Raw genomic sequence first — 461,373 nt, forward strand, 5'->3', positions numbered from 1 at the left:
ATTGGGGACAAATGCTCCTCCAGCTCTCCGTCTTTTTCCCTGAACGGATCAGTCAGCACCTGCGTTAACTTTTGCTTCAACAGAGTTTACACAAAATTGTTGACAGACCCCCAAGCTGCTGAAGTAGGGCTGCCGTATTCAGTTTTTTTATATAATCGTAGATAGCAAAGGTATAGTTTGAGGAACCAATCGATTTATCAGTACGAAATACCCCTTCATTTCGAAGTTTTTTAAAATCGTCAATAGCATATTCGATCCATATTTTTGGAGATCCTTCTTTTTTATGCCGCTCAATTCGCTTAAATACATATTTGTCATAAAGCCAGAATTGCCATAGCTGAGCAGGGGGAATAATCAATTCAGAGTGCTTAACATCTAAATGAAACAAACCTGGAAATGATTCGAAAGTAAATCCATGTTTAAGCATTAATTTATTAAACAGATCTCTTTCCTTTAATGAGAACCTCCCCTTTAAGTTCAGTCGTTCAATCATGATTTGTTTGTAATATTCTCTGCGTTGTATGACCTCTTGTTCAGCAGCCACTTCTAGCGCTTTTTTTCTTTCCTCAGCAATACGCTCCTCTCTACGTTCAAACTCTTCTTGTTCAATCCGTAAACGTTCATTCCTTGCCCATTCTTCTTTTAGTAACCATTCAAGTTGATCTGTCCAGCAAAGATGGCCTTTTAAATATAATTGACTAAACGGTGCGATTGTTTTTTGGGTGTCGAAAATATGTTTACCATCTTGGTAACCATTGATTAAATGATGAAACTCACTATTCCTGGTGTCCAGATATTGAATTACATTTAGTGATTGATAGTGTGCTGACTCTAATCCGTTTACAACATCCACAATAATTCCATCTCGGTCGTTCAAACGGCGCATGTCGATATTTAATATCCATACGTCTGTGACATTGGCTTTTTTATAAAGTATATGTCTTTCTTTCCAGGCCGATCCGGTAATAATGGAACATTGAAATTCAAAAGCAAATCTCTCACCAGATGGATAAATGAGCATAACATCGGAGCGCTGCCTCGTTTCAGGCAAATAGTATTCCAGTTCAACCTGGCATCTAGGGAATCTTTCTTTTAACCAGCTATAGATTAGAAACTTCCCAGTACGATGTTCTTCGCTTTCTAGTTCGGTGTAAGGGTTCAGATTTTCACAAAGCTTACGATAATGATAATAATGAGCACGCTTTGTTCCAGCTCGGTACTTCACAGTATTTATCCGCCAAGACTATGCACGAACCTGTCTTTTGGTATGATATATTGAAGCATAAGTGCAGCAGCGGAGTAGGACACTAGTTTCTGTCCTGCTCCGCTGCTGTTTTTATATGAATATATCAATTATTTTGTAAAACGAACGACTCTGTGCTCATACTGTCCAACAGGAAGTGAACCAGCAGGAACAGCAGCTCCAGACAGGGCGTCAACGCCTTCTTGCGGCAGCGTCACATGACCGCCAGCACCATCCATATTAATAATGACCCAGATGACATAACCATCCCCCTGCCTTGGCGCGACAATGGTACCCTCAGTTGCTTCAAACCGCAGCGTGACACCCGCTTCATCGGCATAATGCAGCAGCATGCGCCGCAGCAGCGCATCCCCATCATCGCCTTGCGGCATGGAGCCGAGCATCACAAGCTTGCCCTGACCGATGCGTCGCTCGGTAATAAAAGCGGCGCCTGGCGTTAGTCCGCTATGCACGCAGCCGATTGCGGTTGCTCGGTGATCGCTGTCAGCAGCGGATGCGCCAGTCATGTCTTTGTCGTCTAGCGGCTCAAACACCGAGCTCCACATACCAAGCGGGGCCTGAAGGCCGAAGGCTTGTCCGTACGCATTCGTTCCATCCATTGGATAAACGAACGTCGTTTCTACGCCAGCCCGTTCCTCCAGCTTCCCTAAAGCAGCATCGGTATGCCATGTATGATGCTCCGTCCTACCACCCGTAAGCGGACCGACGATCCAGATGCCGCCTTCCCGAACGAAGGCGAGGGCACGGTCGAGGTAGTCCGGCGACAAGTAGGGCACGAATGGCGTCAGCAGCAGCTTGTAGCCGCCGAGCCCGCTGCCCTCTGTAATTAAATCGCGATGAATGCCGAGCGCAACCAGCCGGGCATAAAAATCGGTGACGAGCCCGCGATAGTTCAGCTTGCGCAGCGGCTCGGTGCGCAAATAGGCTTTGGCGCGATCAGAATAGGTCATGGCTAGCTCAGCGTGCATGGGCGAGGTTGCTAGCATGATTTCCTCCAGCTCTTGCCGCGCCTGCTCCACCTGCATGACATGGGCATAGCCAATCGTCTTTTTACCCCAAGCGCTTACCACCGAGCCATGCGGCTGCTCGCTGCCGGCGCGCTGCTGCCGCCACGGCCAATAGCAGAAGCCTCCCGCGCCCAGTGCATAAGCAGCGACTGCTTCAACCTTCACATAACCGGCCGGGTGAGGCGCTGCATAGCTTTCCAGCGAGCCGCTGTAGCTGGCGCTCGTCTCCATCACCCAGAACGGCTTGCCGCGCTTGACGCTGCGCCATAAATCGCAGTTGATCAAGTAGGCAGGCCAATTGATGCTGGACGCATATGTATCATAGGAGCCAAAATCAAGCTGCTGGAACAGCCGCTCAATGTCCACATGGAAGGCGATGCTGCTGTTGTGAGTAATCGGGAGCGCCGAGTAGCGCCGGATAACAGCGATCTGCTCCTCGGCAAATTCAGCAAGCTTCTCCATCGAAAACAGTCGATACATCGTTTGCAGCGAGGCATGATGCAGAAACGGCGTTGCGCCCGGCTGTGGAATTTGATCAAAGCGATTATAATATTCGCTCCATATATGAGTGCCCCAAGCTTCATTTAACTGCTCGATTGTTTCATACCGCTGCTCCAGCCAACCATGCCACTGCTCCAAGCATGCTGCGCACATACATTCCGCTACATGCGCCTTGAACTCATTATCGAGCTGCCAGCCAATCAACCCCGCCAGTCCACCAAGCTCTTGAGCGAGTCGGTCTATAATGATCGCTGATCGCCCGCGAAAATAGGGGTTGTTCGTGCACGCATGCTGCCGCGACCCATGTCCCAGCGTCTCGCCCTTCTCATTGACGAACAGCCGCTCCGGATGCCCATGCGACAGCCAAATCGGTGGTGTCGCCGTCGGTGTGCACAGAATCGTCTCGATTTCATTTTCGTGCAGCGTCTGGATGATTTCAGCCAAAAAACGGATATCAATTCGATTTTCCTCTGGCTCCAGCCTCGACCAAATAAATTCGCCCATTCGCACCACATTAATGCCGGCTTGCTTCATTAACGCAATATCCTCCGCAAGCACGTCAGCATCCCAAAGCTCAGGATACAGTGCCGCCCCATGATACAGCTTCCCTTCGAGTGGTCCCTTCACCCTAAACTCACGCCTTTCCGTTAAGCTTTACTTTGTACTTTAATAGGCGCTGTGTTGGGCTGGCAATCGGACTTTTTAACAGGGCCATTTTTGGGGCTTGAAACCTTTTGCACAGCTTTGCACTTTCTTGGTGAAACGGCCAAAAACCCCGCAGCAGCGCGGTTCAAGAATGTCTAATTGCGGGAAAACGCGAGCTGCCCTCATACTAAAGCTACACCGCAAACGATTTAGGCCAAGTGAGACAAGTGGGGCAAACGCGGTAGCTTAAAAGTAAACGAACGAAAGCTGGAGGTGAGCGAGGATGAAACAAATGGCGGCTATGCCGGAAGCTAGCAAGCAGCCGTCCCGGGACTATCGTCCAAGCGTGCTGGGGCGGCTGAGGAAAGACAAATGGCTGTACATATTGCTGCTGCCAGGCTTGCTTTATTTTATCGTATTTAAATATGTGCCCATGTGGGGCGTGCTGCTGGCATTCAAAAATTTCCAACCGTTTACCGGATTTTTGAAAAGCGAGTGGGTGGGACTGGAGCATTTTCAGCTGTTTTTTGCCAATCCCGAGTTTTTCATGCTGCTGCGCAATACGCTGCTGCTTTCCTTATACAATTTAGTGTTTTTCTTCCCGGCACCGATTGTGCTGGCGATATTGATGAATGAAGTACGCTTCGCGCTCTTCAAACGCACCGTGCAGACGATGATTTATGTACCGCATTTCATCTCTATGGTCATTGTGGCGAGTATGACGTATGTGTTTCTGACGACGGCCGGAGGCCCGGTCAACGAAGTGCTGGAGCAGTATACTGGGCGCAAAATCGAATTTCTCGCCACGCCCGAATGGTTCAAGCCGCTAATCATTATGCAAACCATCTGGAAGGAATGCGGCTGGGGGACGATAATTTTTCTCGCAGCGCTTGCAGGCGTAGATATGGAGCAATACGAGGCCGCTACGATGGATGGCGCGAATCGCTGGAAGCAAATTTGGCATATTACGCTGCCGGCAGTGCGCAGCACGATAGTGATTTTGCTTATTTTACGAATGGGCAACATTCTCGAAAATGGCTTCGAACAAATTTATCTCATGCTGAACCCCCTCAATAGGCAGGCGGCAGAAGTGTTCGATACGTATGTGTACATGATGGGAATCACTCAAGGCGCATTCAGCTACAGTACCGCAGTTGGTCTGTTCAAATCGCTCATCGGCGTCGTGCTTGTCGTCGGGGCGAACTATTTGGCGAAGCGCTTCGGACAGTCGGGGCTGTATTAGACAGTATGGAAGAAGGGGGCCTTGAAAAATGGCTAAGCATTACAATACGGTATCCAGCCGAGTGTTTGATACCGCGAATTATATCGTGCTCAGCGTCTGTGCACTGGCGGCGGTGCTGCCATTTATTTTCGTCATATCGGGCTCGTTCGCAACCGATGCGGAGCTGACCCAGCGTACGGTGTTTCTCATACCGAAGACGTTTTCGCTGGCGGCATATGAATTTATTTTTTCAACGAATACGATTATGAAAAGCATTGGCGTTTCCCTGTTTATCGCCTCATTCGGGACGCTGGTCAACTTGTTTTTCACGGTTACGATGGCTTATCCGCTGGCAAGACGCAATTTGATGGGCCGCAATGTCGTGCTGAATCTCGTCATTTTCTCGATGCTGTTCAGCGGCGGCATGATTCCGACGTATTTGGTCATTCGCGAGCTAGGGATGCTCGATTCCTACTGGGCGCTCATTATACCGGGGGCGATTAGCGCCTTCAACCTGATCATTATTAAAAACTTTTTCCAGGAGCTGCCGCCGGGGCTGGAGGAAGCGGCGCGCATTGACGGCTGTACGGAGCTGGGGCTGCTGTGGCGCATCGTTTTGCCGTTGTCAAAGCCGGTCCTTGCAACCTTTGCCCTGTTTTATGCAGTGGGCCATTGGAATGATTTTTTCACGGCGCTGCTGTATATTAATGATCCGCAAAAATGGCCGCTTCAAGTGCTGCTGCGCCAAATTGTCCTGCTGTCTCAGGCAGCGGCAGGCGACATCAATGCGATGGACCCGTCCTTCGTCAAGCCGCCCGACCAATCGATCAAGATGGCGGTAATCGTCGTCGGCACTGTGCCGATCCTGCTCGTCTATCCGTTTTTGCAAAAGCATTTTGCCAAGGGCGTGCTCATTGGCTCAATTAAGGGCTAATCGCGAATACACGGCTTAGGGAAGTATCCATGAGGCAACACAAACAAGCCGATTTAGCGAGCAAGCAGCTGGCGGTTTGGTATTTTAGCATATATGATAAATGATTAAGGGAGGCGTCAGCAATGAGAAAGAAAGAAGGAAAGAGAAAGCGTTTGCTGCCTATGCTGCTCGTTGGGACAATGGCGGGAGCGGTAATTGCAGGCTGCTCGCAGCAAGGGGAGAATGCGGAAGGTAGCGCAGGAGGTGCGTCTGCTGCACCAACTGGTACAGCAGGGGAAAGCCCAGCAGCAGAGAAGGCGCTACAGCTCAATATCATGCTGCCGATTTTTAAGACGAATTTCCCGAAGGATGATAGTCCGGTAGCAGCAGAGATCGAGAAACGGACGAATACCGACATTCATTTTGAGTGGGTGCCGAACGCTTCTTATACGGATAAATTTAATATTACGCTCGCCTCGGGCAAGCTGCCGGATATTATGTATGTGCCGGATGTGAAGTCCCCGAGCTTCGTTAATGCCGCGAAATCCGGCGCGTTTTGGGAAATCGGGCCTTATTTGAAGGATTATAAAAATTTGAGCCAGGCGAACCCGGTCATTTTAAACAACTCCTCTGTTGATGGCAAAAACTACGGGCTGTACCGCGGCCGTCCGCTTGGTCGCAATGGGGTATTTTACCGCAAGGATTGGCTCGATGCTGTTGGCCTCCAAACGCCGCAAACGATTGATGATTTTTACAACATGCTGAAGGCGTTCAAGGAGAAGGACCCGGACAAAAACGGCAAGGATGATACGTACGGCATGGTTATGGTCAAGTGGACGGGCCAGTGGGCGAGCGGCTTCGATACGATCAAGCTGTGGTTTGGGTCACCGAACAAATGGGGAGAGCGGGACGGCAAGCTCATTGTTGATTATGAAACGCCTGAATATTTGGAAGCGCTTAAATTCATGAAAAAGCTGTACGATGAAAAGCTGATTAATCAGGATTTTGCCATTATGGATTCAGCAAAATGGAATGATCCGCTTGTTAATAATCAGGCTGGCGTCATTGTGGACGTCGTGGACGGCGCGGCGCGGGCTGATGATAAAATTCATGCTGCGCTTGCGGCAGCGGGCAAAGACCAGCCGGATGTGCATTATATGGATGTGTTTGGCGGAGTGAAAGGAACGGATGGGCAGGTACGCACCTTGCCAACTTCCGGTTTTGCTGGCTTGCTGGCCTTCCCGAAATCGTCTATTAAAACCGAGGAGGAGCTGAAGCAAATCCTCAAGTTTATGGATCAATTGAGCGAACCGGAAATGCAGACGCTGCTAGGCTACGGCATTGAGAACACGCATCATACGATAGTGGATGGTGCACTTGTGCCAAGCAAGGATCCAGCGCTGCTCGAATCCGAGGTCGAGGGATTGAATCAGATGCTCAGCTTTATTCCAGAGGATAAGTCGACGAAGGTGAAGCAGACGCCGCTGCGTATTAAGCAGTTGGAAGTGCAGAAGGAAAATGAGCAGCTTATCGTGATGAATCCGGCAGAGCCTTTTATCTCGGACGTTTATACGCTAAAGGGCGCCCAACTGGACAATATTATGAATGATGCCCGGATTAAGTTTATCGTCGGCCAAATCGACGAGGCTGGTTTTAAAGACGCGATTCAGCTGTGGAAAACGAGTGGCGGCGATGATCTGAGCAAGGAAATGAACGAGCTGTTTGCAGCAAGTAAATAGCTGGCTGCTGGCCGATTGGGGCAGGGCGATAGGCAGAGGAACCGCGGATAGCAGCGGTCTTCTGTCTTTTCCTGTTCGGGTCGGTTCCAGTATATGTGCTAAATAAATAAAATGAAGCGTGATTGGCAGGAAATTCAGCCTGCTTAGCGAATGCGTTTACAAAGGGGATTCGTTGGAATCTCCTAATTTTCAGCTAGTGGGTGAGCTCATGATCAAAAGAATGAAAGCCAGGCTTATGCCGGGGGCGGGGATGACAGCGGGTCCGAAAGGAAGATTTTATCGCAAAAATCTTATTTTGCTGCTCGTCGTTTGCAGCATTCCGGGACTGATTACCGGGGCGCTCGTTTATTTTTTGGCAGGGGGCATACTGGAGGACCGCTTGCTGGAGCAGCATAATGAGCAAATTGAGCAGCGGGCGCAAAGCATTGATGAGCAGTTGACGAATTTGGAGCTGATGCTGTCGCATTGGGCATTCGATTCCAAGTTCGATTACACGCTTGGCAATCGGGACTATGTGCAGCAGTTCGAGAAGGCGCGTGACATTACGAAGACGCTGCTGGTCATGCAGGGCTCCAATACGATGAACAAGCAGGTTGGGCTGTATCTTGGCGGGGAGCAGCATGTGCTGTTCGGGCCGGAATATGGCGTGCTGCAAGGAGATGGACAGGCGGCTGCCTATGAAGGCCTGCTTCAATCGGATAAAGTAGCTTATTGGACACAGGTTGCCTTTGACACGGACCGTCCGTCCTATAAGGAGCTGACACTTGTGCATTACGTTCCTGGAGGCAGCCTGCATCCGTTCGGAGCACTGCTTATTAGACTTGATAATGACAAGGTGAGCGAAATGCTGCGGACGATGACGCCAGGTGAAGGCGGAGAAACGTATTTGATGCAGGATAATGGAGAGCTTTATGCGTCAACGAGCGGGAATGACAGAAATTCTGAATTTGTAAGCGCTTTAAATGAGGCGGTTGCAGCTGAAGTTTCGCATAAAGGCTCCTTTTTGTTCCGGTTCAGCGAGAGCGGCATGACGTATGCGGTTTCCTATGGCAAGCTGTCCCGGATTGCAGACAACTGGACTTATGTATCTGCTTCGCCGATTACGGGCATTACCGAGCCGGTGATCGTCGTATCGAAAAGCATTGTTGCGGCCAGTCTTGGCGCCTTGCTGCTTGCTGCTATTCTGGCGTGGCTCGCCTCGCGCAGCATATACTCCCCGGTCAATCGCTTGATGACGGTGCTGCGGGAGCGAAGCGCGCCGGCAGGCAAGCCGGAATGCGAATTTACATGGATCGAGCGGCAGTGGCAGCATTTGCACCGGGAAAGCGAGGAATTGCATGCGAAGCTTTCGGAGCAGCTGCCTCATGTGAAGGAGAGCTTTCTGCACCAGCTGCTGCAAGGCTATTTGGCGGATTACTCCGAAGGGGAGCTGCTTCGCCGAATGGAGCGTTATAAATGGCGGGTGGAGCCTGGCACGCATTATATGGTGCTTTATATGAAGCTGACTGGAATTGCTAATTTGGAGGGCAAATTCAAATATGGCGATGAGGGGCTGGCGACGTTTGCGGCGGTCAATATGATGGAGGAGCTGGCGGCAAAATATTTTGAGCAGAGCAACACGATTAACTTTCATAATTTAGCAGCTGGCTTGCTTATTATTGTGCCGGAAGGGCGCTCATATCGCGAGGAGCTGCATGTATTCAGTGAAGCAGCGATGCAGGCGTTCAACCAAATTCTTAATATGCGGGCGACGATTGCGATCAGCCCGGATACAGCGAGCATAACAGAGATTCCGCATCTGTTCGAGGAGACGAAGCATGCGGTCAGCTTCCGGCGCTACGATCAGGAAAATCAAATTATTGATATGGAGCAGCTGGAGGAGCAGGGCAGCGCAGCGTCGGAGCCTGCCTATCCATTTACGCTGGAGCGTGAGTTTATACAGGCGCTCCGGACGGGGCGTGAAGCTGAGGCATATGAGCTGCTCGAGCAGTTTCTGCAGGCATTGTCCAGCGAAGAGGCGAAGGAAATGGATGTGCAGCAGGGCATGCTGCATTTGCTCGGTTCCGTCCAGCATGCCATTATGGTGTCGGGCATCTCCCCGAACCGCTTGTTCAAGGGAGCAAACCGTTATGAGCAGCTGTCGCAAATCCGCGAGCCGGAGCTGCTGTTGGATTGGTTCCGCGGCATGATTGCGGCTCCGTTTCTTAGGGAGCTGGGCGAGCGGACGAATGCTGGGGTGAAGCGGCAGATCGAGCATGCGATGCTGTATTTGCAGCAGCATTATATGAGCGATATTTCTCTCGACAGCTGTGCGGAGCATATCGGCATGAATCCTTTTTTCCTAAGCAAGTCGTTTAAGCAGGTGACCGGGAAAAATTTTATCGACTATTTGACCGGGCTGCGGATGGATAAAGCGAAGGAGCTGCTGCGCGAATCGGTGCTGAAAATCAATGACGTTGCCGAGCAGGTCGGCTATCAGCACAGCTATTTCAACCGTATTTTCAAAAAGCTGGAGGGCATGACGCCAAGCCGCTACCGCGAGCTGAGTCAGGCGGAGTAGCTGGGCAGAGGTAGCCAGGTAGAGGTCTCCATGCTGGAACTGGCATTAGCCTCTGCCTGCAGCTATAGCAATAAAGTTCAAGCCTTGGCAAGAAAGTGCAAGCTTAAAAATGGGCCGTTGTCGGTATTTGATTAGGGCAGCTAAGTGGCATATATGGCATAATGCTCATGGAGCAAAAAAGTATCATTGCCCGCAAACGACCATCCTTCTAGTATAGAAAGCAGCTTAGAGGAAAGAGGTGCTGGCAATGAGTGTCAAGCTAAAATGGCTCGGTAAACAGGCGGCTGCGCCTGTCGGTTTAACATGGGGTGTTCCTTGGAAGGAAGGCGAACTGCTTCGCGGCGATTCGCTTGTTCTGCATAGCGAGGCTGCAGGCATGGAAAATGTGGCAAGTGCTTCCGCGCTGCCGATGCAAAGCTGGCCTACCGCTTTTTGGCCGGATGGCAGCATCAAATGGTCCGCCCATGCGGCGGTCGGCTCCAGCGATTCTGGCAGCTTTCAGCTGGGATTGGCAAAGCAGGCAGCGGCACCGGTGCAGGAGCTTGATGCGGCAGCGGAAGGCGAGCAGCCGATCCTAAAAGTAGTGACAACCGATGAGTCGATCATCGTAGATACAGGAGTTATCGTTTGTACGTTCCCGCGAAGCGGCAGGGGCGTAATTCGCAGCATTAAGCGCGGGGAGCAGGAGCTGTGCAGCGGTGGCGATTTGGTGTGCTTGAAGGAAAGCCGCAATCAGCTGCATGGCGCTTTGACGCTGCGGGAGGAGCCGTTTCACGGCTTTGTTCATACGGCGGTTGTCGAGCAGGACGGACCGGTCAGGTCGGTTATTAAACTGACGGGCAAGCATCGCGCGAGCTACAATTTGAGCCAAAGTGCTGACCCGAATAAGCCCAATCAGCAAAACGTAGTCAGGGTCAGTCCAAGCCGCGAATGGATACCGTTCACGCTGCGCTTTTATTTGTATGCAGGGCTGGACACGATTCGCCTCGTTCATACGTTTTTTTATGACGGCAATCCACATGCGGATTACATAAAAGGGCTGGGACTGTCGCTCGCTGTACCGATGCGCGGTCCGCTTTACAATCGGCATGTCCGGCTGGCGGGCAATGACGGCGGTTTTTTGCGGGAATCGCCGAAGTCGCTGCATACGCGGAGGACGAAAGGGAAGTACCGCGAGCTGTTTGAACGGCAGGCGGCGGGGGAAGCCGTTGCTTTTGATGCGGACGAGGATGCTTATTTTCTCGGACTGCTGGAAAATTCGGCGGTCTGGGATGATTTCAAGCTGGTGCAGCATTCAGCGGATCACTATGTGGTGACGAAGCGTACGAAGGCGCAGTGCTGCTGGTTGAAAGCGGGAGAGGGAAGCCGTGCGGAAGGGCTTGCCTACATCGGAAGCGAGGGCGGCGGCCTAGCTGCAGGTATGCGGAATTTTTGGAAAAAGCATCCGGCCTCGCTGGAGCTTCGCCATACGGCTACGTCATCGGCCGAGCTGAATGTATGGTTCTGGTCGCCTGATGCGCCGGCGATGGATTTGCGGCATTATGACACACAAACGTATGTGGAGTCGGCTTATGAGGGCTCAGAGGAGCTTCGGGCTACGCCATACGGCATTGCCAATACGAATGAGCTGACGCTTTGGTGCACGGCGACTACGCCGAATGAAGAGGGACTGGCGCATATGCTGGCAGAAAATCAGTCGCCTGCCCAGCTTGTGTGCGAGCCGGAGTATTTGCACGAGGCACGCGCCTTCGGCATTTGGAGCCTGCCGGATCGCAGCACCGCTGCAAAGGCACAGCTGGAGGAGCGGCTGGACGGCATTGTTGCTTTTTACCAGGCTGAAGTGGAGCAGCGCCGTTGGTACGGCTTTTGGGATTTTGGCGATTTTATGCACAGCTATGATCCGGTCCGTCATGTGTGGAACTACGATCTTGGCGGCTGTGCATGGCAAAATTCAGAGCTGGTGCCGAATATGTGGCTGTGGCTCATGTTCATGCGCAGCGGGCGCGAGGATATTTTCCGTTTGGCTGAGGCGATGACGCGGCATACGAGCGAGGTGGATGTATACCATTTTGGCGAATATGCCGGGCTTGGCTCGCGGCATAACGTGGTCCATTGGGGCTGCGGCTGCAAGGAGGCGCGCATTGCGATGGCGGGGCTGCACCGCTACTACTATTATTTGACCGCCGATGAGCGCATTGGCGATATGCTTGATGAGGTGAAGGACGCCGATTACAGCACGGTGGTGCTGGACCCGATGCGCGCTTATTTTCCGAAGGACGAGCATAGGACTCATATTCGCGTCGGGCCGGATTGGGCTGCGTTCAGCTCAAACTGGATGACGCGCTGGGAGCGCTTCGAGGATACGGTATACCGGGATAAAATAGTAACCGGCATTAACAGCGTCAAGCAGGCGAAATACCGGCTCATCTCCGGGCCGACGTATGGCTATGACCCTGCGACTAATGTGCTTACGCCGTTTGGCGAAGACAACTATGGCCGCCATTTGGCCATATGCATGGGTGCGCCGCAGGTGTGGTTTGAGCTGGCGATGATGCTGAAGGACCCGGAATGGGAAGATATGATGGGCGAGTTAGGCGTTTATTACAACTGGACGCAGGAGCAAAAGGATGAGCTGACGGGCGGAGAAATAAGCGACAGCCACTTTGAGCATCCGGTTCTTAGCATTGCCATTACCGCCTATGGCGCTTTCCGCCGCCAAGATGCCGCAACTGCGGCGTTTGCCTGGCAGACGCTGCTGGGCAATGCTTTTGCCCGCACGGATTTGCTGGGAGAGGCCGTTCTTGTCCAAAACATCCGCAGCATGAAGGAAATCGACTGGATTAATACGAATGAGGCGGCCCAGTGGTCGCTGAATACGATCATTAGCCTGGAGCTGATTCCAGAGGCGCTGCCTGCTATGGAGAAGGAGCTGAGCAGGCGATGATTCCAGCGAGCTGGAAGCTGATCTATGACAATCCGCTGCGCACCGCGGAGGATATAAGCGGTTTTCACGCGGAGGGGGATGCGCTCCTTTCCTTTCCGCAGCAGCGGCTGCGTCTAGCCAGTGCCCGGGATGAGGCAGAAGGCCAGCAGGCAAACTTTGTATTGTGGTGCCCGCATCATTTTCCAGCTGATGTGGCCATCGCTTGGGATTTTCGCCCGATAGCGGAGCCGGGGCTGGCGATTTTGTTTTTTGCGGCGGAGGGGCGCCGCGGGGAGGATTTGTTCGATTGTGCGCTTGCTGCGCGAAACGGCCCCTATGAGCAATATCATCACGGCGATATAAATGCGCTGCACTTGGCTTATTTTCGCAGACGCTGGCCGGAGGAACGGCAGTTTCATACTTGCAATTTGCGCAAAAGCTATGGTTTTCATCTCGTAGCGCAAGGTGCCGATCCGCTGCCGGGGACGGCTGACTGCACTGAAAGCTATCGCATGCTGCTTGTAAAGCGGGGTGGCAGCATTTATTTTTCCATTAATGAGCTGCCTATTCTGGAATGGAAGGATGACGGCGAAGCTTATGGCCCGCTGCTCGGGGCTGGCAAAATCGGATTTCGGCAAATGGCGCCGCTCGTTGCGGAATACGCCAATTTGAAAGTTTATGGGGAGGAATAACGATGACGTCTATCCTGCTTTGTTTTCCACAGGGCAAGCATAAAGCATTGACAATGAGCTATGACGATGGCGTGAACGCTGATAAGCGCCTCGTAAATATTTTTAACCAGCATGGTATTAAAGGCACGTTCCATATTAATGGTGGGCTGTTCGGCACGGGGCGCAGGCTGACGGAGCAGGAGGCGGTGCAGCTTTACGACGGCCACGAGGTTTCCGCTCATACACTAACCCATCCGACGATTGCCCGGTGCCCGGCTGAGCAGATTGTGCATGAGGTGATGGAGGATCGCAAACGGCTGGAGCAATTGTTCGGGTATGCCGTTAGAGGGATGTCTTATCCGAATGGTTCGTTCAGTCCAGCGATTAAGACGATGCTGCCCTCACTCGGCATTGAATATGCGCGGGTTGTACAGACGACAGGAGGCTTTGGCCTGCCAGACGATTGGCATGAATGGAAGGCGACTTGCCACCATAATGATCGTCTGATGGAACATGCGGAGACGTTTGCGGAGCTGCACAAAACGCAATATTTGTATCTCATGTACGTATGGGGTCACAGCTACGAGTTTGATGACCAAGGCAATTGGGAGCTGATGGAGCAGTTTTGCGAATATATCGGGGGCCGGGATGATATTTGGTATGCAACGAATAAGGAGATTGTCGATTATATAAAAGCGTATGAGCGTCTGCAATTTTCAGCTGGTTTAACGTTTGTGGAAAATCCGAATGCGCAAAGCATCTGGCTTAGCGTCGACGGTGTAAAGCTCGAGGTTGCAGGCGGCAGCCGCGTATCCCTTATAGGAAGCGAGGAGGAATAACGATGATGTCAGGAACGGAATCGGTATATGCGCTTGGAAGCATCGACATTTCAGAGGCAGGGCCGCGGTGCAAAATGCTGATCGGCGATTTGGATGGGGATGGCCGTATGGAGCTGCTGCTCGTGCAGCCGGATAATCGGCAGGATGTTCGCTATATTCCCCATCAGGTGCAGTGCCTGACCGCCTATGATTTGCAGGGCAAGCTGCTCTGGCAGCATGGCAAACCAGATCCAGAGGCAGGCAAACAAGGCTCGGATTATCCCGCGCAAATTTATGATTTGGATGGGGATGGCAGGCTGGAGGTGCTATGCATTATGCAGGACCGATTTTTGCTGCTCGATGGCGCGACTGGGACGGTTAAGGAAAGCTATGAACTGCCTGATCCACATGCCCATGACTGCATCATCATTGCGAACTTATCAGGCGGCGAGCACGCCTCCGACATTATTTTGAAAGATCGCTATCATAAGCTGTGGGCGCTTAATCGGCATTTTGAGCTGTTGTGGACGCATGAGGGCAACCCGGGGCATTATCCATGGGTGTACGATTTGGACGGTGATGGCAAGGATGAGGTAATGGCAGGCTATGATTTGCTGGATGCGGCGGGCAAGCTTCGCTGGAGCTGCACGGATCTGGATGACCATGCCGACTGCATCTGGGTTGGCGATGTGAATGGCGACGGTGAGCCGGAGCTCGTCATTGGCGGCAGCGTTACGGTTATGTATAGCCGCAGTGGCGAGGAGCTATGGCGTTATGAAGGCTCCATTGAATCGCAGCATATCGCACTGGGACGTTTTCGCAGCGATTCGCCAGGTCTGCAAGTGGCCGGTCTCGACCGGCTCGTGCGCGAGGATGATGGCAAGGGGCTTAAAGGGAAAGACGCGCTGTTCTTGCTTGATGCCAAAGGACAAGAGCTGTGGAAGGAGGATCGCAGTACGGATGGCTGGCTGACGATCATTGAGACAGTGAGCGGCTGGCGCGAGCAAGCGCCAGACTATATTCTTGGCTACCGCCGTGGGGGCGGCGTATTCCCTGCCCTATATGACGGTTATGGAGCTGTCGTTGCAGAGTTTCCTATGGAAGGCTACGCGGTACACGCGGATTTGCTAGGAAGCGGGACGGAGCAGGTTATTATTTATAACGATGCGCTGGCGAGGATCTATGCAAGCAAGCCGAAGGAGCTTGAGCCGGCACCGAGACAAGGCGGAGCGCTTACACAGCCTAAACGGCTGTACAGCTCGACGCTGTATCCTGGAGGAGAGGCTGCTATTCAATCATAACCAATATCCATTTTTATTGGTTATCTAGCACCGCATAGTGCTGTGCTAGATAACTAATGTTTTCGTAAAGGTTGTCCATTCTTTAATCCTTTAATCCTTTTCCATTCAGAATGTGCTGCATATATTTTTCAACCCGTGACTGCCGTGTTTTGGATTGCTTGGGTTCAGAAAAATAAAAAAGGTATGCTCTTTGCCGTCCGGGCGACAAGGCTTCAAAAGCCGTCTTCAAAGCAGGGTTATCATCGAGTTTATTTTGAAGTTCTTCAGGAATGGTGTATTCGGTATGCTTTTTAAACGCCACGTCCAGACCGGATTTTTCAACCTCAATAGCTTCATAAATATAGGCTTTCAAAATGGTTTCCATTTCAATGATTTGTTGAGCATTGGTGAACCGAATTTGGCGAGCCGCCTGTACATTTTCTGTCTGTTGAATGAGTATGCCATGGGTATCCTGCAGCAAGGCTCCTTTGTGAAACAGAAGCGCACAATATTCTTTAAAACCATGTATTAAAACGATGTTTTTATTATTAAGCGTGTAACAAGGATGCATCCACTTATAATCCTCGGTAAGCTCACAGTCAAGAACGATCGTTCGCAGCTTCTCGTATTCTTCCTTCCACTTTTTAGCTTTGCTTAAAAATGCATCAACCTTGGGATCCAGTTTGCTTTCTGTCATCAAGTAACACCCTTTTCATTGCTTATTTCGTCAATACATCACATAGGCTCAATTGTAATGATTTTTTATGGATTGTACAGTTTGTTTAGTTTGCACATAAAAAGACACAGTATCAAAAATTAACTTTTTGATACTGTGCCGTTATTCATTGCCGTTATGATTAGCAGGCTCGCTGCTAAAGCGATTGCTTCATGGCCGCGGAGGCGGGGGCGATCGTTACGCGGTTTTTGCCGCTTTTTTTGGACGTATACATCGCTTCATCGGCGGCTTTCACCAGCTCCTGAATTTCTGCGTGCTTCTTCGCGATGCATACGCCGACGCTGATCGTGACAATCGTCTCCAGCTCTACGCGCTTGCGGATCGATTCAGCGACCCGCTCCGGCTTCACTTTGTCGAGAGTAATGCAGGCGAGCAGCTCTTCACCGCCATATCTTCCGGCCGTTCCAATTTCCGCCGATTCCTCTTTCAAAATTTCCGAAACCTGCTTCAGCACCATATCGGCCTTATGATGGCCCTGCGTATCATTAAGCTGCTTGAAGTTGTCAATGTCGCAGAAAATAACGGCCACGCCTTTGCCGCGCTTCATTAGCTGGGCCGCCTTCATATTGAAAGTACGGCGATTATACAGCCCCGTCAAACCATCGGTAATGGACGATTGATAGGTTGCAATAAGACGCTCAATCACCCAATCAAACAATAGCAGAAACAGCTGGACAAAATAGACGACCGACAGCAAGTAGGTGAAAATCTGCATCCCTGGCATCGTGCCGTGAAATGCGTAGGCATCCGCCAAATGAGCGAGCTCGTAGACGAAATAGGTGACGAGGCTGGCAAAATATTTCGTGTTCATATCGATACCCTTCGTATCGAGCAAAATCAGAAAGGTGACGATCAAGGCATAAAAATCAAGCCCAATAAAGTTGCCTGCTCTGCCTGCACCAGTCTCTGTACCAGCGAAGGACATATACGTTATATGCAGCCCGGCGATTACAAAAGTCAGCACGAGCATCACGACAAAAGGCGTTACTTTCAAGCGGGTTCCCCGATGAGTATATAATTTCATGAAAACAAGGTTTATAATGATAAAAGAAACGATTTGCAAGGTTGTCGCTAGCAGATGAATCCACGGCGGAATAGCGGTGCCAGCATAAGCAAGCATGGCCAGCAGCGCCTGCTGAATCATAAAGAAGGGCAGCGTTGCATTGAGCAGTCCATACGTTCGATTGTTCTTGTAGCTGGCGCTAAGGCGCACAGACATGAATAACATAAGAATAAGGATGAGAATAACGCATGAAGATGCGAGCAGTTGACCGCTGGGCCCTGCTAACCAAGAAAGGATTGTCATTGTAAGACCACCATATGCTCAAAATATAAAAAATAAAAAACAATTGCGCTTGTCAACATTCGTCTTCTTTACAGAAACATATGTTCTACTATATCATGTTTGATGGCAGATGAACAACGCCAATATAAGTAGTATCGGCATAATTGCCCAAAATGTGTAATCCGTTGTATTCAACCGAATACGGGTAATAGAGGCTTTGAGCGCAAATTTGGAGGAGATTTAAGTTATGAACATCTTACAGGCTTTATTTTTCCCGCCGGAGCAGCCGGGTGGCGTTTCTTCCATGATTCCCTATATTCAGGACCGCTTTCAGCAGATGGGATGGGAGATGGAGCTATTCTCCATTCCGAAGCGAGTAAGAGGAAAAGGACAGGAGGAAGTGGTATTCGAAACCTTCGATTACCATGCTTTTGAGGGAGATCCGCTTGTCGATAAATATATTCAAACGTACCGCGATTACGTCTGGTGGACGAAGCTTAGGCTGAAGAAGACCTATGATATTATTCACGCGCATCATCCGATTGCGGCGCTGGTAATGAAGCAGCTGTATCCAGACACGCCCGTCATGATGACGATTCACTCCAGCTATGAGCGCGAGCTGATTTTGAATGGAAAAATTGAAGAAAATAGCAAGGTGCATCAATTTTTGACCGCTATTTATGGCGAGCTGGAAGCGCGTGTTGACAAGCTGCTGACGGTGTCGGAATCATTCCGCACCTATATTTCTCCTTATATAAAAGATGCAGCGGCAATTAAGGTTATTCCAAACGGATTTGATGAGAAGCGCTTTAAGCCGATTGCCCATGAGAATGAAGTTCCCCAGCTCATTACCGTATGCCGCCTTGTGCCGGCCAAAGGCATTGACATTCTTCTTCATGGCTGTGCGGAGCTCAAGCGCAGAGGACATCCATTCGTGCTGCATATTATCGGAGATGGGCCAATCCGTCCGGAGCTGGAGCAGCTCGCGGTCGAGCTGGATTTATATGACGATATTATTTTTTACGGTTATATGCTGCATCCCGAGGAATTTATGCCGTTTTTTGATATTTTCGTACTGCCTTCGCGGGCGGAGGCGTTCGGTTCCGTATTTGCCGAGGCAGCGCTTTGCTGGCTTGCCCTTGTGGGAACGAATGTAGGGGGCATTTCGGAGCAAATTGACGACGGGGTCAATGGGCTGCTTGTACCGCCAGAGGACCCGATTGCACTTGCTGAGGCGCTGGAGAAGCTGGTCACGGATTCCTCGTATCGTTACAATTTGGCCCGTTCAGGCTGGGATAAAGCAAAGCAGGTTTATTCGCTGACACGGGTTATTGCGCAGTTGAAAAAAGTATACGTCAATACGCTGCGTCAAGCGGAATGATCTACCGCTGCACTATCGAATGGGGCTGGAGCAAAAGGCGAAGGGCAGAAGCTGTCTTAAGCCTCGCTCCGGCCCATTCGCTTGCGGATAATTAAATACAGCCAGCCGAGACTGATCAGCCCGAATATCGGGTAAAGAGTGGATAGAAGCGGCCCAAATCCGATCTGGCTTGCCATATAGCAGAACAGCAGAATAATCGTTGTGATGATCGAACGCGACCATTTTAGCCGCTCCTGCAGCTGGAGGGTAAGGCCGTAAATGTCGGCGATCAGGGTGGTGAAAATTTCGGCGAAAATCAAGAATACATAAATAAATTGCACGCCTTGCCCGAGCTGCTTGGCGATGCCTCCCATTGGAATGGCATATTGCTGTATGCCAGGCATATGTACGGACAGGGCAATATGGCCGGCAAGCAGCATGAAGCCAATGCCGATACCGCCGAGCCAAGAGCCGATGATGATCACTTTACGGTCCCGGATTTCGGCTCCGAGCGGGACAAGCACCGCCTGCGACATGGACAGGTTGAAGGCAGCATACAGGAAAGGCGCAGCCCAAGCTGCCCATATGGAATGATCGCTGGCAAGCGAGATAAAGCGCCCGGCGCCTGGCGTGTTGAATGTATCGATAATAATGAGGACGGTAAACAGCAGCATGACGGGAACGACGATGGCATTGACCATCAAAATCGATTTCATCCCTTTGCGCAGCAGGAAATAACAGCCGACAATCGTAATGAGCAGGCCCGTTTGATAGGAAATATTCCAGTTTTCATAAAAAATCGTTCCGGCTCCCGCAAGCATAACGGCGGTGACACCGAGCAAAATAACGAACATAAAGTGGCTGATCCAACGGCCATATTGTTCGCCAAAGAGTGCCTTATTCAGATCTTCATACGATTTGGCGCGAATATCGCTGGCAATCAGCATCATTTTGGTGCCAAGCCAGATGAAGAGGACGGTTGCTAAAGCGATCGTAAACGTTCCCCAATAGCCGAAACGGGTGAAAAATTGTAATATTTCCTGCCCTGTCGCAAACCCGGCTCCAACAACAGTACCCATATAGGTAGATGCTATTTGCAGCACCTTACCTGTTCGTTTCATTATCATGATTTGCCCTTCCCCCGTTTCCGAACTCTTCTGCACATGCTTTATAGAAGGTATGTCCAAAACGGGACGGGCATGACTGCAAGTTCATCTGAGCGAAGGCAGGTTGGCACACAGGCGATGACTATGATTATTTCCATTATCGTATTTATTATCACATTGACACTTATACTGGTGAAGCCAAAAGGCATGAATGAGGCTTTAATTGCGCTTGCCGGAGCCATTATTTTATTTGTTTTACAGCTGTTAAAGCTGGAGGATGTCGTATACATCTGGGGATTTGTGTGGAATGCGACGTTTTCTTTGATTGGCATTATGATTTTTACGTCTCTGCTGGATCAAAATGGCTTTTTCCGCTGGGCGGCGCTGCATATTGTGCATCGGTTTTTCCATCGGCCGCTGCTGCTGTTTACGATGCTGTCGCTGCTCGCTGCGGTGATTACGATTTTCTTCAACAACGATGGAACGATTTTGATAATGGTGCCTATTGTGCTCGAAGTAACAGCGCTGCTCAAGCTGTCCCGCAAGGGAAGGCTCGCCTACTTGCTTGGAATCGGGTTGATGGCAGACACAGCCAGCGCTCCCCTGATGATGAGCAACTTGACGAATATTTTGACGGCTGATTTTTTTCATATTCCTTTTGATCTCTACGCCTCGAAAATGCTGCTGCCGGGACTTGCGGCCATAGGCGCGACCATTGCCGTATCGCTGGCCTTTTTCGGACGGATGATCAAAAGTGAGGAGAGCAGGGGCGAGATGCCAAAGGTATTTCCGCAGCCTGCGACCGTGCTGGGCAATATCACGCTGTTCCGGCTTTCTTGGGTCATTATCATCATGATGATGGTCGGCTATTTGATGTCGGAGCACTTCGGCGTTCCCGCCTGCGCTATTGCGCTTGGCTGTGCTGGCATCCAATGGGCCGCTTCGGCTGTTTATAAACAGGTGAATGCCAAACAGACGGTACTGCGCGCACCGTGGCTCATCATCGTATTTGCGCTGGCGATGAATTTGGTTGTGTACAGTTTGCATGTGCATGGGGCTGTAGCGTGGTTTCCGGATTTTATTTTGGCGGTTTCCGGCGGTACGCCAATGGCCGGCATATTTGGGTCAGGACTGCTATTTGCCCTGCTGGCGGCGGCTATTAATAATCTGCCAGCGGTTCTCATATCATCGCTTGCGATCACCCAGGTGAACGGGCCTGATTATTTACCTTATGCCAGCCTGCTTGGAACGGCGATTGGGGCGAAACTTACGCCCATCGGCTCGCTTGCTACGCTGCTGTGGCTGCAGCTAGTGAGTCAGGGAGGCGTAAAGGTGTCCTGGCGGGAGTATACGAAATATGGATTGCTGTTTACGTTTCCGATTTTGCTCATTGCTTTACTAGTGCTGTGGCTGACCGGAGATTACTAAAATTAGCTGCGGGCGAGCAGCTTAATAGATACGATTTCGCTTAATTCGGGATCAAGATCCAGCTTGAGCAGCGTCTTGGTTCCCTCATACGCGATAATAAAGTCGCTCTGCGACGTCGGTTTGCCAAGCGCCTTAACGGCTGCTTTGGAATGGTCGCCAATTTTAATGCCGCTCAGTCCGGTTTTTACTTTTTTATCATACACTTCAATGTATTGAATCGTGTTTTTGTCACTTAGGCCAATGGCGAAGCCGTCATATTCGTGGACTTCAATTTTAACCTGATTTTCCTCCTCCAGCGTATAGGAATCGAGGGCGGCACCGAAAAGCTTCGTCATGGCCGCTTTGGAATCGCCGATCGCAAGGCCGAGCAAAGCCGGCTTGGCCGCATTCCATTTTCCTTCTTCCGTTGTCTTGGGTGGTGTCGATTTATTGCTCGATAAGCCGTTTGCTGCATTCACTTCGGTACTGGCATCTACATGATCCTCTACCGCCTGATTTTGCAGTGGGCTTTGCTTTTGCTCCAGAGCGTTTTCTAAATATGTTTTTTGCGGGCTGCCCGATTGATTGAGCAGCTGCTCAGCCGTTAAGGGAGTACTTGCGCTTTGAGCCGCTTCGCTCGGCCGAGCCATGCTTTGGCAGCCAGCTGTTGCAATGGCAATGGCTACAACTGCCGCATATTTTGCAAGTCGATAAGGTGATTTCTTCATGTTCGTCACTTTGCAGCGCTCCTCGCTTGTCATCAATGGATGATGCTTTTATTCTACTATAAGGTAAAACGGATGATATTGGGAAAAAGTTTCTGTTAAGACCGAAAAAAATTGGTCAAACGACCCATTAATTCCTATGGGCGGAAACGAGAGGACAAGTTATGCGTTTCTTATTGCGCTGCTGGCTATACCTATGGTAAGTTATCCAAAAGGAATTTTTGGTGGGGGGAAGGACATACGATGGATATTTTAAAACAACGAATTTTGGAACAGGCTTCGGTACTGTCAACGGATGTGCTTAGGCTGGATTCTATTATCAACCACCAGGTCGATCCTGCATTAACGATGGAAATGGGCCATGAATTTGCAAACCGCTTCGCTGGAGAGCAAATTACGAAGGTCATCACTATAGAGTCTTCAGGCATCCCGTCTGCTTTTGCAGCTGCTTATGTGCTTGGTGTACCGCTTGTTTTTGCAAGACGCAAAAAGACTTTAATTGCTGATAATGACGCTTATTGTGAGCGTGTCCCTTCCTTTACGAAAGGAATGGTTACCGATATAATGGTATCCAAACAATATTTGACAAGCGACGACAAGGTGCTGTTTATTGATGATATTATTGCCAATGGCGATGCAGCCCGTGGACTTCTCAAAATTATTGAGCGCTCTGGCGCAAAGCTTATTGGCATGGGTGTTGTCGTGGAAAAATCGTTCCAAGCAGGCGCGCGCACGCTGCGGGAGCAAGGGGTGCGTGTGGAATCGCTCGTCAGCATCTCATCGCTTGAAGGCGGTCAAATTACATTTGAGTAAGATGTTCCAGAACAATTGCTCTTTCCCCGCAAGTGAAATTGGCTTATAATAAAACGTAAGTGATCGAGGGGAGGCAGAAATAATGGGAAATTGGTCAGCAGAATTCATGGATGTCAAATTATCCGATGCGAAAAATCATTTTGAGCGTGCATTAGATTGCAAACATACGGAATTTGATGATTTGTACCCTTATATGATTGAGCATCCGCAATTTTTCTGGTACAAAAGATATGTAGCATGGTCAGAGCTGCTTACGATCGTGAAGCTGTTTGAAGAGCTGGATCTGGAATGGCGAGAGCCGTTTAGCGAGCGTCAAGCTGAGTACATTGGCAAGCGTGTCATGTCCTCGCGCGTGCTCGACGAGTGGTATGAGACAAATGATTCCAAGGAACATGTTGGCTAAGGCATACGCAGATCAATAGCATATATCAGCCTCAATAAACGGTTCTACAGTTTATTGGGGTTTTTTTTCACCATATATGGGGAGTGCGGCTTAAGGGGAGGAGCGTTCGTGCATGGTTAGTGAGGAATTGCTGGATCAGTTCCGCATAAGCGGCGAGAAAGTGCGCGTTGTGCGCGATGGGCTGGAGATGAATGACGTCATTGGCATCGTCGTAGCTTGGGATGATGCTTCCGTCGTCATTCGCAGAGCTAACAGGCGGGTCGTCAAGCTGAGCAGAACGTATTTGTATGAGCCGGCATCTTCGGAGCGCGGCAGCATTTTGGAAGGGGAAGTATGACAGATGGAGCTTTTGAAGCAGAAGATTAGAGATGAGGGCATCGTGCTAGGGGAGCAGGTGCTTAAAGTAGATTCGTTTCTGAATCACCAGATTGATCCGAAATTGATGTTTGCCATTGGCGAGTATCTTGCAGCTTTGTTTGCTGAAGCGGGCGTGACGAAGGTTTTAACGATTGAATCATCAGGAATTGCGCCTGCCGTCATGGCAGCAATGAAGCTGGAAGTTCCGCTGATTTTTGCCCGGAAACGCAAGTCATTGACGCTTAAAGATGATTTATATACGCATAAGGTATATTCCTTCACGAAGCAGGAGGAGAGCGAGGTTAGCGTAGCCCGCAAGTTTGTACAGGCGGACGATGTTTTTCTTGTCATCGATGATTTTCTGGCGAATGGAGAGGCCGCACTTGGCATGGCACGTATCGTTGAGCAAGCTGGAGCCAAAGTTGCGGGAATCGGCATCGTCATTGAGAAGTCCTTCCAGCCGGGCAGAGAACGCTTGATAGAGATGGGATATCGAGTGGAGTCGCTGGCAAGAATTGCTTCACTTTCGAACGGACAGGTTGCATTTGTCGAATAGAAAGCAGGGTGGTTATAGTGACTAGCAATCGGTTTGCAGTAGCGATACACATCATGAGTCTGCTGGATTTGGATAAGGATGAGCGTTTAACATCCGACAATATTGCTGGCAGCGTGAATACAAACCCGGTTGTCATACGCCGCATCATCGGTATGCTGGCGAAAGCGGGTCTTGTGCAGACGAGCCCGGGAGTGGCTGGAGCGAGCATTACCCGCCCGCTGGACGAAATATCGCTGCTCGATATTTATCGGGCTGTCCAATCGCAGACGCAAGAGGAGCTATTCGCGATTCATGATAAGCCGAATCCGGATTGTCCAACTGGACGGAACATCCAGTCGTCGCTGGAAGAGGTTTTTGCTGAAGCGAAGCAGGCGATGGAAGACAAGCTTGCATCCATACGGCTGTCGCAAGTGACACAGAGCATCGCGAGTAAATTTTAAACAAACAAGAGCTGGGCCCATGGAGGCTCAGCTCTTGTTTGTGTTTCTTTTGCTCAAAGGAGCAAAATTATTCGGCTATTAACGCATGCCGCCAGTGCGGTTGCCACCAGTGCGGTTGCCGCCAGTACGGTTGCCGCCAGTGCGGTTGCCACCAGTACGGTTGCCGCCAGTGCGGTTGCCACCAGTACGGTTGCCACCAGTACGGTTGCCACCAGTACGGTTGCCGCCAGTGCGGTTGCCACCAGTACGGTTGCCGCCAGTGCGGTTGCCACCAGTGCGGTTGCCGCCAGTAAGGTGTGAGTTTTCAATGTTAGACATGTGCATTTCCCCTTTCGACTTCATAAGATACTATATGAAGCAAATCTATCATTTGTAACGAGACAATTGATTGTTTTATAGATTAATAGGCTCTTCAAGGAATAGAGGGGAAGGCTGGGGCGAATAGACTGGAAAAATAACTGACACGCCCTAATAAAAATCTATTTCATTATCCTTCAGGAGGTGCTCTAAGAAATGAGCGAAAATCCCATTCTAATTTCTTTCCCTGAATCATTTGAAACAGAGCGCTTGCTCATTCGGGCTCCACAGTGGGGGGACGGTATTTTTTGCAATGAGGCGATTGGGGAAAGCTTGGAGCAGTTAAGGCCGTGGATGCCATTTGCACAAACCATGCCTACCGTAGAGCAATCGGAAGCTTATGTGCGGAAAGCCCGATTGAATTTTTTGGAGCGAACCGATTTGCCGCTGCATTTGTTCGATAAGCAGACGGGTGAATTCGTCGGCAGCAGCGGATTGCACCGGTTTGACTGGGATGTGCGGAGGTTTGAAATCGGCTATTGGCTTAGAACGTCGCGCTTCGGCCAAGGTTTGATGACGGAGGCTGTAAATGGAATTACCGACTTTGCGATTCAGGAGCTGAAGGCTAGCCGAATCGAAATTCACTGTAATGAGATGAACCGCGCCAGTGCGCGAGTAGCGGAGCGAGCGGGCTTTACATTGGAGGGTATTTTGCGAAAGTCTGCCCGCGAACAGACAGGAGAGCTTGCAAATGCTTGTGTCTATGCGAAGGTCAAAGGGTATGAATTTTAAAGCTTTACAAGCGAGCCAGACATAAGAAAGACACCCGGCAGGGTGTCTTTTCCGCGCTAGTTGCTATTGTACCATTACAGAATAGTTTTGAATGTGTATTCTCCCGCTTCCAGTGAAAATTTCAGTTCCGAATTGAACGCCAGTAACATACTTTGAATTACTCATCCAGTTTTTGTAATAAACGACATGGTTGATGAAGTCCTTCAGGTTAAGGCTGCTGCTCGATGTGTTGCTTGTACGGACGAAGGAGTACACATTCCAGCCAGATGGATGTGTGCCTTTATACAGATTCCAAGTTGTACCTCCAACCGTAGCCGTCTCCACATAAGAACCCAGCGGCCACGCATTGGTTGAATTCAGCCAGACCATCAGCTCATCGGAAGGGGTAGATGTTCCAGTAACCGCATTAGTGGTGTGGAACCATACATCATAAGCCGCATTATAATTACCATTGGCGCTTAGCGTGTAATTAACCGAGGCATTAATGTTTTTAGCATCCCAAATTCGCGTTGGCAAGCCGCTTCCGGGAGTCATACTATTGGAGAATTGCCAGCCTGTTACGATACTAGGATACGCCTTCACATCATTGGGATTCGATGTTTTCCAGTCCCAAGACCAACCCATGTCAGAGTTGTTATTATAATAAATACTCTCCCACCAACCCGAGCCGGCGGTTCCACTGCCCCAAGTGTTGTTAAACACATAGTACTTATTATTACCCCAGAACAGTTGGGCATAAGGTGTTGACGATGATGCGGCATAAGCTACCGTGCCGATGAGCATGCTTATGATTAATGTCAAGAGAATAATTCCTTTTTTGCCCAAATTATTAAAACTTGCTTTCATTTATGATTACCTCCTTCAGGTTCAATCTGGCTGCCCTCTAACTATCCGCTAAGTCTCTATTTATCTTTTTGAACAAGAGAGCTTGGCATACCTCCTTTTCTGTACTATGAGTACCCCCCTACTGCGCAAGGTACTTAGAAGTGGAAAGTTGATATCAGTAACGGGTTAACTAGATTATATTCCCAAGTAAAACGATATCATATAACAAAAATATGTAATTTATAACAAATACTGAATGTTCATCGCCGCGCCAAATAGTTAACAGCTAAACGATAGGACGATTGACCATACAACCTAATAAAAAACAATGGTTCAAAGTGATGTTAGCTTCAGATCCGTCGTAGACATGAAGAGCACTACGATTTAATGCAACGCTATTGATTGGAAATATGATGCAAAATTGTACACGGATGTGATATAACTGAAATGAAAAAGAGGAGTGATATTATGGCGAGCTATGAATATACATCCAAAAAGGAATTGCTGGAAGTCATCCACTCCAATTATTTACTGCTGGACAAGGAGTTTGATGAAATCAGCAATGATCAAAAGGATGATAGAATACAGGACGTGGATAAAACGCCTACTGAAATAATCGCTTACCAGCTAGGCTGGCTTGGTATTGTGATGGGCTGGGATATGGATGAGAAAGCAGGGCGTCAGGTCATTATGCCGACTCCATATCATAAATGGAACCAGCTTGGTAGCCTGTACCAGTCCTTTTACGAGCGGTACGCTGCCCTTTCCCTGACTGAGCTCAGAGACTTATTTCGGAAGGAGGAGCAGCGCTGGCTGGAATGGATTGACGCATTAACCGAGGATGAGCTGTTTATACAAGGCACTCGCCATTGGACAGGCAGCAAGGAAAACTGGCCAATGGTCCGGTGGATTCATATTAATTCGGCGGCTCCATTTAAATCATTCCGTGCGAAAATAAGGAAATGGAAAAAATATCATATAAAGCGGGAAACATTAGCCCCATAGCATACGATACCTATGGTAGCCATTACGTAAATCGAATCAGCGATATTGTTGAATTAACAGCTTCTAACAGGGCAGCTCCAATTTTAAAAAAACATCCAATCCTTAAGGGATTTTAACCAAGGTATCGAGATGCCGAGAAACGATGCTTTTCATCAGCTCCTTGCTGAATCGCTCTGGATAGGTAACGCCATGCACGACAAGGCCATCCACCAAAGCGTGAAGCCTTGCCGTTTCGTATTCGGCATCTAAATTCGCTATCGTTACCCCTTGTTGGATAAGACTCTCGAACGATCTTCTTAAGCCGCTGTAAATTTCCTCATAGGTGCTTAGGCTTATCGCTCGTATCACTTCGCTTACGGACGCCCTTCCTGCAAAGGCGAGCCAAATCTGCGCTTCTTGCATGCTTACTTCCTCCAGAGGCATTAGCTCCCAAATGACCAATTCCATATCCTGACGGACCATTCCGGTAAAGGGCAGCGCTTGTATACGCTCATTTACCCGCTGCGAAACAAGCTGCATGGAAAAGCTCAGCAGTTCATCCTGCGAATTAAAATAATGTCTAATGGAGCCAAGCGACATGGTCATCTCATCGGCAACGCGGCGTACGGAGACGCTGTCCAGCCCTTCCTTGACAATAATGCGCCACACGGCTTCGGCGATTTGTTTTTTTCGTTTGTTGTGATCGACAATTTTAGGCATGAGTGTATTATAGCGCAGTTGTTTTTTTAATACAATTGAGCTATAATGACATTAGTTTAAATAATACATTTGTATTAAAAAGGCGGGAATTCAAATGGCCGTGTTTATTATTGGCTGTGAAGTTGCTTTCTGGGTGTTTGTGCTGGCAGGTCTGGTCAGTCGCTATATGCTGCGTTCCCCTAGGCTTGGAGCCTTTCTGCTGTTCTGCACGCCTGTTATCGATTTGGTGCTGCTTGCCGCTACAGTTATTCACCTTCGCGACGGAGCAGAGGCGAGCTTTATTCACGGGCTTGCTGCCATATATATCGGCTGTTCGCTCGCATATGGTCATTCCATGATCCGCTGGGCAGATGTGCGGTTCGCCCATCGCTTTGCCGGAGGCCCGGCTCCACAGAAGAAAGCGAAAATAGGTGAAGAGCATGCCCGCAATGAGCGGCTAGGCTGGTTTCGCCATCTTGTCGCTTGGGCCATTGGATGTGCAGTACTGTATGGGATGATTGCATTGGTTAATGAGAGGGCCCAGACTGTGGGCTTAAAGCAGGTTATTGAATGGTGGACAGTGCTGCTTGGTATTGATTTTGTAATCAGCTTCAGCTACACGATCTGGCCAAGAAAGGCTAAAGCGACTCATGAGAAGGCCGGTTGACTAACGGGCAGTTGAATATGAATGATAAGAACGGAGCAGGGTGTTTCTTCCTCTTGGAAGATCAGCTGTGCTTCGTTCTTTTTGCTATACAGCTATGCTGCAAGCCCTACCTCCTGAAAATAGAATGGGTATAATAGATATGATCGACCTGCTCAGAGTGGCATGGGCACATAAAAGCCATAGCTGATTGTTAAAGTGAAAATCAATATGGATAGAAGAGGAACTCAAATGATGAATAAAACGTTATTGCTAGTGGAAGATGAAAGCTTGATTCGGGAAGTGATAGCCGATTATTTCAAGATGAGCGACTGGCGCGTATTTGAGGCGGAAAATGGCAAGGAAGCGCTGCTTTGGCTCGAAACCGTGCAGCCCGATCTGATCATTCTGGATATTATGATGCCGCAATTGGATGGTTTCGAGGTGTGCCGGCAGGTGAGGAGCCGCTTGGCTGTTCCGATTATTTTATTGACGGCTAAGTCCAGCGATGAAGATAAAATTATGGGGTTCGAATTAGGAGCCGACGATTATGTGACGAAGCCCTTCAGTCCAAAGGTGCTGCTGGCGCGGGCATCGGCCTTAATGAAACGGGTGGAGGGCAGCGTCGTGCTGCAGCCGAATAGTTTAAAGTTTGGCGCTGCGCTGCTTAATTTGACGGCGCACCGCTTGGATGTAAACGGCGCCGAGGTGGTGCTTGCGCCCAAAGAATACGATTTGCTGTTATTTTTAGTTCGAAATAAAGGCATTGTTTTGCGCAGGGACGTCATTTTGAACCAAATTTGGGGAATGGATTTTGAAGGAGATTCCCGTGTCGTTGATTCTCATATTAAGAAGCTTCGCAGCAAGCTGGGCTTTGAGGCTCGGCATATTCGCACCGTTATTGGCACGGGATACAAATTTGAGGAGAAGTCATGAAGAAGCGCGGAGTCACTTTTAAACTATTTATTATGACTGTTGTCTTCTTTCTTTGTTTTTACGGCATGGTAATCCTCTGTCAGCTGCTGTTGTTTGACCAATTTTATGAAAATCAGAAAATAAGCCGCAACGAAAAGCAGCTGGCGAAATTTGCCCAAAACTATGCCGAGACGGGCTGGAGCTCCAGCAAAACGTCGAATGAAGCCGCCCGTTTCATGCTGCAAAATAAAACCCAGCTCGCCATTTTAACATTGGATGGAAAAGTGAGAATGGATGATCCTTACCACATTACATTGAAGGCGGACGATCAAAATGTGTATGTCATTCCCTTGTCCTTGTTCTTGAATAACTTCGAGGCGGAATTTCGGGCAGCTGGCATTCAGACAGGGAATGTTGTAACGGTGGAGGGGGAGATGGAGTCTGGGGTAGAATCGATGAATCAGGTGCTTTACCCGCTCCGCATCCACAAAACGGACCACCCAAGTGTAGGCTCCCCTTCCAATGAAACGCTGGGGGGCGAGTATAAACAGGTTACCGGCGTCGTCACCGAATTGATTCAACCCGTTTCAAGGACGTATACGACGCGGCAAGGCATTATGCTGGATGCCATCAGCGATTGGTTTCCACTCAGTGAGGAGCGAAGGGAAAAGCTCGAAAGCAGGGAAGTTGTGGAGGAAAAGTGGACGCAAACATGGTCTGGTGTCCGCAATTCGGTTATGATTTATCCCGTAGAGCAGCAATCGGGAGAAGTGGATTTGCTGTTTTCGGTCACCTCGCTGCAGGAAATAGGCGAAACGAATGAAGCTTTGCGGTGGTTTTATATCTATTTGGGCGTAGGGGGATTTATCCTCATCGTCATTTTATCGTTCTTTTTTTCAAAAATGGTTACCCGTCCGCTCATTTCGATGAATAATGCGGCCAAGAGGATGGTACAGCTCGACTTTAGCGTGCATGAGCCGATTCGGCAAAACGATGAGCTGGGAAGCTTATCAAGCAGCCTTCATACGCTTTCGCGCAGCTTGGACACCGCTTTAGGAGATTTAAAGAAGGCCAATCAGCAGCTTGTGCAAGATATTGAGGAGAAGCACAGGATGGAGCAGGTTCAGCAGGAGTTTTTCGCAAATGCCTCCCATGAGCTGAAAACGCCGCTTAGTATTGTGAAAAGCTTCAGCGAAGGGCTGCAGGATGGCGTAGGGGCTGGAAAACAGGATCACTATTTAAAAGTGATTGTAGAGGAAGCACAGAACATGGAAATGCTCGTGGAGGATATGCTTAATTTGGCTACGCTGCAATCCGATACGTTCAAGCTGCGAAAAAGCACATTTTTGCTTAGCGAGCTGCTTGAGGAAGTGACGGGAAACTATGTCCATATGCTGCAGGACAAGCAGCTTGAAGCTACCGTTATGACGAGCAACGAGCTTCCCCTGTATGCCGATATGAGATGGATGAAGCATGTGCTCTCGAATTTTATAAGCAATGCGATTCAGCATGCACAGTATAACAGCGCCATTACCATCCAGATCGAGGGGAGAGGGAGCAGGCTGTTTTTCTCCATTGAAAATGTTGGCGATACGATTCCTGAGGAAAAGCTGGAGAAAATATGGCAGCGTTTTTACCGCGTTGAAAGCTCGCGCAATCGGCGAACGGGAGGCACGGGACTAGGGCTCTCTATTGTGAAAAGGATTTTGGAGCTGCATGAAAGCGAGTATCAGGCTCAAAATACCGAGCAGGGCGTGAAATTTACAGCCATTTTCTCCTGTTAAACCTGGAATGTCAGCCACTGGGCAAGCTTGACTAGCCAGGCTGACAACAGCTAATATAGATAAATGAAGTCTTGTATTGAGGGGAATGACCCGCATGAAATATTCAAAAGCTACTAACTATGCTCTTCATACGATGCTCTTTCTTGTGGCAACCAGCCCGGATAAGCCAGTGGGTGTTCAACAGCTAGCCGAGCGGCAGCAGGTATCGCCTACCTATTTGTCCAAAATCTTGACCAAGCTGGTTAAGGCAGGCATGATTGAATCTGCTTCAGGTGCTAACGGTGGATATAAGCTAAAACGCAATTGGGAACAAATATCGTTTTTGGATATTATTCATGCCATTGAAGGCACGGCCTCCTTGTTTGATTGCTCGCTGGATCATCCTTCTACTTGTTTAATTCAACAGGTGATGGTGTCGGCCGAGGAGAAGATGGAGGAGCATCTAAGAAATCAAACGATATTTGAGCTTGCTCAAAAAATGCAGGTACACTTAGCATAGACGGATGCCCATAGACTGGACGCTTGGAGTAGAAGCGTGTAGGCTGTGGGTTTCTTTTTCATAACAGCGATAGGAAAGGAAGTGGGCTAATGAGAACGGATATGATGTGGATGGCACTCGAGCTTGAGGGCCAAAGGTGGATATTGCTTGCAACAGAGCTTGGGCTCTGCCGAATTATATTTCCGCATGAGAATTTGGAAAGCTGGCGCGTTTGGATGAACAAAGCAGCGCCCGGCAAGGAGCCGCGGGAAGATGCGGAGGCGATTAGACGCATGGGCATTGTGGATGGGCTGGAGCGTTATTTTGCCGGGGAACACAGCTCGTTTGCGGAAATACCGCTCGATTTAATCGGGACGACCTTTCAGCAGCAAGTTTGGACGGCGCTTGGTCAGGTGCCTTACGGCGAGACGCGAACCTATGGCGATATTGCAGCAGCCATTGGAAGGCCTCAGGCAGTACGGGCTGTCGGTGCTGCGAATGGCGCGAACCCGATTCCGATTTTGCTGCCCTGCCACCGAATTGTCGGGGCCGACCGCAAGCTGACAGGCTTTCGCGGGGGACTTGCGATGAAGCGCAGGCTGCTTGCGCTGGAGCGCATTGAAGGCATAGCGGACGGCGGTCATGCGAGATTTCAATTTTAGCTGTACATATCCTTCAATTGATTGATTCTTCGAATGAGCTCCAAGCGTACATGTTCAGGCTCCAGACATTCGCATTTATGACCAAAACCAAGCAAATAACCATATCCGAGGTCATTTTCTTTGAAGGGAAAGGTAGCGAGCCATTTATTTTCTCCATGATGCTGGATATTTTGCTCTCCACAGTACTCCACCATAAAGTCACGCAGTGATTCATCAATTAGAAGTTTAATGGTAATTGTATGTTTTTCGGTCATTTCGAACAGCTCTGGCCCAATTTCCCTTGGCACAAAGCTTTCATTAAAGGGTTTTAGAGCTGAAATGCGAGATAATTTAAACGTGCGAAAATCCTGTTGAACCGTACAATAGCCCTGTAAATACCAATGTGAATTTTTCAGTACTAAACGATAGGGTTCGATTTTTCTCTGTGTCCGCCTGCTGTTTTGGTCAGAATATTTGAAAGACAGCAGCTTCTTCTCATGAATCGCATTTTTCATTTCCTCGAAGTTCGGCTTTGCGCTGCCATTACCTAGCCAAGATGTATGATCAATAGAAATTTGGCTTTCAAAATCCTTCATCTGCTCTTCGGAAACGAGCCCCTTTACTTTTGCAATCGTCGTTAGAATTTCTTCACTGGACATAGAAGCCTGAATACTATTAAGCCCAATTAATAAAGCTGTTATATCTGATACGGTAAACAGCTTTTTTTCTATTTTGTAGGCTTCCATAATGCCAATGCCACCATGAACACCAGGATAAGAAATGATGGGAATGCCTGCCCGGTTTATCGCTTCAATATCTCGGAAAATCGTACGAGGAGTAACTTCAAACATTTTCGCAAGGGTAGAAGTACTGACCTTATTACGCTCAAGCAGCAGCATAACGATGGATAATAAACGATCAATCTTCAAGGCATCCATCCTTATTTTTTATTTTTTTTGCGAAAAAAACTATGACATACAGTTGTCATCATTCTATATGATAACTTTAAATATGTCGATGGACATAAACGAACAAATCCAATTGTATAAAAGAGACTTTTTATTAAAAAACAGAGCGGGAGGGTTATTTTTGTACCAATACAAGGAACAGTCCTACAATGAGGTTCAGTTTGATGGACGTGATTTGCGATATGGCGAATTATTTCGCTGTACGTTTACGAGATGCACCTTTACGAATACTTCTATGGAAGAAGTGACTACGACCAACTGCCGTTTTGTCGAATGCGATTTTCGCGGGACAGCTTTAAACGGCTCCGTTCATACGGGGACAGCCTTTGAAAATTGCAAGTTCAACGATGCCAATCTGTTTGTATCTATATTCAATGCTTGCAAAATGACAGGATCGGACTTTTCAAGTGCTCAAATGGACGGGATTACGATTGCTCAAGGAGACTGGGCTTATACGAACTTAAGGCATGCCCGATTTGCCAAGCAAGATTTAAGAGGCGTCCGTTTTTTGGAAGCCGACTTTACGGATGCTAATTTGGAAAAGGCGGATTTAAGAGATGCCGATTTGACGCGTTTATCTTTAAGCAAAGCTAGGCTAAAGGGTGCTGATCTAAGGGGCGCCAAGCTGGATGGGATTGATTTGAAGGGCCTTGATTTAAAAGGGGTACGAATGGATAGCGAACAGGCTGTTATTTTTCTGCGATCCTATGGAGCAATCATCAATTAATGTAAACCAAATGGAATGAGCTTGAAAAAACGATCAACACTACTGACATTAAGCTGTCAGTAGTGTTTTTGTATACTTAGTTTTACAAAGTACAAAGGAGAGAGCATGTATGATACGAAATGATGCATACGATACGAGGTTAATCATGAGGGAGCTCGAGGAAATGACAGCAAGTGGACGCCGTGAGCGACCGACACAGCTTGCGTTAACGATGGAGGAGGATGGATTATTCGTAGGAGCGGGCAATCCACTGGAGCAGCGCCGTTATTGGATCGGCGTCATATCGGAGGCTCATGTGCGGATTGGTGTGGAAGGGGGATTCGCCCAGCTTTGCCACGGTAAGGAAGCTGCGCTGAAGCGGATGCGCGCTGGAGATTGGCTCATTTATTATTCGCCGCGTACGGAGATAAACGGAGGAGAAGCACTGCAGGCGTTTACCGCTATAGGGCAGCTAATCGATAATCGGGTGTATTCGCACCAAATGTCGGAAACGTTCATTCCTTTTCGGCGGGACGTTCATTTCCTGCCCTGCCACAATGTAAAGATCTCGGGTCTGCTGGACGAATTGACGTTTACGAGTGGAAAGAGCAACTGGGGTTATAGCCTGCGCTTCGGACAACTTAAAATTAGCCAAGAGGATTTTTTGACCATTGCCACAAAAATGCTGGGGGAAAGCATGGATGAAGCGCTAAAGATTTAATGTGCTGATTTTGCTGGATGAGGTTGCAAGCAAAAAAGGCGATTTCGCCTTTATCGACAGCACTCTGGCTAGCAAAAGCAAGCAAGCGAGCGAGCGAGCGGTAGATAAAGGGGTAGACTATTTTAAGCGAAGTAATAGAATGGAAATAGGAAGCAGACGCGATATTACGCAGCTGTTTCCTATTTTTATGGGAGGACCCTTTTGCTGATGTCTGCTCAAGGCTCAAGCTATCAGTTCTGGATTGGTTGAAATTTCATCTAAAATGATTTAAAATATAACTAAATGATACTATATTGTATCACTTTTTTTGCAGATCATATCAGTCCATGATCGTATGGGCAGCATAGTGAAAAGTTTCTGATTACGAAAGGAGAGAGCCGCATGCTCATTCAAAATGTGCTAGGAAAAATTAATATATCCCATGATGCCATATCTAAAATAGTTGGCAAAACGGCAAGTGCCACCAGCGGTATCGCTGCTATGGCGACAGGTGTGGTAGAAGGCATCACCAAAAAGTTAAGCGGGAAAAGCCTGCAAAATGGCATTGAGCTAAAAATGGTAGAAGCAAAGCTGGAAATCGACTTAAAAATCATTGTTTATTACGGTTTTAAAATGCAGGATGTATGCAGCGATTTGCAGCAAAATGTAAGAGGAGCCATTGAAACGTTAACCGGGCTATCCATTCATGCTGTAAACGTGAGAGTTCAAGGAATAGCCTTAAAAGAGTAGCTTGAATTTAGCTCCAGTCAAGCAAGCTTTTTTACAAAAAGCTCGATCTGGTCCATATATTCGCTGACGGTCAGCTTTCTTGGCGCAAAAAGACTCATGAAGACCGCTTTTAGATTCGAATTAGCGGTGCTCGTGCTTAACATGGAATGCTCTGTATTTGGAAAGATAGCGACAGTAAGCAGCGACGGATCCACGCTAGCACGATACACCTGTTCAGTCTCTTTTATGTCCACGTTAATATCGTCCTCTCCAAGCAGCAGAAGCACTGGCGAACGGAAATGAGCCAAATCGCTCGCGGCGTCGGATAAAAAGTTTTTGCTCACAAATGTCCATCTATCCTTTGTCATTATGTCGCCTTGATGCGCCGTGTTTACGTATTCCTCATAAGGGGCATTGCGTTTTAGAAGCTGATTTATTTGCTGTTCATATGCTATGCGGGCTGCAATATCATCCTCTGAATACCCATTTTTTTTCATTTGTTTGCGAGTGTTGTATTGACCCTGAGACAGCCAGTTGATGGCGGGGGATACTAGAATGCTGAAAGCAAGCTGTTCTTTTTCCACAAGCTTCGGAATGACCCAGCCAGCCTGACTGGCGCCCCATACGCCAATTTTTGTGTGATCAATCATGGTCTGTGTTCTGGCCCAGGCTAAAGCTTGCTGCGCCTCTTCTACCCGGTCATCGATGCTCTGATTGAGCCAATTGCCAGCAGAACCGTCAATTCCCCGCTTATTGAGGGACAAGGAAGCGTAGCCCTGGGCAGCAAGCCGCTCCCAAAGCGGCTTGTACCCGTCCTGATGAGAGGCATTAATGGGGCCGTCGCCGTGTATGAACAACACGAGCCCTAGCTTTCCGGAAGCGTGTTTAGGCAATGCTAAAGTGCCGGTTAATTGGCCTTGAGGGCTGGAAATCTGTATCGTTCGCTCTATCATATCAAAGCTATTTTGCTGCAATACATAGAGGGTCGAACTGCCTATAAGCAATAAAATAACGATAAGGGCAATGCCTATTTTCTTTTTCATAGTGTCTCCTTAGTGGGGAATTCATTGTCGTGCAGCTTATATCTCATATATTCCCATTCCAATTCACGGAACAAGACATGCTTTAGCAGGCTGCGCTCTTTCCGATTGGTTTGGAAGGAAAGCTGCTCATATAACCGTTTTGCTCCCGGGTTCTGGCTGGCAACGTGCAGACTTAGCACTTTAAAAAGTGGTTGGGCACGGGCATAATGCTCCGCCCACCCCAGCAGCAGTTTGCCGATGCCTTTGCCTTGATGATTAGGATGAACCGATAGGTCTGCGACATAACATTCTCCCTCCTGCGGCTTGTACGACAGTAAATACAAACCAAGCAGCAGCTTGAATAAAGCCCATTTGCCAAACATTCGGAATTCCCGCCATGGGAGAAGCTTTGACTGCGCTGTGCTGACGTAAAGCTCAGACTCAGGCTCAGGCTTCCATTTGATGTACAGCGTTCCTACGACTATTCCAGCTTGTACCGCTACCACTCTAAGTGCTGTGGGTTCATTCGGAAAGTGCCGAAGCAGCTTCTCGAAAAAGAGAGCGAGAATACGGTCATTCAACTTTGCGAGTGTATGGAATTTGCTGTGAAAGCCGAGCGCAAGTAATTGGCCGACTTGCCCATTATATTCGGCCCGCATCGGCTCAATTGCAATAGGAGAAGCCTTCATTTATTCACCTCCTTGCTCGGCAGGCAAGCCCGCTTCAACCCGGCTGAGCAGCTCGTAATGGAGTTTGTCATGGCTAAACAAGGACAAATAGGATTTCTCAATAAGAATTAACGGTCCTTCCATAACATAGGCTTGGTCTGCTGCATAGCCGTAAAACTGTTCGATGCGTTGATCAAGCTCATCCCCCTCAAGCACCTGGAATTGGGCGGAAAGATAGTCTCCCGAAGGCAAGGCAAGGTCGCTGGGCTCTGTCATTTCGGTGCACAGCCTGAGGATGGATGCTTGGTCATACACATAATAAATATCCGACTCGAACAAGTCTGGAATAGAGGCAGCCTGTTCAGCCAGCAGCCTTGCATGCAGCTTAGTCTGTTCATCCTTGGCGAGCCAGCACCTCAAATGAACAGGCATTTGCCGTTTAAGCTGGTAGGGCTTGCTATGTGCATGAAAGTCTTGCTGTACTTGCAGCACTTTGGAAATTAAACGCTGGAGCTCCTGAAGTCTGGCAATCTCCTGAGTAGTTTCCAGCAAAGAGGTATGCAGCAGTTGCTCATATTGCTCGGAAGAAAAAGTGTCGAAGCAGTCCTTTATGGACGAGACAGGCACACCGAGCCTCCGCAGCAGCAAAATATGAGACAACCGGTAAATTTGATCCATGCCGTACATTCTATACTGGTTGTTATCGATATAAGCAGGCTCAAGAATTCCTTTTTCTTCAAAATAACGAATTTGATGAATGGATACCTGCATAATTTTAGCCAGACTGCTAATGGTAATGTCATTTTTCATCATGTCGCTCCTAAGATTTGTGATGGGAAACTGCTTTATTAGCTTCACTATATACCTTAGGTCTGACCTAAGGTCAAGCATGTCTCCTTCATTTATTTTTTCTAGGTTTATAGAGGTTTAGAAAAACGCCAAGAACAGACAGATTTCTACATAAAGATACAATTTTTTACAAGGATATTATTGACAAATTACTGGGAGCTGAGTAAAATTGAGAGGTAAATATGTAACATATTTTACAACTATTTGAAAATCTGAAAGGGGAATTTGTTCGATGAAAAAAAGTACAGTATCCGTAGCTTTAGCTTTTACCCTGCTTCTCTCAGCTCCAGCCGTAATCTTACAACCGCTTACAACGGTTATGGCGGCAGATGCTTCGGGTACCACAGCAAGCCTATCAGAGGTTTTGAAAAACCAGCAAGCGGATGGAGGCTGGAGAAAGGATTACTCTGAAACTAGTGGCGAGTGGTCCAAGTCTACAATCGACAACAAGGCAACTTATTCGGAGATTCGAAGACTCGCTAGCGAATATCAGAAAACGAAGGACAGCAAATATTCCGCAGCGGCGATCAAGGGCATTAATTTCCTGATTAATATGCAATATGCCAATGGCGGATTTCCGCAAGTTTATCAAAGCTCAGGCTATCATAAACATATTACCTATAACGATAATGCGATGATTAATGTGTTGATTTTACTAGATGAGGTCGCAAGCAAAAAAGGCGATTTCTCCTTTATCGACAGCACTTTGGCTGCCAACAGCAAGCAAGCGGTGGATAAAGGGGTAGACTGCATTTTGAACACGCAGGTTACAGTTAGCGGCAAATTGACAGCGTGGGGCCAGCAGCATGATTCCAGCACATTGAAGCCAGCGGGAGCGAGAATTTATGAAGTGCCGTCCCTCACTGCCCAAGAGAGCGTAAACATTGTGAAGTTTCTGAAGACGAGAACGTCCACTGCGAAAATAGCGGCAGCAATTAAAGGCGCTGAAGACTGGTTCAAAGCGGTGCAGATTACGGGAATCCGCGTGGAGAAAACGAGCAATGATGTCGTTGTAATCAGCGATTCCAGTGTGAAAACGCCAATCTGGGCACGTTTCTACGAGATTAATACCAACAAACCGATCTTTGTGGGCCGTGATGGTGTAGTGAAGTACAAGCTCAGTGACATCGATCAAGAAAGAAGAACAGGCTACGCCTGGTATGGCAATTGGCCATCCAAATAATAGGACATGCTTGAAGTCTAATAAACAATTGCTTTTGTTTTAGGAATAAAGAGAACGATTCGGCGAACAGCCCGGAAAACAACCTTGATTTTACAAGGGGTTTTTCCGGGCTTATTCGATTTTTTCCTTACAAGCAGTGTCGAATTATGATATGGTCGTTGAAGGCGGATTGCGGGAGCAGCCGCTTGGGATATGAAGGATGAGGAGAAGGTTTATTGTGCAGGAACAAATGGAAAAAGTGGAACAAAAGGAACAAAACAATCGAAGCCGGTATAGTGATCCTAAATTTGTAGCGCTAATCGCAACGTTGTGCTGCTTATTATGGGGGAGTGCTTATCCGTCTATTAAGCTGGGCTATCTCGCCTTTGACATTATGCCAGAGGACATCGCTTCAAAATATGTATTTGCCGGCTATCGCTTTGTGCTTGCAGGGCTGGTGCTGCTATTGCTATTCCGGGCAACGGGCAAGAAGGTGCTGGCTTTATCCAAAAACCAGATGACAAGTTTGCTTGTTCTAGGCCTCATGCAGACAGGTCTCCAATATTTATTTTTTTATGTGGGCGTAGGCAATACGACAGGCGTCAAAGGCTCCATTATGAATGCTACGACCACCTTTTTCAGCGTCATATTGGCGCATTATCTCTATAAAAATGACAAGCTGGGCAAAAATAAAATTTTCGGCTGCCTGCTTGGGTTTATCGGTGTTATCATTGTGAATTTCCATACAGATTTGCTGGAGTTCTCCTTTGCCTTTAAAGGGGAGGGATTCGTCATCCTGGCGGCCCTCATCTTCTCCATCACCGCCATTTATGCCAAAAAGCTGACCGCCACCATTGATGTTTTGCTGGTCACGGGCTTTAGCCTGCTAATTGGCGGGCTGGCCCTAACCTTGCTGGGACTCGTACTTGGGGGCCGTGTCACTCATTTTACACCGGACTCGGCGGGCAATCTTATTTATTTGGCGCTGCTGTCCTCGGCTGCTTTCTGTCTATGGAATTTGCTGCTGAAGTATAACAAAGTCGGACAGGTGTCTGTTTACAACTTTCTGATTCCCGTGTTCGGGACATTGCTGTCTGCATGGTTTCTCGGTGAACAGATTATGGAGTTTAAAAATCTCGTGGCGCTGCTGTTCGTATCTCTTGGCATTTACATGGTTAATCGGACGCGGAAAGAGGTCATAGTGCCGCAAGGCTCGGAAGGATTGCGAAGCAGCAAAATTTAAAAGCCCGCCAAAGGCCTTGTGAAATCAAGGCTTTTGGCGGGTTTTTTTGATCGTTTCTTTTGGAAGCCTGCTAGTCCGAGCACAAGCTGCCTATTTTCATCATTGACAGTGCTCCAAATTATGGTTATGATGATCTCGAATATTAATAGTAATCATTACTATTAAATAGCGACAAAGCAAAAGGAACGCGGGATCAAAAAATTGAATTAGAGGGTAGTTGTGATGAAACGAGAAATCGATTTTGTAAAGTTCAACCCCACGCAAAATATGACCATTCTTGTGAAAACAAATCATTCCGCTTCCGAGTACAAGCACATTGCTTCAAAAATGATGTCTTATGACAGTGTTTATGCTGAACAAGTAGGCTTCATCGAACAGCCGATTAAACACGAAGCGGCTGCCTATTTGCAAATGGCGGGAGGTGAGTTTTGCGGCAATGCTTGTATGGCGCTGGCTGCTTTTATCGCTTCTGAGAAAGGGATCGAACAGAACGATTTAATGGAAATCGTGTTAGAAGCTTCGGGAACCGATCAATTGGTCACCTGCCAAGTGAAAAAAAGCAAGGAAGAGTATTTTTGCCAAGTGGCGATGCCAATGCCTCGAAAAATCGAGCAGCAGACCGTTGTGTATGAAGGTAATGATTTAAACCTTGTCATTGTAAGGTACGATGATTTTTTTCATATTGTCATTGAAGTAGAGCAATTCAACAGTGCCGAGAAGGAAAGAGCACAATCATTAGCCAAGCTGCTGGGCATCACGTTTGGATCGAGCTTGATCGGCATATTATTGTTTAAGCCCGAGACTAATGAAATGGCGCCGCTCATTTATGTGCCTCCCTTAGACAGCATGATTTGGGAAAGAGGATGCGGATCAGGCACGGCTTCACTTGGCGCATACCTGTCATGGAAAAATAAAGGCGCTATTGCTGCACAGGTTAAGCAGCCCGGTGGCACGATTCAAGTAACGGCTGATTGCTATAAGGATGAGGTAACAAGCTTAATGATTGAGGGGTCTGTTGGAATCGTGGCACAAGGCAAAGCATTTATTTCTGTATAACGAATAATGGGTATGGGGGAGAAGCGAATGAATCAATTAACAACATTTGAACAAAGCTTGACCTTGTTTCGAGATCGATTTACCGATTTAGTAAAGCGATATGACGGCACATCTCATAATAGCTCGGAGCTGGAGCGGATCATCGATGACTATTCAGCTTTCATCCTAGATGAGAGTAACAAAGCATCGTGGGCAACCATGGAGCAGCAAGCCGGAAGCGGACTTCCTCAGCTTCTCGCCGACCTAAGGAAAATGTCTTCATTATGCGTCGCTATTATGGAAAAATATCGCGCCTTGAAGCTGCTTGCTGGGGAAACGGACAAAACGGATTATTTTAAAAATATAGAGTCCTGCATTGAACAAGAATTTGGAAGCTTTCAAGTCACTGCGGATTCCATCGTATTGTTGATTGGCTCAGGCTCGTTTCCTATGACGCCCTTATTTATCGCCAAGCGCACGGGCGCCCAAGTCGTTGGCATTGATATTGATGAGGAGGCCATCGAGCTAGGACGAAGAGTGGTACATCGTTTAGGAAACGGATTAAACATTCGCTTGGAGAAGGCGTTTGTGGAGCAGCTTGATATCATCAGGGATGTGACCCATATTATTTTCAGCTCAACGGTTTCCAATAAATATGAGCTGCTCGAGCAATTGCATGCCTTAACGAATGAGCAAGTGGTCGTGGCGATGAGATATGGCAATCAGCTGAAATCCTTATTCAATTACCCCATGCAAGCGGTCAATGAAGAGAAATGGAGGCTGGTGGATACAATATTGCGTCCTGAGCAAGTGTTTGATATTGCTTTGTACAAGCGTGAATATTAAGGAGGCTTATATGAGTCATTTCAAACGAGTCTTAATCGTAGGCACGGGGCCGGCGTCCATTCAACTTGCTGTCCTGCTGAAAAATAATTGGAACAGCTGCATCGGCATTGTGGGGAGAGAATCGGTTCGTTCCGAACGTTTTTTCACGGCGCTTAAGCAAAGCCAGAATCAAGTGGAGGTAAACGTTCAAAATAAAAAGCATCGGCCGATGGAAGGCAATTGTATAATCGATCATGTTTTTCAGGGATATGGGGCCATTACAGGGCAATGGGATACGCTGATCTTATCTGTCACAACCGATGCGTATATGGAGGTTTTGAAGCAGCTTAGTGATCAACTGCTCAAGCAAGCAAGGTGCATCCTATTAATTTCTCCGACCTTCGGTTCAAACAGTCTAGTCCGCCATTATATGAACGGTATACAGACAAATGTGGACATTATCAGTTTTTCTACCTATCTCGGCGATACACGCTGGATGAACGGCGAGCCTTCAACCCAAGTTTTGACGACAGCGGTTAAGAAAAAGGTGTTTATTGGCTCCTCGAACGAAACGTCGCCAAATGTCGAGCGGCTCTGTGCCTTATTTGAACGATTGGACATTGTGCTGGAGGTTATGGGCAGTCCGATCGAGGCAGAAACGCGAAATATCTCTCTCTATGTCCATCCGCCGTTGTTTATGAATCCATTTTCACTGAATGCCATATTTGAATATTCAGCTGTTAAGAAATATGTCTATAAAATGTTTCCCGAAGGACCTATAACGCAATATTTAATTCGCGATATGCTGGCCGGGTGGAAAGAGATGACGAATGTCATTGAAAAGCTGAATTTGCAGGGCGTAAATCTGCTGAAGTTCATGACCGATGACAATTATCCGGTAAGATTAGAGAGCTTATCGCGTCATGATATCGATAATTTTAATGAGCTGGAGACCATTCATCAAGAGTACTTATTGTACATACGCTATACGTCGCTGTTGATCGATCCATTCTCGGAGCCTGATCAAGAGGGGAAATATTTCGATTTCTCCGCCGTCCCCATTCGTCAAATCTTTATCAACCAAGAGCAATATTGGGATATTCCACGTATGCCCAGGGAGGATTATTATCGGATAAAAATCATCCAGGGCATTGCGAGATTTGTAGGCTCAAGCTGCCCAACCATTGATACATTCATAACAACCTACGAGCATAAAATCACGGAAGCTGCACAGGCACTTAAGGGTGAGAAAATATCGGAAGCATTTGTTATACAAAGCTTTGAAGAGGATTTGAAGATGATCTGTAGTGCGCACTTGTACAGGAGGATATGACATGACAAGAAAAATAGCTGTTTTATTATCTGCTTTCATCGTTTCAATTGTTTTATTGGCAGGCTGCACTGGCGGAAATACTGCGAAAACAGGAGCAGCGGATACAGGCGAGGAACTGGTGTATGCCACAGCAAAAGATATTAATGATATGAACCCCCATCTGTATCCAGGCTCATTGCCAGCGCAAGGGATGGTGTATGAATCATTAGTTGAAAATACGGAGGATGGTATCAAGCCACTGCTTGCCGAATCCTGGGACGTATCTGAGGATGGCAAAGTTTACACCTTTCATTTGAGAAAAGATGTGAAATTCCACGATGGCGAGCCCTTTAACGCCGAGGCCGTTAAGAAGAATATAGAAGCGGTGCAAAGCAACGCTGGCAAGCATGCCTGGATCAAGCTTTCAACGAAAATTGTGAGTGCTAACGTACTCGATGAGCATACGTTTGAATTGGTGCTGTCAGGGCCCTATTATCCGGCTTTGCTTGAATTATCGATGACTAGGCCTTATGTATTCATCTCACCTAAGGACTTCGTCAATGGGGAAACCAAAGATGGTGTAAGCGGCCATAATGGCACGGGACCGTATAAGCTAATGGAACAGAAAACCGATCAGTATGCCACCTTCGAAGCAAATGAAAACTATTGGGGCGGCGCGCCAAAGCTGAATAAGATTACCGCGAAAGTGCTTCCGGCAGGGGAGACGACATTTTTGGCGCTGCAAAAAGGAGAGGTCAACTTTATATTTACAGATGATCGTGGCTCCGACAGCATTGATGTTGAAGCGATGAATCAGTTGATGGATTCGGGCGACTTTCAGCTTATTAGAAGTAAAGCGATGAATACGAAGATGATCGTTGCCAATAGCAGTAAATCGGATAGTCCCGCCCATGAAACGGCTGTTCGTGAAGCGATTTGGTATTCGATTGACAGAGAAACGATCAGCAAGCAAATTTTTAGCGGCACGGAAACAGCAGCCAATACGTTATTTTCCCCCAACGTCAATTATGCCAATGTCGAGCTAAAGCAGCGTGGCTTTGACTTGGATACAGCGAAGCAGCTGTTGGAGAAAGCAGGCTGGATGCTGGGCGCTGGCAGCGAGGTCAGAACGAAAGACGGCAAGCCACTCGCGATGAAGCTTTATTATGATGTCAGCTCCTCCTCTCAAAAAACCGAGGCTGAATTCATTCAAAGCACCTTGAAAAAGGTAGGAGTCCAGCTGGAGCTTATCGGCGAAGAATCTTCTTCCATTGCCAATAGAAGAGCAACGGGAGACTATGATTTGCTGTTCAATCAAACATGGGGGCTCGCCTATGATCCACAGAGCACAATCTCTGCGTTTACTTCCGAGTCTGCTTATTATCACACAACAAGCGGCATTTCCAAAGCGGATGAATTGTACAAAAACATCGATGAAGTGATGGTCACGATGGATGAGGAGAAACGGAAATCGTTGTATGCAGACATTTTAACCATTGTCCATGATGAGGCGGTCTTTATTCCTCTTACCAATGGCAGCGTTACGATTGTTGCTCCAACAGGCCTTCAGGGTATCTCATTTAAGCAAACGCAATTTGAACTGCCCTTTGAGCAAATGTATTTTGAATAGATAACCCAAACAAGGAGCTTGCTATGATCAGCTATATTATTAAACGGTCACTCCTTTCGATTCCGTTGCTTGTGATCATATCCTTTCTAACGTTTGGCTTGAACCATCTTTCTCCTTTAGATCCGGCCGAGGTTATATTACATGCGCAGGGCGTGCCGACCATTACAGATGAATTAATAGCAGAAACGAAGGCCGCGCTTGGTATGGATAGGCCCTTTCTCATTCGTTATCTGCATTGGCTCGTATCATGCCTGCAGCTCGATTTCGGGAACTCTTATGTGACTGGCAAAACCGTATGGTCCTTGCTGGCTCCAGCTTTTCTAAATACGTTAAAGCTGACGTTGGTTTCAGCGGCTGCCATTATTGTGCTGTCCATTGGCTTAGGAGTAATTAGTGCACGTAGAGAAGGGAAAATGACGGACAAATCAATCAGAGGCGTCTCCTTTTTTCTGACCTCTATGCCACCTTATTGGCTAGCGGCGCTTATGGTTTGGTATTTTTCCGTGCAATTGGATTTGCTGCCGACAAGTGGGATGGACTCTTACGAAAGCTATATTTTGCCGGTCATTGTCATCACGATCAGTTATACCGGCATTTATTTTCGAATGGTTAGAAGCTCCATGTTAAGCAATATGAATGAAGACTACGTGCTGTACGGCAGGGCGAGCGGCTTGCCGGAGCAGAAAATAACGCTGCATATATTGAGAAATTCATTGCAGGTGGCTATTTCTGTATTTTGCATGGCGATCCCGATTATTTTAGGCAGTACGGTCGTCGTGGAAAATATATTTGCCTGGCCGGGTTTAGGAACGCTGAGTGTTAAATCTATTCTTAGCAGGGACTTTCCGATCATTCAGGCGTATGTCCTTGTACTCGCAATCGCTTTTGTTCTGTTCAACACCGTTTCTGACATTATGAATGCGGCGATGAACCCTAAATTAAGGAAGGGCCACTAAATGAAGAGATTACAATTTCTATGGAGTGATAAGCTGGCCGCTGCATCTTTAGCTATTCTTGTCGTCACCATTGTTGCTGGAGTATTCGCCCCTTTATTTGCGCCGCATGATCCCGAAGAAGTGCATATGGAGCTGCGATATGCTGCTTCCTCGTGGGAGTATTTGTTAGGAAACGACCATCTGGGGCGCTGCATTTTATCGAGATTAATTTTTGGAATCCGTCCCAGCGTCCTTTGGGTGCTTGCTGCACTTGCCGTATCTGTAGGCATTGGGTCGATTCTTGGCTTTATAGCAGGCTACTTTAGAGGGATAACCGATACGATTGTGATGAGAATTTGTGATGTCATGCTCTCTTTCCCGGGATATGTCATGACACTGGCTGTGATCGGCATTTTGGGGGTAGGTCTTGAAAATATTTTGATCGCTTTCGTATTGATGAAATGGGCCTGGTTTGCTCGAATCATTAGAACGTCTGTGATGCAATATGCCGAATCCGACTATGTGAAGTTTTCCAAGGTGCTCGGTATCAGCGATACCAAAATTATAGCGAAGCATATGGTTCCTGTAGCTCTTCCGGATATTGCGGTCATAGCAAGCAGCTCCTTCGGTTCAATGATACTGCAATTATCAGGATTTTCGTTTCTTGGTTTAGGCATTCAAGCTCCGAACGCGGAGTGGGGCATGATGTTGAACGAGGCAAGGGAAGTCATGTTCTCAAAGCCGGAGTTTATGCTCGCGCCCGGTTTAACCATTATTGTTGTCGTATCGGCGATCAACTTTTTGTCAGATGCGCTCCAGGTTGCTTTAGATCCTAAATTATTGGCCTCTAAATATAAGCTGCAAGGACAGGGAACCGCTGCCGCTGCGAGGCTTCAAGGGAAGGAGGTGGCTTGATTTTATGGCTATTTTGGAAGTGGCGAATTTAAAAATTTGGGACAGTCAGACGGGTCAAGTCCTTGTACCGGGTAGTTCCTTTCACGTCAAGCAGGGCAGCTGCCTGGCCATAGTCGGAGAAAGCGGGAGCGGGAAGTCGGTGACATGCAGAGCCATCATGAGATTAAACAAGCCTGGTATCCGCCAATCGGGGGACATTTTGTTTAACGGAGTCAATCTAAGCGAGCTTCCGGAAAAGGAAATGAGGAAAAAACGAGGAAAGCAGCTAGGCATGATTTTGCAAAATGGCATGCGCGCCTTTGATCCTTCTTGCGTGGTCGGCGTTCATTTAAGGGAAACGATGGCCTGCCATTTCGGTTGGGGCCGCGAAGAAATAACGGCTAAAATGAAACGCGCTATGGAAAGCGTAATGCTGAAAGACCCGGTCGCGGTGATGAATATGTATCCGCACCAGCTGTCTGGCGGCATGCTGCAGCGGATTATGATAGCACTCACCCTGGTGCTAGAGCCCGCTATTGTTATTGCTGATGAACCGACGACGGCACTAGATACCATCTCGCAATATGAGGTCGTTGAGCAATTTATGCAATTGAGGGAGAACATGGGCTGCTCGATGATTTTTATTTCTCATGATTTGGGCATCGTTCGAAAAATAGCGGATGATGTTCTGGTCATGAAAGAAGGGGAAATAGTGGATCGAGGGACGAAACAAGCTATTTTCTCGGAATCTGCGCATGAATATACCCGATATTTAGTATCCTCGAAGCAAGCGCTGAATGATCATTTCAAGCGATTAATGATGGGAGGCGTTAGCCTTGCTCAGCGTTGACCGTGTTTATAAATCCTACATAAAAGGTGGATTGTTTTCTAGAAAAACACAGCAGGTGCTGACAAACATGAGCTTCGAATGCGGGCAGGGCGAATGCTTGGGCATAATCGGGGAAAGCGGAAGCGGCAAGTCGACATTGGGGCGATTATTATTGGGGCTTGAAAAGCCCGATAGCGGAAGTATTTTATATGAGGGAAACAAAGTAGAGGATCGAAAAGCAAGACAGGGGCAGATTAGCGCTGTATTTCAGGACTATTCCTCCTCCATTAATCCCTTTTATACAGTAGAGCAGGCGCTGATGGAGCCTTTGAAGCAGCAAAGCAGAGATCATCAGGAGGCTCAAGGCAAGATTGATTCGCTCTTGCATCAGGTGGGCCTCAGTCCATCCTATCGAAAAAAATATCCGCATGAGTTATCTGGCGGGGAGGCTCAACGAGTGTGCATCGCAAGAGCTGTTGCAACAGAGCCGAAATGTATTTTATTAGACGAAGCGATCAGCTCTTTGGATGGTTCCGTGCAAATGCAGGTGCTGGAATTGTTAAAAAGCTTGAGGGAAATTTACAATATGGCCTATATTTTCATCACCCATGATATTCTGGCTGCCGCTTATATTTGCGATAGAGTATTGATTATTAAAAACGGCGAAATTGAAGAAATGGTCAAAATCGAGCATTTAAAAGACGTCCAGTCTGCGTATGCAAGGAAATTGCTGCAGATGATCATTACGTAACGCTAGCAGCAGGGTGAGTCCCGGAGACGGTCACAAGGAGAATAGAGGAAGGAGCAGGAGAGGTGAGAGGAGCTCTATCATGGCCTTTTATGCGTTTATATATGTTGACCCTGTTGTATTTCAGCGCTAACTCCATACTTAATGTCATTATTCCTTTAAAGGGTGAATCGCTTGGCGCCACCAATACAACGATCGGTATTATTATGGGAGCGTATTTATTTACAACGATGTTTTTTCGGCCATGGGCGGGCAAAATGATTCAAAAGTACGGCCCTATCCGTGTGCTGCGCACGATTCTTATCATAAATGGCTTTGCTTTAGTTCTATACACGTTTACAGGATTAGAGGGTTATTTTGTCGCCCGTATGCTGCAAGGTGTATGTACAGCCTTTTTCTCCATGGCTTTGCAATTGGGCATTATTGACGCACTGCCAGAAAAGGACCGTTCACAGGGGATTTCCATGTATTCCTTATGTGCTTCTATGCCGGGTATAATCGGTCCCTTATTGGCTTTAGGCATTTGGCAAGCAGGAAATATGAATCATTTCACAGTGGCTATGATCGCGATTGCTATCCTTACTGGGATTGTAGGCTATAGCGCCAAAATGGACAAACAAGCGGCCGAGGCTGAGCCTGATACGGGTCAGAAAGGGCAGGGCAGTACGATGTCCGAGTCGTTTGGCCAGTTATTCAAAAACCCGCATTTGTTCAAATGCAGTGTGCTGATGCTGATTGCTTCCCTTGTATTTGGGGCGGTGACCACCTTCATACCACTATATGCTGCACAAATCGAAGGAGGAAATGCGGCGATTTATCTCATGCTGCAGGCGGGAGCCGTAGTAGTGGCCCGCTTTGCATTACGAAAGAAAATTCCTTCGGATGGCAAATGGCATTCTGCTTTTGTCATGGTCATTATGCTGATGCTAGCTGCAGCAGCTTTATGTGTCAGCTTTTCTGCAATGGGCGGAGCCGTCTTTTTCTATGCTGGCGCAGGCTTGATGGGAATCGCTCAAGCACTGCTCTATCCAACATTAACGACGTATTTAACTTTTGTTTTGCCGCAATTGAATCGCAATGTACTAATTGGTTTATTTATTGCTACGGCGGATTTGGGCGTTTCGCTCGGTGGTGTCATTATGGGGCCAGTAGCGGATATTTTCTCTTATTCCTTTATGTATATGCTTTGCGCGATTTTAGGCGTGTCGATGATTGTTTTTTCTTATGAGCGCCGTGAAATTTTTGTTAAATTAAAATAAAGCTGCCTCGTAAAATCAAGGTTTGGGCTGTTCCCCCACCTTCCAAAGCGCGCTAACTGTGGGGGCCATCGCCTTCCATGTCAAACATACAGGCCACAATTCCTTTCTGCGAATACAATAACGTGTATTCCAAAACCGAAAGGGGATAATTATTTTGAATAGAAATAATTACTATAATATGGGTACTATAGGCAATATGGGTAATGTAGGCGGTTTGAATGACATGAACTTTTGTCCCGATTGTCCAACGCAGACGATCTATGATCCTCCGATTGTACAATACGAGAACTACTATCACCCACAGCTCGTGAATGTCGTTCAAAATATTGAAACAGTGAAGCAGCATCATTGTTGTCCAGTTTATAAGCAGCATTTCACGCATACGGAGAAAAATGTTATGGTTTCGAGTGCGAGACGCACGAAACAAGCTAAAGCAGCTTCCAAGAAACGTTCAAAAAAATAGCTTGAATATGAAATAAAGACCCTTAAGAACGGTCGCTTGTTGAGTGAAGCGGCCCTCTTTAAGGGTCTTATTTTTTTAAGGGATCTAAATGGCAATAGGCAAAACTAGGCTTGTACGCCTTCTCTAACCCTGTAGACACAGTTTCTGCCCCCCACCAAAATATGCTCCACCCGTTCGATAAGCGTCTGCTCCCCAAGAATAACTCGAAATAAATGCAGCTCATTTTTACATAACCCGGTACAGACAACAGCAGCCTCACAAATCGGACAATGCTTCTCAATGAACAGGTAGCTTCCATCGTCTTGATCCTGAATCTCAGCCATGTAACCTTCATTTGTACGAATCTCGGCCAGTTTCTCTAGTTTTCCCCGTATGCTCGATGTGTCACCAATGTGCTGAAGATACTGCACTTGCATCTTTTTATCCCGGACAGCAAGCAGCTTGTCTAACCCCTCGTTTCCGAAGGCTTCTCTCATCGAATGGATCAAACTGACGGACAACTCCGAATAACCGTTTGGAAAAAATGTATTAGCTTCGGGAGTTAATCTCCATAGCTTGGTCGGCCGGCCCATGGGGCGGGCTTCTTCTTCATGAGTAACAAAGCCTTCTTCTTTCAGGGCATTTAAGTGCTGGCGAATCGCCATTCCAGAGAGCGAAAATTCGGAGGCTAGCGCCATCACGTCCATCCCGCCCTGCTGCTTTAGCAGATCAATGATCGCTCTTCGGGTTCTGGTTGAGGAATCTTTATTGGTTTGATTTCGGCTCATGATGCCCTCCTTATTAAAAAACTGGATCTACATCGCTCCTTACATTTTAAATATAAATGTTGACAAAGTCAAAGGTGAACTGTACCGTAGACTTTGTAAAGAAAAATGTTTACTAAGTATCCGGATACGGTGTATACATAACAATCTTATTTGGAGGTTCATTTTAATGTCTAATCATCAAAGCATTTTCAGCCCGCGTTATTTTGCATTGTCTATAGGAATTATCCTGTCTGTGATGGCGGTTGGATTCGAGGGCCTTTCGGTAACGACGATTGCTCCTTCCATCGCTGGCGACTTGAACGGCATTGATCTTTTTGGCTGGATATTCAGTACGTATCTGCTTGCGCAGATTATTGGCACCTTGGTCGTCGGTCGTATCATTGATAGAAAAGGGCCGGCAGCACCGTTCACTTACGCCCTTATTTTGTTTATCGTCGGGCTGATCGCTGCCGCGACAGCAAGTGATATGTATATGATGATTTTGGCGCGAGCCATGCAGGGCCTAGGCGCCGGTGCAATGATGACTTGTGTTTACACGGCAATATCTTTAAGCTACCCCGATGAATTACGCGCAAAAATACTGGGAGCATTCGGTACTGCCTATGTGCTTCCATCTATGCTCGGTCCATACGTCGCAGGGCTTATCGCAGACCAGTGGTCTTGGCGGTTTGTTTTCTGGGGAATATTACCGATCCTGATCGTTTCAGCACTGCTTAGCCTGCCTGCTTTTAGGAAGTTAAAGACACAGGGAACACAAGGGGAAAACGGAGCTGCAGCTACATGGATGGCGCTGCTATTGACGGTCGGTACGGGAATTTTATTAGTAGGTCTCAGCAAGCTGCCGACCATTACAGGGTTTGTTTTAGCCATTATCGGCTTAGTGCTGATGGTATATCCGCTGCGCAAACTGCTCCCTAAGGGAACGCTTGCTATGAGAAGAGGCATGCCGGCTATTCTCGCAACACGTGGGCTATTCTTCGCCGCTTATACGAGCACACAAAATTTTCTGGTATTGGCTTTAATAGATGTGAAAGGAATTACGCCTTCTCAGGCCGGATTAATTGTAGCTAGCGCCGCACTAAGTTGGTGCGTCATTGCTTATCTGCAAGGACGTTGGGACTCGGCAGACCAGGGGCGTGGACGTCATACAAGAATTATTCTAGGTGTGCTGCTGCTTGCAATTGGGATTGCCTTCGTATTTTGGGTGCCAGTTGTAACAGTTACCGTAGCGGTTATTGGACAAATCATAGCGGGAATCGGAATTGGATTGGCGCATCCGATTAGCGGTGTTGTGGCCTTTTCCCAAACAGGCGCAGAAGGGGTTGGAAAAACCTCGGCAAATCTGCAATTTGCGGATTCCTTTACACCGGGCGTCGTTATCGGGATAGGCGGCTCCATCCTTGTCGTGTGTCAAGCTGCTGGGATGTCGATGCAAGCTGCATTAACGGTAACAATGGGTTTTCATCTCTTGTTAATCGTCATGAGTTTATTGGCGAGCACGCGGATTACACCAGCAACTGAAGCAAACAGAGCAAGTGTGCAAACTTTAGACTTGAAAAACAAATAAACGGTTGGAGAGATGTACAATGTTTAACACCTTAAAAGCTAATATTGATGGAAATCTCATTTTACCAGGAGAGCAAGGGTACGACGAAAGAAGAAAGGTATGGAATATGGCCTTTGATAAATATCCGGCAGCCATCTTAGTTTGCAAGACTTCAACCGATGTTGTCGCTGCCGTTCAATTTGCCAAGGAGAAAGACATCCCCGTTTCCATTCGGGGTGGTGGTCATCATGTTGCTGGAACAGCCGTTTGCGATAAAGGTATCATGATTGATTTATCCGATATGCGTAAGGTTACCGTAGACACTGTAAGGCGTATAGCTGTTGTAGAACCAGGCGCAACTTTAGGGGATGTCGATGCACAGACGCAGAAATACGGTCTAGCCACGCCAACTGGAACAGTTTCAGAAACAGGCATTGCGGGACTCGCTTTATGCGGTGGACTCGGTTATCTAAAAGGGATGTACGGCATAACAAGTGACAATTTGATTAGGGCGCGTATCGTTACTGCTAATGGGGAAGAGATTCAAGTAAGCGAACAGGAAAATCCCGATTTGTATTGGGCCATTCGTGGTGGCGGGGGCAACTTCGGAGTCGTCACTTCCTTCGAATTTCAGCTTTACCCTATAGGTCCTGAAGTTTTGGCCGTCGATGTCATGTATGACTATAAAGATGCGAAGCAGATTTTGCAAAAAGCGCAGGCTTTCCTGCAGCAGGCGCCGGATGAAGTGTCCTTTAATATGATGACCTTCCAGCTGCCTTCGCTGCCTAGTGTGCCTGAAGCACTGCATAACAAACGAGTTATTGTAATTGCCGGGCTATATGCAGGTGATAAGGCAGAGGGGGAAATGGCGATTCAACCACTGCGTGAATTGGCTATCCCGATTGCCGATCAAACGGGTATCGTCCTATATACTGAATTACAGAGTAGATTCGACCTAGCAGCTCCGAAAAATGTTCCCGTTTATGGAACGTCACTTTTTGTTAAAGAATTGAACGATGAAATCATTGATACGCTGCTCAGCAAACTGGAGAATCCACCAAGACCGTCTTTACTGGTACAATTCTGGAGCTGTCACGGCCGGATGAATCGCATACCTTCCGATGCTACCGCATTTGCTGTTCGTGATGCATCGTTTCTTCTCAGTTTGGATGTCGATTTTCCCATGGAGGAAGCGGAGAAGTGTACCGATTGGATAGAATCCGCTTACGAGGCGTTATTGCCCTATTCGCTTCGTAAGTCATCTTATCTGAATACCGTTCGAGCTGATGACCAAATAACGAAAGATGCCTATGCGGCTAATTACGAGAGGCTGCTTGCCATCAAGAAGCAATACGATCCGACAAACTTTTTCCGGAAAAACCATAATATTAACCCGGGAATCTAGATTTCTTTTAGAAGGATTAAGCTGCTGAGCAATGGGGGTAGAGCTTTTGAGGAGTGTTCGCCTTGCTTTCGAAAAATCGACAAGAGGAAAATCGTAAAATATATTTTCGATCCGAATTTACTTTTTGCCCGCATTGTGAGAAGAAATTACAGCGTGCCCATACGGCTTGGCACAAAGAAATTACGACGTTAAATGGTGTCATTGAAGTATGGAGTATAGCCTACACTTGTAAAAATAGGATTTGCTCACACAAAGGCATCTTCTACAAATCAGCGGAAGCTGAAATGCTCGGTATGAAACAGTCATCCTATGGTGGGGATGCGCTAAGCCTTGCAGGAGAGTTGTGCTTTACGCCACATATGACGGTAATCGAACTCACTGCAGCTCTTCATGTGACAACTGAGCTCAATGGCGGCATTGTTTTGTCGATGTACGGTGTGCAGCAAAAAAAGGGGAACGAAACGCTCTACATCTTATATGAAGTATTTAGCGGCACGGTAATTGCTGCGAAAAATATGGAAAGTGGAACGGTTCTGGAACTTCAAGCTCTCATTTTGCCCATCATTAAACTAGGATTTCCTATTGTAGGTATCGTGTTTGATGGCCAGTATAGTATACGCTTGGCCTTTGAAGGCTTGCTTCCCGGTTTACCTTACCAATACTGCTATTACCGCTATATCTCTACACCAATAACGGGTGCTGATCGCAAACTAAAAAAGCGACTGAAAAAGAATATGCGAGCTATAAGAGATTTTGAAAGAAAAATCGGGCAAATGGAAAAAAACATCAGCAAGCAATCAGATGAAGCCGCCACTTCAATTGGTGGAATGGCTGAAATTAAACTGGCCAAGAAATATATCGCAGCTGCTCGGGCTATATTGTTGGAAGGCGGGGATCCTCCGCCTAACCTCCCGGGTATGCTGATCTATGAACGAGCGCAAACCATTCAAGCTTCGTTATCGCGATACTTAGTGAGGAGTGACTGAGATGATAGAAATCAGTGAAAAGGCCAAATCGGCTATCCATCAAATGATCTTGGACAAAAATATGGCTGATCTGTTTCTTCGAGTAGGTATTGAAGACGGCGGCTGCAGCGGATTATCTTACAATATTAAACTAGACGACCTGTTGACGGAAGAAGATGAGGTATTGCCGACTGAAACCTTCAAAATCGTATGGGATAAACGAAGCATCGAATTTTTAGAAGGGATCAAAATTGACTACCAAAATCAAGGCATGACTGGCGGATTTACGATCGACAACCCTAATGCGAAAGCCTCCTGCGGCTGCGGTGCGAGCTTCAGAACAGCAACCTACAAAGGAAGCCGTAAAAAGTGTGACTGAACTGATTATTGAAATTTAGGAATAGAGGGGTGTGAAACAGAGTGCCATTTGTAATAACAGAAGCTTGTATTTTTGAAAAAGCAGCCGATTGTGTAGACGTTTGTCCTGTCGATTGCATTGTGGAAGGAGACGATCAGTATTTCATAAATCCTGATATATGTATTGACTGTGGTGCTTGTGAAGCGGCTTGTCCGGTTGAGGCGGTCTACTATGATGAAGACTTGCCAGAGCAACAAATTAAATATATAGCTAAGGCAAGAGAATTTTTCAAAACGCAATAATTTGCATAATGCATCTATTACAAAAGGTCGAGAAACAAACGGATGATGCTGCAAAGGAATTTACATGCAGCAGTAGTGACATGTAGCATTCAAAAATCTGATTCTGCATTTTTAGCTAAACTTATATTGAATATTAACTCTAGCCCTATTCAGATCGTCAACTTCGATCTAAATAGGGCTTTTTGAATTTCTGAAAAAGGGTGCATGAAAAGAAAATATTGGGACAAGTTAAAATTGAGCTTTATTGAAGAAAGGATGGACTAGCGTGTGGTCTGTTATAATAACGCACCTCCCTGATTGGAAAGTTTGTGCACAGGCTATTCTAAGCCTGATTATTGCTCTTGTGCTTTATTATCTGAATAAATATTTTAGGTCATTAGTTACGAAAAAAAATGCTCCTGCCCAGAAAGCAAGAAAGGGCGAGCAGCCTGCAGATCAATCGAATCTATCTGACGATTATGAAGAAAATTTGCATGCAATCAAACAAGCTATTAGCAGCAATAGCGATGTCCATTTTCGTGAATTTCAGGTAGCAGAACTTCATGCCCGGGCTACGCTCATTTATGTAGATGGGATGCAGGATGAAGAAATGATCAGTAAGTATGTAATGAAAATTTTGATGGAAGATGTTAAGCAGGATAGGGCGGACAGAGGCTTTTTATTTAATCCATTGGAATTCTCCTCTTATTTTCAAAATAAAGTACTACCTGTTTGCGAGACCTATGAAGCTGCAGAGCTTCATGGTTTAAATCAATCCATCCTGATGGGTTTTACGGCCTTGCTTATTGAAGGCATGCCTCATGCCCTGCTTATTGGCTCGTCAGGCATGAAGACCAGGGCAATCAATGAACCAAGCTCTGAAGCTTTGCTTCGCGGTCCTCGTATCGGATTTACCGAGGTGCTAAGTGAGAATACATCGATGCTGCGCAGACAAGGCTACAGTGAAGATCTGGAAATAAATATGTACGAGGTAGGAACTCGAATTAAAAGGAAACTGGTTATTGCGTACATGAAGGAAATTGTTAATCCAGATCTGCTTCAGGAGGTAAGAGATCGAGTTGGAAAAATCAATATGGATTTCATCGCGGAATCCGGTTATGTTGAACAACTCATTGAAGATGATTACCTAAGTCCGTTTCAGCAAACTCAAAATACAGAGCGTCCGGATCGGGTCATTAGCGGATTATTGGAAGGAAGGATAGCCATTCTATTGGATGGTACTCCTTTTGCTCTAATTGTTCCGGTAACGTTCAGCATGCTGCTGCAATCGCCTGAGGATTATTATGATCGCTGGCTGCCAGGGACTCTATTGCGTATGCTGCGATTTTTCGCCGCGTTCTTGGCACTTATGGCACCGGCTTTGTATATTTCGTTTATTTCCTTTCATCCGGGCTTAATCCCCACGGAGCTTGCCGTTACGATCATTGAAACCAGGCAGGGTGTCCCCTTTCCTTCATTAATAGAAGTGATGATTTTGGAAATATCGATTGAAATATTGCGTGAGGCGGGCATTCGATTGCCCAAGCCTATTGGACCGGCAATGGGCATTGTAGGCGGTCTAATTATTGGCGAGGCCGCTGTGCAGGCAGGAATTGTCAGTCCATTTTTGGTAATCGTAGTAGCTGTGACGGCTATATCTTCGTTCTCGATTCCTGTATATAGCGCAGGCATTACCTTGCGCATTTTACGTTTTGCCGGCATGCTGTGTGCGGCAGTACTGGGGATGTTTGGAACCATTTTGTTCATTTTGTTCATTTGCGGTCATTTAAGCAAGCTGAAAAGCTTTGGAGTTCCTTATGTGACCCCGATCTCACCGTTTCGCCTTAATGACTGGAAGGATTTATTTCTGCGAGCCCCACTACCCTTTATGAATAAACGACCAGACATGATGAAGACGCAAGACAAGAAGCGAAGATAGTGATGGCTTAGAGAGGAGGGGCAAACGTGTTTATTCGCAACGACGATAAAATCACCACAACACAAACATCGATTTTTATTACTGATTCAGTGCTGGGGGCTGGTATCTTGACCTTGCCCCGAGGTGTAATCGAAGCTGCAAAAACACCGGATGTCTGGCTTTCTGTGCTATTAGGCGGTTTTATTGTTATTTTGGTAACGATGGTCATGGTGAAATTAAGCCAGCAATTTCCTAATCATACGGTGTATCAATACGCTAAACGAATTGTAGGCACTATACCTGGTGGAATTTTAGGTGTTTGCTTGATTGGTTATTACATCATTATTGCCGGTTTCGAGGTAAGGATATTTGCAGAGATCACAATGTACTATTTGCTGGAAGGAACCCCTATTTGGGCTATTGTCATTCCCTTTATTTGGGTGGGCACCTATATTTGCTTTGGAGGAATTAATTCTATCGCACGGGTTTTTCAAATTATTTTCCCGATCAGTATTCTGATACTGGTGCTTTCGTATTTCCTGAGTATTCGATTGTTTGATATCAACAATTTACGTCCTGTAATGGGTGAGGGTATTCTCCCCGTATTTAAGGGATTGAAATCAACTGTGCTTGTATTTACAGGATGTGAAGTGATCATGACTCTCGTTGCGCATATGCAGCATCCAGAGCGGGCAGTCAAAGCGACATTTGCAGGAATAGGCGTTCCTTTTGTGCTATATCTGATGACTGTAATCGTCGTTATAGGAGGCATGTCGATGGATTCGGTGATGAATAGTACCTGGCCTACAATCGACCTTCTGCGAAGCTTTGAAATTACGGGATTAATATTTGAGCGTTTTGAGTTTCCGTTTTTGGTCATTTGGATGATGCAGTTGTTTTGCAATTTCACCAGTTTTTACTTCAATGCTTCTTTAGGAATTTCACAGGTTTTTCATCTAAAGATTCACCCGGTGATCTTTGGATTAATCCCCGTTATCTTTATTACTACGATGCTTCCCGAGCGAATAAATGAAGTTTTTAAGCTAGGGGATACGATAGGCAAAATGGGGATCTTTTTATTTTTTCTCGTGCCTGTCCTGCTTACTGTCATATTGCTCTTTAGAAAGAAGGTGTTGAATCATCATGTATAGATGTAAAAACTTGCTTGTTTTACTTCTCTTATCCTCCCTTTTCTTAACACAAGGCTGCTGGAGCAGTAAAGAAATTGAGGATTTAAGTGTTTATGCAGGTCTGGCACTAGATGTAGGTGAACGGCCTGAGCTTGAACGCAATCTGGAAAGAGAAGGCGCAACGTACGATAAAAAAAATCTATTGACAGCTACGATACAAATTGTTCCGATAAAATCGTTCGAACGGCAAGAAAAGTCGAGCGAGAAGCAATTGTTGAAGTATTCAAATTTGCGCCTAACAGGGGATTCTGTATTTGAAATTATGCGCCAATACTCAACTAGAAGGGAGCGCCCAGTCATTGGGCATCATCTTAAAGTCATTGTAGTAGCTACCAAATTGGCCGGGCAGCATCAGATGGACCAATTAATGGACTTTGTGCTGCGTGATAATGATATACGTCCAAGCTGTCGGGTGTTTTTTAGCAAGGGGAGGGCTTACGATACCTTTATCAGTAGTCAACCAGAAGAGGTTCCTGCTTTTCGGATAAACTCGATGATCAATAATAGCTTCAGAACCAATAAGGTCATGAAAGAGGTCAATCTAACTCGGATCGATGGATTGCTTCATTCGAAACAAAGCTTTTTGCTGCAAAATATCGTCTCTTCAAAAGGGGAAATAGAATTTTCAGGTGCTGGAATTGTTAAGGGGGCTACTAGCAAGTGGATTGGCGATTTGAATCAAGAAAATGTGGAAAGCCTATCCTGGATTCAAGGGACAGGTCAAGGTGGCGTAATCAAAAGTTATGATTGGAGAAATAAAAGCATTACCTATGAGATTAAATCCATGCACAGTAAAACGACTGCCAAATTACAAGATGACGCGATTTCCTTTCACGTTGCGATTGAATCAACCGGGAGATTAATTGAAAATTGGGATACGCAAGAAAACCCATCCAAACTTGAATATTTAGAGGGAGCAGAGAAGGTTTTTGAAAAAAGATTAACAACAATGATTGATCATGTCATGCGGAAAATGCAGTCGAAATACAAAGTGGATGTAGCTGGATTCGGGAAAGTGCTCTCTATAAAGTATCCCGATAAATGGAAAATGGTGAAGGATAATTGGGATGAAGTGTTTAGCCGGGTACCCGTAACCTTTGAGGTCAAGTTGACGATTACTGATTTTGGTTCTTCTACGGAATAATTACCAGGAAATGAGAGGTATTTTCGATTTATAAAGCTTTTTAGTCGTAGCAGAAATGTTATATTATTGTCTCTACGCTTTCTGTGAATAATCGGTGCGTTCTTGTTAGAAAATAAGCGAGCTTGTATTCTAACTTGAAGAGAGGTATGAAGATGAAGAAGTGGTTAGCGATTTTTAGCCTTGCAGCATGCTTAATGATGTTCCTCACTGTTCCTGCTTTTGCAGACAATATGACAAGGATGGACAATACGCAAGGCGATGAAATGCGTCACGAAGTCAATAAGGGAGTTAACGCAACAAACCGCACGTTGGGTACGGACATGAATCGCATCGACAACGGGAATACAGTAAGCACAAACAATTATCGAGCCAATGCCGCAGACGACGATGGTTTCGATTGGGGATGGCTTGGTCTGCTTGGCTTACTTGGTCTCGCGGGCATGAGAAACCGCGGCCGCGATCGCGCATAACCTTATTATTTCAAGGAACAGCACAAATAACTTCCCTTGTTAGAGGAAGGTTACTAAAAAATGAAAAAAGGTGCTGTTTCCCGAAATTACGGGAACAGTACCTTTTCATTTGTATAATGGAAAGCATCGCGGCGAGAGTGTGCTGTTTCATTATAAACAGGTTCGTTAAATCGCTTTGTGAGCAATTCAACGAACCTGTTAGTTGGAAAATTGATGCGGTCGAGAGGACTCGAACCTCCACGGCTGTTACACCACTAGAACCTGAATCTAGCGCGTCTGCCAATTCCGCCACGACCGCACATGCAAAATTTACATTTATAATTTAGCATGTTGTCATGGTGTAAGTCAAGTTAGCTTTAAGAAGTTGAAATTATCAGATTAATCGTATGCATCAGGATAGTAGTAGTAGCGTTCATAATCACTAATCTCAATCTCAAACCAAATTCCAGTGTCGGGGTAACTGGCGATGGAGTAGTCTATTCCGGCTTCCTCAATGTTGTTAATTATGTTATACAGATCAACATTAGAATCATCCCATAACAGGGCGTTCATAATATCATTGGCATTCGTATCGATTCTGGATACCGGATTTGCGGCAGCAATTGCCGTATGAATAGATCCCAATAGGTTATCTAAAGTTTCTGGCGTTTCATCGTTTTCTATGGATATCATCAGACCTTGGATGCTAGCGTCTTTTGGATTAATGATGCCGCTCAGCTTATGATTTTCTGAGAATTCATAATTGAAAAAATAAACGCCATCTTTACCCGCTGTTAAAGTCGCTTCCCCCATTTGTAAGGGATACTCCAGTAGTACGGCGGCCTCATTAAACCTTGTTTTCAAGTCCTCCAAGCTATCCCAGATGATAAAAGGAGCGGTCTCTGTTTCTTCTGATAGTAGCAGTTCCTTCTCTTCTGAAGGGGGGGGTGCCGTCTCCTCCTCGTCAAATACATACTCATCATCCAGTTCCTCTTCCATTGTAAAAGCAGGCTCCTCCTCCATAATGGTTGGAGTTGCTTCCGTATTAGCGGTTAGTCCAACCGAAAAAGACCGGCTCGGGTTGAGCGTCTTATTAATGAAATAGCCTAGCGTTATGGAGCCAATTAATAAAAGCATTACCGTCCAAATAATATAAAATGATTTATGCAAATAATCACGCTGCCTTTATGTAGAATGAGGTTGGAAAATGAAACATAACAAGCTTTATTTTTAACTATAGAGTGCCAGCAGCTGTTGCCAAATAAGAAATTTCTCGCCGCAGGCAGGGCAATTCGTGTGTCCAGCCAAATAAGGAAGCTGTGCCGAAAGCTGCTCATCCCCCAAACGCTCAGCTCGGCTGTGTATATAACGAAGACTGACTTGCGTTGAGCTTGCAGGATCAGCAGGGGTAATGGTACCAGGCGAATCCTTGTCGTTAAAAACGGGATCTGCCTTGTACGCGACAAGCTTCTCCTCGCTATCATCCGGCCAAATGAAGGTTTCATGCTCGCAAGCAGGACATGCCGCGACATATTCATCACCGATGCTGTGGGTTTGCAGCATGCTCGCAGCCGCTCGTTCGCCATGAAAAGCAGTATCGGCGATTGCTATATAACGTTTCTCGGAATCATCTTTATTAGGCTGGGCGTAGTCGGCGATCTGGTCGGACATTTCACGAAACTTTTTAATGGCATCGTAATAAGAAAGATAAATATCAGCCCGTGCCTTTGCATCAATATCAGGCACTAATTCCTCAAATACTGCGGGCATTTCCGACGTTAACTCACAAGTATTGTTTGCTTCAAATAAGCCGCAGGTGATGTAAATATCCAGCTTCACTTCCGGGTCGTTCGAGTGCAAGGCGATTTCCGCCAAATAAGGCACCGCGGCGTAGGTACAAGCGTAAATCGTATTCTGATGATAAAGCTGTTCCCAGTAAAGCTCATCTTTGACCTCTGAATCATAATTTTGGGCTAACTGCTGCAGCATTTCCGGTACGGAATCGGCGATGCCATACGGTCCTTCCAGTTCCGACCAAATCGTGCTATTTAAAGCGAGCATAATGAATCGCCTCCTCATGAATGAATAGTGAACGTCCTTCCTAGCTATTTTACTATGGAATTGGTGATTTTGGCGATATGTGACAAAGGAAGCAGATTAACGGCGAATGAATTTCCAGCATGCAGCATATTTTGCTGCAAGTTCACAAACAATGAAAGGGAATGAGTGATGACGCGTTGATAGCGAATGAGGAGTGTGGAAGTGTGAACGCGAATAGAAGCGATTTATGGAAAAAGAGGATGGTCAGGCTGCTTGGACTAATGCTGCTGGTTTTGTGCACGAGCAATGAAGCAGGAGCAGCTTCTGTATTTGCAGAACCCCAGGCACAGGAGCAGCGCCATATTGCTATCGTCATTGACGATTTCGGCAATGATATGGATGGTACGGAGGAAATGTTGAAGCTGCCGGTCAAGTTTACAGCGGCGGTTATGCCATTTATGCCGTCTACGCAAAAAGATGCAGAGGAGGCTCATCGTCTCGGGCACGATGTTATCGTGCATATGCCAATGGAGCCCAACAAGGGATTGAAAAAATGGCTCGGTCCCGGCGCTATTACGGCAGATCTAAGCGACGCCGAAGTCCGCAAGCGGATTAATGCGGCCATTGACAATGTGCCTCATGCGATTGGCATGAACAATCATATGGGATCCAAGGTGACTGCGGATGAGCGGATTATGCGTATCGTGCTTGACGTATGCAAGCAGCGAGGGTTGTTTTTCCTCGATAGCCGGACGACCTATAGGACCGTTGTGCCGAAGGTATCCAAGGAGGTTGGCGTACCGCTGCTATCCAACGATGTTTTTCTCGATGATGTGTATACGATCCAGCATATTAGCAAGCAAATGAATGAAGTGCAGAAGCATCTCGCTACGCATGTTACCTGCGTTGTGATCGGTCATGTAGGGCCTCCGGGCAAAAAAACAGCGGCTGTTCTAAGACAGTCGATTCTGTCCATGAACGCCGCTGTTTCCTTCGTCAAGCTGTCGGATATGGTCCTGCAATCATTTGGTGATCAGCTTGTATTGCCGAATCCCTGAAGCGATGGCGGATGCAATGTGCAACTGCTCGCGGGGGTCTGTCAGCATCGTTCGATCATCGCTATTGCTGACGAAGCCCATTTCTACAATAACGGCTGGCTGATATACGCGTCTAAGTAAATAAAACGGCTTGCCTTCCCTTGGGAGAAAGCGTGTGCGCTGCTGGCGATTAAGCGTGTCCTGAATACAGAAAGCAAGCAGGGCGCTTTCTCCGCTGCTTTGATGCAGCACCAGCGGCCCGCGCTCCGAGCGGTCGGGTGTCGAATTGACATGCAGGCTGACGAGCAGCTGCGTAGGAATTTCCTCGGTGAGCTGCCTCCTTTGGGATAGGTCACGCCGATGACGTGAGCCGCTAATATGCCAGCGATTATCGTCGCTAAGCGCATAATCGTCGGTGCGATTCAGCACGGCGGTAATGCCTTGGCTATTCAGCAGCAAATACAGCTTTTTGGCGACAGCGAGGTTAATATCTTTTTCCAAAATGCCCCCGGCCGACGCGCCGCCATCAATACCGCCATGACCCGCATCAATGAGTACAACGGATGAAGGCATCGTCCAATGTCCAGTATGGGGGTCGGAATGATGAGAGGGTACGGCAGGTTCATTTGCAGAAGCTTTGCTATTTCCTGTTGCCATAGCTGTAGAATGGGCGGGAAGGCAGAAGAGCAGCGTAATGATCAAACAACGAAAGCAAGCAAGCACATGCCATCCTCCTTTTGAAAGGCTTTTGTCTTAGCTATAGCGTGGCTCACCGGAGGAAATCTCATGCATGTTTATGATTGGAGATGGCAGGGCAAACTGATATCATCAATTGTTGTGAGAGGCAACTGTCCTTAAGAAGCGACTGCTTAGATACTCAAGCAAAAAGGGGAGCGACAGAAATGGCCAGCGGGGATGATTTAATCAAATATGTGACCGTTCAGGTTGTGGAGTATATGGAGAAGCCAAAAGGGGAACGCAAGCAAATAAAAGCGTCAGCGAAGGCGATAAGGGAGCCATGGCTGACGCGCTGGTTCGGCTGGGGGCCTGTCAGTCTTATGATGTGGTGGCGGGGAAAAAGCGGGCGTCAGCGATAAAAATCACCCAGCTCTGCAAGCAGCGACAGCGGCACATAACGCCGGCTTTCGCCCAGCTCGTCTGTTTCAAGAGCGACATACACAGCGCCGTTGTTCCAGCTGTGATAGCCAGTTGCCGACCACACATAAAGCATGTCGCCATTAAACCTTGCCGCTGTATAGGTAAGGTGTTTCTTTTTGTCCAAAATAAGCAGCGCCTTTAAGGAGCCTTTAGATTCCGCCTTGCCTACAGGTGCATCTGTCAGCCATTGCAGCTTCTCATAAGGGCTGAATGAAGGATTGGAAACGGCTTTGGCAATGCTCGCGGTGGCTGCCATAGGCGCTTCATTATGAATAAGCTTTAGCTCCTGACTTGCCTCGGCGTCCCAGAGCGGAGCAGTCAGCGGCAGCTCTTCACCGCTCATGGCATCGGTATATGCCGTAGCTTTTCCAGTGATTTTCCAGACAGACAGCAGTGGATGGATATATAGCGGCGTACTCGTAATGGCAGAAGGGATAAGTTCAAGCCGCTGGAGCGATTGCTGCAGCGTTGTTAAGCTATATAGGTAGTCGCCAAGCCCGTATTCGCCTAAAATATACCCGCCGCTCTCCGTTGCATGGACAACGAGGTAGCCGACGGTTTTTTTGTGCTGGATAACGCTGGCCATCCAGCTGTGTGTGCCGGGGCCGAGTGCAGAAATATCAAGCGTTGCGCCTTGCCAGCTCTTGAAAGCAGGCTGTGCTGCGAGCTGCGCTGTCCATGCTTCTACATGGGCGAGAAGGGATGCATGGTCTGCTTGTTCCAGCTCGGGCATGGCGGCAGCTTGCGGGAGCTGGAGGCTGCTTGTCCATAATATAGCGCTTAACAATATTGCGCCGATCATTAGCTTGCGAATGTGGCTCAGCAATAAATTCACCCTTTTCTTCATGAGGCAGCTCGCTAAAGTGGCGAATGCTGCCTATTATTAAAATATAAGAATTTATAGGTTTCACACTATAAATACGCTTATATTTCTCGGACGGAAACGCGCCGCGCCAACAGAGGATGGCGACAGCCGTTTCACCTTGACTCACAGCTTCATTATAAAAGGCAGAGCGGGAGAAGGCTGTTGGAATGTGTAGGCACTCGGCAGCCTGTCCCGTTCTTTTTTTGCCGCAAAGGTGCGGATCGGGTCTGATCTTCGACTATTCAATACCTTCCAGATGGAAAATACCGCAGTTAATGGCGGAAGCCGTCACGCGGGGCTCATATTGCCAGCGGATTTCCGCTTGGCGCTGTTCATACTGCACGCGTACGCTTTGCTTCAGCTCGTCGTCAGCCGCATGCTCGATTAGCGGCTCATAATACAGCCGAATGCGCTCCAGCTCCTCCTCCAGCCGCTCGGTTGCGGCACCTGCCCATTCATAATCGTAGCTTTTCAGCTTGCGCTCCAGCGCCTGCTCCATAATAGACAGCGCCTTGTTGAAAGAAAGGCCATTTTTCGCCAAATGAATGTTCGCGGGCAGGCGCGGCGTGAGCCTGAGGCGCTGAACTCGATCATGGAACTGCTCGGTGCAATGCCCCGTAGCCAGCGAAATCCCGAAGCTGTGTATTTCCTCGCGCTTGCGGTCGCAGGCGAACTCCACCCGCATATTAATGCCAAGCCAAGCAGTGTAAGGCGTAGAGCTATAAGGCGAGGCGGCACCACGCTCCGGTTCTTGAAAAAGAAAGACGTAGCTGCCCTTTGATTTTGCCGCACCAAACAGCTGATCGAGCTTGCGCGAGCCGAAATACATTTCCTCGCGCGGAATGCGCAGCCCCGTCTGATTGAGGCTGCCGTGTACAAAGCCGAGCGAGCGGCCAAGCGCAGCATCAGCCGCCGCCGCTTGGCTCGTGCCGGCTGCCGCTGCGCCCCCGCTGCTATTGGCGCCTTCTGCCGCAGCGCCAGTTGCCGAACTCGCTGGCGCGGCCGAAGCGACACCAGCCGCGTTAACTGGTGCGGCTGGACTTGCATTTGCCGCTGCACTTGCTATGCCCGCATCAGGCCTCACGCTGCTTGCGGCCCCGTTAAATGCAGCGGCATCTGTGCTTCCTGCAGCCCCGGCTGCGTTTCCTGCCACACCTGCTCCGCCCGAGCCCGATAAGGGTACGCGCTGCTGCGCGGGCAGCAACCCAGCTTGCCCCGCGTCATACTTTTCACGGTCGGTTACAAGCAGATAGGTCATTGTCTCGGGAGCAGCGTTCGTGCGATCGACAAAGCTCCAGTAGTAGGGACGGTTCGTCAGCTCCCGGTCTGCATCAGGCGACAGCTTAACCGTGAAATGACAGGGCGATTTCTCCAAAACCTGGCACTCGGTCGCCTCCAAATAACGCTGCACAAACTTGTGTACCTGCTTCTCATTCATGTCGTATCTCCACCGTCTGCCCAAGGGCTGTCATTTGTGACACAATTTGCGCACCTGCCTGCAGTTCAGGAGCAAGCTGTATCTCTTCGCGGATTTGCGTAATCGAGGAGGCGAGATCGCTGATCTTATCGCGCAGCTCCGTTTCGCTGCCGCCTGATTCGAGCAGCATGCGGGCAAGCTGCTGCTCCAGCGAGCCATCTTTTTTCTCGAAGCGCTCCAAAATATGATCCAGCTCGCCAATGACAAGCTCAAACATATTAATTTTCTCATGCAGCAAATGGACAATATGCTCCTCTATCGTGCCGAGGGTGCAAAGGTTGTAAATTTTTACGTCCTCGGTTTGTCCGAGCCTGTGGACGCGGCCAATCCGCTGCTCTACGCGCATCGGATTCCATGGCAAATCGAAGTTGATCATATGGTGGCAAAATTGCAAATTGATGCCTTCGCCGCCTGCCTCCGTTGCAATCAATACTTGCGCCCGGCCGCGGAAGAGGTCCATCATCCAATCCTTTTTGCCACGGTTCATCCCGCCCCGGTAAGGGACGGCAATCATGTCGTGGGAGCGGAAATATTGCAGCAAATACTCCTGCGTTGCCCGATATTCCGTGAAAATAATGACTTTATCATTCATTTCCTTAACGAGCTCAAGCGCCTTCTCAGCCTTCGTATTGGCTTCGATTTTTTTGATGAACTCGACGAGCTCCCATATTTTTGCGCGGACGGGCGAATCCTCGGCCGTCTTTTTGAACATATTGACGAGTGTCAGAAAGACGGCATCACGGCTGCTGCATACTTCGCGCTGGAGTGTGACCAAGGACAGCATGCTGCTAAGGTCGGGGCCGCTCTCATCGTAGCGTTCATGCACGAAGGCGGTCACTGCGTCGTAAAGCGCCTGCTCGTCAGTCGACAGCTGCAGCGGAATATTTTTCACAAAACGTTTCGTAAACGAAATGCCGCCGTCGCCGCGGCGATTGCGAATCATAATGCTGGACAGCGCCGTTTGGAGCTGCTCCTCATTTTTCGGAAGGCGCTTGTCAACGACGAAGTTGGCGGCAAACTCGCTTTGGCGGCCGAGCTGGCCAGGCTTGAGCAGCGTGATCAAATTGTACAGCTCGTCCAAATTGTTTTGCACCGGCGTTGCGGTAAGCAGCAGGCAATATTTTTTGCGCAGCTCGGTGACGAACTGGTAGTTGGTCGTTTTTTTGTTTTTGAGCTTATGCGCCTCGTCGATGATGACCATATCGTAGTCGGTGCCGAGAATGACGTCGCGATGGGGATCGCGCTTGGCTGTATCTATCGAAGCGACGACGACGTCGTAATGCCAGGTATGGGCTTTTTTCTGGGCAACGGCGGAAATGCCGAATTTCTGATTCAGCTCGCGCACCCATTGCAGAACGAGCGAGGCGGGAACGAGAATGAGCGTACGGCGCACGAGCCCGCGGACGATGTATTCCTTCAGCACGAGGCCAGCTTCAATCGTTTTGCCAAGTCCAACCTCATCGGCGAGAATGGCGCGTCCGCCCATTTCATGCAGCACCTTGCGCGCAGTCGAAATTTGATGGGGCATCGGTTCGAGCATCGGCAGGCTGCGCAGGCATTGCAGCTGCTCGAAGCTTTCAATTCGTTTCGCTTGTTCCGCTTCCATCGATAGTTGATATAACGTCCAGTCATCCCAAGGTCCGTTTTTGGCAATGCGGTTTTGCAGCTCGTCTAAGGTGGAACGGTCATATTGCAAATCTACGAGCGGATGAAGCTTGCGGGTGACTAGAGCAGCATCTGGAGCAGCGGATGATCCGTATAGCGGTAGTTTATTATCTAAAGACAAGGGAGCAGCTCCTTTCATCGTTTAAGCCAATATTCATCGTCCATTCAAGCAAAATGAGTAGGTTAAAATCTTTGTTTCTAGTATGACCCTTTCATCGCCTATTCATAAGAAAAGGCTAAAAAAAGCGTGAGGACTAGCAACGGAAAGCGCAGGCTTCGGCAGGCGGGTAAATTGGGCGTTTTTGGCTGGGAATGATGAGGAAACCCAATATGTAGTATGTTATAATGATTTTCAGACACAATATATCGGGTTAAGCATGATGTGAAAGGCCTTGTTAGCGGGCAAATAGAAACGTTTTTAGCAAATGTAAGGAGAGGCGGCGTTACTTATGGAGAAGAAACAAACCTCAAATGAAAATAGGAAAGGCACCAGCAGGCTGGAGGGGCTCAGCGAGAAAATTTTTCTCGATCGTTATGCTTGGAAAAATGCGGATTCCAGCGGCGCTAAGCCTGGAGACCTTGTGCTCGTGCTGACCAAAGATGATCCAAAGTTCCCAACGAAGGAAGTAGGAGAGATTGTGGCCCGTGAAGGTGAGCAGGTGGAAGTGCAGCTCAGAAGCGGTGGCTGTGTAACGACTGCGGTCGAGAAGCTGACGCTGACCATTGAGCAGACGCCTGAGGAAATGTGGGATCGCTTGGCGAAGGCGGTTGCCGGAGTCGAGGGCAGCGAGCAGAAGCGGGCGGAATGGACCGAGCGCTTTCGCTATATTTTGGACGACTGGAAGCTCGTGCCGGGCGGGAGAATTGCAGCGGGGGCAGGGGCTAGTGAGGAACTTACGCTATTTAACTGTTATGTGCTGCCTTCACCGGCAGATAGCCGTGGCGGCATTATGCAGACGTTGACGGAAATGACGGAAATTATGGCACGCGGGGGCGGTGTAGGCATTAATCTGTCGTCGCTGCGTCCGCGCCGCGCCATTGTGGCAGGGGTAAATGGCGCATCGAGCGGGGCGGTGTCATGGGGCGGGCTGTTCAGCTATACGACGGGGCTGATCGAGCAGGGCGGCAGCCGCCGCGGCGCCTTAATGCTAATGATCAACGACTGGCATCCCGATGTGCTGGATTTCATTACGGTGAAGCAGACGATGGGCCAGGTGACGAACGCGAATTTATCGGTATGCGTGAGCAACGCTTTTATGAAAGCGGTGAAGGAGGATTTAGAGTGGGAGCTGGTATTCCCGGATACGAAGGATACACAGTACAACGAGCTTTGGACAGGAGATTTGGATGCTTGGCGGGCACTTGGCAAAAAGGTGATTTTGTACAAAACGGTCCGCGCCCGCGATATCTGGCACATGATCATTGAATCAGCCTGGAAATCGGCAGAGCCCGGCGTCGTTTTTATGGAGTATTATAATCAAATGTCGAATAGCTGGTATTTCAATCCCATTATTAGTACGAATCCATGCTTTCATCCGAGCACCAGAATTACGACGGAATACGGGCTAATGACGATAGAGGAATTGTATAAAAAAACAGCTGGAGAAAGCTTTCTTGTCGGCACCGATGCGCGTCTAGTCGAACAAGCAAAAGTTGTCGGTGGGCGTTCTTATGAGGTTCCCGGTGTGAAGATGCGGCAAGCAACGGTGTTTCCTACAGGAGTGAAGGAGACGGTCGTCGTATCTTTGCAAAATGGGATGGACATCAGCGTGACAAAGGACCATCGCTTATATACGAATGTGGGCTGGAAGGAAGCGCAGCACCTCACCCAAGAGGATTGCGTATATGTCCAATCCGGTATAGGTCATTTTGCAGCGAAAGATGAACTAGGCGAACATTGGGGATTGTTTCTCGGTTGGCTCGCGGGCGACGGATGGGTATCGAAACGCGGGGATATCGGCATGGTTTTTGGTGGCGGGGATGAAGAGGTAGTAAGCCTGCTAGTCGAGGCAGGTGAGAGGATTACCGGAGTAAAGGCGAAGGTGTTTGATCGAACAAATGGGACAAAACAGGTATATTGGTGGCGTAAAGAGCTGCTTCAAAAGCTGAATGAGCTGGGCGTTAAAGCTGTCAAGGCTCCAGAGAAGGAAGTACCTGAGGCATTATTCACATCGTCAGAAGCTACCGTAACGGCATTTCTGCAAGGGCTTTTTAGTGCAGATGGAACGGTTTATGAACGGGATGAAATGCGGCGCTCCGTTCGTCTAACTTCGGCTTCAAGAAAACTGCTGCAGGGCGTTCAGCTTTTGCTGCTTAATTATGGTATTCACAGCTCGATTTATGCTCGTCCCAAAAAAGCGCAAACGAAATTTCAATATACGACAAAAGCTGGCGAGCACCGTACGTATGAAAGCAGCGGCTTTTATGAGCTCATCATGACCGGAAACAATATTGTTGCCTTTAAAGAACAGATCGGATTTCGTTATGTCACTAGAAAACAAGAGGCGCTTGAGCGAATTGCTCGGCGCTCACGTAAAACGGAAAAGTTTCTATCTAAAGTCACTTCGGTAAAGGCGGGAGAAACCGTCACCGTTTACGATATTACGGAGCCTATTACGCATTCGCTTCTAGCTGGTGGAATGGTTGCACACAACTGTGGCGAACAAGGCCTTCCCGGCTGGGGCGTCTGCAATCTTTCAGCTGTCAATCTTTCGCGTTTCTATAATGAGCAGCAGCATGATGTCGACTGGGAGGAGCTGGCGAAGGTGACGCGCTGGTCGGTGCGTTTTCTCGATAACGTCATTGACACCACACCGTACCATTTTCCTGAAAATGAAGCGAACCAGAAGCGCGAGCGCCGCGTCGGGCTCGGCACGATGGGGCTTGCGGAGCTGCTGATTAAGCTGCAAATCCGTTACGGCAGCGCGGAATCGCTCGAGTTTCTCGATAAGCTGTATGGGTTTATGGCCCGAGAGGCGTATCTTGCTTCGACGGAAATTGCAGCGGAGAAAGGTACCTTCGCTGCTTTTGAAGCGGATAAATTTTTGCAAAGCGGATTTATGCGAAGCTTGACGTCGCATTATCCCGAGGTGGGGGCTTCGGTAGAGCAGCATGGCATTCGCAACGTCACGGTGCTGACACAGGCGCCGACGGGAAGTACCGGAACGATGGTCGGCACCTCGACGGGCATTGAGCCGTATTTTGCTTTTGAATATTTCCGCCAAAGCAGGCTTGGCTATGACAAGCAGCTTGTCCCGATTGCCCAGCAGTGGAAGGATGAGCATCCTGACGAGGAGCTGCCGGATTATTTTGTAGCTGCGATGGATTTGTCTGCGAAGGATCATATTCGGGTCCAGGCAGCGATTCAGCGCTGGGTGGACAGCTCGATTTCGAAGACGGCGAATTGCCCGAATGATTTTACGGTGGAAGAGACGAAGGAGCTTTATGAGATGGCCTTTGATCTTGGCTGCAAGGGCGTGACCATTTATCGCGACGGCAGCAGGGATGTTCAGGTGCTGTCGACGACGGATGAGAAAGAGAAGAAGCAGGAGACGGAAGAGGAGCTTAAGCTGGCATCAGGAGCAGAAAGCAGGGAGAAAGAAGTTCAAGCTGGAGATCAGGGTGCCATAGCTATTGAGGGAGTGGCTTCTCAAGGGGCTTCAAGTGCTGGGAGTGTACCTGATGCAGCAGACCCCAAAACTACTACAGCTACAACCGCTGTGAGTAAGAAAACGCTGGACAAAGCGTACAAAAATCGCCCGCAGGTGCTGCGCGGTGCCACCTACAAGGTTAATACGCCATTCGGCATGGCGTACATTACGATCAATGATCTGTCCGGCTCGCCGGGCGAAATTTTTCTGAATGTCGGCAAGGCTGGCTCCGACGTGTTCGCCATGGCGGAGGCGCTTGGGCGCGTCTGCTCGCTATTCCTTCGTTATGGCGATCATGGTCATAAGGTGGAGCTGTTAATTAAGCATTTGAAAGGAATTGGCGGCACAGGTGCGATTGGGTTTGGCGCAAACCGCGTGGAATCAATCGCTGATGCTGTAGCGAAGGCGTTGGAGCAGCATATAGCGTCTGCTGACATGCAGCAGACGGATGTGGAACAGCGGGAGGAAAGCGGTGAAGTAACTGAAGCTAGTATAGACTTGAACGTCGGCTCATCTGCAAAAACGACATCTATAGCGGCAGCTAACGTCAGGCTTAACTCAGCTATAGGCGGCAGCAGCGTAAGCTCGCTCGACCTTTGTCCTTCTTGCGGCTCCGCGTCACTTATTAATGTAGAAGGCTGCAAGCAGTGCAGCAATTGCGGGTACAGCCGATGTAATTAATGGTTCCTTATAGGGAAAGTCTTGGAGTGTTTTTACTTGTTGCCGGCTGTAACTTGAAATTATGTTTTGTCGCTTGAAAATAATTTATTTAATCACCGCCTGAACCCTTGAAGGTTCAGGCTTTTTGATGTTATTTTCTCACAAAAGCAATAAACGACAATTCCCTGAAGCTGAACGGATGGAATAAGTAATAGTCCATGAACTTTTGCGCTTGGTCTCGATTCTGCTTTGCTATTGGCTTTTGGCATCGTCGAGGAAAAATTTGGACTCGCAGCCGATTTCCTCAAGCGGCTGTTGTGCCTAGCTTGTGTAACCGTTGTAGTTAATCAAGGATGATTTCAGCAACACAACAGGCGGGAAGGTCAATAAGTAAGCCATTGTTCTTTACGTTAATATTATTCATCGTTTTAATCTCTACCTGAGGTGGTTGTCCAAATGGGTTATGGCTATTCATATCGCCGGAGATGTAACGAACTTCGGCAGAAGAAAACACTTTTCCATTAAGCAGGACCTGTGCCTGTTGAGGCTCATCTACGGATAGATTTACAACGGTTACATGAATCCTGCCATCAGCTCGCTCAGATGCGCTAACGTGCAGTGCAGGCACTGGAGCTTCCTCTGTACCAGTCAAATCTTGCTGCACATAGCTTTCAATAAGTGTGGAGTCTTGATGCCCCTTAAAAAGATCGAATACATGGTAGGTGGGAGTAAGTATCATCTCTTCCCCTTCTGTTAAAATCACCGATTGGAGGACATTTACCATTTGTGCAAGATTGGCCATATGCACCCGATCACTATGGGTATTAAAAATATTTAGCGACACCGCAGCGACAATTGCATCACGCATGGTGTTTTGCTGGAAAAGGTAAGCAGGATTGGTTTCAGGCTCGACCTCATGCCAAGTCCCCCATTCGTCCAAAATAATCGACACTTGGCATTCAGGGTCGTATTGATCCATCACATGCTTATGTCTGCGGATCAGCTCATCCATATACAATGCCCGGCGCAGTGTTCGGTAGTAGTTAGCTTCGTCAAAGCCCACAGCGGGTCCTTTGCGCTCCCATGGGTATGGTTCCGTTTCGTAATATGCAGGCATGGTGTAATAGTGCAGCGATAGACCGTTCATCCTTTTCCCTGCAAGGCGCATCAAGGTTTCCGTCCATTTATAATCGTTTCCATCAGCGCCGCAAGCAACTCGGAAAATCTTATTGCTGTCATAATTGCGGACGAATGTTTCGAAGCGTTTGTATACATCCGCATAATAATCCGGACTCATATGCCCGCCGCAGGCCCAGTTCTCGTTGCCAATTCCCAAGAACTCGACCTTCCAAGGCTTATCACGACCGTTTTGGCGTCGCCAGTCGGCCATCGGTGACTCACCGCCGAAGGTCATGTATTCTACCCATTCGCTTACTTCCCTCGGAGTACCAGAACCAACGTTTGCGGCAATATAGGCAGATGCCCCAATCTGCTCGCAAAGATCTAAAAACTCATGGGTACCGAAGGAGTTGTCCTCTACCACACCACCCCAACCAGCATTAACCATGCGCTTGCGATCAGTCCCAACGCCGTCTTTCCAATTATAATATTCGGCGAAGCATCCACCCGGCCAGCGCAATACCGGAACCTGGATATGCCGCAATGCTTCTACAATATCGTTGCGTATTCCACGGGTATTGGCGATTGGACTGTTCTCACCAACATATAAGCCGTTATAAATGCCACGGCCTAAATGCTCTGAGAAGTGACCGTATATGTTTTTGTTGATTTTGGAATACTTTCGACCTGCGTTTATGAACAATAGAACCATGAATATCCTCTCCCATTCGCTAGATGATGTTCCTTTTATTTTTTAATATAGCGCTTTCATTCAGTCGATTGCAAATCAAAAACAGCATAACAGCGTGATTGTAAACAAATGATAAGATAGTTGAAAATGGTTAGGACTATCACAATTAATGAAGTAGACGAATGGTAAACATGTAATAACTAGATAATAGCGAATTGATTAATTTGGAGATATAGTTGAGTTGTTATTTAATGCTTAACTATTAAAAGGGGGCTATGAGTGTGAAAAGTAGCATGTTATCTAAAACAGTTACGATTTTAAGCTGTTTGCTAGTGACAACGGGAGTTTTATCAGCGTGCAGTACCAATTCTCCGAGCAATAACTCGACAAGCAGTCCAGCGGGAAGCATCGCACCAAGTGAGTCAAATGGAGAAGTTTCAGGAGATAAGGAACCTTTAGGGAAATATGATAAAGCGCTTACAATAAGATTTGCCCGTGATGTGGATAATGATATGCAGGATAACATTATTCCTAAAACACCAGGAGAGACAGTAGATGACAATCGCTGGCTTAAGGCGTATTCGGAAAAGCTGGGGATTGATGTTAAATACGATTGGACGGTAAAGGGCGGGGATGCCTACACCCAAAAAATTAACGTTACATTGGCTTCAGGTGAAATCCCTGACATGCTTCGCGTAACGGGTTCTCAGATGAAGCAAATGGCCGATGCTGACATGATAGAGGATTTGAAACCATATTGGGATACTTATGCTTCCGATCTACTGAAGGAATTGTACACGGTTCAAGGACCTGCTGTACTCAATGCTGCATCAATTGATGGGAAAATGATGGGAATGGGTCCTGCAGAGGTCTACGGCGATGGCACATTCATTTGGATTCGCACCGATTGGCTGGAAAATTTGGGAATTGACGCACCTAAAACAATGGACGATGTCCTGGCCATCAGTAAAGCATTCACAAGTCAGGATCCGGATAAGAATAATATAAATGATACCTACGGTCTAGCTATTACAAAGGATCTATACGGCGGTGCAATGGGATTAGAAGGGTTCTTTACCGGTTACCATGCTTACCCTAATATGTGGATAGATGATGGTTCAGGAAATTTAGTATGGGGCAGTACCCTTCCAGAAGTAAAGGAAGCTTTGAAAGCGCTCTCTACAATGTATAAGGATGGCCAGATTGATAAGGAATTTGGTGTAAAGGATGGCGGCAAGGTAGCGGAAACGATTGCATCTGGTAAGGTTGGCATGGAGTTCGGCGCGCAATGGAACCCTATGTATCCGCTTATCAGCAACTATCAGAACGATCCAACAGCAAATTGGGAAGGATACGCCTTGGTATCCGTAGATGACAAGCCTGTTCTTTCACCACAGAATTTTGGAGCTTCTGAGTTCTGGGTTGTTAAAAAGGGTTTCTCGAATCCGGAAGCATTGATCAAAATGTTTAATCTTCACGTAGAGCTAAACTGGGGGAAAACAGGTGATTTTGATAACTACTACATGCCTGCCGCAAATGACAGCGTAGGGGTGTGGAAGTATTCACCGGTTCAACCGTATCCACCATTTAAAAATCTTAATGCGTTTAAAGAGATTCAGGCAGCTCGTTCCAATAATACATTGGATCAGTTGACTGGCGAAGCGCAATCTATTCAAAACAACATCAAGGCGTTTGAAAATGGAGATACCTCTCAATGGGGCTGGCCTAAAATATATGGTGTGGATGGGGTATATCGACATAGCGTTGAATACGTGGATAAGGATCTATTTATGCTAGAGTCCTTCGCAGGCTCGCCAACCAAAACAATGGCGGAAAAACAGTCCACGCTGAAATCTCTGGAAACGGAAGTATTCGTGAAGCTCATTATGGGTGCTGCCCCAATTGACGATTTCGACAAGTTCGTGGAGAACTGGAATAAGCTTGGTGGTGCCGATATGACCAAAGAAGTCAATGAGTGGTATGCTTCTGTAGAAAAATAATAGCAACAAAGAGAAAGGATGCTAGGCTTTTTAGAGAGTGTCCTTTCTCTTATTATTCCCATTCCCAATCATAGAAAAGAAACAGGGTGAATCGTATGTTACAAAGAAGATGGAAAAGGGAAATACCACTGCATTTAATTATATTGCCTGGGTTTCTTTTTTTGATTGTTTTTAGTTATCTCCCCATAGGAGGTATCATCATTGCGTTCCAGAAGTTTATTCCGGCCAAGGGTTTGTTTGGCGATCAGCAATGGGTAGGACTGAGCAATTTTCAGTATGTCATGAACATGCCCAATTTCAACAGTATCATGTGGAATACGCTTTACATTGCGGTATTGAAAATCATTTTGGGACTTTTTGTACCTATCGTGATTGCGATTCTTTTAAACGAAGTCAAGAATGCCGGTATGAAACGAGGAGTTCAAACCGCCATTTATTTGCCCCACTTTTTATCATGGGTTGTATTAGGCGGCATCTTTATAGAAATTTTGTCGCCTACTGACGGCTTGGTAAATCAAGTCATTCAACTGTTTGGCTTTGAACCTATCTTTTTCCTTGGGGATAACAAATGGTTCCCTATAACCATGATATTGACTGATTCATGGAAGGAGTTTGGTTATGGTACGATCATTTATCTGGCGGCGATTACTGGCATTAACCCGGATTTATATGAAGCAGCACAGATTGACGGAGCTAATCGTTGGAAGCAGACCTTGAATGTGACCCTTCCAGGTATGAAAATGGTTATCGTTTTACTTATGGTTCTTAATTTAGGCAATTTGCTAAATGCCGGTTTTGATCAGATTTTCAATATGTACAGCCCAATGGTATACGAAAGCGGGGATATTCTTGATACCTTTGTATACCGCATCGGTTTATTGGATGCCCAATTCGGTATAGCAACAGCAGTAGGATTATTTAAGTCTGTTGTCGCACTTATACTCGTATCTGTGTCATATTTCATCGCCTATAAGGTTGCGGATTATAGGATTTTCTAGGGGGAGCTATTATGCATGTACAAAAGAAGATCGACTGGTTTGCCATATTTAATTCTTGCTTTCTCGCGTTAGTTGCATTGTTTTGTTTGATTCCGATGATTCACATACTGGCCGTTTCATTCAGCTCCAGCGCCGTTGCGGCAACTGGTACGGTAACTTTGTGGCCCAAGGATTTTACATTAGCCTCCTACGAATTTGTGGCGCAGCGGGCAGCCTTCTGGCAATCGATGTTTATATCTTTGCAGCGTATCCTTTTTGGCGGCGCTATTAATCTCTTACTCACAATAATGGTAGCCTATCCGCTCTCTAAGGAAAATGGCGAATTCCGCTTTCGCAGCTTTTACTCATGGAGCTTCTTCATTACAATGATATTTGGCGCTGGACTAATTCCTACCTATATGGTCATCAGACAGCTTGGATTGATGGATACCATTTGGGCGCTGGTACTGCCGACCGCAGTACCTGTGTTTAGTGTTATTCTGCTGTTGAATTTTTTTCGGATGATTCCAAAGGAATTAAGCGAGTCAGCCTATATGGACGGCGCTGGACACTGGATAACTCTATGGCGCATTTATGTGCCGGTATCGTTGCCGGCCTTAGCGACCATTCTTTTGTTTTCACTCGTTGGTCACTGGAACAGCTGGTTTGATGGCTTGATCTATATGAATGATCCCAGTCATTATCCTATCCAAAGCTACATTCAGACCATTGTAGTTCAACGCTCCTTCAGCACCATGACACCGGAGGAGGCCAAACTAATGGCAACTATATCAGACAAAACAATGCGATCCGCCCAAATTTTTCTAGGGGCGCTTCCTATTATTTGCGTATATCCGTTCCTTCAACGATTTTTTGTAAAAGGGATGGTGTTGGGAAGTGTTAAAGGGTAGTATGGAAGATATTATAGTTTAAATAGGATTAACTTTAAACAAATAAGGGAGGAGGTGCATATCAGAGGCAGTATTTTCGCAAGATTGGTTGCGACATTTCTAATGGCAATCCTACTTATCATCCTTTTGGGAATTTACATGTATAATTGGAGCCTAAACACAGTAAAGAATGAAATTATAAATTCCTCGACTGCACAAGTATCGTTTTATCTTGAAAGTCTGGAAGATGAGGTAGAACGCATAAAAATATTGCAATACGATAGTCTCAATGATGAATATCTTGCTAAGCTTGCCATCCGCCATTCCATTATGAATGAATATGAGACAGTGGAAAGCATGAGAAAACTGCAACAGCGACTTGTTACAATCCATAACAGCAGCTCCTATATTGCTAACGTAAGCGTGCATATCCTCTCTATTCAAAAAACCATATCCTCCACCACCTCCGTAAGTCCTATTGATATGGATAAATTCGAGCACCTCCGGGTGCCGGAAGGGGAGAGGGGGGCGCAGCTGGTGCAGTATGAAGACAAGCTCTACTTGACCACTCTTCACGCTGGAAACGCGGGTCTATCTCAAATGTACTTGATTGAGGTTGAGATCAATACGAACGCATTGCAAGAAGCACTAGGGCAGTTCCGAACGTATGCCGATAGCGGCACCTTTTTAATCGATTTGACCCACAATATGGTGATACCTGGAAAAGGAAATAATGATGCGGTGCTGCTGGAGGAGCTTGCAGAAAGCCATCTTAAAGTTGAAAGCGGAAACATTGGTTACAACAAGATTAATGGACAAACGATTTATGTTGTTTCCGTGAAGTCAAAATATCTGAACATGCTTTTGCTGCGTTATATCCCGCAGAATTTGATCTTTGTTCCCGTTCAAAGTTTTTATATTTGGTTATGGATATTTACAGGTGTGGGATTGATGATTATTATTCTCTACTGCGTATACACTTATAATTTGATTCATAAGCCAATGAGAAAGCTTGTGGGCTCTTTTCGGCAAGTAGAGAGTGGCAACTTCAATGTTCATATTCAAGTAAATAAAAAAAACGAGTTTGGTTATTTGTACAAAGGCTTTAATTCTATGGTTCAGAATGTATCGGCCCTGATCGATCAGGTATATAAGCAGAAGATTCTCAATCAGAAGGCAGAGCTAAAGCAATTGCAGTCTCAGATCAGCCCGCATCTTCTATATAACAGCTTGTTTTTAATTAATACGATGGCAAGAATAGGGGATGAGAATTTAATTGCTTTTACTAAGCTTTTGGGTGATTATTTTCAGTTTATTACAAGAAATGCTTCGGATTATTTGCCCTTATATGAGGAAGTTGAACATGCACGGACGTATACTGAAATTCAGCTCATGCGTTTTCCTAGCAGATTGTCGATCCATTTTGAAGACTGTCCGGATGCGGTCAGGGATATACAAGTACCTAGACTGATTCTTCAGCCAATAATTGAAAATGCCTTTAAGTATGCTGTGGAAAAAACGAAAGAAAAGGGAAGAATTTCGATAAGCTTTCGTCTCGATGATCGCGCATTGCGTATTATTGTTGAAGATAATGGAGCTCATTTATCGGATCAAACACTGGTATCCGTGCCTAAGCTTTTTTACGATAACACCAATATTGAGACTTCAGGTCTAATCAACATTCATAGACGAATCCGGTTGATTTACGGCGAAGAGAACGGATTGAGTTTAGAGCGAAGCTCTATGGGTGGTTTAAAGGTGACGTTGCGACTTAACCCGAAGGCGAGGGTTTAAGCATGTACAGACTCTTAATTGTAGACAATGAAGAAATGATTGTGAATCATCTTTACGAAATTTTTCGAGGCATGATTCATTTGGATCTTGATGTTTATAAGGCATATAGTGGAGAAGAAGCTATAGAGTGGCTCAATAGAACCAGAATTGATATTGTTCTGACCGATATTGATATGCCCATTTTAAACGGTATGCAGCTAATGGAGGAAATTTTTCGAAGCTGGCCCCAATGCAAAGTTATTTTTTTGACAGGCCACAGTGAATTTGAATACGTATACAAAGCCATTCAGCATCGGGACGTCAGCTTTATTCTTAAGGCAGAAGATATTGATAAAGTTATTCAAGTTATAGAAGAAACCGTATCAAAAATTCGTAAAGAAATTAAAACGGAAGATTTAATTCGAAATGCAAAAGAACAAATCCACATGGCGTTGAATTTGTTTCAAGAAAATTATTTACTGTGTATTCTAAAGGGGAATCAAGCGGTACAAATTAGCCAAGAACAGTTTGAACAGCTATCGATTCCGATTAATGTGCAATGGCCTGTTACTTTGGTATTGGGCAAGATTGATAAGTTACCTGAGGTCAGCGACTACATGCAGCAGATGCAGCAGGTCTATTCGGTTCGTCAAATTATTCAAAGGTATTTGGCCGCCCATGTGAATATTGCAATTGTTTTAGACGAAAATCATCGGTTTGTCATTTTTGTTCAGCCTAAGGAATCATTATCCATCACATTTCCGGCGAATTCGGATATGATCGAGCATTATTTCAATAAAACGGTTTCTTTCCTTAAAGGCATTTTAGAGGTCATACAGACAGCTTGTCAGGAAAACATCGGTATGCCTGTCAGCTTTACTGTCGGCAGTAAAGCCAGCTGGTGGGATTCTGTTTTCAATCAGTATCATTCGCTGCACCATTTGCTAAATTATCGGATAGGCATTGAAAATACAATACTTTTAGTTGACAGTGAGATAAATGACAATATGGGCAATGAGGTTGGCCCAGTTAATAGCTATGAAGAAGAATTCGATGAAGGAGAGAAGCTGGTAACGGCGCTCAAACTAAAAAATCTTTCTGTTATTGAGCAGCATCTGGAGTCAGGGCATAAGGAGAAGTATTTTGAAGCCTTGGAGCAGCTGCTTGTTCCTTTAAGAGGCATTCGCAGTAAAAATAATGTCAATGCGCAGGAAGCCTATTACACCGTAGCTCTCTATCTTATGTCCTATATAAACAGATGGGGACTGAATGTGAAGGTAGCCGGTCAAATTAGTCAGACGCAGCTGATGCGGACCGATTTTTTCGAAACTTGGAACGCTGCGGCATTGTACCTGACGGAATTATCTTCTGTTCTTTTTAATATGCAAAAAGTGGATCAGAAAAAGCGGGCGGACAATATGATCGACTACTTACAGGGATTTATTATGAGTCATTTAGACGAGGATTTGTCACTGGTCAGATTGGCAGAACAAGTACATCTCAATCCATCGTATTTGTCACGCATCTACAAACAGGAAACGGGAAGAAATCTGACTGAGTTTATTGACTCAACTCGGTTAATCAAAGCAAAGGATTTACTTAAGAGTGAAAATTTAAAAATAAGCGACATTGCCCGGCGTGTAGGCTACGAATCGGCTACTTCATTTACTCGCTTTTTTAAAAAAGCAACCGGACATTCGCCACAGGAATACAGAGAAAAGCATATTTTACGGATGCCGTAAATGTCAAAAGCAGATCTGCGATTGCCCCTATGAAGGGGCTTTTTTTATGATAAGAGTAAAGGGCTGCAACTCGTTCACCAGCCCATGTGCTCACATTGATTTACGATACTCGTTCGGAGACATGCCGGAGGCGTTGCGGAACAGCTTAATAAAGTAACTGGTATGCTCGTAGCCGAGCTGCTCCGCGATTTCTACCACGGTCATGTCGGACTGATTCAATAGCTCCTTCGCTTTCTCCATCTTCGTCCGCGTGACGAATTCGACGAAGGTTTCACCGGTTTCCTGCTTAAAAATACGACTGAAGTGCGATGGATTCAGATTTAACCGATGGGCCATCTCATCCATGGCGATTTTCTCTCCCATATGGGTTTGAATATAGCGCTGGGCTTCCGCGATTTCCCTCCGTACCGTATGGTCGCGCAGCATCTGAATATCGGTAGCTTTCTCTTCGAGAAAAATTTGCAGCCATTCCAAAAGATGCTTCAGCGTTTCAATAGAAGCAATTTGCTGCTGCTGCAGCTCACTGTTGAAGTTGATCACGAAGTTTTGCATCACCGTATACTTGAGCTCTAGCTCCAATGCCATTTTTAGTATCCAGCTTTTCACAGATTCAACTGGGTATACGCGATCCTGAATGAATGCTCCCCATCGATTCACCGTAGTATGAATGAGCTCCCGTTCTCCCCCAAGCATACTGTCCTTCAGCTCCTGAAAGGCCTTGGCATAATGCAGGAACAAATCTTCCTTCGTCGTTTGGAGCGGCTGCAGCTCCGCATAGACGAGCTCTCCTGCATAGAAACGGAACATCTTCACATTCATTAAATCTTGTAATTGCTTCTTCAATTGCAGGAAATCTCGAGCCACATCACCGCGATAGAATGATATCCCAATACTGAGATGTCGGTGCACTAATTGTTGAACACGCTTCAGCTCCGCCCGGATGTCCTCATGAAGATTGCGTTTCAACGTGGCCGGGAAAGGAAACAGAAGGAAGTATTGGCGTTCGTTCGGTACAAGCAAGATAACACCTTCGTATTGGACTAATTCCTGCAAGGCGTTGTCGATGACAAATTGCATATTCATGGCTCCGCCAAACCGGCTTTCAAGCTCGAATGAGCGCTCCGGCAGCACCGCAACAGGCAGATATGGCATGCCATCACGGAGGTGAATGCCCATTCTCTCGGCTTCGTCATTCCACTCCGCTTCGTTCCATATCGGCTGCTCCAGCAGCTTGCGAATAAATCGAGTATGAATGATGGACAGATTTTGCTGCACGACGTTCTGCAGCTGGAGACGGCTGTTCTCGGCTTGTTTCTCTTCGGCTAACGTGCAAGCAAGCTGCTGCAGAACCGTAACGACATGCTCCATGCGAAGGCTTTCCTTTAAGATATAATCGTTGACGTTAAGCTTAACGGCTCTTTGGGCATATTGAAAATCCTCGTGACAGGATAAAATAATGGTTTTCAGACGAGGATTCGCTTCGCGCGCCTTCTCGATGAGATCAAGACCGTCCATCACGGGCATGCCAATATCCGTAATGAGAATGTCCGGTTGTTGGTTTTGACAGGCTTCCCATGCTTCACCTCCATTGGAGCAGAGCGCGGAAAGCTCAAAGCCAAGCTTGGTCCAAGGAATGATATTGCTTAAATAATCAAGCACGGGGTAATGATCGTCTGCAATAACGACTTTAAACATGGTGTTCACCTACCTCTACAAATTCGGATGGCTCTGCAGCAGGAAATATTAATACGATGGTCGTTTGTTTGCCGTACACGCTATCAATGTCCATCTCAAAACGGTCACTGTAAAGGAGCTTCAATCGGCTGTACACATTAAATAATCCGATTCCTGAGGCGGCTGTACGCTCCTCCGCAATCATCTGCTCAATGACGTCCCGCTTCTGAACATTGAATCGATCCTTCAAATTCTGAAGCGTCTCCGGTGTCATGCCTAGACCATTGTCTTCGATTGTGATACGCAGCATATGGGCATCCGTTACTACCTTAATCGTAATGATACCACCGCTCTGCGTAAATCCATGCTTATAAGCATTCTCGATGATTGGCTGCAAGATAAACCTGGGTACGGTGATGGTTAACGGGTCTGGCTGAATGTCCAGGTGGCACTCAGTCGGGAACCTCATCGTAAATTTCATTAAATCAATATACTGCATCGTTGTTTCAATCTCGGCATAAAGCGTTACGAATTCATTTTGCCTCATTAAGCTTGCCCGCAGCAGCGAGGCTAAGGAGCCGACAACATGGGCGGTGTCTTCATCATGCTTCAATAATAATTTCAAGCGTATGGAACTTAGGACATTGAACAAAAAGTGCGGATGTACTTGCGCCTGCAGCATCGCCATTTCCGCTTGCCTCTTTAATTGCTGCTCGATCTCTACCTGCTGGAGCATCTGCTGAATCCGATCCAGCATCATGTCGAATGAGCGTCCCAAACGTCCAATCTCGTCACGGCCGCGAATATTGGAGCGATATTGCAAATCCCCGGCTTCCACCTTCTTGACCGCCTCGCCAAGCAATCGAACCGGTTTCGTGAATCTACCCAATAGATAGGTCAAAGCGAATAAGAAAAAAATGGCAAACAGCGATTGAAGCAATAGGGCGGACTGATAGAAGGTATTTAATTTACCGGTAAGCTGCTCGTAAGGCGCCAGACTTACGAGTCTCCAGTCCGCATAACGAAGTGGAAGCGAGAGATGAATTTGATTCTCTCCTCGCAGGTGAATAAAGCTTGGTGAAGAGCTTGTCTCCTCGTTCATGATCGTGTCGAAGGGCTGGCCAATGACGTCAGCGTTTCGATTGGATAAAATGATATTCTCGTCACTCAGCAGGTAAACATCCTCTTCTAGGCCAGCGAACAGATCCCGAATGGAGTCTTCCGTACGACTGACAATTAGATAGGCGAAGGGGGCTTGATCAATAGCCTCCGTCAATGCCCGAGCGGTCAAATAGACATATCCTTGATCATGATCTAGCAGCGGCAAGTAGTTACGCAATCCACCCAAAAACAACGTTTCGTATGCCGTCAGTCGGGATGCCTTGTCAAACCAGTCTTGCTGAACAAATTGCTGAGGCTCGAAATCGTAAAAGGAATAATCGGAATAAGCGCGGCCATTCCTTGTCAGCAAAGTTAGCCGTAAGTCCGGCTTCTCTCCCGCAATCTGCTCTAGCCGGGTCGTTAGTTGTCTAGCGGCAATCGGATGATCCTGGGCTTCCTCCAGCAAGGTTTTAATCTCGGGATCGAATTGGACGAAATTTGAGATGGACACAAGCTCCTCCATAATCGCATTGGCTTGAGATTGTACAATGGCAAGGGATTGCGTTGCTTTCTCAAGGGTGTGCTCTCGAATAATTAACTTGGAGTAGTAGCTGCTAATATACAGCATAGCTACCGTAGGCAATACCAGACAGGCAATCGATGTCAGAATCAGCTTTTGACGCAAGGATAAATGTTTTAGCTTTAATATAACACGCATGATGTTGTGCCACCCCTCGTTGCCATTCTTCTTTATAAAGCAATACTACAGCATGCTGATGAACGATTCATTCAACATTTTTTGCAATGAGGGAAAAAATATCGCAAAACTTTTTTGCTATAGAAAAAATCGTTGCATGTTTGTATGGAACGCGGCACCTATAATGAGGAAGACATAGAGGACAGTGAGGTGGCAAATTTGGAGCAGACAACGAGAAATGGTTTGGATCAGGAGGCGAAAACAGGCAAGGCTCTCCGAATCCGCAAGCAAGGATTTTACGACATGATTAATGGTTATCTATTTATTTTGCCCATGCTGTTGTTGACTATGACGCTGGTCGTTATCCCGATCATTTTGTCAGGGTTGATAAGTTTTACCGAGTGGAACTTCATTGCAGGGCTCGATGGGCTAAATTTTATCGGATTTGAGAATTATAATAATTTGCTGCATGATGAAGGATTCCATCGAGCACTTCGGAACAATGTCATCATGATCGCGGTTGTTCCCGTATCCATGCTTTTCGCGCTGGTGCTCGCGGCTTTGATTAACCAAGCAACCTACTTTAAAGATTTCTTCAAAGTCATCTACTTTATGCCTTTCATTTCAAGTTTCGTGGCCATCGCTTTATTATGGAGAGTTTTGTTCCATCCCAACAGCGGACCAATTAACGGATTTTTACGGGGGATAGGCATTGAGAATCCGCCACTTTGGCTGGCGGACCCGCAATTCGCACTGATTGCAGTCATGATTATTATGGTTTGGACTTCGCTTGGTTTTAATATGGTCATTTATTTGGCAGGCTTGCAGGGGATTCCAAAGGATATTTATGAGGCGGCCGATGTAGATGGTGCTTCTCCTCTGAGGCAGTTTTTCACTATTACCTTGCCCATGCTTTCTCCGACAACCTTCTTTTTGCTCATAACAGGGGTGGTTGGCTCGTTCAAGGTATTCGATCTCATTATGGTGTTGACTAGCGGCGGCCCTGCTGGCTCTACATCGGTTATCGTTTATTACCTTTACGAAGCGGCGTTTGTTAACCTGCAATCCGGCTATGCGTCTGCGATGGGGATCGTGCTGCTGCTGCTGATCTTATTCGTGACACTTATCCAATGGGTGGGGCAGAAGAAATGGGTAAATTACTAGGGGGAATACACATATGCAATCCGTCAGCGCGAGCCGTCTGATCGTCACGGCTCTAATGGGAATCGTCGGGATATTTTTTATCCTGCCATTCATTTGGATGTTATCGGCCTCGTTCAAGCCTGAATTGGAGGTTATGACATACCCCATACAATGGATTCCGAAAACATGGTACATGATAGAAAATTACACACAAGTCTGGTCAGGTGCTGTTCCCTTCACTCTTTATTACTTGAATAGCATTAAAGTGACACTGATGGCTACCGCATTGTCGCTAATCATCTCGGCTATGGCCGCTTATGGATTTTCCAAGGTGATCTTCAAAGGCCGGGAAGCTATGTTTATCTTAGTGCTGGCTACTTACATGATTCCTTCTCAGGCCATCCTGGTTCCGCAATTTATGATGTTTCGCTGGCTTGGTCTATTCGATAGCCATTTTGGTCTTGTATTGCTTGCAGCATCGGGAGTATTAGGCACGTTCTTGCTGCGCCAGTTTTTCATGAGCGTCCATAATGAGATTATCGAATCTGCGCGAATCGACGGCGCGAATCATTGGATTATTTTCTTCCGGATCGGGCTGCCGTTAGTCAAGCCGGCGCTTGCGACTTATATGATTCTGCGTTTCATTTGGACATGGAACGATTATCAGAATCCACTTATTTTCCTGCGCTCTGAAGCCTTGTTCACGCTTCAGCTGGGGATTCGGAAGTTTGCCGATTTTAATGGAGAGTTTTATTCGCTTATGATGGCGGGAGCCGTTTCTGCGATCTTGCCACTGTTGATCATCTTCATTGTAGGCCAGAAGCAAGTGATTGAAGGCGTGGCCTCGGGAAGTGTCAAAGGATAGAAAACTATTATTCAAGGGGGAATTTCGATGTTAAAGAAAAAATGGATTCAGGCGACTGTCGTTTCGGTTTTGGTTGCGCTTGCAACATCAGCATGCTCGGGGGCAGGCGGCAATAGTACGGCGGAGGAGACGGGAAGCAAGGGCTCTTCAGACGGGGCAGTCACCATTAAATTGCATACTTGGTATCCGAAGAAAGCTGATAATTGGGATATCGTAATCGAGGAGTTCGAGAAGAAACATCCTGAGATCAAGGTGGAGTTCAACTCCGCAGAAGACAACAACTCGAATGAATATTATAAAAAGCTGGATTTAGCCGCGGCTTCTGGCGACGATCTGGATGTTATTATGTTTAGTAACATGGCATTTCTCAGCCAGCGCGCCGAGCTCGGCTTGTTGGAGCCAGTTGATACGTATATAGAGAAGGAAGGTTTCTCTCTGGCGGACGAGTACTCCACGGACACACGAATCAAAGATGTAACCTATGGCTTGCCAGGCAAGCTTTCTACACCTATGGTTTTCATCAATGAGAGCCGACTCCAGAAAGCGGGACTGGAGCTTCCGAAGGAATGGACCTGGGACCAGTATATGGAGTATGCCAAGGCGATGACGACGACGGAAAACGGAAAAACGCAATACGGCACCTATTTCCACAGCTGGATTCAATTCGGTTATTTCATTCAGAATATGGGGCAATCGACTACCGGAGCTAATCTCACGACGGACGATGGCTTGAAAGCAAACATCGATACTCCTGCAATAAGGAAATCGTTGGAAGTTCGCCTGCAAGGGGAACGAGAAGGCTCGGCGACGCCTTACTCAGAAATTGTGAGCCAGAAGCTAAATTACCGTCCACAATACTTCAACCAGGACACGAGCATGATTACGATGGCATCTTTCTTGGTGCCGGAAGCAGGGGGAACGGAGCAAGTACCTGCAACGTTCAAAACCGTGTTCGCACCACTTCCGACGATGAACGCAGGGGATCCGCTCACAGGCAACGTCAGCGGCGACGTATTTGGCGTATACAGCAAGTCCAAGCATAAAGAAGCTGCTTACACCTTTATCCGCTGGTTCACAACGGAAGGAATCGTCCTGCAGGGCAAGAACTTCCCCTCGTGGAAAAAAGCCGATCTGAACAAGGTTGTAGACAACATTATTGCGGGCACGAAAACGCCTGAAAAAATCGATAAGGAATCCTTAATGTACGTTCTCGAAAACACGAAGCAGGCCACCCCAGCTGTCGCAGTTCCTTACCATGCGGAGTTAGAAAAGGTGTTCCTGGAGGAATTCGACAAAATGATGTTATCCGGCATCGACATTGATACGACGATTCGCAATACCCAAGAAAAGGTTCAGAAAATTATTGATTCCAAGCAGTAAAAAGTTCTGTGCAGCGCGGATGGGGATTCGCGCTGCACAGCTATTATCCATTATGAGGAGTGATAAGGATGCTATACCCTATTAATACGTCTTCTCGCAGCGTTATCGATTTGTCCGGCATTTGGAATTTCAAGACAGATCCCGGAATCGGCTTACTGGAAGGATGGCAGATGCAGTCGCTAAGCGACACGATTGCGATGGCTGTTCCGTCTTCCTATAACGATATCGGCGTTAATGCCGAAATACGAAATCATGTAGGATGGGTTTGGTACGAACGGGATATCATTATTCCGAAGACGCTGGCCTCGCAGCGAATCGTTCTTCGATTCAGCTCGGCGACCCATGAAGCGAAGGTGTATATCAATGGAACGCTGGCCGTAGAGCATACGGGCGGCTTTACACCGTTCGAAGTCGAACTGAACGGTCATCTGCTGCCGCATAAAAATAGGCTCACAGTTGCCGTCAATAATATTTTGGACGAATCGACGCTGCCCGTGGGACATTTCATGGAGCGAGATATTGAAGGAGTGGGCAAAGTCGCTCGAAATAATCCCAATTTCGATTTCTTTAACTATGCGGGGCTGCATCGTCCTGTGAAGATCTATACGACGCCTCACAGCTATATACAAGATGTACAGATTACATCAAGCGTAAAGGATGACGGCTCCGCGGAAGTGAGCTGCAAGATTGACAGCACCGGAGAATCCGACGTGCGTATCCATATCCTAGATGAAGCGGGAAGCATCGTTGCCCAAGGAGAAGGGGCGCAAGGAAGCTTCTTACTGCCGGATGCTAAGTTTTGGGAGCCTATGAATGCTTATTTGTACACGTTAAAGGTAGAGCTAGTTCAAGGAGGAGAAATCATCGATGAGTATGATCAACCCTTTGGCATCCGGACTGTGGAAGTGGCGAGCGGCAAATTCCTAATCAATGGCAAACCGTTCTACTTCAAGGGCTTCGGCAAACACGAGGATTCGCCGATTCATGGACGTGGCATTAACGAGGCGGCCAATGTCATGGATTTTCGATTAATGAAGTGGATGGGTGCCAATTCGTTCCGTACCTCCCATTATCCATATTCGGAAGAAATCATGAGACTGGCTGACAGGGAAGGGTTCGTCGTTATCGACGAGGTGGCTGCCGTCGGTCTGCATTTGAACTTCATTCCAACGCTGACGGGTGGGAAGAGACGGGACACGTGGAAAGAGCTGAGAACCTATGAAGCGCATCGGGAAGCCATTCGCGAGCTGATTGCGAGAGACAAGAACCATGCATGCGTTGTGATGTGGTCCATCGCCAATGAGCCTGCGACTTCCGAGGAAGGCGCGCGAGAGTACTTCGAGCCGCTGCTCCGATATGCGAAGGAATGCGACCCGCAAGGACGCCCTGTCACAGTGGTAACGCTTCAGGAAGGGAGCCCGGAGCATTGCAAGGTATCGGATCTGGTAGATGTTCTCTGCTTGAATCGGTATTACGGCTGGTACGTTGAAGGCGGGGAATGGGAGATTGCTAAATCGAGACTCCGCCAGGAGCTCCAAGGCTGGGGGAAGCGTTGCCCAGAGAAGCCAATCATCATGACGGAATATGGCGCGGATACGATTGCAGGCTTCCATGATGTTGATCCCGTCATGTTTACCGAGGAATTTCAGACTGAATTTTTACGGGCAAATCATGAGATGTTCGACGAGTGCAGCAATTTTGTCGGCGAGCATGTATGGAACTTTGCCGATTTCAACACCAGTCAAGGCATCTTCCGCGTTCAAGGCAATAAAAAAGGGGTATTTACGCGTGACCGCAAGCCAAAATTAGCGGCGCACGAGCTGAAGAAACGGTGGGAAGCCATTCCGGACTATTATTATAAGAGCTAGCCCGTTTTCCAGTCTTGATTTTTAATACTTTGATGATTCATCACACCATATATATGGTGAAGCCGCGTCTATCATTTTGTGGATGTCCGCTTTACTCTCGAAGATGTGTTCGCCAAGCTTGCCTTGACATATGGCAGCTAGAAGAAAGGTAAGGGTCTATATCTTGTTTCTTCGTGAGTCTCCGCGCACCGATAGGGTCGATGCGCGGAGACTCTTTGTCGTGGGGCGGCGAGGAAGCGATTGTTGTGACATGTGTACAAGGAAATTGTATTCAACCCAAATCCAAGGGGGGAAATTGCACGTCTCTTTTTGGTAAGTATTGAAAAATGTTTAAGGTCGAATTAGTATTTGGGTAATAGAACTTATAATACCGATAGTTCCTGCTATTATCAGGATAATAGATGTTTTCTTTTGTGAGGTATCTGTAATTAATTTAAAGACACCTAATCCCACAAGAACAACAGCGATAAATAAATTAATGTATACAAGCCAGATGCTCATTTTATTACCTCCAAGCTTCAACGAACTTATGAACGTGCCCAAACATAGTAGACAGGAGGAGCATATAAACCTCTAAAATAAATTCCTTTGAATCCACCTAAACTGTCTGCTAAACCAATTGCAGAGCTTCCAAGCCATAGTACTGCAGCAAGAATACCTGTTACTGCTGCACTGCCAACAGTAACAATACCGGCCGCTTGTAACGCTGAGGCAACAGCAGCTGATGCCGCTCCGGTATTCAATCCATTAATTAAAACTTGTGTTGCATACTCAGATAGAGAAAGCTCCCATCCCCACCAATAAAAATATAGACCAACAGGAGGGTTGTAATTATCTGCATGTACAGTGTTTCCGTTAAAAGAAAGTGAATAATTTGTTTCTCCTATCTCAACGGATATTCCTTGATCCTTGTTATTGACATCTTCAAAAAAGATATCATATTCTACATAATCAGTTTTGTTAGTTTCCAGGTTGCCCTTTTGGATATCTCCTGTGGAGTATACACGAAAACTTTCGTCTGTAACAAGATTACCGGACTCTATTAAATTGTTAACATTATTGACACTAAGTATAAGATGATCAAGAATTTCCTGTTTTACTGCTGGTTCACCAATAATCTCGAAGGTGCCGTCAGAGTTCCTATTTAAGTTGTTTTCTTCAATTTCTTTTATAGCGGTATATAAATCCTTTTGATATTCAATATCTCCTTTAACAGATGGGTCTATTGGGGTGGCTGCAAAGCTAAAACTGTTAAGGAAGAGGGTAAGAAACAGAACCAAAGATAGCATTAAACTAATTCTTTTTTCAAAATGATCAACCTTTCTTTAATTTGGTATTAATAGTTTCTATTTACTTATTTTAACTAAAAATATAAAAATGTAAATAAAAATGTAATTTTATAAGTTTTTATGGGAACTACATTCGGTTATGAGTAAGTGACGTGCAAAATGAATGAGAAAAGTCGATAATATCCCCCCTCCTCACGGAGAGGCGGAGGGCATTCCCAAGACTAATTTTGAAATTAATTTTCATTCCAATAATCTATTTTGAAAAGAAAGGTTAGTTGAATAAATCGACGGATGTCTAGGGCTTTATTGATTTTTCTTTATCGTATTTTAAACACTCTATTCCATAACAGATTCTGGATAAAGTGTGGTATATTAGCTATGAATCTGCTAAACAAGCTGTTGACCATAGAGAGAATTTATGTGGAGATCGAAGCTTTATACCGGAAATCCAAGAGGATGGTGTATATCGGTGGTAAAGAGTACGAGGGATCAGCAGCGATTGAACACGGTCATAACATTTGCAGACCATGTGCTTAAGGAGGGAAGGGGCCGCAGCGGATGGGAGGCTAGCCCGTTGTTCGCAGACGGAATTGACGTCAGGACGAAGGAGCCTGTCACATGGCGGTTTCCCGGAGGGCGCGAGGCGGTCATGTCCAATTTGGCGAGCCAGCAAAACCTTTTTCGCACCTTTGTTGGGCTGTCGAGGCTTACAGGCGATGAGCAGTATGAAAATGCTGCTAAATTAGCGATCAAATTTCACTTTGACCATCTTCAAAGCCAGTGCGGCCTGCTGCAATGGGGCGGGCACCGGCTGATTGATTTGAAAACGCTGCAGGTTGCCGGAGCAGAGGAAAAAAACGGAATGGTGCATGAGCTGAAAAACCATTTTCCGTATTATGAACTCATGTACGAGGTTGACCCTGCAGCTACCATCCACTACATTAGAGCGTTATGGAATGCACATGTTTTCAATTGGAGCACCCTCGAAATTAGCAGGCACGGCAGCTTTGGCTTGAAAAGCAGCAGGCTGTGGGCACACGAATTCCGTGATGCGGAGCCTTTTTCAGAGGTTAGTGGGCTGTCTTTTCTGAACGCGGGAAATGATCTAATCTATGCGGCAGGGATGCTGTACAAGCTGGCGGGCGAGAAGGGAGCCCTGCTCTGGCTGAAGAGGCTTGCCCGCCAATATAACAAGGCGAGAAATATGGATACAGGCTTAGGTGCCTACCAATTCAATCAAGCGAGAAAAGTGTATCATACGAATGACGACAGCAATACGCATTCCCGCTTCGGGGACAGGGCTGGGCGGCAATTCGGTCCCGAGTTTGGAGGCGCAGCTCTAGAAGGCAAAATGCTGTTGGAAGCGCAGGCCTCTACCGTCTATTATGAAAATACATTGATGCAGCTTCAGCTTGTGAGCACGATTGGGGAAGTCGTAAAGGAGCTGGCACAATGGTCAAGGCAAGGGCTCGGCGCTTTTTTGAAATACGGCTACCTTTCTGAAAAGAATGCATTTAAGCCGATGCTCACCGACGGTACGGATTTATCGGGATACGTCCTTAAACGGGACGGCTATTATGGAGATAAGGGCGCCATCATCGGCCAGTTTCCCGCTACTAGCAAGTTTTTGCTTTCTTATGTAAGGACATTTATACAAACGGGCGACGAAAGCCTATGGGAAGCGGCAAGAAGCATCGCTAAAGGGAATGGACTCGGCGATATAGGGCGCGAGCCTGGCGTGGATGCTGATCTGGATTTCAAGGCGCCATGCGACGATGCAAGAGCGCTTTATGCAATGCTTGATGTTTATTCGAAATTCGGACATTCGCAATACTTGGAGATGGCTAGAAGAATAGGCGATAATATCGTCAGCAGAAAATTTCATTTCGGCTATTTCCTGCCGGCAAGCAACTGCAAGTATGCGAATTTTGATGCAGCCGAGCCGCTTGCCCTTCTTGCACTGCATGCTGCAATTGAGGCAAAGCAGCACTGTGTTCCAGCATTTATCGACGGGAAGGGATTTTTTCATGCCAATATGCAAGCTGTGGATGGCGCCATCAAGACATGGAAGTCCCCCCAGCTGTACAAGGAAACGATCTGAGCTTATTCCTCGACCAATTCTATAATGCCTACATTATTTTTGAACAAAAATACGACCTTCTTATTGCCGATAGCCGGAGCCTCCAAAGCCTCGGCTATGACTATGTAGCCCAGCTTCTTCAATTGATCGGTCTTCTCCGAGAGATTCGCCGTTTCATAACAGAAATGGTAGGGTGTGCTGCCAACTTTTTTTAACAGATTTTTAACCGGGGAACTGTCATTAAGCGGACAAACCAGCTCCACTAAATAGGTACCGCTTTTAATAAATTGGATGACTATATTCCGTTGTTCATCCTGACATTTTTCACCATCCACTTCGTATCCAAGGGCAATAAACTCCTGTAATGCCTTATCTATATCCTCTACTACGTACCCTACATGATGGACCTTCATATGATTCCACTCCTACTTCAGTTTATTTTCCATATTCATCCTATTCATCAATATACAAAGGCTTATGGGTCTCATAGCCCACTTCACAAATATAATATAATCCTCTAGTGTCAAATAAACAAGATAATTGACATCATCGACAAGAAAAGGGAATTCATTGACAACGATTCGACGATAGTCTACGATAAAATTGACTTTGTTGTAAAAAATTATAAACTCCCAGATGTAGCGGCTAAAAGCTAGAGAAGGCTGTAAAAATGCTATCCTATTCTAAGCAAGGGGAGAAGTTTCGTGAATATGACCAGTCGTGATTTAAATCTCGTATTTTCGGCAACGTTTACAGCGGAACCAGTTAGAAGGTCTCTAGTATTTTGGTTGGAGAAGCTAGGAATAAACGCTGCCATTCAATATGAGAATCAGGTGTTCAAACAGCTGCTCGATCCTTACAGCGCTATGCGCCAAAACAACGGGATCAACGTCATACTCATTCGTTTTGATGATTGGTTCAGGGTTGAGGATGGTTTGGAAACGGAGATTAGGAAGGATGCTTTATTACAATCCAAAGTCGACCGAAATATCGTTGATCTGCTGAATGCCGTGAAAACATCCGTCGAAACCACATCAGCCATTCATATCGTGTGTATTTGCCCTCCTTCGCCACTAATGGAATGGAGCACCGAAACGGCTTGCGATTATAGGGAAATAGAGAACCGATTATATCAAGGACTTCAAGGATTGAATGGGATTGTGCCAGTTGCTTCCTCAGAAATTCTGGAACTATACCCCGTAGCAGATTACTATGATTTCCATTCGGATAAAATGGGCCATATTCCGTACAAACAGATCTTTTTTGATGCGCTCGGTACGGTCATTGCCAGAAAAATCTATTCGGCCACAAGCTTGCCTTATAAAGTAATCGTGCTGGATTGCGACCAGACGCTGTGGAAGGGCATTTGCGGCGAGGACGGAGTGGATGGGATTGAAGTGGACCCATACCGGAAGCAGCTGCAGGCGTTTATGCTGGAGCAGCAGCGCTTAGGGATGCTTTTATGTCTTTGCAGCAAAAATAATGAAAGCGATATCATAGAGGCGCTGAAGCGTCCCGATATGCTGATCAAGCCCGAACATATCGCGGCTTCCAGAATCAACTGGGAGCGCAAATCAGATAATTTGGAAGCATTGGCTAGAGAACTGAATCTGGGCCTCGACAGCTTCATCTTTATTGACGACAACCCTGTCGAATGTATGGAGGTTAAAACGCGCTGTCCTCAAGTTCTGACATTATGCTTGCCTGAAAATGACGAGGACATCCCACTTTACTTAAGCAACATTTGGGCATTTGACCGTATAAACACGACTGCTACAGATGAGAGCCGTACGGAATTGGTTAAGCAAAATACGGAGCGGAATAAGTTCCAGCAGGAAATGCTGTCCTACGAAGCTTTTATTAGCGGACTGGAGCTAAGCGTCAGCATTTCTCCGCTAGGTGATGCAGAGCTGGCAAGAGCCGCTCAATTGACTCAAAGGGTGAATCAATTTAACTTTACTACGATTAGGCACTCTGAAGCGGAGCTTAAAAGGATAGGCAGCGAAGCGAATGTGAGCTGCTTTACCGTAGCTGCCAGTGATAGGTTTGGAGATTATGGAATAGTAGGTTTGGTTGTATGCCGCGAGCAGGGTTCGAAGCTCATCGTGGACAGCTTCCTTCTTAGCTGCAGAGCTTTAGGCAAAGGAATAGAGTATACCATGCTTGCGAAACTTGGCGAATTGGCGGCGGACAAAGGTCTGGGCCAAGTGGACGTTGTTTTTGTTCCAACCTCCAAGAACCAGCCTGCCGCGCAGTTTTTAGACTTAATAGGAGCACAGAACGTAACAGCCTCCGCTGAAAACAAAGTGTATGCGTTCACGGCTGCGTTTGCGAGAGCAATAGACTTTACGGCCTACCTGGAACAAGCCGGCCACATACGTGAGGAGGTTCATGCAGCCGCACAGCAGACGGCAAGCGGTGCTGATCCGGTCATTTTAGATGTGCTGGACGATATTGGAAGGCATATGAATACGTCGAGAAGCATACACGCCAAAGTGGAGGCGGCCTCGCAAGGCAAGACTGGCGAGCGGGCGGAGTATGTAGCTCCAAGGAATGAATTCGAGAAAAGAATATTGAACATTTGGGAAGATGTTTTAGTCATTGAGCAAATCGGAGTAATGGATAATTTGTTTGAGGTGGGCGGCGAATCCATTAAAGCGATTCAGATTTTGTCCAGAATTCGAGAGGAATTTGAAGTGGATTTGCCAATGACGGTACTGTTCGAAGGGTCACTTACAATCGCAGGGCTTGCCGAGGCTGTCGAAACCAGCTTGCTCAGCAGCTTTGATGAAGACTCGATTGCGGAACAATTAGCGGCCTTGGAAAACCTGACGGAAGAAGAAATCGAGCAGCTGCTTCGGGAAGAGAGCGAGTGAGGCAGGGTATGAAGCTGTTACTAGCTCAAAATGCATCCTACTATCCTGCACTGGGTGGAGCCAATAAATCTAACCGAACGCTTATGGAAGCATTAAGCCGCTTAGGGCACGAGTGCCGTGTCGTTTCTACAGCCTTGGTCAATAGTGCCTCAGAACAAGACCCGCGGGGTGCTGGTGAGATTGAGGTCATATCCTCAAGTCCCGAAGTGTCCGTCTTCCATCTTAAAGGTGTTGCTGTTCATGCTGTGAAGGTGCGAGCAGCCATGGACAGCGCAAGGCTGAAAAATTATTTGATCAGGCAAATAAAGGACTTTGCTCCCGACAGAATTCTAATTTCTACGGAGGATGTGGGGCATGTACTGCTGGAGGCGGCTGTAAACCATGCAGCTTCGAGAGTCGTCTACCTTGCCAGAACAACCCTCTATCTGCCCTTTGGGCCGGATTGTTTTATAGAGGCGCCTGATAAGACGGAGCTGCTGCGCAAAGCGGCAGCCATTGTCGTCGTTGGCGATTATCTCAAGGACTATATGTGGCAGTGGGCCAAGCTCAAAGCAGAGGTGCTGCCCATTTCTTTATTTGGCGACGGTCCTTTTCCGGACTATGGAAATTTCGAAAAGGGCTATGTGGCCATGGTGAATCCATGCGCTTACAAGGGGATATCGATTTTTCTAGAGCTGGCGCGCTCCTTTCCTGAACTGTCATTTGCCGCCATTCCGACATGGGGTACAACCTCCGATGATATGAAAGCGCTGAGGGAGCTCAAAAACGTTCGTATTTTTGATCCAGTGGACGATATGAACAAGCTTTTCTGCCAAACCCGTGTTATGCTCGTTCCTTCCTTGTGGGCTGAAGCCAAATCAAGGACGATCGTTGAGGCTATGCTGCGAGGCATCCCTGTTCTGGCAAGTGACGTTGGGGGAAATCCAGAAGCCAAGCTGGGAGTAGAGTATGTGCTTCCGGTAAATCCGATTAAGGGCTACAAACAGGCCGTTGATGAACGCAGCTTGCCCGTATCGGACATACCAGAGCAGCCTATGCAGCCGTGGCAGGAGGCACTCGGACGTTTACTGAGTGAAAGGGAGCATTATGAGGATGTATCAAGGCGTTCAAGAGAAGCGGCACTGGATTATGTAGAAAATAGGGGAGGAAGCAGGCGGGTTGAAGCATATTTGCTGGATTTGCAGGCTGCAGCGGAAAATATGCCGCAAGATGTCCTAGTCCCTGCTGCTAAAGAGAGTACCGTTGCCCAAATGACCGATAAGCTTACTCCTGCGCAGAAGGCGCTGCTTGCCTTAAGGTTAAATAAAAAAAATCAAAGCCGGGGTAATGGCCAATGAGTAAAGAATTGGATAACAACGCGGTTGCAGAAAAATGGAGCGGACTTTCGGACAAGCAGAAGGCATTGCTGGCTCTGAGGATGAAAAAACAAGGGGCAGAGCAGCCCGCGCAAAGCTTGAAGATCACCCGGCTGGAAAGAACTGGTGAAGACCGCTTTATGGCCTCCTATGCGCAGAAGCGCTTCTGGTTTCTGGATCAATGGCATACGAACAAGGCCGCCTATAATACCCATCTTGTTTCCAAGCTGGTGGGCAGGGTGGACTTGAATGCGCTTAAGCAAACCTTCGATGCGATTGTGAACAGGCATGAGATATTGCAGATGGTTTATCGTAATCGCGAGCATGAGGTTGAGTGCAGCCGTCATTCCAATCCGGTTGTTACGATAGGAGAGAAATCGGTAAAGGCGTTCACCAGAAAGCAGCTGGAAGAGAAAGTCGAGGACTTTGTTCACGAAGAGGTACACAATCCGTTTGATTTGGCTAACGATCTGCCAATAAGGGTGACGCTGCTATCTGTTTCAAAAAAAGAGCATTACCTCATTATCGTCGTCCACCACATCGTGTCGGATATGTGGTCCTTGCGTGTGATGAACAAGGAAATTGAATGTTTTTACAATGCCTTTGCCAGAGGCCAGCAGCCGGAGCTTCCGGAGCTTCCCGTTCAGTATATGGATTATGCGGTATGGCAAAGGAATCTATTAGAGGGAAAAGTTACAGAGAGACAGACCCAGTACTGGAAGGAACAATTGGCGGGAGCTCCTCCGTGTCTGCCATTGATGACGGATTTTCCCCGTCCAGATGTACAAACCTATAATGGGAAGGTTCATAAATTTATTATTCCAGAAGGCATGGCAGGCAAAATTCAGACGCTTGCAAGTGAAGAAGCGATAACCCCATTTGTTTTTTCATTAACGGCTTTTGCTATTTTACTTAACCGTTATACCCAAGCGGATGATATCGTCATAGGTTCTCCGGTTGCGGGGCGTACCCATAAAGAGGTTGAAGACCTGATGGGCTTGTTCATTAATACGCTGGCGATCAGAGTTCGTTTGGAAGGCAATCCCCGGATCAGGGAGCTGCTGCAAACGGTTAAAAAAACCGTTATGGGCGCCGTGGCAAACCAGGAGCTTCCTTTTGAGAAGCTTGTGGAGGAATTGCAGATTGAGCGTGATTTGAGCTATTCTCCCGTTTTTCAGGCGATGTTTAATTTTCAAAGCATAGAGAAAACAGCCCTGCAGCTTGCCGAGCTGGAAGTCAGTCCTTTTTTGCGCAGCAACAATACGACAAAGTTTGATTTGAATCTGGCCGTCAAGTACATTGAAGGCGAAATGACCTGCTTCTTGACCTACAACACCGATCTATTCCTTCCCGAAACGATTCAGCGCATGGCAGGCCATTACATGGAGATCATTTCCTCTATGGCCGAAAGCTTTAGCTTAAAGGCTCATGAAATAGAGACGCTTACCCCACTAGAAAAACAAACACTGCTCTCAGAATGGAGCTTTTCCGAATACATGAATCATCCTGATGTTCCGTATGTTCACAAGCTTTTCGAGGAGCAGGTGCAGAAAAGTCCAGCTGCTATTGTTGCTGCTTGCCAAGGCAGGTCTTACACATACGAGGAGCTTAATCAAAGAGCCAATAAGCTTGCGCACTATTTATCCGCTAAAGGAGTTGGCCCTGAAAAACGTGTAGCCCTATTTGCCGAGCGTTCGCTTGAAACGGTAGTGGGCATTCTTGGTATTTTGAAAGCAGGCGGAGCCTACGTTCCAATAGATCCTCTGTTTCCTGTCGAACGTATCAAGTACATACTGGAGGATGCCTCCATTGCTATTGTAGTTGCCGAAGCGCATTTAGCGGTTTCCTTAGGCGATACTGCAACGGCGGAATGGGTGTATCTCGACGCTGACTGGCCTGCCATCGCAGAGCAGAGCAGTGACAATATGGCGGTGCCGCTGCAGCCTTCCAATCTGATTTACATCATTTATACATCAGGCTCTACAGGCAAGCCGAAGGGTGTTGCGGTAGAGCATGGGAATTTTCTGAATTACTATTTCGGCGTAATGCAGCGGCTGGATGTCGAGCCAGGCCTTAAATACGCGATTGCTTCCACCTTTGCCGCCGACCTCGCCACTATTAATGTATGGGCAGCATTAAACACGGGCGGACAGCTTCATATTTTGACCTATGACCAATCCGTCGACTCTCAGCAATATGCCAAATATTTCAGGGAGCACGGAATCGATGTCATTAAAATGGTTCCAAGCCATTTCAAGGCGCTGCGGGAACGGGCGAACCTGCGCGATATTATTCCGAATAAACGGCTTATCCTTGCTGGCGAGCCCTCCTATTGGGACATGATTGATGACATCAGGGCGGCTAAGCCTGAGACGGAGATCCAAATTCATTATGGACCGACCGAAACGACGGTGTCCATGCTGACGTATACCGTAACCGAAAAAAGGCCCGCTCAGCATACGTCGGTGCTGCCGCTGGGGCGTCCGCTGCCTAATGTTTCTATCTATGTGCTGGATGATAAAATGCAGCTGGCGCCTATAGGAGTTCCCGGGGAGCTATTCATTGGCGGGCCGGGAGTTGCCAGAGAGTATTTAGGCAGACCGGAATTAAACGCAGAAAAGTTTATTCCAAATCCGTTCGACGAGGAAAATGGCGGACGGCTTTATCGAACCGGAGATATTGTGCGTTATTTGGAAAACGGCATTATTGAGTTTTTGAGCAGAGTCGACGAACAGGTGAAAATCCGGGGTTTTCGAATCGAGCTAGGTGAAATCCAATCATCGCTGCTCGAATACCCCGGCATCAAGGATGCTTTTGTGACCGTTCATGAAGATGCTGGCGGCGAAAAGAAGATCGCTGCCTACTATGTGCCAGGCGGCTCCCAGCCGGTTAACCTATCCGCACTGCGGAACAGTCTGAAGGAGAAGCTTCCGGGCTACATGGTTCCTGCGGTATTTATGGAGCTGGATAAAATGCCCTTGAACGCAAATGGCAAGGTGGAACGCAGCGCTCTGCCTGCTCCGAATGCCGTAGAAGCAGCCTCTGAAAGCGACTATGAAGCGCCGCGGGACGAATTGGAAGCGAGGATGGCTGCTGTCTGGTCCGAGGTTTTGAACATCGAGAGAATAGGGATTAACGATGATTTTTTCAGTCTGGGAGGAGACTCCTTCAAGGCGGTCCAAGTCGTGCGGGGAATTGATCATGCGTTGAGCATTATCGACCTTTTCAAATATCCGTCGATTGGGGAGCTGTCTGCTATCGTTTCGCAGGGCAGTACGGACAGCGGGGACGTCCTTCACCGACTTTCGAGGGGTGGGAATGCCGCTGAGGAGATTGCCATCGTGTGTGTTCCCTTTGCTGGCGGGAGCGCGATTTCCTATCAGCCGCTGGCCGATGCGCTGGCGGATCATTATGCCCTTTATGCGGTTCAAGTTCCCGGACATGATTTCAGCAATAAGGATGAAGTCCTTGAGCCTTTGGAAGAAGTAGCAAGGCGCTGTGTACAGGAAATAAAGGACAAGGTTGCTGCTCCATCCATCGTTGTTTATGGGCATTGTCTTGGTGGCGCTCTGGCGATTGAAATAGCGAGGCTCCTGGAGCAAGAGAATATGAACCTGTCTGGCGTCGTTATGGGAGGAAATTTTCCTGTGTCCCAGCTGCCGGGCAAGCTGTTCAAGCTTTGGAATAAGCTATTGCCACGGGACCGCCGCATTTCGAACCGTGCCTATATGGATATGCTCCGCTCTTTGGGCGGCTTCAGCGAGACGCTGTCAGGAGAGGAGCGGGATTTTATTATCCGCAGCCTTAGGCATGACCGCCGTGAAAGCGAGCGTTATTACTCTGATCGGTATGCCGATGCCAAGCATGCAAAATTAAAGGCGCCTCTGCTTTGCATAGTCGGCGAACGGGACAGAACGACCGAGTTTTACGAGGAGCAGTATAAGGATTGGGAGTTTTTCAGCAGCCATGTGGATTTAGACCTGATCCCGAATGCAGGACATTATTTCTTCAAGCACCAGTCCCATGACGTAGCTGATTGTATTGAGAATGGCCTTGAAGCGTGGCAGCAGCAGAAGGCGAACGAGGCGAACGAGGAGAAACAGGGGAACCAGGAAAGTCAGAAGCAAAATAACCGGGAGACGGCAGCATCGCCGGAAGTGCTCCCGAATTTGCGAACGCTTTTCATCTTCGTTTTTGGGCAGTTTATTTCCATGATGGGCTCCAGCTTAACGGGTTTTGCGATGGGGCTATGGGTTTATAGCCATTCAGGCGCCATTATGGATTTTGCCGCAACGCTGGTGTTCCACCGCCTGCCGGGTATCTTAATGCTTCCTTTTGCAGGTGTTCTGGCGGACAAAAAGGATCGCAGGCATATTCTAATCTGGAGCAATGTATGTTCTGCGCTTGTAACGATTATGATCGCCTTGTTCTTCTACAGTAACGCGCTAGAGACGTGGCATATATATGTCGCGGTGGCGGCATTATCCATTGCAAATGCCTTTCAGCGTCCCGCCTATTTGGCGGCAGTTGCCCAAATTGCGCCCAAGCGCTATCTCGGACAAGCCAATGGAATTGTGCAGCTGGCTACCTCTTCGAGCGAAGTGCTTGCGCCGCTGCTGGGGGGCGTTCTGGTGATGACACTTGAGCTGCCGGGCATTCTTCTCATCGACTTTCTATCCTTCGTTTTTGCTATATCGACTTTGCTCTTTATAAGGTTTCCAAATTCCTTATTCCGCAAAATTGAAGAGCCATTTTGGACTCAAATGGCCGGAGGCTGGAATTTCATAAGGAAGCGCAAAAGCTTCGTAGCCTTGATTTTGTTTTTTATGATTTCCAATTTGATGCTGGGGATGGCCAACGTCCTCATTACTCCGCTCGTTCTAACCTTTGGATCTACCGTCGTACTCGGAATGGTGACCTCAGCTATTGGCATAGGGGGACTCGCAGGCGGGGTGGCTATGGGGCTGTGGGGCGGTACCCGCAGAAGAGCGGAGGGCATGATTGGTTTTAGCTTGCTTATCGGTCTTTCCTACATCGTAATGGGGCTTACGCCAATAACTTGGCTGGTCATGGCGGGAGTATTTGTTTACGGCGTCTCGCTGTCGATGACAAATGCCCACTGGCAGACATTGATCCAATCCAAGGTGCGGGCCGAACTGCTGGCAAGGGTATTTTCGATCAATCAGCTATTCGCTTTGCCTACCATTCCGCTGGGCTACTATATTGGCGGACTGCTGTCGGACAAAGTATTCAAACCGCTGTTTGTCGATCATCCAGAGCTTGTTAAGAGCCTGGGCTGGATTGTAGGCACGGGGCCAACACGGGGAATAGGCCTGCTGTTTATTTTAATCGGCTTATTTATGGCGGCCTGGAGCTTCCTTGGGCTAAGGTACAATCCACTCCGCTATATGGATGATATTTTACCTGATGCCATTCCGGGGCCGCTGTTTATAAGGGATAAGGATCGCATTCAGCAGGAGGAAGACCGGGAACTGGAGCGGATAAACAAGCAGCTGGCGAGTAAGAACGTTTTTAGCAGGGGGAAAAGCTATGATATTTAATGTAATGACCGTATTGAACAGTGATTATTTTGACTTTGGAAAGCTGTTTGTCAATTCCTTTTATGACAATGTCGATTTAAGCCGTGTCCATAAGCTTTACGTTTATGATACCGGACTTTCCGAGGACGATAAAAAATATTTGTCCGTTTTTCCGCAGATGGAAATCGTATCAACCGAGCTGAATACGAAGCATGTGCTGCTTCACGATGAGGACTGGCGCAAAAATGTATACTCGAAAACCGCTTTTTTGCTGCAGGTCATTGAAAAGGATTCACTGCCTACCGTCATGATCGATTCAGATTGCCTGTTCCTTTCTGATTTTACCCGCTTGATACCGGAAAATGCTGATTTTGTCGCCTGCCGCCGTGAAGAGCAGGAAGCCTTTTGTGAATATATCGCGTCCTTCTTTGTGATTAATTCCATCGAGAAAGCCCCTTCTTTTATACGGGAATGGCGAGAGGAAATGTATTATGGGACGGAAAATCATAAGGAAAGCCCGGCATTATCACGCTTAATCAATAAGGGCGGCTATCAGGTCTATGCGATCAAGGAGGATCTGGTGTCCTACACGGGTACTGAATTGACGGCGGATATAACCATCGCACACATGAAGTCGACCAGAGGATTGCGAACGGTAGAGCAGCGAGTTAACCAGCCGCATTTGAAAGCGTATAAGGAAAAGTATTTGACGGATATTCCTATTGCTGTGGTTGGGAAAGCACTTTCAGCGATGTTTCTGGAAACCGCCTCGGAGGCTGCACTGGAGCAAAGCTCCGGTAAAGATCGTCCCTCCGCTTTGGACAACCTTTCGCCAGAGAAAAGGGCACTGCTTCTAAAAAGGCTGAAAAAGGGCTGATTGCCCCTATGTATGACATACGTTGCCTTCACAAAAAGAGGGGTGTACGAAATGGAGCATTTGGAACAACGGTTAAAGCTCAAATATCCTCAATTGCAGCATACGGTTAAAACGATTAAATCGCCGCTTCGTTTTTGTCCCTTCGGGGCCCATGTTGATCATCAAGCTGGAATGGTAGCCGGAATGACGCTGGATATTTCTGTGGATATGGTTTATGTTCAGAACGAAGAGGAGTATATAAGGGTTCAAAGCTTGGATTTCCCCGACGAGGAGTATTTTCATCTGGAACAGGTTCCGGCGATGGTGCCGGGATTTTGGGGCAATTATTTAAGAGGGGCCGTTATGGCCCTAAGAAAGAACCATATATTAAAGCACGGTATTTATGCCTTAGTTAGAGGCAAGCATCCTATTGGCGGCTTGAGCTCTTCGGCAGCGGTAACGACCGCCTATCTTCTGGCTCTTTGCGATGTGAACGGGATTAAACTCCCGCAGCTTGAGCTCATTAACTACAGCCACTGGGTAGAGAACCATTTTATCGGGCTGAATAATGGCATACTGGATCAGTCAATCAATATTTTAAGCCGTGAAGGCTATTTGACCGTGATGGATACCAAAACCAAAAGCTATGAGCTGATCAAAAGACCGCAAGCGATGCCGGAATTTGAAGTCGTGATTGTTTATTCTGGTGTGAGCAAGGCATTGATTGGGACCGATTATAACAACCGTGTAGATGAATGCAAGGTGGCCGCATGGCTTTTGCACGAGATGGCTGGCTTGCCTATGAAAAACCTGAAAGGCACCCAGCTCCGAGATATCGAGTATGAGGTTTACCAAGAGTATAAGTCAGGCTTGCAAGGCAGATTTCAGAAGAGGGCGGAGCATTTTTTTACCGAAAATGAACGGGTTAAGCAAGGCGCCGAGGCGTGGAAGCAGGGGGACCTGCAAAAATTCGGCAGCCTGATGCTTGAATCGGGGGAAAGCTCCATTCATAATTATGAATGTGGCTGTCCAGAGCTGATCAGCATTTTCCATATCCTTAAGCATACACAAGGCGTATATGGAGCCAGGTTCAGCGGAGCGGGCTACAGAGGCTGCTGTATTGGTCTGGTGGACCCGGCGTATAAGGAGCAAATCAAAGCCGCCATTGATGCACAATATCCAAAGCAGCATCCGGCGTATAAGGATTTGTATCAAGTGTGCTTTAGCAAAACCGATGATGGCGCGCGAATCATATAACTGGGGTTAGAAGCGAGGGAAATACGAATGAAGGCAATTATTTTAGCAGCGGGTTATGCAACTCGCCTCTATCCTTTGACAAAGGACTTTCCAAAACCTCTTCTGGAGGTTGGAGGGAAAGCGATCATGGACCATATTATGGAGAAAATCGAAAGGGTTAGCTTGATTGACGAGATTTTTATTGTGACCAATGCCCGTTTTTATAGCCACTTTGTAGACTGGGCGAGCCAATCAGATTATTTCAAGCCGATTAAAGTCATTGATGATCGGACGACAAGCAATGAGAACCGCTTAGGGGCTATTGCCGACTTGCAGTTTGTCTTGGAACAGGAAAAGCTCGGCGATGAGCTTCTGGTCATGGCTGGCGACAATTTGTTTGATTTTGAACTAGCCGAAATGATTCGTTTCTATCAAAGGGCGAGTACGGATACGATTGCAGCCCACGAGATAGAGGACATCGATTTTCTTAGGCGCACAGGTGTTATCCAAATCGATGCTAAGGGTAGAGTCATAGATTTTGAGGAAAAGCCGGCACAGCCTAAATCCAGGTTGGCCTGTCCTCCCTTTTATATTTACCAGCAGTCAACACTCCCTTTAATCAAGCAGTATTTGGCAGAGGGCAATAACCCTGACGCACCGGGCAACTTTGTTCCTTGGCTGATCCAGCATAAGGAGGTTCACGCCTACAAGTTTGAAGGGAAGCGCTTTGATATTGGGACATTGGAGAGCTATCACGAGGCGAGGGAGCTATTCGCAAAGCAGAGTTAATTGGTAAAATGGCTGGGGTGTGTATGCAAGCGGGAGTCGCACTGCCACTTCTATTTGGAGGACTGAGGTTCCGCTATTTTGACTTTTGAATCGATTTCAGGCCGTTGGCGGACAGGAGATCCGTTATGACCTTCATCTTCCCGTTAAAATGGCTATTGGCGGGACAATAGCGGCTCCTGTGTCCGGGGCCTATGCCATAACCCGTGATTCAGTAGAAATAGCGGCTGCTGTGTCCGGCAAGTCCATCTTTATGGAAGTAGAAACATTAAAATCCCCAGCTCCTCCAATCCGTGAAAAAGGAGGAGCTGGGGATTTATTATGTTGCGAATAATCGATTCTTAATGAAGGGTCTGCAGAGCAGCAGGCGTAAACGGAATTAATTCATCCTGTCTTCCGCCTTGGACTTTATCTGCCCACGCAGGATCGACGAGCAGGGCGCGGCCAACAGCTACAAGATCAAATTCGCCCGTATCCAGGCGTGAAGCAAGATCATCCACATTAGCGTTTTCTGCGCCTTTGCCTTCGGTAAAGAGGCTCATGAAGTCGCCGTCCAAGCCTACGGAGCCAACGGTAATCGTTGGTTTGCCGGTAAGCTTTTTCGTCCAGCCTGCAAAGTTGAGCTCCGAGCCTTCAAATTCCGGCTCCCAGAAGCGGCGGGTCGAGCAGTGGAAAATATCTACGCCAGCTTCTACAAGCGGAGCAAGAAACTGTCCCAATTCCTCAGGAGTGCTCGCAAGCTTAGCTGTGTACTCGGACGATTTCCACTGCGAGAGGCGAATAATAATCGGGAAATCAGGTCCCACAGCTTGGCGGCAAGCTTCAATAATCTCGACCGCAAAACGTGTTCTCGACAGCATATCGCCACCGTAACGATCCGTCCGTTTATTCGTTTTCTCCCAGAAAAATTGGTCGATCAAATAGCCGTGCGCGCCATGGAGCTCAATGCCGTCAAAGCCAATTCGTTTCGCATCGGCTGCTGCTTGTGCGTAAGCTGCAACAAGGTCTTTAATTTCGGCTTCGGTCAAAGGCTCATTAACGACATCGCCCTCTGCAGTAATACCGGAAGGGCCGATCGGCAGTGCTTCTGGGTTCGGATGGGAGCCAACCTTGCGCGTTGTGCCAACATGCCAAATCTGTGGAACGATTTTGCCGCCAGCTGCATGAACAGCCTCGACGACCTTCGCCCAGCCATTTAATGCCGCTTCGCCATGAAAGTTAGGAATGTTTGGATTATCGGTGGCAGCCGGATGGTTAATCAGCGTGCCCTCTGTCACAATTAAGCCAACGCCATTTTCGGCGCGGCGTCTATAGTAGGCGACAACATCTTCACCAGGAACGCCATTTGGAGAAAAACCGCGGGTCATAGGTGCCATTACGACACGGTTAGGCAGGGAAAGTGGACCAGCAGAGAATGGCTTGAACAACGATTGAATGGAACTCATGAATAAAATACCTCCTAATCGAATGGAAAATCTATAATTCTATAAAAATAGATATAAAAGCATGAAATGAACAGGCATAAGCAAGGTTATAGCTCATCCTGAATCATTTCTTTGAAAAGCCGAATGTTAGCTTCATTGCGTCTGTAATAAGTGTGCTGTCCGATCCGCTTCGACTCCAGCAAGCCTGCTTTATGCATTTTCACTAAATAGCCGGATATAACGGATTGCGCAAGGCCCGATTTTTCAGCAAACGAACCAACGCAGACGCCTCCAGCAAACTGACAAGCATCGGTTAGATGGCATTGAGGCCCGAAATGCTCCTCAGGTGTTTTCAGCCATTTTAAAATATGGTACCGTTTCTCGTTAGACACAGCTTTAAGTATTGATAAAGTATCCATGAGGATTAGTATATCTACTTTTATAGAAATGTCAAATTGTTATTTTGTAAAACAGAAAGGAGCAGGCAGCCAGTTGAGCGAGAAAAAGAATGGCTCCAACTCATGAAAGATGAGCCGGAGCCATTATTATAAATATAGGAAAAGATATCGTAACGCGATCCTTTCCTATATTTCTCGGGTTGAAACGGGCCGCGCCGCCAAAGGACGGCGCGGCCCGTTTCACCTTGTGCCTATTTGTGATCGATAGGGTGGACTTTGCAATTATTCCGTTATCGGAAACCAGCCTGGCGCATGCGTAATGGCTCCCCACAAGCCATTCGGGATGACAAGACGCTCCTGATCCTGCTTGGACAGCGTAGTCACAATATCCTGCTCGTTACCTTGCTTGATTTTCTCCGTCCAATCCGGGTCGATAATGAGCTCGCGGCCTAGGGCGATGAACGGCACGCCGGAGTTTTTCGCTTGCAGAGCCTCTTCGGCAGTTGTGATGCCGCCAACTCCGATGAATGGAATGTGCTCGCTGTATTTTTCGACGAACCAGGCCATGCGGCTTTGCGAATCCTGTTCACCTCTGCGCGGCTTCGACCAGAAATCATTAAGCGACACATGCAAATAATCCAGCTTCTGCTCGATTAGAGCGTTAACCAGATGGTACGAATGCTCCATTGTCAAGCCTTCCTCTTCAGGCTCCTCAGGCGAGAAGCGATAGCCCACCAGAAATGGCTGTGGCGCTATAGCTGCGGCTTTCTGAACGGCTTCAACGACGTAGAGCGGGAAAGCCATCCGTTTATGGAGCGAGCCGCCCCAATCGTCGGTACGTACATTGGAAGCAGGGGAGTAGAATTGCTGCAGCAGATAGCCGTTGGCACCGTGAATTTCTACGCCGTCAAAACCAGCCTCAATTGCTCGGCGGGTCGCTTCGCCAAAGTCGGCGATAATCGCTTTGATTTCATCCTCGGTTAGCTCGCGTGGTACAATACCGCCTTCTTGCTGGGCAATGCTGCTGGCGCTCACCAAATCATCATTCGGCACTAGGCCAGGAAAGCAGGATCTTCCGCCATGAAAAATTTGCAAAATCGCCTTCGCGCCGCGGCTTTTAATCGCATCAGCCAGACGCTTGAGGCTTGGGATCATTTCGTCGGTATCCGCGCCAAATTCGCCCGGGAAGCCTTTGCCGTTGCGGCTTACGTAGACGCATGCTGTAACGACGATGCCGGGCCCCGCACTGCGACGGCTGTAGTAGGCGAGCTCCTCATCAGGCACTGTACCGTCCGGATTGGACGAGCAGGTTGTCATTGGCGCCATTACAATACGATTATGTACAGACATGCCATTCGTGAAAGTGAATGGTTCAAATAAAGGCTGAAATTGTGGTTTCATCAGTCGTTCCCTCCAGTTACGAAATGCTATCTACTTTATTTTATATCAGAAAATAAACAAAGGAAAGCGGAGTGGAAAGGTTGCTTAAATGAAAGGGCTGGTATATAATCAACCAGATTTGCAAACAACTGAAAAATTGTGGGAATAAGGTGCGACAGCTGCGGCTGGAGCTTAAAAGGGAAGTTCGGTGCAAAACCGACGCGGTCCCGCCACTGTTACGGATTAGCTGAAGCTACAAGGCCACTGATCTCGCTTAGCGAGAATGGGAAGGCAGCTTGCAGCATTATTTCCGGTAGCCAGGAGACCTGCCTGTTCTGACAACACTGCTGTAACCTACGGAGAATAGGGAAGTGTTAGCGCGCATGCTTATTTGCTATGATGGAAAATAACAATAACAGGCAGCTCTATCCTTCCTATGACTGGAGGCAGAGCTGTCTTTTTTTTGCGGATTTTTACAGGAAGATGATTTTACTAGAGGGAGAGGAAATAGAGAAGATGAAACGTACACAAACGGCAAGAAATAAAAAAAGAATGGGTGTTTTATTCAGCCTCTGCTTGCTGCTGGCGCTGATGGGCTGCAGTGGTGCCAATGGCTCCAATGAACCGAGCAGCAATAATGGGCTGTCGCAGCAGTCTGCTGCTCCTTCCGCCGCTGCGGATGCTGCTTCTGAAGAAATCGTGCTGGCTGCGCCGCGGGATTTAGCACCAGGACCACAAGATGCTTATTACACGAGCACTATTCTATACGTATGGGAGCCGCTAATTGCTGCTTCTGAGGATGGAAAGCCTGCTCCAAAGCTGGCGGAAGCGTGGGAAATGTCCGCTGATGGCAAGGAATGGACCTTCATGCTGCGCAAAGGCGTGACGTTCCACGATGGTGCGCCATTCAACGCGGACGCGGCGCTTGCAAATTTTGCCCGTTACAAGCAGGTGAGCCCGAAAAGCTCGCCGTTCTATACGCTCGACATCAACAATTCATACCCAAGCCTTCAGGAAGTCGTGAAGGTTGATGATAGCACGATTAAGCTTGTTTTCGAAAATCCGCAGCCGACGCTGCTGTATTCAATGATCAACTTCTCAAGTCCGATGTACAGCCCGAATAATTTTGACGACAACGGCGATTTCAACGGCCTGCCGCAAGGGACAGGGCCTTTCAAGCTTGTGCAGCATGAGAAGGATCAATTTTCTCTACTAGAAGCTTACGACGGCTATTATGGCGAAAAAGCAAAAGCTCAAAAAATCCGCGTCCGCGTCATACCGGATCCTGATACAAGGCTGGCTGCCCTGAAATCTGGCGAGATTTTGGGCGTCATGGATTTGGGAGCTATTCCTCCTGCCCTTGCCGAGGAGCTGCTGAAGGATGACCGCTTTGCTGTTTCGACGGCAAAATCGACGATTTCTCACTATCTGCATCCGAACGGTGCCAAAGCGCCCTTCAATGATGTGAAAATGCGTCAGGCGCTGAGCCTGATCATTGACCGCGAGCAGCTGGTGAAGGAGCTGTATTTGGGTTATCCGACCGCTACAGCCAACATTCTAAATTCGACCTCGCCGTTTTACAAGGACATTCCTGCCATTCATGATTCGGAAAAGGCAATTGCTCTGGCGCATGAGGTGCTTGGCGATAGCAGGCAGGCGGTTACGCTAATTGTGCCAACCTATGGGCTTGACCGTTATCCGTATAAAGCGCAGGCCGAGCTGCTTCAGGCTGTGCTTCAACAATTGCAGCTGGACGTTACGATTCAAATATTGGATGGCGCAGCTTACAAGGAAGCACAGGCACAAGGAAACTTCGATTTGGCTTTGGCCATTCAGGGGCTGCCGAACGGCGATCCTTATTCGATTTTAAACAATTATATGGCTAGCGAAGGCTCAAGCAATAAAAGCTATACGCTCGGTTACAGCAATGCCCGTGTGGATGAGCTGTTGAATCAGGTGAAGACGACGCTGAATATGGATGATCGCGCTGCGATTTATAACGAGCTGCAGGATATTGCAGCCGAGGATTTGCCGACGATTCCGCTGTTTAATGATGCGAGCTTAATTGCGTTCAGCAAAGAAATTACCGGATACGGGGCACTTGTGTATGGTACAACGCTGCCGCAGCTGGAGCGGGTACAATAAGATGGCCTATTTCATTCGGAGGTTGGCGGCGGCTGTTCCCGTCCTGATCGGCATTACGTTTATAGCCTTTGCATTAAGCGTCGCCTCTCCGGGTGATCCGGCTGTCGAGCTGCTCAGCATGAACGGCTTCAGCCAGCCGACCGAAGAGCAAATTGCTTTGAAACGGGAAGAGATGGGGCTGAATGATCCGCTGCTCGTTCAATATGGACATTGGTTATCAAAGGCGGTACAAGGTGATTTGGGAACGTCATATATGACGAAGGAATCGGTTAGCGGCGAGCTGCTGCGCCGCCTTCCTGCAACCTTAAGCCTATCTTTGTTAGCTGTATTGTTCGCCATTCTGCTTGGCGTGCCATGCGGCATGCTCATGGCGATTCGGCGCAATCGGCTGTTTGATCATATCGGCAGGGCGCTTGCGCTGATTTTGGTTTCCATTCCCGGATTTTGGCTGGCGATCATGCTCATGGCCTTATGGTCGGAGAAGCTGCAGTTGCTCCCAACCAGCGGCTATGGGACATGGAAGCATCTGCTTATGCCAGCCGCGGTGCTTGCTTCCGGTACAGGCGCCATATTGATGCGGCTAACGCGTGCGGCGCTGCTGGAGGAGCTGAATAAAGATTATATGCTGACGGCCCGGGCTAAGGGGCTGCGTGAGAGCTTCATTGTGCTTCGGCATGCGCTGCGCAATGCTTGTATTCCGCTGCTCACGGTCATCGGCAGCTATTTTGGAGCGATTGTTGGCGGCTCCGTCATCGTGGAAGTTATTTTCGCGGTGCCAGGCATCGGACGCTTTGCGATGGACGGTATTTTTCGCAGAGATTATCCGGTCATTCAGGGCTATGTCGTATTTACCGGTCTCATTTACGTCCTGTTCAATTTGGCAACGGATTTATGCTATGGGCTTGCTCATCCGCAAATCAGGCTGGGAGGGAAGCTTCGATGAAGATATCCTATAGGTTGGCTGCAGGCGTGCTTGCCTTTTTTCTGATTGCCAGCTTGCTGGCACCGCTGCTTGCTCCCTATGACCCGAATCAGATTAATATGGCGGAAAGGCTTACACCGTTATCCGCTGCACATTGGCTAGGAACAGACACGCTGGGTCGGGATGTGCTGAGCCGCATTTTATATGGCGGAAGGGTGTCGATCTTGCTGGCGGTAGCTGTTACGCTCGCTACAATGCTAGTCGGCCTGCTGCTCGGAACCATAAGCGGTTATGCTGGCGGTTGGATCGATGAAGCCATACAAATTGTGGTTAGCATTTTTCAAGGACTGCCGGGTCTTGCGCTTATGCTGGCCATTGCAGGTACGCTCGGTCCCGGTGTGAAAAGCCTGTTTATCGCGCTTCTCTTCACCTCATGGGCAGATTTTTCCCGGGTCGTGCGCGGCGAGGTTATGAAAATACGCGAAGAAAGCTACGTGGAAGGCATCCGTGCTTTAGGGGCGGGCCATGCGTACATAATCAGCAAGCATATGCTTCCGAATTTATTGGGGCCGCTTATTGTATTGTTCACGATTCGGATTGGGCGAGTGATTCTATCTATCGCCTCGCTTAGCTTTCTCGGTCTAGGCTTGCAGCCGCCAGCGGCAGATTGGGGAGTGATGGTGAACGATGCCCGGCCATATTTTCGCAGCTATCCACATCTAATGTTCGCACCCGGACTCTGTATAGCCGCTGTATCCCTATGCATCAATTGGCTGGGTGATGGTCTTCGCGATAAGCTGGATACACGGACGGAGAAAGAGCATTCACTGCTGTAGGAGGAATGATGTTGACCGATACGCTTATGGTAATCAAGCAGCTTAATGCTTCCTTTCAGACAAGGGAAGGGCTTGTGCAGGCGGTTGAAGGGGCAACGCTTGAGCTGAAGCGGGGCCGCATTTTTGGACTGATTGGCGAGACGGGCAGCGGCAAGTCGGTGCTAGGTCTATCACTGGTGAGGCTGATTCCCGCACATGCTTCCGTCAGTGGAAGCATTCTGTATAAAGGCCGAGATTTGCTGCAGCTGAGCCCAAAAGAAATGAGGCAAATACGGGGAAGGGAAATCGCCCTCATTCCGCAAAATCCTGCAAGCTCTCTCAATCCAGTTCTGACGCTTGGCAGCCAGCTTCGCGAGGCGATTCGCACTTATGGCGGGAGAGCGGGGAACAAGCAGGTCAACGCTGAGGCGGCTGGTTTGCTGCATGCGATGAATATGCCGGATGCGGAGCAGCAGCTGCGGCGCTACCCCTTTCAGCTAAGCGGCGGAATGAAGCAGCGTGTGCTGGCGGCAATGGGACTTGCCGGAAGCCCGTCATTGCTTATTGCCGATGAGCCGACGAAAGGGCTCGATGCTCTAATCCGCATCCAGGTGACGGAAATGCTGGCAAATATGGCACGGCGCACAGGCGCGGCGCTGCTGCTCATCACGCATGATCTGGATGTAGCGCGGGTGCTTTGCGACGAAGTGGGCGTCATGTATGCCGGTCAAATCATTGAGCAGGGGCCAGCGAAGGAGCTGTTTGCACAGCCGATGCATCCTTATACGCGCGGATTAATCGCATCGATGCCTAGCAGAGGCATGATTCCGATAGCTGGAACAGCGCCGAGCTTGACGGATAGGCCTGCTGGCTGCAAGTTTTATGATCGCTGTGCTTCAGCGATGCCACGCTGCGAAGCCGAGCAGCCTGATTTTTACAAGGCAGCTCACACCAACATAACGAATAAGCCAGTTGACCAAGTAGGCGGCATGGCTGAGGGTCAGCAAGCAGCCGCCCAGCCTACAGCTGCCTTGCCTACAGCCGTCCCGCAAGCAGTCTCCCAGCACAAAGCGAGGTGTTTTCTTTATGCTTGAAATGATTGAGCTGCACAAACGCTATCGGAGCAACTGGCTAACAGGCAGAGGCCATCAGGCGGTGGAGCCAGCAACCTTTCAAATTGCTGAAGGTGAGTCGCTGGGGCTGGTCGGGGAGAGCGGCAGCGGCAAGTCGACACTTGCGCGTCTGCTGCTAAAGCTGATTTCGGCTGATGGCGGCCGTATTTTATATAAAGGAACCGATATTAGCGGGTATTCCATGAAGCAGATGAGGCCGCTGCGCCGGGAGCTGCAAATCATGTTTCAGCATCCGCACTCCGCGCTTAATCCTCGGCGGACGCTGCTGGATAGTCTGCTTGAGCCGGTGCTGCTGCATCGACTAATGAATAAGGCAGCAGCCATGGAAAAGGCACTTGAGCTAATAGACGTTGTCGGGCTGAGGGCGGAGGTGCTGACGCGGTATCCACATCAGGTAAGCGGCGGCCAAATACAGCGAATCGTCATTGCTCGAGCCTTGATGCTGGACCCAAAGTTTCTTGTACTGGATGAGCCTACGTCGATGCTTGACGTTTCTGTACAGGCGCAGGTCATCCAGCTGCTCCAGCGCATTCGCAAGGAATTTGGGCTGACTTATTTGTTTATTTCGCATGATTTGGAGCTGGTGCGGCATATGTGCGATCGAATCGGGGTTATGAAAGAGGGACGTATCGTTGAGCTTGACGAGAGCGAGTGTATAATGGAGCGCCCGCAGCATCCTTATACACAGCAGCTGGTGAATGCTTTTCAAGCCTTCAAGCGGTAGGTAATACAGCTTAAGCCAGACTCTGCAAAAGAAAAGGAGCATGTATTAAATGATGAAATGGTACAGCGAAGTCGGCTTGACGCCAGCTGCCTACTGGACGCTGGCTTGGGAACAGGCAGCCCAAAGCGACTCCCGCGTCAGCAACGATGCCGAGGAGGAAAGCTACTGGCAGCAGCATGCGCCTGTCTATGATGAACGCAATCCGCTTGCGCCGTATACGGCGGAACTGATGGGCAGCGTTATCGCAAGCTTACGGGCCGACGATGAACTCATTGAAGTGGGGCCTGGCACAGGCGGATTTACGCAGCTGCTTGCTCCACATGTCGGCAAGCTTACCGTCGTGGAGCCTTCGGCGGCGATGTATGCAATACTAGCAAAAAATTGGGAGCAGTCTGGTTTGGCTCAAGCCGTGCCGGAGGCGATACGAACGAAGTGGGAAGAGGCATCGGGGCTCACTTGTGATGTGCTGTTCAGCGCCAATGCATTTTACCGGATTCGCGACATGAAGGAGAGCCTTGCCCAGATGAGCCATGCTGCCGGCAGGCGCGTCTATCTTGTACAGTCGATCGGGGTGCCTTTTGCCCATCCGCTGCGGGCTATGCATGGCGGAAAGCAGCTGGAACGCAGCCGCGCACAGGTGATTTGCGACATTTTGCAGGAAATGGCGATTTCCCATCAAATGGACACTTTTGCTGTGCAGCGCAAAAGCGGGGCAGTTCATAATGTGGCCCTGATTTCCTGGGATACATAGCGTACCGGACCTTACCGGACATTACGCACTGTACATAAGAGCATGCCTTGATAGAGCAGCAGCATGAAAGCGGATATCGCTAGCATCTGCTGCTTTTTGTTTTACGCAAATTCATCTATTCCCTTTTGCATCCCAGTACTTGTCGATGCCTTGCCACTCAGAGTATAGTAATAACTTATAATGCATGTGCAGGCTCCTAAGTGCTGCGCAAGAAAGGAGCCTTCCATGAAGCTGCAGCGGCTGTACGATCAATACGTCCGAAATAATCTCTTTATGAAAATGATTTTGCTGTTCGTATTGATTACGACGGGCACAATCGTCACCTTTGCTTATTTTATGTATGATTTTATGTCGCAATCGATCGTTCGCAATGAGCTGGAAAATCAGAAAAAAGCGATGGATAGCGTAAACAGCTATATGACCCGCAAATATGATTCCGTCCAGTCCATGATGGTGGATGTATACCGCAATGAGCCGCTATCGCTGAATTTATCTTATTTTTTGCAAAACCCCTTCGATGACTATATGAAATTCAGGCTCGATCAAAATGTGGATGAGGCGAGTGCGAGTCTGCCGAAAGGGCTGGACTATTTTGACAATAAGCTTGAGGACGATCCGGATATCGAAAATTTGCTGCTGTACAGCTCGAATCGGCAGTTTCTATATGTGTATAAGAAAAATCATGTCACGAAGCTGATTTCGTCGAACGCCTCACGTTCCTTTATTCCCGATGCGATGGCACAGGAGGACACCCGCGTATCCGTTCCGAATATTTGGGTGCGGCGCGCCATTGAGCAGACCGATCCTGAGCTGTACGCCTTTCGGCTCCCGATTAATGACAAGCAGACGCTTAAAGGGCTAGGCCAATTGCTCGTCTACTTCAAATCGGAAAATATTACGCAGGTGCTGAAAAATTATGAGGGTCAGCTTAAAGGCTACATCGTCGTACTGAACCCAGCCGGAGAGGTGCTGTTCGATTCCTCGGACACCTATTACGGGCAAGTTTATCCCTATATGGACAAATTGGATACGCTCTATGGAACGGCGATGCTGGAGCAGGAGTCCTATGTCACGACGCTGACGCAAAATCAGGCGGGCTTTATCGTCGTCGGTGTAGCGCCGAAGGCGGAGGTCGCGGCAGCGGCCCACGGGCTGAAGCAGATGATTATGCTGATCAGCGCGCTGTGCATTGCCGTCGTGCTGCTGGTGCCGACGCTCGCCGTCGTCAATTTTGCCAAACGGACGAATAAAATTATTCGCTTCATGCGCAAGGTGGAAAGCGGCGAGCTGACCGCGCGCATCCAGGATGACCGAGGCGACGAGCTGGGGCAAATTTCGCGCAGCTTTAATGATATGCTCGATGAGCTGAGCCGCCATATCGACACGGTATACAAGGCGGAAATCAAGCAGAAGCATACGGAGCTTGCGGCTTTGCAGGCGCGGGTCAATCCGCATTTTCTATACAATACGCTGGAGGTTATTCGCATGCGGGCCGTCTCGCAAGGGGCGAAGGATGTGGGAGAGATGATTTACAGCCTGTCGGTGCTGTTCAAAAGCTTTGTGCAGCCCAAGGGGAGCAATACCTTAAAGGATGAGCTGGAAACGGCGCGCCTTTATTTGGAGCTGTTTCGCATCCGCTATAAGGACAGGCTCTCCTATGCTATCAGCTGTGAGGAAGGGCTTGGCGACAAACAGGTGATGCGGATGGCGCTCCAGCCGCTAATCGAAAATTATGTGGTACATGGCTTGCGGCCCCGCAGCATGGACAACGAAGTTCAAGTGGACGTGCGGCGTAAGTATGAGCGGATTTGGGTGACGATTGCCGATAACGGCAGCGGCATCAGCAGCAAGCAGCTGGAAGAAATTCGGCAAAGGCTGGCACTGCCAGAGGAAGCTGGAGGCGACTCCTTCGGGCTTAGAAGCGTGCATGAGCGGCTGCAATTGCTATACGGAAGCGAATATGGGCTTGATATCGACAGCAAAGAGGGAGATGGGACGACGGTCACGCTGTCCTTTCCCTATGACAAGGAGGCAGAGCATGTATAGAGTATTCATCGTGGATGATGAGCCATTCATTATTGATGGACTATATGACATTATTGACTGGTCGGCCTTTGGCCTGGAAATCGTCGGAAGCGCGGAAAATGGCCAGGAAGCGCTGGCAGCTTTGATGGATTTGCCCGCAGATATATTATTGACCGATATTTCGATGCCGACGATGGATGGGCTCACTCTTATTCGGGAAGCGCGCAAATTCCGCCCGGACCTGAAAGTGATTATTCTAAGCGGCTATAACGAATTTAATTATATAAAAGAGGGTCTGAGGCTTGGCGTCGAAAACTATTTGCTCAAGCCGATTAATCTCGACGAGCTGCAGGAAACGCTCGCGGGCACGATTGACAAGCTGAATGCCAGCAAGGCGGACCGGCTGTTCAGTGAATACGATATTCGTATTTTGCGTGATAATATATTGTACCGCTGGCTGACAGGACGAATTGCGCCCAGTGAGCTGCAGGAGCGAATGGAGCTGCTGCAGCTAAGTCTCGACCGACCGTATGTCGTTACCGCTGTAGTACGTACGGATGAGCCGGCATCACCGGCCTATGAGGCTGCTCAGCGATTGGCTGTGCAAGATTCGTCGATGCTGCCGTTTGTCGATATTGATGGCGATTTGGTCATCGTATTTATGCTCGATGAGCCTGAGGAGGGCAAGCGTGAGGCGATAGAAAAGCTGCGCAGCATGCAGCCGAAGCTGACGAGGCGCGCCATGCGGCTCTCCATCGGCAGCGCCGAGCCAATGGGGGAAGCAGCGCCGCGCAGCTACGCGAATGCGAAGAAAGCGCAGGAATATTTTCTGCTGTATGATGACCCCGAAATATTGGATTACGATTTGCTTGTGCAGGCAGGGCCGCCAGGGACGGCAAATGAGGCTGCTGCACCGCTCGATTGGCCCTCCTTTGCGAGACTGATTAAAGCGAGGGAAATAGAGAAGCTGCATGAAGCGATTGAGGCGGAGTTCGAGCGCTGCCACGCTAGGGAAGGCATTACGCCCGCTTTTATGCAAAGTATGGCCATTGAGCTGATGATTCGCTTCAAGATGGAGCTCAAGGAGATTAAGCAGACCGATCAGCCGGAGCTGTATGAGGCGGGCTTCGCCAAAATTATGCAGCTTGCTTCGATTGACGGTCTGATGGCGGTTGTGAAGGAAGCAGCAGCCCTGACGGTGGAATCGCTGCTGAGGGATGTGAAAAGCCCGGTCATTCAATTGGTGCTGACCGAGGTGCATGAGCATTATGCACAGCCATTGTCGCTTAAGCTGCTGAGCCAGCAATATAATATTCATCCGGTTTACCTCGGCCATCTGTTCCAGAAGGAGACGAATGAAACCTTCACCGAATATATAAATAAATACCGAATCGGCAAAGCACAGCAGCTGTTGAAGGAGACACAGCTCAAGGTGCAGGAAATTGCGGCAACCGTCGGCTACTGGGAGACAGGCTATTTCTACAAACAATTTAAGAAATACGTCGGAATTTCCCCGACTGAATACAAGGGACTACTCTAATCGCAGGATGGAGTAGTTTTTTTCTTTAATTTGTACATCATACCTTTAGTTTGTGGTCTATATGAAAATTGCCGTATCCGTTAATTTAAAACATAGAGTACAGAACATAGATTGGGGAGGAAACAAAATGAGTAACAAGAGAAAAAGATTTATGCCGCTGCTTGCCTTGCTGATGGTAGCATCGCTTGTGCTTGGCGCTTGCGGAAGTAAAAACGAAAGCGGCGGTGAAGCGGGAACAGCCGAGAAGCCGGTTGAGCTCATCTGGTACACCATTGGTACACCGCAAAAAGATGTAGATAAGGTTATGGCTGAAGTGAGCAAATACACGGCTGAAAAAATTGGCGTTACGATTAAAATGAACATGGTGGACTGGGGCGATTACGCTCAGAAGCTGCAAGTTATGACAGCATCCGGTGATCCGGTTGATATTATGTTTACAGCGTCATGGGCGTTCGATTATGTGCAAAATGCAAGAAAAGGCGCTTTCCTGCAAATCGATGATTTGCTGAAGGAAAAAGGCCAAGGCATCGTTAGTGCACTAGACCCAGCTTTCCTTGAAGGCTCCAAGGTCGATGGCCACAACTACGGTATTCCAGCTAATAAAGAATTGCCAGCTCAAGAAGTATGGCGCTTCAATAAACAGCTGCTCGACAAGTACAACCTGGACATGTCCGGCGTATACACGCTGGAAAGCCTAGAGCCGCTGCTGAAAACGATTAAAGAAAACGAACCGGATGTATACGCGCTTGCGGTGGATAAAAACCAAATGCCGTATGTGAAATACGACTACATTATTGAGAAGCTGCCAATGGCGGTTGCGCTGGATACGACAGATTACAAAATCGTAAACGTGCTTGACACGCCTGAGATGAAGCAAATTCTCGGCACGATGCACAAATATTATAAAGCAGGCTACATTCCGACGGAAGCCGCAACAATGGATTCCATGACAGATGCGCAAACGACGGGCAAATGGTTTGCGGACCGTGCGACTTCGCAGCCGTTCGCGGACAATCTGTGGTCGGCGAGCTACGGCTACCCGGTTGTATCGACGCCAGCGAGCGATGCGCTCATTTACAACTGGTCGGTTATGGGCTCGATGCAGGCCATTTCCGCTAACTCCGCTTACCCAGAAAAAGCGATGGAGTTTCTGAACCTGCTTAATACGGACCCTGTTCTGCGCAATATGATCGATTCCGGTATTGAAGATGTGCATTACAAAAAAGTGAGCGACACCGTCATGGAAAATCTCGACGAGTCGAAAAACTACGATATGCCAACCTTCTCGCTCGGCAATCTGATGATTACGTATTTGAATACGACAGACCCGACGAACAAATGGGAAGAATTCAAGAAATTTAATGATGCGGGTACAGTAGCACCGCTGCTGGGTTTCAACTTTGATACATCGAAAGTGACAACAGAAATTGCTTCCGTACAAAACGTTAAAGAAGAGTACTGGGCAGCTCTAATGACCGGTACGGTTGACCCTGAAGTTTATTTGCCGCGTGCCAATGAGAAGTTTAAAGCGGCAGGCCTGGATAAAATTATTGTGGAAGCGCAGCGCCAGCTTGATGAGTGGAGAGCCGCGAACGGCAAGTAAAGCGGAAGGCGTGGGGCGAATGGATCGTATTCGCTTCATGCCTTCTCTCATTAATCCGACTGCGAAGAGGTGAAGAAATTGGGAGCTATAGGACGTTTTTTCAAGGATATGAACAAAAATACCGCCATGCTGCTAATGGTGCTTCCAGCTACAGCGTGGTTTATTCTATTTTCCTACCTGCCGATGGCGGGCATGATTATTGCCTTCAAGGAATACCGCTACAGCCGCGATGGCTTTCTAGCCAGCATTATTGAGAGCAAATGGGTAGGCTTTCAAAACTTCAAATTTCTGTTCAGTACGAATGATGCCTACATCATTACCCGCAATACGGTGCTTTACAATGTCGTGTTTATTGTGCTGGGCCTTGTCATTGCGGTAGCAATGGCGATTATGCTTGCTGAAATTACGAACAAGCGGCTCGCTAAGCTTTATCAAACGGGCATGTTTTTACCTTATTTTCTATCGTGGGTTATCGTGGGCTACTTCGTCTACAGCTTTCTGAGCTTGGACAGAGGGGTGTTCAACCAAATCGCCGAGATGCTGGGCATGGACCCGGTCAACTGGTATTCGAGCCCGGGTTATTGGCCGGTTATGATTGTCGTCGTTTTCCTATGGAAATCGGTCGGCTATAACAGCGTCATCTATTTGGCCGCTATTATGGGGATCGACAAGTCGCTTTATGAAGCGGCGATGATTGACGGGGCCAACAAATGGCAGCAAATTCGCAATGTAACGCTGCCGATGCTGATGCCGCTCATGACGATTCTGACGCTGCTGGCGATCGGGAAAATTTTCTATGCCGATTTTGGTCTCTTCTTCCAAGTACCGCGCGATTCGGGTACGCTCTACAGCGTAACGAACGTTATCGACACTTATGTTTACCGCGGGCTAAAGTCCACGGGTGAGATCGGCATGACAACGGCTGCGGGCTTGTACCAGTCGATTATCGGCTTCATTCTGGTTATTACATCCAATGGCATCGTGCGCAAGTTTAATAAAGACAACGCATTGTTTTAGGATGGATGTCAGCAAGCTTGTTTATTGAATTTTCTAGGAACAGAAGTCCAAAACAAAAGGGGGAAACGGCTGTGTCTGTTGGAACGATTAAGAGCCGTGATTTTCATAAGCTCTCGCCAGCGTGGAATTTTATTTTTCATGCCGTGGCTGGCATTTTTGCCTTGTTATGCGTATTTCCTTTCCTCTTCGTGACGATTATTTCGTTCACGGATGAGGCGACGCTAGCAAGCAATGGTTATCAAATTATTCCGGAAAAATGGAGTGTGGAGGCTTACCGCTATTTATTCAAGGCAGGCGACCAACTGCTCCGCTCCTATGGCGTGACGATTACGATTACAATTGTAGGCACGATTATCGGTGTCGTATGCTCCGCTTTGTTCGCTTATGCGATATCGCGGCGCAACTTTAAGTATCGCAACTTTTTCGCCTTTTTTGCCTTTTTCACGATGCTGTTCAATGGTGGCCTTGTACCTACTTATATCGTTATGACGCAGCTGCTGGGGCTTAAGGATTCCTTATGGGCACTCATTTTGCCGCTAGCAGTTAATGCCTTTTACATTATGATCCTGCGGACGTTTTTCTCGACGATGGTGCCGGATGCCATTATTGAATCAGGCAAAATCGACGGCGCCGGAGAGTTCGGCATCTTCTTCCGCCTCGTACTGCCTTTGTCGCTGCCTGGTCTTGCTACCATTGCCCTGTTCTGTACGCTCGGCTACTGGAATGACTGGTTCAATGCGCTCTTGTATATTGATTCGCCTAATTTGGTGCCGCTGCAATCGATGCTGATGCGGATCGAAAACAGCATGCAATTTATTATGAAAAATTCACAAAACGCTTCGCTAAGCGTAGGCGTTCTGCAATCGATGCCGCAGGATACGTCGCGGATGGCGATGGTTGTGCTGGCAACCGGCCCGATCGTGTTCGCATATCCGTTCTTCCAACGTTATTTCATTCAAGGTCTGACGGTAGGCGCTGTTAAAGAATAAATAATAGTCAAAGGAGCTACACCCACTATGGAACAATTCAGATTGCCAAAAATTCCGCTGCCAGAGCTTGCTCTGCCGCAAGCGGTTCAGCAGGTATTAGAAGAAGCAGAGCAGAAGCTGGCGCACCGCCCGAAGCTGCTTCAGCTGTTCAAAAACTGTTTCCCGAACACACTGGAAACGACGACGAAAAAAATGGACGATGGCACAACCTTTATCATTACAGGAGATATTCCCGCGATGTGGCTGCGCGACTCGGTTGAGCAGGTCATTCATTATGTGCCGCTGGCGAAAAATGATGCAGACTTGCAGCGTGTGATTAGCGGCTTGATCAAGCGCCATATGGCCAACATCCAGATTGATCCTTATGCGAACGCCTTTAATGAATCGGCCAATGATTGGCACTGGAACACGACGGATGAGACGGATATGTCGCCGTGGGTATGGGAGCGCAAGTTTGAGCTGGATTCGATCTGCTTCTCGATGCGCCTTGCTTATGCGTATTGGAAAGAAACGGAGCTGACCGATATTTTTGACTCCGGCTTTAAGGCAGCGATGCGCCGCATCGTGGAGCTTTGGAAAACCGAGCAGCGCCACTTCGAGCTTTCCCCTTACCGTTTTGTAAGGGACAATGGGATTCCTACCGATTCACTGCGCAATAGCGGAATGGGTATGCCGGTAAATTATACCGGAATGATCTGGTCGGGCTTCCGTCCGAGCGATGACGCTTGCGACTTCCATTACAACATTCCAGCAAATATGTTCGCGGTTGTAACGCTGCGGCAGATGAGAGAAATGGCCGAGTGGGTATTCCGCGATATGGATTTTGTGAAGGAGCTTAAGCAGCTTGAAGATGATGTCGAGCATGGCATTCAGCTGTACGGCATTTACCGTCACCCGGAGTTTGGCCCTATTTATGCTTATGAGACGGACGGCTTCGGCAACTATTGCTTGATGGATGATGCAGGAACTCCGGGCTTGCTCTCGATTACTTATTTGGGCTACACGACCGCTGACGATCCGATTTACCAGAATACGCGCAAATTCGCGCTTAGCAAGGAAAATCCTTTTTATTATGAAGGGAAAATCGCCAAAGGCATCGGAAGCCCGCATACGCCGCCAGGCTATATTTGGCATATGGCACTTTCGATGCAGGGCATTACCGCGAATAATGATGAAGAGAAGCTGGCCATGATTGCCCTGCTGGAAGCGACTGATGCCGATACCGGCTTTATGCATGAAGGCTTCCATTCGGATGATCCAGCCATCTTTACGCGAAAATGGTTTGCTTGGTCGAACAGCTTGTTCTCGCAGCTCGTTTATCGGGCGATGAAGGATGGATTGCTATGAGCAAGCAGCATGCCATCATCTTTTATGATCCGTCCTTTCCGATAGCCTCGGAACCTTCTGCCCAATTAGATGGTCTGCTCGCAGGAGCAGGCCGCGTTGTCCGGGCAGACGAGCTTGCGGATGCGCTTGGCGCCGCGAAGGAAGGCTGCTTCATTAATATGCATGCCCCTTATTTTCCAAAACAAGCGTGGAGCGCGATTATCGGCTATTTACGGCGCGGCGGCAGCTTGATTAGCTTGGGCGGCGCGCCGTTCAAGCGCCCTGTTCGCCGCAGCGAAACAGGCGAGTGGCAGGTGGAGTCGGAGCAGACAGCCTATCACCGCGAGCTTCATATTCATGAAATGCTGCCAGTCGCCGCTGCTCCGGTAGCTGCGCTTGCAGCAGCAGAGGATCTTCCGCTGCTGGCAGGCAAGGAAGCGCTGTTTAGCGTGACGCCAACCTGGAATCTTGTGCCGCATGTAACAAAAAGCAGCGATTTGCCGCATCAAATGGGCTCTGCCGGCCCAATGGATGCCCATATCTACCCGCTGCTGAAGGGGATTTCTTCCAAGGGGCGCGAAGTAGCTGCGCCTGTCGTACTTTGGGAAAATACGAAGGGGATTTTCGCAGGCGCGCGCTGGATGTTCGTTAACCAGCCGCTGACGAAGGCGTTCTGGCTGGAAGGCGGAGCAGCTGAGCTAGGGCGCTGGGCAGCTTTTTGTGCCGCTGGCGTAACGGAGCTGTGGCTGAAGCCGAACTATGCTTCCTTTGAGCCGGGCGAGCGGGCTATGCTGACGCTGCAGGTGCAGCAGCTTCGCCAAGAGCTTGCAGGTGGATGTGAGTCATCTGCTTATGAGCGTGCAGAGCAGGAAGCTGCTGTCGATGGACAGGCCGACCTGTACACGGCGGCGGAGTGGGATTTTGCTATAACGGTTGAGCATGAAAACTCGCAGCAGAAATGGACTTGTAGCCTGCAGCAGAAGGCGGGCAAGCAGCAGCAGATTCTAAGGCTGCCCGTGCCTCTTGAGCTGCAAAGCGGCTACTATAAGGTCGTATGCCGAGCGGAATCGACGTCGGGCGAGGTGCGTATTTTGCGCCAAGGCTTCTGGGGCTTTGATCAGGAGCTGCTCACAGAGGGAAGCCCGGTGACGAGCGGACGGGATTATTTTCAGAAGGACGGGCGTCCGCTGCCTGTTGTTGGCATGACGTATATGACGTCGGATGTGGCACGGAAGTTTCTGTTTCTGCCGAATGCTTCGGTATGGGACCGTGACATGGCGCAAATGCGCAAAGCCGGCATCAACTGGATTCGTACAGGCATTTGGACGGCATACCGCAATGTGATGCAGGTTGACGGCCATGTGTCCGAGGAGGCGCTGCGTTCGATCGATGCTTTTCTGCTGACGGCGAAGCGTCACGATTTGCAGGTGACCTTTACGTTCTTCTCCTTTACGCCGGAAACATGGGAAGGGCTAAACCCTTATCTTGATCCGCGCAGCGTAGAGGCCCAGAAGCGTTTCGTGCGCGCTATCGTTTCCCGCCACAAGCAGACGATGAATGTCGACTGGGATTTGATCAATGAGCCATCGATGTTTGATCCGCTGCGGATTTTCTCGAATGGGCCTCGTTCGGCGCGCGACCCTTTTGAACAGAAGGCGTATACCGCATGGCTGAAACAGCGCCACGGATCGCTTGAGCGGCTTCAAGAGCTGTGGAATATGTCACCGGAGCAGCTGCCAAGCTATGAAGCGGCTGTGCCGCCGGAGCCAGAAGAAATCAACTTCGATGTGCAGGACATGCACCAGGGGAAAAATGGCACGCGCTGGCTCGATTATGTGCTGTTCTCGATGGATATGCACAATCGCTGGGCGAAGCAGCTGTATGAGGCGATTAAAGACGAATGTCCAGACCATATGGTAACGGTCGGTCAGGATGAGGCGCTTGGCGCACAGCGTCCTTCGCCGTTTTTCTACGAGGAAGCCGCTGATTATACAACGGTTCACTCCTGGTGGCTGAACGACAATCTCGTATGGGACAGCTTGTTTGCCAAAACAGCAAACAAACCGAATGTCGTGCAGGAAACCGGCATTATGTATGTGGAGACGCCAGATGGCAGAGCGAAGCGCTCGGAAACGGAGCTTCACAGCTTGCTGGAGCGCAAATATGCGTATGCTTTTGCGACAGGCGGCGCAGGTGCCGTGCAGTGGATCTGGAATACAAACTTCTATATGGACAATGCCAATGAATCTCATATCGGCGCACTGCGGGCGGATGGAACGGAAAAACCGGAAGCGGATGTATCGTATGATTTTGGCAGCTTTATGGAGCAAATCCGAGATTTATTCGAGGATCGCAAGCTGGAGGATACGGCGGTATTGTTCCCGTATTCCAACGACTTCTCCAATCGTAAGTTGGCGTTTGATGCGACAACACGAGCCACGCGGGTGCTTGCTTATGAGCTGAATACGCCATTCCGCGGCGCTTCGGAATATCATTTGCAGGAGCTGGAGGCGAATCCGCCGAAGCTTCTCATTGTGCCAAGTGCGCATAACTGGGATGATGCGGCCTTTGGTCGTCTTATTGCACTTGTAGAGCGGGCGGGCGTTACGTTATTATGGATGGGACCGATTGGCCTAGACGCTTACTGGAAAGCGAGCGATCGCTGCTCGGAGCTGCTCGGCCAGCTTGAGCTCCGCAACGTGCAGCGCGAGGAACAGCTGCGCATTGGCGAAGCCACTTTCCCTGTATCTTACGGCAATCGCCGCATAGCTGAGGTATGGAAAGAGGTTCTAATTGGCGGCGCTGCTGCGAGTGAAGCGGCTGCCAGTGCTGCTACCGCTGTTCACCGAGCAGCAAGCGCTGGCGACGAGCTCGTTGAGCTGGCTGTAGGCAAAGGACGCCTGTTATGGAGTCCGCTGCCGCTGGAGCTGAACGAGCGTACGGAGCCGATTAAGGAGCTGTATCGCTATGCGCTTGCCTCGGCCGGCTGCGAGCAGGAGCTGAATTGGCTGCAAGGCGGCCAGCTGCCTGGCGTTTATGGGCGTAAGCTTACATTTAAGAGCGGCGCGCTGTTCGTATTCGTATCCGAATCCGGATTCGATGCCAACATTGAAGTACAAGACCCGGCGACGGGAGGGCGGTACGCTTTTTCACTGGAAAAGGAACGTTCTGTGCTGTTCGCAACGGATGCAAGCGGGAAGCTGCTGGCTGTCTATCGCCCGCATCAAGTAGAGGTAGCGGTTTCGCTGCCCAATCAACATGAAGAAAGAAGAGGTGCGCAGTAATGGCTTCTAAAAGAAAAGCCCACATTATTTCCCACACACATTGGGATCGCGAATGGTATTTGCCGTATGAGAAGCATCATGTGCTCCTTGTGAAGCTAATGGATACGCTGCTTCATACGCTGGATACGGACCCCGATTTCAAAAGCTTTTATTTGGACGGCCAGACGATCATTCTCGAGGATTATTTGCAGGTACGCCCGGAAAATCGGGAACGCCTTGAAAAATATATTAAAGAAGGACGTATTCCGATCGGCCCTTGGTACATTTTGCAGGATGCCTTCCTGACGAGCAGCGAAGCGAATTTGCGCAATTTGCAGCTGGGACATCAGGATGCGAGCCGTTACGGCATCATAGCCAAGGTCGGCTACTTCCCGGATACCTTCGGCAACATCGGGCAGGCGCCGCAAATTTTGCGTCAAGCCGGCATTGATAATGCGGTATTTGGCAGAGGCGTGAAGCCGACTGGCTTTAACAATACGGTAGCAGATTCTAACTATGAATCCTCGTTCTCCGAGCTGCAATGGGAAGGTCCTGACGGCTCGCGCGTGCTGGGCATTCTTTTTGCCAACTGGTATTGCAACGGCATGGAAGTTCCGGTAGATGAGCAAGAGGCGAAAATCTATTGGGACAAAAAGCTGGAGGAAGCCGAGAAGTATGCGGCTACTGGCGAGCTGCTGTTCATGAACGGCTGTGATCATCAGCCTATCCAGCAGGATTTGTCTGCGGCGCTGGCGACAGCAAGAAAGCTGTACCCGGATACGGATTTTATCCACTCCAACTTTGAAGATTATTTGGCAGCGGTAAACAGCGGACTTGACCGCGAGCTTTCGGTCGTGAAGGGCGAGCTGCGCAGCCAACGTACGGATGGCTGGTCTACGCTTGTGAACACGGCTTCGGCTCGTGTTTATTTGAAGCAAATGAATCAGCTTGGCCAAGCGATGCTCGAGAAGGTAGCCGAGCCGCTTGCGACCATTGCGCACAAGCTTGGACAGGAATACCCGCATCATCTGTTTACTTATGCATGGAAGACATTGATGCAAAACCATCCGCATGACAGCATTTGCGGCTGCAGTGTGGATGAGGTTCACCGCGAGATGGTCACTCGTTTTGACAAGAGCCGCCATGTGGCAGAGACAATTGTAGCGGATAGCACGCAGGCGATTGCCGAAGCGGTGGATACATCGGTATTCGCTTCGTACGGCCAAGCAGCGCTGCCGTTCGTTGTTTATAACACGACAGGCTGGAATCGCAGCGGCGTTGTTGAAATTGAGCTTGATGTTGAGCGTCTGTACTTCCGTGAAGGCTTGCCGCTTCCAGAGGTTAATCGCCGGATGAATGCCGTAGATATTTCGGGCAGAGTGCTTGTAGATCATAACGGCGCAGCGGTTGCTTGCTCTGTAGAGGATTTGGGGCTGCAATTTGGCTACGACTTGCCTGATGACAAGTTCCGCCAGCCTTATATGTGCCGCCGAGTTAAGCTGACGTTTGATGCGGTGAACGTGCCAGCGCTTGGACTGTCGTCCTATGCATGGGTTCGTAATGGTGCTGGAGCAGATGCAGCGTTGGCTGGCGAAGCGACTGCGAGTTCAGCGAATCAGCTTGCGGATTCGGCCGTGTTGGAAAATGAATGGCTGCATGTCTCCATTGGAGAAGATGGCTCGTTCGATTTGACGGACAAGCACAGCGGTCAAGTGTATCGTGGTTTGGGCGTCTATGAGAACACAGGCGACATTGGCAACGAATATATGTACAAGCAGCCGGATGGCGAGCAGGCGCTTACGACGCAAGGCTTGAAAGCCGCGATTCGTCTGGTGGAGCAAAACGCTTACCGTACAGCTTTTGAAATCGTCCATGAATGGGCGGTTCCGGCATCGGCGGATGAAACGTTTGAGATTGAGAAGCAGGAGGCTGTTTATTACCCTGAGCGTAAAGCGCAGCGTGCTTCCGACATGGTGCCTTTGACGATTAAGACGGTTATAGCACTTTCCAGCAGCTCCAGAAGTCTGGACTGGCAAGCTTCGTTTAACAATCAGGCGAAGGATCATCGCGTGCGCGTGCTGTTCCCGACGGATGTAGAGACGGCGGTTCATCATGTGGATTCGATTTTTGAAGTTGCTGTGCGTGACAATGAGCCTTCGGCAGAGTGGGAAAACCCGAGCAATACCCAGCATCAGCAAGCTTTTGTTGATGTGAGCGGCGAGCAGGGCGGACTGGTTGTAGCGAACCTTGGCTTGAACGAATACGAGGTGCTGCGCGATGGCCGCAATACGATTGCCGTTACGCTGCTTCGTTCGGTGTCCGAGCTTGGCGACTGGGGCGTATTCCCGACTCCAGAAGCACAATGTCTAGGCGAGCAAAGCTTCCGGTTGTCGATTATTCCGCATAACGGCGATGGTGCTTCATCAGGTGCTTATGCGCAGGCGTATCAGTTCCAAGTGCCTTGGACGGCGAGCCAGACTGCGGTTCATGCAGGCGTGCTTGCACCAGTTGGCGGATTGTTTGCTTGGGAAGGCGACAGCATTGCATTCTCCTCGCTGAAAGTAAGCCAGCAGTCCGGCGATGCTGTACTGCGCTGGTTTAATATGAAGCAGCAGGCGGCAGAGCTTAGCTTGTCGAATGTTGGCTTTGGTGGCGGTAACGCTGATGCGTTCAAGCAGCTGTATAAGAGCGATGTGCTGGAGCGCGTGGGGGAAGCGATTGAAGTGAGTGCGGAGCAGGGAGCGGCTTTGGCGGTTGGTCCTTGTGAGATTGTGACGGTGGGGTTTAAGCTGTAGGAAAATAAATAATAAATTGTGATAAAAAAGGATTAGAAGGAAGGCCCTTATGCCGGTAGTGTGGAGGCATAAGGGTCTTTTTATGCTGTTTTGAGAAAACTAGCAGTTTGACTGAGCTTTTTCGGGAAAAATGAGATAGGTGAACAACCACCCTCAATAAAGTTCGGTCCTATCACTCTTTTCCTTTGGTTTCTTCATAAAACACTACTGACATACTGTTGTCAGTAGTGTTTTTGTATAGTCGGAGTAATTAATCGTAAAGGAGCAGGAGTAAATGCGAAGCATTTTTGGTCCAAAATGATATATACGGTATTGTATCACTTATTGTAGGAAGGATGGTATCTCGTGAATTTTGCTTCTGTACGCATCATTACTGATGACGTGGATCGTCTCGTCGAGTTCTATGAGAAAATCACGGGTGTTTCGGCGGAACGCCCTGCGCCTGTCTTTGCCGAACTCGTTATGCCATCGTGCACCCTGGCGATCGGCCACTCCCAAACGGTGCAACTGTTCGGCGCTGGTTCCGCTGTGGCGGCCAACAATCACACTGTCATCATCGAGTTCCACGTCCACAATGTCGATGCCGAATACGAGCGCTTGAAGCCGTTTGTCGATGAGTGGGTAAAGGAACCTACCACAATGCCGTGGGGGAATCGTGCTGTGCTGTTTCGCGATCCTGACGGCAATCTTGTTAACCTCTTCACGCCGGTGACCGAGGAAGCAATCAAACGGTTCAGTGGTAGGCCTTGAAGGACAGTTGAAGTGAGTGAGGCGAATTTCGTAATTCGTAATTTTACTAACTGCTGAAAGAGACCATAGCGACGAGCTATGGTCTCTTCATTTTGTCTAGGTACTTCATAATTTTAGAGGAATGGATCTATTTCGCGATCTTCGCTGATGCTGGTAGCCTATTTGTAATTGCGCTATCCTTACCAGTTAATTCAATAACGTGTGAATTACTCAACAGTAATCTTTAATCAATGAAATTTTTCCTTTCTTAATTTTGAATTTTGACTTTCCTTTTAATTGCAGCGTATCCGCTCCAACCTCAACTTTGTCATTTATATCGTGGTGGTTTAACCATAATCGTCTCCTCTCCTTCACAGATTGTGCATAGGCAGATAGATTGGTGACGTTCAAAGTTGCATTCCTCCGCTAGTTGTCGATTTTGCTGTTGTAACTCCCCGCATAGCGTTCTGTCGTTTAGCCAAAGGCAGGTATCACTTAAAGCGGAAATTTAGCAGAGCAAGTAGAATAGATTCCTCCCGAAAAAAAGGTATCGCCCCAGAAATTTTCACTAGGTCAATACCTTATTTGTATATTAATTTAATGCTCGTGCAGCTTGACGATCCGAGGTTAACGAAAAAGAGAATATCTCTGACTTTGAGGCAGTATGGATAGGAGGTGCTCGCGCTTTTGGCGGACTGACGTTCCGCTAACGAAGCGTTTTTGCCCATTTTGGCAGGTGAGCGGACTGGAAATCGCTTATTTCCTTAATCATCGCGATAAAAAGGCGATTCGGGAGCCCTTAGCGGATTCTGTGTCCGCCAGCCTCTCCAATCACGACATTTGGAGGAAATAACGACTGCTGTGTCCGCGAAAGTTCAGCCGGCCCCTTTTAGCCAATACGCTATTAAAATCGAAGCTGATCCGTTTAGCATAAACCCCTCACGCGTTCCCTTCGCCCCTCGTTTGCGAGGTTCGAAGGTTAACTCTAACTCTAACTCTAACTCTAACTCTAACTCTAAAACTAAAATCCTACCCAGCTGTTGTCCTGCCCCCAGAGCGGCTATCCGCCCGCTCTTTAATCAGGTCAGCCGTCAACTGACCCGACAACGTAACCATCGGCACGCCGCCGCCGGGATGGGTAGAGCCGCCGACAAAATACAAGTTGTCCAGCAGCTCGCTTTTGCTCGGAATTTTGAAGCCGCCGTTCAGCTTGCGGTCGGTGACAACGCCATAGATGGAGCCGCCGTTGGCTCCATAAAGCTGCTCCAGATCATTAGGCGTAAAGCTGTATTCGAACGTAATGTGCGAGCGCAGGTCATCCAGTCCCATTCGCTCCAGCTTATCCAGCACCAGCTCGCGATATGTCTCTTTGTAAATGTCCCAGTCCTCGCCGGGCTTAAGCGGGGGAACATGGGTCAGCACGAATAAATTTTGCTGTCCTTCAGGTGCCTGCGTCGAGTCGGAAATGCTGGACACTCCAATGTAGACGGTCGGATCAGGCGATGGAATGCCAGAGACGAACACATCCTGGAACTCCCGCTCTGGATTGCGCGAGAACAGGAAATTGTGATGGCGAAGCTGATCATAGGTTTTGTCGATACCGAGCAGCAGCACAAGGCCGGATACGGTAGGAGCATATTTCCTCATGCCGCCTGCCGCCGCGGCAGCGCCGGGATGGTGGCCGAGCAGCTTGCGATGGGTCGGAATGGCTTCCAAGTTCGAAACGATGAGATCGGCGTTGAGCACGGTGCCATCCGCAAGTGTAACGCCCGTTGCCGCCTTACCCAGTGTATTGATCGCTGCGACAGGCGTGTTCGTCCGAACCTCCGCGCCAAGCTCGCCCAGCAGCTTCAGCATGCCAAGCGCAATATTGTACATGCCGCCCTTGACGTAATAAATGCCTAGACCAAGCTGCACATGGATGAGCTGAGAAAGCACCGCTGGAGCTGCATAGGGCGAGGACCCAATATACATAATGAAAAAATCAAACAGCTGGCGCAATCGCTTATCCTTGAAAAAGCGGCTCGTGCTCTGATGCATCGTGCGAAGCGGGTCCATAGCCAGCAGCTCCTTCATGCTGTGCTGCCCCCGCAAATCCTGCAAGCCGCTGAGGCTTTTGCCATACACGCTTTTCATGCTGAGCTCATACATTTGCTGGCAGTATTGCAAATAAGCCAGAAAACCCTTGGCATCCTCACGCGATACGCTGCTGAGCTGCTCCAGCATCATCGGCAGATCTCCGGTCACGTCGAGCTGCGATCCATCCTCGAAAAAAGTCCGCCACTGCGGCTCAACCCGCTCCAGCGTCATATAGTCCTCCAGCCGTCTTCCTGCACTAGCGAACAGCTGCTCCAGCACCCAAGGCATCGTCAAAATGGACGGGCCCGTATCAAAATGAAAGCCTTCGCCCGAGCGGATGTTCAGCTTGCCGCCAACGCGCTCCTGCTGCTCCAGGACGGTGACGCGATTGCCGTCAACCGTTAGTCTGATGGCGGCCGACAGGCCACCTAAGCCTCCGCCAATTACTACGATTTTTTTACTCATCGATCGTTTCTGCCTCCCTTTTTACTAAAGCCAAACGTAATTTTTTTAAAAAAATAGTTATATAAACGAAAAAGATGTTTTATAATATACCGTAGGGTTAATTAATGATTAGATAGCTATAAATCTAGCAGGTGAGGGCCTGTATTTAAGGTGTTGCCCATTATTGGCGAATTAAAACCTGCTAGGCTCATTTTCCAATGGTATAAAGGCGGCTCCTGCTGGAGGGATGGAAGGATGAAGGAAATGTTCGCTGCCCGCGCTGCTGCTTCGAGCTGGAGGGAGCTGCCTGTGCAGGGCAGAATTCGGCATATCCGTTCGGTGCGCCAGCTGCTCGTCCGTGATTTGGACGAGTGGATTGCGCTGCTGGGCCAAGAGGCTGGCAAGACGCCAATGGATGCGCTGACGACGGATTTGCTCACTGTCATTCAAGCTATTTCTTATTATGAAAAAAATACGGCGAAGCTGCTGCGTTCCCGCCGCGTTCGCACACCGCTCTGGCTCGCTGGCTCCTCCTCGCATATTACATACGAGCCTTGCGGCGTTGCGGCCATCATTGCGCCGTGGAATTTTCCGCTTCAATTAACGCTCATTCCTGCACTTGCGGCAGCTGCGGTAGGCAATACGGTGCTGCTCAAGCCATCGGAGAAGCTGCCGCTGCTGAGCAAGCGTATCGCTGCTCTAATCGAGGAGGCTGAATTTCCAGCAGGTGTCATTCAACTGATTGAAGGCGGGAAGAGGGAAGCCGAGCGCTTAATTGATGCACGTCCTGACAAGCTCTGGTTTACCGGAAGCGAGGCGGCCGGGCGCAGCGTGCTGGCGCGGGCAGGGGCGCTGCTCATTCCTTGCGTGCTGGAGCTTGGCGGCAAGGACCCGCTGATTGTGTGTGCGGATGCCCATGTAGAGCGGGCTGCTCGCGCGGCAGTATGGGGTGCTTTTTTACACAGCGGCCAAGTATGTATTAGTGTGGAACGGGTTTACGTACACGAAAGTGTTTATGCGTCTTTTCTGGCTGCGGTCGTCGCTTATACGCAGGAGCTCAGGCAGGCCGAAGGCGGTTCCTGGTCAGAGCTAGGCGCATTAGGCACGGAAGAAGGCTGGTTTAAAGTGAAACGCCTGCTGGACGATGCTGTAGCCAAAGGCGCCAGCATCGCCGCAGGAGGGCTGCTGCCCGGAGCGGAGCCGCCGCTGTTTCCGCCGACGGTACTGACCGGAGTGACGGAGGAGATGCAGCTTATGCAGGAGGAAATTTTCGGCCCGCTGCTGCCCGTTATGGCCTTTCAGTCAGAGGCGGAAGTCATTCGGCTGTCTAATGCTTCGCCTTATGGGCTTAGCGCAAGCATTTTTACCGCGAATCGGAAAAAGGGGCTTGCGCTGGCAGCTCAGCTGGAAACGGGAAGCTGCTCCATAAATGATGTTGTACGTCATATTGGCAACATGCACCTGCCTTTTGGCGGGGTGAAGGCGAGCGGCTTCGGCCGTGCGCATGGCGAAGAAGGGCTGCGCGCCTTTTGCCGCTCGAAGTCGATCATGGTGAATGCTGGACGCAGAAGCTCGCAAATCAATTGGTTTCCTTATCGGGAGCAGGCTTTCAGCGGGCTAAAGCAGGCCATTGGCTATATGTACGGGAGAAAGAAGGGGAAGCGATGAGCCTCTCGATGATTTGGGCCGTTTTTGGCTGGTTATGCGGGTGGCTGCTGCAAAATCGGGTAAGCCGGCTGCCGGAATGGGACGTTCTAGACGAGCCTGAATGGGCTGGGGCAAAGGGTGCCCATGGAGCGAGCATGAAAAATAACGCTGCTCCGATTTCTCTCTCCGTCATTATTCCTGCGCGCAATGAAGCTGCTAATATTGGCAAGCTGCTGCATTCCTTAGGACAGCAGAAGCTGCCGGGTGTGGAAGTTATCGTTGTCGATGATGGCTCAGAGGATGCAACGGCAAGCCTTGCTGCCGCGAATGGCGCTACTGTCATTAGGGCTGAGAAGCTGCCGGAGGGCTGGGTCGGCAAAAGCTGGGCCTGCTGGACGGGCGCCAAATCGGCACATGGCGAGCTGCTGGTTTTTCTGGATGCTGATGTGGAGCTGGAAAATGATGCTCTGCAGCTGCTAGCCGCTAGCCAGAAGGAGGCCGGTGGCCTCGTATCGGTGCAGCCTTACCACCGTATGGAGCGAGCTTACGAGCAGCTGTCAGCTTTCTTTAATCTTATCGTCGTCGCTTCAGTTGGCGACGGCGACAGCCGGGCTGGGGCGTTTGGGCCTTGCCTCATATGCCGCCGGGATGACTATTTTCGCATCGGCGGGCATGAGGCTGTGCGCGGCAAAGTATTGGAGCATTTCGAGCTGGGACGAGCTTTTAGCTCCGATCAAATGCCGGTGTCCAATTTTATGGGTTATGGCCGAATTGCCTTTCGCATGTATCCGGACGGTTTGAGCAGCATGTTCCGGGGCTGGAGCAAAAGCTTCGCAGCAGGCGCTGCATCGACCGCACCTTTCGTAGCTTGTGCCGTATCGCTCTGGCTGGCCGGAGCCGTATCAGCTGTATCCCTTATGCTTTCTTCGCTTGCGGGACAGGTTGAAGCGGATTATTGGCTGTTGAGTATAGGCATCGCAAGCTATGCGGCGTATAGCTTGCAGCTGGCGCTGTGGCTGCGCAATGTGGGGAGCTTTAAGTGGTGGACAGCGCTGCTGTACCCTCTTCCACTCGGTTTGTTTATGCTATTTTTCGTCTATTCGCTGTTCTCGACCTTTATTAGGCGGAAGGTGGCTTGGAGAGGGCGAGTCGTATCCATCGGCAGACGGGAACGAGGCAAGCTATGAGCATGCAGGCATTGCAACCGCTGGCTGTCCTCGCTCTGAATATAGGCGGATGGCTGATCGTTCATCTCGGTGTTTCCTATTTGCTCGCGAGCCTGCCGCAGCGCTGGTTTGCAGTTGCAGGCGGGCGAAGCCTTGAAACGGGGCGCAGCAGCAAAGGGAAGTGGCGCTTCGAGCGAGGAACAAGGCCGAAGCAGCCTGGTAAAAGCGGCGAGGAGCGCTTTCACGAGCAGGTGCTCTTCATCCGTGTCTGGAAGGATCGCATGCCGGATGGCAGCTTTTTAGTCCGCAAGGGATTCCAGAAAAAAAGGCTTGCTCGTCGAGGCAAGGCCTATTACCAGGAGTACCATGGGGAAACGCTTAGAGGGGAATGGGCGCATTGGCTGTCCATCGTGCCTGCTCCGTTATTTTTCATCTGGAACGAGCCGTTGTATGGCTATTTAATGGTAGGCTACGCGCTGGCGGCCAATTTGCCGTTTATAGCGATTTTGCGATATAACCGGCTGCGGCTCAGGCGAATTTGCATGGGCGAGCGCCTATGAGGGGCATATAGAGAAAGCTGATTCTAGCATGGGAAGGAAGAGACTATAAATGAAGACAAGGCATGTTGCCATTGTAGGCGCCGGACCAGGAGGACTTGCTGCCGCCATGCTGCTAGCAGGTCAAGGCTATAAAGTTACGGTGCTGGAGAAGCAGCCGTACATTGGGGGGCGGACTTCGCTGCTGCAGGTGGGCGATTTTAAGTTTGACCGCGGCCCAACCTTTTTTATGATGCCTCATTTGCTGGAGGAATTGTTTACGGCAGTGAACCGAAAGCTTGCAGATTACGTGGAACTGATTGAGCTGGACCCGCTGTACCGATTGAAGTTCGGAGATTCGGCGTTCGAGCCTTCTCGTAATATGGAACAGACGCATGCAGAAATTGAACGGCTGTTTCCCGGAGACGGAGCAGGCTATAGACGGTTTATGCGCGATGAGGAGATCAAGTTTGGCCGCGTGTCGCCGCTGCTGCAGCGTCCTTTCAGCAAGCCCCGCGATTATATGGCCCGCGATGTGCTAGCAGCGCTGCCTAGCCTTCATGCGACGGATACGGTGTATAACCGTTTATCCAAATATTTTAAGGACGAGCGGCTCAAATACGCCTTTACATTCCAAGCGAAATATTTAGGAATGTCGCCGTGGGAATGTCCGGGCACCTTTACGATTTTATCCTATATGGAGCATAAATACGGATTGTTTCATCCGGTAGGCGGCTTGAACCGGCTTTGCGAGGCGATGGGCGAGGTCATTCGTGAGTATGGAGGCGTCATTTCTACCGGAACCGGCGTGCAGCGCGTGCTGACAAAGGGCGGGAAAGCTAGTGGGGTTTTGCTTGCCAATGGAGAGAAAGTTGAAGCAGACCATGTTGTTTTAAATGCGGATTTTGCGACGGCGATGAATGAGCTGTTTGAGCCGGGTGAGCTGAAGAAATATACGCCTGAGAAGCTTGCCAAGAAAAAATACTCCTGCTCGACCTACATGCTCTACCTTGGCATCAACAAAGAAATTAAAATGCCTCATCATACGGTATTGTTTGCCGGCGATTATAAGACGAATGTCAATGAAATGATGGCGCAGAAAAAGCTATCCGCAGATCCGTCCATCTATGTCCATAATCCGGGCATTCATGACCGGACGCTCGCTCCGCAGGGCAAGACTGCGCTGTACGCGCTCATGCCTGTGCCGAATTTGACGAGCGGCATTGACTGGCAGGAGCAGGGGGCGCTAATTAGGGAGAAAATGCTGCACCGCATGGAGCAGGAGCCGGAAATGCGCGGCCTTTCCCAGCATATTGAAATCGAAGCGATGATTACGCCGCAAGATTGGCAGCAGGGTCACGGGGTATACGAGGGAGCCACGTTTAATTTGGCGCATTCCTTTAATCAAATGATGATGCTGCGCCCGCATAACCGCTTTGAGGAATACGGCAACTGCTGGCTCGTTGGGGGCGGAACGCATCCCGGCAGCGGGCTGCCAACGATTTTTGAATCAGCGCGAATCAGTACCCGGCTGCTTATGGAGCAGGATCGGCTGAAGGAGGGGGCCATATGAATAACTTCGCTATAGCAGGCGGTGGCATCGGCGGCCTCATTGCGGCGCTGCTGCTCAGGCGACAAGGCAAGCTCGTAACGATCTATGAGCGGATGAACCGCCTCGGAGGCAGGCTTGCCTTCGAGCAAAATGGGACATACCGTGTCGATCAAGGTCCAACGATTGTACTGCTGCCGGAAATGCTGCTGGGCATTTTGGCGGAGGCAGGCATTGACCGCTCGCGAATCCCGCTCGTGCGCTGCGATCCGATGTACCGCATTCATTTTGCCGACGGCACCGTGCTGCATAAGTGGAGCGATAGAGAGCGCCAGCTGGAGGAGCTCGGACGCCTTTTTCCGGGCGAGCAGGAAGGGTTTATTCGCTATATGGAAGAGATGAAGCGTTCCTTCGTACAGGGGAAAAAAGCGTTCTTGGAGCGGCCATTTTTGCGCAAAAGGGATTTTTTCACCGTGCGCAATATCGCTCTGCTGGCCAAACTGCGGGCTTACAAAAGCGTGCGCGCCCTCGCCGCCGAATATTTTAAGGATAAGCGGCTGCACGACGCCTTCTCGCTGCAGACGCTGTACATCGGGGGCGCGCCATTTGAAGCGCCGGGCTTGTATTCGCTGCTTCCTTATGCCGAGCATGAATTTGGCGTCTGGTGCTTGAAGGGCGGCTATGCGAGCCTCATTCCGCTGCTGGAGGAGGAGCTTGAGCGCCAAGGCGTTGCTGTGAAAAAGAGGACGGCCGTCAAGGAGCTCCTAATCAGCGATGGACGCTGCTATGGCGTGCGGACTGCCGAAGGGGATACGCGCTATGATGCGGTCATCTATAACGGCGAATTTCCATCTATTGCTGGCGTACTGCCTGTGCAAGAGGCGGCCCACCCGAAAAATAAAATGAAGGATTACAAGCCTTCATCCGGCTGTGTGCTCGTCTATTTGGGCTTGAACAGGCAGTGGCCGGAAGCGTCGGCGCATCAGTTTTTTCTGCCGCCTTCGCTTGAGAAGGGGCTTAGGGAAATTTTCAAGGAAAACCGGCTGCCCGATGATCCGTCTTTTTATGTTTTTTATCCGTCCGCCTTTGATGATAACGCTGCGCCAGCGGGGGAGAGCGCGATGTATGTGCTGATTCCATCGCCTGCTGCTCCGCATGTCGATTGGGCGCAGGAGACGGCTAAGCTGGTCGAGCAAGTGCTTAGCGAAGCGGAGCGCCGCGGCTTTCCTGGACTGAGGGAAGCGATTCGCTGGCAGCAAGTCCGCACGCCTGCGGATGCCGAGGCTGACGGCTTGTACAAGGGAGGCAGCTTCGGCATTGCACCGACGCTGCTCCAGTCCGCCGTCTTTCGTCCGCAAATTGTGCCGTATGGCATCGATGGGCTTTATGCCGCAGGCGCTTCGGTTCATCCCGGCGGCGGGGTGCCGATCGTTATGCAGGGCGCGAGAATGCTTGCCCAGCATTTATCTACCGCCGTTGCGGCTCAAAGAGTAGCAGCAATGCCCACAATGATCCAGGAGGTGCAGGATGGAAACAGCATTTAGCCTAAATCAGTGCGAGGCGATGATTCGCAAAGGTTCATCCAGTTTTTATAAGGCATTTGGTTTTTTGCCAAGCCCACGCAGAGAAGCGGTTTACGTCATTTACGCCTTTTGCCGGATTATAGACAATGCAGTCGATGAACCGGAGCAGTCTCCCTATACGATAGATGAGCTGGAGGCGCTGTTCGCTCATTTGGAGCAGGCGGACGGGCATTTTATATGGCCGGCGCTGCGCTGGCTGTTTCATCATTTTCCGGTCAGCAAGCAGCCTTTTTTCCGCCAAATGGAAGGACAGCGCCGCGATTTGGTGCTGACCCATTACGAGACGATGGAGCAGCTTGAGGACTACTGCTACTTGGTTGCGGGAACGGTTGGCGAAATGCTGCTGCCCGTCCTGCATAACCATCCGAACGAGCAAATTGTAGAGGCTGGCATTTATTTGGGCAAGGCGATGCAAATCGTCAATATTGTGCGCGATGTTGGCGAGGATCAAGACCGTGGCCGTCGCTACCTGCCGCTTGAAATGCTGCGTCAGTACGGCTATAGTGAGCAAAGCTTTGAGGCCGGGGTCATTGACGATCATTTTCGGGCGCTTATTCATGCGCTGGAGCGCCAAGCGAAGGATTGGTTTCACAAGGGGCTGGCGAATTTAAGCAGCTATCCGCCGGAAAGCGCGTTTGCGGTGGAGCTTGCGGCTGGCTTTTACGGGGCTATTTTGGATCAGGTAATCGCGAATCGTTATGAGGTGTATGCGAAGCGGGCGGTCGTGGGGCCGCTGACGAAGCTGAAAATTTATAAATCGATCAAAGAGAAATATTTAACGGATTCTGTGCTGGAAAGCGGAGCCGTATCGTTATGATGCGGCAGCTGTTCTTATTCTGGTATGTGGTGGGCCTCATTCTTATGCTGACGATTGGCGTTCCGGCGCCGCTGGCCTTCTCGAACGGCTTGTTTCTCGTCTTTTATGCGATGTATGCAGTTAGCCTGGAGCAAGGCTTGCGAGAGCGGACACCTTTAAGCTGGGGGCGCATCGCATTTGTCGGGCTCTCGACGTTCGGTGTAGAATGGCTGAGCGTTACAACGGGCTGGCCGTTTGGCGAGTACAACTATACGCCAGTGCTCGGTTTTCTGCTTGGCGGCGTGCCGGTAACGATTGCTTGCGCCTGGGTCGGCGTATTTCTGAACGGCATGCTGCTGTCCTTCGGCAACAATCGCTGGGTGCGGGCGCTGCAAACCGGACTTTTCACCGTCACGCTGGACTTGGTGCTCGATCCGGTAGCTTATGCTCGGGGCTTCTGGCTGTGGGAAGAGGGCGGTGCATACTTTGGCATTCCGGCGACGAATTTCATCAGCTGGTTTATGATCTCAGCGGCGCTGTCGCTGCTGTTTCCGGTTCGCGAAATCTCGTATGCTGTGCGCCGCGAGGCGGCAAGGCTAGGCCAGCTCATGCTGCTCATGTTCGGTGTGCTTGGCATGAAGGAAGGGTTGTATGTGCCAATGCTCATAGCTGTCGCTGCGGCTGCTGTGCTGGAAGGAGTCGTGATTCGCTATCATCACATCGCAAAAGAGCAGGTGGTTTGAGGAGGTATTTTCCCGTTACAATAAACACTATTTGCTGAAACGGCATTTTCATGAAGTGTCGCTGCGAGGAGAGCTGGAGCAGGCTCCGGCCGATCGTCCTTTGCTGATTATTATGAACCACAGCAGCTGGTGGGACGGGCTGCTCGTCTACCATATGATTCGGAGCGAGTCGCAGCGGCAGCATTATATGATGATGGATGAGCGGCAAATGAAGCGATATGCTTTTTTTCGCCGCATTGGCGCCTTTTCGGTGAATAAGGAAAATTTGCGGGAAACGGCAGCCTCGCTGCGTTATGCAGCTGACCTCATGCGCAGCGGCGGAGCCGTCTGGCTGTTTCCGCAGGGCGATATTTTTCATTTGGAAAGCCGTCCGCTGCAATTTCAGACGGGGGTCGGCTATTTGCTGGAGCGCTGCCGAGATGCAGCTGTGCTGCCTGTAAGCTTGTATTATACGATGGGGCTGCATCAGAAAGCGTCTGCCTCCTTCTCTATTGGCAGCTTGATCGAGGCAGACTGGTGCGCTCTGGGACGCAAAGAAGCGACTTTGCTGCTGGAACGCAGGCTGGAGCAGCAGCTCGGCGAGCATCGGCTGGCTGTTATTGCGAGTGCAGACGGTGAGCGGGATGGTTTCCGCCTGCTGCTGGCGACCGGGCGCTCGGTCAATGAGACGTTCGACCGGATGAAGGGGAGGACGGCGAAATGGAAATCGTTTTTTGGACGATAGCAGCCGTTCTGGCGCTGCAGCTGCTGTTCGTGCTTTGGAATTTGCGCCAGCTGCCGCAGCTTGGCGGCACGGGGGAAGGCCGGCTGTGGCTTGCTGGAGGCGAGGGGGCGGTCGCTGACTTGCTGCCAAGGCTGTCCGTGCTTATTCCAGCACGCAACGAAGCGGAGCGAATTGGGGCCTGCGTGCAGGCGGTGCTGGCGGCGGAGCAATCGCCGCTGCTTGAGGTGCTTGTGCTGGATGATCAGTCTGCCGATGGCACGGCTGATGTGGCGATGTTGGCCGCGCAGGGAGATAGGCGCCTGCGCGTGCTGCGGGGAGCGGACTTGCCAGACGGCTGGCTGGGCAAGTCGCATGCTTGCCAGCAGCTGGCGCAGGAGGCGCGCGGCGAATGGCTGCTGTTTCTGGACGCCGATGCGACGCTGCGGCCGGGAGCTCTGCCTGCCGCGATGGACACGGCGCTGCGTCAAGGGAAGGGGCTGATTACGGGCTTCCCCCATCAGCAGACTGGGTCTTGGCTGGAGCGGCTTGTTGTGCCGCTCATGAATTTCACCATCGCCTGCCATCTGCCGATCGGGCTGGTGCGTGGCTCTGCTGACGCCAAATTCGTGGCGGCGCATGGCGCTTTTCTGCTGATCCATGCCGAAAGCTACGCGGCGATTGGCGGACACCACAGCTTCAAATCCAAGCTGCTCGATGATATGGAGATGGCGCGTGCGGTGAAACGGGCGGGCTTGCCCATGACGCTCGCCGATGTATCGGGGCAGGTGAGCATGCGCATGTATTCAGATGCAGCGGGCGTGTGGAACGGCTACAAGAAAAATATTTTTGCCGGAACGGGTCGCCAAACGGGCCTTCTCGCGGCACTGGGTATATTTTATGTGCTCATCTATTTGCTGCCGCCTGCTATGTTCATAGCAGCTTTGCTTGCTTACGCCGTTTTTTCGGCAGGAACGCTGGCAAGTACGCTTGCCGCCTGCTTGCTGCCGGCCGCGATAGGCTGGCTGCTGGCGCTCATCATTAAAGGGGTGATCGATCATCGCGGCCGCTTGCCAGTGTGGTTTGCTTTATTGCTGCCGGCCGGCATTGTGATGCTCATTGGCATTGCTGCCGCGTCATGGCGTGCAGCGGCGAGCGGGGAGGGGTATGTATGGAAAGGCAGGCGTTATCTATGAAGCGGGTTGTCATCATTGGCGGCGGCATCGGTGGTTTATCAGCGGCGGCCCGCCTTGCGCATGCAGGCTATGCGGTCACTGTGCTGGAGCAGCAGGAGAAAGTGGGAGGCAAGCTCCAGCGTATCCAGCTTGGGGAATATCGCTTTGATCGGGGGCCAAGCACAATAACGATGACGCATGCTTTTCGCAAGGTGTTTGTTTCAGTAGGCCGCCGCATCGAGGATTATATTGATTTTTATCGACTGGAGCATGGAACGCGCAACTGCTTTGCAGATGGCTCGGTCGTGGATTTATCCGCTGACCCGGCCGTGATGGAGGAGCAAATTTCCTGCTATAGTCCGGAGGATGCGCGGCGGTATCGGGCTTTTATGGCCGAGGCAGCGGTGATGTATAAACAGGCGGAGCGTCATTTTATGAACAAAATGATGGTTTCCTGGCAGGATAAGCTGAGTCCTGGGCTAGCGGCAGCATTTGTCCGCATTCGCCCGCTGACGAAGCTGTCCGTGCTGCTGCGCCGTTATTTCCGTCATCCCAACACGCTGGCCTTGTTTGGACGTTATGCGACCTATGTCGGCTCGGCCCCTGATCGGGCGCCAGCCATCTTCGCGATGCTGCCGCATGTGGAGGCGGAGCTTGGCATTTTCGGTGTTCGTGGCGGCACGTACAGCATTGTTGAAGGACTTCGCCAGCTGGCGGAAGAAATGGGGGCGGAAATATACACCTCGACACGTGTACAGCGCATTGTTGCCAGTGGCGGCCGTGTAAGCGGGGTAGAGACGGACGGCGGTTTTGTGCCAGCTGATCTGGTTCTCGCGAACGGTGATGTGCTGTCCGTATGCCGAGATTTGCTCGGCGAGCAGCTGCGGCCCGCGATGACAGACCGCAAAATAGCAAGCTACGAGCCTTCGCTGTCCGGCTTTGTCACTCTTGCCGGCATTCGCAGACGTTATGATAAGCTGCTGCATCATACTGTATTTTATCCGCAGCGGTATGGGGAAGAATTTGAGGCGATTTTCGAGCGCCGCGTGGCGCCATCTAATCCTGCGATCTATTTATGCTGCTCCGCCTATTCAGAACCGGACATGGCGCCGGAAGGCGGCAGCAACCTGTTTATTTTGGCGAATGCCCCTTATACGTCGGACGCTTGGAGCTGGGAGAGGGAGGCGGAGCGTTATCAGGGACGTCTGTTGAAGCAGTTAGCTGCCTATGGCTTGGAGGGACTAGACCTTAATACGGAGCAGCTTGCTGCTTATACGCCGGAGGATCTTGAGCGGGATACGTCAGCATTTCGCGGCGCCATCTATGGCATTTCCTCGAATTCAGCGAAGCAGACGTTTATGCGGCCGTCCAATCGTGCGGATTTGCGTGGACTATGGTTTGCAGGTGGAACGACCCATCCCGGCGGAGGAACGCCGATGGTTGCCATGTCAGGGCTGCTCACCGCAGAGGCGATGATTCGGCAGCATTCTTGAGAGAAACTAATGGTGCAAAAGAAAAGCCGCACTTGGCTGGGTGCAGTAATGCATCCAGCCAAGCGCGGCTTATTTTTAAAAATATAGGAAAGGATAGGATTGTTCCATCCATTCTCTATATTTCTCGGAATGAAACGCAAACTAAAAAGGGTCAAATAAAATAAAAAACCCTTCTAGGATTAGAGGGCCTGCTTGAAACAACTTATTAAATATCGGGACGACACGATTTGAACATGCGACCCCCTGGTCCCAAACCAGGTGCTCTACCAAGCTGAGCTACGTCCCGAGAAAAAATGGTGCCGTCGAGAGGACTTGAACCCCCAACCTACTGATTACAAGTCAGTTGCTCTACCAGTTGAGCTACAACGGCGTGGTTATGAATCGGACACAAGATGTATTATGCCACAGAACTTTAGGAGGATGCAATACCTTTTTTTAATTTTTCGAAAAAAAATTCGGGCAGCAGTCAAATGCCCGAATCGGCCTATTTTTTAACTTTAAAATGAACGACTGCGCTGTACAGCATTTTCCCGCGATCGGGATGAAAGACCGCATGATGGCTAATGGCGTGAACTTGTAAAAGTAGTGCCTTATTCGCTTCAATTTGCTGGTCAATATGCTTCTCCAGCGTTCGTAAGTCAAAAGCCTCAAAAAATTCGATTTTATCCTCAATTAAATCTAATCGGAAATCCATCATTAACCCCCTCAAATCTCTTGCATGCCTAGCTTTCGTTAATAGTATAACGTTGTTCAGAACTAGTTTCAAAGTATCATGTCAGCTAATCACGCTTTTTGTAATTTACAAAAGGGTTTCCCTAAATTATACTTTAAAAGTGTCGAAATAAATAGAAAATTACATACTGAAAAAGGCAAACTTATTGAAAAATAAGGGCGCAAAGTTATGGGCCTAAGGTATTAAGCTATGGCTGCCAAACTACCGGTACAGGACTATAGGCTGATTCAGCTATTCAACTCGTAACGGTGGTTGAATAGCTTTTGTTTTTTTTCAGTGTATTAGGAGAGATGGAGAGAAAATGGCGATTAACCGATTGAAAGAGGCAAAATGGTTAAAATGGACATCAAGAATTTCTGATTTCTTGAAGAGACAAAAGGTTACAACGAAGCTACTGTTCATCACTTCATTAATTACATTGTTTAATGTGGTGGCTGGTGGTTGGATTTTTATGCAAAATGCTTCGGTTAGAAGTGCAGTGAACGCTTCAAATGAGCTTCAGGAGGCCAAAAAAGAATATCAAGGTGTATCGGATTCAATGCTGCGCACGCTGCTTTCAATGATTGATGCGGTAGAAAACGGCAGCACCGGCGATGATGGCATCAATTTGGCGCTTAAGACGATGCCCGAGCGGGTAGAACATCTGAAGGTTACACTAGAGTCGCTGGATGCGAAATATCCTCACGGAGATAATGGCAACGCCTATTCGAACCAAGGCAATGTGTTTGGGCTTGCTCTGGAGCAGCTTAATAAAGAAAACGGCAATCACAGCCTGCTCTCGATTGAAGACCGTTCCGCCAAGGTCAAACAGCTTGTCAGTACATATACGATTGTTCTCAGCTTTGCGAATGAAACGGTAGAAAAATGGCTTGAAGTGGATTCGGTTGCAACACAAGATGCATTGAACAGAAGTCTTGCGGCTGCCAATACGATTATTATAATCAATATTGTGCTGCTTGCCGTTTTGCCGTTCATCATGTCCTATTCGTTAAGCCGAAATGTGAAAAAAGGCATCGTTGGCTTAATGAATCGAATTGCCTCCTATCAAAATAACGATTTTACCTATGATGGGAAGCTGGATCGCCAAGATGAATTTGGTCAAATTGACCGTTCGCTGGAGCAAATGGGAAGTGCGCTTCGCGACACGCTTCGTTCGACTATGGATGTAAGTACGGTTGTTCTGCAAGCCTCGCGCAATATGGGAGATATGATTGTTCGCAATCAGAATGCTTCCGAGCAGGTGAAAGAAGAGATTGGCAATGGCAAAACGATTTTGATGACCCAGTATGATGATGCTACTTCGATCTCGGCCGTAACGGAGCAAATATCGGCAAGCTCGCAGCAAATTGCAGCTTCAACCGAATATATTAACCGCGATATGAAAGAAATGAGAGAGTCGTCGCGCACAGGCTCCACCGATATGAAGGGCGTCGTGCAAATGGTCAATCAGACGGTGCAGCAATTTTCCCGAGTAACGGAATCCTTTGACCGGATTAATGAGCGCTACAATAATGTAACGAAGTTTTTGGGCGGCATTCAGGATTTGAACACTCAGACGAATTTATTGTCGCTGAATGCTTCGATTGAATCGGCGCGTGCAGGCGAGCATGGCAGAGGGTTTGCTGTAGTAGCAGAGGAGATTCGCAAGCTGTCGAGCCAGACGGATATCATTTCCAAAGATATTACGAAGGAGCTTAAGCTTATTCAGAACGATTTTGCCGACAGCAGCCAGAGCTTGAGCAGCTTCTCAGAAGTGATTGAAACGACGAAGCAGGCATCGGTGACCGCGAGCGAAATGTTTAACGGCCTGGAAAATCAAAGCAGCGTCTTGTCCGAGCAAATGGGCGAAATCTCCGTCGGTATTGATGAAATTACAAAGGGTATTACCGATATTGTTGGTTCTGTAGACAAGCTGCTGCAAACCTCCTCCGAGGTGAATGGCAAAATGGAGCAGATGAGCGGAATGTCCGAGGATCAATTTGAGGTATCGATTCAGCTTCAAGAGCTGGCTGAGAAACTACAGGGCTCTTCCACTAATTTGCGCGAAAAAGCGGCTGTATTCAAGGTGTAAGCTCGCTTTTAATGGATTAGTAAATGGAACAATAAAAAGGAATAGTAAAGAGTAAATAGCTGCTTTCAGCGCCCGTGGGCGATTGGAGGCAGCCTTTTTTTTATCCAGCCCTTTACAACAACAGAATACTAGTGTACTATTTAGATATAACACTAACACATTAACACGGAGGTGACTTATGCCGATTGAATTTGACAACAACCAGCCAATCTACATCCAAATCATGAACTACATTAAACAGCAAATTATTAGCGGGAAACTTAATCCCGGCGATAAAATCGATTCGGTGCGCGAGCTTGCAGTGGAGCTGCAAATCAATCCGAATACGATACAGCGTACTTTTCAGGAACTGGAGCGTGAAGGCATCGTCGAAACAAGGCGCGGACTTGGAAGATATGTAACGAGCGAGGAGGCGGCGATTGTGAGTATTAAAAAAGAGATGGCGGCTGATTTGCTCGGACGTTTCATTCAGGGGATGCGCGATTTGGGCTTTAAGCAGGAGGACATTGTAGCGATTGTATCGGAAGCAGTTAGCAAGGAAGAGCAGAAATAGGCGGGGGGAGAATATACGAATGAAGAAGATTGTTGAACTGCAAGCCGTAACAAAAAACTACGGATCGAGAAAAGCGCTGCATAATATTAATTTAAACCTGGAAGCTGGCAAAATTATTGGTCTGCTTGGCAGCAATGGCAGCGGCAAGAGTACACTCATGAAGCTGGCGGCAGGACTCATTCAGCCAACCTCAGGAAGCGTTCGAATTTGCGGAGAGCCGATTGGCATCGGGACAAAGGCGGTTACGTCCTTTATGCCGGATCAGCCGGTAACCGAGTCGTGGATGCGGGTGAAGGATGCCCTTCGTTTTTTCAGTGATTTTTATAAGGATTTCGATCAGGAGAAAGCAGGGAGCATGCTCGACTTTTTGAAGCTGGATCGCAATGATCGCATTAGCTCTTTATCCAAAGGAATGAATGAGCGGCTGCAGCTCACGCTGGCGCTGTCGCGTCAGGCTAAGCTTTATTTACTCGATGAGCCGATAGGCGGCGTTGATCCCGTCGCGCGGGGCAAAATTTTGGACGCCATCGTTAAATTTTATAATGAAGACAGCTGTGTGCTCATCTCGACGCATTTAATTACAGATATCGAACGGGTTTTCGATGAAGTCATTTTTATTCAGAACGGTGAAGTTTCACTGCGTCAGGATGTAGAGAGCATACGCTCCAAGCATGGTAAAAGTGTAGATGAACTATTCAGGGAGGTATTTTCAGAATGATAAACTTATTGAAATATGACTGGAAACGCAATGCGAATTTAATTATGGGCTCGGCGGCGGCGCTTATTATTTTGCAGGGAGCACTTTCCTTTTTTACTGCTACTCGTAATTGGCAGCCTGCAATGTCGCTTACATTAATGTTCATGGGCTATTTATTCGTTGCCCTTATGTTGATCATATTTTCCTCAAAGACGTACTCCCACAACCTTAAATCGTACGGTCGCCGCTTATTGCCGCTGGCCACGTGGAAAACAATCGCTTCGCCTCTTCTGCTGCAATTCATATTATCGGCTGCGCTGAGCGGACTGGTGCTGCTTCATATCTGGCTGTTTAAATGGCTCTCTCCAAGCACCTCACTGGATTTATTGAATCCGCCTAATTTCGAGACGGGCGTCCTGTTTTTTATTTTGATATTTTGGATGGTTCTATTTTTGATGCTGATGGTCTACTTTTCGATTACAGTGGGGCATCTCTTTAATAAAAAGCTTTTTCCATGGGTAGCAATAGCGGTCTTCGTCCTGCTGCAATTTTTCATGGGCTATGCGGAGAAATGGTTGTTTAACGATGATTTATTCGGCACGATGGCCTCAGAGCTTACCTCTTCAAGCTTGACAATTTTAAAGTCCCCAACAGGCGAAATTTCGATTGGCAACTGGGGCGTTATGTCGTTTGAAATCGTGATCGGTGCTATCCTTGTGAGCATCATGCTGTACTTGCTCAGCAAAAAGCTGGATGCGTAGAGGAAGGCGCAGCGAAGGCCTGCAAGCCAAAGGTTGACAAACCTGCCATTAGCGCGTGACAATAATCGTATACAACTTCGAAGATAGAAGGGACAACGAACTCATGACGCTAATGGAAAAATTCAAGCTGGCTGCCGCAGGCTATGATGCCGCTACCGTTCAGTCTATTGTAATTGAACCGCTGCTTATTGAACGTGGAGCTACTGGGCAGGTTGCACCTTATTTGCAAAAGAAGGGCTATCGCAACGTTTTAATCGTGTCCGACAGCATCACGTACGAGATAACTGGAAAACAACTGGAAGCGAAAATTGCCGCTAGTGATATTTCCGTTAAGGCAACGCTGATCAAGCCTGACAAACAGGGAGATGTCATTGCGGACGAAGTATCCATTGTGCAACTGCTGCTTGATATTCAGCATTATGCTGCGGAAGTAGTCATTGCGGCTGGTTCCGGAACACTTCATGATATTACGCGTTATGCGGCCTATACGGCGGGCATTCCGTTTGTATCAGTCCCGACCGCTCCGTCCGTTGACGGCTTTAATTCCAAGGGAGCTCCGATTATTATTCGTGGTGAAAAGATTACGATCGCCGCGATTGGCCCGGACGCGATTTTTGCCGATCTCGATGTGCTTACGCAGGCTCCTGTTGCGATGGTTGCCGCAGGCTTTGGCGATATGCTCGGCAAATATACGTCCTTATTCGATTGGTCCTACGGCTCGCTAGCGGGCGACGAAGCTTATTCGGATATCGTGGCGACGATTACGCGTGACGCTTTAATGCAGTGTGTGGAAAATGTAGAGCTGATTGCATCACGCAGCGAAGAGGGCATTCGCGTGCTGATCAGCGCCTTGATCGAATCGGGCCTTGCGATGCTGCTGTTCGGGCAGTCCCATTCGGCCTCGGGCGCGGAGCATCATTTGTCCCACTACTGGGAAATGGAATATATTCGCCTCGGCAACCGTCAACTGCTGCATGGAGCGAAGGTTGGCGTCGCATGTGCAGAAATTTCTGGGCTGTATCACCGCTTGGCGGCTGAGCAGGTGCCAGCGATTAGCGGGACGGAGCATGCGGAGCGCATCAACCAGCTGATCGCGGAAATTCCGGATGAGGAGACGATACGCGGCTGGCTTAGTCTGGTTGGTGGTCCATCCACAACGGCTGAACTAGGTGTGAGCGATGAGTTGCTTGCCCGCAGCTTGAGTCAGGCGCATCTGGTGCGGCCAAATCGTTATACGCTGCTGAGAGCGTATAACGAAGAGGCGGGAAAATAATATTTTATAGATAGCGAATAGAGTGGCGTCGTGGTGCGAATGTGAAGCTCCCATAAAAACCATAGGGGATTCGCGCCTCGAAATTTGTCGAATCATACATAAAATGAGTGAATTCTTTAAAAGTCAAGAAATTTTTGCGAATGTGCTAGCATTATTTTGTTGTGATTTAGATAAATGAATGCCATAATGGCACTTATTTATCTATTTTTCGCTGTCGCACTCTGTGTGAGTGCGTGGATTGAAACGATATAGGATACATGCTATCGCTCCGTTAGTGTGGTCGCACTCTGTGTGAGTGCGTGGATTGAAACGTCATACATCAGGCGTGGGCATATCTTGCCTGACCGTCGCACTCTGTGTGAGTGCGTGGATTGAAACACCTCATGCACGCCTATAGCAGGCATATCATGATTTGTCGCACTCTATGTAAGTGCGTGGATTGAAACTGCAGCTCCTGTTGGTATCTGGATGCAATCTGCATGTCGCACTCTATATGAGTGGGTGAAATTTCACGTAATTAAGCTACTAATCCAAAAAAGTTAGGGGAAACTTGTTAAATCTGTTAATAGCCATTTATCTAAAAGCATAAGAAGCTTTGTTGTATAAGGCTTCTTTTTGCTAAGTAACAATATTAATAAACATATTTTGATTCTCAAATAGTTGATGCTTTCTTTTTCAAGCTAATATTTAACTGAGGGATTACATTTGGGCGATATGCCATATCTGTTTCGAATGATGTGCCTTTATTGTCTTGGTGGAGCGAATACATGGTTGCTATATCAGGGTGTGTATGCATACGATAATAGGGATATCGGCAACTTGGCGGACACAGAATCCGCTAATGCACTGCCAATTGCCCTTTTGAAGGGATGAATAAGGCAATAGCGGATCTCCTGTCCGCGTACAGGCTGAAAACAAATAAAAAGCTAAAATAGCGGAACCTCAGTCCTTCTAAAAAGGAAACGGTTCCCAACTGACCATTTATTCACATTATTACCTCCTCCAGTCCACGAACTGGAATAATTAGTTTAGAAGGTACGTGCCTCAAACAAACGTCCGATGCAATGGGGAGCAGAGCAACTTAGGTTTGTATAAGGATTCGTGGTCCAAATGAGCGTTCAATTTCATGACTATTAGTTATGAAATAAACAAAAATAAGACCGCCAAAAGTCACAGGCGGTCACGCATTTTTCTAACCATTCGTACTGTCTCCCCTAAGCGCAACAATTCTCAACCTCGTTGAACCCTACATAGCTAAACATATCCGAACATATCCAGGCACTCACTTCATAACCATCAGCAACAAATGAATCGCCGCAATTATCCCCATTGGATAAATAAAGGCTCGCGAGAACGTATTTTTGAAGCCATTGCGGGGATGCTTTTCAAAAAAGAGATGCAAAATAGCATGGATGATAAAAAATATATCCAGCACCCAAAACGTAACCATCTGATAATCGCTGAAAAGCAGAGCGAGTATGATCGTGTACATCGGAAGATGAATGAAGGTGAATACCTTATAAGCTTTCGCATCCTCCATATCCTTAAGGAAGATAAACAATCGCCATTCCGAATGGCGGATCGCATCCATTTCGTGCAGCAGAAATAAAGATAGATTGAACAAAAATAGCACAAGCAAAAAATCGGGCATAAGTGGCCTCCTACAATTTTATAACAGCACGGTAGTTTATGTATTTCATTTATATACTCGAAAAAATATATAAGCCGCCTTCTCTATACGTATAAATGACGACAAAGTAACAAAATAACCATTTTGAGGTATGTACAATAAATGTCTGAACTCCTAATCTCATGAATAGGCAGGCAGTACTATGCCAATCGCCGCACATATTTTCTCAGAGGCTTGACGCTTTCCGCGCTCCGCTATATGGTTAGAGCAGAGCATTAAAGAGAGCATATAGAGAGAAGAGGGCTGCGGCGTGTTATTTGTCCTAATTGCCTTATGGGGAATTGCTTTGATTTTGATGCTGTCCGACCCACGTTCGGTTGTGAGCAGGCGGCTTAGCGGGGTACCTTTTACGGGCGGAGCCGGGGCGATGTCTGTCGTGCTGGATGAGCGAATTATTCCTTATGTAAGTCGACATTATATGAATGAAACGGCTGACCAACTGTTGTACATGCTGCAAGCATTTTGCTCGCTGCTGTCCTACTACGGCTTGCCGTACACCTTCCTGCTGTTTGCCTTAGCGTATCGTCCAATTGACCGGTTGCAGCCTTATGAGCGTGTATTGCCGCTGCTGCTGTTTATTCCGATTGCGGCCTGTCTGCTGTTTACTCCGGGCTACACGGAAACGTATCCGATTACATTTACAGTTGTTGTCTGGTGGGCTGTGCCTTATGTAGCGGTCGGAGCGGTGAATATTTTATTAAAAAATCCGGGCTATTTGGCCCAAGCAAGACGCCACTGGATCGTATGCACGTCGGTGCTGACTCCGGTGCTGTTTAGCGCAACGATGAATTATGTACTGCCAAGCCTCGGCTTCCTGCGGATGTGGGTGTACAATACCTGGTTTGTCGGCATAGGGGCGCTGGTTTTTGTTATAGGTCTGTTTACCTACGGATTTCTGGGGGTACGTGTATTTATCGACCGTCGCCGTCTGGATTCGACACTGCGAGCGGTTACATCAGGTACGGCTATTCTCAATCATGCGATTAAAAATGACGTCGGCAAAATGCGGCTCTTCGGCGAGAAGATGCGCGCTTACGCGGCATCCACGAACCAGGAGGAGCTGCTTGCCGATGCGGAGACGATGCTGCGGACAACGCGGCACATCCAGGAAATGATTGGCCGTGTCCATCATGGCACCGAGGATTTGGCGCTGAAGCCTACGCAGGAAGAGCTTGGGGAACTGCTGCTCATGACGCTTGAGCCGTATAAGCTGCTTGCCGAAGGGGTTCATTTTACTAGTAGCCTGCCTGATGGCTGGAGCTGTATGATTGACCGCGCGCAGGTTACCGAAGCTCTCGGCAACTTGATTTCGAACGCCATTGAAGCCATGGATGGCAAAGGCGCGCTGAGCCTTATAATGAAAGAAACGAAACGCGATATCATGATAGAGGTGCGCGATACGGGGCCGGGTATGGATCGTACGCAGACGGCCAAAGCGTTCGAGCCCTTTTATACGACCAAACGCGGGGGCAGTACGAATTTCGGCCTTGGCCTGCCATATGCGTATCATGTGATGCGCAAGCATGGCGGATCTTTGCATATTCAGAGCAGGCTTGGAGCAGGGACGCTCGTATCGATGATATTCAAGAAAAAGGCGATTCAGGTGCGGCACGTATCGGGGGCCGATTCTGCATCCGAGCACAAAGAGTCAGAGAGATAAAGAGTCAGAGAGATAAATAGAAATAGACAGAGATAAGGCTGAGAGAAGGGGAACATGCCGATGGATAACATACAAGTATGGATTGTGGAGGACGACAAAGATTGGCTGCGCGGGCTGAAAGCTTTTCTGGCGGCCCAGCCGAACATTGAAGTCGTATTCACCTCGGATAATCCGCAGGAGGTACGGGAAGCACTTGCTGGAGAGCGGAAGGCGCCAGATGTCGTACTCATGGATATTATGCTCGGTGATGAGCCTGCCGGCATTGAGCTGGCGGAGGCGACGGCGATGTCGACGGGGGCAAGGGTCATTATGCTGACGTCGATGGAGGAGAAGGAGCTGATTTTGCAAGCTTTTCAGGTGGGGGCGATCGATTACCAGATCAAATCCGACTTTGAATCGCTGCCTGCGGCAATAGCGGCGGCGGCAAAGCGCCAGTCTCCGATCAGTGCGGCGGCGGCGGAGCAGATGCGCGAGGAATTCCGCAGGCTGAAGCAGCTGGAGCGGGATTTTGAAGTGAAGAAGGTGCGCGATCTGATTACGCCTGCGGAGCTGCAATTGCTGGAGCTGGTCGATCAAGGCTATTCGCAATCGCAAATGGCAGATAAGCTGTTCGTTTCCATTCGAACGGTCAAAAACCATATTAACCATATACTCAAGAAGCTGCAGCTTGGTGGCTCGAAAGAGGCTGCGCAGCAGGTGAAAGCGCTTGGTCTATTAGAAAAAGAAAATAAGGATGGAAATGGTACCACGTAAAGTTGGTACTATTTTTTTTGCCCTATTTTTCTAAAATAGAACTAAGACCAAGTCACAAAAATGCAGCTAAACGGAGGTACAACCAATGAATGTATGGATTCGCAAACAATGGACTTTGCTGCTCGGCGTGTTATTTGTCCTATCAGCGTTCGTCACTTTGTTCAAATATACGGTGGAGCAGGGCTGGGTAACGAATGCGATGAAAATCGGGCTGGGATTGCTGAGCGGTGCAGGCTTTGCCGCAGCAGGATTTTCGTTGATTAAGCGGGAAAAATGGCCGCTCGTCGGCGAGCTGTTAATCGGACTAGGTGCCTGCCTGTTGTATACGACGGCCGCTTTTGCCGGTGTCTATTATGAAATGTGGGACTCGATGACAGTGCTGCTGGGCATGACAGCCGTTACTGCGGCGCTTACGGTTTATGCTTACCGCTTTGAATCGCGTCTGCTAATCAATATTGCTTTAACGGGCGGCCTGCTGTCGCCATTGCTCATGCGTCCGGAAACGGATCAAGTCTTTACTTTATTTCTGTATATGCTCGTGCTCAATTCCGCTTTTTTCTGGCTCAGCACGGTGAAGAGCTGGAATGAGCTCAGACTGACCTCTTTTATTGGAAGCTGGATCATGTATATCGTTTACTTTTTCACCTTTGATCCCGTAGTGGAAGGGGTTTGGAATTTGCCGCTGCGCTACGCGCTCGCCGCATTTCTGTTTTATCAGATCGGCTTTCTGCTTGCTTCGCGGGCAAATAAACAAAGCTTTGACGGGATGAATATGTTTGCGGGACTGTCCAATGGCGTTATTTTTGGCTTCTGGTCACTGCTGCTCATTCATGGTGAAGTGCATTATGCTTATCCGCTGGCGTTTATCGGCTTTGTGCTGCTGCTTGCCAGCTGGTTTATTCACTATCATATGAAGCGCATGGAGCCAGCCTCGGCTACGTATGGTTCTGCTGGTGTGCTGCTGATGCTGCTTGCGCTTAATCAGGTGGGCAGCGGTCTAGCTGTTAAACCGATCTTTAATGTGTTCCTATGGTCGGCGGTGGCCGCGCTGCTTGTTTTAGCGGGCAAAAGGTTCCGCTGGCAAGCTTTGAATCTGGCATCGCTCATTATATGGTTTACGACGGTATGCTATTGGTACGTCATCACATGGTTTACACCGCGCGGCGAATGGTTCGGCGTCTTCATTCCGTTTCTGAACTGGGGCGCGATGGCATGGCTGGCGCTTGCGGCATTGGGCTTCTATTATTCGGCACGGCAGAAATTTGCGTCACTTGGCGATGCAGGCAATCGCGTAATGGGGAACATGTATGCGTTGTGCTCGCATTTAATAATCGGCGGTTTGCTGACTGTTCAAATGATTCGGTTGTTTCAGGAGCATCTTTACGATCTTCCAAGCTTCTATATGCAGCTCAGCCTGTCAGCTTCCTGGGGCGTATATGCGCTGCTGCTCGTATTGTGGGGCGTCAATCGCGGTCAATCGGTGTTCCGCTGGTTTGGCTTCTCGGTTTTGGGGCTGACAGCCATTAAAGCCATTTTCTTCGACCTGAACGGCCAAGAAAGCTTGTACAAGGTGCTTGTGCTGCTATTGCTGGGGGGAATCTCCTTCCTCATCGCTTGGATCAATGGCAAATGGAACAAAGTAAGAGAGCTTGGCGACCAGTCTTGGGAGCAGCATGGTGCAGAGACTGATAGCAAGAAAGATAATGTGTGAATGTCAGCTCATGAAAGATGAACAATTGGGGAATGAATAAAGCGGTGCGAAAGGCTTATTTTGATAAAAAGCCAGCGGAAAAGCTTGACAAATCGAGGGGTAATATATTATTGTTACTTACGTAAAGTAATTAATATTACTTTGGTGTGCATCTAATCAAGCATGGAACTAAACCATTTAACTGGAGGTATTTGATTATGTCACAAAGCTTTTTGGAATCTGTGCAAGCAAGACGTACTTACTACGGAATTAGCAAAGAATCCGTTGTTTCTGATGAGAAAATCGTAGAATTGGTTAACGAAGCCGTTAAACATTCCCCTTCATCCTTTAACTCTCAAAGTGCTAGAGCAGTCGTTCTGCTCGGCGAAAAACATGATAAATTGTGGAGCATTGTGCTGGAAGCTCTTCGCGCAATCGTTCCTGCTGATCAATTCGCTTCGACAGAAGGCAGAATTGCTTCCTTTAATAATGGCTACGGCACGATTTTGTTCTTCGAGGATCACAATGTTGTTGCAGGCTTGCAGCAGCAATTCCCTTCGTATGCTGACAACTTCCCGCTTTGGTCGCACCAATCTTCGGGCATGCTGCAATTTGTAGTATGGAACCTGTTGGAAGAAGTAGGCTTCGGCGCTTCCCTGCAGCATTACAACCCGCTGATCGACGAAAAGGTAAAATCGACATTTGGCCTGCCAGAATCATGGGGCCTGATTGCGCAAATGCCTTTCGGCAAGCCAACAGCAGAGCCAGGCGAGAAAACATTCCAACCGCTTGAAGATCGCGTTAAAGTATTCAAATAAACTTTAAATCGAACGAATAAGCTTTAAATAGAACCTGAACAACCTCCGAAGCAAGCTTGGGAGGTTGTTTTTGTGCGCTATTCGCTAATCCTCCAATCGAATAAACTTGCGTATTTTACGATTTGCTGGCGAATAGGGGTAAAAACATGTACAATAAAAACCGATACATCATTATAGAGTTTTTTTAAAATATAAGCATTTATAAGTTTTCCCTTATAAATAGGCTTATATTTCATCGCGAAACGGTTACTTTGCCGCCAAAGGACGGCTTCAGCCGTTTACGCTTAGACTAGCAGAGCCAAGCGATTTGGTTCAAGGAGGAAATTATGAGTATCGATCCGCGCATTATGAAGCAAATGATCAAGACACAGCTTGCTCCTAATCTTGACTTTAAGACAGTAGCGAATCCGCTAGGCACGAATAAGGACAAAAGTGTAACTTCGTTGTTCGACATGCTGCTGTCCCAATATATGCATGAAGCTTCGAACGGCTCAGGTGAAGGCACGGATGTACCCGCTCAAGCGTCCGAGGCGCTGGCGCAGCTTGCCAGCTTGAATAACGCTTATCAGGCGGAGGGCGAGACGTTCGCAGCTGGCTCGACTGACTATGATGCGATGATTGCACAGGCAGCAGCCCAATATGGCGTAGATCCCGCTTTAATCCGCGGCGTCATTCGCACAGAGTCCGGTTTCCAGCCAGATGTCGTATCCGGCGCAGGCGCCAAAGGGCTCATGCAGCTAATGGACGCGACGGCACGCGGCCTTGGTGTAACAGATTCCTTAAATCCGCAGCAAAATATCGATGGCGGAACCCGTTATTTATCCTTTCTACTTCGCAAATACAATGGCAATGAGCAAGTAGCTCTAGCCGCGTACAATGCCGGCCCAGGTCGTATCGACCGCCTTGGTATTACGACAGACAGCGAGCTGATGGCGAATTTGGACAAGCTTCCTGAGGAAACGCAGCGCTATATTGTGAAAGTACAAGCAGCACGTTACTAAGGAACTGCGAGGAAATGAGTACCCGCTTTTGTCAACAAATTAGCGGTACTTTATTTCGTCGCAGTCTCCAGGCTGTAAAAGCACTTCTTTTAGATCACGAATGGCAACCCGCTTGCCGTCGCTGATCTTTTTATTTTTTCTAATAGGAAAGGAACGTTCGGCTTATGCTATATTTTGATCATTGCGCATCTTCGCCTCCTTACGAGGAGGTTATTGATACGCTGACTGAGGTGATGAAGGCGCATTATGCAAATCCATCATCGATTCATCATGCCGGTGCAGACGCAGATAAGCTAATCTCGCGCTCGCGTTCGCTGCTTGGCGAGCTGCTTGGCGTAAAGGCTGAGGAATGGCTGTTCACTTCTGGCGGCACGGAGAGCAACAATCTCGCGATTAAAGGAGCGGCAAAGCAGTACCAGAGCCGTGGCAAGCATCTAATTACGACCCAAATGGAGCATGCCTCCGTCTACGATACGTTCAAGCAGCTGGAGCAGGAAGGCTACGAGGTTACTTATTTGCCGGTTGACCAAGCGGGGCAGGTTGAACTGGAGGCGCTGCGGATGGCTTTGCGCGACGACACGATTCTCGTCAGCATTATGCATGTGAATAATGAAGTTGGCAGTGTGCAGCCACTCGCAGACATTGGCAAGCTGCTGCAAGGGCATCCGCGCACGCTATTGCATGTGGACGCGGTGCAAAGCATCGGCAAGCTGCCGATTGATTTGCGAGGCTGGGGTATTGATCTGCTCAGCGGCTCTGCGCATAAGCTGCGCGGACCCAAAGGGATCGGCTATTTGTATGTCCGCGAGGGTGTTACCCTGACGCCGCTGCTTTCAGGCGGCTCGCAGGAGCAGGGCATGCGCGCGGGAACGCAAAATGTGCCCGGCATCGTGGCATCAGCGAAGGCGCTGCGCATGGCGATGCAATCGGCGCCGGAGCGGCGCGAGCGGATGTACCGTCTGCGCCAGCAATTGACGGATTTCGTTGAGGCTGCGCCGGAGCTGAGCTTGACTGGCGGAGCGCCGGAGAGCATGGCGCCGCATATTGTCCATTTTTCCTATCCGGGCATGAAGCCGGAGGTTGTCGTTCACATGCTGGAGCAGCATGGCATTATCGCTTCTACGAAGTCGGCCTGCTCCTCGCGCGACAATAAGCCAAGCCGAGTGCTGCTTGCGATGGGACTCGGGCAGGAACGGGCAGCCAGCGGCGTAAGAATTAGTCTGGGCGACGAGCATACGGAGCAGCATATTTCGCAGCTGTGCGAAATGCTGCGCCTTACAATTAGCAAGCTTAAGCCGCTTGAAAGGAGCGCAAGGTAAAGTGATGTATGATAAAGTGATCATTCGCTACGGCGATCTGGCTATGAAGGGACGCAACCGCGGGATGTTCGAGAAGCGGATGCTCCAGCAGCTTCAGCTGCGATTGAAGGATTTCGCCGCGCTGACGTATTCAAAAATGTTCGGCCGGCTTTATATTAATTTGAACGGGGAAAATTATGCGCTCATCGCGGAAAAGGTCAAGGACGTTTTCGGTATTTCCACCTTTAGTCCAGTCGTAAGCGTTCAGCCGGAGCTTGCGGAGATTCGGGCAGCAGCGCTTGCGCTGATGAAGGCGATCCCGCAGGAGCCAGCGACCTTTAAAGTAAGCGTAAAGCGCGCATGGAAGAAGTTCCCGCATACGTCGCAGGAGATGAACCATTTGGTTGGGGCGCATGTGCTGCGTGCGATGGAAAATTTGAAGGTGGATGTCAGGAAGCCCGAGGTGGAGCTGAAGGTTGATATTCAGGAGGAAGCGGCCTATATTTTCAACGAGGTCGTTGACGGTCCGGGCGGCTTTCCATTTGGGACGAACGGCAAGGCGATGCTGCTGCTTTCTGGCGGCATTGACAGTCCGGTAGCGGGCTGGATGGCGATGCGCAAAGGGCTGGAGCTTGAAGCGGTCCATTTCCACAGCTATCCGTTTACGAGCGAGAAGGCGAAGGAGAAAGTGATTGAGCTTGCTAAAAGACTTTCCTATTACAGCGGCGCTCCGCTGAGGCTGCATCTGGTGCCTTTTACGGAAGTTCAGACGACGCTGGCCCAGTCAGGACAGGACCCGCTTATTATTACGCTGATGCGCCGGGCGATGCTTCGCATTACGGAGCGTCTTGCGGAGCTCAATCACGCTCATGGCATTGTAACAGGCGAAAGCTTGGGCCAGGTAGCAAGCCAGACGCTCGTCAGCATGGATGTCATTGGGCGGGCGACCGTGCTGCCGCTGCTTAAGCCGCTTGTAATGATGGACAAGCAGGAAATTATTAATGAGGCGGAGCGGTTGGGCACGTTTGCCACCTCGATTTTGCCTTATGAGGATTGCTGTACGTTGTTTTTGCCGAAATCCCCAAGCATTAAGCCGAATTTGCGGTTTGTGGAAAAGGTTGAAGGTTATTTGAATCAGCAAAAAAATCTGGATCAGCTGCTGAATGAAGCCGTGCAGCAAACGGAAGTGATGTTTCTTACGCCAGAGGACCCGGAGCCGGAAGCAAGTGCCGGTGAAGACCGTTGGTTCTAAAAGCAACGAATAGCAGCTTGCTGTAAGCTGCTTCAATGTATAGACCGTCTCACCATGAAAAGGGTAAGGCGGTCTTTATTTGTTAAGAGGCAGAAAAGCAGAGTGGCCCGCTTTAGGCTTTCCGGCATATTCGCCCCAGCTTGGACATACAGGTGGTAGTATAGGGGGCGAGTATAATGGACAGCTTTTTTATATTTATGCAGATCATTCTGATTAATCTTCTGCTAAGCGGCGATAATGCTATTGTAATTGCAATGGCAAGCAAGCATCTGCCAGAGCAGCAGCGCAGGCGGGCGATTTGGTGGGGAACAACGGCTGCTGTTGTCCTGCGCTGCGTGCTGACGATGGCGGCGATTTCCTTGCTGCAGACACCGTTCTTGCAAGCCATTGGCGCTGTAATGCTGTTTTATATTGCCGTAAAGCTGCTAGCGGATGCGGGCGAACTGGGTGGCGAAGGCGGAGCTTCGCATAAAATAGGCCGTGCGACCTCGCTGCTCGCCGCGGTATGGACAATCGTGACGGCTGATTTTATTATGAGCCTTGATAATGTGCTTGCAATAGCGGCCGTGGCGAAAGGGGAGACCCTGCTATTGATTGTAGGAATCGCTTTAAGCATCCCGATGATCATTTGGGGCAGCCATATACTGACGAAGCTGCTGCAAAAATTTCCTTCGCTCATTTATATTGGCGCCGGGCTGCTCGGTTTTGCGGCTGGAGGCATGCTTGTGAATGATCCGGGCATGCACCGCCTGCTATTCAGCAGCTCAGCCACCGCTACTCAGGCGATTCCGCTGCTGAGCATCCCGTTCGTCATTATTATCGGCATCCTGATGCGCCGATCGGCGGTGTCGTAAGCCGTTATGCGTGCCAGAGGAGTCGGCAGCAGGAGTTCGGAAAGGCACAAAACGGCAGTACAAGCGTTTGTTGATTTTGTAAAACGCCTACAGGGAGAGGGCGTTTTAGGCGCTTTGCTAATTTTTTTTTCATGTTGCCATAGTTGCACTGGTATTTTCACTTCACTTCCTTTAAACTAGTAAAGATAAAAACTGTCGTCTTTCGTCAGGATATGCGTAAGGCGTTGTAAGGAGCGGAAGCGCGGATGCCTAACAACAAATATTCCGCTGGAATTATTGTGCTGCTGGCTGGTATCGTAATATTGCTTGGCAAACTGGGTGTGTTCAGCTTTTTGGGATCCAATTTTTGGCCGCTTCTCGTTCTTATTCCGGGAATTCTGCTGCATGTGCTGTATTTCGGCAGATTGTTTCCGGCAGTTGTTCTTATTCCGGGAGGCATGCTGATCGTTTATTCGATCTTGTTCATGCTTTGTATCATGTTCGGATGGGAGACGCTCAAATATGTTTGGCCGCTGTTTATAACGGGTGTAGCGGTTGGGCTGTACGAGTACCACTTGTTCGGCGCATCCCGCGAACGCGTTTTTTTTAACGCCTCCGCCATTCTCGCTGTTACATCGGCTGTACTGCTGATTTTGGCGCTCGTTTGGAGCTGGGGGATATATGCGATTGCTATTATCCTGATTGCGGCCGGAGCATGGATGATGATGGGGAAACGATCCCGCTGGTAGACGGCAAGCAATCGGTTAGGATTATACAAAATTAGACAAATGGAGTGGATTATTAGTTATGCAAGCAAGAGAGAACATTCGGAACATCGCGATTATCGCGCACGTTGACCACGGCAAAACAACATTGGTTGACAAACTGCTTCAGCAATCAGGAACTTTCCGTGAGAACGAAGCGGTTCAGGAGCGTGCGATGGATTCCAACGATCTAGAGCGTGAGCGCGGAATTACAATTTTGGCGAAAAATACTGCGATTACGTACAAAGATTATTTGATCAACATCGTTGATACACCAGGACATGCTGACTTTGGCGGCGAGGTTGAACGTATTATGAAAATGGTTGACGGCGTATTGCTCGTCGTTGATGCTTTCGAAGGCTGTATGCCGCAAACAAAATTCGTATTGCGCAAAGCATTGGAATCGAACCTGAAGCCAATCGTAGTATTGAACAAAATTGACCGTCCTAATGCTCGTCCATCAGAAGTTGTGGATGAGGTGCTTGACCTGTTCATCGAGCTAGGTGCAAGTGATGAGCAGCTGGAGTTTAATGTCGTTTATGCTTCCGCATTGATGGGTACTTCCAGTCTTGACCCTGACAAACAAGATGAGAACATGGAAGCGATGTATGAAACGATCATTAACCATATTCCTTCGCCAACAGAGAATGTAGAGGAGCCGCTGCAATATTTGGTGACGCTGCTTGACTATAATGAATACTTGGGTCGTATTGCGGTTGGCCGTGTAAACCGTGGTATCGTTCGTCAAGGACAAACCGTTGCTGTTATGACGCGTGATGGCGGCAAGAAGCAGGCTAGAATCGAGAAGCTGTTCGGCTTCCAAGGTCTGAAACGGATTGAAATCGAAGAAGCAGGCGCTGGCGACATTGTAGCGATTGCAGGTATTAAAGATATTAACATCGGTGAAACGATCGCTGATCCAGCGAATCCGGAAGCTTTGCCGGTTCTGAAAATTGACGAGCCTACGCTGCAAATGACTTTCCTTGTCAACAACAGTCCTTTTGCTGGCCGCGAAGGCAAATGGGTTACTTCCCGTAAATTGCGTGAGCGTCTGTTCAAAGAGCTTGAGACGGATGTTGCTTTGCGCGTAGATGAAACGGAGAGCCCGGATGCATTTATCGTATCGGGACGCGGTGAGCTTCACTTGACGATTCTGATCGAGAATATGCGTCGCGAAGGCTTTGAGCTGCAAGTATCGAAACCTGAAGTAATCATTAAGGAAATTGACGGCGTGAAGCAAGAGCCTTACGAGGGTCTGATCATTGACGTCCCGGAAGAAAGCATGGGCGCGGTTATGGAGAGCCTTGGCTCGCGTAAAGCTGAAATGGTCAACATGGTGAACAATGGCACAGGCCAAGTTCGCTTGGAGTTCATCATCCCAGCTCGCGGTCTGATCGGCTACCGTACTTCTTTCCTTACCCTTACACGCGGCTACGGCATTATGAACCATGCGTTTGACAGCTATGGTCCACTTGCTGGTTCCGGTGTTGGTGGACGTCACCAAGGCGTGCTTGTTGCTACTGAAAATGGCGTAACGACGTTCTACGGCATGATGGGCGTAGAGGATCGTGGTATTCAGTTCCTGGAGCCAGGTACTGAAATTTACGAAGGCATGATCGTTGGCGAGCACACGCGTGACAACGATATCGTCGTAAACATCTGTAAAGAAAAGCAATTGACGAATATTCGTTCCGCTGGTAAAGATGATACAGTCAAACTCAAAACTCCTCGTCTGTTCTCTCTGGAGAGCGCGCTTGAGTATTTGAACGATGACGAATATTGCGAAATTACGCCGAAGTCGATTCGTCTTCGTAAAAAAATCTTGAACAAAAGCGAACGCGAGCGTGCAGAAAAACAACGCAAAACATCACAAGCTGGCGTTTAAGGCGCTAGCCGCCTGATTGGAGGTTTAACGGCATGCAGCAATGGTTTAGTGAACATTGGGTCGTTTCTTATTTGCTCATATTAGGATTCACGATTTATATTTTCAATACCGTGTTTCGGGCGAATAATGCGAAGCTGCCAATTCTAAAGGAAGTACTGGTTTACATTTTGATCGTATTCGGTTCTTTCGTGCTTTGGATTTTACAGGTGGATTCGCTGCCGATTATTCAATGTATGGGAATTGCTGTATTAATGATGCTTATGCTTCGCGGTCGCCAGCTGTATGACAAGCTGCAAAGTAAACGGGCAGGCAAGCACGCTGTAAAGGAATCAGACTCCGGAAGTAACGGCATATGAGACGTTAGCGTGTTCTTAAGATCGGATCTGCCTTCTGCAGCAGCGCTATCCGCGAGAATTCGTGGGTATCGCTGCTTCTTTGCGTAAAGAGGACGGAAACGAAATACAAAGGATTTGAAGGTGGTTGCTATGACCGAAGGCTCTAAAGGATTACCCCCAAGAACGGCTGCAAGCAGGCCGGGTGGTGCGAAGAAAACAGCTCCAAAGCCTAAGAAGAAAAAGAAAAAAGGCAGCATATGGATTAAAATTATGTTTGCTGTGCTTTCCGTTCTTATTTTAATTATGCTCTATGTCGGTTATCTTGCTTACGTGGCTACTAATGCGGTTGATACGATTGGTACAGCGAATAATATTGTCGTGCCAGAAGAGGAGTCCGTTAAGAAAAAGCCTACGGGCATGGTGCTGCTCGGTATTGATTCTCGTGAAAATGGCGGAGGTTTAAATACCGACGTTATGCTTGTCGCTATTTTTAACCCGAATACAAAATCAGCCTCCGTCGTCTCGATTCCACGGGATTCGGTGCTGCAAGTAGAGGGCTATCGCGAGCGGAAGGCGAATGCGAATTACAGCACTTTCTTCAATAATGCCCGTACTGAGAAGAAAATGGACAAAGAAGCGGCAGAGAAGGATGCAAAGAAAGAAATTCGTGATATGCTGTCGAAATATTTTGGCGTTGATTTGAAGTATACCGGCATTATTAACTTTAAAGGCTTCACCGATGTTGTTGATGCGCTTGATGGCGTTGAGGTGAATGTCGAGATGGATATGCGTTACCGGGATACGGCCGATGGCACAAACATTAATTTGAGCAAGGGCCAGCAGGTGCTTGATGGAAAAAATGCCCTCGATTATGTGCGTTATCGCAAATCGAATCAGGGAACAGCCGAATCCAGCGACTTCGACCGCAATCGTCGGGAGATGGAAGTCATCGGAGCGATTTTTGATAAAATGAAATCGTTTGAGGGCGTTACGAAATACGATAAGGTCATCGGCGCAGTCGGTAATAATTTGACGCTCGATATGCCTCCATCTGAAATTAAAAATATGCTGAGTACATATTTGGGCATGGGCAGCTCCGATATTGCGTTCCAAGCGTTAAACGGAACGTGGAAGAGCCCGTATGTATATGTTGATTCCACATCCCTTGAAGAAGCGCGTGCGGTGCTTCAGGCAAAAATGGCTGAATAACCATAGACGCTGGATTCAATAATGGCTATAATAGGAGCTAAGGATACCGAATGCTATTCCTGTTAGAAGGAGGTCATGCTGATGACCGTGTTCCTAGCCGCCAATTTCGAGCAACTCATCGAAGCTGATTGCATGCCTCGTTTTAAACGTGGTTCTGCAGGTGTGGCTATGACGGCAGCAGCTTGTCCAAAGGTCGTTTCGGTTATCTGTACTTCTCATGAACAAGTATGTACGTCTATAAGAAAGCCTGACGATCACTCGATCGTCAGGCTTTCTGTGCGTTTGCGTTAGTGATTAATGCTTGTCTCCATTCGTTGCGTGCTTTTGGATTTGCTTCTCATGAAGGTGCTGCTCCTGGACTGGCGATTGGGTGTGGGATTGCGTTTGTGGCCGCTCCGGCTGATGAGACGTCACATTGCGTGGTATTTGCGGGATGATGCGGCTGATAATATCGGCCATTTCTTCAGCGAAGCCTGTTATCGGCTTTCCACGCCTAATGTCGGCTCCCATTTCCTTCAACCGCTGAGAGACATCCATATCGGCTGTTACAACAGCATCCATGCCGTACGGATCTTTATGGAAAGCTTCGGCAACGGAATATTTAATCGTACCGACACGTGCGCGATCCAGCTTGCTGTCGATATCAATGCCGACAACGGCTGTTTTGCCTAACACGACGCAATGCGCATTGTTTACGCCGCGAACGCCTTTTGCCAGCTTTTCAAGATGCTCAGCAACTTCCTTATTCGTTTTCAATGGTTTAACGGAATCTTCCGCAAGCTGCTGCGCCCTTACGGCGCCATTCGCATGATTTTGATGTGGAGAGGGTGATGCCATTTCGTTTCGCTTGACGGTGCTGCAACCAGCCGCAATAACAGCGATTGCGATCAAAACCAATAACCGTTTATACACGTGAGCCACCTCGTCTTTCTTGTTGCAGATCGTTATGTCAGAACCTAGTGTGCCCGCAGTATAGTATGGCTATGTATAGGCCTTTCAATTGAATGTCCACGCCGGGAGGGTTTTTCATGAAAAAAATATTCGTGCTCGATACAAATGTGCTGCTTCATGATCCGCAAGCGATCTTCGCCTTTGGCGATAATGAAGTAATCATTCCCGCGGTGGTATTGGAAGAGATTGACTCCAAGAAAAGATTGGCAGACGAGCTTGGCCGCAACGCCCGCTCTATCTCGCGTTCGCTCGATAAAATGCGTGAGCAAGGACGGCTTCACGAAGGTATTCCGCTGCCTGGCGGCGGCGTTCTCAAGGTAGAATTAAATCACCGCAGCTTCGTGCGGGTGCAGGAAATGTTCGGTGAGATGTCCAATGACAACCGAATACTGGCAGTAGCGCTGAATTATCATTTAGAGCAATTGGATCGCCAGGAGATAAGCTCTGTCGTGCTGGTGAGCAAGGACGTGCTCGTCCGCATTAAAGCGGATGTGCTCGGACTGATGGCAGAAGATTACATGTCTGACCGCATCGTAGCACCTTCTGACGTATACGCCGGGTATGTGACGTTGTTCGTTCATCCTTCAATTATTGACGAGTTTTATTCGTATCGGTTTTTGACGGTGAAAAATTTGCAGCTTGGCAGCAGGCTGAATCCAAATGAATTCGTCATCCTGCGAGATGAAATGGGCACCTCCAAGTCCGCGCTGCTCAAGGTGTCTCAGGACGGGGTTAAGCTGGAGCCGCTGTTCCTCAGCAATGATCCAGTGTGGGGCATTACGGCCCGCAACGCGCAGCAGCGCATGGCGCTGGAATTGCTGCTTAACGATGAAATTCCGCTTGTCACCTTAACGGGTAAAGCTGGCACAGGCAAAACACTGCTTGCTCTAGCTTCGGGCCTGCTCAAGGTAGAAGATGAGCATAAATACAAAAAGCTGCTAATTGCTCGTCCGGTCGTTCCAATGGGCAAGGATATCGGATATTTGCCAGGGGAGAAGGAAGAGAAGCTGCGCCCTTGGATGCAGCCGATCTACGACAATTTGGAATATTTATTCGATACGAAAAAATCCGGAGATATTGAAAAAATATTGATGGGTCTCGGCAGTATTCAAGTAGAAGCGCTGACCTACATTCGCGGTCGTTCCATTCCCGGCCAATTCATTATCATTGATGAGGCGCAGAACTTGACCAAGCATGAGGTGAAGACGATTGTATCGCGCGTAGGAGAAGGCAGTAAAATCGTCCTCATGGGCGACCCGGAGCAAATCGACCACCCGTATTTGGATGCCACAAGCAATGGCTTAACGCATATTGTGGAGCATTTCAAAAACGAAGGCATCAGCGGCCACATGACGCTGGAGAAGGGCGAACGCTCCAAGCTGGCCCAGCTGGCAGCAGATTTGCTTTAATAGCTGGCTCATGGTTCTGTTTGTATAAGAGGACTGCGACGAAATGAGCGCAGTCCTTTTCTCTGCGCTTCCCCATTTGGTGAAAAAGCCAAACCTTTCATGCAGCGCCGCTCCGTTTTCGCCAATTTCCCGCTCTCTACTAATTTGGACAATACTTGTATTAATTGCTATGATATAAAATGTGCCCAGATGAAGGCAGAGGGGGAAGGGTTGCTGTGTCGATTAGGAAATACGCTACAATGACAGCGGTATTGGCTTTATTCATTATTATTTTTCTTCTATTAAACTTTAGCGATAGGACCCTTAACCGGGCTGAAAATTTAAATAGAGATACGAATGCCGAGCCGGCGGGCGGAGAAGAGCAGGCAGATCAATCGCAGATACTAAATGTAACCGTTTCCATGGATGAAGATGAGTTTTCTAAGCTTAAGGAAGCGACGAATAGCTATCAAATGAAGCATGCCAACACAACGGTCAAGCTGACAAATATTGCGGATGAAGGCGATGGCTATGCCCAGTGGAAAAAAGCACTGGAGCTTGGAGCAGCGCCCGATATTATGCTCATGGACAGCGAATGGGTACGCGAGTTTGCGGTGCGCGGCTTGCTGAATCCCGTCGATGTGCCCAGCACCTCTGACACGATGGCAGAGCGGCCTGCGAGGCTGCTTGATCCGCTAAAGTGGAACAGCTATTTGTGGGGCATCCCTGTTGATGCCAACCCATATGTGACGGTGTGGAACAAGGCTTTGCTCGCTGATGCAGGCTTATCGAAGCCTCCAGCGGATTGGGACGCTTTTAGCAATCTGCTTCATAAGCTGGAAAGTGGCGCCAAAGATTGGCAGGCGCTATATGTAGAGCCTCATAATGTCGCATCCTTGCTTGTCTGGCTCGATGAGTGGACAGCAGAAGGAGAAGAGGCTGGAGCGGCCTATTTGCATTTTGACAGCAAGGCTGTGCAGGAACAGCTAAAACGTCTGGACTCGTTATCCGGACGAATTACGTCGTCAGCTCTGGCAGATTATAGCTTGTCCACTGGCACGCAAATGGAGGAGCAGCATATCGCCGCTGCGAGTATTCCTTGGTCCATTTACAGCAAGCTTTCCGCGAAGGAGCAAAATAAGCTGCTGCTTGATAAAGGAGCGATGCATGATGTGTGGCTTGGAAGCAGGAGCTATGTCGTCGCGGGAACGAGTAAAATGAAAGAAGAAGCGTTTACGTGGATTAAAGAAATGGTGGAAATTGGCGGGCAGCAGCAAAGCTATGCTGTAACAGGGAAGCTGCCCGCCAAAAACTCCTTGTATACAGGGGCCGATAATAGTCAGGAAAGCGGTACAGCGGGGGCCGGAGGTCCGCCACAATGGTGGCTTAAGGTGCTGAATGGCGAGCCTTCCGCTCAGCCGCCCGATCCTGACTGGCACGAGCGCTGGATGCATACGCAGCTGCTTTGGCAGCAATATGCAGAAGGCGAAATCACGATGAAAGCATTCGTCCAAGCTGTACAGGCTATAGGGAAATCCCTATAGCTTGACTTGCAAGGTGACGATAAGCTCGCCGTCTTTAATTTCCACATCCGTTGCTTGCAGGAAAGAAATAATGAAGGAGGGGTAGAAGCCAAGGTCAAACTGCTTCTCCAGCTCCTGCTTCGTTGTGTCAGGCAACGAAAGACCGTTGAATAGAAGCTCGTCTACATGAAAAATAATGCCATTGCGGGGCTCTTGCTCAACCGTATAATGGCCAGTCACGCTTAATTCCAGCGCATCCCGCTTGCCATATGCGGTTAAGGAGCCATCTTCAAAGGAGAAGGAAAATTGCTCAAAGCGGTCATCTTGTTCCCGCAAAAATGTATTCAAGGCATCTTCGGGAATACGAATCGTGTAAGTTAGGCCACTGGTTTCCAAATACTGCTTATTATTTTGCAGCCAATCAGGCAGCTTCTGCATCGCTTTGGATAAGGCGCTGAAATGCTGTTTGACTTCATACAGGCCAATTGACTCCCAGTAGTTGGTCAATTCCTCCATCATAAGCCGCAGCTTGTCTGCGTCCGAACGTCCGGCAAGTCCACCTTCTATTTGCTCCTGCAGTGTAAGCACCCTGGCACGCTGCTCTGTGAGCCTCTGCTCGATTGAGGCGAGCTCTTGCTGCTTCTTGCTCAGTTGCTCGATTCCTTGCGCGAGCTGGGCATATTCCTCCTTGTACAGCTTCATTACATCGCGGTCATGCGCGAAAATCAAATCCGCATATTCCATGACCATCAAAAAATCCGATAATGATCGTGACGACAGCAACGCGGTCAGCCAAATATCCCGATCCCCCATATAATAAGCACGCAGTACTTTACCGGCTTGCTCGCGTTTGTGAGCGATTTGCTGCTCCTGTTCTTCCAGCGCTTGCTTGGCGCTTGCTGTTTCTTTGGTCAAGTCAGCCTGCTGTACCTGGACGCGCTTGATTTCATTATCGATTTCAACGACTGACAGGCTTTTTTCCAGCAGCAGCCGGGTTTCCTCGCTATTAGACGGCTCAGGCTCGGCGAATGCAGGCATCACGCACCAGAGGGACAGCATGCTGGCCATCAGCGTAATCAGCGCGAACCGTGTAGGAAAGCTTTGAAATGCCACTCTCGGCCTCCTCTCTTCTTGGCGACATAAAGGGATGTCGATATCCTACAGCCATCATTATATGCGGCGAATTATTCTATTATATCTTACATTTGGAAAAGCATGAACAGGACTATAGGGCAATAATCGCGGCATTTCAGCGTATACAGCCCGTTTAGCACACCAAAAAAACGGCGGACCCATAAGGATCACGCCGTCTTTTCCCAATATTCAAGCGGAGATTAAAAAGGATTGCCCATTTGGAACACGGTCCAATATGTAAAGCCTCCAAATGCGATAATCATGTAGCCCCAGAACATAACGATGTACGTTTTTTCTGTAAAGTTCAAATAGCCTAAAAATACGAAAGCTACTGCTTGGGCGAAAAACAATAATGCAAATTCTGTCATATGTCCAGCAAACGCCATAAGGCCAATGACAAGGGTCCAGAAACCCAAAACCCGATACATACGTGCCATATCTGTATATCCCCCTTTCGCTTTAGACACGATTTTCTACAGATTATTATAACGTTTGTACAAATAGGTGTAAACCTGCTATTTCAACTGCGGACAACATTTTTTGCGAAGAAAGTTTGCTTTCTGCATAAGTTTGCACCATAAACAGCCTGAATATGTATGAGGGCTTGAAAAAATGGTTATACAATTTAGTATCCAATAGATTCTATGAACTCTACCAAGGGCATAGATATAAGGTAAGCGTCTTTACGTTAGGAGGTTTTGGTTGCATGACAGCAGTCAGACAAGATGCGTGGAGTCCAGACGATGATTTAATTCTCGCCGAAGTGACCCTGCGCCATATTAGAGAAGGCAGTACCCAGCTTGGAGCTTTCGAAGAGGTAGGGGAGCGGATTGGCCGTACATCCGCAGCATGTGGATTCCGCTGGAACAGCTGTGTCCGCAAGCGTTATGAAGAAGCCATACAGATAGCCAAGCAACAGCGGCAGAAACGCAATTATTTGAAAAAACAAGCGATAGCGGCAACTCCGCAAGTATCTTCGCTGCCCTCTTATGAGGCGACAGATGAGAGAGGTTTCAAAGCGGAATCGCAAGCAACGGAAGAATTGCTTTCCATTGATTCGGTTATCCGTTTCCTGCGTCAAATCAAGACAACATATCACGATGTAGGACGTCAGCTCAAGTCGTTCGAGAAAGAGCTGAGAGATAAGGAAGAGGAGCTTGGCCGTTTGCGGGGCGAAAATGAAAGATTGTCTCGTGAGGTGAACAATGCTCAGAGTGATTACCACACCGTTAATGATGATTACAAAACGTTGATTCAAATTATGGACCGTGCCAGACGGCTTGCTGTGCTGACGAATGATGAGGAAGCGAAGCCGCGCTTCAAGATGGATGCCAATGGCAACCTGGAGAGAATTGAATAGAATCGATAACAGCCCGCCGGATGATTCGGCGGGCTGTTGGCGTCTTTAAAGGATATGCGTATAATGGAATAAAGCGTAAGGAAGCAGGGGGTAGAGGGTATGCATATCGCCATAGTAGGCGGAGGAGCGCTGGGACTGCTTCATGCAGCGAAGCTGGCCTCTACGGAAGCCGAGGTTACGGTATGGACGCGAACGGAGCATCAGTCCGCTCTACTGGCGGATGAAGGCATTCGCTTGCTGGAGCTTGACGAAGCGGGCGGAGCCAGGGAAGCGTCACCGCAGCCTGCAAAGATAGCAAGGGTACATAGCAGAAGTTTAAGTGCGGCAGCAGCTGAAGCAGAGGCAGAGACTGGCTGCGTAGGGCAGCAGCAGGTGCCAGATTGGATAATCGTCACCGTCAAGCAGGCGGATTTGACGAGGGAGCTGCTTCGCGCCATAGGGAAGCTCGCGGCGCCTGCTGCGGCTATTCTTTTTTTGCAAAATGGCATCGGACATCTGGAGCTGGCGGCGCAGGAGCTTCCGGGGCTTCCTTTATTTATTGGAGTTACGACCGAAGGGGCGCTTCGCCAAGATGAAAGAACGGTCCGACATACCGGCAGAGGGCAGCTAGCACTCGGCCCAGCGTCTTTAAATAGACAAGCAGCGGGCAAAAAGGATGAAAATCAACAAATTATGTTGCAAAATGCCTTGCATTTGGCAGGATTTACGGTGTTGCTGTCGAAGACAATGAACAATCGAGTTTATGAGAAGCTCCTCATTAACGCAATCATTAATCCGCTTACAGCTATATTCGATGTGACGAACGGCGAGCTGCCACAGCATTCGGCAAGGCTGCGGCTTATGCGCGCTTTATATGAGGAAACTAATGAGATTTTACGCGTGGCAGGCGGGGCAGAGCTTGGCGAGGGCGCTTGGGAGAGAGTGCTTGCTGTTTGCGAAGCTACTTCCGCCAACGTGTCATCGATGCTTAGCGATGTACGGGCAGGCCGTCCTACTGAAGTACAGTGGATTAATGGGGGCGTTTCCAGCCTCGCTAGACGTGGTGGCATGGAATCGCCGCTGAACGATGCCATGAGCGAAATGGTACGGCATTTGGAGGATGATCGGCTATAGGGAGGCGATACGGATGGGGATAATATGGGAGAGCATCAAGCATTTTTATGCTTATATGGCGGTTATTCCAGTAATACCTTTTCTCTTGATTTATCTTGGCTACGGAGCTATTATACAGGACCGCAAAAAAGCCTTTCGTCTGGCGATGGATGTGACGACCGCATTGCTGATCGGCTGTGTGGCGGTATTGCTTGATTCCTTGTTCAATAATTCTTTCGGCTTGTATGGCATTTTATTGTTTATGCTGATTGGCGGAGGCTTGCTGGGCAATGCCCAGTTCCGCAAGCGCGGCAGCGTCAATGTGAAAAGAATATTTCGCGCCGTATGGCGGCTTGGTTTTTTCACGATGAGCATGCTTTATCTGCTGCTAATGTTCATCGCCATCGGCCAATCTATATTTTCGATATAATTGCGGACTGTGATCAGACTGCAAACGGCTTCAAGACGGGTCTTTTTGCAAAGGGCCTGTTTTTCTTTTTGACGCGCGCCCTATATCTTGTGTACAATCAATTTGTCTGTTACAGGCAGAATCATAAGCATTTACGCTTAAATATATGGTTTCAATTAGGAGGCAGGGGTGGCTTATGTCTACCGAAACTTATTCATTACCAAGCACTCAGCCGCTCACGGACGCCTATGTTAACCTAACGGACTCAAGGCTTGAGTCCTTGTTTGGCTATCATCCGGGTCGCAAGGGCGATTGGGAGCTGCGTGCCAAGCGGCTTGCTGAATCAGCGGGCACAAGGGCGGATGCTGCGACAGTCGCAGCTGTGCTGCGTGATTACAATAGCAAATGGAAGGCTGCGCCCGAGGCGCTTGCTGCCATTGATGCGATTGCGGAAGGCGCGCCAGTTATCGTTGGCGGCCAGCAGGCTGGACTATGGTCTGGACCACTTCTCGTTATACATAAAGCCGTATCGATTATCGGCGCAGCCCGCCATGCCGAGCAGTTGCTGGGAAGAAAGGTCGCTGCCGTATTTTGGATTGCTGGAGAGGATCATGACTGGGACGAAGCGAATCATGCCTATGTGCTTACTGCTGACCAAGGGCTGCGCAAGCTGGCGGCTGCGCGTCCGGAAGGGGCAAGAACATCGGTTAGCCGGACGGCTATTGATTCAGGTACGTGGGCTGAGCTGCTAACCGAGCTGGAGCAGGCGCTGCCTAATTCCGATTTTAAGCCGGAAATTCTACAGCAGCTGGGACAAATTACGGAGCAAGCGCAATCGTTATCGGAAATGTTTGCAGGTGTAATCAGCTGTTTGCTGAGCAAGCAAGGCCTCGTTATTATGGATGCTGATGATCCGCAGCTGCGCCAGCTTGAGGCTCCTATGTTCGAGAAGCTGATCACTTACAACGACGAGCTGGAGCAGGCGTATACAGCTGCAGCCAATCAAGTGAAGGAGTTTGGCTATCCGCTGCAGGTTGATGTAACGCCTGGAAGCTCTAATCTGTTTGTTTTCCAGACAGATAAAGGCCAGGAGCGGACCCTGCTTTATAAGCAGGAAGGAAGCTTTCAGAGCCGCAAGGGCGAATATTCGCTAACGAAGGAGCAATTGCTGGACATGTCGCGGCAGCAGCCGGAGCAGCTCAGCAACAATGTGCTGACACGCCCGCTGATGCAGGATTATTTGTTTCCGGTGCTTGGGACGGTGCTGGGCGCTGCGGAAATTGCTTATTGGGCGATTACTGGGGAAGCTTTCCGGAAGCTGGATATGGAAATGCCGATTGTATTGCCGCGCCTATCCTTTACGCTTGTAGAAGGTACAGTAGCCAAGCATATGGGCAAGTACGAGTTGACGCTCGAGGATGTGGCATTGCGCTTCGAGGAGCGCAAGCAGCAGTGGCTGGCTGAGCAGGATCAGCTGTCCATTGACGAGAAGTTTGCCACAGCGAAGCAGGCGTTTGAGGATTTGTATGCGCCGCTGCTTGACCTTGCTGCTTCGGTACAGCCGGGCCTTGCCAAGCTTGGCGATACGAACCGTCAGAAAATCATCGAGCAGATCACGTTTCTTGAGACGCGCACGAAGGATGCCCATGAGAAGCAGTACGAAGCGGCTATTCGCCAGCTGGACCGCATTGCGCTGTCCTTGTGGCCAAGCGGAAAACCGCAGGAGCGGGTGCTGAATATGACCGCTTATTGGAACCGTTACGGAACCTCGTGGCTCGACAAGCTGCTGGAAGCTCCTTTTTCCCCGCTAGGCGGTCATCAAATCATTTATTTATAAACTTAAAATTGGAGGATGAATATACCATGAGCACAATAGATAAAAGCATTATTCGCGATATTAAGCTTGCCCCGGAAGGGCATTTGAAAATTGACTGGGTTAGCGCCCATATGCCGGTGCTTTCGAGCATTCGCGAGCAATTTGAGAAGGAACAGCCATTCAAAGGCTTGAAAGTATCGATTGCGCTGCATTTGGAAGCGAAAACGGCTTATTTGGCTAAAGTCGTAAAGGCTGGCGGAGCGGAAGTTACAATTGCGGGCAGCAACCCGCTGTCCACTCAGGATGACATTTGTGCGGCGCTCGTAGAAGACGGCATTACTGTTTTTGCAAAGCATAATCCTAGCCCGGAAGAGTATAATGAGCTGATTATTAAAGCGATCGAATCGAAGCCGGATCTTATTATTGACGACGGCGGAGAGCTGATTACGTTGCTGCACAAAGACCGTCCGGATCTGCGTGAAAATCTTCGTGGCGGCGCGGAAGAAACGACGACGGGCATCATTCGTCTGAAAGCGATGGAGAAGGATGGCACGCTGCAGCTTCCAATGGTTGCGGTTAATGATGCCTACTGCAAATATTTGTTCGACAACCGTTATGGTACTGGCCAATCGGTATTTGACTCGCTAAACAAAACGACGAACCTCGTTATTGCTGGCAAAACCGTCGTCGTTGTAGGCTACGGCTGGTGCGGCAAAGGCGTAGCTATGCGCGCCAAAGGACTTGGCGCCAAAGTTGTCGTAACGGAAGTGGACGCGATTCGTGCGGTTGAAGCACATATGGACGGCTTCACTGTGCTGCCGATGATGGAAGCGGTCAAGCTTGGCGATGTGTTTATTACGGTAACCGGCAACCGCGACAACATTCGCGGCGAGCACTACAAGGTGATGAAGGGCGGCGCAATTTTGGCGAACGCCGGACATTTTGATGTGGAGTTCAATATTCCGGAGCTTAAGGCGCTTTCTACTAATGTGCGCACAGTTCGCAACAACATTGAGGAGTATCAACTGGAGGATGGCAGAAGCATTTATGTCATTGCCAAAGGACGCCTTGTCAACTTGGCAGCCGGCGATGGCCACCCGGCAGAAATTATGGATACGACGTTTGCGCTTCAAGCACTGTCGCTCCGTTATGTGAATGAGCAATATAAAGCACTGGGCAAAAAAGTAGTTAATTTGCCGTATGAGCTGGACGAAAGCGTAGCACGCATCAAGCTGGAATCGCTGGGTATCAGCATCGATACGCTTACAGCAGAGCAAATTGCTTATCAGGATAGCTGGAACGTTTAATCCCGGCTCCTTGTTGTATAGCAACAGAGAAATAGAGATATAGAGGAACAGCCGCTATTGCCGCTTAAACGCGGTAGCAGCGGCTGTTTTTGTTTCCTAATGAGCAACCTTTTGTCAAAATTTACGTCTAGGACGGTAAATAGAGCAAAGGGGGCCATTTTTATGAACAAAATAGAGAAAACAAAATGGAAAATGAAAGAGAGAGCAAAACAAAGAAGCTTAACTAAAACATTCGTTTTGCTGTTGGCATCGTTTATGTTAGCTATAATGCTGCTGTCGGGCTGTTCGTCTGCAAACAGCGATTATGCATCTGAAGGGGAAATGAGCAGAGCCGAGACTTCTAGCGAGCAGCTTCAAAATCAGAGCAGCAGCTCAGCAGCAAGTGATGGCGCGGCTGCTTCTACTGAAGCGGGCTCCGCTGCTGACAATAAAGCATTGACAGATGCGTCCACAGACAGCTTGATTGACAGCATGACTATAGGCGGAGAAGCGTTTAACCAAAAGCTGATCTATACGGCGACAATGACGATGGAGGTTGCCGACTATGAGGCGGCGGCCCAGCAGCTGCGTAATGCCATCCATCAGGCTGGCGGGTACATTCTTGCTTTTCAGGATGGGCAGTATGGCAATGAGCAGGGGGCGAACTATACGATTAAGGTGCCGGCTCAAGGGTTTATGCCATTTGTGGAGCGGCTGGAGGGAATCGAGAACAAGCATCTGGAGCGCGAGCTGAAAGGAACCGATGTGACGGAGGAATACGTCGATCTGGAAGCGAGGCTGAAGGCAAAGCAGGTGGTGGAGCAAAGGCTTCTTTCCTTCATGGATAAAGCGCAAAAGGCGGATGACCTGGTCAAGTTTTCGCAGCAGCTTGCAAAGGTTCAGGAGGAAATTGAACAAATTAAAGGGCGTACTCGCTATTTGGACAAAAATGTAGCTTTTTCCACGATTGAGCTAAGGCTGTATCAGCCTATCGATAGTACGATCAAGATGGACACGGAAGAGAAATCGCTAGGCGGCAAAATGCTGGCGTCCTTTAAAACAAACTATGAAGGAACATGGAACGTCATTCAAGGGCTGCTCGTCTTCCTCGCAGGAGCGCTTCCCGCACTCGTTATTCCAGTCATGATTGGACTTGTAATTTGGTGGTTTGTACGTCGCTCCCGCGCCAAAACTCCGCCTGCAAAGCCGGAGCCGGAGCAGCAATAAAGCACATCAAGCTTGCTTTCCTTGCTGGATACGAAGGGTAAGATGAAAATTTATTAATAAGGTCAAACATTTTAACAAAATCCTGCTCCTATGAGCAGGATTTTATTGTTGTATGGCGAATTACACTATGTTATGTGGAGCAAAGTGGGGAATAAGGGAGAGAGGGTGGAGGCGATCTTATGTTCATGGGCGAATATCAGCACAGCGTTGATGACAAAGGTCGGATTATCGTACCAGCCAAATTCCGTGATTCACTAGGCGCTTCCTTTATTGCCACCCGCGGTCTCGACAACTGCTTGTTTGTTTATCCAATGAGCGAATGGACCGTACTTGAGCAGAAGCTCAAATCGCTTCCGCTCATGAAGGCGGATGCTAGGGCATTCACCCGGTTCTTTTTCTCCGGGGCAACCGAATGCGAGCTGGATAAACAGGGAAGGGTAAACTTGCCGGGACATCTTAGAGAATATGCAAAAATTGACAAGGATTGTATGGTTCTGGGGGTTTCAAGCAGGGTAGAAATATGGAGCAAGGCGGTCTGGGACGGCTACTATGCAGAGTCCGAGCAAACCTTTAATGAAATTGCCGAGAAGCTGGTCGATTTTGACTTTAACTTTTAAACGGGCGATTTCGAAAACTTGCTAATGATGGAACTGGGCGACCATGACTAGACAACAAGAACGGGAGGGCAATTGCGTGTTTCAGCATGTAACAGTACTTATGGAGGAAGCGGTTGACGGCCTGGCCATTAAGCCGGACGGCATTTACGTCGATTGCACGCTCGGCGGGGCGGGACACAGTGAACGCATTGCGTCGAGTTTGGGCGAGGGAGGACGGTTAATCGCTTTTGATCAGGATGATATTGCGCTGAACCACGCAAAGATCAGGCTTGCACCGTATTTGGATAAAGTAACACTTGTGAAGAGTAATTTCCGGTATTTGGAACAAATGCTGCTCACCTGCGATGTGCCAGTTGTGGACGGCGTACCTCAAGTCGATGGCATCCTGTTTGACCTTGGTGTTTCGAGCCCTCAGCTTGATGAGGCAGAGCGCGGCTTTAGCTATAATCATGACGCGCCGCTCGATATGCGGATGGATCAAGGTGGTGCCATGACCGCTCATGAAATTGTCAACACCTGGGATGAACGTGAAATATCGCGGATTCTTTCCCATTATGGCGAGGAGAAGTTTGCCAGATCCATCGCCAGGACGATTATCAAGACGAGGGACAGCAAGCCGATTGAGACAACTGGAGAGCTTGTGGAGCTTATCAAGCTATCCATCCCTGCTGCGGCTAGACGCACGGGTGGGCATCCTGCGAAACGTACGTTTCAGGCGTTGCGCATTGCGGTGAATGATGAACTTCGGGCAGAGGAAGAAGCTTTGGCACAGGCGATTCGCTGTCTGAATCCAGGGGGCCGGGCGGCTGTTATTACGTTTCATTCCCTTGAGGATCGAATCTGCAAGCAACTATTTGCGAGCCTTTTAGAAAAATGCACTTGTCCGCCGGATTTTCCGAAATGTGTATGCGGCGGCACAGGAAAGCTTCGGTTGGTAAACCGCAAGCCGATCGTTCCGAGTGAGCAGGAGCTGGAGTCCAATCCACGTGCTCGTTCGGCCAAGCTGCGAATCGCAGAAAAATTGTGAGACCTTGAGGAGGTTCTGGAGTGGCCTATACAAATGGAAATTTGGCTCTGCAGCCTAAGAGAAAGCCTGAGCAGAAGCCAGCAATTAAGCAAAACAAACGGGTGGTCGTCAAAAGAAAAACGTTAACGATGCAGGAAAAGCTGCTGTACCTGTTTACCGTAATTGCATGCGTGCTTGTTGCAGGCGTTATTATTTTCAGGTATGCCGAAATTTATAAAATGAGTGTGGAAATTAAACATGTGACCAGTGAATATGAAGCGGTGAACGTCGAACTGAAAGAGCTGAAGAAGCAGGTTGAAATGCTGAGCGATCCGGAGTTTATTCGGAAAATGGCGGAAAGCCAGGGGATGGTCAACAATTATCAGCCAGGCATAACCGTTAATACAGGCAAAGAGGAATCGGCTACTGCAATGGGTGAGTAAGGAGGACGTATGGTAAAACGAATCAGAATGCGCACGCTGTTTTTTGGAGGGGTAATTACCCTCCTTTTTCTTATTCTAATTGGTAGAATTTTCTATGTGCAGGTAGTTGATAGAGACACTTGGTATACGATGGCAAAAGAACGCTGGGCTGATTCAGAGACTTTAGTAGCGAATAGGGGGACCATTACGGATCGCAATGACAATGTGCTGGCGATGGATGCACTTGCGTATAATGTGGCAGTCAGTCCGAAGCTGATTGATAGTTTGGGCATTGCCGATGAGGTTGTAGAAGGGTTGAATGCGATTTTGAACAAGCCGCAGGATGAGCTGCGAAAAATCGTAACCGCGCAAAACGATAAAGGCGAATTTTACGCGCAGCGTGAACTTCGCGATGGCGGCTGGAATATCGACAAATCGGTGGCCGATAAAATCAAGGAGCTGCGGGATGAGCTAAAGAAAGAAAGCAAAGTAAATGACGTTGGCATTTATTTATATGATGATCAAAAACGCTATTATCCTCGCAACACAATGGCATCCCAGCTGCTAGGCTACGTAGATAAGGATGGCAAAGCGCTCGCGGGCATCGAGTCCTTTTTCAATGACAAACTGCAGGGCAAGAATGGCGAAATCAAGTATGAGAAGGATGGCAAGCGTGTTCAGCTAGCAGAAGGCGACGTCGTCTACGAGCCCGTCGTAGATGGGCAGGATATTACGCTGACGCTGGATAATGAAATTCAGCATTATGTAGAGGACGCGATCAAGCAAGTAGCGGATAAATATCAGCCTAAAAGCATCACGGCTATAGCTGCTGACCCTAATACGATGGAAATTCTTGCAATGGCGAATTATCCGACCTTTAATCCGAATACGTATTGGGATACGAACTTTGAAAATGCGTACAACCACGCGATCAAGTCCTTGTACGAGCCTGGTTCAACGTTCAAAATTGTAACGCTGGCCGCTGCGGTTGAAGAAGGGCTGTTCGAACCGAATGCGACCTTTCAATCCGGTAGCATTAATGTACCAGGTAGTCCCGTCCGTGATTCCAACCGGGTAGGCTGGGGTAAAATCTCTTATTTGGACGGCTTGAAGCATTCCAGTAACGTCGCTTTCGTTAAGCTGGGCTGGCAAATGCTCGGCGGAGAGAAGCTGGTTGATTATATTAATCGCTTCGGCTTCGGGCAGCCGACAGGCATTCAGCTGGGTAATGAATCAAAGGGCGTCAACAATATCAATTTGAGCATTCCCAGTGATATTGCACGGGCATCTTTCGGACAAGGCCCCGTATCCGTGACGCCGATTCAACAAATTGCTGCAGTCGCTGCAGTAGCAAATGGCGGTAATTTAATGCAGCCGCAAATTATTAAGCAAATTTACAATCCGAATACGAATACAACCCAGAAGTTTGAGCCGAAGGTTGTACGCAGGGTAATTTCCGAGGATACGTCTAAGAAGGTAGGCGAATATTTGGAGCAGGTTGTATCCGACCAAGTAAACGGAACTGGAAAAAATGCATACATTGAGGGCTACCGTGTAGCAGGTAAAACCGGTACGGCACAAAAAATTATTAATGGGAAATATTCCAAAAATAAATATGTTGTTTCGTTTATTGGCTACGCACCGGTTGAAAATCCGAAGGTCGTCGTCTATATCGTCGTCGATGAGCCGAATGATCCGCTTGCGGGCGGGGGTACGGTTGCCGCTCCAGCCTTTAAGGAGATTGTCTATAAAACTTTGCGCCATATGGGCATCCTGCCGGATAACGCGTCGGAGGAAGCGACAACGGATAAAAAGACGCCAACCATTCAACTGCCGGATGTCACCGAAATGAATTTGTCTCAGGCGCAGACTGAGCTTAAAGCGCGCAATGTAATGTTTGAGGTCGTTGGAACCGGGACCACGGTAGTCAAACAGGTTCCGGCAGCAGGGGAAAACATCGCTCCCACCCAGCGCGTTTATCTCGTTACCGAGCAGCAGGACAAGCTAACCATTCCCGATATGACGGGGCTGTCACTTCGTGATGCTCTGGAGGTTGCTTCACTGATGAATGTGCAGCTGCTGGCAGAAGGTGAAGGCTTCATTATTTCCCAGAAGGAAGACAAGCAGGGAGATAAGCGGATTTTGCGTGTACAGCTTTCGCCGCCAACTGGGGCCGAAGGTGCTATCACTGCAGAGGAAGCATTGGAAAATGCGAATGCACAGAATGAAGCTGAGTCTGATACGGAAGAAGAGGCCTCCTCAGGTAGCTCCATGCAGGATGATGTTGAGGATACAGGAGAAATTCAGGAGCAATAGAATATTCAGCAACGACTGGCATGGGCTAGTACGGGTAGTATAATGGACATGTCAGAGGCTTGTTCTATCTCCTCCGCCGAATGAATAGGCTGGGAATGAGCGTCAGTGTACGCTCTGCCTTAAGCAAAGGGCGGAGGAGGAGCAAGCGATGAAAGTATCAAATGTGACGGTGCGCCGTCGATTGTTTATGGTGCTGATTTTTGGAGTCATTGCATTTGCCGCTTTAGGTGCGCGGCTAGGGTATGTTCAGCTTTGGCAAGGCAGCGAGCTGGCGGCCAAGGCGGAAAACTCATGGCGCAGGGACATTCCCTATATGGCGAAGCGGGGAGAAATTTGGGACCGTAACGGCGTCAAGCTGACTTACAATGTAACCTCGCCTACCATTTGGGCGATTCCTGCACAAATTAAAGACAAGCGGGCGACGGCTGATGCGCTCGCACCGCTGCTGGATATGACGGCAGATGAGCTGTATGGCAAAATTAATACGAAAAAATCAATGCTCGTCCAGCTTCGTCCCGGCGGCCGCAAAATGACGCTGGAGAAGGCGCAGCAGGTGCGGGAGCTTGCGCTTCCTGGCATTGTTGCCGCCGAGGACAATAAGCGTTTCTATCCCTTTGGCAGTTTGGCGGCACATGTGCTAGGCTTTACAGGCATAGACAACCAAGGACTGACGGGTGTGGAAGCGAAGTATAATGACGAGCTTAGCGGCATTCAAGGGAATGTCTCTTTTCTGTCGGATGCGCGCGGCAGGCAGATGCCGAATTCCTCGGATACGTATGTGGAGCCGAAGGAAGGGCTGACGATGCAGCTGACGATCGACAAGCAAATTCAAGCGATTATGGAGCGAGAGCTGGACCAAGCGATGGCGCAGCACCAGCCCGACCAGATTATGGCCATTGCGATGAATCCGAAAAACGGTGAAATATTGGGGATGGCAAGCCGCCCGACCTATGAGCCGGATAAGTACAAGGAAGTCGCGTCCGAAGTGTACAATCGGAATTTGCCGATTTGGATGACCTATGAGCCGGGTTCTACGTTTAAAATTATTACGCTCGCGGCAGCTATTGAAGAAAAGAAGGTTAACCTGAACAATGAGCGTTTCTATGATCCGGGTGCAATTGAAGTTGGAGGCGCAAGGCTTCGCTGCTGGAAGAAGGGCGGCCATGGCAGCCAGACTTTTTTGGAAGTTGTCGAGAACTCCTGCAACCCGGGCTTTGTGACGCTTGGGCAGCGGCTGGGCAAAGATAAGCTGTTCGAATATATTAAAAATTTTGGCTTTGGCACAAAAACAGGCATTGATATTGGCGGCGAGGAAAACGGCATTATGTTTAAGCTGAGCAGGGTTGGGCCAGTGGAGCTGGCGACGACCGCTTTCGGTCAAGGGGTGTCGGTTACGCCCATTCAACAAATTACCGCTGTCTCGGCTGCTATTAATGGCGGTACGCTGTACAAGCCGCATGTGGTGAAGGGCTGGATTAATCCAGATACCGGGGAGACGGTGGAAACCGTAGAGCCGGAGGCGGTGCGAACGGTCATTTCTGAGGAAACGTCGAAGGCGGTTCGGGAAGCGCTGGAAAGTGTCGTAGCGAAAGGAACCGGGCGAAATGCGTTTATTGATGGCTACCGCGTTGGCGGCAAGACCGGTACGGCGCAAAAGGTCGTGAACGGCAAATATTCGCCAAACGAGCATATCGTTTCCTTTATCGGCTTTGCCCCAGCGGATGATCCGGAAATCGTCATCTATGTAGCGGTCGATAATCCGCAAGGGATCCAATTCGGGGGCCTCGTTGCGGCGCCGATCGTCCGCAATATGATGGAGGATGCATTGACGGTATTGCAAGTGCCGCAAAGGGAAAAGCAGATTGGAAAAGTATACAAATACGGAGAGACCCCAATTGTGACTGTACCTAATCTGATCGGCAAGACGGTGTCCGATATTTATGAGGATTTGAATATGAACTTCAACTTAAGCTCGGCGGGAACGGGGCAGACGGTTATTCGTCAGGCGCCTGCTGCCGGCACGCGGGTAGATCGCGGTTCTACGATTCGCATCTATTTGGGCGACGAGGAAGATATATCACATACGCATTGACTATACGGGTAGACATAATAAATAATAATGAAGGACATCATGCTCGGTCAGGCAGCAGGGCTTCAGGTTTGCCGAGTGATGGGAGGAGAAGATAGGCATATGAAATTAAGCGAATTGGCAAGCAGATTAATCACTTCCAAGCTAATTGGCAGCGGTGATATAGAGATTACAGCCATGGAGACGGATTCACGTGCGGCACAGGCGGGCAGCTTGTTTATTTGTTTGCCGGGCCATACGGTGGATGGGCATGACTTTGCTCCGCAAGCGGCGGAGCGCGGGGCGTCTGCCTTTGTAGTCGAGCGCGAGCTGCCGCATATTGCGGCTCCGCAGCTCGTTGTAGGGAGCAGCCGCCATGCGATGGCGGTGCTTGCGGACTATTTTTACAAGCAGCCAAGCAGCTTCTTGCATTTGATCGGGGTTACCGGCACGAATGGAAAGACGACGACAACGTATTTAATTGAGCAAATTTTGAATGATCAGCAAAAACCGACAGGTGTTATCGGTACAGTGGAGCGGCGTTATGCAGGGATAACCGAGCCGATGTCCGGCACGACGCCGGAAGCGCTCCAGCTTCAGCGTTATTTGGCGGAGATGCGAGCTGCTGGCACGCAATATTGTGCGCTGGAAGTTTCCTCCCATGCGCTGGAGCAGGGCCGGGTGAAGGGCTGCCGCTTCCGCACGGCAATTTTCACGAACCTGACGCAGGATCATCTGGATTATCACGGAACGATGGAGCGTTATGCTGAAGCGAAGGGGCTTTTCTTCTCGCGGCTTGGCAATGTGTATGCTAGTGACGAGGCGGAGCGCTCCTATGCGGTGCTCAATGCGGATGACCCAGCCTCGGAGGCTTTTGCAAAAGGGACAGCTGCGGATACCATTATGTACGGCATTGATCATGAGGCGGATGTCCGTGCCTCGCGTATTCAAATTACGGCGCAAGGCACGTCCTTTCATGTCGACACCTTCGCGGGCAGCTCGGATATTACGCTCAAGATGGTCGGCAAGTTTAATGTGTATAATGCGCTTGCGGCCATTAGTGCGGCATTGATTGAAGGCATAGCGATTGAGCAGATCAAGGCCAGCCTGGAAAAAATGGCCGGTGTGCCGGGGCGCGTGGAATCGGTAAGCGTCGGTCAGAACTTTGCCGTTATCGTGGACTACGCTCATACGCCGGATGGACTCGACAATGTGCTGCGCGCGGTCAAGGAGCTAGCGCCGCCACGCATCATTTGCGTATTCGGCTGCGGAGGCGACCGCGACCGGACGAAGCGTCCGATTATGGGCGCCATTGCTGCCAAATACAGCGATTATGCGATTATTACCTCGGATAATCCGCGTACGGAAGACCCAGAGCTCATTTTGCGGGACGTGGAAGCCGGGCTTTTGCAGGGTGGTGTGGACAAGAGCCGCTATGAGCTGCTCGTTGATCGACATGCCGCTATTGAAAAAGCGGTTGAAATGGCAAGCCCTGGCGATGTAGTATTGATTGCGGGGAAAGGTCATGAAACCTATCAAATTATCGGAGGCGTTACGCATCCGTTTGATGACCGACTAGTTGCGAAAGAAGCGATAAGGGGATTATTACATTGATTAGACGTACGCTGGAACAAATAGGCGGCATGTGCAAGGCGGAGTGGAGCCCGGCTTATTCCGCCGTTGCCATCACTGGCGCAGGAACCGATTCTCGTAAAATTACAGCGGGGCAGCTGTTCGTGCCGCTGGTGGGAGATAAATTCAATGGGCATGACTACGTAAGCCAGGCGCTTAAGGATGGGGCTGCCGCTGCGCTGTGGCAGCGCGGCCAGGCTATTCCGCAGGAGCTCGCAGACGCCCCTCTGCTTTTGGTCGATGATACGCTTGCAGCGCTTCAAGCGCTTGCGAGTGCCTATCGCACCGAGCTTGCAGGACTGCGCGTTGTGGGTATTACAGGCAGCAACGGAAAAACGACAACGAAGGATATGGTTGCCGCAGTTCTCGGCACCTCGCTTCGCGTGCACAAAACGGCAGGCAACCTGAACAATCATATCGGGCTGCCGCTGATGGTGCTGGAGCTGGATGAGCAGACGGAGGTAGCCGTGCTGGAGATGGGTATGAGCGGCTTTGGTGAAATTGAGCTGCTGACGCAAATTGCGAGGCCTGATGCTGCCATCATTACGAATATTGGCGATGCGCATATGCTTCAATTGGGCTCGCGCGAAGGCATCGCGAAAGCGAAGCTGGAAATCGTTTCCGGCTTGCAGCCCGGTGGCCTGCTGCTGTATAACGGTGATGAGCCGCTGCTCGCCTCCGGTCTTGGCGCTGCGGCGCTTCCAGCTGGCGCGAGATTGGAAGCTTTTGGCCTGATGGACGGAAACCAGTGGACAGCTGCGAATATGAATATAGACGCGGTATCGGCAGCCTTCGAGCTGAAAGACGGAAGCTCCAGCGCGCAAGCCCATGCAGTGGTGCCGGAATCGGCTGTAACAGCCGAAACAGCTGAAGGGGAAAGCTATGCCATTCCTGTGCCGGGCAAGCATAATGTCAGCAACGCGCTGGCAGCTATAGCCATTGGCCATCATTTTGGCATCTCTGGGGAGCGGATTCGCCAGGGATTGTCCAGCCTGCAGCTGACAGGCATGCGGATTCAGCCGGTAAAAGCTTTTAATGGCGCCATGATTTTGAATGATGCGTATAACGCGAATCCGACTGCGGTAAGGGCGGCCATTGATTTGCTGGAGAGCGTAAGCGACTTCCGCAAAAAATGGATCGTGCTTGGCGATATGCTTGAGCTAGGACCGGATGAGGAGCAGCTTCACTATGAGACGGGCGCCTTCATTACGCCAGCGAAAGCGGATGCCGTGCTTACTTGCGGGCAGCTGTCGCGTCACACGTCGCGCGGCGTGAAGAGCAGCTTTGGCGCTGCGGCTGATGCAGCGGACATTATTCATTTTGAAGAGAAGGAAAAGCTGGCGGAGTGGCTCAAACAGCAGCTGCAGCCTGCGGATATTGTGCTGGTTAAAGGCTCGCGCGGTATGCGTATGGAACAGATTGTCCAAGCTTTAGAGGTGGGGTGAGAGCATGGACATGATGATTATTTTATTCACACTAGGCCTTTCATTTTTGCTCGCGGCTCTGCTTGGACCGATTTGTATTCCCTTGCTGAAACGAATGAAGTTTGGCCAGCAAATTCGTACAGACGGACCGCAAAGCCATTTGAAAAAAAGCGGCACACCAACGATGGGCGGCATCATTATTATGCTGGCGCTGCTCATAGCCTTTTTGAATTTTGCCGATAAAACGGCGGATTTTTGGGTGCTGCTTACCGCCTCGCTAGGCTTTGGCCTCGTTGGCTTTCTCGACGATTACATCAAAATCGTCTTCAAGCGCTCGCTCGGCTTGACCGCGCGCCAGAAGCTGTTCGGGCAGCTGTTGTTCTCGGTTATCGTCTGCGCGCTGCTGTACCAGATGCACCATAGCACAGAAATCATCGTTCCCGGCACGTCATGGAGCTTCGATATGGGATGGTTTTATTATCCGTTTGTCGTCATTATTTTGTTCGCGGCCAGCAATTCGGTTAATTTCACCGATGGGCTGGACGGACTGCTCGCTGGTACAAGCGCGATTGCCTTTGGCGCATTTACAATTGTTGCGCTGCAGGTGTCGGCTTATGGCTCTGCCATTTTCTCAGCCGCGATGATTGGAGCCGTACTCGGCTTCCTGATCTACAACGCCTATCCTGCCAAAGTGTTTATGGGGGATACCGGCTCACTTGGCATCGGCGGCGGCATTGCGGCGGTAGCGATTTTGACGAAAATGGAGCTGCTGCTCATTTTAATCGGCGGTATTTTCGTACTCGAAATGCTGTCGGTTATTTTGCAGGTCGGTTCCTTCAAGCTGCGCGGCAAGCGGATTTTCAAAATGAGCCCGATTCATCATCATTTTGAACTGTCCGGCTGGTCCGAGTGGCGCGTTGTATCAACGTTTTGGGCAGTTGGCCTCGTGTTTGCGGTGCTGTCGCTGCTGTTGATACGCGTATTTTAAATTCACTGCACACAAACAAAAACGACTTCGTCGTCCTTCTAGGACGAGCGAAGAGCTTTGCCCTAGAATTCAAGGTGAAACGGCTTTCGCCGTCCTTTGGCGGCCAAGCAACCGTTTCGCGTAGAAATATAGAGAAAGGATGGAAAAATCATATCCTTTCCTATATTTTTCAAAAAAATAGGGATAGCAGCTGGCGCTTCAAGCAACGCCGAGATTCTAACTTTCGAATCACGGTGTTGTGGGGCTCATGCTGCTGGCCTTTACAAGGAGCTGTCATTTATGGATCATCCGGCATCATACCGGGGCCGCCGCATTGTGGTGCTTGGCCTGGCGAGAAGCGGGGTTAGCGTCGCGAAGGTGTTTCATTCCTATGGGGCGGAGGTAATAGTAAACGATAAGAAAGAGCAAGACCAATGTCCCGAAGCGGAGGAGCTAATCGCTTTGGGCATTTCTGTGCTTTGCGGTTCTCATCCAGACGACCTGATTACAGCTGATACAGCGCTGCTTGTGAAAAATCCGGGCATCCCTTATTCTACTCCGCCCATCAGGCAAGCCGCAGCAGCAGGCGTTGAAATTGTGACGGAGGTGGAAGTGGCCTATTGGCTTTCGCCGGCACCGATTATTGGCATTACAGGCTCGAATGGCAAAACGACAACGACAACCTGGATCGGCGAGCTGCTGGAGGCGGCGAGCAAAAATCCCATCGTGGCCGGCAACATTGGCCGTCCATTATGCGAAGCGGCAGTTGAAGCGACAGAGGACAACTGGCTTGTCGCCGAGCTGAGCAGCTTTCAGCTTAAAGGGACATCGGGCTTCCGTCCCCGCGTCGCCCTGCTGCTCAATGTAGTAGAGACGCATCTGGATTATCATGGCGGCATGGAAGATTACATACATTCGAAGGCAAAGCTGTTTGCCAATCAGACGGCAGAAGATACGGCTGTGCTGAACTGGGATGATCCGGTTTGCCGGCAGCTCGCTGATCGTCTGAATGCTACTATTTTTCCCTTCTCGCTTTATGAAAAGCTAAGCTATGGGGTGGCGATTGAGCCTCCATATGTGAAGACAGCTGCGAACGCTTCTCTGGGTGAAACTGAAGCTGCTGACGTACGCCATATCGTATGGCATAAGCAGGATGGAACGCACACGAAGCTGCTTGAAGTGGGCGAGCTTGGCATCCCAGGGCGCCACAATGCGGCAAATGCGCTTGCGGCCATTGCGGCATGTCTAGCAGCCGGAGCATTGCCGGAGCAGCTTTCCGAGACGCTGCGGAGCTTTAAAGGTGTAGAACACAGGCTGGAGTATGCAGGCGAAGTAAAAGGGGTCAAATATTACAACGATTCCAAGGCTACGAATCCGACAGCGACGATGATGTCCGCCCACTCATTGACTGCGCCAATCGTGCTGATTGCAGGCGGCCTTGATCGCGGCTCGGATTACATGGAGCTGCTGCCGCTGTTCCGTGACAGGCTCAAGGGGCTTGTGGCGCTCGGCGAGACACGCGGCAAGCTGGGCCATGTTGCGGAGCTGGCAGGTTTAGCAGGCGTTCGATTGGTCGAACCTGAAGACAGCGCCGAAGCGACCTTGCGCGAAGCGGTGCGGCATGCAGCCGCGCTAGCAGCGCCGGGCGACATCGTATTGCTGTCGCCGGCCTGTGCCAGCTGGGATATGTTTACATCCTATGAGCAGCGCGGGCGCATTTTTAAAGATTCGGCGCATACCTTGTAAGTAGGGGGCTTGTCCCTACTTTTACATGCAAAGAGGTGTACGCTATGGTCAAAGCCAGGTCTGCCCCGGACGTATGGATGATCGTCTCCATTGCGCTCATTCTGGCTATCGGAATCATTATGGTATACAGCGCGAGCGCAGTGCTCGCTTTTCATGAATTCGGAGACCGCTATTATTACGTCAAGCGCCAGCTGCTGTTCGCCGGTCTCGGAGTTTGTGCGCTCATCTTCACCATGAATATGAATTATCTCGTTTGGCGCAAATGGGCAAAAATCGCCTTGATCATCTGCTTCGTTCTGCTTGTCATCGTACTGATCCCCGGTGTGGGCGTCGTGCGCGGCGGAGCGCGAAGCTGGCTCGGCATCAGCTCGTTCGGCATCCAGCCTTCCGAATTCATGAAGCTGGCGATGGTTTTATTTTTGGCAAAATGGCTTTCCGAGAAGCAGCAGACGATTACGCTGTTCGTCAAGGGACTGCTGCCTCCGCTTGGGATGGCGCTGCTCGCCTTCGGCCTTATTATGCTGCAGCCGGATCTTGGTTCCGGCGCAGTCATGGTCGCGGCATCGCTGCTTTTGATCTTTACGGCAGGCGCACAGCTCAAGCATTTGGGACTGCTTGCGCTTGCAGGCGCCGCGGGGCTTGTCGGCCTTATTTTGGCTGCTCCCTACCGGCTGCAGCGTATCTCGGGCTTCCTTGATCCATGGGCGGATCCGCTGGGCTCAGGCTATCAAATTATTCAATCGCTATATGCGATTGGCCCAGGAGGACTTGTCGGGCTTGGCCTCGGCATGAGCCGGCAGAAGTTCAGCTATTTGCCGGAGCCGCAAACGGACTTTATTTTCTCCATCGTTGCAGAAGAGCTTGGGTTTATCGGTGGTTCAGCTCTGATTGTGCTGTTTATGATCGTGATATGGCGCGGCATTCGAACGGCCATTTATGCGCCTGATACGTTCGGCAGCTTGCTCGCAGTCGGCATCACGAGCATTATCGGCGTTCAGGTGCTCATTAATATCGGTGTCGTTATCGGAATGATGCCTGTAACGGGCATTACGCTGCCGCTTGTCAGCTATGGGGGTTCATCGCTTACGCTTCTGCTCACATCGCTGGGCATTTTACTTAATATTTCACGTTATTCAAGGTGAATGAACAACTAGGCTTGCGGCGCTTGCTCCATTCAATAAGCGGGCTTGCAGCCTGACGCTATAGGCATTTGTCACACTACCCGGGCACAGGGCATAGGATACTCTTATAAATCGTGACCATCGCCGAGCGGGCCTGTTCTTCACCTTGAAGCAGAAGGAGGTTAGACAGCATGGAACATGTAGCTGAGCTGTTTGAAAATGCAAAAATTGGAAAAGTACTCATTAATGAACGGCTGGAAAATCATACTACTTGGAAAATAGGCGGTCCTGCCGATATTCTTATTATACCGGATGGAAAGCAGCAAATGATGTCGGCTGTCCGGCTGCTTCATGAAAACGGCATACCGTGGACCCATTTGGGACGCGGCTCCAATATGCTGGTGAGCGACAAGGGCATTCGCGGCGTTGTCATTAAACCGCGGGGCGGACTGGATTATGTGCGCTTCGACGGGAACACTGTTCATGCCGGAGCGGCTTATTCCTTCATTAAACTGTCTGTGATGTCCGGCAAGGAAGGACTGACAGGCTTGGAATTTGCCGGGGGCATTCCGGGAACCGTAGGCGGGGCCGTCTATATGAATGCCGGAGCGCATGGATCGGATGTGTCGCGTATTTTCAAGTCAGCCGAGATTGTGCTGGGAAATGGTGAATTGGTAACCTACGGACCTGAGGATATGCAATTTTCTTACCGACATTCCGTGCTGCATGAACGCAAAGGGCTCGTGCTTTCAGCGACCTTCGAGCTTGCGCCTGGAGACCGTCAGGAAATTGCTGCAACGCTGGCCTCATACAAGGAAAGGCGGCTGCGTACCCAACCGCTGCAGCTGGCATGTGCGGGCAGCGTCTTCCGCAACCCGCCAGGCGATTATGCCGCCAGATTGATCGAGGAGGCGGGGCTTAAAGGCCACCGTGTAGGTGCAGCCGAAGTATCCGGGCTGCATGCCAATTTTATCGTCAACACCGGGCAAGCGACAGCTGAAGATGTGCTTACCCTCATGGCTCATATTCAAGGCGTCATTGTGGATCGATATGGGATCAGCTTGGTGCCGGAAGTGCTGGTGGTGGGTGAGCGGTAATTCGGAGGTGAGACATTGGACAAATTGGTGATTGAAGGCGGGAAACCACTCTCAGGAACCATGGTTATCCAAGGAGCGAAAAATGCCGCTTTGCCAATATTGGCAGCCAGCTTATTGGCCGAAGGCGAAACGACGCTGGAACATGTGCCGAAGCTGCTGGATATCGACGTCATGCTCAGCATACTGCGGGAACTCGGATGCCATGCGGAGCATGAGGGCGATACGGTACAGCTGAACACGGAAAGCTTGCATCTCTCCCATGTGCCGGAAAAGTTAATGGGGCAGATGCGCTCGTCCATCTTTCTAATGGGGCCGCTTCTTGCGAGGTTTGGTGAAGTGCAGGTGTATCAGCCTGGCGGCTGCGCAATTGGGCAGCGCAAAATTGATTTGCATCTGGAGGGACTTCGGGCGCTCGGGGCCGATATTGAAGAAGCGGGCAATCGTATCATTTGCCGGGCAGACCGTCTCAAAGGAGCCGATATTCATCTAAGCTTCCCTAGTGTCGGAGCGACGGAAAATATGATGATGGCCGCGGTGCTTGCTGAAGGGCGAACGATGATTACGAATGCTGCTCGCGAGCCGGAAATTCAGGATTTGCAGCGGTTTCTGAATGCGATGGGTGCCGAGATGATCGGTGCTGGTACGGATACGATTACGATTAATGGCGTAAAGTCGCTTTCTCCCTGTAAGTACAAGGTCATTCCTGATCGAATTGTAACCGGCACCTTAATGGTTGCGGCTGCTGCGACGCGCGGTCAAATTACTCTTCTGAATACATGCCCCTCCCACTTGTCTTCCTTAATACACGTGCTTCGCCGGTCAGGTATTCAAATCACCACCCACGATGATATAATAAAAGTTAGCTGTGCATCCCGCCCCAAAGCCATTGAACGAATTGTTACTTCTCCATATCCTGCTTTTCCAACCGACCTGCAATCTCAAGTGATGGTGCTGCTGGCGCTTGCAGACGGAACGAGCATTATGAAGGAGACGATTTTCGAAGGCAGGCTGAAGCATGTTGACGAACTATCACGAATGGGTGCGGATATACGGGTTGATATGAATGCGGCTTTTATCCGGGGCGTTCCGCGTCTTTATGGAGCGACGGTGGAAGCAACGGATTTGCGGGCAGGGGCAGCGCTTGTAATCGCGGGCCTCGCTGCGCAAGGGAAGACGGTAGTGGAGCAAATTCATCATATTGATCGGGGTTATGATCGCATTGAGACGATGTTAAGCAGACTGGGAGCAAGGATTTCTCGCAATTCTCCTGTTCCTCAAGCTCCTAATAACTAGTGTATGCGAACAAGCGCCTGAATAGAAACTCCCGGATCCTGCTATTTGGGAACCGGATGTTTTTGGGGAAAGAAGGGACAAGTTATGAGCGCGCCGATGCCAGTGCTTAAAAAACCGGTTGGCAAACGAAAGGGCAATCGCAAGCTGCTTAGCGTGCTTGTGCTGCTTTTTATCATTTTGCTGTCTGTGCTGTTTTTTAATTCTTCTATTAGCAAAATTTCGGAAATTCATATTGAAGGCACTGCCTATACAACTACTGCAGAAATTGGACAGGCTGCCGCTATATCGGTGGGAGACGCTTTTTTTGGTACAACGTCGGCAACGATCGAGGAAGCGGTTAAAGCGATTCCGACCATTAATAATGTCACCGTGGACAAAGCTTTCCCTGGGAAGGTGACGATTACGGTAGAGGAATATCCGGTCGTTGCCTTTGAGCTGTTCAGTGATGGCAATTTGACAGCACTGCTGGCGAACGGGTCGGAGCTTCCTGCAGCCAATGAGGAGCTATTGGTCAATAAGCCTGTATTGTCTGGGTGGAAGCAGGGAGATGTTTACCGCGTGGAGCTTGCGGAGCAGCTTGGCAAAATTCCGGCGAAGCAGCTGTCTGATTTATCCGAAATTATGCCATATCCATCCAAGGCGTATCCTGACCGCATCAAAATTTATACGCGCACGAAATTTGAGGTAGTAACAGCCATTTCATTGCTGAGCGAGAAAATCGAAACGATGAATGCGGTCATTGAAACACAGGAGCCTGGAAAAATCACCCTGCTGCTAGCCGATACTTATGATTCTTTTATTAAGACAGATCCAGAAAATGAAGAGGGCAGTTGAAAAACAGACTACTCATTTTTAGAAAACAGTGATAAGATTTTATAGGTGGACTTTTTAAAAGAATGCAAAACGACGTGCTTGGCGCTTAAACACCATATGAGTATTCTTTTAAATATAGGAAAGGATCTGCTATTCCCATCCTTTCTCTATATTTCTATGCGAAACGGTAGCTTTGCTGCCAGAGGACGGCGACAGCCGTTTACGCTTGATGAAATTAAAATTCATATAGAGTTAGAAAAATAGTGCTCTTAAAAAGAGGGATACTATTAACTGCGTTGAATATGTAAAAAGGCGTTTTGTGATTAAACTGATACAAGCTGTATAATTTATAAGTTGAAACGGAGGTGCCGCGGGTTGAGCAGCAACGACATCATCGTCAGTTTAGACATCGGTACGTCCAAAGTTCGTGCTATTATTGGCGAAGTGAATAACGGAGCCATTAATATTATTGGAGTTGGATCTGCCGACTCAGAGGGTATTCGCAAAGGAGCTATTGTAGATATCGACCAGACCGTTCAGTCGATTCGCAATGCGATTGAGCATGCGGAACGAATGGTAGGTATTCAAATATCAGACGTCTATGTAGGTATTCAAGGCAATCATATTGCTTTGCAAACCAATCATGGCGTCGTTGCCGTATCCAATGAGGACCGTGAAATTGGCGAAGAAGATATTGAAAGAGTTGTGCAGGCTGCGAAAGTAGTAGCCTTGCCGCCTGAACGCGAGATTATTAATTTAGTGCCGAAGCAATATTTGGTAGACGGACTGGAGGGCATATCCGATCCTCGGGGGATGATCGGCGTGCGTCTGGAAGTGGAAGCCACCATTGTAACCGGTACTAAGACAGCGATACATAATTTGATGCGCTGTGTGGAGAAAGCAGGGCTCCGCATTTCTGGCGTCATATTGATGTCATTGGCATCCGGCGTCATATCGCTGACGAAAGACGAGAAAATGATGGGTACTGTACTTGCGGATATCGGAGCAGGCTCCTGTACGATTACGATTTTCGAGCAGGGCGGACTTGCAGCGACTGCTACGCTTCCTATCGGCGGAGAATACGTAACGAACGATATCGCTTACGGTTTGCGTACCCAAAGTGATCAAGCCGAGAAAATCAAGCTGAAATACGGCTGCTCCTACATTGGCGATGCTGCGGAAGATGTGAAGTTCAAAGTTCTCCGTATGGGAAGCAATGTAGAGAAGGAATTTTCTCAAGTCGATTTGGCGAGCATTATCGAGCCTCGGATGCAGGAGATTTTCAGCCTGATCAAGCAAGAGGTTCGTCGTCTTGGTTATCATGACAAGGTCAGCAGCTATGTGCTGACTGGAGGAGCAGTGACAATGCCGGGCACATTGGCGCTTGCTCAAGCGGAGCTTGAATCCACCGTACGCGTGGCACTTCCGGATTATATCGGCGTGCGCGATCCCGCTTACAGCAGCGGTGTAGGAATGATTCAATACGTATCGAAATATATGGGAGCGCGCGGAACGACCAGCACAGTGAAAAAAGCCGCAAGCAGCCGCAAAACGGGTTCCACCGCTTCATCCAAACCCGGTATGTTCGAACGGATAAAAAATATGTTTAATGAATTTATTTGATCGGGGGAAATTGATGATGTTGGAATTCGACATGGAATTGGAGCAGCTCGCTCAAATAAAAGTAATCGGCGTCGGCGGCGGCGGCAGCAATGCGGTTAACCGAATGATTGAAAATGGGGTAAAAGGTGTTGACTTTATTACCGTCAATACGGATGCTCAGGCGCTGCATTTGTCGAAATCCGAGCATAAGCTGCAAATCGGCGATAAGCTGACACGTGGACTTGGCGCGGGCGCTAACCCGGAAGTGGGTAAGAAGGCGGCTGAAGAATCTCGTGATCTCGCACTCAACCAGCTGAAGGGCTCGGACATGGTATTCGTTACCGCAGGTATGGGCGGCGGCACAGGAACAGGCGCTGCGCCTGTTATTGCCGAAATCGCAAGAGAATGCGGAGCGCTGACTGTAGGCGTAGTAACCCGTCCATTCACCTTCGAAGGCCGCAAGCGCGCCGCACAAGCGGAAATGGGCATAGAAGCGCTTAAAGAGAAAGTAGATACGCTGATCGTTATCCCAAATGACCGTCTTTTGGAAATTGTCGACAAGAAGACGCCTATGCTGGAAGCGTTCCGTGAAGCGGATAACGTGCTTCGTCAAGCGGTGCAAGGTATTTCCGATTTGATCCAAGTACCGGGTCTGATCAACCTTGACTTCGCCGACGTTAAGACGATTATGACAGAGCGCGGCTCTGCACTGATGGGAATCGGGGAAGCCAGCGGTGAGAACCGTGCAGCAGAAGCCGCGAAAAAAGCGATTATGAGCCCGCTGCTGGAAACGTCCATTGATGGCGCACGTGGCGTTATTATGAACATTACAGGCGGCAGCAACCTGAGCTTGTATGAAGTTAATGAAGCAGCAGAAATTGTTATTTCCGCTTCCGATCCGGAAGTGAATATGATTTTTGGTGCCATTATTGACGATAATTTGAAAGATGAAATCAAAGTTACCGTCATTGCGACTGGCTTTGAACATAAGGCTGCTCCGGCTGCTAGACGCTCGCCGCAGCAGCAAGGAGAATCAGAGACTCGCCAGCCGGCAAGTCCGACCTCCGCGCCTGCTTCGACATCGTCTGTCAAGCCTTTTGGTGCCAGCACTTCGAGCGATCAGCTTGAAATTCCAGCCTTTTTACGCAACCGTCCACGCAGCGATCGCTAGATGGCGGTTTATAGCTTGCAGCAAAGTCCGCTTTTCCCGTTATCCTTGGGGAGCGGGCTTTTTGCGTTCTCTAAAATATAGGAAAGGATAGGGTTTTCCTTCTTTCCTATATTTCTCGTACTGAAACACGCCGCGCCGCCAGAGGATGGCGACAGCCGTTTCACCTTGCTCCAAGCAGGAGCTAGTCAAAAACACTTTTGCTGCTGTCAAACGACCGCTTGTCCTGCCGTTTTTTATTCGCGCGCTCGACAAAAAAAGATGGCTCACCCCGTCATGATTAGACAGACTTTGAAATAGGATTTTAATATACTAGTCTCAATCGTTCTCACCGGCGCCATGCACCAAGCTTGGCGGACGGAATTCGCGGGAAGGTGACGATTGTGGCTGTATATGTCGATGTCATGTTTGTGCGGGAGCTGCTAGTGGACGGCGGGCTGCTGCTGACGACAGCATGGGCGAGGAACATTCGTGCCAAGCCATGGCGCGTGCTCGCCGCTGCAAGTGTTGGAGCCAGCTACGTCGTGCTCATGCTGTTTCCGATGCTGTCCGTCCTGTTTACCTTGGTTGTCAAGCTAGGCATCTCGATGCTGATGCTATGGATTGCCTTTGGTTATGGGTCGACTCAGCATTTTCTTCGCACGACGGCAGCCTTTTATGCCGTTAATTTTGTGGCGGCAGGAGCGATCATCGGCATTTATTATTTGCTGATGCAGGGCTCGGGAGAAGTATGGCGAACGATTGCCTTTGTCGATGGAAGCATGCATGTTGAGCTGAAAATGAGCCTTATTTATTTATTTGCAGCGTTTTGTATCGGGCTGTATATATACCGCACCGTGTTGACGCAGCGTCGTGAAAGGGAGTTGGTGCAAACTCATCTTGCCGATGTAAGTATTCATATTGAAAATCAGGAATTCCGCTGCATCGGATTGATTGATACGGGCAATCAGCTCTATGATCCGTTGTCACGAACTCCGGTAATGGTCGTTGAAGCCGCTCTTTGGCAAAATGAATTGCCACCTTCATGGCTGCAAAGCATTCGTGAGGCCGAGGTGGATCGTCTGGTAGCAGGCATGGGCGATGATATCTTTATTTGGCAGCATCGATTGCGTCTCATTCCTTACCGCGGCGTCAACCGCGGCTCGCAATTCATGCTGGCGCTAAAGCCGGATTTTGTCCGAATAGAGCGGGATGGCTGCATTTATGTGGCGAAAAAAGTGTTGATTGGGCTCGATGGCGGCAAGCTGACAGCAGACAGCTCGTATCAGGCGATTATTCATCCCGCTCTTGTGCAGACCCCGCAAGCGGATGTGAAACAGGAGACTGAAAAAACTACGATTATCGGGGAGGGATAGGCCGGATGCTCGTCAAGTGGAAATTGGTTCTGCAGTTATATTATTATCGGACTTTATTTTTATTCGGACTAAAAAGCGAAGAGATTTATTATATTGGTGGAAGCGAGGCGCTACCGCCTCCCTTGACTCGGGAAGAAGAGGAATATTTGCTGGGCAAGCTGCCTTCTGGGGATACGGCTATCCGGGCGATGCTCATTGAGCGCAACCTGAGGCTTGTCGTATACATTGCCCGCAAATTCGAAAATACAGGCATTCACATTGAGGATTTGGTGTCCATCGGCGCCATTGGTTTAATTAAAGCGGTCAACACCTTTGATCCTGAGAAAAAAATCAAGCTGGCCACCTATGCGTCGCGGTGTATCGAAAATGAAATTCTCATGTATTTGCGCCGCAATAATAAAACGCGTACCGAGGTCTCTTTTGACGAGCCGCTGAATATTGATTGGGATGGCAATGAGCTGCTGCTGTCGGATGTGCTCGGAACGGAAAATGATACGATTTACCGCAATATTGAGGAGCAGGTCGATCGCAAGCTGCTGCATAAGGCGCTCGACAAGCTGACGGAGCGTGAACGCATCATTATGGAGCTGCGCTTCGGGCTTGCGGATGGGGAAGAGAAGACACAGAAGGACGTTGCCGATCTGCTCGGTATCTCTCAATCTTATATTTCGCGTTTGGAAAAACGCATTATTAAGCGGCTGCGCAAGGAGTTCAACAAAATGGTATAAAAGGGCAATCCATAGAGTTGCAAAGCGGAGGTCAAAATAGGAATATTTCGGGCGTCCGAGGAGATAATGAACATTAATGTTTCTCCTTGGGAGGTAATCACGTTGGCACGAAATAAAGTCGAGATCTGTGGAGTGGATACCGCGAAACTGCCTGTCCTTACAAATGTTGAAATGCGGGAGCTGTTCACCGCTTTGCAAACCCGCAATGAGTGGGCAGCCAGAGAGAAATTGGTTAATGGCAACCTGAGGCTTGTGCTCAGTGTCATTCAACGGTTTAACAATAGGGGAGAGTTTGTAGACGACTTGTTCCAGGTCGGCTGCATTGGACTTATGAAGGCGATAGATAATTTTGATCTTGGCCAGAACGTCAAATTTTCCACCTATGCCGTCCCGATGATTATCGGGGAAATCCGCCGTTATTTGCGCGACAATAACCCGATTCGCGTATCGCGAAGCCTGCGGGATATCGCTTATAAAGCGCTGCAAGCCAGAGACAGCCTGACGAATCAAAATTCGCGCGAGCCGACGATTTTTGAAATTTCCGAAATGCTGAATGTTCCAAAGGAAGATGTCGTGTTCGCGCTTGATGCGATCCAGGACCCGGTATCGTTGTTTGAGCCGATTTACCATGACGGCGGCGATCCGATTTATGTGATGGATCAAATTAGTGACGACAAAAACAAAGACGTGTCATGGATCGAGGAAATCGCGCTCCGCGAAGCGATGCATAAGCTGAACAATCGGGAAAAAATGATTTTGTCGATGCGTTTTTTCGAAGGCAAGACGCAAATGGAGGTCGCCGATGAAATCGGCATCTCGCAGGCTCAGGTATCACGCCTAGAAAAGTCGGCAATCCAGCAAATGCAGAAGCATGTTAAGACGTAGATGCTCGTGAAAAAGATGCAGGGCTGCGTGAAGGCTTAATTTTCACGCAGCTCGCCTTTTGGGAAGCAGGCCGGACAATGATGTCCGGTCTTTTTAATTGCCTTTTAGTACCTTTTAAACGCTTTTTTCAAGGGAAGAGGCAGCTGATTATGCCTGCTGGCCGCTGCTAAAGGCGGTTATTTTGCGAAAGAGGACATTTTGGGCGCGTCTTACATATACTGATATAAGAGACAGCATAGCTAGGCTAGGCAGGGTGCCCGGTCATAAAAAAAGTTATTCATCCCGCTGGAAAAGTGGTGAGCAGAAGATGAAAATATCTGATTTTCAGACGAAGGATGTCATTAATATTGTGGACGGCAAGAAGCTTGGACATATTACCGATTTGGAGCTGGATTTGCGGCAGGGACGTATCGATTCGATTGTCATTCCGCAGTATAGCCGCTTTATGGGGCTGTTTGGCGGGCCTGGCGGCGAGGTCGTCATTCCTTGGCGCAACATTGTGAAAATCGGGGCAGATGTTGTGCTCGTTCGCATGGATGAAACGAAGCAGCGCCTGGAGGAAGAGGATTTGCACGCCAGAGGATAACAGGGTAAACTGCATAAAGAGGTGATGACCCGAATGGAAGCTTTTAAGTGGAATCATTCAGCGAAGAATCCTTCGCTTTTTTTGTTGTCTAATTGGATGGATGAAAATAAACAGCTGACAGCCGGTTTTACCGGCCGCGATGGCGGTGTAAGCGCCGCGCCTTGGGCGACGCTGAATATGGGGCTCCATGTCGGCGATGCCGACCCAGACGTCGTTCTTAACCGCCAGCGGGTTGCTGCTGCGGTCGGCTTTCCCTTCGAGGCGTGGACCTGCGCGGAGCAGGTGCATGGCGCTGATGTATATAAAGTAACCGAGCAGGACGCTGGGCGGGGCAGGGATTCCCGCAGCGATGCGATTGCGGATACCGATGCCCTGATGACGGATGTGCCGGGCATTTTGCTCGCCTCCTTTTATGCCGATTGCGTACCGCTTTATTTTTATGATCCGGAGCATCAGGCGGTAGCGCTTGCCCATGCAGGCTGGAAAGGAACCGTTGCGAACATTGCCGAAGTGACGCTCGAGGCGATGGCCGCGCAATATGGCACAAGAGCAGAGCATGTGCGCGCAGCCATCGGACCATCGATTGGCGGCTGCTGTTATGAGGTAGATCAAACGGTCACGAGCAAGGTGCAGCCTATGCTGGATACATTCGCTTTGCAGGGCGAAGAAGCGCGTAATAAGTTGATGAAGCTGCTGCCAAATGGCAAGGCGATGGTCGACTTGAAAGAAATTAACCGTCAGATTATGATAAAAGCAGGAATTATGCCGATCCATATCGAATTAACACTGTGGTGTACTGGCTGTCGTCAAGATCTGTTTTTCTCCCATCGGATGGAGGGCGGCAAAACAGGACGAATGGCCAGCTGGATAGGAATTGCAAAGAGGTGACGAAATTGGAGAGCTCATTAACAGAGCGAATAGCAGAAGTACAGCGCCGGATCGATGCAGCGTGCGAGAGAAGCGGTCGTAAGCCGGAGGATGTGAACGTTATTGCGGTGACTAAATATGTATCGCTCGCTACCGCTGTACAGGCGTTTGACGAGGGGCTTCGCCATTTAGGCGAAAACCGTTTTCAGGACGCGCTGCCCAAGTGGGAAGCGATTAGCGGCGAGACAGCCGAAGGAGGCGATGGACAAGCCATCTGGCATTTCATCGGTTCGCTGCAGACGAATAAGGTTAAAGATGTCATAGGGAAGTTTACATACATTCACTCACTGGATCGTTTGTCGCTTGCACAGGCGATTGAGAAGCGAGCAGCGCAGCTTGGCGTGCAGGTGCCCTGTATGATTCAGGTTAATGTATCGGGCGAAGACTCCAAGCATGGCCTTGAACCGGAGCAGCTGCCGGAGCTTTTGGAAGCGATTAAAGGCTTTCAGTATGTACAGCCCGTTGGCTTAATGACGATGGCGCCTTATGAGGCTGAAGCTGAGCACACCCGGCCTGTATTCCGCGCCTTGCGGGAGCTGAGGGATAAGATGAATAGGGCAGTGGTTTTGAACGCTCCGCTGACGGAACTTTCCATGGGTATGTCAAGCGACTTTGAGGTCGCGATTGAAGAAGGCGCAACGTGGATTAGATTAGGAACGATACTTGTGGGAAAAGAGGGATGACGAATGGGCGTTATGAATAAGTTTATGAATTTTCTTGGTTTGCAGGAGGAAGAAGAGATCATTGAACGGGAAAGAAGCGCGCAGCCGGAGGAGCCAGACCATGAAATTGAAACCTCTCCGTTCGAAGCACGTAAAAATACAAAGGGCAACAACATTGTAAGCATACATTCGCAGAAAAATGTACGAGTCATCTTGAGCGAGCCGCGCTCCTACGATGAGGCGCAGGATATTGCCGATCATCTGCGTTCGCGACGTGCCGTCATTGTGAACCTGCAGCGTGTGCGTACAGACTTGGCGCTTCGCATTGTTGATTTCCTCAGCGGTACAGTGTACGCTTTGGGTGGCAATATTTCGAAGCTTGGCCCGAACATTTTCCTATGTACGCCGGATTCGGTTGAAATTCAAGGGTCGATTACGGAAATGATGGCAGAGGACAATGAATACTCCCAAATGAGGTGACCACCGATTGTTTAGTAGTGTATCAGGGTTCATTATGAACCTTCAAAGTATTTACAGCTTTATGATAATTGGTTATGTTTTAATGTCGTGGTTGCCGAATGCGCGCGAAAGCTTTATAGGCGTATTTTTAGGCAAGCTGGTTGAGCCTTACTTAGGCATTTTCCGCCGTTTCATTCCATCGATTGGTGGCATGATCGATATTTCCCCAATCGTAGCGATTTTTGCGCTTCGTTTTGTGGCAATGGGGCTCATTGCGGTAGTAGGCTTTATACTGCCGGGCTAGACTTCAAAAGTTAGGAAGGGAATTTCAATGAAATTACCTATATATGACCATTTCCACCCGGACGAGAAGCCATTCGTTGACCGGGCATGGGAATGGGTGGAACGGTCCGCACAGCAGCATGAGCTGAAGCGGACCGATTTTTTGGACCCGAGACAGGCGCAAATCGTGCAAAGCCTCGTCAATCGTCATCCGGATGTGGAGCTGAGGCTTGATGGCGGTTATCCTGAGGCCGAGCGCCGCCGGGCGATTATTGGGCCAGATTATCGGGATCTGGATCAGGAGCTTGCCGCTATCGCTGTGCTGGAGGTTCAGGTCAGCGGCCCTGGCGGGACAAGCCAGCAGCTCGATCATGGCGACTATCTTGGCGCCTTGCTGGGCCTTGGCATAAAGCGTGACCGGGTAGGGGACATTCATGTCCATGAAACCTTCACTCACATTATGATGACGGAAGACATTGCGGATTATTTGAACGTTCATTTGAGGCAGGTGCACCGGGCGAGCGTATTGACTGAAATAATTCCATTGTCCTCTTTATCGCCAGTGGTGCCGGAGCTGCAGGAAATGAGCTTTACAGTAGCTTCAATGCGGGTGGATGGTATTGCGAGCGATGTGCATCGAATCAGCCGTACAAAGATCGTAGATCCTATCCGCGCCGGCAGATGCCGGGTGAACTGGAAAACGGTGGAGGACCCGTCCGAGCAATTGCGTGAAGGCGATGTCGTATCAATCAAAGGGCTGGGCCGATTTAAAGTTTTGGAGGCGGATGGCGTGACGAAGAAAGGCAGAATTCGGCTGAAGGTAGGCAAATTTATTTAGCCCTATTGCAGGATTTTGCTGGCGGTTGTCGAATCCTTTCCACAGCAAATGTTTTCCGGTATGGAAATAAGTCGAGGAGGTGCGCCGATGCCGTTAACGCCATTGGACATACATAATAAGGAATTTGGTCGCCGGTTGCGCGGCTATGACGAGGATGAGGTCAATGAATTTCTTGACCAGGTCATTAAAGATTATGAAACGATTATCCGCGAAAATAAGGAGCTGCAAAACCAGATCCTTAATATGCAGGAGAAGCTGAACCATTTCTCAAACATCGAAGAGACGCTGAGCAAGACGATTATCGTCGCACAAGAGGCGGCTGACGAGGTTCGAAGCAATGCGAAGAAGGAAGCGCAGCTAATCATCAAGGAAGCGGAGAAAAATGCGGATCGCATTATTAATGACTCGCTGAGCAAGTCGCGCAAAGTATCGGTTGAGGTTGAAGAGCTGAAGAAGCAGGCGTCGATCTTCCGTGCACGGTTCCGTACGCTTGTAGAAGCGCAGCTGGAGCTGCTCAGCCAGGACGATTGGAGAACGCTTGATCCAGGCCAGCATCCGGAGCTGGAACAGCTTTCCCGCGGTTAATCCGCACAAGGCTGATTGACAACAGGTCAGCGATACGCTATAAATAGGATTAATGATTGTTCAGATGTAAAACTTCGTTGACGAGAACGAGTATGTATCGTTGCTTGATCCCCAGAGAGTCGTTGCTTTGCTGCAAGACGACGTTCAAGCGGTTACAGAATATCCTCTCCGAGAAGCGGCGCCGAAACTTTGCCAGACCAGCTGCGTTTTTTTGGCTGTAAGGTACGAGGAGTAAGGGCTGACGGTCTGTCCTCCGTTACAAGGACCGTGGATGCTAAGGCATTCACGCCAAAGGTGCCGTCTTTTAGGCTGCTTATGCAGTGTAGCTGACGGAACAAGGGTGGTAACGCGAGCAAGCCTCGTCCCTTCTACAGGGGCGGGGCTTTATTTTTTTTTCGGGAGGAAATTGAAGATGCAACGTGTAGATGTGAAGGAAAAAGCAAGAACGCGCGAGCTTCGCGTATTGAAGCAGTGGGCGGATAACGATACGTTCAAAAAATCGATTGAAAACCGCGAGGGCAAGCCGAATTTCGTATTTTATGAAGGTCCTCCGACCGCTAACGGCGCGCCGCATATCGGCCACGTGCTGGGCCGTGTCATTAAAGACTTTATTTGCCGCTACAAAACGATGTCCGGCTACCGCGTTGTTCGCAAAGCGGGCTGGGATACGCATGGCTTGCCTGTTGAGCTTGGCGTTGAGAAGCAGCTCGGCATTTCTGGCAAGCAGGAGATCGAGAATTACGGCGTAGAAGCTTTTATCAAAAAATGCAAGGACAGCGTCTTTGAATATGAGAAGCAGTGGCGTGAGCTGACCGAGGGCATCGCTTATTGGACAGATTTGGATAACCCGTACATTACGCTTAAAAACGAATATATCGAAAGTGTGTGGCATATTCTTTCGACGATTCATAACAAGGGCTTGCTGTATCGCGGCCACCGCGTCAGCCCGTATTGTCCTTGCTGCCAAACGACGCTAAGCTCCCACGAGGTTGCGCAGGGCTATGAGGATGTTAAAGATTTGAGTGCGACCGTCAAGTTTAAGCTTGTCGGCAGCGGCGAATCTGTATTGGCATGGACGACTACACCTTGGACCTTGCCAGCAAACGTAGCATTAGCTGTCAATCCTGAGCTTGAATACGACCGTGTAGCAAGTGGCGGCGAAGTATTTATCGTTGCTCAAAACCTGGTGGAGAGCGTATTTAAGGAGGAGCACGAAGTGCTGTCCTCGCTTAAGGGCTTCGAGCTGGTAGGCCAAAGCTACGAGCCGCCTTTCAGCTACGTTGCCGTAGAAAATGCACATAAAGTCATCGCTGGCGATTTTGTAAGCGATACGAGTGGTACAGGTATCGTACACATTGCGCCGGCTCACGGTGAGGATGACTATAGAGTGGCACGCCAGAACGGCATCAGCATGCTGAACGTCGTGAACAATGCCGGCCGTTATGTCGATGAAGTGACGGACCTTGCTGGACGCTTCGTCAAGGATTGCGATGTCGACATTGTGAAAATGCTCAGCGAGCGAGGCCTGCTGTTCTCGAAGGAGCGTTACGAGCATAGCTATCCGTTCTGCTGGCGTTGTAAATCGCCGCTCTTGTATTACGCGACAGAAAGCTGGTTCATTGAGACGACTGCAGTTAAAGATCAGCTGATCGCTAACAACAATGGGGTAGACTGGTACCCAGGCCACATCCGCGATGGACGCTTCGGCAAATTCCTTGAGGATCTAGTGGACTGGAACATCAGCCGAAACCGTTATTGGGGAACGCCGCTGAACGTATGGATTTGCGAAGCGACAGGCAAGCAATATTCGCCTGGCAGCATTGCCGATCTGCGCGAGCGTGCAGTTGGCGACGTGCCGGAGGACATTGAACTGCATAAGCCTTACGTCGATGAAATCAAGCTGAAATCGCCGTTTGCCGAAGGCGCAGTCATGACGCGTACGCCGGAAGTGATTGATGTATGGTTCGACAGCGGCTCGATGCCGTTTGCTCAGCATCATGTACCTTTTGAAAATGCCGAGCGTTTCGCCGAGCAGTATCCGGCTGATATTATTTGCGAAGGCATCGATCAGACGCGCGGCTGGTTCTACAGCCTGCTTGCGGTATCGACGCTCTACAACGGCAAAGCGCCGTATAAAGCGGTTATTTCGACCGGACATATTTTGGATGAAAATGGTCAGAAAATGTCCAAATCCAAAGGCAATGTTATTGATCCTTGGGAAATTATCAACGAGTACGGCACGGATGCTTTCCGTTGGGCCTTGCTTGCGGATAGCGCACCGTGGAACAGCAAACGCTTCTCTCGTTCGATCGTTGGCGAAGCAAAATCCAAAGTCATTGACACCATTGTCAACACGCATGCTTTCTATGCGCTGTATGCAACCATCGATGGCTTCGAGCACCAAAAGCATGAAGAGCGTCATTCGGCGAATAAGCTGGATCGCTGGATCGTCTCGCGTCTGAACAGCCTGATTAAGACGACTGTGAAGGGCCTTGACGGAAATGACTTCCTGAATCCGGCGAAGGCGATTGAAATTTTCGTTGACGAGCTGAGCAACTGGTATATCCGTCGTTCGCGTGACCGTTTCTGGGGCAGCGGCCTGACCGAGGATAAGATCAATGCCTATCAAACGCTGCGTCATGTGCTCCTGACACTGGCACGCGTCATTGCACCATATGCGCCGCTGCTGGCGGAAGACCTCTATGGCAACCTTGGGGGCGGAGAAAGCGTCCATCTCGCAAACTATCCTACAGCAGACGAGTCCGCTATTGACCTAACGCTAGAGCAGGATATGGAGAGCGCGAAGCAAATCGTCGAGCTTGCCCGCAACGTCCGCAACGAAACGGGCATCAAGACGCGTCAGCCGCTGTCTGAGCTGATCGTGTCCCTTGACCGTGAGTTTGATGTAGCAGGCTATGAGGACATTGTGAAGGATGAAATCAATGTCAAATCGATCGTTGTGCAAAACAGCGACAGCGGATTTGTTGATTTTACATTCAAGCTGAACCTCAAAGTCGCTGGTAAAAAATACGGCAAAAACGTTGGTCCGATTCAGGCGCATCTGAAATCGCTGACGGCAGACGAGACGCGCGCCATTATAGCGCATGGCTCGCTCGCTATGGCGGTGGATGCGGAGGAGCTGTTCATTCCTGTCGAGGAGCTTCTCGTTGAAAAGCAAGCGAAATCCGGCTTTGCGTCCGCCTCGGGCAGCGGCATTACCGTAGCCTTGAACACGGACATTACGCCAGAGCTGGAGCAAGAGGGCTGGGTGCGTGAAGTGATCCGTGCGGTTCAAGATACGCGCAAAAAGCTGGATCTGCCAATCGAGAAGCGCATTGACCTGGTGCTTAGCGTCGATGAAGGTCTGCGCGCAGCGCTTGAAGCTTTCAGCCATGTGCTGGAGGAAAATGTACTGCTGAGCAGCGTTTCCTATGAAGAGCTGGAAGGCAGCGAGCGGATCCAATTGGGCGAGAAGGAAATTGGTATTTTGATCAAGGGTTAAAACGAAGGCGAAGGTGTAGGCGCGAACAATTTTGTGCCGGGCTTCTTTTAATCAGCATAAGAAAAAGGCGTTTAAGGATATAGTATAAGGAGCTAATAAAAAACGAGCATAGCCTATGCTCGTTTTTTCCTTATTTTATGCCTAGGAGGGATGCCGAGATGAAAGAGCAGGAGCGCAAGCCGATTCGTTCAGTGAAGGAAGAGCAGTCGCTTGAACATACGCTGAGCAAGCTGGATAGCAGGCTTAGCAAAATAGCGGCAGAAATGGAGCGTACGCAAATCGCAGAATATGTAGATTTGCTCAATCGGCCGATTAGCCTCATATGGCGCAATGTGCTTGCCGGATTGGCCAGAGGCGTCGGTATCGCGATTGGCTTTACCTTTTTTGCAGCGACGATTCTGTATGTATTGCAAATATTAGGGGCGCTCAATTTGCCAATTATCGGCGACTATATCGCGGATATCGTTCGCATCGTGCAGATTCAGCTGGAAGGGAAAAACTACTAAGCAGCTGTTCACATACACGGACCAACGCTCCGCTATTTATTCATAACGCCAGTAGGGCAAGAGCAGGGGCATTTTATGAACAAATAACGGAGGCTGCCGTCCGTTAGCGAAATGGCTTTAACTGTCCTGCTCCAAATGATGGTCGCCTTCGCTGCTTTCCATATAACGCTTATATTGTGAATTATGAATAATGGACACATGGCGTCCGGTTATATCGGTGGCGACGAAGCTTTCAAGCTGCTCCACAAAACCTTCATTTTCCTCTGAAGCAGAGCCAATATGCTCATAATCGGTGGCCTCGCGGTTAGCAGACATGGCCGGGGAGTCCGAGTTGCCCCATTGCTCGACAATCTGCCATGCATCCTCACCGTCGAAGCCGGCCCAGCCCGTATATGCTTTTTCACTGGAATAGCCGTAAGGCAGTTGGATCGTTTCTTCCTCCACAGGACGATGATAAGTTAGATCCTGACGCGGGGCATGGTCTAGACAATATAAGCAATCGGGGATCGCCTCCAGCCGCTCATAAGGAATCGGCTCCTTGCAAACGATGCAGGAACCATAGGTCCCGTTTTGAAAAGCTTCCAGCGCCGCATCGATTCTGTTCAAATGCAGCTCCTCTTGCTCCAGCAGGGCAATATCCTTGCTGCGCTCGAATAAATCGGTTCCAGCATCTGCTGGATGATTGTCCACCGCTGACAGCTCGCTGTTGCTTGCTTTCCACTCGGAATCAAGGCCATAATGCCCGTTATGCTCAAGTCGTTGTTCAATGTCTTGCTTGTCCGATATTAATCGAGCGTGAAGCTCGCTAAGCTGTTCCATCGTAGGCAGCCGCATGGCAGGCACCGTCCTTTGTTCATTTAGTCCTCTGCGCCGCAGAGGCTGGCTCATTCCATATTGACTATGCTACAATAGCTTGGGACATATGACGGAATGTTATGCAGACGGATAGGCCTTGCATGCACAACGAAAGGAGAAAGTAGATGCGTTATTACTACTACTGGATCGCTTTATTCGTATTTGTTGTAGATTTTATAACGAAGAAAATAATTGCGACAAAGATGAACCTGGGTGATTTGATTAGTGTAATTGGCAATTTCTTTTACATTACTTCGCATCGCAACAGGGGAGCTGCCTTTGGTATCTTGCAGGAGCAGCGTTTATTTTTTATCGTCATTACAATTGTTATTTTAGCCGCGATTATCTGGTACATACAAACGACTCGGAAACTCGGCAAAGTATGGTTGTTAACAGGTCTTGGACTTGTGCTTGGCGGAGCGTTCGGCAATTTTCTTGACCGGGCGATGTACGGCGAAGTTGTCGATTTCCTGTTGTTTAATTTCGGCAGCTATTCATTCCCGATTTTTAATGTCGCTGATTCGGCGATTTGTGTAGGTGTCGTGCTGATATTGATTGATGCCTTGCTGACCTCGAAACAAGAGAAGCAGGATCAAATGAGAAGTGAAGAGGATAAGGAGTCTAACCCGAATGAGCAGCAAACCGTTTGATGGACAAGAGGTAGAGCAAGAGATGGATCAGGAAGAACAGGAACAAGTGGGGTTTGTCATTGACGAGGATCAAGCTGGCGAACGTCTGGATAAAGTCGTAACCGAAGCGATGGATGATCCGGCAATATCGCGTACGCAAGTACAGGAATGGCTTAAGGCTGAGGCGGTTACGGTGAACGGACAAATAGGCAAAAGAAATTATAAAGTTGCTGCCGGCGATGTTATCGTCGTTACGATTCCAGAACTGGAAGAGGCGGTCATCGATCCTGAAAATATTCCGCTTGATATCGTCTATGAGGATAGCGACGTTATCGTCATTAATAAGCCGCGTGGATTAGTCGTTCACCCTGCGCCGGGTCATTCATCCGGTACCGTTGTCAACGCGCTCATGTATCATTGCAAAGACTTGTCGGGCATTAACGGTGTACTGCGTCCCGGCATCGTCCACCGCATTGACAAGGACACTTCAGGACTGCTGATGATTGCGAAAAATGATTTGGCTCACGCTTCGCTCGCTGCGCAGCTGAAGGACCACACCATTACGCGCAAATATATCGGTTTGGTGCATGGCAATTTGCCGCATGACCATGGCACGATAGATGCGCCGATCGGCAGAGATACGAATGATCGTAAAATGTTCACGGTCACGGAGCGCAACAGCAAGCATTCGGTCACGCATTTCATGGTTATCGAGCGTATTGGGGAAGACTATTCGCTAGTGGAGCTTCAGCTGGAAACAGGGCGCACGCATCAAATCCGCGTGCATCTAAAATATATCGGCTATCCGCTGGCAGGCGATCCGATGTATGGACGCAATAAAACGGTCGCGCTCAAGGGGCAAGCCTTGCATGCAGCCGTGCTTGGCTTTAAGCATCCGCGCACAGGCGAGCTCATGCATTTCGAAGCGCCGATTCCTGGCGATATGAACCATGTATTGAACGTGCTTCGCGGTCGTTAAATCGAAGACAGGCTAGCAGGTGTGCAGCTTTGCAGTAGCGCAAAAATACAAACTTTTGGGCAAATCCTTTATTAAGTCTCAGGGAAAAGTAAGCTATTCTAGTAGTTAAAGGATTGGTGATAAATAATGACGAACATTAATCATAATTACCAGGAGCTGCAAGGCAGCTATTTATTCTCTGAAATTGCGAAACGCCGTACACAGTTTATTAAAGAAAATCCAAATGCTGAAATTATCAGCTTAGGGATTGGCGACGTTACGCGGGGTTTGCCGGAAGCGGTTGTTAAAGCGATGCATGAAGCAGTGGACGAGCTGGCTGTTCCCGGTTCATTCCGCGGCTATGGCCCGGAGCAAGGGTATGATTTCTTGATTAATGCAGTTATTGAGAATGATTACAAGGCACGCGGGGTCGATATTCAAACGAACGAAGTTTTTTTGAGCGATGGCTCGAAATGCGACGTTGGCAACATTCAGGAGATTTTTAGCCAAAACAGCATCGTCGCTGTTCAAGATCCGGTTTATCCGGTTTATGTGGACACGAATGTGATGGCTGGACGCTCCGGCAAATACAATACCGATTCGAAGCGTTATGAAAATATCGTTTACCTGGAATGCACGGCGGAAAACAACTTCACGCCAAGCCTGCCAGACCGCAAGGTGGATCTGATTTACCTTTGTTACCCAAACAACCCGACGGGCATGACGCTTTCCCGCGAGGAATTGCAAAAATGGGTTGATTATGCGAAAAGCAACAACTGCATCATTCTTTACGATTCAGCTTATGAAGCCTTCATCCAAGAATCGGATGTGCCGCATAGCATTTATGAAATCGAAGGCGCGAAGGAAGTCGCCATCGAATTCCGCAGCTTCTCCAAAACTGCAGGCTTCACAGGCGTTCGTTGTGCTTACACCGTCGTTCCTCGCGAGCTGAAAGGCTTCGATGACAACGGCAAGGAAGTATTGATTAATGATCTGTGGAACCGTCGTCACACAACGAAGTTCAACGGTGTGTCTTACGTTACTCAGCGCGGTGCAGCAGCGATCTACTCGCCAGAAGGCAAAGAGCAGATTAAAGCGCTGGTTGACTACTACATGACGAATGCGAAAATTATTCGCGACGGTCTTGCTTCGCTCGGCCTTGAAGTATTTGGCGGCGTAAATGCGCCTTACATTTGGCTCAAAACGCCACACGGCCTTGATTCATGGGCATTTTTCGACAAGCTGCTCTCGGAAGCGAACATCGTGGGTACGCCAGGCGTCGGCTTTGGACAAAGCGGCCAAGGCTACTTCCGCCTGACTGCCTTCGGCAGCCGCGAGAACACGGAAAAAGCGGTTGAGCGTATTCGCAAAATGTCGCTGTAAGCCAAGCGGCTTGCATAAGATATGCGTTAAAAAAAAGCTTCGCAACCTCAGGTTGCGGAGCTTTTTTTAATAATAAGTATGGATACGGCTATCTCTTATGTGCAGCGCTGCTGTTCTCGCGTTGGTTATCCTTGTTTGAATTTTTTCTTCATATAATAAACGACAATGAGCAGCAGGGGCAGCACAAAGGCATAGGTGAAATCCCAGTCAATCCAATAAGGGACAATGGTTTTAACATAATATAAAAGATTGGGCGCCACCATCATCGCCAGGCCGAACATCAGAAATGACGTCGGGATGATCAGCGGCTTTGCAGTAGAAAGCCTGAGCAACTGTGCCGTCCCTACCATAAACGCGTAATAATAGAGCACCGTTTTGAAGAAGGTCGAAATGACCCACGCTGTTGCCATGAAAGCTTCTATTCGTTGAAGAAAAGCGCCAATGTTAATTTTTTGCGTTAGCACATACGTGGAGTAAATATTGTGCTCGGTAAAATAAGCCCCAAGTACGGTCAAGGAAATAAACACAAGCGAGAACAGGAGCAGGGAGGCGCACCAGGCGGCGAGCAGCACATCCTTATGGCGATGAGCCGGCCTTGCAGCATAGGGAAATATCATGAGAAAGGAGCACAATTCTCCGAACGGGTAGACGCTGGCCATTAGAGTGGCATGGGCAAAGGATAGCCGCTCCGAGCCTAGAAAAGGCTTTAATCGTTCCAAATCCATTTGCGGGATCAGGCACACGATTAAACCCACACAAATAATAATAAACAGCGGCAGCAATATTTCAGCGCTTCTGGCAATGGGCTCAAGGCCATTCCATACGCCCCAAAGTAAAATTAGCACAAACAATAAATGAATGTAACGAATGGGTGTCGATTGAAAGAGCTGTGTCGTCAAAAAATCGCCTACTTCCCGGATGAACGTTGATCCGGCCAGTAGGAAAAAGAGCAGATAGGCGCAGCTCATGAGCGCTCCAAGCCATTTTCCAAGTATGCGGTCGTTTATTTGAACGAGATTGAGCTGCGGATAAAAGCTGCTTAAATGGAGCATAAGCCAGAGAAAAAACAGCCCAATGGGCATGCCGAGCAAGGAGGCTATCCAGCCATCCTGCTGCGCATAGCCCGCTACTACAGCAGGTATGATCAAAATCATATCGCCGATGACGGCTAAAAAAATAAGCACGGTCAGCTGTCTAGCGCTAATTCTTCCTTTTTCCAGCATGGCAAAGGGCTCCTTTCATAGCTTAAGATCGAAACAGTCGGTCGAAAAATTGGTTAATGGGCTCGTAAATGGTAATTAAAGCATTAAGCGGGCTTGGCACGGGCTGCACATTGGCTGCATAAATGCTGAAAGCCGTTCCGGCACTTAGCAAAAAGAAATACGCCCATGCTTCGCGTTTTAGCTTTTTTTTGAACAGGGCGGGCATTTGAATCATACCAAAGGAGATGGAGACGCATAACACAACAAGGGTTGGAAGGGACATCGCTTTACTCCTTTATATCCTGCAAAATGGAATCGTCCAGCATGCCGACCCGACGCGTCTGGACATGAACCTCATATTCTACTTTCAGCTTTGGAAACTCCTCTTCCCAATGATCGCCGAGCTGTGCCCACAGCTTCGGATTGTTGCGGCTAATGTTTAGCCCAAACCCGAAAATATCTACTTTATAACGTTTTTGAGCAGTGGCAATGGTTTTTTTCATCAATCTGATTATTTTGTCGCTTGCCATTTTTTCTATTGCCTTGATTTGTTTCTGACCAGAGATTGGCGTAGTGCAGCTGTCTCCCATAATGCTGGACATATGGTTGATTTTAACAAGCATGACCGGTCTGTTGTCTACAAGCTTGGGAATGACATCGGTTTGGGATCGCAAGACGCTAATGCTCAGCTTGCCATTATTGTCCGGGCAAGGCAAATTGCCCGTCGTGCTTTTTACATTATTCGTAATATAGTTGTAGCCTTTGCTTTCCTGCTCATTCATCCATCCAATCAGCTTGTCTTTCCTAAGCACGGCCATTCCGGTAAATGTCAAATTTGCTTTTGGTTTAATGGTAGTCAAATTATCTTTGCTGCCGCCTTCGCTTTTATTTCCAATAATCTCTACGCCTGTCAGTACAGGCTCCACACCGTCGCTAACCATTTTTTCCAATAAATCGTCAGAGGAGGCCGTTATGGTGGGAGCCCAGGTTTTGGATGAATTTTGCAAAGAAAGGAACAAGTTATTGGCTGGTATGCTTTCCAAAGGGGTTAAAATGTTCAGAATATCCGCAGCTCTGGAATGACGCGCAACCATAACATAATAATCTGGACGTACCTCCGGCTGCCTGATTAGATTTTCCAGTTCATCAGCAATCCCCATTTTAGCGGCAGCTTCACTGAAAATAAGAACGCGAATGTGGGACAAATAATTAATCCTTGGACTAGTAAGACTTATTTTATGTATCGCCTCAAGAATGGTAGGGGCGCTTGCCTGATACAGCGTAACGGGCGTTGTCGTGCTTTTTCCCGAATTGGAGGCGACCTCTGATGGGACGACGATCTGGCAGGATATTTCCAGCATATTGTTTTTGCCCTTATCGATTGCCATTGCAAGTACAATACCCAGATCATTCATTTCCTGTCGATCCCAGCAGCCCGATGTCAGCAGCAGCAATGTGGAGGCCAGCAGGGAAAGGAATGTTTTTTTCATGTGCTGTGCTGCCCCTTCCTTATAAGCGCTTTGTACGTTTTTTTTGCCTTTTTTTTTGTCCGCTGCCATTGGAATAGGGCCGATTGATCATATGCGTCCATGGCATGCGAAACAGTGAATCCTTTATATCTGAGGCTACGAATGGGCCGAATGGACTCATGTAGGCTGCACCAAAAGAACGCAAATTCGTCAAATGCAGCAAAATGGCCAGCAGTCCAAGCAAAATACCGAAAAATCCGAACGTTGCCGCTAAGATCATGAGTAAAAAGCGCAATATCCGCACGGAAATCGCCATGCCGTTCTCTGGAATGACATAGCTCGATATGGCGGTAATCGAGACGATAATGACCATCGCCGCCGATACGACCCCAGCGTCAACAGCTGCCTGTCCGATAACGAGCGTGCCGACGATGGATACAGCCTGTCCTACCGTTTTCGGAATGCGTACGCCCGCTTCGCGCAGAATTTCATAGGTAAGCTCCATAAGCATAGCTTCGATGAACGCAGGGAACGGTACGCCCTCGCGCTGTGCTGCGAGATTAATCAGGAGGCTGGTCGGCAGCATTTCCTGATGAAAGGTCGTAATTGCGATATAGAAGGAGGGAGCAAGCATGGCTATGAAAAAGGATAAATAGCGAATGAGCCGCAACAGGGTGCTGATATCTGCACGCTGATAATAGTCCTCGGGCGATTGGAAGAAATGGACGAACAGTGAAGGGACAAGCATGACGAACGGCGTGCCGTCTACGATAATAGCTACCCGTCCTTCCAGCAGTCCAGCAGCGACGGTATCGGGACGCTCGCTGTTGTAAATCGTTGGGAACGGCGTAAGCGTGACGTCCTGAATCAGCTCCTCAATATAACCGCTTTCCAAAATGCTGTCGATATCAATATCATCCAGTCTGCGCCGCACCTCTTCGAGTACGCCTTTATCGACGAGATGATTCACATACATGAGGGCAACGGATGTTTTTGTTATTTTTCCGATTTGCCGTGTTTCCATCCAAAGCTGAGAATCTTTAATTCTTCTGCGGATTAAAGTCGTATTCGTGCGCAAATTTTCAGTGAACGCCTCCATTGGCCCGCGAACGACCGATTGCGACTGTGGCTCGGTTATGCTGCGGTCTTCCCAGCCAGCTGCACTAATACTAATGGCTTGCGAGCTGTTATCCAGAAGCAAAATAATAGCCCCAGACAGCAGGCGATGAAACAGAAGCTCCATCTCATCGATATAATCGGTGTTTCCAGCGATTAAAACGTCCTCTTTTACATGGATCAGACGATCATTTGGATCATCAAACTTAGGCGTATGCTCATTCGCATAGCCCATAAGAGAGCCTAGAACCGACTGATGAAGCATTTGAACATCTATCATGCCTTCAATATAAACGAGAGCACCAGGCCACAGATGCAGGCAGGAGAAGCACTTGATGACGAGATCGGAGCTGCCGCCGATTTCAGTCTGAATATGCTTAATACACGCTTCGAGCGAAGCGGGCAGGCTGATTTTTTCATGCGGCTGAGATACGTGCGACTGCATCTGTTTCCCTCCTGCTGGCAAAATATCCGTAATTTCTTGTTAGTATGCCAACTTCCTGTAAAAAATATGTTAGTTATCCAATCAAAGGATGGCGGTACGTATTTACTGCTGCTGCCCCTTGACATCTTATGTCGAACGTGGGATAATTCCTTTGGTATAAAGTTGTACCTTTAACTCAGTCCTGAGAGGCTGGCAAGGTAGCGTGAATAGTTGATTAATTAAGCTGGGGACTAGCAACTCCTCATCTTCCGCAACTCATGAGGTTGGCGGAGATGGATGGAATCCACAGCGGTTAATCATGGGCTCCTTGCGAATACGCAAGGAGTCTTTTTTATAAAGCGCCTTGATGAGAGTTGGCAGTTCAACCTGCGCTAGGATGGGAGGTAACGTAACGGTGGAAGAAGAGCACTTGGTCATTATGGATGATGCAGCCATTCGCCGCGCACTCACCCGCATCGCCCACGAGATCGTGGAGAAGAACAAAGGCATCGACAACTGTACGCTGGTCGGCATTCGGACAAGAGGCGTTTATTTAGCCCGAAGAATAGCGGAGCGCGTTCAGGAAATTGAAGGCAAGCCTGTTTTGGTGAAGGAGCTGGATATTACCCGCTATCGCGATGATGGCAAGGCGCTAGGCAGCCGCACCGAGATGGAAGCAGGCATAATCGGCGAGATGGATGTCGAATTGTCGGTCGTACAGGACCGCAACATTATTTTGTTCGACGATGTGCTGTATACCGGCCGGACGATTCGCGCCGCGATGGATGCGGTGATGGATTGCGGCAGGCCGCAAAGCATTCAGCTTGCTGTGCTGGTTGACCGCGGTCATCGGGAATTGCCGATAAGGCCGGATTTTGTAGGCAAAAATGTGCCATCCTCCAAACAAGAGCAAATCTCCGTTACGCTAACCGAGATTGATTCCTTAGACCAGGTGAAAATTATTCATCAGAGGGGGCAAGCCTAAATGACACTTTTACAGCTCAAACAGCGCAGTTTGCTTGGTTTGAAGGAGCTTGACGCAGAGGAAATTATCGCCATATTGGATCGTGCCGCTCATTGGGAGCAGCAGGAGACGAAAGTGCAGAACGTGCTGCAGGGCAAGTTTGCAGCTAATATGTTTTTCGAGAACAGCACGCGTACACGCTTTTCCTTCGAGGTAGCGGAGAAGCGGCTTGGGGCGGAGGTGCTGAACTTCTCGGCAGCCGTATCGAGTGTGCAGAAGGGCGAATCGGTATATGATACCGTTCGTACCTTGGAGTCGATGGGCATAGACGTCGGCATCATCAGGCTTAAGCCGATTGGCTTGCTTGCCGAACTGGCTACGAAAATTAAAGTGCCGCTGATTAACGCGGGCGATGGCAACAACGAGCATCCGACGCAGGCGCTGCTTGATCTATATACGATGCGCAAGCAATTTGGCGCGATTAAAGGTTTGACCGTCTCGATTATCGGAGACATTTTGCACAGCCGCGTAGCGCGTTCGAACTTATATGCGCTGCAAAAGCTGGGCGCTACGGTGAAGTTCTGCGCTCCTGCGAACTTGCAGGCGTCCGACCTTGACGCCCGTTATGTAACGATGGAGGAAGCACTGAAATCCGATGTCGTGATGATGCTGCGGGTACAGCTGGAGCGTCACGAAAGCGGCATGCTGAGCTCAGCTGAAAGCTACCGCGAGCAGTTTGGACTCACGGTGGAGCGAGCAGCGACAATGCCGGATCACGCGATTATTATGCACCCGGCGCCGATCAACCGCAATGTTGAAATTGACGATGAGCTTGTCGAGCATGCCAAGTCCCGGATTTTTAAGCAGATGGAGCACGGGGTTCCGGTCAGAATGGCCGTCATTGAACGGGCTTTAAACTAACTTTTAGATGAAATCGGGAGGGTGAACAACTATGTCATTATGGATTATTAACGGCAGCGTATGGGATACAGCAGCAAACGGCCTAGTGAAGCAGCATATTCGAATTGAGGATGGCAAAATCGCCGAGCTTGCAAGCGGCGAAACAGCGCCAGATACAGGATCAGCAGAAGTGATTGACGCAGAGGGCAACCTTGTATCAGCCGGCTTCATCGATATGCATGTGCATTTGCGCGATCCTGGCTTCGAATATAAAGAAGATATCGCAACAGGGACGCGTTCAGCAGCGAAAGGCGGATTTACAACAATCGCCTGCATGCCGAACACTCGCCCGGTGACAGATACACCTGAAACGATTAAATACATTTTGGACAAAAATGCGAAGGAAGGCGTCGTTCGCGTCCTGCCTTACGCCGCTATTTCTAAAAATCAGCTCGGACGTGAGCTGACGGATTTTGCAGCGCTGAAAGCGGCTGGTACGATTGGCTTTACCGACGATGGTGTCGGCGTACAAAGCGCCCAAATGATGAAGGATGCGATGGCCCTGGCAAAGTCGCTTGACATGCCGGTCATTGCGCACTGCGAGGACAATACGCTCGTTGAGGGATTATTCGTCTCGGAAGGCAAGTTCTCAAGCGAGAACGGACTGAAGGGCATTCCGAATGAATCGGAAGCGATTCATGTTGGCCGCGACATTTTGCTGGCTGAAGCGACAGGCGTTCATTATCACGTCTGCCACGTGAGCACCGAGCAATCAGTAAGGCTGATCCGCCTTGGCAAGCAAATCGGCGTCAACGTAACCGCTGAGGTTTGCCCGCATCATCTAGTGCTGTCGGACGAGGACATTCCAGGCTTTGATGCCAATTGGAAAATGAACCCGCCGCTGCGCACGCCGCGCGATGTGGCTGCGGTCATCGAAGCGCTGGAGGACGGCACGATCGACATGATCGTAACGGATCATGCGCCGCATAGCGCGGAAGAGAAAGCTCGCGGCATGCAGCTTGCGCCGTTCGGAATCGTCGGCTTTGAGACAGCTTTCCCGCTGCTTTACACGCAGTTTGTTAAAACCGGCAAATGGACGCTGGGCTTCTTGCTGGATCGTATGACAGCTGACCCGGCACGAGTGTTCAAGCTCGAGACAGGCCGCCTGGCAGCAGGTGCACCAGCCGATCTGACGATTGTGGATTTGGATAGCGAGCGCGCAGTTGATCCGGCAACCTTTGCCTCGCGCAGCAACAACACGCCTTTCGGCGGCTGGAAGCTGCAAGGCTGGCCGGTAGCGACGATTGTGAATGGTGCGGTTGTGTGGTCGGAGCAAGCATAAGAACGTTAACTTGGTTATGCTAATTGACATATAGGAATACGAAGACCTGAGGAGTGAGACGGATGCAAGCGAGATTATTATTGGAAGATGGAACATTGTTTACAGGACTATCCTTCGGCGCGGAAGTGCAAACGATGGGTGAGGTTGTTTTTAATACAGGAATTACGGGTTACCAGGAAGTATTGTCTGATCCGTCCTATTGTGGACAAATCGTAACGATGACTTATCCACTAATCGGCAACTATGGTATTTCACGCGATGACTTTGAGTCGATTCGCCCGTATATCCACGGCTTTGTCGTACGCCGCAATGAACCGGTGCCGAGCAACTGGCGCGCCCAATATTCGCTTGAGCAGCTGCTTAAGGAATATGGCATTCCGGGCATCAGCGAAATCGACACGCGCATGCTGACGCGGATTTTGCGTCAGCATGGCACGATGAGAGGTCTGCTTACAACAGGCAATGAGCGTATTGAGGAGCTGCAAGAGCGCCTTGGCTTGTCCACGCTAATGACGGATCAAGTAGCACGCACATCGACGAAGCATGTATTCTCAAGCCCAGGCAATGGTGAGCGCATTGTGCTTGTAGACTTTGGTGCAAAAAGCGGCATTTTGCGCGAGCTGACTAAGCGCGGCTGCGACGTCGTAGTTGTGCCTCATGACACGACGGCTGAAGAAATTCGCCGCCTGGCACCGGACGGCATTCAGCTGTCCAACGGCCCTGGGGACCCGAAAGATGTTCCACATGCGGTTAAAATGATTTCCGAGCTGCTCGGCGAGTTCCCGATCTTCGGCATTTGCCTTGGACACCAGCTGTTCGCACTCGCTTGCGGCGCTGACACAACGAAGCTTAAATTCGGCCACCGCGGCGGCAACCATCCAGTGAAGGAATTGGCAACGAACCGCTGCTACATTACTTCCCAGAATCATGGCTACACCGTAATGGAAGATTCAATTGTGAACTCCGGTCTGATTGTAACGCATATCAACAACAATGACCGTACGATTGAAGGGCTGAAGCATAATACGCATCCTGCATTTTCGGTGCAATACCACCCGGAAGCTGCTCCAGGACCGTATGATTCCAGCTATCTGTTTGACGAATTCCTGAGTATGATTCGCACACATAAAATAAATAACCCGCAAAAGCGTCGCCAAGCCGTACTCGCGGAAACGTTGAAAGTGAAGGGGGAGCTTCAGTATGCCCAAAAATAATAAACTCAAAAAAATTCTCGTGATCGGCTCCGGCCCGATTGTTATCGGCCAAGCCGCTGAATTCGACTATGCCGGCACGCAAGCTTGCCAGGCGCTTATGGAAGAAGGCTACGAGGTTGTATTGATTAACAGCAACCCGGCTACGATTATGACAGACACAAACATGGCTGATAAAGTATATATCGAGCCAATTACGCTTGAATTTGTATCGCAAATCATTCGTCAGGAGCGTCCTGACGGCTTGCTGCCGACGCTTGGCGGCCAAACAGGCCTTAACATGGCGGTAGAACTGGCTCGCGCTGGCGTATTGGAAGCGGAAAATGTACAGCTTCTCGGCACACAGCTGACAGCTATTGAGAAAGCTGAGGACCGCGATTTGTTCCGCGAGCTGATGCGCGAGCTGGAGCAGCCGGTACCTGAGAGTGACATCGTAACGACAGTTGAAGGCGCAGTTGCTTTTGCCAACGAAATTGGCTACCCGATTATCGTTCGTCCTGCCTACACGCTTGGCGGTACAGGCGGCGGTATTTGCGCAAATGAAGAAGAATTGCTGGAGACGGTTGCTTCCGGTATTCGGTACAGCCCAATCGGCCAATGTCTGATTGAAAAATCGATTGCCGGCTTGAAGGAAGTGGAATACGAGGTTATGCGTGATGCGAATGACAACTGTATCGTTGTCTGCAACATGGAGAACTTCGACCCGGTTGGCGTACATACTGGTGACAGTATCGTAGTAGCGCCTAGCCAAACGCTGTCGGACCGCGAGTATCAAATGCTTCGTTCCGCTTCGCTTAAAATCATTCGCGCTTTGAACATCGAAGGCGGCTGTAATGTACAGTTCGCGCTTGATCCACAAAGCTTCCAATATTATGTAATTGAAGTTAACCCGCGCGTTAGCCGCTCTTCGGCGCTGGCTTCCAAAGCGACAGGCTACCCGATTGCCAAAATGGCTGCTAAAATCGCAATTGGCTACACGCTTGATGAAATCGTGAACCCAGTAACAGGCCAGACGTATGCTTGCTTTGAGCCTACACTGGATTACATCGTATCGAAAATTCCGCGCTGGCCGTTTGACAAGTTCGTGAATGCGAACCGCAAGCTCGGCACGCAAATGAAAGCGACAGGCGAAGTTATGGCGATTGGCCGTACATTCGAGGAGTCGATTCATAAAGCGGTTCGTTCCCTTGAAATTGGCACGCATCGCATCCACTTGAAGGAAGCGACAGAGCTCAGCGATGATGTGCTGCGCACACGCCTTCAAAAGCCGGATGATGAGCGTATGTTCCTGGTAGGCGAAGCATTCCGCCGTGGTTATGCTTTGCAGGAAATTCAAGATCTGACGAACATTGACTGGTGGTTCCTGGACAAAATCGAAGGCATCGTAGCATTCGAGGATAAAATCCGTCAGGAAGCAACGCTTTCCCGTGAAATGCTGTACCAGGCGAAGCGCAGAGGCTTCTCCGACCGTTCGATCGCTGAGCTTCGCAAGGAAGGCAATCCGAATGGCAGCCACACGAATGAGCATGATATTCGCACTTACCGTAAAGAGCTTGATATCGTACCTGTATACAAAATGGTTGATACATGCGCCGCTGAGTTTGAAGCGAGCACGCCTTACTACTATTCGACATACGAGGTAGAGAACGAAGTAACGCCTTCGACGAAAGAGAAAGTGCTTGTTCTTGGCTCTGGCCCGATTCGGATCGGACAAGGCATTGAGTTTGACTATTCGACGGTTCATGCGGTATGGGCGATTCAGAAAGCTGGCTATGAAGCGGTTATTATCAATAACAATCCAGAGACGGTGTCGACCGATTTCAGCACATCGGACCGCCTGTACTTTGAGCCATTATTCCTTGAAGATGTCATGAACGTTATTGAGCAAGAAAAGCCAATCGGCGTAATCGTACAGTTTGGTGGCCAAACGGCGATTAACCTCGCAGCTCCGCTGTCCAAAGCTGGCGTGAAAATTCTCGGCTCCAGCCTGGAAAGCATCGACATGGCAGAGGATCGCAAAAAGTTCGAAGCTTTGCTTCGCAGCTTGAACGTTGCTCAGCCGGAAGGCAACACGGTAACCTCTGTTGGCGAAGCAGTAGAAACGGCACAAAAACTCGGTTATCCTGTACTCGTTCGTCCTTCCTACGTATTGGGCGGCCGCGCGATGGAAATCGTATATTCGGATGAGGATTTGCTGAGCTACATGGAAGTAGCTGTGAAAATCAATCCTGAGCATCCTGTACTCATCGACCGTTATATGCTTGGCATGGAAGCGGAAGTTGATGCGATCTGTGATGGCGACACTGTACTGATTCCAGGCATCATGGAGCATATTGAGCGCGCAGGCGTTCACTCCGGCGACTCGATTGCCGTGTATCCGCCGCAATCGTTGTCTGACAGCGTGAAGGAGCAAATCGTCGACATTACGATTAAAGTATCCAAGGCGCTGAACGTAATCGGCTTGGTTAACATTCAGTTCGTTATTCATAACGAAATTGTATATGTCATTGAAGTAAATCCGCGTTCGTCGCGTACGGTTCCATTCCTGAGCAAAGTAACGAACTTGCAGATGGCTAACCTTGCGACACAAGCGATTCTTGGCACGAAGCTGGCTGATCTTGGCCATAAAGACGGTCTGTGGCCTGAAGATGAATATGTATCGGTTAAAGTTCCGGTCTTTTCGTTCGCGAAGCTGCGCCGTGTTGACCCTACCTTGACACCGGAGATGAAATCGACGGGTGAAGTTATGGGACGCGATGTGCAATATGCGAAAGCCTTGTACAAAGGTTTGCTAGGCGCAGGCATGAAAATCCCGACAACGGGCTCGATCATTGCCACCGTTGCGGATAAAGATAAAGAAGAAGCGCTCGAATTGCTTCGTGGCTTCTACAGCATTGGCTACAAAATCATTGCAACTGGCGGTACGGCAGCTATGCTTGAAGAAGCGGGCATGGTGGTAACGACAGTGAACAAGCTTAGCGAAGGATCGCCGAACATTCTTGATCTGATCCGTGAAGGCAAAGCACAATTCGTCTTCAATACGCTGACAAAAGGCAAAACGCCTGAGCGCGACGGCTTCCGTATTCGCCGTGAAGCGGTTGAGAACGGCGTCGTATGTATGACGTCGCTTGATACGGTTCGCGCCTTGCTGCGGATGATGGAAACCATCAACTTCTCCTCGCGTTCGATGCCTACACTGCTGCACAAATAAGTTTTAGCAAGCACGGCCAGCGCCGATTGCCTGCGGCCCGCAAATGGCTATGCTTTTGCGGGCTGCTTGGCCCGGCGGATGGCCTTTTTAATGCGCATATTTCTTGAAAATACGGCAAAGGGGACGGTTAACGATGAGTTTGACACGGGAACGGGAACAGGCAGCCGGAAAAATTATGGTTGCGCTCGATTATGCGGATGCGGCTTCTGCCGAGCGTTTATTGAATGAGCTTGAAGGTATTCCTTGTTATATGAAGGTGGGCATGCAGCTGTTTTATGCAGCAGGACCTGCGTTTATAACGGGGCTCAAGGAGCGGGGCTACAAAGTTTTCCTTGATGTGAAAATGCATGATATTCCGAACACGGTCAAAGGCGGCTCAGGCAGCGTCACCCGGCTTGGCGTCGACATGTTCAATGTCCATGCTGCGGGCGGAAGCGCGATGCTTGCGGCAGCGGTCGAAGGCATGGAAGCTGCGCTTGCTGTGGGACAAGCAAAGCCTAGTATCATTGCAGTGACTCAGCTAACCAGCACCAATCAAACGACGCTCAATGAGCAAATTGGCATTGCTGGAACGGTTGAGCAGGCTGTTCTGCGTTATGCAGAGCTTGCCCGCGCTGCGGGTCTGAATGGCGTAGTGGCATCTCCTGCTGAAGTGCAGGCCATCAAGCAGGCATGTGGCGCTTCCTTCCAGACGGTGACGCCAGGCATTCGCCCGAAAGGTGCCGATATAGGCGACCAATCGCGCATTATGACACCAGCAGAAGCTTTAAAGCAAGGAACGGATTATATGGTTATCGGTAGGCCGATTACGGCTGCAGCAAATTCAAGAGCAGTATTAGAAGAGATTATTGAGGAGCTGATTTAAGATGAGCCAAGTTAAACTTTCGGAGTTGCCTAAAACAATTGCTGCCAGCCTGCTCGAAATCGGAGCAGTAGCCCTTAGCCCAAATGAGCCATTTACGTGGACTTCAGGACTGAAGTCGCCGATCTATTGCGACAATCGTCTAACGATGTCTTACCCGGCTATTCGCGAGCTCGTTGCTGATGGCTTCGCTGCTGTCATCCGCGAGCGTTATCCGGATGTGGAAGTCATCGCAGGCACCTCGACAGCCGGTATTCCCCACGCGGCTTGGGTGGCGCATAAGCTTGGGCTGCCGATGGCTTATATTCGTGATAAAGCGAAGGGCCATGGCAAGCAGAACCAAATTGAAGGCCGCATAGAGCCTGGGCAAAAGGTTGTCGTCATTGAAGATTTGATTTCAACAGGAGGCAGCTCGCTTAAAGCAGGGCTTGCCGTTCGCGAAGCAGGGGCCGAGGTATTGGCGGTACTGGCGATTTTCACCTACCAGTTCGAGCAGGCGACTTCGGCATTTGCCGAGGCGAATATGCCGCTTGAAACGTTGTCCAATTATTCCGAGCTTATTGAAGCAGCTGTAGAGCTTGGCAAGGTGCAAAGCGATGATATGCTGAAACTTCAAGCATGGCGCGAAGATCCGCAATCGTTTGGCAAATAGAGCAAGCAGTGCTCCAGTCTTTCCCATTCGGAAGGGCTGGAGTTTTTTTGATTATTCAAGCTTTTGTAAAAATTTTATAATCGTCGGATTTTGTTGTAACTTTTTGCTGTAATCGTTCGTCTAACACGTTAAGATGAGAATTATGAAGGTTTTTTAATTGAGCAGCCTGATTGTCATCCTAGGGCGCTCTGCTTAAGAGGAGGTATAGAAATCAGCTATGTTATTTAGCAAGAAAAAAAAGGATGAGCAACCGGCGCATGAGTCCGATCTAGTGAAGGAAGAAAAGCAGGATCTGAAGCTAGAGAAAGAAGTACATAATGAAACACTGCTTTCCGTTGTGAATGTTGAACGGGTATTTCAGGCTGGCGGTGCGCCGCTGCGCGTGCTCAAAGGCATTAATATGGAGCTTAGGCAAAATCAGCTCGTTATGCTTCGCGGCCGTTCCGGCTCGGGCAAGACTACGCTGCTGAACTGTCTGGGCGGACTAGATACGCCAACTGAAGGCGAAATCTGGTTCAACGGCAGGCCCTTTCATAAGCTGAGCGATGACAAGCGTACACTTGTCAGGCGCAAGGAAATGGGCTTTATCTTCCAAGCGTTCGCGTTGATGCCGCTGCTGTCTGCGAAGGAGAATGTCGAGCTGTCGCTGAGGATGGCTGGCGTTCCGCGTGGAACGTGGAAGGAACGGGTGGACCACTGCCTGGAGCTGGTTGGTCTGGAGAAAAGGATGAACCATCGTCCCTTCGAGCTGTCAGGCGGCGAGCAGCAGCGCGTAGCTATTGCGAAGGCGATTGCGCATAAGCCAATACTGCTGCTGGCGGATGAGCCGACCGCAGAGCTGGATTCAAACATGTCCGCTCAAATTATGAATGTTTTTAAAACCATTATTCGCACGGAACAAGTCACGATCTGTATGACGACACATGATCCTACTATTATGGAGGTTGCCGACCATGTCTATGAAATGGTTGACGGGAAATTTATTTAAACGTCCCGCAATATTAAGTCTTGCTGCAATCATGTTAATAACTAGCGGCTGCTCCTTGCTGCCCGCTGAAGATGAAGAGGAAGTTTTGCCTTCCATTGCACCGCCTCAAATTTCCAAGAAACCAGAGTATGAGGTAACGACAGCTACGCTGGAGACGAAGGTTAATGTAATCGGCAAGCTGATTTCATCCCGCGAGGAGCCTGTCTTTTTCACCCTTGACGGTAAAAACCTGAAAGAGCTGAACATTAAGGTCGGCGATAAAGTCTCCGCTGGCCAAGTAATTGGCCAGCTTGATGTCGATGCCCTCGCCAAGACGCTGCGTATGGATAAGCTGGCCTTCCGCAAGGAAGAGACAGCGATGAAGGAAGCGCTGAGAACGCGCGATGAGATGGACCCGATAGAATTCGAGGAAAGATCGATTTTATTTGAAGAGAAGAAGCAGGCACTGGTCGATCAGGAGGCTGACATTGCGAAAGCTACGCTGACAGCGCCGATTAGCGGAACGGTTGTTTCGCTGAATGTCGAGAAGGGCGCAGCGATTAAAGCATACAGCACAATTGCGGTCATTGCGGATACAACGACGCTTATTCCGGCAGCGAAGCTGACGAAGGATGAACGGGCCAAAATCGTTGTCGGCATGCCGATTGTAGCTGAAATCAGCAATGCTGGCCAGTTCAAGGGCACGGTGAAAATGATGCCGCTGACCAATGACGATTCCACTGGCGGCAACAACGGCGGAGGCGGCAATGGCGGCGGCACCGGAAATAATACGGATAAAGAGAAGCCGGAAGATTTTATGCAGGTGGATATTAAAAATATGCCTAAAAACTTAACTCGTGGCACTCCGCTTTCGATCAGCATTATTACGAAGCGCAAGGAAAATGTCATTGTAATCCCGCCATCTACCCTGCGTTCTATTGGATCGCGTACTTACGTTCAAGTCATTGATGCGGACGGCAAGCGTGAAGTGGACGTTGAGGTTGGACAGCAAACGGCGACACAAATTGAGATTTTGAAAGGCTTGGAGCCGGGACAGAAAGTTGTAGGTCGATAGCCGATGGGAATACCTCTACTGCGATTTTTGTTCCGCAAAATGTGGAACACCCGTTGGCTGACGTTTAGCGCCTTGGCAGGTCTGACGATTGCGGTTGCTTTTGCAACCAGCATCCCGATGTATGCGGATGGGGCACTCAAGCGCGTAGTCGCGGCTTCGCTCAAAGAGAAGAGCACCGGCTTGCCGGCAGGCTCGCTGCTGATGCGGTATCAGTCGCCAGGTGGCCAGACAACCGATCTTTCAGCTTTGACTGAAGTCGACCGATACATTAAAGAGGATGTACCGAATGAAATCGGGTTTGCTCATCAGAACTTTGTTCGCAGCTTGTCGCTCCGCGGCGCCGATGTCGTGCCAGAAGACCCGACCAAGGTGGATGCGAGCCGTACTCGTCAGATGACACTGATGTCCATGACAGAGCTGGAAGGCAAAACCGAAATTATGCAAGGACGCTGGTTTACCGACAAGGTCGATAAAGACGGCGTGATGGAAGCGGTCATGCTTGAAGAAGCGATGTACCGCAATGATGTTCATATTGGGGATGTATTCGAATACCCGATTTATAGCGGACTGAATTTAACGCTGCGCGTCAAAATCGTCGGAGCTGTCAAGCCGCTGAATGACACCGATCCTTATTGGTATCAAGGGCTTGAAGGACTGATGAATACGCTCCAGATTCACGAAAACGTCTTTTTGAAGACGCTGCTGGAGCAGCAAAAAATTCCGCTTAACAATGCAAGCTGGTATTATGCCTTCGATTTGTCTCAAGTGCAGACGAGTCAGCTTTCGCCGCTGGGAAGAACGCTGGATCGCTTAAATATTGAGCTTTATCAGCGTTTGACGGACACGAAGGTGGAAATTTCATTTGCCGATACGCTCATTGAATTTAAGCGGCAGAGCTTGCAGCTTCAGACGCTGCTGTTCACGCTCGCAGCTCCAATGCTTGCGATGGTGTTTTATTTTATCGCGATGAATGCCAGGCAGTCCCTTGATAAGCAGCGCAGCGACATTGCGGTACTCCGCAGCCGCGGCGCTGGAACGAGGCAAATCATTTGGATTTATTTGCTGGAGGGCTTGCTGCTTGGGGCGATCGCTTTAGTATGCGGTCCGTTCCTCGGCTGGTTTATGGCGAAAAGCATCGGTTCAGCCAATGGCTTCCTGTCCTTCGTCAATCGGACGTCCATCCCTGTCGGCTTCTCGACAGAGGCGATGATTGCTGGCGTGGCTGCCGTTGTGCTGGCGCTGCTCTCGACCATTATTCCGGCGATTATTTATGCCAGATCGTCGATTGTAAGCTACAAGAGAGATCTAGCCCGTTCGGACCGCAGTCCGTTTTGGCAGCGCTGGTTTATCGATGTTTTGCTGCTTGGTGCAGCGGGATATGGCTGGTACATGTTCAATCAGCGCCAAATGCTGACCTTCCAGACGGGACTGACGACGGATCAGCTTAATGTGCAGCCGTTTCTGTTTTTCGTGCCGGCTTTATCGATTTTCGCAATGGGATTGTTTTTCCTGCGGTTGTTCCCGTGGCTGCTCAAGGTGTTTAACTGGCTGGGCCGTAAGTTTTTGCCTGTTCCGCTTTATTTAACACTTACCCAGCTATCGCGTTCTTCCAAAGGCTATTACCCTTTGATGATTTTGCTCGTACTGACCCTTGGGCTAGGTGTATATAACGCATCTGCCGCCCGTACGATCGATTTGAACTCGACGGAGCGTACGCTGTATAAATTCGGCTCGGATGTCGTCATTCAAACGGTGTGGGATGGTACGCCAGAAGTCAAATATACCGGTGGAAACAATGGAAACGGCGGCGGCAATGGCGGCAGCGGTGGAAATGGTTCCGGTGGTGGCGGGTCGTCAGGCGGCGGCTCTGGTGGTGGAGCTGGCGGAGGCTCCGGCGGCGGTGGAGGCGGTGCGCAGCAGCCTGTGCCTACGCGCATTTTGTACAGTGAACCGCCGTTTGAGCTGTTCCGCAAAATGGAAGGCGTTGAAGCTGCAGCACGCGTGCTGCAAACGAAAGGGAATATCGTCGTATCGGGACGCTCCATTGGTCAGGGCACGGTGATGGGCATCGACAATGTCGATTTCTCCAAGGTAGCTTGGTTCCGCAATGACTTGTTCCCTACACATCCGTTTACGTATTTGAACTACTTAGGGATGTATGAGCAAGCGGCGCTTATTCCAACTGGAGTAGCGGAGAAATATCAGCTTAAGCCGGGAGATACCATGTCGGTTGGCTTTACCGAAGGCAAGCTGGATTTTGTGGTCGTAGGCATCCTGCCTTATTGGCCGACGCAATATCCGGATCAATCGCCGTTCGTCATTACGAATCTCGATTACATTTACGATCAGCTTCCGATTATGCCTTATGAGGTTTGGCTCAAAATGAAGGATGGCGCCAAGGTTGCGCCGATTTTGGAAGAGCTGCAGAAGCAGGGCATTGATGTCGCTACCGTCAAGGATGTACGCAATGAACTGATTATCCAGTCCAAGCTTCCGACTCGAGGCGGCGTATTCGGGATTCTCAGTCTCGGCTTCCTCGTATCCGTCATCGTTACATTGACAGGGTACGTGCTGTATTGGTTCTTTAATCTTTCAGGACGGGTCGTGCAATTTGGCGTACTGCGGGCGATGGGGCTGTCACGCAGGCAGCTTACGGGCATGCTCATGCTGGAGCAGCTGTTTACAGCGGGACTTTCCATCGGTCTAGGCGTTATGATCGGCAAGCTGACGAGTATACTGTTCCTGCCATTCCTACAGACGGCGGAAAATGCGACAGAAACGGTGCCGCCGTTCCGCGTCGTCTTCGAAGCGAAGGATACGAATCAGCTGTTTATCGTCGTCGCTTTCATGATGATTACTGGAGCGCTGCTGCTCTTCCTGCATATTCGCAGGCTGCGGGTGCATCAGGCGGTTAAAATGGGAGAGGAGCGCTAACAGCTATGATCGATTGCGAAGGCTTAGTCAAAATTTACAAAACGGATGATCTCGAGGTTGTCGCTCTGCAAGGTCTTAATCTTAAAGTAAACCCAGGCGAGCTAATGGCGATTATCGGGAACAGCGGAAGCGGGAAGTCGACGCTGCTCAATATTTTGGGCGGCCTCGATCACCCGTCTGCGGGCCAAGTCAGAGTGGGACCGTGGGATTTGCTGAAAATCAACCCGGACGATCTCGTGAAATACAAGCGAGAAACGGTCGGTTTTATCTGGCAAAATAATGCCCGCAACCTGCTGCCGTATTTAACGGCGCTGGAAAATGTCGAAATGCCGATGATGCTTTCGGGCAAGGTCGACCGGGCCTATGCCAAGCAGCTGCTGGAATGGGTAGGACTCAAGGAGCGAATGAACAACAAGCTCCATCAATTATCCGGCGGGGAGCAGCAGCGGGTCGCGATCGCCATTTCCTTGTGCAATCGTCCGCAGCTGCTGCTGGCGGATGAGCCGACGGGATCGGTAGATACCGCAACGTCGGATCTGATTATGAATATTTTTCGCAAGCTGAACCGGGAAATTGGCATTACGATTGTCATTGTTACCCATGATCTTTCACTCGCGGGCAAAGTGGACCGCGTCGTTGCGATTCGCGATGGCTTGACGAGTACCGAGTTCATTAAGCGCAATCCCAATATGAATACGGTTGGGGGTGAGGAAGAGCATTCAGGCAAAGGACTTCAGGCGGTGCATGAAGCTTATGTCGTCGTAGACCGGGTGGGAAGACTCCAGGTGCCGAAGGAATATTTAACCGCACTAGGCATAACAGATAAAGCGACAATGGAGTTTGATGGTGAGCGAATCGTCATTTCGCCGCCTAAATCATTAGGGGGGTAATATAGGATGGAGAAACGGTTGTCTAATAGAAAAATGATTAAAAAGTGGGTTGTTGTCCCTGCGACACTGATGGTGGCGACATCGATTTTGGCAGCTTGCAGCGGCGGTGCCCAAAGTACAGCAGAGAAGCATGTACTTCGTATTGGTGTACTATATGGCGGAGCAGATAATGAACCGTATTTCCGTTCGCAATATACCGATACGTATGAAATGATGAACCCAGAGATCGATTTTGAAATCGTAAGCGCGATTGACTACTCGGATATGCGCTACCAGACTCCAGACGAGAATGGCAATATCGATCAGCCAGATCCGTATGCGAAAATGAAAGATATGCTGACAGGCGATAATCCTGTCGATGTTGTGGTATTGGATTACAGCATGCTGCGCCGCCTGGTGCAGGATAATTTGCTGAAGCAGCTTGATCCATTGATCAGCCAAAGCAAATTCGATTTGACTGATTATGTGCCGACTGTCATTGATGGCATTAAATCTGCAGGCGACAACAATATTTATGCGCTGACGCCAACGTTCAGCTCATCGGCTCTTTTTTACAATAAAAAGCTGTTTGAAGAAAATGGCGTAGAGCCTCCTACTGACAATATGACCTGGAAGGACGTTATGGACAAAGCTCGTCTTGTGAGCAAGGGAGAGGGCGCTGACCGTAAATATGGCATGACCTTCAGCCGTTGGAACGGCGGCGATTTCAACTCCGATATCCAAACCTACAGCTCGGCGCTTCAATTGAAAATGTGGGATGATAAAGGCGAGAAAATGCTGGTCAACACGCCGCAATGGGAAAATGTATGGAATACGGTCTCTGGCTTGTACAGAGAAGATGTTGTGCCGGATCAAGAGGATATTAATAAAATCAATGAAGCGTCCAATAAAGAAGCTGCCGATGGCAACTACGTTTATAACCCGACCCAAGGCGATTTGTTTGCTAGTGGCAAAGTTGCCATGACGATTTCGGACTTTTATTATGTCAATGAGCTGAACACTACGATGAACAATGCATCCAAAATTAAAGACTTTGAAGCATTCGATTGGGATGTCGTCACTTACCCGACCCATGAGGAAGCACCAGGCATTGGCGGCGCTATTTCCTTTAGCCAGCTGATGGGGATTAATAACAACGCTCAGAACTCCGAGGATGCTTGGAAATTCATTCAATTTACAAACAGCAAGGAATGGGCGGAAATGAAATCCCGCAGCACGTATGAGCTTGTAGCGCGCAAGGAGTACCTGAAGCCTAAAAACGGCATGAATTACAACATTGATGCGTTTACTTCCCTTAAACCGATTCCGCCGCAAAGCGTGGATACCGAGCAGCTGTACCGCGACAAGCCGGGCATTTGGGAAGCGCAAAATGCCTCTTATGAATTGTTCCAGAAGGTCATTAAGGGCGATATCACTTCGAAGGAAGCGCTCGCTGAGTGGGAAACGAAGGGTAATGCTATACTTGAGAAGATTAAAAAACAGCCGGCTAAGACAGATTCCTCCAAGGCGGCTGAGAGTGGCAGCATGGATGATGCCGGCACGCAAGTAGAGGAGGAAGGAACAACAGCAACAGAAGTACCAGTAGCACGCTAAAAAAGAACGTCCCGTATGAGGCCTGAAATGGCTTTGTACGGGACGTTTGTTTTTGAAGGTGTAAAAGTCGATGCATTATTGTATTTGGCCTTTATTGGGTATTCTAAGGAGTGAGGAGGGATACCAATGAGGTGGATCTATTGGGTTCGATTATATGAGACAAAATTTCAGGCAGGCTGCCTAGTGCGGAGAATGGAAAATGACTGGTGGATCTACGGGTACGAATGTCCGCAGGAGGTCGAGGTTTTTCGCTCCAAGCGGGGACGTTACGGCGTGAGATTTTTGATTTAATTCAAAAGATTAAAAAAATGAAGAAAAATGCTTGACTTCACTATCTCATATATTGTATATTAATTCATGTCGCCATTTCAAATTGATGCGTTGTACGAATGGAATATACAGCCGCTTTCTATTAAATCGTCTTACTAGACGTTTTATGAGGGCCCTTAGCTCAGTTGGTTAGAGCGGTCGGCTCATAACCGATTGGTCGGGGGTTCGAGTCCCTCAGGGCCCACCATTGTACACCTCAATCTATTATGCCGGGGTGGCGGAATTGGCAGACGCACAGGACTTAAAATCCTGCGGTAGGTGACTACCGTACCGGTTCGATCCCGGTCCTCGGCATACCGCTTTAAATCACGGTGGCTTTACGGTGTCTGTACGCATCCTGCACGAATACTGCGATGCTACATTCACGTAGACCTGTGCGCCTGCTCTTCGTAATATTCGTTTCATTAACGAATTTTGCGAAGTGGAGGCGTTTTTTATATGTCCGAAAATAGTAAGAAAGGCCGCAGTCGTCGCGTTAATCTAGCGTCGGCTGGCGGCGGTAAATCTCCGATTCAATACCCTGCGGAATCCCTCGATTTAGACGCAGCTATCACGTCATTTATCCGTTACTGTCGCATCAGAAACCTTACGCAAGATACGCTCAATTTTTACCGCGATACTTTACTAGAGTTAACGCGGCAGCTTCAGAAGCAAAACGTTGAGAGACCGATAGATATCGTAAAGGATACGATCATGGTCGCATTAGAAACGAAGCGAAGTACGCCGATTAAGCGCGGTAAGGCGGAGACGCCCGCTGACGCAACGATGGATAAACTTGTCCGATCTTGGCGCGCCTTCTTCAATTGGATGCACACGGAAAGCTTCGTTGAGAAAAATCCCTTCGCAGGAATCGGTAAGGCGAAATCTGAACGCAGCATAATAGAGACGTTCTCCAACGCGCAAATGAAGTCGTTATTGAATACGCCTAATCGATCTACGTTTACAGGTCTCCGCGACTACACGATCATGTTAACGCTGCTAGATACGGGTATACGCATATCGGAGCTTGAAGGTATCAGCCTTCATCACGTTAATTGGAGCGACCGTACGGTTAAGGTTTACGGAAAGGGACGAAAAGAACGGCTCGTTCCGATATCTCGCGCTTTAGAAAAGGCGCTTCGCAATTACACCGAGGTTCGCGGCGTGCTGGACTGCGACTCGTTATTCGTAAATGTCGATAACAACACGTTTAAGGTTCGCGGCATTCAACAAGCGATTAAGCTGTACGGTCAGGATGCGCGGGTTAAAGGCGTGCGAGTATCGCCGCATACGTTCCGGCACACTTTTGCGAAAATGTACATTATGAACGGTGGGGACGCGTTTAGCTTGCAGAAAATACTCGGACACACATCGCTGGATATCGTCCGAATGTACGTAAATCTTTTTGGTACGGATATCTCCGAAAAGCACGATCGGCACTCACCGCTAGAGAATCTATAGATTACACATTGTTACCGCAATTTCCTTCGGGCGATTGCGGTTTATTTGCGTTCTTTACATTGTAAAATCCGACACTTCTTGCGATAATGTGAGTATTACATATAAAGGGAAACATAGGGGGTCTTGTTTTTGAGAAGGAATTACATTTTATTATCACTATTATTACTAATTACGGTTTTACTTATCGGCTGCGCAAAAAATGGAAATGTAGAAGAGGCGCCTAGTCCCGAAAATCAGTCAATCATGTTTTCGTCTACTAGTCCGACGGAAGAACCAACGCCATCTCCAACACCTTCACCTAGTCCAAGCCCAACGCCAGAAATCGGTCCGGCGGTACTCGGAGCTGAAGCGGTAAGTTTCGATAAGGAGTTCGGAGAACGCGGACATGACGATGGAGAAGGAGTTACATGGACATACGATGACGGCCGTATATTCTGCCTTGGTTACGATTATACTTGCGTGAACCTTACGATTGTATTCGACAGAATCCCGTTAGAGGACGCTTTGGCGGAAACGTTAAAGATGTCGCCAGCAGACGCGGTAGAAGTATCACGGACTGATAAAACGGATGACGGTATTACATACACATACGTTATCTATAAGAGTGAAACGCTGGCCGCGCAATTCGATGCGGAAAGTTTCGGCGATTCCGAGCCTGGTACGTTTATAGTAATACTCAAAGCCGATAAAGACGGAGTATTTTCGTCGGTACAAGGATTAGGTAATCGTTAGCAAAACAAATTACGCCAAACAGCGGTCATTCCTTACGGGGAGTGGCCGTTTTTTTTCGTTTATATTAACTGGATTTAAGATAAGCCTAGCATACAGGGCAACGCAGCGTGCTCTCGTTTAAAGGGGAGAACGAGTGTGGAGGCGTGTTATCCGCTATATATAGAAAGTTGGTCTAGATCAAATTAAGAAAATAATCTATATATAGTGTTCATTAAGAGAATTTATAATTTCAATCACCATATGTTGTATTTATATCTTGTGTTTGTAAGCAGGATTTGTTATTCTATGATTGGCGTGATTTGGAAAAATCCGAGCATCATGCAAATAAAATACGGAGAAAGTTGAGATTTATAAAGCTGAAGTGTACTTTAGATGATGCTTATATTGCATACGCTCTTACACGAAATTGATAAAGAAGTCAACAGAAATTCGCCGCGGCGAATTTTTATAGGCTACACTAGAATTACTGTGTATAATTATTTGTAGGTAAAGGCGGTAAGGAGAAAGGACGTATATTGAAGACAAGCGAAGTAATTAATTTAATGCTTCAATTCGGAATGTTCGTTGTATTTCTGCTTACTCTAATCGTAGCAATTATTGCTTTAGCAGTTCAATCTTAAACAGGAAAAAGCCCCGTTATCTTGGCGGATGGGGGCTTCACCTATACCATAAGTTTGTTACTAAACGTCTTACCGCTTTTACCTACGACTGATTAATATTAACATTAACATTAATGTAGTCTACTCAACTAATAATAATACTTCAGCTTGGTTGTGTAAATACAGATTGTTACGTGAATCATTGAAGAGAACTCTTCGCTTAATTACCTGAGTCTCGTTAGTGGAGAGAATTTCGCATGCTGTTTTCGTATATGCTCTTCATCAGCTCGCGAATAACTTCGGGTTGTCTCAATATCAGCATGCGCGACTATACGCTGAAGCGTCATTATGTCCCCGCCGTTAAGTAGATACATCGTACAAAAGTAACTACGGAATTGGTGCGGACGCGATAACTTAGGATCAACGCCTGCCCTTGCGGTATGCTCGCGCAATCTTTTACGAAAATGATCAATCTTAAGGGGGAGGCCGTTCTTCGCTATGAATAGATAATCCGATTCGTAGTGTACGCGGTTTAATTCGATAAGCTTGTCAATTTCGGCCAGTGTCTCCGTTGATATAGGGACGCGGCGACTCTTACGATTCTTATTCATAGATGCCGGTAAGTATATGGAGCAGGTTTCGTGATCTATTAAATCGGTATTGATTCGTAGGGCCTCGTTTATACGGAATCCACCGTCCACTAGAAGCAACATTACAATACGATCGCGAAAGCCTGCGTGAGTTGTAATATCCGGAGCTGCGAGAAGCTTCCGCACATCGTTGTCCGTGTAGGTCTGCCGTTCGTCTATGTCGACACGCGGTTTTTTGATCGTTTTGACCGGATTAACTTTAATCATGTGTTCATTCATCCAGAAAATAAACATCGTTTTCATCGTTTGTATCCGCGAAATAACGGTGTGCGTAGAAATTTTACTTCCTTTTACAATTCTATGCGGTATGTCGCTAAACTTAGTCTTATTGTGCATATAGTTGATGTACTCGCGCAGTAAGGCGGAAGTTATTTCGTTAACATACTGTATATCCGCATGTTCACTGCGGAGCCATTCCCGAAAGTACGTCCAGTGGCTCCGGTAATTCCTTAACGTCTGACCACGTAATGCCTCCGCTTGTTTTGCGTTATAAAAAACGATGAACGCATCCTCTAAGCTGTAAGCTGTAATTTCCAAGATATCTCCGTTAGTAGTCATCTAAGTTACCTCGCCTATTTTAATATTCTCCACCGGTGAAAATGATTTATGCGCGTCTCGCACTTCGCTGCTGAACAGATTAACGTACGTCAACACTTGGTCCATCGTACTGTGACCGAGGATAGATTGCAGCGCAAATAAATTCGCTTTATTTTGTACGCTGAGTCGGGCGAATGTATGCCGCATTGTGTGGGGCGAGCAGCGGACGTTTGTTATTCCCGCATTTTTACCGTGTGTTTGTATTTGTTCGTGGACGGCGCGCCGATCGATTGGTTTTTGATTTCCACGTTTAACGAAAAGGGTACGATGAGGAACGTCGCCGCGCCGATGAATGTACGTGATTAACTGCTGGCGCATTTTATCTTGGAAGTAGACGAAGCGTTCACGGGCTCCTTTGCCGTTTATCTTAATAGACATGACGCTCCAATCGATGTCATCGAGTGTAATTTCGCATAATTCACGTACGCGTATGCCCGTCTCTAAGAGAAGTAAGATCATAGTATAATCACGAACGCCGCTGAACGTATTTAGCTTTGGTTGGCGGAAAAGGGCAAAGAGCTGCTCGTTCGTAAAAGTGTTAACTACGGTTCGCTTAACCTTGACCAACGATATTTTTTTGAATGGGCTTTCCGGCAAAAGCTCTTCCTTTACGAGATAGTTAAACAAAGCGCGGGCGGCACGTAGTATGCAGTTAATTGTTGTCGGCTTTAACTCTTCTTCTTCCATGAGGTAAAAGATAACGTTCTCCTTCAGTACGCTGTACGTTATCGCGGCTGGATCGGTCGATAATTGTTGTATCTCTAAAGTATTACGTAGCTTCAGAAACTGGCGGTAATAGAATTCCAACGTATGCTTGCTTAAATTGGCGTACTTTCTATCACGTAGGAACAATCGAACAGCCTCTTCTAACGATAGCTCTCCCATTTAACCGCCTCCTCATATACTGTCCTCTCCGTATATATCGGCAAATCATCGCGACACTTTAACGCGTTACTGTGTTAACGAATTATGCGCGCATTTATAGCGAAGTCTCGACGCAGGATTGGCGAAAATAGACGCAGCTTAAAAACATCAAAAAACCGCTCGTTTTTTTGAGCGGTTTAGGTTATGCCGTGTGAAGGTGTGAATTACTTATTCCGATAAGCCATCATTCTTGCCAGCGTCAATAAGGGTTATTATTTGCCGAATATCTGAAATGTTTAAAGCGCTGGCTATTTTCTCGATGTGTGTAAAATTGATATTCTCTCTTTTGCCGTTTGTCAATTCGGAAAGAGCTGCCCTACGAACGTCAGTTAATAGCGATAATTCGTTTAGGGATATACCTCTTTCTGCGAGTAAATCACTAAGAGAAACGATCACTTTTTTATCCAATATGAAACCTCCCAAAAAAAGTATTGACTGTACTCATAAGCGTACACTATAATCAAAACAAATGACGTACGTATAAGCGTACAATACAGGAGGTTTCATCCGTATGTCTAAACAACCGCAAATTACGCACCGTCTTCGCTTCGTACTCCGCACCGACGGACTTATATTCGTTTCTATTCTCGATCGCCCATCTCCGTTATCCTTCTTGTCTCAGCCTGCCTATTTCCGTCGTATCACCGGCGTATCACCGCTCAAAACGATCGGTACTGTCCGCGTAACCGACCTGCAGTTCCGACAGCTTGGTTTTATTCCGCAGAAAGGAGGCGTCGCAATATGATTCTCGCTTATCCGAATATTAACGAGGTCCCGACGCCAGTTCGACGCAGAAAAACGCGCCTTGTAATCCGTATTATTGCCGAACTCGCGGCTGAAATTTCCTTCGCTATTATCCGGAGGTGCTTTCCGTAATGACAAACCGCTATAGTATTCGCGCTATCTATCACGGTCCTGCGTATTGGCTGCGGGGAAAGCACCGGTTTACAGATGTTTTCGGGGTTTTCGTAATAAATGACGGAGAGTGCGTATATTTGGAGTTGTTCCGATGAGAACGCGTCCGGATTACTGCAACGAATGCCGCACCGCCGTCCAATTCCGTTATGTGAAACACGATGCTGATTCCGTTTACGCTCGCTGCGTGGATTGTGGCGCGCTGTACGATCTGATTAACCACGGTCGCATACTCCGCGAGTTCCGTCCGTCGTTTACGCGAAGGCTGACGTACTATCTTCACAAAGCAAACGCATATGGGACGCAAAGATACGCAGCCCTACGCGGTCACTCAACGGTGCAGCCGCCCGCTTCCCGTTATAGGCGCCTGCTGGCGTATCAAGCCGCGATGAAAGAGAGGGCCGGCCTATGAAGCCCATCACCGTAATTAACGGACCGTACAGCGAGGGCGGTTCCGTCAAAATAGAGCGCGCATATCTCGTTTCGCCTTCAATCGCAATGTACGTTTCTGACGGTAACCTCTGGCTCGATCGCGTAATCCCCGTTCCAGGCCGTTTGTTTGAAACTTACGTAAGCGACGCAGGCATTATCTTGACGGAGGAGGCAAGCGGCGAAGCCGAATCGCTTATCGCGAATATGTACGCCGCGCTCCGCAGCATGGACGCGTTCGAGTTCGTAGTAACCGTTCTATTAGAAATCGGTATCGATCTCGATTGGATTCCGTTACCGCCTGACGAGGCTCCAACGACAGGAGCCGAAACCTAGCGCCAATTAAACGGCGCGATGGTCGCGGATCGTCGTTTCTGATGATTCCGTAAATTTAATCGCCCGTCCAGGTCGTTTTATCGTCCAAGTAGCGCTAACTGCTCGGATAAGGGTACGCGGCAACGTATCCGCTGTTCTAAAGTCCGTACCGGCTGCAACCGGATCGCTATGCGGGCCTTGTTTTACCGTCGCCGTAGTATGTACGGAATAGCGTCAACTATTTCGGCTACTCGGCGGCCGATCGATTGTTCACGAAGCTTTAACGGCGGCAACCGTGATAGCTTCGGTTCATATAAAGGGTAAGCTCGCGGTGTCTTGGACACTGGCGGATTGGCGTCCGCTATTGGTACGCGCTGCTTGCCGGAAGTATTGGCGCTCGGCCGGTGTGAGTCCGTTGTCGAGCGTCTTTCTATGTATTACGGGGGAACAAATGTTTGGTTTCGGATATTCAGAGTTTTCTTTAAAAATATGATGGGTTATGTCCCAATTTCCAGATAACAGGTACTTACTATAAAGTAACGAACCACATGTCCCAAACTGCTAACGGTTCATAGGTATATATAGTACGGAATAAAATTCACATGTAATACCGATTTCACGAACGACTAAGGAGGTGTTTGCAAAAAAAACTTTGCCCGTAAGTGTGAGAAATCGAATTGGCGAACGACTATGTGAATGTAGGCTGCGGATTCTTCCGTTTCAAATAAAACCAACCAATAAGGGAGACGATCGACAATGTTAAAAATGAAGACGATAAAAGCCGGTTATGCAGTATACATTCCTCGGAATAACGACGCAGGGCGCGCAATCATTGAGCGGCTCCTGAGTAATGGAATCGAACTGGACGTACGTCCGCTATCGCAAATGGGGCTGCGAGTTACGTCGCGCGATCCTCAGCTAATGGTTGAAGCGCTAAAAATCGTCGAGGAGTGGCAGCGCGAAGAATTAGCGGAACACGTTGCTTGGAAGTTTGCGGACAATATTCCGGTTTACGAAGGCAATGTGGTTAGTCTCTTTGGGCGGAGGGGGTCATTTAAAATGACTCCCTTCAAAAGGAAGTGAGGAGCGTGATTAGACAATGCAAAGAGTCATAGACAGGCTATTCGATCTATACCTTATTCAGCATTACCATTACCTTATCCAAATGCTCAACGGTAGCTATGTAACACGAAACGATACCCGCAGGTCGCTGCGCCTCCATCACTTACAAGGTCACCTCAACGGAAAACGTCCGATAGGCACGTTCGCGGGTGCTTACCTCACAAAGTTTATCTGTTTTGACGTAGACTACCGCGATCCAGTCGTCGCCAAGTGGGTGACGTACAAGCTGGCCCATACATTAGACGGAGTAGGCCTTCATAATTACGCGATCTCGTATAGCGGCTCTAAAGGGTATCATGTCGAACTGTTTTTCGACAAGGCGATTAGCCTCGAATCTTCGCGCCAAGTTTTTAGCCTTATTATTGCGAGAGCGGATTTATCCGGAGCTACGGGCGGTGAGGTCGAGTTTCGTCCGTCATCGACGCAAGGAGTGAAGTTGCCGCTCGGTGTTCATCAGAAAACAGCGGCATTCTGCGGTTTCTGTGAGATTGGTGACGGCTTGCGCGTGATGGACCGCGACGAATCAATAGCGTATTTTCTTACGCTAAAGAAAACGAATCATGCGGACGTGTTGGATCTGATTGCGGAAGACCGGGCGTACGAAAACCGTGAAGCTGCCGATATGGAGGACGCGGTTAGCCTACATAAACCGCTTGCTACATACGACCAGTCTGAGAGCTACACGTTGGCTCACGCAGCTAATCGCTTTAACGAAGGAATGACGGGGCCGGGCCAGCGCCATAAATCGTTTCTACTACTAGCGCGCCTAATGAACCATAACGGAGTTGAGCGGCCATACGCGTTAAATGCAATAACGGAATGGTTTGCATGGCAGGACGCGCGGCTCTATACGTCAGATTGGGCGTATTGTATGCGAGACTTACGGGAATGCGTAGACTACGTATACGATCACGATAAGACGTTGATAACGGAGCAAAATCGCGATTTGACCGTCTCATTTAACGAAATTGACACGATAATTAGGAGCTGTCCAGGGAAGGCGCAAAAGGCGCTGACTTACGCGATGTTAATTCATTCAAAGCGGTGGGCGAACGAGTCCGGAGTTTTTTATATGACATCAGCGCAAATGGGCGAGGCTGCGGGGATAGATGCAAGGACGGCACGGCGGAAGATAGACGAACTCGAAAAGATCGGAGTTATCGCGATTATAAGTCGGAATCAAGCGCAGAAAGGGACGTTCAAGAAGAAGCCGAACCTTTACCGGATGAATTTAGGTGGCGAAAGTTTGGACAAACGTAGTTACGAAGCTGGTAGCGGTGATTTTAACGCGTGTGTTAGGCACTTCTATACCGAGCAGGAGATAAGGAGATTACTACCACGTAGGCAGGGAGTGGCGGTACTTAAAGAGTATAGAGCATCCTTAATTAATAAATAAACCTATTATAGGACAAAACGTACACACTAATTGCATTATCTTTATTCGTCAAATATAGCATTCAATTAGTCAAAGGTCAACTTAAACAGGGGGTACTTATGAACAACATAGAGCCAATACGAAATTTGAATCGAAAAAAGAGGGAGCAAAGAATCGAAACGGGCAATGTAAACCGTTACTTAAACTTGTATGCTTTCTGGGATGCACATTACAAGATAATGGACGACGATCTTCGTGTAATGATAATCGAATCAGCTTTAGAAATGCTTGGAAGGTCGGGATGGCTCCGTAAGCAGCTTGAATCACGAAAATATCGACATCCGATGACTAGGCGTAAGAGTGGGCGGGCGCGCTTTTCTGTGTTGGACATATTCGCAGATTTTCTCATGCGTCCGGTGCAGGGAGAAGAACGAACTGTAGAATATCCGGTGAAAAATGCAGACGCAGAATGGTACGATGTCCAAAAACGACAGGATAGAGAGATTTCGTATGAGTCATTTACAGGCGGCGGCGGACAGGTAGACTTAGATAGGCGGGTTTATATCCCGAAAGAAAATAAAGAAATATCCTAATTTTTTCGAAAATTCCCTATATTTTTGTCTGCTGGTTTCCATATATAAGTGACGGGGAGAAATACCCCTTTATTTATTTGACACCTAGTAAGGATTCGATAGAACAAAGGAGGTAACAAGCGTGAACAGCGAAACTATCCGAGCTATTCGGGTGAGTAAGGGCATGTCACAGGCAGCATTCGCCCACTCGGTCGGGGTAGCCGAGTCAACGATTGCAGCCGTTGAGAGCCATCACCGTAGTGTATCCGACAGATTATCGCATCTAATCAAGCAGCGTTACGGCGGCGACACGGACGTGCTTGAAGCGATTCGACGTGAGAAACAGTTCGACAATATGACGCTATAAGGCGTCTTTTTCTTCACACAAAAATCGTCTTACAGCCGGACTCTAAACGGTTGGGAAAACGCGGGCTCCAATTCAATAAGGAGGCAGACCGCAGCACTCCGTAGCGAGGAAGATCGGAATGGTTACCGTATCTGCTAACGAAGAAGGGTACACGCTTATTAACTACGCTGAAGGCAAGCGGCCGCTGAAGGTTACCGCCTACCACATTGACGACGAGGTTTACGACGGTTATTTCTCGGAGGTCGTCCGGTTCGTAAAGGCGGAAGCAAATGCGCCCTCACACGTCATCAAAATGGAAGAGTCGAAGTTCTTCGCGCTTGCCGAGCGCCTGGCGACGGTATTCTGCAAAGCCTATGCGCCGACGCGCAATGCTGCTATTACAAAGCCGGAGATTCGCGCGGCAATTCTGTTCGTGCTTTATGCCGGAATTGAAGCAGGCCATTATCCGGACAGATTTACGATGACAAACACGACGCTTGTCCAGCTAGGCGGTGATTATCATGCAAGTCGCTAACCGGTTGTGGCGTATGGACAGCGATAGCCTGGCCGCTTATGTTGAGGACCGCGAAGTAATCGCGAAGATAAGACGCAGTTATCCGGACTTTATCGAAATGGCCCGTTATTATCGCGAGGGTAGTTTAATCGCGATTCAGTACCGAGTCCCGTCGAAAAGGAAGCGTTCGGCGCGAAATCTACTCGGCGTTAACGTAGATCGCTAAACGCCGTTTTAACCGCATATTAGACGTTGCAAGCACGGGAGGTGTAAATACCTTCGGGGCTTCTTTAGCGCGCCTAAAATACGGCAGAATCAGCGAAAAGCGTACCAAATACGCAGCTATTTCGAAGGAGGGGCCAATGTGAAGCAGCAACGTGAAGATACGACCTATTGCGGCTACCTAAACGCGGCGAAAAGCTGCTCATTACTAACCGCTATGGGCAAGGCGGATACGCGTTGCAAGCTATGGCGCGATGAGGATTCGATTGCGTGTCGATATCTCAGCACAATAGCCAAGCGGAGGAGGTAAGCGCATGTTATTCGTTTCCAGTATCGAAAAGCTACCGCCTAACGGCTACCAACGCCTTGTTACCGTTGTAAGTACGGATACGGGAGATGTGGCAGGAACGTTAATGTACGGAGATTCCGTGAGCGATGCGCATATCCGGCGTTTAGCTCCGTTATTGATTAAAAAACGAAGGGGAGCAAGTAGAAAATGAATGGAAAGCAAACGAATACGAAACCAGTAGCGTCATTAAAGAGTTTTGCCCAGCGCCAGTTTGAGCCGGTTATGTGGCCGGAGAATGACGAACTTACCGGAGCTGCGATCGAGTTTATCGGACCGTCGCTCGGCAAGTCACCGCGAAAGCCAGCGATTGAACGAAGAGAGCCGGATTATCTACCGGTCAGCTCGTCCAAGCATACCGATAAGGTTCGCTATTACAACGCGGAAAAAGGATTCGGCAAGATCGGAGAGGCGCGGCTTTTCTTCCACGTTAGCGCGATTGTAGACGGCAACGCGTCATTCATTCGCGATGGTGTAACGGTAGCGTACGAGGAAAGTGTAGACCGACGCGGCCGACCATGCGCCGTAGACGTGCAGCTCGTAGAGGTATCACGCTGATGCGGCCGCTCGTCGAGATTATCGTAGCCGATGTCGGTAGACTACGCTTTATGTCCGCTATCCTTTATGACGAACATGGGCGTCAGGCGGATAGTATTGTGAAGCCGATCGAAAATGAATGTAATATCAAATACGCAATTATTGAACTCATGAGCGTACACAGTGTTGAGGCGATTGATTTACGGACGGATAACGAAGAAGTGTTTAAAGCGTTCTTACCCGTTTTAGGGATTAACGTTGCTTTTACGCATAAAGAAGAGTTGGCTTCGCTGTATCGCGTGTTTCAGCCAGATTCGCAGGAATATGCGGTTATACGTGAATTATGGATGGCACCAGAACCGCCGCCATCTTCTACGCCAATTAGGAAGCCGACTCGATGGGAACGAATTAAAACAAAACTAAAAGGAGTGTTTAACATTGATTAAATGGAAATTGCGGGAAGCATTTCTCGAACAAGGTGCGAGGCACGATAAGGTCGTAGCTGGTTATCAACAAAGAGTGACTGAAGCGGCCGACCGTTTATCTTCTGATTTAGCAGAAATGGACGGGTTAATGCGTCGCGAGTTTGAGACGGGCGAAGATATGAGTGCGAAGAAAAGCGAATTACGGGCCAAAATTTCCGCGTCAGAAGCAGCTAAATCGGCTGCGGAGTCTGAATTACGCGCAGCATACGACTTTTTTCGTCAAGCAAAGGCGAGTGAACGGATTAGTGTTCGAGACCTGACAATTGACTGGAACGGTCCTTATCGAACGGAAGTACAGCAAAAGGAGCTTCAGCCTATCGTTGATCGAATGGTAGCCGCTCGTTTGGAATATTACAGCGCTGTACTCGACGTTTATAAACTAAAAGATTCCTACACACACGCACAGGGAGAGATTAGAGAAATGGTTCGCTTAGACGATAAAAGCCGACCAGGTGACCGCATTTCCGTTCATGACATTATTGACATGAGTAGCCTACCGCGAATTCGGGATGAGGAACTTATGTACATTTCCACTAATCGAAAGTTGCCGGAAAAGGGGATTAATTAATGACGATAATGACCGCGAGTAAATTGGAACGCCTGCGCCTCGAAGCGAAATCGTCCGGAAGTTCTCCGCACAAGATGGCGAGGTATGCAACAGCCAAGCACGATTTCGAGGCGCTGACTAAGGCGCTTTTTGACGACGGAGACAGTCCGTACGCCAGCTGTCCTTCAGACGAGTACCTCCGCAAGTTGGAAGATCGCGCTAAGGAGACGGGTTCCGAAGAAGACGCTGCCCGTTACGAGTTAATGAAAGATCAACGCAAGTTAGTTGAAGGTAATCCGCAGCAGTACCGCGCAACTGTCTATGAACTACGCCAGTTTGTTGAAAGCGGAGCTAAGATTACGCAGCAGCACGTTACAGAGGCCGGTGTATTGGCTGCGGGGCATCCGTCGATAGATAATCGCGTTCTATTTGCGGCAATGAAACGGAAGCGCCAGGAGCAATTAGCTGGCGCGGCTCCGGTTGAAGACGATATGCCAGCGCCAATTACGGAAGCTGACGTTCAAGAAGCGAGAGAAACAGCAGCGGTAAGCGGCCGTATAGAGGACCGAGTTAAGTATGCCGATCTGAAACGGCAAATATCCGAACAGGGGGAAGCGTAATGAAAATCGAAAGAAAGTCGTTTAGCGGAATGGGACATGGGACTGTTCCAATTGCGGGATGGCCTTATATTAGATTAACCGGAACAGTTGAAGCTCTAAGTTATATCCGTGAGGATGGTACAAGTCATCTTCACTTTCTACCGCAAGGAGCGGAGTATATTCACCTTAACGTAGGAATCGAAAATACTGAAAATAAAGCGTCCGTAGGTGTATACACAAATTCTTCCTATGACACTTGGCGTTTTGATGTATCGAACGTTGCTCCATCCTCGTTGGATCAATCGGCAGCGCAGTTCTCTATTCTAGATAATGGACAAATTGCGGTTACTGGCGATGAAGACGTCATTTATCGCGGCCAGGACGTTGACCTTAGTACAGTTTCTATCGCGGGCATTCGCGTCAACATGGACGAGCTTGCGAAGATGTATCATGCGGCAGCGTTATCTAAGTCCACAACGGATGCGGCACGTTATCTTAAACTTAAAGAAGCGGTGGAGGCGATTGTACGATGAAAAAGACGGAGGAACAATTATATGCGGAGGTATCACGCATTACTTCCGCGCTGAATCCTTACAACGGAACGTATTTCCGCCTGTGTGGAGAGGCGCTGATAAACGGAGATATAACACGCGAACAATTTGCAGATAAAATGCGCGTTGCTGACGCTGTATTCGCGGAGGTCATTACGCAACTCCGCAGCCTGCGCTTTCCGAAGATGAAACAGCGGTCAGCACTTACAAAGCTTCTGAGCGGATTACAAGCGCATAGGAACGGAATCGCTGCCGCAGTTAGTGCGAATTGGGAAACGGCGAACGTACACTTTGACAGGGCAACGGCTTCAGCTAGAGAATATACCGGCTTTATATTCCGCGATCGCATGAAGGGGGCGTGATAGAATGAGTTTTGACATTACGGCTAGTCTTCGATTAGTAGATAACGTCTCTAAGCCAATGCGTAGCATCACATCTTCACTGGCGGGTGTAGCGGGGAGGTTTGGCGCATTGTCGTCGGCGGCGATCGGCGTGTCTGGCGCGTTTGCGGGTATGTCGGTTATTACGGACTCATTCAAAAAATCGATGGATTTCGAGTCGCAGATGCTTTCAGTTAAGTCCGTAATGGGCGGCACAAACGAAGAAATGGCGGAAATGCAATCACTCGCGCTTAAAATGGGCGCAAGTACGAAGTATAGCGCGATGGAAGCGGGCCAAGCAATTGAAGAGCTGCTAAAAGCGGGTATGGCGTCCGCTACCATTGAGGCAGGCGGATTAGAAGCAGCGCTCAATCTTGCGACTGCGGGCGGGCTTGAGCTACAAGAAGCTGCGGAAACAATGGCTACTTCAATGAACGCGTTCAAGAAAGACGGTTTGAGTGCCGCCCAAGCATCGGATATACTCGCGGGAACAGCTAACGCAGGCGCAACGTCAGTCCATGAAATCAGTTACGCGCTCGCCTCGGCTGGTGGAGTAGCGGATATGTTCGGTCTTTCCCTCCTTGATCTGAATACCGCGATCGGGATTATGTCCAATGACGGACTTAAGGGCGGTTCGGACGCGGGTACGAGCTTCAAGTCGATGCTTATGTACTTGCAGCCGCAGACGAAGAAAGCCACGCAGCTATTTAAAAAGCTAGGCATTGGCGTAGGCGAAGCCAACAAGTTCTTTGAAGACGGAAAAATCAAAGACATCGGCGGGATTGCGGACGTACTACAAAAAGCGTTTAAAGGGTTTTCCGAGCAAGAGAGAACCGACTTAATGCTGGAGATGTTCGGTACAGATGGTGTCAAGGCTGCGTCCTCTATGTTTAAAGCGGGGTCCAAGGGGATTAAGGAGTTTCAACGGGAACTATCGAAAACGACCGCACTAGACGTCGCCAAAACGAAAATGGAAGGTGCGGGAGGCGCGGTAGAGCAGTTTAATGGCGCGCTTGAGACGTTGCAGATAGCTGCCCTAGCACCGACGATGCCGATCATACGTGATTTCGCATTATCAGCCTCGGACATGATCGAAAAATACTCACCTACGATAACGGAAGCCGTACAAAGCGCGGTTGATAAGGGGAAGGATTACATTTTTGATAATTTTACGAATAACCCTGAATTTCAACGCTTGACTACGTTTGAGAGTAAAGTCGAATTTGTCTTTGATACCGTTAAAGATACGTTCGATACTTGGTGGGCGAAGTCAGGCCAAACCGCGTTCGAAGGTTATTCAGAAAAGATTACAAAGACGTTAGTTGATGCGTTGGAAGGATCGTCCGAACAAATAGCGGGCGTAGGACTGAGCATCGGAAAAAGCTTAATGACCGGTATCATGAACGGTATGCGCGAGTCGGATTACTTCGGCTGGCTTATTAAAACGATTGACATCGGTATGGCGTTTGATAAGGGCATGACCGACGTCAGTAAAGGCGCTTGGGACTTAATTCTCTATCAAGAACTAGGCGCAGGCGACGAAAAAGCTGCGGCACGCTTGGCAAAAGAGAAGCTACAAGCGGAATACTCCGCGACGCCGAAAGGTACGCTTAATCCAATCGGAGGTTTTAACGCTGGCGGTATGGCGGCCGCGCGGGACGCTTATGCGCAGTCCGGCCCATTCAATACGAGCGTGTCAAATACTACGACGGTCAACCTTGTGATGAATAACGAAATTACGAAGGAAGCCGATGCAGACAAGATAATATCTGTCATGTATACGAAAATACGTGATGCAGCCGCTGCGAACGGTAAATTCGGAAGCAGCAGCCGAGGAGCTGCGCCAGGAGGGCCGATACAAAACTAATACGCAATACAACGGAGCATCGGCGGTATGTGTACGCTGGCGCTCCGTTTATTTCTGTTTACGGAGGTGAATATATGCAAAAACGAAGGGGGAAACGGAAGAAGCGGCCGCTATCGGAAATACAACAATGCGCTATCGAACTACTCGTAATAAAACGGGGAACTAATTACGCAGATATTGCGAAGAAACTCAGTATTAGTGTCCGCACGCTTTATCGTTGGAGACAGCGTGAAGACTTTGATGACGCACTTAATATCGCGATACAGCGACATTTAAAAAAGCTTCGTATGAAGTCGAAGTCGCCGACAATAGCGCAGATACTTTCAGATGAACGGTACATGGGGCTCATAATTAGTACGATAATGTGAGGCAGAGTCGTGTTTTTACGGTAATAGGCGAAATTAGATAAAAGGAACGTGAATCGGCGTAGATACAGGCTTTTCTGGAGTTAATTATACGTCAAAAGGTGTCCGAAAATTACACTTTTACGGAATTTTCCTGCAACCGCGTCCAGGTGCGTGCCCTTCCGAAACTTTTCATGTAACCTTGACGCTAATAGTTACGCAATGAGCTGGAAACGCCCGAAATCCCTTGTATATCAACCGATAGCGGCGTTTTTCTGGCGTTATTTTTCGCGAATTTTATGTCCTAAAAAGTTACATACGAGCAACATCGGGGGGGTGGCTTCCGCACTTGCAAGCGCCTCTCTCCGGGCGAGGCTCCGAAATCTCACGGGGTCACGGAGGCTCTGGCGTCTGCATAACGTTGCATAAACGATGTATAAACGGTGCATAGAACGTTTCTGAGCGGTTCGGCAGACGGACGAAAACGTAAGAATCCAGTAACGGCGCGGGTTTGCGGCGATTAGACTATTGCGTAAAAGGCGGCTTTTGTGTACATGCCAACGCGTTAATGCGGTGAAGTGACGCATACCCCCAAGGCGGTGGTCAAAAGGCGCTAAATCAGGTGTATCTAGTTTCCGCGCAGTTTTTAAATCTTAGGAGGTATGGGAAGACAAGAGTGAATGACAAGCGTAGTCCGTCCGTGTTATACTTCGTCTCGTTAACACCAACGCGTAGGTACACGACAAAAGTGCGCTCGCATATCCGAGTGCTTTCCGATTGTCTGTCCGTATCCTGTGCGTTGTGACGAATATTACGAAGAGCAAAACGCTGGGAAACAGCGGTATGTATACGATAATTGCGAATTGGCAGACGCACAGGACTTAAAATCCTGCGGTAGGTGACTACCGTACCGGTTCGATCCCGGTCCTCGGCATACAGAAAAGAACCTGAGATCCCTTGATACATAAGGGGTCTTTTGTTTTTGTATGGGGCTTTCCGATTCGACAAACTCAAGAAGATTGAGCGTCTTTTTTGCCGTTGGGGACGGATTTGGGGGCGGAATTTGCTTTGTTTCACTATAATTCACTCTGATGTAATATGGTACCTAAAATCGAAACCCATATGTATCAAGGGTTTTCGTGTTTCTGCTTTTATTAAAAAGTATACTGCGATGTTATATTAACATAGACCTGTACGCCTGCTCTTCGTAATTATCGTTTCGTTAACGAGTTTTACGAAGTGGAGGCGTTTTTTATACGTCCGAAAATAGTACGTCCTAAACGTCTGATCACGTAAGACCTCTGCTTGTTTATATTGAAAAAATGTTAAATACGGCCACGAACACTTTTTTTATTTGCGCTACCTGCATTCGGAAATTTGCAACATATGTTATCAGTGCTGCTGGGTCAATTTACTGCGGACTCACGATTCGGCTGATTTATCACATCTGGCAGTCGTTGAGAGCAAGCCTTCCGCGCAGGTTGGGGCAGATTTATTTCTCAATCTGTTAATAAATGATAAACTCAGAACTATAAGTAATCATTGATAGAGCTCCCAACGGGGAGCTAAAGGAGGAAAAGAAAATGACTCAGTATAGTCGAGCGGCGTTCATCGAGACATTAGCGCCTCATGTACTGCGAGCGCGGCGGGAGGGATCGCCAATGCTACCATCGGTGAGACTGGCTCAAAATATTTTAGAGACTGGCTGCAAAATTCACGATTGGAATAATCTTGGCGGCATTAAAGTCGGTATCGGTAAGCCTAACGCCTACTGGCGTGGTAAGGCTGTCAATAAAGGAACGTGGGAGGAGTACAACGGTAAGACGGTCAATATCACGGCTGCATTTAGGGCATACGATACCCTGTATGATTTTTACATGGATCAAGACCTATTGTTTGGCCTCAGCCGTTACGCCCGTGTGAGGACAGCTAAAACACCAGAGGAGCAAGCGGCAGCGCTGTATGCCTGCGGATATGCGACTGACTCGGCTTATGCAAGCAAGTTGCTGGCGATTATCAAAGCTAATGACCTTAAAAAATATGATGCTGTTGAGGCAGAGTCAGAGGCAGAGGCAGTAGAAGATGAACAAGAAATGAAGCTATCTGAGGCTCAAAAGAAAATGCTTGTAGCGGCGCTGCAATCCCTATTTGATAAAAAGGTGATTACTGACAAGACATGGATTGAGAAGGCGCAAAAAGGTACGCTTACCCTGTGGGAGTTGACCTGGCTAAATACGATTATACTCGCACGTAAATAAGTGAATGCCCTGCCGACCCAATGGTTAGTTAAAATAGAGCTACAGTTTCCTAAACTGTCAAGCCTCTTAGACGTTCTCGACAGCCACACCTTGAGAAATCAGGGTGTTTTCTTTTGTGCGACAATATTTTACAAAGAAAATAAAATAGCTCGCCAGAGATGGTAATTAAGCTGACATGCTGCATACCATAAATAGTTTGTTGTATAATATATCAATAAAAAGATATATTCACGGAGGAGTTTAGCATGGTGAGACCAACTATAGGCGTATTGCCGTTGTATGATGGGGACAAAGAAAGCTATTGGATGCTTCCAGGCTATATGAAAGGGATTGAAGAAGCAGGTGGAATTCCGTTTGTATTGCCACTTACCTCAGATGTAGAGAATATAACTAGAATAGCAAATATGTTTGACGGATTTCTTTTTACAGGTGGACACGATATTAATCCTGAAATTTATGGTGAGCAGATAGAGGATATTTGCGGAGTGCTCTGCCAGGAGCGAGATGTGATGGAGAGCGCCTTATTCAAACAAGTTTTAGAATTGGATAAACCAGCGTTCGGCATTTGCCGCGGCTTACAGTTGTTCAACGCCTTACTAGGAGGCACGCTATACCAAGATATGCCGACTCAATTCAAGTCGGAGAGCAGCATTAAACATAAACAAGCACCCCCCTATTCTGAACCCGTTCATAATGTTTACATAGAAAAGGGAAACCCGCTTTACCGTATTATTGAAACGGAGAATTTAAGAGTCAATAGTTACCATCATCAGGGGATTAAGGAGCTGTCCAAGCAACTCATTGCTGTGGCAAATGCTGAAGATGGTTTAATAGAAGCCGTTATGATGCCTGAGAAAAAGTTTGTTTTAGCCGTTCAGTGGCATCCAGAGTTCAGTTACAAATCGGATAGTTATAACTTTAGGCTGTTTGAGGAATTTGTAAAATCATGTTAGAGGTTATACTGGAGCATATGGATTAGCGCGGACATTGAGTCACATGCTACAATTGGGATAAACAATATGGATCTATAACATCTATCAGAAGCCATATCTATTAAAGGAGGTAAGCGCTTTGAATTCAATATTTTTTATAGCGGGTTGGGCTATAGTTGGCATTTGTATTGGAGGTTTAATTGTGTTTATAAAATCCATGCCTAAGAAAAAATAAGCATGTCTTGTTAATCTCGCCGCTTCAGCTGAAGCGGTTTTTCTTCTGCTAACTTTATATAGTAAGAGAGTGAGGAAGATTACCGTTGGGTGATGAAAATGTATAAAAGAATTCGGGATTTACGTGAAGATAAGGATTTAACTCAGCAGGAGATGGCCAAGTTGCTGCATATTTCACAAGCAACCTATTCTCGATATGAGAGTGGAGAGTTGGACATACCAACCGCAGTATTGATCACATTATCTAAATTTTATAGTGTCAGCATCGATTATTTGCTTAATCAAACAGACATTGCTAAGCCGGAAGAACGAAAATCAAAGTAATAGGAGATTTAAATGCTTACAAATGATTATTTACGACGCTCACTTCAAGTATGTATCGTATAAGCTGATGTCCCTTTTTTTGCATAAAAATGCTCCTAGAATAGATATTGAATAATAGCAGTGCGTTATTCTAATATTTATTCCAGGAGGGCATTTCAGACTGACTAATGAACTTGAGCCCTTTTTCAATACATCCTTCGCTTGCGTGTATTATATTCCCCCTGGTTCCCCCAGCCCCAAACGATTTGCCCCAATTCAATCATAGACCGTTTGTTACCCGCTCTAGACTTGGCGAACCCTTCCCCTTTGTCTATACCATCCTTTCAAAAATTTATCAGCAAGAATATGATCTGCTCTACTTAGTTAAAAATATGGATTGCTCAAATGCTGTATTTTTGGATGTACTCATTCATTCCAATGACTGATATACTAACGGAAATTCAGCATTTGAGGAGTGGTTGAGAATGGATGGAGTTCGTTACAAGATAAGAGAAGTGTTGGACAGTGACAAAATAGATGCCTTTTTGCATAAAGCGCGAATTGGTCATCTTGGTATGGTTGATGGTCAGCTGCCGTATGTGGTTCCGCTTAATTTTGTTTGGGCAAAGGGGAAGCTTTATTTTCATGGAGCCGCGGGCGGGAGGCGTAATCAGGTCATGAGTGCGAATTCCGAGGTCTGTTTTACGGTTTGCGAAGAATATGGAACCATTACCGATCCCGTACCAGCTAAGACGGACACAGCATATATGAGTGTTATGATTTTCGGTAAGGCCGAGCTTATCGATGATCTGGAAGAAGCTACCTATATGCTGCAGGAAATGCTTCATAAATATGTGCCTGGCTACTATAACCGTCCGTTGTCCAAGCAGCATGTAGAGAAATATAAGTCAGCTATTTTCCAATCATCTGTTCAAGTCTACCGAGTTGATCCTTATCATATTACGGCGAAAGCCAATCCAATCGAGGAAGAAAAAATGTACAAATAAGAAAAATGAGGTTGTTAAAATGTTAAAGAGAGTGCAAATGAACCCAACATCATCTTCGCTGCGCGGCCGTGATTGGATATCGCCCACTATAGCTGCGTTAATTTCTGTCATTGTCAACTACGGGGGGACATTTATTCTCGTATTTCAGGCGGCAAAAGTGGCGGGTCTGAGTCCCGAAATGACCGCTTCATGGATATTGTCGATTTCCGTTGGTGTGGGGATAACGGGTATATGGCTAAGCTATCGATACCGTGAACCGATTATTACAGCTTGGTCAACACCAGGTGTGGCTTTTCTCGTTTCGGTATTAGCGATAACTCCCTATGCGGAAGCGATAGGTGCTTATATCATCTCCGCTTTAGGATTTATTGTTTTAGGAATATCGGGAATGTTCGAAAGGTTCGTCCGGCTTATTCCTCCAGGCATTGCTTCTGGTCTGCTAGCAGGTATTTTACTACAGTTTGGTATTTCCGCCTTTGGCGGAGCGAAAGCTGATCCTTTGCTGGTCATTGTCTTGTTTGCTGCTTATGTACTATTAAAAAGGTATACGTCCCGTTATGCTATCGTCGGCATTTTAATCATTGGGCTTATTTATTTAATCAGCTTGGGGAAAGTAGATTTCAGCACGATTAAATTAGCTATCGCATCGCCGGTATTTATTGTTCCTGAATTTTCGTTGCATGCTTTATTGGGTGTTGCCTTGCCGTTGTTCATTATTACATTGACGGGACAATATATGCCTGGGATGCTAGTCTTGCGAAATGATGGGTTTAAGACGAGTGCGAATCCAATTTTGATCGTAACGGGTCTGGGCTCACTGTTTGCAGCGCCATTTGGCTCGCATGCATTCAATGTAGCAGCCATTACAGCGGCGATTTGTACTGGTAAAGATGCGCACGAGGATTCTACAAAACGTTACCTTGCAGGTATTGCCTGCGGCATTTTTTACATGGTTGTTGGCCTATTCGGTGTGACGCTGGCTGCTCTGTTTCTAATTCTTCCAGCTACCTTCATCGCGACGTTAGCGGGTCTCGCATTGCTCGGGACAATTGGCAGCAGCCTTGCGGGCGCTTTAACTGAGCCTAAGGGCCGTGAGACAGCGCTGATTACTTTTTTGGCAACGGCTGCAAATGTTACCTTACTTGGTGTTGGCGGTGCATTCTGGGGTCTTGTTGCAGGCTTGGCTGCGCATATTTTGATACATGGACAATTTCGCCACAAACATGATAGGACGAGTGGAATCCAACAAGCTGAACAAAAATAATAAGCAGCATGAAAATGAATACGGGTGCAGATGGACTAAAAAGGGATGGAAATTGTTAAGCTTAGCCGGAGCTGCTTAAATTATAAAAGCAGCTCCGCAAGACGATGAATGCCTGTCTCTATTGCTGACTCGTCTACTTTAGCAAAGCCTAGCACCCATCCTTTTCGATCGCTTTCCAAACAATACTTGCTAAGTGGATAAACACGTATGCCTTTTTCGAGCGCTTGGTTTGTTGCGGCTTCTTCATCAAATGAGTCTTCAGCTTCAAGAAGCATATGCAATCCCGTCTCTACACCGCTAAGTTTAAAACGTGCACTTAGACCGGTCGCGATGATGGCCTTTGTCATGGCTTCATGTCTGCGCCGATATACATTTCTGACTCTTCTCATATGGCGCATGAAATGCCCATGCTCGATAAAATGAGCAAGCGTCAATTGCTCCATAATCGGAAGATGGCGATAGGTTAATTCATGGACATAGGCAAGCTGGCGAATGGCCGCTGTTGGACCAACGATCGCTGATATCCGAATGCCAGGAGCGACCATTTTGGAAAAACTCATCATATACAGCGTGTTCTGAGGCTGCTGGCTAAACAAGGTTGGGAGTGGGTCGCCACGATATCGAAACTCACTATCGTAGTCGTCCTCAACTATCCAAAATTGATGTTGGGCCGCCATATGCAGCAATTGCTGTCTGCGAGGCTCCGACGTAATCACTCCAACTGCACACTGATGTGAAGGCGTAACATAAACAAGCTTTGATTGAGGGGGAATACGGTCTGCTTGTATTCCGTAATGGTCGACAGGGATGGGAATAACATTCATCCGCCGATATTTCATCGCCATCCATGAAGCGGGAAAGCCGGGATCTTCAACGCAAACGGTTTCTCCTTCATTTAACAGGGCTTGGGCAATTAAATCCAGACTATGCTGTGCGCCCGAAGTTAATATGATTTGATCGATATGAACGTGGACGCCTCGCTCAAGTGACAAATAACGTTGAATCTGCTCGCGCAGCGGCACGAAACCATAGGGATTGCCGTAAGCCCAGCTGGCTAGATCCGTTTCTTTGGAGGCTTGTAAAAAGGATTGTCTCCAGTTCGTTTGAAAATGTTGATCCAAATAAGGCTCGTGTGGGCTGAAATCGATTTCCACATTTCTATTTTCCTTGCCTCTGAACCAATTTTGCAACTGGCTGACTGCATCGTTTAATAAAGGCAGCTCAGGAGTAACAGGCCCGCGAGCAATAACCTCCTCCATAAAACGGGTTTTGTGGGTCCAGTCACTTACTCTAGTTCCGCCGCGCCGGGAAGTAACCGTGTAGCCACGACTGAATAATTCCTCATAAACAATTTGTATAGTTGAGCGAGAGACACCGACGAGTAGTGCGAGTTCGCGAGAAGGAAGCAGCAATTCACCGGGAGGCCAATTTCCAGTTGTGATATTATGGATAGCTTGATCAAGCAGCTGCTGCCATATGGGGCGTTCGTCGTCACGGTTAACTTTTAGCATCTGTTTCACCTCTAGTTGTATATGTATCAAAAATATGGATTGTTATATTAACCTCAATATGTATGTTTTAATGCATGCCATTAACTGATATACTAGCATGTCTTTGGTTGATCAAGCAATATGATCGTGATTCAACTGATCCCTAAAAATGAAAAAGCAACAGCCTCATAACCGTTGAAGCTTCAGCGGCAGAGGCTGTTTTTTTGACTTATCCGTCTATATAGCTATCTATCTTGCAAAGGAGGGGACTGATCGATCCAGTTCCATTCATTGTTCTGAATAAATCGAGTGACCGCTTGCTCAGATGATAATTTCAGGTCTAGAAAACCTAGTATAACGTCGGTTAATTCCTGGCATTTTTCATGGGTCGGATTTAACAACAGCTCATGGCAAAGCTTGAGAAAGGTATCCGGTTTTTCCGGTGCTTTTTCGACCTCAGCCATCATGGACTTGTGGCAAGGAAACAATATGCGATTATGCGCCAAAATAATTCGGCTTCCGAATAACACCAGATTGCTGACGACTTGCGACAGCAGATAAGGGTTATTCTTTTTGACGGCTTCCCCCGCAAAATAATAACCGTAAAGCAGCACCTGTGCTTGAAAATCTTTGATGTTTTGGGTTCTGTTCTGCTCGGGATATACCGGTATTTTGGTTAGCAGTTCATTTAACCCTGGAACGACGGAGTAGTAAGCCTGCGAGCCTGTAAAAGAAGCGCGGGTCGGCTCGCTGCCTTTCTCGGCGGCCAGCTCCAAAAACCGCATATTGATGATTTTGACATCGATATAGCCATCTTCATAATTGCAAAATTCATGGGTCGTGTAAGCTAACGCATGGGTTTTCTTCCGCTCTTCAAATTCTTGATCCGTGACAAGCAAATATACGTCGATATCCGATGTCTCCTTGGCCGTACCTTTCGCGATAGAGCCGGCCGTTATCACGGCTAATAGGTTTGGATCAGATTTCAGCGACTCTACGAATTTGTCCAGTGATTGCTTATGGTGCGTATACATATTCTAGCCTCTCCTTCATTTTTTGATGTTCTCACTGTAATAGTCGTTATATTTTGTACGAACGGGCATGTACCAACGTACATTTAAATTTGTGGTTTTACGTATATAATGATACATAAAGAGGTGGGGAGATGGAAAGGAACAGGATATATGAGTTAAGCATTTCAAGGGCTCCTATTTTATTATGGGTGGGGCTTGTTTATGCAGCAACCATTATTTTGCAGAATACGCTAGATCCGCGTTTATTGCAAAGTTTAATATTTTCAGTAGTGATTTCGCTTCATGCCGTTTTTCATTGGAATAGTCATAGTCTTGTTAAAGATCGACCATGGGTATACTTTCTCATACAAGGACTGTTAATTTTTGTTTCGGCCCTACTAATGCCTTCAGGTTTTCCCGCAGCTTTAATCGGCCTTTTTCCAGTTCTCATTGCACAAAGTGTAAGTATTTATTACCGCAAAGCTAAGATTATTTATCTCTCATTATTATTATATGCATTGTTTTGCCTGGCAATCGTCAGTGTAAGAGATACAGAGCGACTGGGTTTGTATATTCCACTGTTCCTCCTGATGATGATTGTTGTTATTGCTTATGCCATATTATTTTATCAACAAGTCCGTGAACGTGTTCGTACACAGACCTTTCTAAGTGATTTGGAAATAGCCCATTTAAAGGTAGAAGAGCTCACACTTGCTAATGAGAGACAACGGATGGCACGGGATCTGCACGACACACTTGCGCAAGGGGTTGCCGGTCTTATTATGCAGCTTGAAGCAATTGATTCCCATCTTCTGAAAGGAAACTCAGGCAGAGCGCATGAGATTGTAGGTCAATCCATGAGGCAGGCTCGCAGGACGCTTGCGGATGCCCGTAAGGCGATAGATGATCTGCGTTCCGTATCATCGTCTGATCTCAATTTTGAAGAGGTGATTCAGGAGGAAGTAGAACATTTTATTCATTCGACTGGGATTAGAGTTGCTCTTACCATGCATGTTCGGTTAACTTGGCCGAAAATCGTAGTGGAGCATAGTTTTCATATGGTAAGTGAATGCTTGACGAATATTGCGAAGCATGCGCAGGCGCAGCAGGTCTGGGTTACGGTTACAGACAAGCTTGAAAGGCTAATCATAGAAATTAGGGATGATGGGAAAGGCTTTGACACCGATGCAGTTGGCAAGGTAGCAGGCCATTATGGGCTAATTGGACTTCAAGAACGTGCCCGCCTGATAGGCGGCATGGTAGAGATTGTGAGCCGAGCAGGAGAAGGCAGTTCCATTCGAATTTCCAAGCCGGTATCCAAAGGGGAGTCATGATGAAATATAAAGTGTTGATTGTCGATGATCATTGGCTGGTCAGAGAAGGGCTAAAATTAATTCTCGAAACCGATGACAGATTTCAGGTCGTTGGGGAAGCAGGGGATGGTTCGATAGCCTTACGCATGATGAAGGAGCAGAGGCCGGATGTTATTTTAATGGATTTGAATATGCCCGTCATGAGCGGTCTTGAAACAATGGATCAGATGCAGCAGCTCGGGATAAATATTCCTGTTATTATTTTAACGACCTATAATGAAGACGAGCATATGATTAATGGTTTGGCGAAGGGAGCGAAAGGGTATTTGCTCAAGGATACAAGCAGGGAAAATCTAATTCGCACGATGGATTCGGCACTTAGAGGAGAAACCTTGCTTCAGCCTGATGTGACAGAGAGAATCTTTAGAGCTAGAACAGCTCCTGCTGTACGTAAGGAAGCTATTCAAATAACAGAGAAGGAGCTCCTTATTCTTGAATCGATTGCTAAAGGCTTTCGCAGTAAGGAAATCGCCTTTAACCTTGGCATTTCAGAACGGACAGTTAAAGCTCATTTAACCAATATTTACAATAAATTAGGCGTTGATTCTAGGTCCCAAGCTGTGGTAATAGCCATTGAAAAAGGGATTCTTCAATTATAACCAACAAGATATTGAAGATGCACAGTAGGTTGTTTTAACAGAAATAAATAATGCCCGATCGTACATAAGGCTGCTGCCCTTATGTACGATTTTTTTTATTGTGACTTCTTTTATTATAAACCTATGAGGTCGAAGGCAACAGTAACTGCGAGAGGAGCATGAAAATTGGAAGGCACATATGAAGGAATGATTCACATTTCAGATCAGGTAGTTGCTAAAATCGCCCACAAAGTCGTTTTGGAAACAAAACCAATTGTGTCTATGCCAATGGGCATAGTAGAGAACCTTGTAAAGCGGCTGCGTGGCGTTCATGCGCAGCAGGGCGTTTTAGTAGAGGCGAATCAACAAGACGTGGCTATTAACTTGACCATTAACATCAGTTATGGCTGCAAGATCCATGAGGTGTGTTACGAGCTGCAGCGCAGGGTCGCGAAAGAAGTGGAGCATATGACGGGTCTGGCGGTCAAAGAAATTCATGTAACGGTGGAGGGTTTGGTGTTTTCATAAGTACCCAAAACTAAAGTGAGAGTTAAGAATAGAGACTCCTCACTTAAGTTGAGATCCATTTATCCTGCCTTAATATATCGTTATATAACGAGGTTGATCTGTCCGTTAAACTTGAATTATTACACCATTTCATCAGTTGGGAGAGTTGAATATGGAACGTTCCGTGGAGAGGCGGATTTTTATTGCTCGACCTTGTAGGAGGATTAGATCAGTCTAGACGAAGGAAATGAAAGTGCAGAGGATATTCTTGTGCACTTTTTTTTATTTAGTGAATAAGCTTGCTGCCCTAAAGTACATAACGTACATGCCCTTATGGACGATTTCCGTGGAAGGAATGTTAGCTACAATGAAATAAGCGACACCATGAGTGTTCATCCTTATTTCACGGAGGTAAAAAAATATGGCCAAGTATTTGTATTTGCTGGGACGTTGGGCTTATCGGTCCCGAATAAAAGTCATTATTGGCGGGTTACTCGTTTTACTGCTGAGTGTAGCAGCTGCACTAAGTATGGGAATCTCATTCACTGGCGATATGTCCATTCCTGGCACGAAATCGGAGGAAGCAGGCAAAGTATTAAGTAAGGAGTTTGGCGTGTCGGAACAAAGCGGAGGGCAGGTGATGCTGATATTCAAAGCGCCAGAAGGTCAAACCCTTAAAACGGATTCTATCGTTAAGCAAATTGAAAATGTATTGAGCAAGGCGGCTGAAGACCCTGCCGTTGATCAGGTAATCAGTCCATATGAAAACGGATCGCTCAACGAAACAAGTCAAATAGGGTATGCTTCGCTCGTTTATAAGCTACCCGCAGGTGAGGTGAGCGAGGAATCAAAAGAGCATGTACGGAGCATTATTGAAGATACACGGAATGAAGGCATTCAGACAGAACTTGGAGGAGACGTCGCTTTCTCTGAATTGGAGATCATGAGTGCAATGGAAGCGGTTGGTGTCATCATTGCCTTTATTGTTTTGGCGCTTACCCTAACGTCCTTTCTAGCGGCAGGTATTCCGATTCTTACCGCGATTATTGGACTCGGCATTGGTTTGATGTGTATTTTTATCGGTTCGAATGTTTTAGACATGTCATCAGCCTCTATTTCCTTGGCAGTCATGCTAGGATTGGCAGTTGGAATCGATTATGCCTTGTTTATTCTGGCCCGTTTCCGGCAGCAGCTGGCAGAAGGTTATGATGTGGAGGATTCGGTCGCCATTGCGAATGCAACAGCAGGCAGCTCTGTCGTATTTGCCGGCCTAACGGTTGTCATTGCCTTATTGGGTTTAGCCGTTGTCCAGATTCCTTTCCTGGCTATGATGGGGCTCGCAGCTGCAATTTGTGTTTTTGTATCCATTCTGATTGCCATTATCTTCGTACCAGCTGTGCTTTCCATTGCAGGCCATCGCATTGGCCCAGCACGAAAAAATGCTTTCATAAACAAATTCAAGAGGAAGAATTCGAAAACTTCGGTGCTGGAGTCATGGAGCAAGCTGATTGCGCGTCGCCCCGTTTCTGTGGCCATCGTTGGAATCATTATTCTGGCGACGATCAGTATCCCATTTTTTCATATGCAGCTTGGCCTTCCTGATAATGGTACGAAGTCAGAAGAAACAACTGAGCGTCGCGCATTCGATCTGCTTTCGGAAGCTTATGGTCCAGGCTATCATTCGCCGTTGATCGTTGTGGCTGTGGCTGAAGGAGAAAGTGATCCACAGGCTGCAATTGCCAAGGCAACAGAAGGGTTAAGCTCCTTGGAAAATGTAGCGAGTGTTACACCAGCTTACCCTAGTCCTTCAGGCAACGCCGCCATGCTGACCGTTACCCCGCAGTCAGGTCCGCATGATACCGAAACCGGGGATTTGGTTCAGCATATTCGGGAGCTGTCGCTAAATGTGGAGAAGCAGGATCATGTCAAATTACTGGTTACTGGTGCTGCCGCAGTAAATATTGACATATCAGAGAAGCTAAGCGAAGCTCTCCCTAAATTTGCACTCGTTATTGTCATCCTTGCTCTTATACTATTGACCATGGTATTCAGATCCATCCTTGTGCCGATTAAAGCCGTTGTTGGATTTTTACTATCACTGACAGCTACGCTAGGTTTTGTGGTGTTTGTTCTTCAGGATGGCAATATGACCGGTCTATTCGGAATACCGGAGCCGGGGCCTATTTTAAACTTCCTCCCTGTTATCGTCGTTGGCATTCTGTTCGGGCTGGCTATGGATTATGAGGTGTTTCTGGTTAGCCGCATGCGAGAGGAATTTACACATACGGGCGATGCACGTAAAGCGGTTATTTCGGGCATTCGCAACAGTGGAGCAGTCGTTACAGCCGCAGGCCTGATCATGATTGCCGTATTTGCTGGATTTATTTTCGCAGAGGATCCGATTATAAAATCAATGGGGCTTGCACTAGCTTTCGGAGTACTGTTTGACGCATTTGTGGTCAGAATGGCAATCGTTCCAGCCATTATGATGCTGCTTGGCCGATCTGCGTGGTATTTGCCAAAGTGGCTGGATCGTATATTGCCTAATATCGATGTGGAGGGTGAGGCGGTTATGAGTCAAATCGCCCGTCCTGAGAAAAAGAGTGCTACCTCTGACATTCAGCCCTATGAAGAAAAAGCGGTATAACTCACGACAAAATAATGAATCTATACAGGAAAGAGGGCATTCAAATGATGAATCATCAGGAAAAAAATGGTCCGAAGTCAAAGATTGATTTTTTCGATCAGGCGTTTACTCGTAATCCATTTCCCGTCTACAGTGAAATTCGCAGAGAAGATCCGGTTTATCGTTTTATGATGCCTAGCGGGCAGTATGCATGGATTGTTACCCGATATGAAGATGCACTTGCCATTTTGAAGGACCCGCGTTTTGTTACTAATCCTCCTTGGATGCAACAGGAAGAGCCAACAGATCATCATAATATTCTTTCGAAAAATTTGCTTAGCGTTGGGCCTGCTGATCATCGGCGTCTTCGTCATTTAGTCCAGAAGGCTTTCACCCCGCGGATGATTGAAGGGCTGCGAGGCCGAATAGAAGAAATTGGCAATCATTTGCTTGACAAGGTACAGGATAAAGGAGAAATGAACTTAATAGAAGATTTTGCTTTTCCTTTGCCGATTATCGTTATTTGTGAAATGCTCGGCGTGCCAGTTCAAGATCAGGATAAATTTCGCGATTGGTCCAATACGATTATGGAGGGAGCCTACAATCCATCCTATACCGAGAAGGGCTCGAAAGCTGTTGAAGCTTTTATAAGCTATTTGCATGGTTTGATTACAGAGCGGCGGCAGAATCCTCAAAATGATTTGATTAGTGATTTAATTAAGACGGAGGAGCAAGGAGATAAGCTGTCTGAGCAGGAAATGTATGCTCTCATATTTGTCTTGATTATTGCAGGCCATGAAACCACTGTTAATTTAATTGGGAACGGTGTGCTTGCTTTGCTGGAGTTTCCGGAGCAAAAGGAAAAGCTGCTGAAGCAGCCTGAGCTTATTCATTCAGCTATAGAAGAGATTTTGCGTTATAACGGACCGGCTGAAGCCAGCAATATCCGGTGGGTGACAGAGGCTGTTGAGTTCCAAGGAAAGTCTATTCTTGAAGGAGAAATGGTGCTTATATCGTTTGCTTCAGCAAACCGGGATATCGAGCAATTTAGTGATCCAGATTCGCTGGACATTACAAGACAAGCGAATCAACATATTGCGTTCGGCAAAGGTATCCATTATTGTCTTGGAGCTCCGCTTGCAAGGCTGGAAGGCGAAATGGCCATCAGCACCTTGCTGCGCCGTATGCCTGAGCTTCGTTTGAAAACCGATCTGGCAAAGTTGGAATGGCGCCCAGGCATTATCATCAGGGGAGCAACAGAAATTCCGGTTACATTTTAATGGAAATGTTCTTGCAGCTGACAAGCTGCCATTTTCCTAACGGGAGCTAGTTGAAAGTTAGATAAAGCTCGCTATGTCAAGCGCTGCCCGGTGGCCGCAAATAGTCCAGAAACACGGTCTTCAACACTTGAAGCTGGCCGATTGTCCCTGCATTATCTTTGAAAATGACCAAGTTGTAGGACATCGATACTTTTTTGGCAAAACTGCCGAACACATTGATCATGGTCATTAACGTATCATCGACGGAAATGTCGTTGCGAATGGAGCCGTCCTCGCGGCCCTGTTCGATAAGCGTTTTAAATAGCAGCTTGTTGCTCTCGAAAATGGCATGATATTCCTCAAGCATATCCGCCTGCTCATGAGGTAAGTAAGCCCAGCTATCAAAAGCTTCAATCAGTTGTATGTTCTCGCGGTGTTTCTCTTGATGGAATGAAATGAACAGATCAAATAGATAGCTGAGTTTTTCAAGGCAATTGCCGTTTATTTCGCTCACCGAGCGGAAGACTTCTGACTGGGAAGCGATAATGGCGCTTGCGACCGCAACGATCAGCTTCTCTTTTTTGGGAAAATAACGAAAGATGGTGGCGATACCGAGCGGCACTTCATCCGCAATCTCCTGCATCGTTGTTTTATCGAAGCCCTTGCGGACAAACAGCTTCTTAGCTGCTTCCATAATGCTTTCCTCGCGCATTGATTTAATGCTGCGTCGTTCTTGCTCATACCTGCTTTTTGCGTCCAACATTTCACTTCCTCATTTGCGTTTGTTCGTGTGAACATGCTAACAAACTTAATAGTATCTGTCAATTTCGTTGGGAGAGGGGGCGAATTCATAGAGGTTGTGCGGAAAATAAAAATATGATATTGTTAATATCTAAGTGATAGCATTACTATCATTAATATTTTATTTATCATCCAGGAGGTAATTTTACATGTCTTATAATGAAAAATGGACAATTGGCGAGCTTCTCGCGAGCGAGCAAGCGGTTGCCATTTTGGCCAAGCATCTGCCAGAGTTTATTAATGAGCCGACCTTCAAGATGGCAGCTATGCATACACTGGATCAACTGGCTGCGATTCCGCAGGTGGATTTGCCTCAGGGTAGGCTAAACGCTTTGAAAGCTGATCTGAGCTCGGTGGAAATTACCCAAGCTCCTGCCAAGCCTGTGGCAGCCGCACCGAAGCCGGGTACCGCTCACGCATTGTCTCATGAGGGTAAAGTGATCATTGTTACTGGAGCGGCTGGCGGTATCGGCAGGGCAAGTGCGCTTAAGCTGGCTGCAAGCGGAGCTAAGGTAACGGTTGTTGATTTTAATGAAGAGGCTGGCCGGGAAACGCTTCACATGCTCAAGGAGCAAGGCGGAGAAGGGATCTTCGTACAGGCGGATATTTCCAAAAGCGCGGATGTGCAGCGTTACATGGACGCAACGCTTGAAACGTATGGCAAAATCGACTGCCTATTCAATAATGCGGGCATCATCCAGAAGTTTTCGCTGCTGCAGGACATTGACGAGGAGCATTTTGACCGTATCATCAATGTAAATCTTAAAGGCGTATTTCTTGGTATGAAGTATGCACTGAAAGTAATGGACAAGCAGGGCTATGGCAATATTATAAATACAGCTTCAACAACTGGCATACGGGCGGAGCACAGCCTTGCAGCGTATACGGCGAGCAAGCATGGTGTAATTGGTTTGACAAAAGGTGCGGCCCTCGAATATGTGAAGAAGGGCATTAGAGTAAACGCGATTTGTCCGGGTGGAGTAGCGACTGGCATTACGGCAAGCGTGCCGCAGCAGCTTCAGGAAAGCGGTTATGTGCCAGAGGAGTTCCCGAACATGCGGATGGGACGGTATGCAGAGCCTCAAGAACTGGCGGATGTGGTAGCTTTTCTGTCTTCAGACGCTTCAAGCTATATGACCGGCTCCGTTGTGCTGGTCGATGGAGGTTTGACGCTGTAGTTTTTCAACATAGATGGCGCGAAATCCCGATACAGCTAGTCTGTTTCGGGATTTTCACATCAATATAGCGGCAGCAAGGGAGCGAGGCACCTAACAATGGGCCAGAGTAAGAAATCGTTATGCGGTCTTAATATCGCGTTATATAGAGGGCGCATTTATTTTTGTACAATAATAGTGGATGGATAAGGATGATTATAGGCAGAGAGGATTTGACTTATGAAAATCGTAAATTTGAAAACGAACCGTATCGTCAACCCGTTAGGCTTCACTTTAGATAAACCGCGTTTTTCGTATGTGGTAACGGATACAACCGCGAAGAAGCAGACCATGGCACAAATTCAGGTCGCCCTGGATGAAGCATTCACAGCCATTATCTTCGACAGCGGACAATCAGCCGATATTGATAGCCTTTCCTATGAATGGAATGCAGAGCTATTACCGCGCACTCGCTACTTCTGGCGGGTTACGGTATGGGCGGATAATGGAGATACGGCAACAAGCGAGCCTGCCTGGTTTGAGACTGCGAAGCTGGGTGAAGCTTGGACTGCTAGCTGGATCTCTCCCGAATTGGATAAGCAGATTCATCCGGTTCTGTTCCACACCTTCAGCCTGCCAGGAGAAATCGCATCTGCACGCGCATACGTCTGCGGACTGGGCTTGTATGAAATGGAGCTAAACGGCGTCAAGGCAGGAGATGAATACCTGACGCCATTATACAATGCTTATCATAAATGGCTGCAATATCAGACTTATGATGTGACAGCATTGCTGCAAGCCGGAGAGAACAAGATTGAAGTTAGCCTTGGGAACGGATGGTACAAGGGGCGCTTCGGTTTCGATGGCGGCGAAGAAAATATTTATGGGGACGAATTTGCGCTGCTAGCGGAAATTATAGTGACATTCAAGGACGGGTCCACGCAAGTGATTGGAACCGATCAAAGCTGGTCTGCGCGGAGAAGCAAGGTGATTGAAAGCAATATTTATGATGGCGAGAAATATGACGCTACATTTGTGGATTCAAGTGTGTATCAGGTGAAAGCAGCGGATCTGGGCTATGATCGATTAATGGCGAGGCTCAGCTTGCCAGTGGTCGTGAAGGAACGTCTTGCGCCTGTGGAGGTTCTGACTACCCCTGCGGGCGAAACGGTTATTGATCTGGGGCAGAATATGGTTGGCTGGCTGCAGTTCCGCACAAATGCGCCAGCGGGAACCATCATTCGACTTCAATATGGAGAGGTGCTGCAAAACGGTAATTTCTATCGGGAGAACCTTCGTACAGCCAAAGCGGAATATGTGTATACAGCAAATGGCGATAAAGCGACTGTGCGCCCTTATTTTACCTTTTATGGCTTCCGTTTTGTTAAGGTAGAGGGATGGCATGGCGAGCTTGACCCGAAGGACTTTACAGGATGTGTCGTTTATTCGGATATGGAGCAGATCGGGCATTTCGAGACGAGCAATCCACAAGTCAACCGTTTGTTCCTCAATGCGCTATGGGGACAAAAGGGCAATTTCCTTGACACGCCGACGGACTGTCCGCAGCGTGACGAGCGAATGGGCTGGACCGGAGATGCCCAGGTGTTCTCGGGAACAGCTTGCTTTAATATGGATTCATACGCATTTTTCAGCAAATTCGGCTACGATTTGTACCAGGAGCAGAAGGATCAAGGCGGTATGGTGCCGATGGTTATACCGGCTGGCATCGTACCTGGAGGCGGCTCCAGCGCATGGGGCGATGCCGCGACGATCATACCTTGGAACGTCTATTTGCATTCCGGTGATAAAGCGATTCTCGAACAACAATTCGAGAGCATGCGCGCCTGGGTAGATTTTATTAGAAAAACGGAGGAGGAGTCAGGGGGGGGACGGCTATGGACAACCGGCTTCCACTTCGGAGACTGGCTTGCGCTTGATGGTTCGAATCCAGACACTCCTATGGGCGGAACGGACACACATCTGATCGCAAGCGCCTATTACTGCTACTCATCCGAATTGGTCGCAAAGGCTGCAAGGGTATTGCAGAAGGTGGAGCTTGCCAAGCAGTATGAGCAGCTGGCTGCGGAAATCCGTGCGGCGATTAAAGATGAATTTTTTACCGCGAATGGACGATTTGCAGTGGACACCCAAACCGGGTATGCGGTTGCTTTGTTTATGAATTTAGTGCCAGATGAGTTCCGCTCCCGCATAGCCGCCGATTTGCGCATGCGTATGCGTGCTGACAACCATCATCTGCGGACCGGCTTCGTTGGCACGCCATATTTGAATCGTGTTTTGTCTGCAGAAGGCAGTAATGACATTGCGTATACGCTGCTGCTCAATAATGATTATCCAAGCTGGCTCTACGCTGTCGAGCTTGGTGCCACCACGATATGGGAGCGCTGGAACGCCATTCTTCCGGATGGTTCTCTTAGCAGCACCGGCATGAATTCACTTAATCATTACGCTTACGGAGCGGTAGTTGAGTGGATGTTCCGACATGTTGCCGGACTAAATCCAGCGGAAGACAAGCCGGGCTTCCGACATGCCATCCTTGCTCCACAGCCTAATCTGCGTCTTCAGTGGGCCAAAGCCGTCGTCCATACGGCAGCAGGTTTGTATCGAAGCGAGTGGTCTATTGATGAAGCGGGCAAGCTTGCCTTTCGTTTCACGATTCCTTTCCATGCAACCGCCACCGTTCTACTGCCGGATGCCATCGTCTCAAATGTGGCCATTAATGGCGTAAATCTGGAAGAAAGCGAAATAGAAGGGGAGCAAGCAGGGGAGGCGGTCAGCCTACTGCTTGACAGCGGCATTTATGAATTGTCGTATGTTCCTAGTAAGCCTTATAAGAAAACATTCAGCACTCGAACCACTATTGATGAACTGCTGGGTGTAAAGGAAGCTAAAGCGATTCTTGTCGAGTTCATTCCTATTGCCGCTGCTATGACGCCTGGAATGGCGGGACCGATGGGAGCTGCTTCGATTAGAGATTTGGCATCCTATCCGGGCTATGAGGCAACCGAAGAGCAATTAAACAAACTGGATAAGGCGCTCGGAGCGATACCCGTTAGCTAATGAAGCACTGATTATACAAATGAAAGAGCCTGCTGTCCTACACTAATGTGGATAGCAGGCTCTGCTTTATGTTTTATTGCGGTATTCTTGCGGAGTGGCGCCATAATGTTTCTTAAAAATTTTGATAAAATGGGGTGCGGCTAGAAAGCCGATTTGGCTGCTGACATCGGCAATTTTCAAATCGGAATTTTTGAGCAGGTAGGCAGCGCGTTCCATTCGGACAGCATAAAGGTAATCGCCGATGGTCTCGCTGGTTACGGTTTTATACACTTTCGAGAGGTATACCGGATGCAGGCCGATATAATCCGCCACGGATTGCAGGGAGATGCCTTCAGCCAAGTGCTCCTCGATAAAGCTGCGAACCCTTGAGGCAATCAACTGGTGCGAATCCTCTAACTGTATAGCTGATTGGTCCCTCAGCCCAATGATGATTTTCTCCGCCCATTCCCATACCCGCTGTCGCGATAATTGGCTTTTCTTGCGGAGCAGCAAGTTAAACTCCTCTCCAAGCTGCTCCTCCAATGGTCCGTTCTGTTCCGAGAACGTTGTCGCTAGTGCGGAGGAAACCAGCAGCACGATAGCGAGCAGTTGGTCGTGCGAGGGCTCAAGCTCTGTATTCATGCCAAGTGCCCGGCTTAGTATACCAAGTGCTTTATCCCACTTTCCTGATTCCAGCATACTAGGCAGCAAAGGCAAATCGTATAAGGGGAGGAGCCTATTCTCCTCATGTTCCACAACCGTTTCATCCGTCTTCAGGAAGTAGCTTTTGTGACCGCCGACATTGCGCTGAATGGAGATTACGCTTTTATGATAAGTGTCCTGTATATGGTCGGGAAAAGATCTAGCTCCGCTAATACAGATTGTCAGCGAGCCCTTCAGAAATCGCTGTACATGTTTTTGCAGCTTGACTGCCGAAGAATCAACTAAGGTTAAAGTCTCCTGCTCCTTGCTTTTGATCAAAAAGACTAAATAGCCGGCATCCGTTGTGCAATGCCACAGCTCAAAGAGATCCTGAAATACTTCCTGCGCAATATTAGTCACAGCATATTCAAGCAGAGAAAGGGAATCAAGGTCATATTCTGCGAACTGCTCATCCAGCCTGACCAGCATCATGATAAACGGATCGCCCGTCTGGAAGGAGATGTCAAGCAACGACAGCCGCTCTAGCAGCATCTCCTGGCTGATCGCCTTTTGCTGAATGAGATCGTTTAGCAATCGGTCTTTTAGCAGCGGAAGATTGGCATGCAAGGTGCGCTTCAGTCGCTGATGCGAGCTGAATTCGGTCCATTCCTGTTCGATGGCGGCAATGATCACTTGCACAGATTTAATTAATTCCCCAATGTCTACCGGTTTGAGTAAATAGCTTTCTGCACCGTAGCTGATCGCCTTCTGGGCATATTCAAATTCATCATGCCCGGATAATATAATGGAGCGGATTTTCTTGGACAGGCGGCGAAGCTGGTGAATGAGCTCCAGCCCATCCATTTCCGGCATGCGGATATCGGTAATCATAATGTCAATCGTATGCTTGGCAGCAATGCGCAGCGCTTCCTCTGCCGAATAGGCGGGATAAACGGTGTCAATGCCATAATCGCTCCACGGAATGGTAAAGGCGAGACTATCTACTACAGAGTGCTCATCATCTACAATTAATAGCTGGTACATGGGGAAACTGCCTCCTTATCTAACTAACTATGCGGCTTAGGCCAGAACAACGTGACCGTTAGTCCACCGTGGGTGTTACTGGTAAATTCGATGCCGGAAGGCGACTCGAAGTGAATGATCATTCGCTGCTGAATATTCCATAGCGCACAGCCCATGGCATCGTCAAGCGGAAGCTTGATGCGGGACGAGAGGGCGACGATTTCTTCGCTGCTCAGGCCCTTCCCGTCATCTTCAACGCTGATACGGTACTGAACTTCAGTCTCGCAGCCTGTTACGCTAACAAGGCTCGCGCTCCGCTTGCCTTCAATACCGTGCACAACGCTGTTCTCCACAAGCGGCTGGATTAGAAGCTTGGGAATCCGGAGCTCTCTCATTGATTCAGGGATGGAGATCGTGTATTGGAGTCGTTCCATCCGCAGGCTTTGAATGTTCATATAGTTCTCGACAACGGCGATTTCCTTCTCCAGGGTAGTGATTGGTTCATTCAGCCGTGTAGTATAACGAAAATATTCAGCAAGATTTTGCGTCATTGCGGTGACTGCCTCGTCATTGCCTAGCCGTGTCATATTGTTGATAAAGAATAGGCAGTTATACAAAAAATGAGGATTGATTTGCGCTTGAAGCTGTTTGACCATCGCCTCGCGCGTTACGATTTTTTCTTTGTATACCTTCTCAATCAGCTCTTCAATCTGGCTGGCCATGTCATTGAAGCTTTCGTACAGAATATCAAATTCGTTGCGGCTGGACCGCTTAATCCTGTAAGTGAAATCTCCATGCTTAAGCAGTCGCACACCCTTCAACAGGGCAACAATCGGCAATTGCACCTTGCGATAAAGAAACAATATCGTCAGGATGCTGGTTAACAGCAGGATAATGCAGGCAACGTAGAACGTATTTTGGGTTTTCATAATGGGCTCCAAAGCCTCATTAAGCGGCACATAGTCGATCATATACCAGCCAAGCGTCTCGGAACGAAAATAATTGACCATATAGGAGACATCGCCAATCGGCAAGATTTCCGTGCCTTCCGTCTGGTTCATAAGGGGGGAGAGAAGGTGCAGCAATTGCTGCACCTTCTCTCCATCCGATTGGTCATTAAGAAGAACGGTGCTGCCTTCCTTGAAGAAAAAGGGATCGTTGCTGTCAATAATTCCTCGATTCAACATATCGGTTATATTCGTCTTCGGGAATGCTACCTGAATGGTATATCCAGCATGATAGCGATACAAGGCAAATGTTTGACGCGGCGAATCCATCACCCAATCATTGCTGTTCTCACTAGCAAGAGGAGCCTCTGGAATATAGGGTGTGCCGATCCAGGTGCTCAAGATAGTGGAATAGATGGATACGCGATTATTCCAGCCCTCCGAGAAGCTTTGAAGATTCATCTTTTCCGTCAAATCCCGGATCAGCACCATTTGGTCGAAGCTGTCCATCAAATCGACGGAAGGCAAAAGCGCGACCTTGGAGTCTGTCTCCAGCGCAGCGGCCAGCATATTCAGCTGCTCGACATTATGGTTCAGACTGTTTACAGCAAATTTGATGCGATTGAGGTTATTGGCCTGTATGTCCTGACGAACCGTATTCAAGCTGGATTGAATGGTGTAGCTGTACATGATCATGACGATAATGGTTGTAGAAAGAATTAACATCAATATTTTGATGAAGGTTGGATATTGCCTGAGCATTTTCGGATATGGTTTGAACATGGCATCTTTTCCTTTTTGGTACGTGTGGAGCTTATCCTTATTGTAGGCATAAGCAGGGCTGTTTACAACGCTCGACCGGTACTCAGGACCGGAATGTTAAGAATGAATAATGGATGTTTGTAAAACGATATCCCGCAAGACCGTTCAAGTTAAGAAAACGTTATCATTTCTTTGTATTGCATTATATCCCGGACCATGATTCAGCACTTAAACTAAAGCCATCGGTAAAATTCATTTCGTAGGGGGCTTTTTATGGAAGTGGCAGCTAAGAATCACAGAGGGAAAATGGTGCGCAGAAAGGACAGCTGGCAGCTTTATCTGATGCTTATTCCGGCAGTACTGGTTGTCCTGATCTTTGTTTATATGCCAATGGGCGGGCTGGTTATGGCTTTTCAAGACTATAAGCCGTATCTAGGCATTCTGAAATCTGACTGGGTGGGCCTTGAGCAGTTCAAATTTTTATTTGAATACCCGGACAGTGTACAGGTGATCTGGAATACGCTGAGAATTGCTATGCTGAAGATGTTTTTTGGCTTTATATCTACTCTTGGTTTTGCGCTTCTGATCAATGAGGTCCGGCGCAAAGCGCTAAGAAGTACCGTTCAAACGTTCGTATTCCTCCCGCACTTTCTTTCATGGGTCGTGCTCGGCGGCATTTTCGTTGAACTGCTTAACCCGGACACCGGCTTAGTCAATCTGGCGCTGCAGGCGATGGGCATAAAGCCAATCTTTTTTCTGGGTGACAATAACTGGTTCCTCTTTACAGTAGTCTCCAGTGAGGTGTGGAAGGAATTCGGATATGGGTCGATTATCTTTCTGGCAGCTATTGCCGGCATAAATCCAGCGCTTTACGAAGCCGCGCAGCTGGACGGGGCTGGCAAATGGAAGCAGATGCTTCATATCACACTGCCTTCGATGATTCCGACGATGGTAGTCGTCCTTACATTATCGCTGAGCCAAGTTCTGAATGCGGGCTTTGACCAAATTTTCAATTTGTACAACCCTCTCGTCTATGAGAAAGGCGATATTATTGATACATTTGTTTACCGTATTGGCTTAATTGACGGCAATTACAGCTTCTCCACAGCCGTAGGTTTATTCAAATCCATCGTTAGCCTGATTCTCATTATGGGAGCGTACAGATTAGCCTACAAGGTCGCTGACTACAAAATTTTCTAAGGGGGATTTCCATGCAAGTGATTTCAACGCCTCAACGCTGGTTTCAGAGCTTCAATAATGTCATTATGATTTTGCTGGCGCTTATCTGTATTGTGCCTTTGCTTCATGTCATTGCGATATCGTTAAGCTCTAGCGCAGCGGTCATGGCCAATAAGGTTACATTTTTTCCGATTGAGCTGAATTTTAATTCCTATACCAAAGCGCTCGAAAATCCTGTATTTTTGCCTGCCATATGGCTTTCTGTGCAGCGAACCGCGCTGAGTCTGGGTCTTGGGCTAATGGTTAACTGCATGGCAGCGTATGTATTGTCCAAGGGTGGTGGAAGGGATGGTATCGCTGGCTACAAGGGTTTTGTCGGCCTCTTCATCGTCGCTATGCTTTTTAACGGGGGTTTGATCCCGACGTATTTACTCGTAACCAAAATCGGATTGTATAATTCGATTTGGGCGCTTGTGCTCCCTGGATTGGTTAATGTTTTCTATTTAATCCTGATTATGAATTTTTTCAAGGCACTGCCCAAGGAAATTGAAGAGTCGGCTTTTATGGACGGTGCCAACCATTGGCAGGTGTTCTCCAGAATGTTTCTGCCGCTGTCGCTGCCTGTTCTGGCTACTGTTGGTCTGTTCATGGTCGTAAGTGATTGGAATGAATGGTTTGCGGGATCGATTTATATGAGAGGAGACAATGTGCCGCTTAGTACGCTGTTGAAATCGCTGATTGCTGTTCCGATAGTCGATGCCGGCAATGTCAATGAAATTGCAAAGATCAACAACCGCTCCATTCGGGCTGCCCAGGTGCTGATCGGGGCGCTGCCGATTCTGCTTATTTATCCTGTACTGCAAAAATTTTTCACTGCGGGCATTGTTATAGGAGCAGTTAAAGAGTAGCGGAGGAAAGTTAAGATACCGCTATGGCATCTTGCATTATCGTTATATTCACGCTTTGAAAGCGCTATTAAAATAAAGAAGAAAGCAGTCACATATTAATTGGGGGTAAACAAATGCGCAACCAGAAGAAATTTATTTTCACCAGCCTCGTGCTAGTGCTCAGCCTCAGTTCCATTATGGCCTGCAGTAACGGCAGCGAGCCAGGAAATACGAAACAGCCTGAAACACCGGCAGAATTTAAAATTGTAGATGGTAAAATCGATCCCGCTGTAACAATCACGATGGTGAGGGGCGAGGATCCGACTGTCAAATTCAAAAATGGCGAAAGCTACATGGATAATGTGCATACCCGCTGGGCAAAGGATACGCTAGGCGTAGAGTTGAAGACGTTATGGAGCTCACCTTCAGGAGATAGCTCTTACGATACGAAGCTGAAGCTGATGCTTTCCTCTGGGGACGACCTCCCGGACCTGTTCGTCGCTTATCAGGGTAGCACGATCAATACGTTTATTGATTCGGGTAAATTGCTGGATGTTACGGAGGCATTTGACAAGTATGCGTCCGATACGTGGAAGGCTGCTTTGAAGGAAGAGCCGACTGCCTGGCAGCCCTTTATGAAGGACGGAAAGAAATTTGCCATTCCTGTACTGAGACCGACCGTGGGGACCCAATCGACCCTCTGGATCCGCCAGGATTGGTTGGACAAGCTAAATATGAAGGCTCCGAATACACTGGAGGAGCTGGAGGCGCTCATGGACGCCTTCGTCAATGAGGACCCGGATGGGAACGGAAAGAAAGATACTGTAGGGCTGGAAATTGCAATGAAAGATCAAATGATGGGGGCTCCCATGGGAGACTCGTCGTGGATTTTTGGCTTGTTTGGAGCCATACCAGAGAGGTGGTATCCAGGCGCTGATGGCAATCTTCAGTATGGCTCCATTCAGCCCGGTATAAAATCGGCGCTTGGAAAATTAAATGAGTGGAAGAACAAGGGCTATATCGCGAATGATATTGCGCTTCATGATTTCAATAAGGTGGCGGAGAACGTAACGGCAGGAAAGGTGGGTATGCTGGGCGGCGAGAGCTGGATGATGGTGTATCCGGGCTCCATGTTGATGGCGTCCAATCCTTCGGCTATCTATAATCCATATCCGCTTCCCGCAGGTGTCGATGGAAAAAATATGCGCACTATAGCCAATCCATATTCCAGTGCGATTTTGATCAGCAAGGATATCTCCGAAGAAGCATTGCAAGCGTTTTTCCACTATCAGAATGCAATGTTTGATGCATACAATTCGGATGACCCCTATATTTTCAAAGGCTTTCAGGATGGCTACGATTACATCATTCAAGATGGCAAAGCGAATATGGACGAGAAGCAGATTCCTGGTGGGAAAACGCCTACGATGAAGTATACGATTGCCGGAGCAGATGCCGTTTATCCTTCCAAAAGGCTGGAGGCTAATCTTAAAATGGCGAAAAATGAACCTTTGACGAACAAGGATCTTGCTGCGCTTGCACCGACAGGCATTTTGGGCATTGACGATACCAATCCACTTGAGCATTTTACAACCAAGGCGCTTCTGGTGGCTACCGAGCAGACTGATGCGGATGTGCGGGATTACTTCCAAGGACCGTCAACGAAGACGATGCTGTCGAGAAAAGAATTGCTGACCAAAATGCAAATGGATACGTATATCGAAATCATTTATGGCAAAAAACCGGTAGACGCATTCGATGCTTTCGTCCAGAAGTGGAAATCGTCTGGCGGAGATGATATTACCAAAGAAGTAAACGAATGGTATGCAACCGTCAAGTAATAGCAGTGATACAGGAAGGCTCTGGGGTTTAGACCATAGCCTTCTTGTTTTTTAACAGGAACATCATTTAATAAGAATGGAATGATTCTATGAAATTAATTACTCAGCCATTAACGAATGAAAAAGTCACCTTAACTGCTTACCTGCTTGAGCAGTCTCATGAAATGCCAAACACGCGAATCCGGCCCGCCATTTTAATTTTTCCGGGTGGTTCTTACCGAGGCTGTTCGGACAGAGAGGCCGAGCCGGTGGCGATGGCTTTTTTAGCTGAAGGCTATCAGGCTTTCGTTTTGAGATATTCGCTTAATCAAAATGCTGCGTTCCCCCAACCTTTGAACGATGCGGAGGAAGCACTCGAGCTTATTCGCGAGCAAAGCGAGCAATGGGGTGTAGACCCGTCGAAGGTGGCGGTATGCGGCTTCTCGGCAGGCGGGCATTTGGCTTCGGCATTAGGCACGATGGGACGCCTTCGTCCGAATGCGATGATATTGGGTTATCCACAGATTTTGGCTTCCGATAGCAAAATATTTCCTGTTGAATTGCCGGGGATCGACACCGCTGTGGATGCCTCAACGCCACCGGCCTTTATTTTTCATACGTTTGAGGATACTTTGGTGCCTGTAAACAATGCTTTGGCTTTGGCGTCCGCTCTGGAGCAGTCCAAGGTGCCGTTCGAATTGCATATTTTTGGGCATGGCGTACATGGCCTGTCTTTAGCAACTCCTGTTACCTCAGGCGGGCTGCGATCTATGGTGGATGGCGATGCGGCTAAATGGTTTGGTCTATGTGCCGCCTGGCTCAAAAAGGTATTCGGTGAATTTGCATCAGATCAGGATATTTTATTGGATGAAAATATTAGTGAATACGGTATAGATGTTCAACTTGGCGTACTCTTAAAAAATTCTGCTTGTGAAAAATTAATCTATGGAGCGCTACCGATGCTTGAAAATAGTCCGCAGCTGCGGGATGCCTTACAAGTCTCCATTCGACAGATTAACGAATTTGGCGGGGGAATGCTTTCACAAGAGGTAATGGAAAAATTAGATCGGGATCTTAAGGGTATTCTGCTCGTGTAAATGGCTTGCTGCCATGCAATCTTAACATCGCGATATGTAAAGTTCAAAATGCGTTATATCGGCAAGCCTGCGGGGGTCTTACACTTATCTTAGAACACCAAGATAGAATTATAGGAGGAAGAGAAGTGTCAAGAGAACGCACGAACCGCAGTCTAGCAGGAGATGCAATGGGGCAATTTGGCTTGAACATCAGCACGGGGCTTGTAGGTATGATGATGTATTACTATACGGATGTGGTAGGGGTTTCGGCTGCTATCATCGGAACGATTATGATGCTGACCAAGATATTAGATGCGTTAGCCGATGTTGGAATGGGCGTATTGGTTGATCGAACAAAGTCAAAGCATGGCCAGGCGAAGCCATGGCTGCTGTGGATGACCTTGCCGATGTTTGCTTCTATCTTTTTGCTCTTCAGCATGCCCGATTTGAGCTCGGGGGCCAAAATAACTTACGCGGTGCTTACGAATCTGCTCTTTTTTATTTGTGTCTATACCCCTACCTCTATTCCATACAACAGCCTTATGGCGTTAACGACACGCAATCAGCAGGAACGGGGATTAATGGGAATTTACAGGGCAGGCTTTGGCTATTTGGCTGGTATGGCTGTCGCTATAGGTTTTATCCCGATTGTGAATGCAATGGGCGGAGGAAAGCAGCAATGGACGATTCTTGCCTCTATTTATGGGCTCATTGCGGCCGGAGGCATATACATCGCCTTTCGTTCAACAAAGGAAAAATATAATACCAACCAGCTTAGAGAGCTAGGAGAAATCAAGAAATCATATTCGCTCTGGACGGGGCTTAAGCTGCTTGTGACCAATAAGTACTGGGTAATCGTCGTAGCTGTAGGATTGCTTTCTAACATCTTGTTCGCCTTGTCCACAACATCGGGTATGTATTATGCCAAATACATTTGGGGCAATGTGAATCTCGTTAGCATTATGGGTGCGATCGGTTTCATCCCGGTTGTTGTCATTTTCTTAGGTTCAGGGCCAGTCATGAAACGAATCGGCAAGAGAAATACGGCAATCGTTGGGCTTGTAATTGGGATAGCTGGATCACTGCTTCGTTTACTAGACGTAGAAAGCGTGTCTCTGGGGCTGGTCGGCTCCATCATGCAATCCTTCGGCATGATTCCGCTGATGATTGTGCTGATGCCGATGCTTACAGATACGATTGAGTATGGGGAGTGGAAGCACGGACAGCGAATTGTAGGACTAACCAATAGCGTCAGCAGCTTTGGACAGAAGATCGGTACGGCTATCGGTACCGCGCTGATCGGCTGGATGCTGGCATGGGGAAATTACAAGGAAGGAGCAGCGGAACAAGGTCATGCTGCCCTGCAGATGATTATCGGCTTTAATATTTATATTCCTATTATCGCCTATATTCTTATTGCCATTCTGCTGTCCAAATTCTCTTTAGAGAAGCAATATGTTCAGATTTTGAACGATTTGGAGAATAGAAAAATCCATAAACCGTAACCCATCCTTCATACTTCATAAGTGCTAAGGTGTAAAATCTGCCTGCTCGACCTGAAACGGATAGATATTGTATAAAAGGAGAGATTTATTCATGGAACGGAACATTAAGCAATTGGTGCAGCAATTAACGCTGGAAGAGAAGGCGGGACTATGCTCGGGTGATTCCTTTTGGACAACAAAAGGGATAGACAGGCTGGGGATTCCTTCTATTACCTTGACAGATGGTCCGCACGGCGTGCGCAAGCAGAAGGGGCCCTCCGACCATCTTGGCTTGAATGAAAGCGTCCCTGCGACCTGCTTTCCGTCAGCTGCCGGACTGGCAAGCTCGTGGAATCGTGAGCTGGTGCAGCGCGTTGGAGAGGCTTTGGGTAAAGAAAGCCAGGCGGAAGAGGTGGCTATTTTGCTCGGACCTGGAGCTAATATTAAGCGTTCTCCGCTTTGCGGGCGCAACTTCGAATATTTTTCCGAAGACCCCTATTTGACAGGAGAAATGGCGGCTGCACATATAGCAGGCGTACAAAGCCAGGGAGTCGGCACTTCGCTGAAGCATTTTGCCGTCAACAATCAAGAGCATCGCCGAATGACGACCGATGCTGTGGTGGATGAACGGACGCTTCGGGAGATCTATCTGACCGGTTTTGAAATGGCGGTCAAGAAGTCGCAGCCATGGACCGTCATGTCGGCCTATAATCGGCTCAATGGCGAATATTGCTCGGAAAATGCCAGCCTGCTGACATCTATTTTGAAGCAGGAATGGGGACATCTCGGTATCGTCGTTTCCGACTGGGGAGCAGTCAATGAGGCGGACGCGAGTGTTGCTGCTGGCATGGAGCTGGAGATGCCGGCCAGCCACGGTGTCGGACAGAGCAAGATAGTTGAAGCCGTTCTTTCCGGCAAGCTTGATGTGTCAGTACTCGATGAATCGGTTGAACGCCTGCTCACTGTCATTTTCAAGGCGGCAGACAGCCGTCAGCCAGGTGCTGAATATGATCAAGCGGCCCATCACGCATTGGCGCGGGAGACAGCCAGAGAAACGATGGTTTTGTTGAAAAATGAAGCTGCTATTCTGCCTTTGAACAAAAATGGAAAAATCGCTGTAATCGGGGCGATGGCGGACAAGGTGCGCTATCAGGGCGGCGGAAGCTCGCATATTAAGCCAACGCGGTTAGATCATGCTTATCAGGAAGTCGTCAAGCTTGCAGGCGAAGCGGCTGCGGTTGTTTATGCACAAGGTTATGAGCTGGAATTGGACGACATCAATGAAGAATTAATGGATGAAGCAAGGCGGCAGGCAGCTGCCGCTGATGTTGCTTTGTTATTCGTGGGCTTGCCTGATCGATATGAATCCGAAGGCTATGACCGCAGCCACTTGGACTTGCCGATTAATCAACAGCGATTGATTGCGGAGATTGCCCAGGTTCAGCCGAATATTGTCGTTGTGCTTAGCAATGGTGCCCCTGTCGTCATGCCGTGGCTGCCTCAGGTAAAAGCGGTGCTTGAAGGTTATTTGGGCGGACAAGCGGCGGGCGGAGCGATCGCTGATCTCTTGTTTGGCGAAGCCAATCCAAGCGGCAAGCTTGCAGAAACGTTCCCGGCCAGTCTCAGACATAACCCTTCACACCCCTATTTTCCAGGCGAGGGTGATCGTGTGGAGTATCGTGAGGGTATTTTTGTCGGTTATCGTTATTATGATGCCAAAGATATTGATCCCTTGTTTCCATTTGGATATGGACTAAGCTATACGACCTTTGACTACTCCGGGCTGCATATAAGCAAGGCACAAATGACAGACCAGGAAACGCTAAACGTGACAGTAACCATTAAAAATACGGGGACACGCCGAGGACAGGAAATTGTCCAGCTGTATGTGAAGGATGAGGAGTCCAGCGTGATTCGGCCGGAGAAGGAGCTTAAGGGCTTTGCGAAGGTTGCACTTGAACCGGGCGAAGAACAGACCGTTCATTTCTCGCTAGACAAAAGGAGCTTTGCCAGCTACAACGTGTCTCTTGGGGATTGGGAAGCTGAAACTGGCGATTATCATATTCTTGTAGGAAAATCTTCGCGCGATATTCAGCTTCAAGGTACAGTACATGTCGTTTCAACGCTTGAATCGGTACCGGTATTCCACCGCAATTCAACGCTTGGCGAATTAATGGCAAATCCGAAAACCGCACCTATTCTTGAATTTTTGCAAAGCATGGCGCCGCAAGCTGGCCCCTCGGATGCGGTATCTTCTGATATGATGCTCGCAGCGATGCGTTATATGCCGCTTCGTGCCCTGCTTCCGTTTACGGGAGGAGCGATGACCGAAGAGACCTTAAGTCAACTGCTGGAGCAATTTAATGCGGCAGTGAAGCTGGAAGCCTGATGGAAATAAGAAATTATGGGGTGACGAGACTATGCTTTCTATTTCTCAGGTCCAATGTGATTATTTAACAAATCCGATTGGCTTGGATAAAAAAACGCCTGTCTTTGGTTGGAAAATTTATTCTGACAGGCAAAATACGTACCAACAAGCTTATCAAATTGTCGTTCATCATGGAGTTAAGGTGATCTGGGATAGTGGACGGATTGAAAGTGGGCGTACATTTGCCATACCGTACGAGGGGGAATCCTTGGTCTCTAGAACGGAGTACCGTTATCGAATACTGATTTGGGACGACGCTGATCATCAGGCGGAATCGGAAGAGCATACATTTGAAACGTCTTTTTTCAATGAAGAAGACTGGCTTGCCTTATTCGTGGAACCCGATCCATTAGAGACGCTGGAGCATAACCCTTATACCACAGCAGAAGAAATATGGTATCCATTCGTGGATAAGATGATGAAAGGTGAACAACCCGATTATGTCGATTTGGATGCGGTTATGGCAAGCCTTCCACTACAGCCGTACCATCCGGCTGTCATGATTCGAAAAGCATTTGGCGTTTCCAAAAAGGTTGAAAAAGCTAGAATATACATGACTGCACATGGGGTCTATGACATTCAAGTTAACGGCAGGGCTATCACTGACGCTCTTCTTGCGCCGGAATATACATCGTACGATAAGCTCCTGAAATACCAAACGTATGATGTTACTAACCATATGGTTCATGGGGAAAATGCCTTAGGCGTAACGATTGCAGACGGCTGGTACAAAAGTAAATTAGCGACCGGCCGAGGCAATGATTATGGGAATACGCTCGGCTTGTTATTGCAGCTGGAAATTACTTTCGAGGATGGCTCATTTGAAACGATCAAATCAGATGAAACGTTCAGATTTTCGTACGATGGGCCTTATCGCTACGCCGATTTATTTACTGGCGTTAAATACGATGCAAGAATGGAAAAGGACGGATATTCGGTTGCAGGCTTTGATGATTCTGCGTGGAGAAACGTTCAGGTAAAGGATTTTAATAAAAAGCGACTGTTTGCGCAATCCCATTCGCCGATCCGGGTATTTGCCGAAATTAATGCGGAAAGCATACTGACAACGCCTAATGGAGACACGGTTATCGACTTTGGTCAGAATATGGCCGGTTATATCAGGGCAAGGATAACCGGGTTCGAGGGAATGGCAGTTATCTTCGAACATGGGGAAACGTTGGACGAACATGGAAACTTCTTCTATCCTTTCTCGAACGACCATCGAAAACAAGCTGATACTTATATTTGTTCCAGCACGGGTACAGAAGTATTTGAACCGAAATTTACGTACCATGGATTTCGCTACGTCCGGGTCAAAGGATATGTCGGCGAGCTGAATAAAGACCAATTTCAGGCGATTGCCATTAGTTCAGATAATGATATTACCGGCAGCTTTCATTGCTCGAATGAAAAGCTAAATCAGCTTCAGTCCAATATCTATTGGAGTCAGCGCTCCAACATGGTCGGTATTCCTACCGATTGTCCAACACGAGAGAAAGCAGGCTGGACTGGAGACGTACTCATTTACGCAAAGACGGCTCTTTATAACCAAAATCTCATTGGATTTTTTGATTCATGGATAAGAAATCTTAAAGCGGATCAGTTGCCGGATGGTCAGGTGCTTAATATTGTTCCAAAACTTAGAAGCTACATGCATATGCACTTTTCAGGCTCTATCGGTTGGGGTGACGTAATTGTGACCCTGCCATGGGATTTGTACCAATGTTACGGCGATCACAGAATATTGTCGGATCATTACGAGGCTATGGAAAAGTGGATGAAGCACTTGGAAAGGACTGCATCGGAGCTTCCTCCTGAAGCCGCGGAAATGGAAGGAAGAAAGCTAGATAATCAGAAATACATCATCAATACCGGATTTCATTTAGGAGATTGGCTGGCACCAAGCATTGTCGATGAAGCAGGTTTTGCGGACGGTCCGATGTCTGCCTATTTGACAAAAGATTTAGTGAGTACATCCCTGTATGCAAATAGCGCTGAACTTTTCAGTCAAATTTGTCTTACACTTGGCTATGCTGACAAAGCTAACGAATACCAACGTTTAACCGAAAGAATTAGGCAAGCCTATGAAGAGGAATATATCGCGGAAGATGGAACCTTGAAACATTCGTTTCAAGGGAATTATGTGCTGGCTTTACAGATGAAAATGGTGTCAGATGCCAAGAAGCCGTTGTTGGCAAATAAGCTTGTCGAACGGATTCGATGGAATGGAAATCGTTTGGATACCGGCTTCATGTCTGTTCCGTACCTCTTGGACGTTTTGTATGACAACGGTCATAAAGATGTCGCATACGAGCTTCTGTATCAGAATCAATATCCATCGTGGCTCTATGAAATCGAAAATGGAGCGACGACGATGTGGGAATCATGGGATGCGATCCGACAGGATGGCAAGGTAGGAGAGGGTTCATTTAATCATTATGCCTTCGGCTGCGTTGGAGATTTTATTTATCGCCGCGTTCTTGGCATAGAGCAGACGGGTACAACGTTCGATCAACTTTTGATCAAACCCGATTTTTCATGTGGGCTTCATTTTGCAAGTGGTGCTTATGAGAGCATACATGGAACAATAAAAGTGGAATGGAAACAAGATGAAGAGCTACAAGAAGTTAAGCTGCACATTCCTGTTAATACGAAGGCAACGCTGCTATTAGAAGATGCGGAACCTATCTACCTAGGTAACGGGGAATATAAATTCACTAGTAGTCGGTATTTGGTATGATTAATGTCAACTCCAAAAGCAGTCCGTCCCTTTTCAAAGGGCGGGCTGCTTTTGCTTTACTCTTGGACGAATTGTTGTAGGATCTAATAGAAATAATGTATATAATCAATCGTAGGCAAAAAAGCAGAAGATCAACAGGGCGGTGAAGCAAGATGTTGAAGCAGCATAGTATGATTAGAAAAATTACTGTGCAAATGACGGTGATCCTGACGATTCTGTTAGCAACCCTTATATTGAGTAATTTTTATTCTTTGGAGGTCGTACGAAAAAATCAGATTGCAAGCTCCAAGAACACGTTGGCGATTTTTATTAACAGTATTCAAAATAGCTTGAATAATACATCTAGGGATTTGTTAGAGGTGTTCGATACCCAGATTAATAGCTTTAGTACGTTTGGAACAAAGGATGAGAGCCAGAAGTATTTTGAAGCGATCAGACTGCAGGAGATTTTGGCTTCGAAGGTGTCTAATACTAGTGGAAGTGACGGATTGTTTATTTCAGTTCCGAATGAGGACTTTCTATTAGCCTCCTTCAGTAACCGAATGTATTCGAAGGAAGGCCTGTTTTTGAATGACTTTCTAAAGGCGTATGACTTTGATGCCAAGAATGTAACGGGCGGGGCAGAGTGGATGCCTGTCGAAGTGAATGGCGTTGCTTATTTATTGAAATCAATCACTTATTCTAATGTGATTTTTGGAGCGGTCATAAAGACGGATACACTAATGTCTGCCATAAAGAAAAATGCAAATGAACAGAACTTATTTTACCTAACCGATAAGTCGGACCGCATGCTTTCGACAACGAACCCAGTCGATCTTTCTAAGGAGAAACAAAACCTTACCTTTACCTCCAAGCATTTTTTCGTTACCGAGCAGATTCCTGAATTCGGAAGATTAACGAACGTTGTCGCAAGTCGAAATGTTTTCTACGGCTTGGAATGGATTCAATGGCTTATTATTTTTTTAAGTATGTTAGCAGTTGTCATCACGTCGATTATTTTCAGATTTTTTGCAAAGGATTTGATTCAACCCATATTAGAGCTTGTAAAAGGCGCAAAAGAAGTGGAAAAAGGCAACTGGGACTATCCGTTTTCCAACAAAGCCTCCTCAATCGAGTTTGCACGGTTGTCCAATTCCTTCTCCTCGATGATACGCGAGATTAAGACGTTGAAAATCAACACCTACGAAGAGAAGCTTGAGCGGAATAAAACGGAATTAAAATATTTGCAGATGCAAATAAGGCCCCATTTTTTCTTGAATGCAATAACGACCATTTCAAGCCTCACCTACCATAACAAGAATGAGGAGATACGACTGATCATTAGCCATTTATCCGAGCATTTGCGTTACATGTTTAGAGGAGGCTTGGTTCAGGTTCAGATTCAAGAAGAAATGAAGCATGTTGAAAACTACATCCAGATGCAAGAAATGAGATATCCGAATCAAATATTTTACATGGCGGACATCGATCGGGAATTGCAAGCTTTTCCGCTGCCGCAGTATTTGATTCAAACCTTTGTGGAGAACACGTTTAAGCATGCTTTAGCGCATAAAGAAATGCTGTCTATTTTTATCAAAGTGGATAGCGTTCTCACAAATGGCCAGCCTTTCCTTCGGGTCGTAATAGAAGATAATGGAGAGGGTTTTCCCGAAGAAATGATGGAAGAAGTGAATTTTTCGGAGCTGCAGCAAAGCGGAACGGGGGAAAGAGTGGGAATCAGCAACATCCAAAGAACCTTAAAACTTTTATACAAACGGGACAGGCTGCTAACGCTATCCAATATACAGCCATCCGGCGCCAAGGTGGAAATCGTGCTTCCTATGGAAGACGCAGGGTAAACTTCATACAAAGGGGATGAAACAGATGCAATGTTTATTAATTGACGATGATATCCCGACAGTAAACGTCTTGAACGATTTTGTAGACTGGGATGCATTCGGCATTTCCAAAATCACAACCGCACACAATATATCCGATGCGAAATTGCTATTTGAACAGAGTATCCCTGACATTATCATATGTGATATTGAAATGCCAAAGGGTAGCGGGCTCGATATGATCAAATGGGTAAGAGAGCATAAATACGACTGCGGCTTTATTTTCTTTACCTGTCACGAAAGCTTTGATTTTGCCTCCACAGCCATTTCGTTTAATGCGGATGCGTATGTCATTAAGCCCTTCGATAAAGATAAACTGGAGACGTCTCTAATAAAGGCGATAGATGTGATCAAGCAAAGAAGGGAACTCAATGCATACAGCAAATACGGACAGGCATGGTTGAAAAATCGTGATCTCGTTGAGCAGGGCTTCTGGAGAGACATTATGTTTGCGACGATACCTCCCCGACTCGATGTGATTCAGTCCGAAATGGGGAAAAGGGATTTGGACCTCCATTTAGAGGAACGTTACCTACTTGTGATTACCAGCGTCAGCAAAAACGATATGGAGATCGAATGGAACGATAACACGTTCAAATACGCCTTGCATAACTTATGTTCGGATATATGGTTTGGGACGACCGATCACTCCCAAATCGTCACTTACAAAATGGAGGATGTTTTTTACAGCGCTTTAATTATACCTGAGCTGGAATCCATCGATGTGGTAAAGGAGAAATGCAATAAACTCATTAAACAATGCAGGGAGCTATTCCGCTGCACGGCTACTTCCTATCTTGCAGAAGGGAATGCCATTTTCCAAATCGCCGAAGCTAAAATAAGGCTAGAGGAAATGGATAAAAAGAACATCATTTATAAAGGTAAAGTTCATGATGGCAAGGAGCGTTTTATTCATTCCTACTCTGAACCTTATTCGCTCGATGTTGCTCTAATGAATACGTTGTTTATTCAAGGGGAAAGAGTGAAGATCGTTCATTTGTTGAAAAAGGAACTAGAGCTGCTTGCGTCCCTAAATAAACTGGATGTAAATACAATACGTGCCATACACCAAGATTTCGTACAGGTTGTCTATGCCCTACTGTATAAAAACAATATTCAGGCTCATAAATTATTTTCGGATGAGGTCGCTCAGCAATTGGCTCAAAGCTCGAATGGCAGTGTATTTGAATTCATGAAATGGGCAAATTATGTAACGAATACAACGATTGATTTTCTAAAGCTGATCCTAGCTTCTGAAGGTGTCGTTGAAAAGGCAAAAAGATTCATCCAAGAGCATTACGATCAGGATTTAAATCGGGAAGATATAGCGGCAGTCGTGTTTTTAACGCCGGACTATTTAGCTAAACGCTTTAAACTGGAAACGGGCTTGTCGGTCAAGGAGTATTTGAATGAGTACCGGGTAAAGGTTGCGCAAGAAATGCTTATCCATAGTAAGGAAAGTATTAGCCATATTGCAACCCAAACGGGATTTGACAGTCTGTCCTATTTCTCCACTGTATTTAAAAAAGTCACAGGCGACACTCCGAATGCGTTTCGGGCTAAATATAACGTACTGAAGGTTTAACATCTGAAAAAATAATCAACGGCAACTAGGTTACCCAGAAGAGGTGGCGAGGTTGCTGTTTTTTTATCGAGTAAAGAAGATAGATCGGGATTCAAATACGAAGCAGAGTGCTTATTTTTTAAAAAAGAGCACGGATTTATTAAAGTTTTGAAAGCGGATTGAAGTTAAGATAAAGGAGATTCATTATTCGAATGGAGGCAGAACAAATGAGCACAAAGAGGGGAATCACTGCACTGCTTTTGTCCGTAACCTTAATCGGTTCGTCGTTAACCGCGTGCGGCACAGAATCCGCGAACGAAACGACTAAAGAGGCTGCTGGAAAGATTGAAAAAGTGGTATTCGCACTCCCGTCGTTTAACCGAATTCCTGACGATCTGAGCCGCGTAACGGACGCTATTAATAAGATTACGAAGGAAAAGATTAATGTAGAGGTTGAATTGAAATTGTATGGACCAGCTGATTATAGCCAGAAAGTAAACCTGGCGCTGCAAAGCGGTGAGCAGTTGGACATCTTTACGGGCTTCGAGCAGTTCGCGAATTTTGCATCGAAAAAGCAGCTATATCCGATGAATGATCTTCTGCAGCAATATGGGAAAGAAATGAAAGGAATTCTAGATAAGGATTTCGGTGATGATCTCCTTGAAGCTACAACGATTGATGGTCAAATTTATGGGATTCCCGCAAATAAAGGGATGGCGCTTCCAACTAATTTGGTCTACAACTCCGATATGATGTCGGAAATTGGTGTGTCCGCTGACGATATCCAATCGGTAAAGGATCTGCCGGCGGTATTTGATGCCTTGAAAGAAAAGCTTCCAGATGTCGTTCCTTTCGGACCCATCAATGTCAGCCCTAGTGATACGGGCTTGGTGAGGCTGTTAAGGGGAACCCATAAAGTCGACTTTCTGACGGACAGTACGGGTGTCGGTGTCGTCATCGGAAATGACGGCAAGGTGCGGAATTTTTACGAAACGGATGAATTTAAAGCTGGCGCTTCAATGATGAGAGACTGGTACAACAAAGGGTACTTGCAGAAGGATGCGGCAACCGCTTCAAGTCCATTTTCTGAAATCATATCCTCAGGCCGCGGGTTCGCCTTTATGGGAGGGTATAGCGGCATGGCTCTTGCACAAGCGCTTAGCGCACAAACGGGAAAGAATCTGGAGACAAAACGCATTGCACCCTTCTATTTCGATACGATTGCAGTCAATGCTGTTGTTTGGATGGTCTCTAGCAGGAGTAAAGTTCCAGATGCTTCCATGAAGTTTTTAAACTTATTATATACGGATGCTGAACTTATTAACACGCTGCTGTATGGCATCGAAGGCGAGGATTATGTGAAGATTGATGAGCATCATGTCAAGTTCCCGGAAGGCAAAAATGCTTCTACGGTTGCTTACACCGCGTATTTGAGTTCCGGAATTGTTGGTTCGGAGTCTCTTCAGTATCAGCTTGAGGGTGCAGATTGGTCAGATATTGAGCTGAAGCTGAAAGAAAATAAAGAGACGGAAAGATCTCCGTATTTTGGATTTATTTTCGACCAAAACAGTGTGAAAACGCAAATGACCTCTATTAACAATGTCGTCAATCAATATCTTCCTGGGTTGGTTACCGGATCGCTTGACCCAGAAACGACGATACCAAAATTCACAGAAGCGCTGAACAATGCTGGAGCGGAAGCCATTATCAAGGCGAAGCAGGAGCAGCTTGACGCTTGGCTGGCGAACAAGAAGCAATAAAACAAGTAAGATGTCCAAGGTGGAGCTTATAGCCTGGTGCAAGCTCCACCTTAGACAAAAGGAGACATGTTGATGAATGCTACGGTTGCAAAACGCCGGGAATTAAAAAAGATGATGCCGCTGCTGCTGCTTGCGGCTCCAGGTCTGCTTTATTTGCTCATTAATAATTATATTCCGATGCTGGGAATCTTTATTGGGTTCAAAGAAGTAGATTTTACGAAAGGGATATTTGGCAGCGATTGGGTTGGGTTCGATAATTTTAAGTTTCTCTTTAATACAAGCGATGCCTTCATCATGACAAGAAATACGATTTTATATAACGTAGCTTTTATTGTTTTAGGCACGATCTGTTCGGTTTTTATAGCTTTGCTCATGTCTGAGCTGTTAACGAAGGTATACTCCAAGTTTTTCCAGTCCGGTCTAGTACTCCCGAATCTGATATCTATGGTGGTGCTGTCTTATCTCGTATTTGCTTTTCTTAATTCGGATAGCGGATTTATTAATCTTTCCATTTTGCGTCCGTTGGGACTTCCGGAAATCAGCTGGTATTCGGAGGCCAAATATTGGCCCTATATATTAGTTATCATTCAATTGTGGAAATCTGCGGGCTATGGCTCAATCGTTTATTTTGCATTTATCGCTGGCATCGATAAGAGCATTTATGAAGCTGCGAAAATCGATGGCGCAGGCAAACTGAAGCAAATTTTCAATATAACGCTGCCTTTGCTGAAACCGACGATCATTATACTAGGACTCCTTTCGGTTGGGAGAATCTTTAATTCTGATTTTGGCTTGTTCTATCAAGTGCCGATGAATGCAGGCGCCTTGTACAGCACCACACAGACGATCGATACGTATGTGTACCGTGCTCTCATTCAATTAAATGATATTGGAATGTCCGCAGCAGCCGGCCTCTATCAGTCGTTAGTTGGTTTCATTCTTGTGTTGATTGTGAATGCGATTGTCAGAAAAGTAAATGCTGACAATGCTTTATTTTAGGGGGTAACTACGTTGATACAAACAAGAGGGGAACGGACCTTTGCCCATTTCTCAGCCATCGTTATGTCTTTGATCACCTTAGCGGCTTTTTTACCCTTTATTTTAATTTTCGTGGCTTCTTTTACGGAAGAGTCGGCCTTGATCAGCAACGGATACAGCTACTTTCCTGAAAAATGGAGCCTGGATGCCTATGTGTACATGTACACAACCGCTTCAACTTTTGTGAGAGCCTACGGTGTATCCTTCTTCGTCACCATCGTCGGGACCGCGGTCAGCACGATTCTGACCGCCATGCTTGCCTATCCGATGGCAAGAAGAGACTTTAAGCTTCATAATGTTTTGGCCTTTATTGTCTTTTTCACAATGCTGTTTAGCGGGGGAGTAGTCCCTAGTTATATGATGTGGACGAAATTTTTTCATATTAAGGATTCAATGTGGGCGTTAATCGTGCCTAGCTATCTGATAAGCGGTTTTAACGTTCTGCTCGTTCGCAACTATTATAAAAATAATGTGCCTGTGGATTTAATCGAATCGGCACAAATCGACGGCGCTTCCGAGCTGAAAACCTTTTACAGAATTATGCTTCCATTATCCATTCCGGTTTTGGTGACAATCGGTTTGTTTACAGCCTTGACGTACTGGAATGATTGGATCAATGCCTTGTATTATATAACGAAGCCTCAATACTATGGCGTTCAAAATCTTTTGATTCAGTTAATGAACAATATTCAATTTTTAAAGTCTGACCAGGCGAGCAGTATGATTGGTGCCGGCGCCGTAGAGCTTCCAAGCACGGCAGTTCGGATGGCAATGGCTGTTATTGGTATTTTGCCGATTTTAGTTGTCCTTCCCTTCCTTCAGAAGTATTTGACTAAAGGCGTCGTAATTGGAGCAGTAAAAGGATAGATAAAGGAAAGTCAAAGGACAAATAAAGGAGAGAAGACTATGAAGGTACAAGAAGTGATTGACAGAGTTATATTCGATACTTGCGGCGACCATAAATTGGAAAAATCAGGGGATGTACTAATGAGCGGTGAACCTGACATGGAAGTGACAGGTATTGTCACGAGCTTTATGGCTACCGTCGAGGTGATCAGAAAGGCGATTGCGCAAGGCGCAAACATGATCATTACCCACGAGCCCACCTTCTATACGGGAAAGGATGAAATCGATTGGCTGGAACATGACCCCGTTTATTTGGCAAAGAAGCAGCTCATCGAAGATAGCAAGATCGCGATTTGGAGATTTCATGATCATATGCATATGGGACATACAGACCGAATCTATGATGGCCTATTGAAGGATATCGGTTGGGAGGAGCAAATGATCGAAAAGAACCAGCCGCATACGTACGAGATCGCTCAAACTACGCTGGGAGAACTGGCTGATTTTTTCAAGCAAAAGCTAAATATGTCGGTCATCCAAATCGTGGGCGATCCCGCAATGCCGTGTTCAAGAATTGGCATACTCGTCGGCGGTGGCAGCTTGGGACTTGGCAGAGAACAAATGCCGATAGAGCTTATGCGGGATAAAAATCTTGATGTGATGGTGTGTGGAGAAATTGTGGAATGGACGCTATGTGCCTATGTTAATGATGCCAAGATGCTTGGTCTTAATAAAGCCATGCTGGTAATAGGACATGAACGAAGCGAGGAGTCCGGCATGAAGCATATGGCGCAGTGGCTGCAGCCTTTGGTCGAAGGTATTCCAGTCTCCTTTATCGATGCTGAAGAGCCCTTTATCTACTTATAAGAGGTAAGGACCCTTAGAGAAGGAGTGCAAAAATATGCAACCATCATTAGAACTCGCATTGGAGCTTGTTGTCCATTGTGATCCGAACTTAGAAATCGGACAGACGCATGCGGGTATACGCCGGGTTGTACCGATTACCGGAGGTTATTTCACAGGGCCAAGCATCAAGGGGAAAGTGGTGCCAGGCGGGGCGGATTGGAACTTATCAAGAGCTGACGGTACTGGCGAGGTTTGGGCCCGTTACACGCTGCAGGCTGAGGACGGAACGCTGATTTCAGTATTAAATCAAGGAAAAAGTTATGTTAAGGAATCAGGCTCTGAGAAGGAAGTGTATATTTACACGACACCAACCTTCGAAGTAGCAGGGGAAAAATATCGTTGGTTGAACGATTGTGTATTTGTGGGAACGTTATCTCCCCATGAGGAAGGCGTACATCTGCATTTTTATCGCCTAATTTGAACGATGCCGGTTTGACTTTCTAGCATAGACAGGAGGAAATCGTTTGTTTCATTTTCAAGATAAACTGGTGTTTCCATCTAAGAAGAATGATGTTCTAACCGTTGGAGAGCTGTTAATCGACATGATGTCCGAGACTTATGACGATAACGAGAATAATATGAACTACCACAAGCTGTTCGGCGGATCACCTTCTAATATCGCGATGAATGTTAAGCGCTTAGGGTTCCATTCCATCGTCGCTTCGGCGGTAGGGGAAGACGATCTGGGGTCGGTTTTGATCCCAACTACCACCCTATGATCTGGCAAAAGGGCGAGGATGGGGTTCAATATGTGAAGTCGATCATCCATAAAGTCGATATTATCAAGCCGTCCGAGGATGATGCGGAAAGACTGTTTGGAAAGGATTCGCATGAGAATCAAATCGCAAAGTTTTTGGAGCTGGGAGCTAAACTTGTCATTATGACCTTAGGCAAGGATGGCGCTATCGTCTCCAATGGAAGAGAAACGATGCGATTTGACAGCTTTGCTAAAGAGATTGTTGATACGACGGGGGCGGGTGACGCCTTCTGGTCGGGATTTTATGCGGCAGCCGTTAAAGGCTACACAATAAAAGAGGCATTATCGTTCGGGTTTGCCGTTAGTGCCTATAAATTAAAATATACCGGTGCCATCGTCGATTTACCTGAGCTAGACATATTGAAACAACAATACGCAATATAGGAGAACTTGATATGGCCGTGAAAAATCAAGTACAGTTAATTACATATCCTGATTCAATGGGAGGTGATCTGAAAGCGCTTCATCAAATGCTGACGAAACATTTCTCCGACGTTTTTAAAGGAGGTGTTCATATTTTACCTCCTTTTCCGTCATCGGGCGACAGAGGGTTTGCGCCATTAACCTATCTGGAGATCGATCCTGCCTTCGGGAGCTGGGATGATATCAGAGCCATCGGAGAAGAATTTGATGTATTGGTAGATTTAATGGTCAATCACATCTCAAGACAATCTGAATACTTCCAAGACTTTCTGGAAAAGGGCAGAAACTCGCAATACGCCGATTTGTTTATCACTTTAGATAAGATATGGGAAGACGGGGAGCCGGTACAAGCAGATATTGATAAAATGTTTTTGCGGAGACCGCTGCCGTACTCTACCTTTACCATTCATGAATCCGGCCAAGAAGAGCGAGTATGGACGACCTTTGGAAAAGCGGACCCATCTGAGCAAATTGATTTAGACATTCATTCGTTGAAGGTAAAAGCTTTGCTAACCGAGTTTTTTACTAACTTCAAGAAACAAAACATAAAGATTGTAAGGCTTGATGCAGTCGGATATATGATCAAAAAGCTGGGGACAAGCTGCTTCTTCGTGGAACCGGAAATCTATGCGTTTCTAGATTGGATCATGGAGCTTGCTGAATCGCTTGACATCGAATTGCTGCCCGAGGTCCATTCCCATTACACGATTCAATACAAACTGACGGAGCGTGGGTACTGGATATATGATTTTATATTGCCCTACATCGTACTTGACACCTTGATAAATAAAACTAGCAGCCCACTACGCCACTATCTCATATCAAGGCCAGCCAAGCAGTTCACCATGCTGGATTGCCATGACGGCATTCCCGTCAAGCCGGATTTAGACGATCTGATTGATACCCAAATGGCGAGGGCAGTTGTGGATGAATGCTTAGCTAGAGGCTCGAACCTGAGCTTGATCTTGTCGGATGAGCACAAAGCCGCAGACGGTTTCGACGTCCATCAAATCAGATGCTCGTATTATTCGGTCCTCAATTGCGATGATGATGCCTATTTAGCAGCAAGAGCGATTCAATTTTTTGTGCCAGGTATCCCTCAAGTTTATTATGTTGGACTGCTGGCGGGTGAAAACGATATTAAAAGCGTGTTCCGAACCGGAGAAGGCCGTGAAATTAATCGCCATAATTATACCGTTCAAGAAATGGAAGCCTCTCTGGAACAAGAGGTGGTTCAGCGGCTGCTAAAGCTCATCAGATTCAGAAATGAGTACGACGCTTTTAACGGAGAATTTAACGTGTTGGATTCGGCAAACGATGAAGTTTGCTTGGAATGGAAGAAGGATAATAAGCAATGCACGCTGTTTATTAATCTGAGGACGAGTAAGTCAGTGATTCATTATATGGATGATGGCGGGTTTACCGTTGAATACGACGTGTAATGATGATAAAAATAGATTGGGGATATGAACAATGGCAATGATGCAGGTTCATTTTTATTCAAAATCGCTGAGAAGAGAAGTCACTTTTAATGCGCTGATTCCATTAGACAAGTTTGAAATACCGGGTCAAGCGGTAGCGGAGAAAAAACCGATGAAGGCACTCTATTTATTGAATGGTTATTCGGGAAGCTGTATGGACTGGATTAGCTACACAAGAATTAGGGAGCTATCCAATAACCATCAAATCGCGGTGTTCATGCCATCTGGAGAAAATCATTTTTATGTGGATGACCTGGGCAAAGGTGAATTGTTCGGAGAATATGTCGGCAATGAGCTGGTCGCCTTTACACGAGAAATGTTCCCTTTGTCGACAAGAAGAGAAGATACCTTTATTGGCGGTTTATCCATGGGCGGCTACGGTGCGATCCGCAATGGCTTGAAGTATGCCGGGAATTTCAGCAAAATTATGGCGTTCTCCTCTGCCATTTTACCCTATCAAATTGCGGGAGCTGCTGAGGATTATCGGGATGGAGTAGCTGATTACAACTATTTTACACGGGTATTCGGCGACTTAAATCAACTGCTAGGGAGCGATAAAGATCCGGAAGCGCTGATTTTAAACCTAAAACGAAGCAACGAGGAGATTCCTCGTATTTATATGGCTTGCGGTACCGAGGATTTTCTACTCGACGTCAATCAGAAGTTCCATAACTTTCTGGTTTCTGAAAATGTTGAAATCTCGTATACGGAAAGCCCTGGTGCCCATACATGGGACTTTTGGAATGTTTACCTCGAAAAAGCTATTCTTTGGGCGCTGGATGATGAAAAATAACGGTCTAGGATTCGATCTCATCCATGGCTGCCGCTGTCCTATTATTTTCGTCATTCGAACGTCGATACTCACTCGGCGAAGCACCATGCCAGCGCTTGAACTGCCGGCTAAAATGCGAAATATCGCGGTAGCCGAGAATCGCGGAAATTTGGCTGATTGACATTTGTGGATCATTAAGCAGCACCTTCGCCTCATGCAGCATCTCCTTGGAGAGAAACACGCGCGGCGATATTTCAAAAACCTTCCTAAACACGCGGTTGCAGTGGGAGACACTGATGCCAAGCTCGGCCGCAATGTCGTCAATGCCGTAATGCTGGTTAACTGCAGTAGCATCCTGCTTGAATTGCTGGTAGATAAGTCCCTGCAGCTTGTCGCGAATTTGATGAGCCAGCTGGACTTTTTCATAGGAGACGGAAGAGTGGAGGTCAGCTTCCGCAGAAAGGGCTTCCCAGAGCTGGCCGAACAGCTCAAAAACAGCGGATTGAAGCCGCATCCGTTCCGTAAGCTTGACTGCGGAATGTTCAGCGAGCTGGCTCGACATTTCGATAACTTTGTTGAGAGCGGGCCTTAATTGCTGGACGACATTGCTGTCGGTATCAAAAAGGACAGAATCGAGCCGACTTAATAAGGATAAAAACATGCGATCATCGATGTCAAAATGCAGGCAAAAATAAGTGAACGGTTTGCCGTTCCCGCTTTTGCTGGCGTGAGAGGCGCCTGGCTGAAGGAACATGAGGGCCCCAGCCTGCTGGATATAAGGACGGTCATTGACGATAAACAATTGCTCGCCCTCAAGCACGTAATTGATTTCATATTGGGGATGGGTATGCACCGGGTAATCCCATTGTCCGCTTACTTTGCGCAAATGCATGCCAAACAGGTTTATCGTTGTTTTGACATCGGGAACAATAGCTTCGCTAATGCATTGCCCCAGTATAGGCGGTATAAAAGTGGCTGCCATCATGCAACGCCTCCGTTCCATTCCTCGCAAATTTCCATGCTATGCTTAACTACGAGTATAGCGCATTTAGCCCGATTTGGGTAAATAATTGATCGATTTGACAATGGCTTCGGCTCAACCCGACGTGCTAGGATGAAAATAAATCATGCAAACGCTTTATTTTTATTTTAGATAACGGTTAGGAAGGGGTAATAACATTGGCTAATCAAAATAAATTTTATAATGTTCAGCACTCTCCCATCGGAGCTTTTTCGAGCTTCACCTTGGGCTTCAAGGGAAAGAAGGGCGGACTTGCCTCAGAGCTAGGGAAGCCAGCCGATCAGAACATATATATAGGGATGCAGGCAAGAGATGGAAGCGTTTATGAGGCCTTGCCGTTTTTTGAAGCGGCCGCCGACGAAAGCTCCAGATATGATGTGGAAAAAGTAGAGCCAAGCGATAAGGATCAGCAGGCGACAGCTAAGCTGAGAGCATTTAATGACGATCAAATTTCGCGAACGCTCGGCGCAGGTACAGATACATGGCAGGCGGGTGATGTAATGCTGCGTATTTATTCTCCTGTCCGCTCGGTACCAGATCCGGCAACAGCCAGCCCAGAGGAGCTGAAGCAAGCGATCGTTCCGGCTGTGTTCGCTGAATTGACGCTGGACAACAGCAAAGGATCCACCTCCAGAAGAGGCTTTATTGGGTATGAAGGCAGTGATCCCTACAGTGCGATGCGCAGACTGGGCGATACGAGCGGAGGGCAATTTGAAGGCATCGGGCAAGGCCGCTTGACCGCTATCGCTTGCGATGCGGACGATGTTCAGAGTGCGCTGGGATTTACGATGGAGAAAATTTTGGATGAGCGCTATGAGCATAACTATGCATTTGGCTTGGGCGGAACCGGAGCCATTCTAATGGAGGTGCCGCCGGGCGAGACGCGCACGTACAAGTTTGCGATTTGCTTCTATCGCGATGGCATTGTCACAACAGGCATTGAAGCCTCCTATGCATACACCCGTTATTTTAAAAATATCAACAGCGTGGCTGCGTACGCCTTGGAGCATTTTCAGGAGCTGACTCTCTCTTGTCAGCATGCAGATCAATGGATTAATGATTCCAAGCTTTCGGTCGATCAAAAGTTTATGCTCTCGCACGCTATTCACAGCTATTACGGAAGCACCCAAATGCTGGACCATGACGGCAAAGCGCTATGGATCGTGAATGAAGGCGAATATCGGATGATGAATACGCTGGATTTAACGGTGGATCAGCTGTTTTTTGAATTGATCATGAATCCTTGGACGGTAAGAAACGAATTGGAGCTGTTCGTAGAAAGGTACAGCTACGAGGATCAGGTGACGTTTCCTGGTGAACAGGAGCCATTTCCCGGAGGTATAACGTTCACCCATGATGTCGGCGTGGCGAATGTTTTTTCGCGTCCGCAATATTCGGCGTATGAGCTGGCGGGGCTGGACGACTGCTTTTCTTATATGTCCCATGAAGAGCTGGTCAATTGGCTTTGTACGGCGCTTGTATATATAGAGCAAACGAAGGATGCGGAGTTTACGGCAAACATGCTGCCGGTCATCCGCTCCTGCTTTGAGAGCATGCTGAACCGGGATCATCCGGTAAGGGAGCAGCGTAACGGACTCATGGCGCTGGACAGCACGCGTACGCAGGGCGGGGCCGAAATTTCCACCTATGACAGTCTGGATACCTCTTTGGGCCAGTCCCGCAACAATATTTATATGGCGGGAAAATGCTGGGCCGCTTACGTGGCGCTCGAGCGCCTGTTCCAAGCAGAAGGCTTGCTAGAATTGTCGACAGAGGCTGGCGGTCAAGCAGATAAATGTGCGGCGTCCATTACAGCTGCTTTGACAGAAGAAGGCTATATACCGGCTATTATCGGTGAAAATAATCACTCGCGCATCATTCCTGCGATTGAAGGGCTGGTCTTTCCACTGTTTACGGGCTGCAAGGAGGCCCTTGATCCAAATGGCAGATTTGCAGACTATTTGAGCAGTCTTCACCTTCATTTGAAAACGGTGCTTGTGCCTGGCGTATGCCTATTTGACGACGGAGCGTGGAAATTATCTTCCACAAGCAATAATTCATGGCTTAGCAAAATTTATTTATGTCAATTTATTGCAAGGGAAATTATGGATATGCCGTGGGAGGAGAGCGGTCAGCTTGCCGATTCGGCTCATGTCGATTGGCTGCTGCATCCTGAATTGTCCTATTGGTGCTGGAGCGACCAGGTGTTGTCCGGTCAAATTGTAGGCAGCAAATATTACCCCCGCGGCGTGACCGCCATTTTGTGGCTATATGAAAAGTCGGCTGACTATTCGCTTGTCAAAAGCAGCTAACGCAAATTCAAACAATAAGGCGAGGTGCTAAAAAGATGAATGAGACTGAGAGGAAACATAAGTCAGCGGAAAGCGGCTATCATGCTTGGCTAAGCTATAACAAGGCTTTGCCAGGTGCGCAATTGGAGCAGTATCGGCAGTGGGGCGGCGCAATCGTTTCCTTGGAAGAACAGGAAACGATTCAGGCTGCGGCGGCTGAACTAAAGCTCGGCCTAGAAGCTATGCTGGGCCATTCCGTGTCAGCCGTTGCCGAGCAGGGGCAGCGTTATATCTCGCTCGGAACGTTTGATTCCTTAAATGTGCGCTATCCAAGCTTGTTTCGCGAAAAAGATATTCAGGCCGCAAAAGCGGAAGGGTTCATTATTCGCACGAGTTTTGCTCATTCCTGTCTAGCAATCGGTGCTGCATCTCCAGCAGGTGTGCTTTATGGCGTATTTCATTTGCTGAGACTTATAGGCACAGGCGCGGCAATCGATGAGCTTGATCTCGTCAGCGCTCCGGTAAACGGACTGCGGATGATTAATCATTGGGATAATTTCGACGGCAGCATTGAGCGTGGTTATGCCGGAAGCTCTTTTTTATATCAAAATAATCGTTTTACGGAGGATCAGGAGCGGCTGCGCGATTACGCCAGAATGATGGCTTCGGTTGGCATTAATGCGATTGCGATTAACAATGTCAATGTTCATCAGGAGGAGACGCTGTTTATTACGCCGACCTACCTGCCGCAAGTGGCGAAGCTCGCTGATATTTTTCGAGTTTACGGCATTCGCTTGTACCTCAGCATCAATTTCGCGAGCCCGATTCAGATCGGCGGGCTTGCGACGGCTGATCCGCTGGATCAGAATGTGCAAGCCTGGTGGAGCAATAAAACTTCGGAAATTTACGCAGCCATACCGGATTTTGGCGGTTTTCTGGTCAAAGCCGATTCTGAAAATCGCCCGGGTCCCTTTACGTATGACCGCGACCATGCAGAGGGAGCCAATATGCTGGCGCAGGCGCTGGAGCCGCATGGCGGCATCGTCATTTGGCGCTGCTTTGTTTACAACTGCAAGCAGGATTGGCGTGACCGCACGACCGACCGTGCGCGGGCGGCGTATGACCATTTTAAACCACTGGATGGAAAATTTAACGATAATGTCGTGCTGCAAATTAAGAACGGTCCGCTTGATTTTCAGGTCAGAGAGCCTGTATCGCCGCTCTTTGGCGCGCTTGCACATACGAATCAGCTCATTGAATTTCAAATTACACAGGAGTATACAGGGCAGCAGCGGCATCTGTGTTATCTTGTTCCTCAATGGAAGGAAATTTTGGAGTTTAATACGTATGCAGGTGGTAAGCAGGCTCCGGTCAAGCGTGTAGTGGACGGCTCCTTGTGGGGCAACCCGATAAACGGGATGGCAGCCGTCACTAATGTAGGAGCAGACTCAAACTGGAGTGGGCATTTGCTGGCTCAAGCTAATTTATATGGCTACGGAAGGCTGGCATGGAACCCGGATTTAACGGCAGAACAAATTGCGAGTGAGTGGATACAGCTGACCCTAACTTTGGATACAGCCGTTCATGATGTCGCTCGCGGACTGCTGATGGATTCGTGGAGCATTTATGAGTCGTATACCGCACCGCTTGGCATTGGCTGGATGGTCAATCCGAACCATCATTACGGTCCTAACGTCGATGGTTATGAATATTCGCCGTGGGGAACGTATCATTTTGCAGACAACAAAGGATTAGGCGTTGACCGCACGGTGCAGACCGGAACCGGATACAGTGCGCAATATATGGGGGCGAATGCGGAAGTCTATAATTCGCTGGAGCATTGTCCGGATGAGCTGCTGCTATTTTTTCATCATGTTCCGTATACACATGTCCTTCATTCCGGAAAGACGGTCATTCAGCATATATATGATACTCATTTTGAAGGGGTGGAGCGGGCGGCGCAATTGCGGGCAGCTTGGAGCACCCTAGAGGGGCAGTTAGAGGAAGGGCTGTACTTGCAGGTAGAGGAGCGTTTGCGGGAGCAGGCTCGGCATGCTGAGGAATGGCGGGATCAAATCAATACGTACTTCTGGCGCAAAAGCGGCATAGAAGATGAGCATCACCGCAAAATATATTAACCTAAATGCTCGGTTGCGAATGAAATTGATTTGTACGGCATTTTCCGTTATGCTAATTCTGCATGAAAGGTGGCCGCGATGAACATTACCATTGGACATGTGATGAAAGATTTGAAAGCAGGCCTAGAGGTTCCTGCTTCTACCGTTGATAGATTGCTCTTTGGTCAAGAGCATACCGTAGTCACAGGGATTGTTACAGCCTTTACAGCCTCGCAATTTATTATTGAGCGGGCATCCGCTTTGGGCGCCAATTTAATCGTATCGCACGAGGGGATTTTTTATAGCCACCATAAGGCCGGAGATTGGATTCGCAACGATGCTGTTGTTGAGGCCAAAGCGGCTGCTATTGAACAAGCAGATGTCGGCATTTTTCGCTTTCATGATTATATGCATCGCTACCAGCCGGACCCTATCATGATTGGATTGTTGCGTAAGCTCGGTTGGGTCGCTTCCGAAATGCAAACAGTAGGGGCCATTGTGGACATACCAGCCATGCAGCTGGGAGATGTAGCTGAATATTTGAAGAGCAGGCTGCACATTCCCTATGTGCGGGTCGCAGGGGAATCCACAATGCTGTGCAAACGTATAGGGGTTTTGGTAGGGTACAGTGGGGGCGGAAGCTTGGCGATTCCCTTGCTCCAGCAAGAAAATGTGGATTTGATTATAGCTGGCGAAGGGCCTGAGTGGGAAACGCCAGAATATATAAGGGATGCGCTGCACCAAGGGCACAGCAAAGCTTTAATTATGCTCGGGCATGCCGAGAGCGAAGCGCCGGGGATGGAATATTTAGCTGAATGGCTAACGGAGAAGTATCCGAAGCTTCCGGTTTATTTTTTGGCAGATGACCCTGTATTCCGAGTGTTCTAACAAAGTGAATAGTTCACGACTTTCAAATACTGCTTTGCTACTAGGGGAACTTTATGAAGTTCCTATTAGGGCAGAGCAGGTTTTTTAAAATATAGGAAAGGATATGCTTCTCCATCCTTTCTCTATATTTCTGGGACTGAAACGCGCCGCGCCGTTAAAGGACGGCGACAGCCGTTTCACCTTGAAATATAGGAAAGGATATGCTACTCCATCCTTTCTCTATATTTCTGGGACTGAAACGCGCCACGCCATTAAAGGACGGCGACAGCCGTTTACGCTTGCGGTAAGAGGGCTCAACTTGCGGAGGCAAAGTATGAAACAGCAGAAGTTTGTTTTTAGCAAAAGCATTGCGTTTAGGTGGATTATTTCCTATGCCATCATCATGCTCATCCCATTGATAATTAGCGCTGTCGTGTACACCCAAACGAAAAAGGTAGTAGAGTATGAAATTCAGCGAGCTAGCGGTGCGATGCTCAAACAGGTTAAATATATGGTGGACAGTGAAATTAGCCAAGCGGAAAAGCTGGCTATGCTGCTGTCTATTCATAATGACGTGAATTCCTTTCTGAACATGAATCCGGACTCGGAGCAGAAGGAGTCCTTTCAAATTTTTAAAATACAACAGGAGCTGAGCAAATATAAATCCGCTAACCATTTTATAAAAGGGATCTATTTGTATTCCGGGAAGCTGGGTACGATGCTTACAGATGAAACCTACGCGGATTCGGCCTTATTTTATGAGATGAACCGCCAGCAGCTTAACATCAGCGAGCAGGAATGGCAGCAAATTTTGGACACGCCGATTATGCAATCGGGGAAGCTGAGGCCTTTTATCCAATTTAAACGGGTAGGAAATATGGTATTGTTAATTAAGCCATTAGCGAGTATAAAGGAAAAGAACACAACGCGAGGCGTTCTATTCATCGCTTTAAATAGCAGTACCGTGCAAAAAATGCTGGCGAATGTCGATTGGGTAAACAATGGGGACGTCTACATCGTCGATCAAGCGAACCAAATTATGTTTCAAAATAATAAAATAGAAAGTCCGTCGATTTTTTCTATGGTGGAGACAGACGATGAAGCAGCGGATTCTTCCCTTTTGACTATTGCCGGCACGGAAAATATGGTTTCCTATATTGCCTCGGATACGTCTGAATGGAAATATGTAAGCGTTTTCCCTTCAGATACCTTTTGGGAAAAAGCGAGGGAAATTCGCAATTTGAATTTGCTTGGCTTGCTGGTCTGTTTTTTAATTGGCGGGGTCGTCATTTATGATGTTGCCCGCCGAAATTATAATCCTGTTCGCGAGCTGGTCAATGTTTTTTCCTACTCCAAGCAGGAGCGCAGCATGTGGCGGGCAGACGAGTTTTCGTTTATTAGGGAAAATGCGCTGGCGACGATTCGCGAACGGGATGATATGAGCAGCCGTGAATACAAGCAGCTTCGGGTGCTGCAGGCCTACTATTTAACAAGGCTGCTCAAAGGGCAGGCAGAGGAGGGCTTGTCTGCCCAAGAGGCGGCGGGACGTTATCATTTGAATTGGAGTTCGGAGCATTTTGCCGTGCTGCTCTTCGATATTGGGCCAGACGATGCAAGTGTGACGTCGATGAATTTATCCCATTTTATCGTATCCAATATTATGCTCGATGTTGCCCAGGAATTTCATAGCCTAAGCTTTACCGATATGGACGGCATGCTTGCTGCGGTTATTAACATTCACCCTGAGCGAATTTCCGTCTGGAAAGAGGATATGGAGCAGGCTTTGGTGAAAACGCTGGAATTTACCGATAAGCGCTACCGCTTGCAAATTTTTATGGCGGGGAGCGAGCAGGAGTTAGGTGTAGCCGGCATACACCATGCCTATCTGCAAGCGCTGGAAGCCCAAGAGTACCGATTATTTTCGGAAGAAAATGTGTCGATCTGGTATGGAGATATTGAGCCGCTGGAAGCAGAATATTATTTGTCAATCAATGATGAGCTTGCATTTATCAACATTATTAAGACGGGGGATCTGGAAAAAGCGACCGAGAAGGTAGACGGGATTTTGAACCAGGTGTTCAGCAGCCAATCCTCCATTGAAATGGTCAAATGTGCGATGATCGATTTGGCGAGCTCCATGATGAAATCCGTCCCGCTTGAAGCCCAGCATGCACAAATATGGGAAGAATCGCGCCCGATGAAACGCCTGCTCGCCTGTACAACGAGAGGGGAGTTCCGGCAGGAGCTGCTGCAAATTTTGCAAATGGTGTGCGATAAAATCAATGAAAAGCTAGCTTTGCTATCCAATACGGGAATTGGAGAACAGGTGGCGGAGTACGTAGAAAAAAACTTTGATGATAGCAATCTCAGCGTATCGATGATTGGGGCCGAGTTCGGCATTACCCCGCAATACGTATCACGATTGTTTAAAGAGCAGATGGAGGTCGGCTTGCATGACTTCATCAGCCAAACGCGTACTTCAAAGGCGAAATTGCTGCTTCAGCAAGGAGCCAGCATAGAAGAGACTTCAGCCAAATCGGGCTTTTCCAGCAGCAGCGCCTTCATTCGTGTATTCAAGAAATATGAGGGAATTACACCGGGCAAATATAAAAATCTACAAGTTTAGCGGAGCTGAAACATACATACATGCAAACGGAGGTCTTTATATTGGCAAAATGGTTCAGCAAAAAAACGGTAGGCAAGCCTGTCCTTTTTCTACTGAGTTTCATCATGCTGGCAACTGGCTGCAGCCATTCGAATTCAAACGGCAATAATGAGAGTGCTGTTAATCATAATGTCAATAATCAAATAGGAGGCGTGTTTTCTTATCCTATGCAGGGGAATGTCGAGCTTTCTTTTATGGATGAGCAGCTTGGCAGTTCGCCAGAAGTAAAGCCGATTGATGAAGAATACGAGAAGCGGACCGGTGTTAAAATCAAGCATTTGGGCGGAACGCCGATGACGGATCAAAAGTTCAGCCTGCTGCTGACCTCGGGAGAGCTTCCTGATATTTTTCTAAATACGTGGCTGCAATATCCCGGCGGACCTGACCGGGCGGTGGAACAGGGGTATATTTTAAAGCTGAACGATTTAATGGATCAATATGCGCCAAATCTGAAGAAAGTGCTTCAGGAAAATCCGGACATCGATAAAATGATTAAGACGGATGATGGCACGTATTATGCTTTCCCCTTCATTCGTTCAGATACTGGCCGTGTATATGGCGGACCTATTATCCGCAAAGATTGGCTAGACGAGCTGAACTTGGATATCCCAGAAACAATCGATGAATGGCATACCGTATTGACAGCGTTTAAAGATAAGAAAAACGCCAGCTCACCTGTTACGTTCCGGACGATGTTTCTGGGCGAGCGCACGGGCGGTTTTGCCGGCGCGTTTGGCGTAATGGGCAATTTCTATGTCAATGATGGAAAAGTGACGTACGGCTATGTCGAGCCGCAATATAAAGAATATTTAAGAACGATGAGCCAGTGGTACAAGGAAGGGCTTATTGACAAGGATTTTGCTTCCATCGATGCGGCAACTGTTGATAAAAAGATGTCCTCTGGCAGCAGCGGAGCAACGATTGGCTGGCAGTTTTACATTGAAAAATACAATGCTGCGGCTCAGGAGACAGATCCGAAGGCGAACTTCGTTGCCGTCCCTTATCCAGCAGCGGCAAAAGGGGAGCTACCAGAGTTCGGTCAGCTGGACAATGCTTATGCAGGTACGAGCTCGGCAGCGATTGCCGCTACTGCGGCAAATGTAGAAGCAGCCATCCGTTGGCTGGATTACGCCTATTCCACTGAAGGAAGCATGCTGAACATCTATGGTCTGGAAGGGGTCACGTATAAGCTGGACAACGGCAAGCCTGTCTATACGGATTTGGTCGTCAACAACCCGAATGGACTCGCCAGCGACCAGGTGATGCTGCAATATTCGCATGGCACCAACTTCCCCATGATTCAGCAGGATAGTAATCTGCCAACGAAGTATAAGCAGACGACGGAAGCACTGGGCATCTGGAAAAATACGAATCATGAGAGCCATCTGCTGCCGCCGGTGACGCCTACGGCTGAGGAAGCGGATGAAATGAGCAGCATTATGAGCGATATTAACGCTTTGGTTAAAGAAGCGGAGCTGAAAATTATTTTAGGCAATGAGTCTGCCGACAGCTACGATAAATACGTTCAGCAAATGAAGGAGCTGGGCATTGAAAGAGCGCTGGAAATTCAGCAAGCCGCCTATGAGCGTTATTTGAAACGTTAAGGTTATAAAATAAACGATTAGGAGCCCCTTTAGATAAGCGGAATAGGGAGGCTCCTTACACAAACGATCCCCTTGCCAACTGTTAAAACTCCCAAGTGATACGCATATGAGTACCGAATTTGAAATTATTATATGGTACGTTAATGCGTATAGTCAAGAAGAGTTTATAGGATGATGGTGATTTAGAATGGCTAAGAGAGTAGTTGTGAAAATAGAGAAGTTAACCAAGGGTCGTAAAATCTCCCTCCGTGAATTGTCGCGTTTATCTGATGTTCGTCATGCCGCATTAAGCGAACTGGCTAATGGAAAGCGTGAAAGTATTAGCTTTGCCCATATCGAGCGAATTGCGGAAGCACTGAACATAAGAGATATTCGTGAAATTATTGATATAATTGACACAGAGGAATAATGCCGTAATATACGTGATATAGCTATTTGTTAAATCGCTTCCGCTGGAGCGGTTTTTTATTTTGGAATAAGTAATGGTATACAATATGATGGCGTTGGGTGATGAAAATGTATAAATTAACGAGACTTTACAGCGTAAGCATCGATTATCTCCTTGGACAAACAGACATAGCGAAGCTAAATGATGGGAAACAGCAATGAGCACATTATTTAAGCGGCTTTATCACTTGCTGAGCAGCAAAGATCGCAATCAGCAGGAGGATTATTTTACAGAGATTTTTGCGGAAGTGTTTGAAAAAGAAGGAATGCTGCAAGATTTTCTGAATTATCTTACGACGATTAATGTAGCTTCAACGAATATTCATGAAATCACTACTCAGAAAACATATGGGAAGCAGATCGACCATGTAACCGATAGCAGGCCTGACATGATGATCCGTTTTGCAGAGGGCAAACAATCTCATATTATTTTTATCGAGAATAAGCTAGGCACAGGTGAGGGAGATCAGCAGTTGAAGCGTTATGCAGATCATTTGCGCAATTATGAGGCTGATGGCTGCAGCACGCATCTCATTTACATAACGAAAGCTTACGACCCCAAGCGAGAGACGGATATTTTACAAAATGGCAATCAGGCGACCTTTCATCAACTCCGTTGGTTTCAAGTTTATAACTGGCTGCAAACGCAGCGCAGCGAGCTTATTGATATGATTTTAGAGTATATGGAGGAGATTGGGTTGAATGACAGCAGGCGTTTTCTGCCACAGGATATGTATGCGATTCAAAACATGGAGCGAATCGTTCGAATGATGGACGCATGTCTGGACGGTCCAGTGGAGCATACCATAACTAAGCTTTTTAACCGCTCGACCTCATGGACAAACCGGTTTGTACAATTGAAGGAAGAATATCGCTATATGAAACAAAATGACCAAGGAAATTTCAGTGCAATTAATTATGGATTTCATCAGTCGGAAGAGGATTATCCGATTATTTCTATTATGTTTCAGGTGAATCCTAAATGCCCTAATCGACCAGCCTTTATAAAAGCTATGAAAAGTTTTTTAGAGAAAAATGAAGGCTGGTCATCGCAAGATATCGACGATCACACCGCATGGTCAATGATTCATTACGACAAGAGCCTGCTGCAATTTTTATCAACAGATGATCATATCGAAAGTATTCAGGCATTTTTCATTGAACGATTGAATGAGCTGTACAAGCTAAAGCAGCAAACTCCGGAATTGGAGTGGAAATCCAAAGGCAGCGGAGCTGCTGACTAAGGGAAGATACTCCGTCCACTTATACCGACTTCATAATAATTGCCGCACCATGGGACAAATCCGGCTGGAGCCGAAGCTCATTTTTTAACGGAATCGACGTTATTAAGTGAATTTCTGCCAGCCGATGCTGCTTAGCCAGCCGGAGCACGACGGTATGCTTTTTGCCCAAAATAAACGAGCATTGCTGCCCCTTCCTTGAAAGTTCGGCTCCCGCAAAAATAAGCTTATAGCTTCCAATCCAGTGTTCGAGGTCGGGCACATCAATGACCAGCCTATCTATACCGAGCGCGCCATTGTTATGTGTGATTTCTTGCTCTGTACACGCTAGTTCTGGATCATACGCACTCATTAGAAAAGGCAAACGAGGTTCCTTGGGAACGGCCAGCCACCAGGTTTGCTTGCGTCCATCAGGCAAGGTTTTACTCTTTTTGATCGTTTTGCCGAGCCTGGCACCAGTCTGACTGATTTCTCGCACATTCGCCTCGGCCTGCTCTGGCTGAACGCTATCCAGCGCATAATCATTTAAGCCTTCCTGACTATTCAAATAATAGAGGAAACGATTAACCATGGCTGGATGGAGAGGACGAAGCAGCTGAAAAACAGTTCGAAGCAGCTGATCTGGAAGATTAATGGGCTTGGGATTGAACAGCTCAAGAAAAGAGCCATCCTGCAAATAAATAAGTGCATTATGTGTTTTGGAAGGATCAGTGCGGTAGGTTACGGTGAAACCGAGCTGTTGAAAGTTTTTCACAGCCAGCTGAAGCTGCCTAGTTTTGATTAAGACATGTCCGATCGCGAAGCGGTTCATGTTGTTTTCCTCCTCTTATGTATTTTTTCCTAGAACCGTACTCCATCCCGCATATAAAAAAGGAATCAACAGCTGCATATATTCCAGCGCTTCCTCGCGGCTCATTTGCGAAGCTACGATTTCCAGCACCTGCTTATAGCTTTGCTTAACAAGAATAGCAAGATGGCGAGGCGGAGGGCTTTGTGCCAGCAGCTTCCTTTGCACCATTTTTTCAAGGTAGGCTTGGGTAGAGGTAAGGTCGAGCTCGATTAAGGAATCGATATAATGCTCCCACGCAGAGCCGGCTGAACGATTGATTAATAAATCAAACACCTCGAACCGGTTGAAAATGAAGTCTACGACTTGAAGCAAGCCATCGCTAGACTCTGCAAATTCCTCTATTTTGTTATGTTGCTCCAGCATCCTCATTTGGAAGTGCGCCAGCTTCTCGAAATGCTGTTTGATCTCATCAGCAGTAGGGCTGACTAAAGCGGCGAACAGCGCGTTTTTATCGGGAAAATAGCGGTAAATGGCGCCTGTAGTCATTCCCGCCTTCTGGGCGATCGTGCGCATATTTGCGCCTGCGAATCCATTCTCCATAAACTCTGCTTTGGCAAAGGCGAGCAGCCGTGTTTCGGTCATTTCTGCTTTGCTTAATGTGATTGTTCTCAGCTCCTCATAAAAAATAACAATGTTATTTTATCATGCATGAATTGTTTTTACGATGCAGGATTATGATTATAATTAAATTTTTTATGTTTGCTTGGGAAGTGGCAAAGATTAAATCGCGCATAAAAAACCCTGATGGGCAAGAGACGGAGGATAGTTTAAGAAGATACATTTCTTCGGTGAAACAAACGTTTAATCTATTTTTTAGATTGCCATAGCACCACAAAATATGTTAAATTAGAAACACTAACGTAAAGGGAGGTGAGGTAGGTGAATCACGAATGGGTCAATAACCGAATTAGCCAGCTGCCGATTGCTATGGCTGGCATTATGCATGCATTTTCCGCGAACGGGATCAGTCTGTCCATTTTTAATCATACGGATATACCATTCGCGAGAAGACGCCTACCTTAACCACAACGGATTGCTTTGCTATTCGAAGGGTCGCGGGCTTGTTGCTGCGGCTCTTTTTGAATTATAGAAAAGTTTGTGATGTTTCTATCCTTTCTCTATAATTCTCGGAATGAAACGCGCTGCGCCGTCAGAGGATGACGACAGCCGTTTCACCTTGTGTTTTCAAGCTAGGGTCTTCCTCATCAAATAGGAGGCTCTTCAAATGATCATTGTAAATGTACAACAAATAAAAAAATACCACGCGGCAAATCTGGTGCTGGATGGCATAACGCTTCAGCTTCAGGAGGGAGAGAAGGTAGGGCTCATTGGCCGCAACGGCAGTGGCAAATCGACGCTGCTTCGGCTGATTGCCGGACATGAGCAGGTCGATGATGGGCTGCTGACTGTGAAAAGGGATTTGCTAATCGGCTACTTGCCGCAAATTCCAGCGGCGTTTGAATCGCTTACCGTATATGAGGTGATGGCTTACGGCTTTCGCGAGCTGATGGCCTGCAGGCAGGAAATGTCGGAGCTCGAGCGAGAGATGGCGGGGGAAGAAGCGGCAAATGACCCTGTGAAAATGGAGAGGCTGCTGAAAATATACGCTGTTGCACAGGAAAAATTCGAGCAAGGCGGCGGCTACGACATGGATACGGCGATTGATCAGGTTGCTAGCGGCCTGCGCATTGATCGCAGCTACGATCAGCGGAGCTTCGGAAGCTTGTCGGGCGGCGAGAAAACTCGTATTGTTCTAGCTTCACAGCTCGTTGTACGTCCAGCCTTGCTGCTCCTGGATGAGCCGACAAATCATCTCGATCTCAAAGGAATTGAATGGCTGGAGCAGTTCATTCAGCACTATGAAGGCGCTTGTGTGATCGTATCGCATGACCGCTACTTTCTCGATACCGTCGGTACAAAAATGATTGAGCTGGAGGATGGCGAAGCCCATACCTATCTGTGCAACTATAGCGGTTATCTGAAAGAGAAGGAGGAGCTGCTGCTCCAGCAATTTGCCCAGTTCCAAGAGCAGCAGAAAGTCATTCGAAAAATGAAAGAAACGATTCGCCAGTTGGAAGAATGGGGCCGCATCGGCGGCAACGGGAAGTTTTTCAAGCGTGCGGCGTCGATCCGTAAGGCGCTAGAGCGAATAGAAACGGTAAAGCGCCCGGTTTTAGAGCGGAATACAGCTGAGTTTGAGCTGTCGCCGCTTGACCGTTCTGGACGCAATGTCATTTCGTTTGAAGGTTTGACGAAGCAGTTCGGGGAACGAATGATTTTACAGGAGGCAGAGGGCGGTCTGCTATATGGCGAGAAAGTCGTGCTGCTTGGCGATAACGGCTCCGGAAAAACGACGCTGTTCAAGCTGCTGCTAGGCGAGATGGAACCTGACAGTGGGCAAGTGGAGCAGGGAACACGATTGGAAATCGGGTATTTGGCGCAGCAGGAGCCGTTAAAGGGCAATAAGCAAACCGTGCTGGAGCATTTCCGTCTGGAGGGCGGCTTGGAGGAAGGCGAAGCACGGAATGTGCTGGCCAAATATTTATTTTATGGGGCGGACGTATTCAAGCCGCTCGCAGCGCTTTCCGGTGGAGAGTGGTCACGGCTGCGGCTCGCGCTGCTTGTAAGACGCAAGCCAAATCTGCTGCTGCTCGATGAGCCGACCAACCATCTGGATGTGGCATCGCGCGAGGCGCTGGAGGAGGCGTTGGAGGAATTCCCGGGCACGGTGCTTGCGATCTCGCATGACCGCTATTTCATCAATCGCTTGGCGAAGCGGGTGTGGGAGCTGGGACAAGGAAAGGTCGCCACTTATATAGGCAACTATGATGATTTTAAGGCAAAGCGGGAGGAACGGCTTCAAGCAAACTCAACCGTAAAAGGAACGCAAGGAGCAGCCAGTGGCGCAGGCATGGAGAAGAAGCGCTCGAATAGAAGTACTGCTGCTGATGCCGAAGCACCCGCTAATAAGCAGAAAACACAGCAGGCAAATACAGCAACCCATTCGAGTGCGTTAAGGTACAAGACAGAACTTGAGCATGTCGAGCGGGAGATTGCAAAGCTTGAAGCCGAAATTGCGATAGCAGATGCAGAGCTGGAACAAATCGAGCATATGGGCGATACGGCAAATCTTGAAAAGAAATGGAGGGAGCGGGAAGAGCTGCAAGCGGGGCTGGATCAGCGTTTGGAACAGTGGCTGGAGCTGTCAAGCTAACACCCATTCGTCCAATTTTCAAAAATAGTTGTCACCAATGGCGCCCAAAATAATACGCTATATAGACAAATGACTATATCAAACGGAGGTATTATTATGGATCGTGCATTTATTCCTGGTGGTGGCTTTGGTGGTGGGTTCGGTCGTCCTTTCTTTCGTCCGTTCCCGCATCCCTTTTTTCCTAACCGTGTTCTGTTCCCGTTTTTCTTTTTCTCACCATTTTTGTTCCCTTTTATTAGAGAAGGCAGCTCGGACGACATGATATATGCCCAGCACCAGGCTCAGCATGGTGAGACGCTGGCGGCAGTTTGTCACAAATATAATGTCCCTCATGCAATAATGGAGGAAGCCAATCCCCATATTAACCCGGCTCAATTGAATGCAGGAGAAATGGTATACATTCCGCGAATTTCTAATATGATGTGTCAAAAGACATATTCCGAGATGCCGGCTGGCGGCCAGCAAACTCAGCCCATGATGTATCACGGGCAGCATTCCTAATCTTTTCATTTGCAAATGAGAATAAGCCGCCGATCACTGTGATCTGGTGGCTTATTTCTTATATCTGTAAATATTCAGTCGATAAACAGCATAACCTTTTGAAAAGCTATGCTTACATAGAGTGTTATTATTGAGGGAATTGGTGTAAACTAGATAATAGAATAAACTAAATTTACTATTAAAGGAGCTTGTTTTATGTATACGATTCATTCGTCGCAGCTGTTACTGCCGAAAGTTTTTCGGGTCTTATTTCTTTCCCTGATCGTATCGCTTGTCGGCTTCTTGATCGGTCAGGTCGTTCCACCTGTACTAGCTATGCCGCTGTATATTGTGGAAATCGGTTTGCTGATTGCATTGCTCTTTTTACGGAAAAAGAAATCGATCGGCTACACGCTGATGTACAGCTTTATGTTCGTCTCTGGCCTGACGATGTATTTCGTCATTGTTAGCTACATTAGCATCCTTGGCGCTTCGCTGGTATTGCAGGGCCTTGGCGTTGCGATACTCGCTTTTGGCGGCACGGCGCTTTATGCGATTAAGTCGAAGCAGGATTTTTCATTCCTTGGCGGCTTCTTGTTCGCTTCAACCATTGTGCTTGTACTCATGACGCTCGTTGGCTTATTCCTTCCGTTCTCGGGAACGACAGAGCTGATGGTATCCGGCTTCGGCATTTTGATTTTCATCGGTTGGACGCTGTTTGACTTCTCGCGTCTTACTCGCCAAGGCTTTAGCGATGAGGACATTCCAATGATCGTCGTGAGCATTTATCTTGATTTCGTCAATCTGTTTCTGTTTATACTGCGTTTCCTTGGTGCTAGTCGGGACTAAGGAGCTACTCATTAAGGAACTACTCATTAAGGAAGAGCGATCAGCGCTGCTGGTCGCTCTTTTGCAAAATATAAGCATTTATAAGCTTCATACTTATAAATGGGCTTATATCCCACCCGCGAAACGGTAGCTTTGCCGTTAGAGGACGGCTTCAGCCATTTACGCTTGTTTAATTCTGTCGTTCGGGTGGACAGGAGCTGCATTTTTCGATTTAATAGAGGAATGGACGTTTGGTAAAGGTGGTAAGAACACGCTAATGGCGAAATCAAAATATTATGTCGTATGGGTAGGCAAGCAAGCAGGCGTATTCGCAACATGGAAGGAATGCCAGGAGCAGGTGAACGGCGTTCAGGATGCGAAATATAAATCCTTTGAATCCAAGGCGCTGGCGGATACCGCCTTCAAGGAAGGCTGGCGCAGCCACTGGGGCAAGGGGAAGAGCACGACGGGCGGAGCAAGCAGCAGCTCGGGTGGTTTTAAGAAGACGGCTTCCAAGCCGCAGGAGTCCGGAGAAATCGACTATGACAGCATATCTGTAGATGTCGGTACGCGGGGCAATCCGGGTCCGGTGGAATACAAGGGCGTCGATACACAGACGGGCGAAATTTTATTTTATGTCGGACCGATTCCAAATGGGACAAACAATATCGGAGAATTCATCGCTGTTGTGCACGCACTCGCTTATTTGAAGCAGAAGGGCAGCGCGAGAACGGTGTACAGCGACTCTAGGACAGCGCTAAGCTGGCTGCGTAATAAGAAGGTTGCTTCAACGCTCGTAAGAGACGCCTCTACAGCGAAAATTTGGGCACTGACCGATGAAGCGGAGAAATGGCTGAAGACGAACACCTATCCGAACAAGGTGCTCAAATGGAACACCGAGGAATGGGGAGAAATTAAAGCCGATTTTGGACGAAAATAATGTTGTACATAGAGAGGGGACTTCGCGGTGTTTCAGCAGTTGAACAATGATTGGGCAGATAGGCTGCAATCTGAATTTGAACAGCCTTATTTCAAGAAGCTGGAAGCTTTCTTGACGGAGCAATACAGCACGAAAACCGTATATCCGAAGCAGGAGGATGTGTTTAATGCGCTTAACTACACCTCTTATGAAGGAACGCGCGTCGTTATTTTAGGCCAGGACCCTTATCATGGAGTTGGCCAGGCTCATGGCCTGAGCTTTTCCGTGCAGCCGGGAGTAGCTGTGCCAAGGTCGCTCGGCAACATTTACAAGGAGCTTCATGCAGACTTAGGCTGTATCATTCCAACCCATGGCTCGCTGCGGGCGTGGGCTGAGCAGGGGGTATTGCTGCTTAATACGGTGCTGACAGTGGAAGCGGCGGCAGCTAACTCGCATAAGAAAAAGGGCTGGGAAACCTTCACCGACCGCATCATTACCGCGCTTAATGAACGCGAGCGTCCAGTCGTATTCATTTTATGGGGAAATCCCGCGCAGAAGAAGCTGGAGCTCATTGACACGGGCAAGCATAAAATCATTACCTCCGTGCATCCTAGCCCATTGTCAGCTCGTGGCGGATTTTTCGGCAGCAAGCCGTTCTCACAGGCGAATGCTTATTTGCAAGAGCTGGGAGAGCGTGAAATCGATTGGAGCATCCCGGCATTATAGTTCTTCAAGCTAGGCAAGCGCTATGCCCCTGACCGGGCAGCTGGTGCATATTGTAAAAACCAAAAAGCCGCTGAACACGCGTAGTTGCTTACGCGTTGTTCAGCGGCTTTTTCATAATGGCTTTAGTTGGAGTCCGTCATGATATTAGGAAGCGACAGACGTATTGCTGCCCGCAGGAGCAGCAGTGGAGCTGCCTTGAAAGGCAACAGAGGCTGCTGGAAGGACGGGCTTGAATTTGGCATCCACATACGTCGTAACCTGTACTTCTGTAATAACTTGAGGATACATTTGATCTGGTTTAGGCTCCGTGCGCTCTAGCTTAATAGTAGCTTGGTCACCATCAAACGTGATGCCGGAAATTTGAATGCCATATCCTGGGTGAGGCACCGTTGCTGTTACCGTCACTTTATTGACTTCCGCATTAACGGCTGTAACCGTTAGTCTCGCATCCGTGAAGGGGTTATCAGATGGCTCTGGTTGGCTAACAGGTGCTTCATTTTCTTTCATTTTCTTCATAAAAGCAATGCCATCATGCAGCCATGCTGCAGCGTCACCACGTTTGATCGAAGCGGTTGGGTAAAAATTTTGCTTTGCATCGAGCGTTGCGATTTTGCTGAGGAGCAGCTTTTGAATATTGCCCATGAAGTCTGGATTTACATCAGCCTCATCATTAAGCATCACGTACATTTCAATCATCGCATAAGTCACTTTGTGATCAATCGCTTTGAACAAATGCTGAGCGAATTGCTCACGAGTCATCACGTCATTTGCTTTCACATCTTTAGCTACACCCAGATCGTAGAAATGGGCGATGATGAAAGCTTGGGAGTACCATTTGTCATCTTTAATATTCGTATAATAGTCGGCTGCCAGCGGCTGCTTAATAAAACGAATATGATCAAAGTTAAGCTCCAGTCCTTTGACAATCATGGAGATGCCTTCCGCATAAGTCAGATTGCCCTGCGGACGGAAATTTCCGTTTTTGTCACCGGTAATAATGCCCTGCTGCTGGAGCGCTTCAATTTTTTTGGCATTCGGTTCGTTTTTGACATCGTTGAACGCCCAAGCGCTTTGTCCGATTGTCAGCATCATCATGGTCAAGATAAGGGTTAATAGTAGTGGTTTTTTCTTCATTTCCAGTCACCTCTTTATATTTTTTGCTGCCTTATATGATTCCAGACGTTGCTATTTCTTTTATTGTTGCAGAACGAAGCAAAAACAATTCATTTGTTCGCATTTAGGCTAATGAGCAAGCATGTTTTTTCTGTACGGCATGAAAAAAACGGGAAGGATTGACCTTCCCGCTCCACGCTTGCCTGTGACTATACCTTAATATCTAGTAGGCTGCCGACATTTGGATTGACACTGAGCTCCATCATTTTGATAAGCCCTTGCGCCTGCACCTGCATCTGCTCTTGACCCATATCCAGCATGCTAATCGATACGGCCGTGCCGAGTGATGCTTGACTAAGTGACGTTGATAATGCTGCTATATCCATTATTCACCACCTCCACCTTTATTATCGGCAGGCATGGCGGAGGGATGAATACAAGTAGGCAAAAAAAATAACCCGCATCGCTGCGAGTCACAACAATATATGTCGAAAAGAGAGTAACGTCAGTATGCGCCTCGTACCTTAAAAAGAAATGAAACGAAGCTGATTTTTACCTTAATCCTGTTTTTTTATCATTTAGACCGCCAATAACGCATCCTTGAGCAAAAAAAGAACCCGCCGGAAGGCAGGTCGTCAAGGTTATACTATATAAATAGTGGGGGGTCATGTGATTAGTATAGGCAGCCAACCTTAAAATAAAATGAATGCCAACTGATAACAACATTAACATTTAATTTGCCGGCCATCCAGCAGATTTTTTCTGAAAATAGGCAAGGTGAAACGGCCGAAAGCCGTCCTTTGGCATATAGAGAATGGATGGCGAAATCATATCCTTTCCTATATTTCAAAAAAATGGCCCGCTATTCAAGCGGACCCAACTGTATATTAAAAGGGAGTATGTTGCTAGTATGGATTAACCATCTGAAGCCGCACTGAAACGAAGCTGAAAATAAAATAAAAAAAGCTCCCATTGTGTCCGGGAAGCCTTGGCGCTGCATTATTCTTTTTTCTCCTCTTTGACAACGACTTCATCTGGCGCATCAAACGGTACGCGATCTTCATCATAATACATGGGCAAATCACCTCCTGCTTAAAATCAGTATGCACCTGTTTGATTATCTGGGAATGAACGTATTGTAAACGGAAAATTAAAATGAAGGGGTAGCGCCTGTCTTGCGAGGCGAATACCCATTTTGCCCGAAAGCCCAACCCTTTTAAGCGTTTGACCATATGATGCTGTGTACCTTAAAAAAAGGAGATGAGCAACGAAATGGGATATGAAGTAGGAAATGTAGGAGTAGGTCCAGGATACGGTGGCTGCGGAAATAAAGTAGGCGGTGCTTTCACAAGCCCAGGCGCTATTCTAGTACTGTTCATTCTATTGGTCATCATCATTTGCTCCTGTATGTACTAATATAAGTGGCTTAGCTCGATCCTGACCGCATCAGTCATTTCCTTAACCATGCATTTTAAGTTAAAAATAGAGAAGAAGCGTCCCCTTGCCAGGCTTATGGCAGGGGGATGTTTTTTTGCCTAATTTCATAATCTCCATGACAAATGCTTTAAAGAAAGGGTATGATTTAAAGATGGGTTAAAAAAGGCATGGATGACAGCAAAGGTCATGTACTAAAACATAGAATGGAGACGGAGGCAATGGCAAAGAAACCAAAACGCCCGACAAGGGATGAGTTTGAATTAGAGGAACTCGGAGAGCGTCTGGTTGAAGCGTATCAAGAAGGGATTGAGCTGCTTTTTGAGGTGTGGAACTGGGAAGAACCTGTGTCGGGGCTAATTGTGAAAATGGATTCCCGAACGAGGCTGGTGCACGTAGCGAAAGGCGAAGAAATTACCAAAATCCCTTTTATGGATATAATGAAGGTGAATAACAACGCAAGCTAGTCAAAGTGGCGGGTGCTTCTATTTTTTTGGCGAATAAAGTGTGTAATTGTTGGCTAATGTCATCAAAATGCAAGAAAAGAAGTATCAAAAGTGATAGCAAACCTACCTCCTCACCACTTAGAATGGACTCTACTGGAAGATTTAGGGTTTCCAAAATGTGGAGGAGGTTTCAGTCATGAAGAAAAAGCACGGTGCAGTCAAGTTTGGAATCATTTGTCTTGCGATGTTCGTTTTGTACCCTGCGGTGCAGGCATTTGCCGCTTGGAATGATGTGCGGACAAGCTATGCGACTTATACAGGCTCAGGATATTCTGGAGGTGCGGTGCTGCTGGACCCGATTAATCCGAATATGGAAATAACGGCGTTAAATAAGGCCGACATGAATTACAATGGGGTCAAAGCAGCGCTTGCTGGCGCTTATTTGGAGGTTACGGGGCCTAAAGGCAAAACGGTAGTCTATGTCACCGATCTGTACCCAGAAGGCGCTCCGGGAGCGCTGGACTTGTCGCCAAACGCTTTTGCTAAAATTGGGGAAATGTCAGCAGGCACAATTCATATATCGTGGAAAGTTGTGAAAGCACCGATAACTGGCAATTTTTCATATCGGGTGAAGGAAGGCAGCAGCCAGTGGTGGGCGGCGATTCAAGTGCGCAATCATTTTTATCCGGTCATGAAAATGGAGTATAAGAAGGCTGGCGCATGGATCAATCTGGAGAAGATGGACTATAATCATTTTTTGGGCACGAATATGGGTACAAGCCCGCTGCAGGTGCGAATAACTGATATTCGCGGTCAGGCTGTTCTGGATACGATACCCGCGCTTCCGGCAAACGGTACGTCAGGAGCTTATATTGTTCCGGGAAATGTCCAATTCCCAAGCTGAAATTAAAAGTAGGTTGAAAATAATAGGGAAAATAAAAAGCTTCATTCTCCGATTTGTAGGAGGACGAAGCTTTTTGTTTGAAATCCCAAAAAAGTAGTAGTAAAATGGTTGACTTTTCCGCCCGAACTTGGTATATTAATAAACGTCGCTAATATACGATCTGTTAGCTCAGCTGGGAGAGCACTATCTTGACAGGGTAGGGGTCAGTGGTTCGAGCCCACTACAGATCATACAATTAAAAATCCTGAAATCCTTTATATAAGGGTTTCAGGATTTTTTTGCGTACTGTCAGTGAAAAGCGGATGGGGACAAACCGGCTTGAGCATCCACGGGCTTGAACTTATTGCCTTTTTCATTCGCCATCTCCAAACCCAAGTAATCTAGGTTGTCTTAATAGGCCGGATTCCGTAAATTCGAGCGCACTTACCCGGCAGTTGAAGGGAGAAGCAATCCAAACGACGTCAGATTTTTTCATGCCATTAGAAAGGTCGGGGAAAGGGCATTCACCCGGATGCTCCATCATAAATTGCTTCAGTACCTGCTTAGAGGCATTGTCCAGCCCTGACACATGCCCGATGTATCTGCCTTCATATCGTAGGACCAGGCTTGATACCTGTCCGTCACGCTGTTTAATGCCGACGACGTCTGCAACTAACCGGACTTCTTTTCGCTTTTTAAACCAATATTGATGTTTCTTTCCTTCCATATATGGGCCATCTAATCTTTTTGAGATAATTCCTTCCCATTCACGATCATTAAGCCATTTCCAAAGCTGCTGTCCATCGAAGTGCAAATCAGTTACAAATAGACGTGGCGTTTTCTTAGGGAAGGAAGCTTGTAACTTCTCAAAACGTTGTTTAAAAGGGAGCTTTCGTATATCCTCACCATTTGAGTTGAGCATGTCAAACATTACAAATATAAGGCCATCCTCATGGGCTCGTTTTCGGACCCCGAGCTTGGCTCTTTGAAAGTTTGGGCGTATACCATCAAAATAAGCGATCTCGCCATCCAAAATGCAAGGCCCTACACGTATGGGTTCTAATAAGGACACGATTTCTGGAAAAGTGTGATTACGCGGCTCTAAACGCCGCCCAAACAGTTCTACCCCTCCTTTTCCGTCTAAACGAACCAAAGTACGAACGCCATCCCATTTTATCTGATAGCACCATTCAGGGCCGCTCGGTATATCAGGAGATGTTATAGGAGCCATAGGAACGGCAGGAAGCTGCAATTGCATCATGATGCAGTTCCTTTTGCTTTGGAGGCGCGTTTTTTCTTAGGAGCCGGCGCAGGCGGTGTCGCGCTCTTTGTTGCATCCAAGCTGGCCTGCAGCGCGGCCATCAAATCAATGACATTGGTTCGTCCTGAAGCTGCTGGAGCGGATACAACGTCAACACTTTGACCGGCTATTTTTTGCTGTATCAGCTCGGTAAGCGCGATGCGGTAGTCATCCGTATATTTAGCAGCGTCAAAGGGCTCGCTGAGCTGCTCAATCAGCAACTTAGCCATATCGAGTTCCTTTTCATTCACAGCTGTTTGTGCGGGTAGGCTTGGAACCTGGCTGATAGCACGAATTTCATCGGGAAAGAACATCGTCTCCAAACACAAGCAGTTCCCGACTACCCGAACCGCTGCAAGACTGTCTTTGGAGCGAATAGATATTTTGGCTATACCTATTTTGCCTGTTTGTCGAATCGCCTCTAGCAGCAGGCTATACGCGCCAGCGCCCGCCATGTCGGGAGAAAGGTAATATGCTTTTTGATAATAAACGGGATCAATTTCAGCGAGGTCTACAAAATCTAAAATCTGTATGGTCTTGGCGGAATTTGGCTTGATTGCCTCCAACTCTTCCTCTTTAACAATCACATATTTATCTTTTTCATACTCGAAACCCTTCACAATTTCGTCAGGGCCAATTTCCTTATTACAATGGCGACATGTTTTCGCATAATTAATTGGCATGCCACAATCCTTGTGTAAGCTGCGAAATGATATGTCCCTATCCTCCGTGGCCGAGTGCATTTTAACGGGGACATGAACCAACCCGAAGCTAATTGCGCCTTTCCAGACGGTATGCATATATAACACTCCTTGTTGTTTTAATTTAGAGTGTACATTTACTGGGAAGCTATTCATTTAGCATCAAATTCTGTATTGCATTCAGCATGTCCCCATGCAATGATGGATTAAAAGATAAAGGGAGAAAATAATGATAGAGTTTGTATTATTTATGCTTTTTTCAATTATCGAGGGTTTTGGCATTCTCTTTCTGATGCTAAAGATTTACAGTCATGATACTTCCAGCTTTTACTCTGCTTTTATCGTCATAACGCTATCGAGCCTGCAGAGTTATTTTTTGAGGGAGGAGCTTTCGCTTGAAAGTATAGTTCCAGTCATTAATATTTTCATATTCGTAATATTCCTGAGTGTTATTAAAAAGATTCCGTTTTTTGCATCGTTGATTATTACCGGATTGGGCTATTTTATTTTTGCCATGATTCAGGGCGCAATTGTAAACACATTTCCGTTCTTTTCATTAGCAGAGATAAAAGCACAGCCATATATGGGATATTTGCTACAGATGTTCACAGCCTGTATTAATTTATCTATAGCTTGGTGCTTAAACAGGCTTAGAATAGGTTTTGTGGAGGAAATTTCTGAGAAAATGCGCTTTCCGCATGAACGGCGTGTAGTCGGAGGTTTTATAATTGCGATCTTAATAGGATTTGGTTTCATCCTGCATCAGCGCAGCGAGATTCTTAATATCGTTTATTATTTTGCAACTGCGTTATTTTTCTTTGTTTATTCGTACCTGAAGGAGGTCAGGTCCAATGTTGGAAACTTTTTCGAGAAGACTGGCAATAAGCATTAAGACCATTGTTCCAGAGCATCCAGCTTCGGAAGCGCGACTCCAGTACGCTTTGTCATTAATCTTAAACGCTCTATTTATTATTTCAGGGGCGCTGCTCATAGCGTTATTCACAGGCAAGCTGGGCGGTGTATTAGCGGCTCTTATCTCGTTTGCTGTACTTAGGCAGGCATCGGGAGGGTTACATCTTAAATCGGGAACGATGTGTGTCGTGGTATCGATTGGGGTGGCGACGGCGCTGTCATTCACCCCAACATTTTCGAGTGGAACGCTGTTGGTAATCAATTCAATTAATCTGCTGCTTGCACTGTTATTCGCACCGTCAGACATCGAGAAACAGTCGCGTATTTCTAGGCGCTTCTACCCGTTACTAAAACTGATATCAGCTGTAATTATATGTAGCAATTTATGGATAGAATCGTCTATAATTGCAATAACATTGTTAGTGCAGTGCGTTACGTTAATTCTGGCTAAGGTGGTGAGTACTCATGCTAAAAAATCTAGTATATAAATTGGCTACATTACTGGACGGAGCGGCTGTTCTTTCAGTAAGAACAGCAAGCTTTCTTTACGTCAATCAACCAGAGACACCGAAAGAGCTTTTGAAATAGTGGCGAACACAAGTGCACACAAAAGAAACCCTTGATAAAATACTATTTTTGAAGTGAATGAATATTAGGCGGTAATGTATTACCTAACTAAGCAGCCAGTTGTCGATGTCTAATCGATGACTGGCTCTTTCCTCAATGGTTTAAATGCGATATGGTTAGAAAATTGAAGGTAATTCAAGACTGTCTGCTTCAAGTTTTTTCTGCGTATAATCCATCCCGCATAGAATTCTCAAAAGCTACGCATCCTATCGATTGAATGCCGAGTGGCGAGCGGTAATTGCCGCTCACAATACGAAGGAGGCGAGCTTGATATGAGCGCGAACGAATGGAGCAATGGGGAAAGAGAGCAAATTGTAGCGGTACAGAAAAATGGTGACGGGGATCTGACGAGCTTTAAAACGTCATCGGGCCGTGTACTGGATTACCAGACGGCGCTGCAAGAGGTGCAGGCAGGGCAAATCGCTGGCGTGAATGCTTTCAAAGGTAGAGATGGCGAAACGTACATCCGTGGCGACGCAGACGGCGACCCTACGAACAATTTGGACCAGCTCCCGCTGTTTTAAGCAGAGAGCCCGATCTGAGCATAGCCAGCAGAGAAAGAGCCTGACGCGAAAAAACGTCAGGCTCTTTTTGCAATGGATGTTGTTCATTTATCAGACTCACATCTACACCGTATAAATCTCACGCTGCTGTACAAACCGCATTTTCCCTGTATGTCCTATGTAATTTTCCATCGTATCTCCATAATGCATGAGCCATACCTTCTCCTGCAGCGGCTCCGGCAGTGTTAGCAGCTCGTCGAGACAGGCATGTACAACACCTGGCGCAATCAGCTGGCAGTCGTGAAAAATCGTATCCACGCCATCCTCCACAAGCTGCTCCAGCAAAGACGGGCTGAACTTCATATCTGCCGAATAGAAGAAGTGCTGATTGAAAATAAACGAATAGCTGTCTTTCAAGGCAATATGTTCGGTCTTAAGCAGCTTTACCGTCAACCCTGCATGCAGCTCATGCTGGGCGCCTTCTTCGAGCCGTCTCACTTCAAAGAAATCATCAATCGATTGCAATGGTCCTTGCGTCAGCCCGCCGCGCAGCGTCTGCTCCCACAGCGGCTCCACTAGCGAGGAGGCGATGTACAGCACGGGTTTTTTCCCGTAAAGGAACATCATTTGAAAAGCATATTCCTCCAGCCCGCCCACATGGTCGCCATGAATATGGCTGATCAGCACCGCATCCAGCTCATCGAATGAAAGATTCGTCTCATGCAGCGCTTTGGGCAGCGTAATGCCGCAATCGACCAGCAATTTAAACCCTGGCACCTCAATTAGCGCATTGTTATTATCATATTTCTTGGCAAAAGCACTCCCTGTTCCGATCATTTGTATATGCAATGGAACACCCCCGTCTTCGAAATCATCTCGCTACATTTAATGTATCAAATGATTGGCAAACTGACAAATAGAGATACCCTTTGCCGGGTACCTACATATAATGCAGGAGCAAGATCCGGCAGGGAGGACAGAGCAGCAATGAGCAAAGGAAAAGGCAAAAACGTAAAGAAGAAACAACCGTCAGGTGAACGGAAGCAGTACCAATATAAATTGGTGCTATCCCCCGTCTGTGAAGTGTGTCCGACACCTTGTGCAAGGGGACTCGCGTATTTGGATCGAATGTCCGAGCCGGGCGCAGTTGGAAAAGGGGTTCCTTGCGTGCTCACCCGCACCTATCATTAACCGGAATATTTCCCAGGCAACCGCATATTTCTACATTTTTTTTCGCACGGGCAAGCAGCTTAAATCCCTGTAAATGATGGTCTGAAAAAAGGGAGAGCGCAAGCCTGTGCTGGAGCCATCATATAGCGCTGGTACAGGGCTGAAAAAGTTTCTGTAACAGCGCAACTCTATTCATTTTGAAGAGTATAACCATATATCCAGACAAAGCGGATGGAGGGTACTCACCTATGAAATTCAGAAAAATAGCGATTTTGCTGCTGGCGCTTTTTTTATGCAGCAGTACCTTAATGATTGCCAATGCGGCCTCGCAGACCGTGAAGGTTCTCCTGAATGGCAGCGAGCTTGAAGAAGGCGGCATTATGGTGGATGGCAAGACTTACCTGCCGATTCGGGAAATAGCCAATAGCCTGCAAACCATCGTCAATTGGGATGGGCAGAATAAGAAGGCAACCTTAACGAGACCGAATGTACATATTGTACTCATGCAGGATAGCAAGCTGTTTGGCAATGTGACGAAGGGCAACTCGTATACATTCAGCGTATTGTCGCAGGTCGACAATTTGAAGACGGATATTGCCGCGGTTAAAGTATCCATATTTGATCCGTATGGCAGCGAGAAGGTCATTCAGACGCAGACCGATAAGATTACGAAGGATAACTTTTGGTATCGGACGGAAGACTTGAAGTATAATTTCGAGTATTCGGGGAAATATGCGGTGAGATTTTTCCTGAAAATGAGCTCATCCGACGATTGGACGCTCGTCTCGGAGAAGCTGATTTCTTCGCAATAACGGCGACGGCCTGCGTTTCTTCCAAGTGGAGGAAATGCGGGCTTTTTCGTTTGACCGCTGCTAGGTCTCATGGTACGATACTCAGGTATGGATAATTGACTGAAATGGGGTAAAACAATGACTGAGCATAATCATGGCGCAGATTGCGGTTGCGGAGAAGACCATGAACATGAAGAAAGTGTATTTATTGTAACGGACGATGAGGGCCAGGAACGCGAAATGGTCATGGTTTATACGTTTGAATCCGAGAACAACGCTTATGCGGTATTGCTGGATCGCAATGATCCTGAAGCAGACGGCGTTATTTTCCGCATCGAGGAAGAGAACGACGAGGCATACCTCGTTGGGATCGAAGACGATGAAGAATGGGATCGCGTAACGAAGATTTATGAAGAAATCGCCGTTACAGAAAACGCAGCAAAAGAAGAGTAGGTTTTCCTCTCTTTCCGCTGACCTAGCAAGTCATCATGCACCTTAGCTGTGCATGCACAAGACACCTGCGTCACCAAGGGCGAATGCTCTTGGGACAGCAGGTGTCTTTTGTTCGAATATTAGGAAATAGCCGTTTCCTCGAAAATTACTTTAACGAATTCAACATTGCGGTCCTCTGGACCTTTAACAGGGAGGCCAACTTCAACATGCTCCACAATATAGTCAATATTTTTCTGGGAAATAACCTCGCCTGGGAGTAGAATCGGGATGCCTGGCGGGTAAACATAAATAAATTCGGCAATAATCCGGCCGGCCGACTCTTTGAACGGAACGACCTCGGTCTGTCCATAGAAAGCATCGCGCGGCGAGAGAGACAGCTGTGGAATATCTGGGATTTTGACAACGAGCTCGCGAGCCTCGGCGCCTTCATGGAAGCTGTTCGATAGCGCACGCAGCGCCTCCAGCAATTTTTCTATTGAATCGGATGTATCACCCGGCGTAACAAGGCAAAGAATGTTATACATATCGCTCATTTCAATTTCGAGGTTGAAATGGTCACGGAGCCAGTTTTCCGTCTCATAGCCGGTAATGCCGAGATGGCGGACATGAATAGCGACCTTGGTTGGGTCGAGATCAAAGGTAGCCTCTCCACCTAATATTTCCCGTCCAAAGCAGTACAAGCCGGGAATTTCATTGATGCTCTTGCGGGCATACTCGGCCAGCTCGATCGCTTGTTCAGCCAGCTTGTGGCCGTTTAGAGCCAAATTTCGGCGCGACGTATCGAGCGACGACAGCAAAATATAAGACGTCGACGTTGTCGTCAGCATGCTGATAATCGTTTGAATACGGTGGGGATTAACCCGGCCTCCGCGTACGTTCAGCACCGAGCTTTGCGTCATGGAGCCGCCCAGCTTATGAACGCTCGTCGCTGCCATATCTGCGCCAGCCTGCATGGCGGACATCGGAAGCTTTTCATTGAAATGAATGAGCACGCCATGCGCTTCATCTACCAGCACAGGAATATCGAATGTATGCACCAGATCAACGATTTCCTTCAGATCGGCACATACGCCGTAATACGTCGGGTTGATAACAAGCACGGCTTTAGAGTCGGGATGCTTGTCCAGCGCACGTTTGACAGCGCGTGTCGTAATGCCGTGATCAATGCCGAGATTTTCGTCACGCACGGGTGAGATAAAGATCGGACGGGCACCTGCAAAAATAATTGCCGCCATAATGGACTTATGCACATTGCGCGGGACGATGATTTTATCGCCGGGAAGGCAGACGCTCATGATCATCGTAATAATGGCACCGCTCGTACCTTGTACGGAAAAATAAGTATAATCTGCGCCGAAAGCATCGGCTGCAAGCTTCTGGGCTTCCTCAATAACTCCGGTAGGCTGATGCAGGTCATCCAGCGGAGCTATATTTATTAAATCGATCGATAACGCGTTATCGCCGATAAATGCACGAAATTCGGCATCGCTGCCTAACCCTTTCTTATGTCCTGGAATATGAAATTGGGTTGGATTCTGTTCCGCATGGCGGCGTAATGCGCTGAAGAGCGGGGTTTTGTTATGATCCATCGCTTTCATCCCTGCCTCTCTAGTTAAAATACAAACAAGGTTGAGTATAGCAAAAACAAGTCGGAATGCAAGAAGCTTTTTTTTAAACGCTTGCTTGCGGCAGAAACGGAGGCTCGATATTAAATGAAAGAACGTACAGGCAAAAAGCCATCCGGCGTCGTTATTTGGCGCTCACCTTTTATTATTCAACTGCTGATCATTATGTTTATTATTGAATTTGTAAAGGGAGCGCTGCTCATTTCCATTCTGCCTGTGTACATGGGAACGGTGCTTGGCTTATCAGCCTACGCGATTGGCTGGGCACTGGCGCTGCAATATATTGGCGATAATTTGTTTCGCAGCCCGATTGGCTGGCTCATCGACCGTTTGGGCTACCGCTCCGTGATGCTCGCGGGTATTGTTCTGACCTTTACGGCCGTATTACTGGTCGCTTTTGCCCATCATACAAGCTGGATAGTTGCCGCTTGTCTGCTGCTTGGCATTGGGACGTCCCCACTATGGCCGTGCGTCATTACAGGGGCGACAGAGGAGGCTGGAGAGGAAGCGAATGGCCGGGCGATGAGTGTTGTCTATGTTGCTTGGCTGGTCGGTGTGGGCGCGGGGCCAATTGCGATTAATTTTTTGCTATCCAGCTCGTATACGGCAGCTTTCCGCCTCATCATTGGCGGTATGATCGTCGTTGTGCTGACGACGATGTTTCTGCCCGGACGCGGGCGCATGAAGCAGCGTTCAGGTGCAGCGGAAGAGTCTGGGTCACAGACGGCTTCGCATGATGCTGCCAGAGAGCCTTTCAAAGTTCGCGCCAGCCGTTATTTTGCCAAAGTAGGCAAGTCGCTTCATGCCAGCAAGCTGCTTTATCCGGCTATGTTTGTGCAGAACTTCTCGCTTGGCCTGCTGACACCGATCTTAACGCTGTTCGCACGTTCGGTGCTCCATCTGACGCCCGCCCAGTACAGCTGGTTTCTCATCGCTGGCGGCGCCATTACGGTGCTGGGACTCATTCCGGTAGGGAAGCTTGTGGACCGGGTTGGGACAAAATGGTTTTTGCATGTCGGGTTTCTCCTCGCCGCCATCTCGCTGCCGCTGCTTGGCATCACTCGTTCGCTGCCGCTTGTACTTGTTATTGTGGCGATTGTAGGCATTGGCTATGCCTGCATCATTCCAGCCTGGAATGCTTTAATTGCCCAAGCGATTCCGAAGGCGGAGCGTGGTGCGGTATGGGGCTTCTTCCTGACGATCGAAGGCTCTGGCATGGTGCTGGGCACGATTTTATCCGGCAAGCTGTGGGATACCTTCGGCCATCAGGCGCCATTTCTAGTAAGCGGAGCAATGCTGCTTGTCCTATTTGTTCTCCATTTGTTCATTACCAGAAAACAGCCAGTTATGATAACATAACGTGTGGAGGGGATGAGCTTAATGGATAGACGCTTGTTAATTGTAATGGCTACCTTAATGACAACATTTATTGGCTTCGGGATTATTATCCCGGTGATGCCCGAAATTATTAAAGCAGCAGATCCGCTTGGCGCGGAGGCGCATACGGGCTTAATGCTCGCGGTATATTCGGCTGTATCGTTTGTGCTTTCTCCGGTATGGGGAAGCTTGTCTGACCGAATCGGCAGACGGCCTATCATTCTCATTGGCGTACTTGGCTTCGCTCTAAGCTTTGTCTTATTCGGCTTGTCGTCGGGCAATTTGACGCTGATGTATTTATCCCGTGTGCTGGGAGGCTTGTTTTCCGGTGCGGTAACCTCGGTTATTGTTGCTTACGTAGCGGATATTACAACGCCTGAGGAACGCACCAAGGGCATGGGACTGGTCGGCATGTCAATCGGCCTTGGCTTTACGATTGGGCCTGGCTTTGGCGGGCTGTTAAGCCTTGTGTCGCTGGAAACGCCGTTTTATGCAGCTTCTGCGCTTGCGCTGATTACATTCGTGCTCGCATGGGCCAAGCTCAAGGAGTCGCTTGCACCGGAGCAGCGCCGCAGTGGGTCAAGCCGCCGCGAGTCGCGCTGGAAAGCTTTTACCGGGCCGCTAAAATATTTGTACATACTGGCTTTTTTCGTCACGTTTACGCTGGCAGGATTGGAAGCGACGTTGCAGTTTTTCGGCATGAGGCGCTTTGATGTAACGCCGCTGCAGGTGGGGATTTTATTTTTCGTCTGCGGCTTTGTTGGAGCGTTAATTCAAGGCGGTGTCGTGCGCAGACGAATCAAGGCGGGAGAAGAGGGCAAATACATTGCCATTGGCCTAGTCATATCCAGCATCGGCTTTTTCATGCTGCTCGCTGCGCATTCGCTTTGGTGGGCGACACTTTCCTTGGCCGTATTCGGCATCGGCAATGCGCTCATTCGCCCTTGTGTAACGTCATTAATTACTCAGAAGACGACGGTTGGACAGGGCGTTGCCTCAGGGCTCAGCTCGTCGATGGACAGCTTGGGACGTATTGCGGGGCCGCTGGCAGGAACGTTCCTGTTCACGCTTGATTTAAGGCTTCCATATGTATCAGGGGGCATTCTATGTTTGGCAGCGCTGCTGCTGCTCGTACAATTCCGGCAAATGGATAAAAAGAAGTCGGTAGCGCAAGCCTGATTTCTACAATACCGACATCCAGATCAAACATAATAACTCTATTTGGGGCTGCCTTCGGGCAGCTCTATTTTCATTTCTTAGGGGACTTTTTGGCTAAACGCAAATGAGAAGTGACCGATGTCCCGCGACTGTTCGGTGCGTCTACATTCAGTCTACATTCATTTGCCTTCTTCGTCGGCTGATGCACCGTAGAGAGCAGGCACCGGAATATCGAGCAGCCGGTAATATACCCCAAGCTGGGCCCGATGGTGGACCATATGGCTGAGTCCGAAGGTGCGAAGCGCAAGCGCCCGCGGTTGGCGCAGAATGATATGGTCGCCGCTGCGCAAGGTCCATTCCTCCCCGAGTGTTTTCTCATCGCAATCGGCTAACAGCTTTTCTAGCTTGACGACGTTCGTATCGAATTCCTCCAGTACGTCCTCGCGTCTTTCCAAAGCTTCCCGCCGAAACGGCGTGGTCGCTAGATCGAATTCCGGAGAATGGAAAATAGCCAATTGCCAGTTCAGCAGATTGACCAGGTGCGTGACGAGCCCTCCCAATGTCATCGATTTTTCATGCGGTTTCCACATCAAATGCTGCTCGGGCAAGCGCTCCAGTATTCGGCGCGTATTAGTCAGCTCATGCATGACGTCTCCGATGATCAGTTTTTTCACCATAAATTAACTCTCCTCCCTTATATAGTGATAATACTATAATCACGATGGAGTGGAAAGGCTTGTTTCAGTCGCTTTGGGCATCAGCAAGGAATGCCTCGTGTTGTGTTTTATATGAAGAACAAAGGGGACAGCTATTTAATTTTCCGCAAAAATATATGGTAATATGAGGATATGAATGCAAAGAGAGGTGAAGTAGATGAAAAAAACGATTTTTCGCGCATTGCTGACAGGAGTTGCCTTTGTCATTGTTTATTACGGTGCGCAAATACTCGGCGGCATGTATATGACGGAGCATTATGTCCCTGACATAATGGAACAATATGCATCTGTAGACTATTTGCAGAAAAATGTAACCGCTGGCTGGGTGGACAACACTCCTATTTGGGCGTGGCTGCAGGTATTGCCCGTCATGCTGCTTGGAGTTGCTGTCTACTACTTGGCAAGGCTGCTGAAAAGCAAGCTATCGAAATAATCAGCGATAAACGAACTCATACTAATCAGGCCATCATCCCCCATGTCCGAAATATCTGCGAATAGGAAAAAAGCCGCTGCACCTTGCAAAATACAAGGGCAGCGGCTTTTTGCGTATGCGATATTTTATGTGTCTTATTCCTGCACAAGCGAGCGGCGATACAGCGGCAGCAGCGATTCATAGGTTGAGGAGGCAAACTTCACAAGCGCTTCGCCATCGCGCAAAATCGGGTCGTCGGCCGCAATATGCTGGCCGATGAGCAGCTCTGACTTCTTCACGTCGCGGAAGCGGACGAGGGCATGCTTCCATTGCTCGTTTGTCATGTCGCTGACGGGCACGGATTCCTTTTTCGTATGATCCAGCGAAATGACATAGGAGGAAGGAACCTGCGCGATGACCTCATCCAGCTCGTTTAAGTAAGCGGAGGCGATGCGGGATTTATTTGGCGTCTCGTAAATGAGGGCGAACCATATAAACAGATGATCGTCAAAAAGGCCCAGTTGAAAATGCGGATGCGCCTTATACCCGCGCTTATTATTGCAAATCGCGAGCCACGTATCCTTAGGCGGATTTACGGAGCGGCGGGCATGCTTTGCTACGTGCAAAAACATTTCGTCGCCTGCCTGCACGGAAAGCTCGATGCGCAAGCGCTCGCCAATGGCGTGAAACTTAGGCTGGATTTTTTCTTGGATTCCCGCCATCCGCTCCGCTAGTCCCTGAAGCTGAAACACATCGAAATCCTCTTGTGTAAATCCTTTAAGCTCGGTCGTGCTATTCGCTATCGTATTTATGCTCATACGCTTATCTCTCCTTGCTTGGAATGAATGATAATTTCAAATAAAAAATCGCCATTTGCGTACGATCCCGCAGCCCCAGCTTGTGAAGCATGTCGGAAATGTAGTTTTTGATGGTGCCTTCACTCAAAAAAAGCGATGCGGCAATTTCCTTGTTCGATTGCCCTTCGGCAACGAGGCGAATAATTTGCTGCTCGGCCTGCGTCAAGCTGTAACGTGCCGCAAGCTCACTGCTGGTCTGCTCTTCCGAAGAAAGCTCGGTCAACGCAGCTTCTTCTGTGTCTGGCATCGTAATCATGCCCGCCAGCTTGCGGGCGATATCGGGATGAATGAGCAGCGAGCCTTCAAAAACGGTTTTAATGCCATTAATAATGCGGCTTGGCGGTACGTTCTTCAGCAAATAGCCGCCGGCGCCGCAGCGGATTGCCTGCACAATATAGTCGTCATCATCGAAGGTGGTCAGGATGAGGACGGCAGGGGGCTGCTCCAATGCCCGAATGAGCCGCGTGCCTTCGACGCCATCACAGCCGGGCATGCGAATATCCATCAGTACGACATCGACCTTCGTCCTTTGCACAAAATCAGCTGCGGCCTTGCCGTCGGCACATACTCCCGCCACGTGGAGCTCCGGGTCGAGCTGCAAAATAACCTGCATGCTTTCCCGAATAAACGGATCGTCATCTACAATTAATACGGTAATCATAGCAGCGGCCTCCTCCTAGCCTTTCACAAATGCATGTTTCTCGTCAGCACCGCTAGCGCCGCCTAGCAGCGGGAGCTCGGTCGTCACGCTGAAGCTATCCTCCGCTTGCCAAGACAGCTTTCCGCCGATTAATGATATACGCTCTCGCATGCCGCGCATGCCAAGCCCTGCTGTAATGGACCCTTCGGGCACAGCGCCATTGTTGGCGATCGTTAAGGCTACGGTGTGCGGTCGAAATAGCAGTGTAACCTTTACCCTTGTGGCGCCTCCGTGGCGAACCGCATTTGTAATGGCTTCCTGCGCGTTTTTGAACAAAATAAATTCCATGCTCGGGTAGAGAGGGAGTGGATTTCCCTGCACCTCAAAGGCGACTGCGATGCCGAGCGCTTCGCCGGAATCTTTAACGAGGCGGTCCAGCGCATATTGCCTGGAGTCTCCTTCGCTGGGCACCGCGAGCCTGCGCACGGTTTGGCGCATCCGCTCCATGCTGTCCTGCAGTTGGTCGCGAATTTGCCCGACCATCGTCTGTGCGCGGGCAGGGTCCGCCTGAAATAGATGCAGCGCGGCCTCGGACATCATTTTCACCCGGATTAAGCGATGTCCAAGATCATCATGTATGTCTCGCGCAATGCGATTGCGTTCTTCAGTCTGCGCGTATTGCTCGATTTGCGAGGCATAGCTCTGCATGCGGCGCCTTGCGGCTTCCAGCTCCTCATGGCTTTGCGCAAGCGCTGCATACAGCGTCTCCACTTGGCTCCGCTTGCCCTCTACCTGCTGGGTAGCCTGCAGCACCGCCCCAATCGTCAGCCACAACAGCAGCATTGCAGCCATCATGCTCGGCGCTAGACCGTACATGGCGATCCAGAGGCATGCCCCTCCAGCCATGATCCATATTGCGGCCATACCAGCTGATGGCTTCGTGCTTAAGGCTGCTATTAAAGTAGAGAAGAGGAGCAGGAACAAGACGCCGCCATAATGATAGGCGAACCATCCGAAGCCAAGCAGCTCCAAAAACAAAATCAGCACCGCGTATTTAGGAAACAGCGTATCTAGTTTAATGACTGACAATGCTATTAAGACGCCGATCGTATAAAAGGCATAGCTTGCGGCTGAAATCGAGAATACGCTGATGACTGCGGGTACAGCAATCAATAGGCCTCGAAACCAGTGAAACGGTACATTCATGTCGGATTAGCTCCCGCAGCGCAATAGGCTTTTATCGTCCTAAGGCGTTTTTTCATTTTGATTCCTATCGTTTCATTATAGCATAATCGCCCAAAAACCGGCTGTATACAGCAGGCGCTAATGATATGACTTTCGTCACCTTCATTTTGTGACTTTGTAGAGCTGTATGCTTGCAAGCGGCGTTTTATAATGGACACAAGATGATGAATAGGGAGGATGAGGGCTATATGAGCCTAGTAACATTTAAAGATGTCGTTAAAAAATATGACAGCACCATTACCGTCAACCATTTGACTTTTGATATTGGCGAAGGCGAAATATTCGGACTGCTAGGGCCCAATGGGGCGGGGAAAAGCACATCGATCCATATGCTTTCGGGGCTGCTGCCTCTGAGCGGCGGCGAAATTACGGTAGGGGGATATTCCATTCGCAAGCAGCCGCTGGAGGTCAAGCGCCTCATTGGCCTAGTGCCGCAGGAGCTGGCGATTTACGACATGCTTACCGCTTGGGAAAATGTATCTTTTTTCGCAAAGCTGTATGGACTCAGAGGCAAGCTGCTGAAGCAGCGGGTGGAGGAGTCGCTGCAATTTGTTGGGCTGCTGGAGCGGGCAAAAGACAAGCCGTCAACGTTTTCGGGCGGCATGAAACGCAGACTTAACATTGCTTGCGCGATTACCCATCGCCCAAAGCTGATTATTATGGATGAGCCGACGGTTGGCATCGATCCGCAGTCGCGCAATCATATTTTGGAGTCGGTGCGCGAGCTTAACCGTCTGGGTTCGGCCATTATTTACACGAGCCATTATATGGAGGAAGTAGATGCCATTTGCTCGCGAATCGGCATTGTCGATAAAGGCAAGCTCATCGCCTGCGGCAGCAAGGAGCAGCTGAGGCAGCAGGTCGGGCAGGAGGAGCGGATTATTTTCGAAGTCAATCAGGCCCATCGGGCTGCGGCGAAGGAGATGGGCGAGCATCCGGCAGTTAAGCAGATAGAAGAGCAGGATGGCCAGCGGAGGCTTGAGGTCACCGTGAAGGACTCTCCTTCCGTGCTTCAGGATTTGCTGTTTATATTGCAAAAGCATGGCATTTCGCTGCGCCAGCTGACCCGCGTCGAGCCGAATTTGGAGTCGTTGTTCCTCCAGCTGACCGGCCGCTCGCTGCGCGATGAATAGGAGGTGCGAAAGCATGCGGACATGGTGGATTGCGTTAACCTATGAATGGATAAAGATGAGCCGAATGCACACGCTGCTTGTTGTGCTCGCGGGGCTTCCACTGCTGCTCATCTATTTGCTAGGCAGTGCTTTTGACAGTGAAATAAAGCCAGCGAAGGTGGCGGTATACAATGCCGATCAAGGGACGATGCGAGAAGGTGTAGATGTTTTTTGGCAAGGGGCTGACATCCTTCCATACGCCCGTCCCATAGTGCTCTCCTCGGAGGCTCAGGTGCGGGAGGCGGTGCAGGATGGAACGGCCGATTACGGCGTTATTATTCCTGCGGATTATTCCGACAAGCTTGCAGCGGGAGAAAGCGTTAGCTGGCACACCCTCGAAGGCCATGACGGGAGTAAAAACATTGCGGCCCATTCTATCGTTCGTGCGTACCTGTCTCAGGTGAACATGCAGGCGGCGGCCTTCAAGGTGCTTGGGCCCGAAAGCCTATCCGCGCTGGACAACCGCCAGACGGATGCCGCCGCACTCGTTAAAGTACAGACGCTGGGCGGGGGAGCGGATCAATCCTTCGGTTCTGTATCGGCTATTCAGTATTATTCTGTCGCTTATTTGATCATGTTTTTGCAGTATGGCGGCATGACGGGAGCCATTTCGCTGCTGCGGCAAAAAAGAGAAGGAACCTTGCAGCGCTTGTATGGCATCCCTGCTTCGCTCAGTGCGGTTGTAGCCGGCATTATTAGTGGAGCGGCACTGCTCGGCGTGATGCAGACGATTATTATGATTGTTTTTACCAAGTATGTTTACGGCGTTGATTGGGGAGGGGCGTACGGGGGAATCGCGCTCGTCTCACTGCTGACCATTATCGCTGGCTCTGGACTAGCACTGACGATAGCTTCTTTTGCCAAAACCGTTAAAACGATGCAGACGCTGTTTAACACGCTTATTTTCAGCATGACTTTTTTAAGCGGAGGTATGGTTGCGATGGTTCAGAATAAGCTGGGTCTCATCAGCAAGCTGAATATTAATTATTGGGCCAATGCGGCGCTGCGTGGGCTGATGGATGGATCAAGCAGTGTCCTCGTTTGGCAAAATATCGGTATTTTGGCGGCTATAGCCGCAGTACTAGCCATTGCAGCGATTATTCGCTTGCCTAAGGTGGTGAAGCAGCATGCGTAGCTTGCCAATTGCGATGCAGCTCATTCGCAGAACGATGGGCACGCGCCGGGGCTTTTTTCTAAATGTGCTGCTTCCTGCAATCGCCTTGTCGGTTATCGCTGGTTTGTTCAGCAGCCTGCAAGCGGATAAAGAAATTATTGCTGTAAGCAATGCAGATCGAGGAGCTTTCGGCGCTTATATGCTGGACCTTGTCAATAAGGACTCGCTTTATGAGGTGAAAATGGAGACAGATTCGACGGGCAAGCTGGTTAGGGAAGCTGTTGCAGCTGGTGACGCAGATGCGGCGATTTTTATTCCCGCCGATTTCACGGAGCGCTTGCTTGCCGGCGAGCAGCCACAGCCGGTGCTATATCGGTGGACGGAGCAGTTGTGGAACGCCTCTCTATTATCCTCGCTTGAGGCTCAGGCGAGCAGCATGGCAGCTTCCGTCGAATTGCTGCAAGCGGCCTCTGGCGGGGCTACTCTGGATGCCGAGAAGCTTAGCGAGCTGCTGGAGCAGCAGGCGAGGCCTGCGGTCAGCGTAGAGCATACTCCGATGAAGCTAGGGGTCGTTGCTGCCAATCCGATTATGATTGGCGTGATCTTGCTTTTTCTCATGCTGCTGGTCAGCCAGTCTGTCGGCTTCATTATGGAGGATCGGGAAATGCGGACGATGCAGCGCATGTATACGGCGCCGCTTCGATCCCTTGATATTGCGCTTGGCAACTATTTAGGCAGCATATTGGTTGGCAGCATTCAGCTTGTGCTGGTGCTCTCGCTTACTTATTTTGTGTTTGGTTATTCGCCGGGCGTTTCCTTCGGGGCTATGCTTTTCGTATTGGAATGCTTTATGCTTGCGGCGATAGGCGTTATGACGGCAGTTGGGGGACTCGTGCGAAATGCCCATCAGCTGAGTCAAATCAATTTGCTCATTGTCACGCCTACCTCGATGATCAGCGGCTGTTTTTTTCCGCTATCGATGCTGCCGGAGTTTTTGCAGAAGCTGGCCAATTTTATGCCGCAAAAATGGGCGCTGCAGGCCATTGACCGACTGAGCATAGGTGGTGGGATCATAGATATTGCGCAGCCGATCCTGATTTTATTGCTGTTCGCCGTTGTCCTGCTTATTTTCGGCGGGGCTGTGCTTCGGCCAAGTCATCAATAATGAAGATTCAGCTTCCATATTGAATCGTTTACAATAGTGCATGTACTTGCTCACTGGCGCAGCTTGCTGGTGGGGAGGGCTTGCACTATTTTTGCGTGGAATTATATAGAGCGTGCCTTACATATTGAGTTGTAGAAAAATAAGGAGCGAAAAATGAACCTTTTGACTCCGTTAATTGTTTATAGGGTGTACATGGCGAGAGCGAGAGGAGGGAAAGCGGGTTATGACGGAAAGAGAGCTGTTTGAGCAATATAACAAGGATGTCTATAAAACGTGCTACTATATGCTCCGAAATGCAGCGGATGCGGAAGATATATGCCAGGAAGTTTTCGTGACGGCATTCCGCAAGGAATGGCGGCAGGTTGAGCAGCTTAGGGCGTGGCTGATGCGCTTGACAGTCAATAGCTGCCTGAATGCAATTCGTCGCTCCAAAAGCGGGAGGCTGAAAGAAAGCTTAAGCGAATGGCTGTCGCGGAGACAGCCGGACTCCGTAGAGCAGGTAGTCGAGAACCGGGAAGCGCATCAAGAATACAGCAGGCTCGTGGAGCAGCTGCCGCTGAAAATTCGCACAGTTGTAGCGCTGCGCTATATGCAGGAGCAGACGCTGCCAGAAATAGCAGACATTCTAGGTATTCCAGTAGGCACGGTGAAATCGCGGCTGCACAAAGGACTAAAGCTGATGAAGCAGTCGCTGGAAAGCAGTTCGAGGCATAATAAACAAGGAGGTTTAAATTATGAAACCATCAGAGAACGAAATGATTCAGCGCTTGAAAAAAGTTGAACCGCCAGCCTATCCTGATTTTGAGGCGATGTGGGGAAGGATCGAGCAAGCAGGCTTGCAGCAAGGAAGAGCTGATGCAGCACCATCCGGACACGAAGCTGTGCGCGTTATGCGGAAGCCGCGCAGCCTGAAGCGCGGTCTATTTATAGCGGCGGCAATTGCTTTAGTCGCGGCGACTCCTGTTTTTGCCTATCAACTAGATTGGGTTCATCTGTTGAATGGCAGAAGCGGTATTCAATCGGCTCTTGCTCAAGGCATGGGACAAAAAATGGAGAAATCGGCCGTACAGGACGGCGCGACCTTTACAATTCATACGGCGGTTGTTGATGACAACCGTACAGTATTGCTTTACAGTCTCGCTCCAGCGGGCGGAGAGGACGGTTATTTATCCTTTTCAGATATGCGATTGACGGATTCAAAGGGAAAAGCGATTGAAGGCAGCTATTCGATGAGAGGCTGGGATAAGGCCAGCCATTCATACCGTGGTTATTTCGAGACGGAATGGACGCCAGAGCAGCTGGTGGATCAGGTGGATTTTTCGGCGTCGGGGGCAAGCTTTATTTCGAACGCCGCCATCCCAATAGAGCTAGACCTAACTAGCGATGGCATACAACGCTTTAATTTGGATCAGGATGGGATGGGCAAGCTGGAGGTCCAGCTTTTCAAGCAAAATGGGGATGAGGTTTTGCTTTCCTCCGCGCTCAGCTTTACAGATGAAACAGTAAAGGGTTATGCGTTCCCAGAGTTAACAATCAAGAGTGGGGACAGTCTCGTTAAAACAAGCCGCAGCGGTACATTTGGGAAGCCGGGGCCTAATGGTGAATATACGATGCTGCAATATTTTAAGCTGAGTGATTTAACGAGCAGCGATTTAACCTATAGCCTCAGCTATGCCCGTGAAGAAGGACAAATTGACGGAGGTTGGAGCATACCGCTTGAGCTAGACAAGCAGCAGATGCTTTCTGGCACGATTAAACGTGACGTTCAGGTGCCGATTGATTTGCAGCAAAATAGCTTTAAAATCGATCAGATTGTCATTACGCCAACCCAAATCAGGCTTACAACAAGCCATGAGCAAAAATATATGCAGTACCCTTTCCAAAATTATAAGCTCGATGTAGGAGGAACCTTGTTAGAGGGTTACCTTTGGGGAGGCAGTGAACCTTATAACAATGCTATACGGTTTGAGCGTCCGCAGGGACTTGTCATTTCGGAGCAGACCCCGATTGCGCTCATTCAAAGCTATGAGGTAACAACGCATACAGACAAAGATGCAGTCATTCATTTGAGCGACATAAAGGAAGAGAAGCAGTACATGACGACGGAAGTAGGCGGCTATCCAGTTAAATGGACCTATTACCGTAAAGGTTCAGATGTGTTCCTCCAAAACGAAAGCGACGACAAAACGTTCGGCGGTGTCAACCAGACGTTCCGCGGAAAAGGGAGAGACAGCGTGCCTAGCGAAATACTAACCGCTAATTTCTCCGGCGACGGCATTAACAGCTCGACAGAGGTTTACCGGAACTACGAGGGAGACAGCCTTGATTTGTCCATCTATTATTACACGACGGACGCACCGGATAAGGAGCTGCGCACGCCGCTGCTGCCATAAAAACCAAAAGCTGCTCCAAAATGATTCGTTCGAGCGCATCCAGCACTTGCCGCAAGCCGCCCAATTTGGGCGGCTTGTATTATTTTTTTGCCCAAAATCAGCTTTTGCTTTAAAATTAGTCAATAAACCAAGTTGCCAGAACATAAGATGGAGTATAAGATAGAAACAAGAACAAATTGTCAGAACATTTAGTCAAATTTATGAAAGGTGTTACGACACTGTTTTGAAGGAGGGATTGCCGTGAATAAGAGCCACGAAGTCGAGTATTGCAATTTGGAGCTGCGATTTGAACGGCGGCAAATCCAAAATCTCATCCGCGATCTCATTCAGGAAGGGTACTCCTTGTATTGGAGCGAAACGGAGGTCCAGTTTCTCATCTCGATTCGAACAGGCCGCAAGCTGGTGAAGCTTAAGTTTCAGCGGATGAAGGATAGCTACAAGATGGTGGGAGACTATGTAATCCGGGACGAGAGGTTGTCGGAGCTGCTGGAAAAGCTCATTAATGATTCTAGAGGTCATGCGGTGGTCAAGCGAATGAAGGATCGTCAAATCGTCATTGAGAGCATTATGTTCGGTGAGATTATACGACTTGTGGAGGTGTCCGGTATGGAACATCGGATTATTTATCAGAAGAAGCCGCTTGTCACCATGGAAGAAATGATCAAAGCTTTTCAATCCAAACGAGCAGAGGAGCGCGCTCCGGTGCTGCGCTATGAGCTTGATTACGAGCTATCCGTTCTGCATGAAGCACTGGGAGCTGAGGATGAGGCTGCTGTCCTTTCGTCAAAAGCAAAGCTTGGCGAGCTGCGGCTGGAAATGCTGCAACTCGAATTGTAAACGCCGTCTATTTCAGAACAAAGGTTGCACAAAATAGATAAAGCGGGAGCAGCCATTGCGGTTATTCCCGTTTTTTTTGTTTTTTCTTAAAATATATTCAGAATGGCAACGCCCTTTGCTAGTGGAAGGTCGCATTCTGGCGCAATATAAGGTAAACTTTCTAAAGCGGTCAATAAAACTGATGGTGTTTTGGTTATATTTTTAAACCCTACTAGTTTTCTTCTCTGCACAAAAGGAGTAAAATAGAGCTATTGTTGACCCAAATACAATAACAAAGGATGGAAGAACCAGATGTCTAAACAGCAAATCGGTGTAATTGGCTTGGCAGTCATGGGCAAAAATTTGGCCCTTAATATTGAAAGCAGAGGCTTTACGGTGTCGGTATTTAACCGCTCCCGCGAGAAAACGGACGACCTGATCCAGGAAGCAGCAGGCAAAAACCTCGTTGCTGCTTATACAGTGGAAGAGTTCGTACAATCGCTTGAAGTGCCGCGCAAAATCCTGATCATGGTACAAGCAGGCGCGGGTACTGATGCTACAATTGACTCCCTGTTGCCGCATCTGGACAAAGGCGACATCATTATCGACGGCGGCAACGCTTATTTCCCTGACACACAGCGCCGTTCCAAAGCGCTTGAAGATAAAGGCATCCGCTTCATCGGCACGGGCGTATCCGGCGGCGAAGAGGGCGCACTGAAAGGCCCTTCCATCATGCCAGGCGGACAAGAGTCGGCTTACAAGCTGGTTGAGCCAATCCTTACAGCTATTTCGGCAAAAGTCGGCGACGACGCTTGCTGCACATACATCGGACCAGACGGCGCAGGCCATTATGTAAAAATGGTGCACAACGGCATCGAGTACGGCGACATGCAGCTGATTTGCGAAGCTTATGACCTGCTCAAAAACGTGCTTGACGTTAGCGTTGAAGAGCTGCACAGCATTTTCAGCGAGTGGAACAAAGGCGAGCTGGACAGCTACCTAATTGAAATTACAACAGACATCTTCTCGAAATACGATGAAGAAACAGGCAAGCCGATGGTAGATGTGATTTTGGACTCCGCTGGTCAAAAAGGTACTGGCAAATGGACAAGCCAAAGCTCGCTCGATTTGGGCGTTCCTCTTTCCATCATTACGGAATCCGTATTTACCCGCTTCCTGTCCGCAATGAAGGAAGAGCGCGTAGCAGCTAGCAAAGTGCTGAGCGGTCCTGCAAAACAACCATTCCAAGGCGACAGAGCGGCATTCATCGAATCCGTACGCAAAGCCTTGTTTGCAAGTAAAATTTGCTCTTATGCGCAAGGTTTTGCTCAAATGCGTGCAGCTTCCGATGAATATAACTGGAACCTGCAATACGGCGAAATCGCGAAAATCTTCCGCGGCGGCTGCATTATCCGTGCCCGCTTCCTGCAAAACATTACAGATGCTTACAACCGCGATGCGGATCTGCGCAACCTGCTGCTTGATCCTTACTTCAAGGAAATCGTTGAATCGTACCAAGGCGCATGGCGTGAAGTGGTTTCCGTGGCTGTATCGAACGGTACGCCAGTTCCGGCATTCGCAAGTGCGCTTGCTTACTTTGACAGCTACCGTACAGAGCGTCTCCCAGCGAACCTGCTTCAAGCACAACGCGACTACTTCGGCGCTCATACGTTCAAGCGTCTGGACAAAGAAGGCACATTCCACTATAACTGGATTCAATCTTAATCGGGACCTTAAGAGGAGCGAGCGGCATTATTCGTGCGGCTCGCTCCTTTTTGCTGCGATTAAACCGTGGGACGCTTCCTTCAGCCAGCTCCGCAAACGATCGGCTTCCTGGTCGGAAGCGCGTCCACGATGAATGAGGCTCATGGCCGCTTCAGCAAAGCAATGAAAATTACGCAACAATCGTGGCTGCGACAAACCTGTTAAACCAGGATCATCGTCAGCCACCTTTTTTTTAATATATTCGAGCATCCAGATGACATCTTCGCGGGAAAGCGGATGATTGGGGTTTAAAATACGGCTAATACGCAATTCCGCCTTCTGTGCGGCTGAGTATTCACGATCATGGGTCATGACGGCAGCCCTCCTATCATTCTAATTATTATCAACGATACGGCAAAACGAACTTTTTTATACCCGATTCGCTGCAAAAAATGATATGATGGTTGAAGAAATTAATAGGATACACTAATTTGATGGGGGCACTAGAGAATGAATCAGGAGGCAGGCCGCCACGGCAAAATTGTGCTGGTAGGCTTTATGGGAACAGGGAAATCGACCGTCAGCCGCCTGCTGGCCGAGCAGCTCGGTTATGCAAGATTCGATACCGATGAGGAAATCGAACGCTCGCAGGGCAAGCGGGTCGCAGAGCTGTTTGCGGATATCGGAGAAGCAGGCTTTCGTGATTTGGAGAGCGGCATGATTCAAGAGCTGCTAAGCCGCAAGGAGCCAGCTATTATTGCGACAGGTGGGGGCGCTGTTTTGCGTGAAGCCAATCGTGAGGCGATGCTGAGAGGGAGTCTCGTTGTCGCGCTCAAGGCTAGCGCCGAGCAGATTATTGCGAGGGTGCAGTCCGATTCGTCAAGGCCGCTGCTGCAAGGCGACGTTGCCGCGAATGTGAACCGGATTATGGAGCAGCGCAGGCATGCTTACGATTTTGCGCATCTTGTGCTGGATACGACATCGCTCAATGTGCATGCCGTATGCGCAACTATATTACAAACAAGGGAGACAAAATAAATGACAGATGTTTTAGTTACGCCAACACCTAAGCTAAGCGGGGAAATTCAAGCGCTTTCCTCGAAAAATTATACGACCCGCTATTTGCTTGTTGCGGCTCTTGCTGAAGGCACGAGCACGATTTATTATCCCGCTCACAGTGAGGACAGTGATGCGATGCGCCGCTGTATTCGCGATTTGGGTGCTGTTGTAGAAGAGGACGAAGAGAAAATCGTTATTACCGGCTTTGGTCGCAATCCAAAGGATGTAAAGGAGCTGGACGTAGGCAATGCGGGAGCTGTTCTGCGTTTCTTGATGGCTATTGCATCGCTTTGCCCGGATGTCACGTTTGTAAACCGTTATCCGGATTCGCTAGGTAAACGCCCCCACAGCGATTTAATTGATGCGCTTGGGCAAATTGGCGTGCAAGTGTCCCATAATGAAGGCAAGCTGCCGATCACGATTAAGGGCGGACAAGCGAAGGGTGGCAAAATTCAAGTGTCCGGCGCTGTAAGCTCGCAATTTTTGAGCGCCTTGCTGTTTCTGACTCCGCTGCTTGCAGAGGACAGTGAAATTGAAGTGCTGAATGATTTGAAATCCAAGGTTGTTGTTGGACAAACGCTGGAGGTGCTGGAGCAAGCGGGCATCGTCATTCATGCGAGCGAGGATTTGATGAGCTATCGCATTCCAGGCGGCCAAAGCTACGAAGCGAAGACCTATATCGTACAGGGAGATTATCCAGGTTCGGCGGCGATTCTCGCGGCTGCTGCAGTGACGCAATCGGATGTTATCGTGCACCGTCTCGCTGAGAAAAGCAAGCAGGGCGAGCGTGCGATCGTGGATGTGCTTCGCATGATGGAAGTGCCGCTTACTCATGACAATGATATTGTTCATGTCAAGGGCAATGGCAAGCTGAAAGCCATTGAGTTCGATGGCGACCAAGCGACGGATGCGGTGCTGGCGATGGTAGCAGCAGCAGTATTTGCAGAAGGCACCTCGCGTTTCTATGATGTTGAAAATTTGCGATATAAGGAATGCGACCGCATCACCGACTACTTGAACGAGCTTCGCAAAGCGGGAGCAAATGTAGAAGAGCGTCAAAGTGAAATTATCGTCCACGGACGTCCAGAAGGCGTTGAAGGCGGCGTCGAGATTAATGCGCATTATGACCACCGCGTCATTATGGCACTCTCGATTGTCGGACTGCGCTCGAAGCAGCCGATTCGAATTCGTGACGCGCACCATGTGGCGAAGTCTTACCCGATTTATTTTGACCATTTAAAGGCGCTTGGTGCGAACGTAGAGTGGGTAGAATAAACTTGAGGTAGAAGAAATAAATAGGTGGAATAAGGGAGGAGCGGTTCATATGGCATTTGAAAATCCATCACGCGAAGAAATTAAGCAGCTGCTTGAGCAAAGCGCTACTGTAGCAGTGGTCGGCTTGTCTGACAAGCCTGACCGCGTCTCCTACATGGTATCGCAGGCGATGCAGGCGAAAGGCTATCGCATCATTCCAGTTAATCCAGCTGTGAAGTCGGCAGAAATTTTGGGTGAAACCCGCTATGAGACGTTAAGTGATATTCCATTTAAAGTGGACATCGTCAATGTGTTCAGACGCAGCGAGCAGACCCCGCAAGTCGCGGAGGAGGCCGTTGCCGTTGGTGCTAAAATTTTATGGCTCCAGCTTGGCATAGCTAATGAGGAAGCGGCGAGCATTGCTGAAGCTGGTGGATTGAAAATGATTATGGACCGCTGCATTAAGGTCGAGGATTCGATTTTGCTCCCACAAGGAAAATCCAAAACCTGACTGTAATAAAAAACCGATCGACTTAGCACAATAAGAAAGGCTTCAAGGGGCGATGCAGCATGTCGTTCATGAAGACTTTCTTTTTAAATGTCGAGGAGGACAACACGTGAATCAAATGTCGCAACAGCCAGGATATTTCCAAGGGCAGCAAGGTCAACTGGGTCAACAAGGTCAGTTTTCGAACAATTATCAGCCATCGGGCTTCGTACAGTCGCATTATCAAGGCCAACTGAGCGAGCCAACCTTCAACCAGAACCCAAGCAGCATTGTGCAATCTCCAATTGGCGGTTATCAGGCGACGAATCAGCACAGCTATAGCTCTGCTGCATATTTGCCAAGCCATCAACAAAATACGGGCATGACGCAGCATCAATATCAGCCAAGCAGCGGTTACCAATCGTTTACGGCGCAGCCACATGTTTCAAGCTATACTTCGCACCTAGGCTCAACTAATTATGCAACGAACCCGGTAATCTCGCACTTAGGCTACCAAGCGAGCCCTCAGCAGCATTATGTACAGTCCCACACGGGGTATTCGGGCCAAAACCAAAACTTCTCAAGCGGCGGATATGCAGGGATGTCCAATAACCAAAATCAAACGCATGGCGGCATGCCAGTACATTCGGCGACAGGTCAAAATCCGGTGTACCACGCAACGAACGCTTATGCGCAGTCCGGTCCGGTCATTTCGCAATTGGGGTGGCAGGCTGGCCCAAATCGCTAAGCCATTTACGCAGGGCTTAAGCTAAGCCCGCCGCTGTAACGTTATAATAAGGAAGAATCATCAACAGGAGCGGGCCGAAAGGCCCGCTCTTCACTTTGACAAAACGTGCGGAAAGCCTTACCATCGAGAAAAAGACATTTTAATCAGCAAAGGGGGTACGAAAGTGAATATATTAGGAAGCCTGCAGCAGCTCGGAAGAGCATTTATGCTGCCAATGATTGTGCTTCCAGCAGCAGCTATATTTTCGAGCCTCAGTCAATTGCCATGGGATTATATTGGACTGCCGCAGCTAACGCTTTATTTGCAGGCCGCAAGTCATGCCATTTTTACTTATCTGCCTTATTTGTTTGCGGTAGGCATTGCGCTTGGCATGACAGGAAATGCGCTTGCAGCTGCTTTATCGGCACTCGGCGGGATGTTCATTTATGTAGGCATCACGCAGACAGCTGTGCCGGAAATTGAACCGACGGTGTTTATCGGAACGTTGATGGGCATTATCTCGGGCTTTAGTTATGAACGATTTAAAAATTTGCGTTTGCCTGAATACATACAGTTTTTTGGAGGGCCGCGGTTTGTACCGCTGTTCGTCAGCTTTTTATCGGTCTTATTTTCCATATTTATGATTGGACTCACGCCATATATTGAACGGATGCTTGAAGAGCTTGGCAACATTGTAGCTTCAGGAGGAGGGTTCGGTGTTTTTCTTTATGGCTTTGTCCATCGGATTTTGGTCGTGTTTGGCCTGCATCATCTCGTCAGCCATGTTTTCTGGTTCCAGATTGGCGGTTATACGCTGGCGGATGGGACAACCGTGTATGGCGACTTGCCGCGGTTTTTCTCTGGAGATCCGACAGCAGGCGTGTTTATGGCGGGGATGTATCCGACGATGATGTTTGCACTGCCCGCTATCGCGCTTGCCATTATTCATGAGGCAAGGGAGGATCTTAAGCCTAAAATCCGCAAAACGTTCATGTACGCGGCGCTTGCCTCCTTTTTAACCGGTGTGACCGAGCCTGTGGAATTTGCCTTTCTGTTCGTTGCGCCATATTTGTTCGTCGTTCATGCACTGCTCTCAGGCGTCATTATGTGGGTGACGTATGAGCTGGGCATTCGCCATGGCTTTTCATTCTCGGGCGGAGCGATTGATTTTATCGTCAACGAGCATTTGGCTACGCGGGGCTGGCTGCTCATACCCATTGGTATCGTGGTCGGGCTCATTTATTATTTTCTGTTCCGCTGGGCGATCGACCGTTTTCAAATACCGACTCCTGGGCGCGAGGAAGGCTCGCATCTCGATGAGTGGGCTGGCGATATTCCGCAGCGTGCGCCGCTTATTTTACAGGCGATTGGCGGCAAGGACAATATTGTGAAAATGGAATCATGCATTACCCGGCTGCGATTGAAAGTAGCTAATGAGAAGCAGCTTGATATCGCGGCACTGCGCAATTTGGGAGCAGCCGGGGTCATTCGACTTGGCGGCGGCAATGTGCAGGTTGTCTTCGGCACATATTCGGAGCTGATTCGCGGTGAAATTTTGAATACGATTCAGCGGGATCAAGAGCAGGTGCTATTCAGCTCGCCGATGCAAGGAAAGATGATCGCGCTCAGCGAAGTGCCTGATCCGATTTTTTCCGGCAAGCTGGTTGGCGACGGTGTTGCTTTCATACCGGATAAAGGAGAGCTTGTCTCGCCCGTCAAAGGGGAAGTTATTCATATTTACCCGACGATGCATGCGATTGGCATTCGAACGCCGGAAGGGCTTGAGGTGCTGCTTCATATCGGCATTGACACGTCCCTGCTTGGCGGCAAAGGTTATTTCAAATCCGCTGTCAAAGAAGGGGACAAAGTGCTTCCAGGCGACTTGCTCATCCGCTTCAATTTGCAGCAGGTTCGCAAGGAAAGCAAATCGCTGGCGACTCCGATGGTCATTACCAATTCGGATCTCGTGCGTTCATGGCGATTTGCACCGTATAAAACCGTTAAAAAAGGACAATCTTCCGTAATGTCGGTAGTGCTTAAAGAGATACAAGTTGGAGGGGAAAGGCCATGATACAAGGTATTGGAGCGTCAGCAGGCATAGCGATCGGAAAATCTTTCGTATTGCCCAGCTGGGAGTGGGAGCTGCCGGAGCAGCGCATCGATGTTGCTGATTTTGCCCGTGAGTTCGAGCGAGTATATGAAGGCATCCGAACGTCAAAATTCGAAATCGAGCAAATGAAGGACGAGCTGCGGGAAGTGGTTGGTCCTTCGGAAACCCATATTTTTGACGCGCATCTTGCGATTTTGGACGACCCGGTGTTTATGAATGAAATTCAAGGCATTATTAGCCGGCAATACAAGGCAGCAGAGGTAGCAGTCAAGGAAGCGATCGATCACTTTGTGACGATGTTTGATTTGCTGGATGATGAATATATGAAGGAGCGTGCGCTGGATATAAAGGATGTCGGCAATCGGCTGCTCAAGCATTTGCTTGGCGTGCCGGAAATTAAGCTTCCGTCCAACACAAAGCCGTTTATTCTCGTCGCCAAGGAGCTTTCTCCTTCGCAGCTTGCCCATATAAATCCGCAAAATGTACTTGGCATAGTTACGCTGGCAGGCAGCACGACTTCCCATTCCGCTATTATGGCGAGGGCGCTCGGCGTTCCGCTCGTCGTTGGAGTGGAAGCGAAGCTGGAGGAACCGATTCAGACGGGCCAGATGATCGTGCTCGATGGCGGTGACGGTGTCATGTATGTACAGCCGGCTCAGGAGATTGTCGCGCTATATTCAGCGAAACAGCGGCAGCAGCAGGAAGCGAAAACCCGTCTGCGCGATATCGTCGATCATAAGCCGATAACGCCGGATGGCAAGCGGCTGGAGCTTGCGGCCAATATCAGCTCCTTCAAAGAGCTGGAGATTGCTTTATCGAGCGGGGCGCATGGCGTCGGCTTGTTCCGCACCGAGTTTTTATATATGGACCGCAATCGCTTCCCACTGGAGGAGGAGCAGTTTGACGTATACCGCAGCGTAGCGGAGAAGCTGGAAGGCAAAACGGTCATTATTAGGACGCTTGATATAGGCGGTGACAAGCAGCTCGATTATTTTAATATTGCTGAGGAAGACAATCCGTTTCTAGGCTATCGTGCCATCCGCATCTCACTGGATCGCAAGGATTTGTTTAAAGTACAGCTTAGGGCGATATTGCGGGCAAGCCATTATGGACAGGTTAAGCTGATGTATCCGCTCATTTCCTCGGTTGAGGAAGTTCGTGCAGCAAATGCAGTATTAGCTGAGGCGAAGCAGGAGCTGGAGCAGGAGGGCCAGCCATATAACCGGGATTTGCAGGTTGGTGTCATGATCGAGGTTCCGGCTGCGGTTATTATTGCTGATTTGCTGGCAGGCGAGGTCGATTTTTTCAGCATTGGCACGAATGATTTGGTGCAGTTCACCCTTGCTGTAGACCGAATGAATGAGGAGATTTCGCATTTGTACGAGCCATTTCATCCCGCAGTGCTGCGGATGCTTAAGCTCACGATTGATGCGGCGCGCCGAAGCGGCATTAAGGTGGGGGTATGCGGAGAGCTAGCTGGCGATGTCAAGGCGCTGCCAATATGGCTGAGCCTTGATGTCGACGAGCTTAGTATTTCATCGCATTCGCTGCTGCAGGTGAAAGAGCGGCTGCTCCGCACAAGGCAGGAAGACAGCCGCTTGCTGCTTCCGAAGCTGCTGGAATGCCGCACGAGTGCGGACATTCATGAGCTGCTTGGAAAGTTTATGGATGAAAATGATGCCAGAAGGCAAAGCGCCTCTATTTCTTAAAATATAAGAATTTATAAGTATTACATTTATAAATAGACTTATATTTCACCCTTGAAACGGTTGCTTTGCCGCCAAAGGACGGCTTCTGCCGTTTACGCTTGGCCTTTGTATTGCTCTAATGCGTCAACGAAAGCTTTGGCGTATGGCGGAAGATCCGGCGGACGTCTCGCAGAGATGAGGTTTCCGTCTACGACAACCGCCTCGTCAAACCATTCGGCACCGGCATTTTCCATATCGTCACGAATGCCAGGCGTGGAAGTGACCTTGCGGCCTTGCAATATTTTAGCGGAAATGAGCACCCAGCCCGCATGGCAAATTTGGCCAATCGGCTTGCCGGCTGCGTCAAGCTCCTGCACAAGCTCAAGCACTTTAGGATAGCGGCGGAGCTTGTCCGGCGCCCAGCCTCCAGGAACGAGCAGACCAATAATGTCGCTGCTGTTCACTTCATCAAAGCTGAGGTCGGCAACGGCGGGCACGCCATATTTCCCAATATGCTTCTTGCCCTTCTCAGGACCTGCATACAGAACGGTAGCTCCCGCCTCGCGGACGCGATATACCGGATACCATAGCTCCAAATCTTCAAATTCATCATCCAGTAGGCAAATAACGGTTTTATTGTGTAAGGTCACAGCTTTTCCCTCCATTTCATATTGTCTTACCTATTGTATCGAAGGAGAACTTATGAAGCAAACCATAGCAAAGCGTACGGTGAGAGTGCTTCGCTGTATTCCAGCCGTATTCGGCATGGCAGCGATTTTTGCCGCATCAGCGACGACGGGCGAAGAGATGAATACGCTGCTGCCCTTTTTTCAGAAGCTGTTTCCGCAAATGGCGAGCTTTGATTGGGGACATTTTGTCGCATATTTTATGCTTGCTGCCACCATCGATTTCGCAATCGGTGCGAGAGCCGACCGTTTAGGCATCAAAGTGCTGATCGTGCTGTTGTGCGGCCTCTATGGCATTACAGACGAATTTCATCAATCTTTCGTAGGCGGCAGAATGCCGGATGCGGCCGATGTCCGCAATGACATGATTGGCGCGACTGTGTGGGTTATTCTAGTGGCACTGCCGCCAGTACGCCGGTTATGGCGGCGCATCGCTCGGTAATCCCGTTGTTTACACAAATGATATAAATCAGCAAAAGCAGTGGCCGAAAGACCAGGATTTATTAAAGTGGTAGCCCACGCTTTAATCGTGCATTTATCGTTGAATTATCGTTCATTTTCAATAGTAAAAATTACATAAGGCTGAAAGCAGGAGTTTTCGCGAAAAAGGTCGAATATTTTACGCATCTCAAATTATGAGCATAAACGGAGATGAAGGGCGGTACAGCCGTCCGCGTGAAGGAGTGGACCAACTTGGAAAAGCGGTGTCATTGTGGTGACATCATGAAGATGAAGCTGCGTACCGTCATTTATTCTGGGAAAGTGGAAATAGACAATGTGCCTATTTATTCCTGTGTAGCCTGCAGTCGAAGTGAAGTGTTTCCAGAAGTAAAGCCCGATTTGACTGGTCTGATTGCTCAACTGGGAGCGGAGCCAGAGAAGCAGACCTTTTTTTTCGATGAATGTAATGAATGGGCCAGCCTGCTCGTCATTGCGAGAAATACGAAGAAGCAATCCGATCCTGCTGCAGTGGAACGGCTTATTCAGGAGCGGATCGATGCGCTGCTGGACCTGCTGCTGCTTGCTCAAGGGCTTGAGGATGAAGGTTGGATAGCGGATATTACGAAGCGGCTGGGCCAAATCAGCCGGCCGACAAGGCATACATAATGCAATAAAGCGATGAGTTTGCAAGCAGATGCTTGTTCGGAAATGAAGGCGCCCCGGCGCTAACATTGCGAAAAGTAATATTTTGTCGTATGATTATTCTATTGTGCAGTGGGCGAAAGTAAAAAATCTGAGATAATGGAGAGAAGGACCTTGACGGTAACCATTTATGATGTAGCAAGAGAAGCAGGAGTATCTATGGCTACGGTTTCCCGGGTTGTCAATAACAATCCAAATGTGAAACCCGCAACCCGCAAGAAGGTTTACGAGGCCATTGAGCGTCTGGGATACCGTCCTAATGCGGTAGCTAGGGGCCTTGCAAGCAAGAAAACAACGACAGTTGGTGTCGTAATCCCCGATATTTCCAACGCTATTTTTGCTGAAGTGGCACGGGGTATTGAAGACATTGCGAATATGTATCACTATAATATTATTTTGTGTAATGCGGATAAGAAGAAGGATAAAGAAATCCGCGTTATTAACACGCTGCTGGAGAAGCAGGTTGACGGTTTGCTCTTTATGGGCGGTGCTGTAACGGAAGAGCATATGCAGGCGTTCAAAACAACGAATGTCCCAATCGTATTATGTGCAACTACGGATGAGAACGGTGAAATTCCTTCCGTTGATATTAATCATGAGGAAGCAGCTTTTGATGCGGTCAACAAATTGCTGGAGCAAGGCCACCGCCGGATTGCGATGATCAGTGGCACATTGCAGGACCCTGCGAATGGCTATGCCCGTTTCCAAGGGTACAAGCGGGCGCTGGAGACAGCTGGCATTGCTTATGATGACACGCTTGTTCGTATCGGCAACTATCGTTATGAATCCGGTATCGATGCCATGAAATATTTTATTGAGCTGGACGAGCGTCCGACTGCGGTATTCTCGGCAACAGATGAAATGGCCATTGGTGCCATTCATATGATTCAAGACTCCGGTCTGAGCGTGCCAGGCGATATTTCCGTTATTAGCGTAGATAACAGCCGTATGGCTTCGATGGTTCGTCCGCAATTGACAGCTGTTGCCCAGCCTATGTACGATATCGGAGCGGTATCGATGCGTCTGCTCACGAAGCTGATGAATAAAGAAAATGTGGATCACTCCAAAGTTATTTTGCCGCATGAAGTGATTGTGCGCCAGTCTGTTGGAGGGGTATAGGAAGTATGACTTTTAACAAAATAGGCATCATTGGGGCGATGGTTGAAGAGATTGAACTTCTCGGTCAGCACGTCCAAGTAACCAAGGAAACGGTGAAGGCTGGCATTACTTATTACGAAGGCCAGTTTCATGGCAAGACCATTATTTATTGCAAATCCGGTGTTGGCAAAGTCAATGCTGCTGTATGTACACAAATTTTAATTGATTTGGGTGCGGATTGCGTGCTGTTTACCGGCGTAGCCGGAGCCGTTGATCCAAGTCTGAATATTGGTGATATTGTCGTGTCCACAAGCTGTGTTCAGCATGATATGGATTGCTCGCCGCTAGGCTTCGCACGCGGTGAAATTCCATTCCATGCGCGTTCGGAATTTGTGGCGGATGAGCGTCTGGTCCAGCTGGCAGTTGATTCGAGCAATCGCTTGTTTGAGGGGCGCAGCTTGAAAGGCATCGTGTTATCCGGCGACCAATTTATTGCTAGCCGTGAGACGGTTGCGCTGCTGCGTGAAACGATGAACGGTGCTTGTGCGGAAATGGAAGGCGCATCAGTAGCCCATGTATGCGATATGAATGAGGTGCCCTTCGTGGTCATCCGCTCCATGTCGGACAAGGCTGACGGGTCTGCGCATGTCAATTTCCCAGAATTTACGGTGAAGGCAGCCAATAACTCCTACGCAATTATTGACGACATGCTTCGACATATGTAGTTCATAAGAAGGTACAAAACCGCCATCCGGGCACACGGGATGGCGGTTTTTGTCGTTGGAAAACGACGTTCAAAATAGGAAATAGATAGAAATAATTATATTCCGATAGGAATTATCTATTTTAATTGACAGCGATAGGAAAAGCATTGTACGATTCATCTTGCCACCAGCATTTTACTATTTTTGGTTAAATGAGGAGGAGAGAAGAAAAAAGATAGCCTAGAGCAGTACTGAGACGAATTAAAAGACAGAACATTCTGAAAATAGGGCTGTTGGCGAAAATTAAACTTTAGGATAGGTGGAGATAGGTAATGGCAGACGTTAGCTGTGTCGTATGCAAATCGGAAATTAGCGTGGAGTCGGATGCAATAAGTGGGGAAATCGTAGAGTGCTCGTCATGCGGACAAGAGCATGAGGTGCATGCTGTAAATAATAGCATTTCAGTAGCATTAGCTCCCGAGATTGAAGAAACTTGGGGCGAGTAGAGGAGCCTGGGGTATGAAGCAGACAAATACGGATATTTTGCTTTGTGTGACGAAGCTGCGAGAGGAAGAGAAGCGTATTTATGAACTGCTCCAGCAGGCTGGACACCATGTCCAGGTGAATTTGGATTCGATGGAGCTGCCGCTTGAGCAAGGCTGGGCCGATCAATATGGTGTCGCACTCATTCGCTGCCTCTCGCAGAAAAAAGCGCTAAGCCGCTCAACGATGCTGGAATTATCCGGCATTGAAACGATCAATTCGGTTAAAGCGATTAACATTTGCACGAACAAAATTCATCAAGCAATCGTGTTTCAAAAGCATAACATTCCGCAGCCCCGCTTCAAAGTCGCTTTTACAGCAGACAAAATCCTCGAATCGTTCGAGGATTTTGGCAACATATTTGTGATCAAGCCACCCAGCTCCTCCTGGGGAAGAGGCATTGCCCGCATTGTTGGCAAGGAATGCCTAGATGGCTGGATTGCGGCACGGGAATCGCTTGATCCGACCCAGCAGTCCTTTCCTGTACTCGTACAGGAATACGTGGACAAGGGGGATTATGATATTCGCGTTGTCATTGTCGGCCGGAAGCCAATCGTTGCATTTCGGCGGGTATCGGTCGACAACTGGAAGACGAATACGCATTTGGGAGCAGAGGTTGAGCCTATTGCTATCAATCAGGAAATAGAATGGATTTGCAGCAAGCTGACCGAGGTGCTCGGTGAAGGCATCTATGGCTTGGATTTATTTTATGACTATCAAAATAAACGTTATCTCGTATGCGAGGTCAATCAAAACCCGGAGTTTTCAAAGTCATGGAAAATTCATGGCGTCGACGTAGCCGCTCATATCGCGCTTTATTTGCAGGGGAAATTGGCATCTAGAACAAGGCAGGAGGTTAACGCCTAACGCAGATTAGACGATGGAACTCGAGTTAAAACGATGAAACATGAACCATAGACCATGAAACATGAACCATGAAAGCAAGCTAAGGATAAAGGAGAATCGGCAATGGCCCATACGACAATTATTACAGCTCCAGAGAAGGTGACACCAGTAATCAAAAAGGAGCAATATTTTTCTCTATCCTTTGTTTTATCCCGTGTGCTGAATTCCGGCGTCATCATGAGTATTGAAAAAAATGAGAGCGAGCTAAAGGGGCTTGAGAAAAGTATCGGCAAGCTGACACAAAGCAAATATGTCTCCTTGTTTAACAGCTATACGGGCGCGGTGCATGCCGCGCTCTGGGGACAGGATATCGTCCACGGCTCGCTGACACGCCTGGAGGGTGCAAGCGAGCAGGATCAGCGTTTTGCAAGCTGGCTAGGAGTAGGGCTGGTGACGGATCCGGAGGTTTCACAAGGCTTCGAGAAGGTTAGCGTTACGTGGGGAAATTTGCCCCGCATTGAACAGGAGCTGCAGCCGAAGCTGCAGCAGTCGCCGGTGCTGGTGCTGGATTTCACGGAGCTTGGCTTCGGCCCCTGCGCCTCTATTTCGGTAAATGACGAGAGCGTCTGGACCAAGGCGGAGCGTCTGAAAATATTCGGCGCCTTCGACTTGAAGACGATGTGGACGCAGGAGGAGGCGGAACCGGACATTCAGCCGGGCGCACAATTCAACTATAGGCTCAGCCCGCTCGTGGCGGCATGCGTCAAATTATCGCTTTTAAGGAGGAACAGCAGCCATGAAGACTGATTTTATCCGCAAGCCGCTGAGCTTGCCGTCGGAGGCCTGGATTAACGAGCAGCTTGCTTATTATGGGGGACCAGCGGTCATTCCCGAGGATAGCCGGAAGACGACCTTTCCTTCCATTACGAAAGAGGACATCGTGCAAATGCTAGTGTCTATTCAGCAAAGCCCGGAAGATGTGATCGATGAGTTTACGGAAAAATACCGCAGCTACGTGGGGGCGAATTATGCGCTTGCTACCGCAAGCGGAACATCAAGCCTGCATCTGGCACTCGTTGGCGTTGGCGTACAGCCGGGAGATGAGGTCATCGTTCCAGCGTTTACGTTTATTGCGACCGCACAGGCCGTTGTGGCGGCGAAAGCGATTCCTGTATTTGTGGATATCGATCCACTGACCTATAACTTGAATCCCGCGCTGGTAGAGCAGGCGATCACGGCGAGGACGAAGGTCATTATGCCGGTCCATGTCCATGGCTTGCCAGCTGATCTGGCTCAGCTTAGGGAGCTGGCTGACAAGCATCAGCTGCGCCTAGTGGAGGATGCATCCCATGCGCATTCTGCCTCCATTGGCGGACAGCTGTGCGGCTCTATCGGAGACGGAGCGGGGCAAAGCTTAATGGCGGATAAAAACTTCCCTGTAGGCGGAGAGGGTGGCATCGCCTTCTTCAAGGAGCGGGAGGATTATGAACGGGCATTGAGCTTTTTGCAGGAGACGGGCATAGATTACCGCATGTCATGGATCGCGGCGGCGTTTGGCATTAGCCAGTTGGATCGATTGCCGTTTTATGATGCGATTCGGGCGAGAAATGCGAGCTATTTAACAACTATTTTAGCGCAAACGAAGCTGTTTAAAGGGCCGTATGTGCCTGAGGGGCATAAGCATAGCTACAATATGTACCGCATTAAGCTGGACCCGGAAGCAGCGGGGCTGGGAGATTTGCTGGATTATCAAGTGAAAGAGGCTATTCAGGAGCTGGCATCAAGCGAAGGCGTGTTTGCACGGGAATGGCAAAACGTGCCGATTCCGGGCCATCTGCCTTTTCAAAATCGCAAAGGGTTTGGCAGAGGGTATCCCTTTACGTTGTCGGAGCGCAAAGACTTTGGCTACCACATCGACCATTTCCCCGAGACGCTGAACATGCTGCGCTCGACGCTGACTATCTGCCGGGAGCTGCGTTCGCCAATTGAATATGAGCGCATAGCCGCTTATGCGCTGGCGTTTCAGAAAATTGACGCAAACCCGTCGATTATTCGTGAACTAGTGCTTCAGAACACGGCGGTCAAAAAATCATATGAGAGGGATGCGAGACTCGGATGAGTGTAATGGGTAGCAGCGTGAAGCGCGTCGCCATTTTGGGCGGCAATGGCTTTACAGGCGGAGAGCTTTACCGGCTGCTAAAGCGGCATCCTTATTTTAAAGTGGATTTTGTATCCTCGGAATCAAAGGCGGGGCTGCCGCTGGATAAATTTTTTGTTTCGTCGGCGCGCCAGAAACGGTCGGAAGGCGGGAAATTTCATAAGCTGGCAGAGCTTGCCGGACATTATGATTTCATTTTTTCCTGCCTGCCGACCGGGGTATTGCCACGCCATATCGACCATATTGCCGAGCATGCCGAGTATGTAATTAACGTCAGCGGAGATTATCGCCTAAACGATCAGGAGCTGCTGCGGCAGCATTATCCAGAAAGCCTCAGCCATCCAGCGAAAGGGGGCAGCCATTATTTTATTCCGGAGTTTAGCGACATTAATTTGGAGGCGAAGGTGGTCAATTTGCCCGGCTGCATGGCGGTTGCAACGATTTATACGCTGTTTCCGCTGCTGGCAGCTAATCTGATTGAACCGCGCGTCATCTCGGACGCCAAGACGGGCTCCAGCGGCGGCGGCAAGGCGAGCACGGAGCATCATGCGGAGCGCGCCCATAATTTTCGTCCTTATAAAGTGCATGGGCATCGCCATAGGCCGGAAATCGAATTTGCGCTCCAACAGCATCTGGAACGTTCCGTGGAGCTGCAATTTTCCGTGCACAGCCTGGATTTGCCGCGGGGCATTCTCGTTACGTCCTACTCGCTGCTGAAAGAACAAGCGAGCGAAATCGATGTGAAAAAAGCATTTTATGGCGCCTACGCGGCAAAGCCGTTTGTCCATTATTTCAATTCCAAAAACGGTTCCTATTCGTATCCAATGATTAAAACGACAGCAGGGACGAATTACGCTGAAGTTGGCGCTTATGTAGAGGGCCGCAATTGCGTATCGATCGCCTCGATCGACAACCTGATTAAAGGAGCGGCAGGGCAAGCCATTCAGGCTGCTAACCTTTACAGCGGCATTGCGGAGGAGGCGGGCTTACAATTTGAGCTAGAGGGGGCGTGGCCATAATGTCGAGCCAGAGCTTGTATGTCATTAAACTTGGGAGCAGCACGATTATGCACCATCCCGAAGTATTTGCGGAGCTCAATGATCTGGTGCAAAAAGGAAAAAAAGTCCTGCTCGTAGCGGGCGGAGCAGAAGGCATCCGGCAAAAATACGAGCAGCTGAACCGGAGTATTCCGATTCTCGCTTTAGCGAACGGAGATGAGGCGCGGTACTGCTCTCCGTCAGAGATGCCGCTCATTCGGGCGGCATACCAGGAGTTTATTTTAGCGAAGGTCCAGGAGCAATTAAAAAGCTACCAGCTCAAAGTATTCGCCCAAATCGGCGGGGACAACGAGGTTGTATTTGGACAAAAATCGAAGCCGGTCAAAGCTGTCATTGATGGCAAAACCGTTATCGTTCGCGATTCCCTGTTCGGTTCTTTTACAGGCTGCAACGTCGATTTTCTACAGGGTGCCCTGCAGGTGTTTGACGTCGTATGCTTGACACCGCCTATTTATGACCGTGAGCTAGGCGAATACATCAACATCGATGCGGACATGCTGGCCGCTCATCTTGCAACCGAGCTTGGAGCCGAGCATCTGCGATTTATTACGGGTACGGCGGGTCTTTTGCAAAATGTAGATGAACCAGCTTCTACGATATCCGATGTCTATCTGGGCGATGAAATTCATTCCATCAAAGGACGGATGAAGCAAAAGGTACGGGCGGCGAATCACGCCATCAGCAAAGGCATTTGCGATGTAAGCATAACAGGTCCCCATTCGCTAAATCGGCCGGGCACAGGCAAAACGTGGTTTTGGAATATCCAGCGGGATGCCGGTGGGACGGATTTGCTTAGAAAAGCGATTCGAATTCCATCGGTTTCCGGTGACGAGTCAGAGCTTGCGAGCTATTTGCTGAATGCCGTTCAGCTGCCAGGGGTAGACGGCTTTGTCGACGAGGCGGGCAATGTAGTGTTCCGCAAAGGAAATGGGCCTAATCAGCTGCTGCTGCTCGGTCATCTGGATACCGTGCCCTATAATTGGCATGTTACCTGTGATGCTGAGCGAATTGCTGGCCGCGGAACGGTGGATGCCAAGGGCAGCCTGCTGAGCTTCATTCAAATGCTGTATGATGCCGAGGTGCCTGAGGATGGCTCGCTGCTGGTCATTGGGGCAGTGGAGGAGGAGGTATCTTCATCCAAGGGGGCCTTTTACGTAAGGGATCATTACCGGGCGGATGCGGTCATTATCGGCGAGCCGAGCGGGGAGGACAGCTTGACGCTCGGCTATTATGGGCTTTACAAGCTGAGCATTTCAATTAGTAAGCCACAGGAGCATTCCGCTGGCAAGGACAGCGTTAGCGTGCTGGATCAGCTTTATACGATAGTGGCGGATATCCGGGAGCAGGTAGGAGGCGTTGATCCGAGCAGTTTGTCATCTCTTATTGACATAAAACATAGTAATCATAATGGAATACTTAGTTCTACAGGCATTTTGAATTTTCGAATTTCTCCGCTTGCGGGCAAGGATTATGCGAAGCAGATCCAGCTTGATTATGGCGATGGCGTGTCTGTAGCGGTGCTGCGTGCTACGCCAGGCTTCGCAAATCCTCGCAACAGTCCATTAGTGAAAGCCTTTGTACGCAGCTTTGCGAGCAAGGGGAAAGCGATTCATTATATTAAAAAGCGTGGAACAAGCGATATGAACACGCTGGCTACGACCTGGGAGGACGTGCCGATGGTCGCCTACGGCCCCGGTGATGCAAGCCTCGACCATACGAATGAGGAGTATTTGCTGCTAAGCGAGGTACATGGCGCGCGAGCCATTTTACAGGGAGCCATCGAGGAATGGTATCGCCTAAGATCGGAGGAGGGTTCCTATGGATACGTTGGTACAGCTGCCAAATCGTTCAGCTGAGCCTGAAGAGCTGCTGGCGAAGGCGCAGGCTGCACGCAGCTCTATTATCGATATGGCGGCCCGCGAGACGGGCTGCCATATCGGTGGCAGCTTGTCGGTCATCGATTTGCTCATTGGCGCCTATGCAAAATATCATCATGACGCGGATACGGCCATCGTGCTGAGCAAAGGTCATTCCGCAGCGGCGTTATATGCGGCATTGTATCAGTACGGAATTCTATCGGATGATCCTGCTGCCTCTTACGGCGGGGCAGATTCGCTGTTCACCGGGCACCCCAACCCGAAGCTGCCGGGCATCCCTTTTGCCACCGGCAGTCTCGGGCATGGGGTAGCCTATGCAGCCGGCTGGGCGCTTGGACAAAAGCTGCGGCGCACGAGCGGGGTTGGCATTGCCATCGGCGGTGATGGCGAGCTTCAGGAAGGGCTATGCTGGGAAACGGCACAACTCGTACAGGCGAAGGGCATTACGAATTTCATTTATGTCGTCGATTGCAACGGGGGGCAAAATGATGGCCTGCTAGCCGACATATCGCCGCTGCCGAATTTGCGGGAGCGCTTTGAAGCCTTTGGTTTTCAGGTGAAGGAGATCGACGGCCATGATCTCGGGCAAATTATTGCAGCGCTGGAGCCAGGCGGGGAGAAGCCGCTGGCGATTTTGGCCCATACGGTGAAGGGCAAGGGCGTAGCTGCCATAGAAGGCAATCCACATGCCCACTATGCCAAAATTTCTGAGAAAATAGCGCTGAAATGGAAGAGGGGCTTGCAATGAGCAGCTTGGCAGCAAGAGAGGCCTATAAAGATGAATTAACGAAGCTGGCAGCGGATAATGCGAACATTATTTGCTTAGAGGCGGATTTGGGCGGAAAAGAGCATCCTTTTCAGCAAAGCTATCCGGATCGTTTCTTCAATCTAGGCATAGCAGAGCTCGCCAGTGTAGATATCGCTGCGGGGCTGTCGAAGGCAGGCTTCGTGCCGTTTTTCTCGACCTTTGCTTCGTTTGCTGCGCTGCGGGCGGCAGAGGGCGTGAAGCTGGCGCTAGGGTACATGGGTGAAAATATTAAAATCGTCGCGGCCTATGGCGGAGTATCGGGCGGCTGGTTTGGGACAACGCATCATTGCTTGGAGGATATCGCGGTTATCCAGACGTTCCAGAATATTCGCATCGCTTGTCCGCATGGGGAAGCGGAGACGAGGCGGGTTGTGCAGGAGGCGGCAGCGTCAAATGAGCCCTACTACATCCGCCTGTCTCGCAATGACAAGTTCGATAGTCTCGCCCGTGATGAGTCGAGCAACTGCCGCGAGCTGCTGTTTGAAGGCGCTGTGCGCAGCGAGGCAAAGCTATGCCTGGTGTCGATTGGCGAGCAGGCCACTGAAATATGCAGCCGGATCTATCAGGAAAATGAGCGGGTCAACCATGCGCATCTTTGCTATGTGGACCGCGACAGCCTAAAGCGTTACAAGGCGGAGCTGCAAGCGGCAGCGGGAGCCTTCCTCGTCGTAGAGGAGCACCGGGCTGCTGGCGGGACAGCGTCCAGTCTCGCTCTGCTGCTGCCGGAGAGCCGGGTCTACTCGCATGATTGCGGCGAGGAATGGCCGATATATGGCGGCAGCCATGCAGAGGTGCTGCACTATTTAGGCTTTGGCTATGAAGCGCTGACAAGGCAGATCGCAGAGCTCGGAGGAGATGCCGATGATATTTAGCGTGCTGCGGCCAGCGAAATTCCGTTATTTTTTTCTCTCGGACATTATTTCCGGCTTCGGAGTAGGGATGAGCACCATTGGCGCCAACTGGTTTCTAATGGACCAGACGGGCTCAATCAGCGCGATTGGGTTTATGCTGTCGCTCAATGTAATCGCCGGCTTTCTAATTTCGCCGTTTGTGGGCAGCTTGACTGACAAGTTTAATCGCAAAGCGATTATTCAGTGGACGTATTTCATCAGGGCGGCAGCTGTGCTGGCTATTATGGGCTTGTTTTTATGGACCGGATTCCGCATTGAATATTTGTATTTATTTACGATTGTGAATGGCATGGGCTGGACCATCTATATGTCGGCCTCCCGCAGTCTGGTGCAGGAGCTGCTGCCTGAGAAGGATTTGATCAAGGGCAATTCCTTAATTGAAATCAGCCTGCAGGTCGGCATGTTCATGGCGGGTGCAGCATCGGGCGTGCTGTATAAATATTCGGGCTTTGAGGTGATTTTGCTCATTAATTCGCTTGTGTTTATCGTCAGCAGCCTGCTGCTGTACCGGGTCAGCTATGAAGCGATTGCAGTCGAAAATAAAAAAGAATCGTTTGTTTCCAGCTTTAAAAATGGACTCAGCTATTTGGCTGAACGCCCGTTTATTTTTTTCCTCGGCGTCATTGCGATTATTCCGTTAGTGTCCACGATGATTTATAATGTCGTGCTGCCGGGTTATGTGAGCGATGCTGTCAAGGGAGATTCGGTCGTATTCGGCCTTTCGGATATGTTTTATGGCATTGGCGGGCTGTTATCGGGTTTCATTGCCGCTCCGCTGGCCGCGAAATTATCGAAAAATACGACGATTGCTTTATTTTTCGCCGTAGCCTTTGGCGTATTAATCGCTGTCGCGTTCAACACATTTGCGTTTGTCCTGTATTTGGGCAGTATGCTCATCGGCCTCAGCAACTCCTCGCTGCGAATCGTCATGACGACAACGCTGATGGAGGAGGTATCGAAGTCCTATATGGGCCGGGCGATGTCGGTATGGATGGCCATTTCGCTGTTGCTTCAGACGGTATCGGCTTCGGCGCTGGGCTTGCTCATCGACCGTTATTCGGCAGCTGTCGGCTTTCTCTGCATGGGCGGGCTGATGCTCGTGGGGCTGATTTTGCACCGGATGCTAGTAGCAAGCAGCGGCGTAAAGTCGAAAAAAACGCTGGAGGTATAAATTTATTAACTAAAGGAGAATGGCTATGACCAAACCAAAAATCGTCGCTTTTGTTGAGCCGAGCTTCTACGGGGTGAGCTTTGCAAGAGCGGCCTTCCAGCAGGGATGCACGGTAATCTCGATTGTATCCTCTGTGGATAACCCGCGCACGTATGGCTATGAGGGCATTTACCATGATTTAATTGTTGCGGATATTAGAGATGAGGAGTCCGTTTACGAGGCGATCCGCGGCTCAGCGTATTTCGGCAAGCTGGATGCTTTAATTCCGGCGACAGACTATGCCTCTCATTTGACGGCAAAGGTCGCAGAGCGGCTGGGGCTTAGAAGCGTGCCTTATGAAGCGGCGTTAAAATCAAGAAATAAAGATTTGGCCCGCGAAGCCTATGAGGCGTTTGGGGTGCCAAGCGCAAAATACAGGAAGGTGAGAACCTATGAGGAAGCGGAAGCAGCGGCTCGTGAAATTGGCTATCCAATTGTTCTTAAGCCGACCAATTGTGCAAGCAGCCAAAATGTCTATTTTATTTCCGGGCAGGATGAGCTGAAGGAAGCGATGGCGATCATCTCGGATTTTAAAGTAACGTATATGGATTTCAAAGTGAGAGAGGAATATTTGGTTGAAGAATATTTGGAGGGCCAGGAGTTCAGCGTGGAGATTTTTCTTGAAAATAGCGAGCCTGCGTTTGCGGTCGTTACCGAAAAAATAACGTCGCCGCTGCCTTATTTCGTCGAGGTGGCGCATACGCTGCCGACCTCCGTGCATACGGATAAACAAGCGGAAATTATTGATACGGCGGTAAGCGCGCTGCGGGCAATTGGAATTACGGATGGTCCTAGCCATGTCGAGGTGAAGCTTTCAGAGCAAGGTCCGCGAATTATTGAAGTGAACGGCAGGCCGGGAGGCGACAATATTTCCTCGGATTTGCTCGTTCAAGCGCTTGGTGTAGATTTTTTTGAAGCGACCGTACATTATTATTTAGCAGAGCCTGTAAATGTTCATGCCAGCCGCAGCCGGGCAGCGGCGATCGCTTATTTGCTGGCCGAGAAGGACGGCACCGTTGCCTCCGTAGAGGGTCTTGAGCATTTGCAGCCGGGAGACGCTATCGTTCGTTCGCATATTTCGGTGCAGCAGGGGGACCAGATTTCCGTAGCTAAAAGCTCGGATGACAGGCTCGGTTATGTCATAACTGTGGCGGATACACCGCAGGAGGCGAAGCAGGCCGCACTTGATTTAATAAGCAAGGTAGAGCTGGTCTATCAGTAGCCTAACCAGGCTTGCGATTTTAAACAAATACAGGGGGACTGCAAGCAGATGACGAACATTTTGATTGTGAACGGACATGATTATTATGACAGAGCGCAAGGGAAGCTGACCCAGACGCTCATTGCAGCGGCGGTCTCACAGCTCTCTGAGCAGCATGCTGTTCAGACAACCACGGTTGCAGAGGGCTATGAGGTGGAGCAGGAAATTCAAAAATTCCAATGGGCCGACGTTATTATTTTTCAGACGCCTATTTATTGGTTCAGCATTACAGGCCTGCTCAAAAAATATATCGACGACATTTACCTGCCGAATATATTTTTCGGCAAAGCGGTAGAGTTTGGCCGTGGCGGGCTGCTCACCGATAAAAAATATATGCTGTCGCTCACATGGGGAGCGTCCGCTGCCGCTTTCTCGGTTCCAGCGGGCTTCCTGGAAGGAAAAAGCGAGGACGAGGTGCTGTTCAGCGTGCATAAAACCCAAGAGTATTGCGGGCTTAAGCAGTTGCCTACCTTCTCGCTTTATTCTTCCATGCGTGAGCCTGATGTGGGAGATGGCTTAGCGAAGCTTAAGGAGCATTTGAAAAAGACCTTCGAGCTTTGAGTCGGAGCCAAATCCCTAGCTAGCCCGCCCCGTTCGGTCAAGCCAGCTTATAAATCTTGAATAGCAATTTCGCAGATGGCACGATTTTTGGTTTCAATTTCACTACGGCGGGGAATGGGCGGAATATGCGCCAAATCATCCAGCCACCATTCGGGCAGCTCACTAGGGCTGCTTTTTTGCCATTTATCGAGCCACTGCTGGGGCAGTCGCAGCTTGCTCTCAAGAAGGGGCTGCGTTTTCTCCAATCCCGCAGCAGCTCTGCCCGCAAGCTCCAAGGCGATAGGGTGATCGGTCATCGTCAGCCATACAAGTGCCCAAGCACGCGGAACGACGCGCCATAGGTCATAGCCGCCGCCGCCAAGCGCGACCCATTTGCCGCCCGCAAACGTATGGGCCAGCTCATGGATAATGGCAGGCATTTCGCTATAAATGCGCATGCTGCAATGAATATGCGACAGCGGATCATAAGCGTGAGCATCGCAGCCATGCTGGCTAATAATAATGTCGGGCCTGAAAGCGGCCGCGACCTTCGTAATGGAGGAGCGGAAGCATTCCAGCCACGAATCGTCCTCCGTATAAGGCTCCATGGGCAGATTAAAGCAGGTGCCTACGCCCGCATCGGTGCCTTTTTCATACACATAGCCGGTGCCGGGGAAAAGAAACTTGCCCGTCTCATGGATGGAGTAGGTGCATACATCGGGATCATTGTAAAAAATCCACTGCACCCCGTCGCCATGATGGACATCGGTGTCGATATAAAGCACCCTCGCGTTGTACGTTTCCCGCAAATGCTTGATGGCCACGGCTGCGTCATTGTAGACACAGAAGCCGGAACCGCGCTCTGGAAAAGCGTGATGCAGCCCGCCTGCCATATGATAAGCATGCAGCGTCTGCCCGCTCATCACCTGCTCCGCCGCTTCTACAGAACCGGCAACGATAGCTGCGGCTGCGTCATGCATGCCCGGGAAAAAAGGCGTATCCTCCGTATCCAGCCCAAATTGCCCGGAGCTGTCTTGCTCTTCTAGTGCAGGTGTCTGCGTGCTGAGCTGCCTAACTGCTTCTATGTAGTCCTCGCGATGCGCCAGCGCGAGCATTTGGCTGCTTGCTTGGCGGCTCGTCTCATGCCATTGCTCCTCGGGGAGCGCGCCCAGCGTTTGAAGCAGGTCGACCGTAAGCGTCAGCCTGATCGGATTAAAAGGATGCTCCTCGCCAAATTTATAAAGCGAGCAGTCTGGCTGATGCACAAAAATAGCATTTGACGGCATAAGCATAAACGAATCACGTCCTCCTCCGGCTCATTACGCCGATCTATCCTTAATACATAAACCGCTGCCGAAACCGGACGCGGTCAAACTGTTCGATTGATGCCAGCGGTACTTCGCTGCCAATCCGCACCATCAGGCAGTTGGCAGGATGGGAGCATATTTCCGGATCATCCGTTGCGTACCAAATCATATCGACTGACTTCATCAGCTTTTCCATCATCGTGCGATAGTCCCAGACGCTGAGTCCCGTGCTTTTCAAATCCCAATGCCAATAATATTCCGTTGTAAAAATAATCAGGTTTTCCAACTGCTGCTCCGCGAAGGCGAGCTGGATCATTTTTTTGCCGAGCCCATAGGAGCGGTAGTCATTAGCTACTTCGACAGCGCCAAGCTCGACCAAATCGATCATATTTCCTTCGGACCACCGCTCCAGCTCATCGGGATAATGGAAGGTGACATAACCGACGATGCAACCGGCTTCCCGGGCCAAAATAATGCGCCCTTCCGCCAAACCGGCGATTTCGACTAGCGCTTCATGCTGTTCCGCAGGCCTGCGAAATGCATCAAGGTCCGGATGCATAGCAAGCAGCGTTAGCTGCTCAGCAGGAACAGGCCCTTCCAGCACAAGCTCCCGGCCGTCTGCGAGTATCATTTTGTCTTGCTGGTAGTGTTTGCGATGCTGCAAGGCATACTCCCCTCTCTGTGGTGCTGCCTAAATGGTAAAGCTTGTTCTACTAATGGTTATAGCAAACATTCAGCCAAATGAAAAGCATAGTCGAAAATAAAGCAGATATGTTATAATCGTCCATGTAAGCGTATTCCACTCGGTAAAGGTGTAATAGATTTGATGGGAGAGTGATAGAATGTCTGATCTACATCAAGAGCGAATTCCAGCAGTAGCTAATAATTCTAACCTGGTTGATTATGATGAAGCTGTAAAAACCTTCCGATGGGAAACGATTGAGCAGCAGTTCAGCTGGCACCAGACCGGAAAGGTGAATATGGCTTATGAAGCGATAGATCGCCACGTATCTGTTGGCAAGGGGGATAAGGTAGCCCTTTATTACAGCGACAGCTCACGCGACGAGTCCTACACGTTTGGGCAGCTGCAAGCGCAATCGAATCAATTTGCGAATGTGCTGCGGGGGCTCGGCATCACGAAGGGCGAGCGCGTATTTGTGTTTATGCCGCGAACACCTGAGCTGTATATAAGCGTGCTCGGAGCGCTCAAAGTCGGCGCCGTTATCGGCCCGTTATTTGAAGCGTTCATGGAGACAGCAGTCAAGGATCGCCTTCAAGACAGTGAAGCGTCTGCGATTATAACGACGCCAGCGCTGCTCAGCCGGATTAAGCGTGATGAAATTCCATCGCTGCGGCATATTATCGTTTATGGCGATGAGGTGCAGACAGATGACGTAATCGTCGATTACGCCGCTGAGATGCAGCAGGCATCGACCGATAGCGAGATCGAATGGCTCGGACGCGAGGATGGCCTTATTTTGCATTATACATCGGGTTCGACTGGCAAGCCTAAAGGCGTCTATCATGTGCAAAATGCGATGATTCAGCATAAATATACAGGCCAGATTGTCCTCGATCTGAAAGAGGATGATATTTACTGGTGCACCGCCGACCCGGGCTGGGTTACGGGAACTTCCTATGGCATTTTTGCTCCATGGCTTAATGCAGCTACGATTGTCGTAAGGGGAGGCAGGTTCAGTCCAGCGGATTGGTACGGCACGATTCAGAAATACGGCGTCACCGTATGGTACAGTGCGCCAACAGCGTTCCGCATGCTGATGGGCGCAGGAGATGACGTCGTATTAAACTATGATTTGTCCAGCTTGCGACATGTGCTCAGCGTGGGCGAGCCGCTTAATCCGGAAGTCGTTCGCTGGGGGATGAAGGTTTACCAGCAGCGCATTCACGATACGTGGTGGATGACGGAAACGGGCGGACAGCTGATTTGCAATTACCCGTCGATGACGATTAAGCCAGGCTCCATGGGCAAGCCGCTGCCGGGCGTGGAGGCGGCGATCATTGATAATCAAGGCAATGTGCTGCCGCCATACCGTATGGGCAACTTGGCTATTCGCACGCCTTGGCCATCGATGATGCGCAAAATTTATAATAACCCTGCCAAATACGCGGAATATTTTCATCTGGAGGGCTGGTATGTATCGGGTGATTCCGCCTATATCGATGAGGATGGCTATTTCTGGTTCCAGGGCCGCATTGATGATGTAATTAATACAGCAGGCGAGCGAGTAGGGCCGTTTGAGGTGGAGAGCAAGCTCGTTGAGCATCCAGCGGTTGCAGAAGCAGGCGTTATTGGGAAGCCTGATCCGATGCGTGGCGAGATCATTAAAGCTTTTATCGCCCTGCGTGAAGGCTATACGGCATCCGATGAGCTGAAGGCGGAAATTGCCCAGTTTGTGAAAGTGGGCTTGTCTGCACACGCGGCACCACGAGAAATTGAGTTCAAGGATAAGCTGCCGAAGACGCGCAGCGGCAAAATTATGCGTCGTGTGCTGAAGGCATGGGAGCTGAATTTGCCAACAGGCGATTTATCTACGATTGAGGATTAAAGAGAAAGCTCAAAAAAGCTCCGGTTCCATGCAACGTTAGTTGCGGAACCGGAGCTTTTGCTTTAGAGCGATTCATCTGTGAAAAATAACGTTTAACCGCCAATGCTTGCTTTCGAGGAAGGAGCAGACTGCCCGGCAGCGTTCTCCGCTGTCACATAGAACGTTCCTGATGCAAGCGGCGAGGCGTAGACGAAGCTCGTCTCTGCGGTAGTACCTATTTCCACATACTTCCCATCATTGGCTGCGGCAAAATAAACATGGTACACCTTGACTTGCTCGCCGGCTGCACTTGCCTGCCAAGACAAGGTAACGCCTGTTTCATTGCCTTGTGCGGAAAGGCCAGCAGGGGCTGCTGGTGCAGCCAAGCCGGTTTCCGGCGTTGGCCTTGCATCAGGTCCTTGCCCTGGATCGCCGCTTTGCTCAGGTGGCTGTACCGGATTCAGCGGATCAGGGATAACAGGTGCGACAGGCGCTTTGCCGAAGCGGGCAATTTGGCTAGGTGCCGATTCCTTGCCGGCAACATCTATTGCTGTAACATAAAAGCTGTAGCCGTTGCCCGCACTGACGGTGAAGCTCGCGCTGTAGGTGTCTCCGAGCAGGATGGAATTTCCTACTTTGTTAAAGGAGCCTTCGTTAACAGCTTGATATAACCGGAAGCCAACGACATCCTTCTGGGCCGGAGCGGAGAAGGAGAGGCTGACTACACCTTGACCAATCGAAATGAGTGCTACATTGCCCGGTGCACTTGGCGCACTTCCGTCATCCTTACGAGGATCGACCTTGGAAGGCGCGTTTTTGCCTGCATCCGTCGGCAAGTAATAGCTTAGCGCTCGGCGGCTGTTTGCCGGAACGCGGGAAAGCACTTTGCTGATTTCATCCATAAGCTCGTCAAGCGGCTTCTTGCGCTTAATAACCGTCTGCTGCGAAATGAAATCGGAAGGTGTGGCATCTTGAGCGACATAATTGACGCCGTTGTAGCGTATGAATGACATATTCACAAGGGCGTCATCCGCTTGCTTAGGAATATATTTTTTGTTGAACCAGTCGGTTACGAGCATGCCTGCTGATCTTGTTAATGCCGTTGGCAGCTTGCCGCTGGCACTGGATACAGTAGCTTTAACAATGCCATCAGGCTGATTGAACGCCTTGGTCGCAAACATCTCCGGCTTCTCATCGGCAAGCTGATTCATCATCTTCGCCCAGATTTCGCGGGCGCGCTTGCGGCTGTCGCCTTCGAGCGTGTAGATCGGCTTCTCATAGCCGGCCCATACGCCAAGCGTGACATCAGGGGTGAAGCCCATGAACCAGACGTCGCCGTAGTTTTGCGTAGAGCCCGTTTTGCCCGCATACGGGATCTTGCCGTAATTTTTGAGCCGCGAAGTAAGTGAGTTCGCTGTGCCGCTTGGGCTGGAAATAACGGTGCGAAGCATATCCGTCATCAAGAAAGCAGTCTGCTCGGAAAATACGCGAGTCGGCTCGTGCTGATGCTCATAGACGATTTTTCCATTAGCATCGGTAATCTTCGCGATCATATAAGAATCATTGTACAGGCCTTGATTCGGAATCGAGCCATAAGCGCTCGTCAATTCTTCAACGGATACCCCGATGCTGAGTCCGCCGAGAACGCCAGTCTGTGCTGCATCATCTTCTGGCTGCAGCGTTGTAATGCCGAGCTTTCTAGTAAACTTCCATGCTTCCTTAATCGTAACCTCATCTAGGAAAATCTTAAGCGCTGGCAAGTTAAGCGAGCGATTGAGCGCTTCGCGAGCGGTAACGAGACCGCTGTAACGATTATTTGCATTTTTTGGAATATGATAGCTGGAACCGCTGTTTTTCAAAATAATCGGCGCATCATCCAAGACGCTTGCAGGTTGGATCAGCCCTTTATCAATGGCTGGCAAATAGGCGGCGATAGGTTTCATCGTTGAACCCGGCTGCCGAGTCATCTGAGTGGCAAAGTTCATCTGCTCCTCGTAAAAATCACGGCCCTCCAGCATGCTAAGTATAGCTCCGGTTTTATGGTCAACGAGGACGGCTGCGATTTGCTCAATGCCTTTCTCCTTGCTGTCCGGAGTGAAGTTGCTCGGATCATTTCCGATATCGCGCATCATTTTATAAATGTCTTTGTCAATCGTCGTATGAATCTGATAGCCGCCACGGAGCAAATGCTCGCGGGCTTCTTCTATAAGATCGGCGTTTTCCTTCTTGCGAAGATCGGCTATGGTCAGTGTCGGGTCCTGCTGCATGAGCATAACTTCCGCCGCCTGACGCTCAGCTTCCAGCATGAGGTAAGGATACGTCGTATAGGCTTTCGCTACTGGCTTCGCGAGCGAGCCGCGAATATCGAATTTTTTCGCCTGATCATACTCCTGCTGAGTAATGCGTCCGGTTTGGAGCATCCGCATCAATACGGTCGCTTGACGCTCGATTGCGAGGTCAAAGCCGCCTTCATTGAACTGTCCTTTGCCGTTAAAAGCGGTATAAGCGGAAGGACGCTGCGGCAGTCCGGCCAAATAAGCCGATTGCGCAATGTTCAGCTTGCTCAAATCGGTAATGCCGAAAACACCTTTGGCGGCCGCCTTGATCCCATATAAATTGTAGCCGCTTGAGCCATTTCCGAATGGTACTTTATTCAAATATGCCGCAAGAATTTCTTCTTTCGTCAAGTAACGCTCCATTCGCAAAGCGAGAAAAATTTCCTTCACTTTACGGCTGTCGGTTACGTCCAGGCTTAGAAATACGCGGCGTGCCAATTGCTGGGTAAGCGTACTGCCGCCCGTCTGCGTATCTTCATTAAGCAGCTTTTGCTTAACTGCCCGTCCCAAACCGTTCACATCGACGCCATAATGGGTTTCAAAATTATTGTCTTCAATAGCAAGCACGGCGTTAATGACTTGCGGGGGAAGCTCATCGTAATCAACTAGAATACGATCTTCTTCCGTACGAAGCTGTCCAATAAGGGTATCATCATTAAAGAAGACAAAGCCTGTAACTGAGTTTTCGTTTATTTTCTCTTCAATTAAGGTTCGCGGTCGAACTTCTTCTCCTTTAACCAAAGAGGCCACATAGCCCGTTACGGCTCCTCCCGTTAGCAAACCGACGAATATGACGAGGTAACAGAGCCACTTTACTGTTAGCCATGTTACGAGTCCAAATGTACGCCAGCCGCTTCTGCGGGATGATGATGGTTGTTGATCTTCCTGCATATGAATTAACTCCTCCTCCAATACACCCAACTATTATAGCATAAAACACCATTTCGAAAAGAGGGAAGATGATTGACTTCACTCATTTGCTATGTTATGGATAAACGAAATTCTACATACCCATTTATCGGAGGGAATAATTAGTAGGAAGAAATGAAATATAGCATGGGGTCTGGGACAAATTGTGCAAGCTTATTTGATTTTTTGAAACAATTCCTAAGGAATTAACGTAATAAATAAAAACAGTTATAACAGCATTTGGTTGCAGAGAGGGGGGGGACAAAGTGGAGGCGTTGTTCTGGGGCTGTCTGTTCGGCGGCGTGCTTTATGCAATTGTAAGCGTTATATTTGGCGATTTTCTAAGCTCTGCTTTTGACGGAGCACTCGATTTCCTCGCCAGCGAGGGTTATGGCTGGCTTCAGCCTACCTCGCTCGTAGGCGGTATTACTGCCTTTGGCGGCGCAGGGCTGCTGCTGCAAAAATATTCACCACTGACAGCTGGAATCGTCCTTGTCATTGCTGGATTAGTCGCGATTGTCGCAGGCGGAGGCGTTTATTTCCTATATGTGAAGCCGATGAGCGAAAGCGAAAATTCCACAGCCATTTCGATTCATGATTTTACCGGGCGGCTAGGCGAAGTATTGGTACCAATTCCGGCGATAGGCTGCGGCGAGGTGCTGATGCCGGCAGGGGCGGGATTTTCCAATCAAATTGCCGCAAGCTTTGATGGCGAACCGATTCCAAGCGGCGTCCGCATTGTCGTGATTGAGGTAAAGGAGCATACGCTGTATGTTTCTCAGCTTGAAATATAGGAAAGGGTATGATTTCGCCATCCTTTCTCTATATTTCTCGGAATGAACTGCGCCGCGCCGCCAAAGGACGGCTTTCGGCCGTTTCACCTTGATCCACTGTTATAACTGGCGATTTGACAAACAGAGAGGAGCTTGATGCTATGCCTGAATTTTTGCTTATTCCCACCATTGTCGTTGCTGTATTCGTCATACTAGGACTCGCGTTCTGGGCCCGCTACAAAACCGTTAGCCCAGATGAGGCGATGATCGTAACCGGCTCATTTCTTGGAACCCGCAATGTCTTGACGGATGATAGCGGCCGCCGCATTAAAATCGTCAGAGGCGGAGGCGCTTTTATACTGCCAATCTTCCAGAAGGCCGAATTTCTTTCTTTGCTTTCCCATAAGCTTGATGTATCTACTCCAGAGGTTTATACGGAGCAGGGCGTTCCCGTTATGGCCGATGGCGTCGCGATCATTAAAATCGGCGGTATCGTAGAGGATGTCGCAACAGCTGCCGAGCAGTTTATGGGCAAGCCGACAGAAGAGCTGAAAAGCGAGGCGCAGGAAGTGCTGGAAGGCCATTTACGGGCGATTCTTGGTTCAATGACAGTAGAGGAAGTGTATCGTAACCGCGATCGGTTTGCCCAAGAGGTACAAAGCGTAGCGGCCAAAGACCTGAAAAAGATGGGACTGCAAATTGTCTCCTTTACAATTAAAGATTTGCGAGACAAGCACGGTTATCTCGATGCGCTCGGCAAGCCTCGTATCGCGGCAGTGAAGCGGGATGCGGAAATTGCACAAGCCGAGGCGGTGCGGGATGCGAGAATTAAGAAGGCGAGTGCCGAAGAGGAAGGGCAGAAGGCTGAGCTGCTGCGGGATACAAATATCGCGGAAGCGGAGAAAATGAAAGAGCTCAAAGTCGCTTCCTTCAAAAAAGACCAGGATACCGCGAAAGCGGAAGCGGATCAGGCCTATGCTATTCAAGAAGCTCGTGCGAAGCAGAGCGTCGTTGAAGAGCAAATGAAAGTTGAACTTGTGCGTAAAGAACGGGAGATTGACCTCGAAGGAAAAGAAATTTTGCGCAGAGAGAAGCAATATGACGCCGAGGTGAAGAAAAAAGCGGATGCCGATCGTTATGCAGTCGAGCAGGCGGCAGAAGGGGAGAAATCCAAACGGCTGCGCGAGGCTGATGCGCTCCAGTACAGCATCGAAGCTGAAGCGAAGGCTATGGCTGAGCAGAAGCGGCTGGATGGCTTGGCCGTAGCGGATGCTGATCGGGCCAAAGGTACTGCGGAAGCCGATGTAATCAGGCTGCGGGGGCTAGCGGAAGCCGAGGCGAAGGAGAAGCTGGCAGAGGCATTCGAGAAGTTCGGAGAGGCTGCGATTCTCGATATTATTGTGAAAATGCTGCCTGAGCTGGCAGGCAAGGTCGCTGAGCCAATCAAAGGCATCGATAAGCTGACGGTTGTCGATACCGGCAACGGCGAAGGGGCGATGCGTCTGAGCAACTACGTTACTTCCCTGATGGCAACAGCGCCAGAAATGCTGAAAAGTGTAGCAGGCATTGATGTTAATGCTTTAATGAAGGGATTGACGACGAAAAATACATCATCCCCTGCTCCAGTGCCGCCTGCTGCAGCTCCGGCGATAGCTTCCTCAACGAGCGATGCATTGATTCAATTGCTGGCCTCAAAGGAATCTAGCCAAGAGGAGAACAACCAGCCATAATAAGCAAACAAAAAAATCCCTGGCATCAGAAGATGACCAGGGATTTCCCTTAAAATATAGGAAAGAATATTGTAACAATATCCTTTCTCTATATTTCTCGGAATGAAACGCGCCGCGCCGCCAAAGGACGGCTTTCGGCCGTTTCACCTTATTAACGGCTGTAGAACTCGACGATTTGTTTAACGTCGATTTCTTGCGTCAACTCAGCACGCTCTGGGAAACGAACGTACTTGCCTTCAAGCGCTTGGTCGTTAAACTCAAGGTAATTAGGCAGGTGATGACGGCCTTCCATAGCTTCTTTGATCGTTTTCAGACCACGGCTGCGCTCGCGCAGGCCGATTACGTCGTTAAGCGATACGGTGTAAGAAGCGATGTCGACTTTTTTTCCGTTAACTGTAATATGACCGTGAGATACCAATTGGCGCGCACCAGCACGCGAGTTGGACAGGCCAAGACGGTAAACGAGGTTATCCAGACGGCTTTCCAAAAGAACGAGGAAGTTGTCGCCGGAAATACCTTTCAATTTAGCTGCTTTATCGAACAAGTTGCGGAATTGCTTCTCGTTCAAACCATACATATGGCGCAGCTTTTGTTTTTCTTGCAATTGAACGCCATAGCCGCTCAATTTCTTGCGTTGGTTCGGGCCGTGTTGGCCTGGTGGAAATGGACGTTTGAGATCTTTGCCAGTTCCGCTCAGGGAAATTCCAAGGCGGCGGCTTAATTTAAATTTAGGTCCTGTATAACGTGACATGCGTCGTGTTAACTCCTTCAACAAATGGGATTTTTGAAGATGGGGTTGTGTTTCGCGGAACAAGCTCAAATGCTCAAGTCAAAACTTAGAGCCTAACAAGCACCTCAGCCGCAGGCTTGTCAGTGAACTTATTCTCGAGGGTGACACAAAACCGTACGCCCATGTATTCAACAATTAATATTATATGAAATTCAAGCAGAAAGTCAAGAAAAATAGCCGCTTATGCTTATCGGAAACGATATAGAGTCTTTAGGCCTATAAACCAACTGTTAATTAGTGCAATATTCTTAAAAATAAAGTATGATGAGGGTATCTTCTTCATACATAGATGACTGCTCATCTCCTTGTTTAGACCGACAGAAGGGTTGGGTGTTGCAGATGAACAATCGAAACCTAGATGGAAATTTTAACAATCATTTTGCTCAGGCTGCAGCTCCTGTAGAGCAGTTGCATCCTGAAATATGGTTTATGCACGAAGATATTAACGAAGCGGACAGGCCCTATATGATGCCGCTGCTTCACGATAGCTTCGAGTTATGGTTTAGGGAAACAAGCGAAGAAACAGAAGCGATGCAGGGCAGCTCTTTTTTATTTGACTGGGAACTGCGTTTAATTGATAGCGCGGGTGCTGTTAAAGGGCAGGAACTGTTGTGGCACGAAGAACTGCAGCTGCTAGCTGCACAAGTAGCCGCGACAGGCGGCGCTGCTACACTGTCGTTTGGTGAGCCTCTTACTCATGCTGCTGCTGTTCCTGTTCGCAAACGCTCGAATGGCGAGCCATTCAGCATATTTATACATATTGCCCCAAGCAGTGCCGTCGAAGCCGAGCAGCAGGCAAGGCTTGGCGCCCTTCATTTCCGCAGCTGCTTCTATCGCGCTTTCGAACATATATATGTCCGGGATTTGCTGCTCCAGCAAACACGAACGGAGAAGGACGCAAAAAGGCGGGATGCCCTTTTTCTGGCAGCTAAGCGATTGTATGATCAATTCGATGTTACTGCCGTGCTGTCCGAAATGCTGAGCAGTTTGGGCCAGCTTTACCCAAGCTCGGAAGTCAATTTGTATTTGTCACAGGACCATTTGAATGGCGACGCCCGCGTCAAGCCGCTTATTTTTAAAAATGCAGCACATGACATTGTTGCGAAAGCTTTCATGGAAGGCAAGCCGATGACGCAGAAGGAGCGTGATGGCACGATACGCCTTGCGGTTCCAATGAACGGCAAGCAGGCTGCTTACGGCGTGCTCTGCATCTCGATTGACGCCGAGCGCTGGGATATTGCAAATATGCCGGCCTTCGTGCTGCTTGCGGATACGGCGGGTTCTGCGTTTGAGAATGCCAAGCTGTACGAGCAGTCCAATTTGCTCATCAATGAGCTTCGCGTCATTAATGAGCTGGCGAAACGGCTGAATCAATCGCTGAAGCTTAAGGATATATTTAAGTTTGCGACGCATGAGCTGCTTAATATTTTTGAAGCCGATTATTGCTCGATTCTCCAATTGGATAAAGATCGCAACCAGTTTAATGTGATGTCCAGCAATATTCCTACGCTTGCACGTGAGCAATTTGTACCGGATTACGGCTTTAGCGGCATTATTAACCGCACGAAAGAACCGCTTATTTTATCAGATTATTGGCAAACCCGAGTCGTAACGTCTAAAATGATGGATCACACTGGCTCTCGCTCGCTTATCGCCGCACCTATTATGGTCGAAGATGAAGTAGTGGGCGTGATCATGGTTACGCATAAAAACCCTCATTATTTCTCCTACGACAATTATAAGCTGCTCCAAATTATGTCCACACATATTGCCTTGGCGGTGACGAACGCTTCGCTGCATGCAGAAGTTCGCCGGATGGTGATTACGGACAATTTAACGGGGCTGCACGCCCGCCACTACTTGAACGAGCAAATTCTGAGCCGTCAGCGCAAAGATCCGCTAGGCTCACTCGTGCTCGTCGACGTTGACCATTTCAAACGCATTAATGATACGTTCGGCCATCAGGTTGGGGATCGTATTTTAATCCAAGTGAGCGAAATTATTCGGACCACGATTAGGCAGGGAGACATCGCTGCAAGATGGGGCGGTGAGGAGCTGGCTGTATATTTGCCAGGCATTCGTTCTGAACAGGCTTTTCGGATTGCTGAACGTATACGCTTGCTTGTGGAAGAGGAGACGGACCCTAAAGTGACGGTATCCTGCGGCGTGTCGGAATGGACGTTTGAAAATGAGAAAATTAGCGTTGAATCGTTATTTTATCGTGCAGATATGGCCTTATATGATGCGAAAAACAATGGAAGAAACTGTATTCGGCTCGGTGTGGGCTAAAAGCTGGAATTGGACAATCGGGCATTGGAGGATCTTGTGAGAAAGAAGAGAAGCGCCATGGGCATGTTGCTCAGGCGTTTTTATTTTTGTATCCAGAAGGTCGCCTTTGTCCCATAAGACAATAGCAGCCTGAAAAGGAATAAGGAGTCTACTGCTTCGGGGAAGCTAATGGATAGGAAATGCAACCTCAGGAGGGAAGCGGAAATGAGAATAAACAAGTGGAGTGCTCTATTATCTCTACTCGCATGCACGGCATGGCTGAGCGGCTGTATGGATGTGGCGGACAAGCGAACACCGGAACAGTGGCTGACTTTATCAGCAGCTGGGCTTGCGGCAACGGATAAATACAGCTTCAGCGGCTCTACTTCCATTATTGGAGCAGATGGCTGGAGCTATACGCCGCAGCGCTTCTCGGGAGAGGTGTTGAATCATGAACAGATCAGATCGTATGCAGGGACAGCAGCGGATCAGAGCGCATCCCGCACGCCAGCGGAGCTGCTTAAGGAGCTTCAGCAATCGACTAATAAGGTAAGTATTCAAACGGAGACAACAGCGGAAGGGCATCTCGTGCTTCATGCGGCCCTTGACAAGGGGGCAGCGAAGAAAAGGTGGGAGAAGCGCCTGACGGCAGAAATGGCAGCTCTCGCGAGCCGGGCTCCCTCAGCGGAAGGAGCGCTGCGGCAGGAATGGCTGCGCACGTATGAGGCGTCTCATCAGGAGCTGAAGCAAATGCTGGCCACCTTAGAGGTGGATGGACAATACGAGCTGATCATCGACCGCAGCAGGCTGGTGCCGCTCAAGTTGGAAGAGCAAACGACATTTGCTTATCAAAAACAGGGCAAAAGGATCATGGAGAAGCGGACGACGAACATTTCGCTCAGCGCTTTTGATGGTTCTACTTCGCCATGAAGGATGCACATGCCTGTTAAACATGTTACGATGGGGTTGGTAGTAATCGTCAAATATAGAGAAGCAATGATTTGGAGGAGAGTTTAACATGCGTGACCCAAGAATTCAGCAGCTAGCTGCCAATTTGGCAGGCTATTCCATTGGCGTTCAGCCGGGAGAAAATGTACTCATTGAAGTCATCGGCTCGGAACGCGAGCTGACGAAAGCTTTAATTGAAGAGGTAGCAAAGCTCGGCGGCAGACCTTTTGTGGAAATTACAGACCCTGCGGTAACGCGTACGCTGCTGCAGAACGGAAGCAAAGAACAAATCGAAGAGTGGACGAAATATGATTTGCAGCGTATGAAGCAAATGGATGCTTACATCGGCATTCGTGCGGGCGGCAATGTCAATGAAATGAGCGACGTGCCGGAAGATAAAATGCGGCTGTATGAGCAAATTTATCGCGATGCTGTACATATGGATCAGCGGGTCAAGCGCACGCGTTGGGTCGTTATGCGCTATCCGAACGAATCGATGGCGCAGCTGGCAAAAATGAGCACGGAATCGTTTGAGGATTTTTATTTTAACGTCTGTAATTTGGATTATGCCAAAATGGACAAAGCGATGGACCCGCTTCAGGCTTTGATGAACAAAACCGATCGCGTAAGAATTGTATCGCCAGGCACCGATCTTACTTTTTCTATTAAAAATATCGGATCCAAAAAATGCTCCGGCCACCGCAACATTCCGGATGGAGAAGTTTTTTCGGCTCCTGTGCGCGACTCGGTACAGGGTACCATTTCCTACAATGCACCCAGCGTATATTCAGGCGTAACCTTCTCGGACATTTGCTTCACGTTTGAAAATGGCAAAATCGTCAAGGCAACAAGCAGCGATACAGCACGCTTGAATGAGATTTTGGATATGGATGAGGGCGCGCGTTATATTGGCGAATTTGCAATTGGCTTTAATCCGCATATTTTGCACCCGATGAATGACACTTTATTTGATGAGAAGATCGCGGGAAGCCTGCACTTTACACCGGGCCGCGCTTATGATGAAACGGACAATGGAAATCGGTCTTCCGTTCACTGGGATCTTGTGCTTATTCAGCGCCCAGAATATGGCGGAGGGGAAATTTATTTCGATGATGTGCTTATCCGCAAGGATGGACATTTCGTTATTCCGGAGCTCGAGGCGTTAAATTCCGAAAATTTGAAATAAATGAAAAAGAAGCGTTTAACAATTTGCCTCTTGCCCGATCAATGATTTCAGGTTATCATGATTTCGAAGGTAAGCTTTACTAATTTAATTGGAGGGGTTCCCCATGTCTAACAACGCAGCTATTGTAGAAATATCCCAAGCAGCAGGTCAATTCCGCTCATCAATCGTTCTGCAAGCAGATAACAAATATATTGATGTTAAAAGTATTTTGGGATTGTTCACTACGCTGGTAGGCGGTCATTCCTACGAGCTTCACGTCCATGGACCAGATGCTGAAGAAGCAAAAGCCGCAATGGCAGCTGTTTTCGCTAAGCATAACCTGAATATTGCAGTCGTTTCTGAATAAACAGGTTACACCAGTACATGCGCCTCTTCGCTAGCCGAAGGGGTGCTTTTCTGTTTTGTCCTTGTGTATTGGCTCTTTTTCGTCTAATATAAAGGGTATAGACGACGGCGGGTACACGCATTAGGGGGGAAAACGATGTCTTCACCGGAAGTCACGGTTCAATTGCATGAGAAAGCTCTTCGTCTCCTTATGGAGGATGCGGCTAAAATAGAGAAATTGATTGAGGTTCAGATGGAGAACTTGACGACCCGTCAATGTCCGCTGTACGAGGAAGTATTGGACACGCAGATGTATGGATTCTCGCGGGAAATTGATTTTGCAGTACGCGCTGGATTGATCGCTGAGCATAGCGGCAAGGAGCTGTTAAGCCGATTGGAGCGCAATCTGGCTCAGCTTTACGAAGCGTTGAATAGAAAGGAGTAGGCGTACCATGCGGCCTGCTCTTTTTTTTGTCTGCTTTTTTGCTTGTTTATTTTGCGGCTTTTGTCTTTATTTTGGTGGGAGTGTGTTGAAAAAGGAGAAGCGGAGCAAAAGGTTTGGAAGTGAGAAGCGGCAGCGCTCGCCTTTGCTCTTGGATTCCCACCATTGAGATGATCAGGGAATCCAAGAGTAACAGCGATCGAATTCCAAGCCTTTTGCGCAGCCCAGATCCTTTTTCAGCGTGCTCCCATCCTTTATACCAAATAAAAAGCAATGCCCAAAATACAATAAACCATTAGCAGCAGCGCACCTTCATACCAATTGGTCTGTCCGTCCCCCGATACCGACTTTGCTATAAAGACAGATACCGCGATAGCGGTCAGCTCAATCGGTGTAAAAATAATGTCCATCGTCTTGCCCATAATTGCGCTGGTAATAATGAGCACGGGAGCGACGAACAGGGCGATTTGCAAGCTGCTTCCGATAGCAATTTCAACGGCCGCACCGATTTTATTCCTCATCGCCAGCATAATGGCTGCACTGTGCTCTGCGGCATTGCCGACAATGGCTATGATGAATGCGCCTACAAACAGCTCAGACAGGCCAAAACGCGTTGTAAACGTATCCAGCGTGTGGACCAGCCATTCGCTAATAAAAGCGACCATCACGGTGGCGACAACGAGCATGAGGACGGAGCGGCCCTTAGACCAGGCAGGCTCGTCGCCATGGTCATTGCTCATTTCATTGTCAGCAAGCATCTGCTTGTGCGTCACCATCGAGAACAGCAGCCAAAGCACATACGACAAGATCAAAATACTGGCCACAGTCAGGCTGAGGAAATGGTCCTTCTCCAGCGAGAAATGCTCGGCTCCAACAAATATCGCCGGTACGAACAAGCCGATGACAGCGAGCATCATCAAGGTTGAGTTATGCTGGGCTAGCTGATGATTGAAATGCTGCTGTTTGTATTTGAGTCCACCCGCGAGCAGGCTGAGCCCGAGGACAAGCAGCAGGTTTCCGATAATGGAGCCAGTTATGCTCGCTTTTACCATGTCGAACAGACCTTCCTTGACGAGGAAAAAGGCAATAATCAGCTCGGCTGCGTTGCCGAAGGTCGCATTAAGAAAGCCGCCGAGCCGCTGGCCAGCATAATGGGCGACGCTCTCGGTCGCTTGCCCGAGAAAGCCCGCTGCAAATACAATCGCTATAGCGGAAACAGCAAATTGCAGCGTCATGTCTAGATGGGCGAAATGAGCGATTGCACTGAAGGCAAACATGACGATTAATCCGGTGAAAAACAGCTTCCGTCTCACGTGGACACCCCTTTGTGAAAATCTGCAAACCTGTTATATAATATATCCAATTCTATTCGACAGATAACCGTTATTTTAATCGACAAAAGTTGCTTCCGGTTAATCCATCCAGTACAATATACATATATAGCAAATGGAGGAGTGAAGAAGATGACCGAGGACCTTAAAACAGGCATTATTCGTATTTCTGATGACGTAGTAGCAACAATCGCGGGACTCGCCGCACTTGAGACTCCAGGTATAGCAGCCATGTCTGGCGGGATTTCCGAAGGGCTTGCAAAACGCCTAAGTGGGAAAAACGTGCAGAAGGGTGTTTCCGTGGAAGTCGGACAGCTCGAGGCCGCAATTGATTTGCGTATTATCGTTCACTATGGCATTCCTATTCAGGAAGTATGCCGTCAGCTGCAGCTCAACGTAAGGGAAACGGTATCGAACATGACCGGTCTTCAAGTCGTTGAAGTGAATGTGAAAGTAGAAGGCGTTGTGTTTAAGGAAGAAGAGGTTTTTGAGGAAGCAGCGGCTCCGCGTATAAAATAATCGGTGATTGCTTGTCCCGCATTGTGCGGCCTGAGCTGTTCATTCTGATATAACATCGCAACAATAAACAAGCTTCCGCGCCTCATAGCAGGTGGGAAGCTTGTTTTAGTTTTGACGTTTGTTTTTAGGCTTTGCATTGCGATTCGCTTCTCGTGAAATGCTAAGAAGAATTCCGATACACATCAAACATGTCATCAGGGATGAGCCGCCAGAGCTAATGAAAGGAAGCGTTACTCCCGTCAGCGGTATAGTGCCCGTTACTCCGCCAATGTTTATGAATGCCTGAACGCTGAACAGCCCTACAATGCCGACGCCAATAATAGTGCCGTATTGATCCGAGCAGCGCAAAGCGATGATCAGGCCGCGCCATAAAAAAGCCAGAAAAAATAAAATAAAAAACGAGGCACCAATAAAGCCGAATTCCTCCGCGATAATGGCAAATATAAAATCATTATACGCATAGGTCAAATAATGCAGCTTTTGTACACTTTCGCCAAAGCCTGCTCCGGTCAAGCCGCCATGCCCTAAAGCCTGTAAAGAGGAAACGAGCTGAAGCCCCGTGTCCTGCTTGTCTGCTACAGGATCCAAAAAAGCGGTAAAGCGGGCAATACGATAGGACCACTTTTCCGAGTTGATCGCCATAGAAATGCTCACTACAACAGAAAGCACAAGCCCCATTAGTCCACCGGTTACGAATACCTGCTTCAGGTTAGCACCGCCAGCCATAATCATAATGGTTGCACAGCCTGCGAGTACTATACAGGAGCCTAAATCCGGCTGCTGCATAATAAGGAAGCAGATGAAGCCTATCACGATGATGACGGGAACGAGACCTTTTTTGAAGTCGCGGAACTTCTCGCCTTTTTTGGAAATGAGTGCTCCCAAGTACAAAATAAGCGCGAGCTTTGCGGGCTCCGTTGGCTGTATAGTTAGGGGCCCTATTTTCAGCCAGCTGTGCGCACCGTTAGTGTTATCACTCACAAAAGGAACAATTGCAAGTAAAATAATGACAGGAATAAAGAAAAGCAAAAAAGACTTCTTGTAAAATTCGTAACGAATATTCATCATGATGAGCATGAAAAATACGCCTGCTGCTGCAAAAACAGCCTGTTTTTTAACAAAGTAAAGCGGATCATTCAAATACTTTGGTGAATATAAGGCAATGCTTGAGCTCGCGCTGAATACCATCACGAGCCCAAAACCGACGAGCAGAAGCGTGAAAATAAGAAGCAGAAAATCTGGCCTGCCACGGCTGCCGTTTTGCGTTTTGCTCATACTAGTCAAGCAATTGCTTTAGTTGCTGCAATCGCTGCGTAGCTGTGTTCAAAATAGGCTGTGGCACCGGGGATTCATACTCCATACCATGCGGGAATGTTGCTCTGCCAATGTATACGGCTTCAATTGCAAGTACAGCATGTGGAGATTCAAGCTTTCCTTCAACGGCACGCGTGTTGATGCGCAAAAAGTACTCAGCGTTCGTAGCCTTATCTTCCAGTTTCAAATCATATGTAGCGCGGTAGTATTCCCACTGCCAACGAACGAAGCCGAGCTTTTCTGCTGATTCATCCAAATGGAACAGCTCGCTCTGAACACCGTTCAAACCGGTATTCTCAATAATCATGATGTTTCCTCCTCATTATTCAAAAACCAATTGTTGAACATTCATTTCTCATGATAGTATGTTTCCCCAGCCAGTGCAAGCCTTACCCACGGCGACAAAGCAATCAGAAATCAACATTCCTGCAATTAAGCTTCCTCATGTGAGCTTCATTCTGTTAAAATAGAGTAAGTTTATACGATTAAGACGATAGGTCTGTCATTTGTGTAAAAGGTGAAGGAGGTTTGCTGTTATGTTGACCAGTGTCTATACGTTAGAAAAGCTGCAACATCTTTATCCAGAGATGGTGCAGTGGCGGAGATACCTCCATCAGCATCCTGAACTATCCTTCCAAGAGGAGAAAACCTCAAGATGGATCGCAGGGAAGCTGGCGGAATTCGGCTGCGAGTTTGAGGAAGGTGTAGGCGGATATGGACTCGTTGTGACGATAAAAGGCGAACAGCCTGGGCCAGTCGTGGCTCTGCGCGCCGACATCGATGCGTTGCCGATTCAAGATGAGAAGCAGTGTGATTATGCGTCAACGGTACCCGGAATGATGCATGCTTGCGGGCACGATGGCCATACGTCGTCGATGCTGGCGATAGCTAAGTTTTATCAGGAGCATCGCGAGGTAATCAAAGGCGAGCGGAGGCTGTTGTTTCAGCCTGCCGAAGAAGTGACGCCGGGTGGTGCCATTCATATGATAAAGGACGGCGCGCTTGAAGGTGTGGATGTTATCTATGGCATTCATCTGTGGGCTCCGCTCCCATTTGGGCAAGTATCGTCAAGAGCTGGCGCTTTCATGGCCGCAGCCGATGAATTTACAATTGAAATTATCGGGCTGGGCGGACATGGTGGCATGCCGCATAAAGGAATTGATACGATTGTAGTCGGGGCCACTCTTGTGCAGTCGATTCAATCGATTGTTAGCCGGAGCATCAACCCGCTGCATCCGTCGGTTATTTCAATAGGATCTTTTCAAGCGGGAACGACGAATAACGTCATTGCTGAACGGTGTTTAATGAAAGGCACGGTTCGTTCATTCGATGAGGAAAGCCGTTATTTTATTCATGAGCGGTTGAAGCAAGTAATAGATCATACCTGCCAAATGTATGGAGCCAAATACGATTTCCAGCTTCGCATTGGCTATCCTGCTGTTATCAATAATGAGCATGAAGCGGAACGTTTTTTCCGTGTAGCTGAGCCGATGCTGGGAGAGGGCAATGCGGTGCGGGGCGATGAAATGATGGTAGCCGAGGATTTTTCCTACTACTTGGACGAGGTTCCCGGCTGCTTTATGATGGTAGGAGCGGGCAATGGCGAGACGTCCACCAGCTATTCCCATCACCATCCTAAGTTCGATTTCGAAGAAGGCGCTATGCTTAAATCCGCAGAGCTGCTTATACGGTTGGCTGAGGATTATGTGTCAGAGCCATAGATGGTCGGAGCATTAAACTAAACGCTGGATGAGCATGCTAATAGCAGTACGATGAACGTAAGGGGCATGTCACGGAAGACCGTGGCATGCTCTTTTTTTTATGCGAAACGAGCTTTGACGACTAAGGAAACAACAGCGTTTACACTTGCATAAAATAGGGCTTTCTTCCGCATACTGCTCCTATAGGTGGCCATTATGGCCGAAGCGTTGGCCTTGCAGTTTTGCGAAAGGCAGGCTGCATACTGACAGAAAAGGAGGGCTTTCTATGCTGAAGCCAAGCGGCAAGCCGCTCATTGTTCAAAGCGATATGACGCTTTTGCTCAATATGAAGCAAGCCGGGGCAGAGGAGGCCGCTGGAAGGCTGCTTGCTATCGCAGAGCTCGTCAAGCGCCCGGGAGGGTGGCATACGTACCGGATGACTGCCATGACGCTATGGCAAGCCTGCGCGTCAGGCATGGCGGCAGAGGATGTCATAGCGCTGCTGATGGAGTATGCTTCATCGAGCATCCCGACCTATACGGAAATGAGCATACGCAAATGGATGGGAAGATACGGCAAACTGCATCTTGAGCTTGCTGGAGACAAGCTCATGCTAAGCGGCAGCGCAGAGCTTATCACGGAGCTGGCCCTCCATCCGCATATCAGGCCGAAATTAACAAACCCGGATTTGGCAGCATGCCAGAACGGTTTAGGTGTGGAGATTCGTGGGGGGGAGCGAGGGCTGCTCAAGCAGGAGCTGGCCCGGCTCGGTTATCCCGTCATCGATCAGGCGGGCTATCACGCCGGTGAGGCGCTGATGGTGCAGCTGCGCGAGGAAACGCGCCACGGCAAGCCGTTCGAGCTGCGAGGCTATCAGCAGCAGGCAGTAGATGTGTTCTGCGCCGAAGGCTCCGTGCACGGCGGCAGCGGGGTCGTCGTGCTGCCATGCGGAGCTGGCAAGACGGTTGTCGGGCTGGCTGCACTCGCAAAGCTAAGCAGTGCAACGCTGATTTTGACCTCAAGTACAACCTCGGTCAAGCAATGGAAGCGCGAGCTGCTGGACAAAACAACGCTGCAGGATGAACAAATAGGAGAATATGCTGGCGGGCTGAAGCAGGTGCGTCCGGTGACGATTGCCACCTATCAAATTTTGACGAGCCGCAGGGCGAAGTCGGCAGACTACCAGCATATGAATTTATTTTCCGAGCGCGATTGGGGTCTCATTATTTATGATGAGGTGCATTTGCTGCCTGCACCTGTATTTCGAATGACGGCGGATATTCAAGCGACGAGGCGGCTTGGTCTGACGGCAACGCTCGTACGCGAGGATGGCTGCGCGGAGGATGTTTTTTCGCTCATAGGTCCGAAGCAGTATGAATGGCTGTGGAAGGCGGTAGAAGCAGAGGGACATATTGCGGCGGTTCATTGCACCGAAATTCGCATACCGCTGGATGAGGCTGTCCGCAAGCGTTATGCGGCGGCCGCTCCACGCTCCCAATTGCGCCTTGCTGCAGAAAATCCGTCGAAGGCAGACGTCATTACGGAGCTGTTGAAGCGACATGAGGGCGTCCCAACGCTCATTATTGGGCAATATTTAGATCAACTGCATGCGGTTGCCGAAACGCTCGCAATTCCCGTTATAACCGGAGAGCTGGAGCAGGATAAACGCCAACTGCTGTATGACCGATTCCGCTCGGGTGAGGTTCCTGTGCTGGCGGTTTCCAAGGTTGCCAATTTTGCTGTAGATTTGCCGGATGCGGCAGTAGCCATTCAAATATCGGGCAGCTATGGCTCCAGGCAAGAGGAAGCTCAGCGCATTGGGCGCATTCTCAGGCCAAAAAAAGGAAGAAACGAAGCATGGTTTTATACCGTTGTTAGCGATGGCACCAAGGAGCTGGATTTTGCCTTGCGGCGCCAGCTGTTCATGGTGGAGCAGGGATATCGCTATGCGTTGGAATCGCGGGAATAGTTTCTCATGATTAAGTAAAGAAATCCGATGCAAATTATCTAGGGGGGAGAAAAAATGTACGTCCACGAGCTCGCCGACAAGCTGACGGATTATCGGCAGCAAACGTTTATGGAAGCACCGATGTGGTGGTATGCGGTTAAAGAAAATAGGCAGTGGAGCGATGCTGTTAAGGATCGCCGTTCCGTGCTTGAGGCCATTCAATCGCTATCTTCTACGACGCTTGCGGCGCTGAAAGCGGTCATGAAGCTTGCGGGGGCTGATCCAGCTCCTGAAGAGAAGCTTTTTCGCTTCGGCCCAAAGCTGGCGCGCATGTCAGGAGCGGAGTTTCGCTGGGCTCTGGCCGAATTGCAGCGCGGCGGGCTCGTATTTTCGGTAAGCCGCAATTGGGGCGAGCGCATTTATTTTGTGCCTCGTGACAGCTTTACGCTTTGGCAGCAGCTGCTGTTTCCCTGTCATTTGGAGGCGAAGGACATGGATACTTTGGCAGATGGCGAAGTACAGTTTCGAGCTTCCGGGAGGCTGCTGGGGCTTCAATTGCTTGATGCCTGGACGGAGCTTGCGCGAAGCGGGCTTGTGCTGACGAATAAAGGAATTTTGCCTAAAAAAATAATTGCCCGCCTAGGGATCGCCGTTGCCATTAGGGAGGAAAACATCGCCTGCTTGAATTTATCCGATGATAGGGTACGCAAATACGGGCGCATGCCTGCCTTTATTTTGGAAACGGCTCTAAGACTAGGTGTCCTGGAGGAGGAAGAGGAACGGCTCGTATGGGTAAAGGAAAAGCTGGAGCAGTGGCTGATTTTAAACAGCTTGGTGCGCGAAGCTTGTCTGCACAGCCTGATTGTGGAGTTTTATTTATATCGGCAGCCGCTTTTGGCACAGGGCACAGCTGCATTGTCTATGCTTGCCGCTGGGCATTGGTATGAGGCTCGTGAGTGGCTGCACGATGTGCAGAGCGAGGCTGCTGCAACGGCAACGGGTCAATTGGTTTTAGGTGATGAGCAGCAGCTGCTCGGTTGGCTGGATACGCTGCATGCTTTTGGTTGGCTTGAGCGGATAGAGCTGCCTGGGGATCGCAGCTGGTTTCGCTGGATGATTGATCCCCAGCAGGGGGCAGTTGATTCATGGGCACCGCATCCAAATGAAAGTGAAGCTGTAATAGTGCAGCCAAACGGGGAAATTATTGTCCTTCCGGAATGCGACGGGCGTATACGCTGGGAGCTGGAGCTTATGGCCGAGCGGGTGAGCGAGGAGCAGCTGGGGCTGTATCGGCTTAGCCGCAAGTCGATTGAACGAGCCATTGCTTTCGGGCGAACGGAAGCAGCGATGCTTGCTTTTCTGGAATGGGCTTCCGGGAGCCCTGACGCGGCAGCGGAGGCAGCGCCGCTGCTGCGAGACTGGGGAGGCAAGCTGGATCAGCTAGGCAAACCTGTATCTGGCGGGGGCAGCATAGGAGAAGGCAGAGATTATCCTTCCTTTCATAATAGCTCCCAGCAGTTTCTAACAGCTGATTTGCGGATGTATCCGGTTTATAAAATAGCTGTATCCAGAGCAGGGCAGGAGGACTGGCTTGGCCATTATGAGCTTATCCAGCATGATGATGAGGACAAGCAGGGCAGCTACGCGGGGCTAAAGCAAATACCCGCGAGCTGGTTGAACCAGCGCCGCGCCTACCATCATTCCACAAGCCGGGAGATGATGGAGCGTGCACTGCAGTGGCAAACACCAGTTGAGCTGCATCTGGAGGGAAAAATCGTTTCTTTTGTGCCTTGGGAGCTGCATGCGGAATCCAATAGCTGGTCCATCACGGGCAGCTTCTCAGGATCGCAATATGGGGTAAGCGTGAGGTTGTCGCCTGAAAGCTGGCAGTCTATGAGGCTGCTTGTTCCAGGAATTAATTTTCATACATAAAATGGTATGTACTATTTAAGCTAGTATGCTATGATAGATAAGGAAGTAAGCGAATGAGATGAGGTGGAAAAATGCCTGCTACTAAGGAGCTCTCGGCTGTTCTGCCCATACACCCTGAAGGTGCAAGCGGTGTTTCTTCGCTCGATATGGCGTCGCTGCTGCTTTGTGCTTACGAGCTGGGTGATTGGATTAATCAGTCGGCTGAGGTTGCCGAATATTTATATTGGAAAGACGCAGTCAGCGAGGATGCTGATGTTAAGGCGCTGACCAGGAAGTTCGAAAAGGCGAAAGAGCTGTTTGAGGAATGCCAGCGGTTTGGGCGTTTTCATCCTGATTTTCATGCAGCTAAAGATAAAATTAAGGCGGTTGAAGCTGAGCTGGCTCAAATCGAGGCGGTCGTTCGTTTCAAATCGGCGGAGCAGGCTGTTGATACCATGCTGTTCGAGGTATCACGGACCATTGCAGAATCAGTATCGGATACGATTAAAGTGCCGAGCAATGAAGCAAGCGGCGGCGGTTGCGGAAGCGGCGGATCCTGTGGCTGTGGAAGCGGCGGCTGCGGCTAGGCGGCTCTGCTCGGTGTGAATTTTACACAGGTGGAGGGAATAGTATTGTTACCGGAACGGACGGGTTATATTATATGGGTCAGTGACCTGAAGGCGGCAAGATCGCTTGAAAAACACGGCACCGTTCATTACATGTCGCGCAAAATGCATTATGTCGTCATTTACGTAAATGCCGAACGTGCCGAAGAAGTGCTGCGCAATATTGGACGTTTGCCTTTCGTTCGCAGAATTGAACGTTCCTTCCGGAATGAGCTGCGAACGGAATACACGAAAGACAGTGAAGACAAAACAAGGTTTTACAGCATGTAGCTGCTAGAAGCGAACAGGCTGTGCGCAATAGCCCAGATGGGGACAACCCACCTGGGCTATTTTTTATGCTCAATATGATTCAGTATGATTATGAAATGAACCTCATCGAAGAGCGAAGCAAAAATCGGTTTCATGAAAGTAAAGGGATATGCTGAGTTTGCAAGCCTAAGGCGGGTTCATAATCAGAACTGGAGCCGCGGAGCCGTCTCGTCAACTGTTATTTTTAAAATTCAGCATTTTTTCTGTTGTAAAATCGGTCAATCATGGTAAAATACTTGATATAATAGTCATAAAGGCCTGGTTCTTTAGGAGGAGGATTCGTGATGAAGGACAAGTTGACGAAACGTTGGAGCACCTATGAAACATTCTATGTCGATCTGGGCGATATGAAAGTTTCTGATATTGTCATTACGAATCATGCCCGTAGCCGCTGGATTGATCGTGTCGAGCATGAGAAAACGGGCTATGAGGACATCGCAGAGTTTTTGTGGGAATGCTTGAAGCAGGGCCGAATCGAGTCGTATTACCGCAATGAGCAGGATGTTTATTTAATTGACAATGATTTGGTATTCGTAGCCGAATTTTCTCCTTCCCTGACTGATACGGACATCTTGGGGAACCCGCTGCACAAAATGATTATCGTGACATTCCTTGGTCGAATGTCGGAGACGATGGAGCTACGAGATTTGAAATCCTATTATTCCTGGCTGCGCCATTCCCGGCGGATGACGCTCGTTAAAAATAGCCGCAAGAAAAAATAAACCGGCTCTTATACTTAATTAAAAAAGAAAGCGCATCTTCGATTCGCAAGCATGGTGAAGCAGCAGCTAGCCGTGCGATGAACGAGACTTGCGCTTTTTCGTGCGTTTTGGCCTAGCCATATAGTATAATGTAGGGCAGAGGAAAGGGTGGTCGGACAGATGGCGCTTAATTTTCATCAACTGCATATTTTTTATACCGTTGCGGAGCGGGGCAGCTTCTCGGCTGCGGCGCAAGCGCTCCATATGACCCAGCCGGCGGTGACGATGCAGGTTCAGTCGCTGGAGGATTATTTTGGCACGAAGCTGCTGCTGCGCTCAACGAAGCGGATCGAGCTGACGGAAGCGGGGCAGGAATTGATGCCATACGCGAGACGAAGCATTGAGCTTATTAGAGATACAGATCAAGCGATGAGCTTGTTTACGAAGCAATTAAAGGGACGGCTGCTGCTTGGAGGCAGTTTGACAATAGGCGAATACATATTACCTCGGCTGCTTGGTCCCTTTGGGCAAGCTTATCCGGACATTGCCATCAGCATGAAGGTGATGAATACGGCGCAAATAATGGAGGATATTATTAATCACCAGCTGAATTTTGGACTCATTGAAGCGCCAGTCAATCATCCGGATATGCAGATGGAGGCCGTCATGAGCGATGAGCTGCATCTCGTTGTGCCCCAGGGACATCCGCTAGCGGGGCGGACGGATGTGACGCTTACCGAGGCAGCGAGCTATCCTTTTGTGCTGCGCGAGCAAGGTTCTGGAACGAGGCTTGTGATGGAAGAGCAGCTTAAGCGCAAAAATATTGATCCTGCAGGTCTGAAGGTCGTCATGGATCTTGGAAGCACTGGCGCGGTAAAATGTGCGGTAGAAGCGGGCTTAGGCATTTCATTTCTGTCCTCCTCATCGACCAAGCATGAAATTGCGCTGGGCTTGCTGCATAGCGTGCCGATTGTGGATACGAAGTTTAAACGGCAGTTTTATTCCATTTATTTGAAATCTGCGCTGCTGCCGATTTCTGCGGTCACTTTTTTAACGTTTCTTAGGGAAAATGATTTGAGGAAATGGCTATGAGGAGTGAAGTTATGGGAAAGGTAGATTTACATACACATACGACAGCTTCGGACGGTACAGGCTCTCCCAGCAGCAATGTACAGCTTGCAAAGGCAGCCGGTCTGGCAGCTATTGCGATTACCGACCATGATACGATGGCTGGTGTGGAAGAGGCACTGGCGGAGGGTGAGCGTGTAGGCATCACGGTGGTGCCGGGAGTAGAGCTTAGTACGATTGCAGACGGTCAGGACATACATGTGCTCGGCTATTATGCGAATTGGCGGGATGAATTATGGCAGCAGCGTCTTACGGGGCTGCGTTCTGTCCGCGACATTCGCAATGAATTAATTGTTGCCAAGCTGGTAGAGCTGGGTATAGACATAACGCTTGCGGAGGTTACGGCGGTTGCACTGGAGCACTCTGGGGGCGCGGTCAGCGGGAAGACGGTAGGCCGTCCGCATATCGCGGAGCTGCTCGTTCGTAAAGGAGCAGTCTCCAACATGCGGGAGGCGTTTGACCGTTATCTTGCTTCGGGAAGCGCTGCCTATGTCAATCCGCCTCGTGTAAATCCCTATGAAGCGATTACTTGGATCAAAGAAGCGGGTGGCGTGAGCGTGCTGGCTCATCCTGGCCTATACGGCAACGACGAGCTGGTGGAGCAATTGATACGCAGCGGCGGCGTTCAGGGCATTGAGGTGTATCACTCTGATCACGGGCCGCAGGAGGAAGCAAGGTATTTGCGTCTTGCTGAGCAATATAGCCTGATTATAACCGGAGGCTCTGATTACCACGGCGAACGGGAAGGCAAAGTATTTCACGGCGCAATCGGCAGCCGGACGGTGGATGTGGGTGTCCTGAAGCAATTGAAGTCTGGATTGAACGACGTGAATTTGTAAAAATAGATCTTAATAAACAAAAAGGACGTGACCAGCTGTGCTTAGCAGTGGGTTCACGTCCTTTTTTTAAATATAAGAATATAAGAATATAAATATCGCCCTTATAATCGGCGTATATTTCACCCGCGAAACGGTTGCTTTACCGCCAGAGGACGGCGATAGCCGTTTGCACTTGTGGCGTGTAGGCAAGGTTAAATGGTGCAGATGAGGCTGGTCTTTTGAAGCCTACTGTTTTAATTAGGTGATTTTTGAAGGCAGTGCTTTAATGCGCTGTTCGTCTGGCGTAATGAAAAGCGTCTTCTGATGGTCATAGATGACGAAGCCAGGCTTGGCTCCGCTCGGCTTATGCACATGGCGAATCATCGTATAGTCCACCGGGATCATACTGGACGATCTTGCCTGACTGTAATGCGCCGCCAGCATAGCCGCCTCTTCAAGTGTAGCATCGCCAAAGCTGCCTCCACGAATGACGACATGCGAACCCGGGATGTCCTTCGTATGCAGCCAGGTGTCGGAGGAAGAAGCGAGACGGTTCGTCAAATATTCGTTTTGCGTATTGTTTTTGCCTACATAAATCGCAATGTTTTCGGAAGAGGTGTAGCAGAGCAAGGAAGGGTGGGCCGCCTTTTTACGTTTTGGCCCACGCTTGCTGCTGCGATCACGCAGGTAGCCCTGCGCAACCAGCTCCTCGCGAATTTCCTCCGTGTCGGCAAGCGACGCATTGTCGAGCTGCTGAAGCAGGGAGGACAAATAATCAATCTCTGCCTTTGCCAGCTCCATCTGTTCCCCAACGACAGCGATGCTGTTCTTATGCTTCGTATAGCGGCGGAAATAGCGCTGCGCATTGTCCGACGGCGTGAGCTGCGGATCAAGCTCAATTGTGACCGTCGCTTGATTTTCATCATAAAAGTTAACTAATGTCGCTACTTTATCCCCGCGCTGGATTTGATGCATGTAGGCGGTAAGCAGCTCGCCAAGGACGCGGTATTTATCGGCATCATGCGCGTCAACCAACGTTTCTTCCAGCTTGTTTATTTTTTTAATATTTTTGGCTTTTTCGTTTTGCACAAAACGAATCAGGTCGGAGGCGCGCTGCTTCACCGTATCCCGCTCGGCTTTGTCGCCATAGAAGGCCTCCAGCATTTCGCTGACGGTAGCGAAGCTTGTGGTTTCCCCTTCCAAATGAGTGAGCGCTGTGACGGAGAAATACGGTTTGCCTTTAGCATTCGTCACGATGGTAGGCTCAAATTCTCCCCGCTTTGCTTTGTCCATTAATGCAGAAAAGCTCGGCCATAAGGCAGCTGCGGAATCATTGGCGCGGTACGCAATCTCCTTGGCAAGCAGCGGACTTAAACCGCTGAAAGCTTCTACCAGCTGCTGAGAAACGGGAGCATCTGCATTAGCTTGCTTCTCCGCTGCTGGCGCACTGTCAGCTTCATCGCCAGCTGCTTGCGTGTGAGCTGGCTCTGGCTTGTGGAACGCTTCGTGGAACTGGTCTTCTCGGGCAATGGCAAACGGGTCAAGCTTTCCTTGGTCTGGGGGAGATACATAGCTGCTGCCCGGCATGACGATGCGGAAGCTGCTGATGGATGGCGTGACATGATGGATGCCGTCATGGATGATGCCCGTAGCCGGATCCAGTAAAATAATGTTGCTGTGCCGCCCCATAATTTCAATAATGATGCGTTTCAAGGATAAATCGCCGAGCTCGTCGCGGTGCCGAATATCGATATGTATAATTCGTTCCCGTCCGATCTGGCTAATCGCTTCAATGACGCCGCCCTCGCAATATTTGCGCAGCAGCATGCAGAACATCGGGGCTTCCATTGGATTGACGTAAGTGCCCGTTGTCCAATGAAGCCTCGGATAAGTAGGATTGGCTGAAAGCAGCAGCTTGCCGCTCATTCCGGCTCCGCGAATGCTGAAAATAAGGTCGTTTGCAGTCGGTTGGTGGATTTTATGAATGCGTGCGCCGATGCAGCGCTGCAAATCATCGGTTATTGCATGTATGACAATGCCGTCTAAGGCCATATTTCGCTAGCTCCTTTATGTTTCAGGTCACTGAAGGGCTCCTGAAATCGGTACGTATCTCTCTATCATGCCATAGTTGAGGCAAAAACTTAACCCCTTGTTGGGATATTTTGCAGGTTGTCCGAATACATTTAGGCTTGAGAGGCTGTCCGAGGGGCGCTGAGGCATATACGGGAGGGAAAAGAAGCGATGGAACAATTGAAATGGCATCAATTGGGTAAAGGGGAGCTGACGCAAGCGCTGAACAGCATCCCGGAGCAGGGGCTGGCTGCCGCTGAAGCGGCGGAAAGGTTGCAGCGGGATGGGCACAATGAGCTGACCGAAGGCAAGCGGGTATCGCCGATCATGCTGTTTCTTAATCAGTTCAAGGATTTTATGGTATTGGTGCTCATGGGCGCTACTCTTATATCGGGGCTTCTGGGCGAATATTTGGACGCGGTAACGATTATCGCTATTATCGTCATTAATTCCGTGCTCGGCTTCGTGCAGGAGTTTCGTGCAGAAAAGTCGCTGCATGCGCTAAAAGAGATGTCGGCCCCATCGGCCAAGGTTTTGCGCGGCGGGCAAATGATGGACATTCCAGCGAAGGAACTGGTCGTTGGCGATGTCATCGTGCTGGAGAGCGGGGACCGGATTCCGGCTGATGTGCGGCTGCTTGAGGCGAATAGCTGCTATACGGAGGAGTCGGCCCTAACCGGCGAGTCTGTGCCTGTCGGCAAGCATGCGATGGCGATCTCAGAGGCGGATCTGCCGCTCGGAGATCAGCGCAACATTGGCTTTATGGGCACGATGGTCACACGGGGCACCGCGAAGGGCATGGTCATTCGTACCGGAATGAAGACGGAGATGGGCACGATTGCCGAGCTTATCCAGCAGACGGAGTCGATGGAAACGCCGCTGCAGCACAGGCTGGAGCAGCTTGGGAAAATTTTGATTGCCGTCGCCATCGGCCTGACGATTATCGTTGTTGCAGCAGGGATTTTGCATGGGCAGCCTGCATATGGCATGTTTTTGGCTGGTGTCAGCCTGGCTGTTGCGGCAATTCCGGAAGGACTGCCTGCTATTGTGACGATCGCACTCGCGCTCGGCGTGCAGCGGATGATTAAGCGCAAGGCCATCGTTCGAAAGCTGCCGTCGGTGGAGACGCTTGGCTGTGCCTCGGTTATTTGTTCAGATAAAACAGGTACCCTGACCCAAAATAAAATGACCGTCACGACCATTTGGATGGGCGGACGGCGCTTCGATGTAACTGGGCAGGGCTATGAGCCCGTCGGAGCCATTATGGAGGGCGGGGAGCCCGTCGATATGAAGCACGACGCCTCGCTTAAACGGCTGCTGCAAATTGCGGCGCTGTGCAACAATGCTTCGATTTATCAGGTGGAGCCAGAGGAAGGACGCAAGCGCAGTGGCAAAAATGCAGGGGCAGCGAAGCAGGAGTGGGTGCTCAATGGCGATCCAACCGAAGGAGCGCTCGTTGTGCTGGCGGCGAAGCTCGGCTTGACCGCCAAATCGCTGGAAGGACTGTACAAGCGTGAGCGGGAGTTTCCGTTCGATTCGGAGCGCAAGCTGATGTCGGTGCTCGCATCCCATCAAGGAGGACGCGTCATTTATGCGAAAGGCGCTCCAGATGTACTCATGCATAAGTGTAGCTATGTGCTGTGGGATGGCAAGGTTGTGCCGTTTACAGGCACGCTTAAGAAGAAATATGCTGAGGCCAGCGAAGAGATGGCTCAGTCAGCGCTGCGTGTGCTTGGTCTCGCTTACCGTGACCTGCGGGCAACTGATAAATGCAATAGCGAGACGGAGGCGGAGAGCCAGCTCGTATTCGTCGGGCTTACGGGCATGATTGACCCGCCGCGCCGCGAAGCGAGAGAAGCGATTGCGGTATGCCGCCGCGCAGGCATCAAGACGGTGATGATTACGGGCGATCACCAGTTGACTGCAGAAGCCATTGCTGGGCAGCTGGGCATTATGCCTCGCGGCGGCATTGCGATGAGCGGGAAGCAGTTGGAAAGCATGAGCGATGAGCAGCTCGATCGTCTCGTTGACAATGTATACGTCTATGCCCGCGTATCACCGGAGCATAAGCTGCGCATCGTCAAGTCGCTTCAGCGCCAAGGGCATGTCGTTGCAATGACAGGGGATGGAGTAAACGATGCTCCAGCCATTAAAGCAGCGGATATCGGTATTTCCATGGGGATTACCGGAACGGACGTATCCAAGGAAGCGTCTGCCCTTATTTTGAGCGATGACAATTTCGCTTCCATTGTTTCGGCCATTGAGGAGGGGCGGAATATTTATGAAAATATCCGCAAATTCATTCGCTACTTGCTGGCCTCCAATGTCGGCGAAATTATGACGATGCTGCTTGCGATGATGGTTGGCTTGCCGCTGCCGCTCGTGCCGATTCAAATTTTATGGGTCAATCTGGTGACCGACGGGCTGCCGGCGATGGCGCTTGGCGTCGATCAGGCGGAGAAGGATTTAATGAGCCAGAAGCCGCGTTCGGCGAAAGAAAACATTTTTGCCCGCCGCCTTGGCTGGAAAATCATTAGCCGCGGCTTGCTGATCGGCTTATGTACACTGGGGGCATTCTGGATTACGCTGATCGAGGCGCCGGGAAGCACCGAGCATTTAGTAAAGGCGCAGACTGTTGCGTTTGCAACACTCGTAATGGCGCAGCTCATTCATGTGTTTGACTGCCGCAGCTCGCGCTCGATTTTTCACCGCAATCCTTTGCAAAATCGTTATTTGGTGCTCGCCGTATTATCGTCGCTCATTATGATGCTTGGTGTGCTGTACATTGAGCCGCTGCAGCCTATTTTCAAAACGGTGCCGCTTGGCCTGCGCGAATGGTGTCTTGTCTTTGTTGCAGCGGGAATTCCGACGTTCCTTATGGGTATTGGCAGCGTGCTGGGCACATCCAAGCCTAAAAACAAATCGGGCAAGCTGACGTTTGGCTCCAAAATGTCGACGAGATAACATAAAAGTACAAATGTTGATGTATTTAGTGAATAGTGTTTATCCAAGCTTTGCAGTATGCTATCATTAATCAGAATCTTTTATTTATCAATGATAGCCGCGGCAAAGGAGCGTAAATATAATGAACTTCACTAAAATGCATGGATTAGGAAATGATTTTATCGTTATTGAAGGCGAGCAGCAGCTACCTGATAACGCAGCACAGCTTGCTATCGATTTGTGCAACCGATTTTTCGGTATTGGCGCAGACGGTCTCGTATACATTTTGCCTTCGGATAATGCGGACTTCCGCATGCGAATCATTAATTCTGACGGCTCTGAAGCAGAGCAATGCGGCAACGCCATTCGCTGCGTCGCAAAATACGTTTATGACAACGGCTTGACTAATAAAGAACTAATTTCGATTGAAACGCTAGGCGCAGGTGCGCAGGCGGTACAATTGAGAGTAGAGGGCGGCAAAGTTCAGTCCGTTCGAGTAGATATGGGCGAGCCGATTTTGAATGGCCTGGCGGTGCCAACTACGGTTGACCAGGAGCAGGTTGTAGAGCATCCGATTGAAGTAGACGGCCATGAGTTCCGCTTTACTGCTGTATCTATGGGCAATCCGCATTGCGTAATCTATGTAGATGATGCGGCTAATTTCGACTTGGCAGCATGGGGGCCAAAGCTGGAGACTCACCCGATGTTCCCGCGCAAAATCAACGTGGAATTCGTAACGGTCAATTCCCGCGAGCATACGGAAATGCGCGTATGGGAACGCGGTGCTGGCCCGACGCTTGCCTGCGGTACTGGCGCTTGCGCGACGGTCGTTGCTTCGGTGCTGAATGGTTATACAGACCGGACGGCAACGGTAACGCTTAAGGGCGGCGATCTGCTCATTGAATGGAATGAAGCGGACAATCATGTATATATGACAGGGCCTGCGGCTGAAGTTTTCCGCGGCTCTTTATAAGGCGGATACGGCTATGGGAGAAATGAACAGCAAACCGGATTTGCGTTCAGCAATCGCTGAGCGCATCTTGACGGGGGACGGCGCAATGGGAACCTATCTTTATCAGATGGGGTTCCCTGTCGGCGTTTCCTATGAGGAATTTAATATTTTGCGCCCTGATGTAATCGAAAATGTTCACCGCCGCTACTATGAAGCGGGAGCACAGGTTATTGAAACGAACACGTTTTCGGCAAACCTGGAAAAACTGTCGATTTACGGCCTGGAAGCGGAAATGGAAGCGATTAACCGTGCCGGTGTCCGCATTGCCCGCGCTGCATCCGGCCCGGATGCTTACGTAGTGGGGGCGGTGGGCTCGATTCGCGCCGGAAAGCTTAAAAATACAAGAACCGTCCGCGTTAGCGATGCATATGAGCGCCAAATGGCGGCGCTGCTGACAGAAGGCGTTGACGGCTTTATGCTTGAAACGTTTTACGATCTTGACGAAATGCTGCTGGCACTGCGGATTGCCCGCAAGCTTACGGATATTCCGGTCATTTGCCAATTTGCAGTTGAAGACGTTGGCCGTACGCAGGATGGCGTCAGCCTGAGACAGGCGTTTAACCAGCTTACCGAGGAAGGCGCAGATGTCGTTGGCTTTAACTGCCGAAGCGGTCCGAATGGGATTATGAGGGCGATGAAAGCGATTGAAGGGGAAGCAACATGGCCGCTGTCGATTTTTCCGAACGCTGGTATTCCTGACTATGTGGATGGCAAATATACGTATGCGGCAACGCCGGAATATTTTGCAGCGTCTGCCCGCGAATTTGCCGATTACGGAGCACGTATTGTCGGTGGCTGCTGCGGTACGACACCTGAGCATGTCGCTGCTATGGCAGCAGCGCTGAACCATTATTCACCGCAAAGCGGCTCACAGGCAGCTGGAGAAACGGCTGTAGCAGAAGCAGAGACCCTTGTTATTAATCAACAGCCACCAGTGAAACTGGAAATTCCGGATGTTATTGTGCCAACTGAGCCGAACATCGTGGATACGGTACGTGAGCGTCATACCGTTATTGTAGAGCTGGACCCGCCTCGTGATTTGGACATTAGCAAGTTTATGGCGGGAGCAGCAGCACTGAAGGCATGTGGAACGGACGCGGTTACGATGGCGGATAATTCGCTTGCAGTTACGCGCATGAGCAATTTGGCGCTCGCTGCGCTTGTGCAAGAGAAGGTCGGCCTGCGTCCGCTTGTGCACATTGCTTGCCGAGACCGCAACTTGATCGGTACGCAATCCCACTTGATGGGTCTTGATGCGCTGGGCATTGACCATGTGCTTGCTGTAACAGGCGATCCGGCACGCTTTGGTGATTTGCCGGATTCCAGCTCCGTGTATGACTTCACCTCCTTTGAGATGATCCGCATGACGAAGCAGCTTAATGAGGGGATTGCCTTTTCGGGCAAGCCGCTGAAGCAAAAAGCGAATTTTATCGTCGGTGCTGCCTTCAATCCGAATGTGAAGCATTTGGACAAAGCGGTGCAGCGTCTGGAGCGGAAAATCAAATCCGGGGCCGATTACATTATGACTCAGCCGGTCTACGACACGGCTTTGATTAAGCAAGTGGCAGAGGCGACAAAGCATCTTCCGATTCCTGTGTTTATCGGTATTATGCCGCTTGCGAGCGGGCGCAATGCCGAGTACTTGCACAATGAGGTGCCGGGCATCCAACTGTCAGATGAAGTTCGCCAGCGGATGGCTGGACTTGAAGGGGAAGCGGGGCGTGCTGAAGGCGTCCGTATTGCCAAGGAGCTTCTGGACGAGGCAGTGCTCCATTTCAAAGGCATTTACCTGATTACGCCGTTTATGTTTTATGATATGGCGGTACAGCTTACGAAATATGTTTGGGAGAAAACAGGCGTTCATCGTTAATAGTATTGAAATGAATAAGGGGAAAGTGCTATTTTCATAAATATAAGCATTTATAAGTTTCACCCTTATACTCCGCTTATATTTCTCGGACTGAAACGCGCCGCGCCGCCAGAGGAAGGCGACAGCCGTTTCACCTTGGTAGAATTTGCGCTTTGCCCTTGTTCGTTGCGCCAAAATCATTTAAGATGTATACTAATGAATACTGCCTCCCTGACTGTTTGGAATAACAAGTCGAGGACAGGCTGTCGTACAGTTCGGATGTTGTTTATACGTCCGCCTAGCGGAAAACGTATGCCCCGGACTTTTTTCGTCAACAATAATGCAATAGTTCTGCCGTTATTTGGCAGGTGGAGTGCATTCATCGTCCAAATACTTATACTTAATATCTTGTTTATTCGGGCAGTTGCACGAGGGAGACCGGAGGGGGAGCTTACTTGGCTATTAAACTAATTAATATTGGCTTTGGCAACATTGTGTCAGCCAACCGCATTATTTCAATCGTGAGCCCCGAATCGGCGCCGATTAAGCGGATTATCCAGGAAGCGCGCGACCGTCATATGCTTATTGACGCCACATATGGAAGACGTACGCGAGCGGTAATTATTACGGACAGCGACCACGTTATTCTATCAGCAGTACAGCCGGAGACGGTAGCACACCGTCTTTCCACTAAGGATGACGATAACGACGAATAATACGGGGAGTCTTATGAATAAGGGATTGTTAATTGTATTGTCCGGTCCATCCGGCGTAGGTAAAGGGACGGTATGCTCCGTTCTGCGAAAAAAGATGCCTAATCTCGTATACTCTGTTTCGGCGACGACTCGTTCACCGCGGCAAGGGGAAATTGATGGCGTAAACTATTTTTTTAAGACCCGAGAGCAGTTTCAGGAAATGATGGCTTGCGATGCCTTGCTGGAGCATGCGGAGTATGTCGGCAATTGCTACGGTACGCCGCGCGATTTCGTTGAACGGACGCTGGCAGGCGGTCAGGACGTCATTTTGGAAATCGAAGTTCAAGGCGCTTTGAAGGTTAAGGAAAAGTTTCCGGAAGGCGTGTTTATTTTCCTCGTGCCGCCATCTTTGGATGAGCTGAAGCAGCGCATTACAGGGCGTGGCACGGAGTCGCAGGACACGATCAATCACCGGATGACGGTGGCGGAAGAAGAGATGAATCTGCTTAGCCATTATGATTATGCGGTCGTGAATGATGAGATTGAAGCCGCTTGTCATCGGATTGAGAGCATCCTTACTGCCGAGCATTGCAAGGCAAGCAAATATTTAGCGGAGCTGGGCGAGCTGCCAGCTGCAATCGAGAAAGCCTAAGCGAGGAGATGGAACATGTTATACCCTTCTATTGATGAAATGGTTAAGAAAGTCGACAGCAAATACTCGCTAGTCGTTGCAGCATCCAGACGCGCGCGCATGCTGCGTAATGGGGAAAAATCCGAGCTTAAATCGCCAAGATCGGCGAAATTTGTCGGTGTAGCTCTTGAAGAGATTTACGGCGATATCGTTGTCGTAGAATCGAAAGAACCGATCGACGAGTAGGCTGCTGGCCCTTTAGTCAGCTTATGTGCAATTCGGGAGAGCAACCGTCATCTATGGCGGTTGTTTTTTTTGTTTCGGAAACTAGGGTGTCCATACAAACCAAAATGGGGCCGCAGCTCCTTACTCAGCGCTTATTTGAAACCAATCTGAGATCTGATGGAGGCTTAAGGAAGCTCAGCATGCGAGTGTAGCAGGGCTGCACAGCTCCGTATACGCTACCTCCGTTTTGAAGGACTAAGGTTCCGCTAATCTGGCATTTTAGACGATTTGAGGCCGTAAGCGGACAGGAAAGCCGTTATGGCCCTCGTCAGCCTATCTAAATACCGTTTGGCAGCGAAATAGCGTCTCCTGAGTCCACGGCCTCTGCCATAACCATCATTTGGTTGAAATAGCTGCTGCTGTGTCCGCCAAAAAGCCCAGGCACAAGGCTGCCTTTCAGGGGCACAGCTCCTATTCTTGTTTGAAGCTAAATTCAATCAGGATCAGTAACTGGCTTTTTTACATTTTCATACGCGCCCTAAAGTGAGTAAAAGACCATCCTGGACCATCCTTCGTGTAGGATGGTCTTTCGTATTATCAGGTTAGCCAGAATCTTCTGGTTGGCCTTTTTCTATGTGTGAGGTTATTCGCGATCTGCAAGGTCTTGCTGAAAACAGCGCAGGCTGCACGAGTCGGGAGTAAATGTGAAGGCCCAACCATCCCAGCTGTGAGGGGCCGAGTGAGAGGCCTAGTGAGGGGCTTAGCATGTAAAAATCATGTTGTTATTGCCTTGTGTGATTACTCGTATAAAAATCTTTGTTTTTGTTTGAAATATGTATATTCAAAGACAAACAAATATGATAGTATAAAAACAAGCAAAAACAAATATGATTTCGGAGGTTTGCAAAATGGTACAATCTTTATGGAATGCCTCTCTTGCAGCAGAAGTTGAAGCAGGTTTGGGTGAACTCGTATACCGTTCTAATATTATTGGCACTGATCGCCGTGTATGTAACTGGGGGGGCGGCAACACTTCCTCGAAAACAATCGTAAAGGACTTCCGCGGCCGTGATGTAGAAGTAATGTTCGTTAAAGGCAGCGGTTCTGACCTTGCGTCAATGAAAGCAGGCAATTTTACAGGTTTGCGCATGGAGGATATTCGTCCATTGTTCGAACGCTCTGAAATGTCGGATGAAGATATGGTAGCGTATCTGGTTAACTGTATGATCGATTCCAAGCACCCGCGCGCTTCTATTGAAACGCTGCTGCATGCGTTCCTGCCGTTCAAGCATGTGGATCACACGCATCCGGATGCGATTATTAGCCTATGCTGCGCAGATAACGGCAAAGCGGTAGCGAAAGAAATTTTCGGCGACCGTTTCGTCTGGGTTCCGTATGTACGTCCGGGCTTTACCCTGTCCAAAATGATTGCGGAGGGTGTGCTCGCTAATCCAAAGGCTGAGCTTGTGCTTATGGAGAAGCACGGTCTGGTTACTTGGGGCGAGACGTCAGAGGAGTGTTATGCAAAAACGATTCAAATCATCAGCGAGGCGGAAGCCTACATTGAGGCACGCGTGGATGAAGCGAAGCTGTTTGGCGGCGTGAAGCATGAGTCGCTGGCGGCTGACGTCCGCAGAAGCATCGCGGCACAAGTGATGCCAACGATTCGCGGAGCAGTGAGCGACGAGAAAAAAATGATTTTGACATTCGATGACGAAGCCGATGTGCTGCAATTTGTAGGCGGACACAATTCCGGTGTCGTTTCTCAGGTAGGCGCTGCTTGCCCGGATCACCTCGTTCATACGAAGGTCGTTCCGCTGTTTGTGGATTGGACACCGAACGCGGACGATGTAGAAGGACTTAAAGCGAAGCTGAAAGAAAGCGTTGCTGCCTATAAAGAGCAATACAAAGCGTATTTTGAACGCAATAAGCATGAAGGCGATGTTATGTTTGAAGCGGCTCCACGCGTTATTTTGATCCCGGGCGTAGGTATGATTAACACTGGGAAAAGCTGGGTCAACTCGAAGGTTAGCGGCGCGCTTTACCACCGTGCAATTGCGGTTATTAGAGGAGCTACAGCTCTGGGCGAGTTCGTATCGCTTAGCGAAAATGAATCCTACAATGTTGAGTACTGGCCGCTTGAGCTTTACAAATTGTCGCTTGCTCCGGCTGAAACTGAATTCTCCCGTAAAGTGGCGTTTATTACAGGCGGTGCTGGCGGGATCGGCAGCGAAACAGCTCGTCGCCTCGTTTCTGAAGGCGCGCATGTGGTGCTTGCGGACTTGAATCTGGAAGGCGCTGAGAAAGTAGCGGCCGAAATCAATGACAAGTATGGCGAAAACAGGGCGATTGCCGTTAAAATGGATGTAACGAGCGAAGAGCAGGTTACTGCTGCTTATGCGGCTACTGCGCTTGCTTTCGGCGGCGTTGATATTATCGTCAACAATGCGGGCCTTGCTACATCGAGCCCATTTGACGAAACTTCGCTCAAGGAATGGAACCTGAACATGAACGTGCTTGGCACAGGCTATTTCCTTGTCGCTCGTGAAGCATTCAAACAAATGAAAGCACAGGGTATCGGCGGCAACATGGTATTTATCGGCTCGAAAAACTCGGTATATGCAGGTAAAAATGCATCGGCTTACAGCTCCGCTAAAGCGCTTGAAGCACATTTGGCTCGCTGTATTGCAGCTGAGGGCGGCGAATTCGGCATTCGCGTCAACACGGTACTGCCGGATGCTATTTTGCAAGGCTCGGCGATTTGGAACGGCAGCTGGCGCAATGAGCGCGCAGCGGCTTATGGTATTGAGCCGGATCAGCTGGAAGAGTATTACCGCAAGCGTACGACGCTGCTGGTTAATATTTATCCGCGTGATATTGCCGAAGGCATTGCTTTCTTTGCTTCATCGAAATCGGAGAAGACGACTGGCTGCATGCTGACGATTGACGGCGGCGTTCCGGCAGCGTTTACCCGCTAAATTTATTAGGAGAGATGCGGATATGTATAAAGCTCAGGGAGAAAAGCATTGGTTTATACCGGACGGTTACATTCCAGAGACGAGCTCCGGCTCGCTGCCTAGCCATGAGTCCATCTGTGTACTGAATACTTCGTCAGAAGAAGCATTGCTGCGCATTACGATCTTCTTCGAGGATCGTGACCCAATGAACGATATTCTTGTCGTGATTCCTGCCAGACGTACCAAGCATGTCCGCACCAGCTCTTTAGGCAAAAACGGAGTGCCGATTCCAATCGGCGTTCCGTATGCCATTGAGCTGCAAAGCGACATTCCGGTCATTGTACAGTACAGCAGACTCGATTCCACGCAAGCGGAAAATGCATTAATGTCAACGATGGGCTATCCCATTAAATAATATAATATTTTATAGTGGAAGGGTGTTTGAACATGTCCGATCGCGCGTATCAGCTATTGGAAGAACAGCAGAAGGCTAGAGGGATTAATCTGGATGCCGTCAAAGAGCAATTGAAAACGCTTAAAATCGAAACGCCTTCATGGGGCTATGGCGATTCAGGTACGCGCTTCAAGGTTTATCAGAAGGAAGGCGTTCCACGTACACCATTCGAGAAAATCGAAGATGCAGCGCAGGTTCACCGTTACACCGGCCTTGCGCCATCGGTTGCCATTCATATCCCATGGGACAAAGTAGATGATTACAGCAAGCTGAGAAGCCATGCGGAAAGCCTCGGCCTCAAGATCGGCGCAGTTAATCCGAATTTGTTCCAGGAAGACGAGTATATGCTCGGCAGCGTAACGAATGCAAATGAAAAAATTCGCCGCAAAGCGACAGACCATTTGCTGGAATGTGTGCAAATCGCTAAAGAAACAGGCTCGCGCGATATTAGCCTCTGGTTTGCAGACGGCACAAACTATCCGGGCCAAGGCGATATTCGGAAGCGTAAAGCATGGATGCAGGAATCGCTTTCTGAAATGTACCGTGCACTTGATCCTCATATGCGGATGCTGATTGAATATAAATGCTTTGAGCCTGCTTTCTATCATACCGATCTCGCAGATTGGGGCATGTCGTATAACTTGGCGATGAAGCTTGGACCTCAGGCCGAGGTGCTTGTGGATACTGGGCATCATCTGCAAGGCGCGAACATTGAGCATATCGTTGCTTACCTGATTGACGAGAAGCGCCTGGGCGGCTTCCACTTTAACAGCCGCAAATATGCGGATGATGATCTCATCGTAGGAACGACGAATCCTTATGAGCTGTTCCTGATTTTCTATCAAATTTTGCTGGCTAGCCAAGATAATGATGAGGCAATTCGCAACAACGTTAGCAATATCGCCTATATGATTGACCAATCGCACAGCATTGAGCAGAAAATTCCAGCGATGCTACGATCGGTACTGAATGTACAGACGCAATTCGCGAAAGCACTGCTGATCAATCATGATGAAGTAACTGATGCGCAAAATAGAGATGATGTGCTTGGCGCTGAAGATGCGGTTCGCAAAGCGTTCGAATTCGACGTTACGCCGCTGCTGCACGCGGTTCGCGAGGAGCAAGGCTTGCCGCTAGATCCAATGCGCGCGTATTTGGACAGCAGCTATGGCAAGGATATTTTAGCGAGAGGCAAGGGCGGTGCCAGCTGGTGACCATTCTTGCTTACGATTTAGGGGCGAGCAGCGGAAGAGCGCTGCTTGGCCGCCTCGTCAACAACAAAATCGAAGTGGAAGAAATACATCGGTTCTCGAATGATCCGGTACAAGTGGGAGAGCGTCTGCATTGGGACGTTCTTCGCTTGTATTTTGAGATCAAACAAGGGTTGGTCAAAGCGGGGCAGTTGAAGGCAGAGCCGCAAAGCATCGGCATCGATACATGGGCTGTAGACTTTGGCCTTATTGGAAGCAGCGGCGAGCTGCTGGGAAATCCTTATCATTATCGCGACGGCCACACGGATGGTATGATGGAGAAGGTTTTTAAGGCGATTCCGCAGACGGATATTTTCGAGCGGACGGGCATTCAGTTTTTAAGCTTTAATACGATATACCAGCTCGCTGCTTTGCAGCAAAATGGATCACCGATGCTGCGTGAAGCCCAGCATTTTCTTATGATTCCAGATTTGCTGCGGTATTATTTGACGGGCGATATGCTTAATGAGTTTTCCAATGCGACAACGACTCAGCTGTTTAATCCGCTAACAGGAGATTGGGATGGCGAATTGATTGAACGCCTTGGGTTGAATCGCAATATGTTTGGGCAGGTTGTTCAGCCGGGAGCGGATGCCGGGCGTATTCGTTCCTCCGTGAGCGCCGAGCTTGGCGTTGGGAGTATCCCGGTGATCGCCGTTGCTGAGCATGATACAGGATCTGCGGTTGCGGCTGTGCCCGCTCTTCAGCGTCCATTCGCATATTTGAGCTGCGGCACCTGGTCGCTGATGGGGACAGAGGTAGAGCGTCCAGTCATTAATGAGACAGCCTATCGCTTAAACTTTACAAATGAAGGTGGCGTAGACGGTACGTACCGCCTGCTCAAAAACATTATGGGCCTCTGGATTGTCCAGGAGCTGAAGCGTGAATGGGATCAAGCGGGGCGCGGCCAATCCTTTGCTGAGCTTGTCAAGCTGGCGGGAGAAGCGAAGCCTTTCACTGCTTTCATCGATCCGGATGCAGTGGTGTTTTTGCCTCCAGGCGGCATGGAAGCACGTATTCGCACCTATTGCGAGCAGACAGGGCAGCAGCTTGAGCGCAGTCCAGGTGCAATTGTGCGTTGTGTATTGGAGAGCCTCGCGTTAAAATATCGTTATGTGCTGGAATTAACAGAGCAGCTTTCCGAGCAGCAGTTCAACGGTCTGCATATGGTAGGCGGCGGCATTCAAAATAAGCTGCTATGCCAGTGGACGGCTAATGCCATCGGCAAGCCGGTGTGGGCAGGGCCAGTTGAGGGAAGCGCAATCGGCAATATGATTGTGCAATGGATTGCCCGCGGCGAGCTGGCCGATATTTGGGAAGCGCGCAAGGTGATTCGGGATTCCTTCGAGGTGGAGCATTACGAGCCGACGGAGCAGCAAGCATGGCAGGACGCTTACGGCCGGTTTACACAGGTGACGGGGCTGTAGTTTTTTGAAAGAAAGGAGGGCGGCTTATGCTGGTTGCGGAGCGTTATGAAAAAATCGTACAGCTGGTGAATGACAGAGGCAGTATAAGAGTGTCCGAGCTCAGCGAGCTATGCAGCGTAACGGAGGAAACGATACGGCGCGATTTGGATCGCTTGGAGCAGGCAGGCAAGCTGCGGCGTTCGCACGGCGGCGCGGTGAACGTGAAGGATCAGCAGCCGGAGACGCCCTTTACCGAGCGGGAAATTACTCATGCGGAGGAAAAACGGCAAATTGCGCAGGAAGCGATTAGGCTCATTAAGCCAAAGGACCGGATCGTACTGGATGCCAGTACGACGGCCTGGTATATGGCTTCGCATTTGCCGGATATACCGCTCACGGTATTGACCAATTCCATTAAGGTCGCGCTGGAGCTGAGCACGAAGGAGAAGATTGAGGTTATCTCCACTGGCGGGCTGCTCGCTTCGCGTTCGCTGTCCTACGTTGGGCCGCTAGCAGAACGCTCGCTCGATGCGTATTACGTCGATAAGCTGTTTTTATCGTGCAAGGGCGTACATTTGGAGCGGGGAATTAGCGAGTCAAGCGAGCTGCAGGCGCGCATTAAGCTGAAAATGATCGGCATTGCCGAGCAGGTCGTACTGCTGGCTGATTCCAGCAAATTCGGCGTACAAGCTTTTACACAGGTGGCAGAGCTGAGTGAAGTCCATTCCATTATTACGGACAAACGAATTGGGGCGAACACCGTTGCCGAGCTGAAGGCAAGATCAATGGATTTGACGATTGTGTAAGGTGGCGTTCTAGCAGGCGGGACTTGTCAAAAGGCTGTTGGGAAGTGTTTGCAGCATGCGGATTATTCCCAGACGTTTTGCAGTCCCGCTTGCTTTGTCCAACTTGTCTGACAACCTGATATTATACATTTGTTATTCATCCGAGCAAAAGAGGTGCTAAAGGTGAAAGTATCCCTATTTATTACATGTTTGAGTGACGCGATGTATCCTAGAGTTGGTGAAGCGATGGTCCGGCTGCTGGCGAAATACGGCGTACGGCTTGATTTTCCAACGGTGCAAACCTGCTGCGGCCAGCCGGCCTTTAACAGCGGCTATTGGAAGGAAGCGCGGGAATCAGCGAAGACGATTTTGGACGCTTTTGAAGACAGTGATTTTGTCATTTCTCCATCCGGCTCCTGCACAGGAATGATTCATCATTATCCGAAGCTGTTTGAAAATGATCCTGTCATGCTCGCACGAGCGAATAAGCTCCAGCAGAAGTCTTATGAATTCACGCAGTTCCTCGTTCAGGTGCTTGGGGTGAAGGATGTAGGTGCGGTATACCCGCACAAGGTGACCTATCATCCTTCCTGCCACGGCAGCCGCCTGCTTGGCATTAAGGAAGAGCCAATGGAGCTGATGCGGCACGTCAAAGGTATGGAGCTTGTGCCGCTGCCGTTCGCAGAGGACTGCTGCGGGTTCGGGGGAACGTTCGCCGTCAAGATGGCGGATATATCTGGCGCAATGGTGACGGAGAAGGCGGACCATGTGCTGGAAACGGAAGCAGAGGTGCTCGTCGGTCTTGATCTTGCCTGCCTGATGAATATCGCCGGAAATTTGCGTTACCGCAACGAACCGGTGAAAGTGATGCATTTGGCTGAGCTATTGTATGAAGGGGTGAAGCAGGCATGAGTGCACCAGCAGGAACGAAAGTGCCGCCTACGGTCAAAGGCCGGGCAGATTTGGCGTTAAACGACGAGTTTTTGCGCAAGGCCGTTAAATTTACGACAGAGCGTCTTCGCAACGGCAAGCAAGCGGCTACAGCCGAGCACGGCAACTGGGAAGATTGGCGCGAACGCGGACGGCAAATTCGTCTGCATACGATCGCCCATCTAGACTATTATTTAAATTTGTTCACTGACAATGCAAGGGCGAATGGCGTTCATGTGCATTTTGCTTCGACGGCGGCCGAGGCGGTTAAGGTTTCACTTGCGATCGCCAAGCAGGTAAAGGCGAAATCGGTCGTAAAATCCAAGTCGATGGTTACGGAAGAGCTGCATCTCAATCATGCGCTGGAAGGGCTCGGAATTGAGGCGATCGAAACCGACTTGGGCGAGTATATTATTCAGCTTGCGGGCGAGACGCCTTCGCATATTATTATCCCAGCCATTCATAAGAACCGCTTTCAAATTGCGGAGCTGCTGTCCAAGGAAGCGGGCGAGACGCTTGAAGCGGATACGACGATATTGGCGGGCTTCGTCCGCAAAAAGCTGCGGGAGAAGTTTCTTGAAGCGGATATCGGCATGACGGGCTGTAATTTTGCGATTGCTGAAACCGGGTCGATGGTATTGTTTGAAAATGAAGGCAATGCGCGTATGGTGACGACGGTGCCGAAAACGCAGATTACACTTATGGGCATGGAACGGATTATTCCTTCCTGGTCGGATCTTGAAGTAATGGCAACGCTGCTGCCGCGTTCAGCGACTGGGCAGAAGCTGACGATGTATATGTCCGGCATTACCGGACCTCGCCGCGATGTGGACGCCGATGGGCCTGATGAGATGCATATTATTATTGTAGATAATGGGCGTTCGAACCAGCTTGGCGACCCCGAGTTTCAGGAACTGCTCAATTGCATTCGCTGCGGCGCCTGCCTTAATGCTTGTCCGGTATACCGCCACATTGGCGGTCATGCCTATGGCGGAACGTACAGCGGACCGATTGGCGCAGTGCTCACGCCTGCGCTCCAAAAAAATGTCGGCGATTGGGATGATATTGCCAACGCCTCCAGCCTGTGCGGCGCTTGCTATGAAGCATGCCCGGTCAAAATCCCGCTGCATGAAATGCTCATTTATTTGCGCAGGCGCAAGCAAGAGGGCGGACATCGCGATTTGGCGGAAGCGGGGGGCATGAAAGGATTTTCAGCTATTATGGGCAATTCGGGCCGCTTTAAGGGCGTAGTCAAGCTGGGCAAGCTGGGACAGAAGCTCGTTTCACGCAACGGCGAAATCCGGCTTAAGCTGGGGCCGCTGAAGGGCTGGAACAGCTACCGTGTTACGCCAAGCCTGCCGAAGCAGTCATTCCGAGATAAGTGGGGAACGCTCGAAGAGGAGCTTCGCCATGGTCTGAATGAGCTAAGCCCAGATGCGCGCAGCCGGATGGAGCAGCTCGTTCGCAGCAGAGAGCAAGATGGAGGAGGGCATGGACATGGCTGAACAGACGCATGAGCAATGGCTGGAGGAGCTCGCGGCGGATTCCCGCCGCAAGCAGGAAGCTTTTATGAATGATATCGCAAATAAGCTGGGACGTCCGCGCGTACTAGAGAAGCCGGTGCATCCGTTCCGCGGTGCCCCGGACTTCTGGCAGGAGTATGAATGGACACTGGAAGAGCGTATTGAACGTTTTACCACGAATTTTCATAGTAATGGCGGACATGTCAGCCATTTGTCCACGATGGACGAAGCGAAGCAGTTCATTAGCGATAAGGCAGCGGAGCTTGGCGCGCGTTACATCATTAGGCAAAACCAGCCGGAGCTTGCCGGGATGAAGCTGGAAGAAGCACTTCCTAACGTGAGCTTAAGCGTATGGAACAGCGATGAAAATGAAAATTGGAAAGCGCGCGCGGCCGAAGCGGATTTTGGGGTTGTTGTGGCTGATTACGCGGCTGCCTATACATCATCCATTGCCGTTTTGTCTGGAAAGGACAAGGGGCGCTCAGTAAGCCTGCTCCCAACTGTTCTCATCGTCATTATTCCGCTTGAGCGGCTGAAGACGAAGCTGGGTGAGATTTTAATTCCGATGGATGAAGCGGGCCGAGAGAGCTTGCCGGCGGGCGTTCATTTTATTTCAGGGCCAAGCCGATCGTCCGATATTGAAAACGACCTGACGATTGGTGTTCACGGTCCCGGCGTCGTTTATGCGCTGCTGGTAGGATAGGATTTTGGGCTATTTTTCAAGTGAGCTTAGGAAAAGGAGGCGGGCGGCTTGCAAGTAACGAAGCTGACAAAGCGGAACCATTACGAGGAAATTACGGCGCAAATTAAACGTATGATCGTAGATGGAGAGCTTAAGGTCGGAGACAAGCTGCCTTCCACTAAGGAGATGTCCGGCCGCTTTGGGGTGGGGCGGTCTACGACTAGAGAGGCGCTTAGTGCGCTTAAAGCGATGGGGCTGATTGACATTCGCCAAGGTGGCGGCTGCACGGTCATAAGCACGCTGCCCTCGGAGTTTGAGCTGCCCGAGCTGCAATCGCTGCGTATGAATCGCCAAACCTTATTGGCGCTGCTGGAGGCACGCCAGTCCTTCGAGGTATCGAATGCCGCTATCGCTGCGTCTAAACGGACGGAGGAGGATCTGGCTGTATTGAGGGAGCTTGTCGTCCAAATGAAGGCAGCCGCAGGCAATGATCTGGAAGGGGAGCGCACCGACCTGCTATTCCATTTGACGCTTGTAAAGGCGACGCATAATACGATTTTGGTGCAGCTGTTTGAGACGGTCATGAATCAGGTGGAAACCGCCATTCGTGAAATTCGCAGGGTGGAGCTGTATGCGAACCGCTCGGTTGCGGAGCAGCTTTATGAGGAGCATTTGGCCATTTATAAAGCGGTTGAAGTACAGGACGCCGAAGCGGCGTCGCTGTCGATGCGGCAGCATCTGCATCACGTCGAAAGCATTTTGATGAAATATGTGTGACCAGCAGCGGCAGTTCTGACGAGTATAATCGTCAAGGATTGCCGCTTTGCCATTAAAGCTGCTTTTCCATATGCACACAAGCCACATGCTCTCCAGATGGCCTGAATCTTAATGAGATATCAAAAGGCTTATAGCCTAGCTTTTTGTAAAAAAGCATTCCTCTTGTATTCGTGTTATGGCATAAAAGGTTCAGCTTCTTTACTTTTAATTTTTCTTTGGCGATCATTTCCATCGTTTCGATCAAAAATCCCGCCGCTCCCTTGCCCCGATAATCAGGGGAGACAATGACATTGCCCAGCCAGCAGTCGTTGTTGTCATCCTTGTAAAAATTGGCGTAGCAGGCAACGTTCTCCCCGTCTGTAATGACGGTCGGCTCCAGCCGGTTAGGAAGATTTTTTACTATTTGCTCAGGCGTTAAAGGGTAGGAGGCCGACGGAAACATATAAAATAATTCATCTTCGGTTTGTGGAAAAGAAGAGATGGTCGAAAGATCGCTCGTTTGCAAGGAGCGGTAGGTGTACATAAAGTAAATCCCCCCCATTTCAAAAAAATATTTTTTGCATATGTCTTAATTATTATGTATTCCTTTTTAAAAGGCTAGATGAAATGATAATGTTGTTTTTTGATAGATAAGAACCTTTGTTTCAAAATGAAGAGAATACAATTGTTGGTTAACTGTCCATATGGGCAAGATAGAGGGGGCCGACCAATATCAGCCAATTTTATAAATAGAAATTCGTTTGAAATGAAAATCTAACGATGAATTATAGTTGGGATTAGCCTCTTATTTTAGGGTGTGTATGCAAACCGGCGTCGGCTTTCTGTTCTTTGTTTAGCGTTTATTCGAGGTCAATTTTCTTTGCCGATTTAAAGGCTTATAGAACCCCATTATGCGAATGTTGCAGAGTCCACTGTGGGTGTAAAAGCACTGTTGCAGAGACTGCTGCGGCTGAGGCCATCATCTCGGAAGCTCACTGCTTTTTTTGAAGGACTGAGGTTCCGCTATTTAGGCTTTTACTCCGATTTGAGGCCACCCGCGGACAGGAACGCCGTTATTCCCCTCATTATCCCGTCATAATGGCTTTTGAAAGCACATTAGCGGCTTCTGAGTCCGCAGCCGATGCCATAACCCTTGATTTGGCTTAAATAGCGGCTGCTGTGTCCGCCAAGTCTAATTTTATTCAAGGGGCCAGCCGCTGAAACCAAGAGCATGGCGGTGGCTATAATCAGGAATTGAATCGCTTACGTTTGCATACACGCCCTAGTAAGCGGTTTTCTTGTGTTTAACCATTAATGAATGAATGAAGGTATAGCCTTCTTGCCTAATGGCATGACCGATTTTCGCAAATCGCGGAATGAAATTTAAAAGTTGGGAATAGTAAGGCTTGTGGCAAAACAAAATCAAAAAATAAAGAAGGACGGTGTCTACTGCATGAAATGGGACTGGAGCATTTCCTCACGCAGGAAATTGGGAAAAACGATTGGGGCATTACTTCTGGCTGTTGCCTTGATGATGAGCATGCCGAGCACGAGCATGGCTTTTGGAAAAGGTGATCATGGGCCGGATGTGTACGTTGTTCAAGGGATGCTGAAATCAATGGGAAGCTATGCCGGCCCAATTAACGGGAAATTCGACAGTTTAACAGTAAAGGGAGTTAAGTATTTTCAAAAAATGCACGGGCTTCCGGTTACTGGTGCAGTCGACAGCCGGACATTCCAGTCCATTACTTATGCTTACAGCCAAGTAAAGTATCCTTCGGGAGCGAAGGCAAAGAGCGGAGCGAAAGGCAACTTCCGCATCAAAGGTGAAGGCGGAGCCGGTCAAGGCGGAGGCAAAGGCATCGGTGGCGGAGCCGGTCAAGGCGGAGGTAAAGGCATCGGTGGCGGAGCTGGTCAAGGCGGAGGCAAAGGCATCGGCGGCGGAGCCGGTCAAGGCGGAGGCAAAGGTATCGGCGGCGGAGCCGGTCAAGGCGGAGGCCAAGGTATCGGCGGCGGAGCCGGTCAAGGCGGAGCCGGTCAAGGCGGAGGCCAAGGAAATGGTGGCGGAGCTGGTCAAGGCGGAGGTAAAGGAATTGGCGGCGGAGCCGGTCAAGGCGGAGGTAAAGGAATTGGCGGCGGAGCTGGCCAAGGCGGAGGCAAAGGCATCGGCGGCGGAGCCGGTCAAGGCGGAGGCCAAGAAAATGGTGGCGGAGCTGGTCAAGGCGAAGGCCAAGGAAATGGTGGCGGAGCTGGTCAAGGCGGAGGCCAAGGAAATGGTGGCGGAGCTGGTCAAGGCGGAGGTAAAGGAATTGGCGGCGAAGCTGGCCAAGGCGGAGGCCAAGGAAATGGTGGCGGAGCTGGTCAAGGCGGAGGCCAAGGAAATAGTGGCGGAGCCGGTCAAGGCGAAGGGCATGGAAATGGTGGCGGACAAGCTCCTACTACCAAGCCTGCTCCAATTGTAACGCCAGCGCCAACTACAGTTCCAGCGCCGGCAACACCAGCGCCAACTGTAGCACCAAAACCAAAATCATATTACTAAATAAAGTGGAATGAGCGTATCATTCCGATAAAAAAACGAGCCATAGAAGCGATTCTAGGGGCTCGTTTTTTGTATGGTTATTTTTCAAAGCTGACTATGGAAGGCAACTACTTCGCTTGCAAAAACTTGTCGATAAATTGAATCGCTTTATCTGTGTTCTCGCTATTCACACGGACACCAACGATATAGTTTTTAGGCGTAAGCACGGAAAGATTTTTCACCAGCGGGCTGTTGCTGATATCGATGCCGTATACATGCTCGGTTGGTTCATCCTTCGTCGTTTTTTTGACCAGCTCGCTCTCGGTAACCGAGGATTTCAGCTCGCCGCTCACTGCATCATCGATGTTTTGAAGGACGCCCTGCGGACTGATCCAGTCGAAGCTGGCCGAATCAAGAATATAAATATCCGGCTTCTCCGTTGCCAGAACAACCATCGCTTTTTGCTGGGAAGCCATATCGACCGCATCTTTAGCATCAAGCGGCACATAGGTCAAATTAACTTTAAACCGTTTCCACTCGGGGAACTTGTCCAGCAGCGATTGCTCGAGGACAGCCATGTCCTGCTTATTGTCCTCTGTAAAAAATTCGCCAAAATACATCACTGACAAATCCACCGGTGGCAGGCTGGCCAGATAGCGCTGTTCCTCGCGATGATCCATATAAGCAATAACGCCGTAGATGATAAGAGCAATCGCCACAATCCCACCGAAAACATGGTATTTATAGTAGCGCCAAAAATGGTCGGTTTTCTCGGCGGCAGACGCCATATTTTTAAACTTTCCATACTCCTTCTCATTGAACGCTTGCTTGAACTTCTGGTCCTCTGCTTCAAGTATCCGTTTATAAGCGGCGGTCACTTGGCTGAATTCATCTGCCGTTGTCTCCCCATTGCCTGTGGTCTGCGTCCGGGAGCGGGATTGGCGAAGCAAGAGGCTATAGCGTTTCTCAACCTCTTCTTTTGAAGCGTTTTCGGGAAGGCCCAGCTTCGCGTAGGCTTGTTTTACATCTTCCATGGGGTCACCTCGACTATTATTTAAAAATATCAGTATAAATCCTACCCTCTAGTATACGGATTTAAGCGGACAAATGCCAATTTTCGCGCTTGCCCGCAGACGAGGGAGCGAATGCTGGCCGAAAAGGCGCTGGCATTGAACAGACTGCGGATTCAGTGATCATATGGTATGATAGGAAAAAGCTAGCTTCAAAACTAGCGTCTTGGGTGCGGCCAAACGCCGTCATACTTGAAGGAAATAAGCAGCTGCCTTACGCTTGGAATCAAATATCCAAGGAATGGGCTTGCACAAATCAGTCAATACCATAGATTAAGAGCATTGTTGTAATGGGGGATGGGCCATGCTTACAAATAAAACAATTATACTAGGAATCACGGGTGGTATCGCTGCCTATAAAGCGGCTACGCTTTGCAGCCGGCTGGTGCAGGCAGGGGCTAAGGTGCACGTCATTATGACCGAATCAGCAGCCCGCTTCATCACGCCGCTGACGCTCCAGACGCTTTCGCGCAATCCGGTGCATATCGACACCTTTGACGAGAGGGACCCGGCGGTCGTATCCCATATTCATTTGGCTGATCATGCCGATCTCATTGTTGTTGCTCCAGCCACTGCAAATGTGATTGGCAAAATGGCAAATGGGCTTGCCGATGATATGCTCAGCACGACCCTGCTGGCGGCAACGAGCCCGGTGCTTGTCGCTCCAGCTATGAATGTGCATATGTATGAGCATCCGGCGGTGGCGCAAAATTTACAGACGTTAGTAGATCGCGGCGTCATGTTCGTGGACCCGGGTGAGGGACAGCTTGCCTGTGGTTATGTGGCGAAAGGGAGGCTGGCCGAGCCGGAGGAAATCGTCCACGCGATTGAAGAATGGTTCAGCCGAAGTCGCAAGCTTGCAGGCAAGCATGTTCTTGTTACCGCAGGCGGAACGGTGGAGCGGCTTGATCCCGTGCGTTATTTGACCAATGATTCCTCGGGCAAAATGGGCTTTGCCATCGCGGAGGCTGCGCTGCTGATGGGCGCAGAGGTCACCGTTGTCGCTGGGCGGACGACTGTAGAGCCGCCCGGGGGTGCAAAGCTGGTGCGGGTTGAATCCGCTCAGCAAATGCTTGATGCGGTCACCGCGCATTTTGAAACGGCTGACATCGTTGTTAAAGCGGCGGCTGTTGCCGATTATCGCCCAGCCCAGCAGCAGGAGCAGAAGCTGAAAAAGACGGGCGAGACGCTCACGCTTGAGCTGGAGCGCACGACGGATATTTTGCAGCTGCTCGGCGAGCGCAAGACGCATCAACTGCTCGTTGGTTTCGCTGCCGAAACCCAGCAGATCGCGCATTATGCGATGGATAAGCTGGCGCGCAAAAACTGCGATCTCATCGTAGCCAATGATGTGAGCGCGGAAGGAGCAGGCTTCAACGGCGAAACGAACGTTGTGCAGCTGTTTGGGAAGGAAGGGTTGATAGAGGCGCTTCCTTTATTGTCCAAACGCGAGACGGCAAGGCGTATTTTGGAAGTCGCGGTGCAGCGGCTTTCACAGCTCCCTACCCAAAGGAGCTTTGGCGAATGATTGCCAGAGTGATAGTAGACGTGCCGAGCCGCCAGACCGATCGGCCATTCGATTATGAGGTTCCTGCGGAAATGTCCGGCTGGATTGAGGTGGGAAGCCGGGTTGGCGTGCCCTTCGGCGGCCGCGTGCTGCAAGGCTTTGTTGTGGAGCTGGCGGAAGAGGCGGAAGTTGACAGTCGCCGCCTCAAAGCGGTTGCCGAGCTGCTTGATCCGCTGCCGCCGCTGCTTCCTGACTTGATTGGACTTGCCAAATGGATGAGCGACAAATATTGCTGCTCCTGGACAACCGCGCTGCAAGCGATGATTCCCGCTGCGCTAAAAGGCAAGGCCGAGCGTTATGTGTCGCTGAACGATTCGCTGGATGAGGAGCTGGAGCAGCTGGCAAGCCGCTTGCCGCAGGAGCTGCTGGATATGCTTTCGCGGCAGCAGCAGACGAAGCTCGAATCGCTGAAGGAACGTTTCCCACAATACGCGCCAGATATTAAAGCAGCGCTGGAAGAAGGCGTGCTGCTCGAACAGACAGCGATTCGCGACCGTCTGGCGATTCGCAAGGTGCTGACGGTGTTCCCGCCGGCAGATAAGGCAGCGGCTGCCGAGGCGTTAGCGGCATGGCCGGCAAAGGCGGGCAAGCAGCGGGAACTGCTTGCCTTTATGCTGGAGCGAGGCGAGCCGATTGCGCTGCAAGCGCTGCTCGCAGAAGCAGGCGGATCGCCGGCGAGCGTACGCGCGATTGCAGGCAAAGGCCTGCTGGAGCTGCGGGAAATCGAGCAGCAGCGCGATCCTTACGCGAGCCGCGTGTTCGAGCGGACGGTTCCGCTGCCGCTCACCGAGGGGCAGCAGAGCGTATACACCCGCATAGCTGATGCGGTCACGCGCGGCGAGCCGCAAGTATTGCTGCTGCATGGCGTGACGGGCAGCGGCAAAACCGAGGTCTATTTGCAAGCGATTCAGCATTGTCTAAAGCAAGGCAAGCAGGCGATTGTGCTTGTCCCGGAAATTGCGCTTACCCCGCAAATGGTCGAGCGTTTTAAAGGGCGCTTCGGCGATGCGGTAGCGGTGCTGCACAGCCGCTTGTCCAATGGGGAGCGCTATGATGAATGGCGCAAAATTAGAAGCCGCAAAGTACAGGTAGCCATTGGCGCCCGCTCGGCGATTTTTGCCCCCTTTGAACGCATCGGACTCGTCATTATTGATGAGGAGCATGAATCCTCCTACAAGCAGGAGGAAAGCCCGAAATATCATGCCAGAGATGTATCTGTCCAGCGCGCAAGGCAGCATGGAGCGGCTGTCGTATTAGGCTCGGCGACGCCGTCGCTCGAATCGTATGCGGCGGCAAGCAGGCGACCGGCAGAAGGGCGCGAATCGTCGCTGCTGCCGATGCCAGACCGCGTGGGGGGCAGGCCGCTGCCGCCCGTAACGGTTATTGACATGCGTGCGGAGCTTGCGGCCGGCAATCGCTCGATGTTCAGCCGCACGCTGCATGAAGGGCTCGTACAGCGGCTGGAGCGCGGCGAGCAGACGGTGCTGCTGCTCAATCGGCGCGGCTATTCTACCTTCGTCATGTGCCGCTCCTGCGGCTACACGGCGCTTTGTCCGCACTGCGATATTTCGCTGACGTATCATCAGAAGTCACGGCTGCTGCGCTGCCATTATTGCGGTCATGCCGAGCAGGCGCCGCAAACCTGTCCGTCCTGCGAAAGCGAGCATATCCGTTTTTTTGGTACGGGGACCCAGCGTGTAGAAGAGGAGCTAGCGAAGCTGTTTCCCGGCATTCGGGTCATTCGAATGGATGTGGACACGACGACGGAGAAAAACGCTCATGAGAAGCTGCTGAAGCGCTTCGGCGACCGTGAGGCGGATGTGCTGCTTGGCACGCAGATGGTAGCGAAGGGGCTTGATTTTCCATACGTTACGCTAGTTGGCGTTATTGCAGCGGATACGTCGCTTAATTTGCCGGATTTTCGCTCAGCGGAACGGACGTTTCAGCTGCTTACGCAGGTGGCAGGCCGTGCTGGCCGCCACCAGCTGCCAGGGGAGGTCGTTGTCCAGACGTATTCACCCGAGCATTATGCGGTTACAACCGCGCAAAAGCATGACTACATCCGGTTTGTCGATGAGGAGCTCAAGCATCGCGGCGTTATGGGCTATCCGCCTTATTGCCGGTTGGTGCTGGTCACGATGTCGCATGAGCAGCTTGCGCTGCTGTCCTCGGTGTCAGAGCAGTTTGCGGAGCGGCTGCGCGAGCTGGCGGCTGATGAAGGCGTATTAGGGCCGCTTGGAGCGGGTTTGCCGCGTGCGCTCGAGGTGCTTGGGCCAGTCGCATCGCCTATATCGAGAATGAAAGATCGCTACCGTTTTCAATGTGTGATAAAATATCGGGGGAACATTGATGTGCCTGCGCTTCTTCGCGGTGCGCTTGCGCCATTCATTGCAGGCTCTCCTCAGAAGCTTGTGCAGTTCAGCATTGATGTAGATCCGCAAGTCATATTATAGATTTCGTTGTAAAGGAAGGGAACGGCAATGGCCATTCGTATTATTGTAAAAGATCCTGATCCCGTTTTGCGGGAGCCAGCTATGGAAGTTACTAAATTTAATTCCAACTTGAAAAAGCTGCTTAAAGATATGGCGGAAACGATGTATGACGCTGATGGCGTCGGTCTAGCGGCTCCGCAGGTCGGCATTTCCAAGCGTGTTATCGTGGTGGATATCGGGGATGAAAATGGACTGATCGAAATGGTCAATCCGGTCATCGTGGAAGAAGAAGGCGAGCAGCTTGGACCTGAGGGCTGCCTGAGTATTCCGAATTTAAACGGAGATGTGATGCGTTCAGACCGCATCGTCGTAAAAGGCCAAAATTCCGATGGCGAGACGTTTACGGTTGAAGCGCAAGGCTTCCTTTCGCGGGCGTTCCAGCATGAGGTTGATCATTTGAACGGCATTTTGTTCACGGATCTCGCCGAGAGCGTGTACGATATTTCCGAAAGACAGAAAAAAGGCGGCGAATAAGGCCATGCGTATTGTATTTATGGGGACGCCGGAGTTCGCCGTCCCTTCTTTGCAGTTGTTAATCAATAACGGCTATGAGGTCGTGGCAGTTGTCACACAGCCGGATCGTCCAAAGGGGCGTAAGCGGACGCTTACGCCTCCACCTGTGAAAGAAGCGGCACTGGCTTTAGGCTTGCCGGTTTTGCAGCCTGAGCGCATGCGCAGCAGCGAAGCGACCCAGGCGCTGGCGCAGTATCGCCCTGATTTAATTGTGACCGCAGCTTATGGGCAGATTTTGCCGAAAGGTGTGCTGGAGCTGCCGCGTCTGGGCTGTATCAACGTTCATGGCTCGCTGCTGCCTCGCTATCGCGGGGGAGCGCCGATTCAGCGTGCGATTATTAATGGCGAGACGGTAACTGGCGTAACGATTATGTATATGGCTGAAGGGTTGGATACTGGCGATATGATCAGCAAAGTGGAAGTCGCTATAACCGACGAGGATACATCGGGCTCGCTGTTTGAGAAGCTGAGCGCGGCTGGAGCGGAGCTGCTGGAGCAGACGCTGCCGGGCATTATTTCAGGCACTGCGACAGCAACGGAGCAGCAGCATGAGCTGGCAACTTACGCGCCGAATTTGTCGCGTGAGGATGAACGGATTGATTGGGAGAAATCTGCCCGCCAAATCTATAATCAAGTGCGCGGCCTATCGCCGATGGCCGGTGCGTTCACTTATTTGTTCGGCGAGCTGTTCAAAGTATGGGCTTGCGCCAAGCCTGCGGAGCCGTCTGGCGCGGATCGTGCTGCCGTAGCTCTGCCGGGAACGGTGCGCGAAGCAAATGGAGCGGGCATCGCCGTACAGACGGGTGCTGGCGTAATCGTGCTTACGCAAATTCAGCCAGCAGGCAAAAAAGCGATGTCAGCGGCTGACTGGCTGAAAGGCTCACGGCTGGCTGAAGGCACTGTCTTCGGCGAAGCAAACGAGATAAGCGGTGAAGACCAATGAGTGAGCAAAAGCAAGTTAAGCCTGCGCAGCCAGCAGTAAAGTCTGGACGGCCGCAGCAGAAAAATTCAGCGGCGCCTTCATCGAAGGCTGCTACGCAAGGACGTCGCCCGCAGGCTGGGGGCAAATCAGGCAGCAAATCCCGCTCTGCTGGATCTGCTGGAGGACAAGCATCCAGCGGAAGCAATCGAGCGGCGGGTCAAGCGGGAGCGCGCAAAAGCGGCTCGACACGTGCTCCTCGTACGCCAAGGGAACTGGCGCTGGATATTTTGGTAAGCGTTGCTGGGGCTGGTGCCTACAGCAATCTCAAGCTCAACCAGTCGCTGCAGGATGCTAATCTTTCTCGTGCGGATGCGGGCCTCGCTACAGAGCTGGTATACGGGACGATTCAGCATCAGCGCACACTCGATTATTGGCTTACGCGATTCGTGGCGAAGGGCTTCAATAAGCTGCAGCCGTGGGTTCATCAACTGCTGCGTATGAGTGCTTACCAGCTGCTGTATTTGGACCGGATTCCGGTTCATGCCGCAGTTAACGAAGCGGTTTCCATTGCCAAGAAGCGGGGGCATCAAGGTATTTCCGGCATGGTCAATGGGGTGCTGCGCAGTATGGATCGCAGTCGTGCAGAGCTTGTGCCGTCTGCAATTAAAGCGGGTTCACCGGCGGAAAAGCTCGCGATTCTTCATTCCTATCCCGACTGGCTCGTTAAGCGCTGGCTGCTCGCTTACGGCGAGCAAACGACTGAAGCTATTTGCGCGGCTGGCAATGATTCTCCGCATGGAAGCGTACGGGTTAATTCCGTCCGCGGAACAAGGGCTGAAGCACTTGAGCAGCTTGCTGAGCTTGGACTTGATGCCGAAGCGTCGCCGCTTGCTCCCGCGGGTATTACGACTCGCCGCGGCGGCAGCTTGGTGGATACGGATGGCTTCCGCGAAGGGCTGTGGACGATGCAGGATGAAAGCTCCATGCTCGTAGCCGAGGTCGTCGCACCAGCAGCCGGCATGCAGGTGCTGGATTGCTGCGCCGCTCCTGGCGGCAAAACGACGCATCTGGCTGAGCTCATGGGCAATAAAGGCAAAGTGTGGGCGAACGATTTGCACCCCCATAAACGGCAGCTTATTATTGACCAGTCTTCGCGGCTCGGTTTGACGAACGTGGAAGCTATAACAAGCGATGCGGCGCAGCTGTCCGAACGCTTTGCCAGCGGTTCGATGGATGCTGTGCTGCTGGATGCGCCTTGCTCAGGCTTTGGCGTCATTCGGCGCAAGCCCGAGATCAAGTGGACGAAGACGGCTGCTGATGTAGCCGCTATAGCAGATATTCAGCGCGAGCTGCTTGAAGCGGTGAGCGACCTCGTTAAGCCGGGCGGTGTGCTCGTCTACAGCACATGCACCATTGAACGATCTGAGAATGAGGAGCAGGTGGAGCATTTTCTACAGGCGCATCCTGAATTTGAGCTGGACCGCAACTGGCCGGAATCTGTTCTCCATGCTTTGCAGGAGGCAGGAGCGATCGATGAAGCGTTTAAAGGCTATGCGCAGCTGCTTCCGCAGCATTATGGCAGCGATGGTTTCTTCATTGCTCGCCTACTGAAGCGCGCCTAATCGTTGCTTGTGGTTCATGATGGACGTTTGTGGTAAAATAAATCATCAGCGGCGCAGGTAGAGAGCTTTTGCCGCGCTATTATACAGTCAGGTGTGATAATTTAATGAAACCTTTTATTTACGACTATACGCTAGAGCAGCTGCAAGATTGGATGAAAGAGAATGGCGAGCCGGCGTTTCGTGCTGGCCAGCTGTACGATTGGCTGTACGTTAAGCGTGTAAACAGCTTTGAAGAGATGAGCAACTTGTCCAAATCGCTCAGAACGAAGCTGTTTGACCAATTTCAATTTGTAACGCTCTCCGAAATAACGAAATTCGAATCCAAGGACGGAACCGTCAAGTTTCTGTTCGGGCTGCATGACAACCATGCAATCGAGACCGTTATTATGCGCCATAATTATGGCAACAGCATTTGCGTGACTACGCAGGTTGGCTGCCGGATCGGCTGTACCTTCTGTGCATCGACGCTGGGCGGCTTGAAGCGGAATTTGACCGCAGGCGAAATTATTGCTCAAGTCGTAGTAGCACAGCAAATGCTGGACGTTACGAATGAGCGTGTATCAAGCATCGTTATTATGGGTTCCGGAGAGCCGTTCGAGAACTATGATGCGACGATGATGTTTTTGCGCACGATGATTCACGAGAAAGGTCTGAACATTGGCCAGCGCCATATTACCGTTTCGACCAGCGGAATCGTGCCAAGCATGTACAAATTTGCCGACGAGAATACGCAAATCAATCTGGCGCTTTCTATTCATGCCCCGAATGATACGCTGCGCTCCAAGCTGATGCCGGTTAACCGCCGTTATCCTTTTGATGATGTGATGGAGGCCTGCCGTTATTATTTGGCCAAGACAGGTCGCCGGATTTCGTTTGAATACGCTTTGATCGGCGGGGTTAATGACCGTCCCGAGCATGCGCAGGAGTTGGCGGATGTCCTCAAAGGACTGCTGTGCCATGTCAATTTGATTCCGGTCAACCATGTGCCGGAGCGAAATTATGTGCGTACGCCACGGGAGGATATTTTTGAGTTCCAGCGTATACTGGAGAAAAATAAAATAAATGCAACGATTCGCAGGGAGCAAGGGCATGATATTGCCGCCGCTTGCGGACAGCTTCGTGCGAAGCACATGGAGTCTACGACGAGGTGATAACGGTTGATTACGGCAAACCTGAGCGATATCGGAAAAGTTCGTCAAGTCAATGAAGATCATTCATGGGTAGGACAGCTAGATAATGGCATCACGTTTGCTATAGTCGCTGACGGGATGGGCGGCCATCAGGCGGGCGATGTAGCGAGCCAGCTGGCAGTGAATACATTCCGTGAAATGCTGGAGCCCATTGCGGCGAGACCTGACTTTTCCATTGAGGAAGGCAAGGCATTTTTGCGCAAAGCCATTGTAGGTGCGAATGATGTCGTTTATGACATGGCATCGCGCAATGAGCAATATTATAATATGGGCACTACGATAGTCGCTGCCATGTTTCAAGGTCGGGAAGCCGTCATCGGACATATTGGGGACAGCCGCGCTTATGTCATATCCAAAAGCTGCATTGTGCAGTTGACGGAGGATCATACGCTTGTCAATGAGCTGCTGAAATCAGGGCAGATCAGCGAGAAGGAGGCGGTGGTCCATCCACGGCGCAACGTGCTCACCAGAGCGGTAGGCACCGATGCGTCTGTTGAGGTTGATATCCAGACGATTTCCTACTCGGCCGATGATTTCATCCTGCTGTGCAGCGATGGGCTGACGAACATGGTCAGCGATGATCAAATTATGTATACCGTAACGAAGGGTGGAGCGAGCCTGAAAGATAAAGCGGAGCATCTCATCCATTTGGCGCTGCGCGCTGGCGGGGACGATAACGTTACCGTCGTGCTGCTGCAAGTAAATACCAGCGCAGATCGAGAGGAGTGTACAGCTGATGATAGGGCATAATTTAGGCGGTCGCTATGAAATTCTGACTCGCATCGGCGGAGGCGGCATGGCGCTTGTCTATAAAGCCCATGACGTCCTGTTGAACCGCAATGTGGCGGTTAAAGTGCTGCGCCAGCAGTTTGTGCATGATGAAGAGTTTATTCGCAGATTTCGCCGTGAGGCGCAGTCGGCAGCTGCGTTATCCCATCCCAATGTCGTTAGCATCTATGATGTAGGACAAGAGGAAGATACGCATTATATCGTTATGGAATATATCGAAGGCAGCAATCTTAATGAGATTATTTTGGAGCGTGCACCGCTGCAGGCGGATGAATCGGTTCGTATTGCCATTCAAATCTGCGATGCGCTTGGTCATGCCCATCAGAATCATATTATTCATCGTGATATTAAACCACATAATATTTTGATCGGTAAAAACGGCAGGGTCAAGGTAACCGATTTCGGTATTGCCCGCGCGGTTACTTCTTCTACTATTACCCAGACAGGCTCGGTGCTGGGCTCGGTTCATTATTTTTCTCCTGAGCATGCTAAAGGGGTAAGTACAGGCGAGAAATCCGACCTTTATTCGCTGGGCATTGTACTCTATCAGATGCTTACCGGCAATTTGCCTTTTTTGGGAGAAAGCCCAATCAGCGTCGCTTTGAAGCATTTGCAGGAAACATTTGAGGAGCCGCGCGTTGTAAACCCTCATATTCCGCAAAGTGTGGAAAATGTTATTTTACGGGCGATGCGCAAAAATCCGGGGGAACGTTACCATTCGGCTCAGGAAATGCTGAACGATTTGGAAACCTGCCTCGCGCCAAATCGAAGGAATGAGGAAAAGGTTTCATTTGCCCATGTAAATGATCTGGATGAGACTCGTGTCATGCCAGCCATTCGCGGCAGTGATATCCGTCCCATTCGCCAAAGCGAGTCAAGCTATGAGAAGGCGGAGGTTTCTTCGGATCAGACGGGCCGGCAGGGAGATAAAGAAGTTCTGAATAAGAAAGCAAAGGGCTGGAAGCGACCGACGATAATCGTGGCAAGCACGCTGGTTGTCCTGGCATTCATAATATGGGGATTCGTGACTTTGCTTGATCGGCTGGATGTAGAGGAAGTGAATGTGCCGTACGTTGTCGGCCTCGACTTGGAGCAGGCGACGGCAAAGCTTGAGGATTTTGGGCTGAAGGTGCAGGAACCGACGATACGGGAGTTCCGCGACGATATACCGATCAATCAGGTATTTGAGCAGACGAAGAAAAATATGCGCGTCAAGCAGGGCTCGTTCATACAGCTATCTGTGAGTGATGGGCCGATGCTTAAGCAGCTTGGCGATTACCGGGGCAAGACGCTGCAGGCGGTTAAGGATGAGCTTTCTGCGCTTGGGATTAATCCGGATACGCAAATTGATGTTGAAGAAGTATTCAGCGAGCTGGAAGCGGATACGGTTGTTACACAACAGCCGGAGCCGGGAACGGATTTTGATCCGAATACGGTGAAATTCCAGTTTATGGTCAGCAAAGGCATGGAAACGATTAAAATGCCGAACTTGATTGGCAAAACAGTAGCTGAGGCTAAAGATATGGTGAAGGCAAATGGACTGACGCTTTCAGACGATGATATTTTGTATGAGCCGAGCTATGTGCAAGCCAAGGGCCTTGTGCTCAATCAGGACCAATACAAGCCGAATGATCCTGTTCCAAAAGGAACAAAAATTACCATTCGAGTCAGCTCAGGTCCTTCTGCGGAAGCGAAGGAGCATCAGTTCAATGTTGTCATTTCGCCAGCGAAGGCTGGAAAAACGAGCGAAATTCGCATCGTCTATACCGACTCTAGAGGGCAAAACATTGAATGGGGCAGAAACCAAATTCAAGATACCCAGACATTTCCCGTAACCGTTATCCTGGCACCGAACACTGAGGCCATGATTACGATTTATCGGGACAGTCAGTTTGTCGATACGAAATCCGTCACTTACGATCAACTGGCGCAAAGCAGCAGTTCATCTACCGTCACGGTGCCGGGCGAGGAAGAACAGGTGACAACGCCTGTTACAGAAGAGCCGGTCGTATCGGAATCGCCAGCTCCTGAACCGACAGTGGAGCCGGAACAATCGGAGGTTAACGACAGCGATGACCAAGGAAGCGAACATGGAGAAGCGGAAGGAAAAGGCAAGGGAAAAGATGAGCAGCAGCCATAATCACGCATCTCTTGAGCTTCGTGGACGCATTGTGAAGGCGCTCAGCGGCTATTATTATGTACTGCCTGATGAGGCTGAATCTCAGGGTGCAACGGTACAATGCCGTGGGCGCGGCATTTTGAAAAATAAAGGAATTACGCCACTAGTAGGCGACGAAGTTATATACAGCCTTACGGAGAACGGCGAGGGGACGGTGGAGCGGGTTTTGCCTCGCTCATCCGAGCTTATACGCCCTCCGGTGGCGAATATTGATGTGGCGATGCTGGTTTTCTCCGTAACGGAGCCAGCGCTCAATTTGACGCTGCTGGATAAGTTTCTTGTGCATATCGAGCATGCGGAGATTGAAGCGGTGCTGTGCCTTAGCAAGCAGGATTTGGAGCATGATGGCGAGGAGACGGAAGCGGCTGCTGAGGCCGCCTCTTCTGTCAACCGCATTTATTCCGCTATTGGCTACGAGATATATGGGACAAGTTCCAGACAAGGCAAGGGCATTGACGAGCTTCAAAAGCGGCTACAAGGGCATTTGGCGGTTTTTGCCGGGCAATCGGGTGTAGGCAAGTCTTCGCTGCTTAATGCAATTGTTCCTGGATTGCAGCTTGAGACGAATGCGATCAGTAACCGCCTTGGGCGGGGCAAGCATACGACGAGGCATGTGGAGCTGATTGAAATTGGCGGAGGTTATGTCGCCGATACGCCTGGCTTTAGCCAGCTCGATTTCACCGAGCTTGGCATTGAAGATTTAGGCTACTGTTTTCGAGAAATACGCGCGTTGTCTCCGGACTGCAAATTTCGTGGCTGCACGCATGTGCAGGAGCCGGGCTGCGCGGTCCTTGCTGCTTTGGCAGAAGGGAAAATAGCGCCAAGCCGTCATGAAAATTACTTGCAGTTTTTAAATGAAATGAAAGATAAAAAACGGAGGTACTGACAAACCCATGACTATAATAGCACCCTCTATTTTATCGGCTGACTTCAGCCGGCTCGGAGAAGAAATTTCAGGTATTGAGCAGGCCGGAGCGGACTGGATTCATGTAGACGTTATGGATGGACAGTTCGTGCCGAACTTAACCTTCGGTCCTCCTGTCATTGCGGCTGTAAGGCCAGCAACAAAGCTGCCTTTTGATGTGCATCTGATGATCGAGCGTCCGGAATTGTCAATCGCGAATTACGCAGCCGCTGGTGCTGATCGTATTACGGTACATGCAGAAGCATGTGTGCATTTGCACCGTACGATTTATCAAATTAAGGAACTGGGACTTCCGGCTGGCGTAGCCATCAATCCAGGAACTCCGGTATCTGTGCTGGAATCTGTGCTGGGCGATGTGGATCTGATCCTGGTTATGACGGTAAATCCGGGCTTCGGCGGACAGAAGTTTATCCCTTATTCGCTGAATAAGCTGCGTCAAATCCGCAGCATGCTTGTGGAGCGCGGGCTGCAGCATGTTCATGTGCAGGTGGATGGCGGCATCAATGAAGAAACGGCTAAGCTTGTGACGGAGGCGGGTGCGAATGTACTCGTAGCCGGCAATGCAGTATTTGCCCAAGCAGATCGCGCGGCAGCTATATCGGTTTTACGCTAGGCTGCATATCCTCAAATTAAGTTTGCACTTGGGAGGCTGTAATGGAAGAATACGAGACATCTCGAGGGAAGACATGGCTGTGGGTGCTCCTATTTGCGCTCGGTATAGGCTTGCTGCTTGCGGCTTTCTCCATTCTAACTGGGATGATCAAATACGTTTTTTCTTTGCTTGCTTTGTATTTGATTTTTCAGTTTTTCAAAAGGGTCGAGAAGCTATGGGCACGAATAACGGTAATCGTGCTGGGGCTGGTGTTTTATTTCTTGGCCGTATTGGTTTATACGGCAATCCAGTTCATTAATGAAAATCCGCCTCCAATGACGTGATCATCGCGGATATGGGCCCTCCAGCACTCGTTCAAATGGAATAGGACAAAGGTTAAGCGCATAGGATGGTTACATGAACGCAGGTTCGTGTAGCCATTTTTTTTGAAATATAGGGAAGTATATCGCAGCACTATTCTTTCTCTATATTTCTCGGAATGAAACGCGCTGCGCCACCAAAGGATGGCTTTCGGCCGTTTCACCTTGAAATATAGGAACGTATATGATGTTTCTATCCGTTCTCTATATTTCTCGGAATGAAACGCGCCGCGCCGCCAGAAGATGGCGACAGCCGTTTCACCTTGCGTGAAACATAGCATGTGTATGCGGGAAGAAAAAGCATGTAAGTCACCATTTCGATGAGCGTGTCTGAGGAGGGATGGGCATGAAATTTTACACGATCAAGCTGCCGAAATTTTTGGGCGGGTTCGTAAAGGCGATTTTGAATACCTTCCAAAAAAGTTAGTTCCTTTGCAGCCGCCTTCGAATGATCGTGGTTTATGTGAACAATAAAAAGCACCTGAGCCCAGGTGCTTTTTGTCTACCATACAGCATAAAGCTGCAGGAGATGAATTATACGCGAGTTACTTTACCGGATTTCAGAGCGCGCGCGCTGACATAAACACGTTTCGGTTTACCGTCAACTAGAATGCGAACTTTCTGAACGTTTACTCCCCAAGAACGACGGTTTTTGTTGTTAGCGTGGGAAACGTTATTGCCTGTACCAGGGCTTTTGCCTGTTAGAAAACATTTGCGGGACATGAGTACACCTCCTTCAAGTAGTGCTGAGCTAAAAGCGCATTGTTAGCATAAGCTGTCAGTTATTGCATAAGCAAAACCGCATCGTAGCCATAAGCTCCCAGTTCTGCGTGAGCAAAACCGCTTCATTGGCTTGAAAAAGCGTCGAAGAAGCCTGCACAAAAACATACTTTGATATCGTATCATAGTTGTGGGGTCTGAGCAACTAAAACTGATGTTTTTTATGGCGATTTGCCTGAGGTTGGCACCGTCTGCCCTTCTATAACGTAACAGTTTATAGTACAATAATAATTAGTCAAAGATTTTTGTTGCAGCTTCAGTAGCAATTGACTTTAAACAGGGTAATTCATGCTAGACGGCAAATAGCTGAGAATGATTTGATGAATGGGCAGCTTTGCCGCCAGAGGACGGCGACAGCCGTTTACGCTTGTTCCCTTTAAAGACGCGATCTACACGATAAAGGAGTGAATTTCCATGCCACTTACGCTCAGCACTGAGCTTGGCCAAATTTTCATAACAGAGGAATGCATTGCCGTTATGGCCGGTTCCGCCGCGATGGATTGTTATGGCCTTGTCGGGATGGCTTCTCGCAAACAATTAAAGGATGGCATTGCCGAGCTCCTGGGCAGAGAGAATTTGGCGCGCGGCGTTGAAATTCGTAGAGAACAAGATAAACTTTATATTGATTTGTATATTATTGTGAGCTACGGTACGAAAATTTCAGAAGTAGCGCATAATATTCAGACGAAGGTGAAATATGTGATGAGCGATGTTATTGGTCTTAACGTGGACCAGGTCCATATATTTGTGCAGGATGTAAGGGTATCTACATAGCAGGAAGGGGAATTTTCATTGAGTAAGGGCTTCATTAACGGTTCCGATTTTACCGCCATGGCCGTGCTGGGCGCAGAGTTGTTAAATCAAAATGTCGATAAGGTAAATGCGTTGAATGTTTTCCCTGTGCCTGATGGCGATACGGGAACGAATATGAATTTGACGATTGCCTCGGGCATTCGTGAGCTGCGCAGCAAGCCGTCCGACCATTTAGGCAAAACGACGGAAGTACTGTCTAAAGGACTTCTGATGGGAGCTAGAGGCAACTCAGGCGTTATTTTGTCACAGCTGTTTCGTGGTTTTTCGAAGGGACTTGCAAACGCTGAGCAAGCTGGCCCACAGCAGATTGCAGCGGCGTTGCAGCACGGTGTAGATCTTGCTTATAAGGCTGTTGTGAAGCCGGTGGAAGGAACGATTTTGACGGTAGCCAAGGAAGCAGCGAAGCATGCGGTTACTTATGCACGCCGTACGAATGATGTTACGGAGCTGATGAAAGAGGTTTACGAAAAAGCGAATGAAACACTCCAGCGTACACCGGATATGCTTCCTGTGCTTAAGCAGGTTGGCGTTGTAGATTCTGGCGGACAAGGGCTAGTGCTTATTTATGAAGGGTTTGTGCGTTATTTAGTTGAAGGCGAAGGTTCATATGAAAGCTATTCGCTATTATCTGAAGCAGCGCCACCTGAAGAAGTAAGTGTCCCGACGGCACAGCCAGCTTCAGCTCCACGTAAGGCCACGAATTTTGCTGCACAATCCCGTCTGGAGACGGCGGATATTGAGTTTTTCTATGATATGGAGTTTTTTATAAATCGCAAGCCTGGGGGCAAAGCTGCGCCGTTTTTTGATGAATACGCTTTCAAGAAAGCGCTTGGCAAAGACGGGGACTCCATACTTGTCATCGCTGAGGACGATATCATTAAAGTTCATGTGCATTCCCGCAGGCCGGGTGATGTGCTGAATTTGGCACTGCCTTACGGCGAGCTGACGAACCTGCATATTCTGAATATGCGTGATCAGCATCGTGAGCTTCTAGAGGAAGAAACAGCGATTCCGTCCTACGCGGTGCTGCCTGATTATGCGCTGTCGGGAAGCATTTCCTCGCCAGAGCTGCTGGCGGGAACTTCGGGAGCGGCCGTGCCGCCTGGACAAGTTCATGAGCTGGCGCCATTCGGCATCATTGCCGTAGCTCTCGGCGAAGGCATTTCGAACATTTTTCTGGATAATGAAGTGGATATCGTGCTGTCCGGCGGGCAAACGATGAACCCGAGCACCGAAGATTTCGTGAAGGCTATTGAATCGCTTGTGGCGGATCATATTTACTTGCTTCCGAATAACGGCAATATTATTCTTGCTGCTGAGCAGGCTGCTGAGCTTAGTGAACGCAACGTTACGGTTATCCCGACGAAGACAATCCCGCAAGGGCTTGCGGCGGTGCTGGCTTTCAAAGAGGATGAGAGCGCTTCGCGCAATACGGATTGGATGAAAAATGCGGCTGAGCAAGTTGTATCCGGCCAAGTAACGCATGCGGTTCGCGACACGACAATTGATGGTGTAAATATTCGCGAGGGCGATTTTATCGGTATTAAAGAGAAGGCCATTGTCGCGGCGCATGAGGATCTGGCAGAGACTTGCCGCCTCCTCATTACTGAGCTTATGGCCGGCGGCGGCGAGCTGATTACGGTGCTGACTGGAGCAGAGGCGAAAGCGGAAGATACGGAAGCGCTGGAAGCATGGGTGGCAGAGGCTTATCCCGATGCAGAGCTGGAAATTCAAGAGGGCGGACAGCCGCTTTATCCTTATTTATTCGCTGTGGAATAATGACAGGACACTAATCATTCAACAGCTGTTTATTCGGTACGAAAGGGGTCGCGAAGATGAGGAACATTCATATTATTACCGACAGCACTTCGGATATCCCGGCTGAAAGATGTACAGAGCTGGGCATTCAGGTTATACCGCTAAAGGTGCTGTTTGGTGAAGAAACCTATTTGGATGGCGTGACGATTGGGAAGGAGCAGTTTTATGAAAAACTGATTGCTTCGCCTGTTCTTCCGACAACCTCTCAGCCGTCTCCAGCGGAGTTTCTTGAAGTATATGAACGGATTTTGCTAGGCGATCCGGAAGCTATTATTATATCGATTCATTTGGCGTCCGTACTCAGCGGCACTTATCAGTCGGGCGTCATTGCGAAATCGATGCTCGATGAGCAAGCGGATGTGACGGTCATTGATTCCAAGTCGGCTTCGTATGGCTATGGGGTTCAGGTAGTGACGGCAGCACGAATGGCGCGTGAGGGGGCCTCTAAAGAGGCGATTTTGGCAGAGGTGGCCCGTCTTCAAAAGGAGCTAAGCCTTTATTTCCTCGTTGGTTCGCTGGAATTTCTCCAGAAGGGTGGCCGAATCGGCAAGGCGGCAGCGCTGTTCGGATCGATTTTGAACATTAAACCGATTCTTTCCCTTGATCAGGAAGGGACGGTTCAGTCCGTGGACAAGGTGCGCGGTACGAAAAAAGCGATGCTGCGCATTATGGAAATGCTCGACAAGGATTTTGGCAATGCTCGCGTTGGGGTTGCGATTGGCTGGACGCACGGCGAGCAGACGGCGCAGGAGCTTGCGGCGCTGCTCCAAGATAAGCCGAATGTGGCATTCATTGATTTTATAACGATTGGCGCCACGGTGGGTACCCATGTGGGTCCTAATACCTCGGCTGTATTTATGTATAAAGTGTGAGGAATGATTATGATGACGCTGGAGCAATATTCCGTCCGGCAAATTAAAGGCGTGAGCGCTCCAAAGGAGCAAGAGCTTCACGCCTTTGGCGTTCATACCGTTGCTGATTTGCTGGACTATTTTCCATTTCGTTATGAGGATTATCGCGTTCGCGCGCTAGCGGATGTCAAGGACGGAGACAAAGCTACCGTACAAGGGGTTGTGCGGGGCATGCCAGTGCTGCAGCGTTACGGGAAAAATAAATCGCGGCTCACTTGTAAAATTGAGATCGACTTTTTGCTCGTTACAGCGGTATGGTTTAACCGCCATTTTCTAAGGGATCAGCTGACGCCTGGCCGTACCATTATTTTGACAGGCAAGTGGGAGCAGCATCGCCAGCAGATGACCGTCTCGGAGTCCGAGTTTCCGGAAGGGACCGGCTCTGCCAAATCAGGGACGCTGCAGCCGGTGTATTCCGTCGGTGGGGCCATTACGCAGCCATGGATGCGCAAGACGATCAAGCAGGCTTTGCAGCAATATGGCCCGATGATCGAGGAAGTGCTGCCGTTTGAGCTTATGGAGCGGCACCGGCTCATTGCTCGCCGTGATGCAGTGCTGCACATTCACGAGCCCGGAGATATACGGGAGGGTCTCGAGGCACGGCGGCGGATGGTGTATGAGGAGCTGTTTCTATTTCAGCTGAAATTGCAGGCTTACCGAATGCTCAGCCGCAAGCGGGGTGATGGCATCGCCCATATCATTGAAGCGGAGACGATTCGGCAGTTCGCGTCCACGCTGCCGTTCGAGCTGACGGATGGGCAGAAGAAGGTCGTTAATGAACTATTGGTCGATATGCGGCAGCCTGCAAGCATGAATCGGCTGCTGCAAGGCGATGTCGGCTCGGGTAAAACGGTCGTTGCCGCCATTGCGCTCTATGGTGCGGTAAAATCCGGGCATCAAGGCGCGCTAATGGTTCCGACGGAAATATTGGCGGAGCAGCATATGCGTTCCTTGACGAAGCTGTTCGAGGGCATGGACATTGAGGTGGGACTGCTGACGGGAAGCATGACGGAGCGTCGTCGCCGCGATGTATTTGCGGGGCTTCAGATGGGGCTGATCAACATTGTCGTTGGTACGCATGCACTCATTCAGGAGACGGTCTTTTTCCGCAGTCTCGGTCTGGTTGTAGTGGACGAGCAGCATCGCTTTGGCGTTAATCAGCGCAGCGTTTTACGACGCAAAGGAATGAATCCCGATGTGCTGACGATGACGGCGACGCCAATTCCGCGAACGCTGGCCATTACCGCTTTCGGGGATATGGATGTATCGACAATTCGCGAGCGTCCGCACGGGCGCAAGCCGATCAAAACGTATTGGGTCAAGCATAGCATGATGGACCGGGTGCTTGGCTTTATTCGCCGCGAGGTAGGAGAGGGCAGACAGGTCTATATGATATGCCCGCTCATTGAGGAATCGGAGAAGCTGGATGTGCAAAATGCCATTGACCAGTATATGCAGGTGCAGCAAGCCTTTCCCGATCTGAAAATCGGTCTGCTGCATGGGCGCCTAAGCGCGGCGGAGAAAGAGCAGGTCATGAGCTCCTTCGGTGCGAATGAGCTGCATGTACTCGTAGCTACGACCGTTGTTGAGGTAGGCGTCGATGTTCCGAATGCGACGCTGATGATCGTTATGGATGCGGAGCGGTTCGGCTTGTCACAGCTGCATCAGCTGCGGGGCCGGGTTGGCCGTGGCGCCCATCAATCCTATTGCGTGCTAGTCGCTGATCCCAAGTCGGAGACAGGGCGCGAGCGCATGAAGGTCATGACGGAAACAGATGACGGCTTTGAGGTGGCACGCCGTGACCTCGAAATCCGGGGGCCGGGCGATTTTTTCGGAACGAAGCAGAGCGGTCTGCCAGAATTTCGTGTCGCGGACATGGCGGCGGACTTCGAAGTGCTGGAAATGGCGCGGGACGACGCGGCTGAACTGTGCGCCCGCGACGATTTTTGGGACAATCCGGCTTATGCAAGAATACAGGCGAAGCTGAATCGTGATCAACTTTTTCAAGGAGAACAGCTTGATTAGGAAATATCCGGGAACCTTTGGCATATAGTTAAACGTGAAAACGGTATGCCAAGATGGAGGTGTCTGGAACATTGAGCTACCAAAAGTACGGTATTCGCCCGCAGTTGGTCGAACGTATTAAAGGCAAGCTGAAAAATCCGCTCATGAAGGATCGCGTGCGCTTGCTGCTCGCTAACGTAACTAAATTCGACCTGCAGGATCGCGTCAAAGTCAGAAAGCTGGTGAAATCGACCGCCAGTATCCTGCAGGAGCCGCTTACGGATACGCAGGAGGAGCAGATCGTCGCTTTCGTTCTCGCCCAGAAGATCGACCCAAACAATACGTTTCACTTGCTCAAGCTTTGGGGCATGTTTCGCTGACCGTCTGCGGTCAGCTTTTTTTTGTGGGTTGCTTTTAGGAGGTGATCATGCTTCTTATGCAACTCTATTTATCTATTATTTTTCCCATATTTCCCGTTTTTTGAACTGACTAGTTCTAACTGCGGCGAACGATTATAGGACAGACGCCAATTGCATTGCAATAGTAATCAGTAACTCACATTTGGGGTGATTTAGAGGTTTGGATGATTATCGTTTGCTAGTCTGGATAATCACTAGATTGGCTCTTTAGAGTTTTGCGGTGACAGCCGTTGAGTTGGATCAGCATTCGCCCATATAATGGAATCATGTACAGAAAATGAAAGAGAAAGGGGCGATCAGATGGTTAACAGATTGTGGAACGTGTGCAGGAAATGGACAGCGCTGACACTTGCGGCTGCTATGCTACTCGCAGCTGTGCCGTTGCCGGCGGCTGCCAGTGATATGAAAGAATGGGAGGAAGCAGTCTCCCTTGGAACGTTGTCGGAACCGGAGATTTCCAGCGCAAGCGAAGAGGTTGAGTTAAAGAGCTGGGCGCAAAAGGATTTCTCGTTGCAGATTGGCAATGTCATTGTAAATGTTACTGGTGCACTGTCAGCCGAATCCGCCTCATCCCTTACAATTCCAACGGGCTTAGTGCATTACGCTAAAAGTGAAAGCGCTTCAATAAGTCTGGATCTGAGCGGCAACGAGCTAGACGACTCAGACCTGACCAATCTGAGTACAGCTGTCGTATCCAAGCTTGCCATCGTGCCGGGCACGAACGAGCTTGTTGCCACGTTTGCAGATCAGACCACTTATCCGGCTGAATACCGTGTCCATGTGAAGGATCAGAGCGTGTTTGAGACACCGTCTAGCTCCAGCGACTACTCCTTCGATCTGGTCGCTGGCGACCATGCCGGAGCACTGGGCAGCCCGCCTGATGTGAAAGTGCAGCCGGCCATGCCCGCTGAAATCGACCCGGACAATACGTTGACGGTTGCTCCTCAAGGACAGCGGCTTATTGTCGGGCATGCGAACGGCAATGCGAATATCGGCTCCCTGAGCGGCATCAGCTATTACGTCTTCGACGCGAGAGAGGATGCAGCCACGATTGAAGCGGATATTCAGATTAAGTCAGTCGGCAATTCAAGCAATAAGGGCGTATTCTTCGGCATGTTCGACAGCGGGAATAGCATCTCGCGAATTGCAACTATTGGGGTGAGGGGAAACAAAACCCTCCGCAATGTGTACAGCAAGAGCGGAAGCCCTAATACACCAAGCGCGGGAAGCATGGACCTTGCTTATCAAATTGGCGATACGATTCGCATGGTCAATCAGAAGCGGGCTGGCGGCTGGTATTCGGAGGCAACTCTTAACAAGCAAACATACAGCGCTTTAATTGAATATAGGAATATTGCGCTGGATGGCGGAGCAGCGGCAAATCTGAAATACGGCTTCGCTTTCTCCAATGTCGAGGTGGTTATTCGAAATCTTGTGTTCAAGGATGAGCAAGGGAATGTGCTGTATGACCAGAACGATGCTTATGCCGCCATCGGTGAAGCACCGACGGCAACGGGGATTGCACAGCCCGTGCTGTCTGAGGACAGAACGCAAATCTCCTTATCCTGGAACGGCGATACGCCAAGTGCTGATGATGATGCAGCCTACGTCGTCGAAATGTCAACCGACGGCGGAGCAACCTATAAGATCATAGCCGATCAGTTGAAGGACAAATTCTACATGGCAACCGTGGAGGCAAGCGGCTTCTATCAGTTCAAAGTGTACGGCATAGCAGGCGCTATCCGTACGGAGCCGGTCATATCCGCCACGGTTGCGGTAGTCGAGCCACTGTCGGCCCCCGTCGCCACAATCGAGAGCGGCGACGGAAAGCTGACGCTTCATTGGAACAGCGTGAATGAGGCCGCCACATACGCCATTTACCGCAGATCTTCCGATCAGAGCGAATATGCTCTGCTGGCCAAGGAATTAATGGCAACAACCTATACAGATACAGATGTCATTAATGAAACGCCATATTATTACTACGTTGTGGCGAATTCGGCGATCAATTCCAGCAACGGCTCGGTACCGGTATTGTCCGTGCCTTCTGCGGGGCATACGGGAGAATACGTATATGAAGACGCAGCGGCTGAACTATTCATCACGAAAAAATCGTATGACACGGTGTTTGCGGACAAAGCAACGCTTGAGGGTGTCGTCGACCGCAGCGGCACGCTGAGACTGCTTGTCAACAGTGTCGAGCAGGAACAGGTCAAGCTGAACCCGAAGGAAGCGTTCGCCTTCCGAGCCCTGCTGAAGCAGGGACGCAATGATGTTACCCTCCTCTTCACGGATCAGAGCGGGAATACGACCAGATCGTCCTTCAACTTTGTATATTTAACTCATTACGATGCGATTGTCGATGCTGCCTATCAGGGTCTGCAAGGAGGGCTGTCGGAGGAGCAGCCCGGTGTTAAGCTGTACAGCACTGTGCAAGCAGCCGTTGATGCCGTACCTGCCGATAATTCGGAACGCGCCGTTATTCTAATCAAGGAAGGCAGCTACGACGAGCACCTTAGAATTTCTGCGCCTAACATCAGCCTGATTGGCGAGGATCGGGATCAAGTCAATATCAACTTCTACGATCCGGTTCTGTCGCCGGAAGGTGGCAGCACCGCAGATAGGAATGCGGTATATATTCTGGAAAGCGCTGCGAACTTCTCCGCAGAGAATCTGACCTTTGAGAATACGTACCGCTACTTGGGTGATGGCTCCAAATCCAACGAATCAGCCGATGCGCTGCGGGTAGATGCGGATCAGAGCACCTTTGTCCATGTGAAGCTGATCGGTTATCAGGATACGCTGTATGCCAGCAAAAATCGTCAATATTATTACAAGAGCTACATTATTGGCAATGTGGACTTTATTTACGGAGACGCACAGGCGTTGTTTAATGATTCGGATATCGTCTTCCGATATCATCCCATGAGGAACAGCGGCTACGTAACCGCTCCGAGAACGGCTGCCGACAAGCCATACGGTTATATTTTCAATAATAGCCGAATTATTGCCGAGGAAGGAGCCTTCGGCACGAAATATTTACTCGCGCGGCCTTGGGGACCGGATGGTGCCGCAACATTCATCAATATGTATATGAGCGGGATTGTGAACAAGCAAGCGCCGTATACAGATATGAGCGGCAACCTGGCGGTAAAGGCGCGCTTCAATGAATACTACACCTATGGAGACGGTTTCGCGATTCATAGCGGACGGCCACAAATTTCAAAGGTCAAGGCGGAGAAGATGCTCACGTCCTCCTTCCTTGGGTGGGACCCTTATGAGACGGTTATTGCTAGATCACAAGGCGACTATGTTGGGAATAGGATAACCGTCGCCGAGGAGAAGTTCGTCGAGTCCACCTATGTGTTTGACAAAGCTAACCCCGACTCCTCTGATGATACCGGACTTGGCCGCTATGCTCTGGAGGGCTACGCAGCGTCTAGGCAGGTAACGGGCGGCGGGCTGCTGCTAGAGACATCGGAGAACTACCATAAGGTTTCAACACCTGAGCAATTTCTAAGCGCGCTCGCCGGGGCAAAGGACACTGGAAAGGCAGCAGTCATTGAACTGCTCGGCGATATTGCGCTTGGTTCCGAGGAAATCGGGGATGCGATTACAAAATACGGCAGACTCATTCAGCCGGCCCAGCATCAGCCGCTGCTGCATCCGACGCTGAAAAAGTCAGGTATTTCTACGCTCCGGCTTGAGGGCTTGAGCGGTCTTACGATTTTCTCCCAGAACGGAGCAAAGCTGACTCACGTAAAAATAGAAATCAACGGCTCAAGCAATATCATCATTCGGAATTTAGTGTTCGACGAGTTGTGGGAGTGGGACGAGCAGACGGGCGGCGACTATGACCGCAATGATTGGGATTATATTACTGTCCAGGAAGGCAGTACAGGCATCTGGATCGATCATAGCACCTTCTATAAAGCGTATGACGGCATCGTTGACATAAAAAAAGCCACAGACACAGATACAACCGATGTTACGATTTCGTGGAGTCGGTTTCTACCGGAAAGCGAAGGCTCGTTCTTCAACGATATGATGGTGCTGCTGGAGGCGAGTCCAGAGCAATATCCTTATTACAACAAGCTGCTGACCGAGTTCGGCATGACCAAGGCGCAAGCACGCTCCTTTGCGGCGGCGCAGAAGAAAACTCACCTCATCGGCGCTTCGGATACGGAAGCCAATCAAAAGAATTTAAGAATTACGCTGGCCAACAACTATTACCTTAACTCTATGGACCGGATTCCACGGCTCCGTGCAGGCTCCGGCCATGTATACAACACAATTATGGATGCGTCCGCGCTGCTGGCGCTTCGCCAGTCGCTTGCGAACGAACAGGCGCAACCGAAGGTCGTCAGCAACGGCGCAATTTCGACCGTAGGCGCGTCTCTGCTGATTGAGAATTCCGATATTCGCGGTATTGTCAAAGCGCTGCTAAGCGGCAATGGGTCGAGTCCAGCCGGTTATATAGGCGCTGTCGACACGTTATACACTCTAAATGGGATTCCAGCAAGCTTGACGGTAACTGACGAGTCCCAGGCCAGACTTACGCTGGATGCGACCGCATTTAAGAGCAAGCTTCCTTATCGTTATCAGCTGTATGAAGCAGAGCAACTGAACAGACTGGTGCTTCCGTATGCAGGAGCTGGCAAGCTGAAGCTGCTGCCGGTGCAGTGGGCGAAAACCTCCTACAACGATTCCTCTGATCCGACCCAGCCGACTACGCCGTCGTCAGGCGGAGGCCAACACGGAAATGATCAAGGAAACGGCAGCAGCCATACATCCATCGCTCAGGTCAAGGCCGCTTTCGAGAAGCTGAGCGGCGCAGAGCAGCAGAAGCTGGCGACCTCTATAGAGGAATTTCTGCCGTATACCTGGTCCTCCGAGCAAGGGTTAACGATCAAGCTGCTTGCCTCGTTGACGAATCATGCGTTTACGAACGAGGAGCTGGCCGTCATTGCCGCGAATCCGGTAGAAGCGCTGAAGGCGCTGGGTATCCATATTGAAGGCCGCTATCGCGTGCTCAAGCTCCCGTCCACAACGAGCGCCAGCTTCAAAGACGCAGATGATCGACATTGGGCGTTAGCCTCTATCCGTGAGGCCGCTAGGCTTGGCTTAGTAAGCGGCATGCCAAATGGCACGATTGCTCCGAACCAGCCGCTCCGAACAGCGGATGCTTTCACCTTCTTGGACCGCGTGCTTATGAGAAGCGGTCTGGTCGCTAGCTCGCTGCCAAGAAGTACGGTCGAGCGGTACGTAACGGACAAATCGCATTGGTCCTTCTACGCCACGGCCTCGATCGGCGCAAAGCTCAGCGAGCAGACGCTGAGGGCTGCCAGCAGTCTGGGAGAGGAGCCGATCACCAGAGAGCTGCTTGCGCAGGTGCTCTACGAAACGACCGGAGGCAGTCTTGACCCTGTCAGAGATGCGCAGACATTTGCCGACATTGCTAGCTCGCCATACCGGGAAGGCATTGAATATTCTGTGAGGGCGGGACTGCTTTACGGCGTCTCAGCGTCGACAATGGAGCCTGACCGAGCGCTGACAAGAGCTGAGATGATTGCGATTATAGTCAGACTAAGCGAGCGGCTGTCTTAACCCCCAAGAAGGCATCTGCCCTTCAAACTAATTTAAAAGGTACAACCACTCGAGAAGCAGGAGTAGGTTGTACCTTTTTCTTTCCCTCTATTAAGAGGTTTTTTTTGTGCAAAACCAAAATATACATAATCATCTGATAAAAATAATACAACGCTTACCAGCGGGCCTGGAAGCGGATGGAACAAAGAAGTTTTTATTGGAATAAACGAGCATTCTCAAAAGGAGTCATGAAAAGCCCGTTGCTCCTTTATGCGGGGAAGGGGCCGGCTACAAGATGGAATCATCGGTGGAGTCGTTGGCGGATACTGCTGTTCTTTTCCGGCAAGACTATCTTTTTAGCATAATTGCAGCTTTTGGAATAGGAAGTTAGCGATAAAGGATGGAGGAGAGCTCATGGGAGGCGCGAGCGGAAAGCTTGGGAGCGGTTTTAGAGCGTGGCTTCTGCGCTGCATCCAACTGCCGGCAGATGCTTGGCAGTATGCGGTTGGCAAGTGGCATAGCTTTGGCGAGTCGCAAAAAATGGCTGCAGAAGCGCACCCGCTTGTTATGCAGCCTTCAATCGTCTCTAAGCTTGCAGCCTCATGGACGCAGCTTGAGCTGGAGCAGAAGCAGGAAACTGGTAGCTCCAATGCTAATACTAATGGCAATTTTAACGCTGCCGAGAGCATGGCTGCGGCTGCGGTTGCGGGCTCAGCCGATCATGTGCTGCTTGCCACGATCCGAGCAGACGCTGTTCATCTGAACCGCAACAATGTGACGAGAACGGGAGCTTATTTGGCGATTTATGAACGTTGGCCGGAGCTGCACTGGGCGCTGCTTGCCCATTTGGTTTCACGCAATGGAGGCTGGAATATGACCGATTTACAAGGGGAGTGGCTGCCTTACTTACTGGGCCGATCCGCCCGCGAGGCTGTATTCCGCTTTTTGGAGCGCGCGAATGCGTTGATCTTTCAGGATGCTTATCCGCAGCTGCTGCTGTATGAGGCAAGCTGCAAAGCGGGGCGTCCTTTGTTTCATTTGCTGCCGCAGTTGGGTGTGTCCCGCTTTATGGTCCCGGTTTGGCAAATGTTTTGGGAGAGCGGCGATTCCGCCGTTTTGACGGTTGCCCTTATTGTAAATGAGCAAAATTACATTGAAAACCGAATTGTGCAGCATCCTTTTTTCCGCAAGGAGGTGCTGGATACGGTTTTTTTCGGCTTGCAGTCATTATTGCAGCTTAATGCGGTTCTGTTTTGCTATCGGTCCGCGGGTGAGGAAATGAAGCTTGCGGGGCTTGTTTTGGAAAGCTTCGACAATCTGAAGGAACGAATCGAGTTTGGCAAACGGCTGTATGCGCTGCTTTTCGCTGTGCCGGAGGTGCATGACGGCGCCTTTGCTTTCGCGCAGGCCATCCGTCACACGGGGTCACGAGCGGATTATGCCTCTCATTTGTTTGCAGCGATCAGGCGTGATCCGCCACAGAGGCCTTATAAGGAGCGGCTATCGGGGAGACGGCTAGCATCTGGTGCTGCTCCATTATTCAGCCCGGAGCTAAGCAGCGTCTGGCCAGATCGGGAGTTTGAGGCGCCTGAGCCTGGCGATTGGTTCCGGCAGGCAGCACAGGTGCTTCCCTATTTTCAAAAGCTGCCGCTGCCGCATTCTTTTGAAATGACCAATGAATACAGCCTGCTGCTGAACAAAATTGAACTGGCTGTGCTGGCTTCTCAGCAGTGGAAGCCCTAGCGGAGCTTGGGGAAATATTGGACATATTCTGCGCGACATTTTATTGTCGAACCCGGTGTTTGCGGGCGGGCATAGGCTGCTGCTTCGGTGGTCCTTTCGGCTTGAACGATTGCATAGGCGCGGTGCTGCTATCAAATCGAGCTGGCATCAATTAATTTGCCTTTCCAGCGCCTGTCATAGCTGATACAAGACCGTCCACATAGCGTCCGATTCGAATGCTTATCTCGGCACGCATGTAGTCCCGGGTGATGGTGAAATGATCTTCATATTCCCGGCAAATATAGCGGTAACGGGCCTCTTGATGGTTTTTCTCCTCTTCAAAAACGCGGATATTGTTCTCCGTCAATGCTCTCTTTAATTGGGTTAGGTCGTCATGAACATTTCTAGCCAGCAATTGGGCTGCTTTAGAATAGAGCAGTCTTAGCGTTTCTGAGGATTGCTCTGCCTCGCGGGCTTTTTTGACGATGATTGCATGCATGATCGGCAGCAGTACATAATCTTTCATCATATGGATTTCCTCCGCTGTTGGACGGACGGGCTGGGGCGCTTGCTTTTGGAATCTGTTCTGAAAAGCCTCCTTATGCTGTGGAAGCATCATTCGGCTCGATTCCCAGAGCCCGTTCTTTTCAAGTTTTTTGCTCATTTGTAGTGCCCCCCGATTTTTATGGACCTATCCGCTGCTTGCCCTGCGGCAGTAAGGGATGAAGCTCTTACAATTGCGGTGCTTCCGTATCGATTTTTGATGCTGTCTGTCACTTTCTCCAGCGTTCTAAGCTTGATCTGATCATCAAAGAGGGTAAGCTGATAGCTTTGATCGTCCATGAGCTGGCTGATGGTCACACCGACCCGGCGTACAGGCATGCCATCCCAAAATTTATAAAAGAGCTGCTTCACCGCTTCAAAAACCGTTTGGGTATGGTTTGTGGGATCGAGAAGCTTCATTTGGCGCGAAAATCCGGTGGGAGCTTCGTAGGGGCTGCACATGCAGTTGACCGTGACAACATGGCCCATATATTTTTTGCGGCGGCAATCGCGGCAAACCTCCTCGGTCAGCTCAAGCAGAACGGTATCTACCTCCGAGGGCTCCATATAATCTCGGGGCAAAGTCATCATATGGCCAACCGATTTTGGCGGAGTGTTGAAGGTTTCAGGTGTAACCGGGCTGTCATCGATGCCGTTGGCCGTTCGCCACAGCACCTCGGCATGAATATCGGATTGCTTGCCAAAGCGAAAGCGAAACTGGTCCTTAAGACGCGGAAGCGGCGTTCTGGCAATATCGCCTATTGTATGCATACCAAGACGAGTGAAATGGGTGGTCATGCGTGAGCCGACTCCAAACATTTTATGGACCGGCTGCGGCCACAGCAAAGCTTCGACTTCTGTTTTAGGAAGGGTAAAGATGCCATCCTTATTCTTTTTTGCCCAGATGTCCGTGGCCATTTTAGCAAGCATTTTATTGGAGCTTATGCCCACCCTTATCCATACGCCTGTCTGCAGGAGAACCTTCTGTTGAAGGGCTTTGGCTATCGTAACAGGGTCTCCGAAAAGAGGGAGGCTTGCCGTAATGTCCAGAAACTGCTCATCAATGCTGAAAATTTCAACCAGATTCGTAAACTCCTCATAAATGCCCGTAATCATCATAGAGGCATCGATATAATGCTGCATGCGGGGGCGCAGGACGACAAGCTCCGGACATTTATTTAAAGCGATTCCGAGCCGTTCGGCCGTCGTTATGCCGTATTGCTTAGCAATGGGGCAAGCCGCTAAAATAATACCTGAGCGGCGCTCAACAGAGCCAGCCACAACAACGGGTTTATTTTTACACTCCGGATGGCTGGCTTTCTCAATACTTGCGTAAAAACTTTGACAATCCGCGAGCAATATAACCCTTTCAGTTGCTTCCTTCATTCCAATCGCCTCCGCATATTCATCAGCATGGTCATTAGCTCAGCCTTCACTAAACTTCTCAGCATGGTGAAATGGTGGATATAACCGCGAACTTTATATTCAACATGGACCCCCCGCGCATTCATCTCGGTGTTTAACGCTTTAATATTTCGTTCTTTCATTTGTTTCTTAATGCTTTGCAGTTCAAGATAGATGCGTTGCTCCATTTCATTGAGATAAAAAAGGATATGATTGTAAATAATTTTGTTCCGATACATTTTTAATTCGTTGATGTCTCTAGCTAACATTTCGAGAAGGATTGGCAGCAGGGTATGCTTTTTAATGATTAGCAAATCCTCTTCCGTTTCGATGATTGAATGGACACTCATAGCTACACCACCATGACGCGAACGTTTATTCGTATTCTGTATTATATACCGAATGTATGTTCTCTATGCAAGGTTTCGCAGGCAGGTAATTTCGACCAGCTTGGAAAAAGAATCGAGGTGTTAAAGCTCTGGTTCCTGTGAAAGGAGAATGATACAAAAAAACGTAGGACAAGCTTATGGCTGGGATAGTTGCGTTGAATATATTTTCCCTGTACCATACGCATTTTTGGATCTATATCGAGCAATTGACGTTGTCACCGCGTTAACATGATGAAACAATCGCAAATGAGAGAAATAGCCAGATGACGAATGGAATTCTAGAGGGCATCAACGGAATTGTTCAAGCTTGTTGACAATTGGTAGATTTGTAATTTATATTAAATACAGTAAGCACTAGGTGCTGTAAATCTACTAGTGTAAACTCTCTTGAAACAAAACTTTAACGCAATATTGTTCGTTCCCGTCGAGGAAGAAAATGGAGAGGTGATGGGGTACTTAGTCCCAGTTTTGTACACGCCCTGTCCATTTACGAGTGACATTCATTGTAGTTATGTAGAGCATTTTCAGCAGCGCTTCATCGCTTGGGAAAATGCTTTTTTCTTTAGTGGCTTTGCGATGTTGACGATGGTAGCCCTCGAGCATTTCCGTCGTTGTACTCTTCGCGTCATGCTTTTCATGTTATGCACCGTGTCATATTCCGCCTCCAGCATAAATTGCAGCGTCTCTGCAAACAACTCTTTCAGTGCGAATGCACATTGTCCATCGTTTTGAGATTGTTCTCCTTCACAATCACTTTCACTTGCTCATTACTGAATATCACCATGTATGCCATCCTCTCTAACCAGTCTTTCTAAAGATTATCGAACGGAGGAAACATGATGTCTAGATCAATTGAATTTATCTTGAGAGATGAAATTTTTGCTGAGCTTGAAATCGAGTATCCAGATGACCACGATACCAATTTGTTGGATCAAGGGATCGATTCGGTTGGCTTCATCAAGCTTATTGTTTCAATGGAATCGAAGTTTAACATCGCGATCCCTGATGAGGATCTATTGTTTGAAAAGTTCTCCACGGCTGGATTAATCCTTAATTATTTGACCGAGAAAACGATAGCATAAATTGCAACGGAGCTAGATAGATCATATAGAGGAGAAGATTATGACTATCATTGAGCGTTTATTTATGGAAGCTTGTGATCGCAAAGAACACATTATCCTTCAAGATATAAAGCAGCACTGGACTTACGCGGAGGTGATGACAGAAGCATACTTGATTGCTTTATATATAAAGAAGAACTTTGATCTTGAGTCCGGAAGTCATCTTGCATTATACACAAATAATGAGCCCTTGTTCATTATTGCGGCGCTTGGCATTCAGTTCTGCGGTTATGTATTAGTACCGGTTCCTTACTCGGCATCCAAAACTGAAATTGAAAATATTTTAAATGCCAGTGACGCCAAACTGGTTATCAGCAAATATGTACAGCCTGCGCATTTAAATTGCGACATTCCTTGGGTTACCGCTCAGGATTTATCGCAAGAACCGATGCCTTCGTTTGAATCGATCTCGTTAACGAATCAGTCCGATCCCAATCAATGTGCGATTCTCCTTCCTACATCGGGCACAACCGGAAAATCTAAAATCGTTATGCTATCCCATTGGAATGTATTAACGAATGCGTTGGCACATGGTGGAAAGGTGGGTTATACGGATCAAGATTCGTTTCTTGTAACGATGCCCGTTCATTTCAGTTCTACGATTGTCACGCAATTGATTTCTTGCATGCTTTATGGAACCCGAATTAAACTTATCAGCCTGCCCTTGCTGCCGCGCACAGCGTTTAAACTGTTTCAGAATAAGGCGGTCACGGCATTCTCAGCGGTGCCTACGCAATTGATGCACTTTGTTTCCGATTTTCATCAGACAACAAACTGGAGTGCCTTTGATTCAATTGAATTTATTGTTATTAGCGGTGCGGCGATTCCCGCGAAATTAGTAGACAATCTTCAGACTGTATTTCCCAAAGCGGACATTATTCAAACCTATGGATTGACAGAAGCTTCTCCGCGGGTGAGCATGATGGAACGGGGAGACCGCTGCTTATCCTGTGGATCACCCATCAGTGACGTTTCTATTCGACTTGTTGACGAAGAAGAGAATGAGGTTGAAGGAGCAGCTATCGGAGAAATTTGGGTCAAGGGCCCAAATGTGATGCTCGGTTATTACAAAAACCCAGAGTTAACGAACGATACAATTGTTGATGGTTGGTTAAAGACAGGAGATTTGGGATATTGGAATGAATCACGGTGTCTCATAATCACAGGCAGAAAGAAGAATATCATTATATCCGGCGGTATCAATATCTATCCGGAAGAAATCGAAGAGTTTTTATATGGCTTGAAAGAAGTTGAGGAAGTCATAGTTGTTGGTGTGCACGATGATCTATTAGGCGAAGTACCCATCGCATTTCTGAAAGTTTTTGAAGAATGTCTGGTTGATATGGATGCGCTTACAAAAATTTGCAACTTGCATTTGTCGTCGTATAAAGTGCCTAGACAATGGAGGATTATAGATGAAATTCCAAAAACAAAAACAGGAAAACTGGACAGGGCAAGTACGAAGCGCTTATTGCTAAATGAGATATACTGAACAAACAAGGAGCTGGACCCATGATGTTGGAGAGCACGCCTCTTCGACATCCTTAAGCAACTTAATAAGATAACTAGGGGTGAACGAAAAAAAATGAAGAATACAACTCCAACATTAGGCAGGGGAATATTGCCAATAAGTTATCCGATGATTACAACATATACGCAACATGCTCATCTCTTGTCCATACTTACCCATTATGAGTGCGCACACCCATGGATATTTAGTAATTATATTCAATTATATATTAACAAAGATTATAAACATAATTGGGGAGATTTTTATTTCCCTCTGACTTATGAGCTGCGACCTTCAGATGCATGCAAATGGATTACTACTCAAAAGATACATAGAGATACTGTAACAACTAAATGGGACTCTGTTATTCATTTTATTATAGAAAACATTAATTCCAATAATTATGTCCACACAATGGTGAATTATTTCTACGTGCCATTAAGCGAACGATATAATAGACTCCATTTGCATCATGACATATTTGTCTATGGTTATGATTTAAATAGAGAGATATTATATGTTTCCGATTTTTTTAAGAACGGAGTTTATAGTCAAGCTGAAATATCATTTACAGATTTCAATCGTGCTTTCAACACTAATCATTTAACAACAAATCAAGATTATCTAAGAGAAATGGTTTATCTGTATAAATTCAATGATCAATATCAGGATAATTTCAGTGCAGATACCCTAGTAAATTCTATAAGAAACTATTTCACTAACAAAACGCCGGAATATTGGGAGATGTTCAACTATGGGGGCGACAGGGATAATCTTGACTTCGGCATGCGAATATACACAACTCTATTAAATTATGTGAAAGAGACATCGGAAAAAAAGTCTAAACTTGATCAAAGACCCTTTCATTTACTTTATGACCATAAGAAGATAATGACGTTAAGACTCAAGTATTTGTACGATAATCGGCATCTAAGTAAATTAAATCAAGAGCATATAGACGAATTCATATCAATTGAAGTTAAGGCGAAGATACTTGTGAATGTAGCGCTTAAATATAATTTGACAAGGAATGTGAGTATTTTAGAAAGCTTACATACACTGATAACGAATATAGAAAATGAAGAATCAATATTCCTTGAACGATGGCTGAAGCGGATAGGCATTCAGTAACGTCGAGGGAGTAGATGATGTCAGCCGGGGATATCTCATATTGCATCGGGTAGAAGGCCAAACCGAAGCCGGTGGAGATCTAGGTATATATATGGAGGGAGTGATGCTGGGAGTATAAGCTTTGCTATACAGCTTATTGAATAAGCTCCAAACAGTCGCTCTTGTGTTGGTTTTATCCGTTTGCTGACAGCCTTTTTTTTCTTCTTGTTTTCCAACGATCCGCATTGCTTCAATCGCTTTATTCCCAGCAACTCCACAGCGAATCCACTCACTTCAAGAATCTCTCTTGGCATCTTGGCATTTGACCCGACATGTTTTGATTAATGCATAGACGCGTACCTGTCTAGTTTGGGAGCAACGCACAGTTCCTGCTTGTTTAATACCTGACAGATTGTCAAGCCAAGTGCGACACTTCAACCTGAAAAGCTTCGTGTGCGGTTTTCCATCCTAGACACTTTCGAGGACGGTTATTAATAAGGAACAAAGCGCACGCTAATTCCTCTTCTGTAACGTCTGCGAAATCATAGCCCTTAGGAAAGAACTCTCTTAGCAGTCCGTTCGCATTTTCATTCGTGCCTCGCTGCCAAGAGGAATAAGGATCGGCAAAATACACCTTCATGCCATGCAAAGCAGTTAGGCGTTCGTGGCAGGCAAACTCTTTACCACGATCAACGGTAGCCGTTACGAAGGCAGTTGCCGGGATCGATAGGACAGCCTGTTTATAAGCCATCTCCATGGAAGAGGCTGTACGATCCTGCATTTTAATCGCGTGGTAGAACCTTGTTTTACGCTCAGCGAATGTAGCTACGCAGGCTTTGCTTTTTCCACAACTAGAAACAAGCGTATCCAGTTCCCAGTGCCCAAAGGTCTCACGCTTACGTATCTCTTTGTAGCGCTGGTGAATGGACAACCCGATTGTAAAACGTCCGCGCTTCTCCAGCGGTTGACGACGTTTCCCTTTCTGCCTTAGAAAAGCTGTATTTCCTTTAACGAGCTTTCCTTGGTATAGCCATCGGTAGATCGTTTTATGGCATACATGAAGATGGAGATCGTCCCGCTTCATCCTGCCTTCAATCTGTTCAGGAGACCAGGTCTCCGCGAGCCTCATCGTGATGTACCGCTGCCTTTCAGCATTCCATTTACCCAAGGGTTTACAACTTGCTCGCTTGGCCATGTACGATGCTTGTGCTCGATTCGCACAGTAAGATTCTCTTGTTTCTTGACGTTTGAGCTCACGGGATAGGCTGGAATGATGACGCCCGAGCTTACGTGCAATGGCTCTAGCGGACCATCCCAATTGATGCAGTACTTCTAGCTGGCTTCGCTCTCTTGTGGTAAGATGTTGGTAGCTCATGGCTGATTCTCCTGTGTAGGGGTAGTGTGGTAACTTCATTCTACACACGAATCGGTCATGGGTCATTTTTATGTGTCGCACTTCATATTACAATCCGTCACCTATAATTTATAAGGTAATATATATGAATTTATTGGGTACTGAATGCAAGTCTTTTATGATAATCTATGTATAAGAATATAAAAATTGGTTATTAAGGAGTTTTTGATCTTTAATTATCCAATCATCTAGATGGAACACCGATTGAATTAATAGTGGTTTCACAAACCTTAAGCAATGGGGGGGAACATAATATTCATTGTATTAACAGGAGTCGCAGGCTTCATCGGTTCCAACCTTGCCGAGAGGCTGCTGCGGGAAGGGCATACCGTTATCGGTGTCGATAATTTTCTGACCGGGTTCACTGTCAACATGGACAATCTCTTACGGTCGCCAAATTTCAAGTTTATCGAGCATGACGTCATTTATCCGCTCGCAATCGAAGGCCCTGTCGATTGGGTGATGCATTTCGCAAGTCCTGCCAGCCCGCCCAAATATTTGTCCTATCCGATCGAAACGATGAGGGTCAACAGCGAAGGAACGATGCATCTGCTGCATCTGGCCAAAGAAAAGCAGGCTGCGTTCTTCTTGGCTTCAACAAGCGAGATCTACGGTAACCCAACCGTTCACCCTCAGCAGGAGAGCTACTATGGCAACGTGAATTCGGTTGGAGCAAGAAGCTGCTACAACGAAGCGAAGCGGTATGCAGAGGCGATCACCTACTGGATGAACAGGAAATACGGCATACCGGTAAGGGTCATTCGGATCTTCAATACATTCGGCCCGAAGATGGATTTAAATGACGGACGCGTCATTACCAATTTCATTAATGAAATCATGTCAAAGCAAAACCTTACGATTTATGGCGACGGCAGACAGACGAGAAGCTTTCAGTATATCGACGATTTGCTGGAAGGGATTGTGAGACTGCTGAGCACCAATTATGAACAGCCAGTCAATTTGGGGAATCCGGAGGAAGTCACCATACTTGAGGTCGCCCAAATATTGAAGGAGCTAATGAAGTCCAACGCGCAGATCGAGTTTCTTCCGCTGCCGGAAGACGATCCGAGGAGAAGGAAGCCGGATATTACCATTTCAAGGACGATTATGGACTGGGAACCGGCGATCAGTTTGCATGATGCACTCACTAGAACGATTCATTATTATCAGGGTCAATATACCCATTAAACGGGAGGTACCTATGCAAGAACAAATCATAGCGATGATAAGCGAAATCAAGGACGACGCCCAACTGGCAAACAGCTTGAACGAGCATTCCAACATCATGGAAGACGGGGGATTGGACTCTTTACAGCTAATTACTTTCGTATTAAAGGTGGAAGAGCGTTTCGGTATTGAAATCGATTTTGAACAATTCGACTTCAATCTTATGGAGTCGGTCACGACCTTCTGCAATTATATCTCGGAGCTGCAGAAGACAGCACCTGTATGAACGATAGACGCAAGTTCGAGCTCATTATCGGGACGTTTGACGCGGAACGCTTCTGGCGCGACCCTAATCTAGCCAAACTGCCGTCGTTTCACGATCCTGAAATGGAGAATGTCGTGATGGCCATGGATGAGCTGCTCTTCCCATTTTGCGAGGCGCAGGATAGGCTCATTACTCGCTATCGAATGAACGTTTGCCATAAAGAGTATTTGCATGAGATCGGATTTAAATTTCTTTCCAATTCAACCGATCTCGAGAGTCCTGATGGAGGAAGCGCAGGCAGAACCGCCAATATATTCGACCTGCTCACATCAGCCGATCGAATGGGTGACATGGATCTACACTGGCTGGACGGTGCCCGGTTGTCGCCCTTTGCCGTCATTCCGGGGGCGGATCGTACTGCGGCGCGTTACGGGCTGGAACAGGATTTTCCAGCTATCGAAACGGTTCAGACTGTCAATTCGAAGCTGTATTCAACCGAATTGAACCGTCGCCTTGATCTTCGGTGTGACAGCCAGACGGTCTATTCTCACGAAGAGCTGCTGGCAAGCGGCTTGACTTTGCTGAATCAAGGACCCTTCCTGATCAAAGATGAGTTTGGGGTATCCGGGAAGGGGAATTTGCTGATCGAGTCGGAAGCGATTTTGCAGCGAGTCACATCCTATCTCGCCGATCAGTGCAGCAAGGGAAGAACGGTTCGGTTTATTATTGAGCCGTTCCTCCGCAAGGAATTGGATTTTTCTTGCCAATTCCATATCGATCCGGACGGTACTTACCAACATATCTCAGTGCAGCAATTGGTCAATCACAATTTCGCTTACCAAGGCTCCTATACAGCCGACGATAGGCTGCTTCATATGCTGCAGGAAGCGGAGTATTTTGATGTAATGAAACTGGCGGCTCGCGAGCTTTACCGGTCGGGCTATCACGGCGACGTATGCGTCGATTCTATGCTGTTGACAGACGGCCGCATCGTTCCGATCGTTGAGGTGAATGCAAGAAGATCGATGAGTCTGATCAAGCATTACGTTGACCGATACCTGGAGAAGCACGATACGGCCGGGAGCATGACGCATGCGACCTTACAGTTTGCATGCGATGTACCATTCGATCAATTGCTGGAATCGCTGGACCGCGAGGGTGTTCTATATAAGCCTGATCGAGGGTTCGGCATTTTACCGTTAAGCGCGAATACGCTCTTTATTAACAAAGTCATCAGCGAGTGCAAGGGGATCCGGAATAAGCAGGTGAAAGGCAGATTGTATTATTCGTTGATCGAGGGGGAATGGGATAACGAACGATTGACCGCTAAGGTTAAGGAGGTGCTGTCGTCGTTATCCTTCAAGATCGTTGGCTGATGCAGTCCGAAGCGCTTGAAGCCATGAATGGAGGAAGAAATTTTATGGGTAAGCGGAAAGTAACGATTCTATGCTCGGGTTTCGGTTTGGGTTTCTATATTCCCGGCCTGTTAGCTGCAAGCGATTTCGAGAAAAGGGATATCGCGACGGAAGTGCTCGTGTTCGAAAGCTATTTGGAGCAAGACAAGATGGATCATATTGCAGACAGCAGGAAGGCTTACCACAATAATTTCGCACTTGCCAATTTATCAGCCCGAATGCCGATGGATATCCGCAGCAGCATTGATTATGCCCAGGTCGAGCTATTGCTGGAGGCGTGGAAAGCGGAAGGGCGGTACGAATTCATATCGCTATCCGGACACTGGGTCTATATTCTGGATTTGTATAGGGAGAAGATGCTGCCGAATCAAATTCATGTAGACCTGCTCTACGTCGATTCAGATCTGGCCCCGTCTTGGAAGAGCCTGAAGAAGTTTCATCCTCGCTATGACGAGTATTATTTCAATGCTTGTCTCTATGACACCGACAAGATGGAGATTCGATGCGAAATCCCGGTTCTTCATGGTACGCCACTGCCCTTCGAATCGAGAAAGCGGCGGCTTGTTGTTCATGGCGGCGGCTGGGGGATGGGCACTTATCAAAGTAAAGTTCCAGAGCTTGTCGGCCATAACTATGGGCTTGATATCGTAGCTTACGATTGGAAGGAAGCGAAGCCCGATCCCGATCACCGATATTGGATGAACGATCCGGAATGGTGTGCATGGGTGAAGAGTGCGAACGGCCTGCACGAGTTTCCGCCATACATCGAAATAACGGGAGAAGATACGAATTCATACGCCGCTAAGGTTGATCATCATTGGTTATTCGACGTCGCTTCGGAGGCGATGGCTATCGTGGCCAAGCCGGGAGCGGGCACATTGATCGACTCACTTGCATCCGAAACCCCTCTTATTCTGCTGGAGCCGTTCGGAAGTCACGAGCTTAGCAATTTGGAATTGTGGGAGTCGCTTGGGTTCGGAATACGCTACGAGAAGTGGCGGGAGATGGATTTTTCCGTAGAGGTCCTTAAGGAGATGCATCAAGCGATCATGAACAGACCCGGAGAACGGACGAATTATGTGGATCATTATTGTGCGAGAGTCGCGTTAACGAAGGGGTAAGATTTCAATGGCAGAAGGGGTTATGCGATGAGCGTAAACAAATTGAGTGTCGCCCAAGATACGACAAGCTATCCGAGATGGATCGTCTTGCAGCTGTTGGAGGAGTGCAATTTACGATGCAAGATGTGCTATGAGTGGGGACTCGAAGGGCCCTATAAAAGCAAAAAAACGTTAGCGCAGTTGGATCCGGATCTGATCAAAAAGATCATCGTCGAGTGCAGCCCGGGCAAGCCGTATTACGATTTCTTCGGCGGCGAGCCGCTGATGTACCCTTGGCTGAGCGACATTCTCGCCATGATCAATCATTATGGAGGGATAGCGGACTTCCCCACTAACGGCACATTGCTCGAGCAGCATGCCGAGATGCTCGTCGAGACTGCTCCCAATAAGATCTGGATGTCGCTCGACGGCCCTGAGGAAATCAACGACAGGCAGAGGGGCAAAGGCGTATTCAAGAAAGTAATCAAGGGGATCGAGAAGCTCTATGAGCTTCGGGAAAGCAAAGGCAAGCAATTTCCGAAGATGGGTGTATCCTTTATCATTACGCCCTTGAACTATATGTACGTCGAGGAATTTTTCTTTAAGCATATCGACTTGTCGATGTTGGACCATATCAGCATGGAAGTGCAGCTCTATGCAACGGAAGAGCAGTATGCCCAATATGTGGAGGTTCTTAGTGAAAAATTCGATGTGCATGAAGCTCCTTATGCCAAGGGGATGGTGTGGCGGGACACCAGTTCGTTCAGCCAGATCGATATTCCGGAATTGACGAGACAGCTCAATAATGTTAAAGAGTATTGCTTGAAAAACCGCATCCATGTGATCACCTATCCGAAGACGATAGATGAACAAAATTTGAGCAACTATTTCTCGGGGCAATTCCATCAGATGGCTGATAAACGAAATCGGTGCTCCCTTCCATGGGTTTATGCGGAGATTACGGCAAGGGGCGACGTTTCGCCCTGCCATGCCTTCTATGATTTGACCTTCGGCAACGTGAACGAAGAGAGTTTGCTGGATATCTGGAGTAGTGACAAGTACAAAGATTATCGCGCGTATATGAAAAAAAATATGCTTCCGATTTGTACGGCTTGTTCAAGGTATTATATCTATTGATTCATGTGAATGACCTAATATGTTTAAGAAGGGTGTGTTGATATGAATCCGAAATCAGAGATTAAACATTCCCCAAAGGATTTGCAAATATTGAAACGTACTATCAAGAATACGGTGGAAACAAAGCGGAACATGGAGAAAATAGCGGGTTACGCGACACCGTTGCCAGAGTCGGTCGGGATTAAACTGACGAACCAATGCAACTTGCGCTGCAAGCATTGCTATCAATGGAACGACACCGGCTACCATCACTTCATGACACCGGAGCAGCAGCGGGAACAGCTCGACTACGGGCTGCTGGAGAAACTGATCCTCGAGACGGAGCCAGCCAAGTCGAGACTCTATATCTGGGGCGGCGAGCCGCTCGTATACAGCCATTTCGACCGTTTGGCCGATTTGCTTGAAGCCTATCCTCGCGAGACGACGATCTGCACGAACGCGATGCTGATTGAGCGAAAGCTGGACGCCTTGCTGAGAATCTCCGACAACTTGGAGTTGCTCATTGCGCTTGATGGATTCGAAGAAGAGAATGATGCGCTTCGCGGCAAAGGGGTATTCAACAAGGCGATAGATGCTATCCGGATGCTAGTCGAGCTGCGCAAGGAAAACCGATTCAGGGGCAAAATTTCGATCCATACCGTCGTTAACGATGCTATGACCGACAAGCTTTACGATCTGCTGGACTTTCTGGAGGGCGTCGGCGTAGATCTGGTCATGGTCTGCTTCCCGTGGTACATCTCGGACGAATGCTCGCAGGGAATGGACGATTACTTTGACCAGAAGTTCGACTTCCTTCCGGCGAGCGAGCACAAGGGCGAACGAAGCTGGCACGCCTTTAACTACAAGCTCGATCCGGAGCGTATCCCTGCTTTGATGAGCGAGTTGGACCGGGTTAACAATCGGGTCTGGAAAATGCGTTTGCGCTACCAGCCGAATCTGGATCATGATCAGATCGAAGATTTCGTGCTCGGCAAAGAGGTGAGGGGTAAAGGCACAATGAACAAGAAGTGCCTGGCTCTCTCGAACCGGATGGATATTACGCCCGATGGAACGATTGTCGCGTGCAAATTTTTCAAGGAGTTCGAGATCGGCAAATTAAATGAAGCGTCCGTACAGGAATTATGGCATAGCATGACCTACAGAAGGATAAGGGAAATGATGGACGAACGACTGACACCGGCATGTTCCAAGTGCAGTGTCTTGCATTTGCACGGTGTTTAACTATTCTACATTAGCATAAATGAGGTGCACCAGTGAGCATTATCCAAGTGGAACGCTTATCCAAAAGCTTCAATTACTACGAAAAAGAATTGGGGTTTAAAAAATCGCTGAAAAATTTAGTGAAGCGGAAATCACTGATCAAAGAAGCGGTTAGTGAAATATCACTTGTAATCGAGCAAGGCGAGATGGTCGGATTCTTAGGTCCGAACGGTTCCGGCAAAACGACTACGCTTAAGATGCTGTCCGGCATCTTGTATCCGACAAGCGGGAAGGCGAATGTATTAGGCTATGTCCCTTGGGAACGAAAGAAAGAATTCAAGATGCAGTTCTCGATCGTGATGGGGCAGAAATCACAGTTGTGGTGGGATTTACCGGCAAACGAATCGTTGTACCTGAACAAATGCATCTATGAGGTCGAGGATAAGCCCTACAACCTTGTCCTGGATGAGCTTACGGAGATGCTTGACGTAAAAGACCTGCTCAACATTCAGGTGCGGAGGCTTTCGCTGGGGGAACGGATGAAGATGGAGCTAATTGCGTCGCTCATTCACCGGCCCAAGGTGATTTTCCTGGATGAGCCTACAATCGGACTCGATCTGATTTCGCAGAAGCGCATTCGGGAGTTCCTGAAAAATTATAACCAGCAGACGAAAGCAACGGTCATTCTGACAAGCCACTACATGGCGGATATTGAGGATCTATGCAAACGAACGGTCATCATCAATCAAGGGAAGATCGTATACGACGGCGATCTTCGGCGTGTGAACGAGCTGTTTCATGCAAAAAAAATCATCAAGCTGCAATTTACGGACGAAGTGCCGAGGCAAGCGCTAAGCGACTATGGCACTATCATGCAACATGACGGCATGAATGCCGTCATGGAGATCGATAAGCATGACCTCCAGCGGCTTTCCAAGATGATGCTGGACCGGTTCCCGATCCTCGATTTCACAATTGAAGATATACCTGTCGAGCGAGGCATCGAAAGCTTGTATCAGAAAGATGGGATCAGACATGAAAGCCTTGCAGAAGTATAAAAGGACGTACATCCTTGCGCTTCAGAATGCGATGGAGTATCGGACCGATTTCCTGATGAGTATCATCAGCGGCGGCTTCATCATTCTCGTCCAATGCTTCCTCTGGACGGCCGTGTTTCGCAGTTCGCCGCAGGAGATCATTAACGGCTATTCTTATTCGCAGATAATCATTTATTCCGTGTTGTCCGGCGTCGTCTCCAAGCTGGTTTCTGCCGGCTTCGAAGGGGAAATCGCGAATGATATCAAGACGGGTGGCCTGAGTAAATTTATAGCTCAGCCCATTCATTATTTCAGCTATCGGATATGCAATTTTTTCGGTGGGAAAACGGTTCAGACCGGGGTCGTCCTTGTCTTATTCGTCATACTGATGATTGTTTTTACTCAGATTTGGGAGTTTCAGCTTAGAGGGGTGCAGATCGTTATGTTCTTGGTCAGCATTCTGTTCGGACTGCTCATCAACTTCCTGCTTTTTTATTCGATTAGTGCTCTTGCGTTCATCATTACTGAGGTTTGGGGCGTTTATATCGCGTTCAACCAAGGCGTCTATCTGCTCAGTGGCGCCATCTTTCCGCTTAATATTTTCGGAGATACGTTTGCTAGAATCTCCAGCTATTTACCGTTTCAATATGTCGTATTCTTCCCGGTTAACATCATCAATGGGAGCTTGACGATTCATGAAATCGTGCGTGGGCTCCTCTTACAGGCGGTCTGGGTAATTGTGCTTATGATAATCTCCAAGTTGTCGTGGGATTCCGGGATGAGGAAATATGTAGCCGTTGGAGGTTAGTTCTGTGAGTATCAGCTTGACGGAGATTCGGAAGCATATACGTATGTTCTTTATTTTCGCAAAGAATAGCTTGGTCGGTTACATGGAATACAAAGCGAATTTTTACTCCGGTTTGATCATGGAGACCGTATTTCTGTTTTCCAAGCTGATCTATATCTTGTTCGTTTTCCAGCTCGGGATCGAAATCAATGGAATTTCTCCTGACCAGATGTTGATCTTCACTGGGACCTATACGATTATGATCGCAATCTATACAGGACTGTTTATGGATAACTTTTATAGATTCGCCGGCCATATCCGCAACGGGACGCTGGACTTGTATATGACGAAGCCGCTATCGCTGCAGTTCATGATTTCATTCCGGCACGTTAACTTCGCGTTTCCGATCCCGAACCTGATCGCAGGGATCACGATGATCGTACTGGCCTGGCGGCGTCTTGACATCGAGCCAAGCTTGATTCACTTGGCCGGATATATCGGCGTGATCTTGAGTAGCACGATCGTGACCTATTCGGTGCTTCTACTTCCGCAAATTCTTGCCTTCTGGACGGTGAAGTCCGGTTCGATCTTCGAAATACTCGACAAATGTTGGGACTTAAACAATATGCCGATGTACATATACCCCAAATGGCTGCGGAGAATAGGGCTGTATGTCGTGCCGATCTTGTTCATCACCAACATGCCGTCGGTTTATTTGATCGATCGCTTGGACTTGTTCCTTGGGATATGGATTTTTGCAGCTCCCGTTATATCGCTTCTAGTGGTCAGGCTGTTCTGGAAGATGGCCGTCAAACGCTATGAAAGCGCCAGCGGTTAGAGAAATGCCCTATAAACAAATTGTTGAGAAGGTGAATCGAATGAGC

The 461,373-nt window shown here is 48.8% G+C and carries 404 protein-coding genes, 6 tRNA genes, 2 pseudogenes, 2 riboswitches and 1 other annotated feature (1 of these 415 only partly in view); of the genes and pseudogenes, 330 read left to right on the top strand and 82 right to left on the bottom strand.

Annotated elements, in window-relative coordinates; genetic code table 11:
- Positions 1-76 precede the first annotated feature (76 nt).
- Both AC50YG_RS09395 and AC50YG_RS09400 read right to left on the bottom strand, forming a co-directional pair.
- Positions 77-1,225 (bottom strand): competence protein CoiA, encoded by a 1,149-nt coding sequence (locus tag AC50YG_RS09395; RefSeq protein ID WP_494826395.1) that lies wholly within the window; start codon positions 1,223-1,225, stop codon positions 77-79.
- A 128-nt stretch (positions 1,226-1,353) separates the two neighbouring features.
- Positions 1,354-3,399 (bottom strand): beta-galactosidase, encoded by a 2,046-nt coding sequence (locus AC50YG_RS09400; RefSeq protein WP_494826397.1) that lies wholly within the window; start codon positions 3,397-3,399, stop codon positions 1,354-1,356.
- A 301-nt stretch (positions 3,400-3,700) separates the two neighbouring features.
- On the opposite strand from AC50YG_RS09400, the gene AC50YG_RS09405 reads away from it, so the two are divergent.
- The 8 genes from AC50YG_RS09405 (at position 3,701) to AC50YG_RS09440 (ending at position 15,564) form a co-directional block, all read left to right on the top strand.
- A complete protein-coding gene (locus tag AC50YG_RS09405; protein ID WP_494826398.1) occupies positions 3,701-4,660 on the top strand; it encodes an ABC transporter permease in 960 nt (319 codons plus the stop codon).
- 28 nt (positions 4,661-4,688) lie between these two features.
- Positions 4,689-5,573: a carbohydrate ABC transporter permease gene (locus tag AC50YG_RS09410; protein WP_494826400.1), complete on the top strand. Its 885-nt coding sequence runs from the start codon at positions 4,689-4,691 to the stop codon at positions 5,571-5,573.
- A gap of 122 nt (positions 5,574-5,695) precedes the next feature.
- Positions 5,696-7,291 (top strand): extracellular solute-binding protein, encoded by a 1,596-nt coding sequence (locus AC50YG_RS09415; RefSeq protein WP_494826402.1) that lies wholly within the window; start codon positions 5,696-5,698, stop codon positions 7,289-7,291.
- Positions 7,292-7,499: 208 nt separating this feature from the next.
- Positions 7,500-9,851 (top strand): helix-turn-helix domain-containing protein, encoded by a 2,352-nt coding sequence (locus AC50YG_RS09420; RefSeq protein ID WP_494826404.1) that lies wholly within the window; start codon positions 7,500-7,502, stop codon positions 9,849-9,851.
- 247 nt (positions 9,852-10,098) lie between these two features.
- Positions 10,099-12,795, top strand: a complete 2,697-nt coding sequence (locus AC50YG_RS09425; RefSeq protein WP_494826405.1) for an exo-rhamnogalacturonan lyase family protein — start codon at positions 10,099-10,101, stop codon at positions 12,793-12,795.
- Positions 12,792-13,466 (top strand): DUF1961 family protein, encoded by a 675-nt coding sequence (locus tag AC50YG_RS09430; RefSeq protein ID WP_494826406.1) that lies wholly within the window; start codon positions 12,792-12,794, stop codon positions 13,464-13,466. The genes AC50YG_RS09425 and AC50YG_RS09430 overlap by 4 nt, the downstream gene beginning before the upstream one ends.
- Before the next feature lie 2 nt (positions 13,467-13,468).
- Positions 13,469-14,284: a polysaccharide deacetylase family protein gene (locus AC50YG_RS09435; protein ID WP_494826407.1), complete on the top strand. Its 816-nt coding sequence runs from the start codon at positions 13,469-13,471 to the stop codon at positions 14,282-14,284.
- A gap of 2 nt (positions 14,285-14,286) precedes the next feature.
- Entirely contained in the window at positions 14,287-15,564 is a 1,278-nt protein-coding gene (locus AC50YG_RS09440) for a rhamnogalacturonan lyase family protein (protein WP_494826409.1), read from the top strand.
- An 82-nt stretch (positions 15,565-15,646) separates the two neighbouring features.
- Here AC50YG_RS09440 and AC50YG_RS09445 read toward each other — a convergent pair whose 3' ends face one another.
- Together AC50YG_RS09445 and AC50YG_RS09450 are read right to left on the bottom strand one after the other, a co-directional pair.
- Entirely contained in the window at positions 15,647-16,240 is a 594-nt protein-coding gene (locus AC50YG_RS09445; protein WP_473759915.1) for a YdeI/OmpD-associated family protein, read from the bottom strand.
- A 175-nt stretch (positions 16,241-16,415) separates the two neighbouring features.
- Positions 16,416-17,585: a GGDEF domain-containing protein gene (locus AC50YG_RS09450; protein WP_494826411.1), complete on the bottom strand. Its 1,170-nt coding sequence runs from the start codon at positions 17,583-17,585 to the stop codon at positions 16,416-16,418.
- Positions 17,586-17,811: 226 nt separating this feature from the next.
- Here AC50YG_RS09450 and AC50YG_RS09455 point away from each other — a divergent pair, with 226 nt between their 5' ends.
- Positions 17,812-18,945 carry a glycosyltransferase family 4 protein gene (locus AC50YG_RS09455; RefSeq protein WP_473759911.1) on the top strand — a complete coding sequence of 378 codons (1,134 nt, stop codon included), beginning with the start codon at positions 17,812-17,814 and terminating at the stop codon, positions 18,943-18,945.
- Positions 18,946-19,001: 56 nt separating this feature from the next.
- On the opposite strand, the gene AC50YG_RS09460 is transcribed toward AC50YG_RS09455, so the two are convergent.
- Positions 19,002-20,045 (bottom strand): YkvI family membrane protein, encoded by a 1,044-nt coding sequence (locus AC50YG_RS09460; protein ID WP_473760246.1) that lies wholly within the window; start codon positions 20,043-20,045, stop codon positions 19,002-19,004.
- A 78-nt stretch (positions 20,046-20,123) separates the two neighbouring features.
- Between AC50YG_RS09460 and AC50YG_RS09465 the strand changes: the two genes are divergently transcribed.
- A complete protein-coding gene (locus AC50YG_RS09465) occupies positions 20,124-21,458 on the top strand; it encodes an ArsB/NhaD family transporter (protein ID WP_494826413.1) in 1,335 nt (444 codons plus the stop codon).
- Positions 21,459-21,460: 2 nt separating this feature from the next.
- Here AC50YG_RS09465 and AC50YG_RS09470 read toward each other — a convergent pair whose 3' ends face one another.
- Positions 21,461-22,174, bottom strand: a complete 714-nt coding sequence (locus AC50YG_RS09470; RefSeq protein ID WP_494826415.1) for a hypothetical protein — start codon at positions 22,172-22,174, stop codon at positions 21,461-21,463.
- Between the two features lie 231 nt (positions 22,175-22,405).
- Here AC50YG_RS09470 and AC50YG_RS09475 point away from each other — a divergent pair, with 231 nt between their 5' ends.
- From AC50YG_RS09475 to AC50YG_RS09495, 5 genes are all read left to right on the top strand, one after another.
- Positions 22,406-22,975 (top strand): xanthine phosphoribosyltransferase, encoded by a 570-nt coding sequence (locus tag AC50YG_RS09475; protein ID WP_473759907.1) that lies wholly within the window; start codon positions 22,406-22,408, stop codon positions 22,973-22,975.
- Positions 22,976-23,057: 82 nt separating this feature from the next.
- Positions 23,058-23,378: a hypothetical protein gene (locus AC50YG_RS09480; RefSeq protein ID WP_046229684.1), complete on the top strand. Its 321-nt coding sequence runs from the start codon at positions 23,058-23,060 to the stop codon at positions 23,376-23,378.
- A 112-nt stretch (positions 23,379-23,490) separates the two neighbouring features.
- Positions 23,491-23,715, top strand: a complete 225-nt coding sequence (locus tag AC50YG_RS09485) for a hypothetical protein (protein ID WP_341282023.1) — start codon at positions 23,491-23,493, stop codon at positions 23,713-23,715.
- 3 nt (positions 23,716-23,718) lie between these two features.
- Positions 23,719-24,291 carry a xanthine phosphoribosyltransferase gene (locus tag AC50YG_RS09490; RefSeq protein ID WP_494826418.1) on the top strand — a complete coding sequence of 191 codons (573 nt, stop codon included), beginning with the start codon at positions 23,719-23,721 and terminating at the stop codon, positions 24,289-24,291.
- Positions 24,292-24,305: 14 nt separating this feature from the next.
- A complete protein-coding gene (locus tag AC50YG_RS09495) occupies positions 24,306-24,731 on the top strand; it encodes an Rrf2 family transcriptional regulator (RefSeq protein ID WP_341282932.1) in 426 nt (141 codons plus the stop codon).
- Between the two features lie 53 nt (positions 24,732-24,784).
- On the opposite strand, the gene AC50YG_RS09500 is transcribed toward AC50YG_RS09495, so the two are convergent.
- Positions 24,785-24,973, bottom strand: coding sequence for a hypothetical protein (locus AC50YG_RS09500; RefSeq protein WP_494826420.1), 189 nt, complete (start codon positions 24,971-24,973; stop codon positions 24,785-24,787).
- 271 nt (positions 24,974-25,244) lie between these two features.
- On the opposite strand from AC50YG_RS09500, the gene AC50YG_RS09505 reads away from it, so the two are divergent.
- Entirely contained in the window at positions 25,245-25,820 is a 576-nt protein-coding gene (locus AC50YG_RS09505; protein ID WP_473759903.1) for a GNAT family N-acetyltransferase, read from the top strand.
- 63 nt (positions 25,821-25,883) lie between these two features.
- Here AC50YG_RS09505 and AC50YG_RS09510 read toward each other — a convergent pair whose 3' ends face one another.
- Positions 25,884-26,666 carry a GH12 family glycosyl hydrolase domain-containing protein gene (locus tag AC50YG_RS09510; RefSeq protein ID WP_494826423.1) on the bottom strand — a complete coding sequence of 261 codons (783 nt, stop codon included), beginning with the start codon at positions 26,664-26,666 and terminating at the stop codon, positions 25,884-25,886.
- Between the two features lie 447 nt (positions 26,667-27,113).
- Between AC50YG_RS09510 and AC50YG_RS09515 the strand changes: the two genes are divergently transcribed.
- Positions 27,114-27,650 carry a ClbS/DfsB family four-helix bundle protein gene (locus AC50YG_RS09515; protein ID WP_494826425.1) on the top strand — a complete coding sequence of 179 codons (537 nt, stop codon included), beginning with the start codon at positions 27,114-27,116 and terminating at the stop codon, positions 27,648-27,650.
- 102 nt (positions 27,651-27,752) lie between these two features.
- Here the strand turns inward: AC50YG_RS09515 and AC50YG_RS09520 are convergent, their stop codons facing one another.
- A complete protein-coding gene (locus tag AC50YG_RS09520; protein WP_473759898.1) occupies positions 27,753-28,349 on the bottom strand; it encodes a TetR/AcrR family transcriptional regulator in 597 nt (198 codons plus the stop codon).
- Between the two features lie 94 nt (positions 28,350-28,443).
- Between AC50YG_RS09520 and AC50YG_RS09525 the strand changes: the two genes are divergently transcribed.
- The 5 genes from AC50YG_RS09525 (at position 28,444) to AC50YG_RS09545 (ending at position 32,810) form a co-directional block, all read left to right on the top strand.
- On the top strand, positions 28,444-28,995 hold the full coding sequence (locus tag AC50YG_RS09525) for a hypothetical protein (RefSeq protein WP_494826427.1): 552 nt from the start codon (positions 28,444-28,446) through the stop codon (positions 28,993-28,995).
- A gap of 231 nt (positions 28,996-29,226) precedes the next feature.
- The gene (locus tag AC50YG_RS09530) at positions 29,227-29,907 is read left to right on the top strand and encodes a response regulator transcription factor (RefSeq protein WP_494827146.1); all 681 of its coding nucleotides are present in this window, start codon (positions 29,227-29,229) and stop codon (positions 29,905-29,907) included.
- Positions 29,904-31,670 (top strand): sensor histidine kinase, encoded by a 1,767-nt coding sequence (locus tag AC50YG_RS09535; protein ID WP_494826429.1) that lies wholly within the window; start codon positions 29,904-29,906, stop codon positions 31,668-31,670. Before AC50YG_RS09530 ends, AC50YG_RS09535 begins: the two co-directional genes overlap by 4 nt.
- A gap of 94 nt (positions 31,671-31,764) precedes the next feature.
- A complete protein-coding gene (locus AC50YG_RS09540) occupies positions 31,765-32,169 on the top strand; it encodes an Rrf2 family transcriptional regulator (RefSeq protein ID WP_473759893.1) in 405 nt (134 codons plus the stop codon).
- Between the two features lie 89 nt (positions 32,170-32,258).
- Complete coding sequence (locus AC50YG_RS09545; RefSeq protein WP_494826431.1) at positions 32,259-32,810, top strand: methylated-DNA--[protein]-cysteine S-methyltransferase; 552 nt, start codon at positions 32,259-32,261, stop codon at positions 32,808-32,810.
- Here the strand turns inward: AC50YG_RS09545 and AC50YG_RS09550 are convergent.
- Positions 32,807-33,718 carry a helix-turn-helix transcriptional regulator gene (locus AC50YG_RS09550; protein WP_494826433.1) on the bottom strand — a complete coding sequence of 304 codons (912 nt, stop codon included), beginning with the start codon at positions 33,716-33,718 and terminating at the stop codon, positions 32,807-32,809. The genes AC50YG_RS09545 and AC50YG_RS09550 overlap by 4 nt on opposite strands.
- Positions 33,719-33,878: 160 nt before the next feature.
- Between AC50YG_RS09550 and AC50YG_RS09555 the strand changes: the two genes are divergently transcribed.
- The 3 genes from AC50YG_RS09555 (at position 33,879) to AC50YG_RS09565 (ending at position 35,913) form a co-directional block, all read left to right on the top strand.
- Positions 33,879-34,484: a pentapeptide repeat-containing protein gene (locus AC50YG_RS09555; protein ID WP_494826435.1), complete on the top strand. Its 606-nt coding sequence runs from the start codon at positions 33,879-33,881 to the stop codon at positions 34,482-34,484.
- 211 nt (positions 34,485-34,695) lie between these two features.
- On the top strand, positions 34,696-35,184 hold the full coding sequence (locus AC50YG_RS09560; RefSeq protein WP_494827147.1) for an EVE domain-containing protein: 489 nt from the start codon (positions 34,696-34,698) through the stop codon (positions 35,182-35,184).
- Positions 35,185-35,565: 381 nt separating this feature from the next.
- Complete coding sequence (locus AC50YG_RS09565) at positions 35,566-35,913, top strand: Asp23/Gls24 family envelope stress response protein (protein WP_494826436.1); 348 nt, start codon at positions 35,566-35,568, stop codon at positions 35,911-35,913.
- A 17-nt stretch (positions 35,914-35,930) separates the two neighbouring features.
- Here the strand turns inward: AC50YG_RS09565 and AC50YG_RS09570 are convergent, their stop codons facing one another.
- The 3 genes from AC50YG_RS09570 to AC50YG_RS09580 are packed head-to-tail and all read right to left on the bottom strand — an operon-like array spanning position 35,931 to position 38,392.
- Positions 35,931-36,935, bottom strand: a complete 1,005-nt coding sequence (locus AC50YG_RS09570) for an alpha/beta hydrolase family protein (RefSeq protein WP_494826437.1) — start codon at positions 36,933-36,935, stop codon at positions 35,931-35,933.
- A complete protein-coding gene (locus AC50YG_RS09575) occupies positions 36,932-37,603 on the bottom strand; it encodes a GNAT family N-acetyltransferase (protein ID WP_494826439.1) in 672 nt (223 codons plus the stop codon). The genes AC50YG_RS09570 and AC50YG_RS09575 overlap by 4 nt, the downstream gene beginning before the upstream one ends.
- On the bottom strand, positions 37,604-38,392 hold the full coding sequence (locus tag AC50YG_RS09580; RefSeq protein WP_494826441.1) for a MerR family transcriptional regulator: 789 nt from the start codon (positions 38,390-38,392) through the stop codon (positions 37,604-37,606).
- Positions 38,393-38,663: 271 nt separating this feature from the next.
- Between AC50YG_RS09580 and pelA the strand changes: the two genes are divergently transcribed.
- The 12 genes from pelA to AC50YG_RS09640 all read left to right on the top strand — a co-directional run bounded on the left by pelA (position 38,664) and on the right by AC50YG_RS09640 (position 50,766).
- Positions 38,664-39,614 (top strand): pectate lyase, encoded by a 951-nt coding sequence (pelA, locus tag AC50YG_RS09585; RefSeq protein ID WP_494826443.1) that lies wholly within the window; start codon positions 38,664-38,666, stop codon positions 39,612-39,614.
- 217 nt (positions 39,615-39,831) lie between these two features.
- Entirely contained in the window at positions 39,832-40,836 is a 1,005-nt protein-coding gene (locus AC50YG_RS09590; protein ID WP_494826444.1) for a DMT family transporter, read from the top strand.
- Between the two features lie 222 nt (positions 40,837-41,058).
- Complete coding sequence (locus AC50YG_RS09595; protein ID WP_494826446.1) at positions 41,059-41,892, top strand: histidine racemase CntK family protein; 834 nt, start codon at positions 41,059-41,061, stop codon at positions 41,890-41,892.
- 27 nt (positions 41,893-41,919) lie between these two features.
- Positions 41,920-42,717, top strand: coding sequence for an SAM-dependent methyltransferase (locus AC50YG_RS09600; protein WP_494826448.1), 798 nt, complete (start codon positions 41,920-41,922; stop codon positions 42,715-42,717).
- A 10-nt stretch (positions 42,718-42,727) separates the two neighbouring features.
- On the top strand, positions 42,728-44,029 hold the full coding sequence (locus AC50YG_RS09605) for an opine metallophore biosynthesis dehydrogenase (RefSeq protein ID WP_494826450.1): 1,302 nt from the start codon (positions 42,728-42,730) through the stop codon (positions 44,027-44,029).
- 1 nt (position 44,030) lies between these two features.
- On the top strand, positions 44,031-45,638 hold the full coding sequence (cntA, locus tag AC50YG_RS09610; RefSeq protein ID WP_494826452.1) for a staphylopine-dependent metal ABC transporter substrate-binding lipoprotein: 1,608 nt from the start codon (positions 44,031-44,033) through the stop codon (positions 45,636-45,638).
- A gap of 23 nt (positions 45,639-45,661) precedes the next feature.
- Positions 45,662-46,594 (top strand): nickel/cobalt ABC transporter permease, encoded by a 933-nt coding sequence (opp1B, locus tag AC50YG_RS09615; protein ID WP_473759861.1) that lies wholly within the window; start codon positions 45,662-45,664, stop codon positions 46,592-46,594.
- Positions 46,595-47,488 (top strand): staphylopine uptake ABC transporter permease subunit CntC, encoded by an 894-nt coding sequence (gene cntC, locus AC50YG_RS09620; protein ID WP_494826453.1) that lies wholly within the window; start codon positions 46,595-46,597, stop codon positions 47,486-47,488.
- Positions 47,489-47,492: 4 nt separating this feature from the next.
- Positions 47,493-48,317, top strand: a complete 825-nt coding sequence (cntD, locus tag AC50YG_RS09625; protein ID WP_494826454.1) for a staphylopine uptake ABC transporter ATP-binding protein CntD — start codon at positions 47,493-47,495, stop codon at positions 48,315-48,317.
- Positions 48,304-49,047, top strand: a complete 744-nt coding sequence (locus tag AC50YG_RS09630) for an ABC transporter ATP-binding protein (RefSeq protein ID WP_494826455.1) — start codon at positions 48,304-48,306, stop codon at positions 49,045-49,047. The genes cntD and AC50YG_RS09630 overlap by 14 nt, the downstream gene beginning before the upstream one ends.
- Positions 49,048-49,109: 62 nt before the next feature.
- Positions 49,110-50,303 (top strand): staphylopine family metallophore export MFS transporter CntE, encoded by a 1,194-nt coding sequence (gene cntE / locus AC50YG_RS09635; RefSeq protein WP_494826457.1) that lies wholly within the window; start codon positions 49,110-49,112, stop codon positions 50,301-50,303.
- 154 nt (positions 50,304-50,457) lie between these two features.
- Complete coding sequence (locus tag AC50YG_RS09640) at positions 50,458-50,766, top strand: hypothetical protein (protein WP_494826459.1); 309 nt, start codon at positions 50,458-50,460, stop codon at positions 50,764-50,766.
- A gap of 104 nt (positions 50,767-50,870) precedes the next feature.
- Here the strand turns inward: AC50YG_RS09640 and AC50YG_RS09645 are convergent, their stop codons facing one another.
- Positions 50,871-51,533, bottom strand: a complete 663-nt coding sequence (locus AC50YG_RS09645) for a helix-turn-helix transcriptional regulator (protein ID WP_494826460.1) — start codon at positions 51,531-51,533, stop codon at positions 50,871-50,873.
- Between the two features lie 166 nt (positions 51,534-51,699).
- Between AC50YG_RS09645 and AC50YG_RS09650 the strand changes: the two genes are divergently transcribed.
- The 9 genes from AC50YG_RS09650 to AC50YG_RS09690 all read left to right on the top strand — a co-directional run bounded on the left by AC50YG_RS09650 (position 51,700) and on the right by AC50YG_RS09690 (position 60,810).
- The gene (locus AC50YG_RS09650; RefSeq protein ID WP_494826462.1) at positions 51,700-53,100 is read left to right on the top strand and encodes an MFS transporter; all 1,401 of its coding nucleotides are present in this window, start codon (positions 51,700-51,702) and stop codon (positions 53,098-53,100) included.
- 19 nt (positions 53,101-53,119) lie between these two features.
- Positions 53,120-54,484: an FAD-binding oxidoreductase gene (locus AC50YG_RS09655; RefSeq protein WP_494826464.1), complete on the top strand. Its 1,365-nt coding sequence runs from the start codon at positions 53,120-53,122 to the stop codon at positions 54,482-54,484.
- A 53-nt stretch (positions 54,485-54,537) separates the two neighbouring features.
- Positions 54,538-55,470 carry a transposase gene (locus AC50YG_RS09660; protein ID WP_494826465.1) on the top strand — a complete coding sequence of 311 codons (933 nt, stop codon included), beginning with the start codon at positions 54,538-54,540 and terminating at the stop codon, positions 55,468-55,470.
- A 1-nt stretch (position 55,471) separates the two neighbouring features.
- A complete protein-coding gene (locus AC50YG_RS09665) occupies positions 55,472-55,828 on the top strand; it encodes a HesB/IscA family protein (RefSeq protein ID WP_494826467.1) in 357 nt (118 codons plus the stop codon).
- A 41-nt stretch (positions 55,829-55,869) separates the two neighbouring features.
- Positions 55,870-56,109 (top strand): ferredoxin family protein, encoded by a 240-nt coding sequence (locus AC50YG_RS09670; RefSeq protein WP_494826469.1) that lies wholly within the window; start codon positions 55,870-55,872, stop codon positions 56,107-56,109.
- 265 nt (positions 56,110-56,374) lie between these two features.
- Positions 56,375-58,027, top strand: a complete 1,653-nt coding sequence (locus AC50YG_RS09675; protein ID WP_494826471.1) for a spore germination protein — start codon at positions 56,375-56,377, stop codon at positions 58,025-58,027.
- A 26-nt stretch (positions 58,028-58,053) separates the two neighbouring features.
- Positions 58,054-59,157, top strand: coding sequence for a GerAB/ArcD/ProY family transporter (locus AC50YG_RS09680; protein ID WP_494826472.1), 1,104 nt, complete (start codon positions 58,054-58,056; stop codon positions 59,155-59,157).
- Positions 59,150-60,340, top strand: coding sequence for a Ger(x)C family spore germination protein (locus tag AC50YG_RS09685; protein WP_494826474.1), 1,191 nt, complete (start codon positions 59,150-59,152; stop codon positions 60,338-60,340). The genes AC50YG_RS09680 and AC50YG_RS09685 overlap by 8 nt, the downstream gene beginning before the upstream one ends.
- A gap of 152 nt (positions 60,341-60,492) precedes the next feature.
- The gene (locus AC50YG_RS09690; RefSeq protein WP_494826476.1) at positions 60,493-60,810 is read left to right on the top strand and encodes a WGxxGxxG family protein; all 318 of its coding nucleotides are present in this window, start codon (positions 60,493-60,495) and stop codon (positions 60,808-60,810) included.
- 214 nt (positions 60,811-61,024) lie between these two features.
- On the opposite strand, the gene AC50YG_RS09695 is transcribed toward AC50YG_RS09690, so the two are convergent.
- The 3 genes from AC50YG_RS09695 to AC50YG_RS09705 all read right to left on the bottom strand — a co-directional run bounded on the left by AC50YG_RS09695 (position 61,025) and on the right by AC50YG_RS09705 (position 62,850).
- A tRNA-Leu gene (locus AC50YG_RS09695) sits at positions 61,025-61,108 on the bottom strand.
- An 80-nt stretch (positions 61,109-61,188) separates the two neighbouring features.
- The gene (locus AC50YG_RS09700; protein ID WP_494826478.1) at positions 61,189-61,788 is read right to left on the bottom strand and encodes a hypothetical protein; all 600 of its coding nucleotides are present in this window, start codon (positions 61,786-61,788) and stop codon (positions 61,189-61,191) included.
- Positions 61,789-62,019: 231 nt separating this feature from the next.
- Positions 62,020-62,850 (bottom strand): hypothetical protein, encoded by an 831-nt coding sequence (locus tag AC50YG_RS09705; RefSeq protein ID WP_494826480.1) that lies wholly within the window; start codon positions 62,848-62,850, stop codon positions 62,020-62,022.
- A gap of 260 nt (positions 62,851-63,110) precedes the next feature.
- On the opposite strand from AC50YG_RS09705, the gene AC50YG_RS09710 reads away from it, so the two are divergent.
- Positions 63,111-63,887 carry a divergent polysaccharide deacetylase family protein gene (locus tag AC50YG_RS09710; protein WP_494827149.1) on the top strand — a complete coding sequence of 259 codons (777 nt, stop codon included), beginning with the start codon at positions 63,111-63,113 and terminating at the stop codon, positions 63,885-63,887.
- Here AC50YG_RS09710 and AC50YG_RS09715 read toward each other — a convergent pair.
- The gene (locus AC50YG_RS09715; RefSeq protein ID WP_494826482.1) at positions 63,852-64,589 is read right to left on the bottom strand and encodes an N-acetylmuramoyl-L-alanine amidase family protein; all 738 of its coding nucleotides are present in this window, start codon (positions 64,587-64,589) and stop codon (positions 63,852-63,854) included. The genes AC50YG_RS09710 and AC50YG_RS09715 overlap by 36 nt on opposite strands.
- A 179-nt stretch (positions 64,590-64,768) precedes the next feature.
- Between AC50YG_RS09715 and AC50YG_RS09720 the strand changes: the two genes are divergently transcribed.
- Positions 64,769-64,963 (top strand): YqzE family protein, encoded by a 195-nt coding sequence (locus AC50YG_RS09720; RefSeq protein ID WP_341282066.1) that lies wholly within the window; start codon positions 64,769-64,771, stop codon positions 64,961-64,963.
- Here the strand turns inward: AC50YG_RS09720 and AC50YG_RS09725 are convergent.
- From AC50YG_RS09725 to AC50YG_RS09735, 3 genes are all read right to left on the bottom strand, one after another.
- The gene (locus AC50YG_RS09725) at positions 64,954-65,871 is read right to left on the bottom strand and encodes a hypothetical protein (RefSeq protein WP_494826484.1); all 918 of its coding nucleotides are present in this window, start codon (positions 65,869-65,871) and stop codon (positions 64,954-64,956) included. The two genes, AC50YG_RS09720 and AC50YG_RS09725, sit on opposite strands and share 10 nt — an antisense overlap.
- A 256-nt stretch (positions 65,872-66,127) precedes the next feature.
- Positions 66,128-67,327, bottom strand: a complete 1,200-nt coding sequence (locus AC50YG_RS09730) for a YqhG family protein (protein WP_494826486.1) — start codon at positions 67,325-67,327, stop codon at positions 66,128-66,130.
- A complete protein-coding gene (locus AC50YG_RS09735) occupies positions 67,320-69,062 on the bottom strand; it encodes a DEAD/DEAH box helicase (protein ID WP_494827151.1) in 1,743 nt (580 codons plus the stop codon). The genes AC50YG_RS09730 and AC50YG_RS09735 overlap by 8 nt, the downstream gene beginning before the upstream one ends.
- Before the next feature lie 418 nt (positions 69,063-69,480).
- On the opposite strand from AC50YG_RS09735, the gene AC50YG_RS09740 reads away from it, so the two are divergent.
- Positions 69,481-73,362, top strand: coding sequence for a ribonucleotide reductase barrel domain-containing protein (locus AC50YG_RS09740; RefSeq protein ID WP_494826488.1), 3,882 nt, complete (start codon positions 69,481-69,483; stop codon positions 73,360-73,362).
- A 322-nt stretch (positions 73,363-73,684) separates the two neighbouring features.
- Here AC50YG_RS09740 and AC50YG_RS09745 read toward each other — a convergent pair whose 3' ends face one another.
- Positions 73,685-75,172 carry an alpha-N-arabinofuranosidase gene (locus AC50YG_RS09745; protein WP_494826490.1) on the bottom strand — a complete coding sequence of 496 codons (1,488 nt, stop codon included), beginning with the start codon at positions 75,170-75,172 and terminating at the stop codon, positions 73,685-73,687.
- 260 nt (positions 75,173-75,432) lie between these two features.
- Between AC50YG_RS09745 and AC50YG_RS09750 the strand changes: the two genes are divergently transcribed.
- The 5 genes from AC50YG_RS09750 to AC50YG_RS09770 all read left to right on the top strand — a co-directional run bounded on the left by AC50YG_RS09750 (position 75,433) and on the right by AC50YG_RS09770 (position 82,533).
- Entirely contained in the window at positions 75,433-77,151 is a 1,719-nt protein-coding gene (locus AC50YG_RS09750; RefSeq protein WP_494826492.1) for an extracellular solute-binding protein, read from the top strand.
- Positions 77,152-77,246: 95 nt separating this feature from the next.
- On the top strand, positions 77,247-78,149 hold the full coding sequence (locus AC50YG_RS09755) for an ABC transporter permease (RefSeq protein WP_494826493.1): 903 nt from the start codon (positions 77,247-77,249) through the stop codon (positions 78,147-78,149).
- An 11-nt stretch (positions 78,150-78,160) separates the two neighbouring features.
- Positions 78,161-79,039 carry a carbohydrate ABC transporter permease gene (locus AC50YG_RS09760; RefSeq protein WP_473759809.1) on the top strand — a complete coding sequence of 293 codons (879 nt, stop codon included), beginning with the start codon at positions 78,161-78,163 and terminating at the stop codon, positions 79,037-79,039.
- Positions 79,040-79,093: 54 nt separating this feature from the next.
- Positions 79,094-80,812 carry a sensor histidine kinase gene (locus AC50YG_RS09765; RefSeq protein ID WP_494826494.1) on the top strand — a complete coding sequence of 573 codons (1,719 nt, stop codon included), beginning with the start codon at positions 79,094-79,096 and terminating at the stop codon, positions 80,810-80,812.
- A 2-nt stretch (positions 80,813-80,814) separates the two neighbouring features.
- On the top strand, positions 80,815-82,533 hold the full coding sequence (locus AC50YG_RS09770) for a response regulator transcription factor (protein WP_494826495.1): 1,719 nt from the start codon (positions 80,815-80,817) through the stop codon (positions 82,531-82,533).
- Between the two features lie 90 nt (positions 82,534-82,623).
- On the opposite strand, the gene AC50YG_RS09775 is transcribed toward AC50YG_RS09770, so the two are convergent.
- Complete coding sequence (locus tag AC50YG_RS09775) at positions 82,624-84,228, bottom strand: response regulator (protein WP_494826497.1); 1,605 nt, start codon at positions 84,226-84,228, stop codon at positions 82,624-82,626.
- Positions 84,221-86,026, bottom strand: a complete 1,806-nt coding sequence (locus AC50YG_RS09780; protein ID WP_494826498.1) for a sensor histidine kinase — start codon at positions 86,024-86,026, stop codon at positions 84,221-84,223. The genes AC50YG_RS09775 and AC50YG_RS09780 overlap by 8 nt, the downstream gene beginning before the upstream one ends.
- A gap of 189 nt (positions 86,027-86,215) precedes the next feature.
- Between AC50YG_RS09780 and AC50YG_RS09785 the strand changes: the two genes are divergently transcribed.
- From AC50YG_RS09785 to uidA, 4 genes are all read left to right on the top strand, one after another.
- Positions 86,216-87,169 carry a carbohydrate ABC transporter permease gene (locus AC50YG_RS09785; protein WP_494826499.1) on the top strand — a complete coding sequence of 318 codons (954 nt, stop codon included), beginning with the start codon at positions 86,216-86,218 and terminating at the stop codon, positions 87,167-87,169.
- Positions 87,170-87,182: 13 nt separating this feature from the next.
- Entirely contained in the window at positions 87,183-88,013 is an 831-nt protein-coding gene (locus AC50YG_RS09790; RefSeq protein ID WP_046229276.1) for a carbohydrate ABC transporter permease, read from the top strand.
- A 27-nt stretch (positions 88,014-88,040) separates the two neighbouring features.
- On the top strand, positions 88,041-89,393 hold the full coding sequence (locus AC50YG_RS09795) for an ABC transporter substrate-binding protein (RefSeq protein WP_494826501.1): 1,353 nt from the start codon (positions 88,041-88,043) through the stop codon (positions 89,391-89,393).
- A gap of 68 nt (positions 89,394-89,461) precedes the next feature.
- Complete coding sequence (gene uidA, locus AC50YG_RS09800; protein WP_494826503.1) at positions 89,462-91,261, top strand: beta-glucuronidase; 1,800 nt, start codon at positions 89,462-89,464, stop codon at positions 91,259-91,261.
- A 330-nt stretch (positions 91,262-91,591) separates the two neighbouring features.
- Here uidA and AC50YG_RS09805 read toward each other — a convergent pair whose 3' ends face one another.
- Complete coding sequence (locus AC50YG_RS09805) at positions 91,592-91,762, bottom strand: hypothetical protein (RefSeq protein ID WP_494826504.1); 171 nt, start codon at positions 91,760-91,762, stop codon at positions 91,592-91,594.
- A gap of 26 nt (positions 91,763-91,788) precedes the next feature.
- Complete coding sequence (locus tag AC50YG_RS09810) at positions 91,789-92,550, bottom strand: hypothetical protein (RefSeq protein ID WP_494826505.1); 762 nt, start codon at positions 92,548-92,550, stop codon at positions 91,789-91,791.
- 469 nt (positions 92,551-93,019) lie between these two features.
- Between AC50YG_RS09810 and AC50YG_RS09815 the strand changes: the two genes are divergently transcribed.
- Entirely contained in the window at positions 93,020-94,651 is a 1,632-nt protein-coding gene (locus AC50YG_RS09815) for a hypothetical protein (RefSeq protein WP_494826507.1), read from the top strand.
- Positions 94,652-94,653: 2 nt separating this feature from the next.
- Here AC50YG_RS09815 and AC50YG_RS09820 read toward each other — a convergent pair whose 3' ends face one another.
- Positions 94,654-95,043 carry a VOC family protein gene (locus AC50YG_RS09820; RefSeq protein ID WP_473759793.1) on the bottom strand — a complete coding sequence of 130 codons (390 nt, stop codon included), beginning with the start codon at positions 95,041-95,043 and terminating at the stop codon, positions 94,654-94,656.
- Between the two features lie 297 nt (positions 95,044-95,340).
- Between AC50YG_RS09820 and AC50YG_RS09825 the strand changes: the two genes are divergently transcribed.
- From AC50YG_RS09825 to AC50YG_RS09850, 6 genes are read left to right on the top strand one after another with little or no spacing between them, the layout of a single operon-like run.
- Positions 95,341-97,506 carry an HAD-IIIC family phosphatase gene (locus tag AC50YG_RS09825; protein WP_494827152.1) on the top strand — a complete coding sequence of 722 codons (2,166 nt, stop codon included), beginning with the start codon at positions 95,341-95,343 and terminating at the stop codon, positions 97,504-97,506.
- An 8-nt stretch (positions 97,507-97,514) separates the two neighbouring features.
- Entirely contained in the window at positions 97,515-98,843 is a 1,329-nt protein-coding gene (locus AC50YG_RS09830) for a glycosyltransferase family 4 protein (protein ID WP_494826509.1), read from the top strand.
- Positions 98,840-104,422, top strand: a complete 5,583-nt coding sequence (locus AC50YG_RS09835) for a non-ribosomal peptide synthetase/MFS transporter (RefSeq protein ID WP_494826511.1) — start codon at positions 98,840-98,842, stop codon at positions 104,420-104,422. Before AC50YG_RS09830 ends, AC50YG_RS09835 begins: the two co-directional genes overlap by 4 nt.
- On the top strand, positions 104,412-105,278 hold the full coding sequence (locus AC50YG_RS09840) for a hypothetical protein (protein WP_494826512.1): 867 nt from the start codon (positions 104,412-104,414) through the stop codon (positions 105,276-105,278). Before AC50YG_RS09835 ends, AC50YG_RS09840 begins: the two co-directional genes overlap by 11 nt.
- A gap of 51 nt (positions 105,279-105,329) precedes the next feature.
- Entirely contained in the window at positions 105,330-106,514 is a 1,185-nt protein-coding gene (locus AC50YG_RS09845) for a GHMP family kinase ATP-binding protein (RefSeq protein WP_494826514.1), read from the top strand.
- Between the two features lie 27 nt (positions 106,515-106,541).
- Positions 106,542-107,282, top strand: coding sequence for a nucleotidyltransferase family protein (locus tag AC50YG_RS09850; RefSeq protein WP_494826516.1), 741 nt, complete (start codon positions 106,542-106,544; stop codon positions 107,280-107,282).
- Between the two features lie 338 nt (positions 107,283-107,620).
- Here AC50YG_RS09850 and AC50YG_RS09855 read toward each other — a convergent pair whose 3' ends face one another.
- The 3 genes from AC50YG_RS09855 to AC50YG_RS09865 all read right to left on the bottom strand — a co-directional run bounded on the left by AC50YG_RS09855 (position 107,621) and on the right by AC50YG_RS09865 (position 110,502).
- The gene (locus AC50YG_RS09855; protein ID WP_494826518.1) at positions 107,621-108,724 is read right to left on the bottom strand and encodes an NADH:flavin oxidoreductase; all 1,104 of its coding nucleotides are present in this window, start codon (positions 108,722-108,724) and stop codon (positions 107,621-107,623) included.
- Positions 108,725-108,810: 86 nt separating this feature from the next.
- Positions 108,811-109,122, bottom strand: coding sequence for an ArsR/SmtB family transcription factor (locus tag AC50YG_RS09860; RefSeq protein WP_341282115.1), 312 nt, complete (start codon positions 109,120-109,122; stop codon positions 108,811-108,813).
- A 261-nt stretch (positions 109,123-109,383) separates the two neighbouring features.
- Positions 109,384-110,502 (bottom strand): NADH-dependent flavin oxidoreductase, encoded by a 1,119-nt coding sequence (locus AC50YG_RS09865; RefSeq protein WP_494826520.1) that lies wholly within the window; start codon positions 110,500-110,502, stop codon positions 109,384-109,386.
- 129 nt (positions 110,503-110,631) lie between these two features.
- A riboswitch (cobalamin riboswitch) is annotated at positions 110,632-110,829 on the top strand.
- Positions 110,830-110,997: 168 nt separating this feature from the next.
- Here AC50YG_RS09865 and AC50YG_RS09870 point away from each other — a divergent pair.
- From AC50YG_RS09870 to AC50YG_RS09940, 15 genes are all read left to right on the top strand, one after another.
- Positions 110,998-112,626, top strand: coding sequence for an ABC transporter substrate-binding protein (locus AC50YG_RS09870; protein ID WP_494826521.1), 1,629 nt, complete (start codon positions 110,998-111,000; stop codon positions 112,624-112,626).
- Between the two features lies 1 nt (position 112,627).
- Positions 112,628-113,569 carry a nickel ABC transporter permease gene (gene nikB, locus AC50YG_RS09875; RefSeq protein WP_494826523.1) on the top strand — a complete coding sequence of 314 codons (942 nt, stop codon included), beginning with the start codon at positions 112,628-112,630 and terminating at the stop codon, positions 113,567-113,569.
- Positions 113,566-114,384 carry an ABC transporter permease gene (locus AC50YG_RS09880; protein WP_494826525.1) on the top strand — a complete coding sequence of 273 codons (819 nt, stop codon included), beginning with the start codon at positions 113,566-113,568 and terminating at the stop codon, positions 114,382-114,384. The genes nikB and AC50YG_RS09880 overlap by 4 nt, the downstream gene beginning before the upstream one ends.
- Positions 114,385-114,392: 8 nt before the next feature.
- Positions 114,393-115,457 (top strand): ABC transporter ATP-binding protein, encoded by a 1,065-nt coding sequence (locus AC50YG_RS09885; protein ID WP_494826527.1) that lies wholly within the window; start codon positions 114,393-114,395, stop codon positions 115,455-115,457.
- Positions 115,450-116,220: an ATP-binding cassette domain-containing protein gene (locus AC50YG_RS09890; protein ID WP_494826529.1), complete on the top strand. Its 771-nt coding sequence runs from the start codon at positions 115,450-115,452 to the stop codon at positions 116,218-116,220. Before AC50YG_RS09885 ends, AC50YG_RS09890 begins: the two co-directional genes overlap by 8 nt.
- 49 nt (positions 116,221-116,269) lie before the next feature.
- Positions 116,270-116,971: a class I SAM-dependent methyltransferase gene (locus tag AC50YG_RS09895; RefSeq protein ID WP_494826531.1), complete on the top strand. Its 702-nt coding sequence runs from the start codon at positions 116,270-116,272 to the stop codon at positions 116,969-116,971.
- A 225-nt stretch (positions 116,972-117,196) separates the two neighbouring features.
- Positions 117,197-119,017, top strand: coding sequence for a sensor histidine kinase (locus AC50YG_RS09900; protein WP_494826532.1), 1,821 nt, complete (start codon positions 117,197-117,199; stop codon positions 119,015-119,017).
- Positions 119,010-120,536, top strand: coding sequence for a response regulator (locus AC50YG_RS09905; protein ID WP_494826534.1), 1,527 nt, complete (start codon positions 119,010-119,012; stop codon positions 120,534-120,536). Before AC50YG_RS09900 ends, AC50YG_RS09905 begins: the two co-directional genes overlap by 8 nt.
- Before the next feature lie 127 nt (positions 120,537-120,663).
- On the top strand, positions 120,664-122,139 hold the full coding sequence (locus AC50YG_RS09910) for an ABC transporter substrate-binding protein (RefSeq protein ID WP_494826535.1): 1,476 nt from the start codon (positions 120,664-120,666) through the stop codon (positions 122,137-122,139).
- A 108-nt stretch (positions 122,140-122,247) separates the two neighbouring features.
- Positions 122,248-123,156 (top strand): ABC transporter permease, encoded by a 909-nt coding sequence (locus tag AC50YG_RS09915; RefSeq protein WP_494827153.1) that lies wholly within the window; start codon positions 122,248-122,250, stop codon positions 123,154-123,156.
- Between the two features lie 71 nt (positions 123,157-123,227).
- Positions 123,228-124,145, top strand: a complete 918-nt coding sequence (locus AC50YG_RS09920; protein ID WP_341282127.1) for a carbohydrate ABC transporter permease — start codon at positions 123,228-123,230, stop codon at positions 124,143-124,145.
- A gap of 27 nt (positions 124,146-124,172) precedes the next feature.
- Positions 124,173-125,492 (top strand): glycoside hydrolase family 125 protein, encoded by a 1,320-nt coding sequence (locus AC50YG_RS09925; RefSeq protein WP_494826537.1) that lies wholly within the window; start codon positions 124,173-124,175, stop codon positions 125,490-125,492.
- A complete protein-coding gene (locus AC50YG_RS09930) occupies positions 125,489-128,755 on the top strand; it encodes a beta-galactosidase (RefSeq protein WP_494826539.1) in 3,267 nt (1,088 codons plus the stop codon). Before AC50YG_RS09925 ends, AC50YG_RS09930 begins: the two co-directional genes overlap by 4 nt.
- A complete protein-coding gene (locus tag AC50YG_RS09935; RefSeq protein WP_494826541.1) occupies positions 128,755-131,529 on the top strand; it encodes an alpha-mannosidase in 2,775 nt (924 codons plus the stop codon). Before AC50YG_RS09930 ends, AC50YG_RS09935 begins: the two co-directional genes overlap by 1 nt.
- A gap of 345 nt (positions 131,530-131,874) precedes the next feature.
- On the top strand, positions 131,875-132,279 hold the full coding sequence (locus tag AC50YG_RS09940) for a VOC family protein (protein WP_341282131.1): 405 nt from the start codon (positions 131,875-131,877) through the stop codon (positions 132,277-132,279).
- 1,008 nt (positions 132,280-133,287) lie between these two features.
- Here AC50YG_RS09940 and AC50YG_RS09945 read toward each other — a convergent pair.
- Positions 133,288-134,802, bottom strand: a complete 1,515-nt coding sequence (locus tag AC50YG_RS09945) for a phytoene desaturase family protein (protein ID WP_494826543.1) — start codon at positions 134,800-134,802, stop codon at positions 133,288-133,290.
- Between the two features lie 234 nt (positions 134,803-135,036).
- On the opposite strand from AC50YG_RS09945, the gene AC50YG_RS09950 reads away from it, so the two are divergent.
- The 10 genes from AC50YG_RS09950 to AC50YG_RS09995 are packed head-to-tail and all read left to right on the top strand — an operon-like array spanning position 135,037 to position 146,169.
- Entirely contained in the window at positions 135,037-136,449 is a 1,413-nt protein-coding gene (locus tag AC50YG_RS09950; protein ID WP_494826545.1) for an aldehyde dehydrogenase family protein, read from the top strand.
- Entirely contained in the window at positions 136,446-137,615 is a 1,170-nt protein-coding gene (locus AC50YG_RS09955) for a glycosyltransferase family 2 protein (protein ID WP_494826547.1), read from the top strand. Before AC50YG_RS09950 ends, AC50YG_RS09955 begins: the two co-directional genes overlap by 4 nt.
- Positions 137,616-137,617: 2 nt before the next feature.
- Complete coding sequence (locus AC50YG_RS09960) at positions 137,618-138,154, top strand: glycosyl-4,4'-diaponeurosporenoate acyltransferase CrtO family protein (protein ID WP_494826549.1); 537 nt, start codon at positions 137,618-137,620, stop codon at positions 138,152-138,154.
- 49 nt (positions 138,155-138,203) lie between these two features.
- Complete coding sequence (locus AC50YG_RS09965; RefSeq protein ID WP_494826551.1) at positions 138,204-139,703, top strand: phytoene desaturase family protein; 1,500 nt, start codon at positions 138,204-138,206, stop codon at positions 139,701-139,703.
- Positions 139,700-141,223, top strand: coding sequence for a phytoene desaturase family protein (locus AC50YG_RS09970; protein ID WP_494826552.1), 1,524 nt, complete (start codon positions 139,700-139,702; stop codon positions 141,221-141,223). The genes AC50YG_RS09965 and AC50YG_RS09970 overlap by 4 nt, the downstream gene beginning before the upstream one ends.
- Complete coding sequence (locus tag AC50YG_RS09975; RefSeq protein ID WP_494826553.1) at positions 141,207-142,079, top strand: phytoene/squalene synthase family protein; 873 nt, start codon at positions 141,207-141,209, stop codon at positions 142,077-142,079. The genes AC50YG_RS09970 and AC50YG_RS09975 overlap by 17 nt, the downstream gene beginning before the upstream one ends.
- Positions 142,076-142,801: a carotenoid biosynthesis protein gene (locus AC50YG_RS09980; RefSeq protein ID WP_494826555.1), complete on the top strand. Its 726-nt coding sequence runs from the start codon at positions 142,076-142,078 to the stop codon at positions 142,799-142,801. Before AC50YG_RS09975 ends, AC50YG_RS09980 begins: the two co-directional genes overlap by 4 nt.
- A 55-nt stretch (positions 142,802-142,856) precedes the next feature.
- Entirely contained in the window at positions 142,857-143,525 is a 669-nt protein-coding gene (locus AC50YG_RS09985; protein WP_494826557.1) for a lysophospholipid acyltransferase family protein, read from the top strand.
- A complete protein-coding gene (locus tag AC50YG_RS09990; RefSeq protein WP_494826558.1) occupies positions 143,501-144,697 on the top strand; it encodes a glycosyltransferase family 2 protein in 1,197 nt (398 codons plus the stop codon). The genes AC50YG_RS09985 and AC50YG_RS09990 overlap by 25 nt, the downstream gene beginning before the upstream one ends.
- On the top strand, positions 144,673-146,169 hold the full coding sequence (locus AC50YG_RS09995; RefSeq protein ID WP_494826560.1) for a phytoene desaturase family protein: 1,497 nt from the start codon (positions 144,673-144,675) through the stop codon (positions 146,167-146,169). Before AC50YG_RS09990 ends, AC50YG_RS09995 begins: the two co-directional genes overlap by 25 nt.
- A 212-nt stretch (positions 146,170-146,381) precedes the next feature.
- Here the strand turns inward: AC50YG_RS09995 and AC50YG_RS10000 are convergent.
- The 3 genes from AC50YG_RS10000 to AC50YG_RS10010 form a co-directional block, all read right to left on the bottom strand.
- Positions 146,382-146,455 (bottom strand) — tRNA-Pro (locus AC50YG_RS10000).
- 8 nt (positions 146,456-146,463) lie between these two features.
- A tRNA-Thr gene (locus AC50YG_RS10005) sits at positions 146,464-146,539 on the bottom strand.
- Between the two features lie 114 nt (positions 146,540-146,653).
- The gene (locus tag AC50YG_RS10010; protein WP_056041703.1) at positions 146,654-146,863 is read right to left on the bottom strand and encodes a YrzA family protein; all 210 of its coding nucleotides are present in this window, start codon (positions 146,861-146,863) and stop codon (positions 146,654-146,656) included.
- 164 nt (positions 146,864-147,027) lie between these two features.
- Positions 147,028-147,111: riboswitch (cyclic di-GMP riboswitch) on the top strand.
- Positions 147,112-147,203: 92 nt separating this feature from the next.
- Between AC50YG_RS10010 and AC50YG_RS10015 the strand changes: the two genes are divergently transcribed.
- The 5 genes from AC50YG_RS10015 (at position 147,204) to AC50YG_RS10035 (ending at position 152,257) form a co-directional block, all read left to right on the top strand.
- Entirely contained in the window at positions 147,204-148,973 is a 1,770-nt protein-coding gene (locus AC50YG_RS10015; protein WP_494826562.1) for a methyl-accepting chemotaxis protein, read from the top strand.
- A gap of 178 nt (positions 148,974-149,151) precedes the next feature.
- On the top strand, positions 149,152-149,526 hold the full coding sequence (locus tag AC50YG_RS10020) for a GntR family transcriptional regulator (protein WP_341282144.1): 375 nt from the start codon (positions 149,152-149,154) through the stop codon (positions 149,524-149,526).
- 19 nt (positions 149,527-149,545) lie between these two features.
- Complete coding sequence (locus tag AC50YG_RS10025; protein ID WP_341282145.1) at positions 149,546-150,244, top strand: ABC transporter ATP-binding protein; 699 nt, start codon at positions 149,546-149,548, stop codon at positions 150,242-150,244.
- Positions 150,241-150,984 carry a hypothetical protein gene (locus AC50YG_RS10030; protein ID WP_494826565.1) on the top strand — a complete coding sequence of 248 codons (744 nt, stop codon included), beginning with the start codon at positions 150,241-150,243 and terminating at the stop codon, positions 150,982-150,984. Before AC50YG_RS10025 ends, AC50YG_RS10030 begins: the two co-directional genes overlap by 4 nt.
- 103 nt (positions 150,985-151,087) lie before the next feature.
- Positions 151,088-152,257: a sn-glycerol-1-phosphate dehydrogenase gene (locus AC50YG_RS10035; RefSeq protein WP_494826567.1), complete on the top strand. Its 1,170-nt coding sequence runs from the start codon at positions 151,088-151,090 to the stop codon at positions 152,255-152,257.
- A 1,282-nt stretch (positions 152,258-153,539) separates the two neighbouring features.
- On the opposite strand, the gene AC50YG_RS10040 is transcribed toward AC50YG_RS10035, so the two are convergent.
- Positions 153,540-153,908: a DUF6713 family protein gene (locus AC50YG_RS10040; protein ID WP_494826569.1), complete on the bottom strand. Its 369-nt coding sequence runs from the start codon at positions 153,906-153,908 to the stop codon at positions 153,540-153,542.
- A gap of 289 nt (positions 153,909-154,197) precedes the next feature.
- Here AC50YG_RS10040 and AC50YG_RS10045 point away from each other — a divergent pair, with 289 nt between their 5' ends.
- The 13 genes from AC50YG_RS10045 to AC50YG_RS10105 all read left to right on the top strand — a co-directional run bounded on the left by AC50YG_RS10045 (position 154,198) and on the right by AC50YG_RS10105 (position 167,736).
- The gene (locus AC50YG_RS10045; protein ID WP_494826571.1) at positions 154,198-155,607 is read left to right on the top strand and encodes an ATP-binding protein; all 1,410 of its coding nucleotides are present in this window, start codon (positions 154,198-154,200) and stop codon (positions 155,605-155,607) included.
- Between the two features lie 60 nt (positions 155,608-155,667).
- Entirely contained in the window at positions 155,668-156,360 is a 693-nt protein-coding gene (locus AC50YG_RS10050) for a response regulator transcription factor (protein WP_473759724.1), read from the top strand.
- Positions 156,361-156,445: 85 nt separating this feature from the next.
- Positions 156,446-158,071, top strand: a complete 1,626-nt coding sequence (locus AC50YG_RS10055) for a DUF2339 domain-containing protein (RefSeq protein WP_494826572.1) — start codon at positions 156,446-156,448, stop codon at positions 158,069-158,071.
- 197 nt (positions 158,072-158,268) lie between these two features.
- Positions 158,269-158,868, top strand: a complete 600-nt coding sequence (locus tag AC50YG_RS10060; RefSeq protein ID WP_494826574.1) for a nitroreductase family protein — start codon at positions 158,269-158,271, stop codon at positions 158,866-158,868.
- A gap of 326 nt (positions 158,869-159,194) precedes the next feature.
- Positions 159,195-159,869, top strand: coding sequence for a lytic transglycosylase domain-containing protein (locus AC50YG_RS10065; protein ID WP_494826576.1), 675 nt, complete (start codon positions 159,195-159,197; stop codon positions 159,867-159,869).
- Positions 159,870-160,033: 164 nt separating this feature from the next.
- Positions 160,034-161,188, top strand: a complete 1,155-nt coding sequence (locus AC50YG_RS10070; RefSeq protein ID WP_494826578.1) for a cysteine desulfurase family protein — start codon at positions 160,034-160,036, stop codon at positions 161,186-161,188.
- 1 nt (position 161,189) lies between these two features.
- A complete protein-coding gene (thiI, locus tag AC50YG_RS10075) occupies positions 161,190-162,419 on the top strand; it encodes a tRNA uracil 4-sulfurtransferase ThiI (RefSeq protein WP_473759718.1) in 1,230 nt (409 codons plus the stop codon).
- Positions 162,420-162,595: 176 nt separating this feature from the next.
- Positions 162,596-163,273 (top strand): TerC family protein, encoded by a 678-nt coding sequence (locus AC50YG_RS10080; protein WP_494826580.1) that lies wholly within the window; start codon positions 162,596-162,598, stop codon positions 163,271-163,273.
- Positions 163,274-163,518: 245 nt separating this feature from the next.
- Entirely contained in the window at positions 163,519-164,001 is a 483-nt protein-coding gene (locus tag AC50YG_RS10085) for a hypothetical protein (protein WP_473759715.1), read from the top strand.
- 58 nt (positions 164,002-164,059) lie between these two features.
- On the top strand, positions 164,060-165,901 hold the full coding sequence (typA, locus tag AC50YG_RS10090) for a translational GTPase TypA (protein WP_494826582.1): 1,842 nt from the start codon (positions 164,060-164,062) through the stop codon (positions 165,899-165,901).
- Between the two features lie 32 nt (positions 165,902-165,933).
- The gene (locus AC50YG_RS10095) at positions 165,934-166,257 is read left to right on the top strand and encodes a YlaH-like family protein (protein WP_046230392.1); all 324 of its coding nucleotides are present in this window, start codon (positions 165,934-165,936) and stop codon (positions 166,255-166,257) included.
- Positions 166,258-166,386: 129 nt separating this feature from the next.
- Positions 166,387-167,445 (top strand): LCP family protein, encoded by a 1,059-nt coding sequence (locus AC50YG_RS10100; RefSeq protein WP_473759714.1) that lies wholly within the window; start codon positions 166,387-166,389, stop codon positions 167,443-167,445.
- Positions 167,446-167,520: 75 nt separating this feature from the next.
- The gene (locus AC50YG_RS10105) at positions 167,521-167,736 is read left to right on the top strand and encodes a hypothetical protein (RefSeq protein ID WP_494826584.1); all 216 of its coding nucleotides are present in this window, start codon (positions 167,521-167,523) and stop codon (positions 167,734-167,736) included.
- A 3-nt stretch (positions 167,737-167,739) separates the two neighbouring features.
- On the opposite strand, the gene AC50YG_RS10110 is transcribed toward AC50YG_RS10105, so the two are convergent.
- Positions 167,740-168,357 (bottom strand): YhcN/YlaJ family sporulation lipoprotein, encoded by a 618-nt coding sequence (locus AC50YG_RS10110; RefSeq protein ID WP_341282169.1) that lies wholly within the window; start codon positions 168,355-168,357, stop codon positions 167,740-167,742.
- Positions 168,358-168,473: 116 nt separating this feature from the next.
- Between AC50YG_RS10110 and AC50YG_RS10115 the strand changes: the two genes are divergently transcribed.
- The gene (locus AC50YG_RS10115) at positions 168,474-169,805 is read left to right on the top strand and encodes a PhoH family protein (protein ID WP_473759708.1); all 1,332 of its coding nucleotides are present in this window, start codon (positions 168,474-168,476) and stop codon (positions 169,803-169,805) included.
- A 215-nt stretch (positions 169,806-170,020) separates the two neighbouring features.
- Positions 170,021-171,328: an extracellular solute-binding protein gene (locus AC50YG_RS10120; RefSeq protein WP_494826586.1), complete on the top strand. Its 1,308-nt coding sequence runs from the start codon at positions 170,021-170,023 to the stop codon at positions 171,326-171,328.
- On the opposite strand, the gene AC50YG_RS10125 is transcribed toward AC50YG_RS10120, so the two are convergent.
- Both AC50YG_RS10125 and AC50YG_RS10130 read right to left on the bottom strand, forming a co-directional pair.
- On the bottom strand, positions 171,323-172,420 hold the full coding sequence (locus AC50YG_RS10125) for a hypothetical protein (protein WP_494826587.1): 1,098 nt from the start codon (positions 172,418-172,420) through the stop codon (positions 171,323-171,325). The genes AC50YG_RS10120 and AC50YG_RS10125 overlap by 6 nt on opposite strands.
- A 221-nt stretch (positions 172,421-172,641) precedes the next feature.
- Positions 172,642-172,878 (bottom strand): DUF2626 domain-containing protein, encoded by a 237-nt coding sequence (locus AC50YG_RS10130; RefSeq protein ID WP_056041661.1) that lies wholly within the window; start codon positions 172,876-172,878, stop codon positions 172,642-172,644.
- Between the two features lie 269 nt (positions 172,879-173,147).
- Between AC50YG_RS10130 and AC50YG_RS10135 the strand changes: the two genes are divergently transcribed.
- From AC50YG_RS10135 to AC50YG_RS10295, 33 genes are all read left to right on the top strand, one after another.
- Positions 173,148-173,801, top strand: a complete 654-nt coding sequence (locus AC50YG_RS10135; RefSeq protein WP_494826589.1) for an RsfA family transcriptional regulator — start codon at positions 173,148-173,150, stop codon at positions 173,799-173,801.
- Between the two features lie 99 nt (positions 173,802-173,900).
- On the top strand, positions 173,901-174,914 hold the full coding sequence (locus tag AC50YG_RS10140) for a ketopantoate reductase family protein (RefSeq protein WP_494826591.1): 1,014 nt from the start codon (positions 173,901-173,903) through the stop codon (positions 174,912-174,914).
- A gap of 13 nt (positions 174,915-174,927) precedes the next feature.
- Entirely contained in the window at positions 174,928-175,323 is a 396-nt protein-coding gene (locus AC50YG_RS10145) for a DUF3397 domain-containing protein (protein ID WP_056041655.1), read from the top strand.
- A 175-nt stretch (positions 175,324-175,498) separates the two neighbouring features.
- Positions 175,499-177,139: a bacillithiol biosynthesis cysteine-adding enzyme BshC gene (gene bshC, locus AC50YG_RS10150; RefSeq protein WP_494826592.1), complete on the top strand. Its 1,641-nt coding sequence runs from the start codon at positions 175,499-175,501 to the stop codon at positions 177,137-177,139.
- Between the two features lie 26 nt (positions 177,140-177,165).
- The gene (locus AC50YG_RS10155) at positions 177,166-178,425 is read left to right on the top strand and encodes an adenosylhomocysteinase (protein ID WP_046230404.1); all 1,260 of its coding nucleotides are present in this window, start codon (positions 177,166-177,168) and stop codon (positions 178,423-178,425) included.
- Between the two features lie 162 nt (positions 178,426-178,587).
- Positions 178,588-179,631 (top strand): DUF4349 domain-containing protein, encoded by a 1,044-nt coding sequence (locus AC50YG_RS10160; protein WP_494826594.1) that lies wholly within the window; start codon positions 178,588-178,590, stop codon positions 179,629-179,631.
- Positions 179,632-179,810: 179 nt separating this feature from the next.
- Positions 179,811-180,248 carry a division/cell wall cluster transcriptional repressor MraZ gene (mraZ, locus tag AC50YG_RS10165; protein ID WP_494826596.1) on the top strand — a complete coding sequence of 146 codons (438 nt, stop codon included), beginning with the start codon at positions 179,811-179,813 and terminating at the stop codon, positions 180,246-180,248.
- Between the two features lie 76 nt (positions 180,249-180,324).
- The gene (gene rsmH, locus AC50YG_RS10170; RefSeq protein WP_494826598.1) at positions 180,325-181,275 is read left to right on the top strand and encodes a 16S rRNA (cytosine(1402)-N(4))-methyltransferase RsmH; all 951 of its coding nucleotides are present in this window, start codon (positions 180,325-180,327) and stop codon (positions 181,273-181,275) included.
- Positions 181,276-181,295: 20 nt separating this feature from the next.
- Positions 181,296-181,697 (top strand): cell division protein FtsL, encoded by a 402-nt coding sequence (ftsL2, locus tag AC50YG_RS10175; protein ID WP_341282179.1) that lies wholly within the window; start codon positions 181,296-181,298, stop codon positions 181,695-181,697.
- A gap of 9 nt (positions 181,698-181,706) precedes the next feature.
- Positions 181,707-183,992 (top strand): penicillin-binding transpeptidase domain-containing protein, encoded by a 2,286-nt coding sequence (locus AC50YG_RS10180; RefSeq protein WP_494826600.1) that lies wholly within the window; start codon positions 181,707-181,709, stop codon positions 183,990-183,992.
- A gap of 148 nt (positions 183,993-184,140) precedes the next feature.
- Positions 184,141-186,084, top strand: coding sequence for a stage V sporulation protein D (locus tag AC50YG_RS10185; protein ID WP_473759691.1), 1,944 nt, complete (start codon positions 184,141-184,143; stop codon positions 186,082-186,084).
- Between the two features lie 99 nt (positions 186,085-186,183).
- Positions 186,184-187,674: a UDP-N-acetylmuramoyl-L-alanyl-D-glutamate--2,6-diaminopimelate ligase gene (locus AC50YG_RS10190; protein ID WP_494826602.1), complete on the top strand. Its 1,491-nt coding sequence runs from the start codon at positions 186,184-186,186 to the stop codon at positions 187,672-187,674.
- Positions 187,671-189,137: a UDP-N-acetylmuramoyl-tripeptide--D-alanyl-D-alanine ligase gene (locus AC50YG_RS10195; protein WP_494826604.1), complete on the top strand. Its 1,467-nt coding sequence runs from the start codon at positions 187,671-187,673 to the stop codon at positions 189,135-189,137. The genes AC50YG_RS10190 and AC50YG_RS10195 overlap by 4 nt, the downstream gene beginning before the upstream one ends.
- A 4-nt stretch (positions 189,138-189,141) precedes the next feature.
- The gene (mraY, locus tag AC50YG_RS10200) at positions 189,142-190,104 is read left to right on the top strand and encodes a phospho-N-acetylmuramoyl-pentapeptide-transferase (RefSeq protein WP_473759686.1); all 963 of its coding nucleotides are present in this window, start codon (positions 189,142-189,144) and stop codon (positions 190,102-190,104) included.
- A gap of 279 nt (positions 190,105-190,383) precedes the next feature.
- Positions 190,384-191,829 carry a UDP-N-acetylmuramoyl-L-alanine--D-glutamate ligase gene (murD, locus tag AC50YG_RS10205; protein WP_494826606.1) on the top strand — a complete coding sequence of 482 codons (1,446 nt, stop codon included), beginning with the start codon at positions 190,384-190,386 and terminating at the stop codon, positions 191,827-191,829.
- Positions 191,830-191,873: 44 nt separating this feature from the next.
- Positions 191,874-192,971, top strand: coding sequence for a stage V sporulation protein E (gene spoVE, locus AC50YG_RS10210; RefSeq protein ID WP_494826608.1), 1,098 nt, complete (start codon positions 191,874-191,876; stop codon positions 192,969-192,971).
- A 170-nt stretch (positions 192,972-193,141) separates the two neighbouring features.
- Positions 193,142-194,047 carry a UDP-N-acetylmuramate dehydrogenase gene (gene murB / locus AC50YG_RS10215; protein WP_494826609.1) on the top strand — a complete coding sequence of 302 codons (906 nt, stop codon included), beginning with the start codon at positions 193,142-193,144 and terminating at the stop codon, positions 194,045-194,047.
- A 15-nt stretch (positions 194,048-194,062) separates the two neighbouring features.
- On the top strand, positions 194,063-195,340 hold the full coding sequence (murA, locus tag AC50YG_RS10220) for a UDP-N-acetylglucosamine 1-carboxyvinyltransferase (RefSeq protein WP_473759681.1): 1,278 nt from the start codon (positions 194,063-194,065) through the stop codon (positions 195,338-195,340).
- Positions 195,341-195,424: 84 nt separating this feature from the next.
- A complete protein-coding gene (locus AC50YG_RS10225; RefSeq protein ID WP_494826611.1) occupies positions 195,425-196,174 on the top strand; it encodes a cell division protein FtsQ/DivIB in 750 nt (249 codons plus the stop codon).
- A gap of 354 nt (positions 196,175-196,528) precedes the next feature.
- Positions 196,529-197,776, top strand: a complete 1,248-nt coding sequence (ftsA, locus tag AC50YG_RS10230) for a cell division protein FtsA (protein WP_341282190.1) — start codon at positions 196,529-196,531, stop codon at positions 197,774-197,776.
- 16 nt (positions 197,777-197,792) lie between these two features.
- Complete coding sequence (gene ftsZ, locus AC50YG_RS10235; RefSeq protein WP_046230419.1) at positions 197,793-198,926, top strand: cell division protein FtsZ; 1,134 nt, start codon at positions 197,793-197,795, stop codon at positions 198,924-198,926.
- Between the two features lie 347 nt (positions 198,927-199,273).
- A complete protein-coding gene (spoIIGA, locus tag AC50YG_RS10240; RefSeq protein ID WP_473759677.1) occupies positions 199,274-200,278 on the top strand; it encodes a sigma-E processing peptidase SpoIIGA in 1,005 nt (334 codons plus the stop codon).
- A gap of 5 nt (positions 200,279-200,283) precedes the next feature.
- Positions 200,284-201,006 carry an RNA polymerase sporulation sigma factor SigE gene (gene sigE, locus AC50YG_RS10245; RefSeq protein WP_046230421.1) on the top strand — a complete coding sequence of 241 codons (723 nt, stop codon included), beginning with the start codon at positions 200,284-200,286 and terminating at the stop codon, positions 201,004-201,006.
- A gap of 102 nt (positions 201,007-201,108) precedes the next feature.
- Complete coding sequence (sigG, locus tag AC50YG_RS10250) at positions 201,109-201,891, top strand: RNA polymerase sporulation sigma factor SigG (protein WP_338555683.1); 783 nt, start codon at positions 201,109-201,111, stop codon at positions 201,889-201,891.
- Positions 201,892-202,198: 307 nt separating this feature from the next.
- On the top strand, positions 202,199-202,477 hold the full coding sequence (locus AC50YG_RS10255; protein WP_046230423.1) for a YlmC/YmxH family sporulation protein: 279 nt from the start codon (positions 202,199-202,201) through the stop codon (positions 202,475-202,477).
- A gap of 33 nt (positions 202,478-202,510) precedes the next feature.
- Positions 202,511-203,365 carry a peptidoglycan editing factor PgeF gene (pgeF, locus tag AC50YG_RS10260; protein ID WP_494826614.1) on the top strand — a complete coding sequence of 285 codons (855 nt, stop codon included), beginning with the start codon at positions 202,511-202,513 and terminating at the stop codon, positions 203,363-203,365.
- A 5-nt stretch (positions 203,366-203,370) separates the two neighbouring features.
- On the top strand, positions 203,371-204,087 hold the full coding sequence (locus tag AC50YG_RS10265) for a YggS family pyridoxal phosphate-dependent enzyme (protein WP_494826615.1): 717 nt from the start codon (positions 203,371-203,373) through the stop codon (positions 204,085-204,087).
- Positions 204,088-204,090: 3 nt separating this feature from the next.
- Positions 204,091-204,546: a cell division protein SepF gene (locus AC50YG_RS10270; protein WP_341282194.1), complete on the top strand. Its 456-nt coding sequence runs from the start codon at positions 204,091-204,093 to the stop codon at positions 204,544-204,546.
- Between the two features lie 7 nt (positions 204,547-204,553).
- Complete coding sequence (locus AC50YG_RS10275) at positions 204,554-204,829, top strand: YggT family protein (protein WP_488199545.1); 276 nt, start codon at positions 204,554-204,556, stop codon at positions 204,827-204,829.
- Between the two features lie 27 nt (positions 204,830-204,856).
- Complete coding sequence (locus tag AC50YG_RS10280; protein ID WP_494826616.1) at positions 204,857-205,645, top strand: YlmH family RNA-binding protein; 789 nt, start codon at positions 204,857-204,859, stop codon at positions 205,643-205,645.
- An 87-nt stretch (positions 205,646-205,732) separates the two neighbouring features.
- Positions 205,733-206,230, top strand: coding sequence for a DivIVA domain-containing protein (locus tag AC50YG_RS10285; protein WP_341282196.1), 498 nt, complete (start codon positions 205,733-205,735; stop codon positions 206,228-206,230).
- Between the two features lie 68 nt (positions 206,231-206,298).
- Positions 206,299-206,600 (top strand) — a binding site (T-box leader).
- A gap of 42 nt (positions 206,601-206,642) precedes the next feature.
- The gene (gene ileS / locus AC50YG_RS10290) at positions 206,643-209,732 is read left to right on the top strand and encodes an isoleucine--tRNA ligase (RefSeq protein WP_494826618.1); all 3,090 of its coding nucleotides are present in this window, start codon (positions 206,643-206,645) and stop codon (positions 209,730-209,732) included.
- Between the two features lie 158 nt (positions 209,733-209,890).
- Positions 209,891-210,238 carry a DUF5665 domain-containing protein gene (locus AC50YG_RS10295; RefSeq protein ID WP_494826620.1) on the top strand — a complete coding sequence of 116 codons (348 nt, stop codon included), beginning with the start codon at positions 209,891-209,893 and terminating at the stop codon, positions 210,236-210,238.
- A gap of 117 nt (positions 210,239-210,355) precedes the next feature.
- Here the strand turns inward: AC50YG_RS10295 and AC50YG_RS10300 are convergent, their stop codons facing one another.
- Entirely contained in the window at positions 210,356-211,072 is a 717-nt protein-coding gene (locus AC50YG_RS10300) for a TraR/DksA C4-type zinc finger protein (protein ID WP_494826621.1), read from the bottom strand.
- A 146-nt stretch (positions 211,073-211,218) separates the two neighbouring features.
- On the opposite strand from AC50YG_RS10300, the gene lspA reads away from it, so the two are divergent.
- From lspA to AC50YG_RS10315, 3 genes are all read left to right on the top strand, one after another.
- On the top strand, positions 211,219-211,743 hold the full coding sequence (gene lspA / locus AC50YG_RS10305; RefSeq protein ID WP_341282200.1) for a signal peptidase II: 525 nt from the start codon (positions 211,219-211,221) through the stop codon (positions 211,741-211,743).
- 22 nt (positions 211,744-211,765) lie between these two features.
- Positions 211,766-212,701 carry an RluA family pseudouridine synthase gene (locus AC50YG_RS10310; RefSeq protein ID WP_473760234.1) on the top strand — a complete coding sequence of 312 codons (936 nt, stop codon included), beginning with the start codon at positions 211,766-211,768 and terminating at the stop codon, positions 212,699-212,701.
- Positions 212,702-212,827: 126 nt separating this feature from the next.
- Complete coding sequence (locus AC50YG_RS10315; protein ID WP_473759667.1) at positions 212,828-214,063, top strand: LL-diaminopimelate aminotransferase; 1,236 nt, start codon at positions 212,828-212,830, stop codon at positions 214,061-214,063.
- Between the two features lie 125 nt (positions 214,064-214,188).
- On the opposite strand, the gene AC50YG_RS10320 is transcribed toward AC50YG_RS10315, so the two are convergent.
- Genes AC50YG_RS10320 through AC50YG_RS10335 form a run of 4 tightly spaced genes read right to left on the bottom strand, consistent with a single transcriptional unit; the run spans position 214,189 to position 218,295 of the window.
- Entirely contained in the window at positions 214,189-215,286 is a 1,098-nt protein-coding gene (locus AC50YG_RS10320) for a GerAB/ArcD/ProY family transporter (protein ID WP_494826623.1), read from the bottom strand.
- 22 nt (positions 215,287-215,308) lie between these two features.
- The gene (locus AC50YG_RS10325; protein WP_473759664.1) at positions 215,309-215,548 is read right to left on the bottom strand and encodes a hypothetical protein; all 240 of its coding nucleotides are present in this window, start codon (positions 215,546-215,548) and stop codon (positions 215,309-215,311) included.
- Between the two features lie 4 nt (positions 215,549-215,552).
- The gene (locus tag AC50YG_RS10330; RefSeq protein ID WP_494826625.1) at positions 215,553-216,755 is read right to left on the bottom strand and encodes a Ger(x)C family spore germination protein; all 1,203 of its coding nucleotides are present in this window, start codon (positions 216,753-216,755) and stop codon (positions 215,553-215,555) included.
- A gap of 19 nt (positions 216,756-216,774) precedes the next feature.
- Positions 216,775-218,295: a spore germination protein gene (locus tag AC50YG_RS10335; protein WP_494826627.1), complete on the bottom strand. Its 1,521-nt coding sequence runs from the start codon at positions 218,293-218,295 to the stop codon at positions 216,775-216,777.
- Positions 218,296-218,713: 418 nt separating this feature from the next.
- Between AC50YG_RS10335 and pyrR the strand changes: the two genes are divergently transcribed.
- The 18 genes from pyrR (at position 218,714) to AC50YG_RS10425 (ending at position 237,997) form a co-directional block, all read left to right on the top strand.
- The gene (gene pyrR, locus AC50YG_RS10340; RefSeq protein ID WP_231594201.1) at positions 218,714-219,259 is read left to right on the top strand and encodes a bifunctional pyr operon transcriptional regulator/uracil phosphoribosyltransferase PyrR; all 546 of its coding nucleotides are present in this window, start codon (positions 218,714-218,716) and stop codon (positions 219,257-219,259) included.
- Positions 219,260-220,159: an aspartate carbamoyltransferase catalytic subunit gene (locus AC50YG_RS10345; RefSeq protein ID WP_046230438.1), complete on the top strand. Its 900-nt coding sequence runs from the start codon at positions 219,260-219,262 to the stop codon at positions 220,157-220,159.
- Positions 220,160-220,190: 31 nt separating this feature from the next.
- On the top strand, positions 220,191-221,480 hold the full coding sequence (gene pyrC / locus AC50YG_RS10350; protein WP_494826628.1) for a dihydroorotase: 1,290 nt from the start codon (positions 220,191-220,193) through the stop codon (positions 221,478-221,480).
- 62 nt (positions 221,481-221,542) lie between these two features.
- Positions 221,543-222,694, top strand: a complete 1,152-nt coding sequence (locus tag AC50YG_RS10355) for a carbamoyl phosphate synthase small subunit (protein ID WP_494826629.1) — start codon at positions 221,543-221,545, stop codon at positions 222,692-222,694.
- Complete coding sequence (gene carB, locus AC50YG_RS10360) at positions 222,681-225,902, top strand: carbamoyl-phosphate synthase large subunit (RefSeq protein WP_494826630.1); 3,222 nt, start codon at positions 222,681-222,683, stop codon at positions 225,900-225,902. Before AC50YG_RS10355 ends, carB begins: the two co-directional genes overlap by 14 nt.
- A gap of 133 nt (positions 225,903-226,035) precedes the next feature.
- On the top strand, positions 226,036-226,767 hold the full coding sequence (gene pyrF / locus AC50YG_RS10365; RefSeq protein WP_494826631.1) for an orotidine-5'-phosphate decarboxylase: 732 nt from the start codon (positions 226,036-226,038) through the stop codon (positions 226,765-226,767).
- 1 nt (position 226,768) lies between these two features.
- Complete coding sequence (gene pyrE / locus AC50YG_RS10370) at positions 226,769-227,416, top strand: orotate phosphoribosyltransferase (protein ID WP_473759652.1); 648 nt, start codon at positions 226,769-226,771, stop codon at positions 227,414-227,416.
- A gap of 217 nt (positions 227,417-227,633) precedes the next feature.
- A complete protein-coding gene (locus AC50YG_RS10375; protein WP_494826634.1) occupies positions 227,634-228,404 on the top strand; it encodes an ABC transporter ATP-binding protein in 771 nt (256 codons plus the stop codon).
- Positions 228,370-229,458, top strand: coding sequence for an efflux RND transporter periplasmic adaptor subunit (locus AC50YG_RS10380; RefSeq protein ID WP_341282210.1), 1,089 nt, complete (start codon positions 228,370-228,372; stop codon positions 229,456-229,458). The genes AC50YG_RS10375 and AC50YG_RS10380 overlap by 35 nt, the downstream gene beginning before the upstream one ends.
- A gap of 3 nt (positions 229,459-229,461) precedes the next feature.
- Positions 229,462-232,392, top strand: coding sequence for an ABC transporter permease (locus tag AC50YG_RS10385; RefSeq protein ID WP_494826636.1), 2,931 nt, complete (start codon positions 229,462-229,464; stop codon positions 232,390-232,392).
- A gap of 5 nt (positions 232,393-232,397) precedes the next feature.
- Complete coding sequence (locus tag AC50YG_RS10390; RefSeq protein WP_341282212.1) at positions 232,398-233,282, top strand: ABC transporter ATP-binding protein; 885 nt, start codon at positions 232,398-232,400, stop codon at positions 233,280-233,282.
- Between the two features lie 6 nt (positions 233,283-233,288).
- Entirely contained in the window at positions 233,289-234,875 is a 1,587-nt protein-coding gene (locus tag AC50YG_RS10395) for an ABC transporter substrate-binding protein (protein ID WP_494826638.1), read from the top strand.
- 126 nt (positions 234,876-235,001) lie between these two features.
- A complete protein-coding gene (locus AC50YG_RS10400; protein WP_172455662.1) occupies positions 235,002-235,166 on the top strand; it encodes a hypothetical protein in 165 nt (54 codons plus the stop codon).
- A 149-nt stretch (positions 235,167-235,315) separates the two neighbouring features.
- Positions 235,316-235,392, top strand: a tRNA-Ile gene (locus AC50YG_RS10405).
- A 21-nt stretch (positions 235,393-235,413) separates the two neighbouring features.
- Positions 235,414-235,499 (top strand) — tRNA-Leu (locus AC50YG_RS10410).
- Positions 235,500-235,643: 144 nt separating this feature from the next.
- Positions 235,644-236,645, top strand: coding sequence for a tyrosine-type recombinase/integrase (locus AC50YG_RS10415; RefSeq protein ID WP_494826640.1), 1,002 nt, complete (start codon positions 235,644-235,646; stop codon positions 236,643-236,645).
- Positions 236,646-236,888: 243 nt separating this feature from the next.
- Positions 236,889-237,377 carry a hypothetical protein gene (locus AC50YG_RS10420; protein WP_494826642.1) on the top strand — a complete coding sequence of 163 codons (489 nt, stop codon included), beginning with the start codon at positions 236,889-236,891 and terminating at the stop codon, positions 237,375-237,377.
- Positions 237,378-237,892: 515 nt separating this feature from the next.
- Positions 237,893-237,997: a putative holin-like toxin gene (locus AC50YG_RS10425; RefSeq protein ID WP_494826643.1), complete on the top strand. Its 105-nt coding sequence runs from the start codon at positions 237,893-237,895 to the stop codon at positions 237,995-237,997.
- A 203-nt stretch (positions 237,998-238,200) separates the two neighbouring features.
- Here AC50YG_RS10425 and AC50YG_RS10430 read toward each other — a convergent pair whose 3' ends face one another.
- The 3 genes from AC50YG_RS10430 to AC50YG_RS10440 all read right to left on the bottom strand — a co-directional run bounded on the left by AC50YG_RS10430 (position 238,201) and on the right by AC50YG_RS10440 (position 240,555).
- Entirely contained in the window at positions 238,201-239,184 is a 984-nt protein-coding gene (locus AC50YG_RS10430) for a tyrosine-type recombinase/integrase (RefSeq protein ID WP_494826644.1), read from the bottom strand.
- The gene (locus tag AC50YG_RS10435) at positions 239,185-240,108 is read right to left on the bottom strand and encodes a tyrosine-type recombinase/integrase (protein ID WP_494826645.1); all 924 of its coding nucleotides are present in this window, start codon (positions 240,106-240,108) and stop codon (positions 239,185-239,187) included.
- Positions 240,109-240,315: 207 nt separating this feature from the next.
- A complete protein-coding gene (locus AC50YG_RS10440; RefSeq protein ID WP_494826647.1) occupies positions 240,316-240,555 on the bottom strand; it encodes a helix-turn-helix domain-containing protein in 240 nt (79 codons plus the stop codon).
- Between the two features lie 103 nt (positions 240,556-240,658).
- Between AC50YG_RS10440 and AC50YG_RS10445 the strand changes: the two genes are divergently transcribed.
- The 22 genes from AC50YG_RS10445 to AC50YG_RS10550 all read left to right on the top strand — a co-directional run bounded on the left by AC50YG_RS10445 (position 240,659) and on the right by AC50YG_RS10550 (position 257,611).
- The gene (locus AC50YG_RS10445) at positions 240,659-240,892 is read left to right on the top strand and encodes a hypothetical protein (RefSeq protein WP_494826648.1); all 234 of its coding nucleotides are present in this window, start codon (positions 240,659-240,661) and stop codon (positions 240,890-240,892) included.
- Between the two features lie 578 nt (positions 240,893-241,470).
- The gene (locus AC50YG_RS10450; RefSeq protein WP_494826650.1) at positions 241,471-241,827 is read left to right on the top strand and encodes a hypothetical protein; all 357 of its coding nucleotides are present in this window, start codon (positions 241,471-241,473) and stop codon (positions 241,825-241,827) included.
- A 735-nt stretch (positions 241,828-242,562) separates the two neighbouring features.
- Positions 242,563-242,889 (top strand): hypothetical protein, encoded by a 327-nt coding sequence (locus AC50YG_RS10455; RefSeq protein WP_494826651.1) that lies wholly within the window; start codon positions 242,563-242,565, stop codon positions 242,887-242,889.
- Positions 242,890-242,971: 82 nt separating this feature from the next.
- The gene (locus AC50YG_RS10460) at positions 242,972-244,324 is read left to right on the top strand and encodes a TOTE conflict system archaeo-eukaryotic primase domain-containing protein (RefSeq protein ID WP_494827156.1); all 1,353 of its coding nucleotides are present in this window, start codon (positions 242,972-242,974) and stop codon (positions 244,322-244,324) included.
- 98 nt (positions 244,325-244,422) lie between these two features.
- Positions 244,423-244,896, top strand: a complete 474-nt coding sequence (locus AC50YG_RS10465; protein WP_494826653.1) for a hypothetical protein — start codon at positions 244,423-244,425, stop codon at positions 244,894-244,896.
- Positions 244,897-245,017: 121 nt separating this feature from the next.
- Positions 245,018-245,242: a helix-turn-helix transcriptional regulator gene (locus AC50YG_RS10470; RefSeq protein ID WP_494826655.1), complete on the top strand. Its 225-nt coding sequence runs from the start codon at positions 245,018-245,020 to the stop codon at positions 245,240-245,242.
- 118 nt (positions 245,243-245,360) lie between these two features.
- Positions 245,361-245,756 carry a hypothetical protein gene (locus AC50YG_RS10475; protein ID WP_494826656.1) on the top strand — a complete coding sequence of 132 codons (396 nt, stop codon included), beginning with the start codon at positions 245,361-245,363 and terminating at the stop codon, positions 245,754-245,756.
- The gene (locus AC50YG_RS10480) at positions 245,743-245,961 is read left to right on the top strand and encodes a hypothetical protein (RefSeq protein ID WP_494826657.1); all 219 of its coding nucleotides are present in this window, start codon (positions 245,743-245,745) and stop codon (positions 245,959-245,961) included. Before AC50YG_RS10475 ends, AC50YG_RS10480 begins: the two co-directional genes overlap by 14 nt.
- A gap of 138 nt (positions 245,962-246,099) precedes the next feature.
- The gene (locus AC50YG_RS10485; protein WP_494826659.1) at positions 246,100-246,267 is read left to right on the top strand and encodes a hypothetical protein; all 168 of its coding nucleotides are present in this window, start codon (positions 246,100-246,102) and stop codon (positions 246,265-246,267) included.
- 186 nt (positions 246,268-246,453) lie between these two features.
- Entirely contained in the window at positions 246,454-246,861 is a 408-nt protein-coding gene (locus AC50YG_RS10490; RefSeq protein WP_494826661.1) for a cold-shock protein, read from the top strand.
- A gap of 98 nt (positions 246,862-246,959) precedes the next feature.
- Complete coding sequence (locus tag AC50YG_RS10495) at positions 246,960-247,286, top strand: hypothetical protein (RefSeq protein ID WP_494826662.1); 327 nt, start codon at positions 246,960-246,962, stop codon at positions 247,284-247,286.
- On the top strand, positions 247,279-247,893 hold the full coding sequence (locus AC50YG_RS10500; RefSeq protein WP_494826663.1) for a hypothetical protein: 615 nt from the start codon (positions 247,279-247,281) through the stop codon (positions 247,891-247,893). The genes AC50YG_RS10495 and AC50YG_RS10500 overlap by 8 nt, the downstream gene beginning before the upstream one ends.
- On the top strand, positions 247,893-248,492 hold the full coding sequence (locus AC50YG_RS10505; protein WP_494826665.1) for a hypothetical protein: 600 nt from the start codon (positions 247,893-247,895) through the stop codon (positions 248,490-248,492). Before AC50YG_RS10500 ends, AC50YG_RS10505 begins: the two co-directional genes overlap by 1 nt.
- Positions 248,492-249,004 carry a hypothetical protein gene (locus AC50YG_RS10510; RefSeq protein WP_494826666.1) on the top strand — a complete coding sequence of 171 codons (513 nt, stop codon included), beginning with the start codon at positions 248,492-248,494 and terminating at the stop codon, positions 249,002-249,004. Before AC50YG_RS10505 ends, AC50YG_RS10510 begins: the two co-directional genes overlap by 1 nt.
- Positions 249,001-249,384, top strand: a complete 384-nt coding sequence (locus AC50YG_RS10515; RefSeq protein ID WP_494826668.1) for a hypothetical protein — start codon at positions 249,001-249,003, stop codon at positions 249,382-249,384. Before AC50YG_RS10510 ends, AC50YG_RS10515 begins: the two co-directional genes overlap by 4 nt.
- Before the next feature lie 4 nt (positions 249,385-249,388).
- Positions 249,389-251,269, top strand: coding sequence for a phage tail tape measure protein (locus tag AC50YG_RS10520; RefSeq protein ID WP_494826669.1), 1,881 nt, complete (start codon positions 249,389-249,391; stop codon positions 251,267-251,269).
- Between the two features lie 74 nt (positions 251,270-251,343).
- Positions 251,344-251,637, top strand: coding sequence for a phBC6A51 family helix-turn-helix protein (locus tag AC50YG_RS10525; protein ID WP_494826670.1), 294 nt, complete (start codon positions 251,344-251,346; stop codon positions 251,635-251,637).
- 1,559 nt (positions 251,638-253,196) lie between these two features.
- Positions 253,197-253,871: a glycoside hydrolase family 73 protein gene (locus AC50YG_RS10530; protein WP_494826672.1), complete on the top strand. Its 675-nt coding sequence runs from the start codon at positions 253,197-253,199 to the stop codon at positions 253,869-253,871.
- A gap of 245 nt (positions 253,872-254,116) precedes the next feature.
- Entirely contained in the window at positions 254,117-254,824 is a 708-nt protein-coding gene (locus tag AC50YG_RS10535) for a gamma-glutamyl-gamma-aminobutyrate hydrolase family protein (RefSeq protein WP_494826674.1), read from the top strand.
- A 312-nt stretch (positions 254,825-255,136) separates the two neighbouring features.
- Complete coding sequence (locus AC50YG_RS10540) at positions 255,137-255,361, top strand: helix-turn-helix domain-containing protein (protein ID WP_046230814.1); 225 nt, start codon at positions 255,137-255,139, stop codon at positions 255,359-255,361.
- Positions 255,362-255,825: 464 nt separating this feature from the next.
- On the top strand, positions 255,826-256,347 hold the full coding sequence (locus AC50YG_RS10545) for a pyridoxamine 5'-phosphate oxidase family protein (protein WP_494826676.1): 522 nt from the start codon (positions 255,826-255,828) through the stop codon (positions 256,345-256,347).
- Positions 256,348-256,384: 37 nt separating this feature from the next.
- Positions 256,385-257,611 carry a benzoate/H(+) symporter BenE family transporter gene (locus tag AC50YG_RS10550; protein ID WP_494827159.1) on the top strand — a complete coding sequence of 409 codons (1,227 nt, stop codon included), beginning with the start codon at positions 256,385-256,387 and terminating at the stop codon, positions 257,609-257,611.
- 80 nt (positions 257,612-257,691) lie between these two features.
- Here the strand turns inward: AC50YG_RS10550 and pdxR are convergent, their stop codons facing one another.
- Positions 257,692-259,122 carry a MocR-like pyridoxine biosynthesis transcription factor PdxR gene (pdxR, locus tag AC50YG_RS10555; RefSeq protein ID WP_494826677.1) on the bottom strand — a complete coding sequence of 477 codons (1,431 nt, stop codon included), beginning with the start codon at positions 259,120-259,122 and terminating at the stop codon, positions 257,692-257,694.
- 224 nt (positions 259,123-259,346) lie between these two features.
- Positions 259,347-260,135 (bottom strand): nucleotidyltransferase domain-containing protein, encoded by a 789-nt coding sequence (locus AC50YG_RS10560; protein WP_494826679.1) that lies wholly within the window; start codon positions 260,133-260,135, stop codon positions 259,347-259,349.
- A 131-nt stretch (positions 260,136-260,266) separates the two neighbouring features.
- Between AC50YG_RS10560 and AC50YG_RS10565 the strand changes: the two genes are divergently transcribed.
- From AC50YG_RS10565 to AC50YG_RS10585, 5 genes are all read left to right on the top strand, one after another.
- Positions 260,267-261,448: a sensor histidine kinase gene (locus AC50YG_RS10565; RefSeq protein ID WP_494826681.1), complete on the top strand. Its 1,182-nt coding sequence runs from the start codon at positions 260,267-260,269 to the stop codon at positions 261,446-261,448.
- Entirely contained in the window at positions 261,448-262,086 is a 639-nt protein-coding gene (locus AC50YG_RS10570) for a response regulator (RefSeq protein WP_494826682.1), read from the top strand. Before AC50YG_RS10565 ends, AC50YG_RS10570 begins: the two co-directional genes overlap by 1 nt.
- A gap of 165 nt (positions 262,087-262,251) precedes the next feature.
- Positions 262,252-262,593 (top strand): Asp23/Gls24 family envelope stress response protein, encoded by a 342-nt coding sequence (locus tag AC50YG_RS10575; protein ID WP_494826684.1) that lies wholly within the window; start codon positions 262,252-262,254, stop codon positions 262,591-262,593.
- A gap of 400 nt (positions 262,594-262,993) precedes the next feature.
- Entirely contained in the window at positions 262,994-265,219 is a 2,226-nt protein-coding gene (locus AC50YG_RS10580) for an MMPL family transporter (protein WP_494826686.1), read from the top strand.
- A 44-nt stretch (positions 265,220-265,263) separates the two neighbouring features.
- Positions 265,264-266,478, top strand: coding sequence for a cytochrome P450 family protein (locus AC50YG_RS10585; protein ID WP_494826688.1), 1,215 nt, complete (start codon positions 265,264-265,266; stop codon positions 266,476-266,478).
- Positions 266,479-266,554: 76 nt separating this feature from the next.
- Here AC50YG_RS10585 and AC50YG_RS10590 read toward each other — a convergent pair whose 3' ends face one another.
- Complete coding sequence (locus AC50YG_RS10590; protein WP_494826690.1) at positions 266,555-267,220, bottom strand: TetR/AcrR family transcriptional regulator; 666 nt, start codon at positions 267,218-267,220, stop codon at positions 266,555-266,557.
- Positions 267,221-267,677: 457 nt separating this feature from the next.
- On the opposite strand from AC50YG_RS10590, the gene AC50YG_RS10595 reads away from it, so the two are divergent.
- Both AC50YG_RS10595 and AC50YG_RS10600 read left to right on the top strand, forming a co-directional pair.
- Entirely contained in the window at positions 267,678-268,436 is a 759-nt protein-coding gene (locus AC50YG_RS10595; protein ID WP_494827161.1) for an SDR family NAD(P)-dependent oxidoreductase, read from the top strand.
- Positions 268,437-268,652: 216 nt separating this feature from the next.
- A complete protein-coding gene (locus AC50YG_RS10600; protein ID WP_494826692.1) occupies positions 268,653-271,490 on the top strand; it encodes an alpha-L-rhamnosidase in 2,838 nt (945 codons plus the stop codon).
- A gap of 66 nt (positions 271,491-271,556) precedes the next feature.
- Here AC50YG_RS10600 and AC50YG_RS10605 read toward each other — a convergent pair whose 3' ends face one another.
- Complete coding sequence (locus AC50YG_RS10605) at positions 271,557-273,155, bottom strand: response regulator (RefSeq protein WP_494826693.1); 1,599 nt, start codon at positions 273,153-273,155, stop codon at positions 271,557-271,559.
- A gap of 23 nt (positions 273,156-273,178) precedes the next feature.
- Complete coding sequence (locus tag AC50YG_RS10610; protein ID WP_494826694.1) at positions 273,179-274,864, bottom strand: sensor histidine kinase; 1,686 nt, start codon at positions 274,862-274,864, stop codon at positions 273,179-273,181.
- Between the two features lie 285 nt (positions 274,865-275,149).
- On the opposite strand from AC50YG_RS10610, the gene AC50YG_RS10615 reads away from it, so the two are divergent.
- The 17 genes and pseudogenes from AC50YG_RS10615 to AC50YG_RS10695 all read left to right on the top strand — a co-directional run bounded on the left by AC50YG_RS10615 (position 275,150) and on the right by AC50YG_RS10695 (position 297,902).
- Positions 275,150-276,043, top strand: coding sequence for an ABC transporter permease (locus AC50YG_RS10615; protein ID WP_494827163.1), 894 nt, complete (start codon positions 275,150-275,152; stop codon positions 276,041-276,043).
- Between the two features lie 11 nt (positions 276,044-276,054).
- Positions 276,055-276,930 carry a carbohydrate ABC transporter permease gene (locus AC50YG_RS10620; protein ID WP_494826696.1) on the top strand — a complete coding sequence of 292 codons (876 nt, stop codon included), beginning with the start codon at positions 276,055-276,057 and terminating at the stop codon, positions 276,928-276,930.
- A gap of 113 nt (positions 276,931-277,043) precedes the next feature.
- A complete protein-coding gene (locus tag AC50YG_RS10625; RefSeq protein ID WP_494826698.1) occupies positions 277,044-278,750 on the top strand; it encodes a type 2 periplasmic-binding domain-containing protein in 1,707 nt (568 codons plus the stop codon).
- An 89-nt stretch (positions 278,751-278,839) separates the two neighbouring features.
- Positions 278,840-279,826: an alpha/beta hydrolase gene (locus tag AC50YG_RS10630; RefSeq protein WP_494826699.1), complete on the top strand. Its 987-nt coding sequence runs from the start codon at positions 278,840-278,842 to the stop codon at positions 279,824-279,826.
- Between the two features lie 125 nt (positions 279,827-279,951).
- Positions 279,952-281,310, top strand: a complete 1,359-nt coding sequence (locus AC50YG_RS10635; RefSeq protein ID WP_494826701.1) for an MFS transporter — start codon at positions 279,952-279,954, stop codon at positions 281,308-281,310.
- Between the two features lie 91 nt (positions 281,311-281,401).
- Positions 281,402-283,678, top strand: coding sequence for a beta-glucosidase family protein (locus tag AC50YG_RS10640; protein ID WP_494826702.1), 2,277 nt, complete (start codon positions 281,402-281,404; stop codon positions 283,676-283,678).
- A 31-nt stretch (positions 283,679-283,709) separates the two neighbouring features.
- Entirely contained in the window at positions 283,710-286,457 is a 2,748-nt protein-coding gene (locus tag AC50YG_RS10645; RefSeq protein WP_494826704.1) for an alpha-L-rhamnosidase, read from the top strand.
- A gap of 152 nt (positions 286,458-286,609) precedes the next feature.
- Entirely contained in the window at positions 286,610-288,295 is a 1,686-nt protein-coding gene (locus AC50YG_RS10650) for a sensor histidine kinase (RefSeq protein WP_494826706.1), read from the top strand.
- 25 nt (positions 288,296-288,320) lie between these two features.
- Positions 288,321-289,919: a response regulator transcription factor gene (locus AC50YG_RS10655; protein ID WP_494826708.1), complete on the top strand. Its 1,599-nt coding sequence runs from the start codon at positions 288,321-288,323 to the stop codon at positions 289,917-289,919.
- Positions 289,920-290,125: 206 nt separating this feature from the next.
- Positions 290,126-291,658, top strand: a complete 1,533-nt coding sequence (locus AC50YG_RS10660; RefSeq protein WP_494826710.1) for an ABC transporter substrate-binding protein — start codon at positions 290,126-290,128, stop codon at positions 291,656-291,658.
- Positions 291,659-291,730: 72 nt separating this feature from the next.
- On the top strand, positions 291,731-292,657 hold the full coding sequence (locus AC50YG_RS10665; RefSeq protein ID WP_341282251.1) for an ABC transporter permease: 927 nt from the start codon (positions 291,731-291,733) through the stop codon (positions 292,655-292,657).
- Between the two features lie 12 nt (positions 292,658-292,669).
- The gene (locus AC50YG_RS10670; RefSeq protein WP_341282252.1) at positions 292,670-293,563 is read left to right on the top strand and encodes a carbohydrate ABC transporter permease; all 894 of its coding nucleotides are present in this window, start codon (positions 292,670-292,672) and stop codon (positions 293,561-293,563) included.
- Positions 293,564-293,602: 39 nt separating this feature from the next.
- Positions 293,603-294,409, top strand: a complete 807-nt coding sequence (locus AC50YG_RS10675) for a Nif3-like dinuclear metal center hexameric protein (RefSeq protein ID WP_494826713.1) — start codon at positions 293,603-293,605, stop codon at positions 294,407-294,409.
- A gap of 34 nt (positions 294,410-294,443) precedes the next feature.
- Complete coding sequence (locus tag AC50YG_RS10680) at positions 294,444-294,869, top strand: DUF3237 domain-containing protein (protein ID WP_473759555.1); 426 nt, start codon at positions 294,444-294,446, stop codon at positions 294,867-294,869.
- 43 nt (positions 294,870-294,912) lie between these two features.
- Positions 294,913-295,589: pseudogene (locus tag AC50YG_RS10685) on the top strand (carbohydrate kinase family protein).
- 11 nt (positions 295,590-295,600) lie between these two features.
- Complete coding sequence (gene gtfA, locus AC50YG_RS10690) at positions 295,601-297,070, top strand: sucrose phosphorylase (RefSeq protein ID WP_494826716.1); 1,470 nt, start codon at positions 295,601-295,603, stop codon at positions 297,068-297,070.
- Between the two features lie 31 nt (positions 297,071-297,101).
- Positions 297,102-297,902, top strand: coding sequence for an alpha/beta hydrolase (locus tag AC50YG_RS10695; RefSeq protein ID WP_494826718.1), 801 nt, complete (start codon positions 297,102-297,104; stop codon positions 297,900-297,902).
- A gap of 4 nt (positions 297,903-297,906) precedes the next feature.
- On the opposite strand, the gene AC50YG_RS10700 is transcribed toward AC50YG_RS10695, so the two are convergent.
- The gene (locus tag AC50YG_RS10700) at positions 297,907-298,863 is read right to left on the bottom strand and encodes an AraC family transcriptional regulator (RefSeq protein ID WP_494827164.1); all 957 of its coding nucleotides are present in this window, start codon (positions 298,861-298,863) and stop codon (positions 297,907-297,909) included.
- 197 nt (positions 298,864-299,060) lie between these two features.
- Between AC50YG_RS10700 and AC50YG_RS10705 the strand changes: the two genes are divergently transcribed.
- The 7 genes from AC50YG_RS10705 to AC50YG_RS10735 all read left to right on the top strand — a co-directional run bounded on the left by AC50YG_RS10705 (position 299,061) and on the right by AC50YG_RS10735 (position 310,137).
- The gene (locus AC50YG_RS10705) at positions 299,061-301,214 is read left to right on the top strand and encodes a glycoside hydrolase family 52 protein (RefSeq protein WP_494826720.1); all 2,154 of its coding nucleotides are present in this window, start codon (positions 299,061-299,063) and stop codon (positions 301,212-301,214) included.
- Between the two features lie 35 nt (positions 301,215-301,249).
- A complete protein-coding gene (locus AC50YG_RS10710; RefSeq protein WP_494826721.1) occupies positions 301,250-303,331 on the top strand; it encodes an alpha-glucuronidase family glycosyl hydrolase in 2,082 nt (693 codons plus the stop codon).
- A gap of 78 nt (positions 303,332-303,409) precedes the next feature.
- On the top strand, positions 303,410-304,198 hold the full coding sequence (locus tag AC50YG_RS10715) for a Nif3-like dinuclear metal center hexameric protein (protein WP_494826723.1): 789 nt from the start codon (positions 303,410-303,412) through the stop codon (positions 304,196-304,198).
- Positions 304,199-304,511: 313 nt separating this feature from the next.
- The gene (locus AC50YG_RS10720; RefSeq protein WP_494826725.1) at positions 304,512-306,803 is read left to right on the top strand and encodes a helix-turn-helix domain-containing protein; all 2,292 of its coding nucleotides are present in this window, start codon (positions 304,512-304,514) and stop codon (positions 306,801-306,803) included.
- 104 nt (positions 306,804-306,907) lie between these two features.
- Positions 306,908-308,446 carry an extracellular solute-binding protein gene (locus AC50YG_RS10725; protein ID WP_494827166.1) on the top strand — a complete coding sequence of 513 codons (1,539 nt, stop codon included), beginning with the start codon at positions 306,908-306,910 and terminating at the stop codon, positions 308,444-308,446.
- A 187-nt stretch (positions 308,447-308,633) separates the two neighbouring features.
- Positions 308,634-308,855, top strand: a complete 222-nt coding sequence (locus AC50YG_RS10730; protein ID WP_430154302.1) for a helix-turn-helix domain-containing protein — start codon at positions 308,634-308,636, stop codon at positions 308,853-308,855.
- A 196-nt stretch (positions 308,856-309,051) separates the two neighbouring features.
- Positions 309,052-310,137 carry a PD-(D/E)XK nuclease family protein gene (locus tag AC50YG_RS10735; RefSeq protein ID WP_494826727.1) on the top strand — a complete coding sequence of 362 codons (1,086 nt, stop codon included), beginning with the start codon at positions 309,052-309,054 and terminating at the stop codon, positions 310,135-310,137.
- Between the two features lie 19 nt (positions 310,138-310,156).
- On the opposite strand, the gene AC50YG_RS10740 is transcribed toward AC50YG_RS10735, so the two are convergent.
- Positions 310,157-310,945, bottom strand: a complete 789-nt coding sequence (locus AC50YG_RS10740) for a VOC family protein (protein ID WP_494826729.1) — start codon at positions 310,943-310,945, stop codon at positions 310,157-310,159.
- 15 nt (positions 310,946-310,960) lie between these two features.
- Positions 310,961-311,566, bottom strand: coding sequence for a TetR/AcrR family transcriptional regulator (locus tag AC50YG_RS10745; protein WP_494826731.1), 606 nt, complete (start codon positions 311,564-311,566; stop codon positions 310,961-310,963).
- 297 nt (positions 311,567-311,863) lie between these two features.
- Here AC50YG_RS10745 and AC50YG_RS10750 point away from each other — a divergent pair, with 297 nt between their 5' ends.
- The 6 genes from AC50YG_RS10750 (at position 311,864) to AC50YG_RS10775 (ending at position 317,151) form a co-directional block, all read left to right on the top strand.
- Positions 311,864-312,007 (top strand): RAxF-45 family protein, encoded by a 144-nt coding sequence (locus tag AC50YG_RS10750; protein WP_338555723.1) that lies wholly within the window; start codon positions 311,864-311,866, stop codon positions 312,005-312,007.
- A gap of 202 nt (positions 312,008-312,209) precedes the next feature.
- Entirely contained in the window at positions 312,210-314,198 is a 1,989-nt protein-coding gene (abc-f, locus tag AC50YG_RS10755; protein WP_494826733.1) for a ribosomal protection-like ABC-F family protein, read from the top strand.
- Positions 314,199-314,294: 96 nt separating this feature from the next.
- A complete protein-coding gene (locus AC50YG_RS10760; RefSeq protein ID WP_473759533.1) occupies positions 314,295-314,699 on the top strand; it encodes a LysM peptidoglycan-binding domain-containing protein in 405 nt (134 codons plus the stop codon).
- A 195-nt stretch (positions 314,700-314,894) separates the two neighbouring features.
- The gene (locus AC50YG_RS10765) at positions 314,895-315,527 is read left to right on the top strand and encodes a Bax inhibitor-1/YccA family protein (protein WP_494826736.1); all 633 of its coding nucleotides are present in this window, start codon (positions 314,895-314,897) and stop codon (positions 315,525-315,527) included.
- Between the two features lie 256 nt (positions 315,528-315,783).
- Complete coding sequence (rnhA, locus tag AC50YG_RS10770; RefSeq protein WP_494826738.1) at positions 315,784-316,446, top strand: ribonuclease H; 663 nt, start codon at positions 315,784-315,786, stop codon at positions 316,444-316,446.
- A gap of 27 nt (positions 316,447-316,473) precedes the next feature.
- A complete protein-coding gene (locus tag AC50YG_RS10775) occupies positions 316,474-317,151 on the top strand; it encodes a uracil-DNA glycosylase (RefSeq protein ID WP_494826740.1) in 678 nt (225 codons plus the stop codon).
- 144 nt (positions 317,152-317,295) lie between these two features.
- Here AC50YG_RS10775 and AC50YG_RS10780 read toward each other — a convergent pair whose 3' ends face one another.
- Positions 317,296-318,285, bottom strand: a complete 990-nt coding sequence (locus AC50YG_RS10780) for an S-layer homology domain-containing protein (RefSeq protein ID WP_494826741.1) — start codon at positions 318,283-318,285, stop codon at positions 317,296-317,298.
- 188 nt (positions 318,286-318,473) lie between these two features.
- A complete protein-coding gene (locus AC50YG_RS10785; protein WP_338555730.1) occupies positions 318,474-318,650 on the bottom strand; it encodes a YjfB family protein in 177 nt (58 codons plus the stop codon).
- Positions 318,651-319,536: 886 nt separating this feature from the next.
- On the opposite strand from AC50YG_RS10785, the gene AC50YG_RS10790 reads away from it, so the two are divergent.
- From AC50YG_RS10790 to AC50YG_RS10805, 4 genes are all read left to right on the top strand, one after another.
- Positions 319,537-319,680, top strand: coding sequence for a hypothetical protein (locus tag AC50YG_RS10790; protein ID WP_341282275.1), 144 nt, complete (start codon positions 319,537-319,539; stop codon positions 319,678-319,680).
- Positions 319,681-319,919: 239 nt separating this feature from the next.
- Positions 319,920-320,165 carry a YolD-like family protein gene (locus AC50YG_RS10795; protein ID WP_341282276.1) on the top strand — a complete coding sequence of 82 codons (246 nt, stop codon included), beginning with the start codon at positions 319,920-319,922 and terminating at the stop codon, positions 320,163-320,165.
- A gap of 223 nt (positions 320,166-320,388) precedes the next feature.
- Positions 320,389-321,048: an expansin ExlX gene (exlX, locus tag AC50YG_RS10800; RefSeq protein ID WP_473760223.1), complete on the top strand. Its 660-nt coding sequence runs from the start codon at positions 320,389-320,391 to the stop codon at positions 321,046-321,048.
- Positions 321,049-321,205: 157 nt separating this feature from the next.
- Positions 321,206-321,278 (top strand) — tRNA-Val (locus AC50YG_RS10805).
- A gap of 122 nt (positions 321,279-321,400) precedes the next feature.
- Here the strand turns inward: AC50YG_RS10805 and AC50YG_RS10810 are convergent.
- Together AC50YG_RS10810 and ku are read right to left on the bottom strand one after the other, a co-directional pair.
- Positions 321,401-322,288, bottom strand: a complete 888-nt coding sequence (locus tag AC50YG_RS10810; RefSeq protein WP_494826745.1) for an ATP-dependent DNA ligase — start codon at positions 322,286-322,288, stop codon at positions 321,401-321,403.
- Entirely contained in the window at positions 322,285-323,127 is an 843-nt protein-coding gene (ku, locus tag AC50YG_RS10815; RefSeq protein ID WP_494826748.1) for a non-homologous end joining protein Ku, read from the bottom strand. The genes AC50YG_RS10810 and ku overlap by 4 nt, the downstream gene beginning before the upstream one ends.
- A gap of 130 nt (positions 323,128-323,257) precedes the next feature.
- Between ku and AC50YG_RS10820 the strand changes: the two genes are divergently transcribed.
- The 4 genes from AC50YG_RS10820 to AC50YG_RS10835 all read left to right on the top strand — a co-directional run bounded on the left by AC50YG_RS10820 (position 323,258) and on the right by AC50YG_RS10835 (position 325,091).
- A complete protein-coding gene (locus AC50YG_RS10820) occupies positions 323,258-323,920 on the top strand; it encodes a hypothetical protein (RefSeq protein ID WP_494826750.1) in 663 nt (220 codons plus the stop codon).
- Positions 323,880-324,428 carry an accessory gene regulator ArgB-like protein gene (locus AC50YG_RS10825; protein WP_494826752.1) on the top strand — a complete coding sequence of 183 codons (549 nt, stop codon included), beginning with the start codon at positions 323,880-323,882 and terminating at the stop codon, positions 324,426-324,428. Before AC50YG_RS10820 ends, AC50YG_RS10825 begins: the two co-directional genes overlap by 41 nt.
- Positions 324,406-324,528 carry a cyclic lactone autoinducer peptide gene (locus AC50YG_RS10830; RefSeq protein ID WP_341282284.1) on the top strand — a complete coding sequence of 41 codons (123 nt, stop codon included), beginning with the start codon at positions 324,406-324,408 and terminating at the stop codon, positions 324,526-324,528. The genes AC50YG_RS10825 and AC50YG_RS10830 overlap by 23 nt, the downstream gene beginning before the upstream one ends.
- A 311-nt stretch (positions 324,529-324,839) precedes the next feature.
- Positions 324,840-325,091 carry a DUF3892 domain-containing protein gene (locus tag AC50YG_RS10835; protein WP_473759513.1) on the top strand — a complete coding sequence of 84 codons (252 nt, stop codon included), beginning with the start codon at positions 324,840-324,842 and terminating at the stop codon, positions 325,089-325,091.
- A 102-nt stretch (positions 325,092-325,193) separates the two neighbouring features.
- On the opposite strand, the gene AC50YG_RS10840 is transcribed toward AC50YG_RS10835, so the two are convergent.
- Entirely contained in the window at positions 325,194-325,919 is a 726-nt protein-coding gene (locus tag AC50YG_RS10840) for an MBL fold metallo-hydrolase (protein ID WP_494826754.1), read from the bottom strand.
- A gap of 138 nt (positions 325,920-326,057) precedes the next feature.
- Between AC50YG_RS10840 and AC50YG_RS10845 the strand changes: the two genes are divergently transcribed.
- The 3 genes from AC50YG_RS10845 to AC50YG_RS10855 all read left to right on the top strand — a co-directional run bounded on the left by AC50YG_RS10845 (position 326,058) and on the right by AC50YG_RS10855 (position 327,484).
- Entirely contained in the window at positions 326,058-326,261 is a 204-nt protein-coding gene (locus AC50YG_RS10845) for a hypothetical protein (RefSeq protein WP_341282287.1), read from the top strand.
- Positions 326,262-326,488: 227 nt separating this feature from the next.
- Entirely contained in the window at positions 326,489-327,052 is a 564-nt protein-coding gene (locus AC50YG_RS10850; protein WP_473759509.1) for a stalk domain-containing protein, read from the top strand.
- A 117-nt stretch (positions 327,053-327,169) separates the two neighbouring features.
- Positions 327,170-327,484, top strand: a complete 315-nt coding sequence (locus AC50YG_RS10855; RefSeq protein ID WP_341282289.1) for a DUF1292 domain-containing protein — start codon at positions 327,170-327,172, stop codon at positions 327,482-327,484.
- Between the two features lie 119 nt (positions 327,485-327,603).
- On the opposite strand, the gene AC50YG_RS10860 is transcribed toward AC50YG_RS10855, so the two are convergent.
- Positions 327,604-329,073 carry an aminotransferase class I/II-fold pyridoxal phosphate-dependent enzyme gene (locus AC50YG_RS10860; protein WP_494826757.1) on the bottom strand — a complete coding sequence of 490 codons (1,470 nt, stop codon included), beginning with the start codon at positions 329,071-329,073 and terminating at the stop codon, positions 327,604-327,606.
- 123 nt (positions 329,074-329,196) lie between these two features.
- Between AC50YG_RS10860 and AC50YG_RS10865 the strand changes: the two genes are divergently transcribed.
- Positions 329,197-330,468, top strand: a complete 1,272-nt coding sequence (locus AC50YG_RS10865) for an MFS transporter (protein WP_494826759.1) — start codon at positions 329,197-329,199, stop codon at positions 330,466-330,468.
- A gap of 21 nt (positions 330,469-330,489) precedes the next feature.
- Positions 330,490-331,665: an MFS transporter gene (locus AC50YG_RS10870; protein WP_473759505.1), complete on the top strand. Its 1,176-nt coding sequence runs from the start codon at positions 330,490-330,492 to the stop codon at positions 331,663-331,665.
- 158 nt (positions 331,666-331,823) lie between these two features.
- On the opposite strand, the gene AC50YG_RS10875 is transcribed toward AC50YG_RS10870, so the two are convergent.
- Positions 331,824-332,321: a DinB family protein gene (locus AC50YG_RS10875; protein ID WP_494826761.1), complete on the bottom strand. Its 498-nt coding sequence runs from the start codon at positions 332,319-332,321 to the stop codon at positions 331,824-331,826.
- Between the two features lie 196 nt (positions 332,322-332,517).
- Between AC50YG_RS10875 and AC50YG_RS10880 the strand changes: the two genes are divergently transcribed.
- Positions 332,518-332,793 (top strand): hypothetical protein, encoded by a 276-nt coding sequence (locus AC50YG_RS10880; protein ID WP_494826763.1) that lies wholly within the window; start codon positions 332,518-332,520, stop codon positions 332,791-332,793.
- Between the two features lie 134 nt (positions 332,794-332,927).
- On the opposite strand, the gene AC50YG_RS10885 is transcribed toward AC50YG_RS10880, so the two are convergent.
- The 3 genes from AC50YG_RS10885 to AC50YG_RS10895 are packed head-to-tail and all read right to left on the bottom strand — an operon-like array spanning position 332,928 to position 335,475.
- Positions 332,928-333,590: a DUF1054 domain-containing protein gene (locus AC50YG_RS10885; protein ID WP_494826765.1), complete on the bottom strand. Its 663-nt coding sequence runs from the start codon at positions 333,588-333,590 to the stop codon at positions 332,928-332,930.
- 4 nt (positions 333,591-333,594) lie between these two features.
- Complete coding sequence (locus AC50YG_RS10890) at positions 333,595-334,290, bottom strand: response regulator transcription factor (protein ID WP_494826767.1); 696 nt, start codon at positions 334,288-334,290, stop codon at positions 333,595-333,597.
- A gap of 15 nt (positions 334,291-334,305) precedes the next feature.
- On the bottom strand, positions 334,306-335,475 hold the full coding sequence (locus AC50YG_RS10895) for a sensor histidine kinase (protein ID WP_494826768.1): 1,170 nt from the start codon (positions 335,473-335,475) through the stop codon (positions 334,306-334,308).
- A 227-nt stretch (positions 335,476-335,702) separates the two neighbouring features.
- On the opposite strand from AC50YG_RS10895, the gene AC50YG_RS10900 reads away from it, so the two are divergent.
- The 7 genes from AC50YG_RS10900 (at position 335,703) to gnd (ending at position 343,899) form a co-directional block, all read left to right on the top strand.
- Positions 335,703-336,647 carry an ABC transporter ATP-binding protein gene (locus AC50YG_RS10900; RefSeq protein WP_494826769.1) on the top strand — a complete coding sequence of 315 codons (945 nt, stop codon included), beginning with the start codon at positions 335,703-335,705 and terminating at the stop codon, positions 336,645-336,647.
- A 13-nt stretch (positions 336,648-336,660) separates the two neighbouring features.
- Positions 336,661-337,821 (top strand): ABC transporter permease, encoded by a 1,161-nt coding sequence (locus tag AC50YG_RS10905; RefSeq protein ID WP_494826770.1) that lies wholly within the window; start codon positions 336,661-336,663, stop codon positions 337,819-337,821.
- On the top strand, positions 337,814-338,965 hold the full coding sequence (locus tag AC50YG_RS10910) for an ABC transporter permease (protein WP_473759495.1): 1,152 nt from the start codon (positions 337,814-337,816) through the stop codon (positions 338,963-338,965). The genes AC50YG_RS10905 and AC50YG_RS10910 overlap by 8 nt, the downstream gene beginning before the upstream one ends.
- 223 nt (positions 338,966-339,188) lie before the next feature.
- Positions 339,189-339,746 (top strand): RNA polymerase sigma factor, encoded by a 558-nt coding sequence (locus AC50YG_RS10915; protein ID WP_494826772.1) that lies wholly within the window; start codon positions 339,189-339,191, stop codon positions 339,744-339,746.
- Positions 339,700-341,358, top strand: coding sequence for a DUF4179 domain-containing protein (locus tag AC50YG_RS10920; protein WP_494826773.1), 1,659 nt, complete (start codon positions 339,700-339,702; stop codon positions 341,356-341,358). Before AC50YG_RS10915 ends, AC50YG_RS10920 begins: the two co-directional genes overlap by 47 nt.
- 240 nt (positions 341,359-341,598) lie before the next feature.
- Positions 341,599-342,195, top strand: a complete 597-nt coding sequence (locus AC50YG_RS10925; RefSeq protein WP_473759491.1) for a YkzI domain-containing protein — start codon at positions 341,599-341,601, stop codon at positions 342,193-342,195.
- A 291-nt stretch (positions 342,196-342,486) separates the two neighbouring features.
- Positions 342,487-343,899 carry an NADP-dependent phosphogluconate dehydrogenase gene (gene gnd / locus AC50YG_RS10930; RefSeq protein WP_056038723.1) on the top strand — a complete coding sequence of 471 codons (1,413 nt, stop codon included), beginning with the start codon at positions 342,487-342,489 and terminating at the stop codon, positions 343,897-343,899.
- A gap of 27 nt (positions 343,900-343,926) precedes the next feature.
- On the opposite strand, the gene AC50YG_RS10935 is transcribed toward gnd, so the two are convergent.
- A complete protein-coding gene (locus tag AC50YG_RS10935; RefSeq protein ID WP_494826776.1) occupies positions 343,927-344,250 on the bottom strand; it encodes a hypothetical protein in 324 nt (107 codons plus the stop codon).
- A 138-nt stretch (positions 344,251-344,388) separates the two neighbouring features.
- Between AC50YG_RS10935 and AC50YG_RS10940 the strand changes: the two genes are divergently transcribed.
- The 6 genes from AC50YG_RS10940 to ptsP all read left to right on the top strand — a co-directional run bounded on the left by AC50YG_RS10940 (position 344,389) and on the right by ptsP (position 351,224).
- Positions 344,389-344,916, top strand: a complete 528-nt coding sequence (locus AC50YG_RS10940; protein WP_494826778.1) for a shikimate kinase — start codon at positions 344,389-344,391, stop codon at positions 344,914-344,916.
- Entirely contained in the window at positions 344,917-346,212 is a 1,296-nt protein-coding gene (aroA, locus tag AC50YG_RS10945; protein ID WP_473759488.1) for a 3-phosphoshikimate 1-carboxyvinyltransferase, read from the top strand.
- Positions 346,213-346,261: 49 nt separating this feature from the next.
- Positions 346,262-346,702 (top strand): CoA-binding protein, encoded by a 441-nt coding sequence (locus AC50YG_RS10950; protein ID WP_494826781.1) that lies wholly within the window; start codon positions 346,262-346,264, stop codon positions 346,700-346,702.
- A gap of 106 nt (positions 346,703-346,808) precedes the next feature.
- Positions 346,809-347,426: a hypothetical protein gene (locus AC50YG_RS10955; protein ID WP_494826783.1), complete on the top strand. Its 618-nt coding sequence runs from the start codon at positions 346,809-346,811 to the stop codon at positions 347,424-347,426.
- 163 nt (positions 347,427-347,589) lie between these two features.
- The gene (locus AC50YG_RS10960) at positions 347,590-349,476 is read left to right on the top strand and encodes a glucose PTS transporter subunit IIA (protein WP_494826785.1); all 1,887 of its coding nucleotides are present in this window, start codon (positions 347,590-347,592) and stop codon (positions 349,474-349,476) included.
- Positions 349,473-351,224 (top strand): phosphoenolpyruvate--protein phosphotransferase, encoded by a 1,752-nt coding sequence (gene ptsP, locus AC50YG_RS10965; protein ID WP_473759484.1) that lies wholly within the window; start codon positions 349,473-349,475, stop codon positions 351,222-351,224. Before AC50YG_RS10960 ends, ptsP begins: the two co-directional genes overlap by 4 nt.
- A 92-nt stretch (positions 351,225-351,316) precedes the next feature.
- Here ptsP and AC50YG_RS10970 read toward each other — a convergent pair whose 3' ends face one another.
- Complete coding sequence (locus AC50YG_RS10970; protein ID WP_473759483.1) at positions 351,317-351,853, bottom strand: type 1 glutamine amidotransferase domain-containing protein; 537 nt, start codon at positions 351,851-351,853, stop codon at positions 351,317-351,319.
- Between the two features lie 52 nt (positions 351,854-351,905).
- Between AC50YG_RS10970 and AC50YG_RS10975 the strand changes: the two genes are divergently transcribed.
- The 15 genes from AC50YG_RS10975 to AC50YG_RS11045 all read left to right on the top strand — a co-directional run bounded on the left by AC50YG_RS10975 (position 351,906) and on the right by AC50YG_RS11045 (position 366,067).
- Complete coding sequence (locus AC50YG_RS10975; RefSeq protein WP_494826788.1) at positions 351,906-352,331, top strand: VanZ family protein; 426 nt, start codon at positions 351,906-351,908, stop codon at positions 352,329-352,331.
- Between the two features lie 251 nt (positions 352,332-352,582).
- Positions 352,583-352,996, top strand: a complete 414-nt coding sequence (locus tag AC50YG_RS10980; protein ID WP_473760220.1) for a hypothetical protein — start codon at positions 352,583-352,585, stop codon at positions 352,994-352,996.
- Between the two features lie 150 nt (positions 352,997-353,146).
- Entirely contained in the window at positions 353,147-354,151 is a 1,005-nt protein-coding gene (gene ccpA / locus AC50YG_RS10985) for a catabolite control protein A (RefSeq protein ID WP_341282313.1), read from the top strand.
- 5 nt (positions 354,152-354,156) lie between these two features.
- Positions 354,157-354,855, top strand: a complete 699-nt coding sequence (locus AC50YG_RS10990; protein ID WP_341282314.1) for a 5'-methylthioadenosine/adenosylhomocysteine nucleosidase — start codon at positions 354,157-354,159, stop codon at positions 354,853-354,855.
- A gap of 311 nt (positions 354,856-355,166) precedes the next feature.
- Positions 355,167-355,340, top strand: a complete 174-nt coding sequence (locus tag AC50YG_RS10995; protein ID WP_046230559.1) for a lysine biosynthesis protein LysW — start codon at positions 355,167-355,169, stop codon at positions 355,338-355,340.
- Positions 355,341-355,353: 13 nt separating this feature from the next.
- A complete protein-coding gene (locus tag AC50YG_RS11000) occupies positions 355,354-356,244 on the top strand; it encodes an ATP-grasp domain-containing protein (RefSeq protein WP_494826789.1) in 891 nt (296 codons plus the stop codon).
- A gap of 102 nt (positions 356,245-356,346) precedes the next feature.
- The gene (locus tag AC50YG_RS11005; protein WP_494826790.1) at positions 356,347-357,030 is read left to right on the top strand and encodes a degT/DnrJ/EryC1/StrS aminotransferase; all 684 of its coding nucleotides are present in this window, start codon (positions 356,347-356,349) and stop codon (positions 357,028-357,030) included.
- On the top strand, positions 357,020-358,342 hold the full coding sequence (locus tag AC50YG_RS11010; protein WP_494826792.1) for a DegT/DnrJ/EryC1/StrS aminotransferase family protein: 1,323 nt from the start codon (positions 357,020-357,022) through the stop codon (positions 358,340-358,342). The genes AC50YG_RS11005 and AC50YG_RS11010 overlap by 11 nt, the downstream gene beginning before the upstream one ends.
- On the top strand, positions 358,339-359,400 hold the full coding sequence (argC, locus tag AC50YG_RS11015) for an N-acetyl-gamma-glutamyl-phosphate reductase (RefSeq protein WP_494826794.1): 1,062 nt from the start codon (positions 358,339-358,341) through the stop codon (positions 359,398-359,400). The genes AC50YG_RS11010 and argC overlap by 4 nt, the downstream gene beginning before the upstream one ends.
- Positions 359,400-361,295: a M20/M25/M40 family metallo-hydrolase gene (locus AC50YG_RS11020; protein ID WP_494826795.1), complete on the top strand. Its 1,896-nt coding sequence runs from the start codon at positions 359,400-359,402 to the stop codon at positions 361,293-361,295. The genes argC and AC50YG_RS11020 overlap by 1 nt, the downstream gene beginning before the upstream one ends.
- Positions 361,258-362,064 (top strand): thiamine pyrophosphate-binding protein, encoded by an 807-nt coding sequence (locus AC50YG_RS11025; RefSeq protein ID WP_473759476.1) that lies wholly within the window; start codon positions 361,258-361,260, stop codon positions 362,062-362,064. Before AC50YG_RS11020 ends, AC50YG_RS11025 begins: the two co-directional genes overlap by 38 nt.
- Positions 362,061-362,996, top strand: coding sequence for a transketolase family protein (locus tag AC50YG_RS11030; RefSeq protein ID WP_494826798.1), 936 nt, complete (start codon positions 362,061-362,063; stop codon positions 362,994-362,996). Before AC50YG_RS11025 ends, AC50YG_RS11030 begins: the two co-directional genes overlap by 4 nt.
- On the top strand, positions 362,986-364,206 hold the full coding sequence (locus AC50YG_RS11035) for an MFS transporter (protein WP_494826800.1): 1,221 nt from the start codon (positions 362,986-362,988) through the stop codon (positions 364,204-364,206). Before AC50YG_RS11030 ends, AC50YG_RS11035 begins: the two co-directional genes overlap by 11 nt.
- Positions 364,207-364,231: 25 nt before the next feature.
- Complete coding sequence (locus AC50YG_RS11040; RefSeq protein ID WP_473759474.1) at positions 364,232-365,467, top strand: ATP-grasp domain-containing protein; 1,236 nt, start codon at positions 364,232-364,234, stop codon at positions 365,465-365,467.
- A gap of 48 nt (positions 365,468-365,515) precedes the next feature.
- Positions 365,516-366,067, top strand: coding sequence for an NAD(P)H-dependent oxidoreductase (locus tag AC50YG_RS11045; RefSeq protein WP_473759473.1), 552 nt, complete (start codon positions 365,516-365,518; stop codon positions 366,065-366,067).
- 47 nt (positions 366,068-366,114) lie between these two features.
- On the opposite strand, the gene AC50YG_RS11050 is transcribed toward AC50YG_RS11045, so the two are convergent.
- Together AC50YG_RS11050 and AC50YG_RS11055 are read right to left on the bottom strand one after the other, a co-directional pair.
- Positions 366,115-367,332: an acetoin utilization protein AcuC gene (locus AC50YG_RS11050; RefSeq protein ID WP_494827169.1), complete on the bottom strand. Its 1,218-nt coding sequence runs from the start codon at positions 367,330-367,332 to the stop codon at positions 366,115-366,117.
- A gap of 49 nt (positions 367,333-367,381) precedes the next feature.
- The gene (locus AC50YG_RS11055) at positions 367,382-368,017 is read right to left on the bottom strand and encodes a GNAT family N-acetyltransferase (RefSeq protein WP_494826802.1); all 636 of its coding nucleotides are present in this window, start codon (positions 368,015-368,017) and stop codon (positions 367,382-367,384) included.
- A 178-nt stretch (positions 368,018-368,195) separates the two neighbouring features.
- On the opposite strand from AC50YG_RS11055, the gene acsA reads away from it, so the two are divergent.
- Positions 368,196-369,920: an acetate--CoA ligase gene (gene acsA, locus AC50YG_RS11060; RefSeq protein ID WP_494826803.1), complete on the top strand. Its 1,725-nt coding sequence runs from the start codon at positions 368,196-368,198 to the stop codon at positions 369,918-369,920.
- Positions 369,921-370,012: 92 nt separating this feature from the next.
- Here the strand turns inward: acsA and AC50YG_RS11065 are convergent, their stop codons facing one another.
- Positions 370,013-373,126: a transglycosylase domain-containing protein gene (locus AC50YG_RS11065; protein WP_494826805.1), complete on the bottom strand. Its 3,114-nt coding sequence runs from the start codon at positions 373,124-373,126 to the stop codon at positions 370,013-370,015.
- 284 nt (positions 373,127-373,410) lie between these two features.
- Here AC50YG_RS11065 and AC50YG_RS11070 point away from each other — a divergent pair, with 284 nt between their 5' ends.
- Together AC50YG_RS11070 and floT are read left to right on the top strand one after the other, a co-directional pair.
- A complete protein-coding gene (locus tag AC50YG_RS11070; RefSeq protein WP_473759469.1) occupies positions 373,411-373,938 on the top strand; it encodes an NfeD family membrane protein in 528 nt (175 codons plus the stop codon).
- 140 nt (positions 373,939-374,078) lie between these two features.
- Complete coding sequence (floT, locus tag AC50YG_RS11075; protein ID WP_473759468.1) at positions 374,079-375,647, top strand: flotillin lipid rafts scaffold protein FloT; 1,569 nt, start codon at positions 374,079-374,081, stop codon at positions 375,645-375,647.
- A gap of 151 nt (positions 375,648-375,798) precedes the next feature.
- Here floT and rpsD read toward each other — a convergent pair whose 3' ends face one another.
- A complete protein-coding gene (gene rpsD, locus AC50YG_RS11080; protein WP_341282332.1) occupies positions 375,799-376,398 on the bottom strand; it encodes a 30S ribosomal protein S4 in 600 nt (199 codons plus the stop codon).
- 378 nt (positions 376,399-376,776) lie between these two features.
- Between rpsD and AC50YG_RS11085 the strand changes: the two genes are divergently transcribed.
- The 5 genes from AC50YG_RS11085 to AC50YG_RS11105 all read left to right on the top strand — a co-directional run bounded on the left by AC50YG_RS11085 (position 376,777) and on the right by AC50YG_RS11105 (position 381,608).
- A complete protein-coding gene (locus AC50YG_RS11085) occupies positions 376,777-378,726 on the top strand; it encodes a diguanylate cyclase (RefSeq protein ID WP_494826807.1) in 1,950 nt (649 codons plus the stop codon).
- A 204-nt stretch (positions 378,727-378,930) separates the two neighbouring features.
- Positions 378,931-379,635, top strand: a complete 705-nt coding sequence (locus AC50YG_RS11090) for a hypothetical protein (protein WP_494826808.1) — start codon at positions 378,931-378,933, stop codon at positions 379,633-379,635.
- Positions 379,636-379,723: 88 nt separating this feature from the next.
- Positions 379,724-380,839 carry an aminopeptidase gene (locus tag AC50YG_RS11095; protein WP_099520807.1) on the top strand — a complete coding sequence of 372 codons (1,116 nt, stop codon included), beginning with the start codon at positions 379,724-379,726 and terminating at the stop codon, positions 380,837-380,839.
- A 103-nt stretch (positions 380,840-380,942) separates the two neighbouring features.
- Positions 380,943-381,185: an HPr family phosphocarrier protein gene (locus AC50YG_RS11100; protein WP_046230579.1), complete on the top strand. Its 243-nt coding sequence runs from the start codon at positions 380,943-380,945 to the stop codon at positions 381,183-381,185.
- A 135-nt stretch (positions 381,186-381,320) separates the two neighbouring features.
- Positions 381,321-381,608: an Fpa/YlaN family protein gene (locus AC50YG_RS11105; protein WP_056038636.1), complete on the top strand. Its 288-nt coding sequence runs from the start codon at positions 381,321-381,323 to the stop codon at positions 381,606-381,608.
- A gap of 251 nt (positions 381,609-381,859) precedes the next feature.
- On the opposite strand, the gene cax is transcribed toward AC50YG_RS11105, so the two are convergent.
- The gene (gene cax / locus AC50YG_RS11110) at positions 381,860-382,918 is read right to left on the bottom strand and encodes a calcium/proton exchanger (RefSeq protein ID WP_494826811.1); all 1,059 of its coding nucleotides are present in this window, start codon (positions 382,916-382,918) and stop codon (positions 381,860-381,862) included.
- A gap of 150 nt (positions 382,919-383,068) precedes the next feature.
- On the opposite strand from cax, the gene AC50YG_RS11115 reads away from it, so the two are divergent.
- Positions 383,069-383,455, top strand: a complete 387-nt coding sequence (locus tag AC50YG_RS11115; protein ID WP_341282338.1) for an Asp23/Gls24 family envelope stress response protein — start codon at positions 383,069-383,071, stop codon at positions 383,453-383,455.
- Positions 383,456-383,560: 105 nt separating this feature from the next.
- On the opposite strand, the gene ftsW is transcribed toward AC50YG_RS11115, so the two are convergent.
- The gene (ftsW, locus tag AC50YG_RS11120; protein ID WP_494826813.1) at positions 383,561-384,730 is read right to left on the bottom strand and encodes a putative lipid II flippase FtsW; all 1,170 of its coding nucleotides are present in this window, start codon (positions 384,728-384,730) and stop codon (positions 383,561-383,563) included.
- A 1-nt stretch (position 384,731) separates the two neighbouring features.
- A complete protein-coding gene (locus AC50YG_RS11125) occupies positions 384,732-385,076 on the bottom strand; it encodes a YugN family protein (protein WP_341282340.1) in 345 nt (114 codons plus the stop codon).
- A 229-nt stretch (positions 385,077-385,305) separates the two neighbouring features.
- On the opposite strand from AC50YG_RS11125, the gene AC50YG_RS11130 reads away from it, so the two are divergent.
- The 8 genes from AC50YG_RS11130 to AC50YG_RS11165 all read left to right on the top strand — a co-directional run bounded on the left by AC50YG_RS11130 (position 385,306) and on the right by AC50YG_RS11165 (position 393,931).
- On the top strand, positions 385,306-386,490 hold the full coding sequence (locus AC50YG_RS11130) for a M20 metallopeptidase family protein (protein ID WP_494826815.1): 1,185 nt from the start codon (positions 385,306-385,308) through the stop codon (positions 386,488-386,490).
- Positions 386,491-386,755: 265 nt separating this feature from the next.
- Positions 386,756-388,438, top strand: coding sequence for a DNA repair helicase XPB (locus AC50YG_RS11135; RefSeq protein WP_494826817.1), 1,683 nt, complete (start codon positions 386,756-386,758; stop codon positions 388,436-388,438).
- A gap of 54 nt (positions 388,439-388,492) precedes the next feature.
- Positions 388,493-390,349, top strand: a complete 1,857-nt coding sequence (locus AC50YG_RS11140) for a helicase-associated domain-containing protein (protein ID WP_494826818.1) — start codon at positions 388,493-388,495, stop codon at positions 390,347-390,349.
- Positions 390,350-390,420: 71 nt separating this feature from the next.
- Complete coding sequence (locus tag AC50YG_RS11145) at positions 390,421-390,915, top strand: YlbF/YmcA family competence regulator (RefSeq protein WP_082110749.1); 495 nt, start codon at positions 390,421-390,423, stop codon at positions 390,913-390,915.
- Positions 390,916-390,960: 45 nt separating this feature from the next.
- Positions 390,961-391,224 (top strand): YlbG family protein, encoded by a 264-nt coding sequence (locus AC50YG_RS11150; RefSeq protein WP_046230587.1) that lies wholly within the window; start codon positions 390,961-390,963, stop codon positions 391,222-391,224.
- A gap of 323 nt (positions 391,225-391,547) precedes the next feature.
- Positions 391,548-391,985 (top strand): hypothetical protein, encoded by a 438-nt coding sequence (locus AC50YG_RS11155; RefSeq protein WP_046230588.1) that lies wholly within the window; start codon positions 391,548-391,550, stop codon positions 391,983-391,985.
- A gap of 159 nt (positions 391,986-392,144) precedes the next feature.
- The gene (locus tag AC50YG_RS11160; RefSeq protein ID WP_341282344.1) at positions 392,145-393,056 is read left to right on the top strand and encodes a selenium metabolism-associated LysR family transcriptional regulator; all 912 of its coding nucleotides are present in this window, start codon (positions 392,145-392,147) and stop codon (positions 393,054-393,056) included.
- A gap of 11 nt (positions 393,057-393,067) precedes the next feature.
- Positions 393,068-393,931, top strand: coding sequence for a PHP domain-containing protein (locus tag AC50YG_RS11165; RefSeq protein WP_473759457.1), 864 nt, complete (start codon positions 393,068-393,070; stop codon positions 393,929-393,931).
- Between the two features lie 237 nt (positions 393,932-394,168).
- Here AC50YG_RS11165 and AC50YG_RS11170 read toward each other — a convergent pair whose 3' ends face one another.
- A complete protein-coding gene (locus tag AC50YG_RS11170) occupies positions 394,169-395,962 on the bottom strand; it encodes an Rqc2 family fibronectin-binding protein (RefSeq protein ID WP_494826820.1) in 1,794 nt (597 codons plus the stop codon).
- A gap of 189 nt (positions 395,963-396,151) precedes the next feature.
- Here AC50YG_RS11170 and AC50YG_RS11175 point away from each other — a divergent pair, with 189 nt between their 5' ends.
- The 15 genes from AC50YG_RS11175 (at position 396,152) to AC50YG_RS11245 (ending at position 414,099) form a co-directional block, all read left to right on the top strand.
- Positions 396,152-398,944: a calcium-translocating P-type ATPase, SERCA-type gene (locus AC50YG_RS11175; protein ID WP_494826822.1), complete on the top strand. Its 2,793-nt coding sequence runs from the start codon at positions 396,152-396,154 to the stop codon at positions 398,942-398,944.
- Positions 398,945-399,065: 121 nt separating this feature from the next.
- Positions 399,066-399,896: a diaminopimelate epimerase gene (gene dapF, locus AC50YG_RS11180; RefSeq protein WP_494826823.1), complete on the top strand. Its 831-nt coding sequence runs from the start codon at positions 399,066-399,068 to the stop codon at positions 399,894-399,896.
- Between the two features lie 13 nt (positions 399,897-399,909).
- Positions 399,910-401,805: a bifunctional homocysteine S-methyltransferase/methylenetetrahydrofolate reductase gene (locus AC50YG_RS11185; protein ID WP_494826825.1), complete on the top strand. Its 1,896-nt coding sequence runs from the start codon at positions 399,910-399,912 to the stop codon at positions 401,803-401,805.
- A gap of 434 nt (positions 401,806-402,239) precedes the next feature.
- Positions 402,240-402,500 (top strand): extracellular matrix/biofilm regulator RemA, encoded by a 261-nt coding sequence (gene remA / locus AC50YG_RS11190; RefSeq protein WP_005548256.1) that lies wholly within the window; start codon positions 402,240-402,242, stop codon positions 402,498-402,500.
- Positions 402,501-402,513: 13 nt separating this feature from the next.
- A complete protein-coding gene (gene gmk, locus AC50YG_RS11195) occupies positions 402,514-403,131 on the top strand; it encodes a guanylate kinase (RefSeq protein WP_494826831.1) in 618 nt (205 codons plus the stop codon).
- A 15-nt stretch (positions 403,132-403,146) separates the two neighbouring features.
- On the top strand, positions 403,147-403,356 hold the full coding sequence (rpoZ, locus tag AC50YG_RS11200) for a DNA-directed RNA polymerase subunit omega (protein ID WP_341282351.1): 210 nt from the start codon (positions 403,147-403,149) through the stop codon (positions 403,354-403,356).
- 887 nt (positions 403,357-404,243) lie between these two features.
- Complete coding sequence (locus tag AC50YG_RS11205) at positions 404,244-406,313, top strand: bifunctional aldolase/short-chain dehydrogenase (protein WP_494826834.1); 2,070 nt, start codon at positions 404,244-404,246, stop codon at positions 406,311-406,313.
- Between the two features lie 22 nt (positions 406,314-406,335).
- A complete protein-coding gene (locus AC50YG_RS11210) occupies positions 406,336-406,707 on the top strand; it encodes a sensory rhodopsin transducer (protein ID WP_341282353.1) in 372 nt (123 codons plus the stop codon).
- Between the two features lie 32 nt (positions 406,708-406,739).
- Entirely contained in the window at positions 406,740-407,960 is a 1,221-nt protein-coding gene (gene rhaI, locus AC50YG_RS11215; protein WP_341282354.1) for an L-rhamnose isomerase, read from the top strand.
- Positions 407,957-409,423: a rhamnulokinase gene (locus tag AC50YG_RS11220; protein WP_494826836.1), complete on the top strand. Its 1,467-nt coding sequence runs from the start codon at positions 407,957-407,959 to the stop codon at positions 409,421-409,423. The genes rhaI and AC50YG_RS11220 overlap by 4 nt, the downstream gene beginning before the upstream one ends.
- Positions 409,424-409,449: 26 nt before the next feature.
- Entirely contained in the window at positions 409,450-410,208 is a 759-nt protein-coding gene (locus tag AC50YG_RS11225; protein ID WP_494826838.1) for a DeoR/GlpR family DNA-binding transcription regulator, read from the top strand.
- Positions 410,209-410,370: 162 nt separating this feature from the next.
- Positions 410,371-411,099, top strand: coding sequence for a (Fe-S)-binding protein (locus AC50YG_RS11230; protein WP_430154505.1), 729 nt, complete (start codon positions 410,371-410,373; stop codon positions 411,097-411,099).
- Positions 411,096-412,622, top strand: coding sequence for a LutB/LldF family L-lactate oxidation iron-sulfur protein (locus tag AC50YG_RS11235; RefSeq protein WP_341282358.1), 1,527 nt, complete (start codon positions 411,096-411,098; stop codon positions 412,620-412,622). Before AC50YG_RS11230 ends, AC50YG_RS11235 begins: the two co-directional genes overlap by 4 nt.
- Positions 412,615-413,343, top strand: coding sequence for a LutC/YkgG family protein (locus tag AC50YG_RS11240; protein ID WP_494826840.1), 729 nt, complete (start codon positions 412,615-412,617; stop codon positions 413,341-413,343). The genes AC50YG_RS11235 and AC50YG_RS11240 overlap by 8 nt, the downstream gene beginning before the upstream one ends.
- A 48-nt stretch (positions 413,344-413,391) precedes the next feature.
- Positions 413,392-414,099: a FadR/GntR family transcriptional regulator gene (locus tag AC50YG_RS11245; protein WP_494826842.1), complete on the top strand. Its 708-nt coding sequence runs from the start codon at positions 413,392-413,394 to the stop codon at positions 414,097-414,099.
- Between the two features lie 52 nt (positions 414,100-414,151).
- Here the strand turns inward: AC50YG_RS11245 and AC50YG_RS11250 are convergent, their stop codons facing one another.
- Positions 414,152-414,622 (bottom strand): GNAT family N-acetyltransferase, encoded by a 471-nt coding sequence (locus tag AC50YG_RS11250; protein ID WP_494826843.1) that lies wholly within the window; start codon positions 414,620-414,622, stop codon positions 414,152-414,154.
- Between the two features lie 864 nt (positions 414,623-415,486).
- Between AC50YG_RS11250 and AC50YG_RS11255 the strand changes: the two genes are divergently transcribed.
- Complete coding sequence (locus AC50YG_RS11255; protein ID WP_494826844.1) at positions 415,487-416,617, top strand: peptidoglycan-binding domain-containing protein; 1,131 nt, start codon at positions 415,487-415,489, stop codon at positions 416,615-416,617.
- A gap of 107 nt (positions 416,618-416,724) precedes the next feature.
- Here the strand turns inward: AC50YG_RS11255 and AC50YG_RS11260 are convergent, their stop codons facing one another.
- Positions 416,725-417,630 carry a J domain-containing protein gene (locus AC50YG_RS11260; RefSeq protein ID WP_473759444.1) on the bottom strand — a complete coding sequence of 302 codons (906 nt, stop codon included), beginning with the start codon at positions 417,628-417,630 and terminating at the stop codon, positions 416,725-416,727.
- 340 nt (positions 417,631-417,970) lie between these two features.
- Here AC50YG_RS11260 and coaBC point away from each other — a divergent pair, with 340 nt between their 5' ends.
- From coaBC to spoVM, 12 genes are all read left to right on the top strand, one after another.
- Complete coding sequence (gene coaBC, locus AC50YG_RS11265) at positions 417,971-419,194, top strand: bifunctional phosphopantothenoylcysteine decarboxylase/phosphopantothenate--cysteine ligase CoaBC (RefSeq protein ID WP_494826845.1); 1,224 nt, start codon at positions 417,971-417,973, stop codon at positions 419,192-419,194.
- Positions 419,191-421,686: a primosomal protein N' gene (gene priA / locus AC50YG_RS11270; protein ID WP_494826846.1), complete on the top strand. Its 2,496-nt coding sequence runs from the start codon at positions 419,191-419,193 to the stop codon at positions 421,684-421,686. The genes coaBC and priA overlap by 4 nt, the downstream gene beginning before the upstream one ends.
- Before the next feature lie 27 nt (positions 421,687-421,713).
- Positions 421,714-422,199 carry a peptide deformylase gene (def, locus tag AC50YG_RS11275; protein WP_046230610.1) on the top strand — a complete coding sequence of 162 codons (486 nt, stop codon included), beginning with the start codon at positions 421,714-421,716 and terminating at the stop codon, positions 422,197-422,199.
- A gap of 4 nt (positions 422,200-422,203) precedes the next feature.
- Entirely contained in the window at positions 422,204-423,181 is a 978-nt protein-coding gene (gene fmt, locus AC50YG_RS11280; protein WP_494826849.1) for a methionyl-tRNA formyltransferase, read from the top strand.
- Entirely contained in the window at positions 423,178-424,782 is a 1,605-nt protein-coding gene (gene rsmB, locus AC50YG_RS11285; protein ID WP_494826851.1) for a 16S rRNA (cytosine(967)-C(5))-methyltransferase RsmB, read from the top strand. Before fmt ends, rsmB begins: the two co-directional genes overlap by 4 nt.
- Before the next feature lie 104 nt (positions 424,783-424,886).
- The gene (rlmN, locus tag AC50YG_RS11290) at positions 424,887-425,933 is read left to right on the top strand and encodes a dual-specificity RNA methyltransferase RlmN (protein WP_341282369.1); all 1,047 of its coding nucleotides are present in this window, start codon (positions 424,887-424,889) and stop codon (positions 425,931-425,933) included.
- Between the two features lie 6 nt (positions 425,934-425,939).
- Positions 425,940-426,722 carry a Stp1/IreP family PP2C-type Ser/Thr phosphatase gene (locus AC50YG_RS11295; protein WP_494826853.1) on the top strand — a complete coding sequence of 261 codons (783 nt, stop codon included), beginning with the start codon at positions 425,940-425,942 and terminating at the stop codon, positions 426,720-426,722.
- Positions 426,709-428,901, top strand: a complete 2,193-nt coding sequence (gene pknB / locus AC50YG_RS11300; RefSeq protein WP_494826855.1) for a Stk1 family PASTA domain-containing Ser/Thr kinase — start codon at positions 426,709-426,711, stop codon at positions 428,899-428,901. The genes AC50YG_RS11295 and pknB overlap by 14 nt, the downstream gene beginning before the upstream one ends.
- The gene (gene rsgA / locus AC50YG_RS11305; RefSeq protein ID WP_494827171.1) at positions 428,885-429,826 is read left to right on the top strand and encodes a ribosome small subunit-dependent GTPase A; all 942 of its coding nucleotides are present in this window, start codon (positions 428,885-428,887) and stop codon (positions 429,824-429,826) included. Before pknB ends, rsgA begins: the two co-directional genes overlap by 17 nt.
- A 7-nt stretch (positions 429,827-429,833) precedes the next feature.
- Positions 429,834-430,478 carry a ribulose-phosphate 3-epimerase gene (gene rpe / locus AC50YG_RS11310; RefSeq protein ID WP_473759437.1) on the top strand — a complete coding sequence of 215 codons (645 nt, stop codon included), beginning with the start codon at positions 429,834-429,836 and terminating at the stop codon, positions 430,476-430,478.
- A 41-nt stretch (positions 430,479-430,519) separates the two neighbouring features.
- Positions 430,520-430,801 (top strand): hypothetical protein, encoded by a 282-nt coding sequence (locus AC50YG_RS11315; RefSeq protein WP_473759436.1) that lies wholly within the window; start codon positions 430,520-430,522, stop codon positions 430,799-430,801.
- 382 nt (positions 430,802-431,183) lie between these two features.
- Entirely contained in the window at positions 431,184-431,264 is an 81-nt protein-coding gene (gene spoVM, locus AC50YG_RS11320; protein WP_040711006.1) for a stage V sporulation protein SpoVM, read from the top strand.
- Positions 431,265-431,371: 107 nt separating this feature from the next.
- Here spoVM and rpmB read toward each other — a convergent pair whose 3' ends face one another.
- On the bottom strand, positions 431,372-431,560 hold the full coding sequence (gene rpmB / locus AC50YG_RS11325; protein ID WP_046230617.1) for a 50S ribosomal protein L28: 189 nt from the start codon (positions 431,558-431,560) through the stop codon (positions 431,372-431,374).
- Between the two features lie 471 nt (positions 431,561-432,031).
- Between rpmB and AC50YG_RS11330 the strand changes: the two genes are divergently transcribed.
- The 7 genes from AC50YG_RS11330 (at position 432,032) to AC50YG_RS11360 (ending at position 444,911) form a co-directional block, all read left to right on the top strand.
- The gene (locus AC50YG_RS11330) at positions 432,032-432,391 is read left to right on the top strand and encodes an Asp23/Gls24 family envelope stress response protein (protein ID WP_473759435.1); all 360 of its coding nucleotides are present in this window, start codon (positions 432,032-432,034) and stop codon (positions 432,389-432,391) included.
- Between the two features lie 18 nt (positions 432,392-432,409).
- Positions 432,410-434,209: a DAK2 domain-containing protein gene (locus AC50YG_RS11335; protein ID WP_494826859.1), complete on the top strand. Its 1,800-nt coding sequence runs from the start codon at positions 432,410-432,412 to the stop codon at positions 434,207-434,209.
- A gap of 56 nt (positions 434,210-434,265) precedes the next feature.
- Positions 434,266-435,120, top strand: coding sequence for a DegV family protein (locus AC50YG_RS11340; RefSeq protein WP_341282375.1), 855 nt, complete (start codon positions 434,266-434,268; stop codon positions 435,118-435,120).
- A gap of 12 nt (positions 435,121-435,132) precedes the next feature.
- Positions 435,133-437,184, top strand: coding sequence for an ATP-dependent DNA helicase RecG (recG, locus tag AC50YG_RS11345; protein WP_494827173.1), 2,052 nt, complete (start codon positions 435,133-435,135; stop codon positions 437,182-437,184).
- Positions 437,185-437,255: 71 nt separating this feature from the next.
- Positions 437,256-437,543: a stage VI sporulation protein F gene (locus AC50YG_RS11350; protein WP_338555831.1), complete on the top strand. Its 288-nt coding sequence runs from the start codon at positions 437,256-437,258 to the stop codon at positions 437,541-437,543.
- Positions 437,544-437,882: 339 nt separating this feature from the next.
- Positions 437,883-443,189: a pectinesterase family protein gene (locus tag AC50YG_RS11355; protein WP_494826861.1), complete on the top strand. Its 5,307-nt coding sequence runs from the start codon at positions 437,883-437,885 to the stop codon at positions 443,187-443,189.
- A gap of 393 nt (positions 443,190-443,582) precedes the next feature.
- Entirely contained in the window at positions 443,583-444,911 is a 1,329-nt protein-coding gene (locus AC50YG_RS11360; RefSeq protein ID WP_494826862.1) for a DUF2515 domain-containing protein, read from the top strand.
- Between the two features lie 151 nt (positions 444,912-445,062).
- Here AC50YG_RS11360 and AC50YG_RS11365 read toward each other — a convergent pair whose 3' ends face one another.
- The 4 genes and pseudogenes from AC50YG_RS11365 to AC50YG_RS11380 all read right to left on the bottom strand — a co-directional run.
- Positions 445,063-445,554 carry a YhjD family protein gene (locus tag AC50YG_RS11365; RefSeq protein ID WP_494826863.1) on the bottom strand — a complete coding sequence of 164 codons (492 nt, stop codon included), beginning with the start codon at positions 445,552-445,554 and terminating at the stop codon, positions 445,063-445,065.
- On the bottom strand, positions 445,551-446,819 hold the full coding sequence (locus tag AC50YG_RS11370; protein ID WP_494826864.1) for a DNA polymerase IV: 1,269 nt from the start codon (positions 446,817-446,819) through the stop codon (positions 445,551-445,553). Before AC50YG_RS11370 ends, AC50YG_RS11365 begins: the two co-directional genes overlap by 4 nt.
- Entirely contained in the window at positions 446,816-447,187 is a 372-nt protein-coding gene (locus AC50YG_RS11375) for a YhjD family protein (RefSeq protein WP_494826865.1), read from the bottom strand. Before AC50YG_RS11375 ends, AC50YG_RS11370 begins: the two co-directional genes overlap by 4 nt.
- 495 nt (positions 447,188-447,682) lie before the next feature.
- Positions 447,683-447,844: pseudogene (locus AC50YG_RS11380) on the bottom strand (transposase); the annotation flags it as partial.
- 221 nt (positions 447,845-448,065) lie between these two features.
- Here AC50YG_RS11380 and AC50YG_RS11385 point away from each other — a divergent pair.
- The 3 genes from AC50YG_RS11385 (at position 448,066) to AC50YG_RS11395 (ending at position 450,988) form a co-directional block, all read left to right on the top strand.
- Positions 448,066-448,308 carry a phosphopantetheine-binding protein gene (locus AC50YG_RS11385; RefSeq protein WP_494826868.1) on the top strand — a complete coding sequence of 81 codons (243 nt, stop codon included), beginning with the start codon at positions 448,066-448,068 and terminating at the stop codon, positions 448,306-448,308.
- A 40-nt stretch (positions 448,309-448,348) separates the two neighbouring features.
- Positions 448,349-449,839, top strand: a complete 1,491-nt coding sequence (locus AC50YG_RS11390) for a class I adenylate-forming enzyme family protein (RefSeq protein ID WP_494826870.1) — start codon at positions 448,349-448,351, stop codon at positions 449,837-449,839.
- A 93-nt stretch (positions 449,840-449,932) separates the two neighbouring features.
- Positions 449,933-450,988, top strand: coding sequence for a hypothetical protein (locus tag AC50YG_RS11395; RefSeq protein ID WP_494826872.1), 1,056 nt, complete (start codon positions 449,933-449,935; stop codon positions 450,986-450,988).
- 394 nt (positions 450,989-451,382) lie between these two features.
- On the opposite strand, the gene AC50YG_RS11400 is transcribed toward AC50YG_RS11395, so the two are convergent.
- The gene (locus tag AC50YG_RS11400) at positions 451,383-452,342 is read right to left on the bottom strand and encodes an IS30 family transposase (RefSeq protein WP_494826874.1); all 960 of its coding nucleotides are present in this window, start codon (positions 452,340-452,342) and stop codon (positions 451,383-451,385) included.
- Positions 452,343-452,618: 276 nt separating this feature from the next.
- Here AC50YG_RS11400 and AC50YG_RS11405 point away from each other — a divergent pair, with 276 nt between their 5' ends.
- The 10 genes in view from AC50YG_RS11405 to AC50YG_RS11450 are tightly spaced (at most 44 nt apart) and all read left to right on the top strand, a layout consistent with a single transcriptional unit that may run on beyond the window.
- Positions 452,619-453,569, top strand: a complete 951-nt coding sequence (locus AC50YG_RS11405; RefSeq protein ID WP_494826876.1) for an NAD-dependent epimerase/dehydratase family protein — start codon at positions 452,619-452,621, stop codon at positions 453,567-453,569.
- 13 nt (positions 453,570-453,582) lie between these two features.
- Positions 453,583-453,834 carry an acyl carrier protein gene (locus AC50YG_RS11410; RefSeq protein ID WP_341282387.1) on the top strand — a complete coding sequence of 84 codons (252 nt, stop codon included), beginning with the start codon at positions 453,583-453,585 and terminating at the stop codon, positions 453,832-453,834.
- Positions 453,831-455,189, top strand: coding sequence for an ATP-grasp domain-containing protein (locus AC50YG_RS11415; RefSeq protein WP_494826877.1), 1,359 nt, complete (start codon positions 453,831-453,833; stop codon positions 455,187-455,189). Before AC50YG_RS11410 ends, AC50YG_RS11415 begins: the two co-directional genes overlap by 4 nt.
- 44 nt (positions 455,190-455,233) lie before the next feature.
- Positions 455,234-456,349, top strand: a complete 1,116-nt coding sequence (locus tag AC50YG_RS11420; RefSeq protein ID WP_494826879.1) for a UDP-glucuronosyltransferase — start codon at positions 455,234-455,236, stop codon at positions 456,347-456,349.
- Positions 456,350-456,376: 27 nt separating this feature from the next.
- On the top strand, positions 456,377-457,465 hold the full coding sequence (locus AC50YG_RS11425; RefSeq protein ID WP_341282390.1) for a radical SAM protein: 1,089 nt from the start codon (positions 456,377-456,379) through the stop codon (positions 457,463-457,465).
- Positions 457,466-457,507: 42 nt separating this feature from the next.
- Positions 457,508-458,686, top strand: a complete 1,179-nt coding sequence (locus tag AC50YG_RS11430) for a radical SAM protein (RefSeq protein WP_494826880.1) — start codon at positions 457,508-457,510, stop codon at positions 458,684-458,686.
- A 32-nt stretch (positions 458,687-458,718) separates the two neighbouring features.
- Positions 458,719-459,723 (top strand): ABC transporter ATP-binding protein, encoded by a 1,005-nt coding sequence (locus AC50YG_RS11435; RefSeq protein ID WP_494826882.1) that lies wholly within the window; start codon positions 458,719-458,721, stop codon positions 459,721-459,723.
- Positions 459,701-460,510: an ABC transporter permease gene (locus tag AC50YG_RS11440; protein WP_341282393.1), complete on the top strand. Its 810-nt coding sequence runs from the start codon at positions 459,701-459,703 to the stop codon at positions 460,508-460,510. Before AC50YG_RS11435 ends, AC50YG_RS11440 begins: the two co-directional genes overlap by 23 nt.
- 4 nt (positions 460,511-460,514) lie before the next feature.
- Positions 460,515-461,327 carry an ABC transporter permease gene (locus AC50YG_RS11445; RefSeq protein WP_494826883.1) on the top strand — a complete coding sequence of 271 codons (813 nt, stop codon included), beginning with the start codon at positions 460,515-460,517 and terminating at the stop codon, positions 461,325-461,327.
- A gap of 40 nt (positions 461,328-461,367) precedes the next feature.
- On the top strand, positions 461,368-461,373 hold the 5' portion of the coding sequence (locus tag AC50YG_RS11450) for an FkbM family methyltransferase (protein WP_494826885.1). Its footprint extends 843 nt past the window's final position; the window shows 6 of its 849 coding nt (coding positions 1-6); its start codon is at positions 461,368-461,370; the stop codon falls past the right edge of the window.

It is taken from the genome of Paenibacillus sp. J31R34, from assembly GCF_059383715.1.

What these genes read in the sequence shown, in the direction of transcription:
- AC50YG_RS11340 (WP_341282375.1), top strand. Translation starts at nt 434,266, where the DNA reads ATGAGGAACATTCATATTATTACCGACAGCACTTCGGATATCCCGGCT.
- AC50YG_RS10510 (WP_494826666.1), top strand. Translation starts at nt 248,492, where the DNA reads ATGAAAATCGAAAGAAAGTCGTTTAGCGGAATGGGACATGGGACTGTT.
- AC50YG_RS10735 (WP_494826727.1), top strand. Translation starts at nt 309,052, where the DNA reads ATGAGCACATTATTTAAGCGGCTTTATCACTTGCTGAGCAGCAAAGAT.
- AC50YG_RS10420 (WP_494826642.1), top strand. Translation starts at nt 236,889, where the DNA reads ATGTTTTCGTCTACTAGTCCGACGGAAGAACCAACGCCATCTCCAACA.
- AC50YG_RS10095 (WP_046230392.1), top strand. Translation starts at nt 165,934, where the DNA reads ATGCAGCAATGGTTTAGTGAACATTGGGTCGTTTCTTATTTGCTCATA.
- AC50YG_RS11085 (WP_494826807.1), top strand. Translation starts at nt 376,777, where the DNA reads ATGAACAATCGAAACCTAGATGGAAATTTTAACAATCATTTTGCTCAG.
- AC50YG_RS10640 (WP_494826702.1), top strand. Translation starts at nt 281,402, where the DNA reads ATGGAACGGAACATTAAGCAATTGGTGCAGCAATTAACGCTGGAAGAG.
- AC50YG_RS10070 (WP_494826578.1), top strand. Translation starts at nt 160,034, where the DNA reads ATGCTATATTTTGATCATTGCGCATCTTCGCCTCCTTACGAGGAGGTT.
- AC50YG_RS11425 (WP_341282390.1), top strand. Translation starts at nt 456,377, where the DNA reads ATGAGCGTAAACAAATTGAGTGTCGCCCAAGATACGACAAGCTATCCG.
- AC50YG_RS09990 (WP_494826558.1), top strand. Translation starts at nt 143,501, where the DNA reads ATGGAAATCGTTTTTTGGACGATAGCAGCCGTTCTGGCGCTGCAGCTG.
- AC50YG_RS09980 (WP_494826555.1), top strand. Translation starts at nt 142,076, where the DNA reads ATGATGCGGCAGCTGTTCTTATTCTGGTATGTGGTGGGCCTCATTCTT.
- rlmN (WP_341282369.1), top strand. Translation starts at nt 424,887, where the DNA reads ATGAAACCTTTTATTTACGACTATACGCTAGAGCAGCTGCAAGATTGG.
- AC50YG_RS09700 (WP_494826478.1), bottom strand. Translation starts at nt 61,788, where the DNA reads ATGGAAGAGGAACTGGATGATGAGTATGTATTTGACGAGGAGGAGACG.
- AC50YG_RS10295 (WP_494826620.1), top strand. Translation starts at nt 209,891, where the DNA reads ATGAAAGAGCAGGAGCGCAAGCCGATTCGTTCAGTGAAGGAAGAGCAG.
- sigE (WP_046230421.1), top strand. Translation starts at nt 200,284, where the DNA reads ATGCTCGTCAAGTGGAAATTGGTTCTGCAGTTATATTATTATCGGACT.
- priA (WP_494826846.1), top strand. Translation starts at nt 419,191, where the DNA reads ATGATTGCCAGAGTGATAGTAGACGTGCCGAGCCGCCAGACCGATCGG.
- AC50YG_RS09450 (WP_494826411.1), bottom strand. Translation starts at nt 17,585, where the DNA reads ATGACAATCCTTTCTTGGTTAGCAGGGCCCAGCGGTCAACTGCTCGCA.
- AC50YG_RS10155 (WP_046230404.1), top strand. Translation starts at nt 177,166, where the DNA reads ATGAGCACAATAGATAAAAGCATTATTCGCGATATTAAGCTTGCCCCG.
- AC50YG_RS09790 (WP_046229276.1), top strand. Translation starts at nt 87,183, where the DNA reads ATGCAATCCGTCAGCGCGAGCCGTCTGATCGTCACGGCTCTAATGGGA.
- AC50YG_RS09455 (WP_473759911.1), top strand. Translation starts at nt 17,812, where the DNA reads ATGAACATCTTACAGGCTTTATTTTTCCCGCCGGAGCAGCCGGGTGGC.
- AC50YG_RS11105 (WP_056038636.1), top strand. Translation starts at nt 381,321, where the DNA reads ATGTCTTCACCGGAAGTCACGGTTCAATTGCATGAGAAAGCTCTTCGT.
- rpe (WP_473759437.1), top strand. Translation starts at nt 429,834, where the DNA reads ATGACTATAATAGCACCCTCTATTTTATCGGCTGACTTCAGCCGGCTC.
- AC50YG_RS11225 (WP_494826838.1), top strand. Translation starts at nt 409,450, where the DNA reads ATGCTGGTTGCGGAGCGTTATGAAAAAATCGTACAGCTGGTGAATGAC.
- AC50YG_RS09705 (WP_494826480.1), bottom strand. Translation starts at nt 62,850, where the DNA reads ATGCTCGCTTTAAATAGCACGATTTGGTCGGAACTGGAAGGACCGTAT.
- AC50YG_RS09485 (WP_341282023.1), top strand. Translation starts at nt 23,491, where the DNA reads ATGGTTAGTGAGGAATTGCTGGATCAGTTCCGCATAAGCGGCGAGAAA.
- AC50YG_RS09780 (WP_494826498.1), bottom strand. Translation starts at nt 86,026, where the DNA reads ATGCGTGTTATATTAAAGCTAAAACATTTATCCTTGCGTCAAAAGCTG.
- AC50YG_RS10695 (WP_494826718.1), top strand. Translation starts at nt 297,102, where the DNA reads ATGGCAATGATGCAGGTTCATTTTTATTCAAAATCGCTGAGAAGAGAA.
- bshC (WP_494826592.1), top strand. Translation starts at nt 175,499, where the DNA reads ATGTCTACCGAAACTTATTCATTACCAAGCACTCAGCCGCTCACGGAC.
- AC50YG_RS10790 (WP_341282275.1), top strand. Translation starts at nt 319,537, where the DNA reads ATGGGATATGAAGTAGGAAATGTAGGAGTAGGTCCAGGATACGGTGGC.
- AC50YG_RS11165 (WP_473759457.1), top strand. Translation starts at nt 393,068, where the DNA reads ATGGGAAAGGTAGATTTACATACACATACGACAGCTTCGGACGGTACA.
- ptsP (WP_473759484.1), top strand. Translation starts at nt 349,473, where the DNA reads ATGATACAAGGTATTGGAGCGTCAGCAGGCATAGCGATCGGAAAATCT.
- AC50YG_RS11000 (WP_494826789.1), top strand. Translation starts at nt 355,354, where the DNA reads ATGAAGCAGACAAATACGGATATTTTGCTTTGTGTGACGAAGCTGCGA.
- pyrF (WP_494826631.1), top strand. Translation starts at nt 226,036, where the DNA reads ATGAGTTTGACACGGGAACGGGAACAGGCAGCCGGAAAAATTATGGTT.
- floT (WP_473759468.1), top strand. Translation starts at nt 374,079, where the DNA reads ATGCCTGAATTTTTGCTTATTCCCACCATTGTCGTTGCTGTATTCGTC.
- AC50YG_RS10785 (WP_338555730.1), bottom strand. Translation starts at nt 318,650, where the DNA reads ATGGATATAGCAGCATTATCAACGTCACTTAGTCAAGCATCACTCGGC.
- AC50YG_RS11160 (WP_341282344.1), top strand. Translation starts at nt 392,145, where the DNA reads ATGGCGCTTAATTTTCATCAACTGCATATTTTTTATACCGTTGCGGAG.
- ftsW (WP_494826813.1), bottom strand. Translation starts at nt 384,730, where the DNA reads ATGAGCAAAACGCAAAACGGCAGCCGTGGCAGGCCAGATTTTCTGCTT.
- AC50YG_RS10475 (WP_494826656.1), top strand. Translation starts at nt 245,361, where the DNA reads ATGGTTACCGTATCTGCTAACGAAGAAGGGTACACGCTTATTAACTAC.
- AC50YG_RS09745 (WP_494826490.1), bottom strand. Translation starts at nt 75,172, where the DNA reads ATGGTTCTATTGTTCATAAACGCAGGTCGAAAGTATTCCAAAATCAAC.
- AC50YG_RS10935 (WP_494826776.1), bottom strand. Translation starts at nt 344,250, where the DNA reads ATGACCCATGATCGTGAATACTCAGCCGCACAGAAGGCGGAATTGCGT.
- AC50YG_RS10015 (WP_494826562.1), top strand. Translation starts at nt 147,204, where the DNA reads ATGGCGATTAACCGATTGAAAGAGGCAAAATGGTTAAAATGGACATCA.
- AC50YG_RS09480 (WP_046229684.1), top strand. Translation starts at nt 23,058, where the DNA reads ATGGGAAATTGGTCAGCAGAATTCATGGATGTCAAATTATCCGATGCG.
- AC50YG_RS10355 (WP_494826629.1), top strand. Translation starts at nt 221,543, where the DNA reads ATGCAAGCGAGATTATTATTGGAAGATGGAACATTGTTTACAGGACTA.
- opp1B (WP_473759861.1), top strand. Translation starts at nt 45,662, where the DNA reads ATGATCAGCTATATTATTAAACGGTCACTCCTTTCGATTCCGTTGCTT.
- rsmB (WP_494826851.1), top strand. Translation starts at nt 423,178, where the DNA reads ATGAGTGAGCAAAAGCAAGTTAAGCCTGCGCAGCCAGCAGTAAAGTCT.
- aroA (WP_473759488.1), top strand. Translation starts at nt 344,917, where the DNA reads ATGACAGATGTTTTAGTTACGCCAACACCTAAGCTAAGCGGGGAAATT.
- AC50YG_RS11065 (WP_494826805.1), bottom strand. Translation starts at nt 373,126, where the DNA reads ATGCAGGAAGATCAACAACCATCATCATCCCGCAGAAGCGGCTGGCGT.
- AC50YG_RS09415 (WP_494826402.1), top strand. Translation starts at nt 5,696, where the DNA reads ATGAGAAAGAAAGAAGGAAAGAGAAAGCGTTTGCTGCCTATGCTGCTC.
- AC50YG_RS09885 (WP_494826527.1), top strand. Translation starts at nt 114,393, where the DNA reads ATGTTGACCGATACGCTTATGGTAATCAAGCAGCTTAATGCTTCCTTT.
- dapF (WP_494826823.1), top strand. Translation starts at nt 399,066, where the DNA reads ATGAACTTCACTAAAATGCATGGATTAGGAAATGATTTTATCGTTATT.
- AC50YG_RS11330 (WP_473759435.1), top strand. Translation starts at nt 432,032, where the DNA reads ATGCCACTTACGCTCAGCACTGAGCTTGGCCAAATTTTCATAACAGAG.
- AC50YG_RS10585 (WP_494826688.1), top strand. Translation starts at nt 265,264, where the DNA reads ATGATGAATCATCAGGAAAAAAATGGTCCGAAGTCAAAGATTGATTTT.
- AC50YG_RS10285 (WP_341282196.1), top strand. Translation starts at nt 205,733, where the DNA reads ATGCCGTTAACGCCATTGGACATACATAATAAGGAATTTGGTCGCCGG.
- AC50YG_RS10185 (WP_473759691.1), top strand. Translation starts at nt 184,141, where the DNA reads ATGAAAGTATCAAATGTGACGGTGCGCCGTCGATTGTTTATGGTGCTG.
- AC50YG_RS09935 (WP_494826541.1), top strand. Translation starts at nt 128,755, where the DNA reads ATGGCTTCTAAAAGAAAAGCCCACATTATTTCCCACACACATTGGGAT.
- AC50YG_RS10050 (WP_473759724.1), top strand. Translation starts at nt 155,668, where the DNA reads ATGGATAACATACAAGTATGGATTGTGGAGGACGACAAAGATTGGCTG.
- spoVM (WP_040711006.1), top strand. Translation starts at nt 431,184, where the DNA reads ATGAAATTTTACACGATCAAGCTGCCGAAATTTTTGGGCGGGTTCGTA.
- AC50YG_RS09740 (WP_494826488.1), top strand. Translation starts at nt 69,481, where the DNA reads ATGGAGAAGAAACAAACCTCAAATGAAAATAGGAAAGGCACCAGCAGG.
- mraZ (WP_494826596.1), top strand. Translation starts at nt 179,811, where the DNA reads ATGTTCATGGGCGAATATCAGCACAGCGTTGATGACAAAGGTCGGATT.
- AC50YG_RS11240 (WP_494826840.1), top strand. Translation starts at nt 412,615, where the DNA reads ATGGCTGAACAGACGCATGAGCAATGGCTGGAGGAGCTCGCGGCGGAT.
- AC50YG_RS10720 (WP_494826725.1), top strand. Translation starts at nt 304,512, where the DNA reads ATGAAACAGCAGAAGTTTGTTTTTAGCAAAAGCATTGCGTTTAGGTGG.
- AC50YG_RS09690 (WP_494826476.1), top strand. Translation starts at nt 60,493, where the DNA reads ATGAAGAAGTGGTTAGCGATTTTTAGCCTTGCAGCATGCTTAATGATG.
- AC50YG_RS11400 (WP_494826874.1), bottom strand. Translation starts at nt 452,342, where the DNA reads ATGAGCTACCAACATCTTACCACAAGAGAGCGAAGCCAGCTAGAAGTA.
- AC50YG_RS09720 (WP_341282066.1), top strand. Translation starts at nt 64,769, where the DNA reads ATGGCCAGCGGGGATGATTTAATCAAATATGTGACCGTTCAGGTTGTG.
- AC50YG_RS10675 (WP_494826713.1), top strand. Translation starts at nt 293,603, where the DNA reads ATGAAGGTACAAGAAGTGATTGACAGAGTTATATTCGATACTTGCGGC.
- exlX (WP_473760223.1), top strand. Translation starts at nt 320,389, where the DNA reads ATGTTCGTTTTGTACCCTGCGGTGCAGGCATTTGCCGCTTGGAATGAT.
- pelA (WP_494826443.1), top strand. Translation starts at nt 38,664, where the DNA reads ATGAAAAAAAGTACAGTATCCGTAGCTTTAGCTTTTACCCTGCTTCTC.
- AC50YG_RS09925 (WP_494826537.1), top strand. Translation starts at nt 124,173, where the DNA reads ATGGAACAATTCAGATTGCCAAAAATTCCGCTGCCAGAGCTTGCTCTG.
- AC50YG_RS09475 (WP_473759907.1), top strand. Translation starts at nt 22,406, where the DNA reads ATGGATATTTTAAAACAACGAATTTTGGAACAGGCTTCGGTACTGTCA.
- def (WP_046230610.1), top strand. Translation starts at nt 421,714, where the DNA reads ATGGCCATTCGTATTATTGTAAAAGATCCTGATCCCGTTTTGCGGGAG.
- AC50YG_RS11205 (WP_494826834.1), top strand. Translation starts at nt 404,244, where the DNA reads ATGGTACAATCTTTATGGAATGCCTCTCTTGCAGCAGAAGTTGAAGCA.
- AC50YG_RS09570 (WP_494826437.1), bottom strand. Translation starts at nt 36,935, where the DNA reads ATGAAAAAGAAAATAGGCATTGCCCTTATCGTTATTTTATTGCTTATA.
- AC50YG_RS10680 (WP_473759555.1), top strand. Translation starts at nt 294,444, where the DNA reads ATGCAACCATCATTAGAACTCGCATTGGAGCTTGTTGTCCATTGTGAT.
- AC50YG_RS09880 (WP_494826525.1), top strand. Translation starts at nt 113,566, where the DNA reads ATGAAGATATCCTATAGGTTGGCTGCAGGCGTGCTTGCCTTTTTTCTG.
- AC50YG_RS10455 (WP_494826651.1), top strand. Translation starts at nt 242,563, where the DNA reads ATGTTAAAAATGAAGACGATAAAAGCCGGTTATGCAGTATACATTCCT.
- AC50YG_RS09895 (WP_494826531.1), top strand. Translation starts at nt 116,270, where the DNA reads ATGATGAAATGGTACAGCGAAGTCGGCTTGACGCCAGCTGCCTACTGG.
- AC50YG_RS09900 (WP_494826532.1), top strand. Translation starts at nt 117,197, where the DNA reads ATGAAGCTGCAGCGGCTGTACGATCAATACGTCCGAAATAATCTCTTT.
- AC50YG_RS10730 (WP_430154302.1), top strand. Translation starts at nt 308,634, where the DNA reads ATGGCTAAGAGAGTAGTTGTGAAAATAGAGAAGTTAACCAAGGGTCGT.
- AC50YG_RS11365 (WP_494826863.1), bottom strand. Translation starts at nt 445,554, where the DNA reads ATGAGCAAAAAACTTGAAAAGAACGGGCTCTGGGAATCGAGCCGAATG.
- AC50YG_RS10400 (WP_172455662.1), top strand. Translation starts at nt 235,002, where the DNA reads ATGAGGTGGATCTATTGGGTTCGATTATATGAGACAAAATTTCAGGCA.
- AC50YG_RS10710 (WP_494826721.1), top strand. Translation starts at nt 301,250, where the DNA reads ATGAATGAGACTGAGAGGAAACATAAGTCAGCGGAAAGCGGCTATCAT.
- AC50YG_RS10270 (WP_341282194.1), top strand. Translation starts at nt 204,091, where the DNA reads ATGGGCGTTATGAATAAGTTTATGAATTTTCTTGGTTTGCAGGAGGAA.
- pyrE (WP_473759652.1), top strand. Translation starts at nt 226,769, where the DNA reads ATGAGCCAAGTTAAACTTTCGGAGTTGCCTAAAACAATTGCTGCCAGC.
- AC50YG_RS11260 (WP_473759444.1), bottom strand. Translation starts at nt 417,630, where the DNA reads ATGGAAGATGTAAAACAAGCCTACGCGAAGCTGGGCCTTCCCGAAAAC.
- AC50YG_RS10480 (WP_494826657.1), top strand. Translation starts at nt 245,743, where the DNA reads ATGCAAGTCGCTAACCGGTTGTGGCGTATGGACAGCGATAGCCTGGCC.
- pyrC (WP_494826628.1), top strand. Translation starts at nt 220,191, where the DNA reads ATGTCATTATGGATTATTAACGGCAGCGTATGGGATACAGCAGCAAAC.
- AC50YG_RS10435 (WP_494826645.1), bottom strand. Translation starts at nt 240,108, where the DNA reads ATGGGAGAGCTATCGTTAGAAGAGGCTGTTCGATTGTTCCTACGTGAT.
- AC50YG_RS10835 (WP_473759513.1), top strand. Translation starts at nt 324,840, where the DNA reads ATGAGCGCGAACGAATGGAGCAATGGGGAAAGAGAGCAAATTGTAGCG.
- AC50YG_RS09840 (WP_494826512.1), top strand. Translation starts at nt 104,412, where the DNA reads ATGATATTTAATGTAATGACCGTATTGAACAGTGATTATTTTGACTTT.
- AC50YG_RS11355 (WP_494826861.1), top strand. Translation starts at nt 437,883, where the DNA reads ATGGTTAACAGATTGTGGAACGTGTGCAGGAAATGGACAGCGCTGACA.
- AC50YG_RS11315 (WP_473759436.1), top strand. Translation starts at nt 430,520, where the DNA reads ATGGAAGAATACGAGACATCTCGAGGGAAGACATGGCTGTGGGTGCTC.
- AC50YG_RS09445 (WP_473759915.1), bottom strand. Translation starts at nt 16,240, where the DNA reads ATGACAGAAAGCAAACTGGATCCCAAGGTTGATGCATTTTTAAGCAAA.
- AC50YG_RS09915 (WP_494827153.1), top strand. Translation starts at nt 122,248, where the DNA reads ATGAACAAAAATACCGCCATGCTGCTAATGGTGCTTCCAGCTACAGCG.
- AC50YG_RS10065 (WP_494826576.1), top strand. Translation starts at nt 159,195, where the DNA reads ATGAGTATCGATCCGCGCATTATGAAGCAAATGATCAAGACACAGCTT.
- AC50YG_RS10760 (WP_473759533.1), top strand. Translation starts at nt 314,295, where the DNA reads ATGGATCGTGCATTTATTCCTGGTGGTGGCTTTGGTGGTGGGTTCGGT.
- AC50YG_RS10030 (WP_494826565.1), top strand. Translation starts at nt 150,241, where the DNA reads ATGATAAACTTATTGAAATATGACTGGAAACGCAATGCGAATTTAATT.
- AC50YG_RS10395 (WP_494826638.1), top strand. Translation starts at nt 233,289, where the DNA reads ATGGAGAAACGGTTGTCTAATAGAAAAATGATTAAAAAGTGGGTTGTT.
- rpoZ (WP_341282351.1), top strand. Translation starts at nt 403,147, where the DNA reads ATGTTATACCCTTCTATTGATGAAATGGTTAAGAAAGTCGACAGCAAA.
- AC50YG_RS10055 (WP_494826572.1), top strand. Translation starts at nt 156,446, where the DNA reads ATGAATGTATGGATTCGCAAACAATGGACTTTGCTGCTCGGCGTGTTA.
- AC50YG_RS10460 (WP_494827156.1), top strand. Translation starts at nt 242,972, where the DNA reads ATGCTCAACGGTAGCTATGTAACACGAAACGATACCCGCAGGTCGCTG.
- AC50YG_RS10995 (WP_046230559.1), top strand. Translation starts at nt 355,167, where the DNA reads ATGGCAGACGTTAGCTGTGTCGTATGCAAATCGGAAATTAGCGTGGAG.
- AC50YG_RS09910 (WP_494826535.1), top strand. Translation starts at nt 120,664, where the DNA reads ATGAGTAACAAGAGAAAAAGATTTATGCCGCTGCTTGCCTTGCTGATG.
- spoVE (WP_494826608.1), top strand. Translation starts at nt 191,874, where the DNA reads ATGGTCAAAGCCAGGTCTGCCCCGGACGTATGGATGATCGTCTCCATT.
- AC50YG_RS09905 (WP_494826534.1), top strand. Translation starts at nt 119,010, where the DNA reads ATGTATAGAGTATTCATCGTGGATGATGAGCCATTCATTATTGATGGA.
- coaBC (WP_494826845.1), top strand. Translation starts at nt 417,971, where the DNA reads ATGCTTACAAATAAAACAATTATACTAGGAATCACGGGTGGTATCGCT.
- AC50YG_RS10625 (WP_494826698.1), top strand. Translation starts at nt 277,044, where the DNA reads ATGCGCAACCAGAAGAAATTTATTTTCACCAGCCTCGTGCTAGTGCTC.
- AC50YG_RS10375 (WP_494826634.1), top strand. Translation starts at nt 227,634, where the DNA reads ATGTTATTTAGCAAGAAAAAAAAGGATGAGCAACCGGCGCATGAGTCC.
- carB (WP_494826630.1), top strand. Translation starts at nt 222,681, where the DNA reads ATGCCCAAAAATAATAAACTCAAAAAAATTCTCGTGATCGGCTCCGGC.
- AC50YG_RS10445 (WP_494826648.1), top strand. Translation starts at nt 240,659, where the DNA reads ATGTCTAAACAACCGCAAATTACGCACCGTCTTCGCTTCGTACTCCGC.
- AC50YG_RS10745 (WP_494826731.1), bottom strand. Translation starts at nt 311,566, where the DNA reads ATGACCGAAACACGGCTGCTCGCCTTTGCCAAAGCAGAGTTTATGGAG.
- AC50YG_RS11395 (WP_494826872.1), top strand. Translation starts at nt 449,933, where the DNA reads ATGAAGAATACAACTCCAACATTAGGCAGGGGAATATTGCCAATAAGT.
- AC50YG_RS09975 (WP_494826553.1), top strand. Translation starts at nt 141,207, where the DNA reads ATGGAAACAGCATTTAGCCTAAATCAGTGCGAGGCGATGATTCGCAAA.
- AC50YG_RS09645 (WP_494826460.1), bottom strand. Translation starts at nt 51,533, where the DNA reads ATGAGCCGAAATCAAACCAATAAAGATTCCTCAACCAGAACCCGAAGA.
- AC50YG_RS10550 (WP_494827159.1), top strand. Translation starts at nt 256,385, where the DNA reads ATGAACCCAACATCATCTTCGCTGCGCGGCCGTGATTGGATATCGCCC.
- AC50YG_RS10060 (WP_494826574.1), top strand. Translation starts at nt 158,269, where the DNA reads ATGTCACAAAGCTTTTTGGAATCTGTGCAAGCAAGACGTACTTACTAC.
- AC50YG_RS10865 (WP_494826759.1), top strand. Translation starts at nt 329,197, where the DNA reads ATGAAAGAACGTACAGGCAAAAAGCCATCCGGCGTCGTTATTTGGCGC.
- AC50YG_RS11390 (WP_494826870.1), top strand. Translation starts at nt 448,349, where the DNA reads ATGACTATCATTGAGCGTTTATTTATGGAAGCTTGTGATCGCAAAGAA.
- AC50YG_RS10860 (WP_494826757.1), bottom strand. Translation starts at nt 329,073, where the DNA reads ATGGATCATAACAAAACCCCGCTCTTCAGCGCATTACGCCGCCATGCG.
- AC50YG_RS10415 (WP_494826640.1), top strand. Translation starts at nt 235,644, where the DNA reads ATGTCCGAAAATAGTAAGAAAGGCCGCAGTCGTCGCGTTAATCTAGCG.
- pknB (WP_494826855.1), top strand. Translation starts at nt 426,709, where the DNA reads ATGATAGGGCATAATTTAGGCGGTCGCTATGAAATTCTGACTCGCATC.
- AC50YG_RS10780 (WP_494826741.1), bottom strand. Translation starts at nt 318,285, where the DNA reads ATGAAGAAAAAACCACTACTATTAACCCTTATCTTGACCATGATGATG.
- AC50YG_RS09530 (WP_494827146.1), top strand. Translation starts at nt 29,227, where the DNA reads ATGAATAAAACGTTATTGCTAGTGGAAGATGAAAGCTTGATTCGGGAA.
- AC50YG_RS10380 (WP_341282210.1), top strand. Translation starts at nt 228,370, where the DNA reads ATGTCTATGAAATGGTTGACGGGAAATTTATTTAAACGTCCCGCAATA.
- AC50YG_RS09955 (WP_494826547.1), top strand. Translation starts at nt 136,446, where the DNA reads ATGAGCCTCTCGATGATTTGGGCCGTTTTTGGCTGGTTATGCGGGTGG.
- AC50YG_RS11115 (WP_341282338.1), top strand. Translation starts at nt 383,069, where the DNA reads ATGACCGAGGACCTTAAAACAGGCATTATTCGTATTTCTGATGACGTA.
- cntD (WP_494826454.1), top strand. Translation starts at nt 47,493, where the DNA reads ATGGCTATTTTGGAAGTGGCGAATTTAAAAATTTGGGACAGTCAGACG.
- AC50YG_RS10580 (WP_494826686.1), top strand. Translation starts at nt 262,994, where the DNA reads ATGGCCAAGTATTTGTATTTGCTGGGACGTTGGGCTTATCGGTCCCGA.
- AC50YG_RS09410 (WP_494826400.1), top strand. Translation starts at nt 4,689, where the DNA reads ATGGCTAAGCATTACAATACGGTATCCAGCCGAGTGTTTGATACCGCG.
- AC50YG_RS11010 (WP_494826792.1), top strand. Translation starts at nt 357,020, where the DNA reads ATGAAGACTGATTTTATCCGCAAGCCGCTGAGCTTGCCGTCGGAGGCC.
- AC50YG_RS09420 (WP_494826404.1), top strand. Translation starts at nt 7,500, where the DNA reads ATGATCAAAAGAATGAAAGCCAGGCTTATGCCGGGGGCGGGGATGACA.
- AC50YG_RS10810 (WP_494826745.1), bottom strand. Translation starts at nt 322,288, where the DNA reads ATGATGCAATTGCAGCTTCCTGCCGTTCCTATGGCTCCTATAACATCT.
- argC (WP_494826794.1), top strand. Translation starts at nt 358,339, where the DNA reads ATGAGTGTAATGGGTAGCAGCGTGAAGCGCGTCGCCATTTTGGGCGGC.
- gnd (WP_056038723.1), top strand. Translation starts at nt 342,487, where the DNA reads ATGTCTAAACAGCAAATCGGTGTAATTGGCTTGGCAGTCATGGGCAAA.
- AC50YG_RS10845 (WP_341282287.1), top strand. Translation starts at nt 326,058, where the DNA reads ATGAGCAAAGGAAAAGGCAAAAACGTAAAGAAGAAACAACCGTCAGGT.
- AC50YG_RS09775 (WP_494826497.1), bottom strand. Translation starts at nt 84,228, where the DNA reads ATGTTTAAAGTCGTTATTGCAGACGATCATTACCCCGTGCTTGATTAT.
- AC50YG_RS10100 (WP_473759714.1), top strand. Translation starts at nt 166,387, where the DNA reads ATGACCGAAGGCTCTAAAGGATTACCCCCAAGAACGGCTGCAAGCAGG.
- AC50YG_RS11030 (WP_494826798.1), top strand. Translation starts at nt 362,061, where the DNA reads ATGAGCAGCTTGGCAGCAAGAGAGGCCTATAAAGATGAATTAACGAAG.
- AC50YG_RS11415 (WP_494826877.1), top strand. Translation starts at nt 453,831, where the DNA reads ATGAACGATAGACGCAAGTTCGAGCTCATTATCGGGACGTTTGACGCG.
- AC50YG_RS10310 (WP_473760234.1), top strand. Translation starts at nt 211,766, where the DNA reads ATGGATCAGGAAGAACAGGAACAAGTGGGGTTTGTCATTGACGAGGAT.
- AC50YG_RS11125 (WP_341282340.1), bottom strand. Translation starts at nt 385,076, where the DNA reads ATGATTATTGAGAATACCGGTTTGAACGGTGTTCAGAGCGAGCTGTTC.
- AC50YG_RS11175 (WP_494826822.1), top strand. Translation starts at nt 396,152, where the DNA reads ATGGAACAATTGAAATGGCATCAATTGGGTAAAGGGGAGCTGACGCAA.
- fmt (WP_494826849.1), top strand. Translation starts at nt 422,204, where the DNA reads ATGCGTATTGTATTTATGGGGACGCCGGAGTTCGCCGTCCCTTCTTTG.
- AC50YG_RS10615 (WP_494827163.1), top strand. Translation starts at nt 275,150, where the DNA reads ATGGTGCGCAGAAAGGACAGCTGGCAGCTTTATCTGATGCTTATTCCG.
- AC50YG_RS10565 (WP_494826681.1), top strand. Translation starts at nt 260,267, where the DNA reads ATGGAAAGGAACAGGATATATGAGTTAAGCATTTCAAGGGCTCCTATT.
- uidA (WP_494826503.1), top strand. Translation starts at nt 89,462, where the DNA reads ATGCTATACCCTATTAATACGTCTTCTCGCAGCGTTATCGATTTGTCC.
- AC50YG_RS09440 (WP_494826409.1), top strand. Translation starts at nt 14,287, where the DNA reads ATGATGTCAGGAACGGAATCGGTATATGCGCTTGGAAGCATCGACATT.
- AC50YG_RS10035 (WP_494826567.1), top strand. Translation starts at nt 151,088, where the DNA reads ATGACGCTAATGGAAAAATTCAAGCTGGCTGCCGCAGGCTATGATGCC.
- AC50YG_RS10320 (WP_494826623.1), bottom strand. Translation starts at nt 215,286, where the DNA reads ATGCTGGAAAAAGGAAGAATTAGCGCTAGACAGCTGACCGTGCTTATT.
- AC50YG_RS09845 (WP_494826514.1), top strand. Translation starts at nt 105,330, where the DNA reads ATGGAGCATTTGGAACAACGGTTAAAGCTCAAATATCCTCAATTGCAG.
- gtfA (WP_494826716.1), top strand. Translation starts at nt 295,601, where the DNA reads ATGGCCGTGAAAAATCAAGTACAGTTAATTACATATCCTGATTCAATG.
- AC50YG_RS10535 (WP_494826674.1), top strand. Translation starts at nt 254,117, where the DNA reads ATGGTGAGACCAACTATAGGCGTATTGCCGTTGTATGATGGGGACAAA.
- AC50YG_RS09505 (WP_473759903.1), top strand. Translation starts at nt 25,245, where the DNA reads ATGAGCGAAAATCCCATTCTAATTTCTTTCCCTGAATCATTTGAAACA.
- AC50YG_RS11210 (WP_341282353.1), top strand. Translation starts at nt 406,336, where the DNA reads ATGTATAAAGCTCAGGGAGAAAAGCATTGGTTTATACCGGACGGTTAC.
- AC50YG_RS09560 (WP_494827147.1), top strand. Translation starts at nt 34,696, where the DNA reads ATGGAGGAGGATGGATTATTCGTAGGAGCGGGCAATCCACTGGAGCAG.
- AC50YG_RS09430 (WP_494826406.1), top strand. Translation starts at nt 12,792, where the DNA reads ATGATTCCAGCGAGCTGGAAGCTGATCTATGACAATCCGCTGCGCACC.
- AC50YG_RS11095 (WP_099520807.1), top strand. Translation starts at nt 379,724, where the DNA reads ATGCGTGACCCAAGAATTCAGCAGCTAGCTGCCAATTTGGCAGGCTAT.
- AC50YG_RS11385 (WP_494826868.1), top strand. Translation starts at nt 448,066, where the DNA reads ATGTCTAGATCAATTGAATTTATCTTGAGAGATGAAATTTTTGCTGAG.
- murB (WP_494826609.1), top strand. Translation starts at nt 193,142, where the DNA reads ATGGAACATGTAGCTGAGCTGTTTGAAAATGCAAAAATTGGAAAAGTA.
- AC50YG_RS09890 (WP_494826529.1), top strand. Translation starts at nt 115,450, where the DNA reads ATGCTTGAAATGATTGAGCTGCACAAACGCTATCGGAGCAACTGGCTA.
- AC50YG_RS10645 (WP_494826704.1), top strand. Translation starts at nt 283,710, where the DNA reads ATGCTTTCTATTTCTCAGGTCCAATGTGATTATTTAACAAATCCGATT.
- AC50YG_RS09970 (WP_494826552.1), top strand. Translation starts at nt 139,700, where the DNA reads ATGAATAACTTCGCTATAGCAGGCGGTGGCATCGGCGGCCTCATTGCG.
- AC50YG_RS09405 (WP_494826398.1), top strand. Translation starts at nt 3,701, where the DNA reads ATGAAACAAATGGCGGCTATGCCGGAAGCTAGCAAGCAGCCGTCCCGG.
- pgeF (WP_494826614.1), top strand. Translation starts at nt 202,511, where the DNA reads ATGGAAGCTTTTAAGTGGAATCATTCAGCGAAGAATCCTTCGCTTTTT.
- nikB (WP_494826523.1), top strand. Translation starts at nt 112,628, where the DNA reads ATGGCCTATTTCATTCGGAGGTTGGCGGCGGCTGTTCCCGTCCTGATC.
- AC50YG_RS09950 (WP_494826545.1), top strand. Translation starts at nt 135,037, where the DNA reads ATGAAGGAAATGTTCGCTGCCCGCGCTGCTGCTTCGAGCTGGAGGGAG.
- AC50YG_RS10010 (WP_056041703.1), bottom strand. Translation starts at nt 146,863, where the DNA reads ATGGATTTCCGATTAGATTTAATTGAGGATAAAATCGAATTTTTTGAG.
- AC50YG_RS10430 (WP_494826644.1), bottom strand. Translation starts at nt 239,184, where the DNA reads ATGACTACTAACGGAGATATCTTGGAAATTACAGCTTACAGCTTAGAG.
- ku (WP_494826748.1), bottom strand. Translation starts at nt 323,127, where the DNA reads ATGCATACCGTCTGGAAAGGCGCAATTAGCTTCGGGTTGGTTCATGTC.
- AC50YG_RS10105 (WP_494826584.1), top strand. Translation starts at nt 167,521, where the DNA reads ATGCTGATGACCGTGTTCCTAGCCGCCAATTTCGAGCAACTCATCGAA.
- AC50YG_RS09930 (WP_494826539.1), top strand. Translation starts at nt 125,489, where the DNA reads ATGAGCAAGCAGCATGCCATCATCTTTTATGATCCGTCCTTTCCGATA.
- AC50YG_RS10570 (WP_494826682.1), top strand. Translation starts at nt 261,448, where the DNA reads ATGAAATATAAAGTGTTGATTGTCGATGATCATTGGCTGGTCAGAGAA.
- AC50YG_RS11050 (WP_494827169.1), bottom strand. Translation starts at nt 367,332, where the DNA reads ATGCCGTCAAATGCTATTTTTGTGCATCAGCCAGACTGCTCGCTTTAT.
- AC50YG_RS09655 (WP_494826464.1), top strand. Translation starts at nt 53,120, where the DNA reads ATGTTTAACACCTTAAAAGCTAATATTGATGGAAATCTCATTTTACCA.
- AC50YG_RS10905 (WP_494826770.1), top strand. Translation starts at nt 336,661, where the DNA reads ATGCGGACATGGTGGATTGCGTTAACCTATGAATGGATAAAGATGAGC.
- AC50YG_RS09945 (WP_494826543.1), bottom strand. Translation starts at nt 134,802, where the DNA reads ATGAGTAAAAAAATCGTAGTAATTGGCGGAGGCTTAGGTGGCCTGTCG.
- AC50YG_RS11090 (WP_494826808.1), top strand. Translation starts at nt 378,931, where the DNA reads ATGAGAATAAACAAGTGGAGTGCTCTATTATCTCTACTCGCATGCACG.
- AC50YG_RS09860 (WP_341282115.1), bottom strand. Translation starts at nt 109,122, where the DNA reads ATGGATACTTTATCAATACTTAAAGCTGTGTCTAACGAGAAACGGTAC.
- AC50YG_RS10345 (WP_046230438.1), top strand. Translation starts at nt 219,260, where the DNA reads ATGACACTTTTACAGCTCAAACAGCGCAGTTTGCTTGGTTTGAAGGAG.
- AC50YG_RS11440 (WP_341282393.1), top strand. Translation starts at nt 459,701, where the DNA reads ATGAAAGCCTTGCAGAAGTATAAAAGGACGTACATCCTTGCGCTTCAG.
- AC50YG_RS10135 (WP_494826589.1), top strand. Translation starts at nt 173,148, where the DNA reads ATGACAGCAGTCAGACAAGATGCGTGGAGTCCAGACGATGATTTAATT.
- AC50YG_RS09770 (WP_494826495.1), top strand. Translation starts at nt 80,815, where the DNA reads ATGTACAGACTCTTAATTGTAGACAATGAAGAAATGATTGTGAATCAT.
- AC50YG_RS10025 (WP_341282145.1), top strand. Translation starts at nt 149,546, where the DNA reads ATGAAGAAGATTGTTGAACTGCAAGCCGTAACAAAAAACTACGGATCG.
- AC50YG_RS09830 (WP_494826509.1), top strand. Translation starts at nt 97,515, where the DNA reads ATGAAGCTGTTACTAGCTCAAAATGCATCCTACTATCCTGCACTGGGT.
- AC50YG_RS10975 (WP_494826788.1), top strand. Translation starts at nt 351,906, where the DNA reads ATGAAGCAAACCATAGCAAAGCGTACGGTGAGAGTGCTTCGCTGTATT.
- AC50YG_RS10910 (WP_473759495.1), top strand. Translation starts at nt 337,814, where the DNA reads ATGCGTAGCTTGCCAATTGCGATGCAGCTCATTCGCAGAACGATGGGC.
- AC50YG_RS10885 (WP_494826765.1), bottom strand. Translation starts at nt 333,590, where the DNA reads ATGAGCATAAATACGATAGCGAATAGCACGACCGAGCTTAAAGGATTT.
- AC50YG_RS10870 (WP_473759505.1), top strand. Translation starts at nt 330,490, where the DNA reads ATGGATAGACGCTTGTTAATTGTAATGGCTACCTTAATGACAACATTT.
- AC50YG_RS09865 (WP_494826520.1), bottom strand. Translation starts at nt 110,502, where the DNA reads ATGAAACCACAATTTCAGCCTTTATTTGAACCATTCACTTTCACGAAT.
- AC50YG_RS09755 (WP_494826493.1), top strand. Translation starts at nt 77,247, where the DNA reads ATGTTACAAAGAAGATGGAAAAGGGAAATACCACTGCATTTAATTATA.
- AC50YG_RS11005 (WP_494826790.1), top strand. Translation starts at nt 356,347, where the DNA reads ATGGCCCATACGACAATTATTACAGCTCCAGAGAAGGTGACACCAGTA.
- AC50YG_RS09725 (WP_494826484.1), bottom strand. Translation starts at nt 65,871, where the DNA reads ATGAAGAAAAGGGTGAATTTATTGCTGAGCCACATTCGCAAGCTAATG.
- AC50YG_RS09795 (WP_494826501.1), top strand. Translation starts at nt 88,041, where the DNA reads ATGTTAAAGAAAAAATGGATTCAGGCGACTGTCGTTTCGGTTTTGGTT.
- AC50YG_RS09805 (WP_494826504.1), bottom strand. Translation starts at nt 91,762, where the DNA reads ATGAGCATCTGGCTTGTATACATTAATTTATTTATCGCTGTTGTTCTT.
- AC50YG_RS10830 (WP_341282284.1), top strand. Translation starts at nt 324,406, where the DNA reads ATGCTAAAAAATCTAGTATATAAATTGGCTACATTACTGGACGGAGCG.
- AC50YG_RS10180 (WP_494826600.1), top strand. Translation starts at nt 181,707, where the DNA reads ATGGTAAAACGAATCAGAATGCGCACGCTGTTTTTTGGAGGGGTAATT.
- AC50YG_RS09515 (WP_494826425.1), top strand. Translation starts at nt 27,114, where the DNA reads ATGGCGAGCTATGAATATACATCCAAAAAGGAATTGCTGGAAGTCATC.
- AC50YG_RS11130 (WP_494826815.1), top strand. Translation starts at nt 385,306, where the DNA reads ATGTTGACCAGTGTCTATACGTTAGAAAAGCTGCAACATCTTTATCCA.
- AC50YG_RS10080 (WP_494826580.1), top strand. Translation starts at nt 162,596, where the DNA reads ATGGACAGCTTTTTTATATTTATGCAGATCATTCTGATTAATCTTCTG.
- AC50YG_RS11360 (WP_494826862.1), top strand. Translation starts at nt 443,583, where the DNA reads ATGGGAGGCGCGAGCGGAAAGCTTGGGAGCGGTTTTAGAGCGTGGCTT.
- AC50YG_RS10115 (WP_473759708.1), top strand. Translation starts at nt 168,474, where the DNA reads ATGAAAAAAATATTCGTGCTCGATACAAATGTGCTGCTTCATGATCCG.
- gmk (WP_494826831.1), top strand. Translation starts at nt 402,514, where the DNA reads ATGAATAAGGGATTGTTAATTGTATTGTCCGGTCCATCCGGCGTAGGT.
- mraY (WP_473759686.1), top strand. Translation starts at nt 189,142, where the DNA reads ATGGACATGATGATTATTTTATTCACACTAGGCCTTTCATTTTTGCTC.
- AC50YG_RS10900 (WP_494826769.1), top strand. Translation starts at nt 335,703, where the DNA reads ATGAGCCTAGTAACATTTAAAGATGTCGTTAAAAAATATGACAGCACC.
- AC50YG_RS09665 (WP_494826467.1), top strand. Translation starts at nt 55,472, where the DNA reads ATGATAGAAATCAGTGAAAAGGCCAAATCGGCTATCCATCAAATGATC.
- AC50YG_RS10255 (WP_046230423.1), top strand. Translation starts at nt 202,199, where the DNA reads ATGAAAATATCTGATTTTCAGACGAAGGATGTCATTAATATTGTGGAC.
- AC50YG_RS11045 (WP_473759473.1), top strand. Translation starts at nt 365,516, where the DNA reads ATGACGAACATTTTGATTGTGAACGGACATGATTATTATGACAGAGCG.
- AC50YG_RS09435 (WP_494826407.1), top strand. Translation starts at nt 13,469, where the DNA reads ATGACGTCTATCCTGCTTTGTTTTCCACAGGGCAAGCATAAAGCATTG.
- AC50YG_RS10795 (WP_341282276.1), top strand. Translation starts at nt 319,920, where the DNA reads ATGGCAAAGAAACCAAAACGCCCGACAAGGGATGAGTTTGAATTAGAG.
- AC50YG_RS09960 (WP_494826549.1), top strand. Translation starts at nt 137,618, where the DNA reads ATGCAGGCATTGCAACCGCTGGCTGTCCTCGCTCTGAATATAGGCGGA.
- ileS (WP_494826618.1), top strand. Translation starts at nt 206,643, where the DNA reads ATGCAACGTGTAGATGTGAAGGAAAAAGCAAGAACGCGCGAGCTTCGC.
- AC50YG_RS09730 (WP_494826486.1), bottom strand. Translation starts at nt 67,327, where the DNA reads ATGAATGAGAAGCAGGTACACAAGTTTGTGCAGCGTTATTTGGAGGCG.
- AC50YG_RS10765 (WP_494826736.1), top strand. Translation starts at nt 314,895, where the DNA reads ATGTATACGATTCATTCGTCGCAGCTGTTACTGCCGAAAGTTTTTCGG.
- AC50YG_RS09490 (WP_494826418.1), top strand. Translation starts at nt 23,719, where the DNA reads ATGGAGCTTTTGAAGCAGAAGATTAGAGATGAGGGCATCGTGCTAGGG.
- pdxR (WP_494826677.1), bottom strand. Translation starts at nt 259,122, where the DNA reads ATGCTAAAAGTTAACCGTGACGACGAACGCCCCATATGGCAGCAGCTG.
- AC50YG_RS11185 (WP_494826825.1), top strand. Translation starts at nt 399,910, where the DNA reads ATGGGAGAAATGAACAGCAAACCGGATTTGCGTTCAGCAATCGCTGAG.
- AC50YG_RS10160 (WP_494826594.1), top strand. Translation starts at nt 178,588, where the DNA reads ATGAACAAAATAGAGAAAACAAAATGGAAAATGAAAGAGAGAGCAAAA.
- AC50YG_RS10610 (WP_494826694.1), bottom strand. Translation starts at nt 274,864, where the DNA reads ATGTTCAAACCATATCCGAAAATGCTCAGGCAATATCCAACCTTCATC.
- AC50YG_RS11035 (WP_494826800.1), top strand. Translation starts at nt 362,986, where the DNA reads ATGATATTTAGCGTGCTGCGGCCAGCGAAATTCCGTTATTTTTTTCTC.
- AC50YG_RS10600 (WP_494826692.1), top strand. Translation starts at nt 268,653, where the DNA reads ATGAAAATCGTAAATTTGAAAACGAACCGTATCGTCAACCCGTTAGGC.
- AC50YG_RS10085 (WP_473759715.1), top strand. Translation starts at nt 163,519, where the DNA reads ATGCCTAACAACAAATATTCCGCTGGAATTATTGTGCTGCTGGCTGGT.
- AC50YG_RS10920 (WP_494826773.1), top strand. Translation starts at nt 339,700, where the DNA reads ATGAAACCATCAGAGAACGAAATGATTCAGCGCTTGAAAAAAGTTGAA.
- AC50YG_RS09535 (WP_494826429.1), top strand. Translation starts at nt 29,904, where the DNA reads ATGAAGAAGCGCGGAGTCACTTTTAAACTATTTATTATGACTGTTGTC.
- rsgA (WP_494827171.1), top strand. Translation starts at nt 428,885, where the DNA reads ATGAGCAGCAGCCATAATCACGCATCTCTTGAGCTTCGTGGACGCATT.
- AC50YG_RS10950 (WP_494826781.1), top strand. Translation starts at nt 346,262, where the DNA reads ATGGCATTTGAAAATCCATCACGCGAAGAAATTAAGCAGCTGCTTGAG.
- AC50YG_RS09870 (WP_494826521.1), top strand. Translation starts at nt 110,998, where the DNA reads ATGAAACGTACACAAACGGCAAGAAATAAAAAAAGAATGGGTGTTTTA.
- AC50YG_RS11145 (WP_082110749.1), top strand. Translation starts at nt 390,421, where the DNA reads ATGCCTGCTACTAAGGAGCTCTCGGCTGTTCTGCCCATACACCCTGAA.
- AC50YG_RS09850 (WP_494826516.1), top strand. Translation starts at nt 106,542, where the DNA reads ATGAAGGCAATTATTTTAGCAGCGGGTTATGCAACTCGCCTCTATCCT.
- AC50YG_RS10505 (WP_494826665.1), top strand. Translation starts at nt 247,893, where the DNA reads ATGACGATAATGACCGCGAGTAAATTGGAACGCCTGCGCCTCGAAGCG.
- AC50YG_RS10540 (WP_046230814.1), top strand. Translation starts at nt 255,137, where the DNA reads ATGTATAAAAGAATTCGGGATTTACGTGAAGATAAGGATTTAACTCAG.
- AC50YG_RS10725 (WP_494827166.1), top strand. Translation starts at nt 306,908, where the DNA reads ATGCTGGCAACTGGCTGCAGCCATTCGAATTCAAACGGCAATAATGAG.
- AC50YG_RS11405 (WP_494826876.1), top strand. Translation starts at nt 452,619, where the DNA reads ATGGGGGGGAACATAATATTCATTGTATTAACAGGAGTCGCAGGCTTC.
- AC50YG_RS10525 (WP_494826670.1), top strand. Translation starts at nt 251,344, where the DNA reads ATGCAAAAACGAAGGGGGAAACGGAAGAAGCGGCCGCTATCGGAAATA.
- AC50YG_RS10855 (WP_341282289.1), top strand. Translation starts at nt 327,170, where the DNA reads ATGACTGAGCATAATCATGGCGCAGATTGCGGTTGCGGAGAAGACCAT.
- AC50YG_RS10665 (WP_341282251.1), top strand. Translation starts at nt 291,731, where the DNA reads ATGAATGCTACGGTTGCAAAACGCCGGGAATTAAAAAAGATGATGCCG.
- recG (WP_494827173.1), top strand. Translation starts at nt 435,133, where the DNA reads ATGACGCTGGAGCAATATTCCGTCCGGCAAATTAAAGGCGTGAGCGCT.
- AC50YG_RS10040 (WP_494826569.1), bottom strand. Translation starts at nt 153,908, where the DNA reads ATGCCCGATTTTTTGCTTGTGCTATTTTTGTTCAATCTATCTTTATTT.
- AC50YG_RS11250 (WP_494826843.1), bottom strand. Translation starts at nt 414,622, where the DNA reads ATGTACACCTACCGCTCCTTGCAAACGAGCGATCTTTCGACCATCTCT.
- AC50YG_RS10630 (WP_494826699.1), top strand. Translation starts at nt 278,840, where the DNA reads ATGAAATTAATTACTCAGCCATTAACGAATGAAAAAGTCACCTTAACT.
- AC50YG_RS11140 (WP_494826818.1), top strand. Translation starts at nt 388,493, where the DNA reads ATGTACGTCCACGAGCTCGCCGACAAGCTGACGGATTATCGGCAGCAA.
- AC50YG_RS10300 (WP_494826621.1), bottom strand. Translation starts at nt 211,072, where the DNA reads ATGCGGCTGCCTACGATGGAACAGCTTAGCGAGCTTCACGCTCGATTA.
- AC50YG_RS11420 (WP_494826879.1), top strand. Translation starts at nt 455,234, where the DNA reads ATGGGTAAGCGGAAAGTAACGATTCTATGCTCGGGTTTCGGTTTGGGT.
- AC50YG_RS10465 (WP_494826653.1), top strand. Translation starts at nt 244,423, where the DNA reads ATGAACAACATAGAGCCAATACGAAATTTGAATCGAAAAAAGAGGGAG.
- AC50YG_RS10850 (WP_473759509.1), top strand. Translation starts at nt 326,489, where the DNA reads ATGAAATTCAGAAAAATAGCGATTTTGCTGCTGGCGCTTTTTTTATGC.
- AC50YG_RS09600 (WP_494826448.1), top strand. Translation starts at nt 41,920, where the DNA reads ATGAATCAATTAACAACATTTGAACAAAGCTTGACCTTGTTTCGAGAT.
- AC50YG_RS10530 (WP_494826672.1), top strand. Translation starts at nt 253,197, where the DNA reads ATGACTCAGTATAGTCGAGCGGCGTTCATCGAGACATTAGCGCCTCAT.
- rpmB (WP_046230617.1), bottom strand. Translation starts at nt 431,560, where the DNA reads ATGTCCCGCAAATGTTTTCTAACAGGCAAAAGCCCTGGTACAGGCAAT.
- AC50YG_RS10650 (WP_494826706.1), top strand. Translation starts at nt 286,610, where the DNA reads ATGTTGAAGCAGCATAGTATGATTAGAAAAATTACTGTGCAAATGACG.
- AC50YG_RS09525 (WP_494826427.1), top strand. Translation starts at nt 28,444, where the DNA reads ATGGCCGTGTTTATTATTGGCTGTGAAGTTGCTTTCTGGGTGTTTGTG.
- AC50YG_RS09650 (WP_494826462.1), top strand. Translation starts at nt 51,700, where the DNA reads ATGTCTAATCATCAAAGCATTTTCAGCCCGCGTTATTTTGCATTGTCT.
- AC50YG_RS09710 (WP_494827149.1), top strand. Translation starts at nt 63,111, where the DNA reads ATGCTGCTGGTTTTGTGCACGAGCAATGAAGCAGGAGCAGCTTCTGTA.
- AC50YG_RS11040 (WP_473759474.1), top strand. Translation starts at nt 364,232, where the DNA reads ATGACCAAACCAAAAATCGTCGCTTTTGTTGAGCCGAGCTTCTACGGG.
- AC50YG_RS11170 (WP_494826820.1), bottom strand. Translation starts at nt 395,962, where the DNA reads ATGGCCTTAGACGGCATTGTCATACATGCAATAACCGATGATTTGCAG.
- AC50YG_RS10880 (WP_494826763.1), top strand. Translation starts at nt 332,518, where the DNA reads ATGAAAAAAACGATTTTTCGCGCATTGCTGACAGGAGTTGCCTTTGTC.
- AC50YG_RS10915 (WP_494826772.1), top strand. Translation starts at nt 339,189, where the DNA reads ATGACGGAAAGAGAGCTGTTTGAGCAATATAACAAGGATGTCTATAAA.
- AC50YG_RS11135 (WP_494826817.1), top strand. Translation starts at nt 386,756, where the DNA reads ATGCTGAAGCCAAGCGGCAAGCCGCTCATTGTTCAAAGCGATATGACG.
- AC50YG_RS10715 (WP_494826723.1), top strand. Translation starts at nt 303,410, where the DNA reads ATGAACATTACCATTGGACATGTGATGAAAGATTTGAAAGCAGGCCTA.
- AC50YG_RS10325 (WP_473759664.1), bottom strand. Translation starts at nt 215,548, where the DNA reads ATGTCCCTTCCAACCCTTGTTGTGTTATGCGTCTCCATCTCCTTTGGT.
- AC50YG_RS09835 (WP_494826511.1), top strand. Translation starts at nt 98,840, where the DNA reads ATGAGTAAAGAATTGGATAACAACGCGGTTGCAGAAAAATGGAGCGGA.
- AC50YG_RS09510 (WP_494826423.1), bottom strand. Translation starts at nt 26,666, where the DNA reads ATGAAAGCAAGTTTTAATAATTTGGGCAAAAAAGGAATTATTCTCTTG.
- AC50YG_RS10140 (WP_494826591.1), top strand. Translation starts at nt 173,901, where the DNA reads ATGCATATCGCCATAGTAGGCGGAGGAGCGCTGGGACTGCTTCATGCA.
- ftsZ (WP_046230419.1), top strand. Translation starts at nt 197,793, where the DNA reads ATGTTGGAATTCGACATGGAATTGGAGCAGCTCGCTCAAATAAAAGTA.
- AC50YG_RS10490 (WP_494826661.1), top strand. Translation starts at nt 246,454, where the DNA reads ATGAATGGAAAGCAAACGAATACGAAACCAGTAGCGTCATTAAAGAGT.
- AC50YG_RS09565 (WP_494826436.1), top strand. Translation starts at nt 35,566, where the DNA reads ATGCTCATTCAAAATGTGCTAGGAAAAATTAATATATCCCATGATGCC.
- AC50YG_RS10820 (WP_494826750.1), top strand. Translation starts at nt 323,258, where the DNA reads ATGATAGAGTTTGTATTATTTATGCTTTTTTCAATTATCGAGGGTTTT.
- AC50YG_RS09580 (WP_494826441.1), bottom strand. Translation starts at nt 38,392, where the DNA reads ATGAAAAATGACATTACCATTAGCAGTCTGGCTAAAATTATGCAGGTA.
- AC50YG_RS10145 (WP_056041655.1), top strand. Translation starts at nt 174,928, where the DNA reads ATGGGGATAATATGGGAGAGCATCAAGCATTTTTATGCTTATATGGCG.
- AC50YG_RS10315 (WP_473759667.1), top strand. Translation starts at nt 212,828, where the DNA reads ATGACGAACATTAATCATAATTACCAGGAGCTGCAAGGCAGCTATTTA.
- AC50YG_RS10390 (WP_341282212.1), top strand. Translation starts at nt 232,398, where the DNA reads ATGATCGATTGCGAAGGCTTAGTCAAAATTTACAAAACGGATGATCTC.
- rhaI (WP_341282354.1), top strand. Translation starts at nt 406,740, where the DNA reads ATGTCCGATCGCGCGTATCAGCTATTGGAAGAACAGCAGAAGGCTAGA.
- abc-f (WP_494826733.1), top strand. Translation starts at nt 312,210, where the DNA reads ATGATCATTGTAAATGTACAACAAATAAAAAAATACCACGCGGCAAAT.
- rpsD (WP_341282332.1), bottom strand. Translation starts at nt 376,398, where the DNA reads ATGTCACGTTATACAGGACCTAAATTTAAATTAAGCCGCCGCCTTGGA.
- AC50YG_RS09995 (WP_494826560.1), top strand. Translation starts at nt 144,673, where the DNA reads ATGGAAAGGCAGGCGTTATCTATGAAGCGGGTTGTCATCATTGGCGGC.
- AC50YG_RS10940 (WP_494826778.1), top strand. Translation starts at nt 344,389, where the DNA reads ATGAATCAGGAGGCAGGCCGCCACGGCAAAATTGTGCTGGTAGGCTTT.
- AC50YG_RS10655 (WP_494826708.1), top strand. Translation starts at nt 288,321, where the DNA reads ATGCAATGTTTATTAATTGACGATGATATCCCGACAGTAAACGTCTTG.
- AC50YG_RS10020 (WP_341282144.1), top strand. Translation starts at nt 149,152, where the DNA reads ATGCCGATTGAATTTGACAACAACCAGCCAATCTACATCCAAATCATG.
- AC50YG_RS10335 (WP_494826627.1), bottom strand. Translation starts at nt 218,295, where the DNA reads ATGCAGTCGCACGTATCTCAGCCGCATGAAAAAATCAGCCTGCCCGCT.
- typA (WP_494826582.1), top strand. Translation starts at nt 164,060, where the DNA reads ATGCAAGCAAGAGAGAACATTCGGAACATCGCGATTATCGCGCACGTT.
- AC50YG_RS10130 (WP_056041661.1), bottom strand. Translation starts at nt 172,878, where the DNA reads ATGGCACGTATGTATCGGGTTTTGGGTTTCTGGACCCTTGTCATTGGC.
- AC50YG_RS11370 (WP_494826864.1), bottom strand. Translation starts at nt 446,819, where the DNA reads ATGAAGGAAGCAACTGAAAGGGTTATATTGCTCGCGGATTGTCAAAGT.
- AC50YG_RS10590 (WP_494826690.1), bottom strand. Translation starts at nt 267,220, where the DNA reads ATGTTGGACGCAAAAAGCAGGTATGAGCAAGAACGACGCAGCATTAAA.
- AC50YG_RS11100 (WP_046230579.1), top strand. Translation starts at nt 380,943, where the DNA reads ATGTCTAACAACGCAGCTATTGTAGAAATATCCCAAGCAGCAGGTCAA.
- AC50YG_RS09605 (WP_494826450.1), top strand. Translation starts at nt 42,728, where the DNA reads ATGAGTCATTTCAAACGAGTCTTAATCGTAGGCACGGGGCCGGCGTCC.
- AC50YG_RS11430 (WP_494826880.1), top strand. Translation starts at nt 457,508, where the DNA reads ATGAATCCGAAATCAGAGATTAAACATTCCCCAAAGGATTTGCAAATA.
- AC50YG_RS10190 (WP_494826602.1), top strand. Translation starts at nt 186,184, where the DNA reads ATGAAATTAAGCGAATTGGCAAGCAGATTAATCACTTCCAAGCTAATT.
- AC50YG_RS10890 (WP_494826767.1), bottom strand. Translation starts at nt 334,290, where the DNA reads ATGATTACCGTATTAATTGTAGATGACGATCCGTTTATTCGGGAAAGC.
- AC50YG_RS10545 (WP_494826676.1), top strand. Translation starts at nt 255,826, where the DNA reads ATGGATGGAGTTCGTTACAAGATAAGAGAAGTGTTGGACAGTGACAAA.
- AC50YG_RS09465 (WP_494826413.1), top strand. Translation starts at nt 20,124, where the DNA reads ATGACTGCAAGTTCATCTGAGCGAAGGCAGGTTGGCACACAGGCGATG.
- AC50YG_RS10385 (WP_494826636.1), top strand. Translation starts at nt 229,462, where the DNA reads ATGGGAATACCTCTACTGCGATTTTTGTTCCGCAAAATGTGGAACACC.
- AC50YG_RS10875 (WP_494826761.1), bottom strand. Translation starts at nt 332,321, where the DNA reads ATGGTGAAAAAACTGATCATCGGAGACGTCATGCATGAGCTGACTAAT.
- AC50YG_RS10520 (WP_494826669.1), top strand. Translation starts at nt 249,389, where the DNA reads ATGAGTTTTGACATTACGGCTAGTCTTCGATTAGTAGATAACGTCTCT.
- AC50YG_RS10990 (WP_341282314.1), top strand. Translation starts at nt 354,157, where the DNA reads ATGACTTTTAACAAAATAGGCATCATTGGGGCGATGGTTGAAGAGATT.
- AC50YG_RS09820 (WP_473759793.1), bottom strand. Translation starts at nt 95,043, where the DNA reads ATGAAGGTCCATCATGTAGGGTACGTAGTAGAGGATATAGATAAGGCA.
- AC50YG_RS09855 (WP_494826518.1), bottom strand. Translation starts at nt 108,724, where the DNA reads ATGAGTTCCATTCAATCGTTGTTCAAGCCATTCTCTGCTGGTCCACTT.
- cntC (WP_494826453.1), top strand. Translation starts at nt 46,595, where the DNA reads ATGAAGAGATTACAATTTCTATGGAGTGATAAGCTGGCCGCTGCATCT.
- AC50YG_RS10700 (WP_494827164.1), bottom strand. Translation starts at nt 298,863, where the DNA reads ATGGCAGCCACTTTTATACCGCCTATACTGGGGCAATGCATTAGCGAA.
- AC50YG_RS10560 (WP_494826679.1), bottom strand. Translation starts at nt 260,135, where the DNA reads ATGTATACGCACCATAAGCAATCACTGGACAAATTCGTAGAGTCGCTG.
- AC50YG_RS10825 (WP_494826752.1), top strand. Translation starts at nt 323,880, where the DNA reads ATGTTGGAAACTTTTTCGAGAAGACTGGCAATAAGCATTAAGACCATT.
- AC50YG_RS10605 (WP_494826693.1), bottom strand. Translation starts at nt 273,155, where the DNA reads ATGTACCAGCTATTAATTGTAGATGATGAGCACTCTGTAGTAGATAGT.
- AC50YG_RS10225 (WP_494826611.1), top strand. Translation starts at nt 195,425, where the DNA reads ATGAGCGCGCCGATGCCAGTGCTTAAAAAACCGGTTGGCAAACGAAAG.
- AC50YG_RS10515 (WP_494826668.1), top strand. Translation starts at nt 249,001, where the DNA reads ATGAAAAAGACGGAGGAACAATTATATGCGGAGGTATCACGCATTACT.
- cntA (WP_494826452.1), top strand. Translation starts at nt 44,031, where the DNA reads ATGACAAGAAAAATAGCTGTTTTATTATCTGCTTTCATCGTTTCAATT.
- AC50YG_RS11410 (WP_341282387.1), top strand. Translation starts at nt 453,583, where the DNA reads ATGCAAGAACAAATCATAGCGATGATAAGCGAAATCAAGGACGACGCC.
- AC50YG_RS11235 (WP_341282358.1), top strand. Translation starts at nt 411,096, where the DNA reads ATGAGTGCACCAGCAGGAACGAAAGTGCCGCCTACGGTCAAAGGCCGG.
- AC50YG_RS09825 (WP_494827152.1), top strand. Translation starts at nt 95,341, where the DNA reads ATGACCAGTCGTGATTTAAATCTCGTATTTTCGGCAACGTTTACAGCG.
- AC50YG_RS09540 (WP_473759893.1), top strand. Translation starts at nt 31,765, where the DNA reads ATGAAATATTCAAAAGCTACTAACTATGCTCTTCATACGATGCTCTTT.
- AC50YG_RS11025 (WP_473759476.1), top strand. Translation starts at nt 361,258, where the DNA reads ATGGATACGTTGGTACAGCTGCCAAATCGTTCAGCTGAGCCTGAAGAG.
- AC50YG_RS09965 (WP_494826551.1), top strand. Translation starts at nt 138,204, where the DNA reads ATGAAGACAAGGCATGTTGCCATTGTAGGCGCCGGACCAGGAGGACTT.
- AC50YG_RS09545 (WP_494826431.1), top strand. Translation starts at nt 32,259, where the DNA reads ATGAGAACGGATATGATGTGGATGGCACTCGAGCTTGAGGGCCAAAGG.
- pyrR (WP_231594201.1), top strand. Translation starts at nt 218,714, where the DNA reads ATGGATGATGCAGCCATTCGCCGCGCACTCACCCGCATCGCCCACGAG.
- AC50YG_RS10895 (WP_494826768.1), bottom strand. Translation starts at nt 335,475, where the DNA reads ATGAATGTACCGTTTCACTGGTTTCGAGGCCTATTGATTGCTGTACCC.
- AC50YG_RS10740 (WP_494826729.1), bottom strand. Translation starts at nt 310,945, where the DNA reads ATGAACCGCTTCGCGATCGGACATGTCTTAATCAAAACTAGGCAGCTT.
- AC50YG_RS09685 (WP_494826474.1), top strand. Translation starts at nt 59,150, where the DNA reads ATGTATAGATGTAAAAACTTGCTTGTTTTACTTCTCTTATCCTCCCTT.
- AC50YG_RS10450 (WP_494826650.1), top strand. Translation starts at nt 241,471, where the DNA reads ATGAAGCCCATCACCGTAATTAACGGACCGTACAGCGAGGGCGGTTCC.
- AC50YG_RS09425 (WP_494826405.1), top strand. Translation starts at nt 10,099, where the DNA reads ATGAGTGTCAAGCTAAAATGGCTCGGTAAACAGGCGGCTGCGCCTGTC.
- AC50YG_RS11155 (WP_046230588.1), top strand. Translation starts at nt 391,548, where the DNA reads ATGAAGGACAAGTTGACGAAACGTTGGAGCACCTATGAAACATTCTAT.
- AC50YG_RS09520 (WP_473759898.1), bottom strand. Translation starts at nt 28,349, where the DNA reads ATGCCTAAAATTGTCGATCACAACAAACGAAAAAAACAAATCGCCGAA.
- AC50YG_RS11020 (WP_494826795.1), top strand. Translation starts at nt 359,400, where the DNA reads ATGTCGAGCCAGAGCTTGTATGTCATTAAACTTGGGAGCAGCACGATT.
- AC50YG_RS10330 (WP_494826625.1), bottom strand. Translation starts at nt 216,755, where the DNA reads ATGAAAAAAACATTCCTTTCCCTGCTGGCCTCCACATTGCTGCTGCTG.
- AC50YG_RS09760 (WP_473759809.1), top strand. Translation starts at nt 78,161, where the DNA reads ATGCATGTACAAAAGAAGATCGACTGGTTTGCCATATTTAATTCTTGC.
- AC50YG_RS09575 (WP_494826439.1), bottom strand. Translation starts at nt 37,603, where the DNA reads ATGAAGGCTTCTCCTATTGCAATTGAGCCGATGCGGGCCGAATATAAT.
- AC50YG_RS09810 (WP_494826505.1), bottom strand. Translation starts at nt 92,550, where the DNA reads ATGCTATCTTTGGTTCTGTTTCTTACCCTCTTCCTTAACAGTTTTAGC.
- rnhA (WP_494826738.1), top strand. Translation starts at nt 315,784, where the DNA reads ATGGCGAAATCAAAATATTATGTCGTATGGGTAGGCAAGCAAGCAGGC.
- acsA (WP_494826803.1), top strand. Translation starts at nt 368,196, where the DNA reads ATGTCTGATCTACATCAAGAGCGAATTCCAGCAGTAGCTAATAATTCT.
- AC50YG_RS09460 (WP_473760246.1), bottom strand. Translation starts at nt 20,045, where the DNA reads ATGAAACGAACAGGTAAGGTGCTGCAAATAGCATCTACCTATATGGGT.
- AC50YG_RS10620 (WP_494826696.1), top strand. Translation starts at nt 276,055, where the DNA reads ATGCAAGTGATTTCAACGCCTCAACGCTGGTTTCAGAGCTTCAATAAT.
- AC50YG_RS11375 (WP_494826865.1), bottom strand. Translation starts at nt 447,187, where the DNA reads ATGAGTGTCCATTCAATCATCGAAACGGAAGAGGATTTGCTAATCATT.
- AC50YG_RS10280 (WP_494826616.1), top strand. Translation starts at nt 204,857, where the DNA reads ATGAAATTACCTATATATGACCATTTCCACCCGGACGAGAAGCCATTC.
- AC50YG_RS10660 (WP_494826710.1), top strand. Translation starts at nt 290,126, where the DNA reads ATGAGCACAAAGAGGGGAATCACTGCACTGCTTTTGTCCGTAACCTTA.
- AC50YG_RS09595 (WP_494826446.1), top strand. Translation starts at nt 41,059, where the DNA reads ATGAAACGAGAAATCGATTTTGTAAAGTTCAACCCCACGCAAAATATG.
- murD (WP_494826606.1), top strand. Translation starts at nt 190,384, where the DNA reads ATGGATCATCCGGCATCATACCGGGGCCGCCGCATTGTGGTGCTTGGC.
- lspA (WP_341282200.1), top strand. Translation starts at nt 211,219, where the DNA reads ATGCGTTATTACTACTACTGGATCGCTTTATTCGTATTTGTTGTAGAT.